General features: G+C 71.4%; 413 protein-coding genes, 3 tRNA genes, 2 rRNA genes, 8 pseudogenes and 2 riboswitches (2 of these 428 running past the window's edge). Of the genes and pseudogenes, 218 read left to right on the forward strand and 208 right to left on the reverse strand.

Translation table 11 applies throughout. The features are described from left to right. Positions 1-2,663: ribosomal RNA gene (locus tag OHA72_RS15710) — 23S ribosomal RNA — on the forward strand; it begins 459 nt to the left of the window's first position. Between the two features lie 118 nt (positions 2,664-2,781). After that, positions 2,782-2,898, forward strand: a 5S ribosomal RNA gene (gene rrf / locus OHA72_RS15715). A 67-nt stretch (positions 2,899-2,965) separates the two neighbouring features. Here the strand turns inward: rrf and OHA72_RS15720 are convergent. Together OHA72_RS15720 and OHA72_RS15725 are read right to left on the reverse strand one after the other, a co-directional pair. Next, entirely contained in the window at positions 2,966-3,589 is a 624-nt protein-coding gene (locus OHA72_RS15720) for a hypothetical protein (RefSeq protein ID WP_327008559.1), read from the reverse strand. A gap of 85 nt (positions 3,590-3,674) precedes the next feature. Next, positions 3,675-4,544, reverse strand: a complete 870-nt coding sequence (locus OHA72_RS15725; RefSeq protein ID WP_327008560.1) for a hypothetical protein — start codon at positions 4,542-4,544, stop codon at positions 3,675-3,677. 72 nt (positions 4,545-4,616) lie between these two features. Here OHA72_RS15725 and OHA72_RS15730 point away from each other — a divergent pair, with 72 nt between their 5' ends. The 4 genes from OHA72_RS15730 (at position 4,617) to OHA72_RS15745 (ending at position 10,131) form a co-directional block, all read left to right on the forward strand. Further along, positions 4,617-7,235: a valine--tRNA ligase gene (locus OHA72_RS15730; protein ID WP_327008561.1), complete on the forward strand. Its 2,619-nt coding sequence runs from the start codon at positions 4,617-4,619 to the stop codon at positions 7,233-7,235. Between the two features lie 34 nt (positions 7,236-7,269). Next, positions 7,270-8,592 (forward strand): bifunctional folylpolyglutamate synthase/dihydrofolate synthase, encoded by a 1,323-nt coding sequence (locus tag OHA72_RS15735; RefSeq protein ID WP_327008562.1) that lies wholly within the window; start codon positions 7,270-7,272, stop codon positions 8,590-8,592. A gap of 207 nt (positions 8,593-8,799) precedes the next feature. Beyond that, entirely contained in the window at positions 8,800-9,159 is a 360-nt protein-coding gene (locus tag OHA72_RS15740) for a DUF4233 domain-containing protein (RefSeq protein WP_327008563.1), read from the forward strand. Positions 9,160-9,162: 3 nt separating this feature from the next. Further along, positions 9,163-10,131 (forward strand): helix-turn-helix transcriptional regulator, encoded by a 969-nt coding sequence (locus OHA72_RS15745; RefSeq protein WP_327008564.1) that lies wholly within the window; start codon positions 9,163-9,165, stop codon positions 10,129-10,131. On the opposite strand, the gene OHA72_RS15750 is transcribed toward OHA72_RS15745, so the two are convergent. Beyond that, on the reverse strand, positions 10,128-12,482 hold the full coding sequence (locus OHA72_RS15750) for a VOC family protein (protein ID WP_327008565.1): 2,355 nt from the start codon (positions 12,480-12,482) through the stop codon (positions 10,128-10,130). The genes OHA72_RS15745 and OHA72_RS15750 overlap by 4 nt on opposite strands. A gap of 235 nt (positions 12,483-12,717) precedes the next feature. Here OHA72_RS15750 and ndk point away from each other — a divergent pair, with 235 nt between their 5' ends. Further along, positions 12,718-13,131 carry a nucleoside-diphosphate kinase gene (gene ndk, locus OHA72_RS15755; protein WP_327008566.1) on the forward strand — a complete coding sequence of 138 codons (414 nt, stop codon included), beginning with the start codon at positions 12,718-12,720 and terminating at the stop codon, positions 13,129-13,131. A gap of 72 nt (positions 13,132-13,203) precedes the next feature. On the opposite strand, the gene OHA72_RS15760 is transcribed toward ndk, so the two are convergent. Then, positions 13,204-14,730 carry a chitinase gene (locus OHA72_RS15760; protein ID WP_327008567.1) on the reverse strand — a complete coding sequence of 509 codons (1,527 nt, stop codon included), beginning with the start codon at positions 14,728-14,730 and terminating at the stop codon, positions 13,204-13,206. 364 nt (positions 14,731-15,094) lie between these two features. Here OHA72_RS15760 and ileS point away from each other — a divergent pair, with 364 nt between their 5' ends. Then, positions 15,095-18,205, forward strand: coding sequence for an isoleucine--tRNA ligase (gene ileS / locus OHA72_RS15765; RefSeq protein WP_327008568.1), 3,111 nt, complete (start codon positions 15,095-15,097; stop codon positions 18,203-18,205). Here the strand turns inward: ileS and OHA72_RS15770 are convergent. Beyond that, positions 18,202-18,795 (reverse strand): helix-turn-helix domain-containing protein, encoded by a 594-nt coding sequence (locus OHA72_RS15770; RefSeq protein ID WP_327008569.1) that lies wholly within the window; start codon positions 18,793-18,795, stop codon positions 18,202-18,204. The two genes, ileS and OHA72_RS15770, sit on opposite strands and share 4 nt — an antisense overlap. A 42-nt stretch (positions 18,796-18,837) precedes the next feature. Here OHA72_RS15770 and OHA72_RS15775 point away from each other — a divergent pair, with 42 nt between their 5' ends. The 3 genes from OHA72_RS15775 to OHA72_RS15785 all read left to right on the forward strand — a co-directional run bounded on the left by OHA72_RS15775 (position 18,838) and on the right by OHA72_RS15785 (position 21,562). Next, positions 18,838-19,473 (forward strand): B3/B4 domain-containing protein, encoded by a 636-nt coding sequence (locus tag OHA72_RS15775; RefSeq protein ID WP_327008570.1) that lies wholly within the window; start codon positions 18,838-18,840, stop codon positions 19,471-19,473. A gap of 346 nt (positions 19,474-19,819) precedes the next feature. Continuing rightward, positions 19,820-20,704: an EamA family transporter gene (locus tag OHA72_RS15780; RefSeq protein WP_327008571.1), complete on the forward strand. Its 885-nt coding sequence runs from the start codon at positions 19,820-19,822 to the stop codon at positions 20,702-20,704. A gap of 135 nt (positions 20,705-20,839) precedes the next feature. Further along, positions 20,840-21,562, forward strand: a complete 723-nt coding sequence (locus OHA72_RS15785) for a lysophospholipid acyltransferase family protein (protein ID WP_327008572.1) — start codon at positions 20,840-20,842, stop codon at positions 21,560-21,562. 15 nt (positions 21,563-21,577) lie between these two features. Here OHA72_RS15785 and OHA72_RS15790 read toward each other — a convergent pair whose 3' ends face one another. Beyond that, positions 21,578-22,429, reverse strand: coding sequence for a hypothetical protein (locus OHA72_RS15790; RefSeq protein ID WP_327008573.1), 852 nt, complete (start codon positions 22,427-22,429; stop codon positions 21,578-21,580). Between the two features lie 85 nt (positions 22,430-22,514). Here OHA72_RS15790 and OHA72_RS15795 point away from each other — a divergent pair, with 85 nt between their 5' ends. The 10 genes from OHA72_RS15795 (at position 22,515) to OHA72_RS15840 (ending at position 35,783) form a co-directional block, all read left to right on the forward strand. Beyond that, positions 22,515-23,243 (forward strand): HAD family hydrolase, encoded by a 729-nt coding sequence (locus OHA72_RS15795; protein ID WP_327008574.1) that lies wholly within the window; start codon positions 22,515-22,517, stop codon positions 23,241-23,243. Beyond that, a complete protein-coding gene (locus OHA72_RS15800) occupies positions 23,243-25,588 on the forward strand; it encodes a glycoside hydrolase family 65 protein (protein ID WP_327008575.1) in 2,346 nt (781 codons plus the stop codon). The genes OHA72_RS15795 and OHA72_RS15800 overlap by 1 nt, the downstream gene beginning before the upstream one ends. A gap of 26 nt (positions 25,589-25,614) precedes the next feature. Beyond that, positions 25,615-27,567 (forward strand): TIGR03960 family B12-binding radical SAM protein, encoded by a 1,953-nt coding sequence (locus tag OHA72_RS15805; RefSeq protein ID WP_327008576.1) that lies wholly within the window; start codon positions 25,615-25,617, stop codon positions 27,565-27,567. 70 nt (positions 27,568-27,637) lie between these two features. Then, positions 27,638-28,363: a TIGR03936 family radical SAM-associated protein gene (locus OHA72_RS15810; protein WP_327011572.1), complete on the forward strand. Its 726-nt coding sequence runs from the start codon at positions 27,638-27,640 to the stop codon at positions 28,361-28,363. A gap of 129 nt (positions 28,364-28,492) precedes the next feature. Next, positions 28,493-31,375, forward strand: a complete 2,883-nt coding sequence (locus OHA72_RS15815) for an Rne/Rng family ribonuclease (RefSeq protein ID WP_327008577.1) — start codon at positions 28,493-28,495, stop codon at positions 31,373-31,375. 129 nt (positions 31,376-31,504) lie between these two features. After that, positions 31,505-31,819, forward strand: a complete 315-nt coding sequence (gene rplU, locus OHA72_RS15820) for a 50S ribosomal protein L21 (RefSeq protein ID WP_203853353.1) — start codon at positions 31,505-31,507, stop codon at positions 31,817-31,819. A gap of 10 nt (positions 31,820-31,829) precedes the next feature. Further along, on the forward strand, positions 31,830-32,087 hold the full coding sequence (gene rpmA / locus OHA72_RS15825; protein ID WP_327008578.1) for a 50S ribosomal protein L27: 258 nt from the start codon (positions 31,830-31,832) through the stop codon (positions 32,085-32,087). Positions 32,088-32,170: 83 nt separating this feature from the next. Continuing rightward, positions 32,171-33,625, forward strand: coding sequence for a GTPase ObgE (gene obgE / locus OHA72_RS15830; protein WP_327008579.1), 1,455 nt, complete (start codon positions 32,171-32,173; stop codon positions 33,623-33,625). A gap of 69 nt (positions 33,626-33,694) precedes the next feature. Further along, the gene (locus OHA72_RS15835) at positions 33,695-34,618 is read left to right on the forward strand and encodes a GNAT family N-acetyltransferase (protein ID WP_327008580.1); all 924 of its coding nucleotides are present in this window, start codon (positions 33,695-33,697) and stop codon (positions 34,616-34,618) included. A gap of 16 nt (positions 34,619-34,634) precedes the next feature. Beyond that, positions 34,635-35,783, forward strand: coding sequence for a hypothetical protein (locus OHA72_RS15840; RefSeq protein ID WP_327008581.1), 1,149 nt, complete (start codon positions 34,635-34,637; stop codon positions 35,781-35,783). On the opposite strand, the gene trpS is transcribed toward OHA72_RS15840, so the two are convergent. Next, positions 35,716-36,747, reverse strand: coding sequence for a tryptophan--tRNA ligase (gene trpS / locus OHA72_RS15845; RefSeq protein WP_327008582.1), 1,032 nt, complete (start codon positions 36,745-36,747; stop codon positions 35,716-35,718). The two genes, OHA72_RS15840 and trpS, sit on opposite strands and share 68 nt — an antisense overlap. A gap of 276 nt (positions 36,748-37,023) precedes the next feature. On the opposite strand from trpS, the gene OHA72_RS15850 reads away from it, so the two are divergent. Further along, the gene (locus OHA72_RS15850) at positions 37,024-37,206 is read left to right on the forward strand and encodes a hypothetical protein (protein WP_327008583.1); all 183 of its coding nucleotides are present in this window, start codon (positions 37,024-37,026) and stop codon (positions 37,204-37,206) included. Beyond that, positions 37,203-37,703: a helix-turn-helix transcriptional regulator gene (locus OHA72_RS15855; RefSeq protein WP_327008584.1), complete on the forward strand. Its 501-nt coding sequence runs from the start codon at positions 37,203-37,205 to the stop codon at positions 37,701-37,703. Before OHA72_RS15850 ends, OHA72_RS15855 begins: the two co-directional genes overlap by 4 nt. Before the next feature lie 36 nt (positions 37,704-37,739). Here OHA72_RS15855 and OHA72_RS15860 read toward each other — a convergent pair whose 3' ends face one another. Continuing rightward, positions 37,740-37,958 (reverse strand): DUF397 domain-containing protein, encoded by a 219-nt coding sequence (locus tag OHA72_RS15860; RefSeq protein ID WP_033365485.1) that lies wholly within the window; start codon positions 37,956-37,958, stop codon positions 37,740-37,742. 98 nt (positions 37,959-38,056) lie between these two features. Between OHA72_RS15860 and nadD the strand changes: the two genes are divergently transcribed. From nadD to OHA72_RS15910, 10 genes and pseudogenes are all read left to right on the forward strand, one after another. Beyond that, positions 38,057-38,650: a nicotinate-nucleotide adenylyltransferase gene (gene nadD / locus OHA72_RS15865; protein WP_442788586.1), complete on the forward strand. Its 594-nt coding sequence runs from the start codon at positions 38,057-38,059 to the stop codon at positions 38,648-38,650. 80 nt (positions 38,651-38,730) lie between these two features. Continuing rightward, positions 38,731-39,114, forward strand: coding sequence for a ribosome silencing factor (gene rsfS, locus OHA72_RS15870; protein WP_327008585.1), 384 nt, complete (start codon positions 38,731-38,733; stop codon positions 39,112-39,114). Further along, the gene (locus OHA72_RS15875) at positions 39,111-39,710 is read left to right on the forward strand and encodes a histidine phosphatase family protein (protein WP_327008586.1); all 600 of its coding nucleotides are present in this window, start codon (positions 39,111-39,113) and stop codon (positions 39,708-39,710) included. The genes rsfS and OHA72_RS15875 overlap by 4 nt, the downstream gene beginning before the upstream one ends. Before the next feature lie 233 nt (positions 39,711-39,943). Continuing rightward, positions 39,944-40,153, forward strand: coding sequence for a hypothetical protein (locus tag OHA72_RS15880; RefSeq protein WP_327008587.1), 210 nt, complete (start codon positions 39,944-39,946; stop codon positions 40,151-40,153). A 17-nt stretch (positions 40,154-40,170) separates the two neighbouring features. Then, on the forward strand, positions 40,171-41,037 hold the full coding sequence (locus OHA72_RS15885) for a DegV family protein (protein ID WP_327008588.1): 867 nt from the start codon (positions 40,171-40,173) through the stop codon (positions 41,035-41,037). Between the two features lie 82 nt (positions 41,038-41,119). After that, positions 41,120-41,919, forward strand: a pseudogene (locus OHA72_RS15890) (ComEA family DNA-binding protein). Further along, positions 41,916-44,223, forward strand: a pseudogene (locus OHA72_RS15895) (ComEC/Rec2 family competence protein). Before OHA72_RS15890 ends, OHA72_RS15895 begins: the two co-directional pseudogenes overlap by 4 nt. Before the next feature lie 25 nt (positions 44,224-44,248). After that, complete coding sequence (gene holA, locus OHA72_RS15900) at positions 44,249-45,232, forward strand: DNA polymerase III subunit delta (RefSeq protein WP_327008589.1); 984 nt, start codon at positions 44,249-44,251, stop codon at positions 45,230-45,232. After that, the gene (locus OHA72_RS64675) at positions 45,229-46,014 is read left to right on the forward strand and encodes a hypothetical protein (RefSeq protein ID WP_442788587.1); all 786 of its coding nucleotides are present in this window, start codon (positions 45,229-45,231) and stop codon (positions 46,012-46,014) included. The genes holA and OHA72_RS64675 overlap by 4 nt, the downstream gene beginning before the upstream one ends. Next, positions 45,977-48,427, forward strand: a complete 2,451-nt coding sequence (locus OHA72_RS15910; protein ID WP_327008590.1) for a hypothetical protein — start codon at positions 45,977-45,979, stop codon at positions 48,425-48,427. The genes OHA72_RS64675 and OHA72_RS15910 overlap by 38 nt, the downstream gene beginning before the upstream one ends. Before the next feature lie 262 nt (positions 48,428-48,689). Here OHA72_RS15910 and rpsT read toward each other — a convergent pair whose 3' ends face one another. The 4 genes from rpsT to OHA72_RS15930 all read right to left on the reverse strand — a co-directional run bounded on the left by rpsT (position 48,690) and on the right by OHA72_RS15930 (position 53,583). Next, positions 48,690-48,956: a 30S ribosomal protein S20 gene (gene rpsT, locus OHA72_RS15915; protein ID WP_203853336.1), complete on the reverse strand. Its 267-nt coding sequence runs from the start codon at positions 48,954-48,956 to the stop codon at positions 48,690-48,692. 145 nt (positions 48,957-49,101) lie between these two features. Beyond that, entirely contained in the window at positions 49,102-50,280 is a 1,179-nt protein-coding gene (locus tag OHA72_RS15920) for a L,D-transpeptidase (protein WP_327008591.1), read from the reverse strand. A 21-nt stretch (positions 50,281-50,301) separates the two neighbouring features. Further along, positions 50,302-52,770 carry a sensor histidine kinase gene (locus tag OHA72_RS15925; RefSeq protein ID WP_327008592.1) on the reverse strand — a complete coding sequence of 823 codons (2,469 nt, stop codon included), beginning with the start codon at positions 52,768-52,770 and terminating at the stop codon, positions 50,302-50,304. 63 nt (positions 52,771-52,833) lie between these two features. Beyond that, positions 52,834-53,583 carry an ABC transporter ATP-binding protein gene (locus tag OHA72_RS15930; protein WP_327008593.1) on the reverse strand — a complete coding sequence of 250 codons (750 nt, stop codon included), beginning with the start codon at positions 53,581-53,583 and terminating at the stop codon, positions 52,834-52,836. 57 nt (positions 53,584-53,640) lie between these two features. Here OHA72_RS15930 and OHA72_RS15935 point away from each other — a divergent pair, with 57 nt between their 5' ends. Beyond that, a complete protein-coding gene (locus OHA72_RS15935; RefSeq protein ID WP_327008594.1) occupies positions 53,641-54,309 on the forward strand; it encodes a PadR family transcriptional regulator in 669 nt (222 codons plus the stop codon). Positions 54,310-54,417: 108 nt separating this feature from the next. Here the strand turns inward: OHA72_RS15935 and OHA72_RS15940 are convergent, their stop codons facing one another. Beyond that, the gene (locus OHA72_RS15940; RefSeq protein WP_327008595.1) at positions 54,418-55,515 is read right to left on the reverse strand and encodes an NAD(P)/FAD-dependent oxidoreductase; all 1,098 of its coding nucleotides are present in this window, start codon (positions 55,513-55,515) and stop codon (positions 54,418-54,420) included. 106 nt (positions 55,516-55,621) lie between these two features. Between OHA72_RS15940 and OHA72_RS15945 the strand changes: the two genes are divergently transcribed. Then, positions 55,622-56,563 (forward strand): PfkB family carbohydrate kinase, encoded by a 942-nt coding sequence (locus tag OHA72_RS15945; RefSeq protein WP_327008596.1) that lies wholly within the window; start codon positions 55,622-55,624, stop codon positions 56,561-56,563. 11 nt (positions 56,564-56,574) lie between these two features. Next, entirely contained in the window at positions 56,575-57,666 is a 1,092-nt protein-coding gene (locus OHA72_RS15950) for a DUF5925 domain-containing protein (RefSeq protein WP_327008597.1), read from the forward strand. A 4-nt stretch (positions 57,667-57,670) separates the two neighbouring features. Here OHA72_RS15950 and OHA72_RS15955 read toward each other — a convergent pair whose 3' ends face one another. Continuing rightward, a complete protein-coding gene (locus tag OHA72_RS15955; protein ID WP_327008598.1) occupies positions 57,671-58,039 on the reverse strand; it encodes a hypothetical protein in 369 nt (122 codons plus the stop codon). 222 nt (positions 58,040-58,261) lie between these two features. Here OHA72_RS15955 and OHA72_RS15960 point away from each other — a divergent pair, with 222 nt between their 5' ends. From OHA72_RS15960 to OHA72_RS15975, 4 genes are read left to right on the forward strand one after another with little or no spacing between them, the layout of a single operon-like run. Beyond that, the gene (locus OHA72_RS15960) at positions 58,262-60,739 is read left to right on the forward strand and encodes a sensor histidine kinase (RefSeq protein ID WP_327008599.1); all 2,478 of its coding nucleotides are present in this window, start codon (positions 58,262-58,264) and stop codon (positions 60,737-60,739) included. Continuing rightward, entirely contained in the window at positions 60,740-61,162 is a 423-nt protein-coding gene (locus OHA72_RS15965) for a roadblock/LC7 domain-containing protein (RefSeq protein ID WP_327008600.1), read from the forward strand. It abuts the gene before it with no gap. Continuing rightward, positions 61,149-61,532 carry a DUF742 domain-containing protein gene (locus OHA72_RS15970; protein WP_327008601.1) on the forward strand — a complete coding sequence of 128 codons (384 nt, stop codon included), beginning with the start codon at positions 61,149-61,151 and terminating at the stop codon, positions 61,530-61,532. Before OHA72_RS15965 ends, OHA72_RS15970 begins: the two co-directional genes overlap by 14 nt. After that, a complete protein-coding gene (locus tag OHA72_RS15975) occupies positions 61,513-62,118 on the forward strand; it encodes a GTP-binding protein (protein WP_327008602.1) in 606 nt (201 codons plus the stop codon). The genes OHA72_RS15970 and OHA72_RS15975 overlap by 20 nt, the downstream gene beginning before the upstream one ends. Here the strand turns inward: OHA72_RS15975 and OHA72_RS15980 are convergent. Then, positions 62,072-63,388, reverse strand: coding sequence for an FAD/NAD(P)-binding protein (locus OHA72_RS15980; RefSeq protein WP_327008603.1), 1,317 nt, complete (start codon positions 63,386-63,388; stop codon positions 62,072-62,074). The genes OHA72_RS15975 and OHA72_RS15980 overlap by 47 nt on opposite strands. Positions 63,389-63,504: 116 nt before the next feature. Between OHA72_RS15980 and OHA72_RS15985 the strand changes: the two genes are divergently transcribed. Next, on the forward strand, positions 63,505-65,139 hold the full coding sequence (locus OHA72_RS15985) for an amino acid permease (RefSeq protein WP_327008604.1): 1,635 nt from the start codon (positions 63,505-63,507) through the stop codon (positions 65,137-65,139). Between the two features lie 132 nt (positions 65,140-65,271). Beyond that, positions 65,272-65,730 carry a hypothetical protein gene (locus tag OHA72_RS15990; protein ID WP_327008605.1) on the forward strand — a complete coding sequence of 153 codons (459 nt, stop codon included), beginning with the start codon at positions 65,272-65,274 and terminating at the stop codon, positions 65,728-65,730. Here the strand turns inward: OHA72_RS15990 and OHA72_RS15995 are convergent. Further along, entirely contained in the window at positions 65,715-66,383 is a 669-nt protein-coding gene (locus tag OHA72_RS15995) for a hemerythrin domain-containing protein (RefSeq protein WP_327008606.1), read from the reverse strand. The two genes, OHA72_RS15990 and OHA72_RS15995, sit on opposite strands and share 16 nt — an antisense overlap. Before the next feature lie 114 nt (positions 66,384-66,497). Here OHA72_RS15995 and OHA72_RS16000 point away from each other — a divergent pair, with 114 nt between their 5' ends. Next, positions 66,498-70,265: an ATP-binding protein gene (locus OHA72_RS16000; RefSeq protein WP_327008607.1), complete on the forward strand. Its 3,768-nt coding sequence runs from the start codon at positions 66,498-66,500 to the stop codon at positions 70,263-70,265. Between the two features lie 138 nt (positions 70,266-70,403). Here OHA72_RS16000 and OHA72_RS16005 read toward each other — a convergent pair whose 3' ends face one another. Next, the gene (locus tag OHA72_RS16005) at positions 70,404-70,556 is read right to left on the reverse strand and encodes a hypothetical protein (RefSeq protein ID WP_327008608.1); all 153 of its coding nucleotides are present in this window, start codon (positions 70,554-70,556) and stop codon (positions 70,404-70,406) included. 272 nt (positions 70,557-70,828) lie between these two features. Here OHA72_RS16005 and OHA72_RS16010 point away from each other — a divergent pair, with 272 nt between their 5' ends. Beyond that, positions 70,829-71,056, forward strand: coding sequence for a hypothetical protein (locus OHA72_RS16010; protein ID WP_327008609.1), 228 nt, complete (start codon positions 70,829-70,831; stop codon positions 71,054-71,056). Positions 71,057-71,125: 69 nt separating this feature from the next. Then, a complete protein-coding gene (locus OHA72_RS16015) occupies positions 71,126-73,282 on the forward strand; it encodes an MMPL family transporter (protein ID WP_327008610.1) in 2,157 nt (718 codons plus the stop codon). 91 nt (positions 73,283-73,373) lie between these two features. On the opposite strand, the gene OHA72_RS16020 is transcribed toward OHA72_RS16015, so the two are convergent. The 4 genes from OHA72_RS16020 to OHA72_RS16035 form a co-directional block, all read right to left on the reverse strand. After that, entirely contained in the window at positions 73,374-74,297 is a 924-nt protein-coding gene (locus OHA72_RS16020; RefSeq protein WP_327008611.1) for a hypothetical protein, read from the reverse strand. Further along, positions 74,294-74,866, reverse strand: coding sequence for a riboflavin biosynthesis intermediates N-glycosidase (locus tag OHA72_RS16025; RefSeq protein WP_327008612.1), 573 nt, complete (start codon positions 74,864-74,866; stop codon positions 74,294-74,296). Before OHA72_RS16025 ends, OHA72_RS16020 begins: the two co-directional genes overlap by 4 nt. Before the next feature lie 30 nt (positions 74,867-74,896). Next, the gene (locus OHA72_RS16030) at positions 74,897-76,054 is read right to left on the reverse strand and encodes a sensor histidine kinase (protein ID WP_327008613.1); all 1,158 of its coding nucleotides are present in this window, start codon (positions 76,052-76,054) and stop codon (positions 74,897-74,899) included. Positions 76,055-76,145: 91 nt separating this feature from the next. Next, complete coding sequence (locus OHA72_RS16035) at positions 76,146-76,802, reverse strand: response regulator transcription factor (protein WP_327008614.1); 657 nt, start codon at positions 76,800-76,802, stop codon at positions 76,146-76,148. A 128-nt stretch (positions 76,803-76,930) separates the two neighbouring features. Between OHA72_RS16035 and OHA72_RS16040 the strand changes: the two genes are divergently transcribed. The 4 genes from OHA72_RS16040 (at position 76,931) to OHA72_RS16055 (ending at position 80,737) form a co-directional block, all read left to right on the forward strand. Further along, positions 76,931-77,530, forward strand: coding sequence for a hypothetical protein (locus OHA72_RS16040; RefSeq protein WP_327008615.1), 600 nt, complete (start codon positions 76,931-76,933; stop codon positions 77,528-77,530). An 85-nt stretch (positions 77,531-77,615) separates the two neighbouring features. Next, complete coding sequence (locus OHA72_RS16045) at positions 77,616-78,686, forward strand: peptidoglycan-binding protein (RefSeq protein WP_327008616.1); 1,071 nt, start codon at positions 77,616-77,618, stop codon at positions 78,684-78,686. A gap of 94 nt (positions 78,687-78,780) precedes the next feature. Then, complete coding sequence (locus tag OHA72_RS16050) at positions 78,781-79,479, forward strand: ABC transporter ATP-binding protein (RefSeq protein ID WP_442788723.1); 699 nt, start codon at positions 78,781-78,783, stop codon at positions 79,477-79,479. Between the two features lie 55 nt (positions 79,480-79,534). Next, a complete protein-coding gene (locus OHA72_RS16055; RefSeq protein WP_327008617.1) occupies positions 79,535-80,737 on the forward strand; it encodes an ABC transporter permease in 1,203 nt (400 codons plus the stop codon). On the opposite strand, the gene OHA72_RS16060 is transcribed toward OHA72_RS16055, so the two are convergent. From OHA72_RS16060 to hrpB, 5 genes and pseudogenes are all read right to left on the reverse strand, one after another. Next, positions 80,680-81,909, reverse strand: a complete 1,230-nt coding sequence (locus tag OHA72_RS16060) for a glycosyltransferase (RefSeq protein ID WP_327008618.1) — start codon at positions 81,907-81,909, stop codon at positions 80,680-80,682. The genes OHA72_RS16055 and OHA72_RS16060 overlap by 58 nt on opposite strands. Before the next feature lie 76 nt (positions 81,910-81,985). Then, the gene (locus OHA72_RS16065; protein WP_327008619.1) at positions 81,986-82,348 is read right to left on the reverse strand and encodes a hypothetical protein; all 363 of its coding nucleotides are present in this window, start codon (positions 82,346-82,348) and stop codon (positions 81,986-81,988) included. Between the two features lie 652 nt (positions 82,349-83,000). After that, a complete protein-coding gene (locus tag OHA72_RS16070) occupies positions 83,001-85,277 on the reverse strand; it encodes a hypothetical protein (protein WP_327008620.1) in 2,277 nt (758 codons plus the stop codon). Positions 85,278-85,290: 13 nt separating this feature from the next. Beyond that, entirely contained in the window at positions 85,291-86,580 is a 1,290-nt protein-coding gene (locus OHA72_RS16075) for a DUF1254 domain-containing protein (protein WP_327008621.1), read from the reverse strand. A gap of 87 nt (positions 86,581-86,667) precedes the next feature. Continuing rightward, positions 86,668-89,048: pseudogene (gene hrpB / locus OHA72_RS16080) on the reverse strand (ATP-dependent helicase HrpB). Between the two features lie 226 nt (positions 89,049-89,274). Here hrpB and OHA72_RS16085 point away from each other — a divergent pair. After that, complete coding sequence (locus tag OHA72_RS16085; RefSeq protein WP_327008622.1) at positions 89,275-89,940, forward strand: GNAT family N-acetyltransferase; 666 nt, start codon at positions 89,275-89,277, stop codon at positions 89,938-89,940. Between the two features lie 11 nt (positions 89,941-89,951). Here OHA72_RS16085 and OHA72_RS16090 read toward each other — a convergent pair whose 3' ends face one another. From OHA72_RS16090 to OHA72_RS16100, 3 genes are all read right to left on the reverse strand, one after another. Then, the gene (locus OHA72_RS16090; RefSeq protein WP_327008623.1) at positions 89,952-91,490 is read right to left on the reverse strand and encodes a hypothetical protein; all 1,539 of its coding nucleotides are present in this window, start codon (positions 91,488-91,490) and stop codon (positions 89,952-89,954) included. Between the two features lie 227 nt (positions 91,491-91,717). Next, the gene (locus tag OHA72_RS16095) at positions 91,718-92,413 is read right to left on the reverse strand and encodes a hypothetical protein (protein ID WP_327008624.1); all 696 of its coding nucleotides are present in this window, start codon (positions 92,411-92,413) and stop codon (positions 91,718-91,720) included. Continuing rightward, the gene (locus OHA72_RS16100) at positions 92,329-92,730 is read right to left on the reverse strand and encodes a thioredoxin domain-containing protein (RefSeq protein WP_327008625.1); all 402 of its coding nucleotides are present in this window, start codon (positions 92,728-92,730) and stop codon (positions 92,329-92,331) included. The genes OHA72_RS16095 and OHA72_RS16100 overlap by 85 nt, the downstream gene beginning before the upstream one ends. A 314-nt stretch (positions 92,731-93,044) precedes the next feature. Between OHA72_RS16100 and OHA72_RS16105 the strand changes: the two genes are divergently transcribed. Next, positions 93,045-94,418, forward strand: coding sequence for a ferredoxin reductase family protein (locus OHA72_RS16105; protein ID WP_327008626.1), 1,374 nt, complete (start codon positions 93,045-93,047; stop codon positions 94,416-94,418). 17 nt (positions 94,419-94,435) lie between these two features. On the opposite strand, the gene OHA72_RS16110 is transcribed toward OHA72_RS16105, so the two are convergent. The 5 genes from OHA72_RS16110 to OHA72_RS16130 all read right to left on the reverse strand — a co-directional run bounded on the left by OHA72_RS16110 (position 94,436) and on the right by OHA72_RS16130 (position 101,646). Continuing rightward, positions 94,436-95,446 carry an SRPBCC family protein gene (locus tag OHA72_RS16110; protein ID WP_327008627.1) on the reverse strand — a complete coding sequence of 337 codons (1,011 nt, stop codon included), beginning with the start codon at positions 95,444-95,446 and terminating at the stop codon, positions 94,436-94,438. A 256-nt stretch (positions 95,447-95,702) separates the two neighbouring features. Continuing rightward, positions 95,703-96,152: an SRPBCC family protein gene (locus OHA72_RS16115; RefSeq protein ID WP_327008628.1), complete on the reverse strand. Its 450-nt coding sequence runs from the start codon at positions 96,150-96,152 to the stop codon at positions 95,703-95,705. Further along, a complete protein-coding gene (locus OHA72_RS16120) occupies positions 96,149-97,312 on the reverse strand; it encodes a carotenoid oxygenase family protein (RefSeq protein WP_327008629.1) in 1,164 nt (387 codons plus the stop codon). Before OHA72_RS16120 ends, OHA72_RS16115 begins: the two co-directional genes overlap by 4 nt. Positions 97,313-97,376: 64 nt before the next feature. After that, positions 97,377-99,140 (reverse strand): ATP-binding protein, encoded by a 1,764-nt coding sequence (locus OHA72_RS16125; protein ID WP_327008630.1) that lies wholly within the window; start codon positions 99,138-99,140, stop codon positions 97,377-97,379. 349 nt (positions 99,141-99,489) lie between these two features. After that, the gene (locus OHA72_RS16130; protein ID WP_327008631.1) at positions 99,490-101,646 is read right to left on the reverse strand and encodes a polysaccharide deacetylase family protein; all 2,157 of its coding nucleotides are present in this window, start codon (positions 101,644-101,646) and stop codon (positions 99,490-99,492) included. A 575-nt stretch (positions 101,647-102,221) separates the two neighbouring features. On the opposite strand from OHA72_RS16130, the gene OHA72_RS16135 reads away from it, so the two are divergent. From OHA72_RS16135 to OHA72_RS16155, 5 genes are all read left to right on the forward strand, one after another. Next, the gene (locus OHA72_RS16135) at positions 102,222-103,409 is read left to right on the forward strand and encodes a glycosyltransferase family 2 protein (protein WP_327008632.1); all 1,188 of its coding nucleotides are present in this window, start codon (positions 102,222-102,224) and stop codon (positions 103,407-103,409) included. A gap of 13 nt (positions 103,410-103,422) precedes the next feature. Next, a complete protein-coding gene (locus OHA72_RS16140; RefSeq protein ID WP_327008633.1) occupies positions 103,423-105,060 on the forward strand; it encodes a cellulose binding domain-containing protein in 1,638 nt (545 codons plus the stop codon). Positions 105,061-105,114: 54 nt separating this feature from the next. Further along, entirely contained in the window at positions 105,115-105,342 is a 228-nt protein-coding gene (locus tag OHA72_RS16145) for a hypothetical protein (protein WP_327008634.1), read from the forward strand. A 746-nt stretch (positions 105,343-106,088) separates the two neighbouring features. Then, positions 106,089-112,493, forward strand: coding sequence for an RHS repeat-associated core domain-containing protein (locus OHA72_RS16150; RefSeq protein ID WP_327008635.1), 6,405 nt, complete (start codon positions 106,089-106,091; stop codon positions 112,491-112,493). A gap of 20 nt (positions 112,494-112,513) precedes the next feature. Continuing rightward, on the forward strand, positions 112,514-113,008 hold the full coding sequence (locus tag OHA72_RS16155; RefSeq protein ID WP_327008636.1) for a hypothetical protein: 495 nt from the start codon (positions 112,514-112,516) through the stop codon (positions 113,006-113,008). Positions 113,009-113,063: 55 nt separating this feature from the next. On the opposite strand, the gene OHA72_RS16160 is transcribed toward OHA72_RS16155, so the two are convergent. The 5 genes from OHA72_RS16160 to OHA72_RS16180 all read right to left on the reverse strand — a co-directional run bounded on the left by OHA72_RS16160 (position 113,064) and on the right by OHA72_RS16180 (position 115,993). Next, positions 113,064-114,152, reverse strand: a complete 1,089-nt coding sequence (locus tag OHA72_RS16160) for an IS630 family transposase (RefSeq protein ID WP_327006042.1) — start codon at positions 114,150-114,152, stop codon at positions 113,064-113,066. A 192-nt stretch (positions 114,153-114,344) separates the two neighbouring features. After that, complete coding sequence (locus tag OHA72_RS16165; protein WP_327008637.1) at positions 114,345-114,497, reverse strand: hypothetical protein; 153 nt, start codon at positions 114,495-114,497, stop codon at positions 114,345-114,347. Positions 114,498-114,625: 128 nt separating this feature from the next. Next, positions 114,626-114,698 (reverse strand) — tRNA-Lys (locus tag OHA72_RS16170). A 79-nt stretch (positions 114,699-114,777) separates the two neighbouring features. Further along, positions 114,778-114,915 (reverse strand): hypothetical protein, encoded by a 138-nt coding sequence (locus OHA72_RS16175; protein WP_203853294.1) that lies wholly within the window; start codon positions 114,913-114,915, stop codon positions 114,778-114,780. Positions 114,916-114,964: 49 nt separating this feature from the next. After that, positions 114,965-115,993, reverse strand: coding sequence for a LacI family DNA-binding transcriptional regulator (locus tag OHA72_RS16180; protein WP_327008638.1), 1,029 nt, complete (start codon positions 115,991-115,993; stop codon positions 114,965-114,967). Between the two features lie 186 nt (positions 115,994-116,179). On the opposite strand from OHA72_RS16180, the gene OHA72_RS16185 reads away from it, so the two are divergent. From OHA72_RS16185 to OHA72_RS16215, 7 genes are all read left to right on the forward strand, one after another. Continuing rightward, complete coding sequence (locus OHA72_RS16185) at positions 116,180-117,520, forward strand: ABC transporter substrate-binding protein (protein WP_327008639.1); 1,341 nt, start codon at positions 116,180-116,182, stop codon at positions 117,518-117,520. An 81-nt stretch (positions 117,521-117,601) separates the two neighbouring features. Beyond that, positions 117,602-118,600: a carbohydrate ABC transporter permease gene (locus OHA72_RS16190; RefSeq protein WP_327008640.1), complete on the forward strand. Its 999-nt coding sequence runs from the start codon at positions 117,602-117,604 to the stop codon at positions 118,598-118,600. A gap of 65 nt (positions 118,601-118,665) precedes the next feature. Then, the gene (locus tag OHA72_RS16195; RefSeq protein ID WP_327011575.1) at positions 118,666-119,529 is read left to right on the forward strand and encodes a carbohydrate ABC transporter permease; all 864 of its coding nucleotides are present in this window, start codon (positions 118,666-118,668) and stop codon (positions 119,527-119,529) included. Further along, entirely contained in the window at positions 119,526-121,142 is a 1,617-nt protein-coding gene (locus OHA72_RS16200) for a glycoside hydrolase family 13 protein (protein WP_442788588.1), read from the forward strand. The genes OHA72_RS16195 and OHA72_RS16200 overlap by 4 nt, the downstream gene beginning before the upstream one ends. 22 nt (positions 121,143-121,164) lie before the next feature. Beyond that, positions 121,165-121,362: a hypothetical protein gene (locus OHA72_RS16205; protein WP_327008641.1), complete on the forward strand. Its 198-nt coding sequence runs from the start codon at positions 121,165-121,167 to the stop codon at positions 121,360-121,362. A gap of 101 nt (positions 121,363-121,463) precedes the next feature. Continuing rightward, the gene (locus tag OHA72_RS16210) at positions 121,464-121,826 is read left to right on the forward strand and encodes a response regulator (protein ID WP_327008642.1); all 363 of its coding nucleotides are present in this window, start codon (positions 121,464-121,466) and stop codon (positions 121,824-121,826) included. Positions 121,827-121,934: 108 nt separating this feature from the next. Beyond that, a complete protein-coding gene (locus OHA72_RS16215; RefSeq protein WP_327008643.1) occupies positions 121,935-123,554 on the forward strand; it encodes a S8 family peptidase in 1,620 nt (539 codons plus the stop codon). An 80-nt stretch (positions 123,555-123,634) separates the two neighbouring features. On the opposite strand, the gene OHA72_RS16220 is transcribed toward OHA72_RS16215, so the two are convergent. From OHA72_RS16220 to OHA72_RS16235, 4 genes are all read right to left on the reverse strand, one after another. Beyond that, positions 123,635-124,354, reverse strand: a complete 720-nt coding sequence (locus OHA72_RS16220) for a GAF and ANTAR domain-containing protein (protein WP_327008644.1) — start codon at positions 124,352-124,354, stop codon at positions 123,635-123,637. A gap of 73 nt (positions 124,355-124,427) precedes the next feature. Continuing rightward, positions 124,428-125,480, reverse strand: a complete 1,053-nt coding sequence (locus OHA72_RS16225) for a SigB/SigF/SigG family RNA polymerase sigma factor (protein WP_327008645.1) — start codon at positions 125,478-125,480, stop codon at positions 124,428-124,430. A 249-nt stretch (positions 125,481-125,729) separates the two neighbouring features. Next, positions 125,730-126,473, reverse strand: coding sequence for an ATP-binding protein (locus OHA72_RS16230; RefSeq protein WP_327008646.1), 744 nt, complete (start codon positions 126,471-126,473; stop codon positions 125,730-125,732). 80 nt (positions 126,474-126,553) lie between these two features. After that, positions 126,554-127,246 carry a phosphoribosyltransferase gene (locus tag OHA72_RS16235; protein WP_327008647.1) on the reverse strand — a complete coding sequence of 231 codons (693 nt, stop codon included), beginning with the start codon at positions 127,244-127,246 and terminating at the stop codon, positions 126,554-126,556. A 270-nt stretch (positions 127,247-127,516) separates the two neighbouring features. Between OHA72_RS16235 and OHA72_RS16240 the strand changes: the two genes are divergently transcribed. The 18 genes from OHA72_RS16240 (at position 127,517) to OHA72_RS16325 (ending at position 145,461) form a co-directional block, all read left to right on the forward strand. After that, positions 127,517-128,014, forward strand: coding sequence for a phosphatase domain-containing protein (locus OHA72_RS16240; RefSeq protein ID WP_327008648.1), 498 nt, complete (start codon positions 127,517-127,519; stop codon positions 128,012-128,014). A gap of 253 nt (positions 128,015-128,267) precedes the next feature. Beyond that, on the forward strand, positions 128,268-128,987 hold the full coding sequence (locus OHA72_RS16245) for a class E sortase (RefSeq protein WP_327008649.1): 720 nt from the start codon (positions 128,268-128,270) through the stop codon (positions 128,985-128,987). An 89-nt stretch (positions 128,988-129,076) separates the two neighbouring features. Then, the gene (locus OHA72_RS16250; RefSeq protein WP_327008650.1) at positions 129,077-130,030 is read left to right on the forward strand and encodes an Hpt domain-containing protein; all 954 of its coding nucleotides are present in this window, start codon (positions 129,077-129,079) and stop codon (positions 130,028-130,030) included. Beyond that, positions 129,915-131,585 (forward strand): chemotaxis protein CheW, encoded by a 1,671-nt coding sequence (locus OHA72_RS16255; RefSeq protein WP_327008651.1) that lies wholly within the window; start codon positions 129,915-129,917, stop codon positions 131,583-131,585. The genes OHA72_RS16250 and OHA72_RS16255 overlap by 116 nt, the downstream gene beginning before the upstream one ends. 2 nt (positions 131,586-131,587) lie before the next feature. Next, positions 131,588-132,043: a chemotaxis protein CheW gene (locus OHA72_RS16260; protein ID WP_327008652.1), complete on the forward strand. Its 456-nt coding sequence runs from the start codon at positions 131,588-131,590 to the stop codon at positions 132,041-132,043. Positions 132,044-132,047: 4 nt separating this feature from the next. Then, a complete protein-coding gene (locus OHA72_RS16265; protein WP_327008653.1) occupies positions 132,048-133,589 on the forward strand; it encodes a methyl-accepting chemotaxis protein in 1,542 nt (513 codons plus the stop codon). A gap of 111 nt (positions 133,590-133,700) precedes the next feature. Then, positions 133,701-134,591, forward strand: coding sequence for a hypothetical protein (locus OHA72_RS16270; protein ID WP_327008654.1), 891 nt, complete (start codon positions 133,701-133,703; stop codon positions 134,589-134,591). 186 nt (positions 134,592-134,777) lie between these two features. Then, positions 134,778-135,968 (forward strand): protein-glutamate methylesterase/protein-glutamine glutaminase, encoded by a 1,191-nt coding sequence (locus OHA72_RS16275; RefSeq protein ID WP_327008655.1) that lies wholly within the window; start codon positions 134,778-134,780, stop codon positions 135,966-135,968. Beyond that, positions 135,965-136,822, forward strand: a complete 858-nt coding sequence (locus tag OHA72_RS16280; RefSeq protein WP_327008656.1) for a CheR family methyltransferase — start codon at positions 135,965-135,967, stop codon at positions 136,820-136,822. The genes OHA72_RS16275 and OHA72_RS16280 overlap by 4 nt, the downstream gene beginning before the upstream one ends. 6 nt (positions 136,823-136,828) lie before the next feature. Beyond that, positions 136,829-137,230: a response regulator gene (locus OHA72_RS16285; protein WP_327008657.1), complete on the forward strand. Its 402-nt coding sequence runs from the start codon at positions 136,829-136,831 to the stop codon at positions 137,228-137,230. Further along, entirely contained in the window at positions 137,227-137,703 is a 477-nt protein-coding gene (locus tag OHA72_RS16290) for a chemotaxis protein CheX (protein ID WP_327008658.1), read from the forward strand. Before OHA72_RS16285 ends, OHA72_RS16290 begins: the two co-directional genes overlap by 4 nt. Then, positions 137,700-138,062 (forward strand): response regulator, encoded by a 363-nt coding sequence (locus tag OHA72_RS16295; RefSeq protein ID WP_327008659.1) that lies wholly within the window; start codon positions 137,700-137,702, stop codon positions 138,060-138,062. The genes OHA72_RS16290 and OHA72_RS16295 overlap by 4 nt, the downstream gene beginning before the upstream one ends. A gap of 8 nt (positions 138,063-138,070) precedes the next feature. Next, on the forward strand, positions 138,071-138,553 hold the full coding sequence (locus tag OHA72_RS16300; RefSeq protein ID WP_327008660.1) for a hypothetical protein: 483 nt from the start codon (positions 138,071-138,073) through the stop codon (positions 138,551-138,553). A gap of 122 nt (positions 138,554-138,675) precedes the next feature. After that, a complete protein-coding gene (locus tag OHA72_RS16305) occupies positions 138,676-139,716 on the forward strand; it encodes a LacI family DNA-binding transcriptional regulator (protein ID WP_327008661.1) in 1,041 nt (346 codons plus the stop codon). Between the two features lie 486 nt (positions 139,717-140,202). Further along, a complete protein-coding gene (locus tag OHA72_RS16310) occupies positions 140,203-141,573 on the forward strand; it encodes an ABC transporter substrate-binding protein (protein ID WP_327008662.1) in 1,371 nt (456 codons plus the stop codon). 101 nt (positions 141,574-141,674) lie between these two features. Beyond that, a complete protein-coding gene (locus tag OHA72_RS16315) occupies positions 141,675-142,655 on the forward strand; it encodes a carbohydrate ABC transporter permease (protein WP_327008663.1) in 981 nt (326 codons plus the stop codon). 112 nt (positions 142,656-142,767) lie between these two features. Then, positions 142,768-143,775: a carbohydrate ABC transporter permease gene (locus OHA72_RS16320; protein ID WP_327008664.1), complete on the forward strand. Its 1,008-nt coding sequence runs from the start codon at positions 142,768-142,770 to the stop codon at positions 143,773-143,775. Between the two features lie 93 nt (positions 143,776-143,868). Further along, positions 143,869-145,461, forward strand: a complete 1,593-nt coding sequence (locus tag OHA72_RS16325; RefSeq protein WP_327008665.1) for a glycoside hydrolase family 13 protein — start codon at positions 143,869-143,871, stop codon at positions 145,459-145,461. A 750-nt stretch (positions 145,462-146,211) separates the two neighbouring features. Here OHA72_RS16325 and OHA72_RS16330 read toward each other — a convergent pair. Next, a complete protein-coding gene (locus tag OHA72_RS16330; RefSeq protein WP_327008666.1) occupies positions 146,212-147,096 on the reverse strand; it encodes a helix-turn-helix domain-containing protein in 885 nt (294 codons plus the stop codon). Positions 147,097-147,183: 87 nt separating this feature from the next. Here OHA72_RS16330 and OHA72_RS16335 point away from each other — a divergent pair, with 87 nt between their 5' ends. Next, positions 147,184-148,824 carry an alpha-amylase family protein gene (locus OHA72_RS16335; protein WP_327008667.1) on the forward strand — a complete coding sequence of 547 codons (1,641 nt, stop codon included), beginning with the start codon at positions 147,184-147,186 and terminating at the stop codon, positions 148,822-148,824. On the opposite strand, the gene OHA72_RS16340 is transcribed toward OHA72_RS16335, so the two are convergent. Both OHA72_RS16340 and OHA72_RS16345 read right to left on the reverse strand, forming a co-directional pair. Next, positions 148,821-150,569 carry a putative bifunctional diguanylate cyclase/phosphodiesterase gene (locus OHA72_RS16340; RefSeq protein ID WP_442788724.1) on the reverse strand — a complete coding sequence of 583 codons (1,749 nt, stop codon included), beginning with the start codon at positions 150,567-150,569 and terminating at the stop codon, positions 148,821-148,823. The two genes, OHA72_RS16335 and OHA72_RS16340, sit on opposite strands and share 4 nt — an antisense overlap. Before the next feature lie 50 nt (positions 150,570-150,619). Beyond that, a complete protein-coding gene (locus OHA72_RS16345; RefSeq protein WP_327008669.1) occupies positions 150,620-151,069 on the reverse strand; it encodes a MarR family winged helix-turn-helix transcriptional regulator in 450 nt (149 codons plus the stop codon). A 44-nt stretch (positions 151,070-151,113) separates the two neighbouring features. Between OHA72_RS16345 and OHA72_RS16350 the strand changes: the two genes are divergently transcribed. Then, the gene (locus OHA72_RS16350; RefSeq protein WP_327008670.1) at positions 151,114-151,488 is read left to right on the forward strand and encodes a hypothetical protein; all 375 of its coding nucleotides are present in this window, start codon (positions 151,114-151,116) and stop codon (positions 151,486-151,488) included. Here OHA72_RS16350 and OHA72_RS16355 read toward each other — a convergent pair. The 4 genes and pseudogenes from OHA72_RS16355 to OHA72_RS16370 form a co-directional block, all read right to left on the reverse strand. Beyond that, a complete protein-coding gene (locus OHA72_RS16355; protein WP_327008671.1) occupies positions 151,475-152,599 on the reverse strand; it encodes a geranylgeranyl reductase family protein in 1,125 nt (374 codons plus the stop codon). The two genes, OHA72_RS16350 and OHA72_RS16355, sit on opposite strands and share 14 nt — an antisense overlap. A 9-nt stretch (positions 152,600-152,608) precedes the next feature. Further along, positions 152,609-153,688 (reverse strand): flagellar biosynthesis protein FlhB, encoded by a 1,080-nt coding sequence (flhB, locus tag OHA72_RS16360; protein WP_327008672.1) that lies wholly within the window; start codon positions 153,686-153,688, stop codon positions 152,609-152,611. After that, on the reverse strand, positions 153,688-154,218 hold the full coding sequence (locus tag OHA72_RS16365) for an HDOD domain-containing protein (protein ID WP_327008673.1): 531 nt from the start codon (positions 154,216-154,218) through the stop codon (positions 153,688-153,690). Before OHA72_RS16365 ends, flhB begins: the two co-directional genes overlap by 1 nt. A 116-nt stretch (positions 154,219-154,334) precedes the next feature. Further along, positions 154,335-154,964 (reverse strand): annotated as a pseudogene (locus tag OHA72_RS16370) (EAL and HDOD domain-containing protein); the annotation flags it as partial. 20 nt (positions 154,965-154,984) lie between these two features. Here OHA72_RS16370 and flhA point away from each other — a divergent pair. The 3 genes from flhA to OHA72_RS16385 all read left to right on the forward strand — a co-directional run bounded on the left by flhA (position 154,985) and on the right by OHA72_RS16385 (position 158,999). Then, positions 154,985-157,030 (forward strand): flagellar biosynthesis protein FlhA, encoded by a 2,046-nt coding sequence (gene flhA / locus OHA72_RS16375; protein ID WP_327008674.1) that lies wholly within the window; start codon positions 154,985-154,987, stop codon positions 157,028-157,030. Between the two features lie 315 nt (positions 157,031-157,345). Then, positions 157,346-158,695, forward strand: a complete 1,350-nt coding sequence (locus OHA72_RS16380) for a hypothetical protein (RefSeq protein ID WP_327008675.1) — start codon at positions 157,346-157,348, stop codon at positions 158,693-158,695. Between the two features lie 10 nt (positions 158,696-158,705). Beyond that, the gene (locus OHA72_RS16385) at positions 158,706-158,999 is read left to right on the forward strand and encodes a hypothetical protein (RefSeq protein ID WP_327008676.1); all 294 of its coding nucleotides are present in this window, start codon (positions 158,706-158,708) and stop codon (positions 158,997-158,999) included. A 646-nt stretch (positions 159,000-159,645) separates the two neighbouring features. Here OHA72_RS16385 and OHA72_RS16390 read toward each other — a convergent pair. From OHA72_RS16390 to OHA72_RS16500, 23 genes are all read right to left on the reverse strand, one after another. Then, entirely contained in the window at positions 159,646-160,419 is a 774-nt protein-coding gene (locus tag OHA72_RS16390) for a flagellar biosynthetic protein FliR (protein WP_327008677.1), read from the reverse strand. Continuing rightward, the gene (fliQ, locus tag OHA72_RS16395) at positions 160,412-160,687 is read right to left on the reverse strand and encodes a flagellar biosynthesis protein FliQ (RefSeq protein ID WP_327008678.1); all 276 of its coding nucleotides are present in this window, start codon (positions 160,685-160,687) and stop codon (positions 160,412-160,414) included. Before fliQ ends, OHA72_RS16390 begins: the two co-directional genes overlap by 8 nt. Positions 160,688-160,702: 15 nt before the next feature. Further along, a complete protein-coding gene (gene fliP, locus OHA72_RS16400; protein ID WP_327008679.1) occupies positions 160,703-161,470 on the reverse strand; it encodes a flagellar type III secretion system pore protein FliP in 768 nt (255 codons plus the stop codon). Continuing rightward, on the reverse strand, positions 161,467-161,802 hold the full coding sequence (locus OHA72_RS16405; protein ID WP_327008680.1) for a FliO/MopB family protein: 336 nt from the start codon (positions 161,800-161,802) through the stop codon (positions 161,467-161,469). The genes fliP and OHA72_RS16405 overlap by 4 nt, the downstream gene beginning before the upstream one ends. 11 nt (positions 161,803-161,813) lie before the next feature. Next, positions 161,814-162,557 (reverse strand): flagellar motor switch protein FliN, encoded by a 744-nt coding sequence (gene fliN / locus OHA72_RS16410; protein ID WP_327008681.1) that lies wholly within the window; start codon positions 162,555-162,557, stop codon positions 161,814-161,816. Further along, positions 162,554-163,567: a flagellar motor switch protein FliM gene (locus tag OHA72_RS16415; protein WP_327008682.1), complete on the reverse strand. Its 1,014-nt coding sequence runs from the start codon at positions 163,565-163,567 to the stop codon at positions 162,554-162,556. The genes fliN and OHA72_RS16415 overlap by 4 nt, the downstream gene beginning before the upstream one ends. A gap of 97 nt (positions 163,568-163,664) precedes the next feature. After that, complete coding sequence (locus OHA72_RS16420; protein WP_327008683.1) at positions 163,665-164,117, reverse strand: flagellar basal body-associated FliL family protein; 453 nt, start codon at positions 164,115-164,117, stop codon at positions 163,665-163,667. A 12-nt stretch (positions 164,118-164,129) separates the two neighbouring features. Beyond that, the gene (locus OHA72_RS16425; RefSeq protein ID WP_327008684.1) at positions 164,130-165,050 is read right to left on the reverse strand and encodes an OmpA/MotB family protein; all 921 of its coding nucleotides are present in this window, start codon (positions 165,048-165,050) and stop codon (positions 164,130-164,132) included. A gap of 79 nt (positions 165,051-165,129) precedes the next feature. After that, complete coding sequence (locus OHA72_RS16430) at positions 165,130-165,903, reverse strand: flagellar motor protein (RefSeq protein ID WP_327008685.1); 774 nt, start codon at positions 165,901-165,903, stop codon at positions 165,130-165,132. Positions 165,904-165,906: 3 nt separating this feature from the next. Then, on the reverse strand, positions 165,907-166,191 hold the full coding sequence (locus OHA72_RS16435) for a flagellar FlbD family protein (RefSeq protein ID WP_327008686.1): 285 nt from the start codon (positions 166,189-166,191) through the stop codon (positions 165,907-165,909). A gap of 253 nt (positions 166,192-166,444) precedes the next feature. Continuing rightward, on the reverse strand, positions 166,445-167,668 hold the full coding sequence (locus OHA72_RS16440; protein WP_327008687.1) for a flagellar hook protein FlgE: 1,224 nt from the start codon (positions 167,666-167,668) through the stop codon (positions 166,445-166,447). 15 nt (positions 167,669-167,683) lie between these two features. Continuing rightward, positions 167,684-168,109 (reverse strand): flagellar hook capping FlgD N-terminal domain-containing protein, encoded by a 426-nt coding sequence (locus OHA72_RS16445; protein WP_327008688.1) that lies wholly within the window; start codon positions 168,107-168,109, stop codon positions 167,684-167,686. Positions 168,110-168,204: 95 nt separating this feature from the next. Next, complete coding sequence (locus OHA72_RS16450; protein ID WP_327008689.1) at positions 168,205-170,445, reverse strand: flagellar hook-length control protein FliK; 2,241 nt, start codon at positions 170,443-170,445, stop codon at positions 168,205-168,207. Then, the gene (locus OHA72_RS16455; protein WP_327008690.1) at positions 170,403-170,924 is read right to left on the reverse strand and encodes a hypothetical protein; all 522 of its coding nucleotides are present in this window, start codon (positions 170,922-170,924) and stop codon (positions 170,403-170,405) included. Before OHA72_RS16455 ends, OHA72_RS16450 begins: the two co-directional genes overlap by 43 nt. Then, on the reverse strand, positions 170,921-171,889 hold the full coding sequence (locus OHA72_RS16460) for a transglycosylase SLT domain-containing protein (RefSeq protein WP_327008691.1): 969 nt from the start codon (positions 171,887-171,889) through the stop codon (positions 170,921-170,923). The genes OHA72_RS16455 and OHA72_RS16460 overlap by 4 nt, the downstream gene beginning before the upstream one ends. Before the next feature lie 82 nt (positions 171,890-171,971). After that, positions 171,972-172,406, reverse strand: coding sequence for a flagellar FliJ family protein (locus OHA72_RS16465; RefSeq protein WP_327008692.1), 435 nt, complete (start codon positions 172,404-172,406; stop codon positions 171,972-171,974). Then, on the reverse strand, positions 172,406-173,713 hold the full coding sequence (locus OHA72_RS16470; RefSeq protein WP_327008693.1) for a FliI/YscN family ATPase: 1,308 nt from the start codon (positions 173,711-173,713) through the stop codon (positions 172,406-172,408). Before OHA72_RS16470 ends, OHA72_RS16465 begins: the two co-directional genes overlap by 1 nt. Then, positions 173,710-174,510: a FliH/SctL family protein gene (locus OHA72_RS16475; protein WP_327008694.1), complete on the reverse strand. Its 801-nt coding sequence runs from the start codon at positions 174,508-174,510 to the stop codon at positions 173,710-173,712. Before OHA72_RS16475 ends, OHA72_RS16470 begins: the two co-directional genes overlap by 4 nt. Beyond that, positions 174,494-175,504, reverse strand: a complete 1,011-nt coding sequence (fliG, locus tag OHA72_RS16480; RefSeq protein WP_327008695.1) for a flagellar motor switch protein FliG — start codon at positions 175,502-175,504, stop codon at positions 174,494-174,496. Before fliG ends, OHA72_RS16475 begins: the two co-directional genes overlap by 17 nt. Before the next feature lie 6 nt (positions 175,505-175,510). Next, on the reverse strand, positions 175,511-177,127 hold the full coding sequence (gene fliF / locus OHA72_RS16485; RefSeq protein WP_327008696.1) for a flagellar basal-body MS-ring/collar protein FliF: 1,617 nt from the start codon (positions 177,125-177,127) through the stop codon (positions 175,511-175,513). Beyond that, complete coding sequence (gene fliE / locus OHA72_RS16490; RefSeq protein WP_327008697.1) at positions 177,127-177,435, reverse strand: flagellar hook-basal body complex protein FliE; 309 nt, start codon at positions 177,433-177,435, stop codon at positions 177,127-177,129. The genes fliF and fliE overlap by 1 nt, the downstream gene beginning before the upstream one ends. A 91-nt stretch (positions 177,436-177,526) precedes the next feature. Next, complete coding sequence (locus OHA72_RS16495) at positions 177,527-177,931, reverse strand: flagellar basal body rod protein FlgC (protein WP_327008698.1); 405 nt, start codon at positions 177,929-177,931, stop codon at positions 177,527-177,529. 2 nt (positions 177,932-177,933) lie between these two features. Next, positions 177,934-178,275, reverse strand: a complete 342-nt coding sequence (locus OHA72_RS16500) for a flagellar basal body rod protein FlgB (protein WP_327008699.1) — start codon at positions 178,273-178,275, stop codon at positions 177,934-177,936. A 298-nt stretch (positions 178,276-178,573) separates the two neighbouring features. Between OHA72_RS16500 and OHA72_RS16505 the strand changes: the two genes are divergently transcribed. After that, complete coding sequence (locus OHA72_RS16505; protein WP_327008700.1) at positions 178,574-180,715, forward strand: MMPL family transporter; 2,142 nt, start codon at positions 178,574-178,576, stop codon at positions 180,713-180,715. Between the two features lie 127 nt (positions 180,716-180,842). Here the strand turns inward: OHA72_RS16505 and OHA72_RS16510 are convergent, their stop codons facing one another. The 9 genes from OHA72_RS16510 to OHA72_RS16550 all read right to left on the reverse strand — a co-directional run bounded on the left by OHA72_RS16510 (position 180,843) and on the right by OHA72_RS16550 (position 190,285). Continuing rightward, complete coding sequence (locus OHA72_RS16510) at positions 180,843-183,026, reverse strand: glycosyltransferase (RefSeq protein ID WP_327008701.1); 2,184 nt, start codon at positions 183,024-183,026, stop codon at positions 180,843-180,845. Between the two features lie 41 nt (positions 183,027-183,067). Then, complete coding sequence (locus OHA72_RS16515; RefSeq protein WP_327008702.1) at positions 183,068-183,400, reverse strand: hypothetical protein; 333 nt, start codon at positions 183,398-183,400, stop codon at positions 183,068-183,070. Continuing rightward, entirely contained in the window at positions 183,397-183,783 is a 387-nt protein-coding gene (gene fliS / locus OHA72_RS16520) for a flagellar export chaperone FliS (protein ID WP_327008703.1), read from the reverse strand. The genes OHA72_RS16515 and fliS overlap by 4 nt, the downstream gene beginning before the upstream one ends. A gap of 30 nt (positions 183,784-183,813) precedes the next feature. Next, entirely contained in the window at positions 183,814-185,181 is a 1,368-nt protein-coding gene (gene fliD / locus OHA72_RS16525) for a flagellar filament capping protein FliD (protein ID WP_327008704.1), read from the reverse strand. 69 nt (positions 185,182-185,250) lie between these two features. Beyond that, entirely contained in the window at positions 185,251-186,120 is an 870-nt protein-coding gene (locus OHA72_RS16530; protein WP_327008705.1) for a flagellin N-terminal helical domain-containing protein, read from the reverse strand. Positions 186,121-186,282: 162 nt separating this feature from the next. Continuing rightward, positions 186,283-187,152 (reverse strand): flagellin N-terminal helical domain-containing protein, encoded by an 870-nt coding sequence (locus OHA72_RS16535; protein ID WP_327008706.1) that lies wholly within the window; start codon positions 187,150-187,152, stop codon positions 186,283-186,285. Between the two features lie 200 nt (positions 187,153-187,352). Beyond that, positions 187,353-188,219 carry a flagellin N-terminal helical domain-containing protein gene (locus tag OHA72_RS16540; protein ID WP_327008707.1) on the reverse strand — a complete coding sequence of 289 codons (867 nt, stop codon included), beginning with the start codon at positions 188,217-188,219 and terminating at the stop codon, positions 187,353-187,355. 163 nt (positions 188,220-188,382) lie between these two features. Then, on the reverse strand, positions 188,383-189,252 hold the full coding sequence (locus OHA72_RS16545; protein WP_327008708.1) for a sigma-70 family RNA polymerase sigma factor: 870 nt from the start codon (positions 189,250-189,252) through the stop codon (positions 188,383-188,385). Between the two features lie 118 nt (positions 189,253-189,370). Continuing rightward, positions 189,371-190,285, reverse strand: coding sequence for a sigma-70 family RNA polymerase sigma factor (locus OHA72_RS16550; protein ID WP_442788590.1), 915 nt, complete (start codon positions 190,283-190,285; stop codon positions 189,371-189,373). Positions 190,286-190,337: 52 nt separating this feature from the next. Between OHA72_RS16550 and flgN the strand changes: the two genes are divergently transcribed. The 7 genes from flgN to OHA72_RS16585 all read left to right on the forward strand — a co-directional run bounded on the left by flgN (position 190,338) and on the right by OHA72_RS16585 (position 197,785). Continuing rightward, positions 190,338-190,931 carry a flagellar export chaperone FlgN gene (flgN, locus tag OHA72_RS16555; protein ID WP_327008709.1) on the forward strand — a complete coding sequence of 198 codons (594 nt, stop codon included), beginning with the start codon at positions 190,338-190,340 and terminating at the stop codon, positions 190,929-190,931. Next, positions 190,932-192,329, forward strand: a complete 1,398-nt coding sequence (gene flgK / locus OHA72_RS16560) for a flagellar hook-associated protein FlgK (RefSeq protein WP_327008710.1) — start codon at positions 190,932-190,934, stop codon at positions 192,327-192,329. It abuts the gene before it with no gap. Positions 192,330-192,367: 38 nt separating this feature from the next. Next, positions 192,368-193,228, forward strand: a complete 861-nt coding sequence (locus OHA72_RS16565; protein ID WP_327008711.1) for a flagellin N-terminal helical domain-containing protein — start codon at positions 192,368-192,370, stop codon at positions 193,226-193,228. A 46-nt stretch (positions 193,229-193,274) separates the two neighbouring features. Then, positions 193,275-193,679: a flagellar assembly protein FliW gene (gene fliW / locus OHA72_RS16570; RefSeq protein WP_327008712.1), complete on the forward strand. Its 405-nt coding sequence runs from the start codon at positions 193,275-193,277 to the stop codon at positions 193,677-193,679. Between the two features lie 107 nt (positions 193,680-193,786). After that, positions 193,787-193,993: a carbon storage regulator gene (locus OHA72_RS64680; protein WP_442788591.1), complete on the forward strand. Its 207-nt coding sequence runs from the start codon at positions 193,787-193,789 to the stop codon at positions 193,991-193,993. Positions 193,994-194,073: 80 nt separating this feature from the next. After that, entirely contained in the window at positions 194,074-195,675 is a 1,602-nt protein-coding gene (locus OHA72_RS16580) for a methyl-accepting chemotaxis protein (RefSeq protein ID WP_327008713.1), read from the forward strand. 46 nt (positions 195,676-195,721) lie between these two features. Further along, the gene (locus OHA72_RS16585) at positions 195,722-197,785 is read left to right on the forward strand and encodes a PAS domain-containing sensor histidine kinase (RefSeq protein ID WP_327008714.1); all 2,064 of its coding nucleotides are present in this window, start codon (positions 195,722-195,724) and stop codon (positions 197,783-197,785) included. Here OHA72_RS16585 and OHA72_RS16590 read toward each other — a convergent pair. From OHA72_RS16590 to OHA72_RS16605, 4 genes are all read right to left on the reverse strand, one after another. Continuing rightward, a complete protein-coding gene (locus tag OHA72_RS16590) occupies positions 197,721-198,971 on the reverse strand; it encodes an RNA polymerase sigma factor (protein ID WP_442788592.1) in 1,251 nt (416 codons plus the stop codon). The two genes, OHA72_RS16585 and OHA72_RS16590, sit on opposite strands and share 65 nt — an antisense overlap. Then, on the reverse strand, positions 198,968-199,360 hold the full coding sequence (locus OHA72_RS16595; protein WP_327008715.1) for a YciI family protein: 393 nt from the start codon (positions 199,358-199,360) through the stop codon (positions 198,968-198,970). Before OHA72_RS16595 ends, OHA72_RS16590 begins: the two co-directional genes overlap by 4 nt. A 104-nt stretch (positions 199,361-199,464) precedes the next feature. Continuing rightward, a complete protein-coding gene (locus tag OHA72_RS16600) occupies positions 199,465-199,764 on the reverse strand; it encodes a hypothetical protein (RefSeq protein WP_327008716.1) in 300 nt (99 codons plus the stop codon). 22 nt (positions 199,765-199,786) lie between these two features. Then, complete coding sequence (locus tag OHA72_RS16605; RefSeq protein WP_327008717.1) at positions 199,787-199,936, reverse strand: hypothetical protein; 150 nt, start codon at positions 199,934-199,936, stop codon at positions 199,787-199,789. A gap of 218 nt (positions 199,937-200,154) precedes the next feature. Between OHA72_RS16605 and OHA72_RS16610 the strand changes: the two genes are divergently transcribed. Further along, positions 200,155-200,940, forward strand: coding sequence for a zinc metalloprotease (locus OHA72_RS16610; RefSeq protein WP_327008718.1), 786 nt, complete (start codon positions 200,155-200,157; stop codon positions 200,938-200,940). A 118-nt stretch (positions 200,941-201,058) separates the two neighbouring features. Next, positions 201,059-201,943 carry a sporangiospore maturation cell wall hydrolase GsmA gene (gsmA, locus tag OHA72_RS16615; protein WP_327008719.1) on the forward strand — a complete coding sequence of 295 codons (885 nt, stop codon included), beginning with the start codon at positions 201,059-201,061 and terminating at the stop codon, positions 201,941-201,943. Between the two features lie 200 nt (positions 201,944-202,143). On the opposite strand, the gene OHA72_RS16620 is transcribed toward gsmA, so the two are convergent. Together OHA72_RS16620 and OHA72_RS16625 are read right to left on the reverse strand one after the other, a co-directional pair. Continuing rightward, positions 202,144-203,040, reverse strand: coding sequence for a DUF1963 domain-containing protein (locus tag OHA72_RS16620; RefSeq protein WP_327008720.1), 897 nt, complete (start codon positions 203,038-203,040; stop codon positions 202,144-202,146). A 118-nt stretch (positions 203,041-203,158) separates the two neighbouring features. Next, entirely contained in the window at positions 203,159-204,145 is a 987-nt protein-coding gene (locus OHA72_RS16625) for a helix-turn-helix transcriptional regulator (RefSeq protein WP_327008721.1), read from the reverse strand. A gap of 82 nt (positions 204,146-204,227) precedes the next feature. Between OHA72_RS16625 and OHA72_RS16630 the strand changes: the two genes are divergently transcribed. Further along, on the forward strand, positions 204,228-204,629 hold the full coding sequence (locus tag OHA72_RS16630) for a RidA family protein (protein WP_327008722.1): 402 nt from the start codon (positions 204,228-204,230) through the stop codon (positions 204,627-204,629). A 150-nt stretch (positions 204,630-204,779) separates the two neighbouring features. Here OHA72_RS16630 and OHA72_RS16635 read toward each other — a convergent pair whose 3' ends face one another. The 4 genes from OHA72_RS16635 to OHA72_RS16650 all read right to left on the reverse strand — a co-directional run bounded on the left by OHA72_RS16635 (position 204,780) and on the right by OHA72_RS16650 (position 208,003). Then, positions 204,780-205,415 (reverse strand): response regulator transcription factor, encoded by a 636-nt coding sequence (locus tag OHA72_RS16635; protein ID WP_327008723.1) that lies wholly within the window; start codon positions 205,413-205,415, stop codon positions 204,780-204,782. A 199-nt stretch (positions 205,416-205,614) separates the two neighbouring features. After that, a complete protein-coding gene (locus tag OHA72_RS16640) occupies positions 205,615-206,847 on the reverse strand; it encodes a sensor histidine kinase (protein ID WP_327008724.1) in 1,233 nt (410 codons plus the stop codon). A gap of 31 nt (positions 206,848-206,878) precedes the next feature. Beyond that, positions 206,879-207,277 (reverse strand): DUF3224 domain-containing protein, encoded by a 399-nt coding sequence (locus OHA72_RS16645; RefSeq protein ID WP_327008725.1) that lies wholly within the window; start codon positions 207,275-207,277, stop codon positions 206,879-206,881. A 36-nt stretch (positions 207,278-207,313) separates the two neighbouring features. Next, complete coding sequence (locus OHA72_RS16650; RefSeq protein ID WP_327008726.1) at positions 207,314-208,003, reverse strand: sensor histidine kinase; 690 nt, start codon at positions 208,001-208,003, stop codon at positions 207,314-207,316. Between the two features lie 190 nt (positions 208,004-208,193). Here OHA72_RS16650 and OHA72_RS16655 point away from each other — a divergent pair, with 190 nt between their 5' ends. The 4 genes from OHA72_RS16655 to OHA72_RS16670 all read left to right on the forward strand — a co-directional run bounded on the left by OHA72_RS16655 (position 208,194) and on the right by OHA72_RS16670 (position 213,365). Continuing rightward, a complete protein-coding gene (locus OHA72_RS16655) occupies positions 208,194-210,047 on the forward strand; it encodes a sensor histidine kinase (RefSeq protein ID WP_327008727.1) in 1,854 nt (617 codons plus the stop codon). After that, positions 210,044-210,754: a response regulator transcription factor gene (locus OHA72_RS16660; RefSeq protein WP_239135998.1), complete on the forward strand. Its 711-nt coding sequence runs from the start codon at positions 210,044-210,046 to the stop codon at positions 210,752-210,754. The genes OHA72_RS16655 and OHA72_RS16660 overlap by 4 nt, the downstream gene beginning before the upstream one ends. 104 nt (positions 210,755-210,858) lie before the next feature. Beyond that, the gene (locus tag OHA72_RS16665) at positions 210,859-211,587 is read left to right on the forward strand and encodes a hydrolase (RefSeq protein WP_327008728.1); all 729 of its coding nucleotides are present in this window, start codon (positions 210,859-210,861) and stop codon (positions 211,585-211,587) included. Positions 211,588-211,679: 92 nt separating this feature from the next. Then, positions 211,680-213,365 carry an ATP-binding protein gene (locus OHA72_RS16670; RefSeq protein ID WP_327008729.1) on the forward strand — a complete coding sequence of 562 codons (1,686 nt, stop codon included), beginning with the start codon at positions 211,680-211,682 and terminating at the stop codon, positions 213,363-213,365. Here OHA72_RS16670 and OHA72_RS16675 read toward each other — a convergent pair. From OHA72_RS16675 to OHA72_RS16700, 6 genes are all read right to left on the reverse strand, one after another. After that, positions 213,331-214,596 (reverse strand): glycosyltransferase family 2 protein, encoded by a 1,266-nt coding sequence (locus OHA72_RS16675; RefSeq protein WP_327008730.1) that lies wholly within the window; start codon positions 214,594-214,596, stop codon positions 213,331-213,333. The genes OHA72_RS16670 and OHA72_RS16675 overlap by 35 nt on opposite strands. Positions 214,597-214,926: 330 nt before the next feature. After that, the gene (locus OHA72_RS16680; RefSeq protein WP_327008731.1) at positions 214,927-216,030 is read right to left on the reverse strand and encodes a HEAT repeat domain-containing protein; all 1,104 of its coding nucleotides are present in this window, start codon (positions 216,028-216,030) and stop codon (positions 214,927-214,929) included. Beyond that, positions 216,027-216,401, reverse strand: a complete 375-nt coding sequence (locus OHA72_RS16685) for a response regulator transcription factor (RefSeq protein ID WP_327008732.1) — start codon at positions 216,399-216,401, stop codon at positions 216,027-216,029. The genes OHA72_RS16680 and OHA72_RS16685 overlap by 4 nt, the downstream gene beginning before the upstream one ends. 115 nt (positions 216,402-216,516) lie before the next feature. Further along, a complete protein-coding gene (locus tag OHA72_RS16690; RefSeq protein WP_327008733.1) occupies positions 216,517-217,122 on the reverse strand; it encodes an SRPBCC family protein in 606 nt (201 codons plus the stop codon). 133 nt (positions 217,123-217,255) lie between these two features. Next, positions 217,256-218,809 carry a S8 family peptidase gene (locus tag OHA72_RS16695; RefSeq protein ID WP_327008734.1) on the reverse strand — a complete coding sequence of 518 codons (1,554 nt, stop codon included), beginning with the start codon at positions 218,807-218,809 and terminating at the stop codon, positions 217,256-217,258. Positions 218,810-219,046: 237 nt separating this feature from the next. Continuing rightward, on the reverse strand, positions 219,047-220,651 hold the full coding sequence (locus tag OHA72_RS16700; protein WP_327008735.1) for a CBM96 family carbohydrate-binding protein: 1,605 nt from the start codon (positions 220,649-220,651) through the stop codon (positions 219,047-219,049). Positions 220,652-221,080: 429 nt separating this feature from the next. Here OHA72_RS16700 and OHA72_RS16705 point away from each other — a divergent pair, with 429 nt between their 5' ends. From OHA72_RS16705 to OHA72_RS16720, 4 genes are all read left to right on the forward strand, one after another. Next, the gene (locus tag OHA72_RS16705) at positions 221,081-221,299 is read left to right on the forward strand and encodes a DUF7455 domain-containing protein (RefSeq protein ID WP_327008736.1); all 219 of its coding nucleotides are present in this window, start codon (positions 221,081-221,083) and stop codon (positions 221,297-221,299) included. A gap of 111 nt (positions 221,300-221,410) precedes the next feature. Continuing rightward, positions 221,411-222,904 (forward strand): putative bifunctional diguanylate cyclase/phosphodiesterase, encoded by a 1,494-nt coding sequence (locus OHA72_RS16710; RefSeq protein ID WP_327008737.1) that lies wholly within the window; start codon positions 221,411-221,413, stop codon positions 222,902-222,904. Positions 222,905-223,010: 106 nt separating this feature from the next. Continuing rightward, positions 223,011-223,247: a hypothetical protein gene (locus OHA72_RS16715; protein ID WP_203847581.1), complete on the forward strand. Its 237-nt coding sequence runs from the start codon at positions 223,011-223,013 to the stop codon at positions 223,245-223,247. Between the two features lie 36 nt (positions 223,248-223,283). Then, a complete protein-coding gene (locus OHA72_RS16720) occupies positions 223,284-224,813 on the forward strand; it encodes an ATP-dependent DNA ligase (protein ID WP_327008738.1) in 1,530 nt (509 codons plus the stop codon). Between the two features lie 990 nt (positions 224,814-225,803). Here OHA72_RS16720 and OHA72_RS16725 read toward each other — a convergent pair. Beyond that, a complete protein-coding gene (locus OHA72_RS16725; protein WP_327008739.1) occupies positions 225,804-226,589 on the reverse strand; it encodes an SURF1 family cytochrome oxidase biogenesis protein in 786 nt (261 codons plus the stop codon). Between the two features lie 95 nt (positions 226,590-226,684). On the opposite strand from OHA72_RS16725, the gene OHA72_RS16730 reads away from it, so the two are divergent. Further along, positions 226,685-229,765: a cobyrinic acid a,c-diamide synthase CobB gene (locus OHA72_RS16730; protein ID WP_327008740.1), complete on the forward strand. Its 3,081-nt coding sequence runs from the start codon at positions 226,685-226,687 to the stop codon at positions 229,763-229,765. Next, positions 229,725-230,234: a GNAT family N-acetyltransferase gene (locus tag OHA72_RS16735; protein ID WP_327008741.1), complete on the forward strand. Its 510-nt coding sequence runs from the start codon at positions 229,725-229,727 to the stop codon at positions 230,232-230,234. The genes OHA72_RS16730 and OHA72_RS16735 overlap by 41 nt, the downstream gene beginning before the upstream one ends. 24 nt (positions 230,235-230,258) lie before the next feature. Here the strand turns inward: OHA72_RS16735 and OHA72_RS16740 are convergent, their stop codons facing one another. After that, complete coding sequence (locus OHA72_RS16740; RefSeq protein ID WP_442788593.1) at positions 230,259-232,451, reverse strand: transglycosylase domain-containing protein; 2,193 nt, start codon at positions 232,449-232,451, stop codon at positions 230,259-230,261. Positions 232,452-232,498: 47 nt separating this feature from the next. On the opposite strand from OHA72_RS16740, the gene cobC reads away from it, so the two are divergent. The 3 genes from cobC to cobA are packed head-to-tail and all read left to right on the forward strand — an operon-like array spanning position 232,499 to position 235,748. Beyond that, positions 232,499-233,500: an Rv2231c family histidinol phosphate aminotransferase CobC gene (gene cobC / locus OHA72_RS16745; protein WP_327008742.1), complete on the forward strand. Its 1,002-nt coding sequence runs from the start codon at positions 232,499-232,501 to the stop codon at positions 233,498-233,500. Positions 233,501-233,502: 2 nt separating this feature from the next. Next, positions 233,503-234,546: a nicotinate-nucleotide--dimethylbenzimidazole phosphoribosyltransferase gene (cobT, locus tag OHA72_RS16750; protein ID WP_327008743.1), complete on the forward strand. Its 1,044-nt coding sequence runs from the start codon at positions 233,503-233,505 to the stop codon at positions 234,544-234,546. Then, the gene (gene cobA / locus OHA72_RS16755) at positions 234,543-235,748 is read left to right on the forward strand and encodes a uroporphyrinogen-III C-methyltransferase (protein ID WP_327008744.1); all 1,206 of its coding nucleotides are present in this window, start codon (positions 234,543-234,545) and stop codon (positions 235,746-235,748) included. The genes cobT and cobA overlap by 4 nt, the downstream gene beginning before the upstream one ends. Before the next feature lie 38 nt (positions 235,749-235,786). Here cobA and otsB read toward each other — a convergent pair whose 3' ends face one another. Further along, the gene (gene otsB, locus OHA72_RS16760) at positions 235,787-238,339 is read right to left on the reverse strand and encodes a trehalose-phosphatase (protein ID WP_327008745.1); all 2,553 of its coding nucleotides are present in this window, start codon (positions 238,337-238,339) and stop codon (positions 235,787-235,789) included. A 93-nt stretch (positions 238,340-238,432) separates the two neighbouring features. Continuing rightward, the gene (locus tag OHA72_RS16765) at positions 238,433-239,833 is read right to left on the reverse strand and encodes an alpha,alpha-trehalose-phosphate synthase (UDP-forming) (RefSeq protein ID WP_327008746.1); all 1,401 of its coding nucleotides are present in this window, start codon (positions 239,831-239,833) and stop codon (positions 238,433-238,435) included. Between the two features lie 110 nt (positions 239,834-239,943). Between OHA72_RS16765 and OHA72_RS16770 the strand changes: the two genes are divergently transcribed. The 8 genes from OHA72_RS16770 (at position 239,944) to OHA72_RS16805 (ending at position 246,889) form a co-directional block, all read left to right on the forward strand. After that, positions 239,944-240,528: a hypothetical protein gene (locus tag OHA72_RS16770; protein WP_327008747.1), complete on the forward strand. Its 585-nt coding sequence runs from the start codon at positions 239,944-239,946 to the stop codon at positions 240,526-240,528. An 80-nt stretch (positions 240,529-240,608) separates the two neighbouring features. After that, entirely contained in the window at positions 240,609-242,288 is a 1,680-nt protein-coding gene (gene ettA / locus OHA72_RS16775; protein ID WP_327008748.1) for an energy-dependent translational throttle protein EttA, read from the forward strand. Between the two features lies 1 nt (position 242,289). Continuing rightward, on the forward strand, positions 242,290-242,691 hold the full coding sequence (locus tag OHA72_RS16780) for an acyl-CoA thioesterase (RefSeq protein ID WP_239136000.1): 402 nt from the start codon (positions 242,290-242,292) through the stop codon (positions 242,689-242,691). Beyond that, on the forward strand, positions 242,679-243,311 hold the full coding sequence (locus OHA72_RS16785) for a DUF8185 domain-containing protein (protein WP_327008749.1): 633 nt from the start codon (positions 242,679-242,681) through the stop codon (positions 243,309-243,311). The genes OHA72_RS16780 and OHA72_RS16785 overlap by 13 nt, the downstream gene beginning before the upstream one ends. 170 nt (positions 243,312-243,481) lie before the next feature. After that, positions 243,482-244,036, forward strand: coding sequence for a type III secretion system chaperone family protein (locus tag OHA72_RS16790; RefSeq protein WP_327008750.1), 555 nt, complete (start codon positions 243,482-243,484; stop codon positions 244,034-244,036). Positions 244,037-244,167: 131 nt separating this feature from the next. Then, a complete protein-coding gene (gene lepA / locus OHA72_RS16795; protein ID WP_327008751.1) occupies positions 244,168-246,045 on the forward strand; it encodes a translation elongation factor 4 in 1,878 nt (625 codons plus the stop codon). A gap of 41 nt (positions 246,046-246,086) precedes the next feature. Beyond that, positions 246,087-246,539, forward strand: coding sequence for an NUDIX domain-containing protein (locus tag OHA72_RS16800; RefSeq protein ID WP_327008752.1), 453 nt, complete (start codon positions 246,087-246,089; stop codon positions 246,537-246,539). 68 nt (positions 246,540-246,607) lie between these two features. Then, positions 246,608-246,889, forward strand: coding sequence for a GlsB/YeaQ/YmgE family stress response membrane protein (locus OHA72_RS16805; protein ID WP_327008753.1), 282 nt, complete (start codon positions 246,608-246,610; stop codon positions 246,887-246,889). 1,147 nt (positions 246,890-248,036) lie between these two features. On the opposite strand, the gene OHA72_RS16810 is transcribed toward OHA72_RS16805, so the two are convergent. From OHA72_RS16810 to OHA72_RS16820, 3 genes are all read right to left on the reverse strand, one after another. Further along, the gene (locus OHA72_RS16810; RefSeq protein WP_327008754.1) at positions 248,037-248,957 is read right to left on the reverse strand and encodes a phytanoyl-CoA dioxygenase family protein; all 921 of its coding nucleotides are present in this window, start codon (positions 248,955-248,957) and stop codon (positions 248,037-248,039) included. Positions 248,958-249,104: 147 nt separating this feature from the next. Then, positions 249,105-249,998: a VldE C-terminal domain-containing protein gene (locus OHA72_RS16815; RefSeq protein ID WP_442788594.1), complete on the reverse strand. Its 894-nt coding sequence runs from the start codon at positions 249,996-249,998 to the stop codon at positions 249,105-249,107. A gap of 92 nt (positions 249,999-250,090) precedes the next feature. Next, entirely contained in the window at positions 250,091-250,867 is a 777-nt protein-coding gene (locus tag OHA72_RS16820) for an enoyl-CoA hydratase-related protein (RefSeq protein ID WP_327008756.1), read from the reverse strand. A gap of 17 nt (positions 250,868-250,884) precedes the next feature. Between OHA72_RS16820 and hemW the strand changes: the two genes are divergently transcribed. Continuing rightward, entirely contained in the window at positions 250,885-252,081 is a 1,197-nt protein-coding gene (gene hemW, locus OHA72_RS16825; protein ID WP_327008757.1) for a radical SAM family heme chaperone HemW, read from the forward strand. A 70-nt stretch (positions 252,082-252,151) separates the two neighbouring features. Here hemW and OHA72_RS16830 read toward each other — a convergent pair whose 3' ends face one another. Continuing rightward, the gene (locus OHA72_RS16830; RefSeq protein ID WP_327008758.1) at positions 252,152-252,754 is read right to left on the reverse strand and encodes a DUF4870 domain-containing protein; all 603 of its coding nucleotides are present in this window, start codon (positions 252,752-252,754) and stop codon (positions 252,152-252,154) included. A gap of 185 nt (positions 252,755-252,939) precedes the next feature. On the opposite strand from OHA72_RS16830, the gene hrcA reads away from it, so the two are divergent. The 3 genes from hrcA to OHA72_RS16845 all read left to right on the forward strand — a co-directional run bounded on the left by hrcA (position 252,940) and on the right by OHA72_RS16845 (position 255,909). Next, positions 252,940-253,962, forward strand: coding sequence for a heat-inducible transcriptional repressor HrcA (gene hrcA, locus OHA72_RS16835; RefSeq protein WP_327008759.1), 1,023 nt, complete (start codon positions 252,940-252,942; stop codon positions 253,960-253,962). Positions 253,963-253,994: 32 nt separating this feature from the next. Continuing rightward, a complete protein-coding gene (dnaJ, locus tag OHA72_RS16840) occupies positions 253,995-255,119 on the forward strand; it encodes a molecular chaperone DnaJ (RefSeq protein ID WP_327008760.1) in 1,125 nt (374 codons plus the stop codon). A gap of 94 nt (positions 255,120-255,213) precedes the next feature. Beyond that, a complete protein-coding gene (locus OHA72_RS16845) occupies positions 255,214-255,909 on the forward strand; it encodes a 16S rRNA (uracil(1498)-N(3))-methyltransferase (protein WP_327008761.1) in 696 nt (231 codons plus the stop codon). A gap of 52 nt (positions 255,910-255,961) precedes the next feature. On the opposite strand, the gene OHA72_RS16850 is transcribed toward OHA72_RS16845, so the two are convergent. Then, a complete protein-coding gene (locus tag OHA72_RS16850; RefSeq protein ID WP_327008762.1) occupies positions 255,962-256,699 on the reverse strand; it encodes an SDR family NAD(P)-dependent oxidoreductase in 738 nt (245 codons plus the stop codon). A gap of 33 nt (positions 256,700-256,732) precedes the next feature. Between OHA72_RS16850 and OHA72_RS16855 the strand changes: the two genes are divergently transcribed. Next, positions 256,733-257,083, forward strand: coding sequence for a histidine triad nucleotide-binding protein (locus OHA72_RS16855; protein ID WP_327008763.1), 351 nt, complete (start codon positions 256,733-256,735; stop codon positions 257,081-257,083). Beyond that, positions 257,080-258,429 (forward strand): serine hydrolase domain-containing protein, encoded by a 1,350-nt coding sequence (locus OHA72_RS16860; protein WP_327008764.1) that lies wholly within the window; start codon positions 257,080-257,082, stop codon positions 258,427-258,429. Before OHA72_RS16855 ends, OHA72_RS16860 begins: the two co-directional genes overlap by 4 nt. On the opposite strand, the gene OHA72_RS16865 is transcribed toward OHA72_RS16860, so the two are convergent. Beyond that, positions 258,426-259,196, reverse strand: a complete 771-nt coding sequence (locus OHA72_RS16865; RefSeq protein ID WP_327008765.1) for a VOC family protein — start codon at positions 259,194-259,196, stop codon at positions 258,426-258,428. The two genes, OHA72_RS16860 and OHA72_RS16865, sit on opposite strands and share 4 nt — an antisense overlap. A gap of 264 nt (positions 259,197-259,460) precedes the next feature. On the opposite strand from OHA72_RS16865, the gene OHA72_RS16870 reads away from it, so the two are divergent. The 6 genes from OHA72_RS16870 to OHA72_RS16895 all read left to right on the forward strand — a co-directional run bounded on the left by OHA72_RS16870 (position 259,461) and on the right by OHA72_RS16895 (position 264,646). Then, the gene (locus tag OHA72_RS16870) at positions 259,461-260,519 is read left to right on the forward strand and encodes a PhoH family protein (protein WP_327008766.1); all 1,059 of its coding nucleotides are present in this window, start codon (positions 259,461-259,463) and stop codon (positions 260,517-260,519) included. 25 nt (positions 260,520-260,544) lie between these two features. After that, positions 260,545-260,997, forward strand: a complete 453-nt coding sequence (ybeY, locus tag OHA72_RS16875; RefSeq protein ID WP_033364073.1) for an rRNA maturation RNase YbeY — start codon at positions 260,545-260,547, stop codon at positions 260,995-260,997. Next, positions 260,985-262,316, forward strand: a complete 1,332-nt coding sequence (locus tag OHA72_RS16880; protein WP_442788725.1) for a hemolysin family protein — start codon at positions 260,985-260,987, stop codon at positions 262,314-262,316. Before ybeY ends, OHA72_RS16880 begins: the two co-directional genes overlap by 13 nt. Further along, positions 262,309-262,665, forward strand: coding sequence for a cytidine deaminase-like protein (locus OHA72_RS16885; protein WP_327008767.1), 357 nt, complete (start codon positions 262,309-262,311; stop codon positions 262,663-262,665). The genes OHA72_RS16880 and OHA72_RS16885 overlap by 8 nt, the downstream gene beginning before the upstream one ends. Before the next feature lie 493 nt (positions 262,666-263,158). Further along, on the forward strand, positions 263,159-263,725 hold the full coding sequence (locus tag OHA72_RS16890) for a MarR family winged helix-turn-helix transcriptional regulator (protein ID WP_327008768.1): 567 nt from the start codon (positions 263,159-263,161) through the stop codon (positions 263,723-263,725). A 6-nt stretch (positions 263,726-263,731) separates the two neighbouring features. Further along, positions 263,732-264,646, forward strand: a complete 915-nt coding sequence (locus tag OHA72_RS16895) for an aminotransferase class IV (RefSeq protein ID WP_327008769.1) — start codon at positions 263,732-263,734, stop codon at positions 264,644-264,646. On the opposite strand, the gene OHA72_RS16900 is transcribed toward OHA72_RS16895, so the two are convergent. Then, positions 264,616-265,314, reverse strand: a complete 699-nt coding sequence (locus OHA72_RS16900) for a sulfotransferase-like domain-containing protein (protein ID WP_327008770.1) — start codon at positions 265,312-265,314, stop codon at positions 264,616-264,618. The two genes, OHA72_RS16895 and OHA72_RS16900, sit on opposite strands and share 31 nt — an antisense overlap. A gap of 209 nt (positions 265,315-265,523) precedes the next feature. Here OHA72_RS16900 and OHA72_RS16905 point away from each other — a divergent pair, with 209 nt between their 5' ends. The 5 genes from OHA72_RS16905 (at position 265,524) to OHA72_RS16925 (ending at position 270,771) form a co-directional block, all read left to right on the forward strand. Next, positions 265,524-266,012 (forward strand): ubiquitin family protein, encoded by a 489-nt coding sequence (locus tag OHA72_RS16905; protein ID WP_327008771.1) that lies wholly within the window; start codon positions 265,524-265,526, stop codon positions 266,010-266,012. A gap of 70 nt (positions 266,013-266,082) precedes the next feature. After that, complete coding sequence (locus tag OHA72_RS16910) at positions 266,083-268,284, forward strand: FtsK/SpoIIIE domain-containing protein (RefSeq protein WP_327008772.1); 2,202 nt, start codon at positions 266,083-266,085, stop codon at positions 268,282-268,284. 15 nt (positions 268,285-268,299) lie between these two features. After that, the gene (gene era, locus OHA72_RS16915) at positions 268,300-269,187 is read left to right on the forward strand and encodes a GTPase Era (protein ID WP_327008773.1); all 888 of its coding nucleotides are present in this window, start codon (positions 268,300-268,302) and stop codon (positions 269,185-269,187) included. A gap of 10 nt (positions 269,188-269,197) precedes the next feature. Next, a complete protein-coding gene (gene recO, locus OHA72_RS16920; RefSeq protein ID WP_327008774.1) occupies positions 269,198-269,980 on the forward strand; it encodes a DNA repair protein RecO in 783 nt (260 codons plus the stop codon). Beyond that, positions 269,977-270,771: an isoprenyl transferase gene (locus tag OHA72_RS16925; protein WP_327008775.1), complete on the forward strand. Its 795-nt coding sequence runs from the start codon at positions 269,977-269,979 to the stop codon at positions 270,769-270,771. The genes recO and OHA72_RS16925 overlap by 4 nt, the downstream gene beginning before the upstream one ends. 669 nt (positions 270,772-271,440) lie before the next feature. Here OHA72_RS16925 and OHA72_RS16930 read toward each other — a convergent pair. From OHA72_RS16930 to OHA72_RS16950, 5 genes and pseudogenes are all read right to left on the reverse strand, one after another. Further along, on the reverse strand, positions 271,441-271,821 hold the full coding sequence (locus OHA72_RS16930; RefSeq protein ID WP_327008776.1) for a hypothetical protein: 381 nt from the start codon (positions 271,819-271,821) through the stop codon (positions 271,441-271,443). Next, positions 271,821-273,548, reverse strand: coding sequence for a PHP domain-containing protein (locus OHA72_RS16935; protein WP_327008777.1), 1,728 nt, complete (start codon positions 273,546-273,548; stop codon positions 271,821-271,823). Before OHA72_RS16935 ends, OHA72_RS16930 begins: the two co-directional genes overlap by 1 nt. 77 nt (positions 273,549-273,625) lie before the next feature. Then, on the reverse strand, positions 273,626-274,363 hold the full coding sequence (locus tag OHA72_RS16940) for an energy-coupling factor transporter transmembrane component T family protein (protein WP_327008778.1): 738 nt from the start codon (positions 274,361-274,363) through the stop codon (positions 273,626-273,628). A 149-nt stretch (positions 274,364-274,512) separates the two neighbouring features. Continuing rightward, a pseudogene (locus OHA72_RS16945) lies at positions 274,513-275,805 on the reverse strand (ABC transporter ATP-binding protein); the annotation flags it as partial. Positions 275,806-275,809: 4 nt separating this feature from the next. After that, on the reverse strand, positions 275,810-276,376 hold the full coding sequence (locus OHA72_RS16950) for an ECF transporter S component (protein ID WP_327008779.1): 567 nt from the start codon (positions 276,374-276,376) through the stop codon (positions 275,810-275,812). Positions 276,377-276,453: 77 nt separating this feature from the next. Then, positions 276,454-276,572, reverse strand: a riboswitch (TPP riboswitch). 160 nt (positions 276,573-276,732) lie between these two features. Between OHA72_RS16950 and OHA72_RS16955 the strand changes: the two genes are divergently transcribed. Next, positions 276,733-278,655 carry an acyl-CoA dehydrogenase family protein gene (locus tag OHA72_RS16955; protein ID WP_327008780.1) on the forward strand — a complete coding sequence of 641 codons (1,923 nt, stop codon included), beginning with the start codon at positions 276,733-276,735 and terminating at the stop codon, positions 278,653-278,655. Between the two features lie 140 nt (positions 278,656-278,795). Here the strand turns inward: OHA72_RS16955 and OHA72_RS16960 are convergent, their stop codons facing one another. From OHA72_RS16960 to OHA72_RS16980, 5 genes are all read right to left on the reverse strand, one after another. Continuing rightward, positions 278,796-279,392: a hypothetical protein gene (locus tag OHA72_RS16960; protein ID WP_327008781.1), complete on the reverse strand. Its 597-nt coding sequence runs from the start codon at positions 279,390-279,392 to the stop codon at positions 278,796-278,798. 42 nt (positions 279,393-279,434) lie between these two features. Continuing rightward, positions 279,435-279,731, reverse strand: coding sequence for an ArsR/SmtB family transcription factor (locus tag OHA72_RS16965; RefSeq protein ID WP_327008782.1), 297 nt, complete (start codon positions 279,729-279,731; stop codon positions 279,435-279,437). A gap of 20 nt (positions 279,732-279,751) precedes the next feature. Next, positions 279,752-280,642, reverse strand: a complete 891-nt coding sequence (locus OHA72_RS16970) for a metal ABC transporter permease (RefSeq protein WP_327008783.1) — start codon at positions 280,640-280,642, stop codon at positions 279,752-279,754. Positions 280,643-280,727: 85 nt separating this feature from the next. Further along, the gene (locus OHA72_RS16975; protein WP_327008784.1) at positions 280,728-281,483 is read right to left on the reverse strand and encodes a metal ABC transporter ATP-binding protein; all 756 of its coding nucleotides are present in this window, start codon (positions 281,481-281,483) and stop codon (positions 280,728-280,730) included. 59 nt (positions 281,484-281,542) lie between these two features. After that, entirely contained in the window at positions 281,543-281,791 is a 249-nt protein-coding gene (locus tag OHA72_RS16980) for a DUF6703 family protein (protein WP_327008785.1), read from the reverse strand. 35 nt (positions 281,792-281,826) lie between these two features. On the opposite strand from OHA72_RS16980, the gene OHA72_RS16985 reads away from it, so the two are divergent. The 3 genes from OHA72_RS16985 to OHA72_RS16995 all read left to right on the forward strand — a co-directional run bounded on the left by OHA72_RS16985 (position 281,827) and on the right by OHA72_RS16995 (position 284,202). After that, the gene (locus OHA72_RS16985) at positions 281,827-282,150 is read left to right on the forward strand and encodes an antibiotic biosynthesis monooxygenase family protein (RefSeq protein ID WP_327008786.1); all 324 of its coding nucleotides are present in this window, start codon (positions 281,827-281,829) and stop codon (positions 282,148-282,150) included. An 18-nt stretch (positions 282,151-282,168) separates the two neighbouring features. Then, on the forward strand, positions 282,169-282,663 hold the full coding sequence (locus OHA72_RS16990) for an Rv0361 family membrane protein (protein WP_327008787.1): 495 nt from the start codon (positions 282,169-282,171) through the stop codon (positions 282,661-282,663). A gap of 156 nt (positions 282,664-282,819) precedes the next feature. Beyond that, positions 282,820-284,202, forward strand: a complete 1,383-nt coding sequence (locus OHA72_RS16995) for a glycine--tRNA ligase (protein ID WP_327008788.1) — start codon at positions 282,820-282,822, stop codon at positions 284,200-284,202. Between the two features lie 56 nt (positions 284,203-284,258). Here OHA72_RS16995 and OHA72_RS17000 read toward each other — a convergent pair whose 3' ends face one another. Further along, the gene (locus OHA72_RS17000) at positions 284,259-284,741 is read right to left on the reverse strand and encodes an XdhC family protein (RefSeq protein WP_327008789.1); all 483 of its coding nucleotides are present in this window, start codon (positions 284,739-284,741) and stop codon (positions 284,259-284,261) included. A gap of 42 nt (positions 284,742-284,783) precedes the next feature. Here OHA72_RS17000 and OHA72_RS17005 point away from each other — a divergent pair, with 42 nt between their 5' ends. The 4 genes from OHA72_RS17005 to OHA72_RS17020 all read left to right on the forward strand — a co-directional run bounded on the left by OHA72_RS17005 (position 284,784) and on the right by OHA72_RS17020 (position 289,288). Continuing rightward, positions 284,784-285,785: a permease gene (locus OHA72_RS17005; RefSeq protein WP_327008790.1), complete on the forward strand. Its 1,002-nt coding sequence runs from the start codon at positions 284,784-284,786 to the stop codon at positions 285,783-285,785. After that, positions 285,782-286,669, forward strand: coding sequence for a TIGR03943 family putative permease subunit (locus OHA72_RS17010; protein ID WP_327008791.1), 888 nt, complete (start codon positions 285,782-285,784; stop codon positions 286,667-286,669). Before OHA72_RS17005 ends, OHA72_RS17010 begins: the two co-directional genes overlap by 4 nt. A gap of 1,302 nt (positions 286,670-287,971) precedes the next feature. Further along, a complete protein-coding gene (locus OHA72_RS17015) occupies positions 287,972-288,700 on the forward strand; it encodes a histidine phosphatase family protein (RefSeq protein WP_327008792.1) in 729 nt (242 codons plus the stop codon). A 90-nt stretch (positions 288,701-288,790) separates the two neighbouring features. Next, the gene (locus OHA72_RS17020) at positions 288,791-289,288 is read left to right on the forward strand and encodes a YcxB family protein (RefSeq protein ID WP_327008793.1); all 498 of its coding nucleotides are present in this window, start codon (positions 288,791-288,793) and stop codon (positions 289,286-289,288) included. A gap of 13 nt (positions 289,289-289,301) precedes the next feature. On the opposite strand, the gene OHA72_RS17025 is transcribed toward OHA72_RS17020, so the two are convergent. Then, positions 289,302-290,108 (reverse strand): class I SAM-dependent methyltransferase, encoded by an 807-nt coding sequence (locus tag OHA72_RS17025; RefSeq protein WP_327008794.1) that lies wholly within the window; start codon positions 290,106-290,108, stop codon positions 289,302-289,304. A gap of 281 nt (positions 290,109-290,389) precedes the next feature. On the opposite strand from OHA72_RS17025, the gene cobF reads away from it, so the two are divergent. Further along, on the forward strand, positions 290,390-291,136 hold the full coding sequence (cobF, locus tag OHA72_RS17030; RefSeq protein WP_327008795.1) for a precorrin-6A synthase (deacetylating): 747 nt from the start codon (positions 290,390-290,392) through the stop codon (positions 291,134-291,136). A 15-nt stretch (positions 291,137-291,151) separates the two neighbouring features. On the opposite strand, the gene OHA72_RS17035 is transcribed toward cobF, so the two are convergent. After that, on the reverse strand, positions 291,152-291,889 hold the full coding sequence (locus tag OHA72_RS17035) for a zf-HC2 domain-containing protein (RefSeq protein ID WP_327008796.1): 738 nt from the start codon (positions 291,887-291,889) through the stop codon (positions 291,152-291,154). Positions 291,890-291,983: 94 nt separating this feature from the next. Between OHA72_RS17035 and OHA72_RS17040 the strand changes: the two genes are divergently transcribed. The 9 genes from OHA72_RS17040 (at position 291,984) to OHA72_RS17080 (ending at position 297,685) form a co-directional block, all read left to right on the forward strand. Next, positions 291,984-292,988, forward strand: coding sequence for an aldo/keto reductase (locus OHA72_RS17040; RefSeq protein WP_327008797.1), 1,005 nt, complete (start codon positions 291,984-291,986; stop codon positions 292,986-292,988). Positions 292,989-293,085: 97 nt separating this feature from the next. After that, positions 293,086-293,664: an RNA polymerase sigma factor gene (locus tag OHA72_RS17045; RefSeq protein WP_327008798.1), complete on the forward strand. Its 579-nt coding sequence runs from the start codon at positions 293,086-293,088 to the stop codon at positions 293,662-293,664. A 5-nt stretch (positions 293,665-293,669) separates the two neighbouring features. Beyond that, entirely contained in the window at positions 293,670-294,695 is a 1,026-nt protein-coding gene (locus tag OHA72_RS17050; protein ID WP_327011581.1) for a CU044_5270 family protein, read from the forward strand. Positions 294,696-294,744: 49 nt separating this feature from the next. After that, on the forward strand, positions 294,745-295,542 hold the full coding sequence (locus OHA72_RS17055) for an SAM-dependent methyltransferase (RefSeq protein ID WP_327008799.1): 798 nt from the start codon (positions 294,745-294,747) through the stop codon (positions 295,540-295,542). A gap of 153 nt (positions 295,543-295,695) precedes the next feature. Beyond that, positions 295,696-296,001 carry a hypothetical protein gene (locus OHA72_RS17060; RefSeq protein WP_327008800.1) on the forward strand — a complete coding sequence of 102 codons (306 nt, stop codon included), beginning with the start codon at positions 295,696-295,698 and terminating at the stop codon, positions 295,999-296,001. Beyond that, positions 296,001-296,747, forward strand: a complete 747-nt coding sequence (locus tag OHA72_RS17065) for a hypothetical protein (protein ID WP_327008801.1) — start codon at positions 296,001-296,003, stop codon at positions 296,745-296,747. The genes OHA72_RS17060 and OHA72_RS17065 overlap by 1 nt, the downstream gene beginning before the upstream one ends. Positions 296,748-296,763: 16 nt before the next feature. Further along, positions 296,764-297,117 (forward strand): YbaB/EbfC family nucleoid-associated protein, encoded by a 354-nt coding sequence (locus OHA72_RS17070; protein ID WP_327008802.1) that lies wholly within the window; start codon positions 296,764-296,766, stop codon positions 297,115-297,117. Beyond that, on the forward strand, positions 297,114-297,497 hold the full coding sequence (locus OHA72_RS17075) for a YbaB/EbfC family nucleoid-associated protein (RefSeq protein ID WP_327008803.1): 384 nt from the start codon (positions 297,114-297,116) through the stop codon (positions 297,495-297,497). Before OHA72_RS17070 ends, OHA72_RS17075 begins: the two co-directional genes overlap by 4 nt. Then, positions 297,494-297,685 carry a hypothetical protein gene (locus tag OHA72_RS17080; protein ID WP_327008804.1) on the forward strand — a complete coding sequence of 64 codons (192 nt, stop codon included), beginning with the start codon at positions 297,494-297,496 and terminating at the stop codon, positions 297,683-297,685. The genes OHA72_RS17075 and OHA72_RS17080 overlap by 4 nt, the downstream gene beginning before the upstream one ends. Before the next feature lie 24 nt (positions 297,686-297,709). Here the strand turns inward: OHA72_RS17080 and OHA72_RS17085 are convergent, their stop codons facing one another. Further along, complete coding sequence (locus tag OHA72_RS17085; RefSeq protein WP_327008805.1) at positions 297,710-298,609, reverse strand: NAD(P)H-binding protein; 900 nt, start codon at positions 298,607-298,609, stop codon at positions 297,710-297,712. A 375-nt stretch (positions 298,610-298,984) separates the two neighbouring features. Between OHA72_RS17085 and OHA72_RS17090 the strand changes: the two genes are divergently transcribed. Together OHA72_RS17090 and OHA72_RS17095 are read left to right on the forward strand one after the other, a co-directional pair. Beyond that, positions 298,985-301,639 carry a glycosyl hydrolase family 95 catalytic domain-containing protein gene (locus OHA72_RS17090; RefSeq protein WP_327008806.1) on the forward strand — a complete coding sequence of 885 codons (2,655 nt, stop codon included), beginning with the start codon at positions 298,985-298,987 and terminating at the stop codon, positions 301,637-301,639. Positions 301,640-301,780: 141 nt separating this feature from the next. Further along, positions 301,781-302,152, forward strand: a complete 372-nt coding sequence (locus OHA72_RS17095; RefSeq protein ID WP_327008807.1) for a beta/gamma crystallin family protein — start codon at positions 301,781-301,783, stop codon at positions 302,150-302,152. An 11-nt stretch (positions 302,153-302,163) separates the two neighbouring features. Here the strand turns inward: OHA72_RS17095 and dusB are convergent, their stop codons facing one another. After that, complete coding sequence (dusB, locus tag OHA72_RS17100) at positions 302,164-303,291, reverse strand: tRNA dihydrouridine synthase DusB (protein WP_327008808.1); 1,128 nt, start codon at positions 303,289-303,291, stop codon at positions 302,164-302,166. 328 nt (positions 303,292-303,619) lie between these two features. Here dusB and ppdK point away from each other — a divergent pair, with 328 nt between their 5' ends. Next, on the forward strand, positions 303,620-306,280 hold the full coding sequence (gene ppdK / locus OHA72_RS17105; RefSeq protein ID WP_327008809.1) for a pyruvate, phosphate dikinase: 2,661 nt from the start codon (positions 303,620-303,622) through the stop codon (positions 306,278-306,280). Positions 306,281-306,303: 23 nt separating this feature from the next. On the opposite strand, the gene OHA72_RS17110 is transcribed toward ppdK, so the two are convergent. The 4 genes from OHA72_RS17110 to OHA72_RS17125 all read right to left on the reverse strand — a co-directional run bounded on the left by OHA72_RS17110 (position 306,304) and on the right by OHA72_RS17125 (position 308,561). Continuing rightward, positions 306,304-306,675, reverse strand: a complete 372-nt coding sequence (locus OHA72_RS17110) for a hypothetical protein (RefSeq protein WP_327008810.1) — start codon at positions 306,673-306,675, stop codon at positions 306,304-306,306. A 95-nt stretch (positions 306,676-306,770) separates the two neighbouring features. Beyond that, entirely contained in the window at positions 306,771-307,196 is a 426-nt protein-coding gene (locus OHA72_RS17115) for a roadblock/LC7 domain-containing protein (RefSeq protein ID WP_327008811.1), read from the reverse strand. A 31-nt stretch (positions 307,197-307,227) separates the two neighbouring features. After that, complete coding sequence (locus tag OHA72_RS17120) at positions 307,228-308,211, reverse strand: hypothetical protein (protein WP_327008812.1); 984 nt, start codon at positions 308,209-308,211, stop codon at positions 307,228-307,230. Continuing rightward, positions 308,208-308,561 (reverse strand): hypothetical protein, encoded by a 354-nt coding sequence (locus tag OHA72_RS17125; RefSeq protein WP_327008813.1) that lies wholly within the window; start codon positions 308,559-308,561, stop codon positions 308,208-308,210. Before OHA72_RS17125 ends, OHA72_RS17120 begins: the two co-directional genes overlap by 4 nt. Before the next feature lie 346 nt (positions 308,562-308,907). Here OHA72_RS17125 and OHA72_RS17130 point away from each other — a divergent pair, with 346 nt between their 5' ends. The 4 genes from OHA72_RS17130 to OHA72_RS17145 are packed head-to-tail and all read left to right on the forward strand — an operon-like array spanning position 308,908 to position 312,943. Then, on the forward strand, positions 308,908-309,261 hold the full coding sequence (locus OHA72_RS17130; protein WP_327008814.1) for a VOC family protein: 354 nt from the start codon (positions 308,908-308,910) through the stop codon (positions 309,259-309,261). Further along, on the forward strand, positions 309,258-310,397 hold the full coding sequence (locus OHA72_RS17135; RefSeq protein ID WP_327008815.1) for an AI-2E family transporter: 1,140 nt from the start codon (positions 309,258-309,260) through the stop codon (positions 310,395-310,397). Before OHA72_RS17130 ends, OHA72_RS17135 begins: the two co-directional genes overlap by 4 nt. Next, positions 310,394-311,659 (forward strand): deoxyguanosinetriphosphate triphosphohydrolase, encoded by a 1,266-nt coding sequence (locus OHA72_RS17140; protein WP_327008816.1) that lies wholly within the window; start codon positions 310,394-310,396, stop codon positions 311,657-311,659. The genes OHA72_RS17135 and OHA72_RS17140 overlap by 4 nt, the downstream gene beginning before the upstream one ends. Positions 311,660-311,698: 39 nt before the next feature. Next, complete coding sequence (locus tag OHA72_RS17145; RefSeq protein WP_327008817.1) at positions 311,699-312,943, forward strand: NAD(P)/FAD-dependent oxidoreductase; 1,245 nt, start codon at positions 311,699-311,701, stop codon at positions 312,941-312,943. Positions 312,944-312,946: 3 nt separating this feature from the next. Here OHA72_RS17145 and OHA72_RS17150 read toward each other — a convergent pair whose 3' ends face one another. Then, positions 312,947-313,816, reverse strand: coding sequence for an LLM class flavin-dependent oxidoreductase (locus OHA72_RS17150; RefSeq protein WP_327008818.1), 870 nt, complete (start codon positions 313,814-313,816; stop codon positions 312,947-312,949). Next, entirely contained in the window at positions 313,809-314,318 is a 510-nt protein-coding gene (locus OHA72_RS17155) for a hemerythrin domain-containing protein (protein WP_327008819.1), read from the reverse strand. Before OHA72_RS17155 ends, OHA72_RS17150 begins: the two co-directional genes overlap by 8 nt. Before the next feature lie 65 nt (positions 314,319-314,383). On the opposite strand from OHA72_RS17155, the gene OHA72_RS17160 reads away from it, so the two are divergent. The 3 genes from OHA72_RS17160 to OHA72_RS17170 are packed head-to-tail and all read left to right on the forward strand — an operon-like array spanning position 314,384 to position 316,675. Continuing rightward, positions 314,384-314,776 (forward strand): winged helix-turn-helix transcriptional regulator, encoded by a 393-nt coding sequence (locus OHA72_RS17160; RefSeq protein WP_327008820.1) that lies wholly within the window; start codon positions 314,384-314,386, stop codon positions 314,774-314,776. Positions 314,777-314,807: 31 nt separating this feature from the next. Continuing rightward, positions 314,808-315,563 carry a response regulator gene (locus OHA72_RS17165; RefSeq protein WP_327008821.1) on the forward strand — a complete coding sequence of 252 codons (756 nt, stop codon included), beginning with the start codon at positions 314,808-314,810 and terminating at the stop codon, positions 315,561-315,563. Further along, positions 315,560-316,675, forward strand: coding sequence for a sensor histidine kinase (locus OHA72_RS17170; protein WP_327008822.1), 1,116 nt, complete (start codon positions 315,560-315,562; stop codon positions 316,673-316,675). Before OHA72_RS17165 ends, OHA72_RS17170 begins: the two co-directional genes overlap by 4 nt. On the opposite strand, the gene OHA72_RS17175 is transcribed toward OHA72_RS17170, so the two are convergent. Together OHA72_RS17175 and OHA72_RS17180 are read right to left on the reverse strand one after the other, a co-directional pair. After that, a complete protein-coding gene (locus tag OHA72_RS17175; RefSeq protein ID WP_327008823.1) occupies positions 316,639-317,295 on the reverse strand; it encodes a hypothetical protein in 657 nt (218 codons plus the stop codon). The genes OHA72_RS17170 and OHA72_RS17175 overlap by 37 nt on opposite strands. A 184-nt stretch (positions 317,296-317,479) precedes the next feature. Continuing rightward, positions 317,480-318,376 carry a TetR/AcrR family transcriptional regulator C-terminal domain-containing protein gene (locus tag OHA72_RS17180; RefSeq protein WP_327008824.1) on the reverse strand — a complete coding sequence of 299 codons (897 nt, stop codon included), beginning with the start codon at positions 318,374-318,376 and terminating at the stop codon, positions 317,480-317,482. Positions 318,377-318,445: 69 nt separating this feature from the next. Between OHA72_RS17180 and OHA72_RS17185 the strand changes: the two genes are divergently transcribed. The 3 genes from OHA72_RS17185 to OHA72_RS17195 all read left to right on the forward strand — a co-directional run bounded on the left by OHA72_RS17185 (position 318,446) and on the right by OHA72_RS17195 (position 322,296). Continuing rightward, positions 318,446-319,678, forward strand: coding sequence for an FAD-dependent monooxygenase (locus OHA72_RS17185; RefSeq protein ID WP_327008825.1), 1,233 nt, complete (start codon positions 318,446-318,448; stop codon positions 319,676-319,678). A 34-nt stretch (positions 319,679-319,712) separates the two neighbouring features. Beyond that, positions 319,713-321,251: a diguanylate cyclase domain-containing protein gene (locus OHA72_RS17190; RefSeq protein ID WP_327008826.1), complete on the forward strand. Its 1,539-nt coding sequence runs from the start codon at positions 319,713-319,715 to the stop codon at positions 321,249-321,251. A gap of 47 nt (positions 321,252-321,298) precedes the next feature. Further along, a riboswitch (cyclic di-AMP (ydaO/yuaA leader) is annotated at positions 321,299-321,442 on the forward strand. A 176-nt stretch (positions 321,443-321,618) separates the two neighbouring features. Beyond that, a complete protein-coding gene (locus tag OHA72_RS17195; RefSeq protein WP_327008827.1) occupies positions 321,619-322,296 on the forward strand; it encodes a hypothetical protein in 678 nt (225 codons plus the stop codon). 516 nt (positions 322,297-322,812) lie between these two features. Here OHA72_RS17195 and OHA72_RS17200 read toward each other — a convergent pair. Beyond that, positions 322,813-324,117 (reverse strand): polyprenyl synthetase family protein, encoded by a 1,305-nt coding sequence (locus tag OHA72_RS17200; RefSeq protein ID WP_327008828.1) that lies wholly within the window; start codon positions 324,115-324,117, stop codon positions 322,813-322,815. A gap of 156 nt (positions 324,118-324,273) precedes the next feature. Next, positions 324,274-325,260, reverse strand: coding sequence for a SanA/YdcF family protein (locus OHA72_RS17205; protein ID WP_327008829.1), 987 nt, complete (start codon positions 325,258-325,260; stop codon positions 324,274-324,276). A gap of 121 nt (positions 325,261-325,381) precedes the next feature. Here OHA72_RS17205 and dnaG point away from each other — a divergent pair, with 121 nt between their 5' ends. Then, positions 325,382-327,229, forward strand: a complete 1,848-nt coding sequence (gene dnaG, locus OHA72_RS17210; RefSeq protein ID WP_327008830.1) for a DNA primase — start codon at positions 325,382-325,384, stop codon at positions 327,227-327,229. Between the two features lie 51 nt (positions 327,230-327,280). Continuing rightward, positions 327,281-327,820 carry a hypothetical protein gene (locus tag OHA72_RS17215; RefSeq protein ID WP_327008831.1) on the forward strand — a complete coding sequence of 180 codons (540 nt, stop codon included), beginning with the start codon at positions 327,281-327,283 and terminating at the stop codon, positions 327,818-327,820. A 413-nt stretch (positions 327,821-328,233) separates the two neighbouring features. Here the strand turns inward: OHA72_RS17215 and mptB are convergent, their stop codons facing one another. Beyond that, positions 328,234-329,682 (reverse strand): polyprenol phosphomannose-dependent alpha 1,6 mannosyltransferase MptB, encoded by a 1,449-nt coding sequence (gene mptB / locus OHA72_RS17220; protein ID WP_327008832.1) that lies wholly within the window; start codon positions 329,680-329,682, stop codon positions 328,234-328,236. 78 nt (positions 329,683-329,760) lie between these two features. Between mptB and OHA72_RS17225 the strand changes: the two genes are divergently transcribed. The 12 genes from OHA72_RS17225 (at position 329,761) to OHA72_RS17280 (ending at position 344,297) form a co-directional block, all read left to right on the forward strand. Next, the gene (locus OHA72_RS17225) at positions 329,761-330,693 is read left to right on the forward strand and encodes an ABC transporter ATP-binding protein (protein ID WP_327008833.1); all 933 of its coding nucleotides are present in this window, start codon (positions 329,761-329,763) and stop codon (positions 330,691-330,693) included. Beyond that, positions 330,693-331,460 (forward strand): ABC transporter permease, encoded by a 768-nt coding sequence (locus OHA72_RS17230; RefSeq protein WP_327008834.1) that lies wholly within the window; start codon positions 330,693-330,695, stop codon positions 331,458-331,460. Before OHA72_RS17225 ends, OHA72_RS17230 begins: the two co-directional genes overlap by 1 nt. Further along, on the forward strand, positions 331,460-332,278 hold the full coding sequence (locus tag OHA72_RS17235; protein WP_327008835.1) for an ABC transporter permease: 819 nt from the start codon (positions 331,460-331,462) through the stop codon (positions 332,276-332,278). Before OHA72_RS17230 ends, OHA72_RS17235 begins: the two co-directional genes overlap by 1 nt. 793 nt (positions 332,279-333,071) lie before the next feature. After that, entirely contained in the window at positions 333,072-333,383 is a 312-nt protein-coding gene (locus tag OHA72_RS17240; RefSeq protein ID WP_327008836.1) for a hypothetical protein, read from the forward strand. Between the two features lie 334 nt (positions 333,384-333,717). Then, entirely contained in the window at positions 333,718-334,908 is a 1,191-nt protein-coding gene (locus OHA72_RS17245) for an ROK family transcriptional regulator (protein ID WP_327008837.1), read from the forward strand. Beyond that, entirely contained in the window at positions 334,905-336,464 is a 1,560-nt protein-coding gene (locus OHA72_RS17250) for a sugar ABC transporter ATP-binding protein (RefSeq protein WP_327008838.1), read from the forward strand. The genes OHA72_RS17245 and OHA72_RS17250 overlap by 4 nt, the downstream gene beginning before the upstream one ends. Next, on the forward strand, positions 336,461-337,519 hold the full coding sequence (locus OHA72_RS17255) for an ABC transporter permease (RefSeq protein WP_327008839.1): 1,059 nt from the start codon (positions 336,461-336,463) through the stop codon (positions 337,517-337,519). The genes OHA72_RS17250 and OHA72_RS17255 overlap by 4 nt, the downstream gene beginning before the upstream one ends. 141 nt (positions 337,520-337,660) lie before the next feature. Beyond that, positions 337,661-338,713 (forward strand): substrate-binding domain-containing protein, encoded by a 1,053-nt coding sequence (locus OHA72_RS17260; RefSeq protein WP_327008840.1) that lies wholly within the window; start codon positions 337,661-337,663, stop codon positions 338,711-338,713. Positions 338,714-338,794: 81 nt separating this feature from the next. Further along, a complete protein-coding gene (locus tag OHA72_RS17265; protein ID WP_327011582.1) occupies positions 338,795-339,931 on the forward strand; it encodes a Gfo/Idh/MocA family protein in 1,137 nt (378 codons plus the stop codon). Positions 339,932-340,013: 82 nt separating this feature from the next. Next, entirely contained in the window at positions 340,014-341,192 is a 1,179-nt protein-coding gene (gene xylA / locus OHA72_RS17270) for a xylose isomerase (RefSeq protein WP_327008841.1), read from the forward strand. Positions 341,193-341,379: 187 nt separating this feature from the next. Beyond that, positions 341,380-342,930 (forward strand): ThuA domain-containing protein, encoded by a 1,551-nt coding sequence (locus OHA72_RS17275; RefSeq protein ID WP_327008842.1) that lies wholly within the window; start codon positions 341,380-341,382, stop codon positions 342,928-342,930. A gap of 359 nt (positions 342,931-343,289) precedes the next feature. After that, positions 343,290-344,297, forward strand: a complete 1,008-nt coding sequence (locus OHA72_RS17280; RefSeq protein WP_327008843.1) for a sugar phosphate isomerase/epimerase family protein — start codon at positions 343,290-343,292, stop codon at positions 344,295-344,297. A gap of 67 nt (positions 344,298-344,364) precedes the next feature. Here OHA72_RS17280 and OHA72_RS17285 read toward each other — a convergent pair whose 3' ends face one another. Further along, positions 344,365-344,703: a hypothetical protein gene (locus OHA72_RS17285; RefSeq protein WP_327008844.1), complete on the reverse strand. Its 339-nt coding sequence runs from the start codon at positions 344,701-344,703 to the stop codon at positions 344,365-344,367. A 230-nt stretch (positions 344,704-344,933) separates the two neighbouring features. On the opposite strand from OHA72_RS17285, the gene OHA72_RS17290 reads away from it, so the two are divergent. Continuing rightward, positions 344,934-345,006 (forward strand) — tRNA-Asn (locus OHA72_RS17290). A 92-nt stretch (positions 345,007-345,098) separates the two neighbouring features. Then, positions 345,099-345,172 (forward strand) — tRNA-Ile (locus tag OHA72_RS17295). Between the two features lie 756 nt (positions 345,173-345,928). Here OHA72_RS17295 and OHA72_RS17300 read toward each other — a convergent pair. The 7 genes from OHA72_RS17300 to OHA72_RS17330 form a co-directional block, all read right to left on the reverse strand. Further along, positions 345,929-346,705: a CPCC family cysteine-rich protein gene (locus OHA72_RS17300; RefSeq protein WP_327008845.1), complete on the reverse strand. Its 777-nt coding sequence runs from the start codon at positions 346,703-346,705 to the stop codon at positions 345,929-345,931. A gap of 126 nt (positions 346,706-346,831) precedes the next feature. Then, positions 346,832-347,971 carry an AI-2E family transporter gene (locus OHA72_RS17305; RefSeq protein ID WP_327008846.1) on the reverse strand — a complete coding sequence of 380 codons (1,140 nt, stop codon included), beginning with the start codon at positions 347,969-347,971 and terminating at the stop codon, positions 346,832-346,834. A gap of 851 nt (positions 347,972-348,822) precedes the next feature. Next, positions 348,823-349,581 (reverse strand): tyrosine-type recombinase/integrase, encoded by a 759-nt coding sequence (locus tag OHA72_RS17310; RefSeq protein ID WP_442788597.1) that lies wholly within the window; start codon positions 349,579-349,581, stop codon positions 348,823-348,825. Positions 349,582-350,180: 599 nt separating this feature from the next. Beyond that, on the reverse strand, positions 350,181-350,816 hold the full coding sequence (locus OHA72_RS17315; RefSeq protein ID WP_327008848.1) for an AfsR/SARP family transcriptional regulator: 636 nt from the start codon (positions 350,814-350,816) through the stop codon (positions 350,181-350,183). A 115-nt stretch (positions 350,817-350,931) separates the two neighbouring features. Then, positions 350,932-351,351 carry a PIN domain-containing protein gene (locus OHA72_RS17320; protein ID WP_327008849.1) on the reverse strand — a complete coding sequence of 140 codons (420 nt, stop codon included), beginning with the start codon at positions 351,349-351,351 and terminating at the stop codon, positions 350,932-350,934. Then, positions 351,348-351,554, reverse strand: coding sequence for a type II toxin-antitoxin system VapB family antitoxin (locus OHA72_RS17325; RefSeq protein WP_327008850.1), 207 nt, complete (start codon positions 351,552-351,554; stop codon positions 351,348-351,350). The genes OHA72_RS17320 and OHA72_RS17325 overlap by 4 nt, the downstream gene beginning before the upstream one ends. A 412-nt stretch (positions 351,555-351,966) precedes the next feature. Further along, positions 351,967-353,970: a peptidoglycan DD-metalloendopeptidase family protein gene (locus tag OHA72_RS17330; protein ID WP_327008851.1), complete on the reverse strand. Its 2,004-nt coding sequence runs from the start codon at positions 353,968-353,970 to the stop codon at positions 351,967-351,969. 579 nt (positions 353,971-354,549) lie between these two features. On the opposite strand from OHA72_RS17330, the gene OHA72_RS17335 reads away from it, so the two are divergent. Further along, positions 354,550-354,672 carry a hypothetical protein gene (locus tag OHA72_RS17335; protein WP_327008852.1) on the forward strand — a complete coding sequence of 41 codons (123 nt, stop codon included), beginning with the start codon at positions 354,550-354,552 and terminating at the stop codon, positions 354,670-354,672. A gap of 792 nt (positions 354,673-355,464) precedes the next feature. On the opposite strand, the gene qcrB is transcribed toward OHA72_RS17335, so the two are convergent. The 11 genes from qcrB to OHA72_RS17390 all read right to left on the reverse strand — a co-directional run bounded on the left by qcrB (position 355,465) and on the right by OHA72_RS17390 (position 365,671). After that, positions 355,465-357,090, reverse strand: a complete 1,626-nt coding sequence (gene qcrB, locus OHA72_RS17340) for a cytochrome bc1 complex cytochrome b subunit (protein ID WP_327008853.1) — start codon at positions 357,088-357,090, stop codon at positions 355,465-355,467. Between the two features lie 801 nt (positions 357,091-357,891). Then, the gene (gene infA, locus OHA72_RS17345; protein WP_203847703.1) at positions 357,892-358,116 is read right to left on the reverse strand and encodes a translation initiation factor IF-1; all 225 of its coding nucleotides are present in this window, start codon (positions 358,114-358,116) and stop codon (positions 357,892-357,894) included. After that, positions 358,116-358,850 (reverse strand): GNAT family N-acetyltransferase, encoded by a 735-nt coding sequence (locus OHA72_RS17350; protein ID WP_327008854.1) that lies wholly within the window; start codon positions 358,848-358,850, stop codon positions 358,116-358,118. Before OHA72_RS17350 ends, infA begins: the two co-directional genes overlap by 1 nt. 263 nt (positions 358,851-359,113) lie before the next feature. Continuing rightward, the gene (locus OHA72_RS17355; RefSeq protein ID WP_442788598.1) at positions 359,114-360,508 is read right to left on the reverse strand and encodes a non-reducing end alpha-L-arabinofuranosidase family hydrolase; all 1,395 of its coding nucleotides are present in this window, start codon (positions 360,506-360,508) and stop codon (positions 359,114-359,116) included. Between the two features lie 127 nt (positions 360,509-360,635). Beyond that, entirely contained in the window at positions 360,636-361,562 is a 927-nt protein-coding gene (locus tag OHA72_RS17360; RefSeq protein WP_327008855.1) for a carbohydrate binding domain-containing protein, read from the reverse strand. A gap of 89 nt (positions 361,563-361,651) precedes the next feature. Beyond that, the gene (locus tag OHA72_RS17365) at positions 361,652-361,822 is read right to left on the reverse strand and encodes a hypothetical protein (RefSeq protein ID WP_327008856.1); all 171 of its coding nucleotides are present in this window, start codon (positions 361,820-361,822) and stop codon (positions 361,652-361,654) included. Between the two features lie 12 nt (positions 361,823-361,834). Further along, the gene (locus OHA72_RS17370; protein WP_327008857.1) at positions 361,835-362,593 is read right to left on the reverse strand and encodes a DUF6928 family protein; all 759 of its coding nucleotides are present in this window, start codon (positions 362,591-362,593) and stop codon (positions 361,835-361,837) included. Between the two features lie 54 nt (positions 362,594-362,647). Beyond that, positions 362,648-363,163, reverse strand: a complete 516-nt coding sequence (locus OHA72_RS17375) for a hypothetical protein (RefSeq protein WP_327008858.1) — start codon at positions 363,161-363,163, stop codon at positions 362,648-362,650. Positions 363,164-363,195: 32 nt separating this feature from the next. Next, a complete protein-coding gene (locus tag OHA72_RS17380) occupies positions 363,196-363,813 on the reverse strand; it encodes a DUF899 domain-containing protein (RefSeq protein ID WP_327008859.1) in 618 nt (205 codons plus the stop codon). Between the two features lie 14 nt (positions 363,814-363,827). Then, the gene (locus tag OHA72_RS17385) at positions 363,828-365,207 is read right to left on the reverse strand and encodes a UDP-glucose dehydrogenase family protein (protein ID WP_327008860.1); all 1,380 of its coding nucleotides are present in this window, start codon (positions 365,205-365,207) and stop codon (positions 363,828-363,830) included. Between the two features lie 125 nt (positions 365,208-365,332). Next, a complete protein-coding gene (locus tag OHA72_RS17390) occupies positions 365,333-365,671 on the reverse strand; it encodes a VOC family protein (RefSeq protein WP_327008861.1) in 339 nt (112 codons plus the stop codon). A 595-nt stretch (positions 365,672-366,266) separates the two neighbouring features. Here OHA72_RS17390 and OHA72_RS17395 point away from each other — a divergent pair. Next, positions 366,267-366,467 (forward strand): annotated as a pseudogene (locus tag OHA72_RS17395) (transposase); the annotation flags it as partial. A gap of 58 nt (positions 366,468-366,525) precedes the next feature. Here OHA72_RS17395 and OHA72_RS17400 read toward each other — a convergent pair. Beyond that, positions 366,526-367,230 carry a helix-turn-helix transcriptional regulator gene (locus tag OHA72_RS17400; protein WP_327008862.1) on the reverse strand — a complete coding sequence of 235 codons (705 nt, stop codon included), beginning with the start codon at positions 367,228-367,230 and terminating at the stop codon, positions 366,526-366,528. 109 nt (positions 367,231-367,339) lie between these two features. On the opposite strand from OHA72_RS17400, the gene OHA72_RS17405 reads away from it, so the two are divergent. Both OHA72_RS17405 and OHA72_RS17410 read left to right on the forward strand, forming a co-directional pair. After that, on the forward strand, positions 367,340-368,578 hold the full coding sequence (locus OHA72_RS17405) for a sensor histidine kinase (protein WP_327008863.1): 1,239 nt from the start codon (positions 367,340-367,342) through the stop codon (positions 368,576-368,578). 11 nt (positions 368,579-368,589) lie between these two features. Beyond that, the gene (locus OHA72_RS17410) at positions 368,590-369,237 is read left to right on the forward strand and encodes a response regulator (protein ID WP_327011584.1); all 648 of its coding nucleotides are present in this window, start codon (positions 368,590-368,592) and stop codon (positions 369,235-369,237) included. A gap of 68 nt (positions 369,238-369,305) precedes the next feature. Here the strand turns inward: OHA72_RS17410 and OHA72_RS17415 are convergent, their stop codons facing one another. Further along, positions 369,306-370,178: an SDR family NAD(P)-dependent oxidoreductase gene (locus OHA72_RS17415; RefSeq protein ID WP_327008864.1), complete on the reverse strand. Its 873-nt coding sequence runs from the start codon at positions 370,176-370,178 to the stop codon at positions 369,306-369,308. 57 nt (positions 370,179-370,235) lie between these two features. Between OHA72_RS17415 and OHA72_RS17420 the strand changes: the two genes are divergently transcribed. Together OHA72_RS17420 and OHA72_RS17425 are read left to right on the forward strand one after the other, a co-directional pair. Continuing rightward, complete coding sequence (locus OHA72_RS17420) at positions 370,236-370,658, forward strand: MerR family transcriptional regulator (RefSeq protein ID WP_327008865.1); 423 nt, start codon at positions 370,236-370,238, stop codon at positions 370,656-370,658. A gap of 81 nt (positions 370,659-370,739) precedes the next feature. Next, positions 370,740-372,122, forward strand: a complete 1,383-nt coding sequence (locus OHA72_RS17425) for a DUF1996 domain-containing protein (RefSeq protein ID WP_327008866.1) — start codon at positions 370,740-370,742, stop codon at positions 372,120-372,122. A 27-nt stretch (positions 372,123-372,149) separates the two neighbouring features. Here the strand turns inward: OHA72_RS17425 and OHA72_RS17430 are convergent, their stop codons facing one another. From OHA72_RS17430 to OHA72_RS17470, 9 genes are all read right to left on the reverse strand, one after another. Then, positions 372,150-372,620, reverse strand: a complete 471-nt coding sequence (locus tag OHA72_RS17430) for a carbohydrate-binding protein (protein ID WP_327008867.1) — start codon at positions 372,618-372,620, stop codon at positions 372,150-372,152. A 199-nt stretch (positions 372,621-372,819) separates the two neighbouring features. Next, complete coding sequence (locus OHA72_RS17435; protein WP_327008868.1) at positions 372,820-373,479, reverse strand: LuxR C-terminal-related transcriptional regulator; 660 nt, start codon at positions 373,477-373,479, stop codon at positions 372,820-372,822. Between the two features lie 76 nt (positions 373,480-373,555). Beyond that, the gene (locus tag OHA72_RS17440) at positions 373,556-374,383 is read right to left on the reverse strand and encodes a sensor histidine kinase (RefSeq protein ID WP_327008869.1); all 828 of its coding nucleotides are present in this window, start codon (positions 374,381-374,383) and stop codon (positions 373,556-373,558) included. After that, positions 374,278-374,715, reverse strand: a complete 438-nt coding sequence (locus tag OHA72_RS17445) for a hypothetical protein (protein ID WP_327008870.1) — start codon at positions 374,713-374,715, stop codon at positions 374,278-374,280. The genes OHA72_RS17440 and OHA72_RS17445 overlap by 106 nt, the downstream gene beginning before the upstream one ends. An 85-nt stretch (positions 374,716-374,800) precedes the next feature. Further along, complete coding sequence (locus OHA72_RS17450; RefSeq protein ID WP_327008871.1) at positions 374,801-376,213, reverse strand: DUF1996 domain-containing protein; 1,413 nt, start codon at positions 376,211-376,213, stop codon at positions 374,801-374,803. A 257-nt stretch (positions 376,214-376,470) separates the two neighbouring features. After that, complete coding sequence (locus OHA72_RS17455) at positions 376,471-377,076, reverse strand: response regulator transcription factor (RefSeq protein ID WP_327008872.1); 606 nt, start codon at positions 377,074-377,076, stop codon at positions 376,471-376,473. Continuing rightward, positions 377,073-377,921, reverse strand: coding sequence for a sensor histidine kinase (locus OHA72_RS17460; protein ID WP_327008873.1), 849 nt, complete (start codon positions 377,919-377,921; stop codon positions 377,073-377,075). Before OHA72_RS17460 ends, OHA72_RS17455 begins: the two co-directional genes overlap by 4 nt. After that, positions 377,906-378,226, reverse strand: coding sequence for a hypothetical protein (locus OHA72_RS17465; RefSeq protein WP_327008874.1), 321 nt, complete (start codon positions 378,224-378,226; stop codon positions 377,906-377,908). The genes OHA72_RS17460 and OHA72_RS17465 overlap by 16 nt, the downstream gene beginning before the upstream one ends. After that, positions 378,226-378,648: a hypothetical protein gene (locus tag OHA72_RS17470; RefSeq protein WP_327008875.1), complete on the reverse strand. Its 423-nt coding sequence runs from the start codon at positions 378,646-378,648 to the stop codon at positions 378,226-378,228. The genes OHA72_RS17465 and OHA72_RS17470 overlap by 1 nt, the downstream gene beginning before the upstream one ends. 196 nt (positions 378,649-378,844) lie before the next feature. Between OHA72_RS17470 and OHA72_RS17475 the strand changes: the two genes are divergently transcribed. Both OHA72_RS17475 and OHA72_RS17480 read left to right on the forward strand, forming a co-directional pair. Beyond that, positions 378,845-379,921, forward strand: a complete 1,077-nt coding sequence (locus OHA72_RS17475; RefSeq protein WP_327008876.1) for a glycosyltransferase family 4 protein — start codon at positions 378,845-378,847, stop codon at positions 379,919-379,921. A gap of 103 nt (positions 379,922-380,024) precedes the next feature. Beyond that, positions 380,025-381,971: a glycosyltransferase gene (locus OHA72_RS17480; RefSeq protein ID WP_327008877.1), complete on the forward strand. Its 1,947-nt coding sequence runs from the start codon at positions 380,025-380,027 to the stop codon at positions 381,969-381,971. 16 nt (positions 381,972-381,987) lie between these two features. Here OHA72_RS17480 and OHA72_RS17485 read toward each other — a convergent pair whose 3' ends face one another. After that, positions 381,988-383,277, reverse strand: a complete 1,290-nt coding sequence (locus OHA72_RS17485) for a glycosyltransferase (RefSeq protein WP_327008878.1) — start codon at positions 383,275-383,277, stop codon at positions 381,988-381,990. Positions 383,278-383,355: 78 nt separating this feature from the next. Then, a complete protein-coding gene (gene argS / locus OHA72_RS17490) occupies positions 383,356-385,062 on the reverse strand; it encodes an arginine--tRNA ligase (RefSeq protein WP_327008879.1) in 1,707 nt (568 codons plus the stop codon). A 188-nt stretch (positions 385,063-385,250) separates the two neighbouring features. Here argS and OHA72_RS17495 point away from each other — a divergent pair, with 188 nt between their 5' ends. From OHA72_RS17495 to OHA72_RS17510, 4 genes are all read left to right on the forward strand, one after another. After that, the gene (locus OHA72_RS17495; protein WP_327008880.1) at positions 385,251-385,883 is read left to right on the forward strand and encodes a hypothetical protein; all 633 of its coding nucleotides are present in this window, start codon (positions 385,251-385,253) and stop codon (positions 385,881-385,883) included. Then, positions 385,883-387,040, forward strand: a complete 1,158-nt coding sequence (locus OHA72_RS17500; protein ID WP_327008881.1) for a sensor histidine kinase — start codon at positions 385,883-385,885, stop codon at positions 387,038-387,040. The genes OHA72_RS17495 and OHA72_RS17500 overlap by 1 nt, the downstream gene beginning before the upstream one ends. Before the next feature lie 67 nt (positions 387,041-387,107). Next, positions 387,108-387,746: a LuxR C-terminal-related transcriptional regulator gene (locus OHA72_RS17505; RefSeq protein WP_327008882.1), complete on the forward strand. Its 639-nt coding sequence runs from the start codon at positions 387,108-387,110 to the stop codon at positions 387,744-387,746. 68 nt (positions 387,747-387,814) lie between these two features. Next, positions 387,815-388,792, forward strand: coding sequence for a DUF1996 domain-containing protein (locus OHA72_RS17510; RefSeq protein WP_327008883.1), 978 nt, complete (start codon positions 387,815-387,817; stop codon positions 388,790-388,792). Between the two features lie 85 nt (positions 388,793-388,877). On the opposite strand, the gene OHA72_RS17515 is transcribed toward OHA72_RS17510, so the two are convergent. Together OHA72_RS17515 and OHA72_RS17520 are read right to left on the reverse strand one after the other, a co-directional pair. Continuing rightward, on the reverse strand, positions 388,878-389,537 hold the full coding sequence (locus tag OHA72_RS17515; protein ID WP_327008884.1) for a response regulator: 660 nt from the start codon (positions 389,535-389,537) through the stop codon (positions 388,878-388,880). Further along, complete coding sequence (locus OHA72_RS17520; RefSeq protein WP_327008885.1) at positions 389,534-390,589, reverse strand: sensor histidine kinase; 1,056 nt, start codon at positions 390,587-390,589, stop codon at positions 389,534-389,536. The genes OHA72_RS17515 and OHA72_RS17520 overlap by 4 nt, the downstream gene beginning before the upstream one ends. A 127-nt stretch (positions 390,590-390,716) precedes the next feature. Here OHA72_RS17520 and OHA72_RS17525 point away from each other — a divergent pair, with 127 nt between their 5' ends. Beyond that, entirely contained in the window at positions 390,717-390,908 is a 192-nt protein-coding gene (locus OHA72_RS17525; RefSeq protein ID WP_327008886.1) for a hypothetical protein, read from the forward strand. On the opposite strand, the gene OHA72_RS17530 is transcribed toward OHA72_RS17525, so the two are convergent. Next, positions 390,905-392,128, reverse strand: coding sequence for a hydroxymethylglutaryl-CoA lyase-like TIM-barrel protein (locus OHA72_RS17530; RefSeq protein ID WP_327008887.1), 1,224 nt, complete (start codon positions 392,126-392,128; stop codon positions 390,905-390,907). The two genes, OHA72_RS17525 and OHA72_RS17530, sit on opposite strands and share 4 nt — an antisense overlap. 41 nt (positions 392,129-392,169) lie before the next feature. Here OHA72_RS17530 and OHA72_RS17535 point away from each other — a divergent pair. Both OHA72_RS17535 and OHA72_RS64685 read left to right on the forward strand, forming a co-directional pair. Then, positions 392,170-393,200, forward strand: a pseudogene (locus OHA72_RS17535) (citrate/2-methylcitrate synthase); the annotation flags it as partial. A 205-nt stretch (positions 393,201-393,405) separates the two neighbouring features. Then, positions 393,406-393,531, forward strand: a pseudogene (locus OHA72_RS64685) (hypothetical protein); the annotation flags it as partial. Positions 393,532-395,459: 1,928 nt separating this feature from the next. On the opposite strand, the gene OHA72_RS17540 reads toward OHA72_RS64685, so the two are convergent. The 5 genes from OHA72_RS17540 to OHA72_RS17560 form a co-directional block, all read right to left on the reverse strand. Then, positions 395,460-396,098, reverse strand: a complete 639-nt coding sequence (locus OHA72_RS17540) for a lysoplasmalogenase (protein WP_327008889.1) — start codon at positions 396,096-396,098, stop codon at positions 395,460-395,462. After that, positions 396,095-396,922 (reverse strand): sterol desaturase family protein, encoded by an 828-nt coding sequence (locus tag OHA72_RS17545; RefSeq protein WP_327008890.1) that lies wholly within the window; start codon positions 396,920-396,922, stop codon positions 396,095-396,097. The genes OHA72_RS17540 and OHA72_RS17545 overlap by 4 nt, the downstream gene beginning before the upstream one ends. Next, complete coding sequence (locus OHA72_RS17550; protein WP_327008891.1) at positions 396,919-397,629, reverse strand: FadR/GntR family transcriptional regulator; 711 nt, start codon at positions 397,627-397,629, stop codon at positions 396,919-396,921. The genes OHA72_RS17545 and OHA72_RS17550 overlap by 4 nt, the downstream gene beginning before the upstream one ends. A 73-nt stretch (positions 397,630-397,702) precedes the next feature. After that, entirely contained in the window at positions 397,703-398,326 is a 624-nt protein-coding gene (locus OHA72_RS17555) for a hypothetical protein (protein ID WP_327008892.1), read from the reverse strand. A 117-nt stretch (positions 398,327-398,443) separates the two neighbouring features. Beyond that, positions 398,444-400,495 carry a M3 family metallopeptidase gene (locus tag OHA72_RS17560; protein ID WP_327008893.1) on the reverse strand — a complete coding sequence of 684 codons (2,052 nt, stop codon included), beginning with the start codon at positions 400,493-400,495 and terminating at the stop codon, positions 398,444-398,446. A 75-nt stretch (positions 400,496-400,570) separates the two neighbouring features. Here OHA72_RS17560 and OHA72_RS17565 point away from each other — a divergent pair, with 75 nt between their 5' ends. Both OHA72_RS17565 and OHA72_RS17570 read left to right on the forward strand, forming a co-directional pair. Continuing rightward, a complete protein-coding gene (locus OHA72_RS17565; RefSeq protein ID WP_327008894.1) occupies positions 400,571-401,065 on the forward strand; it encodes a SigE family RNA polymerase sigma factor in 495 nt (164 codons plus the stop codon). 10 nt (positions 401,066-401,075) lie between these two features. Further along, positions 401,076-401,939 carry a hypothetical protein gene (locus tag OHA72_RS17570; protein ID WP_327008895.1) on the forward strand — a complete coding sequence of 288 codons (864 nt, stop codon included), beginning with the start codon at positions 401,076-401,078 and terminating at the stop codon, positions 401,937-401,939. Here OHA72_RS17570 and OHA72_RS17575 read toward each other — a convergent pair. From OHA72_RS17575 to OHA72_RS17640, 14 genes are all read right to left on the reverse strand, one after another. Then, on the reverse strand, positions 401,874-402,419 hold the full coding sequence (locus OHA72_RS17575; protein WP_327008896.1) for a VanZ family protein: 546 nt from the start codon (positions 402,417-402,419) through the stop codon (positions 401,874-401,876). The two genes, OHA72_RS17570 and OHA72_RS17575, sit on opposite strands and share 66 nt — an antisense overlap. A 21-nt stretch (positions 402,420-402,440) precedes the next feature. Next, entirely contained in the window at positions 402,441-403,379 is a 939-nt protein-coding gene (locus OHA72_RS17580; protein WP_327008897.1) for a methyltransferase domain-containing protein, read from the reverse strand. A 16-nt stretch (positions 403,380-403,395) separates the two neighbouring features. Continuing rightward, a complete protein-coding gene (locus OHA72_RS17585; protein ID WP_327008898.1) occupies positions 403,396-404,145 on the reverse strand; it encodes a phosphatase PAP2 family protein in 750 nt (249 codons plus the stop codon). Positions 404,146-404,250: 105 nt separating this feature from the next. Next, positions 404,251-405,783 carry a hypothetical protein gene (locus tag OHA72_RS17590; protein WP_327008899.1) on the reverse strand — a complete coding sequence of 511 codons (1,533 nt, stop codon included), beginning with the start codon at positions 405,781-405,783 and terminating at the stop codon, positions 404,251-404,253. Further along, the gene (locus tag OHA72_RS17595) at positions 405,780-406,388 is read right to left on the reverse strand and encodes a hypothetical protein (protein WP_327008900.1); all 609 of its coding nucleotides are present in this window, start codon (positions 406,386-406,388) and stop codon (positions 405,780-405,782) included. The genes OHA72_RS17590 and OHA72_RS17595 overlap by 4 nt, the downstream gene beginning before the upstream one ends. Beyond that, the gene (locus OHA72_RS17600) at positions 406,385-408,085 is read right to left on the reverse strand and encodes a putative Ig domain-containing protein (RefSeq protein ID WP_327008901.1); all 1,701 of its coding nucleotides are present in this window, start codon (positions 408,083-408,085) and stop codon (positions 406,385-406,387) included. Before OHA72_RS17600 ends, OHA72_RS17595 begins: the two co-directional genes overlap by 4 nt. A gap of 8 nt (positions 408,086-408,093) precedes the next feature. Beyond that, a complete protein-coding gene (gene pilO, locus OHA72_RS17605) occupies positions 408,094-408,642 on the reverse strand; it encodes a type 4a pilus biogenesis protein PilO (protein ID WP_327008902.1) in 549 nt (182 codons plus the stop codon). Then, a complete protein-coding gene (locus tag OHA72_RS17610) occupies positions 408,642-409,439 on the reverse strand; it encodes a PilN domain-containing protein (protein WP_327008903.1) in 798 nt (265 codons plus the stop codon). Before OHA72_RS17610 ends, pilO begins: the two co-directional genes overlap by 1 nt. Positions 409,440-410,611: 1,172 nt before the next feature. Continuing rightward, a complete protein-coding gene (pilM, locus tag OHA72_RS17615; protein ID WP_327008904.1) occupies positions 410,612-411,637 on the reverse strand; it encodes a type IV pilus assembly protein PilM in 1,026 nt (341 codons plus the stop codon). A gap of 20 nt (positions 411,638-411,657) precedes the next feature. Then, positions 411,658-412,434 carry a prepilin peptidase gene (locus tag OHA72_RS17620; RefSeq protein WP_327008905.1) on the reverse strand — a complete coding sequence of 259 codons (777 nt, stop codon included), beginning with the start codon at positions 412,432-412,434 and terminating at the stop codon, positions 411,658-411,660. A 106-nt stretch (positions 412,435-412,540) separates the two neighbouring features. Continuing rightward, positions 412,541-413,020 (reverse strand): prepilin-type N-terminal cleavage/methylation domain-containing protein, encoded by a 480-nt coding sequence (locus OHA72_RS17625; RefSeq protein ID WP_327008906.1) that lies wholly within the window; start codon positions 413,018-413,020, stop codon positions 412,541-412,543. A gap of 84 nt (positions 413,021-413,104) precedes the next feature. Next, positions 413,105-414,337, reverse strand: coding sequence for a type II secretion system F family protein (locus OHA72_RS17630; RefSeq protein WP_327008907.1), 1,233 nt, complete (start codon positions 414,335-414,337; stop codon positions 413,105-413,107). A 6-nt stretch (positions 414,338-414,343) separates the two neighbouring features. Next, a complete protein-coding gene (locus tag OHA72_RS17635) occupies positions 414,344-415,429 on the reverse strand; it encodes a type IV pilus twitching motility protein PilT (protein WP_327011585.1) in 1,086 nt (361 codons plus the stop codon). 46 nt (positions 415,430-415,475) lie between these two features. Continuing rightward, positions 415,476-417,146, reverse strand: a complete 1,671-nt coding sequence (locus OHA72_RS17640) for a GspE/PulE family protein (RefSeq protein WP_327008908.1) — start codon at positions 417,144-417,146, stop codon at positions 415,476-415,478. A 189-nt stretch (positions 417,147-417,335) separates the two neighbouring features. Between OHA72_RS17640 and OHA72_RS17645 the strand changes: the two genes are divergently transcribed. Next, positions 417,336-418,508, forward strand: coding sequence for a M48 family metalloprotease (locus OHA72_RS17645; RefSeq protein WP_327008909.1), 1,173 nt, complete (start codon positions 417,336-417,338; stop codon positions 418,506-418,508). Positions 418,509-418,711: 203 nt separating this feature from the next. On the opposite strand, the gene OHA72_RS17650 is transcribed toward OHA72_RS17645, so the two are convergent. From OHA72_RS17650 to OHA72_RS17660, 3 genes are read right to left on the reverse strand one after another with little or no spacing between them, the layout of a single operon-like run. Next, positions 418,712-419,944, reverse strand: a complete 1,233-nt coding sequence (locus OHA72_RS17650) for an IS4 family transposase (protein ID WP_327007007.1) — start codon at positions 419,942-419,944, stop codon at positions 418,712-418,714. 44 nt (positions 419,945-419,988) lie between these two features. Beyond that, positions 419,989-420,837, reverse strand: a complete 849-nt coding sequence (locus tag OHA72_RS17655; RefSeq protein ID WP_327008910.1) for an NAD-dependent epimerase/dehydratase family protein — start codon at positions 420,835-420,837, stop codon at positions 419,989-419,991. Between the two features lie 44 nt (positions 420,838-420,881). Continuing rightward, entirely contained in the window at positions 420,882-421,475 is a 594-nt protein-coding gene (locus OHA72_RS17660) for a TetR/AcrR family transcriptional regulator (RefSeq protein ID WP_327008911.1), read from the reverse strand. A gap of 178 nt (positions 421,476-421,653) precedes the next feature. On the opposite strand from OHA72_RS17660, the gene OHA72_RS17665 reads away from it, so the two are divergent. Beyond that, the gene (locus tag OHA72_RS17665) at positions 421,654-422,706 is read left to right on the forward strand and encodes an FAD-dependent oxidoreductase (protein WP_327008912.1); all 1,053 of its coding nucleotides are present in this window, start codon (positions 421,654-421,656) and stop codon (positions 422,704-422,706) included. On the opposite strand, the gene OHA72_RS17670 is transcribed toward OHA72_RS17665, so the two are convergent. Genes OHA72_RS17670 through OHA72_RS17680 form a run of 3 tightly spaced genes read right to left on the reverse strand, consistent with a single transcriptional unit; the run spans position 422,655 to position 424,492 of the window. Next, positions 422,655-423,695 (reverse strand): winged helix DNA-binding domain-containing protein, encoded by a 1,041-nt coding sequence (locus OHA72_RS17670; RefSeq protein ID WP_327008913.1) that lies wholly within the window; start codon positions 423,693-423,695, stop codon positions 422,655-422,657. The genes OHA72_RS17665 and OHA72_RS17670 overlap by 52 nt on opposite strands. An 18-nt stretch (positions 423,696-423,713) precedes the next feature. Further along, positions 423,714-424,262, reverse strand: a complete 549-nt coding sequence (locus OHA72_RS17675) for a Clp protease N-terminal domain-containing protein (protein WP_327008914.1) — start codon at positions 424,260-424,262, stop codon at positions 423,714-423,716. Beyond that, entirely contained in the window at positions 424,262-424,492 is a 231-nt protein-coding gene (locus tag OHA72_RS17680; RefSeq protein WP_327008915.1) for a helix-turn-helix domain-containing protein, read from the reverse strand. The genes OHA72_RS17675 and OHA72_RS17680 overlap by 1 nt, the downstream gene beginning before the upstream one ends. A gap of 75 nt (positions 424,493-424,567) precedes the next feature. On the opposite strand from OHA72_RS17680, the gene OHA72_RS17685 reads away from it, so the two are divergent. The 3 genes from OHA72_RS17685 to OHA72_RS17695 all read left to right on the forward strand — a co-directional run bounded on the left by OHA72_RS17685 (position 424,568) and on the right by OHA72_RS17695 (position 427,175). Continuing rightward, entirely contained in the window at positions 424,568-425,542 is a 975-nt protein-coding gene (locus OHA72_RS17685; RefSeq protein ID WP_327008916.1) for an isopenicillin N synthase family dioxygenase, read from the forward strand. A 103-nt stretch (positions 425,543-425,645) separates the two neighbouring features. After that, positions 425,646-425,771, forward strand: coding sequence for a hypothetical protein (locus OHA72_RS17690; protein WP_327008917.1), 126 nt, complete (start codon positions 425,646-425,648; stop codon positions 425,769-425,771). 66 nt (positions 425,772-425,837) lie between these two features. Further along, a complete protein-coding gene (locus OHA72_RS17695; protein ID WP_327008918.1) occupies positions 425,838-427,175 on the forward strand; it encodes an LCP family protein in 1,338 nt (445 codons plus the stop codon). Between the two features lie 12 nt (positions 427,176-427,187). Here OHA72_RS17695 and OHA72_RS17700 read toward each other — a convergent pair whose 3' ends face one another. After that, the gene (locus OHA72_RS17700) at positions 427,188-427,829 is read right to left on the reverse strand and encodes a hypothetical protein (protein WP_327008919.1); all 642 of its coding nucleotides are present in this window, start codon (positions 427,827-427,829) and stop codon (positions 427,188-427,190) included. 60 nt (positions 427,830-427,889) lie between these two features. On the opposite strand from OHA72_RS17700, the gene OHA72_RS17705 reads away from it, so the two are divergent. The 3 genes from OHA72_RS17705 (at position 427,890) to OHA72_RS17715 (ending at position 432,989) form a co-directional block, all read left to right on the forward strand. Then, a complete protein-coding gene (locus OHA72_RS17705; RefSeq protein ID WP_327008920.1) occupies positions 427,890-428,678 on the forward strand; it encodes a phosphatase in 789 nt (262 codons plus the stop codon). Between the two features lie 116 nt (positions 428,679-428,794). Next, the gene (locus tag OHA72_RS17710) at positions 428,795-429,829 is read left to right on the forward strand and encodes a S1 family peptidase (protein ID WP_327008921.1); all 1,035 of its coding nucleotides are present in this window, start codon (positions 428,795-428,797) and stop codon (positions 429,827-429,829) included. 55 nt (positions 429,830-429,884) lie between these two features. Then, a complete protein-coding gene (locus OHA72_RS17715; protein ID WP_327008922.1) occupies positions 429,885-432,989 on the forward strand; it encodes an AfsR/SARP family transcriptional regulator in 3,105 nt (1,034 codons plus the stop codon). Here the strand turns inward: OHA72_RS17715 and OHA72_RS17720 are convergent. Then, positions 432,910-433,701: an ABC transporter permease gene (locus OHA72_RS17720; RefSeq protein WP_327008923.1), complete on the reverse strand. Its 792-nt coding sequence runs from the start codon at positions 433,699-433,701 to the stop codon at positions 432,910-432,912. The genes OHA72_RS17715 and OHA72_RS17720 overlap by 80 nt on opposite strands. Next, positions 433,698-434,651: an ATP-binding cassette domain-containing protein gene (locus OHA72_RS17725; RefSeq protein WP_327008924.1), complete on the reverse strand. Its 954-nt coding sequence runs from the start codon at positions 434,649-434,651 to the stop codon at positions 433,698-433,700. Before OHA72_RS17725 ends, OHA72_RS17720 begins: the two co-directional genes overlap by 4 nt. A gap of 144 nt (positions 434,652-434,795) precedes the next feature. Between OHA72_RS17725 and OHA72_RS17730 the strand changes: the two genes are divergently transcribed. The 3 genes from OHA72_RS17730 to OHA72_RS17740 are packed head-to-tail and all read left to right on the forward strand — an operon-like array spanning position 434,796 to position 435,908. Further along, positions 434,796-435,251: a cysteine dioxygenase gene (locus OHA72_RS17730; RefSeq protein WP_327008925.1), complete on the forward strand. Its 456-nt coding sequence runs from the start codon at positions 434,796-434,798 to the stop codon at positions 435,249-435,251. Next, entirely contained in the window at positions 435,245-435,625 is a 381-nt protein-coding gene (locus OHA72_RS17735) for a rhodanese-like domain-containing protein (protein WP_327011586.1), read from the forward strand. Before OHA72_RS17730 ends, OHA72_RS17735 begins: the two co-directional genes overlap by 7 nt. 4 nt (positions 435,626-435,629) lie before the next feature. After that, positions 435,630-435,908 carry a Smr/MutS family protein gene (locus tag OHA72_RS17740; RefSeq protein WP_327008926.1) on the forward strand — a complete coding sequence of 93 codons (279 nt, stop codon included), beginning with the start codon at positions 435,630-435,632 and terminating at the stop codon, positions 435,906-435,908. Between the two features lie 22 nt (positions 435,909-435,930). Here the strand turns inward: OHA72_RS17740 and OHA72_RS17745 are convergent, their stop codons facing one another. Beyond that, positions 435,931-436,308, reverse strand: coding sequence for a DUF6401 family natural product biosynthesis protein (locus OHA72_RS17745; RefSeq protein WP_327008927.1), 378 nt, complete (start codon positions 436,306-436,308; stop codon positions 435,931-435,933). Between the two features lie 163 nt (positions 436,309-436,471). Here OHA72_RS17745 and OHA72_RS17750 point away from each other — a divergent pair, with 163 nt between their 5' ends. Then, positions 436,472-438,796, forward strand: a complete 2,325-nt coding sequence (locus tag OHA72_RS17750; protein ID WP_327008928.1) for a M28 family peptidase — start codon at positions 436,472-436,474, stop codon at positions 438,794-438,796. A gap of 1,216 nt (positions 438,797-440,012) precedes the next feature. Next, entirely contained in the window at positions 440,013-440,345 is a 333-nt protein-coding gene (locus OHA72_RS17755) for a hypothetical protein (RefSeq protein WP_327008929.1), read from the forward strand. Positions 440,346-440,720: 375 nt separating this feature from the next. Here OHA72_RS17755 and OHA72_RS17760 read toward each other — a convergent pair whose 3' ends face one another. Together OHA72_RS17760 and OHA72_RS17765 are read right to left on the reverse strand one after the other, a co-directional pair. Next, positions 440,721-441,728, reverse strand: coding sequence for a TAXI family TRAP transporter solute-binding subunit (locus tag OHA72_RS17760; protein ID WP_327008930.1), 1,008 nt, complete (start codon positions 441,726-441,728; stop codon positions 440,721-440,723). Further along, a complete protein-coding gene (locus OHA72_RS17765; protein WP_327008931.1) occupies positions 441,725-443,881 on the reverse strand; it encodes a TRAP transporter permease in 2,157 nt (718 codons plus the stop codon). The genes OHA72_RS17760 and OHA72_RS17765 overlap by 4 nt, the downstream gene beginning before the upstream one ends. Before the next feature lie 98 nt (positions 443,882-443,979). On the opposite strand from OHA72_RS17765, the gene OHA72_RS17770 reads away from it, so the two are divergent. Beyond that, a complete protein-coding gene (locus OHA72_RS17770) occupies positions 443,980-444,597 on the forward strand; it encodes a hypothetical protein (protein ID WP_327008932.1) in 618 nt (205 codons plus the stop codon). A 457-nt stretch (positions 444,598-445,054) separates the two neighbouring features. Here OHA72_RS17770 and OHA72_RS17775 read toward each other — a convergent pair whose 3' ends face one another. Beyond that, positions 445,055-447,619 (reverse strand): SpoIIE family protein phosphatase, encoded by a 2,565-nt coding sequence (locus tag OHA72_RS17775; protein WP_327008933.1) that lies wholly within the window; start codon positions 447,617-447,619, stop codon positions 445,055-445,057. A 156-nt stretch (positions 447,620-447,775) separates the two neighbouring features. On the opposite strand from OHA72_RS17775, the gene OHA72_RS17780 reads away from it, so the two are divergent. Beyond that, positions 447,776-449,044 (forward strand): glycosyltransferase, encoded by a 1,269-nt coding sequence (locus OHA72_RS17780; protein WP_442788599.1) that lies wholly within the window; start codon positions 447,776-447,778, stop codon positions 449,042-449,044. Positions 449,045-449,252: 208 nt separating this feature from the next. Further along, positions 449,253-450,194, forward strand: a complete 942-nt coding sequence (locus OHA72_RS17785) for an RNA polymerase sigma factor SigF (protein WP_327008935.1) — start codon at positions 449,253-449,255, stop codon at positions 450,192-450,194. A 46-nt stretch (positions 450,195-450,240) separates the two neighbouring features. On the opposite strand, the gene OHA72_RS17790 is transcribed toward OHA72_RS17785, so the two are convergent. The 4 genes from OHA72_RS17790 to OHA72_RS17805 are packed head-to-tail and all read right to left on the reverse strand — an operon-like array spanning position 450,241 to position 452,236. After that, positions 450,241-450,999, reverse strand: a complete 759-nt coding sequence (locus OHA72_RS17790) for a metallophosphoesterase family protein (RefSeq protein WP_327008936.1) — start codon at positions 450,997-450,999, stop codon at positions 450,241-450,243. Beyond that, positions 450,996-451,241 (reverse strand): hypothetical protein, encoded by a 246-nt coding sequence (locus OHA72_RS17795; RefSeq protein WP_327008937.1) that lies wholly within the window; start codon positions 451,239-451,241, stop codon positions 450,996-450,998. The genes OHA72_RS17790 and OHA72_RS17795 overlap by 4 nt, the downstream gene beginning before the upstream one ends. A 10-nt stretch (positions 451,242-451,251) precedes the next feature. After that, positions 451,252-451,839, reverse strand: coding sequence for a nucleotidyltransferase domain-containing protein (locus OHA72_RS17800; protein ID WP_327008938.1), 588 nt, complete (start codon positions 451,837-451,839; stop codon positions 451,252-451,254). A gap of 22 nt (positions 451,840-451,861) precedes the next feature. Beyond that, on the reverse strand, positions 451,862-452,236 hold the full coding sequence (locus OHA72_RS17805) for a hemerythrin domain-containing protein (RefSeq protein WP_327008939.1): 375 nt from the start codon (positions 452,234-452,236) through the stop codon (positions 451,862-451,864). 142 nt (positions 452,237-452,378) lie between these two features. On the opposite strand from OHA72_RS17805, the gene OHA72_RS17810 reads away from it, so the two are divergent. The 3 genes from OHA72_RS17810 to rocD all read left to right on the forward strand — a co-directional run bounded on the left by OHA72_RS17810 (position 452,379) and on the right by rocD (position 454,718). Continuing rightward, positions 452,379-452,594, forward strand: a complete 216-nt coding sequence (locus tag OHA72_RS17810) for a hypothetical protein (protein ID WP_327008940.1) — start codon at positions 452,379-452,381, stop codon at positions 452,592-452,594. Between the two features lie 121 nt (positions 452,595-452,715). Further along, complete coding sequence (gene ddaH / locus OHA72_RS17815) at positions 452,716-453,507, forward strand: dimethylargininase (RefSeq protein ID WP_327008941.1); 792 nt, start codon at positions 452,716-452,718, stop codon at positions 453,505-453,507. Next, a complete protein-coding gene (gene rocD, locus OHA72_RS17820) occupies positions 453,504-454,718 on the forward strand; it encodes an ornithine--oxo-acid transaminase (RefSeq protein ID WP_327008942.1) in 1,215 nt (404 codons plus the stop codon). Before ddaH ends, rocD begins: the two co-directional genes overlap by 4 nt. Positions 454,719-454,769: 51 nt before the next feature. On the opposite strand, the gene OHA72_RS17825 is transcribed toward rocD, so the two are convergent. After that, the gene (locus tag OHA72_RS17825) at positions 454,770-456,005 is read right to left on the reverse strand and encodes a nitric oxide synthase oxygenase (RefSeq protein WP_327008943.1); all 1,236 of its coding nucleotides are present in this window, start codon (positions 456,003-456,005) and stop codon (positions 454,770-454,772) included. A gap of 252 nt (positions 456,006-456,257) precedes the next feature. Continuing rightward, on the reverse strand, positions 456,258-457,025 hold the 3' portion of the coding sequence (locus OHA72_RS17830; RefSeq protein WP_327008944.1) for an ABC transporter permease. Its footprint extends 240 nt past the window's final position; only the last 768 of its 1,008 coding nucleotides appear in the window; the start codon falls outside the window, past its right edge — the gene reads right to left on this strand; its stop codon occupies positions 456,258-456,260.

Genomic DNA, 457,025 nt, shown 5'->3' on the forward strand with positions numbered 1-457,025 from the left:
GTAGCGGCGGACTCCTGTAATCTGCCGTGAATCTGCCAGGACCACCTGGTAAGCCTAAATACTCCCTGATGACCGATAGCGGACGAGTACCGTGAGGGAAAGGTGAAAAGTACCCCGGGAGGGGAGTGAAATAGTACCTGAAACCGTGCGCCTACAATCCGTCGGAGCGTCCTGGCCTTTTGGGGTCGGGGGTGACGGCGTGCCTTTTGAAGAATGAGCCTGCGAGTTAGTGATACGTGGCGAGGTTAACCCGTGTGGGGGAGCCGTAGCGAAAGCGAGTCTGAATAGGGCGTTCAGTCGCGTGTCCTAGACCCGAAGCGGAGTGATCTAGCCATGGGCAGGCTGAAGCGCGGGTAAGACCGCGTGGAGGGCCGAACCCACCAACGTTGAAAAGTTGGGGGATGACCTGTGGTTAGGGGTGAAAGGCCAATCAAACTCCGTGATAGCTGGTTCTCCCCGAAATGCATTTAGGTGCAGCGTCACGTGTTTCTTGCCGGAGGTAGAGCACTGGATGGCCTAGGGGGCCTACAAGCTTACTGAAGTCAACTAAACTCCGAATGCCGGTAAGTGAGAGCGTGGCAGTGAGACTGCGGGGGATAAGCTTCGTAGTCGAGAGGGAAACAGCCCAGATCACCAGCTAAGGCCCCTAAGCGTGTGCTAAGTGGTAAAGGATGTGGGGTCGCATAGACAACCAGGAGGTTGGCTTAGAAGCAGCCACCCTTGAAAGAGTGCGTAATAGCTCACTGGTCAAGTGGTTCCGCGCCGACAATGTAGCGGGGCTCAAGCACACCGCCGAAGCTGTGGCATTCACATGATAACCCGGCTGATCCTTTCGGGGTGAGGTCCAGGTGTGTGGATGGGTAGGGGAGCGTCGTGTCACCGGTGAAGCGGCGGAGTGATCCAGCCGTGGAGGTGACGCGAGTGAGAATGCAGGCATGAGTAGCGAAAGCAGGGTGAGAAACCCTGCCGCCGGATGACCAAGGGTTCCAGGGCCAGGCTAATCCGCCCTGGGTGAGTCGGGGCCTAAGGCGAGGCCGAGAGGCGTAGTCGATGGATAACGGGTTGATATTCCCGTACCCGCGTAGAAGCGTCCATGCCGGACCCGCTTGTACTAACCTCCGGATGCTTTGAGACCTTCGGGTTGATGGGTTGATGTTGGGAACTTGGGTGGTAGTAGGCAAGCGATGGGGTGACGCAGGAGGGTAGCTGGACCCGGCCGGTGGTTGTGCCGGGGCAAGCGTGTAGCCCGCAGTATAGGCAAATCCGTACTGCTTGAGGGTGAGACGTGAAGCGGAGCCGTTTCAGGCGAAGTCAGTGATCCCATGCTGCCGAGAAAAGCCTCTAGCGAGTTTCGAGCGGCCCGTACCCCAAACCGACACAGGTGGTCAGGTAGAGAATACCGAGGCGATCGGGCGAACTGTGGTTAAGGAACTCGGCAAATTGCCCCCGTAACTTCGGGAGAAGGGGGGCCACCGATGGTGAGACCACATGCTGGTGGAGCGGTTGGTGGCCGCAGAGACCAGGGGGAAGCGACTGTTTACTAAAAACACAGGTCCATGCGAAGTCGTAAGACGATGTATATGGACTGACGCCTGCCCGGTGCTGGAACGTTAAGGGGACCTGTTAGTCCGTGAGGGCGAAGCGGAGAACTTAAGCGCCAGTAAACGGCGGTGGTAACTATAACCATCCTAAGGTAGCGAAATTCCTTGTCGGGTAAGTTCCGACCTGCACGAATGGCGTAACGACTTCCCCACTGTCTCAACCACAGGCCCGGCGAAATTGCACTACGAGTAAAGATGCTCGTTACGCGCGGCAGGACGGAAAGACCCCGGGACCTTCACTATAGCTTGACATTGGTACTCGAATTCGATTGTGTAGGATAGGTGGGAGCCTGTGAAGCGGCCACGCCAGTGGTTGTGGAGGCAAGCTTGAAATACCACTCTGTTGGATTTGGGTATCTAACTTCGGACCGTGATCCGGTTCAGGGACAGTGTCTGGTGGGTAGTTTAACTGGGGCGGTTGCCTCCTAAAATGTAACGGAGGCGCCCAAAGGTTCCCTCAGCCTGGTTGGCAATCAGGTGTTGAGTGCAAGTGCACAAGGGGGCTTGACTGTGAGACTGACAGGTCGAGCAGGGACGAAAGTCGGGACTAGTGATCCGGCACTGGCAGGTGGAAGCGGTGTCGCTCAACGGATAAAAGGTACCCCGGGGATAACAGGCTGATCTTCCCCAAGAGTCCATATCGACGGGATGGTTTGGCACCTCGATGTCGGCTCGTCGCATCCTGGGGCTGGAGTAGGTCCCAAGGGTTGGGCTGTTCGCCCATTAAAGCGGTACGCGAGCTGGGTTTAGAACGTCGTGAGACAGTTCGGTCCCTATCCGCCGCGCGCGTAGGATACTTGAGAAGGGCTGTCCCTAGTACGAGAGGACCGGGACGGACGAACCTCTGGTGTGCCAGTTGTTCTGCCAAGAGCACGGCTGGTTGGCTACGTTCGGAAGGGATAACCGCTGAAAGCATCTAAGCGGGAAGCTCGCTTCGAGATGAGGTATCCCACCCCTTGAGGGTTAAGGCCCCCAGTTAGACCACTGGGTTGATAGGCCGGAAGTGGAAGCCTGGTAACAGGTTTGAGCTGACCGGTACTAATAGGCCGAGGACTTGACCTCATACACAAAGCTTTATGAGACAACGCATCCACTGTGTGATTCTGAACCAACACCAGAACGCACCCCTGCAGCCGGCGACGGCGGGCAGGGTGTGCGGTGGTTGACAGGTTCATAGTGTTACGGCGGCCATAGCGGAGGGGAAACGCCCGGTCCCATTCCGAACCCGGAAGCTAAGCCCTCCAGCGCCGATGGTACTGCACCCGAGAGAGTGTGGGAGAGTAGGACGCCGCCGGACAAATTTTCGCGATAGGCCCCCACGGAAGTGGGGGCCTATCGTCGTTTCCTGACCAGAAACGCCGGGCTCAGCGGTGCTCGACCGCGTTGCGCAGCTCCAGCATCGCCTTCGCCGCGTCGGCGACGGGACGGCCGGGGAAGAGGGCGACGGCCACCGAGCCGTTGTCGGCCCAGCCGCACACCGCGATCTCGCCCTCCTTGTCGACGGTCACCCCGCACCGCATGACGCCGCCGAGGCTGCCCGCGTCGACGTCGCGGACGTCGCGCACGGCGCCGCTGTCGTCGGAGATCGCCTTGAAGGCGGTGCTGAGCGAGCTCTCCGGCTTCCACACCCGGGCGGTGCCGGCGACGAGGATGACGGTCTGCGCCTGGTCCTTGTAGATGGCGCCGACGCTCTTGTCGAGGTTCACCTCGGCGGCGATGGCGTCCCGTACGTACTCCGCGGTGTTCTTCGCGTCGTCGGAGGAGTCCATCGTGAACGCGCCGACCTGCGCCGGCGTCGTGACCGTCGTGTCGTTCTGCTGGGTCACGCGCAGGACCGTCGGGCCGAAAACGACCGCGGAGCCGAGCAGCGCGACACCGGCGAGGGCGCCGCAGATGAGCGCGACCTTCTTCACATTGATCGACGAGCCGGTCCCCTCCTCATCGACTGTGGAGGAGTCGTCGTCGGAGATACCCGGAAGATCGACCATCGGCGCAGCGTAGCAAGGGGCGGCACACACAGCGGGGCCGGACCGTTGCGGCCCGACCCCACCCGTACACCTGGGAAAGCGACAATCAGCGGGTCTCGACGGCTGGCCGGATCTGCAGGAACAGGTCCGCCGACTCCTGGAGGTCGCGTCCGATGAAGATCGCGATGCCGACGCTGCCGTGGTCGGCCCACGCGCACAGGGTCATGGCCAGCTCGTCCTCGGTGCCGGTCGCGCACTTCACCGTGCCGCCGAGGTCGCCGGCCGGGTAGCTGGTCTGACCGCTGACACCGCCGTCGGCGGCGGTCGCGTTGAAGCCGCTGAACGCGTCGTCGACCTCGTCGTCCGGGAAGAGGACCGTGGAGGTCGCGGCGACGAGGACGACCAGCTTCTGCGGGTCGCCGTTGCTGTAGATGCCCGCCGCGACCTGGTCGACGTCGCCGACGTCGTTACGCAGGTCACGCTCCATCTCGTCGACGATCTTCTGCATGTCGGCGGACGTCTCCTTGGTGAGACCGCCCGGCAGCGTGTCCGGGGCCGTCACCGCGGTGTTGGCCGCGTCGATGAACGGGTAGAGGAACACGCAGGAGAGCACGCCGCAGACCAGGAACAGGGCGCCGATGATGCCGAGGGTGATCTTCAGCCCTTTGCGCTTGCGCGGCGGGGCCGGCGGGGGCGGCGCGTAGGCGGGCCCGGGACCGGGGAAGGCCGGCTGCTGCTGGTAGGCAGGCTGCTGATACGGCGGCGCCGACTGCTGGTACGGATCCTGATACGCCGGCTGCTGGTACTGGTGCTGGGCCGGATACGACTGCGGCGGGCCGTACGGTCCGGGCTGCTGCTGATAGGACCCGTCACTCGGAGTCTGTTGCGTGCCGAACTCCGGCGCCAGGTCATATGACTGCGGCTGGAACGGCTGCGAACGTGGCTCGTCGTCGGACGGGCGAGGCGGGTAAGTCACCGTCGATCGGTCTCCTGAGTGAGGGGGCACTGGCGAGCGTAGACCCCACATGCGAAGTTCTAGACTCGCTATGTGACGGAGACTCAACGGACGCCCGGCGATGCCGAGCCGACCGCCCCCACTGCCTCGGTGCTCTCGGCCCAGTATGCGCCAGGAGAGGTAGAGCAGCGGCGGTATGAGCAATGGGTCGCCGACGGTCTGTTCAAGGCCGACGCGGCCAGCGACAAGCCCGCGTTCGCGATCGTGCTGCCTCCGCCGAACGTGACCGGGTCGCTGCACATCGGCCATGCCCTCGACCACACCGTCCAGGACGCGCTCACCCGCCGCAAGCGGATGCAGGGCTTCGAGGCGCTGTGGCTGCCCGGCATGGACCACGCCGGCATCGCCACGCAGAACGTGGTGGAGCGCCAGCTGGCCGCGGCCGGCCAGTCCAGGCACGACCTGGGCCGTGAGGCGTTCGTGGAGAAGGTCTGGCAGTGGAAGACCGAGTCCGGCGGCAAGATCCTCGGCCAGATGACCCGCCTCGGCGACTCGGTCGACTGGAGCCGCGAGCGGTTCACGATGGACGAGGGGCTGTCCCGTGCCGTCCTCACCATCTTCAAGCGGCTGTTCGACGACGGGCTCATCTACCGGGCCGAGCGCATCATCAACTGGTGCCCGCGCTGCCTGACCGCGCTGTCCGACATCGAGGTCGAGCACTCCGACGACGACGGTGAGCTGGTCTCCATCCGTTACGGCGACGGCGCCGACGCGATCGTCGTGGCCACCACCCGGGCGGAGACGATGCTCGGTGACACCGCGGTCGCCGTGCACCCCGACGACGAGCGCTACAAGCACCTCGTCGGCACCGAGGTCGAGCTGCCGCTCACCGGCCGCCGCATCCCGATCGTCGCCGACCCGCACGTCGACCCGGCGTTCGGCACCGGCGCGGTCAAGGTGACCCCCGCGCACGACCCCAACGACTTCGAGATCGGCCAGCGGCACGACCTGCCCAGCCTCACCGTCATGGACGAGCACGGCGTCATCACCGTCCACGGCCCGTTCCTCGGCCAGGACCGCTTCGAGGCGCGGCCCGCCATCGTCGCCGCGCTGCGCGCCGAGGGGCGCATCGTCGCGGAGAAGCGGCCGTATATGCACGCCGTCGGGCACTGCCAGCGCTGCGGCACCACCGTCGAGCCGCGGCTGTCGCTGCAGTGGTTCGTGCGGACCGGGCCCCTGGCGAAGGCCGCCGGCGACGCCGTCCGCGACGGGCGGGTCCGGGTGGAGCCGCCGGAGCTGACCAAGCGCTACTTCGGCTGGGTCGACAACATGCACGACTGGTGCATTTCCCGCCAGTTGTGGTGGGGGCACCGGATCCCGGTCTGGTACGGGCCACAGGGCGAAGTGGTCTGCGTGGGCCCTGACGAGCAGGCGCCCACCGGCGACGGCTGGACCCAGGACCAGGACGTGCTGGACACCTGGTTCTCCTCGGCGCTGTGGCCGTTCTCCACGCTCGGCTGGCCCGACGAGACCCCGGACCTGGCGAAGTTCTACCCGACCAGCGTCCTGGTCACCGGCTACGACATCCTGTTCTTCTGGGTCGCCCGGATGATGATGTTCGGGCTGTATGCGATGGACGGCCGGCAGCCGTTCGACGTCGTCATGCTCCACGGCATGGTCCGCGACCAGCACGGCAAGAAGATGTCGAAGTCGTTCGGCAACGTCGTGGACCCGCTGGACTGGATCGACCGGTTCGGCGCCGACGCGACCCGCTTCACCCTCGCCCGCGGCGCCAACCCCGGCGCGGACGTGCCCGTCAGCGAGGAGTGGGTGCAGGGCGCCCGCAACTTCTGCAACAAGCTGTGGAATGCGACCCGGTTCGGCCTGTCCAACGGCGCGACCGTCGAGGGCGACCTGCCGACCGAGGGGCTGTCGACCGTCGACCGGTGGATCCTGTCCCGGCTCCAGCACGTCATCGCCGAGGTCGACGAGCAGTTCGAGGCGTATGAGCTGGCGAAGGTCTGCGACACGCTGTATCACTTCGCGTGGGACGACGTCTGCGACTGGTATCTGGAGCTGTCGAAGCCGGCCATGACCCCGCAGCGGCAGAGGGTGCTGGGCCACGTGCTGGACAACCTGCTGCGGCTGCTCCACCCGATCACGCCGTTCGTCACCGAGGAGCTGTGGACGACGCTCACGGGTGCGCCGACCCTCGTGCGGGCCCAGTGGCCGGCCGCGGACCAGGCGCTGGTCAACGACGCCGCCGAGAAGGAGGTCGCCGACCTGCAGCGGGTCGTCACCGAGGTCCGCCGGTTCCGGGCGGACCAGGGTGTCAAGCCGGCCCAGCGGGTCGTCGCCCGCCTGGAGGGCCTCGACGCCGCGGGTCTCGCCGCGCACGAGGGCCTCATCCGGTCCCTGGCGCGCCTCGAGGCGCCCGGCGCGGAGTTCGCGGCGACCGCGAAGCTCAGCGTGGGCGTCGGCGTCACCGTCGAGCTCGACACCCGCGGCACGATCGACGTCGCCGCCGAGCGGGCCCGGCTGGGCAAGGACAAGGCCGCCGCGGAGAAGGAAGCCGCGCAGTGCCGGGCGAAGCTCGACAACCCGGCGTTCACCGACAAGGCCCCCGAGCCGGTCGTGGAGAAGATCCGGCAGCGGCTCGCCGCCGCCGAGGCCGACCTGGCCCGCATCACCGGGCAGTTGGACGCACTGTGAGCGGCCCGCAGCGCAGCGCGGCGGAGGCGACGGCATGAGCCGGTTCACCGAGGTCGACCAGGAGCTCAACGGCCGGGGCTTCACCCGCATGGTGTTCGACCTCGGCCGCATCGAGGCCCTGCTCGACCTGCTGGGCAACCCTCAGCGGGCGTATCCGGCGATCCACATCACCGGCACCAACGGCAAGACGTCGACCGCCAGGATGATCGACTCGCTGCTGCGCGCCCACGGGCTGCGGACCGGGCGGTACACCAGCCCGCACCTGCAGACGATCCGGGAGCGGATCAGCATCGAGGACGAGCCGATCAGCGAGGACCGGTTCGTCGAGATCTACGACGAGGTCCAGCCGCTCGCCGAATACCTCGACACGCGGCACGACGCGCCGCTGACGTACTTCGACATGACGACGGCGATGGCGTTCGCGGCGTTCGCCGACGCGCCCGTCGACGTCGCCGTCATCGAGGTCGGGCTCGGCGGCGCCGACGACTCCACCAACGTGCTGCAGGCGCAGACGACCGTGATCACCCCGATCGGCCTCGACCACACCGAGTGGCTCGGCGACACCATCGAGGACATCGCCCTGGCAAAGGCCGGGATCATCTACAAGGGATCCACGCTGATCTGCGCCACGCAGCCGGAGGAGGCGATGCGCCCGATCCTGGAGCGCTGCGCCGAGGTCAGCGCGACCATCGCCCGGGAAGGCCGCGAGTTCGGCGTCGTCCAGCGCGACCTCGCCGTCGGCGGCCAGGTCCTGACGCTGCGGGGGCTCTCCGGGACGTATGAGGGCATCTTCCTGCCGCTGCACGGCGAGCACCAGGCGCAGAACGCGGCGATCGCGCTCGCCGCCGTCGAGACGTTCCTCGGCGCCGGCAACGAGCGCGCCCTCAACGCCGAGTCCGTCCGCGACGGGTTCGGCGGCGCGACCTCACCCGGCCGGCTCGAGCGGGTCCGCAAGTCCCCGCCGATCCTCGTCGACGCGGCCCACAACGCCGCCGGCATGCGGGCCACCGTCCGCGCGCTCAACGAGGAGTTCGCGTTCAACGGCCTCGTCGCCGTCGTCGCGGCGCTCGCCGACAAGGACGTCGAAGGCATGCTGGAGCTGCTCGAACCGATCACCGAGAGCATCGTCTGCACCCGCAACAGCTCCCCGCGGGGCATGTCCGCCGCGCAGCTCGGCGCCATCGCCGAGGAGCTGTACGGCCCCGAGCGGGTCCACGTCGTGCCGGACTTCCCCGACGCGATCGACACCGCGGTCACCCTCGCCGAGTCCGACAACGCCGTCCCCGGCACCATCGGCATCCTCATCACCGGCTCGGTCGTCACCGTCGCCGACGCCCGCGGGCTGCTGAAGCGATGAGCGGTCCGGAGCGTAGCGGAGGAGCCGCGCATCATGGGCGCAGGTTTGGCTCACGGCGGCGCCGGAGCGCAGCGGAGGTGACGTTGTGAGCGGTCCGGAGCGCAGCGGAGGAGCCGCGCATCATGGGCGCAGGTTTGGCTCACGGCGGCGCCGGAGCGCAGCGGAGGTGACGTTGTGAGCGGTCCGGAGCGCGGCGAAGGTGACGCTGTGAGCGATCCAGAGCCCGGCCCCGCCGGGCTGAAGAACCCCGGCGGTGCCGTGCGCGGCGTCGGGGCGTCGGCCCTCGTCGTGTTCGGGGTGGTCCTGCTGCTCGCGCTGCTGCCGCTGGCGAAGCTCGGCCAGTCCACCGCGGCGATCTGGCTCTGCGCGGGCCTGGCCGTGCTGAGCTTCGCCCTGTGCGGGCTGCTGCGGCACAACTGGGCGTGGCCGGCCGCGCTGGTCGTGCCGGTCGCGCTCCTCGCGGGCGGCGTCCTGCACTGGTCGCTGCTCGCCCTCGGCATCGTCTTCGGGCTGACCTGGGCCTACGTGTTGTACGTGCGGCGGGCCGTCTACGCGAACAAACCCTGACCCATGCGGGCGAGCCGGCTGCTGTCCACGCTCCTGCTGCTGCAGACCCGGGGCCGGCTCACCGCGCAGCAGATCGCCGACGAGCTCGAGGTGTCCGTCCGCACCGTGTACCGCGACATCGAGGCGCTGTCGGCGTCCGGTGTCCCCGTGTACGCCGACCGCGGACCCGCCGGCGGCTACCAGCTCGTCGACGGCTACCGGACCACCCTGACCGGGCTCACGACCGACGAGGCCGCCGCGCTGTTCCTCGCCGGCAGCGGCGCCACCGCCGGGCACCTCGGCCTCGGGTCCACCCTCGACGCGGCGCAGCTCAAGCTCCTCGCCGCGATGCCGCTCGAACAGCGCACCATGGCGGCCCGCATCCAGGAACGCGTCCACGTCGACGCGCCCGGCTGGTTCCGCGACCCGGAGGCCCCGCCGCACCTCGACGCGGTCGCCGGCGCCGTCTGGGATCAGCGGCGGCTGCGGGTCCTGTACCGCAAATGGGACGGCACCCAGGTCGAGCGGACCCTGGAGGCCCTCGGCCTGGTCCTGAAGGGCACCGCCTGGTACGTCGTGGCCCGTGGGAGGGAACGCGTCAACGCCTACCGGATCTCCCGCATCGACACCGTCGACGTCCTCGACGCCACGTTCGAGCGCCCCGGGGACTTCGACCTGCGCGGCTACTGGACCGAGTGGTCCGACCGGCTCCAGCGCACCCTGTACCGCGGCGGCGACGCGACCGTCCTCGTCGGGCCGAGGGCCGCCAGCATGTGGTGGATGCTCGGCCCCGTCGCCGAACGGGCGCTGCGCGACACCGCCGGCCCGCCCGACGCCGACGGCTGGGTCCGCATCGTCATGCCGATCGAGTCGCTCGAACACGCCCGTGTCGACCTCGGCCGCTTCGGCCCGGACGTGGAGGTGCTGGCCCCGGCGGAGCTGCGCGACCTGATGCGCCGCACCGCCGAGGAGACCCTCCAGCGGTACGCCTAGCGGCGCAGCTCCCACTTCGTCAGGGCGATCGCGTGGCCGTCGGGGTCGCGGAACGTGGCCGAGCACAGCTCCAGCTGCTCGCCCTGCGGGACGACCCGCGGCCGGTGGACGAAGTCGACGCCCTGCTCGCGGAGCCGCTCGTATGCCTCGTAGACGTCGGGCACCTCGAGGTTGAGGTGGACGACGCGGCGGTCGACCGGGGGCATGTCCGCGACCCGCCGCAGCACCACCCTGGCGTCGCCGGTCGCCAGGACCGCGGCCGCCTCGCCGCTGTCGAGCTCGGTCAGGCCGAGCGTGTCCCGGTAGAACCGCCGGGACCGGTCCAGGTCCGACACGATCAGCGTGATGCTCACCCCGTTGACCCCGTCGAGCGGCATCGACTGCTGGCGCTGCTCGGTGGCCAGGAACTGCCCCACCGCACCCTCCGACGGCGGCTGCTCCTCCAGTTGGTCCTCTGGTGCGTCGTCGACGTAGTGCTCCGTCGCGTACGGATCCGGGGTGACGGGCTCGTCGTCCTCGTCGTCGACGGTGGCGGGCTTCGGCCAGACCGGCGGGGCGCCGAACATGCCGGCGCCGAGCGGCACCGCGTCGCGGGAGTGCCCGTTGCCCGACCACGCCGACGTCGTGCGCTCCGGCCGCCCGTTGGCGTCCACCGCACCCCACGGCCGCGTCGTGGCGGCGCCGTCGGCGGACCCGTCACGCGCGCCCGTGGACGCCGGGTCGGTGGCCGGCTCGGTGCTCGGTTCGGCGGTGGCGGCCGACGCCTCGTTGGCGGTCCGCAGCGGCGTCGGCGGGACCACCACGGGTGCCGGCCCCGCCGAGATGGGCGGCAGCGGGTCGGCGGGCGGCAGCGGGTCGGTGTCGGCGACCGGGATGTGCTCGATGCGCGGGACCCTGGTCGGCAGCTGCTCCATCTCGCGGTCCGGCCACCAGGTGATCCCGGACGCGAGGGCGGCGGTGCCCGCCGGGCGGTCGCCGGGCACGTCCGCGCCGCCCTCGACCGCGGTCTCCGCCTCAGGTGCCGCCTCCGCCTCGGGCTCGGCGACCGTGGCGGGCTCGGCGACGTCGGCGCCCGCGGCGACCTCGGCGACCTCGGCAGGGACGGTGCCGGCCGAAGGCCCGGCACCGGTCGTGGTCCGGGTCGTGCCGGCGGGCTTGGTCATCGTCACGGCCTCGGCCGGCCCGGTGCCCGGGTCGGCGACCTGCTCCGCGGGGAAGTCCGAGGCCGGCAGGTCCGGTGGCGGGGAGAGCGGCGAACCGGCCTCCGGGATCGTGTACGTCGTCGGTGCGGCCTCCGTCACCACCGCCGGGGTCTCCTCCGGCGCCGGGGCGGCGGGCGACTGCACGGACCGGCCGGGGCCGCGGTCGTGGGTGCCGGGCCGGGGCCGCGGGCTCGGCCTGCGGCGGGCGCCTCCGCGCACGGGGCTGGACGGGAGCCGGACCACCATCGGCGGGGTGTCCTCGGTGACGACGGCCGCATGCGCCGGCCGTGCGCCGGCCTGCTCTGCGGCGACCTCGACCATCTCGGCGGAGCCGGCGGACGCCTTGGGCCCGGCGGATCCGGAGGGCCGGGCGGACGCGGAAGGCCCGGCGGACCCGCCGGAACTCGCCGCGGGGTCGCCCGGCTCGGCGAACGCGACGGCGGCCGTCGTGCCGGTCGGACCCGCGCCCGTCGCGCCGGGCGACGGCGCGGGGGATGTCGGTCGCGGGGCGGGGCGCGTCTGCCCGGTCCGGTCGCCGCGGCCGGACAGCCGGACCGGCTCGATGACCGGCGCCGTGATCGGGGGCAGGTCGGTGAGCGTGGGGCGGTCGTCGGGCGGCAGGTCGTCGGCCGGCCGCTCGAACGACGGGCCGCCGCCGTTGAGGCCACCGCCGCCGTGCCCGCGGGCGGCCTGCCGGCGCTCGTACTCGTCGGTCGGGGAGTCGGTGATGACGTCGACCTCGTCGCCGTCCAGGGAGTAGCGGGGGGCGCTGCCGCCGGTGGGCCGGCGCTCCGACGCCTGGGCGTCCTGGTGCGACTGGACCTTGTCCCAGACCACGGCGAGCTTGCGCGGGTTGCCCTTGAGGACCTGGACGGGCAGGGTCGCGCCGGCGTCGGGCCACTTGTCGAGCGGGATCGCCGGGTCGACGGTGGACACCGTGACGCCGTTGACGCCGGTGGCCCTGACGACGAGCTTGAGCCGCCCGCGGGCGGTGCGGCCGTCGGTCGTGGGACGCGGCGAGATATCGGCGACCCTCGCTGTGCCGTAGACGTATTGGCGCACCTTGTTGCGCGAGTTCAGGACAAGGATCAGCACCGGACCGGCCGCGGCCAGGATGATGCCCGACGCGACCACCAAGGCGTTGGTCATACCCAATCCGCAGAATGCCAGGAAACCGCCGACCACGATGAGCAGTGCGATCACGAGTTTCCTGCTGCCGGTGTCCTGTGCACGATTGCTGGACGGCAAGTCGACCTCCCCAGACGACTGACATCAGGCTATGCCTGATCATCGCCGGAACGGAAGTCTTCGGCACCCTGGCGGGTCGGGGGCGGTGACGCTCGGTAGGCTCGCAGGCGTACCGAACCCATCTTGGAGGCACGTCGTGGCCGAGCGCTCGCTCGTTTTGATCAAGCCTGATGCCGTGCGTCGTGGACTCGTCGGCGAGATCGTCGGCCGCCTGGAGCGCAAGGGCCTCGCCATCGATGCGATGCGGCTGCGCACCATGGACCGGACCCTCGCCGACCAGCACTACGCCGAGCACGTCGAGCGGGACTTCTACCCGCCGTTGCGCGACTTCATGACCAGCGGTGACCTGGTCGCGCTGGTCGTCTCCGGCGACGAGGCGATCGCCGTCATCCGCACCCTGATCGGCTCGACCGACGGCCGCAAGGCCGTCCCCGGCAGCATCCGCGGCGATTTCTCGCTGTCCAACCGTGAGAATCTCGTGCACGCGTCGGACTCGGTCGACAGTGCGAAGCGTGAGATCGCGCTGTGGTTCCCGGAGCTCGCGGAATAGAAATCATCCTGAACGGGCGAGGAGGGCGGGTGCTGGGACACCCGCCCTCCTCACTGTGTTGGGGAAGAAAGGCTAGGGCAGGGTCGCCAGGTGCGGCTTGACGGTCCTGGCGAAGTTGTTGCCGTTGGTGACGTCCCAGTTGATCGACCAGGTCATGGCGCCGCGGATGCCGGGGTAGGTGTGCGGCGGCTTGAACGTGCCGCAGTTGCTGCCGGTCGCCAGGCAGGACAGCGCCTGGTTGACCAGGGCCGGGGCGACCACGCCGCCGCCCGCGGCGCCGGGTCCGGCCGGCAGGCCGAGGGCGACCTGGTCGGGCCGCAGCCCGTTCTCCAGCTGGATGCAGGCCAGGGCGGTCATGAAGTTGACGGTGCCCTGCGAGTACGCGGCCATCTGGTCGCAGCCGAGCATGCTGCCCGAGTTGTAGAACTGGGTGTACACGACCGTCAGGATGTCCTTGATGGACAGTGCCAGGGCGAAGTAGCTGCCGCCGGTGGACTGCATGTCGATCGTCTGCGGCGCCATGGTGATGATGAGGTTCGCGCCGGCCTTGGCCCGCAGCGAGCGCAGCGCCTGCGCCATGTAGGTCGGGTTGAGGCCGTTCTCCAGGTCGATGTCGATGCCGTCGAAGCCGTACTGCTGCATCAGTGACCAGGCGCTGTTGGCGAAGTTCGTCGCGGCGGTCGCGTCGCCGACGCTGACCCGGCCGGCCTCGCCGCCGACGGACAGGATGACCTTCTTGCCGCGGGCGTGCAGGGTGGCGATGTCGGACTTGAACTCCGCGTCGGTGTAGCCGCCGACTGCCGCGGCGAGCTGCGGGTCGACCGCGAACGTGAGCTGGCCCGGCTGCGAGCCGGTCTCGGCGAACGCGACGTCGATGAGGTCGTACTCGCTGGGCGTGTCGCGCAGCTTCAGCTTCGCCGCGCTGTTGACGAAGTCCTGCCAGTAGCCGGTGAGGAAGTGCTTCGGCAGCGGGCTCGGCGGCGTCGACGTGGACGGCGACGGCGAGGTCGACGGGGACTTCGAGGCCGAGGGCGACACGGACGGTGACGGCGAGGTCGAGCGCGACGGCGACGCCGACGGGGTGGTCGGTTCCAGGGTCGTCGGTGGGGTGCCGCCCGGGCCGCTCAGGGAGAAGTCGTCCGCGGTGTAGGCCGGCTGCCCGTACCAACCGTGGACGTAGACGACCGCGGAGGTCTGCGCCGCCCCCGTGGTGAACGCGACCGACAGCTGCGAGTAGGCGCCGCCGGTGCCGGGCGTCCAGGTGCTCGCGTCGACGCCGCCGGTGACGCCGATGAAGACGTAGGAGCCGTTGACGTAGCCGGAGAAGGTGTACTTCGTGTTCGGCTGGACCGACACCGTCTGCTGGCATCGGGCGGTGGCGCCGCCGGGGGTACCGGCGAGCTTGTAGGAGCCGGACCGGGCTGCGCCGGAGGTGACGGCGGCGGACGGCTCGCAGCTCCAGTTGTTGGCGTTGCCGGTCTCGAATCCGGGGTTGGACAGCAGCTCGGCGGCGGAGGCGGGCAGCGCGATGACGACCCCCGCGAGGGTCAGCGCGGCCGCTGCGGTGCCCGCGAGCAGGGCGATGTTGCGTGGACGCATCGTGGCTCCAGGTGGGGGTGACGTCGATGGGCGTCGACGTTTGGTGTCACGAAACTCCAGCGCGGATTTAATGTCAAGGTTTCTTTACTATTCTTTATGGCAGCCGCCGAAAGCTGCCGGAAACCCGGGTGACCGGCGCGGTATCCTGGGGGGACAGGCATCGACCCGGCCATCACCGGCGAGCCTCCGGAAGAACGGGCCGGTCCATGCCGGCCTCACTAGACCCGGACGGGCACCGGCCCGTGACAGCCGGCCAACGAGCGGCCACCGAGAGGTGGCAAGCGGGGTGGTACCGCGGACCTGCAAGGGTTCGTCCCCGCGTGGAGTTCAGCGAGCTGACAACACGCGAGGAGCGCGACCACCGATGGCCTATCCGATGCACAACGCCGCTCACGGCGTGCCGTCCAGCCCGAACCTGCCCGAGGTCGAGCGCGGTGTCCTGGACTACTGGGCCGCGGACAAGACCTTCGAGGCCTCCGTCGACCAGCGCGACGCCGGCGTCGACGGCAGGGGCGAGTTCGTCTTCTACGACGGCCCGCCGTTCGCCAACGGCCTGCCGCACTACGGGCACCTGCTGACCGGCTACGTGAAGGACGTCGTCCCCCGGTACAAGTCGATGCGCGGCTTCCGGGTCGAGCGGCGCTTCGGCTGGGACTGTCACGGCCTGCCCGCCGAGGTCGAGGCGGAGAAGCAGCTCGGCATCACCACCAAGGCCGAGATCCTGCAGCTGGGGGTCGACAAGTTCAACGCGGCGACCAAGGAGTCGGTGCTGCGCTACACCAACGAGTGGGAGCGCTACGTCACCCGCCAGGCGCGCTGGGTCGACTTCACCAACGACTACAAGACGCTGGACCTGGACTACATGGAAAGCGTCATGTGGGCCTTCAAGACCCTGCACGAGAAGGGTCTCGTCTACGAGGGCTTCCGGGTCCTGGCGTACTGCTGGCGCTGCGAGACGCCGCTGTCCAACACCGAGCTGCGCATGGACGACGACGTCTACCGCGACCGGCAGGACCCGGCGCTGACCGTGGCGTTCCAGCTGGAGACCGGCGAGAAGATCCTCGCCTGGACCACCACGCCGTGGACGCTGCCGTCGAACCTGGCCCTCGCGGTCGGCCCGGACATCGAGTACTCGGTCTTCGAAGAGGACGGGCAGCAGTACATCCTGGCGTCGTCGCGCGTCGCCGCCTACGAGAAGGAGCTGGCCGGCGCCACCTTCCGCAGGACGGTCAGCGGCGCGGAGCTGGTCGGCCGCCGGTACACGCCGCTGTTCGACTTCCTGGCCGAGACGCCCAACGCCTTCCAGGTCCTCGGTGCGGACTTCGTCACCACCGAGGACGGCACCGGCGTCGTGCACATGGCGCCGGCGTTCGGCGAGGACGACCAGACCGCCTGCGCGTCGGTCGGCATCCCCACCGTCGTCACCGTCGACGAGCACACCCGGTTCACCTCGGTCGTCCCCGCGTATCAGGGGCTGCAGGTCTTCGAGGCCAACAAGCCGGTCATCCGCGACCTGAAGGCCGCCGGCGTCGTCGTGCGCCACGACTCCTACACCCACTCCTACCCGCACTGCTGGCGCTGCGACACGCCGCTGGTCTACAAGGCGGTGTCGTCGTGGTTCGTGGCCGTGTCCACGTTCCGCGACCGGATGGTGGAGCTCAACCAGCAGATCACCTGGACGCCGGAGCACATCAAGGAGGGCTCGTTCGGCAAGTGGCTGGCCAACGCCCGCGACTGGTCGATCAGCCGGAACCGGTTCTGGGGCTCGCCGATCCCGGTGTGGAAGTCCGACGACCCGCAGTATCCGCGCGTCGACGTGTACGGCTCCCTCGACGAGCTCGAACGCGACTTCGGCGTGCGCCCCGGCGACCTGCACCGCCCGGAGATCGACAACCTGACCCGGCCCAACCCGGACGACCCGACCGGGCAGTCCGTGATGCGCCGCGTCCCGGAGGTCCTGGACTGCTGGTTCGAGTCCGGGTCGATGCCGTTCGCCCAGGTGCACTACCCGTTCGAGAACCGGGACTGGTTCGAGCACCACTACCCGGGCGACTTCATCGTCGAGTACATCGGTCAGACCCGCGGCTGGTTCTACACCATGCACGTGCTGGCCACGGCGCTGTTCGACCGCCCCGCGTTCAACAACTGCGTCAGCCACGGCATCCTGCTCGGCGAGGACGGCCGCAAGATGTCCAAGAGCCTGCGCAACTACCCCGACGTGTACCGGGTGTTCGACGAGTACGGCTCCGACGCGATGCGCTGGTTCCTGGTGGCCTCGCCGGTGCTGCGCGGCGGCGACATGCCGGTCACCGAGGTCGGCATCCGCGACGCGGTCCGGCAGGTGCTCCTGCCGCTGTGGAACGTCTGGTACTTCTTCTCCCTCTACGCCAACGCCGACGGCCACACCGCGCGCCGGCGCACCGACAGCACGCACCTGCTCGACCGCTACGTCCTGGCCAAGACCGGCGAGCTGGTCGCGACCGTGCAGCAGCAGATGGACGCCTACGACCTGTCCGGCGCCTGCGGCACGGTCCGGGCCTACCTCGACGCGCTGACCAACTGGTACGTGCGCCGTTCCCGCGACCGGTTCTGGTCCGGCGACGGCGACGCGTTCGACACGCTGTACACGGTGCTGACGACGCTCACGCAGGTCGTCGCGCCGCTCGTGCCCCTGACCGCGGAGGAGATCCACCGCGGCCTGACCGGTGCGCGCTCGGTGCACCTGACGGACTGGCCGTCGGCGGCGGACTTCCCGGCCGACCACGCACTGGTCGCCGACATGGACGCGGTACGGGAGGTCTGCTCGGCGGCGCTGTCCCTGCGCAAGGCCCGTGGCCTGCGGGTGCGGCTGCCGCTGTCGACGCTGACCGTGGCGACCCCGCGGGCGGAGGCGCTGCGACCGTTCGCCGCGCTCGTCGCCGACGAGGTCAACGTCAAGGAGGTCGTGTTCACCGACGACGTCGCCGCGCACTGCACGCCGGTGCTGACGCTGGTGCCGCGCGTGCTCGGCCCCCGCCTCGGCAAGGACGTCCAGCAGGTGATCAAGGCGGTCAAGGCCGGCGACTGGCGGCGCTCCGCCGACGGCGACGTGGTGGCCGGCGGGGTCGCCCTGGCCGACGGCGAGTACGACCTGAAGCTCGTCGCGTCGGACCCGACCCAGTCGGCGCCGCTGCCCGGCGGCGAGGGCGTGGTGGTGCTGGACAGCACCGTCACCCCGGAGCTTGCGGTCGAGGGCCTGGCCCGTGACCTGGTCAGGGTCGTGCAGCAGGCCCGCCGCGAGGCGGACCTCAACGTCTCGGACCGCATCACCGTGCTGGTGCAGGGCGACGGGCTGGACGAGGCGCTCGCCGTGCACGGGGCGTTCGTCGCGGGGGAGACCCTCGCGGACTCCGTCGAGCTCGGCGCGGCCACCGGCGGCTTCGCCGGCGAGGTCGGCGACGGCCAGGCGGTCCTGGTCAGGGTCGCGAAGGTCTAGCTTCGCCGGTCGCGTTCGCCCTCGGGCATCACGACCACCATCGTGAGGACCGCCTCCACGGCAGCCGCGTTGCGGTAGGCGTGGGGGCGGTCCGCCCGGAAGTCGATCGTCTCCCCCTCGCCGACCGCGTGCTCGGTGCCGTCCACCGTCACGACGATCGAGCCCTGCTCCAGGTGGATGAGCTCCCGGGTACCGGTGGCGTGGTCGCCGGACTCGTGCGACTCGCCGGGTGGCATCCGCCACTGCCAGACCTCGACGAACGCGGGGTCGTTCACGCCGCGCAGCAGCCGGCCGGTCCCGCCCGCGCCGCCGCGCCACAGCACCGGCGGCTCGTCCGCGCCGACGATCTTCACGACCGGCTCCGGCTCGGACTCCAGCAGCCGGCCGATGCTCACCCCGAACGACTCCGCGATCCGGCACAGCGTGCCGATGCTCGGGTTGGTCCGGGCGCCCTCGATCTGCACCAGCATGCCCTTGCTGACCCCGGACCGGCTGGCCAGCTCGTCCAGCGACCAGCGCCGGGCCTGCCGCAGGCCCCTCACGTGCCGGGCGATCGCCGCCTGCGCGACCTGGGTCACGTCATCGGTCAAAATATTTTCCTCCACGGTCAATATTGTGATACGACATGGGGCATGTTCGCCATCGCCGATGAGGTGCTCGACCTGTGCCGGTCCGTGGGCCATGAGGCTACCGTTCTCGCGGTCCTCGCCGACGGGTTGCGCAACGGTCCCAGCGACGGCGCCGTCCTGCACCAGGCGATCAACGACGCCCGCGACCTGACCGTGCCGCTGGAGGCGTGGCGCGACGTCTACCGGGCGTTCGGCGCGAAGCCGCAGCGCACGCCGTGCTCCGCCGAGGCGCTGCGCAAGCGGGCCGCCCGCGGTGACGTGCCCGTGGTCGACCGGCTCGTCGATGCGTACAACGCCGTGAGCATCCGCTTCGCCGTGCCGATCGGCGGCGAGGACCGCCTCGCGCTCGCCGGGACCGAGCGCCTGGTCCGGGCCGCCGGCGACGAGCCGTTCGACACGGTGAAGGAGGGCGCCCCGGTCGTGGAGACCCCGGAGCCCGGCGAGGTGATCTGGCGCGACGACCTCGGCGTGACCTGCCGCCGGTGGAACTGGCGCCAGGGCCGCCGCACGGCGATCACCGCCGCGACCACGTCCGCGGTGTTCCTGCTCGAAGGGCTGGACACCGACCTGACCCCGGCCGCCACGATGCTCGCCGAGCTCATCGACGCCGACACCGTGACCGTGCAGCGGCTCGCATGACCGGCCAGCGCAGCGTCTCGGGCCGGTCATCGGCATTGCAGTGTGGGTCGGGTCGACGCCGGAGCGCAGCGGAGGTGGCGGCATGACCGGCCAGCGCAGCGTCTCGGGCCGGTCATCGGCATTGCAGTGTGGGTCAGGTCGACGCCGGAGCGCAGCGGAGGTGGCGGCATGACCGGCCCGCAGCGGAGCGAGGAGCTGGTCATCGTGGGCGCGGCCTTCAGATCAGGCCGACGCCGCAGGGCAGCGGAGGTGGCGGCATGACCGGCCCGCAGCGGAGCGAGGAGCTGGTCATCGTGGGCGCGGCCTTCAGATCAGGCCGACGCCGCAGCGCAGCGGAGGCGGCGGCATGATCGGGCTGGTGCTCGCCGCGCTGTCCGGGCTGGTGTGGGGCGTCGGCGACTTCGCCGGGGGCAAGGCCAGCCAGCGCGTCGACGCGGTCACCGTCGTCGTGCTGTCGAAGGCCGCCAGCATCCCGTTGCTGCTGATCTACCTCGTGCTCATGCCCGCACCCCTGCACCTCGGGGCCGTCGGCTGGGGCGCCGCGGCCGGGGTATTCGGCGTCGCCGGGATGATGGTGTTCTACAAGGCGATGGCCGGGGGCGCGATGACGGTCGTCGCGCCCGTCAGCGCCGTCACCACCGCGCTGCTGCCCCTCGGCGCCGGCCTGTTGCAGGGCGAGCGCCCCGGCGGGCTGGCCCTGACCGGCGCCGCCTGCGCGATCGCGGCCATCGGCCTCGTCAGCCTCGCGCCCGGCGGCGGCGAGGTCGGCGGGGTCGGCGGTGAAGGCGGCGGGGTCAAGGTCACCGGGCGGCTCATCGGGCTCGCGCTCGCCGCGGGTGCCGCGTTCGGCCTGTTCTTCATCTGCCTGTCGGGTGCCGGCGACGCGGCCGACGCCGCCGGAGGGGACGCCGGCATGTGGCCGATCCTCGGCGCGCAGGTCGCCGCCGTCGGGCTCGGCGCGCCGCTGCTGCTGCGCCGCCGTGGCGCGCCGCGGCCGTCCGGTGTGCCGCTGCGGTGGCTGCTCACCGCCGGGATGCTCGACATGACCGCCAACGCGCTCTACATCATGGCGGTCCAGCGCGGTGACCTGAGCATCATCGCGCCGGTCGCCTCGCTGTACCCGGTGAGCACCGTCCTGCTGGCGATGCTCGTCGACCGCGAGCGGCTGCGCCCGGTGCAGCTCGCGGGGCTCGGTCTCGCGGCCACCGCCCTGGTGCTCGTCGCGTCGTGATGCTCGTCGCATCGTGATCGGCCGGTAGCGGTAGGACACGGGTGGTGTTGCCCACGGTGTGACATCTCCGGCTGACCGGACGACCCACGCCGTCTACAGTGGGCGGCATCGTCTGTTGAGCCTGGTGGAGGGCATTTGTCCGCGCTTTATGCGGTCGGCAAGTTCGCGATCTCACCAGCTACCCGCCTGCTGTGGCGGCCCAAGGTCAGCGGACTGGACAACGTGCCGACCAGCGGCCCGGCGATCCTCGCCAGCAACCACCAGTCCGTCATCGACTCGGTGCTGATGGGTGCGCTCATGCCGCGCAACGTCTACTTCCTCGCCAAGGACGAGTACTTCGTCGGCCCCGGCGTCAAGGGCGCGTTCATGCGCAACGTCATGTACGGGCTGAACCAGATCCCCGTCGACCGCTCCGGCGGCCGGGCCAGCCTGATGGCGCTCGACGCCGCGCTGCCGGTCCTGCGCGCCGGCCACGTCCTCGGCATCTTCCCCGAGGGCACCCGCTCGCCCGACGGCCGGCTGTACCGGGGCCGTCCCGGCGTGGCGAAGCTCGCCCTCGACGCGCCCGCCCCGATCATCCCGATCGGCATCCTCAACACCGAGAAGGTCCAGCCGATCGGCGCCTCCGTGCCCCGTCTCGGCCCGACCGTCGAGGTCCGCGTCGGCGAGCCGCTCGACCTGAGCCCGTGGCAGGGCGGCGAGGTCGACAGCCGCGGCCTGCGGGAGCTGACCCTGAAGCTGATGAACGCGATCCAGCAGCTCACCGGGCAGGAGTACGTCGCCAGGTACGCGCCGAAACGCCCCGACCAGATCGCCGCGACCAACGGCCACAACGGCACCGCACCCTCGGGCGACTGAGGCCCCTGCCCCGGTTCAGTCGCGGCGGACGATGGAGCCGCGGATGTTCTGGGTCAGGGTCGCCGCCTGCTCCAGGGACTTGCCGGGGAAGACGGCAAGGGCGATGACGCCGTGGTCGGCCCAGCCGCAGAGGGTCGCCGACCGGCCGTCGAAGCGGGCCGCCGCGCAGCGCTGCTCGCCGCCGAACGTGCCCGGGTCGATGTCGCGCACGGTGCCGACCTGCAGGGCCGGCGGGAGCTTGCGGACGCTGGCCTCCAGGTCGCGGGTCGGGTCGGTGATGAAGCGGGTGGCGCCGGCGACGAGGACCCGCAGCGACTTGTTGGACGCGTCGGTGTAGGTCACGGTGAAGCCGGACTCGTCGAGGTGGTCCGAGGTCAGCGCCTTCTGCAGGTCGGTGGCCGCCTTCTTGGCGCCGGCGTCGCTGGTCCGCGTGAGCCCCGGCACCGTCGCATCCACCTGGACCGATGCCGGGTACTGCACCCAGTAGGGGCGGGCCCACGCGTAGGAGCCGCCGCAGCAGCCCGCGCACAACGCGAACAGCAGCAGCATCACCCACGGCCAGCGGCGCTTGCGCCGCCGGTACTGCGGTGGCGGCGGGGGAGCGTATCCGGGCGGCGGCCGGTACCCCGGCGGCGGGCGGTATCCGGGCGGCGGCGGGCCGTACTGGGGGACCGGCACGTACCGGATCTGCGGCGGCGGCGCGGCGGGCTCCGGCGGCAGTGGCACGGTCCGGGGCGCGGCGGGCAGGTCGAGGGTGTCCTCCCACTGCCGGCGCCGCCGTGAACCGCCCGGCGGCACCGACGCCGAACCCACCCACGTCGGCGTGGCGGGCTGGCGTTCGGTCGGCGATTCATCCGGGAGTGTCACACCTCGAAGGCTAGCCACCCCATGCACGAACCGCCGTTCAGCGACGACAGGTTTGATGGGCACCTGGCGCGGATACCGTTGCGGTGTGCTGGGTCTACCGGAACACGTGACCGCCTGCCTGTTCGACCTCGACGGGGTGCTCACCCCGACCGCGGTCATCCACAACAAGGCATGGACCAGGACGTTCGACGACTTCCTCAGGGGGCGTGACGGGCAGCGCCCGTTCGACCCGGTCGAGGACTACAACGACTACGTCGACGGCAAGCCCCGCGAGGCCGGGGTCCGCGACTTCCTCGCCTCCCGCGGCATCACCCTGCCCGAGGGCACGCCCGACGACCCGCCCGACGCGCAGACCGTCTCCGGCCTGGGCAACCGCAAGAACGAGTTGCTGCTCACACTCATCAAGGAAGGCCTGGAGCCGTACCCGGGCTCGGTGCGCTACCTGCAGGCGGCGGCCAAGGCGGGTCTGCGGCGGGCGGTGGTCAGCTCCAGCGCCAACACCTTGCAGGTGATCACGTCGACGGGGCTCGACCGGTACCTGGAGGTCAGGGTCGACGGCAGCACCGTCAAGAAGCGCGGGCTGCGCGGCAAGCCCGCCCCGGACACGTTCCTGGCGGCGGCACAGGAGCTCGGCGTCACACCGCAGCAGGCGGCGGTGTTCGAGGACGCGATATCGGGGGTGGCGGCGGGGAAGGCCGGCGGGTTCGGCTTCGTCGTCGGGGTGGACCGGATCGGCGCCGGACACGCCGAGGATCTGCGGGCGGCCGGCGCCGACGTGGTCGTGGCCGATCTCGACGCACTGCTGGAGGATTGATGGCGATGTTCCCGGTCGAGCCGTGGGTGGTCCGCGAGACCCGGCTCGACCTCGACGACCTGGGGCAGACGGAGTCGCTGTTCGCCCTGTCCAACGGGCACATGGGGCTGCGCGGCAACCTCGACGAGGGTGAGCCGTTCGGGCTGCCCGGCACCTACCTCAACTCGTTCTACGAGGAGCGCCCGCTGCCCTACGCGGAGGCCGGTTACGGCTTCCCCGAGGAGGGCCAGTCGATCCTCAACGTCACCAACGGCAAGGTGTTCCGGCTGCTGGTCGACGACGAGCCGTTCGACGTGCGGTACGGCAACCTGCTCAGCCACGAGCGCGTCCTGGACCTGCGGGCCGGCACCCTGACCCGCGACGTGGAGTGGTCCTCGCCGGCCGAGCAGCGCATCAAAATCCGCACCACCCGCATGGTCTCCCTCGAACAGCGTTCGATCGCGGCCTTCCTGTACGAGGTCGAGCCCGTCGACGGCCCGGCGCGGGTGATCGTGCAGTCGGAGCTGGTCGCCAACGAGGACGTCCCGCAGCCGAGCAAGGACCCGCGGGTCGCGGCGGCGCTCGGCCACGCCCTGGTCCCGGAGGAGCACGACGCCCGCGGCCTCAACGCCCAGCTGCTGCACCGCACGAAGGCCAGCTGGCTGCGGCTCGGCGCGGAGATGGACCACGAGGTCGAGGCCCCGGTGCCGGTGCGCTCGCACACCGAGGCGACGCCGGACTGGGCGAGGACCACGTTCGCCTGCGAGCTGCAGCCCGGGCAGCGGCTGCGGATCGTCAAGTACCTCGCGTACGGCTGGTCGAGCCAACGCTCCCGCCAGGCGATCCGTGACCAGGTCCACGGCGCGATCGCCGGGGCCCGGCTCGGCGGCTGGGACGGGCTCGTCGCCGCGCAGCGCCGCTTCCTCGACGGGTTCTGGGCGCAGGCGGACGTCGAGGTCGAGGGCGACGCGGAGATCCAGCAGGCGGTGCGCTTCGCGCTGTTCCACCTGATGCAGGCCGGCGCGCGGGCCGAGGCCCGGCCGATCGCGGCGAAGGGCCTGACCGGCCGCGGCTACGACGGGCACGTGTTCTGGGACACCGAGGGCTTCGTGCTGCCGGTCCTGACGTACACCCATCCGCAGGCGGCCCGTGACGGGCTGCGGTGGCGCCACGACACGCTGCAGCTGGCCCGGGACCGGGCGGCGCAGCTGAACCTGTCCGGGGCGGCGTTCCCCTGGCGGACGATCCGCGGGCAGGAGTGCTCCGCCTACTGGCCGGCCGGAACCGCCGGGTTCCACGTCAACGCCGACATCGCCGGGGCCGTCGAACGGTACGTGGGGGCCACCGGCGACACCGCGTTCGAGCTGGAGTTCGGCCTGGAGCTGCTGGTGGAGACGGCCCGGCTGTGGCGGTCGCTGGGCCACCACGACCGGCACGGCGTCTTCCACATCGACGGCGTCACCGGCCCCGACGAGTACAGCGCGATCGCCGACGACAACATCTACACCAACCTCATGGCCCAGCAGAACCTGCTCGCCGCGGCCAGCGCGTCCGAACGCCACCCGGACGCGGCGCACGCGATCGGCGTCGACGACGAGGAGATCGCGTCGTGGCGGGACGCGGCGGCCCGGGTGCATCTGCCCTACAGCGACGAGCTGCGGGTGCACGAGCAGTCCGCCGGTTTCACCCGGCACCAGGACTGGGACTTCGCCGGCACACCCGCGGAGCGCTACCCGCTGCTGCTGCACTACCCGTACTTCGACCTGTACCGCAAGCAGGTCGTCAAGCAGGCCGACCTGGTCCTCGCCATGCACTGGCGGGGCGACGCGTTCACCCCGGAGCAGAAGGCCCGCAACTTCGCCTACTACGAGGAGCGCACGGTGCGTGACTCCTCGCTGTCGGCGTGCACGCAGGCGGTCATGGCCGCCGAGGTCGGGCACACCGAGCTGGCGTACGACTACCTGGGCGAGGCGGCCTTCGTCGACCTGTACAACCTGCAGCACAACGCCGGTAACGGGCTGCACATGGCCTCCCTTGCCGGCACGTGGCTGGCGCTGGTCGCGGGCCTCGGCGGCATGCGCGACCACGGCGGGGAGCTGTCGTTCATGCCGCGGCTGCCGGACCGCCTCGAACGGCTGTCGTTCGCGATCACCTGCCACGGCAGCATCCTGCGGGTCGACGTCAACCACCGGGAGGCGACGTACACCCTGGACTCGGGAAAGATGACGCTGCGCCACCACGGCGAGCAGTTCTCCGTCGGCCCGGACAAGCCCGTCACGCTGCACATCCCGCCGCCGCGGCCGGCCACGCCGACGCCCCGGCAACCCGCGGGGCGGGAGCCGCGGAGGCGCCACCGGGAATCGTGACGCGGCGGCGCGTACCCTGGTAGCTCGTGAGCGTCACAAGCGTCTTTCCGCAACTCGAGCGTCTGCTGCCCCGGATCAGCAAGCCGATCCAATACGTGGGCGGTGAGCTCGGTGCGGTCATCAAGGACTGGGACTCCGCCACCGTGCGGTGGGCCCTGTCCTACCCCGACGCCTACGAGGTCGGCCTGCCCAACCAGGGCGTCCAGATCCTCTACGAGGTGCTCAACGAGCAGCCCGACGTGCTCGCCGAGCGCACCTACGCGGTCTGGCCCGATCTGGAGGCGCTCATGCGCGCCGAGGGTGTGCCGCAGTTCACCGTGGAGGCGCACCGCCCGGTGACGGCGTTCGACCTGTTCGGCATCTCCTTCGCCACCGAGCTCGGCTACACCAACATGCTCACGATGCTCGACCTGGCAGGGATCCCGCTGGACTCCCGCGACCGGGACGACCGGCACCCGATCGTCCTGGCCGGCGGGCACGCCGCGTTCAACCCGGAGCCGATCGCCGACTTCATCGACGCCGCCGTCCTCGGCGACGGCGAGGAGGCGGTCCTGGAGATCACCGCCATCGTGCGGGAGTGGAAGGGCGAGGGCTCGCCCGGCGGCCGCGACGAGTTGCTGCTGCGCCTGGCGAAGACCGAGTCGGTCTACGTGCCGCGCTTCTACGACGTCGACTACCTGCCCGACGGCCGCATCCAGCGGGTCGTGCCGAACCGCGCCGACGTCCCGTTCCGGGTGCACAAGCGCACCACGATGGACCTTGACGCGTGGCCGTACCCGAAGCGGCCGCTGGTGCCCCTCGCGGAGACCGTGCACGAGCGCTACGCCGTGGAGATCTTCCGCGGGTGCACGAGGGGCTGCCGCTTCTGCCAGGCGGGGATGATCACCCGCCCGGTGCGGGAGCGCTCGATCACGACCGTCGGGCAGATGGTCAAGGAGGGCCTGGAGTTCTCCGGCTTCCACGAGGTCGGCCTGCTGTCGCTGTCCTCGGCGGACCACTCCGAGATCGGCGACATGTGCTCCGGCCTGGCCCAGCAGTACGAGGGGACCAACGTCTCCCTGTCGCTGCCCTCGACCCGGGTCGACGCCTTCAACGTGACGCTCGCCCAGGAGCTGGCCCGCAACGGCCGGCGCACGGGGCTGACGTTCGCGCCGGAGGGCGGCTCGGAGCGGATCCGCAAGGTGATCAACAAGATGGTCACCGAGGAGGACCTGATCCGCACGGTCGTCACGGCGTACAGCAACGGCTGGCGGGCGGTGAAGCTGTACTTCATGTGCGGCCTGCCGACCGAGACCGACGACGACGTGCTGCAGATCGCCAAGCTGGCGCACGAGGTCATCCGGGCCGGCCGCGAGGCCACCGGCTCGCGCGACATCCGCTGCACGGTGTCGATCGGCGGGTTCGTCCCGAAGCCGCACACGCCGTTCCAGTGGGCGAAGATGGAGACCCCGGAGGTCATCGACCACCGCCTCCGGGCGCTGAAGAACGCGATCAATGCCGACCGCAACCTCGGCAAGGCGATCGGCTACCGGTATCACGACGGCCAGCCCTCCCTGATCGAGGGCCTGCTCAGCCGGGGTGACCGGCGGGTCGGCGCGGTCATCCGGCGGGTCTGGGAGTCCGGCGGCCGCTTCGACGGCTGGTCCGAGCACTTCTCCTTCCAGCGCTGGGTCGACGCCGCCACGGCGGTGCTGCCGGACTTCGGCGTGGACCTGGACTGGTTCACGACCCGCGAGCGCGACCAGAACGAGGTCCTGCCGTGGGACCACCTGGACTCCGGCCTGGACAAGGACTGGCTCTGGCAGGACTGGCAGGACTCGGTCACCGGGTTCGAGCAGGACGACTGCCGGTGGACGCCGTGCTTCGACTGCGGCGTGTGCCCGAGCCAGGACACCGAGATCCAGATCGGCCCCACGGGCAAGAAGCTGCTCCCGCTGACCCCGGTCGGCCCGGGACTGAGGGTGCCCGGCCGTGGCTAAGCGTCAGCCCGAGGGTGGGCAGGACCCCGTCGTGCAGCGGATCCGGCTGCGGTACGCCAAGCGGGGCCCGATGCGCTTCACCTCGCACCGTGACTTCGCTCGCGCGTTCGAGCGGGCGCTGCTGCGTGCCAACGTGCCGATCGCCTACTCGCAGGGTTTCACCCCGCACCCGAAGGTCTCCTACGCCTCGGCGGCGCCGACCGGCGTCGCCAGCGAGGCGGAATACCTGGAGATCGGCCTGCGGGCCGTGGTGGAGCCCTCGGACCTGCGCGCCGCCCTCGACGCGGCGCTCTCACCCGGCCTCGACGTGATCGAGGCCGTCCAGTCGCCGCTCAACGGCGGCGGCAGCCTCGCCGATCGCATCGACGCGTCGGCCTGGCATCTCGAGCTGCCCGGCATCACGCCGGCCGAGGCCGAGGCGGCGGTCCGGGCCTTCCTGGACGCCCCCGAGGTGCTCGTGGAGCGGCTCACCAAACAGGGCAAGCGGGTCTTCGACACGCGCGCCGCCGTCGTCCGGCTGGCCCTGATCCCCGCCCCTTCTACCCCCGGTGAGATACCTTCCGAGGTCACCGACGCACCGTGTGCGATACTCGACCTTGTCGTGCGGCAGGGAACCCCGACCGTGCGACCCGATGATGTGCTGTCCGGTCTGCGTGTAGTAGCCGGCCTGGAGCCTCCGGTCCCGCCTCGTGCGACCCGACTGGCTCAGGGCGTGCTGACCGCGCAGGGTGAGTTCGTCGATCCGCTCGCTGCGGATCGGCCGGCGGTCGTCGTCGGGGCTTCGTCACTGGTGTAGTCGGCGAAGTTGGCAGACTTTCGGCGGATCGTCCGTGCGAGCGGATACCTCCGCCGGCACAACATATAGGTGCCCCCGTGTGGCTGCGTTTGTACGCGCCCGGGAGCGCCAGAACTGGAGAACGTCCGCATGTTCGACAACGAGTCGGCAAGCGGCGAGGCAACCGGCGATGAGCCGGTTGCAGACGCCGCCACCACCGAAGAGACCACTCCCGTCCGCCGCACGCGGCGCCGGGCCACCAAGGCGACCGCCTCGCCCGTCGACCCCGGGACCGGGGCCACGGACGACGCGGCACCCGCGGAGGCCGCGACGTCCGCCGCACCCGATCCGGACGCCGAGCCGGCGCCCGTGCGCAGGACCCGCCGCCGAGCGGTGAAGGCGACAGCAAGCGACGAAACGGGCGAATTGGGCGAGTCCGGGCAGCAGGCGTTGCCGCTGGACACCGAGGAGCCCGCGGTCGCGCCGGTCAAGGCCACCCGCACCCGCCGCCGGGCCGTCAAGGCGGTCCCGGTGGAGGAGCCCGAGCCGCTGCCGGAGGCCGTTGCGCCCGTCCCCGACGAGGAGCCCGTCCTCGAGGAGGACGCCCTCGCCGAGGAGCCGCCGGTCGAGGAGCCGCCCGTCGAGGAGCCGCCTGTCGAGGAGCCCCCGGCCCGCCGGGGACGCCGGGCCGCGCCGATCCAGGTGCTGTTCATGCCGCCGAGCGAGGAGGTCGAGCCGGTCCGCCCGGCCGCCGTCGCGCCCGGCACCGCGTCCGGCATCGACCCGTTCGCCGCGCCGGCACCCGTCGCGGCCTCCGACTACGCCGAAGACCTGGGTGACGAGCTCGCCGAGGAGCCGGTCGGCCGCAGTCGCCGCCGCCGGGGCCGCCGCACCACCGAGGAGGCGCCCGCCGCCGTCGAGGCGCCGGTGGAGACCGACGAGGTCGACGCGGAGGCCGACGAGGACGAGGACGACGACGAGTTCGAGCCCGGCACCCGCCGCCGGCGGCGGCGCGGCCGCCGTGGCCGTGGCCGTGGCCGTGGCACGCTCGGCGAGGACATCGACGACGTCGACGGCGAGGGTGAGACCGACGGCGAAGGCGAGGGCGAGGAGGCCGCGGCCGACGAGGACGCCGAGGCGGCCGAGGACGGCGACGAGGACGCCGAGGGCCTGACCCGCCGCCGGCGCCGCCGCCGGCGCAAGGGCGCCGCGGACACCGAGCCCGCCGACGACCCGCACGTCGTGGTGAAGATCCGCGAGCCGCGACCGGCCGCCCGTGAGCGCGACCGCGACGAGGTCCAGGGCATCTCCGGCTCGACCCGCCTGGAGGCCAAGCGCCAGCGCCGCCGGGACGGTCGCGAGCAGCGCCGGACCCGCCCGCCGATCCTGTCGGAGTCGGAGTTCCTGGCCCGCCGCGAGGCGGTCGACCGCACCATGGTGATCCGCCAGAAGAACGACCGGACCCAGATCGCGGTCCTGGAGGACAAGGTGCTCGTCGAGCACTACGTCACCCGGGCCTCGTCCAGCTCGATGGTGGGCAACGTCTACCTCGGCCGGGTGCAGAACGTGCTGCCCAGCATGGAGGCGGCGTTCGTCGACATCGGCCGGGGCCGCAACGCGGTGCTCTACGCCGGCGAGGTCAACTGGGACGCGACCGGCCTGGAGGGCCGCACCCGCTCCATCGAGCAGGCCCTGAAGTCGGGCGACTCGGTGCTGGTGCAGGTGACCAAGGACCCGATCGGCACCAAGGGCGCCCGGCTGACCAGCCACATCGCGCTGTCCGGCCGGCACCTGGTCTATGTGCCGCACGGCAACGCCTCCGGCATCAGCCGCAAGCTGTCCGACATCGAGCGCAAGCGCCTCCGCGACGTGCTGAAGAACCTGGTGCCCGACGGCGCCGGGGTCATCGTGCGCACCGCCGCCGAGGGCGCCAGCGAGGACGACCTGGCCCGCGACGTCAAGCGGCTGCAGGCGCAGTGGGAGGCCATCCAGGAGAAGTCCGGCAGCAGCAGCGCGCCGGCCCTGCTCTACGAGGAGCCCGAGCTGGTCGTGCGGGTCGTGCGTGACCTGTTCAACGAGGACTTCCACGAGCTGGTCATCCAGGGCAACGACGCCTACGAGTCGGTGGAGCCCTACCTCTCGCACGTGTCGCCGGACCTGGTCGACCGGGTGCGTCGCTACACCGGCGTCAACGACGTCTTCGCCGACCTGCGCATCGACGAGCAGCTGATCAAGGCCCTCGACCGGCGGGTGTTCCTGCCCTCCGGCGGCAGCCTCGTCATCGACCGCACCGAGGCGATGACCGTCATCGACGTCAACACCGGCAAGTACACCGGCGCCGGCGGCAACCTCGAGGAGACGGTCACCCGCAACAACCTCGAGGCGGCCGAGGAGATCGTCCACCAGCTGCGCCTGCGCGACCTGGGCGGCATCATCGTCATCGACTTTATCGACATGGTCCTGGAGTCCAACCGCGACCTGGTGCTGCGCCGGCTGACGGAGTGCCTGGGCCGGGACCGGACCAAGCACCAGGTCACCGAGATCACCTCGCTGGGCCTGGTCCAGATGACCCGCAAGCGGGTCGGTCAGGGCCTGCTCGAGGCCTTCAGCGAGACCTGCGAGGTCTGCAAGGGCCGCGGCCTGATCATCCACACCGAGCCGATCCCGGAGAAGCGTGGCGGCGGCAGCGGTGGCGGCGGTGGCAACGCGAGCAGCAACGGCCACGTCGCGGCGAAGCCGTCGGTGAGCAGCGGCGTGGACGAGTCCGACGCCCCGCCGGCCCGCAGCAGCCGCCGGCGTGGCCGCCGCGGCGGCGCGGCGGTCGCGGAGGAGGAGGTCACCTCCGTGGACCTCGACGCCGACACGGTCGACGTGCCGCACACGGTGGAGGACGTCGAGGAGGAGTCGGAGTTCACGCCGATCGCCTCCGAGGACGACCCCGACAACGTCGACGAGGACGAGGACGAGTCGGCCGGCAACGGTGCCCGCCGCAGGACCCGCCGGGGTGGTCTGCGCAGGCGGACCCGCCCCTGATTTGGGGGGTGCGCCACCGATGGCGTACCCTCTTAAAGGCGCACCTTCGTGCGTCGGGTCTTTGCGTGCTCTTCACAGCAGCGACGCAGATGACCAACCGCCAGTAGCTACGACAGGAGTCCGCGTCCGATGTACGCGATCGTCAAGACCGGCGGCAAGCAGTACAAGGTCGCCGAGGGCGATGTGATCGAGGTCGAGAAGCTCGCGGGCCAGCCTGGCGATTCACTGTCGCTGGTCGCCCTGTTGCTTGTCGACGGCGAAGATCTCATCACCGACGCGGCGAAGCTTGCCAGTGCCGCGGTGACCGCTGAGGTCGTCGCGCACACCAAGGGTCCGAAGATCCGGATCCACAAGTTCAAGAACAAGACCGGCTACCACAAGCGCCAGGGTCACCGCCAGCCGCTGACCCAGGTGAAGGTCACCGGCATCTCCACCGGGAAGTAGGGGCAGCGCGATGGCACATAAAAAAGGTGCGTCCAGCTCGCGGAACGGGCGCGACTCCGCTGCCCAGCGGCTCGGCGTGAAGCGGTTCGGCGGCCAGCTGGTCAACGCCGGCGAGATCCTGATCCGGCAGCGCGGCACCAAGTTCCACCCGGGTGACCTGGTGGGCCGTGGCGGCGACGACACGTTGTTCGCGCTCGCCGCGGGCCACGTGCTGTTCGGCACCAAGCGTGGCCGCAAGACGGTCAGCATCACCCCAGCCGCAGGCTGAAGTTTCGTTTTCCGGACGGCGGGCCGGGGGCATATCTGCTCCCTGCCCGCCGTTCGTGTGTAAGTGAGTGAGGGGATCGCGTCGTGACCACGTTCGTTGACCGGGCCGTGCTGCATGTGAGGGCCGGCGACGGTGGCCACGGTTGCGTGTCCATCCACCGTGAGAAGTTCAAGCCGTTCGGCGGCCCCGACGGCGGCGACGGCGGCCACGGCGGCAGCGTCAAGCTCGTCGTGGACCCGGGCGTGCACACGCTGCTGGACTTCCACTTCCACCCGCACCAGAAGGGTGGCAACGGCGGCGGCGGCGCGGGCAACGACCGGGACGGCGCCAACGGCCAGACCCTCGTCCTGCGGGTCCCCGACGGCACCGTGGTGACCAGCATGGACGGCGAGGTCATCGCCGACCTCATCGGCGAGGGCACCGAGTTCGAGCTGGCCCGCGGCGGTCGTGGCGGACGCGGCAACGCGGCCCTGGCCAACACCCGCCGCAAGGCGCCCGGCTTCGCGGAGCTCGGCGAGCCCGGCGAAGAGATCGACGTCGTCCTGGAGCTCAAGAGCGTCGCCGACATCGGCCTGGTCGGCTTCCCGTCGGCCGGCAAGTCGTCGCTGATCGCGGTGATGTCCGCGGCCCGGCCGAAGATCGCCGACTACCCGTTCACCACCCTGGTGCCCAACCTCGGTGTCGTGCAGGCGGGCGACAACACCTTCACCGTTGCCGACGTGCCGGGCCTCATCCCGGGCGCGGCCACCGGCAAGGGCCTCGGCATGCAGTTCCTGCGGCACATCGAGCGCACCGCCGTGCTGGTCCACGTGGTCGACACCGCCGCGCTGGAGACCGAGCGCGACCCGGTGTCCGACATCGACGCGATCGAGGCCGAGCTGGCTGCCTACGGCGGGCTGGAGGACCGGCCACGCATCGTCGCGCTGAACAAGATCGACGTGCCCGACGGCCGCGACCTCGCCGACATCATGCGCGGCGAGCTGGAGGAGCGCGGCTACGCCGTCTACGCGGTGAGCGCGGCCACCCACGAGGGGCTGCGCGAGCTCATCTTCGCCATGTCCGAGCTGGTGCTGCAGCAGCGCAAGCTGGCGCCGCCGCCGGAGCGCACCCGCATCGTCATCCGCCCGGTCGCCGTCGACGACAGCGGCTTCACGATCACGCAGGACGACGAGGGCGTCTTCGTGGTCAGCGGCGGTGCGCCCGAGCGGTGGGTGCGGCAGACCAACTTCGACAACGACGAGGCCGTCGGCTATCTTGCCGACCGGCTCGCCAGGCTCGGTGTCGAGGACGCGCTCAAGAAGGCCGGCGCGGTCTCCGGATCGCCGGTTCGAATTGGCGTCCGTGAATTCGATTGGCAGCCCAACACGTACACCGCGGACGACTACGTGCCGGGCAACCGCGGCACCGACCACCGCATCGAGGAGCCCAACAAGCGCGTGCGGGCCTCGGAGCGCAAGGCCATGCGGGGTGCCCGCCGCCAGCCCTACGAGGCGCTGGAACTTTCACCCGCGGGCGAGGACGACCTCGACGACTTTTAACCCGGCGCGCAACGAAATTCGCTGGTCAGGTGAAACATCTGGGAAATCCAGGTTGCGTACCGTCGTTCCATGTTGATCGAGCAACGTCCATCGGACGACTCGGAAGTGATCGCGCTTGTGGTCGATCAGCAGGTCGAGCTGCGAGCGCGGGACGGCGGCCGGGAGGGTCACGTCTACGCGGTGGACCCTGCGGCGAGGTATCTCGTCGCGGTCATGGGCGGTGACGCGGTCGCCTGCGGCGCGCTGCTGGCCGCCGACATGGACGTCGCCGAGATCACCCGGCTCTACGTGCGCCCGGCCTACCGTGGCCGGGGTCTGGCCCGGCGGATGCTCGCCGCGCTGGAGGACTTCGCCGCCTCGCGGGGCCACCGCGTGCTGCGGCTGGAGACCGACGTGACCTCATCCGACGCCATCGCCCTGTTCCTCGCCGCGGGGTACCGGCCGATCCCGCGGTTCGGGCCGTACGTGCGGTACGAGGGCAGCCGCTGCTTCGAGAAACGCTTCGACGACGCGGACCGCGAGGTGCGGGTGGCGCGCCGCTCGGCGGGTGACCCTGCGGTCGTGGAGCTGCTGGCCGCGGCCGCCGACGAGATGGCCGGCCGGTACGGCGGACCCGACGCGCGCCGCTTCCCGATCAACCCGGCGGCGCGGTTCGTGATCGCCACGGTCGACGGGGTCGGCGCCGGGTGCGGCGCGATCCAGCCGATCGACGATCAGACCGTGGAGCTCAAGCGCATGTACGTGCGGCCCGCGCACCGGGGGGCCGGCATCGCCAGGCGGGTGCTCGCCGCACTGGAGGACCTCGCGGTCGGCTCGCACTACCCGCTGATCCGGCTCGAGACGGGTTCCCGACAGCCGGAAGCGATCCGTTTGTACGAATCAGCCGGTTACCGACCGATACCACCCTATGGGCCGTACGTACACAGTCCGCTCAGCCTGTGCTACGAAAAACTCGTTATTGCCACCGAGGCCATCGCGTCCGAGCTCGCGTGAGGCTAATGTTCGGTCGGTGGGCATCCTCGAGCGGCTGACCCGACCGGCGCGATCACCTCGTGAGCGCTTCGCCGACCAGGTGCTGGCAGAGCTGCGCAGGCTCGGTGTCCGGGACGCCGAGTTCCGCGCCACCCAGTTCGCGATCGTGTGTGAATGCGGCCAGGACGCGTACAGCTGGCTCTTCCTGGCCAAGGCGTTCAGTCAGTACCAGCGCCGTTCCGGCGACCGCAAGCAGTTCGTGCGCGACTTCGTCGCGAGCAGCCTGGCGCCGCCGGCCCAGCCGGAGACGTTCGACGAGGCGCTGCCCAAGCTCCGCCTCGCGCTGCGGCACGCCGCCCGCGGCACCCGCACCCTGCGCCGCCCCGCGCTGCCGCACCTCGACGAGGTCGTGCTGGTCGAGGACGTCCCGGTCGACCTGGACAGCCCCGCCCGCTGGGGCGTCAGCGTCGAGGAGATCTTCACGGCCGCGCACGACCACACCCTGGCCCGCGCCGAGCTGCCGGCCAGCGCCGCGCTCTTCGGGCCGTCGGTGCTGCACGTGCCCGACTACTCCGGCGAGCACCTGGTCTCCTGGGTGCTGCTGGACGGGTGGCTGGCCGAGCTCGACGAGCAGGTCGGCGGCCGGGCCGTCGCGTTCCTGCCGAGCACCCTGATGCTGCTCGTCTGCGCCGACGAGCCGCGGCTGGTGGAGCAGCTGTTCGACCTGGCCGCCGACGAGTACGCGCGCACGCCCAGGCCGCTGTCGCCCATGGCGTACACCACCGACGACGACGGGCACGTCGTGCCGTTCGACCCGGAGCCGGGGCATCCCGCCTTCCACGCGGCGGCCAAGGCCCGCCGCCGGCTCGCCACCGACGTGGCCGAGCACCAGCGGCGGACCCTCGCCGACCCGCGGCTCGTGGACTGCACCCTGACCGCACGGCCCGACGGCTCCACGTTCACCACCGCCGTCTGGGCGGTCGGCTCGCCGACGCTGCTGCCCGCCGTCGACTTCGTCGGGGTGTCGCTGCCGGGGGAGCGGGTCTTCTACGTGCCGTGGGCCCTGGTGGTCGAGGCGGACCTGCTGGTCGAGGAGATCGACTTCCGCCCGGCCCGCTTCAGCGCGGTCGACCGGCCGTCACCGGCGTCGCTGGGCTACCTGCGGGAGCGCGCCGTCCACCTGTGAGACCGAGCGCGATCCTGGCCCGGCGCACCGTGCGGTCCGCGTGCTCGGCGGCCCGTTCGGCCCCGTCGGCCAGGACCGTCTCGATGTCCTCGTCGGTCAAGGCCCGGTAGCGGCCCTGGATCGGCTCGAGGGTGGCGATCACGGCGTCCGCGACCGCGGTCTTGAGACGGCCGTACCCCATCCCCTGGAAGTCACCGGCGACGGCGCGTGGATCCCGGTCCGTGAGCGCGCCCAGGATGTCGAGGAGGTTCGCGACGCCGGGGCGTTGCTGCGGCTCGTACACCACCTCCGTGCCGGTGTCGGTCACCGCCCGCATGACCTTGCGCCGCAGCACGTCGGGCGGGTCGAGCAGGAACAGCACGCCCGCGGTCGAGGCGTTGGTCTTGCCCATCTTGCGGCCCGGCTCGGCGAGGTCCGCGATCCTCGCGGCGACGGCCGGGTGGACGGCGCGCGGCACCGTGAACGTCGGGCCGTAACGCTCGTTGAACCGTTCCGCGAGGTCGCGGGTCAGCTCCACGTGCTGGCGCTGGTCGTTGCCGACCGGCACCTCCTCGATGTCGTGCAGCAGGATGTCGGCCGCCATCAGGACCGGGTAGGTCAGCAGGGACAACCGTGAGCCGCCACCGCCGCCCTTCTCCTTGAACTGGATCATGCGGTGTGCCTCGCCGTAGCTGGTCACGCACTCGAGCAGGTAGTGCAACTCCAGGTGGGCGGCGACGTCGGACTGCCGGTAGAGCAGGGCGTGGCCGGGGTCGATCCCGGTGGCCAGCAGCAGGCCGGCCACCTCGCGGGACAGCGCCTGGACGAGCGCCGGGTCGTGCTGGACGGTCAGGGCGTGCAGGTCGGCGATGAACGCCACCGTGGGCTGTTCGTGCTGACCACGGACGACGGGTCTGATCGCGCCGACGTAGTTGCCGAGTTGCAGCGGGCCGGTGGGCTTGAAACCGGAGATGCGACGGGACATTTCGGATTCCTCCGTGCTTTTTGCCCGCCCGGGCTCCGCAACAAGGCCGCCCGGAGCGGGCGGCCTGATGGGGATGTGTCTGCGTGCAGGAAGTGGCCGCCCCTAGAGGGCGCGCCAGCTCAGCAGTCGATGCAGCACGTATTCACTCTAGCAGGATGCGTTGAGGGTCGTAATGTCCGAAAATGTCGGCCGGTCAGTGGCCCCCTCTCTGGCCCCTCCCAAACGGCGGATCCGGGTGTTGGCTGGACCCGGAGATCCGATCGGGGAGGGCATGACATGGACGAGATGGTGGGGGCCGGCGTCGACGTGGAGGGGGACCGGCACTGGTTGCGGCTGAGCTGCCCGGGCTGCCGGGGCTGGCTGGGGGTGCCCGGCGAGGTGCCGCCCGGACCGGCGGCGCAGCTGGTCGCGCGGCGCATCGACGCGTTCGTGCAGCGGCACGTGACGTGCGGGCGGTGACCATGCTGCGCCAGTTCCGCCTGACCGTCGCCGGTCCGCTGGACGACGAGCGGGCCGACCTGCTGTTCGGACGGGCCGACGACCTGAGCGTGGAGGTGGTGCCAGCCGACGGCGTGGCCTGGGTCGCGTTCGACAGGGTCGCGCCGACGCTGGTCGACGCGGTCGTGTCCGGGGTCCGCGACCTGGACGCGGCGGGCGTCGGCATCGACCGGGCCGTCGCCGACGACCCGCTCGTCACCCTCGAGGTGATCGCGGCACGCATCGGCCGGCCGGTCGCGGCCGGGCGCGGGTTTCCCGCACCGGTCCGTGACCACCCGCGGCGGCCGGTGTACTCCTGGCCGGACGTCCTGGCGTGGCTCGACCGCCGCCGGGCGTCCGTGCCGCCGGGCGGCGACGCCGAGGCGACTTTGGAGGCGGTGACGCTCGCGCTGCGGCTGCGCGCGCTGGCGCCCCGGCTCGAGCGGATGCCGCCGATCCGGTCGCTGCTGTACCCGTGAGGCGTGGCCGCCGCGGTCGTGCGGCGGCCACCCTGCTCACACGTCGAATTCGCCGTCCTTGGCCCCGGCGACGAAGGCGTCCCACTCGTCCTGGGTGAACACGAGCACCGGACTGTGCGGGTCGGCGCCGTTGCGCAGCCCGATCAGGTCGTCGACGAACGCCACCTCGACCCTGCTGCCGTGGCTCTCGCCGGGGGCGGAGCGCCAAACGGCGCGGGAGCTGTCAAAGGCACCCTTTGGGTGCGACAACGTCATGAACCCTGAGGCTACACGTAGGGCCTCAGGGTCCGGCAACGGAGGCACTCGTCCGGGCGACGTCGTGCCTCCGCGATGCTGATCATTACGATGCCAGGATGCGAGTGGGCATCATGGGCGGGACGTTCGACCCGATCCACCACGGCCACCTGGTCGCCGCGAGCGAGGTGGCCGACCGGTTCGGGCTGGACCAGGTGGTGTTCGTGCCCACCGGGGACCCCTGGCAGAAGACCGGGTCGGTGGTCAGCTCGCCGGAGGACCGGTACCTGATGACGGTCATCGCGACCGCGTCCAACCCGCGGTTCACGGTCAGCCGCGTCGACGTCGACCGCGACGGTCCGACGTACACGGTCGACACGCTGCGTGACCTTCGCGACATGTACGGTGCCGAGGCGGAGCTGTTCTTCATCACCGGTGCCGACGCGCTCAACAAGATCCTTTCCTGGAAGGACGCGCAGGACCTCTTCGACCTCGCGCATTTCGTCGGCGTGACCCGCCCCGGGTTCGAGCTCGACGCCTCCCACCTGCCCGAAGACTCCGTCTCGCTGGTGCAGGTGCCGGCCATGGCGATCTCCTCCACCGACTGCCGGCAGCGGGTCGAGGACGGCAAACCGGTCTGGTACCTCGTCCCCGACGGCGTGGTGCAATACATCGCCAAGCGTGGTTTGTACCGAAAAGTCAGCAACATCTGAGAGGCAGAGTGTCGTGCGGGCGTGAGAGGCTAGAAGCAGCCCGGCGCAGCAGGCCGGGGCAGACCGACGAAGGGAGCCCGGTGCCCGCGACTGAGCGTGCCATCGAGCTGGCGCTCACCGCTGCACAGGCGGCCGCCGACAAGAAGGCTGAAGACATCGTCATCCTGGACGTCGCCGACCAACTGGTCATCACCGACGCGTTCCTGGTCGCCTCGGCGCCCAACGAGCGACAGGTCCTCTCGATCGTCGACGCCATCGAGGAGCAGCTGTCGCTGCTGCCCGACAAGGCCAAGCCGGTGCGGCGCGAAGGCGAGCGGGGTGGGCGCTGGGTCCTGCTGGACTACATCGACATCGTGGTCCACGTCTTCCACTCCGAGGAGCGCGAGTTCTACTCGCTCGACCGGCTCTGGAAGGACTGCCCGGTCATCGAGTTCGTCGACCGCGACCTGCCCGCCCCCGCGTGACGCGACTGATCCTCTGGCGGCACGGCCAGACCGCGTGGAATGCCGGCGGCCGGGTGCAGGGGCAGATCGACACCCCACTGTCCGAGACCGGGCGGGCGCAGGCGGCCGCGGCGGCACCGCGGCTCGCGGCCTTGGAGCCCGCCGTGCTCGTCGCCAGCGACCTGCGCCGTGCCAGCGCCACCATGGCGGCCCTCGCGGCGCTCGTCGACGTCCCGGTCAGCTATGACCCGCGGCTGCGCGAGCGCAGCTTCGGCGAGTGGGAGGGCCTGACCCACGCCGAGATCGGCGGCACCTGGCCCGAGGCGTTCGAGCGCTGGCGGCGCGGCGAGCCGGTCGACGACGCCGACGTCGAGGAGGTCGACGTGCTGAGCAAGCGCATGACCGACGCGCTGCAGGAGATCGTGTCCGCGGCGCCGCACGGCGCGACGATCGTCGTCGCGACCCACGGCGCCGTGGCACGGCACGGCACGGCCGCGCTGCTCGGCTGGCCGCACGCGCTCGCCTCGACCCTGGGCGCACTGCTCAACTGCCACTCCACCGACCTGCGCTTCGACGAGACGCGCGGGTGGCAGCTGGCGGGGCACAACCTGCCATGACGGTGTGGAACCGGGCGGGTGGCGGTAGCGTCGAAAGGGTTATGGCACCTCGCTCCGTCCTGCTCGTGGCCCTCGTCGCCGTTGTCGCCGTCGTTGCGTCGGCGCTCGGTGGTTGTGCGGCTCCGTCCGACGGGACGACGACGCCTGCGGCTTCGTCGTCTGCTGCTTTTTCGGCGGTGCCTTCGCTTGCGGCTCCTGCGTCCCCCGCGTCCCGCGCGCCTTCCGGGTCTGGCATGACCGTCTCCGGTGAGGTCGTCGAAGGGGTCGAGGTGGGCTGCCTGTTGCTCAAGACCCCCGGCACGCTGTATCTGCTGCTCGGCGGCGACCGGGCCGCGATGCAGGTCGGCAAGCGTGTGACCGTCGTCGGCACGCCGCAGCCAGGGCTCATGAGCACCTGCCAGCAGGGCACCCCGTTCCAGGTGGTCTCGGTCCGCAGCGGCTGATCGGCTACGGTGCCGTCATGACCGGCTCACACCCTGCCGTCGCCGTTGTCACCGACTCGACCGCCTGCCTGCCGGCCGACCTGGCCGGTGACCCGGGCCGGCCGCTCACCGTCGTGCCGCTCGCCGTCGTCGTCAACGGCGTCCCCGGCCTCGAGACCGTCGACGTCGACTCCGCCACGGTCGCCGAGGCCCTCAACGCCCGCCGCGTCGCCGTCACCACGTCCAGGCCGTCCCCGGAGGCCTTTGCCGAGGTGTACCGGCGGCTGCTCGCCGCTGGTGCGCCCGCCGTCCTGTCGGTGCACCTGTCGGCGAAGCTGTCCGGCACGTACGACGCCGCCACCCTCGCCGCGGCGGAGTTCGACGGCGCCGTGTCCGTCGTCGACACCCAGTCCACCGGGATGGGCCTGGGCTTTCCCGCCCTCGCCGCCGCCTCGGCGGCCGCATCCGGCGCCGAGCTGCCCGAGGTGCGGCAGGCCGCTCTGGACGCTGTCGCCCGCACCTGGACGCTGTTCTACGTCGACACCCTGGAGTTCCTGCGCCGCGGCGGGCGGATCGGGGCGGCCGCGGCGCTGCTCGGCACCGCCCTGTCGGTGAAGCCGATCCTGCACACCACCGACCAGGGTGTCGTCGTGCGGGAGAAGGTACGCACGGCGAGCCGCGCCCTCGCCCGTCTCGTCGACATGGCGGACGAGGCGGCGGGGTCCTCGGTCGTGGACGTCGCAGTGCACCACCTGGCGGCGCCGGACCGGGCCGACGCGTTGCTCACGACGGTGAAGGAGCGGCTCGGGGAGCGGCTGCGGGGTGCGTACCTGACGGAGGTCGGCGCGGTCGTCGGCGCCCACGTCGGGCCCGGGATGGTGGCCGTGGTGGTGCACGTGCCGTAGTTGTCCACAACGGCTCGGTTGTCCACAGGCGGGCCGTCGCGCGGGGGTCCGTGACCGGTGACCGGTCCTAGCGTGGCCGGGCATGAGGCGCAACGCTGCAGACAGTGGGACGGAGCCGGCGGGGCGGCTGGCCAGGGTGGTCGGCCTCCCGCCGGATCCGTCCCCCGACGCGTATCCATGGGACGGGTCCTTTTCCGTGCCGGCGGATCCCGCCGCCGGCGGCGGGCGGTCACGGACGGCCGCGGTCGACCACGACGATCTCGACGATTCCGGTGGCGGGCGGCGGCCTTGGCTGGCGGCGGTCGATCCGGGCCGGCGGGGCGTGCGGGTCCTGGCGGTCATCGCTGCGCTGGTCGTCTGCGGCGCGGCGTTCCTCGCGTGGCGGTCCCGGCCGCAGGTCACCCCCGCGCCGCCGGCCGCCGCCGTCTCCGCAGTCCCGGCCGTGGCAGCGAGCAGCGCCGCCGCCCGGCTGATCGTGTCGGTCAACGGCAGGTCCAGCGGCCCGGCCTCGTCGAGCTGCCGGCGGGTGCCAGGGTCGCCGACGCCATCGCGGCCGCCGGCGGTGCGCTGCCCGGCGCCGACCTGACCGGCCTCAATCTGGCCCGCAAGGTCATCGACGGCGAGATGATCGCGGTCGGCGTCCCGGCCCCGCCCGGCGCCGCTCCGGGCCCCGCCGCCGGCGGCGGTGGTGGACCCGTCAACCTCAACACCGCGACCGTCGCCGAGCTCCAGACGCTGCCCGGCATCGGCGAGGTCCTCGCGCAGCGCATCGTCGAGTATCGCGACCGGCACGGCGGCTTCCGCGCCGTCACCGACCTGCGCCAGGTCGAAGGCATCGGCGACGCCAAGTTTCAGCAGCTCAAGGACCGGGTGACGGTGTGAGCGCCGACCTGCGCCTGGCCGGTGCCGCGATCGGCTGCTGGCTGACCGCGCTGGCGTGCCTGTTCTGCCCCGCCCGGGCCGGCTGGGCGGTCGGCCTCGGCGCGCTCGCCCTCGCCGCGGCCTGGACCCGGCTCCCCTCGGTCGCGTTGCGCCCGACACGGTGGGTGGTCGTCGCGGCGCTGCTCGGCGTCGCCTGCGGCGCGGTCGCGACGGCCGCCCGGGTCGGCGAGCGCGACGCCCAACCACTCACCATTCTGGCCGCGGAGCACCGCACGGTGCAGGTCGGGCTGCGCGTCTCCGACGACCCGCGGCTGGGCCGCCAGACGGCCGGCCGGGCCCCCACGGTCATCGTGCCGGCCCGGCTGACCTGGCTGCGCACCCCCGACGGCGCCGGCGTCGAGCTGGGGGCGCGGGTGCTGGTCCTCGCGAGCGACCGGGCCTGGCTGGGCCTCCTGCCGGGGCAGCGGGTCGAGGCGACCGGCCGGCTGTCCCCGCCCGACGGCGGCGACCTGCGCGCCGCCATCGTCTCCGTCCCCGGCGCCCCCGCGCGGGTGGCGCCCGCACCGCTGGTGCAGCGGGCCGCGGGCACACTGCGAGCGGGTCTCCAGCGCGCCTGCCGGCCGCTGCCCGCCGAGCCGGGAGGGCTGCTGCCGGGCCTCGTCGTCGGCGACACGAGCCGCCTGGACCAGCAGCTCGCCGAGGACTTCCGCGCCACCGGCCTGACGCACCTGACCGCCGTTTCCGGCGCGAATCTCGCGATCGTGGTCGGGCTGGTGCTGATGCTTGCCCGCTGGTGCCGCGCCGGGCCGAAGGTCGCCGCGCTGATCTGCGTGCTGGCGCTGGTCGGGTTCGTCGTGCTGGTCCGGCCGTCGCCGAGCGTGCTGCGGGCCGCCGCGATGGGCGGCCTGGCCCTCGTCGCGCTCGCGCTCGGCCGCCCCAGGGCCGTGCTGCCGTCCCTCGCCACGGGCGTGCTCGTGCTCGTCGTCGCCGACCCCGAGCTGGCCGTCGACGCCGGGTTCGCGCTGTCGGTCCTCGCCACCGGTGGCCTGGTCCTGCTGGCGCCGCGCTGGGCGGAGGCGCTGCAGGCCAGGGGCTGGCCGGCGTTCGCGGCCGAGGCGGTGTGCGTGCCGCGCCGCGGCTCAGGCGGCCTGCGCGCCGGTGATCGCGGGCATCTCCGGCGGTGTCAGCCTGACCACCGTGCCGGCCAACCTGCTCGCCGCGCCCGCCGTCGCGCCCGCCACCGTCCTGGGCATCCTCGCCGCGGTGTCGTCGCCGGTGCTGCCCGGGGTCGCGCAGTTCACCGCGTGGGTGGCTGCCTGGCCGGCCCGCTGGCTCGTCACGATCGCCCACCACGGCGCCGCCGTCCCCGACGGCGTGCTCCCGTGGCCGGGTGGCACCTTCGGCGGGTTGCTGCTCGGCGGCCTGCTCGCGGTGCTGCTGGTCGCGTTCCGCCGGCCCGTGGTGCGGCGCCTCGCCCTGGTCGTCGCCGTCGCCGCGGTGCTCGGGGCCGTGCCGGTCCGGCTGCTCGCCAGCGGCTGGCCGCCGCCGGGCTGGCTCGTCGTCGCCTGCGACGTCGGGCAGGGCGACGCGCTCGTCGTGGCCGCCGGCGGGCACGACGCCGTCGTCGTCGACGCCGGGCCGCAGGCCGACCCCGTCGACCGGTGCCTGCGGGACCTTCAGGTGCGGCGGGTGCCGCTGCTGATCATCAGCCACTTCCACGTCGACCACATCGGCGGGCTCGACGGCGTCCTGCGCCGGCGCCGGGTCGACCGGCTGCTCGCGCCGCCGTTCGCCGAGCCGGCGGCCGGCCGCCGGGCCGTGCTCGACCGGGGGATCGCCACCCTCGACGCGCCCGCCGGGACCACCCTCACCGTCGGCGCGGTCGGGTTGACCGTCCTCGGGCCCGCGCGGGCCGTGAGCGGCACCCGATCCGACGTCAACAACAACTCACTGGTCGTCGCGGTCACCGTCGGTGGGGTCCGGCTGCTGCTCACCGGCGACGCCGAGACCGAGGAGCAGCTGAGCCTGCTCACCGCGCCCCTGCATGCCGACGTGCTCAAGGTCGCCCACCACGGCTCCTCGTATCAGGACCCGGCGTTCCTCGACGCGGTCGCGCCGAGGATCGCGCTGGTCAGCGTCGGTGCCGGCAACGACTACGGCCATCCCAGCCCGGTCGTCCTGGCCCGCCTCACCCGCGGCGGCGCGCGGGTCGTGCGCACCGACGAGCAGGGCGACGTCGCCGTCGTCCGGGACGCCGCCGGGCACCTCGCGGTGGTGGCACATGGTCCGGCCGCCGCACGCTGAGTTTCTGTCGGGGGGTCGTGACACGATGACTCGCGTGTCTGGTTCTGGTCTGCCCCGCCTCCGCCTGGTGATCGGCGACGAGGAGCTGCTCGTCTCCCGCGCCGTCACCGACACCATCGCCGCCGCCCGCGCCGACGACCCCGACACCGAGGTCCACCGCCGCCCTGGCGGTGAGCTGCTCGCCGGTGAGCTCGCGGAGCTGCTGAGCCCGTCGCTGTTCGGCGGCCGGCGGGTGCTCGTCGTCGACAGCGGCCAGGACACGAAGAAGGACATCATCGCGGCGCTGCTGGCGTATGCCAAAGACCCCGAGGACGACGTCGTCCTCGTCGTCACCCATGCCGGCGGCGCCAAGGGCAAGGCCCTCGCCGACGGGCTCAAGGCCGCCGGCGCCGACGTCGTGCCCGCCGCGAAGATCAGCAAGCACCGCGAGCGCGTCGACTTCGTGCGCAACGAGATCCGCCGCCAGGGCGGCAAGATCGGCGAGGACGCCGCCGAGGCCCTGCTCGGCGCCGTCGGCAACGACCTGCGTGAGCTGGTCGCCGCGTGCTCGCAGCTCGTCGCCGACACCGGCGGCCGCATCGACGTGCGCACCGTCGCGCAGTATTACCGCGGCCGCGCCGAGGTCTCCGGGTTCACCGTCGCCGACGCCGTCATGGTCGGCGACATCGCGGCCGCGCTGGAGGCCCTGCGGTGGGCGATGCACGTCGGCGTGGACCCCGTGCCGATCGCCGACGCCATCGCCGACGGCGTCCGGACCGTCGCCCGGGTGGCCGCCGCGGGCACCGGCAACGCATATCAACTTGCCGGAAGTTTGGGAATGCCTCCGTGGAAGGTCGAACGCGCACAGCGCCAAGCCCGTGGCTGGACGCCCGATGCGCTCGTTGATGCCATGCGAGTGGCGGCAGAGTGCAATGCCGCCGTCAAGGGTGGCTCGGACGACCGCGGCTATGCGCTCGAGCGGGCTGTGTTCGCAGTGGTCGCGGCGCGTGCTGGAGGAATAGGACGATGACGACGAGCAACGGGTTCGCCCCACAGGCGCCGCTGTATGTGCGTGCGCTGCGGCTTCGCCACCTGCACATCGGCGGATTCGTCAGTTTCATGCTGTTCGAGTGCATGATCGCGGCCGGCGTGCTGCTTGCACTCGCCGAGTTGGTCAGCTGGTGGGCGGTCCCCGTCCTCCCGGCGGTCGTCGCGGTCATGGTCAAGGTCAACGACATGGCCATCGGCGGTTCGAAGCGGGTCCGCGCCCAGGCGCGCTCCGCCGCCCGCGGTTCATCCGAACGGGCGTCATCCACCCGGGTGGATCTTCCCACCCACGACGACGACCCGACCTCCGCTACGCGGCGGACCACGACGGCGCTGGACCGCGCGGAGATGGCCCGAGGCTCGGGCAACTCCACCGGCACAGGGGCCGGCGCCGCGGCCCGCGCCGCCGGAGCCGGCGCCGCCGGCCGCGACTCGTCCGGGACCGCGATCTCGGTCGCCGGCTCTGGCCGTGCGGGAGCGGGCAGCGTCGCCAGGTCCGGCTTCGTCGGCGCCACCGTCCCCGGCGGCGCCTCAGGCTCATCCGCGGGCCTCGGCTCGCCCGGCGGTCTTGGCTCGTCCGGCGGTTCTGGCTCGTCCGGCGGTTCTGGCTCGTCCGGCGGTTCTGGCTCGTCCGGGGGCGTCGGCTCGTCCGGCGCTGCGGGGGCGCGGCCGTCTCGGCGGCCGGCGCCGGCACCGGAGGCGGCGCTGCCAATGGCGGGGTGTCGGGGTGCGGCAGAGTGCCGGCGGTGGCACCGGGGCCGGTAGTGGCGCCGGGGTCGGCGGCACCCGCACGGCGACGCGGCAGGCGGCCAGCGAGCCGCCGGCGCAGCGCAAGAAGGTCGGCGTCATCCGGATCTCGGTCCCGGCCCGTGACGGCGGCCCGCGCGGCGCCACCCGCCAGGCGGAGGCGCCTCCAAGCAACGAATACGGGATCTCGCCCGCCGGCGACGTCCCACCCGGCCAGCCGATCACCGACACGGCAGGCCGCCGCGCCGCCCGCAACGGCGACACGGGCACCCACTCGGCGTTCCACGAGGACGAGACCGGCTCCGCCCGGGCGTTCCGCGACGGCGACACGGGCTCCGGCCGGGCGTTCCACGACGGCGACACGGGCTCTGGCCGGGCGTTCCACGATGGTGACACCGGCTCGGGTCGAGCGGTTTGGGACGGCGACACGGGTTCTGGCCGGGCGTTCCGGGAGGGTGACACCGGCTCCGGCCGGGCATTCCGTGACGGCGACTCGGGTCAGCACGCGGTGTTCCGCGACGGGGACACCGGGGTGCACCCGGCGTTCCGGGCAGGGGAGGGCGGGGCACACTCGTCGTTCCACGAGGACGACGCGCACCGGCCGGATCTCCGCGACGGCGACACCGGCGTGCACCCGGCGTACCGCGAGGCGGACACCACCCGCGGGACACGCTTCCGCGACGACGAGACCGGCGCCGAAGGCCGCCACGGCCGGACCGGTGAGCATGAGGGCTGGGACCAGGCGACCGGCGGCAGCACCTGGCCGACCCGCACGGGCTGGGACGAGTCGGCCCGGTCGACGCAGACGGGTGAGCACTGGGACCGTTCCGGCGAGATCAGCCAGGACTGGGACCAGTCGACGCAGGCCGGCCGGCGCCACGACCACGACGGCCGTCCCGGACAGGCATGGGACCACGACGGCCGTCCAGGGCAGGCATGGGACCACGACGGTCAGGATCAGGACGGCTGGGACCGCGACGGTCAGGGCGGGCGTGCCTGGGACCAGGAGAGCGTGTCAGCTCAGGGCCAGGACGGTCACTCCGCGCACGGCTGGGACCAGGGCGGTCAGGCTGGTCACTCGGCTCGTGGCTGGGACCGGGACGGTCAGTCCGCACATGGCTGGGACCAGGAGAGCCGCGCTGCGCAGCGCTGGGACCAGGACGGTCAGGCGCGCCACGACGGGCAGGCCGGCCAGGTCGGTCAGGGTGACGGTGACCAGGTCTGGCACCAGGAGGACGACGGGCAGAGCTGGGATCGCGCCGCTCCCGCGGGCTGGGAGTCGGGCACCGGCTGGGAGAGGGACCCGCGGGCCGCGTCGGGGTCGTCCGGGTACGCGCCGGGCGACGGCCGGGGCGACGGCGCGGCGGAGGGGCGTGGCCGGGACGTTGAGGACGTCACGGACGGTCGCGGGCGTGGGGTGCGCCAGAACGACGGATCGTGGAGTGGGCACCCGGTGCGGGTGGAGCAGGCGGCGACCGGCGAGGGCCGGCAGGCGTGGGGCGAGGACACCGGTGCGGGCTGGGGCAACGAGGCCGCCTGGACCGGGCAGACCGGCGCCGGCGGCGGTCAGGCCAACTGGGGTGACGAGACGGTGTGGGGCGACCGCGCCGCATGGACCAGCCGCTCGGCGGGTCGTGCCGACGCTGCCGCCACCGGCCACTCGGACAGCCATCCGGGCAGGAACGGTCGCCCCGGCTCAGGCGGTCACCCCAGCCCAGGCGGTCACGGCGGTCCGAGCGGTCACAGCAGTCCGGGCGGCCACTCCGGCTTCGGCGGGCAGGCAGGTTCGGGTGAGCACGTGGGCATGAGCGGGCAGGCGGGTTCGGGCGAGCACGTAGGTATGGGCGGGCAGGCAGGTCAGGCCGGGCACAACGGCGGCGGCGACTGGGCAGACCAGGGCTACCGCAGCGACCGCGGCGACCAGGCGGGCCGGGCCGACCAGGCGGGCCGGGCCGACCAGGCGGGCCGGGCCGACCACGCAGGCCGGGCCGACCACGCAGACCGGTCGGATCGGGCCGAGCACGGCGGCGGGAACGGGGCGTCGCCGCATGGGGAGCCTGTCGATCCGTGGGCGGACTGGGACGACGAGACCGGCTGGGCGGATCAGGCGCAGTGGGGCACCACGGCGAGCCGGGGCGCTCAGACCGGCTGGGCGGCGGGGCAGGCGGCGTGGAGCGGGTACGAGCCGGCCGACGAGCCCGACCCGAACGAGCCGACCCGGCCGGTTGAGAACGGCCGTGCGGGCGGCAGGGACGCCGCCGGCGGGCGGCACGCGCAGCGGCAGCCGGGTGGGCGGCGCAGGGCCGATGACACCGGGCACTTCTCGTCGGGGCAGTTCCAGCCGGGCCGGCACGCCGAGCGGCCGTGGCGCACCGATGAGGACCTGACCCGGCAGCGGACCGGGGGCTTCAACCAGGGGCGGTTCGCCTGACGGGAGCGGCGCGCTGACCGTTCAGCGAAGGCCGGTGCCGGGCGACAGGGCACGGAACTGCCGGGGAGAGCGCAACGTCACCTGACCCGGGCCGGTACGGGGCTGTGCGGCCCGGGGACATAGATGATGAGCCGGAGGATCGCCGGGGTGGGTACCCGGGGATCCTCCGGCTCATCGGTGTCAGGTGTGCAGCGGGCGCGCACAGCGAAAGCGCCGCCCGTCCGGGCGGCGCTTTCCGCGGAACGCAGTGCTGGTGGACCGCTCAGGCGGCCAGCGAGCCCAGCTTCTTGGTGATCGCCGACTTGCGGTTGGCGGCCTGGTTCTTGTGGATGACGCCCTTGCTGGCAGCCTGGTCCAGCTTGCGCGTGGCGGCACGGAGCAGCGTCGCGGCCGTCTCGTTGTCGCCGGCGGCGGTCGCCTCGTGGAACTTCCGGATCGCCGTCTTCAGCGAAGACTTGACCGACTTGTTGCGCAGGCGGCGCTTCTCGTTCTGCCGGTTGCGCTTGATCTGGGACTTGATGTTCGCCACGCGACAGACCTCGTCTTGTTAGCTCGGGTTGGAAACGTTGAGGCGCAAGCAACAGGGACGCGTCACCGTGCGCGATGAATCAGGTTACCAGGTCCCCACCCGGCCAGCCAAAACGGCCGCCCTGACGGGGCACCCGGGCGGAGGGTCAGAGGGCGCTGCCCTTCTGGTAGTCCTCCCAGGACAGTTCCCAGTCGGTCCAGCCGTCGCCGTACTTCACGCGCTCCTCGGTGCCCTTCACGATGACGGGGTCGCCGATGTGGGTCACGCCGTACAGCCACTTCGCGAGGTCGAGGGAGATGTTGACGCAGCCGTGGGAGACGTTGCGCTTGCCCTGGTCCTTGACGGACCACGGGGCGGCGTGGATGTACTGGCCGCTCCAGGTGATCCGCTGCGGGAACTCGACCTTCGTGCGGTAGCCGTCGGGGGAGTCGACCGGGACGCCGTAGGTGGAGGAGTCGAACCACTCCCACTCGTTCTTCACCATGACGATGAAGTTGCCGCTGTCGGAGGGGTTGCTCGGCTTGCCCAGGGAGACCGGCATCGTCTTGAGCAGGACGCCGTCCTCGGTGACGGTCATCTGCTTGGTGGCGTTGTCGACCTCCATGATGAGCTTCTTGCCCACGGTGGCGTCGACGGTGAGGTCCTTCTCGCCATAGGACTTGCCGCTGAAGGAGACCCCGCCGACGGCGGCGCGCAGGGAGAGCTTCGTGCCGGCCTGCCAGTACTCCTTCGGGCGGTAGTGGATCTCCTTGGCGGAGAACCAGTTCCAGACGCCCTCCTGCGGCGGGTCCGAGGACATGAACAGGCGTTTCTCGATGCCGGCGCGCTTGTCCTTCGGGATGTCGACGCCGAAGGACAGGATCATGGGCATGCCGACGCCGACGACGGCGCCGTCGCCGATCTGGCTCGACGTGCGGGTGAGGCTGGCGGGCTTGGCCATGGTGGTGAACTTCACCGTGGTCTTGGCGCCGCCGGCGGTGACCGTGGCCGTGTACTCGGTGGCGTACTTCAGCTGCTTGGCCGGCATCCACTCCGTGCCACCAGGGGCAGGCGAGGCAGCGGACGCGGTTTTCAGGGCGACGCCCTCGACAGCGGTGCCGGCGGCGTCCTGCAGCGTGACGGTGGCGTCCGGGGAGGACGCCTCGTAGACGATGGAGGTGGCCGTCGACACGTCCTTGGAGCCGTCAGCGGGCGTGGCCACCTTGACGGTGCCCGCCGCCGTACTGGAGCCGCCGCCGCCCTTCCAGGACGGTGCGGAGTCGCCACAGCCGGCGAGCACCAGGGCGCTCGCCACGAACAGCAGGGTCAATCGTCGTAGTTGCATCAGCAACCATTGTGCCCCGCTCTACAGCGACGGCAACCTGACGAGGAAGGTCGTGCCAGGTTTCTCACCGTGGTCGGTGACGGTGATCGTGCCGCCATGGCGCTCGACGACGGTACGGCTGATGGCCAGCCCGAGGCCGGTGCCGGGCAGGCCGAGGCTGCGGATGTTGGAGCCGCGGAAGAAGCGTTCGAACAGGCGGGAGCGCTCCTCCTCGGGGATGCCCACGCCGGTGTCGGTGACGCGCAGGTCGACCCCCGCCGTGTCCCGCAGCAGCTCGATCTCGACCCGGCCGCCGGCCGGGGTGAACTTCACCGCGTTGGTGACGAGGTGGTCGACGACCTTGCGCAGCCGCGGCTGGTCGCCGGCGACGGGTGCCGGGCCGTCGGGCAGCGTGACTCGCATGTCGATGTCCTTCTCGCGGGCGGCGCGGGTACCGGTGTCGGCGGACGCGCGGACCACGGCGGCGAAGTCGAGGGGCCGCTCGACCAGGGAGACGTAGCCGCTCTCCAGGCCGGCGAGGTCCAGCAGGTCGTCGATGATCGCCCGGAGGTTCTCGGCGTTGCGGGCGATGACCGACAGGAACTGTGACCGGGTCGTCTCGTCGTCGTTGTCGTGCAGGAGCAGCTCGGTGTACGACGAGATCGACGTGAGCGGCGTGCGCAGCTCGTGGCCCACCAGCGAGATGAACTCGTCCTTCGTGCGCGCCAGCTGCCGGGCCAGGTCCTCCGCGCGGCGGCGTTCCAGGAACTGCCCGACGTGCGCGGCGATGCCGGACAGCAGCGCGATGAGGTGCTGCTCCGGCTCCTCGGCGGCGTCACCGAAGAAGCTCAGCGTGCCGGTGACGCCGCCGCCGTCGCGGATCGGCACGGCCAGGCCGACCCGCAGCCCGTGCCGTGCCAGCGACGGCACGTTGAGCCGGCTGCCGACGACGGAGATGTCGGGGATCCAGGTGGGCTGGCCCGTCTCCCAGGCGACGCCGGAGACGCCGACGCCGGGGGCGAGCGGACCGGGCTCGGGAATGACGTAGCCGGGCTCGGTCCACATCCCCGCGTTGCGCAGGACGTTGCCGACCTTGTCGACCAGCCACAGCTCGCTGTGCGGCCACTGCAGGGTGCGGGCGACCGTGCCGAGGAGCTCCGGCGCGGCGTCCTCGATGGTGGGGGCCTGCTCCAGGGTGCGGGCGACCGCGAGCTCGCACTCGATGATCCGCTGCGCCCGGCGCCGGTCGGTGACCTCGTGCAGGGCGGCGACGGCGCCGAGCCGGTTGCCGTCGGTGTCGCGGATCGGCTGCGCGTTGGCGGTGAAGCTGCGGCGGGGCCGTTCGGGCAGGTGGATGACGACCTCGGCCTCGCGGACGTGCTCGCCGTGGAACGCGCGCACCAGCGGCAGGTCGTCTGCGGCGGCGTCGCCGGGCTGGTAGGCGCGGTACTGCTGGACCAGCGCCTCGGCGGTCGTGGTGTCGGCGTCGGCGCCGGCGATCTCCCGCATGGCGCGGTTGAACAGGATCAGCCTGCCCCGCTCGTCGCAGGCGATCACGCCGGCGTCGAGGTTGTCGAGCAGGGCGCTGAGGAAGTGGCGCTCGCGGGCCAGCTGCCGTTCGGCGGCGACGCGTTCGCTGATGTCGTAGACGAACGCGTGGGCGTGCCGGCCGGTCGGGCCCTCCACGACGTTGAGGGTGAGCTCGACCGGGAACTCGTCGCCGGCCCGGTTGATCGCGTAGAGCTGGAGTCGTTGCCCGATGAGCTTCGGTACGCCGCCGCGCGCCATCCGCGTCAGCCCGGCGCGGTGCGCGGCCCGGAACCGCTCCGGGATGATCAGCTCGTCGACCTGCTTGCCGATGGCGTCCTGCGCCGACCAGCCGAAGGTGCGTTCGGCGGCCCTGTTCCAGCGGGTGATCTCGCCGGTGAGCTCGATGCCGACGAACGCCTCGAGCGCGGTCTCCAGGACCGCGTCGGTCTCGGCCGCGGCGATCGCGATGTCCTGGCGGCTGGTCTCGGCGCCGAGCATGACCTCCAGCATCGCGGCGCACTCCGCCACCGCCGCGATGTCGTCGTCGGTCCAGTGCCGCGGCACGGAGTCGGTGACGCAGACCGCGCCCAGCGTGTAGCCGTGCAGGTCGTGGATGGGCTGGCCGAGGTACGCCGTGACCCCCCGGTCCTGCACGGCGCCCAGGTCCCGCAGCACCGGGTGGTCCCGGGCGTCGCTGACGACCAGCGGTGCGTTCTCGGTCACCACGTACTGGCAGAAGGAGCTGGTCGCGGGCTCGGCGTGGACGCGGTCGAGGTCCGGCGGCAGCCCGTGCCGGCCGACGATGTGCATCCGCTCGTCGTCGACGAGGGTCAGCAGGCCGACCGGCGCCACGACGGAGCGGGCGGCGAGCCGGACCAGGCCGTCGACGGGCGCCGATGACGAGGCCAGCAGCAGCCGCGCGCGGCGCAGTGCGGCGAGCCGTTCGGTCTGCGCGAGCACGCCGAGGTCCAGTTGCGGCATGTCACACCCCCAACCCGCAAGCACGTAGCGTTGATCGTACCTGCGCAAAGGGGTGAAATCAGGCTAAAGCCGGAGCTGCGTGGCGCGTGCGAGCGTCGAGGCCGGGTCCTCGCCGGCGGTCAGGTCGATGTCGTCGGTGAGCCGGCCGTCGGTGAGCCGGATCAGCCGATCGCAGCGGGCGGCGATGTGCTGCTCGTGCGTGGCCAGCAGCACCGTCATCCCGTGCGCCTCGCGCAGGTCGAGCAGCAGGTCCAGGATCTGGGTGCCGTTGGCGGAGTCCAGGTTGCCGGTCGGCTCGTCGGCCAGCAGGAGCTTCGGCGACCCGATCAGTGCCCGGGCGATCGCGACCCGCTGCTGCTGCCCGCCGGACAGCTGCGCCGGCAGGGCACGCTCGCGGCCGCTGAGGCCGACCGCTTCGAGGAGCTCGCGGGCGCGCGTCGACTTGTCGAAGCCGACCCGGAACGGCAGCACCGGCGCGATCACGTTGTCCAGCGCGGTCAGGGCGGGCAGCAGGTGGTAGCGCTGGAATACGAAGCCGACCGTGCGCCGGTATTCGCTGAGCTTGCGCCGCCGCAGGGCGGTCACCTCGACGCCGTCGACCACGATCGTGCCGGCGTCGGCGGACTCGATCGCGCCGATCAGGTGCAGCAGCGTCGACTTGCCCGAGCCGCTCGGCCCGGTGACCGCGGTGAAGCTGCCCGCGTCGACGTGCAGGGTCAACTCGTCGGCGGCGACGATGTCCTGCTCGCCGGTGTGGAACCGTTTGGTGAGCCCCGTGACGGACAGCGCGGCGCCCGTGGACGTAGCGGTCATGACCACTACTCTGTCGCAATGCATTGCGACAATGCAAGGGGCGGGTAGTCTCTGGACATGCCGATCCATCACGCGGTGCTCTCGCTGCTGTCGCATGGACCCAGTTACGGGTATGAGCTGAAGGGCGCGTTCGAGAACGCGGTCGGCCCGCAGTGGGGTCCGCTGAACATCGGCCACCTGTATCAGATTCTGGACCGGCTGTCCCGCGACGGCATGGTGAGCTCCGAGCGGCACGCCCAGGCGGTGAAGCCCGACCGGGTCGTCTACGAGATCACCGACACCGGCCGGGGCGAGCTGCGGCGCTGGCTGGACGAGGCGAGCCCGCGCAGCGGCGGGTTCCGCGACGACTTCTTCCTCAAGGTGACGGCCGCGGCCCGCTCCGGCGACCCGGAGACCGTGCGGACCGTCCTGGGCCAGCAGCGCACGTACCTGCTGCGCGAGCTGCGCAACCTCGACGGGCTGCGGCGCAAGGCGGCCGACCCGGTCGTCGGGCTGCTGCTGTCGGCGGCGACCAGGCACGTCGAGGCCGACCTCGCGTTCGTCGACGACGCGGAGCAGGCGCTGCTGCGGGACCCGGCGACGATCGCGGGGCTCGCCGGCGTCCGGCGCACCGCACCCCAGCCGGAGCAACCGCAAAGGCCTGCCCGAGCCGACCGTCAGCCGGAGCAGCTGCAAAGGCCGGCCCGAGCCGACCGTCAGCCGGAGCAGCTGCAAAGGCCCGCCTGAGCCGACCGCCAGCCGGAGCAGCCGCAGAGGCCTGCCTGCACGCGCGGACCCGGAGCGTCTGTCCGGGTGGCACGGAGGGCGCTGGTGCGGGTGCACGGCGTCCACCCGCTAACGCGGGTGCAGGGCTCCCCGCCGCAGGCCGGGGATCTCGAACGGCTCGCCGAGCAGCTCCGCCGCGCCCAGCCGGGCCAGGGCCGGCGCTGTCTGGATGCCGAAGCCGCCCTGCCCCGCGAACCAGTAGAAGCCGTCCTGCACCGGGTCCGGCCCGACGACCGGGTTGCGGTCCGGCGCGAACGTGCGCAGCCCCGCCCAGCTGGTGCGGACCCGGCGCAGCTGCAGGGTCGTGACCGCGGCGACCCGCTCCACGGCCAGGGCCACGTCCTCGGGCGCGGCGACCGCGTCGACCGGCGGCGACGGCGTCTCGTCGCACGGCGACACGAGGAGCCCGCCGCTCTCCGGCCGGAAGTAGAACTCGTCGCCGACGTCATGGACCAGCGGCCAGTTCGGCGCCACGCCCTCGATGGACACGATCGCCACGGTGCGGCGCATCGGCGTCAGCCCGGCCGCCGTCACCCCGAGCCGCCCGGCGACGGCGTCGGCCCACGCGCCGGCCGCGTTGACGACCCGCCCGGCCTCCAGCTCGCCGCGATCCGTGGTGAGCTTCCAGCCCTGCCCGGTCCACTCGCCGGCCTCCAGGCCGATCGCGGTGCGCAGCACCACCCCTGCGGCGATGGCGCGCTTGCGGTACAGCTGATGCAGCGCGTCCACGTCGATGTCCTGCGCGGTGCGTTCGACCGCCGCCCGCGCGATCGCCGACGGGCGCAGCACCGGGCACAGCGTCTGCGCGCTCTCGACGTCGGTCCCACGCAACGAGGGGTTGGCGGTCAGCAGCGCGTTCATGGCCGGGAGCTGGTCCTCGCGGGCGACCCAGACCAGCGGCCGGGCCCGCAGCAGCGGCGTGCCCGACTCGGCGCCGAGCGCGTCGAGGATCGTGCGGGACGCGCGGGTCAGCGCGCGCACCTCGGGCGTGCCGTAGCTCTCCAGGAAGGCGGCCACGGACCGCCCGGTCGTGTGATACCCGAACTGGTTCTCCCGTTCGAGCACCACGATCCGCAACGGCTCACGGTGACCGCCCGCGGCCTCCACCCGTTCGACCAGCCGGCCATCAAGATCGGCGAGCTCGGCGGCGAGGGACAGGCCGGCCATGCCCCCACCGATCATCGCCACGTCTGCGCGTTCGATCCTGTGATTGTCGCAGGCGATGTTTGCAAAGTCGCAGAATGTTCCCTTTCGAGCCGGGTAGCCACGGCGCGTGAAATTCGCCGAGCTCGCCGCCCGCTGGCAGGACCATCCCGTGCTCGTCGTCGGAGACGCCGTGCTCGACTGCTGGCTGAGCGGCACCCCGACCCGGATGAGCCGGGAAGCCCCCGTCCCGGTCATCACGCTCGACGCGACCCGCGAGGTCGGCGGCGGCGCCGCGGCCATCGCCGGGGCGTTCGCCGCGCTGGGTGCCCGGACCACCGTCGTCGGCGCGACCGGCGACGACGACGCGGGCGCCACGCTGCGCTCCAAGGTCTGGGACAGCGCCGCCGCGGACCGCCTGGTCGTCTCGGTCGGCCGGCGCACGCTCACCAAGCGCCGCGTCGTCGCCTCCGGCCAGGTGGTGGCCCGGTTCGACGACGGCGACACCGCCCCGCTGGGCGGCCCGGCGGCCGGGACGCTGCTGCAGCGGCTGGAGGAGTCCCTGGCCGAGGGCCCCGAGGCGGTCGTCGTGTGCGACCTGGGCGCCGGCACCCTCGGACCCGCCGTCCGCGAGCTGCTCGCCGCCCGCCGCCTCGACCTGCCGCTGCTCGCCGTCGACGCCCTCGACCTCGCCCCGTGGGCGCATCTCGGCCCGGACCTGGTCACACCCGGCCTCGACACGGTGAGCGGGGTGGTCGAGGGCACCAACGCCGCCGCCGTCACCGCGGCCCGCGGCATGCTGCTGCGCTCGACCGCGGCCGCCGTCGTGTCCGTCACGCTCGACGCCGACGGGGCGGTCGTGCTCAGCCAGGACGCCGACACCGTCCACACCTCCGCCGCGCCCGGGCCGCGCAACCAGGCCGCGTACGTCGCCGGGTTCGTCCTGGCCCTGCTCACCGGCGCCGGTGTCGCGGAGGCCGCGGCGACCGCGCAGCGCTGCGCCGCCGTCCGCGCCCGGGACCTCGCCCTTGCCGCCGGGAAAATTGGTGTACTGCAGGCGTCTCCGGCCTGATCCTGGTATGCATGCCTCCCGTCGATCCCACCGCCGTGGTCCCGGTCGCGGCCGCCGTGGACGACGCGGACAGCGTCATCGACGTCCTCGACCTGCTGGCGCTGTCGGCGTTCGTTGCCGGCAGCCAGCCGTATGCCCGCACCCGCCACCTGTCCAACCTCCGCCGCGACGCGACCCTGCTCCCCGAGGGCGCGACGGTCCTGCGCGAGGCGTATGACGACGACGACGTCTGCACGCTCGCCGCCGGCGACGGCTGGACGCTGCGCGCCACCCGCTGGAAGCAGGGCCGCCGGGGCAACGTCACGGTCACCGCTGTCTCCCCGGCGCTCGCCGACAGCGTCCTGGCCGGCGCCGTCGACGGCGCCACCGAGCCACCGCCACCCGCGGACGAGTCCGTGTCGATCGGCTTCTGGCACAACGGCAAGCACGGCCCGCAGCGCACGCCGCGCCGGATCACCGCCGAGCCGTGGGCGGACATCCGCACCAACTACGCCACGAAGACCGCCGAGGCCCTGGACCGCCTGATGGGCACGACCGCCGAGCAGGTCAGCGGCCGGATGATCCTGCTGCACGGGCCGCCCGGCACCGGCAAGACCACCCTGCTGCGGACCCTGGCGAAGCAGTGGCGGGACTGGTGCCAGGTCGACTGCGTGCTCGACCCCGAGCGGCTGTTCGCCGACCCCGCGTACCTCATGGACACCGCGCTCGGCGAGGACGACGCCGGCGCGCCGAAGTGGCGGCTGCTCCTGCTCGAGGACTGCGACGAGCTGATCCGCGGCGAGGCGAAGCAGGCCACCGGCCAGGCCCTGTCCCGCCTGCTCAACCTCACCGACGGCCTCCTCGGCCAGGGCCGCGACGTGCTGGTCGCGATCACCACCAACGAGGACGTCGCCCACCTGCACCCCGCCGTGGTGCGCCCGGGCCGCTGCCTGGCCCAGCTGCACGTGGCGCCGCTGCCGTTCGCCGAGGCCGCGACGTGGCTCGGCACCCCCGCCGGCATCGGCCCGGACGGCGCCACCCTCGCGGAGCTGTATGCCCTGCGCGACGGCGCCCCGCGCCTCACCGTCACCGAGGAACCGCCCCGCGTCGGTCTGTATCTCTGACCGTTCAGCCGAGGGTGACCTCGGCCTCCGGGGTCAGGTCCTTGCAGCGGACCACCACCCGGACCTCCCGGCCGTCGGTCTTGAAGGTCACGCGGTACTCCACGTCGGGCCCCTGCTGCGCGTCCTGCACGTGGAAGCCCAGGGCCGGGCTCAGGGCGTCCGCCCAGGTCATGCCGGCGTCGCAGCGGGCGACGACGTTGCCGCCGGGGGTGCGCAGGACCTTCGGCGAGCCCGGCGACGGCACCGGCGACGGCGTCGGTGACAGGGACGGCGACGCGGAGGCGGCCAGCGAGGGACGGGTCGCGGCCAGCAGCGACGACCGAATGGCCTCGACCCTGCCGATGCCGAACGCGCTGATCGCCGCCGTGCACATGGTCCAGGCACCGATCGCGAAAACCCACCGTCTACCTCGCATGGGGGCCGCCCTGCCCGGGCCGTGGGAAAGCACACCGGGGTGAGGGGGAGGGCGGGAAGGAGATCACGGGCGAGCCGGGTTTGGGACGGGGACGACCTTGTTGGTGACTTCCCCGCCTGTGTGTCCGTATCATGCCCGAGACGCGCCACCCCCCTTGTCGACGCGACCCACGAGGATCACATGAAGTCCCGCACGTGGAGAATCCGCACGTGGTCGATCCGCGCCAAGATCGTCACCCTGCTCCTGCCGCCGCTGCTGTCGCTCGTCGTGCTGTGGGTCTTCGCGACCAGCCTGACGTCCAGCGCCGTGGTCGAGCTGTTCGACGCCCAGACCTACTACGAGCTGGCCGCCGAACCGGCCGAGAACGTGATCGTCGAGCTGCAGCGGGAGCGCAAGCTGTCGCTGGTGTACCTCGGTGCCGGCCGGGCCGAGGGCAAGCCCGAGGCGGCGCTGCTGGCCGAGCAGCGGCGCAAGGCCGACGCGGCGCTGAGCAACTTCCGGACGCTCGCCTCGCGCGACGACACCAAGGAAGCGATGCCGGAGGCGGCGGTCGGGCGGCTCGCCGAGATCATGGTGGCGCTCGACGGGATCGTGTCGGGGCGGTCGGGGATCTCGCTCGGGCAGGTCGACCGGGCCGGCGCGATGGAGATCTACAACGGCCCGATCGACGCGATCTACCGGTGGTACAACGCGCTGCCCGGCGTCAGTGACGCGCAGCTGGGCAAGGACGCCCGGACGAACATCGCGATGAGCCGGGCCCGGGAGCTGCTCGCCCGGGAGGACTCGCTGGTCAACGGCGCCGCCGCGGCCGGCAAGTTCATCCGCACCGAGGCCGCCGACCTGATCGCGATGATCGGCGCGAAGCGCAACGCCTACGCGGAGCAGTCGGCCGAGCTGCCGGAGTCGGTGCAGCAGACCTACCGTGACATCGTCGCCGGCGAGGCGCACAAGCGGCTGACCGATTTCGAGAACAAGATCATCTCCGAGGGCAGGCCGAACGCCGCCGTCCCGGTCGACATCGCCGCGTGGCGGGACGCATACGACAAGCTCGCCGAGCAGCTGCGCAAGCTGGACCTGCAGTTCGGCGACACGATCCTCGTGCGTGCCGAGCCGGTCGGCGTGGCCATCGTGGTCAGGTTGGTGCTCGCCGCGGTCCTCGGGCTGCTCGCCATCGCGGTCTCCGTCGTGCTGTCGATCCGGATCGGCCGGTCGCTGATCAACCGGCTGACGGGTCTGCGGCAGGACGCACAGATCCTCGCCGACCAGCGGCTGCCGGAGCTCGTCGGCCGGTTGCGGCGCGGTGAGGAGTTCGACCTCGCCGAGGCGGCACCACCGCTGGAGTACGGCACCGACGAGATCGGCAAGGTGGGCAACGCGTTCAGCGCCGTGCAGCGCACCGCGATCGAGTCCGCCGCGCACGAGGCGCAGCTGCGACGCGGGCTCAACGAGGTCTTCCTCAACATCGCCCGCCGCAGCCAGACGCTGCTGCACCGCCAGCTGGCGCTGCTGGACCGCATGGAGCGGCGTACCGGCGACCCGGAGGAACTGGAGGACCTGTTCCGGGTCGACCACCTGGCGACCCGCATGCGCCGCCACGCCGAGGACCTGGTCATCCTGGCCGGCGCCACCCCCGGCCGGGGCTGGCGCAACCCGGTGCCGATGGTCGACGTGGTCCGCGGCGCGGTGTCCGAGGTCGAGGACTACGCGCGGGTGGGCTTCCTGACGCTGCCGGAGGCGTCGCTGGTCGGCCGGGCCGTCGCCGACGTCATCCACCTGCTCGCCGAGGTGATCGAGAACGCCACCTCGTACTCGCCGCCGCACACCCGGGTGCAGATCAGCGGGCAGCTGGTGCCGAACGGGTTCGCGGTCGAGATCGAGGACCGTGGCCTGGGCATGGCGCCGGAGGCGATCGACGAAGCCAACCAGCGGCTGCTGCACCCGCCGGACTTCGACCCCGCCAACAGCGCCCGGCTGGGGCTGTTCGTGGTGGCGCTGCTCGCCGCCCGGCACGGGGTGCGGGTCACGCTGCGCTCGTCGCCGTACGGCGGGGTGACCGCGGTCGTGCTGATCCCGCCGCACCTGATCACCGGTGCCACCCCGGAGCTGACCGCGTCGACCGCGTCCGAGCTGGCCTCCGAGCTGGCTTCGGAGCTGGCCGGCGAGGTCGCCGCCGAGCTGGTCTCCGGGCCGCCCGCCGGGACGGTCTCCGAGCAGACCGCCGACGGTGAGATCCTGCGGGTCGGGCCGGCCGACGTGGTCCGCCCGGAGACGCTCGGACCGCCCGTGGCCCGCCGCGGGCGCGACGTCGAGGCAGAGGTGCTGCGGACACCGGCGGAGGAGCCGGAAACCGGAGCTCCACCGGTACCGGCGCAGCGAACGCAGTCCGGGCAGCCTGTGGATCTGACCGACGACGGCCTCCCCAAGCGGCGCAGGCAGGCCAGTCTCGCCCCCCAGCTGCGGGAACGACCCGAGGACGAGCACACGATCGACGGGGTCCCGGCGTCGCAGTTCGCGTCCGCCGCGGCCGGCCGGTCGCCCGAGCAGACCCGCGCGATGATGTCGTCGCTGCAGGCAGGGTTCACCCGGGGGCGCCGGGACGCGGCGCTCACCGACGATCAGCCCACAGTTGACAACACCCCAATCGAAAGGGACGCATAGGTGGCACAATCGACGAGTCGCACCGGCAAGCTCGACTGGCTCCTCGACGACCTCGTCGATCGGGTCGAGTCGGCGCAGCACGCCGTGGTGCTCTCCGCCGACGGGCTGCTCATGGGCGCGTCCACGGGTCTCGGGCGGGACGACGCCGAGCACCTGGCGGCGGTCGCATCCGGGTTTCAGAGCCTGGCCCGCAGCGCCGGCCGGCACTTCAACGGCGGCGGCGTCCGCCAGACGATCGTGGAGATGGACGACGCGTTCCTGTTCGTCACCGCCGCCGGGCAGGGTGCCTGCCTGGCCGTGCTCAGCGCCGCCGACTCCGACATCGGCGTGATCGCCTACGAGATGGCGATGCTGGTGACCCGGGTCGGGCAGTACCTCACCGCACCGTCACGAACGGGCGCTCCGTCCGATGCCGCAGGGTGAGCATGACTGGCTCGACTCCGACGCCGGGCCGGTGGTGCGCCCCTACGCGGTGACGGGCGGCCGGGCGAAACCCGTCGCCGGTGCCTTCGACCTGGTCGCGTTCGTCGTGAACGCCTCCGACGGGGTGGGGCCACGGCACCTGCAGCCCGAGCACTATGCGATCCTGGCCCGCACCCGCGAGCCGGTCACGGTCGCGGAGCTCGCCTCACACCTCGATCTCGCGCTCGGCGTGGTGCGCGTGCTGCTGGGCGACCTACTCCAGCAGGGTCTGATCGAGATGCACGAACCGGTGTATGACCAATCCGTCGGGCCGCAGCGGCCCGACGATCGCATCCTCAAGGCGGTTGTCAATGGTCTCCGATCGCTCTGACGGGCACATCCCGCTGGCGGTGAAGATCCTCATCGCCGGAGGGTTCGGCGTCGGCAAGACCACGCTGGTCAGCGCGGTCAGTGAGATCCGTCCCCTGCAGACGGAGGAGGTGCTCACCAACGCCGGTGTCGGCATCGACGACGTCGACGGGGTCGAAGGCAAGACCACCACGACGGTGGCGATGGACTTCGGCCGGATCAGCATCAACGACGACATCGTGCTGTACCTCTTCGGCACCCCCGGGCAGGACCGGTTCTGGTTCCTGTGGGACGAGCTGGCGCTGGGCGCGCTGGGCGCGGTCGTGCTCGCCGACACCCGGCGGCTCACCGACTGCTTCCCGTCGGTGGACTACTTCGAGCAGCGCAGCACGCCGTTCCTGGTCGCGGTCAACTGCTTCGACGGGGTGCAGAAGCACACCGCGGAACAGGTCCGCAAGGCTCTGGACCTCGACCCGGACGTGCCGGTGGTGCTCTGCGACGCCCGGGACCGGCGCTCGATCAAGGACGTGCTCATCGCCCTCGTCGAGCACGTGATGACGATCAAGCAGCCACCGGCACTCGAGCCAGCGCGGCGGCCTGGGTTCTGATCTCCGGCACGGCCGTCGTCTCCCACCAGGCGCCCCGGCGGGTCGGCCCGATCGCGAGGATGTGCTCGGACGCCTCGCCGTCCCGGCCGACCAGGCGGCCGTGCCCGTCGATGTCCAGGCCGGTGCCGGTCGGGTCGCGGCGGGCCAGCCCGTCGTCGAGCAGCGCCCGGCCGAGGGTGCTGGTGGCCGCGCCGCCGGGGCCGGTGCAGTTGACGATCGCGCCGATCGGCCAGCTCTCGTCCCTGCCTTTTTCGGCGCCTTCCTTGAACCGCAGCGTGACGACGAAGCCGCGCTCGCTGCGGCGGATCGCGTGGATCGCGGCCGCGTGCGTGTACAGCGCGCCGCTGTCGCGCAGCGCGGTGACCCGCGACGCGACGGTCGGCGCCATCCGGTGCCGGTGCACCTCCCAGTACGTGGCGACGTGCTGCAGGAACCGGCGCCGGGCGTCGACGGACAACTGCCACCACAGCTGGTCGAGCTGGGGCCGCAGGGTGTCCACGGCGCAGCGCCAGTCGGGTTCGGTCGCCGCGTACCGCCGGACCGCCCGCAGCAGGCCGCCGGCGTCGGTGCCGTGGTGGGCGAAGCTCCCGGTCGCCTTCGGCTGGATCTCCAGGTGCGACTGGGGGAGCAGCCCGCGCCGGGACACCGCGTGCAGCGGCGCCCGCCGGCCCCGGTTGCTCAGCGACATCGCCACGTCCAGCGCGGTGAGCCCGGTGCCGATCAGCAGCACCGGCACGTCGCCCGGGACCCGGTCCAGCGCGCCCGGGGTCCACGGGTTTCCCACATAGTAGGGACGGGTGCGCACGGCCGAGGTGATCGACAGCGGGCCCGCTGGGGCGCCGTGGCCGAGGGCCAGCACGACCCGGTCGGCGGGCACGATCTGGCCGCCGCGCAGGACCACGCTTCGTGATCCCGGCCCGGTGCCGATGCGGATCGCCACGCCTCTCAGGTGCTCGAACCGGACCCGCGACAGCCGGTCGTGCAGGTAGTCGCCGAACACGGCGCGCGGCGCGAAGTCGGCCGGCCCGAAGGGTAGTCCCTGCTCCCGGCACCAGTCGACGAAGTCGGTGGGTGTGTCGGCGAGCGCGCTCATCGCCGCCGCGCGCGAGTTGAGCAGATGCGTCGGGTCGGTGGTCCGATATGCCGCGCCGCGACCGAGCGCATCGGCCGGCGCCGGGTCGACGAGCACGACCCGGTCTTCGGGGCCGCTGACATGGATCGCCGTCAGGGCGCCGCTACAGCCTCCGCCCACGACCACTGTGGTTTGCATGCTCGCCCCTAATTTCTATCTAACCGATAGGTTTTAACGATACTAGACGCGGTCCGCCGGGTGTAGAACCCAGATCCTCCGGGCATGTCGGGTTTGAGGCCCTTGGAGGTGCACCGATGTCGATCTTTCGGACCAAGTCGATCGAGCAGTCGCTGCGGGACACGGACGAACCGGGCAGAGGACTGCGCAAGAACCTGTCGGCATTCCACCTGACGGTCTTCGGCGTCGGAGTGATCATCGGCACGGGCATCTTCGTGCTGACCGGCCAGCAGGCCGCCCGCAACGCCGGCCCCGCGATCGTGCTGTCCTTCGCCCTCGCCGGCGTGGTGTGCGCCCTCGCCGCCCTCTGCTACGCCGAGTTCGCCTCCAGCGTGCCGGTCGCCGGCTCGGCGTACACCTTCTCCTACGCCACCCTCGGGCAGTTCGTCGCCTGGATCATCGGCTGGGACCTGTGCCTGGAGCTCGCCCTCGGCGCCGCCGTGGTGTCCCGCGGCTGGTCGGCGTACCTGCAGGAACTGCTCAACCTGCCCACCTGGCTGGCCGGCGACGACGCGATCCCCGACTTCGGCGCCGCGTTCATCGTCGCCGCCCTGACCATCGTGGCCATCATGGGCGCGAAGCTGTCCGGGCGGGTCACCGGCGTGCTGGTCGTCGTCAAGGTCGCCGTCGTCGTGTTCGTCATCGGCCTCGGCCTGTTCTTCGTCAAGGCCGCCAACTACACGCCGTTCATCCCGCCCGCCGAGCCCTCCTCGAAGGCCAGCGGCGGTGATGCGCCGCTGCTGCAGATCCTCGCCGGGATCACCCCGCAGCACTTCGGCTGGTTCGGCATCGTCGCGGCCGCCTCCATCGTCTTCTTCGCCTACATCGGCTTCGACGTCGTGGCGACCACCGCCGAGGAGACCCGCAACCCGCAGCGGGACGTCCCGTGGGGCATCATCGGCTCGCTCATCATCTGTGGCGTGCTGTACATGGCGACCGCGTTCGTGGTGACCGGCATGGTCCCCTTCGACCAGCTCGACACCGCCGCACCCCTCGCCAAGGCCTTCGACCTCGTCGGGCAGGGCTGGGCCGCCGACCTCATCTCCCTCGGCGCCGTGTGCGGCATCACATCCGTCATCCTCGTGCTGCTGCTCGGGCAGGCCCGGGTCAGCTTCGCGATGGCCCGCGACGGCCTGCTGCCGCCGATCCTCGCCCGCGTGCACCCCCGGTACGGCACGCCGTGGGTCATGTCGGCGATCACCGGGGTCGTGGTCGCGGTCCTCGCCGCGTTCGTCCCGCTGTCGGAGCTGTCGGAGCTGACCAGCATCGGCACGCTGTTCGCGTTCGTGGTCGTGTCGATCGGCGTGATCGTCCTGCGCCGCACCCGGCCTGACCTGCCCCGGGCGTTCCGGGTGCCGGGGGTACCGTGGCTGCCGGCGCTCAGCGTCCTGGCGAGCGTGTGGCTGATGCTCAACCTGCCGGTCATCACCTGGGTGCGGTTCCTGACCTGGATGGCCGTGGGTCTGGTGCTGTTCTTCGTGTACGGCATGCGCCGTGCCGTGCTGGCCGAGCCTGCCGAGCCTGCCGGGCCTGCCGGGCCTGCCGGGCCTGCCGAGCCTGCCGGGCCTGCCGAGCCTGCCGGGCCTGCCGATGCTGCCGGGTCCACCGGGTCCACCGGGTCCAATGGGTCCACCGGGTCCACCGGTTCTGCCGGGGCTATCGAGGACGGTGGGCGATCGGATATCCGGTCAGGACCGGCAGACCCGTCGTAGCGGGCAGGTGGTCGCCGAACCTGGCGCCGAGCGGGGCACGCAGCCGGCGCCTCCGAGGTGGGTGGATTCTCATACCCGCGGGCACGTGTCCCGGGTGGCGCCGGGTTCGGCGATGCTGGAAAGGTGACAGGCATGAGTGACTTCGGCCTGCAGTCCGACGGCTTCGACGTCGACTTCGACCCGGGCGACCTCGACCCCAACGACTACGCCGACCCGCACGCCGTGTTCGGCACGCAGCAGGAGCACGGCATCGACGCCGGCCTGAGCCCCGCGAGTTCGACCACCTCTGGCGAGTCCTCCGGCGAGTCCTCCGACGAACCTCCGTCAACCGAGGGCCTGGAGACCGCCGGCTACGACAGCGACGGCGACGGCACCCCCGACGTCCTGCTGGCCGACGAGAACCACGACGGCGTCACCGACATCGCGATGTGGGACACCAACGCCGACGGCCTCATCGACCAGGTCGCCTACGACCAGGACCACGACGGCCGGATCGACCTGATCTACCACGACGACGACTTCGACGGCGAGGTCGACCGGGTCGAGTCCGCCGACGGCACCGAAGAGGTCCCCGGCTACACGTCCAACTGACGCCCGCGGACCTTGCGCATCTGCTTGGCGTACTGGCGGCGGCCGATCGTGTGCCACAGCAGCCTGGCCGGCACGGGCAGGCTGGACAGGAAGCGCGCCGTCTCGTCCGGCGTGGCCTCCTCCAGCAGCGCGCCGAGCATGAAGAGCAGCTTGTCCTTCGGCGTGTGCGACCGCGCCACCTCGCCGAGCTCATCCCACTCCGCGACGGTGATGTGCTCCGACACCAGCGGCAGCACCGAGCGCTCCTCCTCGTCGAGGTGCACGAGCAGGTCCTGCCGGTGCCGGTCCATCGCGGCGGCAAGGGCGTCACGGGCCGCAGCCGACGCGTCCGCCTCCCACGCGGCGAGCCGCTCCATCACCACGTGCAGACCCTGCGCGACGACCTCGTGCTGCTGCTCCATCCGCAGGACGAGGTCCGCGTCGAGGTCGACCCTGGCCAGGAGCTTCGGCCACAGCAGGGCATCCTCGGACGTGTGATGTGAGTGCAGGCCCTTGTCGTACTCGCGGAACATCCCGGCCAGGAACCGGGCCCGCTCGACGTCGCCGGGCCGGACGCCACGGACCAGCTCGGGCAGCAGCCGCGACTCGCGCCGGAACACGCGGTGCACGACGACCATCTCCTGGACCCACGGACGCTCGACGGTGGTGGTCATATCGGTCTCTCCTCAGTCAGCTCGTTCAGTCCCATCACGGTGCGCGGACTGTCTTGTAGCGGTCTTGGAGACCGCTTGAGGGCGGCTACGATGGCCCGCGTCATGCTGATGCGGGTGCTTGGACCGTTCGCGGTCGACGTCAACGGCGGTGCGGCCGACCTCGGCGGCCCCCGCCAGCGCGCCGTGCTCGCCCTGCTGCTGTCCGCCGGCGGCGAGGTCGTCTCCGTCGACCGGATGATCGACGACCTGTGGCGCGGCGAGGCCCCGCCGAGGGCGATCGCGTCGCTGCAGGCGTACGTCTCCAACCTGCGCCGCACCCTCGAACCCGACCGCGAGCGCCGCGCGCCGGCCCGCCTCCTGATCAGCGCCCCACCCGGCTACGCGATCCGCGTACCTCCCGACGCCGTCGACGCGTGGCGGTTCGAGTCCCTGCTCGCCGCCGCCCGCACGGTCCACATCGCTGAGCCCGGCCGCGCACGCCTGCTGCTGCGTGCCGCGCTGGAACTGTGGCACGGCAACGCCTACGCCGAGTTCGCCGAAGAGTCCTGGGCCCAGCCGGAGGCCGCCCGCCTCGAAGAACTCCGCCTCGCCGCCCGGGAACTGCTCCTGGACGTCGCACTCCGCACCGGCGGCGCCGCCGAGGCGGTCCCGGAAGCCGAGCTGCTGACCCGCCACGCCCCGCTGCGGGAGGAGGGCTGGCGGCTGTTCGCCCTGGCTCTGTGGAGCACCGGCCGTCAGGCCGACGCCCTGGCCGCGCTGCGCCGGGCCCGCGGCATCCTCGCCGACGAACTGGGGCTGGACCCGGGGCCGGCGCTGGTCGAACTGGAGGCCGCGATCCTCGGGCAGCGGGTCGAGATTCTCGACGCCCTGCGTGGTCAGCGGGTCCAGGTCCTCGACAGCCTGCGTGGGCAGCGGGTCGAGGCCTTCGACGGCCTTGACGGCCTTGGCGGGCAGCAAGGCGGCCCAGGTGGGCAGCGGGACGGTCTGCGTGAGCGCCAGGACGGCCCCCGCGAACAGCAGGGCGGCCCGCGTGGGCAGCAGGGCGGGTGGCTCGCCGATCTCCACGGGCGGCCGGTCGACGATCTCCACGCGCCGCAGATCCACGGCTCGCGCGGGCGGCAGGCCGAGGTCCCCGGCGGCCTCCGACCGGCAGCCGGTCGTGGGTCGCAGGTCGACGGCGTGCGCGGGCGGCCCGGCGACAACCCCGACGGCCTCGGCGACGACCTCCGACCGGCACTCGACGGGCAGACGGCGGAGCCGGGTGAGCAGACCGCGGAACCAGCGGCGGCGCCGGGCAGTCCTACCAGCACGCTACCGGAGCCATCCAAATTGATCTCCGAAGCCGTCGCTCTGCGTAGCATACGCGGCTGGCCGGGGCGGGAGGCAAATCAGGAGCAGCGGGAAGGTGAGCTGTTCGTCGGGCGGGGGCAGGAGCTGGCCGCGCTCAATGCCGTCGCCGCCGAAGCTGTTGGCGCCGGGCCGCGGATCGTGCTGCTCAGCGGCGAGGCCGGTGTCGGCAAGACCAGTGTACTCAACCGCTTCCGGCAGGACCTGCTCGACGGCGGGTGGCTGGTTGCCGTCGGCAGGTGTCCCGAGGTCGACGGGGCTCCGCCGGCGTGGGCGTGGGTCGAGGCCCTGCGCCAGCTCGGGGCGGGTGCGGGGGTGCCGCCCGCCGACCTTGCCCCGGCGCTCGCGCCGCTGCTCGAGGACGCCGACCACGTCCACGGCGAGGGCAGCGACGTCGCCGGTGGGCGGTTCCGGCTGCACCGGGCCGTGCGGGCCTGGCTGCGGCGGGCCGCCACGGTGCGACCCGTCGCCATCGTTCTGGACGACCTGCACGCCGCCGACGCCGAGACGCTGTTGCTGCTCGCCAGCGCCGCCGAGCTCACCGACGCGCCGGTACTGCTCGTCGCCGCGCTGCGGCCCGCCGACAACCGGGAGCGGCTGGCCGAGGCCCTGGCGGCGCTCGCCCGGCGGTCGCCGGCCCGGGTCCACCTCGACGGGCTCGGCCACGACGACGTGCAGCGGCTCGTCGGGGCGTTCGCCGACGTCGACGCCGGCACGGTCGCGGCGCTCGCGGAGCGTACCGGCGGCAACCCGTTCTACGTGCGGGAGTCGGCGCGGCTGCTGGCGTCGGAGGGGGCGCTCGTCGCCACGTCGGAGGTGCCGGAGGGGGTCCGTGACGTGCTGCGCCGCCGGCTGTCGCGGCTGCCGCAACCGGCCGTGGCGGTGCTGCGTCTCGCCGCCGTGGTGGGACGGGAGGCCGACGTGGAGACCCTGGTCGAGGCCGCCGACACCGACGAGGGCGCCGTTCTCGACGCGCTCGAGGCGGGGCTCATCGCCGGGCTGCTGACGGAGCCGGCGCCCGGGCGGGTCAGGTTCGTGCACGGCCTGGTGCGCGACACGATGTACACGGACCTGTCGCAGCTGCGCCGCACCCGGATGCACGCCAGGGTCGCCGCCTGCACCCGGCGGCTGCGCCCCGACGACTACCCGGCGCTCGCGCACCACTACGCGCGGGCCGCGTCGTCGGACACCGCCGGGCTCGCGGTCGACTATGCGGTACGCGCGGCCGAGCTGGCGGAGCGGCGCTACGCGTACGACGCCGCGATCGAGCTGCTCACGGCTGCCGTGCAGACCGCGGAGACGGTCACGGGGGACCGGGACCAGCTGCGCATCGACCTGCTCGGCCGGTTGCTGCGGGCGCAGGCGAGGGCCGGCGCGACCGCACCGGCGCGGCTGACCCGCGACCGGGCCCTGGACATCGCCGTCGCCGCTGGGCGGGAGGAACTGCTGATCGCTGCGTTCACCGCCTGGAACGTGCCGACCCCGTGGCAGATCCGCGCGTACGGGGTGATCGACCACCGGGTCGTCGACCTGCTCTCGCGGCTGCTGCGCAAGCCCGACCTCGACCCGGCGACCAGGGTGCGGCTGCTGGACGCGCTCACCAACGAGCTCGACGGCGAGGACGACCCGCGTGGCCCGGCCGCCGGGCTGGAGGCGTACGAGCTGGCCCCGGCCGTGCCGGACCCGGCGGTGCAGGCGCTCGGGCTGGTCGCCCGGGCCAGGACGATGCGCTTCGACCTGGAGGCCGGCGAGCGGGCAGCCGTCGCCGTGCAGCTGCGGGACCTCGCGCGGGCGCACGACATGGTCGCCTACGAGTGGGTCGCCGAGCAGATCCTCACCAACTGCGCCGCGGTGCGCAACGACGCGGAGGAGGTCCGCACCCGCACCGCCCGGCAGGGTGTGCTCGCCGCCGCGTACCAGCTGCCCGAACCCCAGGCGATCAACCTCAGCGGCCGGGCGACGCTCGCGCACGTCGCCGGCGACTACGCCGAGGCGCAGCGGCTCTACGACGAGACGCTCGCCTTCATGCGCCGGCAGGGCTCGCTGCACGCGGACGGGTATCACTTCCTGGCCACCGCGAGCCTGTACATCAGCCAGAACCGGCTCGGGGAGCTCCTGCCGCAGACCTTCGCGGCGCAGGCCGCCATCGGCCCGATCGCTGACGACGCCCTGGCGCTGGCGCTGGCCTCGGCGGGGCGGCTCGACGAGGCCCGGGCCGTCGCGGTCGGCGTCCACCCGCTGCGCCCCGACTACTTCCAGTCCGCGTTCCTGGCGGTGCGCGGGCTGGCGATCGTCGCCACCGGCCGCACCGACCTGGCGCCGGCCGTCATCGAGCGCCTGCTGCCGGTCCGCGGGCAGATCGCCGGGATGAGCAGCACCTCGGTCGCGATGCGCCCCGTCGCGTACGTCCTGGGCCGCCTCTACGCACTCCTCGGCGACCGTGACCGCGCGGTGGAGCACTTCGAGCTCGCCCGCGAGGTGGCCCTGGCGTGGGGCGCCGCTCACTGGGTGGCCGACGCCGAAGCCGAGCTCTGAGTGGCGGACGCCGGAGCCGTGCTCTGACCGTACGCCGCGCCGGGCGGCAGATCGCGGGCCGGCCGAACGTCGTTGCGTACCATCACGTCGCGTGTGGGGACGCGCGGCGCTGGCCGGTCTGGTGCTCGGTGTCCTCGCCTACGCCGCCGACTTCTGCCACGGCCTGCTCGCGGTGGCGATGGTGCTGGTGTCCAGCAGCGGCCTCGCCTGGGGCGCCGCCGCGCTGGTCCTCGCGTTCGCGGCCGCGGACCGCCCGGGCCGGCGGATCGCCGCCACCGGTGTCGCCGTCACGGGGCTCGGCGTCGCCACCCTGGTCTACTACGGCGCGATCGTCATCGACGGGGATCGCTGGCACGGCGGCACCCTGGAGGACGGCACCCCCGCCGACGCGATGGCGCTGCGGTCGATCGTGGTGGCGACCGCGTTCTGGCTCGCCGCGTCGGTCGCCGGCGGCGTGGTCCTCGGCCTGCTCGGCCACGCCGTCCGCCGGTCCCGGCCGCGCGTCGCGGCGATCGCCGCCGGCGCCGCGTGCGCTGCTCGCCGGTCAGGCCGCGCTGCGGCTCGTGCGGGCCGGGGGCTTCGAGTCGCGGTACCTGGCGGAGGTCGCGCCGTGGCTGGTCGAGGCGGCCGCCGAGATCGGGCTCGCCGCCGCGCTGAGCGCCGCCCTCCTGCACCGCGGCGCCGGCCCGCGACCGTGGTGGGGCTGGTTCGCCGCGGCGGCGGCCGGGCTGCTCACCGTCGCCCTGCTCGCCTGGAGCCAGGTCGAGGCGGTCCGGGCCACGGGCTTCTAGTCGTTTCCAAGTCGGCTGAAAGTGCCGCCGGGGATGGTGTGGCTGCATACATCTGACCTGGAGGCCCACATGTCCCGATTGCTCGGCCGGCTCGGAGGAGCGGCCGCCGCCCACCCGTGGCGCACCATCGGCGCCTGGCTGATCGTGCTCGTCGCGTTCACCACGCTGTCGGCCGGCTTCGGCGGCACACCCCACGACGACTACAACGTCCCCGGTACCGAGTCGCAGGCCGGCACCGAGTTCCTGCGTGCGCACCTGCCGGCGATGTCCGGCGCCGACGCCCGCGTCGTGGTGCACGGCAAGGGCCCGGTGGACCCGGCGACCCTCGAAGGGCTGCGGGGCCGGCTCGCCGCAATGCCGAGCGCCGGCGACGTCTCGCCGCCGCGCATGTCGGCCGACGGCGACACGGCGCTGATCGCGGTGCGGTACACGATCCCGGTCACCGACTTCCAGGGCACCGCCGGCATGGACGCGCTGCGCGCCGCCGCCGAGCCGCTCGTCGGCGCGGGCCTGCAGGTCGAGTTCGGCGGCCAGGTCGCCGAGAACATCTCCGCGCCGTCCGGCACCGCCGAGGCGGTCGGCATCGTCGCGGCCCTGCTGATCCTGGTGTTCGCGCTCGGCTCGGTCGTCGCGGCCGGCCTGCCGCTGATCGTGGCGATCGCCGGTCTCGGCGTCGCGACCGCGGTCATCGCCCTGCTCGAGACGGTCACCGACATCAGCGGCACCGCCCCGACGATCGCCACCATGGTCGGGCTCGGCGTCGGCATCGACTACGCGCTGCTGCTGGTCGCCCGGCACGTCGAGGGGCTCCGCGCCGGGCTGGCGCCGCGGGAGGCGGCCGCGGCGGCGAACGCGACCGCAGGCTCGTCGGTGATCGTCGCCGGTCTCACCGTGCTCGTGTCACTGTTCGGGCTGAAGCTGTCGACGCTGCCGGTGTACTCGTCGTTCGGGTACGCGACGTTCGCCGCGGTCGGCGCGGTCATGGTCGCGTCGGTGACCCTCGTGCCGGCGCTGTGCGGCCTCGCCGGCCGCCGCGTCCTGCCCCGCGCGATCCGCAAAGCCGCCCCCGCCGACACCGCCACGCCCGCCGGTCTCCGTACGTCTGCCGGCGCCGCCGCGGCACCGGTTGCGGTCGTCGGGCGGCCAGGGTGGACGGCGCGGTGGGCGGCGCTCGTCGGGCGGCGGCCGGTTGTGGCGGCGCTCGCGTCGCTGCTGGTCCTCGCCGCGCTGGCGGCGCCGGTCCTCGGCATGCGCACCTGGCCGCAGGACGCCGGCAGCCAGCCGACGTCGAACACCACGCGGCAGGCGTACGACCTGACGTCCGCCGAGTTCGGTCCGGGCGCCAACGGGCCGCTCGTCATCGCCGTCGACACGGCCAAGGTGTCCGATGTGGACGGTCTCGTCGCCGCGCTGCGCGCCCAGCCGGGTGTCGCGCTGGTGGTGCCGGCCGCTCGTACCGGGGACGCCGCCGTCATCCTCGTCGAACCGGAGACGGGCCCGCAGGACGAGCGGACCACCGCGCTGCTCGACCATCTGCGCGCGGACGTGCTGCCCGACGGTGCGCTGGTCACCGGTCTCGTCGCGGTCTTCGCCGACATCTCCGACCGGCTCGCCGAGCGGCTGTGGGTCGTCGTCGCGTTCGTCGTCGCGTTGTCGCTGCTGCTGCTCACGGTGCTGTTCCGGGCGCCGGTCGTCGCGGTCAAGGCCGCCGTGATGAACCTGCTGTCCGTCGCCGCCGCGTACGGCGTGATGACCGCCGTCTTCCAGACCGACGCGGGTGCGCGGGCGGTCGGCCTGCCGCACGCGGTGCCGGTGTCGAGCTGGGTGCCGATCCTGCTCTTCACCGTCCTGTTCGGACTGTCGATGGACTACGAGGTGTTCCTGCTGTCCCGGGTCCGCGAGGACTGGCTGGCGACCGGCGACGCGCAGGGCAGCGTGGTCCGCGGGCTGTCCGCGACCGGCCGGGTCATCAGCGGCGCGGCGGCCATCATGGTCGCGGTGTTCGTCGGCTTCGCCCTCGACCCGGACGTCACGGTCAAGATGACCGGCGTGGGCATGGCCGCCGCCGTCCTCATCGACGCGACCCTGGTCCGGCTGGTCCTGGTCCCGGCGACGATGTCGCTGCTCGGCAAGGCGAACTGGTGGCTGCCCGCCTGGCTGGACCGGCTCCTGCCGCACGTGAAGGTCGAGCACGAGGCCGAACGGGAGCTCGAACCGGTCGCCTGACACCGTCCCAGGCCACCCTCGGCAAAGGTCTCGGCTGAGGCCTCGGCAAAGGTCCCGGCAGAGGCCTCGGCGCGGGCCCGAAGCGCGGGTTTCAGCGCAGGCCGAGGGTGGCCAGGACACGGCCGACGGTGTGCCCGACGGGGCGCAGCACCGAGTCGCGGACCCAGCGGCCCGCCGGGGCAACGACCGACTGCCAGGTCCACCGGACCGGCGCCACGACCAGGTAGCGCCACAGCAGGACGACCGAGTGGTTCCACGCCCAGGCGATCGCGTGCCCGACCGGCACGACGACGTGCCGCCAGAACCAGGCGATGAGCAGCCCCGCCGGGCGCAGGCCGTAGTACCCGATGATGCCGACGACGAAGGCGACCGCGAGGCCGAGCGGCCGCAGGACGTAGCGCCACACCGCGACCGCCAGCCAGGCGATCGCGAGCCCGACGGGGCGGACGCCGTAGCGGTACCCGGTCTCGACCAGCCACGCGAGCGCGATGCCGATGGGGCGCAGGACGTAGCGGTACAGCGCGACGACCGTCCACCGGATCGCCACGCCGATCGGGACCAGGACGTAGTGCCACAGCGCCCACAGGACGAACGCGATGCCCTTGCCGAGCAGGATCCAGAACTGCTTCGTGTGCCGGGCCAGCCACACCGTGCCGGCCCACAGCGCCTTGAGCGCCGGCCAGATCGCGTGCACGGCGACCCACGCCAGCGGCACCCACAGCACGTTGCGCAGCACCCACACCAGCGGCACCCAGATCAGGTTGCGCAGCACCCAGCCGAGCGGGCGCAGGATGGCGTAGTCGATCGCGATGCCGATGGGGCGCATGACGTACAGGAAGAACAGCCGCGGGATCGGCTCCAGCACGTACCGGCGGAACGCGACCAGCAGCTCCCAGACGAGCTTGACCGGCACGACGACGGCGACCGCGACGACCCGGACCGGCCACGCCAGCCACGCCGGCAACGGCTCCGCCGACGGCGAAGGCGGCGGCTTCCGCAGCGACGGCCGCGTCATGCCTGCGCCGCCAGGATCGTGCGGGCCCGCATGAGCGCGAAGCCGAGCAGGTTCAGGCCGCGCCAGAGGGCCGGCTCGTCGGCGGACGCGTCGCGGGCGGACAGGCCGATGCCCCAGATCCGGTCCACGGGGCTCGCCTCGACCAGGATCCGCTCGCCGGTGCCGAGCAGGAACGCGCGCAGGTCCGCGTGGCCGCCGAACTTCGCCACGCTGCCCGCGACGACGATGTCGAAGCGCTCCCGCTTCCAGACCTTGTCGTCGAACCCGCGGACCTCACGGCCGAGCGTCTTCGCGTCGTTGGGGTGCCCGGCGGTCAGCACCCGGGCCGCGGTCGCCGTGTCGCCGAACAGCATCGCCTTCGACCACATCATGTAGTGCTCGGCGGAGGCGAACCGGACGCCGTCGACGGTGAACTCGACCGGCCACCACTGGCTCAGGCAGCCGGCGCCGATCGAACCGTCGGGCGCCGGCTGGTGTCCCCAGAAGAACAGGAACCGGACGCGGGCGCCGGAGGCCATCAGTTCGATGAGCTCGGCGGTGCTGGCCGGTGGCTCGGTCGGTGCTTGCATGGTCCGAGTCTGCCGGACGCCGGCAAGTCCTTATGTCGGGAACCCGCCGTGATGCGGTGGCGCGGTGGGCAGGATCACGGTGACGACGAGACCGCCGCCGTCGCGGGGCTCCGCGTGCACGTGCCCGCCGTGGGCCCGGGCGACGGCCCGCACGATCGACAGGCCGAGCCCGGCACCGGGGACGCCGGCCGCCACCCGTTCGGACCCGAATCGCCGGAACGGCTCGAAGAGCCGGGGGACCTCGTACCGCGGCACGACCGGACCGGTGTTGCTGACGGTCACCCCGACGGTGCCGTCATGGCGGGTGCCGCACGTGACGTGGACCCAGCCGCCGTCGGGGAGGTTGTGCCGGACCCCGTTCTCGACCAGGTTGTGCACGAGCCGTTCGAGCAGGACCGCGTTGCCCGTCGTCGGCGCCTCCTGCGGCGAGCAGTCCACGGCCGCCTTCCCCGGCGGCAGCTGCGCGGTGACGTGCTCGACGATGTCGGCGAGGTCCACGAACGAGCGGTCCGTCACCTGCCGCTCCGACCGGGCGAGCAGGAGCAGCCCGTCGATGAGCTGCTCGTGGCGGGCGTTGACGGCCAGCAGGGTCCTGCCCAGCTGCCGCAGCTCGGGCGTGGCGTTGTCTGGGTCGATCGCGACCTCCAGCAGCGTCCGGTTCAGTGTCAGCGGGGTCCGCAGCTCGTGGGAGGCGTTGGCGATGAACCGCCGCTGGCCGTCGAACGCCTGGTCGAGCCGGGACAGCATGACGTCGAACGTGTCGGCGAGCTGCTTTACCTCGTCGTGCGGGCCGGCCAGGGCGATCCGCTCGTGCAGCCCCCGGTCCGGGGCGTCCGCGATGCGGCGGGCGGTCTCGGTGACCTGGTGCAGCGGCTGGAGCAGCCGCCCGGCGATCAGCCACCCGAACGCGGTCGCGGCGAGCGCGATGACACCGAGCGCGATCCCGCCCTGGGTGAGCAGCACCTGCCGGGTGTCGGTGGTGACGTCCTCCCTGAGCTGCCGGACGTACATCCCGTTGTCCGGCGGCGCCGCCATGCCCGGCGGCAGGGTGGTGCCGGCGATGAACGTGTTGCCGCTGAGCCGCTGGTACACCAGGACGTAGCAGACGCCGAGCAGCAGCAGCCCGGCGAGCAGGAACAGCCCGCCGTACACAAGCGTGAGCCGAGCCCGAATGGTCAACCTGTTCATGCCGCCACCTCCGCTGCGCTCCGGCGCCGGCCTGAACCAAACCTGCGATGCCGATGGACGGCTCCTGCGCTGCGCTCCGGACCGTTCATGCTCAGACCACCTTGTAGCCGACGCCAGGTTCGGTCAGCACGACCTGCGGGTCGCCCAGCTTGCGGCGCAGCTTGAGGATCGTCATGCGCACGGTGTGGGTGAAGGGGTCCGCGTGCTCGTCCCATGCCTTCTCCAGCAGCTGCTCGGCGGAGACCGCGGCGCCGTCGGCCCGCAGCAGTTCGGCGAGGACCGCGAACTCCTTGCGGGACAGCGGCACGTACCGGCCGTCGCGGAAGACCTCCCGGCGGTGCGGGTCGAGGCGGATGCCGGCGCGCTCCAGCACCGGCGGGGCCGCCGCCCGCGCCCGCCGGCCGAGCGCGGCCACCCGCGCCGACAGCTCGCGGAACGCGAACGGCTTCGGCAGGTAGTCGTCGGCGCCGAGGGCGAGCCCGGCGACCCGGTCGTCGATGTCGGCGGCGGCGGTCAGCATCAGCACCCGCGCGGTCGAGTCACGGGCCGCCAGGGACCGGCACACGTCGTCGCCGTGCACGACCGGCAGGTCCCTGTCGAGGACGACCACGTCGTAGTCGTTGACGTCGAGACGCTCCAGGGCGGCACCGCCGTCGTGGACGACGTCGACCGCGTGCGCGTCGCGGCGCAGCCCCTGCGCGACCGTCTCGGCGAGCAGGGGCTCGTCCTCGACCACCAGTATCCGCATACCCCCATGGTGACGCGTGGTGATGTCACCGCGGCGTCAACGTTTCCGGTTACGGCCGGGTGACGCGCTCCCCGCTTGACTTCGGCGCAGTGGCCGGCGAATGCCCGGCCCGCCAGGAGGAACACACCATGATGCGCGTCAGGACAGCCCTGGTGCTCGGCCTGCTGCTCGTCCTCGGTCCCGCCGTCACCGGGTGCGGCAAGCCCGCCGGCGGCAACGGGGTGGCCAGCGCGGGCGGCACGCCGACGGCGAGCGCCAGCTCCGGCACCGGGAACGGCCAGCGGGACCCGGTCAAGGACCAGGAGAACTTCCTCAAGTACGCCCAGTGCATGCGGGACAAGGGCGTCGACATGCCGGATCCGCAGATGGACGGCGGCGGGATCTCGATGATGATCCCGGAGGGCACCGACAAGGCCAAGGTCGACGCGGCCAACGCGGAGTGCAAGCAGTTCCTGCCCAACGGTGGCGAGCCGATGAAGGCCGACCCGGAGATGCAGGAGAAGATGCGCAAGTTCGCGCAGTGCATGCGGGAGAACGGCCTGCCGGAGTTCCCGGACCCGAGCGAGGACGGTGGCATCCGCATCGACGGCAACGCGACCGGCGTCGACCCGCAGAGCGAGGCGTTCAAGAAGGCCGAGGCGGCCTGCAAGGAGTTCCAGCCGAAGCGGCCGGGCTCCGACGACGAGGGCAAGACCAACACGAAGACCGAGAACGGCGGGAGCGCATGAGCGGCCCGGAGCGTAGCGGAGGAGCTGCGAATCGGGGGCTCAGTGTTGGCTCAGGTCGGCGCCGGAGCGCAGCGGAGGTGACGGCGTGAGCGCGAACCGTCGTAGGCGCGGGCGCGCCGGTCGGGTGGCGGTGACGGTCGCGGTGGTCGCGGCCGTCGGCGCCGCCGCCGCTGCCGGGCTCGGCCTACCGGACCGGGGCAGCGAGGCGGGCACCGGGTCGACGGCGGCGCCGAAGACCACGAAGGTGACCCGGCAGACGCTCGTCGACACGAAGACGGAGGACGGCAAGCTCGGCCACGGCACGACGGCCACCGTGGCGGGGCGGCTCGGCGGCACGCTCACCGAGCTGCCGGCGGTGGGCAGCACCGTCCAGCGTGGACAGTCGCTGTACCGCGTCGACAACACGCCGGTCGTGCTGCTGTACGGCGGCCTGCCCGCCTATCGCAACCTGGCCCCGGGCGTCGAGGGCGCCGACGTGCGGCAGTTCGAGGAGAACCTCGCCGCGCTGGGCTACAAGGGTTTCACCGTCGATGACGAGTACACCGCGTCGACCGCGACCGCGGTGAAGGCCTGGCAGGGCAAGCTGGGGCTGACCAAGACCGGCGTGGTCGACCTCGGCCGGGTGGTGTACGCCGCCGGCGCGGTCCGCGTCGACGAGCACAAGGCGGCGGTCGGCGACCCGGCCAACGGGGCGCTGCTCACCTGCACCGGCACGGGCCCGGTCGTCACCGCCACCCTTGAGGTCTCCGAGCAGCGGCTGGCGACGGTGGGCGCCGCGGTCACCATCAAGCTGCCCACCGGCAAGACCGTGCCCGGCAAGGTCGTCAAGGTCGTCACGGTCATCACGCCGGCCCAGAACAACAACCCGGCCGAGACGAACCTGGAGGTGACCGTCACGCCCGACGACGCGGCCGCGTTCGCAGGGTTCGACCAGATCACGGTCGAGGTCGGGTTCACCGCCTCGCGCAAGGAGAACGTGCTCACCGTGCCGGTCTCGGCGCTGCTCGCCCTCGCCGAGGGCGGCTACGGGCTGCAGGTCGTCGACGGCGGCACCAGCCGGGTCGTCGCGGTGGAGCTCGGCATGTTCGCCGCCGGCCGGGTCGAGGTCAGCGGCGGCGGCATCACCGAGGGCATGCTGGTCGGGGTGCCGTCATGACCGGTCCGGAGCATAGCGGAGGGGCCGGTCATCGGGGGCTCAGGGTCAAGTCAGGGCGGCGCCGGAGCGCAGCGGAGGTGACGTCATGACGGCCATGATCGACCTGACGGACGGCCCGGTCGAGGCCGGTCCGGTCGAGGTGGTGGCGCTGGAAGGGGTCAGCAAGTCCTACCCCGGCGGGGTCACCGCGGTCCGGGACGTGTCGCTGTCGATCGACTCGGGGGAGATGGTCGCGATCGTCGGGCCGTCGGGCTCCGGCAAGTCGACCATGCTGCATCTGATCGGCACGCTCGACCGGCCGTCGGCGGGCACCGTGCGCATCGCCGGGCACGAGGTCGCGGCGCTCACCGACCGGCAGCTGTCCACGTTGCGGGCGACCCGGATCGGGTTCGTGTTCCAGCAGTTCCACCTCGCGCCGGGGCAGAACGCCCTCGACAATGTCGCCGACGGCCTGCTCTACGCCGGGCCGTCGCGGGCGCAGCGGCGGGCGCGGGCGGAGGCGGCGCTGGTCAGGGTCGGTCTCGCGGACCGGCTCGACCACCTGCCGCACGAACTGTCCGGCGGTGAACGGCAACGGGTCGCGATCGCGCGCGCCGTCGTCGGTGAGCCGGCGCTGCTGCTCGCCGACGAGCCGACCGGCAACCTCGACTCCGCGTCCGGCGCGGGCGTGGTCGAGCTGCTGCGGGAGCTGCACGCCGGCGGCACCACGGTCCTGGTCATCACCCACGACCAGGCGATCGCGGCGGCGCTGCCCCGCCAGGTCGTCATGCGCGACGGGGAGGTTGTGGCATGAGCGGGCCGCAGCGCAGGTTCGGCTCAGGCCGCCGGAACGCAGCGGGGGTGACGGCATGACGGCACCGTTGCAGCCGGTGCGGCTGTACCTCAGTGACGTCCTGCGGGTCGGCAGCGCGGGGCTGCGGACCCGGCCGATGCGGGTGTTCCTGTCCGCGCTGGGCATCGCGATCGGCATCGCCGCGATGACCGCCGTCGTCGGCATCTCCTCGTCCAGCCGGGCGGAGCTGGACCGCCAGCTCGACGTGCTCGGCACGAACCTGCTCACCGTCGCGCCGGGCAGCGACCTGTTCGGCGGCGACGCGACGCTGCCCGACGAGTCGGTGGCGATGATCTCGCGGATCGGCCCGGTGACCGAGGTCGCCGCGACCGGCAAGGTCAGCGGCGCGAAGGTGTACCGCAGCGACCACATCCCGGCGGCGCAGACGGGCGCGATCAGCGTGCAGGCCGCGCACCTGGACCTGCCGCGCACCGTCGGCGCGTCCCTCGCCGACGGGATCTGGCTCAACGACGCCACGGCTCGCTACCCGGCGGTCGTGCTCGGTGCGGCGGCCGCCCGGCGGCTCGGCGTCGACACGGCCGGCGAGGGCATCCAGGTGTACCTGGACCGCCGCTGGTTCACGGTCGTCGGGGTGCTGCAGCCGGTGCCCCTCGCCCCGGAGCTCGACGCCGCCGCGCTCGTCGGCTGGGCGGCGGCGCAGACGTACCTCGGCTTCGACGGGCACCCGACGACCGTGTACACCCGCTCCCAGGACGAGCAGGTGGAGGCGGTCCGAGCGGTCCTCGCCGCGACCGCGAACCCGCAGAACCCCAACGAGGTCAAGGTGTCCCGGCCCTCCGACGCGCTCGCTGCCCGGCAGGCCACGGACAAGACGTTCACCGGGCTGCTGCTCGGCCTCGGCGCGGTCGCGCTGCTCGTCGGCGGGGTCGGGGTGGCCAACACGATGGTCATCTCGGTCCTGGAACGGCGGGCGGAGATCGGGCTGCGGCGGGCGCTCGGCGCGACCCGCGGGCAGATCCTGCTGCAGTTCCTCGCCGAGTCGCTGCTGCTGTCGGCGCTCGGCGGGATCGGCGGGGTGTTCCTGGGGGTGTCGGTGACCAGCGTGTACGCGCTCACCCGGTCCTGGCCGGCGATCGTGCCGCTGTGGGCGACCGCCGGCGGGGTCGTCGCGACCCTCGTGATCGGTGCGATCGCCGGGCTCTACCCGGCGGTGCGGGCCGCGCGGCTCGCGCCGACGGAGGCGCTCGCGACGCCCTGAGCGGCTCCTTGAGCGGCTTGGTACACCCGCAGCAGGTGGTCGAGGTAGTGCCGGGTCGAGTACGCCTCGGCGGCGGCCCGGCCGGCCTCGGCCACCTCGCGGTGCAACAGCGGATCCGTCAGGACCCGCACGAGCGCCGCGGCGAACGAGTCGGCGTCCGGCGCGGTGCTCAGCCGGTGCGTGCCGGCGAGGGCCGCGTCGGCGAGGACCACGGGCAGGCCCTGCGCCTCCGCCTCGACCAGCACCAGGCCCTGCGTGTCGGTGGTCGACGCGAACGCCAGCACGTCGGCCATCCGGTAGTAGGCGGCCATGCTGCCGTGCGGCACCGGACGGACCAGCCGCACCGCGTGCGCCACCCCGGCCTGCCGGGCCAGCCGCAGGACCGCCTGCCGGCGCTGCAGCACCCCGAGCATCACCAGGCGTGCGTCCGGCAGCCGCCGCAGTACCCGCGCGAACGAGGCCAGCAGCAGCGCCGGGTCCTTCTCCTTCGTGGCCCGCCCGACGGCGAGGACCACGGGGGCGTCGACCGGCAGGCGCAGCGACCGGCGCAGGTCGTCGCGGCCCAGCGGGCAGTCGGGCAGCGCGACCGACGTCGGCACCGTCCACACAGGAGGGACCCGTTCGAACTCGGCGAAGCTCGCCGCGGTCTTCTCCGACGGCGCGATGATGATCGACGTGCGGTCCAGGAACTCCTGGCCGAGCCGCACCAGCTGGGCCCGCCGCTCGGTGCCCGGCCGGGTCAGCTTCAGGTAGTCGCGCACGGTCCAGCCGAGCGCGAGGCGCTGCGCGGCGTGGGCGGCGCCGAGTTGGATCTCCATGAAGTGCGCCGAGTACGCGAGCAGGTCCGTGTGCCAGGTCATGACGACCGGGATGTCGTGGGCCCGCGCGTACCGCAGCCCGCCGACGCCGACGGGGCCCTGGGTGTGGATGTGCACGACCTCCGGCACCCGCCGCATGCCGGGGAACCGGGGCACGCCGATGCGCACGTTGCGCAGCGGCACCGGGACCGACCGCACCCCGCACGGCTCGTCCCGGCCGCGCAGCAGCGGCGCCGGCTGGTACACCTGCACCTCGTGCCCGGCGTCGCGCAGCAGGGCCACGGTCGTCGCGACCGAGATCGCCACGCCGTCGGAGCGGCCGGCGTGGCTGTCGCAGAAGTGCGCAACTCTCACGCCGGACATGGTGCGGCACACCCGGCGGGTTCGGGGATGGCCCGCGCGAGGTGTACGCCATCTGGAAAGCCGATGTTCATTGATCCAGGGAGACGGCGAGGGCGGCGTCGCGCACCTCCGCGACCGGGTGGCGGCGGAGGGTCTCCACGACCGCCCGCCACGGCGCCGGCCAGCCGAGTTCCCCGCCGCGGGTGGTGTACGCCAGCGCGAACAGCCCCTCGGCCAGGCTCGGGCCGGCGGCCAGCGCGCCGGCGATCCGCCGGGGCACCTCCGGGTCGGCGACGAGACGCTCCAGCCGCTGCCGGAGCCGGTCGGCGAGGCGGGCGGCGAGCACCGGCCGGTCGGCGGTCAGGTCGCGCAGCTCGGTCAGGCCGGCGGGGTCGGTGAGGTCGACGGCCTCCAGCAGCAGCGTCGAGGCCGCCGGCACGAAACCGTCCACCGTGGCCAGCGCCCGCCCGGCGGCGCCGACCGCCTGCCGTCCTGGCGCGTCCGCGGCGCTGCGACCCGACCAGGCCGTGAGCCGTTCGACCAGCGCCTCCAGGCGCCGCCGCGCGGGCCGGTCCAGGGCCGCGCCCACGGCGCCGGCACCGTCGAGCGCCGCGAGGGCGCCGACGGCCGCGACGAGGTCGTCCCGGCGGTCCCGGCGGCGACGAGGCGGACCAGTGCCTGGACGACCGCGGGCCAGACGGCCCGGTCGTCGAGGTCGCGCAGCCGTGCCGTCACCACGTCGGAGACGTCCGCCAGCCACGGCGCCCACGCCGGCAGCACCGCCCACGCCTGCACCGCCACCCGCCGGTCAGGCCCGGCGCCGGCGGCGACGACCAGCGCGGCGTAGTCCGCGCGCAGACCCGCCGGCACCAGCCACGGGTCGGCGGCCAGCAGCGCCAGGACGGCGTCGCGGTCACCGCCCGTGCCGGCGGCGCGCAGGATCCGCCACATCCCGGGCTCGCCGGCGCGCTGCCGGGCCGCCGAGACGACGGCGACCCGCACGTCACGGTGCAGGCGCGGGTCCTGCCACGCCTGCCACAGCGCGTCGGCGGCGCCCGGCACCGACCGCGCGGCGAGCAGCCGGACCGCCTCCTTGCGGGCGGTCACCTTGCCCTGCCCGGGATCCAGCGCGTCCAGCAGCGCCTCCGGCGGAACGAACCGGCTGGCGCGCCCGGCCGCGGCGACCGCGACCCGGGCCCGGTCGCCGCCGATGTGGCCCAGCAGCACCGTGAGCGCGTCGGTGGGCCGGTCGGTCCAGGCGAGCGCGGCGAGCGCCGCCTCGGCGACCATGGTGTCGTCGGCGGCGACGAGCCACTGCAGCACCAGCCGCCGCCCCGCCTCCGGCACCGGCGCCGCGTCACGCAGCGCCGCCGCGCGCCGCTGCGGGGTCGCGCCGCGGTCCCGCACGACGTCCGCGAGCCGGTCGACGTACGCCTGGTGGTGCTCGGGCAGCCAGCGCCGCAGGTACAGGGCGCGGGCGGGACCCAGCGCACCCCGGCGGGCACGAACCGGCCGGCCGGCGGCGGCCTGGTCAGCGCCGCGCCGAGCAGGTCGTCGCGGCGGGCGCAGACGGCCCGCCACACGGCGGGCAGCGCGATCGCCGACGGGTCCTCGCGCAGCACCGCCTCGACCCGGGTGGCGCGGTGCCGCGGGTCGCCCAGCCACAGGTCGACGGCGGTGCGGGTGACGTCGGCGAGGTTGCCGCGGCGGGTCGCGCGCTCCAGCATCGACTGCAGGTCCGGCAGGCGCCACGCCCGCTCGCCGAGCGCCCGGGCGACCGCGAACAGCGGCTCGTACTTCGCCCGCTCGACGCCGCGCAGCACCCAGCCGCGGACCGCCTCGAACGCCTGCACCTCCTGGCCCCGGCGCAGCCCCCGGTCGAGGTTGCCCAGGTCCGGCACCCGGTCGTCGCCGAGCAGCCGCTGGAACGTGTGCAGGGCCCAGCGGACCAGTACCGGGGAGTCGAACCGCTCCCGCAGGACCAGCACGGCGAGGTCGCTGAGCTGGCGCAGCGCGAACGGCGAACTGTCCCGGGCCTGCACGACGTCGGTGACGATCTGCTCCAGCGGCTCCACCAGCTCCGGCCGCAGCAGCGCCGGGCGCACCTGCGCCAGCTGCCACAGCGCGTTGCCGCGGACCGGGTCCTGCTCGTTGCGCAGCCGCTGCAGGTGGTGGGTCGCGGCGAGGACGGCCGCCGGGTCGTTGCTGCGCGCCGCGCACCGGATCAGCAGCCGCCAGCCGGTGATGCGGTCGGCGGCGCCCGCCTGGCGGGTCGCGGCCAGCAGCGGCTCATGGGCCTGCGCCCACGGCAGGTGCGCGGTGAACGACAGGGTCAGCGGCTCGCTCTGGCGCACCGGCTCCAGCGCGAGGGCCCGCTGCGCCTCCGCCACCCGCAGCCGCGCCGGCAGCACCTCCAGCACGTCCGGATCCGGCTGCGACCGGGAACGGTCCACATCGGACATCGCGAGAATGAACAGCTCCTCACGGTCCCGCGGCGCGACGTACCGCAGCAGCCGCGCGAACGCGGCGCCGCGCCGCCGTAACCGGCGGGCCAGGCCGGTCAGCGCCGCCACCGGCATCCGGCTCAGCCGGGCCAGCACCGCGGCCGGCAGCGTCACGCCCGCCAGCCACGCCGCCCGCGACGGCGCCGTTAGCAGCTCGAGGACCCGCAACGGGTCGGCGGCCACGAGCGAGCCGTAGGCGCGCAGCGGCGACGGCAGCGACTCCGCCGGCGCGAACCCCTCCAGGAGGTCCAGGACGCGGTGCGGCAGCGCGGGCGCCGCCTCCAGCACGCCGGGGCCGTACCGCGCCCACCAGGCGGCCCGCGCGGCGGCCGGCAACGCCGCCAGCTCCCGCTCCGCCTGGTCGAGGCAGATCCCCGGGAAGTGCCGGGTGAGGGCGGTCCGCTCGCCGAGCGCGTGGGTCAGCTGGGGCAGCAGCCTGGCGACCGTCGCCGCACCGCACACCGGCAGCAGCGCCGCCGCCTCGGCGTCGCCGAACCGGGCCCGGACCGGGTCGATGAGCGCCTCGGCGAGGTCGGTGCGCCGGCAGACCCGGATCCGCCGGTACAACCGGATCCGGGTGTCGGCGGGCGCGCGGGCGACGAACCGCGCCACCGGCTCCGGTGCGGTCCCGCCCGCCCCGACCCAGGCCATCAGCGCGCCGAGCCGGATCGACGGGTCGACGTCGGTGAGCGCGGCGAGGACCGCCGGCTGGTCCCGCCCGACGACCGCCATGAACAGCGCCACGTCCCGGCTGTGCCGGTCACCGGCCCGCAGCCGCTCCAGCGTCGCGGTCAGCGATCCGTCCGCCGCCCCGGCCAGGGCCCGGGCCGCGAACAGCCGGCGCCGCGCGGGATAAGGCAGATGGTCACCGTCCATGCCCCATATCTTGCTAGACCTTCACCACCGGGGGCGGCTGAAATTCACCCCGCAGGACCGGCGGGCCCGGCTGGTACATCCGCAGCACCGGCCGGAACTCGCCTTCCGGTGCCGGCAGCCAGTTGGCGTCGTCGTCGGGCCGCTCGTGCTGCAGCCGGATGGTCAGCGAGCCGTCGGGGTCGCGCCGCAGCCCGGGCGTGGCAGCGCCGATCGCGCGCCGGTCGAGCTGGTTGGGCACCGGGCGTGAGCCGGGCACGTCGTACATGGCGACCGACCAGCCGGCGTCGGCCGGGGGTGGCCCGGGGAAGCGCAACTCGTAGCGGTGCGCGCCGTTGAGCCGTTCGCCGTCGCGGTCCTTGTGCACGGTCGGCGCGACCACCTCGTAGGCGTGGTTGCCCCACAGGCCCGTCCGCGCCGCCACGGCCCGCATCAGGTGTGCCTCGTCGCGGTCCGGCATCGTCCACTCCGGAGTGTCCAGGGTGCCGACCTCGAAGTAGTCCAGGTTGAAGTCGAACAGGTGCAGGTCGTTCGTCCAGCCGTTGACGAGCCCCGCGTGCCGGGTCGTCGCCTCCTCCTCCAGCTGGTCCCGGGCCGCGGCGAGCCCGTCGCGCAGCGTCTCGCGGAACTCCCGCGGCGCACCCGCGTACGGCGACGTGCGGGGCTCCAGCAGCCCGATCGGTGCGAACCTGCGCTGGTAGCGTCGCTCCGCCGGGGACGGCGGGAACGCCGCCAGGGACCGCCGCAGCGTCTCGAAGAACAGCAGGTCCTCGGGGACACCGGCCTGCGGGTGCGGCAGCCCGTCGAGCGGGATCTGCGGGTACATCGGGTCGATGCGCAGTGCGTCCTGCAGCGCGTGGACCTCGTCGGCATCGCCGGGCCCGCAGGCGAACCGCCCGATCAGCGTCGTCACCATCGTCGGGATCCTGATGACCTGGGCGCCCGGTGCCTCCCGCCCGGCCCAGCCGGGCGGCACCAGCAGGAACTCGCGCTCGCCGGTGCCCGTGGAGCGCCGGCCCACGTAGGCGAAGTTGTCCGTCCACGCGTCGACGAACTGCAGGACGTGGTACCGGTCGCCGGTGTCCGGGATGCCGAGCCACAGGGGGCCGCCGGACAGGTCGAGCCGGGCCGTCGAGTACAGCAGATCCGGGTTCGCGTTGCGCCGGTCGTCGAAACGCCGCTGATGCGTGAACGTGTTGTACGCGCCGCCGTCGCGCTCCACCGCGGCGAGGTTGGTCAGCAGCGGGTAGCCGTACTGGAACGCCTCGGCGGCCAGCGTGGTCAGGTCCATCGCCCTCAGGTCCATGCGTCCCTCCCGGGGTCGGATCGCCTCCTCCTGGACTCCAGCCTGCGCGCCGCCCGCGCCCCGGGTGGGTGAGGCGCCGGGTGGCCTTCACCGCCGTGGGTTCGTTTTCCGCGTGGGTACGGCCGTCGCCGGGTCCTCGGGCCACGGGTGCCGTGGGTACCGCCCGCGCAGCTCCGCACGGACCTGCTGGTATCCGGTGCGCCAGAACGACGCGAGGTCCCTGGTGACGGCGACGGGCCGACCGGCGGGGGACAGCAGGTGCAGCAGCACCGCCACCCGGCCGTCGCCGACGCGGGGGGTCTCCAGCCAGCCGAACGCCTCCTGGACCTTCACCGCGAGCACCGGCGCCGCCGGGTCGCCGTAGTCGATCTTCGCGAGTGAGCCGCTGGGCACCCGCAGCCGCTCCGGCGCCAGCTCGTCCAGGCGCTGCGCTGCGGGCCACGGCAGCATGGCCCGCAAGGTCCGCTCCGGATCCACTGCGGACAGTCTGGCGACGTTGCTCAGGTCGGTGTGCGCGACGACGTTCTCCTCGCTCACGTCAGGCCACGGCGGGCCGAGCACCCGGTGGCAGAAGTCCATCCGCTGCCGCAGCTGGGTGGCCTCCTTCGACCAGCGCAGGCCCTGCTTGGCGAGGGCCTCGCGCAGCGCCCGCTCGACGAGCTCCCGCGGCGGGTTCTTGAGCTCCCGCCGCCGCAACGTGATCGCCCCGAGCTGGTCCCGCCGCTCCGCGCCCTCCGCGGTCACCTCGTCCACCGTGGACAGCAGCGCCGCGCCAGCCTCGCGGGCGGTGTCCTCGTCGATCGCGGCGGCGAGCCGGATCCGCGCGGTCGCGTTGCCGGGCTGCCGGTCCGCGACCGCGATCGCCAGCCACGGATGCCCGGTCAGCGGCGAGCCCTGCGGCAGCGCGGCCTCGGTCCCGCCGGCCATCAGGTACCCGTTGTTGCGCAGGCGGGCGAGGCGCTCCGGGTACGCCAGCCCCACGACCAGTCCCGCCACCAGGTCGTCGGGAAGCGCTGTCGTGTTCGCCGGCAGGCCCCGCTGCAGCCGCTCGGTCTCCGCGCGCCAGCGGGCGTCCCGGGTGTCGCGCAGGTGCCGCCACGCCGCGGCCAGGTCGTCACCCCTGGCGAAGGAGTCGTCGGCGAGGATCGCGACCACCTCGGCGGCCTTGCGCGCACCCACCTTCGGTGCGCCGTCCAGCAGTGCCCTGGCCAGCCGCGGATGCGCGCCGACGCGGGACATCCGGTGCCCGCGCGGCGTCGCCCGCCCGCCGGCGTCCACGGCGCCGAGCGCGCGCAGCGTCGCCTCCGCGACCCGCATCGCGGCGTCCGGCGGCGGGTCCGGCAACGCCAGGCCCGTCCCGCCCGGATGCCCCCAGCAGGCCAGCGCGAGCGCGAACGCGGTCAGTTCGGCGACGGCGACCCGGGCTCGGGCTGGGCCGGCAGCCGCTCGTCGTCCAGCTGGGACCAGCAGCGGTACACCACGCCCGGCGCCTCCCGCCCGGCCCGCCCGGCCCGCTGGACGGTGGAGGCCTTCGCCGCCCGCACCGTGGCGAGGGAGCCCAGGCCGCGCGCATGGTCGGTCCGCGGCACCCGCGCCAGCCCCGAGTCGACCACGACCCGCACACCCGGCACCGTCAGGCTGCTCTCGGCGACGGCGCTGGCGAGGACCACCCGGCGCCGGTCGCCCCTGCGGATCGCGGTGTCCTGGACGGCAGCCGGCAGCCTGCCGTGCAGCACGTCCGTCGGCAGGTCCGCCAGCCGCCGCTGCACCGACGTGATCTCACCGGCGCCCGGCAGGAACACCAGCAGGTCCCCGGTCGTCTCCCGCCACGCCCTGCGCACGACCGCCGCGACGTGGTCGAGGAACGCGGGATCGACCTTCAGCCCGTGCGGCGGCCGCACCGGCCGGTCCGGCGGGCACCACACCACCGCCACGTCGTGCAGCGCCCCCTCGGCGGCGACGACACCCGACCCGAGCAGCTCCGCGAACCGTTGTGCGTCCGCGGTCGCCGACGTGGCGAGCAGCCGCAGGTCCGGCCGCAGCGTCTGCCGGCTCTCCACCAGGAACCCCAGCGCCAGGTCCGTGTCGAGGTGCCGCTCGTGGCACTCGTCGATCATCACGGTGCCCACGCCGGCCAGCTCGGGGTCGGCGAGCAGCCGCTGCACCAGCAGCCCGGTGGTGACCACCTCGACCCTCGTGCCCGGCCCGACCTTGCGATCGCCGCGGACGCTGTACCCCACGCTCTGCCCGACCCGCTCGCCCCGCAGCTCCGCCATCCGCCGCGCCGCCGCCCGCGCCGCGATCCGCCGCGGCTCCGCCACGACCACCGTGCCCTCGAACGCCTCCTCCAGCGCCAGCGGCACCAGCGTCGTCTTCCCGGTCCCGGGCGGCGCCACCAGCACCGCACTGCCCCCCGCCAGCGCCTCGACAACGTCCCCGAGCACCCGACGGACCGGCAACTGCTCCATGCGACCTCTCCGGTGATACTCGTGGTCATCGGACCAGGTGGTGAGGTGAAGCGTATGCCGCCGTCGCCGACAGGACCGGTCTGAGAGCCCGGGACGCGGCGAGGGCGCCCCTCCGGGTGGATAGTGTGGCTCGCCGCCGGCGGCGTGGCGACCGTCCTGGCCGGCGCCACCCTGCTGATCTGGGCCCGCCGCCGCGTATTGCTGGTGATCAAGTAGCGTCCCTGCGGTGTCCGATCTTCGCGAGCTCATCGTCCAGTGGCAGCGCGGCTGGGGAACGGCCCGGGCCGTCCCCGCCGCCGACGACCTCGGCCCTGGCCTGCGGGTGCGCTGCCTGCAACTCGGCCGTGCCGTCGAGTACTTCGCGCTCGACACCGCCCCGGCCGCGCTGCGCGACCTCGCCGGCCGGGTCGCCGGCGAGGCCGAGGTCACGTGGCTGACGGTCCCCACCACCGACCCGTCCGCCACGGCCGCCGTGCTGGATGCCGCCGGCCTGGTGGTGCTGAAGGGCTCGGAGCTGCTGATGACGGCCGAGCTGAGCACCCACCCGCAGCACTTGCCGGCCCCCGGGTACCGGCTCGAAACCACGGCGGACGCGGCCGTGCTCACGACGACCGTCGTGCACGAGTCGGGCGAGGTCGGCGCCCGCGGCACGATGGGCCTGACCGGCCCGGACGCGACCGCCGACCGGATCGAGACCCTGCCGTCCCACCGCCGTCGCGGCCTGGGCAGCGCGCTCATGGGCGCCCTGGCGGCGGGGGCCGTCGACGCGGGCGCCTCGCGGGGCATCCTCGTCGCCAGCGAGGAGGGCCAGCACCTCTACACGAAGCTCGGCTGGCACCCCGTCGCCAGCGTCCTCATCGCCGCCACACCCGGCACCGTCTACCCGGACTGAGCGGCCGGCGGTCAGCCGTCCACGGTGGCCGCCGGTTCGGCGACCACGTAGAAGTACGTGGTGACCGGGTCGAAGTGGGAGGCGCCGGTGCTGTCCTGACCGGCGTAGGTGAGGGTGTGCTCGCCGATCGCGAGGGGTGCCGTCTGGGCTTCGGCGACGCCGTCGGTACCGACCGCGGCGAACTGTTGCGTGCCGCCGTCGACCGAGTACGCGATCCGGGTGATGCCGTTGCCGACCTGCGTCTCGAAGTGCAGCGTGACGACGGAGCCGCCGCTGCCGGCGGGGTCGGGGACCTGCCCCGCCGCCCACGCGGAGACCCCGAAGCTGCGCACGTTCATCTTGTACGCCCGCACCGGTGAGCGCAGGTGCGCGCGGTCGAGGCTCGCCACGTACAGCGTCTGCAGGCCCGTGCCCCGCGGGGCCCACTGGATCGTCGCGGTGCCGCCCGGCTGGGTCGCGGCCACGCGCTGGGAGAGGCCGAACGGCGACGAGCCGTAGAGGAACTCGACCACGTCGTCGGAGCCGTCGGCGGTGAGGACGAACGTCCCCGGGTGCCCGGCCTCACCCGTCGGCGTCGGCGAGTTCTCCGGGTAGTCCACCGAGGAGACGCCCGGCGTGTTCGGGGCGGTGTGGTCCACCACGAAGGTGCAGGACGCGCTCCAGTCCGAGTAGGCCCGCTGGTCGTACGTGCGCGCGTGCCAGCCGTAGCCGCCCTCGGCGAGGCCGCCGACCTGGATGGTGCCGAACCCGAACACCCCGTCACCGCCGCTGCCCTGGAACGTCGGGATCGAGGTCTTCGCCGCCGGGTCGCTCAGCGGCCAGTACTCGACCTCGGTCCGCAGCATGTCACCCGCGTCGGGGTCGGTCTGGTCGGCGCGGACCGTGAAGTCGTAGGCGGCGTAGTAGGTGCCGACGCTGCACGGCGTGTCGAGGTCGTACGCCGGCTTCGTCGGCGTCCCCGGCGGCCTGTTGGTGAGCTCGACGTCGAGGTGGAAGTTGTTCTGGTCCAGGTACCGTCCGTACTCCGGCTTGTTCTCCTTGCCGCCGGGCACCTTGATCTCGACGTACAGCCGGCTCTGCTGTCGCTGCAGGGCCTTGTCGAGCGCGGCGGTCAGGTTGAAGTCGAGCACCGCCTCGCAGCCCGGCGCCTCGGCCACCGGCGTGACCGTGCTCCCGGCCGACGCCGGCGGGCGGTTCCACGAGTTGGCGGTCGTGAAGTCCGCGACCGGCCGGCCCTCCAACGCGCGTGGCCTGGTGCAGTCGGTGGCCGCGACGTCGATGACCCGCAGCCGCGCCGAGCTGAGCCGGGCCCGCGGGACGCCGCCGATGTCGAACCCGAAGTAGACCCGGGTCTTGTGCGTGACCCCGTCGACGACGTGCGCGCCGAGCGGCAGCCACCCGCTCGGGTAGTACGTCGTCGTCCCGGGCGTCGCCGAGTCGGTGGACGCGATGAACGAGGGGGTGAAGGAGAAGTGCGGTTCGGCAGCGTTCGCCGGGGTCCCCGCGAGAACGGCCGCACCCGCGACCGCCAATGCGACGAACCCTTGCATCGCGATCCGCCCGCGTCCCCGTGATCCGCGGGTGTCAGTGCCCACAGTGGTGCCCTTCTGCGATGAGAGTGGATGAGCCGGCATCGCAGCGTATCGACCGGCGCCACATCGCACCGCCCGGTTTCCGTCGATCACACGTCGGCGCCCGCGATCATCGTGGTTTGGTGGGTGGGTGGTTGACGCCGCGCGTGCGCCTGCTCGCGTGAACGGGAGACGGCGTTGAGGGGTCAGGCGACCCAGCCGGCGTGCAGGAATCGAGCGACGAGGATGCCTTGGACGGTCAGGAACAGTGCCAGTGCGGTCCGGTCGATGGTGGCGCGGCTGCCGAGGAGCATGAATGCGGGGAAGATTTCCAGGCCGATGCGGGATGCGGGCAGCAGCGGGTAGGGGACGTCGTCGGTGAGGCGGGACGGGAAGCTCACCATGAACAGCAGGAGGCCGGCGCCGAGCAGTGGCAGGACGAGTTGGTCGCGGCGGACCTGCCATGGGCCGGTGAACATGAGCACGGTCAGGGTTGCCAGGAGCAGGACGGTGCCCAGTTCGAGGAGATTGTGCACCCGCACGTCGCCGAACGCGCCGCTCGTCCGGCCGTGGGTGCGGATGTATTCGTAGGCGAAGGCGAGCAGGAGCAGGATGCCGGCGGAGCGGGTGGCGGCGGCGAGGGCGCCGGCTGAGCCGGCCCACCACCAGTGTCCGCGGCGTAGGCAGTAGACGCAGGCGACGAGTAGTGCGATGAAGAGGCCTTCGTTGTAGGCGGCGGTGAGGTAGAAGCCGGTGGGGAACGCGATCAGGTAGAACGTGGTCCGGCCGGCTGTGGCGCGGTCGAATTCGAGGTCGGTCAGCCGGTACAGCAGGATGAGCGCGGCGAGCATGGCGAGGTTCGCGACCAGGAGCGCGGCGATCCAGGCGTGTGGCCGAGGCACAGTGGTGTGGCGAGGCGGATCAGCAGCGGGTACAGCGGGAAGAACGCTGCCGGGGCGGCGTCCGGGTCGTCCCAGTAGCCGTTCTGCGACAGTGCGATGAACCAGTTGGAGTCGTACTGCGTCGCCCACCGCTGGGCCACCGTCGGGGTGTCGAGTTTCGGGTCGACGGTGCCGATCCAGGCGAACAGGGTGGCTGCGGCGAGTCCGATCTTGGCGGCGAGGAACACCCCGAGCCCGGTCAGTGACGCTCGCCGCCATGGCCGGTCCGCGGCCGGTTCCGCCGCCGGGTGCTGGCAGCTGGAGGTCGCCGGAGGCACACGATCGGCAGATGTGACCTCTTGTGTAGCGATCATGACTGCACATAGTTCCCGGTTTGTCGATGTCCGGCTGGCGGGCTCGGCGTACTGGAAAGCTCCATGTCGGCGTCGGCTCGCTCTGTGTCCGTGATCGAGGGCGATCTGGTCGTCCAACGACCACCCCGTCCGGCGCGTCGCCTGACCGCCGCCCGCCCTGGTCCCGCGCTGACCGGGGCGGGCAGTCCGGACGTTAGGTCCATTGAACCGGTGCGGGGCGGCGTGCGTACCTGTACGAAGGCATCGTCTGCGCATCGTGGACACAAGGGGAGAACGCCGTGGCGGCTGCGAATCAGAGCGTGACAGGACCGGTCGCGACCAGGGGCGGCGGCTCGGCCCTCGCGCATCCGCGGGTCCAGGCCATGGCGATGCTGTGGGGGGCGGTGATCCTCAACCTGATCATCGTCGAGGTGTTGTTCTTCACCACCGACCCGGCCAAGAACGCGCTGCACGCGACCGGCAAGTTCCTCGGCCTGCACGCGGCCCTCGTCATGCTGCTGCAGCTGGTGCTCATCGCCCGGCTGCCGTGGCTGGACCGCCGCCTCGGCATGGACCGGCTGACCTCGTGGCACCGGTGGACCGGCTTCACGCTGTTCTGGCTGGTGCTGCTGCACCCCACGTTCGTGATGCTCGGGTACGCCAAGCACTACAACAGCACATTCCTGGAGCAGGCGTCGAACCTGATCGGCATGGGTCCGACCATGATCGGCTTCATCGCGGCCGGCATCATCGCGGTCGCGGCCGGTGTCTCGGTGCGCCTCGCCCGGCGGAAGCTGTCGTACGAGGCATGGCACGCCGTGCACGTCCTGCTGTACGTGGCAATCGTGCTGGCGCTGTTCCACCAGATGTACGAGGCGTCGACGTTCACCGCCACCACGATCTCCGCCGTGTACTGGTGGAGCCTCTGGGCCTTCGCCGGCCTCTCCCTGATCATCGGCCGGATCATCGTGCCGCTGCGCCGCAACGCCCGCCACCAGCTGCGGGTCGCGGCGGTCGTCCCCGAGGCGGACAACGTCGTCTCCGTCCACATGACCGGCAAGGACCTCGACAAGCTGCCGGCGCAGGCGGGCCAGTTCTTCATCTGGCGGTTCCCCGGGCACAACAGCTGGTGGAAGGCCAACCCGTTCTCGCTGTCGGCCGCGCCCGGCAACAACGCGCTGCGGCTCACCGCCAAGGCCGTCGGCGAGACCAGTGCCGGGCTGCGCAACGTGCCGGTCGGGACGCGGGTCTTCGCCGAGGGGCCGTACGGCGCGTTCACCAGCATCCACAAGACCCGCGAGGGCACGGTGCTGATCGCCGGCGGGGTGGGCGTCACGCCGATCCGGTCGCTGCTCGAGGAGCTCTCCGGACCGATTGCCGTCCTGTACCGCGTGCAGAGCCCCGCCGACGCGGTGCTGCTGGCCGAGATGGAGCAGCTCGCGCGGATGAAGGGTGCACAGGTCCACGTGCTCGCCGGTCGTACCGGCGCGGGCAACCCGCCGAACATCCCCTTCGCGCCGGAGAACCTCGTGCGGCTCGTGCCGGACATCCTCCAGCGGGACGTGTTCGTGTGCGGGCCGCCCGCGATGACGGACGCGGTCCTCAAGAGCCTGCGCCAGCTGAAGGTGCCGCCGTTGCAGATCCATGCCGAGCGGTTCGCGCTGGCGGGCTGACCGGCTTTCCGGCGTTCCTATGGCAGTCCGGCACCTTGCTGGGGCGACGGTGAGTCACGCGTGGGCGGCATGTGGGCGGCCTCGGCCTCGTGCTTGAGGTTGTTGACCCAGTTGTGGAGAGAGTTGTCGAGGGCGGCCTGAAGCGTGGCCTGGTTGGCCACGACGGGGTCGCCGGTCCAGGACTCCTCGGTGTGGACGAGGACGCCGCCGCTGGTGGGGGTGAAGGTCCAGACGTGGATCGCGGTGATGCCCTGGGCGGGGCCACCCCACGCCAGGCGCTTGCAGTACTCGACCTGCTTGACGGTGGAGGTGATGCTCAGGCCTTCGGTGCTCCAGCGGAAGACGGAGCCCGGGCGCAGCTGTCCGGGGGTGTCCTTGACGACGCCGACCACGTCGGGCTGCCAGGACGGCCAGTTCTCGACGTCGGTCTGGATCTTCCAGATGGTGTGCAGGGGCGCCGGGTCGAACATCGGGCCGGCACCGGTTGTGTGCGGGATGGTGGCGTCGTCGTGGCCGTCGGGGATGAACAGGCGAGCAGCCCCGGCGGCTTTCTCGCTGGTGTGCATGCTGACCGCCACCGCAGTCCCGGGCATGTCGAACGTGACGTCGTAGCGACCGCCGGCCGCCAGCAGCAGGACGCCCCCGCTGGGGACCGGGCCCGGCTCGTGCACAGCGTTGCCATCGATGGCGGCGACGTGGAACGTCGTGCCCGTGACCTGGATCCGCTGGGGGTCCTGGGAGCTGTTGACCAGTCTGAGCCGCACGGCCCGACCAGGTTCCACGTTCTGCTGTGTCGGGGTGTCAGTGGTGTCGAAGGCGTCGACCAGGGCCTTGCCGATGGGCCACTGGTGCGCGAACAGCGTGGCTTCGTAGGTACGGTCGTCAGCGGACGCAGTGGGTGGGTCCACGATGAACGCGCCGAACAGACCCCGCGACACGGCGTCCTGCGAGTCTCGGTGGGTGTGGTACCAGAAGGTGCCGGCCCGGTCGGGAACGAACCGGTAGACGAACTGGCCACCGGGCAGCACCGGGTCCTGAGTCCCAGAGACTCAGGGCGACCGCGAGTGTGATCACGGGAAGCAGCAGCCACGGCTCGGACAGCACCATGACGGCCGTCAGGGCGGCGGAGATCCAGGCCAGGGTTTTGGCGACCCGACGCCGAATCCGGCGCTTCTTGGTTTTGGTGTGTACGCCCGTCGACGACTTGACGGAGTCCTGCGCCAGAGCGTCGGCAGGCGGCTGTGTCTCGACGTTGGCCTCGGAGAGGATGGACATAGTGCTCCTTCAGCTGTTGTGGTTCACGGCGGCTTTGCGCAGCAGCTCGAGCCAGGCGATGAGGGAGGCGTCGAGGGCCTGGCGCATGTTGTCGGCGTCAGCACGGACCGGTTCGCCGTCCCAGGACTCTGCGGTGGTGACGATGGTGGACTCGCCGTCGGCCGTGAAGGTCCACTCGTGGATGCCGGTGATGCCATGTGCGGGCCCGCCCCAGAGGATGCGGTGCGGGGCGTCGATGGCGTACACGGTGGAGGCGATCTGCAGGCCGGCGGTACTCCAGTGGAAGGTGGCACCGGGCCGCAGCGGCTCGTCAGCGTGGGCAGTGTCGATGTCGCTCTGCCAGTCGGTCCAGCGGTTGACGTCGGTGTGCAGGGCCCACACCCGCTCGATCGGGGCGTCGATGCGGACCTGGTGACGAGCGACGACGGCCGCGTTCTCGTCGATGCCGGTGATGGTCATGTCGTTTCTCCCTTGGGTTTCAGGCGGGCAGGTCGGAGTCGGGGATCCACGAGCCGTGGATGCCCGCGGGAACACGGCGGGGCAGTTCGATCACGGCGACCGTGTTGAGGTCGGAGGCGTCGAGGATGAGCAGCTCGGAGGAGTTGGAGCCAAGGTCGCTGACGACCGACATCAGTCACCAGGTCGTCCGTCACTTCCTCGGTGACCTTGCCGGTGGCCGGGTCGAGGATCCACCGGTAGGCGGTCATGCCGGTGCCGGGCACCGTGGCGTCGCCGGGCGCGCCGACCCACCACTTCCAGGTGGACTCCCACGAGGTGCGGTCGTAGCGGGGCCCGTCGAGGATGATCCGGCCCAGCTCGTCCACGTAGGCGTTGGTGGAGTGGAGCAGCGCGCTGGGCTCCACGTTGAACCACTGCACCACGGCCGGCCCGGTGCGGGGCATGACCCCGATCCGGGGTGGGTAGTCGTCATTCCACCGGTACGGGATGCCTGACTGCTCGGCTGCGTTGAACGTGACCGGCAGGTCGAAGAAGACGACGTGGTCGGTGGTGATCGCGAAGTCGTGCATCAGCGATGGCCCGGCGCCTTCGATGATTTCGCCGCGGGTGATGTGCCCCGACGGTGAGGCGGTGTAGTAGATCAGGTGTGGCGGGAACGGCGAGTAGCTCAGGAAGTGCAGCTCGCCGGTGACCGGGTCTTCCTTGGTGTGTGCGGTCATCGGCGTCTTGAGTTCGCCGTGGAAGTCGAAGACTCCGACCGTGTCCAGCTCGGGGGTGACCTGCCAGGGCAGGTTCACCTCCTGCAGGGCCAGCAGGCGGCCGCCGAACTCGATGAGGTGGGTGGCGGCGGCGCTGGCGGCCAGGTCCATCGATCCGTCCGGCCGGAACAGTTCGGCGCCTTCGTCCAGGGCGGTGGTGTGCACCCACCGGTTGCGGTACCACTCGGCCTTGCCGTTGCGGAGCCGAACGCCGTGCAGCATGCCGCTGCCGCGGAACCAGTGCGTCGGAACGACCCCGGGCTTCGGATTGTGGCCGTTGCGGATGTAGCGGCCTTCCAGGTCCGGCGGGATGGTGCCCCGGACGGTCAGCCCGACAGCGGACATCTCGTCGGTGACCGGCGTGTTGTGCCCGCTGATGTAGGGCTTCGCCAGCTCGGACATGAGCTTTCCTTTCCTAGGTGGTGGTACGACGGGTGGAAGTGCGCCACGGCGACGGTGCCGTGCGTCAGGAACGAAGCCAGACCAGCGACAGCACGGCGGATACCGCCGCGATCAGCGCTGCGCCGGCAAAGGCGGCGCCGTAGTCGCCTCCGGCGGCGACGGCCGCCAGCACGGCCAGGCCGCACGCGCCGCCGACCTGCCGGGTGGCATTGACCAAGCCACCGGCGAGGCCGCTGTCGCCGGTTGGCCCGCCCACCGACGACAGGCTGGTCAGTTCGACGAACGCCACACCGAGGCCCGCTCCGGCCAGCAGCGACGGGCCGAGGAGACCGGCGAGGAAGGTGCCGTCGTGCGGTGCGCGGGACAGCCCCCAGCAACAGCAGCGCGCCGAACAATAGGACGTAGGCGTTGACGACCCACGACAGCGTCGACGGCGACCCGCACCGGTGTTCGGGCCCGCTCGCCGGTCGCCTCCAGTTCCAGGCGCGCGCCGGGCGAATCCGTCCGCTCCCACCTCGATGAAGAGCTCTTGTGCCGTACGCAGCGCCTCGCGGGCATCGGTGCGTCGTGCATCCCTCCGTAGCCGAACACCGTGGTTCAGGTGAGCCCGGGCCAGCCAAATCCTGCTACCACTGATAGCGAGCCGGTCCACGGCCTCCCGGTACAGCCCTTCCGGCTCCGCGGACAGCAAGGCTCCCATCAGGGCGCGCACGCCAAGGGCCCAATCCGTTCCAGCCGCTTCGGCGTGCTCAGACAGACGTCCGTACCCCTGCTTCGCCATGGCCTGTTCGCCGCACCGCACGGCCGCTTCCACCAACTCCGGAAGGGCAAGAGCCGTCATGCCCAAGTCACCGTCACGCAGGGCGAGACGTGCGGCTTCCAGGGCTGTTCGGTGCTCGGCGAGCCCGTTGGCCAGCACGGCGCTGGAGTAATGAGCGATCGACGTGAGCATGCCCTTCTCACGTTGCCCAGCCTCGGCGGTCACCCTTGCGATCAGAGCCTCCGCCTCGGCCCGCCGTCCGCGCAGCGCCGCCACCTGGAGGTGTGCATACCAGTGCACTGGCACCCCGGTGATCGAGGCGATGTCATCGGCCTCGCTGAGCAAGCTGACCGCCGCCGGTAGATCGCCGCGCAGCGCCGAGCCCATCGCCAACATCCACAGGCTGACGGGCAGGATGACCAGCGAGCCGTCAGCACGGGCGGCAGCCTCCGCGTGCCGGGCGAGCCGCTCCTCCAAGGCGAAGTCCCACAGCTCCACCGCCAGCAGGGCAGCCAGCGACAGGCGCCGGGCCCAGAGCGGGTCGGTGACGTCCGCGAGGATCCGCTTGAGCGCAGGGACGGCGCGCAGGTCGCCGTCGAGATAGCTGACAAGCGAGTCGAGCAGCTGATCGGCGGCCGACGGTGCGTCGGGCGCCGGTGGTGCCTGACGTGCCGCGGCCAGCGCCCGTTGCGTGCCGGACGCCGTCCGGCTGACCACCATCCCCGCCTGGAGGGCGTCCAGCAGATGAAGCCGAGCCCGCGCCGGGTCACGTTCGGCCGCGTGCAGAAGGTGATCCACCGCCTCGGCGGCGCCCCGCTGAAAGAAAGCCGCCTGGGCGCGAAGCAGACTGGCCTGCACGCTCAGCGACTCCTCCAACGCGTCGCCCTCAGCTGATTCGATCAGACTCGACGCCGCCTCGAACGCGCCCGCATCAAGCTTCGCGCGCGCTGCCTGAAGCACCCGACGAACCCGCTGCCCAGAGTCGGGCGTGAGCATCGCCGCCTGTTCCAGGAATGCCGCTTCGGCGGCGGCGCCACCGCGCTGCCGCGCTCGTTCGGCAGAGCGCAACAGGCCTGCAGCGACGTGCTCATCCGGCCGCGCGGCCCCGGCGCCGGTTGGGCAGCCCCGCAGCCGCCATCACACTGCCACGGGCGTGCCGTGGACCGGTCGGCGGTGAAGCCGACGGCCTGGCCGCCCGGCCTACAGTCAGTGATAGTTGACTGCGCTGCGCTTTTGCAGTTCTGTGACGTGCCCCCCGGCGGGGCATGTCACAGAACTGTGCAGGGATCGGCCGGTGGCCCCGTCGTTGACGGGGCCACCGGCCGGTTGGCGTTTGGGGTGGGATTCGCGGGCGCTTGTCATGATCATCTGCGTTCGGCTCACCGGGCCGGCCGGCGACGTCGATCAGACGCGCGGGTCAGAGCTGCGGCACCAGCTCATCGAGCGCGGCGTTGTAGGTCTTGACCGTGAGGCCGCTGTCGCGGAGGGCGTCGAGCTGGCTCGCGAAGGCAGCCTGGTTGGTGTCGTAGTCGCCGTCGGCGCCTTGGCCGGCCGGCACGATCCGGTGGTAGACGAGCACGAGCCAGGTGTTGGTGGCTTCGGCCTGATCGAGCCAGCTGTTGAACTCGGCCACGGTGGTGGTGAGGTCCACGTTCTGCACCCGGACACGAGAGAGGTCGAAATTGTCCTTGCTGTTGTAGCCCACATCCACCGTGCGGTGCGACCGGTACGACAGCTTCAGCTGGTTGAGCACCGTCGTGTCGTAGTCACCGTAGGGCGACGCGATGTTCGGCACCGCCTGACCGGTGAGCTGCTGCAGGTATTGCTGCGAATGGGTGGCCTCATTGGCGAGCTGCGCGGCGGAAAGCGTTGTGAGGAACGGATGCGTGACGGTGTGCGAGCAGATCTCGTGCCCGGTGTTGGCGAAGGCCATGACATTCTCGGGGCCGCCCGGCACGCCCTCGATGTTTCCGGTGATGAAGCACTGGGTGGTCTTGAAGTTCCGCGCCTGGAGCAGGGGCAGGGCCGAGGTGACGTTGTCTTCGTAGCCGTCGTCGAACGTCAGCGAGACAAGTGGCCGGCTGAAGCCGGTGGGCGTGTACTGCTCGAAACCGTAGTCGTCGGTCTGCACCCAGCCGTTGCCGCTGAGCAGGACGAAGACGGAGACAGCGACGGCGTTGCCCGGCACGGTGAACGTGTCACTGTATTTCTGCCAGGTCGTCGCGGCGTCGGCGGCCGGCAGGGGTAGCGGCAGGGTCAGGTATGCCGCCGTGCCGTCGGCGTGGTCGAACTGGGCGACAACGTGCGGCTGCGTGTTGGTCTTGTACCAGGCCGTGAACCGGTACTGCTTGTTGGGCACGAGCGGTTGCGGCTGGTGGATCCATTTCGCGTCGCCGTCCGTGTAGTTGCTGACGGTCACCTTGACGCTGTGCCCACCCGTGTGGCCGTCGGCGATGTAGCTGAAGGCGGCGGTGTTGCTTCCCCAGCTGCCGGTGCTCCAGGACACCGGAACACTGCCGCTCGCCGATTCGACCGACGGGTTCGGAATGGGGTTGGCGGGGATGCCACTGGCAACGGTCAGGCTGGCGTCGTCGAGCGTCAGCGAACCGTTGGCGGCCAGGACGTGGAAGACGGTGAGCTTGTTGACGTCGGACGGGATCGAGACCGAGCTGGTCACCTGCGTCCAGGCACTGCTCACCGCCACGGCGGCCATCGACTGGTAGTAGAGGCTGCCGTCCGGTCTGGTGAACTGCGCGATGAGCTCGGTCCCGACGTCGGACTTGTACCAGTCACTGAAGGTGTAGCTGAGGCCGGGCGTGACGGTCACCGGGGTGAAGTACCACTTGGCGTCGCCGCTGGTGTAGTTGCTGAGGGTGGCCTTGACGCTGCGGGACCCGGTATGGCCGGTCGTGAGATAGCTGAACGTCGCGGTGTTGCCGCCCCAGGCGCCACTGGCCCAATCGGCGGGCTGGCCGGCGGACGCCACCTCGACCGATGGGTTGGGGACGAGCTCCGTCGGCGGGGGCGGCGTGGTCGCGCTCGTCAGGCTGGCATCGTCGATGGTCAGCGTGCCGACCTTGTCGAGCAGATGGAAGACGGTCGCGCTCTGGGCGTTCGCCGGCGCGGTGACGGTCTGCGTGGTCTGGCCCCAGGTGGAGCCGGTCGTGGCCGGCGCGGGCGCCAGCTCGACGTAGCTGGTGCCGTTGCCGGTGGTCGTGAACTGCACGACGAGCCGGGTGCTCACCGTGGCCTGGTAGTAGTCGCTGAAGGTATAGGTGGCGTTCGGCGTGACCGTTACGGGCGCGAAGTACCATTTGGCATCGCCGTCCGTGTAGCTCGTGGTCTGGACCTTCACGCTGCGCGTGCCGCTGTGGCCGGTGCTGAGGTAGCTGAACGTGGTCGCGTTCGTCCCCCATGCCCCCGATTGCCAGGACGCCGGCGTGGTTGCGTTGGCCGCGGTCTCCAGGGACGGGTTGGCGATGAGATTGGTGGCGGCCCACCCGCTTGGCGCGCTATAGACCAGGGCACCCATTGCCATGAGTGCCGCTGAGGTGATGGTGAGTAGTTTCCGCATGGTGCCACCCTTGTCAAATGCTCCGGGCGTATGGGCCGTAAGCCCCGGTTCACCGAATGAAATTGATTCGTGCATGAGCGGTAGATGGCAACAATGCCCCCGCGAACCGGGACGATAGAGGCACTTTCGGCACCTGTCGGCTCGATCAAGAGGGCAGCGCCGGGTGAGGTTACCGCAAGCGCAGTGGTGGTGTGCAGATCCTCACGGTCGGAATCGGTGATGCGGCCGGCCGGACATGCCGGCCGCACGACATCGCCGCGGCCTGGGTCCTAAGGGAGAACTCAGTCATATCTGGTAATTGCGCCCGAGGCCGGATATGGCGACATTGGGGGCCAATGCCCATTTTGGCATCGCGCGACGGCCCCGGCGCTCGACCGTGTCGATTTTTTGTCATATCAGTCGTACTTGCCGCGACGTACGCCCTGTTATATCCGATTTGCCCGGACCATCGTGGGCAAATCCGTGACCGATGCAGATTTGGGGCGGCACTTGCGTGGTCCCTTAAATCCGCTAGTCTTCGTCGCTGCAGACCGACGGTATTTGACGTCACGCGGTCACATGGAGGTCAGAGGTCAATGAGCGCGACCGTGTACCGCTCGAGGCGCTCTGCGCCAGGCGGGCCGGACAGGCCGGCCGAGCGGCGCAGGAAGGCGCGCGCGACCATCTACGGAACGCGTACATTCGCCTACGACACGGTCGTCGTGGTTCCGGCGCGCAATGAGGAAGTCGGGATTCTGACGTCCCTGAACTCGCTGGCCAGGCAGAGCGTGCCCCCGGACCTCATCATCGTCGTGGTGAACAACTCGACCGACAACACTGAGGCCTACGCCGCCAGCTTCGCGGCCCGGTGGCAGTCGCCGAAAACGATCGTCCGGGTCCTGCCGAACAACCCCCACAAGAAGGCCGGCGCACTCAACCACGGCATCGACTGGCTGCGGTCGCAGGTGGGCGGACGCCTGGACACCACCGTCAAGCACCTGCTCACCATGGATGCCGACACCGAGCTGCATCCGAAGTTCATCGAACGGGCCATGCACGTCATGGAATCCGACGAGAGCATCGGTGGCGTCAGCGCGGCGTGCTTCGGCCGGACCGGCCTGTGGCGAAATCCGTGGCAGCGGTATCTGCTCGGGATGCAGATCATCGAGTACGGGCGCGCCGCCAACATGCGCTACCGCAGTGAGGTCCACACCATGGCGGGAGCCGGGTCCTTCTACCGGGGCAGCGCCCTGCAGAGCCTGATCGATCTGCGCGGCAAGGTCTTCTGGGAGGACCACCGCAACCTGGTCGAAGACTACGAGACCACGCTGACGCTCAAGGAATGTGGCTGGAAGGTCACCGCCAATCAGCTCTGTATCGCCTACACCGATCTGATGCCGACCCTGAAAGAACTGCTCCAACAGCGCGAGCGCTGGGTGCGCGGCACCGTGGACGCCCTGCGCCGGCGCGGTTGGACCAAGTTCACCTGGCATTCCATCGTCACGATGATTCTCGGGCTGTTCGGCGCCGCGTACGTTCTGGGTTGGGGAACGACGCAACTCGCCGCATTGGCCGTATACGGCGTTCCCTCGCAACCCGTTTTCTGGGTCCTGGCGGCCTTCTGGGTCATCTATCCGGCAGTACGGGTGCGCAACCTCGGCTGGAAAGCAATGGTCGTCGAGGCGTTGCTCATTCCCCAATTGGTGTACACCGTGGTGCGCACGTACTGGATCGTCTCCTCGATCTTCAAGTCCTACACCACGCGTGTTTCATCGTGGAAATGAGCTCGGAAACGCAATGAACTCCCTCAAGGGCCTGGGCGTCTTCGTGGTGCTCGCTGGCATTGCCGTTGCGGTGAGTCTCGCGGGCCGGGTCCAACTGATCGTCTTCGCCGTCACGATCGGGCTCATCGGTACGTCGATCATCACGTACACCGCTTCCAGGAGGCGCTACCACACCGACCGCCTGATCGCAGGCGGCCCCGACATGACCCAGGTCGTCTCGGCGCGACTGGTGCGCCCCCAGCGGGGTGGCGGGGGCCTCATGTTCGCCGCGGCGGCCATGGTGGTCGTCGGCGTCGCCGCCGCGACGTACGGCGCCCTGCGGATCAACCCGAGCGAGTCGGCCGCCTCCTCGGAGTCGGCGTCCGTCCCGCTCAGCGTGCAGTACCGGACGGACACGCCACCCACCGCCCCGATCGGGCGGCCGTTCCTTCTGGTCGTCAACGCCTCCACCAAGCCGGTCCAGCTGCGCGACGTGAAGCTGCGGTACTACTTCGACGCGGACAACGCCTCGGCGTACGGCGCGAACTGCTTCCAGACCGAGCTGCGGTGCGCGAACATCACGGCGACGGTCGGGGCGGTGGCCAGCCCGAGCCCCAATGCCAGCCACTACCTCCAGATCGGCTTCACGGCCGACGCCGGCGCCCTGGCGCCGCAGCGTAACAGCGGAGGCATCGGGCTGCAGCTGTACCGGCTCGATCACAAGGAACTGAACCAGACCAACGATCACTCGTTCGACTCGAAGGCCGTGGAGTTCAAGGCGTCGCGACTGGTGACCGCATACGTCGACGGCGAACTCAGCTGGGGTGACGAGCCAGGCCCCCAGGCCCCGGCCGCGCAGACATCGGCCGCGCCGAGCGCCCCCGTCGCGCCCGGAGTCATGTTCGACAACTTTCATTACACCGGTCCGACCGACCCGGCGTTGAACGTCGGCGGCTGGCACGTGCGCACGGGGAAGGGCCGGCCGGGGATCGCCGACACGTGGTCGGCCGACATGGTCAGCTTCCCCGCCGATCCGACCGCGCAGGGCGGGCAGGCATTACAGCTGGCGGCCGTCTCGGACGGCACCAAACAGGGCACGAAACAGGGCGAGCTGGCGACGGCGAGCAACGTTTTCCAGACCGGGACCCTCGCCGCCCGGATCTTCTTCGCCGACAAACCGGTGACCGGCAAGGCCGGCGACCATATCGTCCAGGCGTTCTGCGTGATCTCCTCCTCGGCGTCGTCGCCGACCTACAGCGAGCTCGACTACGAGTACCAACCCAACGGCGGCTGGGGCGCCCCGGGGCCGAAGCTGGACACGACGAGCTGGCGGAGTTCCAAGGACGGGGACCGGGTCACGCGGGCCACCAACAAGACTCTCGCCGGCTGGCACGTGCTGATGCTCACCGCCGTCAACGGCGTGGTCACCTACTCGATCGACGGTAACAAGGTCTTCACCAGTGACGGCGCGGCGTATCCACGCGAACGGATGGGCATCCAGTTCAGCGCCTGGTTCATCGATCTTCCCATGACCGGGGACCGTACCTGGAACATGCGGGTCAACTGGGTCTACCAGGCCGAGCAGGCGATGTCGCTGACGGACGTCCAGAACGCGGTGAACGGCTTCTACGCCAGCGGTATCAACCACGCGCAGGGCAAGACCACCCCCTGACGGCCGGCGCCGTACAGGCCGCCGGACCGGGCGGCGCGGGGAGCGGTTCACAAAGTGGTCACAGCGCGCGCCGCGAAGGGCCTCGATGTCCAGACCATCGGCGGGGTGTACGGGCAGATCGTGCAGTGGGCGCAGGCCGGCGAGTTCACCTTCGGCGTCGAGCGGTCCCCTTGCCGGCCTGACGGTCGGGGGCATCGAGCGATCAACGCCGGGTTCGCGGCGGTAGCAACGGGCACGTGCTTCAACCATGAGCGTGCCCGTTGGCTGCGCACAGTTCTGTGACGTGCCCGGCAGGATTCGAACCTGCGTCAGTGGTTTCTGCGCGACTGTAGCGCTATGCGACCACTGTAAACGTTCATCCGGTATCGCCCGATATCGGGCAGTGGCGGCCCGTCGCGGGCGCTATAGATCACACACGGATCACACAAGCGTCCACTGTAGACAGCGAACGAGCCATGACCGTTGGGGTGTTGTCCCAGGTCATGGCCCGTGTCGTGCTGTACGCCGCGTAGGACTTGAACCTACAACCCGCAGACTAAGAGCCTGAACCGACCTGTGCTGACTGGTGCCATATCGTTCCTATATGTGCTGGTAAGTGATGCGTTCGGCTTTTGCTGCTGTGTCAATGGCTGGTGCTGTCGTTGGCTGTCGGCGTGTGCGAAAGCGTTCGATCACACGTCGATCACATTTGGCCCGCTGTGGTCGCGATCCTGCGGGTGGGGTGGCTGTGCGGGCGCCGTTCGCGGCAGGCAGGCGGGCAGGCGTTGCGTGCGTAGCGGCCGAGGCATGTGCGATGGCGACGGGGCTGACGGCGTGGTCGAGTCCACTTTGGTGAAGGGGCGGCAGGTCGTTTGGGGAGCTGGTCGAGTTCCGTGACACCGCGTATCTCGGGGATGTGATGCCGGTCACCGAACTGCTCGGTATCCGCGGCTCTCACACGGAGAGGCCGCGGATGAGCCGGTGACCGCGTGTAGTGGGTCTTTCAGGCGCTTCCATGGATCGGCGGTCGTCACTATCGTCCTGCCTGCATGATCGTTGCGGGGGAGGCACGCATGGTGGGTCGTCAGGACGCTTTCTCGGTGCGCGGGTCGGGGCGTGGCCGGGTGCGGCGGTGGTTGACCGCTGTGTCGGCGGGTGCGTTGTTGGCCGCGGTGCTGGTGGTGTTGCCGGCGCATGCGGCGCCGGCCAATCCGTCGGGGGTGGTGAATCCTCAAGAGCGGTCGGTGGCGGTGTCTGGTGTGCCGGGCCGGGCCCGGCCGGCGGTGGAGTCCGACACGGCGGCGTTGGGGAAGGTGCCTGCGCCGGTGTGGCCGGTGGCTGCATCAGCGGTGGTTCCGGTGTCCGGGACTGCTCAGGCTCAAGCAAAGCAGCAGGGGCCGGTGGTGGCGCCGGGCGGGTTGCCGGTGGTGGCGCGGCCGGGTGGTCCGGTGTCAGAGCCGCGCACAGCAGGGGAGCAGTCCGCGCAGGCGGCTGCTGGGGCCGTGTCGCAGGTGCGGGTTTCGGTGCTTGGCCAGGACGCGGCCGCGGCGCTGAATGTCAAGGGTGTGGTGTTGACGGTGGCCCGGGCGGACGGCGCTGCGGGGTCCGCGGCGGTGGGCCTGGACCTGGATTATGCGGCCTTCGCGACGGGGTATGGCGGTGACTACGGGGGTCGGTTGCGGTTGGTGTCGTTGCCGGCGTGCGCGGCGAGTACGCCTGGGTTGCCGCAGTGTCAGGTGCAGACGCCGTTGAGGTCGGTGAACAACCCGGTGTCGAAGCGGGTGTCGTCCGATGCGGTGTCGGTGCCGGGTGATCCGGCTGTGGTGGCGGGCGGGTCGAAGTCTGCCAGTTCGGGGTCTGCTGGTGCGGTGTTGGCGTTGACGTCGGGTACGGCGTCGCAGGCAGGTGACTGGTCGAAGACCTCGCTGTCGCCGTCGGGGTCGTGGTCGCAGGGCGGTTCGTCGGGTGACTTCACCTACTCGGTGCCGTTGAAGGTGCCGCCGTCGTTGGGTGGTCCCACCCCGAATCTGCAGTTGCAGTACAGCTCGGGCGGTCTGGACGGCAAGACGGTGGCCACGAATGCGCAGGCGTCGTGGGTCGGTGACGGCTGGGACCTCGATCTGGGCTATATCGAGCGGTCCTACCGTGGTTGTTCCGATGACGGCAATGCCACTGGTGACTTGTGTTGGACGTCGGCGAACGGTGACAACGAGCCGATCTCGATCGTGCTGGACGGCGTGTCGGGGCAGTTGGTGCGGGACAGCGCCACTGGTGAGTACAAGTCGGCGCTTCACACGGGTTGGAGTTTCAAGAAGTACACCGGTGCGGTCAACTATGACAACGACGGTGAGTTCTGGCAGGTGATGTCGCCGGACGGGACGCAGTACTTCTTCGGTCACGGCGGGGCCTACAGTGCGACGGCGGCGCAGACGTATTCCACGGGGATCGTGCCGGTGTACGGCAACAACAGTGGGGAGCCGTGTTACAAGACGTCGGCGCAGGGTGGGTATGCGGCGTCGTCGTGTCCGCAGGCGTACCGGTGGAACCTGGACTATGTCGTGGACCCGCGCGGTAACAGTGAGACGATTTTCTATCAGAAGACCACGGCGAAGTACGGCCACAACAACAACAACGGTGTCGCGGATTACGACGTCAACGTGTACCCGGTGCGGATCGAGTACGGCACCCGGCAGGGTTCGGAGGGTGCGCCGGGCAAGCCGGCGCCGATGCGGGTCGACTTCGGCATCGAGTCGCGGTGTAACGATGTCGGGACCTGTTCGATCGACGTGCCGTGGGATCAGTACTGTGTGGCGACGTCGTGTCCGAACCTGACCAGCCCGGCGTATTTCATGCAGTGGTCGCTGGCGTCGGTGACGACGAAGGTGTTGACGGACCCGGCCACGGCCACGTATCAGAACGTCGACCAGTGGACCCTCGATCATGACTTCCTGAATCCGGGTGATGCCAGTCCGGCGGCGTTGTGGCTGGAGGGGTTGCAGCACACCGGGTTCAAGGGCGGCACGGCGTTGTCGGAGCCGCCGATGGCGTTCGGTGGTGGGGCGTTGGACAACCGGGTCGACTACAACATCGCTGCTGGTGTGCTCAAGCTGCGCCGGTTCCGGCTGAGCAGTATCGAGAACGGCACCGGTGGTCTGGTGACGGTGTACTACGCGGGAACGGACTGCAGCCCGACGAGCATCCCCGAGGGCAGCGCGAACAACAACATCTACCGGTGTTTCCCGCAGTACTGGTCGCCGGAGGGCGGTACGGCCGGGTTCGGCTGGTTCCACAAGTATGTCGTGACCGCGGTGCAGCAGACGGACCTGGCGGATTCAACGGCGCCGCCGGTGCTGACCAGTTACAGCTACAGCCTCACGCACTCCTCGACGCCTGTGCTGTGGGGGCACGACCCGTCCGAGACCTCGCCGCTGTCGCGGCGGTCGTGGTCGGACTGGCGCGGCTACACCGATGTCACCACCACGACCGGACCGGTCGGCGGCACGCAGACGGTGTCCTCGGCGCTGTACTACCGCGGGCTGCACGGTGACCGGGCCAGCGACACCGGCGGCACCCGGACAGCCACCATCACCGACTCGCAGGGCACCACGACCGACTTCTACATGCTGCGTGGGAAGCTGCGGGAGGACACGTCGTTCCGGCCGGGTGGTCTGGCGTACTCCTCGACGCTGCACAGCTACGGCTACGGCACGGTCGCGACGCGTCCCCTGGCGTACGGGATGGGGAACCTGGTCGCGAACAACTTCGCCGAGACCGAGACCCGCACCCGCACCCATACCACCACTGCGGGGGTTGAGGGATGGCGGTGGACGAAGACCACGACCACGACGGACAGCTACACCCTGCCGACCCTGATCCGCGACTGGGGCGACGAGGCCGACCCGATCGACGACCGCTGCACCGAGATCACCTACGCCGACCGCAGCATCGACCCCGCCAGCGGCCGTTACCACGTCAACTACCAGCGGCAGACCCTGCAGACCGTCTGCAACCTGATCGGGGCCGGCCGAATCATGGCCGGGACGTTCACTTACTACGACGGCAACACCACCGGCACCGGTCCGGTCGGCCAGGGCCTCGTCACCAGGACCGATGCGCTGAGCAGCGTCGACTACAGCGTGCCGGCGAGCCCGGTCCTGAGCTGGCAGAACACCGCCAACACCGGCTACGACAGCTACGGCCGGGTCGTGTGGACTCGCGACCCGATGAACGACAACTTCCACAAGACCATCACCGAGTACACCCCTGCCGCGGACGCCCCAGTCACCCAGACTCTTGTCACCAACCCGTTGGGGCATCAGATCGCCACCATCATCGACCCGTCGCATGGTTTGCCGACGCAGATCGATGATGCCAACCACAAGAAGATCAACGCCCGCTACGACGCGTTGGGCCGGCTTACCGACGTGTGGCTGGATAACCGGTTGACCACCGGCACACCGAACCTGCACTACAACTACCAGTTCTTTTCGCTTTCCCCGGTGACCGCGAACATGATCAGCACGGTCGCGCTGGGCCCGAACGGCAACACGATCGTCAGCTATGACCTGTACGACGGGAATCTGCGGCAGCGGCAGCATCAGAGCCGCGCCCCGCAGGCCAACGGCGGGCGGATCATCACCGACACCCAGTACGACGGACGCGGGCTCACCGCCAAAACGACCACGTTCTGGAACTCAAGTCCTCCCGCCGGTCTGATCGCTGGCTTCGCGGACACCGACGCTGGTATCAAGAACCAGCACCGGTACACCTACGACAGCCTCGGCCGGCAGACCGTCGACGCATTGTACTCCGTCAATATCCTGCAGTGGCAGACGACCACCGCCTACGATGGCAACTTCACCACCGTCACACCACCTGCTGGCGGCACCCCCACTACCACCTACGTTGACGGCCGCGGCAACACCACCGAATTGCGCCAGTACCTCGGCAGCACGCCTACCGGTAGCTACCACGCCACTACGTACGCCTACGATCTCCTGGACCGCCTCAGGCAGGTCCAGGACCAGTCCGGCAACACCTGGACCACCACCTACAACCTGCTCGGCCAGGTCGTCTCCACCACCGACCCGGACAAGGGCACCACCAACACCAGCTACGACCTGAACAGCCGGCCGACAACAGTCACCAGCGCGCGTCCCGTCAGCACAACCATTAAGTACGACGAAGCGGGTCGCAAGATCGGGCTGTACGACGGGGTCGGCACGACCGGGTTCAAGCGGGCGTCGTGGGCGTATGACACGGTCGCCAAGGGGCAGCTGACCTCATCCACCAGGTACGTCGGCACCGATGCGTTCACCAGCACCGTCACCGGCTATGACGACGGCTACCGGCCACTCGGGACCACCACGTTGATCCCGTCCAGCCTGACTATGCCGTGGCTGCCGAACGGCTCCTACACCACGTCAATGACGTACAACGTCGACGGGTCCACGGCCACGCTGACCTACCCGGCGGCAGGCAACCTGCCCGCGGAGACGCTGACCAACACCTACGACAACACCGGCAAAGCGCTGACTGTGAGCGGGCTGGAAACGTACGTCGCCGGGACGAGCTACCACGCCTTCGGTGCCCCCTACCAGCAGATCCTCGGCTCTGGGAGCAAGCGGGTCCGGCAGACCACCGTCATCGACGAGACCACCGGCCGGCTCACCAGCGCCAAAACCGAGACCGAGAACGCCGCCAACCCCAACACGTGGATCGAGCGGCTCACCGAAGGCTACGGCTACGACGCCTCCGGAAACGTCAAGAACATCACCGAAACCCTCGGCGGGCCGGTCGTGTCCAACCAGTGCTTCGGCTACGACGCGCTGCGCGAACTCACCGAAGCGTGGACCACCACGGCCGCGACGTGCCAGGCCAACCCGTCCACGGCCGTGGTCGGTGGACCCGACCCGTACTGGACGAGCTACCAGTACGCCACGGGCACCAGCAACTACAACAGCGGCAACCGCACCCAGGAGATCCGCCACGCCATCGGCGGTGGCACCGACACCACCCGCACCTACACCTACCCCACCACCGGCAAACGGCACACCCTCACCAAGGTCGACACCACAGGCACCAGCACCAGCACCGACAGCTACACCTACGACAACGCCGGCAACACCCTCACCCGCAACATCACCGGCAAACCCGACCAGTCCCTCGACTGGGACGGCGAAGGCCACCTCGCCACCGTCACCGACAGTGCCGGCGTCAGCAGCTACATCTACGACGCCGACGGCACCCGCCTGGTGTCGAAAGACCCCGCCGGGGCGGCGGTGTACCTGCCCGGTTACGAACTGCGCAAGGTCGGCGGCACCGTCACCGGCACCCGCTACTACGGTGTTGCCAGCCGCACCCCGTCCGGGTTGACATGGCTCGCCGCGGACCATCACGGTAGCGGGCAACTCGCCATCGACGCGGTGAGCCAGACCGTCACCCGGCGCAAGACCGATCCGTTCGGCAACCCCCGCGGCACCGACCCGACCTGGCCCAACACCCAAGGGTTCGTCGGCGGCACCCGAGACAGCACCGGACTCACCCACCTCGGCGCCCGCGAATATGAACCCGCCACCGGCCGGTTCATCTCCGACGATCCCATCACCGACGTCACCAGCCCGCTGCAGATCAACGGCTACACCTACGCCAACAATAGTCCCGCCACTTTGAGCGACTCCACCGGTCTGGAACCACGACCCTGGCATAACCCGAATTACGACCCGAATACCTGCGCAGGTGGCAGAGGCGGCTACGAGTGCCACCCTCGCGGCGTCAACAACAACCAGGACTCCAGCACCGTGAGCAGGAATAATACTCTTACACCGAGAGGATCGCAGACACCCGGCAACGACGAAGTTAACCAGGCAGACTACAACTCGGCCAACTGGGCCCAGCAGCTGGGGAACTACGACTACATCGACGGGCAACTCGCCCAAGCGCAAGCAACGTTGGCGGCCATGTGCGCGATCGGCAAGACCGCGTGCGACCTGTGGACACATTGGCTCCTAGGTACGGGAATGCCGTATTACGTTAACCCGGACGATTTTATGTCCAACGAGTCTTTCGCTTATGGAGTGAATCGGGAGATCGACTACTATAAGCAGATGGCCTTGGCGCAGTGCGCGGACACCTGCAGCTACACCTTCAATGGTGGATGGGTCAAGGCGGAGACGAACGGTCACGGCAAGCTCGATCGAAATCTTGGCTTCGGTATCGGCGACATGCAAATGAAAGTGAACGGCTCGATCACGGTCGTACGGAACGCGGACGGCACCGCGAAAGTCACCGGCTCGTACGACGTCACTGTGTTCAAGGCGTGGAACTTCGACGTCGGGGGAGCGCCCGAGGTGATGGGAGTGACAGTCCCGCACGAGTTCTACAAGCTGCACGAATATGGCATGGCGCGCAACTATGCGATGCTAGGTACGGGCGGGGTCCACAGCATCTCATGAGCGCTTCGGAGGGCCGGCGGGTGAAGGTCGAGACGGGCGCACGCCGGCAGATCGTTATCGTGCTTGCCGTGACAGTGATAACGCTGCTGGCTGTCGCAGTCGGGGCGCTGCTCGTCCGTCCGACCGATCCTCGGGCCTATCCCGAACACGATGGGTCGTCGTTGTCGGCCAGTCTGCACTGGGCCAATCTGCAGCTGCCCGTGTGTGCCGAGGAGTCGGTGCGATACGCGAAGTACTCCGACATGTTCGGAGTCAAGATGTGGTTGCGGATATCCGCAAGCCGCGGCTGTATCGACGAGTTCCTTAAATTGAATTCCTTTGATGGGTCGTGGACTAAAAGCAAGGGTGCTTTTGTTGTTTTCGCTCCGAAAGGTTTTGGTTGGCCAGACTCTGACGAAAACATTTACACCGTTGTCAGCCCAGACTTCGACCACACGTCCCCGCTACTGGTTGAGCTTGCTGGCGACTTCGAGAAGGACGCGCCGGACCTGTTCGTCAGAGTGGGCAATGTGTGAAGTATCAACCCACGGGGACGCTCTCGGTCAACCGATCTGAACTGGGAGGTCCAGCCTAGTGTCCTGAGTCGTTAATTCGGCCGCAGTACGCGGCGAGTGTTTCGAGGATCTCGTCGGCGGTGCGGGTCCAGACGAACGGCTTCGGGTCGGTGTTCCACGCTTCGATCCAGGCGGTCACGTCGGCTTCGAGTGCGGCGACGCTGCGGTGCGTGGAGCGACGGAGCTTGCGGTTGGTGAGCTCGGCGAACCAGCGTTCGACGAGGTTGAGCCAGGACGAGTAGGTCGGTGTGAAGTGCAGGTGGAAGCGGGGGTGCTTGACCAGCCACTGCTGGATCTGGGGTGTCTTGTGCGTGCTGTAGTTGTCCAGGATCAGGTGAAGGTCCACATCGGACGGTGTGGCGTTGTCGATCGTCCTGAGGAACCGCAGGAACTCCTGATGCCGATGTCGTCGCTGGGTCTGCCCGATCACCTTGCCGGTCGCCAGGTCCAGAGCTGCGAACAGGCTCGTGGTGCCGTGCCGGACGTAGTCGTGGGTCTGCCGGGCGGGCGCGGCCGGCATCATCGGCAGCACCGGCGCCGTGCGGTCCAACGCCTGCATCTGGCTTTTCTCGTCCACCGCCAGGACCATCGCCCCGACCGGCGGGTCGAGGTACAACCCGACAATGTCGCGGACCTTCTCGATGAACTGCGGGTCCGTCGACAGCTTCCAATCGTCGACCAGGTGCGGCTTGAGCCCGAACGCACGCCAGATCCGCGACACCGCGGTCTGATTCAAGCCGACCGCCCTGGCCATCGATCGGGTCGACCAGTGACTGTCACCCCGCGGCGGCGCCTGCTCCAACGTCGCCACCACCACCGCCTCGACCGCATCATCAGTCAGCTTGCGCGGCGCTCCCGGCCGCGGCTCGTCCGACAAACCCTCCAAACGCCTGGCGATGAACCGGGACCGCCACTTCCCGACCATGTCCCGAGACACCCCAAGCCGCGCAGCAACAGCGGTGTTCGGCATGCCGTCCGCACACGCCAACACGATCCGCGACCGCATCGCCAACGCCTGCGATGACTTCGCCCGCCGCGTCCATCGCAACAACGTCTCACGCTCATCGTCGGACAACACCAACGACCCCTGCGCCTTCCCTGGCATACGCAAAGTGTAGGCGAATTAGCGACTCAGGACACTAGTAGGGCAGCCGCACTTAGCGAGTTTTGGCGGGTAGCCGGGTCGTTCGGGGGTTGGGTGATCATGGAGGCAGCCGCCTCGCGATGATCATGTCGCCGACCCGCACGGGCGCCAGGATTGCTGCAAGCTCCTTCGCTGCGGCCCGATCCGTCCGGCTCACAGCGCATCGACCAGCACATCGTTCCCGTCGACTAGGACCGAAGACGGGTTCTGCTCGGTGATCGCCCCTCTCGTCGAGGTGGACGAGACTTGGCCTGGCAGGCAGTCCACCGGTTCAACACCGGCATCGACGATACCGCCGACCAGCACTGCGGATGTCTGTGGTCAGGGTATGAGTCGCGGTGGACGGAGTTGCTCGGCTGTACATGTTGGCTGTACAGCCTGAACACGAAAGGCCCAGGTCCGGCAGAGATGCCGTGACCTGGGCCTTTCTCGCGTACGCCGCGTAGGACTTGAACCTACAACCCGCAGATTAAGAGTCTGCTGCTCTGCCAGTTGAGCTAGCGGCGCCTGGCTGAACGGAGGAAACTCTAGCACGCCCTTGTCGGGCCCCAAAAACGAGATACCCCCGTCCGGCCTGTGCGGTGCGTTACTCCTCGTCGTCCTCCCAGAAGAAGTCCGTTGGTGTGGGCTGCTCCGGCTCCTGGTCCATCAGGTCCGTGTCGGGGCCGATCAGGTCCTCGAGCTCGTCGTCCGGCTGTTCCCAGGTCACCGGCATCTCGGTCATGGCACTAACCCCCTGAAGTGCTACCGAAGAGAATCCAACGGGCGGCGAGCTACCCGGTGCCGGCGGTCCTAACCGCGACGGGCCAGGTTGAGGCGCGCAGGACGAGGGTGGTGGGCATGAGGAGCTCTTCGGGGGTCCAGTCACTGACCGTCATGGCGCGGCGGAGCATGCCGGCGGCGAGGACGCCCTGTTCGAAGACGCGCTGGCGGACGGTGGTGAGGTCGAGCAGGGCGCTGAGCTCGTGGTCGTCGAAGCCGATGACCGAGACGTGCCGGCCGGTGCGGCGCAGGGCGGAGAGGGCGCCGAAGGCCAGTTCGTCGGATTCGGCGAAGACGGCGGTGGGTGGGTCGGGCAGGGCGAGGAGGCGGCGCATGGCCTGTTCGCCGCCGTCGAGGCCGTGGGGGACGGACATGACCAGCTCGTCGCAGATGGGCAGGCCGGCAGAGCGCAGCGTGTCGAGGTAGGCACGGCGGCGGGCGTGGGCGACGGGCAGGAACATCGTCTGGTCGGCGTACGTGGAGATCATCCCGATCCGCCGGTGGCCGAGGCCGAGAAGGTGCTGGATGGCGGATGTGGCAGCGGCCATGTCGTCGATGCGGACGCAGCCGGCGCCGGGGACGTCGTGGCCGATGGCGACGATCGGCACGCCGAGGCTGCGCAGGTCGGCGATCTCGGGGTCGCTGAACTGCATGGCGACGACGAGGACCGCGTCGACGCGGCGGCGCAGGGGGAGCTGGCCGAAGAAGCGCTGACGGGCGGCGACGTCGCCGAGGTTGTAGAGCAGCAGGTCGAGGTCGTGTTCACGCAGGACGGACTCGGCGCCGGCGACGATCTGGCCGAAGAACCAGCGTGCGGCGTACGGGACGATCACCCCGACGGTGTGGGTGCGGCCGCTGGCGAGGCGGGAGGCGATCGGCGACACGACGTACGAAAGCGACGCCGCGGCCTGCAGCACGCGGTCGCGCGTCTCGTCGGAGACGTTGGGCAGCCCTCGGAGGGTGCGTGACACGGTGGCGGAGGAGACCCCGGCCAACCGGGCCACGTCCTCCATGCTCACGGGCACGGGAACGTCGGCCACACGGGGAGGCTAGCAACACTCTGCGCAACAGCAATATGTCCACCGTGTTGCTAACTCGTTATCGATCAATCCTGCCGAAGGGCTCGACAAACCGACCTTGCAAACGCTTACATCCGAGGGACACAGCACACCGGTACGTGGGCGGAGCTGTTCGCCCGGACCGGGTCTAGCCAAAGGAGGCTAACCATGGCTGTCCTCTCGAGGCGGCGTCGGGCGTTCGCGCTCGCCGGTGTGGCCGCGCTGGCACTTGCCGCCGCCGCTTGCGGTGACAGTGGCAGTGACACCGGCTCAACCAACGCCGACAAACCCGAGTGCGCGCCCTACGCGCAATACAAGGTCGACAAGAAGAAGACCGTCTCGATCTACGCGACGATCCGCGACGCCGAGGCCGACAAGCTGACCTCGTCGTGGAAGCAGTTCGAGGACTGCACCAACATCAAGATCGAGTACGAGGGGTCCGGCGAGTTCGAGACCCAGGTCAAGGTGCGCGCCGACGGAGGTCAGCCGCCGGACATCGCGGTCTTCCCGCAGCCGGGCCTGCTCGCCTCGTTTGCGACGAAGGGCCAGCTCAAGGAGCTGCCCGCGCCGGTGAAGGCCAACCTCGACAAGAACTGGTCGAAGGACTGGGCCAAGTACGCCACCGTCAACGGCAAGATCTACGGCGTTCCGATGGGCGCCAACGTCAAGTCGCTGGTGTGGTACTCGCCGCAGCTGTTCAAGGAGAAGGGCTACAAGGTCCCCACCACGTGGGACGAGATGATCAAGCTCTCCGACGACATCGCGGCGACCGGCATCAAGGCGTGGTGCGCCGGCATCGAGTCCGGTGACGCGACGGGCTGGCCGGCCACCGACTGGATCGAGGACATCGTCCTTCGTGACCAGGGCCCGGACGTGTACGACCAGTGGGTCAACCACACGATCCCGTTCAACGACCCCCGCATCGTGTCGGCCGCCGAGCGGACCGCCTCGATCCTCAAGAACCCCAAGTACGTCGGTAACCCGAAGACCATCGTGACCACCTCCTTCCAGGAGGGTGGCCTGCCGGTCAAGGACAAGAAGTGCGGCCTGCACCGCCAGGCGAACTTCTACTCCAACCAGTGGGCGAAGGGCACGAACGTGGCCGAGGACGGCGACGTCTTCGCGTTCTACTTCCCGGCCGTCGACCCCGCCAAGGGCAAGCCGGTCCTGGTCGCGGGCGAGTTCGTCTCCGCGTTCTCCGACCGCGACGAGGTCGTCAAGGTGCAGACCTACCTCGCCTCCGTCGAGTGGGCCAACAGCAAGGCCAAGCTCGGTGACTGGATCTCGGCCAACAAGAACCTGGACACCAGCCTGGTCACCGGCACCATCGACAAGCTCTCGGTGAAGATCCTGCAGGACCCGGCCACCGTGGCCCGGTTCGACGGCTCGGACCTGATGCCCGCCGCGGTCGGCTCGAAGTCCTTCTGGACCGGTATGACCGACTGGATCAACGGCACCAAGGACACCAAGGCGACGCTGGACTACATCGAAAGCACCTGGCCCAAATAAGTGAGCTGAGGTCCGGCTCCGGCGCGGTGGTGTGCACGTCGGCACCACGGCGCCGGAGCCGGCCAGTCGGAGGACACCCCCATGGAATATGACTTCTCCGAAGACGTCGCGAAGATCTGGCCGGCACTGCTCTTCATGGGCGGCTTCATCGCGGTGGTCGGCGGGCTGTTGTTCGTGCTCGACGTCCTGCCCAGATGGGGTAAGGGCAGGGAACGCCTGCACATGTTCGGCTTTCTCGGACCGGCGCTCATCCTGCTCTGCATCGGCCTGGTCTATCCGCTGATCCGCACGATCACGCTGTCGTTCTACAACAACACCCGCGGCAAGTTCGTCGGGATCGACAACTACACGTGGATCGTGACCAACCCGGACACGCTGACGATGCTGCGCAACACCCTGTTCTGGGTGGTGTGCGTGCCGCTGCTGGCCACGGCGTTCGGCCTGACCTACGCGGTGCTGGTCGACAAGGCCCGCGGCGAGGGCATCGCCAAGTCGCTCATCTTCATGCCGATGGCGATCTCGCTCGTCGGCGCGACCATCATCTGGAAGTTCATCTACGCCTTCCGCGAGGCGGACGTCGAGCAGATCGGTCTGCTCAACCAGATCCTCGTGTGGCTGGGCATGGAACCCCGGCAGTTCCTCACCGAGTCGCCGAGCAACACCTTCTTCATGATCGTCATGATGATCTGGATCCAGGCCGGCTTCGCGATGGTCATCCTGTCCGCCGCGATCAAGGCGATCCCCGCCGAGATCGTCGAGGCGGCCCGGCTCGACGGCGCCAACCCGTGGCAGATGTTCTGGCGGGTGACGATGCCGAGCATCCGGCCCGCGGTCGTGGTGGTCACCATCACCATCACCATCGCGACGCTGAAGGTCTTCGACATCGTCCGGACGTCGACCAACGGCAACTTCAAGAGCAGCGTGCTCGCCTTCGAGATGTACAACCAGGCCTTCCGGCTGAGTGACGATCCCAGCGGTGAGGGCCGCGGCGCCGCTCTCGCCGTCGTGCTGTTCCTGCTCGTCGTGCCGGTCGTCGCGTACCAGGTCCGGCAGCTGCGGAAACGAGCGGAGATCCGATGAGCAGCGTTTCGTTCGACAAGGCCGCCCCCGAGGCCAGTCCGCTCGCCAAGCCCGAGGCGAGCACCATGGCCGGACGGGTCCGCCGCAAGCTCACCTCCCGCACCGCCAGCGTGGTGTCGATCATCATCGCGATCCTCTGGACGATCCCCACGTTCGGCCTGTTCGTCTCGTCGCTGCGACCCGAGAACGACATCAAGACGACGGGCTGGTGGAAGTTCTTCACCAACCCCAGCCTGACCCTGGACAACTACAACGAGGTCGTGTTCGGCACCTCGGCGACCTCCGGCCGGCTGGCCAGCTACTTCATCAACTCGCTGACCATCACCGTGCCGGCCGTGCTGTTCTCGGTCAGCCTGGCGGCGATGGCCGCCTACGCGCTGTCGTGGCTCAACTTCCGCGGCCGGGACTGGATCTTCATCGGCGTGTTCACGCTGCAGATCGTGCCGCTGCAGATGGCGCTCATCCCGCTGCTGCAGATCCTGGGTGACTACACCACCTGGGGCGGCGGCTTCTTCGCCGTGTGGTTCGCGCACACCTGCTTCGGCCTGCCGCTCGGCGTGTTCCTGCTGCACAACTTCATGTCCGAGCTGCCGAAGGACCTGTTCGAGGCGGCCCGGGTCGACGGTGCCGGACCGGCGATGACGTTCCGGCGGATCGTCCTGCCGCTCATCACGCCGGCCCTCGCGTCCCTGACGATCTTCCAGTTCCTGTGGATCTGGAATGATCTTCTGGTGGCCCTGGTGTTCACCTCCGGTCCGGACACCCGGCCGCTGACGGTCCGGCTCGCCGAGCTGGCCGGCACCCGGGGCAACGACTGGCAGCGGCTGACCTCCGGCGCGTTCGTGTCGATGGTCATCCCGATCATCGTGTTCCTGTCGCTGCAGAGATATTTCGTTCGCGGCCTGCTGGCCGGTGGAGTCAAGGGGTGAGTTCGCTGGTCTGGTGGCGTGATGCCGTGATCTATCAGGTCTACCCACGCTCGTTCGCGGACGCGGACGGAGACGGCATGGGGGATCTGCGCGGCATCACGTCGCGCCTCGACCACCTCGCCGAGCTGGGTGTCGACGCGCTGTGGATGTCGCCGTTCTACCCCTCGCCGCAGCACGACGCGGGGTACGACGTCGCCGACTACCGTGACGTCGACCCCCGGTTCGGCACGCTGGACGACTTCGACGCCCTGGTCGCCGCGGCGAAGGCCCGCGGGCTGCGCGTCGTGGTCGACCTGGTGCCCAACCACACTTCCAGCGACCATGCCTGGTTCCAGGAGGCCCTCGCCGCCGGACCCGGGAGCAGGGCGCGGGAGCGGTACCACTTCCGCAAGGGCCTCGGCCCCGACGGGGAGCAGCCGCCCAACGGCTGGCAGAGCGTCTTCGGCGGCCCCGCCTGGACCCGCGTGGCGGACGACGAGTGGTATCTGCACCTGTTCGACTCCAGCCAGCCCGACCTCAACTGGGACCTGGCCGAGGTCCGGGACATGTTCACCGACGTCCTGCGGTTCTGGCTCGACCGGGGCGTCGACGGCTTCCGGGTCGACGTCGCGCACGGCCTGATCAAGGAGAGCGGCCTGCCCGACTGGACCGAGGCGCAGGTGCCGATCACCAGCCCGGGCGCGGAGCACCGCACGCCGCCGATGTGGGACCAGGACGGCGTGCACGACATCTACCGCGAGTGGCGGCGGGTCCTGGACTCCTACGACGGCGATCGGATGATGGTCGGCGAGGCGTGGGTGTCGCCGGCCGAGCGGATGGCCCGCTACATCCGCCCCGACGAGATGCACCAGGCGTTCAACTTCAGCTACCTGATGGCCCCGTGGACCGCCGACGACCAGCGCGCCGCGATCACCGAGTCGATCGAGGGCGTCGCGCCCGTCGGTGCCGCGTGCACCTGGGTGCTGTCCAACCACGACGTCGTGCGGCACGCCTCGCGCCTCGGGTACGAGCCCGGCCACAGCACCCAGGGCGGCATCGGGGTCGGCGACCCTCAGCCGGACGAGGCGCTCGGCCTGCGGCGGGCCCGCGCCGCCACGATGCTGATGCTGTCGCTGCCCGGCTCCGCCTACCTGTACCAGGGTGAGGAACTCGGGCTGCCGGAGCACACGACGCTGCCCGACGAGGAGCGGCAGGACCCGACCTGGTTCCGCTCCAAGCACGAGGTCCGGGGCCGCGACGGCTGCCGGGTGCCGGTGCCGTGGGAGGCCGCCGCGCCGTCGTTCGGCTTCGGGCCGGGTGCCGCGTCGTGGCTGCCGCAGCCCGCCGACTGGGGACGCTTCGCCGCCGACGCCGAGCGCGGCGTGCCGGGCTCGACCCTGTCGCTCTACACCGAGGCGTTGCGCCTGCGCCGGACGTACCAGCTGGGCCGTGGCGTCCTGGTCTGGAACGAGGGTGAGGACCGGGTCGACTTCCGCAACGGCGGGATCCGGGTGATCACCAACTTCGCTCAGGTGCCCGCGCCGCTGCCGCCGGGTGAGGTCCTGCTCGCCAGTGGGGACCTGGCCGCCGACGGCAGCCTGCCGCCCGACACGACCGCGTGGATCAGGGCGTGACAGCACCGGATACCTTGACGACATGACCGCTCTCGTCGCATACGTCGTCAGCTACCTCAACCCCTCGGTGCTCGAAATCAGCGGCGAGGTCGCGAAGAAGAAACCGAAGGTGAGCGGCGGCTTCGGTGGCCTCATCGGCGGGTGCTGCTGCGCCGTCGTGGTGATCGCCGCCATCGTGGTCGTCGTCATCGTGATGCGCCGGCGGCGGTCGGGCTCATAAAGCGGCAAGTGTTCACGTGGTTAAAGCGGCAAGTGTTCACGTGGTGGGGTTCCCCGGCCGATGAGACGGTTGCGATCCGTCGGGAAGGGAACCCTGCTGCCATGGCCCGAGTGCTGCTCGTCGACGACGACGCGGAGATCCGCGAGACCACCGCGATCAGGCTGCAGATCGGCGGCCACCACGTGATCACCGCGGCGACGCCGCAGGAGGCCCTCGACGTCGCCTCCGGGCAGCCGCACTTCGACGTGGCCGTGCTGGACCTGCACCTGCCCAGGGTCGACGGCGACGAGCTGCTCAACCTCTTCCGCGGCAACCAGGCGACCGCGGACGTGCCCGTGGTGTTCTACAGCGCGAACGCGCCGCACGCCACGTCGGTGCACGGGCTGTCCCTCGCAGACACGAAACTCACCCGCGGCCGCCCCCTCAACAGCCTCCTCGCCACCATCAACTGCCTGTCGCACTGAGGAAAACGCCGCAACCGCACGGCAACCCGCGGTGAACCGGCCACGCACCACCCGCTCCCGAACATTGGTGACGCAAGCAACGTCACCACTTCGGGAGGGGCCAGCCAGATGCGAGTCACCCTGCGCGCCACGTTCGTCGCCGCCACGGCGGTCGCCGGCATCGTGGCCGCCGGTTCTCCGGCCCTGGCCGCCCCGGCGGAGGGACAGATCCGCGGCGCCGGCAGCCCCGGCGCGATCCGCGACCGCTACATCGTCGTGCTCAAGGACACGGTGGCGGCCGCCGACACCGCCGGCAGCGCGAGCCGGCTCGCCGACCGGTTCGGCGGGAAGGTGCGGCGCTCCTTCGGCAGCACGCTCAAGGGCTTCTCGGCGCAGCTGACGGAGCGCGGCGCCAAGCGGCTCGCCGCGAACCCGCTCGTCGACTACGTCCAGCAGGACCGCACCGTCGCGCTCACCGGCAGTCAGAGCGGCGCGCCGTGGGGCCTGGACCGCCTCGACCAGGCGGGCCGCCCGCTGAACGGCACCTACACCTACCAGGCCACCGGCGCCGGCGTCACCGCGTACGTGCTGGACACCGGGGTACGCCTGACGCACAGCGAGTTCGGCGGCCGGGCCCGCTCCGGGTACGACTTCGTCGACAACGACACCGACGCGAGCGACTGCCACGGCCACGGTACCCACGTCGCCGGCACCGTCGGCGGCAGCACCTACGGCGTGGCGAAGTCCGTGAACATCGTCAGCGTCCGGGTACTGGATTGCGAGGGCTCCGGCTCGTACTCCGGCATCATCGCCGGGATCGACTGGGTGACCGCGAACGCGCGGAAGCCGGCGGTCGTCAACATGAGCCTCGGCGGCTCCGCCAGCCCGGCGCTGGACCAGGCGGTCCGCAACTCGATCGCCTCCGGCGTCACCTACGCCATCGCCGCCGGCAACGAGGACGTCGACGCCTGCGGCATCTCGCCGGCCCGCACGCCCGAGGCGATCACCGTCGGCGCGACCGACTCCAGCGACAACCGGGCGTCGTTCTCCAACTACGGCTCCTGCGTCGACGTGTTCGGCCCCGGCGTCGCGATCACCTCGGCCAGCAACAGCGGCGACACCGGTGCCGCGATCATGAGCGGCACCTCGATGGCGACCCCGCACGTCACCGGCGCCGCGGCGCTCTACCTGTCGGCGTTCCCGTCGGCGACCCCGGCGCAGGTGCAGAGCGGGCTGCTGTCCACGTCGGTGCCGAACGTCGTCGGCGACGCCGGCGCCGGCTCCCCGAACCGGCTGCTGTCCACCGCCGCGCTGGCCGCCGCGGTGCCGGTCAGCCAGCCGGTCAGCCAGCCGGTCAGCCAGCCGGTTACGATCGTCGCCACGCCCGCCCCGGCGGCCGCACCGTGCAACGTGCGCACCAACGGCGCCGACGCCACCATCCGCGACCGGGGTACGGTCACCACCGCCGTCACGGTCAGCGGCTGCGCCGGGAAGGCGTCGTCGAAGGCCCGCGTCGAGGTGCACGTCGTGCACGGCAAGAAGGGCGACCTGGTGGTCGAGCTGATCGCGCCGAACGGCTCGGTCAAGCGCCTCAAGGCCGCGAGCACCAAGGACAAGGCGAAGAACCTCGACGCCGCCTACACCGTGAACCTGAGCAGCCGTATGAAGAACGGCACCTGGAAGCTGCGGGTGCGCGACTCGTACAAGGGCAACACCGGCCGCCTGGACAGCTGGACCCTGACGGTCTGACCCGCGGGATCACCCGCCGCATGAGCCCGGCCGCACCGGTTTCGCCAAGGATGGCGGGCCGGTGCGGCCGAAACGCCGTTTCAGGCGACGGTCGCGCGCCGCTCGACCGTCTCGACCAGGCGCTGGGCGACGGCCGACAGCGGCAGCCCGAGCCGGCCCGCGGTGCCGCGCAGCACCTCCAAGGCCGCCTCCGAGGAGCAGGCCCGCTGCACCATCATGATCCCGATGGCCCGGTTGACGGTCTCGCCGTCGGCCAGGGCCTCCGTCAGCTCCGCGTGCAGGTCCGCCTGCCGGCCCCGGTCGACGACCGCGGCGAGCAGCAGCCCGGCGTGCTCGGCGATCAGCATCGCCGTCAGGCCGGCGTCGGGGGTGAAGCGTCCGGGCTGCGCCGCGTACACCGTCAACGCCCCGATGACCTGCTCGTCGATGTCGACCGGGACGGTGAGCACGCCGTGCACCCCGGCCTCCAGCGCGTGCTCGCGCCAGCCCTGCCAGCGCTCGTCCGAGGACAGGTCGGCGCTGACGATCAGGTCCCGGGTACGGATTGCCTCCATCGACGGGCCTGTGCCGCTGTGGTACTGGCTGTCGTGCAGCGTCGCCGGCAGTTCGGGCGATGCGGCGGCGGTCGACGGCCCGCCCGCCCGCACCAGGGTTACCGCGCACCACGACGCACCGTCCACCAGGTCGGCAGCGGTCTCGACGAGGTCCTCGAGGGCCTCGTCGAGGTCGTCGCTGGCGATCAGGCGGGCGGTGAGCTGTCGTAGCACTGCGGCGATCTCCACCGTGTGGAGGTCCGTCACGATTCCCCCTTCAGCCACACCGGCGACGGTGCCGGCGGTGCACCGGGGGCTTCCTACCCGGTGGTACGAGATCTCAACCGTCCAGCAGCGCCCGGCGCAGGCCCTCCAGGGTCCGCGAGAGCAACCGCGACACGTGCATCTGGGAGATGCCCAGGTCGGCGGCGATCTGCGCCTGCGTGCGGTTGCCGTAGAAGCGCAGGGACAGGATCCGCCGTTCCCGCTCCGGCAGCCGGGCGATCAGCGGCTTGACCGCCTGGCGGAACTCGACGCCGTCGATGTCGCGGTCGTCGTCGCCGAGCACGTCGGCGAGGGTGCCCGCGTCGTCGTCCCCGCCGAGCGGTGCGAACAGCGACACCGGCCGGTATGCCGAGGACGCCACGAGGGCCTCCAGGATCTGGTCCTCGGCGACGCCCAGGTGCTCGGCGACGTCGCGCGGCGTGGGGGAGCGCCCCAGCCGCTGCCCGAGCGTGTCCCGCACCCGGTTGATCTCGATCCGCAGCTCCTGGAGCCGCCGGGGCACGTGCACCCCCCAGCCCTTGTCCCGGAAGTACCGCTTGAGCTCCCCGACGATCGTCGGCGTCGCGTACCCGCCGAAGTCGGTGCCGTAGTCGGGGTCGAAGCCGTCGATGGCCTTCATCAGCCCCAGCGCGGCGACCTGGCTGAGGTCCGCCGGCGACTCGCCCATCCCGTGGAACCGGCGGGCCAGCCGGTCGGCCAGGGGCAGGCTGTGTTCGATCGCCCGCTGCCGCAGCGCACCACGCCGGGCGTCCTTGACGTCCATCGTGGCTGCCTGGCGCAGCAGCTCGTTGACGGTCGTCCACTGGCTCGGCGGCTCGGACTCGTCCGGTACCGGCGGTGGAGCGCCGAGGGGAGGGTCGTCGTAGGCGCGCAGGCGTTTCGCCGCCCCGATGATCTCCAGGACGTCCAGCACCAGGTCGGACGCGCCCGGTGTCCGCAGCCCGCCACCGCGCTCCTGGGCCTCCAGCTGGGCCCTGAGCAGGGTGTCGGCGGCGGCGCAGTCGAGCAGACGCAGCCGGGACAGGTCGACGGTCAGGTTGACCTGGCCGGCGTCGAGCCGCTGGCTGAGCGCGAGTCGAAGGTCGAGGCTCGCCGCGTGGTCGAGCACTCCGGAAGGGCGCAGGATCTCCTCGTCCCCATGACGCCAGGATTCCAGTGAAAGTGCCGAATCGAATCGGTCTTTGTATATGGGCATTGTCTCCATGGTGGAGACTCCCCCCTATCCCATCGCGTTGCGCAGCAAGCGATTCGCGGTTGAGCGTGCGGTCGTGGAACCGGGCGGAATTGCTTTCCCGGTCACTGTACGCACGGGGGAATTGCCAATGAATATGTGAAAGGGTGAGGTCGTGGGTGACCTTTACTGTGCCCTCAGGGTCGCCCAGACGACTTTTCCGTCGGGCACCGGCGTGCAACCCCACCGGTGCGTGAGCGCCTCGACCACGAGCAGGCCGCGGCCGCTCTCGGCGAGGGTGTCGCCGGTGGCGCCCCGGACGGGGAGCTTCGGGCTGCCGTCGCGCACCGACAGGTGCAGCTGCCGGCGGCGCAGCGCGACCCGGACCTCCAGGTCGGTCCCCGCGTGCCGGACCCCGTTGCTGACCAGCTCGGTGACGATGAGCTCGGCGAGGTCGGCGACCCGCGCGACCCCCCACGACCGGCAGGCTCGGTCCACCAGGTGCCGGGCCGCGGCGGTCGCGTCGACCATGGGCTGCAGCCGGGCCCGCATCCCCTGCGGCTCGCCGCCGGGCGCGCCGGCACCGCCGTGCGCGATCGCCGCGTCGGTGGTGGCGAAGAGGGGGATCTGCCGCGCGACCGCCATCCGGTCCAGCGCGGAGCGCAGCGGGGCGGGGGCGGCGGCCATGCTCACCGTGCTGCCGGGCCAGGCCGCGGCGTGCTGGGCGAGGGCCGGGAGCACGGTCAGCGCCACGTCTTCGTGGGCCCGCAGCTCCGCGACGTCGAGCACGATGAGCGCCGGCTCGTCGGCGAGACATTCCAGGACGGTGGTGCGCAGCACCGGCGCGGTGCTCACGCCGAGACTTCCGGCGACGTGCACCACGGTCGCATCTCCGCGGACCTCGACGGTCGCGGCAAGACTCGCCCTCATGGGGTGACGCTCTACCCGCCCCTGGTGCGTTAAACCCTGGGCGGGCAGAGCGTCGGTGTGACGTGGTTGTGCGTGCCGGATCAGACCGGCGTGGGCACCTTGGCGGTGCCCCAAGCCATGGCGCAGATGTCGGTGACGTGTGTGTCGGTGACCGGGGTGAAATCGGTGTAGTACAGGCCGAGGGCGTGGAACTCCCGGGGGGAGTGGATGTCGATCACGGCGTTGACGTCGCCGGCGAGCAGGTCCACCGACTCCGCCGCGCACACCGGCGCCGCGAACACGACGTGCGCCGGCTTGCCGGTCTGCAACGCCCGGATCGCCGCGCGCGCGGTGACCCCGGTTGCCAGCCCGTCGTCGACGAGGATGACCACCCGTCCGGTCACCTCCGCCGCCGGCCGTGATCCGCGGTACCGCTCCTGTCGGCGCCGCAGCTCCACCCGCTCCCGCTGGACGGCGGGCCCGAGGTCACTGGTGCTCAACCCGACGCACGCGAGGGCGCTGCGGTCGAACACCGGTGGGCCGTTCTCCGCTATCGCGCCGACGCCCTGGTCGGACTGCCACGGCAGCCCGATCTTCCGGGCGATCATGAGGTCGAAGTCGGCGCGGATGGCCTCGGCCACCGCGTGCCCGACGGGGACCCCGCCCCGGGGGAGCGCGAGCACCAGCGGGGCCTGCGTCATGTCGAGCTGCCGCAGGTGCGCGGCGACGGCGGTGCCGAGCAAGCGGCCCGCGGTCGTCCGGTCCGCGAACCGCTCCGCCTCAGGCGGCCACATGGTCGTAGGCTTTCACTCGGGCGACCCGGAGGTCGGCCAACATGATCCGCAACAAGCGGACACCCCCTTCGATCGGCGCGGTGGGGCCACCGCCTCGCTGGGCCTTGTCCCCTGTTGGCCGCTCTGCCGCGGCCGCCACGCCCGGTGCGAAGACTACGCCTGTTGAGCTGCGGAAACGTCCGCTTGGCGTACTTCGTCGGGGGTGAAAGGAGCAGGCCGGGGACAGGTGTGACCTGCCGTTGCCGAAGTGACGGCGGGCAGAATGAGCGGGTGGACACGCCAGAGCAGCGCGACGCGGCACTCGCCGTGTTCGACATCGACGGGGTGGTGGCCGACGTGCGGCACCGGCTCCGCCACCTCGACAAGCGGCCCAAGGACTGGGCCCGCTTCTTCGCCGCCGCCGACCGGGACCCGGTGCTGCCCGAAGGTGTCGAGCTCGCGCTGCGGCAGTCGGCCGAGCACGTCCTGGTCTGGCTCACCGGCCGCCCGGAGCACCTGCGGCCCGTCACCGACGCCTGGCTGCGCCGCGCCGGGCTGCCCGCGGAGCTGCTGTTCATGCGACCGGCCAACGACCGCCGCCCCGCGAAGGAGTTCAAGGCGGGCGTGCTGGCCCGGCTGGCCCGGGAGTCGTCGATCGCCCTCGTGGTCGACGACGACCCCGAGGTGGTGACGAAGCTGCGCAAGCTCGGCCACCCCGTGCAGCTCGCCGACTGGGTCCCGCACTCCTCGACGCTGCAGGCCGCGCAGGAGCGCGAGGGCCGCACCTGATCCGTCAATCCGTCAGGACGCGCGACCGCCGACAGCTGGGTCGACAGGAGGGCCCGCAGCGCGTCGGCGGGCATCGGGCGGGCGAACAGGAAGCCCTGCGCGTAGCCGCAGTCCAGCTCCCGCAGGGCGGCGGCCTGCAGCAGCAGCTCGTCGCCGGCCGGTTGCGCCGCGGGGTGCGAACAGGATCGACGCTTCCGGCTGAATGGCGACCGAAGCTCGTTGTGCCCAAATTTCAGCGCCTATAGTCCGTTTTGTGGGTACCGGCAGAGGCGGCGACCGGACGACGCGCCTGCTCCTGATCGCCGCCGTCCTGCTCCTCGCCTCGGGCGTGGCCGCCGGCGGCGTGACGGCGTGGAACTGGTGGGGTCGGGTCCGCGCCGTCCACGCCGCGCAGGAGCGGCTCGCCGCCCAGTGGGCCGGGGACGGCCGGGATCCCCGTACCGGCGCGACCGCCGCCGCCGAGGCCGCCGGGCGCAGACCCCCGGCGCCCATGCGGCTGCCCGGGAGCGCGGGGGACACCGCCGAGGCCGCCGCCGAAGAAGGCGGCCCGATCGCGCTGCTGCACGTGCCGACGCTGCGGCTGCGGCTCTACGTGGTCGAAGGATCCGACGAGCAGCGGCTGATGCTCGGCCCCGGCCACATCCCCGGCACCGCCGCGTTCGGCGAGACCGGCAACGCCGGCATCGCCGGGCACCGCTACCCGGGCGTCTTCTGGAACCTCGACGAGCTCGAGGTCAGCGCGCCGGTCGTGGTGGAGACCCGCGACACCTGGTACGTCTACCGGGTCGTCGACGCGAGCGTGGTCCAGCCCGAGCGCAGCGACGTCCTCGCCCCGCCGCCACCCGGCGCCGGCCCGCTGCTCACGCTGGTCACCTGCGAGCCGAAGCTCAGCACCGCGCGCCGGCTGATCCGGCAGGCCACCCTGATCCGCCGCGACCCGGTCGGCGGCCCGCGCCCCGCCGAACTCGGCTGACACACCACCGGCAGCAGCCCTGCGTGACGGTTCGCTTACCGTAACGCAACGAATCTCCTTGACCGGCCCCTCATCGTGCCGATTGTCCAGTGAGTTTGCCGCTGGGCTTGCTGCTGAGGTCTGCTCCGGACCTTCGCCCGGCGCGCAGGCCCCATGCGTGGTTTGTCCCGGTGAGGGCTGAAGGGAGCCTGGCCGTGAGCGACTTGGGTGACATCGTTCAGGAGTTTCTCGTGGAGTCGCACGAGAACCTGGATCAGCTTGACCGGGACCTGGTGGCATTGGAGGCCGCGCCGGGATCGCGGGAGCTGCTGTCGTCGATCTTCCGCACCATCCACACGATCAAGGGCACCTCGGGCTTTCTGGCGTTCAACCGTCTGGAGAAGGTGACGCACGTCGGTGAGTCGCTGCTGTCGCGGCTGCGCGACGGCGCGCAGGGCATGACGCCCTCGACGACCGACGCGTTGCTGCGGATGGTCGACACGGTCCGTGGGTTGCTGTCGGAGATCGAGGAGCACGGCCAGGAACTCGAAGGCGACGACACCGGCGTGATCGCGGCCGTCAACGCCTGCATCACCGACGGGTCGACGCCCACTCCCGCCCCGCGCACTCCCGCCCCGGCCGCCGCTCCCGCCGCGACGCCGATCGCCGAGGTGGTGCAGGGCGCGGTCATCGACCCCACACCCGTCGTCGAGGTCGTCGTGGTCGAACCGGTCGTCGTCGTGAAGACCCCGGCGGCCGCGCCGCCCCCGCCACCTCCGCCACCCGCACCGGCCGCGCCCGCCGCGGGCCGCCCCGCCCGCACCGGCCGCTCCCGCCCCGGCCGCCGCAGCCAAGCCCGCCGCCGGCGAAGGCGGCGAGGACATCGTCTCCAAGCGGAGTGTGGCGGATCAGTCGATCCGGGTGGATGTGGATCTTCTGGACAAGTTGATGAATCTGGTGGGGGAGTTGGTGTTGACCCGGAATCAGTTGATCCGGGCGATCGGGTCGGTGGCGGATCCGGGGATGACGCGGACGGGTCAGCGGTTGAATCTCATCACTTCTGAGTTGCAGGAGTCGGTGATGAAGACGCGGATGCAGGCGATTGATCATTTGTGGTCGAAGTTGCCGCGGGTGGTGCGGGATCTGTCCTCGACGTTCGGTAAGCAGATCCGTCTGGCGCAGGAGGGTAAGGAGACTGAGCTGGACCGGTCGCTCCTCGAAGCGGTGAAGGACCCGTTGACGCACCTGGTCCGTAACGCTGTGGATCATGGGATTGAGTCGCCGGATGAGCGGGTGGCGGCGGGGAAGCATGCTGAGGGGACGTTGACGTTGCGGGCCTACCACGAGGGTGGGCATGTGATCGTCGAGGTCCGCGATGACGGGTCGGGGATTGATCCGGACAAGATCGCGCGGATCGCGGTGGAGAAGGGCCTGGTGTCGCGGGATCAGTTGGCGACGATGGATCGCCGGGAGATTCTGGGGTTGGTGTTCCGGCCGGGGTTCTCGACCGCGAAGGCGGTGACGAACGTGTCCGGTCGTGGTGTGGGTATGGATGTGGTGAAGACGAACATTGAGCGCATCGGTGGTGCGGTTGATGTGGACTCGGTGGTGGGTCAGGGCACGACGTGGCGGTTGACGATTCCGTTGACGCTGGCGATCATTCAGGCGCTGACGATCGAGTGTGGTGACGAGCGGTATGTGATCCCGCAGGTCGCGGTGCATGAGCTGGTGTATCTGGACGGGCAGTCCGGCCGCGTCGTCGAACACGCCATGGACGCACCCGTGTACCGGCTGCGCGGCAAACTCCTCCCGCTCGTCTACCTCGACGACACCCTCGGACTCCACCGCGACGGCGAACACGACAAGGACGTCTACGTCGCCGTCCTGCAGGCCGAAGGGAAACGCTTCGGGCTGGTCGTCGACCGGGTCCTCAACACCGAGGAGGTCGTGGTCAAGCCGCTGACGTCCAGGTTCAAGGACATCGGTGTGTACGCCGGCGCCACCCTGCTCGGCGACGGCCGCGTCGCGTTGATCCTCGACGTCGCGTCGCTCGCCCGCCGGGCACAGCTCGCCGCCGGCGTCGAACCCAAGGACGCCGACACGACGGTTCGCCGCGGCGGCGGCAACGGCGGCCGGCTCCTCATCGCCGGAGTCGGCGACCGCCGCGTCGCGATCCCCCTCGACATGGTCACCAGACTCGAGGAGTTCCCGGTGGAGCGGATCGAGCGGACCGGCAGCCGCGAGGTCGTGCAGTACCGCGACCAGATCCTGCCCGTGCTGCGCCTGTCCCACCTGCTCGGCGCGTACGAGACCGAACCCGGGCCGACCGTGCCCGTGGTGGTCTACACGGAGAACGGGCGCTCCGTCGCCCTCGCCGTGGAGAAGATCCTCGACATCGTCGAGGAAGGCCTCGACGACTCGCGCCGCGACTTCGGCGACGACGGGCTGCTCGGCTCCGCCGTCATCCAGCAGCGCGTCACCGAACTGCTCGACGTGCGCCGCGCCATCCTCGCCGCCGACCCCCTCTTCCACACCAAGATCGACACCACCACCGACCCCTACGACCCGTACCAGTCGGACACCAACGCCGACTACACCTACCAGCACGCCGGAGCCTGATCATGGCCAGCCGCCAGTACGCCACCTTCGAGGTCGCCGACCAGCTCTTCGGGCTCGACGTCGCCAAGGTGCAGGAGGTCCTCTCCTTCGACCAGTACACGCCCGTGCCGCTCGCCCCGGAATCCGTCGGTGGGCTGTTCAACCTCCGCGGCCAGGTGATCGCCGCCGTCGACCTGCGGGTGCAGCTCGGCCTGCCGCCACGCACCAAGAGCGCCGAACCGGCCATGAACGTGATCGTGAAGACCGACGAGGAGTCCGTCTCCCTGCTGGTCGACCGGATCGGCGAGGTCGTCACGCTCCAGGACGACACGTTCGAGCCGCCGCCGGACACCCTGCACGGGCCGAGCCGGCACCTCATCACCGGCGCGTTCAAGCTCGACGGCCGGCTGCTGCTCGCGCTGGACACCACCAAGGCCGTCAACACCAGCCAGCCCGGCACCGGCAACCGCGAGGAATGAGTCCATGAACTGGTTCACCAACCGCGGTGTGCGCACGAAGGTGCTCAGCGCCCTCGTCGTGGCCGGGATCGTCATGATCGCCATCACCGTCGGAGCGCTCCAGGGACTGAGCGACGCCAACGACACCATGCGCAAGGTCACCGCGAAGAGCGCGCAGTTCGCGGCGCTGTCCGACATCCGCGACGGGATCACCGACACCCTGGCCGCGCTGTCGCCCGACCAGCAGCAGGCCGCCGCGGAGAGCATCACGGCGGCGATCGCCCGGTACAGCGCCGGCGCCGCGGCCGACCGGGCCGCCGACGCCGACGCCGTGGCCGCGGCCATGAAGACCTACCAGACGGTCCGCGACACCGAGATGGTGCCCGCCGCCAACGCCGGCCGGCTGGACCTCTACGTGCAGATCGCCGCGGCGAAGGGCACCCCGCAGATCGTCAAGGCCCAGCAGTTGATCGACAAGCTGCAGGCGACCGAGTTCGCCGAGGCCGAGCAGTGGCGCGCCGCCGCCCAGGACGACTACGAGCAGAGCCGGATGATGCTGATCGGCGCGGCCGTGCTCGGGCTGCTCGCCGCGTTCGGCATCGGCCTGTGGGTCACGTCGCTGGTCGTGCGGCCGCTGCGCCGGGTCGCCGAGGTGCTCGGCGCCGTCGCCGCCGGTGACCTCAGCCACCGGGTCGAGGTCGGGTCCGCCGATGAGGTCGGCGTCATGGCCGAGGCGCTCAACAAGGCCACCGAGAGCATGCGCACCACCGTGCAGACGATGGATCACACCGCCTCGTCCCTGGCCGCGTCCGCCGGCGAGCTCACCGGCGTCAGCGCGCAGATCGCCAGCGGCACCGGCGAGGCCAGCGACCAGGCCAACCTGGTCGCCGCCGCGGCCGAACAGGTCTCCCGCAACGTGCAGACCGTCGCCGCCGGCGCCGACGAGATGGGGCTGTCGATCCGCGAGATCGCGCAGAACGCCAGCGAGGCGGCGAAGGTCGCGTCCCAGGCCGTGATGGCGGCCGAGTCGACCAACCAGGCCGTCGCCCGGCTCGGCGAGTCCTCCACGGAGATCGGCAACGTCGTCAAGGTCATCACATCGATCGCCGAACAGACCAACCTCCTCGCGCTCAACGCGACGATCGAGGCGGCCCGGGCCGGAGAGGCCGGCAAGGGCTTCGCCGTCGTCGCCAACGAGGTCAAGGACCTGGCGCAGGAGACGGCCCGGGCGACCGAGGACATCTCCCGGCGGGTCGAGGCGATCCAGGCCGACACCACCGGCGCGGTCGCCGCGATCGGCGAGATCAGCCAGATCATCTCGCGGATCAACGACTACCAGCTCACCATCGCCTCCGCGGTCGAGGAGCAGACGGCGACGACCAACGAGATGAACCGCAGCGTCAGCGAGGCCGCGACCGGCTCCGTCGAGATCGCCACCAACGTCTCCACGGTCGCCGCCGCCACCCAGAACACGTCACTCAACGTAGCGGAGGCGCAACGCGCGGCTTCCGATCTGTCCCGCATGTCGAGTGAGATGCGCTCACTCGTCGCACGGTTCAAGATCTGACCCGGCGGAACGGGGTACGCTCAGGGGGTGACGCCCGGCCGCCCGCCGGACGTCGCCCCCGACCCTTTTGGCTGACAGACCGGGGTGCAGCTGCGTTGCAGACTAGTTGCCATGTACAGCCTGGTTAGCGCCCCCGTTCTCGGCTTCGACCTCTCCCGTCTGCAGGGCGGATCGGCCGCAGCCGATGTGCTGCTTCGCGGACTCTCGCTCACTCAGAGTGACCTTGACGCGGTTGCGTCGGCGCGTGCCGACGACGACTGGGACCGTGTCGACCTGTGGCGTGACGTCGACGCCGCCGCCCAGGAGCGTCGCGCGGTGAACGCCGACGCCGGTGCGCTCGCCGTGGTCGAGCGCGCCCCGCTCGGCACCCTCGACGGGCTGCTGCACTGCCTGCGGTACGACATCCTCGACTGGACCTGGGGCAACCGCCCGGCGCAGGCCACGATGCCGACGCCGCAGGTGCGCGCGCCGCGGCAGCGCCAGAGCGAGGTCGCGAGCAAGGCCACCGGCGTGCTGTCCGACGCCGCGGCGGCCGCCTACCTGCGGGAGCTGCTGACCGACGAGTCGCGGCGCCGGCTGAGCGCCCCCTACACCGCCGCGCTGCGCGCCCTGCCCGAGCGCGAGCACGACCTCGGCCCCCAGGCCGACGACCTGCGCCAGATGCTGACCCGGGTCGGCTCGCTGTCCCCGGCCGAGATGCGCCAGCTCAACAAGGTCACCGACACCTCCCGCCCGGGCCTGACCGACTGGGCGCCGGCCGTGCACTCCGCGTCCTGGGCCGTCTTCCTCTCCGGCCGGGTCCGTGCCGGCGCCGCCGCGCAGCTGCTGCTGGTGCAGGCCCTGGACCGCTCCGGGGTGCCGGTCAGCGACCGGGCCGGCGGGGTGTGGAACCTGCTCAGCGGCGCCGTCCAGGCACTGATGGTGCGCGACCTGCTGGACTCCACGACGGCCCGGCGGCTGCTCGACCCGTACTTCACCGCGATGGGACCCCTGTCGGTCTGACGTATCGCCCGCGAGGCCCCCGAACATCGCCCCTGTCCGGAATGCTCCGGGCAGGGGCGGTTCTTTTGGAATTTCCCTCATCGTCCCCCGAGCACCGCCGATTAGCCCGCTGGAACGTGACGGGCCTCGCATTTGCGGTGAGGCCCCCGGTGCTGGAGGCAAGGGCGCGTGATCTCGGTTCTGGTGGTGGACGACTCAGTCGTCGTCCGGCGTCTGATCACCGACGCGCTCAGCGACGACTCGGAGATCCGCGTCGTCGGCACCGCCCCGAACGGGAAGGTGGCGCTCACGAAGATCGAGCAGCTCCGCCCGGATCTGGTGACCCTGGACATCGAGATGCCGATCATGGACGGTCTCGAGACCCTGCGCGCGATCCGCGCCCTGTACGCCCGGCTCCCGGTCATCATGTTCAGCACGCTCACCGCGGCCGGCGCGACGGCGACCCTGGACGCACTGTCGGCGGGCGCCAGCGACTACGTCACCAAGCCGGCCAACGTCGGCAGCGTCGCGGAGAGCATCCGGTCGGTCCGCGAGCAGATCATCCCGCGGATCCACGCCCTGTGCGGAGGACGCCGGGCGGCGCTCGCGCCACCGACGCGACCGATCGGCATCGGACCCAACATCGGGCCCAACACCCGCACGTTCGGCACCGGCCACACCGTCGCGCCACCCCTGGCCCGCCCCGGCGGCAACCCGCTGCCCGGCTCGACCCGGCCACCGGTGACCGCGCCGCCCACGACCGCGCCCGTGCGCACCTCGCCGCGGGCCGACCGGGTCGAGGTCGTCACGATCGGCTGCTCGACCGGCGGGCCGGACGCGCTGACGACCGTGGTGCGGGCGCTGCCGGCGAACCTGCCGGTGCCCGTGGTCGTCGTGCAGCACATGCCGCCCGTGTTCACCAAGATGTTCGCGGACCGGCTCGACCGGACCGCGGCGCTGACCGTCGTGGAGGCGACCGGTGAGATGGTCGTGCGGCCCGGCACCGTGTACATCGCGCCCGGCGACTTCCATCTGGAGGTGCACCGTCGCGGGACCGAGGTGGTCACCAAGCTCAACACCGGCCCGCCGGAGAACTTCTGCCGGCCGGCCGTCGACGTGCTGTTCCGCTCGGTGGCGAAGACCTACGGCGGCGCCACCCTCGCGATCATCCTCACCGGGATGGGGCAGGACGGGAAACGCGGCGCCGAGCAGCTGCGCGGGGCCGGCGCGGAGATCGTCGCGCAGGACGAGGCGACCTCGGTCGTCTGGGGCATGCCCGGCGCGGTGGCGACGGCCGGACTCGCCCACGCCGTCCTGCCGCTGGGCGAGATCGCCCACCATCTCATCAGCCGTACCGCCGGTGGTCGGGGTGCGAAGTCCATGGAGGTGACCCGATGACATTGACTGCCCAGGAGTTCGCCTTCATCAGCGGCCTCGTTCGGCGCGACGCGGCGATCGTGCTCGAGGCGGGCAAGGAGTACCTGGTGGAGGCGAGGCTGCTGCCGCTGGCCCGGCAGTCCGGCCTGCCGAGCGTGTCGGAGTTCGTCGCCCGCGCCCAGCAGCGGCCCGAACCGGAGGTCCACCGCAAGATCGTGGACGCGCTCACCACCAACGAGACGTCGTTCTTCCGCGACGGCGAGCCGTTCAAGCAGCTCGTCGACACCGTGCTGCCGGACCTGCTGGTGCGCAGGGCCACCACCCGCTCGATCAAGGTGTGGTCGGCGGCGAGCTCCAGCGGCCAGGAGCCGTACACGATCGCCATGGTCCTGCAGGACAACCTGCCGCCCGGCTGGTCCTTCGACATCATCGGCACCGACATCTCCACCGAGATGCTCACCCGCGCCGAGGCGGGCCAGTACACCCAGCTGGAGGTCAACCGGGGACTGCCGGCGCCGCTGCTGGTGAAGCACTTCGAGCGCAACGGGGCGCACTGGCAGATCGCCCAGGCGTTGCGCAAGAACGTCTCGTTCCGCCGGCTCAACCTGGCCGCGCCGTTCCCTTCCATGGGGCCGTTCGACATCGTGTTCATCCGCAACGTGCTGATCTACTTCGATGTCCAGACGAAGCGGACGGTGCTGCAACGGGTCGCCGGCACCTTGCGGCCCGACGGCTGGCTCTTCCTGGGCTCGGCCGAGACCACGATCGGCATCGACGACAGATTCGAACGGGTGGTTGCCGGTCGGACGTCCGCCTACAAGCTGCGGACCGCACCGAAGACCGCCGCTTCCGTGAGCGCAGTAGGAAAGGGGTGACGCCAGATGCTCACCATGGTGATCGACGATTCGCGCGCGATGCGCCTCATTTTGAAGCGGATCGTGGCACAGCTCGGCTTCGACGTGGTCGAGGCGGGCAACGGCCAAGAGGCGATGGACTACCTCACGGCCAATGTTCTCGACGGTGACGGCGAGATCCCGGGCCTGGCGCTGGTCGACTGGAACATGCCCGAGATGAACGGGCTGGAGTTCGTGACCGCGGTCCGTGCCGAACCCCGCCTGCGCGGGATGACGTTGATGATGGTCACGACGGAGAGCGAACAGAGCCAGATCGTGCGGGCCCTCGCATCGGGCGCCCACGAGTACGTGATCAAGCCGTTCACGCCGGACGCGATCATCGACAAGCTGGCACTGCTTGGCCTCGTCCCGAACGGAGTCGCAGCATGACGACGAACCCAACCGAGGATGACCTGAAGGTCATTGCCGAACAGGTCTGGTCCTCCTACCTCGACCTGGACGGCTCCAGTCCGCTGGTGCCGGTCCCCGCGGAGAAGCACCAGGCCGACGTCACGGCCTCGGTCTCCGTCACCGGCGCCTGGCGCGGCCACGTCCTGGTCAGCTGCTCCGACGCGGCGTCGAAGAACGTCGCGGCCGCGCTGCTGGGCATCGAGTTCGACGACGTCGCCGAGGAGGACGTCGCCGACGCCCTCGGCGAGCTCGCGAACATCATCGGCGGCAACGTGAAGAGCCTGCTGCCGGAGCCCAGCGCACTGTCACTGCCGCACGTGCATGTCGAGGGGACGCAGGGGCGCTACCCCGCGGTCACCGAGATCTGTCACCTGGACGGCACCTGGATGGACGAGTCGGTCACCGTGACCGTTCTGGAGAGCACCACCGATCTTGCTGGAGCAAGCGCATGAAGATTCTGATCGCCGACGACAGCCGGGTCATGCGGCAGATCGTGACCCGGACCCTTCGCCAGGCCGGCTACGAAGGACACGATCTGGTCGAGGCGTGTGACGGGCAGGAGGCCTTCGACAAGGCGGTAGCGGAGAAGCCGGACCTGGTGCTGTCGGACTGGAACATGCCGCACATGACCGGCGTCGAGGTGCTGCGGATGCTGCGTGCCCAGGGCGTGCAGGTGCCGTTCGGCTTCGTCACCTCGGAGGGCACGCCGGAGATGCGACAGGCGGCAGAGGACGCGGGCGCGCTTTTTCTGGTCACGAAGCCGTTCACAGCGGACACATTTAAGGACGCACTCGACCCAATTTTGGGATGATTTGAGCTATGTCGCATGTTCTGCCCGTTCCTAAGGCGGTCAAAGACCTCTTTGACGACCTTCTCGGCCGGCCGGTCACGGTCAACCCGGCCGAGCCGCTCCGATCCGCCGACGTCCCCAAGACCCTGGTTGCCCTCTACACCGACGAACGCCAGCAGCTGCTGGCCGTGATCGGGATGGACTTCGCGCTCACCGCCTTCGCCGGTGCCGCGATCGGTCTGATCCCGCCCGGTGGTGCGGAAGCCTGCATCGAGGACAACGAGATCTCCAAGATGATCGGCGAGAACGCCATCGAGGTGTGCAACATTCTCGCCGGCCTCCTCAACCGTGAGGGCGTCCCGCGCCTGAAGCTGTACCAGACGTTCCTCCCCGGGGAGAGCGCGCCGGCGGACGCGGTGAACTGGCTGATGGCACTGGGGCGGCGGCTCGACCTCAAGGTCGACGTCTCGGGGTACGGCGCCGGGAAGATCTCGATCGCTCTCGCCGGCTGATCGTTGCGGCTGCGGCCTTTGTACCGGTTTTCCGGCGGCCGCAGCCGCATGATCAGCGCCGGGGCGGTTGGGTGGGCGACATCGTGCAAAAAATTGCGTAGACATGCACTACGCTTGCGAGCATGACTCGACGACTCGCTGAGGTGGCGAAGTACGCCGGCGTGAGCGAGGCGACCGTGAGTCGGGTGCTCAACGGCAAGCCCGGCATCTCCGACGCCACCCGCACGGCTGTGCTCACCGCGCTCGACGTCCTGGGCTATGAGCGCCCGACGAAACTGCGTGGCGAGCGCGCCCGCCTGGTGGGCCTCGTGCTACCGGAGCTGCAGAACCCGATCTTCCCGGCGTTCGCCGAGGTGGTTGCCGGCGCGCTGTCCAAGCGCGGCTTCACGCCGGTGCTGTGCACCCGCACCGCGGACGGCGTCTCGGAGGCCGACTACGTCGAGATGCTGCTGGACCAGCACGTGTCCGGCATCATCTTCTGCGGCGGGCTCTATCACCAGGCCGCCGCCGAGCACGAGCACTACCACCGCCTGCACGAGCGCGGCCTGCCCGCGGTGCTGGTCAACGCCGCGATCGACGACCTGGGCTTCCCGCGGGTGTCGGTCGACGACGGGCACGCGGTGGACCAGGCGTTCAACCACCTGGTCTCGCTCGGGCACAAGCGCATCGGGCTGATCCTCGGCCCCGCGGACCACGCGCCGTCCAACCGCAAGCTGACCGCCTTCGAGGCGGCCGCGCGGTTCAACGACACGGTCAACGAAGAGGACGTCGAGCGGGTCATCTTCTCCATGGAGGGCGGCCGGGCCGGCGCCACGCGGCTCATCAAGCACGGCGTCACCGGCATCATCTGCGCCAGCGACGTGCAGGCCCTCGGCGCGATCCGGGCGGCCCGCCGGCTGGGCCGGGAGGTCCCCGACGACATCTCCGTGGTCGGTTTCGACGACTCCCTGTTCATGAACTGCACGGATCCGCCGCTGACCACCGTGCGCCAGCCCATCCAGGCGATGGGGCAGGCCGCGGTGACCCTGCTCGTCAGCCAGGTCGCCGGGACTCTCGTGCCGACCGAGGAGATGCTCTTCGAGCCCGAGCTCGTCGTGCGGGGCTCCACGGGCGCACTGAAGGTCGCCGCGCCCAAGCCGACGAAGGCCGCCTCGGCCGCGTAGTTCCCGCGTCTGTCGCGCGGCTGCGGCCGCGCCGTTGTGTAGCTGCATGAAGCGCCACGACTCCTGCATGGAGTCGTGGCGCTCTTTCGTTGCACCCGCAAGTGTCGCCTCGCTGCAAGCCGTGGCGCCGCCGGTACGGGCCGTCAAGGACCCCTGGCCCCCGCTGCGCGATTTCGGCCGCTTTCGTGCAAGTCCACGGACCATGGGAGCGGGTCCATGCAAGCCGCTGCCAGTGGATCATTAAAATTTTGCAACGGCCCATGGACTTCTTGTGGCGAGTGAGCCTAATCTCTTGCCTACGTCAGGCCGAAACCCTGACGCGATACCACGGAAACCGATCAGTAACGCGCCTGAAGCACGTGTGAATACCCCGGCAGCCGACGCAAGGCTCCGCACCCGTGCGCAGCGGTCCAGGTTGGACGCCCCACCGCCCCGCAGGCCCTCCCACGAAGGCCGGATCTCTCCACACCCCAACAAGGAGCGACGATGAAGTACTCACGTACCACGATGGCGTTCGCCATCGCGGGTGCGCTTGCGCTCAGCAGCACGCTCGTCGCGTGCGGCGATGACGACAGCAAGAGCGCCGACTCGAACGCCAAGGTCACGCTCAACGTCGTGGGCCTGCTGCCCGGCGCCAAGCCCGAGGCGCAGACGGCGCTCGCGGCCGAGGTGGCGGACTTCCAGAAGGAAAACCCGAACATCACGATCCAGACCAAGGACTACGAGTGGAAGGCCACGACGTTCGCGGCCGACCTCGCCGGTGGCACGCTGCCGACGGTGTTCGAGATCCCCTTCACCGACGCGAAGACGCTGATCGCCAACGGCCAGATCGCCGACATGCAGGCGAGCGTGGACACGCTGTCGTACGCGAAGAACTTCAACCCGAACGTCCTGCAGTACGGCCAGGGCCCGGACGGTCACGTCTACGCCATCCCCGCTAAGAGCGTCTACGCGGTCGGCCTGCACTACAACCGTGACCTGTTCACCAAGGCCGGCCTCGACCCGGCCAAGCCGCCGACGACGTGGGACGAGGTCCGCACCGCCGCCAAGGCGATCGCGGAGAAGACCCAGCAGGCCGGCTTCGCGCAGATGGCCAAGGACGGCACCGGCGGCTGGCAGCTGACGGTCGACACCTACGCCCGTGGCGGTCGCCTCGAGGACGGCAAGAAGGCCACCCTCACCAACGACGCCACCAAGGCCTCGCTGCAGTTCCTGAAGGACATGCGCTGGACCGACAACTCCATGGGCGCGAACTTCGACTACGACTGGACCGGCATCAACCAGGCGTTCGCCGCCGGCAAGATCGGCATGTACACCTCGGGTCAGGACGTCTACACGAGCCTGGTGCAGACCAACAACATCGACCCGAAGACCTACGGCCTCACGATGATCCCGCTGACCGGCAGCGACGCGGGCGTCCTCGGCGGTGGCACCATGGCGGCCGTCTCCGCCAAGGCCAGCGCCAACGAGAAGGCCGCGGCGATCAAGTGGATCGACTACCACTACCTGCGCAAGTACACCAGCGAGGCCGCCGCGAAGAAGGTCGCCGACATCCAGATCGCGAGCAAGCAGCCCGTCGGCACCCCTGAGCTGCCGATCTTCTCGCAGCAGCAGTACGAGACCTACCAGGGCTGGATCAAGCCCCTCGTCAACGTGCCGCTGGACCAGATGACCACCTTCACCAGCAAGGTGTTCCAGGCCAAGGTCGTCAACGAGCCGGCCATCGCCACCCAGGACGTCTACAAGTCGCTCGACTCGGTCGTCCAGGCCGTGCTGACCGACAAGAACGCCAACATCGACCAGCTCCTCACCGACGCCAACACGAAGGCGCAGCGCGCCATCGACTCGGCCGGCTGATCACTGCCCACACCACCGCCAAACCCACAGGTGTGGGCCGCCGGGAGACTGGCGGCCCACACCGGGGCTCTGCCCCGAAAACCAGGACGAGGAGTGACGTCGTGAGTGCATCGGGAGCCCTGCGGCAGACCGGCGGCTCCGCCGGCGGGGGCAACCAGGACGGGCCACCGGGACGGAAGGTCCGCCGGCGCGACCCGGTCACCTGGGTCCAGCGTGGCGGGCTCAGCTCGCTGCTGTTCGCGCTGCCGCTCCTGATCATCTTCGGGGTCTTCTCGTGGTGGCCGATCGTGCGGTCGATCGTCATGAGCTTCCAGAAGACCAACCTCGTCGGGACACCGACCTGGGTCGGCTGGAAGAACTTCGACTTCGTGCTCACCGACCCCGACCTGCCCACGGCGATCCTCAACACCCTCTACTTCGCACTGCTCGCCCTCGTGTTCGGCTACCCGATCCCGCTCGTCGCCGCGGTGCTGATGAGCTCGGTGCGGCGGCGCAAGGGCCTGTTCTCAGTGCTCGCCTACCTCCCGGTCGTGGTACCGCCGGTCGTCGCCGTGCTGCTGTGGAAGTTCTTCTACGACGGCGCCGCCGACGGCGTGTTCAACACGATGCTCGGCTACGTCGGGCTCGGCCCGTACGCCTGGCTGTCGAGCCAGTCACTGGCCATGCCGTCCCTCGTCGTCGAGGCGACCTGGGCCGCCGCCGGTGGGACCGTGATCATCTACCTGGCCGCGCTGCTGAGCGTGCCGGACGAGCTGTACGACGCCGCGGAGGTCGACGGCGCCGGCATCTGGCGCAGGGTGTGGCACGTCAGCATGCCGCAGCTGCGCGGCGTCCTGCTCATCACGTTCATCCTGCAGATCATCGGCACCGTCCAGGTGTTCCTGGAGCCGTACCTGTTCACCGGCGGCGGCCCTGCGAACGCCACGCTCACGATCCTGCTGATGATCTACGACTACGCGTTCGGCAGGTCCCTGGGCGGGAACTACGGCGCGGCGACGGCACTGTCCGTCATGCTCGCGACGTTCCTGGCGATCCTGTCGCTGGTGTACTTCAAGCTCACGTCCGGCTGGAGCAAGTCATGACCGGCCAGCGCAGCGTCTCGGGCCGGTCATCATGGGCCCAGCATTGGGTCGTGCCGACGCCGGAGGCGGCGGCATGACCGGCCAGCGCAGCTCCGAGGGGAAGAGGACCACCATGACCGTCACCGATCCCGCCCGGCAGCGGGCGGACGCCGGCACCTCGCGGCGGGCACCCGGCGCCGTGGTTCCGGGCGGTGCGGCAAGGGGCGGGCGGCCGGCGCGCAAGCGCAAGAAGTCCGACTTCGACGGCGGCCGCGGCTACGTCTCGGCGCAGGACTGGCGCAACCCGCGCGTCCGGGCGACCATGGCGACCCTGCACGCGGTCCTGCTCGGGCTGCTCCTGCTGGTCGGCATCGGGCCGATCCTGCTGCTGGCGAAGTACGCGATCACACCTACCCAGGACATCATCCGCACGCCCCTGGCGATCTTCCCGCACGGCGTGCGCCTGGCGAACATCTCCGAGGCGTGGAACGACGTCCAGATCAGCCACTACTTCCTCAACACGATCTGGCTCGCCGCCGGCTCCTGGTTCGTGCAGATGCTCGTCGCGACCACCGGCGGCTACGTGCTGTCCGTCCTGCGGCCCGCCTGGGGCAAGATCGTCAACGGGCTGGTGATCGCGACGCTGTTCGTGCCGAGCGTCGTGCTCCTCGTACCGCTGTACCTCACGATTCTCGACCCGCCGGTCGTCGGCACGTCAATGATCAACAACTTCCTCGCCGTCTGGCTGCCCTCGGGCGCGAGCGCGTTCAACGTCGTGCTCATGACGCGGTTCTTCGACGGCCTTCCGCGTGAGGTGTTCGAGGCGGCCAAGGTCGACGGCGCCAGCACGTTCCGGCTGTTCTGGTCGGTCGTCCTGCCGATGTCCAAGCCCATCCTCGGCGTCGTGTCGGTGTTTGCGACCATCGCCAGCTGGAAGGACTTCCTGTGGCCGATGCTGGTGCTGAAGGACCCGTCCAAGCAACCGCTGTCGGTGCGCCTGCCCGCGATCGCGTCGCAGACGGACCTCGGCGTGTTCCTCGCCGCCCTCGCGATCTCGACCCTCATCCCGATCGTGTTCTTCATCGCCTTCCAGCGCCTGTTCCTGTCGGGTGCAGGATTGGGTGGGGCCGTGAAGGGATAGCCCGCGACCCTTCGCCAGATCCCGGGGATCGCCCCGGCCCGCGCCGCCGACAGTCGTGTACAGGCAATCCGAGTGTGAGAAAGCAGGTTCCACGTGGCCGACCAACACCACCAAGCTTGGTGGCGCAGCGCCGCTATCTACCAGGTCTATCTGCGCAGCTTCGCCGACGGTAACGGCGACGGCATCGGCGACCTGGCGGGCCTGCGTTCCAGACTGCCGTACCTGGCCGGTCTCGGTGTCGACGCGATCTGGATCGTGCCGTGGTACCCGTCCCCGCTCGCCGACGGCGGCTATGACGTCGCCGACTTCCGCGCCATCGACCCCATCTTCGGCACCCTCGCGGAGGCCGAGAAGCTGATCGAGGAGGCGCACGCCGCCGGCATCCGCGTCATCTGCGACATCGTGCCCAACCACTGTTCCGACCAGCATGCCTGGTTCCAGAAGGCTCTCGCGTCCGCGCCCGGCTCACCCGAACGCGACCTGTTCTGGTTCCGCAAGGGGCGCGGCCCCGACGGCGACCAGCCGCCGACCGACCTGCAGTCCATCTTCGGCGGCTCCGCCTGGACCCGGGTCCCCGACGGCGAGTGGTACCTGCACCTCTTCGCGTCCGAGCAGCCCGACTTCAACTGGGACCACCCGGCCGTCCGCGACGAGTTCGAGGACATCGTGCGGTTCTGGCTCGACCGGGGCATCGACGGCATCCGCATCGACTCCGCCGCCGTCCTCATCAAGGACCCCCTGGTCAGCGACGTCTACGAGGACAACGAAGGCATCCACGACGTCTACCAGAGCTGGCGGCGCATCTCCGACACGTACAGCCCGCCGCGCGCCCTCATCGGCGAGGTGTGGCTGCCCGACCACGAGGCGTTCGCCCGCTACCTGGCCCCGAACGAGCTGCACACCGCCTTCAACTTCGCGTTCCTCAACGCGCCGTGGGAGGCCGCCCGGCTCCGCTACGAGATCGACATGACCCTCGAGGTGCACGCGCCGGTCGCCGCGCCCGCCACCTGGGTCCTGTCCAACCATGACGTCACCCGCGAGGTCACCCGCTTCGGGCGCGAGTCGACCAACTTCTCCTTCGCCGAGAAGCGCCGCGACGTGCCGTCCGACCTGGAGCTCGGTACCCGCCGCGCCCGCGCCGCCGCGCTGCTCATCATGTCCCTGCCGGGCGCGGTCTACCTGTACCAGGGCGAGGAGCTGGGACTCGAAGAGGTCGAGGACCTCGACGACGCCCTGCGCGAGGACCCGATGTTCCACCGCTCCGGCGGCACCAACCCCGGCCGCGACGGCTGCCGGGTGCCGCTGCCCTGGTCCGGCGCCGAGCCGCCCTTCGGCTTCAGCCCCGCCGACGCCGCCGGCGAGCCATGGCTGCCGCAGCCCGCGACCTGGGCCGGCAAGACCGTCGCCGCGCAGGAGGGCGTGCAGGGCTCGTTCCTGGAGCTGTACCGCGACGCCCTCCGCGTCCGCCGCACCGAGCCTTCCCTCGGCGACGGCCCGATGCGCTGGCTTGACTCGGCGCCGGACGTGCTGGCCTTCGCCCGTGACGACACCTTCGCCAACGTCACCAACCTCGGCACGGCGCCGGCAACGCTGCCGCCACACCGCGAGGTGCTGGTCAGCAGCGTGCCGCTCAACGACGACGGCACCCTGCCCGCGGACGCCTCGGCCTGGCTGCGCCTGTCCTGACCCTGCTGGGCTGCCCTCTGTCTCGCAACACGCCGCAGTCGCCGTCTGGAACCTGGCGCTGGGCCCCGGCCGCCACCGGGCCCAGCGCCAGCCAGCCGGCGGCACCCTGATCGCCGGGCGGTCGCACAAGTTGGCGGGTGCGACCGCCCGGTCTGTGCTGTTTCTTCCGCGGCGGCCTGACGGCCGGAAGAGCAGTGGGGGATTCTCACCCCACACCCCCAATGCTTGCTGCCGCTCGCACGCCCTGCGCCCTGGAGGGCGCGGGCGACTCACACGCGTGCGCGCTGCATCCGAACGACCGGTGGTCCGGGTTGCGGCTCAGACAGGTCTGTCGTCCAACTCGCCTGCCCTTCGCGCGAGACGCGGAGGCAGGCCCGTCCTCCCGCGGACCCGGAAAGTGCGCAGGCGCGGGTGGCTTCGGTCAGGATGCCGGCTGGCGGATGGCCGGGGCATGATCGGCTTTGTGAATGATCTGTTTCATACACTTAACTGTTAACGGCGGTCAAACGTCGAGCGTTAACTGTTAAGCCGGGGGTAGATCTTGCCGGTGGTTCGCGGGCAGCCATAACGTCATTGGCAAGGAAAACGAACTTCCTTGTGGAGGCGGCACATGCGTTCCACCCTTACCGTCGCGGCGACATCCCAGCCGTTCAGATGGTGACGCCGGTAATGTCCGGGAACAGAGGCGGGGCGCTGGCCACACCGGCGCCCCGTTGTTCTCAACTGCCCAAGACCATCTGAGCAGCCAACTCAGTCCCAGTCCCATCGGAACCCGTATCGACCCGGGCCGTAGTCAAGCGCGATCGCGTGGACCGAATTGCCCACGTCGACCTCGTAAGAGGTGACCTGTTCGGTCTGGCCGTCCATCTGCTGGAACTGATAGACGGCCCGCGGCAGCGCTGCCGGGTCGAAACACACCTCGAGCACGTATTCACGCACCGGAAGCCGGAACTTGCGCTCATAATTGGTCGCCGTCGGAAACGGCGGATAATTGTGCAGCGCATGTTCGGTGATGACCGTCTCGCCCTTCGCGAGCGGGCGGTCGAAGAGCAGCTCCGCCAGCAGCAGTCCGCTTTCAGGGTGCTCGACCACCCGGCCGAGGCGGCAGTTGCGGACTGCGGTCACCAGTGGAAGCGGGTGCTCCTGCTCGTCGAGGCGCAGGATCACCACCCACCGGTCGGGCCCGTCGGCCTCGGCCCGCAGCACCTGCCGGACGAGGAACGAGACCTCGCCGCGCTCCGGCCCCACGTTGACCCGGTCGTGCTGGCTCAGCCGGGTCAGCCGCTCGTCCCAGCGGGTGTCGACGCCCTGCGCGAGGTCGGTGATGAGGTCCCGCTCGGACCAGAACGCGCCCAGGGCGTGCGCCTCCTGGCTCTTGTGCAGGTGCCGGCCGCGTGGGCGCGGAGGACCCACCAGGGCGGCCAGGGACCCCGGCTCGACCTCCAGGATCTTCTCGAGCTCGGCGAGGGCAGCCAGGGACTCACGCCGCTCCGGGCGGCTGCGTCCAGTCTGCCAGTAACTCAACGTGGCGAGACTCACCGAGAAACCCTCGGCGCGAAGCCGCTCCTGGATGCGTTCCAGTCCCAGGCCCCGTGCCTGGATGGCGTCACGTAGCGCGCCGGCGAAGTCGACCATCAGCCCCCCGGGTGCCATCCTCGCGGTCGGGGCGGGGCGCACGCAAGCGCGCGTTTGCGTAATTGCCGATTCGGTAACCCCGAGCCCATGGGCGAGCGCTGGTACACCGAGAGTGTCATCTATTGCCTGGACGTCGACACGTTCCAGGACTCCAACGGCGATGGCATCGGCGACTTTCAAGGTCTCATCAGCCGTCTCGACTACCTGACCAGGCTCGGGATCAACTGTCTCTGGTTGCATCCGATCCATCCGACACCCGGCCGGGACGACGGTTACGACGCCACGGACTTCTACAACGTCGATCCGAGGCTGGGCACGCTGGGCGACTTCGCCGAGTTGCTGCACGAGGCGGCGAACCGCGGGATCAAGGTCATCATCGACCTGGTGGTGAATCACACGTCCGATGAGCACCCGTGGTTCCAGTCGGCGGTCGCGTCGAAGGACTCGCCGTACCGGGACTGGTTCGTCTGGACCGACAAGGAGCCCGCCGACCGCTACCAGGGGATGGTGTTCCCCGGCGAGCAGGCCGAGACGTGGACCTACCACCGCCGGGCCCGCGCCTGGTACTACCACCGCTTCTACGACTTCCAGCCGGACCTGAACTTCGCCAACCCGCTGGTGCGTGCCGAGGTCAAGAAGATCCTGGCGTTCTGGATCCAGCTCGGCGTCGCCGGGTTCCGGATGGACGCGGTGCCGTTCATCATCGAGCTGACGGAGCCGGGGCGGGCCGAGCCGCCGATGGACTTCGACTACCTCAGCGAGCTGCGGCAGCACATCCAGTGGCGGCGCGGCGACGCGGTGCTGCTCGCCGAGGCCAACGTGGAGCCGGAGAAGCTGCCGGAGTACTTCGGCGACGCGGGCGGGTCGGCGAACCGCATCCACATGCTGTTCGACTTCATGCTCAACGGCCGCCTGGTCCTCGCCCTGGCGCGGCAGAACCCGGAGCCGGTCATCGACTGGCTGAAGACCACCCCGAAGCTGCCTGCGGGCGGCCAGTGGGCCACGTTCCTGCGCAACCACGACGAGATCGACCTGTCGCGGCTCACCGCCGAGCAGCGCGAGGACGTGTTCGAGCAGTTCGGCCCCGACGAGGACATGCGGCTGTACGACCGGGGCATCCGCCGCCGCCTCGGCCCGATGCTCGGTGGTGACCGCAGCCGCCTGGAGCTGGCGTACTCGCTGCAGTTCACGCTGCGCGGGACGCCGGTGCTGCGCTACGGCGAGGAGATCGGCATGGGGGAGGACCTGAGCCAGGTCGGCCGGTACGCCATCCGGACGCCGATGCAGTGGTCGTTCGCGACCAACGCGGGGTTCAGCGACGCGGAGCCGATCCGCCCGGTCATCAGCAAGGGCGAGTACAGCTACGAGCAGGTCAACGTCACCGCCCAGCGGCACGACCCGGCGTCGCTGCTGGCGTGGTTCGAGCGGATGATCCGGACCCTGCGGGAGAGCCCCGAGGTGGGCGGCGGCGCCTGCGCCTGCGTGGACAAGCCGATGCCGCCGGGGGTCCTCGCACACCGCGCCGACGGGCCGACCGGCTCGATGCTGTTCCTGCACAACCTCGGCACGCAGGACGTGACGGTGGACCTCGGCGACCTGGCCAAGGACACGCACCTGCCCAACGACGTCTTCGCCGACCAGGAGTACGGACCGGTCGGCGACTTCACGCAACTGCACCTGTCGGGCTACGGGTACCGCTGGATCCGCCTGCGCCGCAGCAACGCCTAGGCTCCGCGGATCGCGTCGGGGGTGACGGGGCGGCCGAAGTGCCAGCCCTGGCCGAGGTCGCAGCCGAGGGCGGCGAGGCGGGCGGCCTGGTCGGCCGTCTCGATGCCCTCGGCGGTGACGGTCATCTGCAGCGTGTGCGCGAGCCGGATGACCGTCTCCACGATCTGCTCGTCGACGTGGTCGCTGGCCAGGGAGCGGATGCCGGCCATGAAGGCGCCGGCGAGCTTCAGCCCGTGCACCGGCAGGTGGCGCAGGTAGGCGAGGTTGGAGTAGCCGATGCCGAAGTCGTCGATGACGATGCGCACGCCGAGGTCGGCGATGGTGCGCAGGGTCTGGATCGGCTGGCCGGTCGACTGCATGAGGACCGTCTCGGTCAGCTCCAGCTGCAGGTTGGCCGGGTCGAGGCCGGTGTCGGACAGGGCGTGCCGCACGTCGTCGAGCAGCCGCGGGTCGGTGCACTGGCGGGGCGAGACGTTGACGCTGATGAGCAGCGGCGTGTCCGGGTGGGCGCGCTGCCAGTCGGCGGCGACGCGGCAGGACTCCCGCAGCACCCAGCGGCCCAGCGGGTGGATCATTCCGGACTGCTCGGCGACGGGGATGAACGTGTTGGGCGAGACCGTGCCGAGGTCCGGGTGCCGCCAGCGCAGCAGCGCCTCGGCGCCGCGCAGCCGGTTGTCGGCCAGGGCGACGAGGGGCTGATACACCAGCTCGAACTCGCCGCGGTCCAGGGCGCCGGCGAGCCGGCCGGTCAGCCCGTAGCGCAGGACCTGCTGGGCGTTGCGCTTGACGTCGAACAGCGCGTAGCGCGCCCGGCCCTCCTCCTTCGCCAGGTAGAGGGTGGCGTCGGCGGCGCGCAGCAGCTCCTCGGGCTCGGCGTCGCGGCACGGCTGCTCGACGATGCCGATGCTCGCCGACACCGACAGCTCGTGACCGTCCAGCCGCACCGGCTTGCTGAGCTCGGCGAGCATCGCCTCGGCCAGCTCGGTCAGCTCGGCCGGCCCGCTGCTGTCGCGGACGACCACGACGAACTCGTCGCCGCCGACCCTGGCCACGAAGTGTCCCGCGCCGTTGACGCAGGCCCGGAGCCGGTCGGCGAGGGCGACCAGGAGCCGGTCGCCGGAGCCGTGCCCGAGGGTGTCGTTGATGGTCTTGAACTCGTCGAGGTCCAGGAAGCAGACCCCGATCCGGTCGCGGGCACCGGCCTCGGTGAGCGTGTCGGTGAGGTGCCGGTAGAGCAGGACGCGGTTGGGCAGCCCGGTCAGCGGGTCGTGGTGCGCCTGGTGGTGCAGCTCCAGCTGGAGGCTGTGCTCGGCGTCGGTGAGCGCCCTGGCCCAGGCGCGGCGGATGCGCTCCTGGTCGTCGAGGATGCGCTGCCGCCCGGCGCGGGTGAAGCCGGCCGCGACCGCGCCGAGGATCGCGCCGATCCGGTCGTCGTCGGGCTTGCCGTCCGCGGCGGCGGGCAGCCCCGCGAGGACCGCGATCGTGCGCTGCAGCGCCTCTGGGCTGGACAGCCCCACCTCGACGAGCGCGACCCCGGCGGCGGCGGCCGGCGCGGGGTCGAAGGGGTCGGAGCGCAGCACGTCGGCGAGCCGCGCGACGAGGTCGTCGAAGCGGTCGCGGAGCACGTCCGCGCCCACGTCGAGGTAGCTGGTCTGGCGGACGGCGGCGACCCACCGGTGCGCGAGGTCGGACAGCGCAGGCTCGATGAACACATCGTCCTGGCCGTCGCCGCCGGTCACCCGCATCACCTCTGGCGCGAAGATTACCGTGCCGGGCAGCAATGAAGAATCGACGCTCAGTGCCGCTGTCCAGCCGTTTCGGTGAGACCCGCGACGAAGCGGGTCAGGAGCAGGGCGAACGTCTCCAGCTCCGCCGGGGACCAGTCGCCGGTCGCGGCGGCAAACCTCGCCCGCCGGGCCGCGTGGACCCGCTCGGACAGTGCCAGGCCCTCCTCGGTGCGCACCAGCAGCGACCGCCGCCCGTCGCCCTGGTCCGCCTCCCGCCGCAGCCAGCCGGCCTCGACGGCGGCGGCGACGAGCTTGCTCGCGCGGGGCTGCGCGACGTCCAGGGCGGCGGCCACCGACATCACCGTCGCCTCCTCGGCCAGTCCCTCCACGGCGTCGACGACGTCGAAGACGGCCGGGTCGACCCCGCCGGTCGGGCCGCTGCGGGCCAGCGCGCGGCGGGTCTGGCTGCGCCGGATCGCGACCATCGCGGTCTCGACCGCGCCCAGTGCATCATGCATAATCTTTGTTATCTACATTCCTTCGACATGTACAGGAGGATCCCATGAAAGCAGAGGACCGGCCGATCGGCTACTGGCTGCGCGAGCTCGACCGCCGCATCGAGGACGCGTTCGTGTCCACACTGGGCGCGCGGGGGCTGGCCCGGCGGCACTGGCAGGTGCTCAACGGGCTCGGCCCGCACGACCCGTTCTGGGGCCCGGGGGAGCGCCCCCACGAGGAGGTCGCCGCCGACCTCGCCGCCCGTGGCTGGACGACGCCGGACGGCGCGCTCACCCCCGTCGGCGAGCAGGCCCGCGCGGCGATCGCGGCGGACGTCGCCGTGGTCCGCCGGCGGGCCGCCGAAGGGATCCCGGACGAGGACTACCTGACCACCGTGCGGACCCTCGCCCACATGGCCGGAAACCTCAGCGGCGGGTGACGGCGTGGCGGGCGATGGCGCCGACCGTGCGCGGGGTCAGCGTGCCGTCGCCGAGGCCCAGCTCGATCAGGTCGTCGAAGACCGCCTGCCGGCGCTCGGCGGCCCGCACCGCGGCGTTGACGATCCACTGCCGGCCGCCGAGCAGCGCCGCCGCCCTGGAGTGCCGCAGGTGCCGTCCGAGCCGCCCTTGGAACGCGGCGGCATACCGGTGCCCCGGCGCGTCCCCGGGCGCCGCCGCGGCCGCACCGGCCAGGGCGCCGGACAGCACCGCGTAGAAGATGCCCTCCCCGGTGAACGGGTTGATCAGCGACAGGGCGTCACCGGCGAGCAGGAGCCGCCCCCGGGCCGGCGCCGGGCGGCGGGTCGACAGCGGCAGGTGGTGCGCGCGCAACCCGGTCGCCGCGCCGACGTCGACGTCGGGCAGCAGCGCCGCCAGCCGGTCCAGCAGGTGCGCGCGGGAGATCGACCGGCCGTGCAGGACCTCGCCGTAGCCGATGTTGGCGGTGCCGTCCCCGATCGGGAAGGCCCACGCGTACGCCGGCCATTCCCGCGCGGCGGTGACGATGCGCTGCTCGATCGGGCCCGCCGGGGCGGGCGCGTAGCCGCGGATGGCGAGCGCCAGGTGGCCGGGGCCGTTCGGCGGCTCGCCGAGCGCCTTGCGCACCACCGAGTACGCGCCGTCGGCGCCGATGACCGCGCGTGCCGACACCACACCGTCCAGGACGACCCGGGTGCCGCGCTCCTCGACGCGGCGCACCGTGTGACGGCGCAGCACCGCACCGGCCGCCACCGCCGCATCGACGATCCGCTGGTCCAGCGTCAGGCGCGGGATGGTGTACGTGGGACGCGCGTGCGCCCGGGCGACCGCCGCGCCGGCGGGGCCGACGAGCCGCAGCGAGGGCACCGGTGCGTAGCCGTCCTCGACGCCGGTCACCCCGAGCCCCGCGAGCACGTCCAGGGCGTGCGGCGCGACCCCGTCACCGCACGGCTTGTCCCGGGGGAAGTCGGCCTTGTCCAGCAGCAGCACGCTCGCGCCGGCCCGCCGTGCGGCGAGCGCCGCCGCCGCACCCGCCGGCCCGGCACCGACCACCACGACGTCGAAGTCGTCCATGGCAGCAACCTAGCGAGTGTCCGGGACGGTGTGCACGCCCGCGGCGGAACCCTTCGACTTGAGCATCATGATGAACGCCAGCACGCGGGCGACCGCCCCGAAGAACTCCGCCGGGATCTCGTCGCCGATGTCGCACGCTCCGTAGAGCGCCCTGGCGAGCGGCACGTCGGAGACCATCGGCACCCGGTGCTCCTCGGCCACCTCACGGATCTTCAGCGCGATCACGCCGACGCCCTTCGCCACCACCCTCGGGGCGCCCTTCGTCGGGTCGTACCGCAGCGCCACCGACACGTGCGTCGGGTTGACCACCACGACGTCGGCCCGCGGCACGTCGGACATCATCCGGCTGCGGGCCATCTCGTGCTGCCGCTGCCGGATCTGGCCCTTGACGTGCGGGTCGCCCTCGGACTTCTTGTGCTCCTCCTTGACCTCCTCCTTCGACATCTTCAGCTGCTTGTTGACCCGCCGCTTCGCCACGAAGTAGTCGGCGAAGGCGAGCACCAGGCCGGTCACCGCGGCGACCCGGATGACCTGCAGCACGGTGTCGGCGACCAGGCCGATGATGGTCTGCAGCGGCATCGCCGTGGCCCCGAGCAGCGTCGGGATCAGGGTCTGCATGGTGTTGTAGACGACCAGGCCCAGGATGATCACTTTGACGAGGGACTTGACGGACTCCCACGCCGCCTGCCCGCCGAAGGTCCGCTTCAGCCCCTTGAACGGGTCGAGCTTCTTGAAGTCCGGTTTGAACATCTTCGTGGCGGGACGCAGGCCGCCCTGCGCGGCGGTGCCGAGAATCGCGAACAGGAACAGGCTCACCGTGATCGGCGCGGCCACGACGACCATGTCGGTCGCGCCGGCCTTGAGCAGCTCCAGGGCCTTCGCCGGCTCCGGGTCGACGAACGCCTGCGTGCTGCGCGTGAACAGCGCCTGGGTCCGCGACATGACGGCGCGGGCCGTCCAGGGCAGCAGCATGCTGGCCAGCAGCACCCCGCCCCACGCACCCAGGTCCGGCGTGCGGGCCCGGGTGCCCTCACTGCGCGCCTTCCGCTTCTTCTGTTCGGTAGGCTCCTCGGTCTTCTCACCCGCCATCAGCGGCCGAGCGCCCCCTCGATCGTCCGCATCGACCAGCCGACCGCCGACAGGTACGCCTTCGCCAGGTCCACCGAGGACACCGGGGCGGCCGCCAGGGCGTGCTCGTCGGCGATCTCGTACGCCCGCACGATCGACAGCACCTGGCCGAGCCGGCCGTGCCCGTCGACGAGCGCGTCGGCCACCTCCACGGTCAGCGGCAACCGGTTGACCAGCTCCGCGACAGGCTCCGAGATGAGCTCGGCGACCCCGGCGAGCAGCCCGACGGTGAACGCCGCCTCGCCCTGCAGGCCCAGCCGCTCCGCCACGGTCTGGCACAGCCGCGCCCGGGCCATCGTCGTGGACAGCTGGTCCTCGGTCGCGGACTCCGCCACGTCACTGACCAGCATCAGCGCCGCCCACTGCCGGATCTTCGCCGAGCCGAGCAGCACGACCGCGTCGCGGACCGACGCGACCTTGCGCGGCAGGCCGGACGCGGCGGAGTTGGTCGCCCGCAGCACCCGGTAGGACAGCGCCGGGTCGCTCTGCACGATCGTGGACACCTTCGCGATGTCGGCGTCCTCGGCGGGACCGCCGTCAGCACCTGGGGCCGGCCGACCGCGTACCCCTGCAGCAGGTCGAAGCCGAGCCGCTGCGCCAGCAGGATGTGCTCCTCGGTCTCGACCCGCTCCGCGACCAGCTTGATGCCGGGGTACCGCCGGCACCGCGCCACCACCTCGGTCAGCTCGTCCGGCTCGCGGATGAGCAGGTCCAGCTTCACATAGGAGGCGAGCCCCAGCAGCCGCTCGTGGCCGAGGCCGAACACGAAGTCGTCGAGGGCGATCTCGTACCCCTGCTGCACCAGCCGCGCGGTCCCGGCGAGCACCGCGTCGTCGATCTCGACCGTCTCCAGGATCTCCAGGATGGCGTGGTCCGGGTCGAACGGCAGCGGCAGCTCCCCGACGAGGAAGTCGCGGGTCAGGTTGATGAAGCACTTGCGCCCGCCGACGAGCTGCTCGAGGCCGAACTCGGTGAAGGCGTTGACGATGACCTGGCTGGTGGCGTACGCGGTGCGTCGGGACGCCTCGACCTCGTCCGCGGCACCACGGAACAGCAGCTCGTAACCGACGACGTGCCCGGCCCAGTCGTAGAGGGGCTGCCGGCCGATGTGGACGAGCTGCGTCGAGTCGGGGGAGGTCGTTGCGGGCTGCACGCCCCACCGATCGGCACCGGGCGCTGCAACCAAAGGAAAACCCTCAGAACTACCCGTACGGCACCGATCAGGGGATCGCGTCACATCAGAAAGACGGGGAGAGCGTGCCCAAACGCCTGTCGCAGTTCGTCGTGCCCATCGGCATCGTGATGATCATCCTCATGATGGTCGTGCCGTTGCCGGCTCTCCTGCTGGACACGCTGATCGCCGCGAACATCACCCTGGCGCTGGTGATCGTGCTGGTCAGCATGTACGTGAAGCGGCCCCTCGAATTCTCCTCGTTCCCGTCGCTGCTGCTGATCGCGACCCTGTTCCGCCTGGCGCTCAACATCAGCGCGACCCGGCTGGTGCTCACCGACGGCTTCGCCGGCGCGGTCATCGACGCGTTCGGCCACTTCGTCGTCGGCGGCTCCCTCATCGTCGGCCTGGTCATCTTCCTCATCCTGTTCATCGTCCAGTTCATGGTCGTCACCAAGGGCGCGGAACGCGTCGCCGAGGTCGGCGCGCGCTTCACCCTCGACGCGATGCCCGGCAAGCAGATGGCGATCGACGCCGACCTCAACGCCGGCCTCATCGACGAGGCGACGGCCCGCAAGCGCCGCACCGAGATCACCTCCGAGGCGAGCTTCTACGGCGCCATGGACGGCGCGTCGAAGTTCGTCAAGGGCGATGCGATCGCCGCGATCATCATCACGCTGGTCAACCTCATCGGCGGTTTCGCGATCGGCATGCTGCAGCGCGGCATGTCACCCGCCGACGCGATCGCGACCTACTCGCTGCTGTCCGTCGGTGACGGCCTCGTGTCGCAGATCCCGGCGCTGCTGCTGTCGGTGGCGACCGGCCTCATCGTGACCCGCTCCGCCAACGACGGCGACATGGGCACCACGGTCAGCAAGCAGCTCAGCCAGAACCGCCGCGCGCTGCAGATCGGCGGCGGCGCCGCGCTCGCGCTGTGCCTGATCCCGGGGCTGCCGAAGCTGCCCTTCCTGCTCGTCGGCGCCGCGGTGCTGATCGTCGCGCAGCGCCTGCCGAAGCCGGTCAGCGAGGCCGAGGAGCAGGCCGCGGCCGCCGCCGAGGCCGAGCCGCCGCCGCCGGACCCGACCGAGACGCTGCTCGGCGAGATGCGCGTCGACCCGCTCGAGCTCGCCCTGGCCCCCGACCTCGTCGACCTCGTCGACGCCAGCGGCGGCGACCTCCTGGAGCGCGTGCGGGCGTTGCGCCGCAAGGTCGCCCTGGAGCTCGGCATCGTCATGCCGCCCGTGCGGACCCGTGACGACCTGGAACTGCCGCTGTCCACGTACGCGGTGCGCATCAGCGGCGTCGAGGTCGGCCGCGGCCAGGCGCCGCCCGGCACCGTCCTGGCCATCGGCGACGGCCTGGAGTTCCTGCCCGGGCGCGCCGGCGTCGAACCGGTCTTCGGCCTCGCCGGCAAGTGGGTCCCGGCGGAGCTGCGCCACCAGGCCGACCTCACCGGCGCCACGGTCGTGGACCGGGCATCGGTCATCATCACGCACCTGGCGGAGATCGTCCGGGTGCACGCCAGCCGCCTCCTCGGCCGCGAGGACGTCCGCGCGCTCACCGAGATCGTCAAGCGCACCCACCCCGTGGTGGTGGAGGAGCTGACCCCGTCGGCGCTGAGCCTCGGGCAGATCCAGCGGGTGCTGCAGACGATGCTGGACGAGGGCGTGCCGATCCGCGACCTGGTGCGCATCTTCGAGTCGCTGTCGCTGCAGGCGAAGCAGTCCACCGACCCCGACTCGCTGGTCGAGGCGGCGCGCGCGTCGCTGGGGCCGGCGATCGCCGCCAGGTACGCCCACGACGGCACTCTCACCGCGATCACGTTCGACCCCCGACTCGAGCAGCAGCTGCTGGAGTCGCTGCGCCCCACCGACAGCGGACTGCAGCTGCTGATCGACACGGCACGCGCCGAGTCGATGCTCGCCGACCTCACCAGAATCACCGAACTCGGCGAGGAACGCGGCACCAGCCCGGTCCTCGTCTGCTCACCGCAACTGCGCAACGCACTGCGAAAGCTGGTGCAGATGGCGCTGCCGCGTTTGCCGGTTCTGTCTTACTCAGAGATCACCGGGAGTACGCTGCGGATTGAGACTATTGGGGTGGTGAATGGTGCCTACCCGGTTGCTGCTTGAGGGTCGTGACCTCGAAGAACTGCTCGCGCAGGTCCGCGCGGAGCACGGACCGGACGCTGTCATCGTCTCCGCCGAGAAAGTGCGCACCGGCGGTGTCGGTGGCCTTTTCGGCACCCAGAAATATGAGCTGACGGTGGAGGTCCCGGATGCCGCTTCGACAACTCAATCATCCGGCCGGCCGGCCCGCAAAGGCGACACGCCGAATCGCTCGCTGAGTATCCAGGATCTGGCCGCGATGGCGGACGCCGCCGAATCGCAGGGCAGGAATCCGACGTTCGCCGACGTGCTCGCCGAGGCCCGGGACGGCAGTCCCGGGTGGCCGGCCGCCCCGGACGCGCGCACCGCCGGCGGCGGCCCGCCACGGCCACCGGCCGCCGCTGCGGACACCCGCGACGGCGGCGGCGCCGCAGGCCGCCGGCCGCCCCCGGCGGTGGTCCTCCACGGCCGCCGACCGCGGCCGACGCGCTCAACCGGCTCCTGGCCGACGCACCGCAGGCCGAGGCGCCCGCCGGCGCGCCCTCGGTGCGGCCGTTCCGCCCGGCGGCCAACCAGCCGATCGCGAAGCTCGGCGTCCGGCAGGTCAACGCCGACCCGCGCTTCGAGCAGCGCCCCGAAGTGCCCCAGCCACAGCGGTACCAGCCGCCACCGGCCGACCCCCGCGGGATGCCGTGGGGTCCCGCGGATGGCGGCAACCGGCCCGAACAGACGCGGATGGACCCGCGACGGCGCGCCCCGGCGCGCCCGAACCCGCCCCGCCCACAGCTGTCCGACCCTGAAACCGAATTCTGGCAGGAGTCCCCAATGCCTGTTGAAGCCACCGCCACCGTGGAGAAGCCGCGGACGCCGGACGTGAGCGAACGGCTGGCCAGTGCCTACAACCCGCACACCGCGGCGCCGGCCGCCGCGCAGGCGACGGAGCGCGCCGCGCCCGCGCCGGAGCGCACGGTCGCCGAGCGGCCGGCCGCCGCGGCCGAACGTGCGGTGCCCGAGCGCGCCGCCGCGGAGAAGCCCGAACGGCAGACCACGCTGGGCCGCCGGCTGCAGTCGCTGGGCGTGCCGACCGACATCGCGTTCCGGGCCGGCGCCGCCGACACGTACACCGCGGTCGTCGACGCGTTCTCGGCGCTGCCGGCCGCAGAACCGGCGCCGGACGGTCCGGGCGAGACGCTCATCGTCGTCGGCGAGTCGACCCACGCCGTCGAGGTCGCCCGGTGGGTCGCCGAGGCGCAGCGCCTCGACACCAGCCACATCCTGTTCGCCGGGCGCAACGCCGCCGCCGCGGGCATCGAGGCGAAGCGCCGCATCACGGGCGCCCACGACGCCCGCCTGTGGGCCAAGAAGCTGCGCAAGTCCGACGCGCCCAGCGTCGTGGCCGTCGAGGCGGCGCTGGACGAGTCCGCCTGGGCGGCCGCGATCGTCGAGGCGGTCCGGCCCGTCGCGGTCTGGGTCGTGGTCGACGCCAGCCGCAAGACCTCCGACGTCGCCCACCACCTGCAGGGCCTGCGCCGCGTCGACGCGATCTGCCTGCGCGGCACGATGTCCAGCGGCGACCCGGCCAGCCCGCTGTCGCTGCGCCTGCCGGTCGCCCTGCTCGACGGCCGCCCGTCCACGCCCTTCCAGTGGGCCGCGATGCTCTGCGAGCGCCTGAGCCTGGTGGGCGGCTGACGTGCTCGGCATGGCGCGGTTCTCCACGCTGTTCCTGGCGTTGCTGATCGCGTCGCCCGCCCTGTACGCCACCTTCGTCACCCACCAGCTCGACCTGGAGACCGGTCTGCTGCGGCTGCTGATCGCCGTGCCGGTGGCCGCCGTCATGCTGGCCGTGTTCCGGCTGGTCACCCGCGACTACGGCAAGCCCGACGTGAAGCAGAAGGAGCCCGCGCCCGAGCCCGGCGCCGATGAGGAACCGTTGCGCGCCGAGGCGGTGGCCGGCGACCCGTTCCCGCAGCGCCGCGCCGAGGATGCCCCCTGACGCACCCGCGCCCCTGTTCCGCCGCCCCTGGCCACGGCCCGGCCTTCACCACTCGGACCGGCGGGTCCCTCCGCCCCAGGCGGCGATCTCCCGCCCCCGGTGCGTGATCGAAGTCGTTCTGTGGTCGTCTGGGTGACCGCCGGGGTCCTTCGATCGAGTGCCGGCCGGGGGTGGGCGCGGTGTGGGTTCTGCCGTCGCCGAAGGGATGCGTCGCGCGGCCGCCCTGGCGGCGTTCTCCCGCCCCCGGTGCGTGATCGAAGTCGTTCTGTGGTCGTCTGGGTGACCGCCGGGGTCCTTCGATCGAGTGCCGGCCGGGGGTGGGCGCGGTGTGGGTTCTGTCGTCGCCGAAGGATGCGTTGCGCGGCCGCCCTGGCGGCGTTCTCCCGCCCCCCGGTGCGTGATCGAAGTCGTTCTGTGGTCGTCTGGGTGACCGCCGGGGTCCTTCGATCAAGTGCCGGCCGGGGGTGGGCGCGGTGTGGGTTCTGTCGTCGCCGAAGGATGCGTCGCGCAGTCGTTGACGCGGTGGTCTTGCGCCCCGGTGCGTGATCGAAGTCGTTCTGTGGTCGTCTGGGTGACCGTCCGGGTCCTTCGATCAAGTGCCGGCCGGGAGTGGACGCGGTGTGGTTCGGCCGCCGCCGGGGATGGGTCAGGCGGCGAGCAGGCGCAGGACCAGGGTCACCGAGCGGTCGGTCAGGTTGGCCACCGCGTTCGGCAGCAGCATCATCGCGGTCCCGACGACGGTCAGCGTGAGCAGCACCTTGGCGGGGAAGCCGAACGAGAACGGGTTGAGCGCCGGCGCGGCGCGGGTCAGCAGGCCCAGCGCGACGTCCACCGCCAGCATGATCGCGATCAGCGGCGCCGCGATCTGCAGGCCCGCCAGGAACATCTCGCCGAGGCCGCCGTTGATGATGTCGGCGAACGTCTTGAGCGAGAGCGCGTCGTTGAGCGGGATCGCGGTGTACGAGCGCGCGAACCCCCGCAGGATCAGCTGGTGGGAGTCGGTGGCGAACATCAGCGCCATACCGATGAGGTTGTAGAGCCGACCGAACACGGAGTTGCCCTGCTGGGAGAACGGGTCCATCGAGAAGGCGAGGCTGAAGCCGCCGACGAGGTCGATGAGGTTGCCGGCGACCTGGACGGCGGCGAAGAGCAGCGCGGTGATGAAGGCGAGCGCGGCGCCGACGACGGCCTGCTCGACGGCGTTGGCGACCAGGACGCCGGTGGACATGCCGGCCGGGATCTGCGGGGCGAGGCGCGGGGCGAGCGGCAGCGCGATCGCCACCGACAGCAGGGCCTTCACGGGGGCGGGCGCGCCGCGGTTGTTGAACGGCGGGCACAGCGCGAGCCACACGCCGGCGCGGATCGAGCCGAGCAGGATCGCCAGGACCGTGCTCAGCGGCACGGTGTAGGTGTCAGGCACCTTTGATCAGGTCGGGGATCTGGGCGTACAGCTGCTCGGTGTAGCTGATCATCTCGTGCAGCATCCAGTTGCCGGTGAAGAGCAGGGCGAGCCCGATCGCGGCGGCCTTCGGCACGAAGGACAGCGTCGACTCCTGGATCTGGGTGACGGACTGGAACAGCGAAATGGCGAAGCCGACGATGAGCGCGGTGAGCAGGATCGGCGCGCCGAGCTTCGCGGCGATCGTCATGGCCTGCAGGCCGAGTTCGATGATCTTGGTGTCGGTCATGCTGGGTGCACCTCGTCAGTGATAGCTGGCCACGAGCGCGGTGAGGATCAGCCCCCACCCGTTGACCAGGACGAACAGCAGGAGCTTGAACGGCAGCGCGATGGTGACCGGCGGCAGCATCATCATGCCCAGGGACATGAGGGCGGCCGAGACGACCATGTCGATGACCAGGAACGGGATGTAGATGACGAAGCCGATGATGAACGCGGCCCGCAGCTCCGACAGGACGAACGCGGGTACCAGCGTGGACAGCGGCACGTCGTCCTTGTTCTTCGGCAGCGGGCGGTCGGCGATCTTCGTGAAGAGCGCGATCTCGTCCTTGCGCGTCTGCTTGAGCATGAACGTCTCGAGTGGCTGGACCCCGTCCTTGAAGGCCACCGACTGACTCTTCTCCCCTTTCAGGTACGGCTGGAGCCCGACGTCGTTCACCTCGGAGATGACCGGCGACATGATGAACAGGCTCACGAACAGCGCCATGCCGGCGATCACCTGGTTGGGCGGCACGTTGCTGAGGCCGAGCGCGTTGCGGGTGATCGACAGGACCACGAAGACCTTCGTGAAGCTGGTCGTCATCAGCAGCAGCGACGGCGCGATCGACAGCAGGGTCAGCAGGATGATGATGGTGATCGACTGGCTGGGCTGCACGCCGCCGACGTCGATGTTGACGGTGCCGTCGGGCGGGCTGGGCGACACCGGCGGCTTCGGCGTCGGCGCGCCCAGGGCGGTGCCCGGCAGCAGCAGCACCGTGCAGCAGGCGGCGACGGTGAGCACCGCGGACCTCATCGCCGGCCCCGCAGGAACCGCCACGCGTCGGCGGAGAACAGTGAGCCCGCCAGGAGCGGCGGCGGGGCCTGTTCGACCGGCTGGTCGAACAGGTGCGCGTCGGCGTCGGCCAGCAGCGACACGCCCGCGTCGCTGACGCCGAGGACCAGGGCCCGGTCGGCGACCTTGACGACCGCGACCGACGAGCCCCGGCTGAGCTGCTGGCGGGCGATCACGGTGAGCAGCCCGGCGCCACGGCTGCCGGCGCCGCGCCGAGCCAGCCGCGCGAGCGCCCAGAGTAGTACGAAGACAACTGTGAGTGAGCACAGGACGCGCAATGCCAGCTCGATCATGGCGGGGGGTCCTAGGCCCGATCCGTCGGGCCGACGATCTCGGTGATCCGGATGCCGAAATTCTCGTCGATCACGACCACCTCGCCGCGGGCGATGAGCCGCCCGTTGACGAGCAGGTCGGCGGGGCCGCCGGCGGCCCGGTCCAGCTCGATCACCGCGCCGGGGGCGAGCGACAGCAGCTCCCGCACGCTCATGCGGGTGCGGCCGAGCTCGGCGGTGACCTCCATCTCCACGTCGTGGAGGAGGTCGAACGCGGGCCGGCCGCGCTCGCCGCGCTCCGGGCGGGGCTCGTCGCCGCCGCCGGGGCCGCCGGTGACCTCGACCGCGACGGCGAGGGCGACCACGGCCTGCACGACGCCCTCGTCGGTGCGCAGCGGCACGAGGATGCCGTCCGCGTCGACCAGCTGGCCCATGGCGTCGGCGGGTTCGAGGACCTCGCCGGGGTCGACGACGACCGGGCCGACGGTGGCCGCCGCGGCCTCCAGGGCGGGCCGGACGGCCTGGCTGAGGTCCAGGGCGCCCATGGGGGAGTTGGCGAGGGCCTCGACCAGGTCGGAGGTGACGACGATCGCGACCTCGCCCTGCGCGGTGCCGGCGAACCGGGCCCGGACCGCCTGGCCGTCGATGGCGAGTTCGTCGACGTTCTGGGTGGGCGCACCGACGGAGAGCGGGGAGCTGGCGGGCAGCAGCGCCACGGCGGCCTGCGCGGCCGCCTCGGCGCGGGCCAGCAGGGCCTCGTTGGTGGCGGTGGTCATCGGCGGGTCTCCTCAGCGCGGTTCTGGCCGAGCTGTCCGGCGGGCCGGTGTGTCGGTCGTTGACCCGGCTGCGGGCTCGGCACCACGAGACAGGCCAGCCGGTTGCCCTGCGCGCCGGGGACGGCGTAGGCGAACGTGATGTCCGCCGTGGTCACGGCGAGGGGCGTCGAGGTGGTGTGGGCGAGGGGGACCACGTCGCCGGGGCGCAGGCCGATCAGGTCGGCGGGGTGCATGCGTACCGTCTGGAAACGGACCGCGACCTCGATCGGCGCGCCCTCCAGCCCGGCGACCACGTTGCGGTACGCGGCCTCGCGCGCCAGCCGCTGCGCCTCGGTGAGCACCGCGCTGCCCTGCTCGCCCTGCAGCTTGGGGAAGATCGAGCCGAACGGCAGGCAGATGCTGGCCACACACTCCTCGGTGCCGACCCGCATCTCGAACGAGGCGACGATGACGGCGTCGGACGTCGCGCCGGCCTGGGCGAACTGCGGGTTGTACTCGATCGTGGTCATCTCCGGCCGTAACGCCACGATTCCCTCGAAGGCATAGCGCAGCTCGCCGAGCGTCCGTTCGATGAGGCCGTGCAGCAACGGCGTCTCGATGTCGCTCAGTGGGCGTTGAGGCTGCGGACCGCCCGGACCGCCGAGCATGTGGTCGATGCAGGCCATGGCGGTGCTCAGGGAGAACTCCAGAATGGCTGTGCCGGGTAGAGGGTCGATGCTGAACATGGCGACGATGGTCGGGCTCGACAGGCCGCTGATGTACTCGTCGTAGGTCAGTTGCTCGATGGAGATCAGGCTGACCTGCGACACCGCCCGGAGGCTGGTGGTCAGCAGCGTGGCGTACTGGCGGGCGAAGGTCTCGTAGGCGATCTGCAGGGTCCGGATGTGTTCGCGGGAGAGTTTGGTCGGACGCCGGAAGTCATACGGCTCGGGGCCGGAGCTTTTGCCGCCGCGCCGGCTCATCTTGCCGGGCGTGCGGCCGCTACCGGTCGCCGACGTTGACTGCGTCACTCTCTTACCATCGGTCTTTTAGGGTGCAGCTTGACGGAAAACGGCCGAAACGGACCTGGAGGTTTCCTTGAAAACCCCCAGATCCGCCGGTTCGGGCCTACTGGATCACGAACGACGTGAAGTACACGTCCATGATCTCTTTCTCCTTCTCGACCGTGTACGCCTTCTCGATCTTCTCCTTGAGCTCGGTCTTCAGGCGCTCCCGCTCCGCGTTGGACATCAGCTCCGCCATCTCGCGGTTGCTGTACAGGTCGATCGCGATGTCCAGCGCCTTGCTGCCGTCCGGCACCTCGGCGGCCGCCGCGGTCGCCTGCAGCGACAGCTTCAGCTTCAGGTAGTGCCCGTCGGCCAGGTTGATCGTGATCGCGTCCAGCGGGACCACCACGCCCGGCTCGGGCTCCGGCTCGGCGGTCGCGGAGGACGGCTTGAGCATGAGGTAGCCGCCCGCGCCGCCGCCCAGCAGCACCACCGCGATCGCGATGATCATGATGAGCTTCTTCTTGCCCTTCTTCGGAGTCTCTTCGGTCTCCGGCTTCCCGTCCTTCGCCATCTCCTCCGCTCCTCACTCGCTCGGGGCGGCCGAGGGCAGCAGCGCCCGGGTGTCGGCCGGAAGGGACGACAGCACGATGATCTCCACCCGCCGGTTGAGCGACGCCGCTCGCGGGTCGTCCGCCGGGTACAGCGGCTTGGTGTCGGCGAAGCCGGAGGCCATCAGGCGGTTCTCCGGGATGCCGGCGTTGCCGTGCAGGAAGCGCACCACGGTCGAGGCGCGGGCGGTGGACAGCTCCCAGCCGCTGGGGTAGCTGCCGGTCGTGCCGGCGAGCTGGTTGGTGTGCCCGTCGACCTCGATCTTGTTCGGCAGGCCGGCGATCGCCGGGCCGATGCCGGCCATGATCTCCCGGCCGGTGGACAGCAGCTGCGCCTCGCCGCCGTCGAACACGATCGCGCTGGTGACGACGGTGACGACCAGGCCGCGCTCGTCGATGGTGAACTTCACCGAGTCGGCGAGCCCCTGCTTCTTCAGGCTCTCCTCGATCTTGGCCTTGATCTTCTCGAAGTTCTCGACCTCCTGCTGCGCGGCCTTCTGCTTCGCCGACGCCGACGCCCGCTCCTTCGCCGCCACGGCCTCCTGGATCGCCGTCGCGTCACTGGTGGTGCCGCCGATGCCCGAGGACATGTCCATCGGGGAGTCGCTGTCGGAGGACTCCATCAGGGTCGACTCGCCGCCGTCGAACGCCACCGACGGGGAGCCGAAGCCGACCGCCAGACCGTTCTTGAGCTCCGCGAACTTCTTCTGGTCGACCTGGCTGATCGCGAACAGCACGATGAAGAGCACCATCAGCAGCGTCATCATGTCGGCGTAGCTGACCAGCCAGCGCTCGTGGTTCTCGTGCTCCTCCTCCTGCGCCCCGTGCTTCTTGCCGTGGCCTTTCGCGTGCGCGCCCTTCGTACCGCCCTTTGCCGCGTGCCCACCTCCGCTCACGCCGCCGACTCGCTTCGCTCGCCGGCGACGCGAGGCTCCGGGGCGCGCTGCAACATGATTCGTTCGCTCCGCTCACTCATCAGGCGGCCTCCTTCTTGTCATTGGCGCTGCCCGGCGGCAGCAGGCTCCGGAGCTTCTGTGCGACCAGGCGGGGGTTGGCCCCAGCCTGGATGTTGATGATGCCGGCGATCACGAGCTCCATCTGTGCGCATTCGAGCTCGGACAGCCGTTTCAACTTGGCTCCCATCGGCAGCCACATGACGTTTGCTGAGAGAACTCCCCACAGCGTCGCCACGAAGGCGCCGGCGATGAGGTGACCGAGCTTGTCCGGCTCGCTGAGGTTCTCCAGGACGTGGATCAGGCCGATGACGGTGCCGATGATGCCGATCGTCGGCGCGTACCCGCCCATGCCCGTGAAGATCGTCGCGGCCTGCTTGTCGGCCTTGCGTTTCGCGTCGACCTCGGCCTCCAGGATCGCCGCGAGCTCCTCGGAGTCGGTGCCGTCGATGGCGAGTTGCAGGCCCTTCTTGAGGAACGGGTCCTGCACCTCCTTCATCGCGTCCTCCAGGGCCAGCAGCCCCTCGCGCCGGGCCTTCTCGGCGAGCTTCACGATGTCGTCGACCAGCGCGTCGGCGGTGCCGACGTTGCCCAGCAGCACCCGCTTGAACGAGTCGACCAGCGCGACGGTGTCCTTCAGCATGCCGCCGGCCATGGCCGCGCCGAGCGTGCCGAAGAAGACCAGGATCAGCGGCGGTACCAGGAAGATGGAGCCCGGGCTGCCGCCTTCAAGGATCATCGAGGCGAAGATCGCGATGAAGGCCAGCACGATGCCGATGATGGTTGCCGGATCCATGTGTTAGCGCTCCCGACGGTGCAGATGGACGACGTTGGTCTCCTTGACCCGTTCGCGGGCGTCGTCGGCGCGCTCGGCCGAGGTCTGCCCGACGAGCTGCTGCGCGTCGACGACGACCTGCGCCCGGTACTGGCGGATCAGCGCCACCAGCTCCGGCAACGACTCGGCGATCAGGTACTTGGTGCCGTCGACCAACGTGACGACGGTGTCGGGGGTGCAGTCGGCCCGCTCGACCAGGTCGGGGTTGAGTGCGAACACCGGGCCGTTGAGTCTGGTCAGCAGGATCATCGACGCGCTCCCGTCCTTGGTGGTAATGGGCCAGGCCCCCTCCGTGGTGCCTTCGGAGTTCACATCGGACCGATCGGCCGACAGGTGAGGAGTTGACGGTTGCCGGGCAGGTGCACGACAAAGGCCCGCCACGAGTGGCGGGCCTTTTGCGGTGCAACGTCCGGTTCCTGGCCGCCCCACCGCTTCGCGGCGGGTCCCGCCGGGGGGTCCCACCCCGGACCCCCCATGCTCGCTCCGCTCCCACTCAAGCCTGTTACCGCTTCAGGTTCACCAGCTCCTGCAGCACTTCGTCCGACGTGCTGATCACCTTCGAGTTCGCCTGGAAGCCGCGCTGCGCCACGATCAGGTTCGTGAACTCCTGCGCGAGGTCGACGTTGGACATCTCCACCGCACCGCTCTGCAACGTGCCGAGACCCACCGTCCCGGCCACGCCGACCTGGGCCAGACCCGAGTTCACCGTGAAGCGGTACAGCGAGTCGCCGACCTTCTCCAACCCCGGCGGGTTGTTGAAGTTGGCCAGGGCCAGCTGCGCCACGGTCTGCTTGTTGCCGTTGGAGAACACGCCGACCAGCTGACCGTCGGGGTTGATGCTGAACGACTGCAGCGTCGCCGCCGGCGAGCCGTTCTGGCTCAGCGGGCTCACCGTGGTGTTGCCGGTGTACTCCGTCAGGCCGGCCAGGTCGACCTCGACGCCGACGCCGTCGTTGTCCGGGTCGTACAGCAACCCGATCTTCGTGTCGCCGTTCGCGTCGGTGTACGTCGGTGCGCTGACCTGCCCGTTGGGCAGGAACGTCAGGGGCGTCGACGCCGATGGCGTGCTGCCGTCGCTGACGACCACCTCCCACCCGCCGGCGGTCAGCGTGAACGTCGACGTCAGCGTGACCACGTTGCCCTGCACGTCGTAGGTCTTGATCGCGCGCGGGATCGTCGTGTTCAGCGGCGCGTCCGCCGGCAGGTTCCCGGCCAGGACCATGTTGCGGGTGGCGTTCGGCGCGATCAGCGTGCCCATCGGCAGCCGGATGTCACCGATCGGCGCGTTGGTGTTGACCTCGCCGTTGACCGCCGGCCAGCCCTGCACCGCGGCGCCGGTCGGGGTGACCAGCTTGCCCTCGGCGTCGAAGTTGAACGCACCCGCCCGCGTGTACAGCTGCTCGTCGACGGAGTTGACGACGAAGAACCCGTCACCGGAGATCATCACGTCGGTCGCCCGGCCCGTCGTCTGCGCGGACCCCTGCACGAAACTGGTGTTGATCGCGCCGAGCCGCACGCCCAGGCCGACCTGCGCCGGGTTCGTGCCGCCCTGCCCCTGCTGCGGGGCGCCGGCGGCCCGCATCATCTGGCTCAGCGTGTCCTCGAACACCACCTGCGACGACTTGAACCCCACGGTGTTGACGTTGGCGATGTTGTTGCTGGTGACATCCATCATCTGCTGGTGCGCCCGCAGACCGCTGATGCCGGAGAAGAGTGAGCGGAGCATAGGGGAGGGGTCCTTTCAGGATGCCGGGCCGCGGACTTCCTTGACCGCACTGAGCGCGACATCCTTGTCGCCGACCCGCAGGGTGGGGCTGGTGCCTGAGAACGCCGCCGCGGTCACCACGCCGGACTGCTCCTTGCCGTCCTGGTCCGTGTACGCGACGGTCTTGCCGATCAGGTTGCTGGCGCCGAGCTGCAGCTGGGCGGTGAGCAGGCTCTGCTGCGCCGCCACCAGGTCCGACAGCTTCTCGACCGTGGTGAACTGCGCCGTCTGCGCCAGGAACTCCGAGTTGTCCATCGGCTTCATCGGGTCCTGGTACTTCAGCTGCGCCACGAGCAGCTTCAGGAACGCGTCCTTGCCCAGGTCACCGCCGGGCTTCGCGGGCGTCTCCTGTTTCGTGCCGTCGGTCTTGCCGACGTCGGCCGGCGCGTTCGTCCTGGGCACGTAGTCGCTGACGTTGCCAGGGACCGGCTTCGGGACGTAGTCGCCGACGCTGCCGCTGACCGGTGCCGTCGGGCTGGTGATGGCGGAACCCCCTCCTAGATGCGCACGTCGACCAAGACGTCCGGGGCGTCCGGATCGCGGGCCGGTTCCGTCGCCCGCGGTTCGGGTGCCTGCTGTTGAGATCGACCCTGCGACTGCCAACCTGAGAACTGTTGCGATTGGTTGCCCGGCCGGTCCCGGTCCTGGTGCAGATCCAGCGTGCACTGGCCGAACCCGGCGTCGCGCAGGTCCTGCCGCAGGTCCGGCAGCGCCGCCTGCAGCGCGACCCGGGCGGCCTCGCTGCCCGCCGCCAGCTGCACGGCGATCGCCCCGTCACGCACCTCGGCGACGATGCTGACCGGCCCGAGGTCGCCGGGGCTGAGCTGGATCGTCATCCGGTGCACCCCGTCTGGTCCCTTCCGCAGCGGCGTCAGCACCATCGCCACCTGCGTCGCCACGGGCGGCTGTGCCACCGGCGCCTGGCCGGGGGTTGCTGTCGCCGCCACCGCTGACGTCAGTGGTGTCTGCTGCGGGGGTACGGCCACCGCCGCCCCCTGGTCCGCACCGACGGCCTGCTCGATCTGCGTAGCGGTGCGAGGCTGCCGCCCACCGTCGTGCCCGCCGCGGCCCTGGGCGTCACCGGCCAGGGCGCTCTGCGCGGCCTGCTGCGCGGCGAACTGCGGCACGCCGGTGACCTCGCCCGGGCACTCGGCGGCGACCGGTGCCCCGGTGCCGCTCTCCGCGTCCGCCGGCGCGCCCGCGCCGGTGCCGGTGCCGGTCTGGACGGTGGTGGCCTGGACCGCTGCCTGCATCGCTGTCTGCGCTGCGGTCTGTTCGGCGGTTTGTGCGGCGGTCTGTGCGGTGGCGGCCTGGCCGGCGCCCGGCGGTGCGGAGCCGGGCTGGGGGAGCGGCTGCGGGGCCGCGCCGGCGGTCGCTTCGGCGCCGGTGGCGGCGGCCGGTGCTGCGGCCTGCGCACCGGCGCCGGTGCCGGCCTGGGTGCCCGCTTGCGCCCCGGCCTGGGTGCCCGCTTGCGCCCCGACCTGCGCCGCCTGCGCGGCGGCCTGGGCGGCCGCTTGCGCACTGGCTTGGGTACTCGCCGATGCAGCGGCTTGGACGCCCGCCTGTGCGCCGAGTTCGAGCGCGGCAGGTGCGGCCCGGTCGGCCGAGGCGGCGGCGTGCGCGGCTTCGGCGGCGGTCCATGTGGCGTCGGCGGGTCCGGTTCCTGTGGCGCCGGCAGCGGCCCGCGCGGGGTTGCCGGTGGCCTGCGTGACGCTCGCTGCGGCCTGTGCGGCGGTCGCGGCGCCAGGTGCCTTCTGCGCGGCCACGGTCCGCCCGGCCACTGTCTGTGCGGCCACGGTTTGTGCGGCGCCGGTCTGCGTGGTGCCGGTCTGCGCGGCGCCGGTCTGTGCGGTGCCGGTCTGTGCGGTGCCGGTCTGTGCGGGCGTGGCTGCGGCGGTGGTCTGTGCGGCGGCCGTCTCTGCGGTTTGCGCGGGCGGGGTGGCGGTCGGGGGAGCGTTCAGGGCGTTCGGGATGCCGCTGCGGGCCGCCTGGGTCGCGCCGGTGGTCTGTGCGGCGGCGGGGCCGGTCCCGGCGTGACCGGCACCTGCGAACTGCTGCCCGGCCGTCGGCGTCGCGGTGGCCCCGATGTCCGCCGTCGCGGCCGGTGTCGCGGCGACCTGGCCGGCGGGGAGTGCCGTGAGCTGTGCGCTGACCGGCTGGGCGGCGCCGGGTACCGCACCGGCCGGAGCGGTCCGCACCTCGCCGGCCTGGTCCGTTCCGGTCGACGCCGCGCTGGCTGGCATCCCGGTCGGCGCCGTGCCGACTCTGGTCAGCGCTCCGCCGGCGCCCGCCACGGTCGGCGCTGTGCCGGCCCCCAATACGGTCGAGGCCGTGTCGGCCCCCAACACGGTCGAGGCCGTGCCGGCTCCCACCACGGTCGGCGCCACGCCGGCCGCCACCACGGTCGAGGCCGCGGTGGGCGGCATGCCGGTCGATGCCGCAACGGCCGACGTCCAGGTCGGCGCCGCAGCGGCCGGCTTCCAGGTCGACGTTGTGGTGGCCGGTGCTCCGCCGGCCGTTCCGGATCCGGGGGTGACGAGAGCCGTGCCGGGCGCCGGGTTGCCGGTCCAGGCGGCCAGTACCTGCGGCGGACCGGCCGGGCCCGGCGTCACAGCCGGGTGCCCGGCCAGGGCACCGGTCTGCGGCGCGGCCTGGAGCGCCGCCGCCGGGGCCTGGGCGGCGTCGGCGGGCACGGTCACCGCGGTGACCTCCTGCCGTGCCGCCGCGGCGGCGAGCATCGTTTCGAGGGGGCTGCGCTCGGCGGGCCGCGCCGCGGCGGCCGGTCGTCCGGGTGCCGGGTCCGGTCGTTCGCCGGACCCGCGATCCACGGCGGCCGGGCGTGCCACGTCCCGGGGCGCACGGCGGGGCGGTCACGGCGGTCGGGTTCGGGACGCCGTACCACCGCGTCGTGCTGCTGATGCACGGCCACGCCGGACGCCACGGGGTTCGGGTCGGGGGTCCGGGGGCGCTCGTCGCGGGCCCGGCGGTCCCGCACCGGGAACCGCTGCTCCGGCTCGCGGTCCTGATCCCGGGAGCGGTCGGGCCGGCGGTCGGGAGCGTGGTCGCGGGCGCCCTGGGTCGGCGCGCCCAGCGAGGCGCGGCCGTGGGTCGCCGCGGCGAGGGCGGCGGTGAAGGCGTCGGAGGGACCGGTGGCCGAGGGCGTGTCCGAGGACCGGGCGGCACCGGCGCCCTTCAGGGCGTCGAGCGGGGCGGTCATGCGAACCCTCTTCCCGCGAGCTGTTCCATGGCGGCCTTCACCTTCGGCACGTACGCCTGGGTCTGCACGAACGGTGGGATGCCGCCGTAGCGGCTGACGGCACCGCCGCCGGCGTTGTAGGCGGCGATGGCCAGGTCGAGCGAGCCGAACCGTTCCAGGTTCGACGACAGCATCCGGGCGGCGCCGTCGACGGCCTGGGCCGGGTCGAGGGCGTCGACGCCGAGACCGCTGGCTGTCGCCGGCATCAGCTGCATGAGTCCCTGCGCGCCGGCGCCGCTGACGGCGGCCGGGTTGTAGCCGGACTCGACCTTCGCGACCGCGGCGAGGAGCGCGGGCGCGAGGCCGTACTTCGCGCCGGCCCGCTGGAACAGGTCCGCGTACGGCACGCCGGTCAGCGACGCGGGTCGCAGTGCCGCCGCCGCGACCATGGACCGGGCCTCGGCCGCGGTGGATGCGGTGGTGGGCGGGTCGAGGGAGGTCGTGGGCACGATCCGGCGGATGGCGGCCGGCGTCTCGTACACCTGCTGGATCTTCACCACGTCGCCGGCGTGCGGGGCGGCGATCATGCGGTTGTCGCCGAGGTAGAGGCCGACGTGGTAGACGGGGCTGCCGAATGCGAGCAGGTCACCGGCGCGCGCGTGGGCCAGGTCCGGCACCGCGGTGCCCTCGCGGGCCTGGTCCTTCGCGACCCGTGGCAGCTTGACGCCGAGGTCGGCGTAGACGCGCTGGACGAGACCCGAGCAGTCCAGGCCGCTCTCCGGGTTCGTGCCGCCGAACACGTACGGCGTGCCGAGGTACTTCCTGGCCGCGTCCACGACGGTGGCGCCGGTGACCGCCCGGGAACTGTCCATCGTGGACCGCAGGGTCGCCGCGAACGCGTCGCCGCCGCCGGTCGTGACGGGCACGCCCAGCCCGATCCGGCTGCGGATCTCGGCGACCCGCGCCTGCGCCTCATGTACCGTCATGCCGTCACCTCCGCTTCGCTGCGGTGCCGGCCTGACCGACCGCGCCCCTGATGCCCGGCTCCTCCGCTGCGCTGCGGCCTGGTCATGCGTCCCCCCGGCGGTTGAAGGCGGCGGCCGTGGTCAGGTCGTCGACGGCCTTGGCCTCGATCGCGGCCGCCGTCTGCTTGCGGGTCAGGTCGTGGCGCTCCTGGAGCTTCTCGATGGTGCGGCGCTGCACGGCCGCGTCGGTGAGGTCGTCGAGCCGGTCCTGGACGGTCTCGTCGGCCAGGGCCGCCGCGCCGATCGCGGCGGACAGAGCGCCCGCGATCGCCTGGCGGGCCATGAGGGTCGCGGCGAACGCCGCCGACGACGCCCCGTCCGGGACCCGGCGCCCGTCCAGGTCGCGTTCGCGGGCGTGGACCGTGCCGTGCGCCGACGTGGCGTCGCTGCGGGCCCGCACGACGGCCGCCCTCGCCGCGTCCTCCTGTGCCTTGCGGGCCCGCAGGACCGCGCCGAGCCGGAAACCGTTCTTCGCCATCAGGACCTCACCAGCGCATCCAGCATCGACCACGCCAGCGGAGCCGGGGTGGTGTCGTCCATGTCCTGCCGCAGGAAGTCGTTGATCTGCGGCCACAGCGCCCGGGCGCGGTCGGCGTCCGGGTTGGTGCCGCTCACGTACGCACCGATCTCGACGAGCTCGCGCACGTCGCGGTGCGCGGCGAGCATCCGCCGCAGGGCGGTGGCGTCGGCGCGCTGGTCGCGGGTGGTGACGGCGTTCGTGACCCTGGACACCGACTCCAGCACGTCGATGCTGGGGAAGTGCCCGGAGGTGGCGAGCCGCCGGTCGAGGGTGATGTGCCCGTCGAGGATCGAACGGGCCGTGTCGGCGATCGGCTCGTTGTGGTCGTCGCCCTCGACGAGCACCGTGTACAGGCCGGTGATCGAGCCGATGGGCGCCGGGCCGGCCCGCTCCAGCAGGCGGGGCAGCAGCGCGAACACGCTCGGCGGGTAGCCACGGGTCGCGGGCGGCTCGCCGGCGGACAGCCCGACCTCCCGCTGCGCCATGGCGGTGCGGGTGAGGCTGTCCATCAGCAGCAGCACGTCCCGGCCGCCGTCGCGGAAGTACTCGGCGATCCGCGTCGCGACGAACCCGGCCCGCAACCGCACCAGGGGCGGCTGGTCCGACGTCGCGATCACCACAACGGACCGAGCGAGCCCCTCGGGCCCGAGGTCGTTCTCGATGAACTCCCGCACCTCGCGCCCGCGCTCGCCGACCAGCCCGATCACGGAGATCTCGGCGTCGGTACCCCTGGTGATCATCGACATGAGGCTGCTCTTGCCGACGCCGGAGCCGGCGAAGATGCCGATGCGCTGCCCCCGGCCGCACGGCACGAGCGTGTCCAGCGCACGCACACCCAGCGACAGCGGCTCCTGGACGCGGCCGCGGGCGAGCGCGTCGGGCGCGTCGTGCTCGACCGTCACCCGTTCCAGCCCGGTGAGCGGCGGCCCGCCGTCCATCGGGCGGCCCAGGCCGTCGAGGATGCGGCCGCGCAGCTGCGGGCCGACGGCGATGCGCAGCGGGGAACCTGTGCTGCGGACGGGACTGCCGCTGCCGATGCCGGTGAGCGCGCCCAGCGGCAGGCAGGCGAGCCGGTCGCCGTCGATGGACACGACCTCCGCCGGTACCGGCGAGGAAGGGTCGCCGGTCTCGACGAGGTCACCGACGCGGCCTTCGACCCCGGCGACGGTGATCGACAGGCCGACGATCGCACTGACCCGGCCGGTGACGCGCGGGTTGGCGGCCTGGCGGGCGGCGGCGATGCGCTGCTGGAGCGACGACGTCACTGTTCGAGCACCTCCCGCACCCGGTCGAGTGCCGGCCCCAGCCGGGCGTCGACCGTCGTGGCGTCGCACAGCGCGAGGGCGTCACCCGGTCCGAGGCCCGGGTCGTCCACGAGGGACACCGTGCGGCCGTCCATGACCAGTTCCGTCCGTCCTATCGTCAGCCGGTCCGCCGGGTTGAGCCGGACCGTCACCGGACTTCCCGACGGGACGAGCGCGAGCGCCCTGGCCAGGGCCTCCCGGCCGGGTTCGGCGGCGGTGCGCAGCTCCCGGCCGAGGACCGCCTCGGCGATCGCGAACGCCGTCGCCACGATCTGGTCCTCGATGTCCTGCGCTGCCGGCACCGCCCGGCGCTCCAGCTCACCGGCGGCGGCGCCGATCGCCCGCAGGGCCCGCTCGACGCGGGCATGGTGCAGCTCGGCGACCTCGGCGGCCTCGGCGGCGACCCGGGCGGCCGCCTCCTCGGCGCCCCGCTGCGCCTCCCGCCGGCCCTGCGCCCATCCGGAGGCGTAGCCGGCGGCCTCCGCCTCGGCACGGACCTGCGCGACGAGCTCGGGCGGGAACGCCTCCCGCTCGCGCAGGTCGACGTCGAACCGGGCCGGTGGTGCGGCGCCCGCACGGTCGTCGGTGAGGACGTTCTCGCCGTACCGGACGGTGGCCGGCACGTCCGGCGGCGGGAACGCCCGGGTCGCCGGGGTCGGTGGCGGCGGAGGCGGCGGCGGGAACGCCGGTCGTGGCGTGCCCTGCCGCTTCGGCGGCGGGGGAGGGAACGCGAGGGGGTACTCAGCCGACGAACTCATCGTCGTCCCCTCGGCGGATGGTGATCTGACCCGACTCCTCCAACGTGCGGATCGCCTGGACGATCTTCGCCTGGGACTCCTCGACCGTGCGCAGGCGGACCGGGCCGAGCATCTCGATCTCGTCGGCGAGGTTCTCCGCGGCGCGTTCGGAGAGGTTCCGCATGACCTTCTGGCGGACCTCCTCCCGGACGCCCTTCAGCGCGGTGGCGAGGTCGTTGGTCTCGACCTGGCGCAGCACGAGCTGGATGGACCGGTCGTCGAGGGACACGATGTCCTCGAACATGAACATCTTCGAGCGGATCTCCTCCGCCAGTTCCGGGTTGCGCCCCGCGAGCCCTTCGAGGATCAGCCGCTCCGTGGCCCTGTCCGTCCGGTTGATGATCTCGACGAGCGGCTCGAGCCCGCCGACGGCGGACAGGTCGCTGGGCTGCAGCACCGAGGACATCTTGCGTTCCAGGGTCGCCTCGACCTTGCGGATGATGTCGGGCGACGTGCGGTCCATGACGGCGATGCGGTGCGCGACGTCCGCCTGCAGCTCCGGCGCGAGCCCGCCGAGGATCTGCGACGCCTGCGTGGCCGTCATGTGCGCCAGGACCAGCGCGATCGTCTGCGGATGCTCGTCCTGCAGGAACGACAGCAGCTGCCGCGGATCGGCCTGACCGAGGAAGCCGAACGGCACGTCCATGAAGACCGTGTTGAGCCGGCCGACGATCTCCCCGGCCCGCTCCCGCCCGAGCGACGCCTCCAGCAGGTCCCGCGCGAAGTCCAGGCCGCCCTGACCGACGTACCGGTGCCCCGTCGCCATGTCGTGGAACTCCTCGAGCACCACGTCGGCGACGTCACCCTCGACCTGCCCCAGCCGCATGATCTCCGCGGTGAGCTCCTCGACCTCCGCCTCCCGCAGATGCGACATGATCTTCGCCGCGTCCTCCTTGCCCATCTGCACGAGCAGGATGGCCGCCTTGCGCAGCCCCGACAGCTCCCCCGTGCTCATGCCGGCTCAGCCGCGGCGGTCGGCGAGCCAGCCGCGGAGCAGCTGGGCCACCTCGTCGGGCTGCTTCTCGACCATCTGGGTGATGTCGCGGAAGCGGCCGTCGCGGTCGAACTCCTCGTCCGGGCCGCCGGCGCCCTCCAGGGCGTGGGCGCCGCCGACGCCGCCCTGGCCCTCCAGGGCGAGCTTCGCGCGGGCGGCCTCGATGGCTGCCTGCATCTCCTCCAGGGCGGCGTTCTGCTGGTCGGTGAGCTTCTGCTTGTCGGCCTTGCGCCGGCGGCGGCCGGAGATCGCCGCGACGATCAGCAGGATCAGCAGCGCCAGGATGATCAGGCCCATCTGGACGTACTTCTGCTGCAGCTGGCTCTGCTCGGCCTTCGCCGCCTCCTTGGCGGCGTTCTGCTCCGCCTCGGCCTTGGTGGTGTCGAACGCCATCGAGCTGACCGCGATCTGGTCGCCGCGGGTCGCGTCGAGGCCGACGGCGGAGGAGACCAGCTGCTGCAGCTGCGCCTCGTCGATCTTCGCGACGCCGCTGTCGACGATGACGGCGACGGCGAGCTTCCTCACCGCGCCGGGGGCCGACTTCTTCGTCTCGGTGACCATGCCGACGGCGTTGTTGCGGGTCTCGGTGGACTGCTGGTACGTGCCGTCGCCGCCGGCGCCCGTGCCGTTGGGCACCTGGATGTTGTCGGGGCCGAGGACGCCGCCGACGGGGGTGCCGTTGCCGCCCGTGTACTGCTCGGAGGTCTTCGACTCCGACAGCGGCGGGACGGCGGGGTCCGCGACGTACCTCTGCGTCTTGGTCTCGGTGGCGGCGAAGTCGAGGTCGGCGGTCACCTGCACGACGGAGTGCCCGGGCCCGACGACGGTGTCGAGCATGTGCTGCAGCGCGGTGTTGAGCCGCTGCTCGTAGGCCGACGTCTGCCCGGACTGCCCGTCGGGGGAGGACCCGGCGCCGTCGCCGGAGCTGGACAGGACCTTGCCGTTGGCGCCGACCACGGTGACCGCGGCCGGCTCGAGCCCTTCGACGCTGGAGGACACCAGGTGCACGATCGAGGTGACCGCGCCGCCGGGCAGGGTCCTGGTCCCGGTGTCGACGAGCACCGACGCGGTCGGCGCCCGCTGGTCGTCGGTGAAGACGTCCTTCTGCGGGATCGCCAGGTGCACGGTTGCCTTGTTGACGCCGTTGATCGCCTCGATCGTCTTGCCGAGCTCGCCCTCCAGGGCCCTGCGGTAGGTGACCTGCTGCATGAACTCGCTGGTCATGATGCCCTGCTTGTCGAGCAGCGCGTAGCCCGCGTCGCCGGAGGCGGGCAGGCCGGCGCCGCTCATCGAGATGCGCAGGTTGTACACCTGGTCGCTGGGCACGTTGATGGTGCTGCCGCCGTCGGACAGGCTGTAGGTGACGCCGTCGGCGTTGAGCTTGTCGACGATCGCGCTCGCGTCGCTGGCCGCCAGGTCGGAGAACAGCGGGGCCATGGCCGGCTTACCGGCCCAGGTCGCGAAGAAGTAGCCGCCGATCGCGAGGGCCAGCACGGCGAAGACGGTGACCGCCCTCTGCCCCGGGGTGAACGCTGCCCAGCCGTCCTTGCCCCGCCGCATGAGGGCGGTGAGCCGGTCCCGCATCAGGCCTGCATCCTCATGATCTCGTTGAAGGATTCGAGGGCCTTGTTCCGCACGGCGACGGTGAGGCTGGTGGCGAGGCTCGCCTCGGTCGCGGCGATCATGTAGTCGTGCACGTCGGTGAGGCGGCCCGTGGCGGCCTGCACGGCGAGGTCGTCGGCGGTCTGCTGGACCTGCTGGAGCCGCTGGAGGCCCTGCGCGACCATGGCACCGAAGTCGGCGCCGGAGGACGACGGCCCGGTCACGTCGGACGTGGTGATCGGGGCGATGGCGGGCAGGGCGCTGACCGCCCCGACAGCGGAGACGGTCATGCCGTCACCTCCGCTACGCTCCGGCGCCGGCCTGACCCAACACTGCGCCGGCCATGACCGGCTCCTCCGCTACGCTTCGGACCGGTCATCGTCAACCCTTCCCGATCTGGATCGCGGCCTGGTAGGCGTCCTTCGCCCGGTCGACCACGGTCAGGTTCGCCTGGTAGCCGCGCTGCGCCATGATCATCTGGGTCATCTGCGAGCCGAGGTCGATGTCGGGGTACTTCACGTAGCCCTCGTGGTCTGCCAGGGGGTTCTCCGGCTCGTACACCAGGCGGCCCTTGGCGTCACCCAGCGCGGTGCCGGCGACGGCCACGCCACCCTCACCCGTGCCGTAGCCGACGGCGCGGGCCTGCACGTACCGGGCGCGGAACACCTCGCCGGACGTCGACTCGGCGTCGTTCATGTTCGAGACGTTGTCGGCGATCGCGTCGAGCCACTTGCGGTAGACGGTCACGCCCGTGCCGGCGATGCCGATCGCACTGAAGATGGTCATCGTCAGCCCCTGATCGCGGTCCGCAGCAGCACGAACTTGTCGTCCGTCGCGCGCAGCATCGTCTGGTACCGCAGACCGGTGTCGACGTTGGACAGCACCTCATGGTCGAGGTTGACGTTGTTGCCGTCCTCGCGGGTCGGCTCCATCGAGCGGGCCACGGCGATCGTGGCGTCCTTGGGGCTGCCGGCCTCGACCGCATTGAGCAGCGAGTCCTCGAACGACACCTTCCCGGCGAGGAAGCCGGGCGTCTCGATGTTGGCGATGTTGTCGGCGATGACCCGCTGCCGCTTCGACAGCCCCGTCAGGGCGCTGTGCAGGGTGACCGACGTGACGTCTTCGAACACGACAGGGATGCTCCCGTCCACCGGAAAACGGTTCCGCTTGCGGTGTGTCGCCGGTCCCTGGCTGCTGCGGTGAGCGATCCTTGCTCGTTAGAGCCATCGGCGCAGGCTGCCGGGGGTTGAGGAATTCGGCCTCGGGGAAAACCCCCACGGCGCGAATCCGGGTGTGAGTCGGGTGCAGCCCGGATGTTTCCGGCGCGGCCGATCCATAGCGTCTCTCTACGTGGAGAAGAGACCAGTTACCGTACGGGTGGCGCGCTGGAGCGCGGAGCACCCTTGGCGCGCAATCGCACTGTGGGTCGTGTTCGTCGCTGTCTGCTTCGCCGGCGGCAACATGGCAGGGACGGTCGAGGCGAGCAACTCCGACCAGGCCATCGGCGAGTCCGGCCGGGCCGACATCATCGTCAACGACGGCAAGTTCGACAACCCGGCGACCGAGAGCGTGCTCATCACACCGCTGTCGGGCACCCTGGACCGCGCCGCCGCGGACAAGGCCGCCGCCGACGTCGCGACCGCGATGAAGGCGCTGCCCGAGGTCGCCTCGGTGAGCGACCCGCTGCCCTCCCACGACGGCGGCGCGCTGCTGGTCCGGGTCACCATGAGCGGCGACCCCGAGACCGCCCAGGACCGCGTCGGCAAGCTGCGCGACGCGACCGCCGACGTCCAGCGGGCCCACCCCGAGCTGCGGGTCGAGGAGACCGGCGGCGAGTCCATCGGCCAGGCCATGGACGAGACGCTCGGCAAGGACTTCCAGCGGGCCGAGTTCCTGAGCCTGCCGGTGACGTTCGCGATCCTCATCGTCGCGTTCGGCGCACTCATCGCCGCGAGCGTGCCGGTGGTGCTCGCCCTGATGTCGGTCGCGGCGGCCCTGGGCCTGTCGACGCTCGCCTCCCATCTGGTCCCGTCGACCGACACGACCGCCAGCGTCATCCTGCTCATCGGCATGGCCGTCGGCGTCGACTACTCGCTGTTCTACCTGCGCCGCGAGCGTGAGGAACGGGCGAAGGGCCGCACGCACCTCGACGCCGTCGAGATCGCGGCCGAGACGTCCGGGCACGCCGTGGTCGTCTCCGGCATCGCCGTGACGATCGCGATGGCCGGCCTCTTCCTCGCCGGTGACGTGGTCTTCTCGTCCCTCGCGGTCGGCTCGATCCTGGTCGTGCTCGTCTCCGTGATCGGCTCGCTCACGGTCCTGCCGGCGCTGATGTCGAAGCTGGGCCGCTGGATCGACCGGCCCCGCGTGCCGGTGCTGTGGCGCCTCACCCGGCCCCGCGGCGCGGGCGAGGGCCAGTCCAAGGTCTGGGGCTTCATCCTCCGGCCCGCCCTGCGCAAGCCGGCGATCACCCTCGCCGTGTCGGTCCTGGCCCTGCTCGCCCTCGCGGCGCCGGCCCTGACCATGCGGCTGAGCTTCCCCGGCATGGAGGACCTGCCGCGCACCACACCGGCGATGCAGGCCTACGACCGGCTGGTCAAGGCGTACCCGAGCAACGGCACGGTCCACACGGTCGCCGTCCGCGTCCCGGCCGGGCAGCTCGACGCCACCAAGGCCGCGCTGACGGAGCTGGCCAGGAAGGCCGCCGCCGACCCGCTGTTCGCGCCGCTGGACGAGGACCCGGACATCGAGGTCTCCGCCGACGGCACGGTCGCGGTGCTCGACGTCGCCACCCCGTTCGCCGGCCGCTCCGAGCAGGCGAAGGAGTCCCTGGACCGGCTGCGCGAGGTCATGGTCCCGCAGACCGTCGGCCACGTGCCGGGTCTGGCACTGGGCACGGACGCCGCCGTCGGCGGGTTCGTCGGCGCGGACGTCGACTACGCCGGCCACGTCAAGCAGAAGCTGCCGCTGGTCGTCGGCTTCGTGCTGGTACTGACGTTCCTGGTGATGGCGTTCACGTTCCGCTCGGTGGTCGTCGCGGTCACCTCGATCGGGCTCAACCTGCTCTCCGCCGGCGCCTCCTACGGCCTGGTCGTCCTGATCTTCCAGGGCACCTGGGCCGAGGGCATCCTGGGCTTCAAGTCCATGGACGCGGTCGTGTCGTGGCTGCCGCTGTTCCTCTTCGTGGTGCTGTTCGGCCTGTCGATGGACTACCACGTCTTCGTCGTCAGCCGCATCCGCGAGGCGGTCCGGCAGGGCATGTCCACCCGTGAGGCGGTGGCGCACGGCATCACCGGCTCCGCCGGCGTGGTCACCAGCGCCGCGATCGTCATGGTGGCGGTGTTCTCCATCTTCGCGACGCTGAGCACGGTGGACATGAAGCAGCTCGGCGTCGGCCTGGCCGCGGCGATCCTGCTCGACGCGACCATCATCCGCGCGGTCGTCCTGCCGTCGCTGATGACGCTGCTCGGCAACGCCAACTGGTGGGCGCCGCGCTTCATGCGCCGCCGCGAGGTGCCGCCGCCGCCCGCGCCGGTGGTCGAGGGGGAGCTGGTCGGCGCGGGACGCTGACCCGTTCGAAACGCGGGCGACCGGGGGTCTGATCGCACGCGACGGGGGTTGTGAACAGCGCGGCGGGGGGTGCCGGCGCGCGACGGGGGGCGACGCCGTCCGGTCCACAGGGCCGGGCGGCGTCGCTTCACGCGTCGGCGAGCTCGATGGAGGCCGACACCCGCGGGGCGAGCACGCGCATCTCCTCCAGCACCGCCAGGCTCTGCGCGTCGGGCACGGCCGCCAGCGCGTCGTTCAGCAGCGGCAGGGCGGCCTCGTCGTGGAACATCTCCAGGGCGATCGCCGCGGCGAGGGTGCGCTCCCGCGGGGTGCGGCGCCGGTCCTCCGACAGGGTGAGCAGAGTGCACTGCTCGGCGAAGCCGTGCTGGCGCAGGCGGGCCGACCACTCCATGGCCCGGATCAGCGGCACGAGCCGGCCGACGCGCGCCGCCAGGGCCAGCACCGTCGGCTCGCTCGGGTAGCGGCGCCACAGGGCCTCGAGCAGTTCATCGGCCGCCTCCGGCGGCGCCTCGGCGATGCTGAACAGCAGGCCGCGCAGCCCTTCGCGGGGCAGGAGCTCGGCGACCTCGGCGAGGCTGCCGTCGGCGGCGCCGAGGACCTGCGCCATCCGGGCCACCGGCACCGGGACCTTGCCCTCCCGCAGCGACTCGCGGAGCTGCACCGCGGCCTCGTCGTGCCGGTCGAGGCGGCTCAGCGCGTCGACGTGCAGCCCGGCGAAGCGGCCCTTGCCGACGCCGTACAGCAGGTCGCTGGTGCCGGAGACGGGCAGCTCGTCGAGGATCTGCAGGACCCGCTCGTAGTCGCCCTCCTTGAAGCTGAGCTTGATCTCATGCTCGCCGACGGTGAGCGGGTTGTTCACGATCCCGCGCAGCTCCTCGATGACCTCGCGGGCGTCGCCCAGGCGGCCCTGGGCGAGGTACGCGTCGGCGAGGACCTTGCGGAACAGCACGTGGTGGCTGTGCTCCTTCGCCTCGGCGATGCCCTGCAGGGAGGTCTTGATCGCCTCCTCCAGGTGACCGGAGCTGAGCTGCGAGCGGGCCAGGTTGCCCATGGCGGTGAGGCCGTTGAGGTCCTCCGCGGCCAGGTTCGCCAGCCGCAGGTTGCGCGCCGCCTTGTCCTTCACCACGCTGCGCAGCCGGGTGTAGCCGTGGTGGTCCAGCACGATGTCGGGCAGCATCTGGCCGCTCAGTGCCCGCCCGGTGACCCGGTCGACGACCTGCTCGTGCAGGCGGCCGTAGAGGCGGGTGACCGGCCGGCGGAACAGCCGCGGGTAGTAGATGGTGCTGAAGCCGGCGCCGCCCTCGTGCCCTTCCCGGTTGTTGATGGTGATGAAGAACGCGCTGCGGTCGGTGGTCCGCACGGCCTCGCGCACGATCGCGGCGTCGCCGGTGAAGACCTCGTCGGCGTCGATCCACAGCGCCCAGCGGCCGCGGCAGTGCGCCAGCGACCGGTTGCGGGCATCGCCGAAGTGGTCGTTCCAGAAGCCCTCGATCACCTTGGCGCCGTGCGCCAGTGCCACCTCGACGGTGTTGTCGGTCGAGCCGGTGTCGTACACGACGATCTCGTCGACCAGGTCGTGGAGGGCGTGCAGGGATCGGCCCAGGACGTCGGCCTCGTCCTTCACGATCAGCGTCGCGCTCAGCAGCGGGGCGTCCGGGCCGGGATCGTCGTCCAGGCCCTCGCGCAGGGCGCAGGTGGGGGAGGCCACGTGCGCCACCAGCGCGGCGTGCGCGACGGTGATGCGGCCCTGCTCGGCGAGCTCCTCCCAGGGCAGGTCGGCGGTCGGTCCGCCGGCGATGGCCATGGCGTCGCGCCGGATCGCCACGCACACCGGCCCGAGCCGGTCCACGTCGCTGAACTCGTCGCGGTGCTCCTGCCGCCACGCCCGCGCGTAGGTCTTGAACGCGGCCGGGCTGGTCATGGCGTCGTCGGGCAGGTCGGCCTGCTGGGGGCCGTAGCTGTGCTGGCAGCGGGGGCCGGCGGCGACCACCGACGGGTCGAGGAACGGCTCCACCACCGGGTCCAGCCAGTGCGCCGACACGATCACGTCACCGTCGAGCAGCACGACGATCGGGTGGCGGGTCGCCTCCAGCCCGGCGGTCCACCGCTGCGCGACGCCCGCGACGGGGTCGAGCACCTGCAGCCACGCCTCGCCGCGCAGCTCGCGGAGCAGGTCGGGGCGGCCCGGCGGCAGTACACACACCACCTCGTCGCGCAGGCCGAGGGTGGGCCGCAGCGACTCCAGACAGGCGTGGAAGTCGTCGGGACTGCCCCCAGCGGCGACGATCACGGACACCGGGATGTGGGTCATGCCGGTCTTATCGGCACGTTCGAGGGCAAATGCAGTGCTTTTCAGGTGCGGTTGTCCACGAAGACCGGCACGTCGTCGACCGCCTCGCGGTGCAGCCGGCCGACCAGCCGGGCCTGCTGGCGGTTGCCCGCCATCGCGATGGTCAGCTCCCGGGACAGGTCCAGCTGCCGCTGGACGAGCCGCCGGGCCCGGTCCGCGAGCGCGAGCGGCAGCGGTCCGAGCCCGTCCGGCGGGGTGAACGTGACGGGTGTCAACGGCGCGGTCTCCAGCACGTCGCGGTGCCGCAGCATCCGCTCGACCTCGTCCGCCTCCAGCTCCAGCGCGTCGAGGGCGGCGCCCCACGCGGCGTCCCAGCCGCCGGCCGCGGAGGTCACGGCCCGGCCCCGATCACCCGCGCCGCCGCCTCCCGCCACGCGTCGCGCAGCTGCTCGGCGAAGTTCTGCACCGTCTCGATCTTGCTCCGGTCGCCGCTCACGTTGGCCTGGACCAGTTCGGTGATCAGATAGCTGTAGAGCGAGGCCAGGCCGGGGCCGCCGCTCCACGCGGACGTGTCCAGCGTCGCCCGGAGCTCCATGATGATCTCCTGGGCGTGCTGGATGCGCCCCGACGCGGTCTGCCGGTCGCCCTGCTCCAGCGACTGGCCCGCGATCATCAGGTCCAGTACGAGCCGGTCGTACAGCATCACGAGCAGCCGCGAGGGGGGAGCGGTTGCGACGCTGTCGCTGACGTAGCGGTTGCGCAGCGCTTGTGTAGTCATTCGATCTCCAGGGCCTGAGGGGGAATCGGCCTAGCCGAGCGAGGCGAGCTGTCCTGACAGCCAACTGCCCTGGTTCTTCAGCCTGCCCAGCGCGGTCTCCATCGCGCCGAACTGTTTCTGCAGCGTCGCCTGCCGGGCCTGCAGCCGCACGTCCCAGTCGTCGACGCGCTGGTTGAGGTCCTTGATGGCGTCGTTGCCGCTGATGATCAGCCGCGACAGCGTGCCCGTGTTGGTCTGCGTCGTCACGTCCGCGACGTTGGCCAGCTTGTCCGCCAGGCCGGTCTTCTTGGTGACGTCGGGCTCGGCGGAGTCGATGAAGTAGGCCTGGGTCTTGACCGGGTCGGCGTTGAACGCCGCGACGAACTTGGCCTTGTCGAACGTCAGCTTGCCGTCGCGGGTCAGCTCGATGCCGATCGCCTTGAAGCTGCCGTTCGCGCCGGCGCCGCCGGACACGGTGGTCAGCACGCTGGTGGAGACCTGCGACATGATGCTGTTGCCGGCGAGCGGGCCGCCGGCGACGGCGCCGCTCTTGTTCTTGGTCTGGGTCCCGATCTCCGACAGGGCCGAGTTGGCCGCGTCGATCATCGCCTGGACCTTGGCGGCGATGCCCTCGCTGTCGGGTGCGACGGTGACCGTCACCGGCGGGTCGGTGTCCGCCTGCTTCTTCGTGGCCGTCACGGTCAGGCCGGCCATCAGGTCCTTGAACGTGTTCGTCGACGACGTCACCTTGAGCGGGGTCAGCTCGTCACCGATCGCCAGCTCGGCGTCGGCGCCCACGGAGACGGGGGTGACGGCGCCCAGGGCGGCGAACGGGGAGGCGTTGCCGTTGGGGAAGTTGAACTGCGACGCCAGGCCGGTCGTGGTCGACGTCAGCTGCATCGTGTAGTTGCCGGGGGAGATCTGGAACGCGGTGGCCTTCACGCCGAGGTCGGCGGTCTTGTTGATCGCGTCGACGACGCCCTTGAGCGACTTGTCGGTGACGGTGACCGTCTTGCTCTGGCCGCCGACCTCGATGTCGAAGGACGGGTCGCTCATGATGATGTCGGACGTCGCGCTGACGGTGGTGCCGAAGACCATGGAGTGTGCCGCGGCGAGTTGCTTCACCCGGAAGGTCAGGGAGCCGCTCTGCGTGCTGCTCGACGCCGTGGTCGTGGCGGTGGCCGCGTCGGAGCTCGACGTGGCGGTGCCGGCCTTCCATGCGGTGGGGTCGCCGATGGCCTTGGCCGCGCTCTGCAGTGCCTGCATCTTGGCGTTGATGCCCTGGTAGGCGGTGACGACCTTCTGCTGCGTGGCGACCTTGGCCTTGAGCGCCGTCTGTGGCGCGGCCTCGACCTGCATCAGCCCGCTGATGACCGAGGAAGTGCTCATCCCTGAGATGAGGCCGTCGACGCTTCCCATGCTGGAACCTCCGTGTGACAAAACGTGCGGGGAGGAAACCTGGGTCCCCTCCCCGCCTTACCGACGCTGTCAGCGCAGCAGTGACAGGACGTTCTGCGGCGCCTGGTTGGCCTGGGCCAGCATGCTGGTGCCGGCCTGGGTCAGGATCTGTGAGCGGGTGAAGGACACCATCTCCTGCGCCATGTCGGTGTCCCGGATCCGGGACTCCGACGCGGACAGGTTCTCGACGGCGACATTGAGGTTGTTGATCGTGTGTTCGAAGCGGTTCTGGTAGGCACCGAGCGTGGCCCGGGCGGTGGAGACGCCCTTGATGGCGGTGTCGATCGCGCTGATGGCCGCGGTGCCCGCGGTGCTGAGGTCCAGCGTGCTGACGCCGAGCCCGATCGAGTCGAAGCCGCTGACGGCCGTGACGGCGCCGAACGCGGTCGCGGTCAGCTCGACCGAGATCTGGTCCGCGTCGGAGGAGTTCGCGCCAACCTGGAAGACCCCCGTGAACCCGGTGCTGCTGTTGGTGCCGAGGTCCAGCAGCTTCTGGCCACCGAAGGCGGTGGTCGTGGCGATGCGGTCGAGCTCCTTGTTGAGCTGGGCGAACTCGGTCTGCGCCGCCGAGCGCGCGTCGGAGTCCTGCGACCCCGTGGAGGACGCCTGCACGGACAGGTCACGCATGCGCTGCAGGATCGAATGTGTCTCGGTGAGCGCGCCCTCAGCCGTCTGCACGACCGAGATGCCGTCCTGGGCGTTGCGCACCGCGACCTTCAGGCCGCCGATCTGGGACCGGAGACCTTCGCTGATGGACAGGCCGGCCGCGTCGTCGGCGGCCCGGTTGATCCGGAAACCGGAGGAGAGCTTCTCCAGCGACTTGCTCATCTGGTTGTCGGTCACCGACAGGTTCCGGTAGGAGTTCTGCGCGGCGATGTTGTTGTTGATCCGAAGACCCATGTCAGTTCCTCCTTGAGCTCTGCTCGGCCGTCCTTGGCGTGGTCACCGTGGACATCGGCGGCCGGGGCCGGCAGTTGAGGAAAACGGGTCACACGGCAGGGCACGGCGCCCTGGCTGGGTGCCGTGCCCTGTCATGCCTTCGTCAGGTCATCCCTTCATCGCCTAGCGCAGCAGCGACAAGACGTTCTGCGGCGCCTGGTTGGCCTGGGCCAGCATGCTGGTGCCGGCCTGGGTCAGGATCTGTGAGCGGGTGAAGGACACCATCTCCTGCGCCATGTCGGTGTCCCGGATGCGCGACTCCGACGCGGAAAGGTTCTCCACTGCGGTGTTCAGGTTGTTGATGGTGTGCTCGAAGCGGTTCTGGTAGGCACCGAGCGTGGCCCGGGCGGTCGACACACCCTTGATGGCGGTGTCGATCGCATCGATCGCCGCGGTTCCGGCAGTGCCGAGGTCCAGCGTGCTGACGCCGAGCCCGATCGAGTCGAAACCGCTGACGGCCGTCACGGCACCGAACGCGGTGGCGGTCAGGTCGACGGCGATCTGGTCCGCCGCCGACGTGTTCGCGCCGACCTGGAAGGTTCCCGTGTAGCCCGTGCTGCTGTTGGTGCCGAGGTCCAGAAGCTTCTGGCCGCCGAAGGCGGTGGTCGTGGCGATGCGGTCGAGTTCCTTGTTGAGCTGCGCGAACTCGGTCTGCGCCGCCGACCGTGCATCGGAGTCCTGCGACCCCGTGGAGGCCGCCTGAACGGACAGGTCACGCATACGCTGCAGGATCGAGTGCGTCTCGGTGAGAGCACCTTCAGCGGTCTGCACGACCGAGATGCCGTCCTGGGCGTTGCGCACCGCGACCTTCAGGCCGCCGATCTGGGACCGGAGACCCTCGCTGATCGAGAGGCCTGCTGCGTCGTCGGCGGCCCGGTTGATCCGGTACCCCGACGACAGCTTCTCCAGCGACTTGCTCATCTGCGCGTCCGTCACCGACAGGTTCCGGTACGAGTTCTGAGCAGCGATGTTGTTGTTGATGCGAAGACCCATGCTGAGTTCCTCCTTGAGTCGGGTCATTGCCCTGGCCATCCGTGGCCCGGTCGAACTCCTCATCGGCACGGACCCTTGCGGCATAAGGGTTTTCGGCGGGTAAGGAAGCCGGCAGAAAGCACCGCAGACAACGGCGGCGCCCCCGTGGGTGGGGACGCCGCCGGCGTGTCATCTTCTGAGGAGGGTGGTGTGGTTGGGGGTTATCGCAGCAGGGACAGCACGTTCTGCGGCGCCTGGTTGGCCTGGGCCAGCATGCTGGTGCCGGCCTGGGTCAGGATCTGTGAGCGGGTGAAGGACACCATCTCCTGCGCCATGTCGGTGTCCCGGATGCGCGACTCCGACGCGGACAGGTTCTCCACCGCGGTGTTGAGGTTGTTGATGGTGTGTTCGAAGCGGTTCTGGTAGGCACCGAGCGTGGCCCGGGCGGTGGAGACGCCCTTGATCGCGGCGTCGATCGCCGTGATCGCGGCGCTGGCGGCGGTCTGCAGGCTGAGGCTGCCGACGCCGAGGCCGGCCGAGTCGAACCCGGTCATGGTGCCGCTGCCGAACGCGGACGCGCCGAGGTCGACGGCGATCTGGTCCGCGGAGGAGGTGTTGGCGCCGACCTGGAACGAGCCGTTGTAGCCGGTGCTGCTGCCCGAACCCAGGTCGAGCAGCTTCTGCCCGCCGAAGGTCGTGGTGGAGGCGATGCGGTCGAGTTCCTTGTTCAGCTGGGTGAACTCGGTCTGCGCCGCCGCGCGGGCGTCGGAGTCCTGCGAACCGCTGGAGGACGCCTGCACGGACAGGTCACGCATGCGCTGCAGGATAGAGTGCGTCTCGGTGAGCGCGCCTTCAGCGGTCTGCACGACCGAGATGCCGTCCTGCGCGTTGCGCACCGCGACCTTCAGACCACCGATCTGCGAGCGCAGACCCTCACTGATCGACAGGCCGGCCGCGTCGTCCGCCGCCCGGTTGATCCGGAAGCCCGACGACAGCTTCTCCAGCGACTTGCTCATCTGGCTGTCCGTGACCGACAGGTTCCGGTAGGCGTTCTGCGCGGCGATGTTGTTGTTGATACGAAGACCCATGGTGATTCCTCCTTGAGACGGGCCGTGCTGCGCGGGCCGTCCTTGGCCCGCTCGCTCAAGACATCGGCGTCAGGCCCCGGAGGATGAGGAATCTGCTTGAGAAATTTTCCGCAACGCAACTACAACGCGAAGAGACCCGGTTCCGACGGAACCGGGTCTCTCGTCACACGCTGTACGGGATGCCGAGCGGCGTGGTGTGCGCCAGCCGGGTGCTCAGGTTGCCCTGGTCCGCGATCTGGTTGTAGTACGCCTCCCGCCGGCGGGCGATGCAGCCTCCGGCGCGCTCCTGCGCGGCCACCAGGTGCGGGTCGAGGTGGTTGTTGAGCCCGTCGCGCAGCAGGACCAGGGCCTCGGAGCGCAGCTGGCTGATGCGGCTCTCCGTCACGCCCAGCTCGCGCGCGATGTCGTTCATCGGGCGTTCGTCGAAGAAGTACGCCGTGATGACCTGGCGCAGCCGCTCCGGCAGCGCGCCGATCGCGTGGTGCAGATAGCCGATCCGCTCCCGGTGCAGGATCAGGTCCTCCGGGCCCGGGGTGCGCTCGGGGACGAGGTCCTCGGCGGTGCCGGCGGCGAACCCTTGCAGCGACAGGACCACGGCCCGCTGGACGTCGTCGTCGATCGTCTTGAGCTCGTCCGGGGCGACGCCGAGCGCCTCGGCGAGCTCGGTCTGGGTGGGTGTGCGGCCGAGGGCGGTGGTGAGTTCCTGCTGGGTGGTTTCGACCTTGCGGGCGCGGGTGCGCACGGATCGGCTGGCCCAGTCCAGGCCGCGCAGCTCGTCGAGGAGGGCGCCGCGGATGCGGGTGGTGGCGAAGCTGCCGAAGGGGATGCCGCGGCTGGGGTCGAAGCCCTTCGCGGCGTGCGCGAGCGCCGCCATGCCCGCCGACACCAGGTCCTCGCGGGACACGTGGGACGGCAGTCGGCTGAGCATCTCGCGGACGAGATGCCCCACCAGTGGCAGGTGGGCGCGGACGAGGTCCTCGCGTTCGCGGGCGGTGGTGCTGCTGGGGCGGGCCTGGGTGGCGGTGCTGGTCACGGCAACCTCTTCGTGGCAGGAGTGGGTCTTCGTGGGCCGGGAAGCTCCCGGCAAGATCCAGCCTCTGTCACTTTGGGTACACAAGCGGTCGCGCTTGGTTGCGAACCGGTTGTTGTCCTCAGGCGGCGAGCGGCATTCCCAGCGCCGTCGTGTGCGCCAGCCGGGCGCTCAGGTCCCCCTGCCGGGCGATCTGGCTGTAGTACGCCTCCCGCCGGCGGGCCACGCAGCCGTTGCCCCGCTCCTGCCGGGCCACCAGCTGGGGGTCGAGGTGGTTGTTGAGCCCGTCTCGCAGCAGGACCAGGGCCTCGGAGCGCAGCTGGCTGATCCGCGACTCGGTGACGCCGAGCTCGGCGGCGATGTCGGTCATCGCCCGCTCCTGGAAGAAGTACGCGGTGACGACGTGCCGCAGCCGCTCCGGCAGTGCGTTGACGGCGTGGTGCAGGTAACCGATCTTCTCCCGGTGCAGGATCAGGTCCTCCGGGCCGGGCGTGCGCTCGGGGACGAGGTCCTCGGCCGTGCCGGCGGTGAAGCCCTGCAGCGACAGCACGACCGCGCGCTGCACGTCGTCGTCGATCGCCTTGAGTTCCTCGGGCGCGACGCCGAGCGCCTCGGCCAGTTCGGTCTGGGTGGGTGTGCGGCCGAGGGTGGCGGTGAGTTCCTGCTGGGTGGTTTCGACCTTGCGGGCGCGGGTGCGCACGGATCGGCTGGCCCAGTCCAGGCCGCGCAGCTCGTCGAGGAGGGCGCCGCGGATGCGGGTGGTGGCGAAGCTGCCGAAGGGGATGCCGCGGCTGGGGTCGAAGCCCTTCGCGGCGTGCGCGAGCGCCGCCATGCCCGCCGACACCAGGTCCTCGCGGGACACGTGCGCGGGCAGCCGTCCCAGCATCTCGCGGACCAGGTGCCCCACCAGCGGCAGGTGGCTGCGCACGACGGCGTCGAGCTCGGCGGGGCTCAACGCGGTCGGCCGGGCGTCGCTCTGTGTGTCGGTTTGGGCGTCGGTCTCGGCTGTGGTCTTGGCTTCGGTGGTGACGGTCACGGCAACCTCTTCGTGGCAGGAGTTGGTCGAGCACCAGCCTCGGTAGCCACGGGTGCAGCACGTGGTGACGCAAAGTTGCGGGGAGGTTGTACTCAACCCTCGTATCGACCTGCCGACCTATGTGGGTGAAGCGATCGATGACGTGGTGAAGGGCGGCACACGCATGGGGCTGGCGGATCTCGCGAGCATCCTGTGGCGCGAGCGGGAGATGCTGGAGCTGCTGCTGTTCAAGCTCGAGGAGGAGCAGCTCGTCCTCGCGGGCGGGCGCACCCGCTGGCTCGCGCACGCCACCCGCGAGGTCGAGGTCGTGCTCGAGGAGATCCGGCGCACGGAGGTCATCCGCGCCGCCGAGGTCGAGGCGATCGGCGCCTCGCTCGGGCTCGGCCCCAACCCGAGCCTCACCCAGCTGGCCGAGGCGTCCCCGGCGCCGTGGTCGGACCTGCTCAACCAGCACCGCATGGCGTTCCTGACGCTGACCGCCGAGGTCAGCGCGCTCGCCGAGGCCAACCGCGACATCCTCACCACCGGCGCGCGGGCCGCCCGCGAGACAATGCTGGCCGTCGCGGGTTCCGTCGAGACCTACGGGCGGCGGGGGCAGACCGTCGGTTCGGCTCCCCGTACCCGGCTGATTGACGAGGCGATGTAGATGAGCACCTTCTCCGGCCTGAACACCGCGCTGTCCGCCCTGTACGCGCAGCGCCGGGCGCTGGACATCACCGGCCAGAACGTCGCCAACGTCAACACCGAGGGCTACTCGCGGCAGCGGGTGGAGCTTTCCCCGGTCGAGAACGTGACCGAGCCGGCCCGCTACTCGCTGTCCAGCGGCGTCGGCGACGGCGTCAGGATCACCGGCGTCACCCGGCTGCACAACGAGTTCATGACCAACCGCACCCGGGCCGAGCACGGGCTCAACGAATACCTGCAGGCGCAGAAGACCGTCTACGCCAACATCGAGCAGGCGCTCGGCGAGCCCAGCGACACCGGCCTGCAGGCGCAGCTGTCGGAGTACTGGTCGGCCTGGTCCGATGTGGCGAACCGCCCCGGCGACACCTCCTCGCGCACCGCGCTGCTGTCGCGGGCCAGCACGATCGCCGGGTCGATGCGCACCACCAGGGCCAACCTGGGGGAGCTGTACTCCGCCACCCGTGAGCAGCTCGACGCCGACATCGACGTGGTCAACCAGACCAGCAGCGGCATCGCCGACCTCAACGCCCGCATCGCCCTGGCGAAGGTCGCCGACATGCCGACCAACGAGCTGACCGACAAGCGCGACCAGCTGGTGCTGCGGCTGTCGGAGCTGACCGGCGCCACCTCCCGGGTCAAGGAGGACGGCAGCACCGACGTGCTGCTGGCCGGCGCGGTGCTCGTGCAGGGCGACACCGTGCGGGAACTGGAGGCGGTCGGCTCGACCACGGTGGACGGGCGGACGCTCGCACCGGCGCAGGTGCAGTTCGTCGGCGGCCCGGTCGCGGCCATCACCACGGGCAAGGTCGCCTCCCGGCTGGAGGCGCTCACCAGGACCGTCCCGGACGCCGTCGCCGGCCTCGACGGGGTCGCCGGCCTGCTCATCTCGAGCGTCAACACCCAGCACGCCAAGGGCTGGGACATCACCGTCGTACCGCCGGCCACGGTCCCCACACCGGTGCAGGGCGGCGACTTCTTCTCGGGCACGGACGCCAGGGACATCGGCGTGGCGATCGACGACCCGTCGAAGGTCGCCGCGTCCAGCACGGCCACCAACCCGTTCCAGGGCGACAACGCGATCGCCCTCGCCGACCTCGCGAAGGAGCCGATGGGCGCCGACGTCACGTACCGCAACTTCGTGGTGGACGTCGGCATCGCGGCGCAGACGATCAACCGGCGGGCCGACGCGCAGCAGATCATCTCCGACGACGTGAGCGCGGCGGAGCAGGCCGAGTCCGGCGTCAGCCTGGATGAGGAGATGACCAACATGCTGCAGTTCCAGCGCGCGTACGAGGCCGCGGCGAAGGTCATCTCGGTGGTCGACACCACGCTCGACTCACTGATCAACATGAAACGGTAGGGGGACGGATGCCCGGCTTCCGCGTCACGGAACGCTCCATGGCCAGCAACACGCTGGCGAACCTCCAGATCAACCTCTCCCGCAACCAGCAGCTGCAGGAGCAGCTGTCCAGCGGCAAGCTGCTCACCAAGGCGTCGGACTCGCCCGGCGGCGCGGTGATCGCGATGCAGCACCGTTCCGACATGGCGACGCTCGATCAGTACTCACGCAACGCCGACGACGGGATGGGCTGGCTGAACATGGCCGACACGGCACTGAAGAGTGCCTCGACGCAGCTCAACCGGGCGCGCGAACTGGTGCTCACCGGCCTGTCGAGCGGCACGGCCAGCAGCCCGGAGGCGCGGGAGGCAATCGCGCTGGAGGTCGACAACCTGCGCGAGTCGATGATCAACCTGTCGAACACCTCATACCTGGACCGGCCGATCTTCGGCGGCAGCACCCCGGGCTCCGTCGCCTACGACAAGGACGGCGTGTATCAGGGCGACGACGGGAAGATCAACCGTTCGATCAGCGGCAACGCCACCGTGCGCGTCGACACCAGCGCCGAGTCGGTCTTCGGCCCCGAGACCGGCAACGTGTTCAGCCTCCTCGGCCAGATCGCCGAGGACCTGCGCAGGAACCCCTCCGGGCTGAACGCCGACCTGGCCGGCGTGGACACGGCGCAGAAACGCGTCCAGGCGGGGCTCTCCGGCGTCGGTTCCAGATACAATCAAGTGTCCGAAATGCAGCAAACTGCCCAGAATCGGGTGCTCGACCTGAAGGCGCAGCTCTCCGACGTCGAAGACATCGACCTGCCCAAGACGATCACCGAACTCGCCCTGCAGCAGACCGCCTACCAGGCCGCGCTTGCCGCCACCGCGAAGGTGATCCAGCCGTCGCTGGTCGACTTCCTGCGGTAGGCCGCGCCGCAAGCACACACGTGAGGAATCCATGAGCGTCGCGACCGTGGGACACCAAGAGACCACCACGCTGCCGGTGATCGACTTCGTAGCGCCGATGCCGGGCTTCCCGGACGACCGCCGGTTCGTGCTGGTCCGCCTCGAGGACACGGGCATGCTGTACGCCCTGACCTCCGTCGACTCGGCGGGCCTGCGGTTCCTCGTGGTGCCGCCCGCGCAGTTCTTCCCCGACTACGCGCCGGAGATCGACGACGACGCGCTCGGCGCGCTCGGCGCCGGCGACGAGACCGACCTGCTGGTCCTGCTCGTCGTCACCGCCGGCGACGGGGTCGAGGACGCCACGGTCAACCTCATGGCGCCGATCGTGCTGGACCAGCGCAGCCGCCGGGCCGTGCAGCTGGTCCTGAGCCGCAGCGGCCTGTCGGTGCGCCAGAAGCTCGTCGTCGCCTGATCGGGGCTTCTCAACTTGCAGAACCGGCAAATCGGGTACTGTTCGCATATCGCCCAGCGAAGGAGCGGCTTGTGCTCGTCCTGACCCGACGTCCCGGGGAAAGCGTGATGGTGGGTGACGATGTCGTCGTCACCGTGCTCGACGTGCGCGGTGACGTCGTGCGGCTGGGCATCAAGGCGCCGCGCAGCATCCAGGTCCACCGCGAAGAGGTCTACCGGGAGCTGCAGAAGGTCAACCGCGAGGCCGCGTCTCCCAGCGACGTCGCCGTGCGGGCCCTCAGCCGCATGCTCCGCGCCGACGTCGAGCAGCAGTAACAGGGAAAAACCCGACTTCTCACGACGTCTCCGCCGATGCCGATAGGCCGGATGGGTAACGCCTCGAGAAGGGCACGTCCATGGCCGCTCTGCGCGGATGGCTTCGAAACCGGCCGATCGTCGTCAAACTGGGTGCGATCTTCGTCGTCTCCCTGCTCACCGTTGTCGCGCTGCTGTTCGCGGGGACCCGCGCGCTGAACGACAGTGAGGACCGGGCCCGGCAGCTGGAGCAGGTCGGCCAGCTGACCAGGCAGACCCTCGAGGCCGACATGGCGCACGACGCCATCCGCGGCGACGTGCTGCGCATCCTGCTCGCGGTCTCCCGCGGCGGCGACACCGCCGCCGAGGCCGCCGAGGTGCAGTCCGACCTCACCGACCACACCGCGATCCTCGGCGGCGTCGTGACCACCTTCACCACTCCGGGCATGGACGCCTCCGTCCGGTCGGCCGCGCAGGGCGTCGCCCCGGCGATCACGAACTACATCGACCTCGCCGGCAGGACCGTGCAGGCCGCCGTCGGCGGCGAGCGGAACCCGGCGAGCTACGCCGGATTCCAGACCGCCTTCTCCGAGGTCGAGGAGCAGCTGCCGGCCGTCAGCGACGCCCTCGAACAGGTCGCCGCCGCCGCGTCCAGGTCCGTCGGCGACGAACGCGACGAGGCCGTGTTCACCCTGTCCGCCGCCGGCGTCATCGGCATGCTGCTCACCATCGCGATCAGCTGGCTCGTCATGCGGGGCATCATCGTGCCGCTGCGCGACGTGTCCGTCGTGCTCAACGGCATGGCCGAGGGCGACCTCTCGCACACCTCGACGATCGAGTCCACCGACGAGGTCGGGCGGATGGCCCGCGACCTCAACCGGGCCATCGGCAGCGTCCGCGGCACCGTGCAGTCGCTGTCCACCACGGCGCGTACCGTCGCCGTCTCCGCCGACGAGCTCACCGGCGCGTCGCAGCGGATCTGCTCCGCCGCCGAGCTCGCCCGCGACCGGGCCGGCGCCGCGAACCACGCCGCCGGCGAGGTCTCGCAGAACGTCGACACCCTGGCGTCGGCAAGCGAGGAGATGGGCGGCTCGATCGCCGAGATCTCCCGCAACGCCAACGAGGCCCTGCGCGTCGCCGGCGACGCGGTCGCCATGGCCGACCAGACCAACACGATGATGTCCCGCCTGGGCGCCTCCTCCGCCGAGATCGGCAACGTGGTCAAGGTGATCACCTCGATCGCCGAGCAGACCAACCTCCTGGCCCTCAACGCCACGATCGAGGCCGCCCGCGCCGGCGACGCCGGCAAGGGCTTCGCGGTCGTCGCCGGCGAGGTCAAGGAGCTCGCCCAGGAGACCGCCCGCGCCACCGACGACATCAGCCACCGCGTCGAGCAGATCCAGGCCGACGCTGACCGGGCCATCGAGGCGATCAGCGAGATCGGCTCGATCATCGCCCGCATCAACGACTTCCAGGTCACCATCGCCAGCGCCGTCGAGGAGCAGACCGCCTCCACCCAGGAGAGCAGCCGGACCGTCAGCGACGTCGCCACCCGTACCGGGGAGATCGCCGCCACCATCGCGGACATCTCCGACGTGGCCGGCCGCAACACCGCCGAGGCCGACACGTCGCTGACCGCCGCCCGCCAGCTCGCTGGCATGGCCGAGGACATGAACGCCCTCGTGGCCCGTTTCCGTTTCTGACCGAATTGCCAGACGTTACCGTCCGTTACGCCGGAAACTTGGAATCATGCTCTACAGCGACGCTGACCTGCGGACGCTGAGCGCCCCGGACCGTTGGCGGCGTATCGCGCCGTTCCTCACCGTGGCGGTCCTCGCCTTCGGCATGGCCCTCTTCCCGCCCAGAGTCGACCGGGCCGCCCTCGCCTGCGCCCTCGTCGTGCTCGCCCTGCTGCTCGGCCTCGTCGTCGTCGTGCCGTGGCGGCGCCTGCCGGCCATCTACGAGGCGATGCCGCCGCTGGGCTTCTTCGGCGTCGTCGCACTGCTCAACATCCCGGAGCGCGGCGACGACCCGGCCGGCTACGGCGCCCTCGCGCTGCTGCCCGTCTTCTGGCTCGCCCTGTACCACGGCCGCGCGGCCACGGCGATCGGCGTCGTGGCCCTCGCCGTCGTCTTCGCCGCCCCGATGCTGCGCAGCGCGGAGATCCTCGAGCACGAGTGGCGCCGCGGGGTGCTCGTGTTCGCCCTGGGTGCCCTCATGGCCTCCGCGGCGCAGAGCTGGGTGCGCCGCAACCGCGCCAGCGCCGCCGAGCTCGCCGCGCGGACCCGCGAGGTCAGCCGCGAACGCGACTTCAACCGCGCGATCCTGGACAGCGCAGGCTTCCTCGTCATGGTCCTGGACACCGACGGCCGGATCACCGCCTTCAACCGCCGCTGCGAGGAGGTCACCGGCTTCACCGCCGCCGACGTCGTCGGCCACCCGTTCTGGAGCGCCGGGCTGTCCATCGACGACACCGGCCGCGGCGACGACGCCTTCGCCCACCTCACCGCCGACGCGTTCCCGAACACCTTCGAGAACGACTGGCTCGCCGCCGACGGCAGCCGCCACCGCATCGTCTGGAGCAATACCGCCCTCACCGACGAGCAGGGCCGCCTCACCCACGTCATCGGCACCGGCCTCGACGTCACCGCGCAACGCCACACCGAGCGCCTTTTCGCCGACGTCCTGGCCGCGGCCACCGAGCAGTGCATCATCGGCACCGACCGGCGCGGCACCGTCACCGTCTTCAACGCCGGCGCCGAACGCCTCCTGGGCCACCGCGCCCACGACGTCGTCGGCACCGCCACCCTCGACCGCTTCCACCTGCCCGGTGAGCTGCCCGGCCTGGCCACCCTCTTCGAACCCGCCCAGGCCGGCGACTCGGAGCCCCGCGAGTTCACCTACGTGCGGCGCGACGGCACGGCACTGCCCGTCGCCCTCACCGTCAGCGTCATCCGCGACGAGTCCGGGGAGGTCACCGGGTACCTCTCCGTGGCGCGCGACGTCACCACGGAACGGCGCACCGTCGAGGCGATGCGCTACGCCCTGGACCGCGAACGCGCCGCCACCGCCCGCCTCCGCGAGCTCGACAAGGTCCGCGCCGACCTCGTCGCCACCGTCTCCCACGAGCTGCGGACCCCGCTCACCAGCATCCTCGGCAACGTCGAGGTCATCGTCGACGGCGACGCCGGCCCCCTGCAGAAGCCGCAGGCTCGCCTCCTCGCCGCCGTCGAACGCAACGCCCGCCGCCTCCTCGCCCTCATCGAGGACCTCCTCATGCTGTCGCGCATCGAGGCCGGCCAGGTGAAGATCAACGCCCGTCCCGTCCAGATCCGTACCGTCGTCTCGGGCGCCCTCGAAGCCCTCCAAGCCGTGCGCGGCCAGCGCGACGTCCACCTCGACATCGACCTGCCCGACACCCCCCTCGTCGTGCACGGCGACCGCGACCAGCTCGAACGCGTCGTCATCAACCTGCTCGACAACGCCCTCAAGTTCACCGCCCCCGGCGGCAACGCCCGCCTCACCGCCGACCTCGACGGCGCCCAGATCCGCCTCACCGTCGCCGACACCGGCATGGGCATCCCCCCGGACGAGATCGATCAGATCTTCGACCAGTTCTTCCGCTCCAGCCGCTCCCACGAACGCCAGAGCCAGGGCACCGGCCTGGGCCTGGCCATCACCAAGTCCATCGTGGAACGCCACGGCGGCCGCATCTGGGCCCGCCCCGCCCTCGGCCGCGGCACCGTCGTCACCTGCCTCCTGCCGCACCACGAGGCGCCGGTCCCGGCCCGCTCCGCGCCAGCCTCCGGTTGAGGTACCGCTGCTCGGGCAGGCTCGCCGTCAGCCGGGCGGCGATGCGGTACTGCTCGTCGGCGGCCTCGGCGTCGCCGCTGAGGTCGAGCAGGTGCCCGCGCACGGCGTACAACCTGTGGTGCCGCTGCATCGCCGGGTCGTCCAGCAGCGGTCGCAGCATGGCGAGACCGGCCGCGGGCTCGTGCGCCATCGCCACGGCGACCGCATGGTTCAGCGTGACGGCCGGACCCGGCGCGACCCGGCTCAACATGTCGTAGATCACGCTGATCTGGAGCCAGTCGGTCTCCTCGTACGCCGCTGCCTCGGCGTGCACCGCGGCGATCGCGGCCTGCAGCTGGAACCTGCCCACGTGCCCGAGGGGCAGCGTCCGCTCCAGCAGCCCGACCCCCTCGGCGATCAGATCCCGCCGCCACAGTGCCCGGTCCTGCTCGGCGAGCGGCACGAGGTCACCGCCCTGGCCGACCCTGGCGGGGGACCGGGCGTGGGTGAGCAGCATGAGCGCGAGGGCGCCGGCGACCTCGGCGTGCCCGGGCAGCGCGGCGTGCAGCTGCCGGGTGAGCCGGATCGCCTCCTCGGCGAGCCCGGCGTCCAGCAGCGCCGCGCCGGAGGTCCGCGCGTACCCCTCGGTGAACACCAGATGGCACACGTCGATGACCGCCGCGACCCGGTCGGGCAGATCCCGCTCCGACGGCATGACGAACCGCGCCCCCGCCTGGCGCAGCACCGTGCGCGCCCTGGTGAGCCGCTGCGTCATCGTGCGGGCCGGCACGAGGTATGCGGCCGCGATCTGCTCCACCCCGAGCCCGGCCACCGCCCGCAGGCAGAGCGCGACCTGCGACGGCCGCGTCAGCGCCGGATGGCAGCAGAGCAGGAACAGCCGCAGCGTGTCGTCCCGGTCCTGCACGGCGAGATCCTCCACCGCGTCCGGGCGCTGGGTCGCGTCGAGCGTCTCGCGCCGGGCCCTGGCCGAGTCCGCCCGGGCACGGTCGATCAGCCGCCGCGACGCGACCGTGATCAGCCACGCCCTCGGCGCGTCGGGCACACCGTCGACGGGCCACTGCGCCGCGGCCGCCTCGGCCGCGTCCTGCAGCGCCTCCTCGCAGTCGCCGAGGTCGCCGTACCGGCGCAGCAACGCCCCGAGGACGTGCGGCGCCTCCCGGCGCCACACGTCGTCGAGCACCTTCACTGGTCGTCGCCGCCCGGCCACATCAGCGGCCGCAGCTCCACCGTCTCGTCCGGCCCGGAGAACCGCGCGGCCACCTCCTCGGCGCGCTGCCTGCTGTCGACGTCGATCAGGAAGAACCCGGCCAGGTGCTCCTTCGCCTCCGAGTACGGCCCGTCGCTGGCGAGGGGCTCACCGTCACGCCACCGGTACAGCCGGGCGCCGACCGGGTCGCCGAGCGCCTCCCCGCCGAGCAGCTCACCGTTGGCCTGCAGCTCGGCCATCACCTGCTCGAACTCCGCGTTCAGCCGCTTGCGCACCTCGTCGGGCAACGCCTGGTGCGCGGCCAGGTAGTCGCTGGTCGGGTGCCCCCACGGCTGCGGGTTGGAGTGGATCAGGATCACGTACTTCATCGGAATCTCCTCGCCTGCACGACGGCCTCTCCGCCGCTCACCCGATACGTCGGAGCGCCCCCACCGATGTCTACATCCTCGCCCGAATCCTCCACCGCGTCCCGTCAAGCCCGGGCGGACCCACTCCCGGCCTCCGCAGGCGTGAGGTCCGGCTCCTCCACCAGGTCCCCGGCGGCCCGCACCAGGCCGGCGAAGCCGGTGAGGACGGGCCAGGGCACCTGGCCGCCGCCTGCGCGGACGACGGCGTGCCGGGCCGGCGCCGGCCCGAACGAGCCGGTGGTGACGCCGGGGACCACGATCGCGAGGTACAGGCCGGCGCCGGTCAGCTCGTACCGCCGGGCGGCGGGCGGGTCGTACGCCGAGGCGGCCTCGTACACGTTGCCGTCGTGGCGCCAGACCGTCATCGCGACATGGTCGCAGGCGGGGCTACCAGGTGGAGGCGTCGCCGCCGATCAGGGTGATGGCGGCGACCGTGGTCACGCCGACCAGGACGGCGGCGAGGCCCACGTCGAGGGTGGCGGCGCCGCGGTCGTCGCGCACGAGACGGGCGTGCAGCTTGGCGATCAGGTTCGTCATCCTCAACTCCTCCTGGGTGGCTTTCGGTACGCCAATCATGACGGAACGTGATGGCACCGCGCTGTCCGATCGGGGTGCGGTGAGCGGGGGGTGAACGCCTGACATGAGGTTGCCGTGCAGGTGTCGGCGGGCGGCAGAAGGGCATCCAGCGAGCCATGTCGGCACCTTGTTTGCGGAAAGTCACCTCTTCGGGGTGGCGCGCGGACCAGAATGAGTCTGTGCCAAAGATCGACAGTGGTCTGGCAAAGCTGCTCGCGCTGGTCCTCGTGGCCGGCTCATTGACGGCCCCTTCGGCGTCGGTGAGCGTGTCACGCTCCGCGGTCGCGCGTGGCTGGTTGCCGGTCATACCGGGTCCGCCGGTCGGCGAGCCTGCGGGCGCCGCGGACAGCGGCGGGCGGTGCGCGGACCCCGCGGGGACCTGGCTCGGCATGCGCTGGCGCAACGAGCTGCGATGGCGGGTCAACGAGCAGACGATCCCCGCGTACCTCGGCGACCGCACGAAGGTCGTCGAGTCGTTGCGCAGCGCCGCCACGACGGTCGACACCGGCCGCAACGACTGCGGGCTGCCCGCAAACCTCGGCATCCTGGAGTCCTACGCCGGCCGCACCGACCACAAGGCGGGCGTGACCGCGGCCGGTGGCTGCGGCGAACGCGACGGCCACAACGCCGTGTCCTTCGGGCGGCTGGAGCAGGGGCTGCTCGCCGTCACCTGCATCTGGTGGTTCGGCGGCAAGGAGAACGGCCGCAGCGTCGAGACGGACATCCTCATCGACGACACCGAGGGCCTGTTCTTCACCACGACGCCGGCGGACTGCTCGTCGCGCTGGGACCTGGAGGGCACGGTCACGCACGAGTTCGGGCACGCGTTCGGGCTCGGGCACGTGGCCTTCGCCGAACACGGCACCCTGACGATGACCGACGGGCTACCGGACTGCTCCACCGCCTACCGCGGGCTCGGCCTCGGCGACTATCTGACACTCAAGCAGCAGTACGGTACCAACTAGCCACCGTCCATTGCAGAGCTTCCCGCCGCAACGCTCCGGCACCCGGCGGGAACCTGGTCGCGCTACCCGCACTGGCGACCTTTGAGGGGACCACCCACCCCTCATGGGAGATCAGTGCATGTTGCGCAACTTCAAGAAATACGTCCTCGTCCCTGCAATGGCGCTCGCCGCGACGGCGACGACGCTCGTCACGACCACCGCCCCGGCCGACGCGGCCGTCATCTCAGTCCGCGTCAGCGGCACCCTCGCCGCCCGCAACGGCGCCGCCAACTGGTTCACACAGACCCGGAAGATCAAGAACAAGCAGAAGGTCACCGTCACCTGCAAGGTCAGCGGCCAGTACCTGCGCGGCAACATCCGCCGCACCGCCCAGTGGGACCGCACCGCGATCGGTGACTACATCTCCCACGCGTACGTGTCGGGCAACCCGAAACTGCCCAACTGCGTCGTCCCGGCACCCGCACCCACGCCAACGGTCGTCGCAGCCCCCGTCGCCACGGTCCCTCTGGGCCCGACCGGCACGATGACGAACGAGCAGTTCCTGGCCGCGTCGATCCCCGCCGCCCAGCAGAGCCAGCGCGACACCCGCGTGCCGACCTCGGTCACCCTCGCCCAGGCGATCCTCGAGTCCGGCTGGGGCCGCAGCTCACTGTCGGCGAACGACCGCAACTTCTTCGGCATGAAGTGCTTCAACAACGTGTCGGGCGCGTACGCCTCCGGCTGCCACGCCTACAGCACCCAGGAATGCAACGCCGCCGGCGTCTGCAGCACGACGGTCGCCACGTTCCGCACCTACGCCACGTCCGCCGCCTCCTTCACCGACCACGGCATGGCACTGAAGAACCTGGCCCGCTACGCGGCCGCCTTCAACTACACCGGCAACCCGAACCAGTTCGTCGCCGAGGTCCACAAGGGCGGCTACGCCACCGACCCGCTGTACACGACGAAGCTGGTCAACCTGATGACCAAGTACAACCTGTACCAGTACGACCTGGCCCTCTAAGCACTCTGACCAGGAACGGAACAATCCGGGGACCTCGCCGGTACAGATCCGGTACGGCACGGATGGCGGCGGTCATGCCCGGTTCACCCCGGGCATGGCCGCCGCCGGCTCACTGGCATCTACAAGAACAGCACGATCGGCGTAGTTGCCCTTGTCCGGCCAGGGCCTGCATCGAAGTCGGTGAGGTAGCTCTTCTCGGCCTACTCGGTGAACGCGGGGAATGAGCGCATCTTGTCGAAGTGGCCGGCGGCCAGGTCGTCGAATCTGATCAAAAAGCGTCCGAAGTGAACAAAGTATTCGGTGGGGAACTGGGCGAGCGGCATCCATTCCCGAATCAGTCGGGATTCCTCTTCGTGGCGCCAGCGGATCCTCTCGGACCGGGGAAGGTCAGGCTCGGTCTCCAGTCGGGCCCGGAGGCCGGCACGCGCCATCTGCTCCTCCGGAGAGTACGAGCCTCCGATTCTTTTCGTGTATCCACCGATGTACAGGGATGACAGGCCCATCTCCGTCGGCCAGAGATCCTGGACCAGTGCGATGAGTTCATCGGTGTGCGTCAGCTCACTCACCAGCTGCTTCACGGTGTCCGACGCGAACATGAGGGGATCGTCCATGTCCTCGCCGTCGGGCTCGAGCCCGGGTGGCAGCTCCGGCACGACCTCGGCATACAGCCTGTACTCGGGGTAAGGGCACGGGACTGCACCGTCGGACGGCAGCTGCCGGACCGCTGTCTCGGTGCCTGCGGGCACGTACAGGACCCGCGCGTACGCGTCGTAGCCGCGACTACACGCGTCAAAGGCCTTCTCAGGATCCAGGAAGAAGAGCAGCGAGCCGTCCACCGGCAGGGGAAGCTTCTCGACCTTCGGAAGGGCCGCGCAGTCGAGGGACGCGACGAACGGCAACGCAATCCCGCGCTCGGACGGCCACTCCGTGCCGGCAGGTAGCCGGGGCAGCCCGCCGCTCTGCCCGACAACATCCTCGCCGCGGTCACCGCCACCCACCCAGATCGCGAATCGCAGCTGCTCGGCGAACCTGTCAACCTGATCCGCCGGAACGCCCCGCTCAATCGCCTCGCGGCGAAACGGCCCGTATAGTTCCATAGCGGAGCATCATCGCAGATGGGGCGACTACTCCTGGTTCGACCTGACTACGGTTGATCCCGTCGTCCGCCACCAGGCGCTCGCCAGCCATAGGGCAACCCTCGCGGCGGGCCATCGCTCACCGGTGGGTGTGCCCAGGCGCCTCGTAGCGGGCGGCGACCGCGGTGGCGCGGTGGTGCAGGGCGGTGCGCAGCCATTGCGGGGCAAGGGCTTCCGCGTTCGTGGAGAGCTGCCACAGTGCCCACTCGGCGTGCCTGGCGTCCTGGAAGGTCACCTCCAGCCGCAGCCGGCCGTCCGCGTCCGACTCCTCGGCGAGGACGGCCAGGGCGGTGCCCACCAGGTCCTCCCGGCGGGCCGGGTCCAGCCGGACCTGGACGGTGACCTGGTCGCCGCCGGCGCGGAACCGGGTGCTGCGCTCCTGCCAGGCGCGGTCCAGGTCGACCCGGTCCGGTCGCTGCGCCGGCTCGGCGAGCTCCTCGGCGGCCAGGACCCGTGACAGCCGGTAGGTGCGGTCCGCGCCGCACCTCGTGGCCAGCAGGTAGCCCTGCTCGCGGACGGTGACCAGGCCGATCGGGTCCACCGTGCGCCACTTCGGGGGCTGGCCCGCGGCCGCGTAGTGGATGCGCAGCTTGTGGCCGGCGAACACGGCCCGCCGGACCTCGGCCACGGTGCGGTCGGGGACCTCCTCGGCGACCAGCCGGCGTGACAGCAGATCGGTCTCCGGGTCGATGAGCAGGCGCTCGATCGCGCCGGCGGCGGTGTCCCGGTAGCGCTCCGGCAGCGCGTCGATCACCTTGAGCATGGCGGAGGCGAGCGCCGAGCCGAGACCGAACGCCTGCGCGCCGCGCCGCGAGCCGGCGACCAGCAGGGCGAGGGCCTCGTCGTGGTTCAGGCCGGTGAGCTCGGTCTGGAAGCCGGGCAGCAGCGCGAAACCGCCGTGCCGGCCGCGTTCGGCGTAGACCGGGACGCCGGCGGCGGACAGCGCCTCGATGTCGCGCAGCACGGTGCGGGTGGACACCTCCAGCTCGCGGGCGAGGGTGGCCGCGGACAGCCGGCCGCGCTGGCGCAGCAGCAGCACCAGTGACACCAGGCGGTCGGCGCGCATGGCGAAACTATGCCAGCAATACACGACACAGGATGTCGTGAATCGCTGCGAGGCTCGGGGCTCTCGACGAAACGGAGCTGAGATGGCATTGGATCGATCGGCGGTCAACCCGTGGACCTGGTCGGTGGGGCTGGGGTACAACCAGGGCGAGCTCGTCTGCGGGCAGACCCGGACGCTGTACTGCGCCGGGCAGACCGCGATGAGCGGCGAGGGCAAGCCTGAGCACGCCGGTGACATGGCGGCACAGCTGGCGCTGAGCCTCGACAACCTGGAGGCCGTGCTCGGCGGGGCCGGCATGTCCCTCGCCGACCTCGTCCGGCTCAACGTGTACACCACCGACGTCGACCGGCTCTTCGAGCACTACGGCGTGCTGGCGTCGAGGCTGGGCGCCGCAGGGGTCGCGCCGGCCACCACGATGCTCGGGGTGGCCCGGCTGGCGATCCCGGCCCTGCTGGTCGAGCTCGAGGGGACCGCCGTCGCCTGACGCGCGGACGACGAGAACGCGGACCGGCGAGGGGGCGCCGGTCCGCGTTTCGTGGCCGTGGAAGCGTTGTGGGAGACGTCGTCGAAGCGTCGTCGAAGCGTTGTGGGAGACGTCGTGGGAAGCGTCGTCGAAGCGTCGCGGGAGGCAGGGTCAGGCGGCGTCCGCCGAGACCAGCAGACCCTGGTTGACGGCGGCCATCAGCGCCTGGGAGCGGTTGTTGACCCGCAGCTTGCTGTACAGCCGGGACACGTACGTCTTGACCGTGGCCTCGGAGACGGCGAGGCGCTCGGCGATCGTCGGCAGACTCAGGCCGTCGCGCATGAGGGACAGCACCTCCTGCTCGCGCTGGCTGAGCAGGCCGGTCTGGCCGCGGCGGCGGGACAGGGCGGAGGACAGGCCGGGCGCGGTGAAGGAGTGCGGGGCGACCGCCGCGTGGCGGATGGCGGCGAGGACCGAGGGGATCGGGGCGGCCTTGGTGACGTAGGCGGACAGGCCGGCGTCCAGGGCGCGGTAGAGGAGGTTGTCGTCGCTGACCGCGCTGAGCAGCACGACGCCGAGGTCGGGGCTGGAGGCGCGCAGGCGGCGGGCGAGACCGATGCCGTCGCTGTCGGCGAGGGAGGCGTCGATGGTCACGACGTTGGCTCGGGTCTCGGCGACGACGCGTTCCGCCTCGGCGGCGCTGCCGGCCTCGCCGACCAGAGTGATGTCCGGGACGGTCGCCACGACACGGTTGAGACCGAGTCGGAGAAGGACGTGTTCATCGACGGCGACCAGTCGGATCGTCATCTGGGCTCCTCAGGAAGGTGTGCCGTGGCCTGCACGTTTACGGCGTGGATCATTGCCACGTAAGCGTCGCAGCCGACACCACCGGGTCGCCAGGTGCTGCAATTGACCTGCGCTCGTCCGCACCCGTGCTGCACCAGAGGACAATCGGACACCGGTGGACACCGTCCACTCTTCGGGTATTTCTCCCGGCGGCGCGCGGTCAGGGGCGGGGCAGCGTGATGCGCATGGTGGTGCCCCCGCCTGGGGTCTCGTCGATGACGAGGGTGGCGTCGTGCGCCTCCACGATGCGCTGGCAGGTGGCCAGGCCGATGCCGGAGCCCTCGACGTCGGTCCGCAGCCTGGTGAACATCTCCAGCACGCGGGGCCGGTCCTCGGCGGGGATGCCGATGCCGTTGTCGGCGATGGCGACGGTCCAGCCGTCCGGGGTCTGCGCGCCGGTGACCGCGATGTGGCAGGCGCGGCCGCGGTCACGGAACTTCAGCGAGTTGCTGACCATGTTCTGGATGAGGACGCGCAGCTGGGTGGCGTCGCCGTACACCATGGGCAGCGCACCGACGTCCACTGTCGCCTGAGCGGTCGCGATCGCGGTGCCGACGTCGTCGACGACCTGCGTGACGACGGCGCCGAGGTCGACGGGGGCGAAGGACGGGCGTCCGCCGAGCGACGCGTGCGACAGGACGTCCTCGATCATGCGCCACATCCGGGTCGCGGAGGACAGGGCCCGGTCGATGCAGCGTTTCGCGGTGGGGTCGGCCATCACCGCGTCGGTGTCGGCGAGCATGGCCACGAAGCCGAGGACGCCGGTGAGCGGATTCTTCAGGTCGTGGCTGACCTGACCGGCGAAGTGCTGCAGGGAGGCGTTGGAGCGCTGCAGTTCGCGGGTGGTGCGCTGGACCTCGTCGAGGGCGCCGGTCAGCAACCGGCCGTGCCGGTGCAGGTCCATCACGTCCATGACCATGCGGGCCAGCTTGTCCAGGCCCTCGCGCTGCTGCGGGGTGAGGTCGTGCGGCCGCTGGTCGAAGACGCACAGCGAGCCCAGGACGTGGCCGTCCCGGTCGCGCAGGTGCGCGGAGGCGTAGAAGCGCACGTCGTCGATCTCGCCGGTGACGAACGGGTTGCGGGCGAAGCGCGCGTCGAGGGTCGCGTCGCGCACGACGACGGTCTCCGGTTCGACGATGCTGATCGCGCACATCGAGTCCTCGCGGGCGCAGACGCCGGCCTCGAAGCCGTACGCGGCCATCTGGTGCTGCTGCGTCGCGGAGATGATGTTGACGACGGCGTTCGGCACGCCGCAGATGTAGGCGGCGAGCTCCACGACCGACGGCAGGTCCGGCAGCGGGGGAGACCCGATGACGCCGTAGTCCGCCAGGGAGCGCAGCCGCTCCTGCTCGTCGGCCGGGACGGGGTAGGGGCGCGTCGTCGTGCTGGTCATGGTGCCGACGATAAGCGCCGGAAGTTGCTGCTCAGCCCAGTTCGTACGCCAGCACCAGCGTGTGCGCGCCGTCCTCGGCGACGACGATCTCACCGGCGCCGCTGATGCCCGTGAGCTCGCCGGTGCCGGTGTCCGGCACGATCGCCCAGGAGCCGCCGCGCTGCCCGCCGGAGCCGGACGCGGTGTGGTGCAGCACGAAGCTACCGGTCCTGCCGTGCAGGCTGCCGAGGAGGCGTTCGAAGCCGACGTATGCCGCGGAGCCCTCGACCGGGGCACCGCACATCAGGGTCTCGGCCTCGCTGGTGCCGGCGAAGTCGCCGGTGAACGTCTTGGTGATCCTGGTGCGGGACAGGCGGGCGCCGGGGCGCTCGTCGTACACGTCCTCTTCCCAGCCTTCGATACTGAACGGCGCGACGGCCTTGATTGCCATGCCTCACAGCGTGCCGCAGCTACCTGACAGGGCGTGTCAGGAATGCGGAAGCGTGATGCTCACGGTGACCCCGCGCTGCTCGACCGACGTGACCATGCCGCCGCCGTGCCGGGCGGCGATCTCCCGGCCCAGCATCAGCGCGAGCGCGCCGGTGCGGTGCTCGCCGGGGTGGTCGGGGTGCGGGATGCGCATGGAGAGCAGCCGCTCTGCGCTCAGCGGGCCGGCCACCGTGGCGATCACCTGCACCGTCCAGACCCGCGCGTCACGGGTGGCGGTCACGGTGATGGGGCGGTCGGCGTCGTTGACCACGCCCGCGACGTCGACCGCGGTGCGCAGCAGCTGCCGCAGCAGCGGCTCGTCGCCGAAGAGGTGCGCCGCGTCCGGGACGTGCAGCGCCACGGCGAGCCCGCCGGTGACCTCGTTGAGCAGCGGCCGCAGGTCGACGCGGACCGCGTCCAGCGGTGCCTCGGCGGACTCCAGCTCGGCCAGCAGCATGAGGTCGGCGACGGTGAGCTGCATGCGCTCCGCGTTGCGCCGGATGGCGTTGAGCGCGGAGTGCCGGTCGCTCGGGTCGAGCGTGAGGATGTCGTCCGCGGCGTCGAGTATGTCGGCGAACGTGATGATCGACGTCAACGGGGTCCGCAGCTCGTGCGCGGCCACCCGGATGAACTCGGTCCGCAGCTCCGACATGCCCCGCGCGCCCTTCGCGTCGGGCGATGCGGTCATTGGTGTGGCGGTGTCGTCAGCGATGAGCACCCCCTCGGTCCTCCGGAAACGTTACAGGACATGTCATTACATTGCGTAGTATATGTGTGTACCGACAGTAAGCGGCGAATGTCGCGAGGGCTGCCGGCCGAGGAGAGCTTTGCGTGGAGAGACCGACCGTCTGGTTGACACGGGCCTTATCGAGGGTGCCGTGGTCGACCTGGTGGTCCGTGCCGCGAACGCGACCACCGTGGTGGACGCGCAGCGCCTCGTCGCGCAGTTCCGGGGCTTCTCCGGGGTCCGCTCCGCCGAGATCGTCTCCGCGCTGACGCCCGTCGTCGGCGAGCTCGACCTCCTCGAGCGGCTCCCGGTCGGGCCCGCGCAGTGGGGGCAGGAGCTGCGCGTCGAGTTCAGCGCCGCGCCGGCCCGCACCGAGCTGCGCACCGCCGCCGCGGAGATCGCCGCCGCCGCCGACCGCGCCCTCGCCCAGCCGTGCCGGGCCGTGCCGCCACCGCCGATGCTCGGCTCGCCCCTGGCGTGGGCGATCACCATCGGCGCCCGGGCGATGATCCTCACCGTCGACCCGGCCCGCGGCTGGAGCGCGCTGTCCGACTCGTTCGGCACGGTCCTCGGCTACGACCGGCACAGACCCCCCGACTACCGCATCATCGACCTGATCCACCCCGACGACCGTCCCGCGGCCGTCGCCATGTTCCTCACCTGCTGCACCGGCCGGCATCCGACCGGCACGGTCGACCTGCGGCTGTGCACCTCCGCCGGCCGCTGGCGCACCATCGAGGTCGCCGCCCGCAGCTTCGTCGACGACGCCCAGGTCGGCGCGGTCGTGTTCTTCGGCATCGACGTCACCCGCCAGCGCGAGACCGAGCGGACCATGCTCGTCGAGCGGCAGCGTCTCGCCCGCCTCGTCGAGACGATGGGCGACGGCCTGCTGCTGCTCGACGAGCAGGGCCGGGTCTGCCTGGCCAACCTCGCCGCGCACCGGCTGCTGGACACCGGCATGGCCGGCGAGCACAGCCACGTGACCGACGACGACCCCCTCGACTGGGCCGCGGTCATCGGCCGCGCGATCGAGCGGCTCGGCGCCGACTCCACCCGCGTGGAGCGGCTGCGCGAGGCGTTCCGGCTGCGCAACGCGATCGTCGGCGAGGAGATCCCGTTCGACGACGGCCGCGCCCTGGAGATCGATCTGGTGCCGGTGGCAGGCCCGGGCGAGACGGACTCCGGCACGCTCGTGCACATCCGCGACGTCACCGCCAGGGTCGCGGTCCGCCGCGGGCTGGAGGAGCGCAGCCGGGGCCTGGAGGAGCGCAACCAGGCGCTGATCGAGGCGACCGCGCTCAACAACGAGTTCGTGGCCAGCGTGTCGCACGAGCTGCGCGGCCCGCTGTCCTCGGTCGTCGCGTTCGCGCACCTGCTCGGCGACGCCACCACCGGCGAGCTGTCCGAGGACCAGCGCACCTACCTCGACGTGATCGACCGCAACGCCAACCGGCTGCTGCGCCTGATCGAGGACCTGCTCCTGCTGTCCCGGCTGGAGGCCCGCACCTTGCAGCTCAAACCGATGCCGACCCGCCTGCCGGAGCTGCTCGCCGTCGCCGTCGCCGAACGCACCCCGGCGGCGCTCGCGGCCGGCCTCGAGCTGGTGCTCGACTGCGCCGAAGGGCCCGAACTGGTCTGCGACGACACCCGGGTGCACCAGGTCGTGGACAACCTGGTGAGCAACGCCGTCAAGTTCACGCCGAGCGGCGGGCAGGTCACCGTCCGGGCCGGGCCCGCCGAGGACGGCTGGACGATCGCCGTGGCCGACTCAGGGGTCGGCATACCGGCCGCCGACCTGCCCCGGCTCTTCAGCGCATTCTTCCGCGGCTCCAATGTCGCCGCGGCCGTCGGGCGGCAGGTCATGCCCGGCACCGGGCTCGGGCTCGTGGTGAGCCGGGCCATCGTCGAACTGCACGGCGGCGGCATCAGCGTCGCCAGCACCGAAGGGGTCGGCACGACGGTCACGCTGTCGTTGCCTTCGCGACCAGCACGAAATGGGGGATGATCGTGAGCCGACTTCTCGTCGTCGAGGACGATCCGGATATCGCCATGGCTCTGCGCCTGCTGCTGACGCGGGCCGGACACCAGGTCGCACACGCCAAGGACGGCAGGACCGGACTCAGGGACGCCTACACGGAGCGCCCGGAGCTCGTCATCCTCGACATCGGCCTGCCCGGCATGGACGGCTGGCAGGTCCTGGAGCGGCTGCGGGACGTCAGTGACGTCCCCGTGCTGCTGCTGACCGCGCACGGGCAGGAGTCGGACAAGGTGCGTGGACTGCGCGGCGGCGCCGACGACTACCTCACCAAGCCGTTCACCAACGCCGAGCTCGTGGCGAGGGTGGAGGCGCTGCTGCGGCGCAGTGCCGGACCCGCGTCCTGGGCCGACGAGGTGTACGACGACGGCGTCCTGCGCATCGACCCGGCCGCCCGGCGCACGTTCGTCGCCGGGGAAGAGGTGCGGCTCACGCCGACGGAGTTCCGGTTGCTCAACGTGCTCGTCAGGCACGCCGGTGCGGTGCTGTCGCCCAACCAGCTGCTCGCGCAGGCCTGGGACGACCCGACCGGCATCGGGCCGGAGCGGGTCAAGTTCGCGGTGCTGCGGCTGCGGCGCAAGCTCGGCTGGACCGACCCTGACGCCTCACCGATCGAGTCGGTGCGCGGTTTCGGGTACCGGTACCGGCGCCCCGTGCTGGACCGGGCCGGCGAGTAGGACCGGTGTCAACCCAAGCGCAACTGGCCGGGACCGGGGCGGGGGACCCGGGCCCGGCAACCTGAGACTTGAAAGAGCAGCCCGCCCCAGGGAAGAGAGCCCACATGATCGACCTTGCCGCCGACGGCCACGTCCACACCGCCTTCTCCTCCGGCCGGGACAGCGTCAGCGTCCTCGTGGCCAGCGCCGAGCAGGCCGGACTGACCGAGGTGACGTTCGCCGACCGCGTGGGACCCGACACCAGCTGGCTGTCGCCCTACCTGTCCTCCATCCAGCGCGCCCAGCAGCGCACCGACCTCGTCCTGCGCCGCGGCGTCGAGGTCGAGGCGATCGGCATCGACGGCTGGCTGGCGTTCCCGTCGGACCTCAACGGCCTGGAGGTCATCTCGGTCGGGCTCAACCGCCTGCCGCTGCCCGCCGGCCTGCTCAGCCCCGACGCCGTGCGGGGGCTCATCGACAACGGCACCATGCGCGCCCTGGACGTGATCGACCAGGTCGTCACCGTGACCGGGCTCGCCGTGGAGCGGGTCTCCCGCTACGCGCCGACCCGGCTCGCCCGTCCCCTGGACTTCCTGGCACGGGCCGGGATCGACGAGGCCGCGGTGCCGGACGCGGCCATCGCGGAGCTGGTCGAGGCGTGCCGCGCCAACGGCACCGTCGTGGAGATCAGCGAGCGGCACCGCCTGCCCGGGTTGCGCTTCGCTCAGGCGTGCGTCGAGGGCGGCGTGCGGCTGGTCGCGGTGAGCGACGGCGTCCGCGCCAGCGAGGTCGGCTACTACCGCTACGTGCGTGAGATCGCCGCGGCGCTGCACCGCTCGCCCGCCACGGCCTGAACGGTCCCCATCCCACCCCTGGCACGTCCGGACCCGCCGTGATCAACCCAAAACGGGCTGATCGCGGCGGGTCCGACTTTAGGATCGAAGATGTGTCGAAGGATCGCGAACCCGTCCTCGTCTCCCTGTTGCAGGAGGCGACCCGGATCGCGAACGAGGCCGACCACATCGCCGACGCCGGACTGCCCGTGATCAAGGCGGTCTGCGCGGCCACCGGCTGGAACGCCGGGCACCTGTGCCTGCCGGACGAGCGCGACCGCAGGGTCTTCGTGTCGACCGACCTCTGGTTCGAGGACGTCCCCGGATCGTTCGCCGGCCTGCGGGCGGCGAGCGAGGGGTTCCGCTTCACCTATGGCGGCGGCATCGTCGGGCGGGCGGCCCGCAGCGGCAGGCCCGTCTGGAGCCCGGACGTCGCCGCGGACGCCAACTTCATCCGGTCCCGGATCCCCGGCGCGATCGAGGGGGTCGGCGCCGCGATCGCGTTCCCGATCACCGCCCGTGGCGTCGTCTCGGCGGTGCTGGAGTTCTTCACCCACGAGCCGGCCGAGCCCGACGCGAGGCTGCTGGAGATCATGGCCGACGTCGGCGTCCAGCTCGGCCGGGTCGCCGACCGGATGGCCGCGACGCGGGCGCTGCTCTTCGGCGCGGAGCGCCTGGAGCGCGTCCTCGACAGCTGCGTCGAGGCGTTCGTCGCGATGGACGAGGGCGGCATGATCACCGGCTGGAACGCCGCCGCCGAGAAGGTCTTCGGCCTGTCGAAGGAGGAGGCGCTCGGGCGCCGGCTCGCCGACACGATCGTGCCGCCGCGCTACCGCGAGGCCCACCACCTCGGCGTCGGCCGGTTCCTGACCACGGGCGAGAAGCGCGTCCTGGACAACCGGATCGAGATCGTCGCGTGGCACGCCAACGGCTACGAGTTCCCGATCGAGCTGGCCGTCTGGGCCGTGCAGGACGCGATGCAGGGCTGGAGCTTCAACGCCTTCGTGCACGACATCACCGACCGCAAACGCACCGAGGACGCGCTGCGCGCCGCCTACGAGCACGAGCGCGAGGCGGTCTCCCGGCTGCGCGAGCTGGACGTGGTCAAGAGCGACTTCGTGGCGACCGTGTCGCACGAGTTCCGCACGCCGCTGACCAACGTCATCGGCCACCTCGAGGTCCTCACCTCCGGTGACGCCGGCGAGCTCAACCCCGCGCAGACCCGGATGCTGCAGGTCATCGGCCGCAACTCCGACCGGCTGCGGGCGCTCATCGAGGACCTGCTCACCATCTCCAAGGTCGAGGCCGGGGTCTTCGACCTGGAGCTGGTCAGGACCGACCTGACCGAGGTGCTCGTCGCGGCGCACGCGGCCGTCGAGCCGCGGGCCAAGCGCCGCGACCACCGCCTCGGGCTCAACGTCGCGCCGCGCCTCGGCGCGATCGACGCCGACCCCGAGCAGCTCGAGCGCGCCCTGGTCAACCTGCTGGTCAACGCGATCAACTTCACCCCGGACGGCGGGCTCATCGAGTTGACCGCCAAGCCCGACGGTGACCAGGTGGTGATCACGGTCCGCGACACCGGTGTCGGCATAGACCCGGCCGAGCAGAGCCAGCTGTTCACCCGGTTCTTCCGCGGTACGTTCGCCGTCCGCGAGGCGGTGCAGGGAGCCGGGCTGGGCCTGGCGATCACGAAGACCATCGTGGAGGGCCACGGCGGGGAGGTCGCGGTGGACAGCGTCGTCGGCGCCGGCACCACGTTCACGGTCAGGATTCCACGCGAACGTCCTCTTTGGCTGTGACGGGCTTCTGCGGCGCCGGCTGCGGGTCCGGTCGGGCCTGCGCGGCCGGGGTCAGCACGGTCTGGAAGCCGGTCCGGGTCATCTGACCCCACTCGTGCCTGCCGCCGCGGATCGCGGCCCACATGCCCATCGTGCGCCAGAACGCGGTCAGCTGCCGGTAGCCGAAGTTCTCCAGCACCGACGCGAGGACCGAGGCGATCAGGTCGGTCCAGCGGTGGTACCGGTGGAACGAGTACTCCTCCACCGTCAGCGCGATCAGGTTGAGCAGCAGCGCGTAGCCGTACGCGACGGCGACGAACACCAGGGCGAACCTGGCGTCGATCGCGCCGACGTACAGCCCGAGGGGGACCAGGACCACCCCGGCCAGTTCGATGATCGGCGCGAGCAGCTCGAACAGCACGTAGTAGGGCATCGCGAGGAGCCCGATCCGGCCGTACCTCGGGTTGAGGATCATCGAACGGTGCTTGCCGAGGATCTCGGTGATGCCCCGGTGCCAGCGGCGGCGCTGCTTGCCGAGCACCTTGAGCGAGCTGGGCGCCTCGCTCCAGGACACCGGCTCGGCGACGAACACGATCCGGTAGTCGCGGCGCTGCCGGCGCAGGTGCCGGTGCAGCCGCACGACGAGTTCGGCGTCCTCGCCGATGCAGTCGTGGTCGAGGCCGCCGACCTCCACGAGCAGGTCCCGGCGGAAGATGCCGAACGCGCCGGAGATGATGAGCAGCCCGCCGATGCGCGACCAGCCGGTCCTGCCGAGCAGGAACGCCCGCAGGTACTCCACCACCTGCACCCTGGCGAGCCAGTTGCGGGGCATCCGGACGTCGACGATACGGCCTGCCACGACGGTGCAGCCGTTGGCGACCCGGATGACCCCGCCGGACGCGACCGTGCGGACCGGGTCGTCGGTGAACGGCTTCGCCACCGACAGCAGCGCCTGCGGGTCGAGCACCGAGTCGGCGTCGACCATGCAGACGAGGGGGTACTGCGCGACGTTGATGCCCGTGTTGACGGCGTCGGTCTTGCCGCCGTTGTGCTTGCGGACCACGACGAGGGGGTCGGGGCGTTCCCGGGGTACGTGCACCGACTGGATCCTTCCCCGGGTCGGCGTCGCGTCCGGGACCACCCGGGGCACCTCGACCAGGCCGAACTCCTGCCGCAGCCGTTCGAACGTGTCGTCGGTGGATCCGTCGTCGATGACGATGACCTCGAACACCGGGTACCGCAGGGCCAGCATCGCCTGACCGACTGCACGATCCCGGCCGACTCGTTGTGCGCCGGGACCAGCACCGAGACGGGCTGGGTGAGGGGGCTGCGATAGGTCTCCTCGTGCCCGGCGAACGGCACCCGCCGCATGTGGTGCACGAACTCCGCGGAGGCGAGCACGATCAGCACCAGGTAGCTGGAGTTGATCAGCAGGAAGTACGTCAGGATGAACACGTCCGTGACGGTCAATACCTGCCGAACCAAATCAGCGGTCATGCCGCCACCTCCGCTGCGCTCCGGCGTCGGCCTGACCCGAGGACTGCGCTCATGATGACCAGCTCCTCGCTGCGCTGCGGGCCGGTCATGGCACGAGTTGCCTGCGGTGGTCTTCGAGCTCGGCGGCGGCGAGGGCCTCTCGGGCGTGCGCGGCGCCGAGCAGGACCCGCTGGTCGTGCGGCTCGGTCTCGGCGCGGTGTTCCGACGCGGCCAGGGCGGCCCGGCCGGGCCTGCCGAGGCGCAGCAGGGAGCGGGCCGCGTTGTGGGCGACCGCGTACTCGACGTCGGACAGCAGCACGGTCAGCGCCGACGCGGCGGTGACGGCGCCCAGCTCCCCGAGCGCCTTGGCGGCCTCGGCGCGCAGGACGACGGGCCGGTCCGGTTCGAGGGAGTCCAGCAGCGGCGCGAGGGCGGTGCGGGTGCCCAGCCGGCCGAGCGTGCGGGCCGCGCTGATCCGCACGTCGATGGACGGGTCCGCGCGCAGCGCGCTCTCCACCCGTACCGTGGCGCCCGCCGCACCGATGAGACCCAGCACCTCCGCGGCGGTCGCGCGGATCGGCGCCCGTGGATCGTCGAGGCTGGCCAGCAGCGCGCCCTGCGCGGCGGTGCCGAGCCTGGTCAGCGCGGTCGCGACCACCTGCTGCGGGACCATGCGCCGGCTGGCGAGGGTCGCGAGGAGCGGCTGGGTCGCGCCGGCGTCGCCGATGCGGCCGAGCGAGCGCGCGGCGACGACCCGGACGTCGGGGTCGGGGTCGCCGAGCAGGTCGCACAGCGGCAGCAGCGCGTCCTTGCGGCCGAGGTTGCCCAGGACCTCGGCGGCCTGCGCGCGGGCGACCGGGTCGCGGCGGCGTAACCGGCTGCGGGCCCGCCAGGCCGCGCCGCGGCGCTCGAACACGTCGACGAGCGTGGTGTGCGCCTCGCCGCGGACCTTGCCGAGCAGGGCGATCGCGTTGGGCTCCACCGCCTGCCAGACCTCGTCGGGGAGGCGGACGAGCGCCTCGACCTGCTCGGGGTCGTCGTCCCCGGCGGCGATGGCCAGCAGCAGCCGGCGGGCGGGCTTGGCCAGCTTCGCGCGGCGGGCCTCGCGGGCGCGGCGCACGGTCCTGCCGCCGACGATGAGGCCGCCGAAGACCAGTGCCGCGACGAGCAGGACCGCCAGCGCCACGATGGCGGCGCCGGCGAGCGTCACGTGCGCATCCGCGCCAGCACGGCCTCGACGCGGCTCACCAGCTCCCGGGGGCTGAAGGGCTTGACGATGTAGTCGTCGGCACCGGCGCCGAAGCCGACCTCGACGTCGCCCTCCTGGGCGCGTGCGGTGAGCAGGATGATCGGCAGCGCCTTGGTGCCGGCGTCCTGCCGCAGCTGCCGGCACACGTCGATGCCGGACATGCCGGGCATCATGACGTCCAGCACGACCAGGTCCGGCGGGTTCTGGGTCGCCTCGGTGAGCGCGGCGAGCCCGTTGTCGACGGCGACGACGTCGTAGCCGGCCTGTTCGAGCTTGAAGGCGACGAGGTCCCTGATGTCCATGTCGTCGTAGGCGACCAGGATCGCGGTCATGGAATCGTCGCTCCTCTCGGGCGTGAAACTTCATGATATGTGGCATTCGGCCTGGATGTCGGAGATCCAAAAGGACGCCGGCCGACCGGCCGGCGCCCTGAAAGCCTTGTGGGGCCTAGAAACGCGTCTGCTTGGTGCGCGCCGCGCCGCGGTCCAGCGTGTGCTGCATCGGCCCCAGGTTGCCCGCCGCCGGCGGGCCCTGCGGCGGCCGCTCGTTGCTGGCGTGGGTGATGCCGGAGGCCGACGCGATGCCCCGCGCGATCGTCGCCGGGGTCGCGGTCACCGGCTGGTTGACCGTCGTCTTCGTCGCGGCCTCCTCGCAGAACCGCTTGAAGCCCTTCAGATCCGCCTTGAGCCGGCGGTTGAGCACCTCCACGGCATGCTGCTCGGTCGGCATCAGCTCGCGGGCGTCGATCTGCAGCTCCGCGATGACCCTGGTCATCCCGTCGGCCATCGGCTCCAGCCGCAGCGCCTCGCTGACCTGCGGTCCGTCGAGGGCCTCCCAGCACAGGAACTCACCCGGCCGCGTCTCGGTGATCCTGGCGTCGAACTCCGCCCGGTTGCCACCGATGTCCAGCACCATGTGCGCGGTCGAGGCGTCGATCGGCGCCATGCTCATCACCCCGGACATGAACTGCGGGTAGTTCTCGAAGTGGGTGAGCTGTTCATATGCGACCCCGGCCGGGACGGCCACCTCGATGGACTCTCGCGCGGTGCTCATGGTGTCCCCCTAGCTCTCGGATGACCAACACGGTACCGACGGGTACGCCCTAGTTGAGACCGATTCGCGGTTTCTGCAACGCTGACGGCCCCCGCGAGATCGCGGGGGCCATCAGTCACCGGGGGAGGTGGGATCAGACGGTCAGGGTCCAGGTGTCCAGGGTGCCGGTGTCGCCGGCGAAGACGTCCTGCACCCGCAGGGACCAGACGCCGTTGCGGGTCTCGGCGGACAGGTCCACGACGTAGGTGGCGTTCAGGTTGGCCACGTCGTCACCGGAGATCGAGCTCTTCAGCTTGTACGCGGTGCCGTCCGGGGCGATGAGGTCCAGGCGCAGGTCGCCGCGGTCGGCGTGCTTCACGGTCACCTTGACGGCCGCGGCCTTGGCGCCCGTGCCGGCGCAGTTGGCGACGGTGACCTTGCTGGTGACGACGGCGCGGTCGGCGATGAACACGTCGGTGCCGTTGGAGGCCGCGGCGCAGGTGGCCGGGGTGGCCGGCGTGGTAGGGGTCGTCGGGGTCGTCGGGTTGGCCGGCGCCGGGGCGGAGATCAGGCCGGCGGTGTAGAGCAGCTTGTTCGGCGAGCCGCTGCCGGCGCCGGTCACGGCGTTGCTGACGGCGCCGTTGACCAGGGCGTCACGGACCTGCGCGGGGGTGGCCGTCGGGTGACCGGCCAGGTAGAGCGCGGCCGCGCCGGCGACGTGCGGGGTGGCCATCGAGGTGCCGCTCATCTTCTGCGTGCCGGTGTTGCTGCTGTTCGCGCTGGACAGGATGTTCACGCCGGGGGCGAAGATGTCCAGGCAGGAGCCGAAGTTGGAGAAGCTGGCGCGGGCGTCCTTGCTGTCCGTCGCGCCGACGGTGATCGCCTCGGGCAGGCGGGCCGGGGACTTCGTGCAGGCGTTGGCGGAGTCGTTGCCGCCGGCGACGGCGTACGTGACGCCCGACGCGATCGACTTCTTGACCGCCTCGTCGAGGGTGCTGCCGGCCGAGCCGCCCAGGCTCATGTTCGCCACGGCGGGCTTGACCGCGTTCTTGGTCACCCAGTCGACGCCGGCGATGATCTGCGAGTAGGAGCCGCTGCCCTGGCAGTCCAGCACCCGGACGCCGACGAGCTTGACGTCCTTGGCGACGCCGTACGTGGCGCCGCCGACGGTGCCCGCGACGTGCGTGCCGTGGCCCTGGCAGTCGGTGGAGTCCGCGTCCTTGTCGACGAAGTCGTAGCCGGAGCGGGCCCGGCCGCCGAACTCGGTGTGGCCGGCGCGCAGCCCGGTGTCGATGATGTACGCCGTGACGTTGCTGGCCGGCCCGTACGTGTAGGTCCCGTTCAGCGGCAGCGCCTGCTGGTCGATGCGGTCCAGGCCCCACGTGGCGCTCGTCTGCGTGGTCGCCTCGACCTTGACGATGCGGTCCTGCTCGACGTACTTGACGGCCGGGTCGGCCGCGAGGCGGCGCGCGCCGCTCGCGCTCATCGTGCCGGAGAAGCCCTTGACGGTGCTGTCGAACCGGGTGCCCACCGAGCCGCCGACCTTGCCCGCGAGGGCGTCGGAGGTCGTCGTCGAGCCGTCCTTCAGGACCACGATGTAGCGGTCCTTCATCGTTCCGGCCTCGCCCATGCCCCGCACGGTGCCCTCGGCGGGCGCGGCGACGGCGGCGGAGGCGAAGGAGAGGGAGCCGGCAGCGGCGGCGGTCATGGCCAGAACGGTGAGAACGCGGCGGTTCAGCATATGTCTACATCCCTTGCTTTCATGTTTTCCGTCATTGCCTTGCACACATAAGATTCGGGCCCTCCGGTGGCACCTCCGGGACCCGTGCAGGTGCAGGGAAGTTGCCTGCTTCCGCCGCGTCGCCCGGCCGGCGCGTGCCTGCTGAGCGGGCGGTGGACAGCGAAAAGGGCCGCCCGGACGGGCGGCCCTCTTCGTGCTCGGGGGTCAGAGCTTCACGTTGAAGCGGGGGTCGGCGGCGATCTTCCTGAAGCCGGCGAGGGCCTCCGGGGTGTCGTCCATGCGGATGTCGTGACCGTTCTGGTCCTTCGCGGTCTCGAAGTAGACCAGGCCCTTGACCTGCGGCATCTTCGCCAGCTGCGGCAGGACGGTGGCGTACACGTCGGCCTTGTTCTTGCCCACGACGGTCTTCGAGGAGTCGTAGACGCCCCACTCGGCGACCATGATCGGCTTGCTGGCGTGCTTGGTGGTGGCCCAGGTGTACCAGCCGGGGAACTTCGCCTTGTCGGTGGTGCGGTTCATCATGTAGTTGAAGTCACCGGTGTGGAAGCCGCCGGGCTGCGCGTTGTTATAGGTGTCGATGCCGACCCAGTCCACCACGTCGTCGCCGGGGTACAGGTCGCCCCACCAGGAGGTGTTGTTCCACTTCTCGTAGTTCATGTAGGCGACGACGAAGACGGCGTTGCTGACCCCGTTGGCCTTCATGCGCAGCGTGGTGTGGCGGAACATCGCGGCGTAGTCCTTGGCGGTCATGCCCGAGCCGGCGGTGGCGACGACGTCGTTCTCCGGCTCGTGGTGCAGCACCATGAAGAACGGCCTCGTGCCGTAGTTGGTCTTGATGAAGGTCGAGAGGCGGTCGATGCGGGCGTCCTGGTCGCCGTTGGCGACGTTGGCCCACTTCGAGCCGTAGCCGACCTTCCAGTTCAGCATCAGGGTGCGCGGGCTGGCCGGGTCGCTGCTCATCGCGATCTCGTCCTTGGTGGGGAAGAGCTCGTCGCCCTTGTGGTACGTGTGGTAGATCGTGGACGTCCGGCCGGTCTTCTGCTCGAACGTCTTGAGCGCCTCGTCGCGGGGCACGTCGGAGAAGCCGCCGGCGGCCGCGCCCCACAGCACGCCGCAGGACGGCACGAGCTTCGCGTCGACCTTGCACTCAGCCGGCCTGGTCGGGGTCGGGGTCGTCTCGACGGGCTTGGTGACCGGGGGCTTCGTCGCGGCCGGGCGGGCCACGGTCAGGTTGAGGGCCGGCTGGCCGGTGCCGGCCTCGGCGGACCTGAATCGGGCGGGGCTGTTCGCGACCCGGGACGTCACGGCGAACGTGTAGGTGCCGGCGCCCTTGACGACCGAGCTGACGTCGAACGAGACGGTGGCCGCGTCGCTCTTCGGCTTGACGGTGCTCACGGTCGCGCCGATCGCCGGGTCGTTCTTCGCGGAGAGGGCCCTCTCGGTCCACGCGGTGTCGGCGACCTTGCTCAGCGTCAGCGCGCTCGGCAGCGCCTTGCTGTCCCGGGTCAGCGTGACCCGGGCGGACCTGACGGTCACGCCGGTGCTGAGGCCGGCAACAGGGGAGGCGACCGTGAACTTGAGGTAGGTGACCATCGTGTCGCCGCCGGCGCGGCCCGCGACGAGGGTGTCCGACGCGCCGAAGTTGTACGTCGGGCGGCTGCTGGAGCTGTAGCCGTCCTCACTCGCACCGGTGCGGACGATGTCGGTGGTCTCGGCGCCGGCGTGGCCGGAGAAGAAGACGGTGCCGGCGGCGGCACCAATGGCGAGGGCGGCGAGCGGCATCAATGTGCGGGTGTGGCGGCGAATCATGTATGTGGGCCCTTCCGTGGATGACGAATCCTGGTGGAGCGGTGGTGCCGTCCGGCGTTGTCATCCGGACCTCCACAAGATTCGGCAGCCCGGGTTACACCCCCGGTTCGCCGTTCGTTGCCGTTCGGGTGTCCGCACCGGAACCCGTGTGTCCACAGTGGATGCCCCGAGCGTGGCCTGAGCGTGGACCCGGCTCATGGGCGGCTGGCAGGGCGGATGGTGTCGAGAAGTTGCGGGGCGGGTATGTGACGTCCGCCGGTGATGCATCAGACGAACGGACAGAGTCGGCAACCCGGCAGTGACCAAATGCCAACGCTTCCGAACTAGTCGCTCAAATCAGGCGAACGTAAGGTTAGGTAGGTAAGGCGCAACACCCAGAAAAGCCACATTTCAATTTGCAGCTGACCGCTTCGACTCGAGGAGACTGAGATGACCCCGATGCTGATCTCGCGCCCGGCCGTTCACGTCGTCCCCGAGCTGACGGGGGAGCGCTGCGACAGCTGCGGTGCCGCCGCCAAGGCTCGAGTGACGTTCGGCGCCGCGGGCGACCTGTCCTTCTGTGGGCACCACACCAACAAGTACGCCGACCGGATCGCCGCCACCGCGGACAAGATCGTGGTCGAGGCGGGCTTCGACTGGCGCGGCTGACCACCTCGCAGACCTGGGCGGGCCTCCTGCAGTGGAGGCCCGCCCTTTGCGTGCGCGCGTGTTGTCCGTTAGGTGGCGAAAAATCGGATATGTGATAGCTAGCATCGGAGCGTGCGACGCAAGCCGAGCCCCCACCCGCGACCAGCCCCGATGGCGGGCCGGCCGTCCACGCTGCTCGCCGTCGCCGGAGTCTTTCTCATCGCGTTCTCGGCGGCGGTACCGGCGATGCTCCGCCAGGCGCTGTCCGGCTTCGCGATGCTCGTGGCCCTGGGTGCCGCAGGCGCCGCCGTGCTGCTGGTCCGGCAGCGCTCCGACCGGCTCAGACGCTCCCTGGCCAGATCGTCGGCGCGCAGCAAGGGCCTCGAACGGGAGCTGCGGCAGCGCGCCACCCGGGACCCGGTGACCGGGCTGGCCAACCGCCGGCAGCTCACCGAGCGCCTCGACCAGGTGCTCACCGGCGTGACGCCCGGCGTGACGGTCGCGCTGCTGGACCTCGACGGCTTCAAGGACGTCAACGACACGTTCGGCCACGCCGCCGGCGACGAACTGCTCGTGCAGGTGTCGCGGCGGCTGCGCGCGGCGCTGCCCGACGCCGACGTCCTGGCCCGCCTCGGCGACGACGAGTTCGCGGTCGTCTGGCGCGGCGCCGACCACGCGTTCGAGGACACCCTCGCGCAGCTGCGGCCCTCGTACCCGGTCGCCGGCAGGCAGGTGCACCTCACCGGCAGTGCCGGGATCGTTGCTGTCGGCGACCAGCGCAGCTCCGCCGACGTGCTGCGCGACGCCGACCTGGCCCTCGACGCGGCCAAGCACGCCGGCAAGGACAGAGTCGTGCGGTTCGACCCCGACCTGCGCGCCGCCGCGGCCCGCCACCGTGATCTTGCCACAGGGCTGCGCCGGGCCCTCGCCGACGGCGAGTTCACGCTGCACTACCAGCCGGTCGTGCGCCTCGCCGACGGCCGGGTCACCGCGGTCGAGGCGCTGCTGCGCTGGCCGGCCGGCGGGGTGCCGCCGCTGACCTTCATCCCGGTCGCCGAGGCCACCGGGCTGATCGTGCCGCTCGGCTGGTGGGTGCTGCGGCAGGCCTGCACCGACGCGCGTGCATGGTTCGAGCGCGACGGCGTCGCCGTCACCGTCAACGTGTCCGGTCACCAGCTGCGCGAGCAGGACTTCGTCGAGCGGGTCCTGGCCGTCCTCGACGAGACCGGCCTGCCGCCCGCCGCGCTGGTCCTGGAGCTCACCGAGTCCGTCCTCGTCGACGACGCCGAGCGCACCGCACGCCTCGGCCGGCTGCGGGAGCGGGGCGTCCGCATCGCCGTGGACGACTTCGGCACCGGCTACTCGTCGCTGGCGTACCTCGTACACCTCCCGGTCGACATCCTCAAGATCGACCGGACGTTCACCGCGTCGGGCGTCGACTCCACCCTGATGCGCGTGATCCTGCAGCTCGCCGAGGGATTGTCGCTGCACACCGTGGCCGAGGGCGTCGAGACCGCCGGGCAGGCCGCCGCGCTGCGGGCGCTGGGCTGCCAGTACGCGCAGGGGTACCTGTACTCGCGGCCCTTGCCGGCGGACGAGCTGTTCGATGCCTTGCCGGCGCGCTGATACGTGTCATCTGTCGCCTGTTCAGTGTCACCCTGTCCGCAACCTGGCGGACACGCCGGTACACCTGCGGGAGCGTGTGATTGGAGGAAGCCGAAGGGGGTAGAAGATGACGCCACAGCTTCTGGAGCACGTCCGGGCCGAAGCGCTGTTCGTCTCCGACGTGCAGTCCTCCGATCCGATGAGTCCCGAGCACATCCGCACCGCGGTGATGCGCAGTGTCCGGCGGCACGGGCCGCGGGGATGCGCCGCGCTGGTCGCCCACGAGTTCGGTGAGCACCCCGACACCGCGGTCAACCGGATGGGCTGGGTGCTGGGGGTCGTGCGGCTCGCGTACGCCGCCTGAGGTTTTTCTGTCGTACCCCTGGGTCAAAATCCGGGTATGAGATTCGTCGAGCTGGCCTCCGTCTCCGCCGATGTCGCGCGGACCTCCGGGCGCAACGCCAAGATCGACCTGCTCGCTGACGCGCTGCGGCGGCTGGAGCCCGATGAGCTCTCGCCCGGCGCCTCCTACCTGTCCGGTGAGCTGCGGCAGCGCCAGACCGGCGTCGGCTATGCCGCCCTGCGGGACCTCCCGCCACCCGCACAGACCGCGTCGCTGTCGGTCACCGACGTCGACGAGGCGTTCGCGGCGATGTCGCAGCTGGCCGGCAAGGGCTCCCAGGCCGCCAGGCGGCAGCTCGTCACCACCCTCTTCGGCGCCGCCACCGAGCCCGAGCGCCACTTCCTGATCGGCCTGCTCAGCGGCGAGCTGCGCCAGGGCGCGCAGGCCGGCCTCCTGGTCGACGCCGTCGCCCGCGCCTCCGGCGTCCCCATCACCGCCATCCGCCGTGCGCTGCTGCTCGCCGGCGACCTGAAGATCGTCGCCGTCGACGCCCTCACCGCCGGCGCCGACGCCCTGGACGCCTACCGGCTCACCGTCGGCCGCCCCCTCTCGCCGATGCTCGCCCAGAGCGCCGCCACCGCGACCGACGCCCTCGCCGACACCGGCACCCCGGCCGCCGCCGACGTCAAGATCGACGGGGTGCGCATCCAGGTGCACCGCGACGGCGAGCAGATCGCCGTGTTCAGCCGCAGCCTCGACGACCTCACCGCCCGCATGCCCGTGGTCGTGGAGGCCGTCCGCGCCCTCGCCGTGTCCGCCGTGGTCCTCGACGGCGAGGCCGTCGGCGTCGACGACACCGGCCGTGCCGTGCCGTTCCAGGAGACGTCGAGCCGCGCGGCCCGCCGCGACGGCACCGCCGTGCTCCAGCCGTTCTTCTTCGACATCCTGCACCTCGACGGCGTCGACCTGCTCGACGAGCCGGCGTCGGTGCGCTGGGAGGCCCTCGAGCGCGCCGTGCCGCCCACGCTGCGGGTCGAGCGCACCATGCTCACCTCGCCGGAGGACGCCGAGCGGGTGTTCGCCGCCGCCGTCGCCGCCGGCCACGAGGGCCTCGTCGTCAAGTCCGCGGCCGCCCCCTATGACGTCGGCCGCCGCGGCTCCGCCTGGGTCAAGGTCAAGCCCCGCCACACCCTCGACCTGGTCGTCCTCGCCGTCGAGTGGGGCCACGGCCGCCGCAAGGGCTTCCTGTCCAACCTGCACCTCGGCGCCCGCGACCCGCAGACCGGCGGCTTCGTGATGCTCGGCAAGACCTTCAAGGGCATGACCGACGAGATGCTGCGCTGGCAGACCGACCGCCTGCGCACCCTCGCCGTCGAGGAGTCCGACTGGGTCGTCAAGGTGAAGCCCGAGCTGGTCGTGGAGATCGCCTTCGACGGCGTGCAGACCTCCCCCCGCTATCCGGGCGGCGTCGCACTGCGCTTCGCCCGCGTCCTGCGCTACCGGGAGGACAAACGCCCCGAGGACGCCGACACCATCGACGCCGTCCGCGCCATCCACACCCCACCCCCACTCCCTGACGCCTCCTGACCCCAGCCCCAGCGGGCGGCTCCTGTCCCGTCGGTCGGCGGGATCCCGTCAGGCCAGCTGACGCCGGTGACGTGCGCGTCTGCGACGCGACCCGACGGGCGCGGCTGCGTGGCCAGGAGCGACCCGGCGCGCCCGCTTGCGGAGGCGTTCGTGGGGCGCCACTGCTCGCTCGTCCTGCCCGCCGCCGCCGTGCCGCGTGCTGCCGTGGCGCTTGTCGCCGTCGATCTGGACAGACGTTGGCCTGATTCGCGGCTCCTGTGTGCACTGGACGGGGGTGGCGTTGATGCCCGTGAGGAGCGGCCGACAGCTGGCACACCCGCCGCGAAGACGTCCACGACGTGGCCGACCATGGCCACTGCACTCAGGTGCACCGCGCCGGCGGGCAGATCGCCGTCTGACGCGGGCATCCTTCGCTGCACACCTCGCGAGGTGCATACCGGACCCGTGCGCCACGACGGCGCGCCCGGCTGTCGATGTTCCAGTGCGGCTGCATAGCCAGGAGCGACCCGGCGACAGGCGCGCCGCTTGCGGGCGCTCGCGGGGCCACTGCTCGTTCGTCCTGCCCGCCGCTGCCGTGCCCGCCGCGAAGACGTCCACGACGTGGTCGGCCACGGCACTGCGCCCGGGTGCATTGCGATGGCGAGCAGGTCGACGTCTGGCGCGTGGTATCCCTCGCTTCACGCCTCACTGTTGCCCGTCCGTCGCGACGATGCGAGTCTGTCCGTGGCTGTCCAGATTGGGCTTTTTGTATGGCTATCTTTTCCTGAAAGTGGATCTTGCGGTTTGATCGAAGTCGCGGGCTGGCCGCATGGACGACCGCTGGGCGACTTCGATCACGTCGACAAGATCGAATCCGGGTGAAACGGGGTTGCGGCGTCGGGACGATCCACGCTTTGTCTCCGTGATCACGAGATGCGATCAGAGTCGATCACCGTGGCGAGCGGGCGCGCCGTCGCCGGGGCCGAGTGCGTGTTGCCGGGCGGCGACGGATCAGGCGGGGGCGTCGTGGAACTCGTCCAGCAGGTCTTCCGGCTCAGGGCCGCGTGCCTCGCGGCGGGCCAGGTAGGTGAAGCCGTAGAGGGTCAGCGCGGCCAGGAGCCACCACTGCAGCACGTAGCCGGCGTTCTGCAGGGCGTTCTGCTTCTCCGGGGTGACCGCGATCAGGCCCGGTGGAGGCTGGTCGGTGCTGACGTAGGCGTCGTAGATGGCGTACGGCATGGCCGGTGCGATCGCCGACGGCGTGATCCGGCGGATCTCCAGGCGGCCGTTGACCTCCTTCGGCGGGCCGCCCCGGCTCTCCGGCGGGCGCAGCCGGCCGAGGACGGTCTGCTCGCCGTCCGGGGCGGCGGGCACCGTGGGCATCGCGAGGGCGCCGGCCTCGGCAGGGGCCACCCAGCCCCGGTCGACCAGCACGGCGGTGCCGTCGGGGAGGACGAGGGGGGTCAGGACCTCGAAGCCGACGCGGCCCTCGACCGTGCGGCCGCGCACGAGGATCTCCCGGGAGGCGTCGAAGCGTCCGGTGACCTGGACCCGCAGCCACTCCGTGTGACTACCGGGCGCCGCGCCGACGGTGCCGGGCGCGCCGGTGGGGCGGGGCACGACGCCGGTCAGCGGCACAGGGGTGGCCGAGGTGCCGGCCGTGATCCGTGCGTTGATCGACGCGCGCTGGTGATAGCGGTCCAGCTGCCAGAAGCCCAGGAGCACCATGACGGTCGCCGCGGCGACGGTCAGCGCGGCGTAGCCGAGCCACCGGGGCGACGCGAGAAACCGGTACACACCAAGCACGGTATCCGGTGCGTTCCGGACAGTTGCTGTGGCGCCCACCCGGTATCGTCCGGGACACACATTTGCCCCAGCGCCAGAGGAGCATCATGAGCACCATCCCGAGGCTGGTGATCAGCGCGCCATCCTCCGGTCACGGCAAGACTGCCGTCTCCGTAGGTCTGTTGTCCGCGCTGTCGGCCCGGGGTTACCGGGCCGCCGGATTCAAGATCGGCCCCGACCACGTCGACGCCGCCTATCTGGGTCTGGCTGCGGGTCGTCCCGGGCGTAACCTCGACCCGCGCATGATCGGCGCCAAGCGGATGGGCCCGTTGTTCGCCCACGGTGCCGCGTCGTTGGACATCGCCGTGGTCGAGGGGACCATGGGGCTCTTCGACGGGCTCGCCGGCCGCACGGACAGCGAGTCGACCGCCCAGATCTCCGGGTTGCTGCGCGCGCCCGTGGTCCTCGTCGTCGACGTCGGCGCCATGGGGCAGTCGGTGGCCGCGCTGGTGCACGGTTTCCGCGCGTACGACGAGCTGCTCTGGCTCGGCGGTGTCATCCTGAACCGGGTTGCCTCCTCCCGGCACGAGCAGCTGCTGCGTGAGGCGCTCGACGACATCGGCGTGCCGGTCCTCGGGGCCCTGCGCCGCCACGCGCTCACCGACATCGGCGACGCCGGCGCGCCGCTGCCGTCGCGGCATCACGGTGTGGCCCCCGTCGTGCACCACAACCTCGACGCGATCCGCGCCGTCCGGCGCCTCGGTGAGGTCATCGCCGGTGCCGTCGACATCGACAGGGTCATGGCCCTCGCGCGTTCCGCGCCCCGGCTCACCTCCGACCCGTGGAGCGCCGCGGAGGAGGTCGCCGCCGCCCGGGTCGCCGAGCCGGCCGTGGCCCGCATCGGCCGCCGCCCGATCATCGGTGTCGCCTTCTCCTATCCGGAGACCGCGGAGCTCCTCGCCGCCGCCGGTGCCGAGGTCGTCCCGTTCGACCCGCTGCGCGACGAGTTCCTCCCCGACGGCGTCGACGGCCTGGTCGTCGGCGGGGCGCTGCCCGAGTCGTACGCCGAGGAGCTGGGCTTCAACACCCGCCTCCGCACCGCCGTCGCCGCGCACGCGGCCGCCGGCAAGCCCATCGCCGCGGAGGGTACCGGCCTCGTCTGGCTCTGCCGCGACTTCAACGGCCGCCCCATGTGCGGCGTCGTGGACGCCTCCGCTCGCGAGACCGACCTCGTGGTCCTCGGGTACCGCGAGGCGACCGCCCGCAGCTCCTCCGTCCTGCTGCCCGTCGGCGCCCAGGTCGTCGGGCACAAGATGCACCGCACCACGATCAGCCCCCGGGCCGGCCTGCAGGCCGCGTGGACCTGGGCGGGCGGCCCCGCGGAGGGCTTCGTCCACCGCGGCGTCCACGCCTCCTACCTCGGCCTGCACTGGGCCGGCACGCCGTCCATCGCGTCCCGGTTCGTGGCCGCCGCCGGTGCGACCGCCACCCCGGTCCAGGGCCAGTGGACGACGCCCAGCACGCACCCGTACAACCGCCCGTCGGTGGTGCCGGCCTCGCAGGCCCCGTCCGGCAGCGGCACGACCCTGCAGTTCCCGGCCACCGCGGGTGCTCCGGCGAACCTGGCCAAGACCGCGGGCGCGACCAGGCCCGCTGCGGCCCCGCCGGTCGGTCCCGCCGTGCCCGGCCCGAGCCCCGTCTCGGCCCCGGCCGCCTTCGCCTCGCCGCCCGGCACCGCCCCGGCCGCCAGCCCCGTGTCGGTCCCCGGCCCGGTCTCGGCGCCCGGTGGGTACGCCGCGTCGCCGCCGGCCACGTATTCGCCGCCCGCCTCCGTGGTGGGACCGGGCGCCGTGTCACCGGTCTCGGCGCCGTCCACGTACGCGCCGCCCAGCTCCATGCCGTCCGCGCCGGTGTCGACGCCCTCGGGCCCTCGGCCGCCGGTCGGGCCTCCGCACGCCGGCGGCCGTCCCGCCGCGCCGACGAGGCCGCTCAGCGGCACCGGTGCGCCGGACGGTGTGACGGTCCCGGCATGGCTGGCGTCCGCCGAGGAGGCGCCCACCGAGACCATCCAGACGGCGGGGGCCGCACCGGCCTCGCCGGCGGTGCAGACCTCGGGCGGCCCGGCCGACGCCGGGGACGCTGGGGACGACGGGGCGCTTGACGAGATCGCGTCGAGCCCGTTCGGCCCGACCAGCCGGGCAGGCGTCGCCCTCGCGTCCGCCAGCCACGCCGCCGTCGCAGGCAGCCAGGCCGCCGAGCCAGGCAGCCAGGCCGCCGAGCCGGGCAACCGGACCGCCGGGTTCACCAGCCAGGCGCCGGAGGACGGCCGCGAGGCGGAGGACGGCAGCCAGGCGGAGGACGACGGTCAGACGGAGAGGGCGGGCACTGCGGTGACGCCAGGGGCTGGGCCGTCCACCGCGTCTGCTGGGGCGAGCGTTGGGGTGCCTTCCACCCCGAACGCGCCCGCGGAGGCCGCCGGGCTGCCATCGTCTGGGGTTGTGTCGACGACCCTCTCCGCCCCGCCCCCATCCGTCCAGTCACCGACCTCACCCGCTGCGCCGCCCGCGGCCGCGGCACGGTCCGAGGCCGGCGCGTCCGGTCCCGTGTCAGGAGCCGGCGCCGCCGGGTCGCAGCCCGTGGCCGGCGCCGGCGTGCAGCCGGTGTCGACGCCGCCGTTGAGCGGGCAGAGCGGGCACCAGTGGTCCGACGCGCCGGCGACGTCGTCCGCGGTACCGGTGTCCTCGGCGCCGATGCCGAGCGTCGCGGCGCCCGTGTCGGCGGCGCCGGCCGGGATGACCGTGATCGCCGCGGCCGGCTCGGACCTGGTCGCGTCGGACGAGGCGCCGACCGCGTACCTGCAGCTTCCGGCCCAGGGCGGCGACCCGCTCGGCGCCGGCGACCACAGCCCCGTCTCGGCCCCGCCCGCCCCGGCCCCGCCGCCGCAACGACGCCCACCGGGTCCCACGAGGCACGGCCGGGCGAGCGCACGCCGGGTGAGCGGGCGCCGGGTGAGCGGGCGACGGGTGAGGACGGATCACCGACGTCGGGCCCGCCCGCCGGCGGGGCGACGGAGGCCGCCTAGTGTCGACCTGGTCGGTGGCGTTGCGCCGCTTCCCGTCGCTGTCGGTCCAGACGCCCAGGTTGTCGGTGCGGCCGCTGTGCGCCGACGACGACAAGCGGGTCGGTGAGATCTTCGCGGACCGGCTGGTGCGGCGGTGGCTACCGATCGCGCAGGACGACAACAGCGAGTTCGACGGCTACTCGTGGTGCACGGAGCTGGCCGTCGAGCGGCGCGACAGCGGCGCCGGCGACCACTACGGCATCGTGCGGCGCGAGGACGAGCGGCTCGTCGGCTGCCTCTGGACGAAGAACACCGACTGGCTGACCCGCTCGACGGAGATCGCGTACGCGGTGGCCGCCGACGCCCGCGGCTACGGGGTCGCACCCGAGGCGGTCGACGTCCTGGCGCTGTCGCTGCTGCTGGAGCACCGGTTCCAGCGCATCGAGCTGCGGGTCGCGCCCGGCAACGTGGCGTCGCGTCGGGTGGCGGAGAAGGCGGGGTTCACCTACGAGGGGCTGATGCGCAACGCCGGGTCCCTGCACAGCGGCCGCGTGGACCTGGAGAGCTGGTCCCTGGTCCCTGCCGACATCCGCTGAGCAGCCGGACGAGCAGGGCGCGGGTCAGCGGCGGTTCTTGTACGCACGCGGCTTGGCGTTCGCGCCGTACGCCACGACCGTGCTCGGCGGGGTGAACTGGCGCACGGCGGTGCCGGCGAGGGCTTCGCGGAGCGTCTCGGCGACCGTCTCGCGGGGCTTTCCGGCGTTGGCCGAGCCGACCCGGTGCAGCGGGTTGTCGGGGTCGGCGATGAACCCCGCGACCGTCAGCCCCGGCGTCATGCCGACGAACCACGCGGCCCGGTTGTCGTCCGTCGTGCCGGACTTGCCGGCGACCGGGCGGCGGACCGTGGGGTACACCCTCGACGCGGTGCCCCAGCCGCCGCAGTCACCCGCGGCGGCCTTGAAGCCGGTGACGCAGCGGGCCGCGTCGACCGCGCCGCGCGCGACGTCGGGGGACAGGACCTGCGCGCAGCGGGGGCGGGCCACCGGTACACCGTTCGCGTCCACCGCCTCGACGCCGTCGACCTGCCGGATCGAGACCACCGGGATGGGTTCGCAGTGCATGCCGTCGGCGGCGACGGTCGCGAAGGCGCCGGCCATCTCCAGCGGCGTGGTGTCGGCGACGCCGAGCGTGAACGCGCCCCACGTCTTCGCCTTCGCCGGGGAGGCCTGCAGCCGGTCGATGCCGGTGCGCCAGTGCAGCCCGAGGCGTTCGGCCATGCGGACCGCGGACTCGGCCCCGACGCGCTGCTCGAGCTGGACGAAGAACGTGTTGACGGACTTGCCGAAGCCGGACCACATGGTCTGGCGGCCGGTCATGGAGGCGGAGGCGTTGGAGGGGCACCAGCTGTCCACGCCGCAGCGGGCCGGGCTGTCGCGGCCGGTCTTGTACTTCGACACGAACGTCTTCGGCGAGTTGATCGCGGTCGACAGCGGCATGCCCTGTTCGAGGGCGGCCAGCAGCGTGAACATCTTGAACGTGGAGCCGGCCTGGTAGCCGGCCATGTCGCCGCCGCCGAGGAGCGGGTTGACCGTGTTGGGGTAGTTGCCGCGGAGGCGTTTGCGCTGGCGGGGGTCGGAGTGCGGGCCGTTGCTGGCGCGGTCGAGGGAGTAGGTGCGGTTCACGGCCATGGCGCGGATGAGGCCGGTGCCGGGTTCGACGGCGACCTGCCCGAGCGCGTACGGGCTGCGCGTCTTCTCCCGCTTCAGCACCTGCGCCTGCGCGACCGCCTGGATGCGCGGGTCGAGCGACGTGACCACGGTGTACCCGCCGCGGCGCAGCCGGTCGAGCCGCTCGTCCGGGGTGGCGCCGAGGCCGGGCTGGTTGCTCCACCACGACCGGAACATCGCGCAGAAGAAGCCCCAGCCGGGCGCGGTGGCGAGGCAGTCGTTGGGTGGTTCGCTGAGCTGCAATGCGATCGGGGTGGCACGGGCGGCGACCGCCGAGGCGGCGTCGAGGTAGCCGAGGTCGGCCATCCGGTCGATGACATAGTCGCGCCGCTCGGTTGCCGCCGCGACGGAGGCGGCGGAGCGGCCCGCGGGGTCGTACGAGGACGGCGCCTGCACCAGGCCGGCGAGCAGCGCGGCCTCGGGGACGGTGAGGTCGGCGGGCCGCTTGGAGAAGTACACCTCCGCGGCGGCGAGGACGCCGTAGGCGCGGTGCCCGAAGTACGCGACGTTGAGGTACCGCTCCAGGATCTCGGTCTTGCTCATGTGCTTCTCGAGCTCGATCGCGAGCTTCATCTCGCGCAGCTTCCGGGCGCCGGTCTGCTCCGTCGCCTCGGAGACCTCGGCCGGGGTGTCGGCGCTGTCGCGCAGGACGTTGCGCACGTACTGCATGGTCAGCGTCGACGCGCCCTGCGAGACGGCGCCGGCCTTCTGGTTCGCGACGAACGCCCGGGCGACACCCTTGAAGTCGACGCCGTGGTGCTCCCAGAAGCGGGCGTCCTCGGCGGCGACGATCGCCTTCTGGATGTTGGGCGAGATGGTGTCCAGCGCGGTGTACGTGCGGTACTCCTCGTAGAACTGCGCGAGCAGCGTGGTGCCGTCGGCGGCGTACACGTGGCTGGTCTGCGCCGGCAGTGAGGAGCGCAGCGCCCCGACCGGGGTGGCGAGCGCGTCGGTGCCGCGTTTCACACCCACGCCGGTGAGGGCGACCATCGGATAGACCAGCACGGCGATCGCGAGCCCAACGATGAGCCCGGTCCGGACGAGGGCCAGGAATCCTCCGGCCACTCGCAGCGTGCGCGCGATCACATCTCCAAGCTAGGACAAATCGCCTCCGCGTACGCGACGATCGCCTGATGCTGCGGTTCCACGGCGATGCCGAGGTCGCGCCGGGTCTGGTCGACCTGGCGGTCAATGTGCGACAGGAGACGCCGCCGTCGTGGCTCACGGGCCCGATCGCGGCGTCGCTGGCGCACCTCGCGCGGTACCCGGATCCGGTGGAGGCGACCGCGGCGATCGCGGCGCGGCACGGCCGGCCGGCGGACGAGGTGCTGCTGACGGCGGGGGCGGCGCAGGCGTTCACGCTGCTGGCGCAGGCGCTGCGCCCCCGGCACGCGGTGGTGGTGCACCCGCAGTTCACCGAACCGGAGAGCGCGCTGCTGACCGCGGGCCACGCGGTGGACCGGCTGCTGCTGGACGCCGGGGACGGATTCATGCTGAAAGATCCGCCAGGGTCGGCGGATCTGGTCGTCATCGGAAATCCCACCAATCCAACCTCATGTCTGCATAAATCCGTGCAGATAGCGTCATGGGTGCGGCCCGGCCGGACGGTCGTCGTCGACGAGGCGTTCGCCGACACGGTCCCCGGCGAGCCCGAGACCCTCACCGGCAACCGCGACGTCGTCGTCATCCGCAGCCTGACCAAGACCTGGGGCCTCGCCGGCCTGCGCATCGGGTACGTCCTGGGCCCACGCGAGCTGATCGCCGAGCTCAACCGCCACGCCCCGTTGTGGAGTGTCTCCACCCCGGCCCTCGCCGCCGCCGTCGCCTGCGCCTCACCGCGCGCCGTGCGGACGGAGCGGGAGATCGCCGAGCGGCTGACGATCGACCGCGACCACCTCGTCGCCGCGCTGCGCCGGGTGGGCGTCGAGGTGGCCGGCGTACCCCGCAGCTCGTTCGTGCTGATCAACGTCGCCGATGGCACGAGGGTCCGCGAGGAGCTGCGGTCGCACGGCTTCGCGGTGCGACGTGGCGAAACGTTCCCGGGACTGGGCCAGGACTGGTTACGTATTGCGGTGCGGGACACTGCCACGAGTGACGCGTTCGTCGCGGTGTTGTCGAAGGTACTGGGAGGGTGAAGATGCTCACGGAGACACTCGCGGCGATCCGGCCGCTCGACGACGAGGCGATCGCCGCGGCCAGGGCGCTGCAGGCCAGGCTGACCAAGCCCCCGGGCTCGCTGGGGGTGCTGGAGATGCTGGCGGTGCGGCTGGCGGGGCTGGCCGGCACGTGCCCTCCGCCGATCCCGGAGCCCGCCGCGCTGGCGATCTTCGCCGGCGACCACGGCGTGCACGCGCAGGGTGTGACGCCGTGGCCGCAGGAGGTCACGGGTCAGATGGTCGCCAACTTCCTGGCCGGCGGCGCGGTCGTCAACGCGTTCGCCCGGCAGTGCGGCGCGACCGTCACCGTGATCGACGTCGGCGTGAAGAGCACCCTCGACCCCGCCGTGGGTCTGGAGTTGCGCAAGGTCCGCGCCGGCACCCGCGACCTCAGCGTCGAGCCGGCGATGACCCGCGCCGAGGCGCTGCAGGCCGTCGAGGTCGGCATCGAGATCGCCCAGTCCCTGGTGGACAAGGGCGCGAAGGTGCTGCTGACCGGCGACATGGGCATCGCCAACACCACCCCGTCGGCGGCTCTGATCGCCGCGTTCACGCACGCCGACCCGGCCGCCGTGACCGGCCTCGGCACCGGCATCGACAGCGAGACCCACGCGCGGAAGGTGGCGGTCGTCACGTCCGCGGTCGTCGCGCTGCGCGCCGAGGACCCGATCGACGTCCTCGCCGCGGTCGGCGGCCTGGAGCACGCCGCCCTCGTCGGCTACATCCTGCGGGCCGCGGCGCTGCGCATCCCCGTGATCATCGACGGTGTCATCGCCGCGTCGGCGGCCCTCGCCGCCGCCGCGCTCGCACCCGCCTGCACCACGGCCATGGTCGCCGGGCACCGGTCGGCCGAGCCCGGCGCCAGCGTGGCGCTCAGCTATCTTGAGCTGGAACCGCTCGTCGACCTGGGCCTGCGCCTGGGCGAGGGCACCGGCGCCGTCCTGGCGCTGCCGATCGTGGCCAGTGCTGTCCGCGTGTTGCACGAGGTAGCCACTTTCGACTCAGCTGGAGTTGCCCACAAGTGAACCCATACCCCCTCGGTCTGGTGCTCCAAGGTTTGCGCGTCCTGGTGGTCGGCGGCGGTGCCGTGGCCACCAGGCGCGTTCCCGCGCTGCTCGACGCCGCCGCGGACGTCGTGCTGGTGTCACCCCACATCACCCCCGCGCTGCAGGCCCACGTCGACGCGGGGCGGGTCACCTGGCGCGCCCGGCGCTTCGAGCCGTCCGACATCGACGACGCGTGGCTGGTCCACGTGGCGGTCAGCGACGCCGCCGCGGCCGCCACGATCAGCGAGCTCGCCGCGGCCCGCCGGGTCTTCTGCGTCCGCGCCGACGATCGGCACGCCGCCACCGCCTGGACCCCGGCGGTGACCCGGCAGGGTCCGGTGACCGTCGCCGTGCTCGGCGGGGGCGACCCGGCCCGCTCCGTCGCCGTCCGCGACGCGATCGGCGAGCAGCTCGCCGCCGGCGCGATCGTGGCCGCGACCCCGCCCGAGGCCGGTCCCGGCCGGGTCGCGCTGGTCGGCTCCGGCCCCGGCGACCCGGAGCTGCTCACGGTCCGTGGCCGCCGGCTCCTCGCGGCCGCCGACGTGGTCGTCATCGACCGGCTGGCCGCCGGGCTGCTGCTGGACGAGCTGCGGCCCGAGGTCGAGCTGTTCGACGCCTCGAAGATCCCCTACGGCCCGTCGGCGGCGCAGGAGGAGATCAACCGGGTCCTGGTCGACCGGGCCCTGCAGGGCAAGTTCGTGGTCCGGCTCAAGGGCGGCGACCCGTATGTCTTCGGACGTGGCGGCGAGGAGCTCCTGGCATGCGTTGCGGCCGGTGTACCGGTGAGCGTCGTGCCCGGCATCAGCAGCTCGATCGCGGTACCCGCGGCGGCCGGCATCCCGATCACCCACCGGGGCCTGGCGCACGAGTTCACGGTCGTCTCCGGGCACCTCGCCCCGGCGCACCCCGAGTCGCTGGTCGACTGGGCGGCCCTGGCCCGGCTGCGGGGCACGCTGAGCATCCTGATGGGCCTGAAGAACCTGCCGGCGATCGCCGCCGTCCTGCAGGAGCACGGCCGCGCGCCCGACACCCCCGTCGCGGTGATCCAGGAGGGCACGACCCGGGATCAGCGGGTGGTGCGCGCGCAGCTGTCCACGGTCGCGGACGCGGTGAAGGAGGCGGCACTGCGCCCGCCGGCCGTCATCGTCGTCGGCCCGGTCGTCGACGCGCTCACGACATGACGAAGGGGCGCCCCGTGGGCGCCCCTTCTGATGTGCGTTCAGGAGCGGTCCAGCTCCAGCGCGCAGCGGATCAGACCCAGGTGCGAGTACGCCTGCGGGTGGTTGCCCAGGGCGCGCTCCGTCAGCGGGTCGTACTCCTCCGGCAGCAGGCCCGTCGGGCCGGCGCACTCGATGAACTGGGCGAAGAGCTCCTCCGCGTCGGCCCGCCGGCCGGTGCGCAGGTACGCCTCGATCATCCACGTGGTGCACAGGTGGAAGCCGCCCTCGACGCCGGGCAGGCCGTCGTCCCAGCGGTACCGGTACACCGTCGGACCTTCCCGCAGGTCGGCCTCGACCGCCAGGACGGTGGCGAGGAACCGCGGGTCGTCGTCGGCCAGCAGACCGGACAGCCCGATCCACAGCACCGACGCGTCCATCTCGTCGTAGCCGTAGGCGACGGTGTATGCGCCGAGCTTCTCGTCCCAGCCCTTGTCCAGGACGTTCTCGGCGATGGTGGTGCGCAGCGCCCGCCACGCCTCCGGCACGGTCCGGCCGGCCCGCTCGAAGAGCTGGATGCCACGGTCGACGGTCATCCAGCACATGACCTTCGAGTAGACGTAGTGCCGGGGCCGCCGGCGCGCCTCCCAGATGCCGTGGTCGGGCTCGTGCCAGCGCCGCTCGACCGCCTCGACCATCGCCTCCATGAGGGCGAAGTCGCCGGCCTCCGGCGGGCGGAGCTCGGCGAGCGTGGTGACCAGGTCGGCGACCGGGCCGAACACGTCGAGCTGCACCTGACCGTTGGCGGCGTTGCCGACCCGCACCGGTCGGGAGCCCGCGTAGCCGGGCAGCGCCTCGATGACCGCCTCCGGGCCGAGCTCGGTGCCGTCGAGCGTGTACAGCGGGTGGAGCCGCTCCGGGTGCCCGTCGGTGTTGTCGGCGACCTTCAGCGTCCACTTCAGCAGCGACTCGGCCTCCTCGGTGGATCCGAGGTCGACGAGGGCCTTGGCGGTCAGCGACGCGTCGCGCAGCCAGCAGTACCGGTAGTCCCAGTTGCGGGACCCGCCGACCTCCTCCGGCAGCGAGGACGTCGCCGCGGCCAGGATCGCCCCGGTCGGCCTGTGCCACAGCCCGCGCAGCGTGAGCGCGCTGCGCTTGACCAGGTCGCGGGCGACCGACGGCAGCTTCAGCGCGTCGGACCAGTCCCGCCACGCGGCCTCCGCGGCGACCTGCCGCTGCTCGGTGCGCTCCTGCGGCGCCTCGATCGAGTCGGTGCCCAGGCGCAGCTCCAGCATGGCGCTGCCGCCGGCGGCGCCGAGGTCGACCGTCGCGCGGGCCAGGTCGCTGTGCCCGTCGGAGCTGATGTCCCAGGTGATGCCGGGGGAGTAGAGCACCATCGGCTCGTTGGAGCCGAGCACCAGCAGCCCCTCGTCGCCGATCGGCTGCAGCCGGATGTGCACCTGGCCGAAGTCGGGCCGCGGCACGAAGTCGATCCGGGCCCGGGAGCTGCCCGACAGCACGCGGATGAGCGAGTTGCCGGTGGCGTGGTGGTCGAGCCAGTCGGTGACCGTCAGGCCCGACCAGCGGGTCTCCACGGTCATCGTGCCCGGCCGGTACCGCTGGCCGAGCGGGATGCCGCCACGCTCCGGCTGGACCGTGAAGTGGCCCGCTGCGGTGTCGCCGAGCAGGTCGGCGAAGACCGCGCCGGAGTCCGGCTTCGGGTGGCACAGCCAGGTGACCCGGGCGGCGGGCGTGAGCAGGGCGACGGTGTGCGTGTTGGACAGCATCGAGTGCCGCTCGATCGGCACCGCCTGCTCGCCGAACAGCCAGCGCCGCCGGGTGTGCAGCAGCAGCTCCAGCACGCCGACGGCGACCTCGGCGTCGGTGATGCTGAAGCGGGCCTGCGTCTCGCCGGGCCCGACCTTGATGCCGAGGTCGGGCCCGTGCAGGTGGGCGAACGCCTTCTCGTCGGTCGCGTCGTCGCCGAGGTAGACGATGGCGCTGGCGGAGACCTGCATCCGCAGCGCGTCGACGGCCAGGCCCTTGTCGGTCGGCACCACCGACAGCTCGATGACCTCCTTGCCGGTGGTCACCTCGATGTCGGGCCACAGGGCCGCACCGCTGCGGACCGCGTCGAAGACCCGCCCGGCGACGTCGCGGGGCGCCGCGCGGGTGTGCACCGCGACGCTGGCCGGCTTCGCCTCCAGCCGGACACCCGGCTGATCGCGGCAGATCGCGTTGAGCGCCGCCTGCAGCTCCGCACGGCGCTGCTGGCGCTCCGGTGGCAACTCGTCGACGTAACCGACGTCGAACTCGGAGCCGTGGCTGCCGACCAGTCGCACCTCGGCGGGGAGGCGCGACAGGGCGGCCAGGTCGCGCAGCGCGCGGCCCGAGATCACACCGACGGTTGTCTGCGGCAATGAGGACAACGCGCGGACGGCGGCTACGGATTCTGGGCTGGGTGTCGCCTTCGTGGGGTCGGCGACGATAGGCGCGAGAGTGCCGTCGTAGTCACATGCCACCAGGAGGTTCGGCACGCGGGCGACGCGCAGCACCGCCGCGCGGAGGTCCGGGTCGAGCGAGAGGACGGTGCCTGTCGCCGAGTGTTGGTTCATGTCCGGCCTGTTCGTGGGAGCGATGGAGGTCGTTGGAGCGATTGACGTGCACACGGCGGTGCAAAGGCGGGCGTGTGGTGGTCAACATGATGGTCACGATGCTGCGCCGAGAGCGTCGAGAAACGCGTCCGCCCAGGCGCGGACATCGTGTGAGCGCAGGTGGGAATGCATAGCATGCATGCGTTTGCGCCCTTCGACCGGGTCGACGTGGATCGCGCGCATGAGTGCGTCCTTCACCCCGTCGAGGTCGTGCGGATTGCACAGGAATGCCTGGCGCAGCTCGGCCGCCGCACCGGCGAACTCCGACAGCACGAGGGCGCCGCCGCCGTCGGCGCGGGCGCCGACATACTCCTTTGCCACGAGATTCATGCCGTCCCTCAGCGGAGTCACCATCATGACGTCGGCCGCGACGTACAGCGCGGCCAACTCAGCCCGACTGTACGACTGATGGAGATAGTGCACGGCCGGTTGGCCAACTCGTCCGTACTCCCCATTGATCCGCCCGACCTCACGTTCAACGTTCACCCGCAGCGTCTGGTAGTGCTCCACCCGCTCCCGACTCGGCGTAGCCACTTGTACCATCACCGTATCCGGCGCTGTGAGTCGTCCATCCGACAACAGTTCGCGGAAGGCCTTCAACCTCCGCTCGATCCCTTTGGTGTAGTCCAGCCGGTCCACCCCGAGGATGATGGTCTTCGGCTCACCCAGCTCCGTCCTGATCGCCTTCGCCCTGGCCTGCACTTCCGGTGAGGCGGCGAGCCGCTCCATCTCCTCGACGTCGATGGAGATCGGGAAGGCCTCGGCCCGCACCGTGCGGCCCTCCCACTCCACGACGCCGCGCCGCACGCGGGTGCCCAGCAGATGTCGGGACAGTTGGACGAAGTTCTGCGCGCCGAGTGGCCGTTGGAAACCAACCAGATCGGCACCGAGCAGACCCTTGAGAAGTTCCGCCCGGCGGGGTAGTTGCATGAACAGTTCGACCGGGGGAAATGGGATGTGCAGAAAAAACCCGATCTTGAGATCGGGTCGGGTCTCGCGCAACAAGGCCGGCACGAGCTGCAGCTGGTAGTCCTGGATCCATACGGTGGCGCCGGGTGCCGCGTCGTCGGCGACGGCCTTGGTGAACCGCTCGTTGACCAGGCGATACGACTCCCACCATCGTCGCTTGAAGATCGGTGTCTCCACGGCGTCGTGGTAGAGCGGCCACAGGCTGGAGTTGGAGAAGCCCTCGTAATACCGCTCGACCTCACCTGCGCTGAGCGCGACCGGGTGCAGCTTCACCCCGCCGGCCTCGAATGTCTCCTCCGGAAGCTGTGAGTCGCCGGTGCCACCCGACCAGCCCACCCACGTCCCGTTGCGCTGCTGGAGCACCGGCTCAAGCGCGGTGACCAGGCCTCCTGGACTTCTGCGGAAGCTGACCTCGCCGTCCGGTCCGACAACCTTGTCGACCGGCAGTCGATTGGCGACCACCACGAATGCACTGTTTCCAGCCACGTGTCGTGTCCTCCCCCTGGGTGATCCACCCTCGTACTTTCAGCCTACTGATCCCCGAAGGTGCCCGGCAGCATGCAGCGTGCTGGCTCACAGGTGCGATCCTGCTGGGCATGTCCTCGCACGATGCCTACGCCGAGCCCGAGCGGGGCCGGACGCTCACCGTCGTCCTGCTCGCGTTGCTGATCCTGACCGTCATCGGTGCATTGTTCGGTTTCGTGCTGGGCCGTCGAGACATTGATGATCCTAAGTCGAACGCGGGTAACGGACAGTCTCCACGACCGGCTGTTTCCGTGACGAGCCAGGGTGCCCCCACGCCCGCCGCCGATCCGTGCCCGAACTTCATCGAGGCCGCCGTCAAGCGCCGCGACGCCAAGGCCGCCACGCCGCTGACCCTGCAACTGTTCATCCGCACGGACAAACGCGAGGCCTGGGTCTGCCTGGAGGCCGACGGCCAGGGGCTGTGGTACCAGGGGCACGACAAGCGCAAGAGCTTCTACAACGGCGGCGCCGGCGAGACGCCGGTCGAGGGCGAGAACGGCCTGCTGCTCGGCGGCGGCAGCGTCAGCGCGTCCGGGACCGACAAGTTCATCGCGAGCAACGGCGGCACCAAGTACGCCCTGTCCCGGGACAAGCTCGTGGTCACCGGCGACCAGAACTTCACGGAGGACGTGAAGGAGTCCCTGCCCAAGAAGTGACGCCCGATTTGGGTGCCGGGCCGGGGCCTGGAAAGATTGGCCCGACGCGAACACAGACTCACCGGAGGTAGGGGCGCCCCGTGGCTCAGTACATCTACGTGCTCGAGAAGGCGCGCAAGGCGCACGGCGACAAGGTCGTGCTCGACAACGTCACGCTGTCGTTCCTGCCCGGCGCGAAGATCGGTGTGGTCGGCCCCAACGGCGCCGGCAAGTCGAGCCTGCTCAAGATCATGGCGGGGCTCGACAAGCCGAGCAACGGTGAGGCCCGGCTCATGCCCGGCTACACCGTCGGCATGCTGCTGCAGGAGCCGCCGCTGAACGAGACCAAGACCGTCCTCGGCAACATCGAGGAGGCGGTCGCGGGCACGAAGGCGAAGCTCGCCCGGTTCAACGAGATCGCCGAGCAGATGGCGACCGACTACACCGACGAGCTGATGGAGGAGATGGGCAAGCTCCAGGAGGAGCTCGACCACGCCGACGCGTGGGACATCGACTCCGCCCTCGCCCTGGCCATGGACGCGCTGCGCTGCCCGCCGCCGGACGCCGACGTCACCACCCTCTCCGGTGGTGAGCGCCGCCGCGTCGCGCTGTGCAAGCTGCTGCTCGAGGCGCCCGACCTGCTGCTGCTCGACGAGCCCACCAACCACCTCGACGCGGAGAGCGTCAACTGGCTGGAGCAGCACCTGCAGAAGTACGCGGGCGCCGTGCTCGCCGTCACCCACGACCGGTACTTCCTGGACCACGTGGCCGAGTGGATCGCCGAGGTCGACCGCGGCCAGGTCCACGGCTACCAGGGCAACTACTCGACCTACCTGGAGAAGAAGGCGCAGCGCCTGGCGGTCGCCGGCCGCAAGGACCAGAAGCTGCAGAAGCGCCTCACCGAGGAGCTGGAGTGGGTCCGCTCCAATGCCAAGGCGCGCCAGACCAAGTCCAAGGCCCGCCTCGAGCGCTACGAGGAGATGGCCAACGAGGCCGAGAAGACCCGCAAGCTGGACTTCGAGGAGATCCAGATCCCGCCGGGCCCGCGCCTGGGCAACCTGGTCATCGAGACCAAGGACCTGCTCAAGGGCTTCGACGAGCGGGGCGTGCTGATCGAGAACCTGTCCTTCTCGCTGCCGCGCAACGGCATCGTGGGCATCATCGGCCCCAACGGCGTCGGCAAGACCACGCTGTTCAAGACCATCGTCGGGCTGGAGCAGCCCGACGCCGGCCAGGTCCGCGTCGGTGAGACGGTGAAGCTGTCCTACGTCGACCAGAGCCGCTCCGGCCTCGACGGCGACAAGACGGTCTGGGAGGTCGTCTCCGACGGCCTGGACCACCTCATGGTCGGCAAGGTCGAGATGCCGTCCCGGGCGTATGTCGCGGCGTTCGGCTTCAAGGGCCCCGACCAGCAGAAGCCGACGAAGGTCCTGTCCGGCGGCGAGCGCAACCGGCTCAACCTGGCGCTGACGCTGAAGATCGGCGGCAATGTGCTGCTGCTCGACGAGCCGACCAACGACCTGGACGTCGAGACCCTGTCGTCGCTGGAGAACGCGCTGCTGGAGTTCCCCGGCTGCGCCGTGGTCATCTCCCACGACCGGATGTTCCTGGACCGGGTCGCGACCCACATCCTCGCCTGGGAGGGCGACGAGAAGGACCCGGCCAAGTGGTTCTGGTTCGAGGGCAACTTCGAGTCCTACGAGAAGAACAAGGTCGACCGCCTGGGCCAGGAGGCGGCGCGGCCGCACAGCGTCACCTACCGCAAGCTCACCCGCGACTGAGGTGGCCCGCTTCGTCTACCACTGCGCCCTGCGCTGGTCCGACCTGGACGCGTACGGGCATGTCAACAACGCGCGCTTCCTCACCCTGTACGAGGAGGCGCGCGTGGCATTGATGTTCACCGCGGCGAAGGCGGCCGGGCTGCAGACGTTCGAGGACGGCATCGTCATCTCACGTCATGAGATCGACTACCTGCGGCCCATCGACTACGGCGATCCCGTGCGCATCGAGCTGTGGCTGGAGGAGATCAAGGCGAGTCGATTGACCGTCGCCTACGAGCTCTTCGACGGTGACGCGGTCGCCTCCCGGGCGCGGACCGTCTGCGTGCCCTTCGACCTGGCCGCCGGCAGGCCCCGCCGGGTGAAGGACGTCGAGCGCGAGTTCCTGTCCCCGTGGCTTGGCTGAACGGGATCGCAGCCGCTGACGCCCGGGCCTTCGTGGCCCGGGCGGCCCGTCTGGACGCGGGCGCACTGGTCCGGCTGCGACCGGCCGGTGACGACCGCGTCACCCTCTGGTCGCACCTGCCGTGGGGCGTCCTGGTGAGCCGCGGCGTCCCCGGACGCGTCGACGGCGATCACACCGTCCTGGCCCGCGAGCTCCTGACGTCCCTCGATGGAGAGCTTCCCACACTTCGGGACAGTGAGTGGCGGTGGTCCATCCCGGGGGGTGCCGGGACCGTCGTGGAGCGGATCCCGGGTACCGACATCCGGCGCGTCGGGGAGGCCGCCGCGGCCACGTTGCGGACCGCCGCGGCGGAGGGCGTCGGGGGTCGCGCGGTCGGTTCGAGGGTGCTCCGGGACGCGCTTCTGGATCATGTGCCGATCGTCGTGACGACCGCCTCCGGGGAACGCGTCGAGATACCGCAGCGGCTCGTGCAGGCGGTCGTGCGAATGGGGTTCACGATGAGCGACCGTGCACCTGCACGAGACTTTGTCGATGTTCGGAAATTGGGTCCATGGACGGCTCTGGCCTGCGCATATGGCTCTGCCTGGCATCGTGCTGCCAAGACTCTCCTCATCGGATAGACGGTGGTAAGACCCTCACCCGAACGGGTGGGGCAAGGGTGAAATTGGGGGCTGCTGAAACTCGTCCGAACGGGTACCGTCCTCTTTCGGGTCCACCGCCGAGCGAATTCGTTTGGCGACGGACCGCAATTGCGGGTGGAGGCCACGGGGGAGCTAGGGAGCGCGGGACGATGCCAAAGTGGCCATGGCGTGCCGAGCAGACGGACGGGTCGCAGACCGACACGACCGTCGCGCAGCTGGCACGGGAGGAGCCGACTCCGGTGACCGACGCGGTGTGCGACGGAGCCCCGGACGTGGGTGCGGGCGTGATCGCACCGGTGACGTTGCTGCGGGTCGCGGAGGCCCTCGAGCAGCTTGAGATTCGATACCTGACCGATGGGGATGGCAGCCTTCTCGCGCTCTGGGAGCGCCATGCCGTGCTGTTCGCCCTCGAGGGACCGTCGGACGAGATCCTGGTCGTCCGCGCCCGGCCGCACGCCACGGTGCCGCCGGACTGGGCCGACCGCTCCTACCGGGTGGTCAACGAGTGGAACCACACGCGTCGCTTCTACAAGGCATATGTCGGTGACCCCACCGACCGCGGCCAGCTCCCGATCTACGCCGAGATGCAGGTGCCGCTGCTGTCCGGCGCCCACCCCGAGCTCATCGCCGAGCTCGTCGACTGCGCGGCCGTCGTCGCGATGGGGTTCGTCGACTGGCTCCACGACGAGGGCGCGCTGCTCTGACGTGCGATATGCCCCGCCATATCCGGACTTGTCCGGTAGCGGCGGGGCTTCGTACCGGCGGCGCTTCGGCGAGATCCCCGGGCATGGGACGATAGAGGTCTGATCCCCACCCTCATGGAGAACGGACGCCTGTGCCACCGACGAACGACCCCGGCGTGAACCGCCCCGGTGCCACCGTGCCGGACCGGATCCGCAACTTCTGCATCATCGCGCACATCGACCACGGTAAGTCGACGCTGGCCGACCGGATGCTGCAGCTCACCGAGGTGGTCGACGCGCGGCAGATGCGGGCGCAGTATCTCGACCGCATGGACATCGAGCGTGAGCGCGGCATCACCATCAAGAGCCAGGCCGTGCGCATGCCGTGGGTGGTCCGCGAGGGCGACCTGACCGGCGAGCAGTTCGTGCTCAACATGATCGACACCCCGGGCCACGTGGACTTCACCTATGAGGTCTCCCGCAGCCTGGCCGCCTGCGAGGGCGCCGTGTTGCTCGTCGACGCGGCGCAGGGCATCGAGGCGCAGACCCTCGCCAACCTGTATCTCGCGCTCGAGAACGACATGACGATCATCCCGGTGCTCAACAAGATCGACCTGCCGGCCGCGCAGCCCGAGAAGTACGCCGAGGAGCTCGCCCACCTCATCGGCTGCGACCCCGACGACTGCCTGCGCGTGTCGGGCAAGACCGGCGTCGGCGTGCCGCACCTGCTCGACGAGATCGTGCGGCAGCTGCCCGAGCCCCAGCCGGGCAACGACGGCGCCGCCCGCGCGATGATCTTCGACTCGGTCTACGACGTGTACCGCGGCGTGGTCACCTACGTCCGCGTCGTCGACGGCCGGCTCGGCGCCCGTGACAAGATCAAGATGATGTCGACCGGCGCGGTCCACGAGCTGCTGGAGATCGGTGTCATCTCGCCCGAGCCGATCAAGAGCGACGGCCTGGGCGCCGGTGAGGTCGGCTACCTCATCACCGGCGTGAAGGACGTGCGCCAGTCCCGCGTCGGCGACACGGTCACCATCAACGCCAAGCCGGCCACCGAGGCGCTGGGCGGCTACAAGGACCCGAAGCCGATGGTCTACTCGGGCCTCTACCCGATCGACGGCTCGGACTATCCGCTGCTGCGCGACGCCCTGGACAAGCTCAAGCTCAACGACGCCGCTCTGGTGTACGAGCCGGAGACCAGCCTGGCACTGGGCTTCGGCTTCCGCTGCGGCTTCCTCGGCCTGCTGCACCTGGAGATCATCCAGGAGCGCCTCGAGCGGGAGTTCAACCTCGACCTGATCTCCACCGCGCCCAACGTGGTCTACCGGGTGATCACCACCGACGGCACCGAGGTCGCGGTCACCAACCCCAGCGAGTTCCCCGACGGCAAGACCGGCGAGATCTTCGAGCCGACCGTCCGGGCGACGGTGCTGACCCCCAACGACTTCGTCGGCGCGGTCATGGAGCTGTGCCAGGGCCGCCGCGGCGTCCTGCTCGGCATGGACTACCTGTCCGCCGACCGGGTCGAGCTGCGCTACACGCTGCCGCTCGGCGAGATCATCTACGACTTCTTCGACCAGCTGAAGAGCCGCACGAAGGGCTACGCCAGCCTCGACTACGAGCCCAGCGGCGAGCAGGCCTCGGACCTGGTGAAGGTCGACATCCTGCTGCACGGCGAGCCCGTCGACGCGTTCAGCTCGATCGTGCACAAGGACAAGGCGTACAACTACGGCGTCACGATCGCCGGCAAGCTGCAGAAGCTCATCCCGCGCCAGCAGTTCGAGGTGCCGATCCAGGCCGCCATCGGCAGCCGGATCATCGCCCGCGAGACGATCCGCGCCATCCGCAAGGACGTCCTCGCCAAGTGCTACGGCGGTGACATCAGCCGCAAGCGCAAGCTGCTGGAGAAGCAGAAGGAAGGCAAGAAGCGGATGAAGATGGTCGGCCGCGTCGAGGTGCCGCAGGAGGCGTTCATCGCCGCCCTGTCGACCTCGGACGCCCCGACCTCGGACAAGCCGAAGAAGTGAGGCACTGCCCCCGCTGCGGGGCGTCCACGGACGCTCCGCCGGTGGCGTGCGCCGCCTGCGGCTACGCCGTCTTCGTCAACCCCCGCCCGACCGGCACCCCCATCATCGTCGACGGCGACCGCTTCCTGGTGATCCGCCGGGCCCGCCCGCCCCAGCAGGGCTGGTGGGACCTGCCGGGCGGCTTCTGCGACGGCTTTGAGCACCCGCGTGACGCCGCCGTCCGCGAGGCCCGCGAGGAGCTCGGCGTCGACATCCACCTCGGCGCCTTCGTCGGCATGTGGATCGGCACGTACGAGTTCCAGGACGAGCCGCTGCCGGTCCTGGACTGTTTCTGGCTGGCCACTCTCGCCCCCGGCGCCACGATCACCCTCGACCCGGCCGAGGGCACCGAGCTCGCCTGGATGCCCTTGTCCGATCCGCCACCTCTCGCGTTCTCCACGATGGAGTCGGCGATACGCGAAGTTCGTCGATCGTCGGGGCGTTTGGTCCCCTGACGTCACGGGCAATAAGAGCGCAACCGCAACTGCAAGACCCCCTGGTTGAGGCTCTGAAGGAGGACACCGTGACTGTCACCGGAATCATCACGGCACTGATCGTCGGCCTGATCGTCGGTGCGCTCGGGCGGCTGGTAGTTCCCGGCCGCCAGAACATCCCGATCTGGCTGACCATGGTGATCGGCGTGATCGCCGCGCTGCTCGGCACCGTCATCGCGAACGCCATCGGCATCTCCACCGACACCCCCGGTGTCGACTGGGGCGAGCTGCTGATCCAGGTGCTGGTCGCCGCGATCGGCGTGGCCCTGGTGGTCGGCGTGATGGGTCGCGGTCGACGCAGCACCCTGTAACACCGCATCACAGCAGAAGGCCCCCAGCCCCCCGGCCTGGGGGCCTCTTGCTGTGATGTCCCTAGCTTCGGCGGCTGCCGCAGTTACCAGCTTCGGCGGCTGCCGCCGCGGCGGCCGGGGGTTCCCACCCCGGAGCCCCCCATGCTCGCTGCGCTCGCACGCCCTGCGCTGCGCGCGGCCGCAACACGCGCGGGCGCGCCGCAACCGAAGGACCTCGGGGCAAGGTGTTCGAGCCTCACGACAGGTCTGACGTCCGATCCGAGTGGAAAGATCGTTCATCCGCCGCGAGTCGTGCGTTCGGCCGCGGGGCGGGCGCCGGTCCGACCCGCCCATGATTGGTGTTTGCCACCTCGTTGGGTGTCGCCGCGGCCGCCGGGCAGTCGCCGGACGATCTTGCGGCCGTGATCGGAGGACGGCGGTGGTCGTCCCGGTGGCCAGGGGCGTCCTTCGATCAAGCGGGGCGGGGAAAGGTCGCCGTCTGGAGCGTGGTACCCACCGGTCCAATCGTCGATGGCCGCGAACTTCGCAGTGATCCGGGAGGCTGGGTGGCAGCCCGCGCACAGGAGCTTTCCTGCCGGTGACCGCGGTTCGGTGCCGTCGGACGGTCTTGCGGCGGTGATCGAAGGACGGCGGTGGTCGTCCCGGTGGCCGGGGGTGTCCTTCGATCAAGCGGGGCGGGAAAGGTCGCCGTCTGGAGCGTGGTGCCCACCGGGCCGGTCATCGACGGCACGACTTTCCCGTGATTCGGGGACGGCACCTGCCGGAACCCACCGATTGACACAACCCTGCACAGATCGAAGTCGCGGGCTGGTCGCGTGGACGGCCGCCGGGCGACTTCGATCACGATGGCAAGATCGAATCCGGGTGAACGGGGTCCGTGGCGGGGGCGGCGCAGGGTCGTCTCTTTGTCGCGGCCGGAGGTCGCGGCGTGGCCGTTCACGGCCGCGTGTTTGTCGCGGCCGGCAGGTCGCGGCTGCGTGACTGTGCGCGGAGGTGGCAGGGAGGCCGTTCACGGCCGACCGGTGGCTGACGGGAGCGACGGTCGTGCCCACGGCGGACCGGAGTCATGCGCTTGCTGATGCAATCCCGAAGCGGCCGTGCGCCTCGGAAAGTGAGGTGCACGGCCGCTTCGGCGGAGCAGCGAGGGCTAGCGGAGCCAGGGGACGGAGCGGTCGAGCAGGCCGCGCGTCTTGAGCTCCTTGCGCAGCGGGATCTCCTCGTCGATGTACCCGTTCCAGTTGATGCCCCAGTAGTTGGCCGTGTGCGTCGCCTCGCCCAGCAGCTGGCGCTGGACGGGGGTGCGGTTGGCCCACCACTCGCCGTCGTAGTCGATCGGCATGTCGTCGAGGTTGCGGATCCACCGGTAGGTGTACCCGACGAAGAGCATCTTGCGGGTGATGTCGGAGTAGTTCGGCGAGCGCGAGTGCCAGAGGCGCCGGTCGAAGATGAAGCAGTCGCCCGGGTTGGCCGTGATCTCCACGGTGCCCTCGGGGTCGGGGTTCTCGATCGTGGTGTCCGCGGGGCGGGGCAGCGAGTTCCAGAGGTGGCTGCCCGGGATGACCTTGGTGGCGCCGCGGCCCGTCTCCGAGAGGTCGGAGATGACGTAGCCGATCTTCAGCGAGAACATGGGGCGGGGCAGGTTCGGGTCCATGGTCTCCGGGTCGGAGTTCTGGCGGTACCCGTCCTGGTGCCAGCCCCACGAGGGGGCCTCCGTCGCCGCCGCGGGCGGGGTGACGTCGAGGTGGTTGTGGTGCGTGTAGATGTTCCAGCCGGCCAGGCCCCACATGTACGGGAAGAGGGTCGGCTGGGTCAGCAGGTGCCCGAACAGTTCGTCGCGCGTGAGGAAGCCCAGCAGGTGCAGCGTGCCGTCCTTCTTCATGCTGCTGGAGCCGGCCGCCTGCTCTTCGGCGTAGACCCGGTCCATCGCCGCTTCGAGCTGCGCTCGGTGGTCTTCCTTCAGAACGTTGCGGACCAGCAGGAAGCCCTGATCCAGGAATTCCTTGCGGTCGGCCTCGCTGATCGGCTCATAGCCGGTCAGACCGCCGTAGTCGGGTGCAGCGGACGTCATGTCCTCCCCTTACTTTCGTCGACCAGGGAACGACCGATGGTAACGCGAGGTGCACATGGGACCGATTCCGGAGTTGGGGTGCGGACAGTGCGCGAAAGTCATCCGAACGGCCGACAACCTGCGGCTCGTCCGCAACGTCGAGGTCTGTCAGTAGACCTCGGCGACGACCTGCCCGGCGGCGGTGCCGCCACGCTGCGTGACCCGGGTCCAGCCGCCGCTCTTCGCGGTCCACTCCATGTCGTTGAAGACGACCCGCTTGACGCCGTGGTCCTGGGCGTGCGCGACCAGCCAGTGCGCGTACTGCCAGCCGGTCTTCTGCTCGCGGACCTTGAGCGCGACGCCGACCATGTCGGTGACGTCGGCGGTGCTGACGTTGCCCCAGTCGAGCTTGACGCCGGCGGTGAGGGTCTTCGCGGCCTCGGTGCCGTGGCTGGCGGCCTCGGTGACGGTGCAGGCGACCGCGCTGGTGGCGTCGCCGCTCAGCGCGCGGGCCATGATCTCCGACTCGTCGACCCACTTCTCGTACGCCTCGGGGTGGGCGCTGCGCTGGACCTCCTGCGCGGCGTCGGTGACGCGCATCTTCTCCCAGCCCTTGACCTTCAGCAGGGCGGTGTAGAAGGCGTTCGCCGCGAAGCGCGGGTCGGCGATCTGCTCGGGCTTGCCCCAGCCCTGGCTGGGCCGCTGCTGGAACAGGCCGATCGAGTCGCGGTCGCCGCCGCTGAGGTTCTCCAGCTTCGACTCCTGCCAGGCGGTGGCGAGGGCGACGACCAGGGCCCGCTGCGGCACGCCGCGGCGCAGCCCGACGGCGGTGATGGTGGCGGCGTTGGCGACCTGCTCGGCGTCGAGCGCCACGGCGCTGTCGGCGCCCGAGGAGGTCGCGGCGGCACTGACCGACGCGTTGCCGGCGTTGACGACGCAGGCGCGGCCTGGCGGCAGCAGCTGCGGCAGGTGGTCGCCGATCCGCTGCACGAGCACGTAGACGCCGACGGCCGCTACGACGACGAGAGTCGTCAGCACCATCAGCACGTGTCGTGTACGCATCGTCACCTCCCAACCCGAGAACTTGACCAGCGTACGTCCCGTGTGCCACTGCCTCCCCGCGGTACACACGAGGTCGAGGCGAGTAGGACCGTTCAGACGACGCCGTCAGGGATCCAGTTTGGGTCTCTTTTGTCCCTGAATGCCGTGATTCCCTCGATTCCCTCCGCCGAACCGAAATACGACACGGACAGCTCGGTCATGGCCGCAACCTCGTCACGGAACGTGTCGGCTTTCCGTCGGCGCAACAGCTCCTTGGTGCCGCGCAGGGCACCCGGCGCTCCCCGTACCAACGCCGCGACGAAGGACGCGACGGCCGCGTCGACCTCCTCGGCCGGCACCGCCGCCGTGACCAGTCCGATCTCCCGCGCCCGGGCACCGTCGAACGTCGCGCCGGTCAGGAACAGCTCGGTCGCGGCGCGCGGGGACAGCCGCGGCAGCACAGTGGCGGAGATCACTGCCGGGATCACGCCGATGCGCACCTCGGAGAACGCGAACGTCGCCTCCAGGGAGCACACCGCGAGGTCCGCGGCGGCGATGAGACCCAGGCCGCCGGCCCGGGCCGGCCCGGTCAGCCGCGCGACGACCGGCTTCGGGCCCTCCCAGATCGCGGTGAGCACCTCGCCGAGGCGGTTGATCGGCGGCCTGCCCGACCCGAACGCGGCGGCGGTCTCCTTGAGATCCGCCCCGGAGCAGAAGACCGGGCCGGTGTGGGTGAGGACCACGACCCGCACCGCGTCGTCCTGCGCGGCGGCCGCGAGCGCGGCCAGGAGCTCCTCGATCAGGGCCGTCGACAGCGCGTTGCGGTTCGACGGGCTGTCGAGCGTGACCGTCGCCACGCCGTGCGCCGTCTGTGACCGTACGAGTGGCATGCGGGCACACTAGTGAAATGCCCGGAACACTGCCAGAAGGCGAGCCGATCCCGCGCGACGGCGCGCTGCCCGACGGGGTCGCCGACGCGGCGGGGGAGGCCGGGTTCGGGGTCTACGTCCACGTCCCGTTCTGCGCCACGCGCTGCGGCTACTGCGATTTCAACACCTACACCGCCGACGAGGGCGTGCTCAGCGCCGGCTACGCCGAGCAGGTCCTGGACGAGCTGGCCCTCGCCGCGAAGGTGGTCGCGCCGCCCCGGGTCGACACGGTCTTCTTCGGCGGCGGCACACCGACGCTGCTGCCGCCGTCGGAGCTGGGCCGGATCCTCGACGGCATCGACCGCACCTGGGGCCTGGCCGGCGACGCCGAGGTGACCACGGAGGCCAACCCGGAGTCGGTCGACGCGGCCGGCCTGCGGCAGCTGCGCGCGGCCGGGTTCAACCGGATCTCGCTCGGCATGCAGTCGGTGGCGCCCGGGGTCCTGGCGGTGCTCGACCGCCGGCACACGCCGGGACGGCCCGCGGCCGCGGTCGCCGAGGCGCACGCCGCCGGATTCGAGCGCGTGAATCTGGATCTGATCTACGGTACGCCCGGCGAACGGCCCTCCGACTTCGCCGCGTCGCTGCGCACGGTGATCGATTCCGGGGTCGACCATGTCAGCGCCTACGCGCTCATCGTCGAGGACGGCACGCGGCTGGCGGCACGCATGCGCCGTGGGGAACTGCCGTTCCCCGACGACGACGTCGCCGCCGACCGCTATCTGGCCGCCGAACAGGCCCTCACCGAGGCGGGGATGTCCTGGTACGAGGTGTCGAACTGGTCCCGCGACTCGCCCTGCCGGCACAACGAGCTCTACTGGCGCGGCGGCGACTGGTGGGGGCTCGGGCCGGGCGCGCACAGCCACGTGCGGGGCGTGCGGTGGTGGAACGTGAAGCACCCGCACACGTACGCGGCGCGGCTGGCGGACTCGGCGTCGCCGGGGCAGGCCCGCGAGGTGCTGACGCCGGACGAGCGGCACATGGAGGACGTCCTGCTGCGCATCCGCCTCGCCGACGGGCTGCCGCTGGGGGTGCTGGACGCCGCCGGGCTGGCCGGGGCGCGGGAGTGCCTCGCCGACGGGCAGCTGGACCCGGCCGCGTTCGAGGCCGGCCGGGCGGTGCTGACCCTGCGCGGCCGCCTGCTCGCCGACGGGGTCGCCAGGGCCTTGACCTGACCCCTCCGGCACGCGGAAAGGGGCGGCCGGGGCCGCCCCTTGAGTGTCAACGCGTGCGTCTTTGACGTGATTACTTGATGAAGCGGTACGTCATCGGGTAGCGGTACAGCTCGCCGCCGTTGGCCTTCATGCCGGCGATGATCGCGAACACGATGATGATGATCCACGGCACGATCAGCGTGAGGCCGAACGTGCACACGGAGAGCAGGGCACCCACGAACAGGATGATGCCCCACGTGATGTGGAAGTTGAGCGCCTCGTTGGCGTGCGCCTTGACCGTGGGCGACTCGTTGCCCTTGGCGAGCAGTGCGATGAGCGGGGCGATGAAGCCGATGAAGATGCCACCGAAGTGGGCGATCAGGGCCCAGGTCTTCTCGTCGCTGTTGGCGTAGCCGACCGGACCGGCGCCACCGTACTGGCCAGGCTGCTGGTAGCCGTACTGGCCCGGCTGCTGGTAGCCACCGGGCTGCTGGTAGCCACCCGGCTGCTGGTAGGCGTTCGGGTCCTGGTAGCCGGCGCCACTGGTGGGCGGCGGGTAGCCGCCACCGGAGACCGGCGGCTGCTGACCGTAGTCGGGGCCCGGCGGCGGATACTGTGCCCCGCCCGGCATCGAATAGGGGTTGTTGGGGTCCTGCGGTACGCCGTATTCCCCGGGGCGAGGTGGTTCACTCATGGGGGCCACGGTAGGGGTACCGATCAAGTATGGCCAGCGACGCGGCATGACTTCTTTGGGACAAACTTGGCGCAGACCATCCCAATAGCGGCGGTTCGCACACATGACGATCATTCCGTGGGCGGCGGGGGCGACGTAGACTGGCACTCGCAAAGTGGGAGTGCCAGTTTCCTGAGGAGGTGCGCATGGCTCTCGACGAGCGCAAACTCGAGGTGCTGCGCGCCATCGTCGAGGACTATGTCGCCACCCAGGAGCCGGTCGGCAGCAAGGCCCTCGTGGAGCGGCACAACCTGCGGGTCTCCCCGGCGACCGTCCGCAACGACATGGCCGTCCTCGAGGAGGAGGGCTACATCCGGCAGCCGCACACCAGCGCCGGCCGCGTGCCCACCGACGCCGGTTACCGGCTGTTCGTCGACAAGCTGTCCCGCGTCAAGCCGCTGAGCCCCGCCGAGCGGCGGGCCATCGAGCGGTTCCTGATCGGCGCGGTCGACCTCGACGACGTCGTGCACCGCACCGTGCGGCTGCTCGCGCAGCTCACCCGGCAGGTCGCGGTCGTGCAGTATCCGAGCCTGTCGCGCGCCAGCGTCCGGCACTTCGAGCTGGTGCCGATCTCCACCACCCGGCTGATGGTGGTCATGATCGCCGAGACCGGCCGGGTCGAGCAGCGCCTCGTCGACCTGCCCGGCCCGATCCCCGCCGACGACGTCACCGAGCTGCGCCGCAGGATCAACGAGAAACTGGTCGGCAAGCGCCTCGTCGACACCCCGCCCCTGGTCGAGGCGCTCCTCGAGGAGACCGCGCCGGGCCTGCGCCCGCCGATGACCGCCCTGTCGACCGTGCTGCTGGAGACCCTGGTGGAGCGCACCGAGGAGCGCATCGCCCTCGCCGGCACCGCCAACCTCGCCCGCGGCGGCCTGCTGGACTTCCAGGGCTCGCTGCGCCCGATCCTCGAGGCGCTCGAGGAGGAGGTCATCCTCCTCAAGCTCTTCGGTGAGGTCGAGCCGAGCATGACCCGCGTCCGCATCGGCGACGAGAACGAGATCGAAGACCTGCGCAGCGCCTCGATCGTGGCGACCGGCTACGGGCCGGGCTCCATCGTCGTGGGCGGCATGGGTGTGCTGGGGCCGACCCGGATGGACTACCCCGGCAACATCGCCACGGTGCGCGCCGTGGCACGCTACGTCGGCGATCTGCTGGGACAAAGTTGAACCTCATGGACGAGTCAGGGGCATAGGACTCAGTGGCGAAGGACTACTACGGGATTCTCGGTGTCAAGCGGGACTCCACGGCCGATGAGATCAAGCGCGCCTACCGGCGGTTGGCGCGCGAGTTCCACCCGGACGTCAACCCGGACCCCGTGGCACAGGAGAAGTTCAAGGAGATCAACGCGGCCTACGAGGTGCTGTCCGACCCGCGCAAGCGGGAGATGGTCGACCTCGGCGGCGACCCGCTGGCGCCCGGTGGCGGCGGTGGCGGCCCGCAGGGCGGCGCGTTCGTCGGCTTCCAGGACATCATGGACGCGTTCTTCGGCACGACCGCCAGCCGCGGGCCACGCCCGCGGATCCGGCCGGGCGCCGACGCGATCCTGCGGCTCGACCTGGACCTGCACGAGACCGCGTTCGGCGTCGAGGCACCGATCACGGTCGACACCGCGGTCGTCTGCACGACCTGCGCCGGCGCCGGCACCGCGCCCAACACCCACCCGACCACCTGCGAGATCTGCGGCGGCCGTGGCGAGGTCCAGTCGGTGCAGCGCACGTTCCTCGGCCAGGTCGTCTCGGCCCGGCCGTGCTCGGCCTGCCAGGGCTTCGGCACCGTCATCCCGCACCCGTGCGCGACCTGCGGCGGCGACGGCCGGGTCCGCACCCGCCGCACGCTGACCGTGAAGATCCCCTCCGGGGTCGAGGACGGCATGCGCATCCGCCTCGCCCAGCAGGGCGAGGTCGGCCCCGGCGGCGGCCCGCCCGGCGACCTGTATGTCGAGATCCACGAGCGCCCGCACGACGTGTATTCGCGCAAGGACGACGACCTGCACTGCCGGGTCACGGTCCCGATGACGGCGGCGGCGCTCGGCACCCGGCTGACGATCAAGACCCTCGACGGCGAGGAGACGGTCGACGTCAAGGCCGGCACCCAGCCCAACCAGACGCTGCGCATCCGCGGCAAGGGCGTCCCGCACCTGCGCGGCGCCGGCCGCGGCGACCTGCACGTCCACCTCGACGTGCGGACCCCGACGCGCCTGGAGCCGGAGCAGGAGAAGCTGCTGCGCGACTTCGCCCGCACCCGCGGCGAGGAGGTCGCCGAGCTGTCCAAGCAGGGCGGCTTCTTCTCCCGGGTGCGTGATGCCTTCAATGGACACGCGTGAGTGTTCCGGAGCGTTGCGGTGGACGCTCACGCGTGAGCGTTGCGGGGCGTAGCGGTGGGCGTTCACGTGTGCTTTCCGCGTCTGGTATCGCGGCGTGAGCCTGCCGCTCTTCCTGGTTCCCGCGCTGCCGTCCGGGGACCGGTGGCGGCTGGACGGCCCTGAGGGGCACCACGCGGCCAACGTGCAGCGTCTCTCCGCAGGGGAGGCGCTGCTGTTGTCCGACGGCCGTGGCGGCCTGCTGCGAGCCGTGGTCTCCGCCGCGCACAAGGGTGCCCTGGACGTCGACCTCCTCGACCGGGAGTTCGTGCCGCCGCACGATCCCCAGGTCACCGTCGTGCAGGGGATCGCGAAGGGCGAGCGGGCGGAGCTCGCCGTGCAGCTCATGACCGAGCTCGGCGTCGACCGCATCGTGCCGTGGCAGGCGGCGCGCAGCATCGCCCGGTGGAAGGACGCCAAGCCGGTCGAGCGGTGGCGCTCCACGGTCCGCGAGGCGGTCAAGCAGTCCCGCCGGGCCTGGCTGCCCGAGGTCACCGACGCGCGGACCACGAAGCAGCTGACCCTGACCGGCACGGTGCTCCTGCTGCACGAGGAGGCGTCGGTACCGCTCTCCGCCGTCCCCCTCGCCGGCGACATCACCCTGGTCGTCGGCCCGGAGGGCGGGATCGCGCCGGAGGAGCTGGCCGCGTTCACGGACGCGGTGCCGGTCCGGCTGGGCCGCGAGATCCTGCGCACGTCGACCGCCGGGGCCGCCGCGCTCGCCGCCCTGTCGATCCGCCTCGGCCGCTGGTGACCCGCCGCCGGCTGGTCAGCTGAAGCCGACAGGTCAGCGGAAGCCGTCCGGGTCAGCGGAAGTAGGACGCACCGTTCAGGTCGAGCACGGCACCCGACGACCACTGCGAACCGGCGAGGAACAGGACCGCCTCGGCGACCTCCTCGGGCCGGGCGACCCGGTTGAACGGGCTCTGCGCCCGGATCGCCGCACCGTCGCCGGCGTCCATGATGGCGTTGCCCATGTCGGTGGCGACGAACCCGGGCGCGACCGCGTTGACCGCGATCCCGCGCGGCGCGAGCGCCAGGGCCAGGGACTGGGTCAGTGAGTTCAGGCCGGCCTTCGCGGCGCCGTACGCCGGGTAACGGGGCTCGCCACGGTACGCGCCGCGGGAGGACACGTTGACGATCCTGCCGCCGTCGCCGAGGTGCCGGGCGGCGCACCAGCAGACGTTGGCCGGGCCGGTCAGGTTGGCCGCCAGGGTCCGCTGCCAGGCCTCCTGCCAGGCAACGTAGCCCTGCTCCAGGATCGGGTGCTCGAGCGCGACGGCCGCGTTGTTGACCACGACGTCGAGGCCGCCGAGGGACAGGGCCGCGCCGTCGACGAACGCCTGGACCGCGCCGGGGTCGGCGAGGTCACCGGAGACGATCACGTGGCCGTCGCCGGGCAGCGCGTCGCGGACCTTCTCCGCGAGCTCGGCGGAGTCGCGGTGGTGCACCGCCACCACGTCGCCCCGTGCGGCGAACGCCTGCGCGATCGCCTCGCCGATACCGCGGGAAGCCCCTGTCACCAACACCTTGCGTCCAGACATGGCAGCACCCTACAAGCCGAATACGATGCGACTGTGACTGATGACTGCCTGTTCTGCCGCATCGTCGCGGGGGAGATCCCGGCGACGGTGGTCCACGAGACCGACGACACCCTGGCGTTCCGCGACATCGGGGCGAAGGCACCGGTGCACGTGCTGGTGATCCCGAAGGCGCACCACCAGGACGTCGCCGCGCTCGCCGTCGCCGACCCCGGGCTCGCCGGCCGGGTCCTGGCCACGTGCGCCGCGGTCGCTGAGAAGGAGGGGCTGTCCGGGGACGGGTACCGGGTGATCTTCAACACCGGCGGCTTCGGCGGCCAGGAGGTCTTCCACGTCCACGGGCACGTCGTGGGCGGCCGCCCGCTCGGCCCGATGCTGTCGGCATGACGGCGCACGAGCGGTACGAGCGGCTCGCCCGTCAGGTCCAGGCCGATGCGCGGGTCCCGGCGCTGAGCGTGGCGATCCACCGCGCCGACCGGCCGCTGTGGACGTTCACGGTCGGCGCGGATGTCGACGCGGCCAGCCAGCTGCGGATCGGCTCGGTCACCAAGACGTTCACCGCGGTCCTGGTGATGCAGTGCCGTGACGAGGGGCTGCTGGACCTCGACGACCCGATCTCGCGGCACCTGCCGGTGAAGGCGCACGGCGACCTGACCGTCGGCCGGATGCTGTCGCACCTGTCGGGGCTGCAGCGGGAGCCGTTCGGCGACGTCTGGGACACCATGCAGGCGCCCGACGTCGACACGCTGCTCGACCAGCTGGACCGGGCCGAGCGTGTGCTGCCCGCCGGGCAGCGGTTCCACTACTCCAACCTGGCGATCGCCCTGCTCGGGCACCTCGCCGGGCGGCTGCGCGGCGGCACCTGGGAGGAGGTCCTGCGGGAGCGGATCCTCGATCCGCTGGGCCTGGACGACACCGCCGTCACGCCGAGCCGCCCGGTCGTCGGGTACCAGGTGGACGCCTGGTCGGACTACGCGCACCCGGAGCCGCCGGACGACTTCGGCGCGGTCGGCCCGGCGGCGCAGCTGTGGAGCACCGCCGCGGACCTGGCGAAGTGGGCCGCGTTCCTGGCCGACCCGAAGGCCGTCGACCAGTCCTCGGCGGTCCTGGCCGCCGAGACGGTCGAGGAGATGCGGGCGCCGCGGGCGGTCACCGAGGACGTCCTGTGGGCGCGGGGGCTGGGACTCGGCCTGATCCTGCAGCCGCAGCCGGGCGCCGAGCGGATCGTGCACGTCGGGCACGACGGCGCGATGCCCGGGTTCCTGGCCGGCGCGTACGGCCGGGTCGGCGGCACCGGTACCCCCGGCGCGTTCGGGGCCGCGGCGCTCGGTTCGTCCGGCACCGCCGGTGAGGTCATCGACCTGGCGCACCAGCTGCTCGCCGCCGCGGTCGAGAGCGACCCGGCCGACATCACGCCGTGGTCGCCGGCGCCGGCACCGCCGCAGCGATACCGCTCGGTGCTCGGCCGCTGGTGGGGTGAGGGCTTCGAGTACGTGTTCAGCTGGCACAACGGCGCGCTGCACGCCCGGTCGGTGGACCAGCCGGCCAACCGGCCGCCGGCGGTGTTCGCGCCGGTCGACGGCCAGCCGGACGTGTTCCGCACGGTGTCCGGGAGGGAGACGGGGGAGCTGCTGCGGCTGACCCGCGCCGAGGACGGCACCGTCGAGCGGCTGCACTGGGCGACGTACCGCTTCACCCGTGGCCAGGAGACGTTCGACCGGTACCGGTTCTAGCGGGAGATGACGGTGAAGACGGCGCCGTTGGGGTCCACGACGACCGCGATGCGGCCGTGCGGGGAGTCGAACGGCCCGTGCTGGACCTGGCCGCCCGCCGACCGGACCAGGTCGGCGGCGCGGTCGGTGTCGGCGGCGGCGAAGTAGACCATCCAGTGCGGCGGGATGCCCTCCCACGCCTCGGTCATGGTGAGCCGCCCGGCGACCGGGTCGGCGTTGCCGAGGCTCCACGCCGTGTAGTCGAACTGCTCGTCGGCCTCGACCCGGGTCTGCCGGTAGCCGAACAGGCCCTGGTAGAAGCTGTCGACGGCGCCGGGGTCGCGGGTGTTGACCTCGGCCCAGCACAGCGCGCCGTCCTCGTCGAACAGCTGCGAGCCGGTGTGCTGGCCGGGCTCCCACGCGCCGAACGCGGCGCCGGACGGGTCGAGGGCGAAGAGCATCCGGCCGTTGCTCGGGATGTCCATCGGCGCGACGATGATCTTGCCGCCGCCGGCGTCGACGCGCCGGGCGGTGTCCTCCAGGTCGTGTGACATCAGGTACAGGCTCCAGGCGGCCGGTGTCTGCCCGGCCCCAGGCATCGGCGGGCTCATCCCGGCGACGACCTTGCCGTCCTTCAGGCACATCACGTAGTGCCCGAAGTCGGCGCCCGTGTCCAGGAACGTCCAGCCGAACAGCGTCGCGTAGAACCGCTGGGCGGCGGCCAGGTCGGCGGCGACCAGGTCGGCCCAGCAGGGCTCACCGTCGACGTAACCGCTGCGCTCGACCATCCGTGTGGGCCCTCCTGTCGATGTGTTCACCTGCCTCAGTACCACTGTGCGAACGGGCCTGTCCGGACTTTCGGCGCGAACGGCATGATCGGGCGACCCCGATCCGGGCGAGGCGGATATTGCCCGCATCAGGCATGAACCGGACATCGGCAAGAAATGGGAACGGCCTGAGGGGCGGTCAGCCGATACCATGAAGAGCCTGGACATGAGTCCAGCAGGAGCGAGCCCCGGAAGCAGGTGCTTGAGGCCCCACGTGGCCGACGTATGACCGAGACCCCGACCCCCGCACCGGCAGTGTCGTCGGAGCCGCCCGTGCGGGCCATCAGCAAGATCACGGTCCCCGACCCGCACACGATGGTCAGGTTGCTCGGCGCGGGAGACGAGATCCTCAAGCTCGTCGAGCGGGCCGTCAGCAGCGACGTGCACGTGCGGGGCAACGAGATCACCATCACCGGCGCGGCCGCGGACAACGCCCTGGCCGAGCGCATCTTCGCCGAACTCATCGAGCTGGTGCGCAAGGGGGAGACCCTCACCCCGGACAACGTCCGGCGCACCGTCGGCATGCTCCAGCAGAACACCACCGAGCGCCCCGCCGACGTGCTGACCCTCAACATCCTCTCCCGGCGCGGCCGCACCATCCGGCCGAAGACCCTCGGGCAGAAACGGTATGTCGACTCGATCGACCAGCACACGATCGTGTTCGGCATCGGCCCGGCCGGCACCGGCAAGACCTACCTCGCCATGGCGAAGGCGGTCCAGGCGTTGCAGGCCAAGCAGGTCAACCGGATCATCCTGACCCGCCCCGCGGTCGAGGCCGGCGAGCGGCTGGGCTTCCTGCCCGGCACGCTCTACGACAAGATCGACCCCTACCTGCGCCCGCTGTATGACGCGCTGCACGACATGCTCGACCCGGAGTCCATCCCGAAACTGATGGCCGCCGGGACGATCGAGGTCGCGCCGCTGGCCTACATGCGCGGCCGGACGCTCAATGACGCCTTCATCATCCTGGACGAGGCGCAGAACACCACGCCCGAGCAGATGAAGATGTTCCTGACCCGGCTCGGCTTCGGTTCGCGGATCGTCGTCACCGGCGACGTGACGCAGATCGACCTACCCGGGGGCACCCGCAGCGGCCTCAGGGTCGTCCGTGAGATCCTCGGTGACGTCGAAGACGTGCACTTCGCCCAGCTCGGCAGCGCCGACGTCGTGCGGCACCGGCTGGTGAGTGAGATCGTCGACGCCTATGCCAAGTGGGACGAGGCGCAGGAGGCGCAGCAACAGGCGCCCGTGCGTGCCGTCCCGGACCGCGGGCGACGCAGGTAAAGCCCCCTTCCAACAGGAGCAGTTGTTGTCCATCGAGATCGCCAACGAGTCCGGCGTCGACGTCAACTCCGACACCATTCTCGCGGTGGCGCGGCACGCCCTCGACGAGATGGGGGTCAACCCCCTCGCCGAGCTGTCGATCCTGCTCGTCGACGTCGAGTACATGACGGAGCTCAACCACCGTTGGATGGACGGCGACGGCCCGACCGACGTGCTGGCCTTCCCGATGGACGAGGGCAGCGTCGACCACGGCCCCGGTGAGGGCGGCGGCGAGCCCGCGCTGCTCGGCGACATCGTGCTGTGCCCGGAGGTGGCGGCGAAACAGGCCGCCACCGCCGGGCACGCCACGATCGACGAGCTGGCCCTGCTCACCGTGCACGGCACCCTGCACCTGCTGGGCTACGACCACGCCGAGCCCGAGGAGGAGGCCGAGATGTTCGGCCTGCAGGCGCGGCTCCTGGAGAGCTGGCGCAAGTGAGTGACGTGACCTTGCTGACGACCGCCGCCGGGCTGGTCGTGCTGGCAGGGTTGTTCGCGATGTCCGACGCCGCGCTCAACGTGGTGTCGCCGGCCCGCGCCCACGAGCTGGCCCGCGAGGGCAAGCCCGGCGCCAACGCCCTGCAGGTCATCGCGGCCGACCCGGCCCGCTACATCAACCTGCTCCTGCTGCTGCGCCTGCTGTGCGAGCTGACCGCGACCACCCTGGTCGCCCTGGTCACCGCCGCGGCGGTCGGCGGCGACCGCGACTGGCTCGCCGCGCTCATCACGGCCGGCTCGATGACGGTGGTCAGCTTCGTCGTCGTCGGGGTCGGTCCCCGCACCATCGGACGCCAGCACGCCTACGCGGTCGCCCGGGTCGCCGCGCCACCGGTCCGCTGGCTCGGCACCGTGCTCGGCCCCCTCGCCCGGCTGCTGATCCTCATCGGCAACGCCGTGACCCCCGGCAAGGGATACCGCGAGGGCCCCTTCGCCACCACGATCGAGCTGCGCGAGCTCGTCGACCTCGCCGAGCAGCGCGGCGTCGTCGAGCACGGCGAGCGCGACATGATCCACTCGGTCTTCGCACTCGGCACGACGATCGCCCGCGAGGTGATGGTCCCGCGCACCGAGATGGTCTGGATCGAGACGCACAAGACCGTCCGCCAGGCGCTCATGCTCGCGATGCGCAGCGGGTTCTCCCGCATCCCCGTCGTCGGCGAGAACGTCGACGACGTCCTGGGCATCGCCTACCTCAAGGACCTGGTCCGCCGCACCTCCGGCGGCGACACGGCCGCCGGCGACATGCCGGTCGCCCAGGTCATGCGCGACGCCACCTTCGTGCCAGAGTCGAAACCCGTCGACGACCTGCTCCGCGAGATGCAGGCCGCCCGCACCCACATGGCGATCATCATCGACGAGTACGGCGGCACCGCCGGCCTCGTCACCATCGAGGACATCCTCGAGGAGATCGTCGGCGAGATCACCGACGAGTACGACGTCGCCGAGCGCCCCCCGATCGAGGAGCTGCCCGACGGCGCGTACCGCATCACCAGCCGCCTGCCGGTCGAGGACCTCGGCGAGCTGTTCGACGTGGAGCTGCCCGCCGACGAGGTCGAGACCGTCGCCGGCCTCCTCGCGCAGGCCCTCGGCCGCGTCCCGATCCCCGGCGCCACCGCCGTCGTCGGCGGCCTGGTCCTCGTCGCCGAGGGCACCACCGGCCGCCGCAACCGCATCGACACCCTCCTCGTCCGGCGGGCCGACCCCGACGACGAGGACCAGGCCAGCCACGACAGCGAAAGGCAGCACGCCGATGCCTGAGTCCCAGGTCCCCGCGCCTCTGTCGGCGGAGGACGCGAAGCTCGTCACCCTGGCCCGTGCCGCCCGCGCCCGCATCGGCGCCGTCGAGGGCGCCGCGGTCCGCGACGGCGACGGCCGCACCTACAACGCCGCCTCCGTCGCCCTGCCCTCCCTGTCGATCACCGCCCTGCAGCTGGCGGTGGCGACCGCGGTCGCGTCAGGCGCCGGCAAGCTCGAGGCGGCCGCGGTCGTCACCGAGGCCTCGTCCCTGGACACCGTGGGCCGCGCCGCCGTCCGCGACGTCTCCCCGTCCGCCCCGATCCACCTCGCCGCCCCCGACGCCACCGTCTTCGCCACCGTCACCGACTGACCCGGCCCCGCGGGCGGTCCACGGATCCGACCGCCATCGAGCCGGCCGTCCGGTAGCCCATCCTTCCTGGCTCCGGTCCGCGCCGAGTGCCCGCGGCGGCCCGGTGCGGCGGGCAGCGGCCGGCGGTCGTTGTGCCATGCCAGCCGTGATCGAAATCGTGCGGTGGTCGTCCAGCCCAGCCGTCGAAGCCAGCCACCGTCGCACAACCCAGGAACCATCACTCGGACCGGAGCGACGCGGACGGGCCTGCCTACGCGTCTCGCGCGAAGGGCAGGCGAGTAGGACGACAGACCTGGCACGACCCGCAACCTCAACCCCGGCCTTTCGGGTGCCGCGCGCATGCGCGTGAGTCGGCCGCGCGCAGCGCAGGGCGTGCGAGCGTAGCGAGCATTGGGGGTGTGGGGTGAGAATCCCCCACTGCTCTTCCGGCCGAAGGCCGCAGCGGAAGAAAGGCCGCAGCGGAAGAAACAGCAGCCACGGCTAGGATTTCGGGGTGCGCAGGGACCGGGTCGATGAGGTCGTCGACGAGTGGCGGGTGCAGCTGCCCGACACCGTCGGACCGGCGATGGAACTCGGCAAGCGGATCCACCGCCTCGCCGGCCGGTTGCAGGAGGTCGTGCGCGCCGAGACCGCAGCGGTCGGGCTGACGCCGGCCGAGTTCGACGTGCTGTCGGCGCTGCGGCGGGCCGGTGCGCCGTATGCGCTGAAACCGTCCGACCTCGCCAGCGGCCTGCTCCTCACGTCCGGCGGGATCAGCAACGTGCTGCGCCGGCTCCAGCAGGACGGCGTCATCGAGCGTGAGGCCGACGCCGCCGACGCGCGGGTCGCCTGGGTCAGGCTGACCCCGAAAGGCGTCGCCGTCGCCGAGCGCGTCGTGCGGGCCGTGACGAAGGCGCAGGCGCGGCTGTTCGCCCCTGTGCCGGAGCAGCTGCAACACGACACCGTCAGCAGCCTGCGGGAGCTGCTGATCGAACTCGGCGACGAAGCCACCGAGGCCGTCGGAGCCGCAGAGGCTGGCGGAGCCGCAGAGGCCGGCGACGCCGTACACGAAGGAGCCTGACGAACCGTGCTGCAACGCTACGACCCGCGCAACGCCGACATCCGCTACTGGGTCGACGGCGTGCTGCGGCACCGCGACGAGCCGGGCATCTCACCGTTCGACTCGGTGGTGCAGGGCGGCGACGCCGTCTGGGAAGGGCTGCGGATCTACGACGGCGGCGTCTACGGCCTCGACGAGCACCTCGCCAGGCTGCGCCGTTCGGCGCGGGCGCTCGGCTTCGAGCGGGTCCCGGCCGACGCCGACATCGTGGCCGCGCTCCGGGCCACCCTGGAGGCCAACGACATGCGCGACGGCGTGCACGTGCGGCTCACCCTGACCCGCGGTGTCAAGGTCACCAGCGGCATGGACCCGAGGCTCAACCAGGCCGGCTGCACGCTGATCGTGCTCGCCGAGCACAAGCCGCCGGTGTACGACACGGGCGGGCTCACGCTCGCCACCTCCAGCGTGCGGCGGCCCGGCCCGGACGTGCTCGACCCGAAGATCCACCACAACAACCTGATCAACTCGATCCTGGCGAAGATGGAGGCGAACCTCGCCGGCGCCGACGACGCGATGATGCTCGACGGCCGCGGGTTCGTCGCCGAGACCAACGCGACGCACCTGTTCGCCGTCGTGGACGGCGGCCTGGTCACGCCCCGCGCCGTCGCCTGCCCGGAGGGCATCACCCGGGACACGGTGCTGCGTCTCGCACCCGGCGAAGGGCTCCCGGTGCAGGTCCGCGACGTGTCGCAGGTCGAGATGTACACCGCCGACGAGGTCTTCTGCACCGGCACCATGGGCGAGATCGCGGGCGTGGTGGCGATCGACGGCCGGCCCATCGGCGACGGCACGGTCGGCCCCGTCACGGCGCGCCTGGCCCGCACCTACCGGCAGCACGCCCGCGAGCACGCTCAGAGGCTGTGGGCGGACAGCTCCGTGTAGAGCGGGGCGGCGGCCTTCACCAGCCACCGCAGGCGATCGGGGACGTCGGCGGGCCGCGGGTCGTACGCGGCGAACCCCGTCGACGCCTCGACCGCGGCGTACCAGTGCGGCGCCCACACCCCGTCCGTGTCGCGACGGCCGGCGGGCCACGCCAGCATCGCCGGATCCCACGGGATGCCGAGCGCGCCGCAGAGCCGCCCCAGGGTGCCCGCCGGGTCGCGCAGCACGTCGGCGGCGTCGACGACCGGGCCGCCGTGCGCGCGGAAGATCTCGGCCTGCTGCTCGTAGCCGAGGTCGGCGAGGGTCGGCTCGCCGCGGACCTTCGCGTACGACGCGACCACGTACGCCGGATCCCGGATCAGGAACGCGTTGTGCACCGAGCCGAGCCACTCCCGGCCGACGTCCGGCAGCAGGTGGTGGGTCATGTGCTTCTGGTAGAACACCCCGGCCGGCACCGGCGCGAGCAGCGCCCCGGCCGCCTCCCGCCAGTCGACCGGCTGGGACGCGAGGATCTCCTCACGGCCGGGATGATCCAGGCCGGTGGCGGCCAGGTAGTGCGCGTAGAGCGGCTCGTCGACGACGACCGTGTCACCCCTTGCGCCGAAGCTGCGCATCATCGCCGTGGAGATGTTGCGGGGCCCGGACCACATCGCCACTCGTACCGTCATGGGCAACGAGGGTAACCGACGTGGCATTCAGCCAGTTTTACTCCTGTATGTGACGGAATCCTGGTGCGCGTCGATGCGATCCACTGGGGCTTCCGACGCCTACTGTCGGATGCGGAGCCCTGCAGTGCGCCCGCCCCGCCACCAGGCCTACTGGACAACGCCGACAGGTAGCCACGGACAGCACTGCGCGGGAAGGAAGGGGCCGGTCGATGGACCTGCTGATCGACGTGCGAGTGGCGCGACGAGATTCCACGACGTCTTCCGAGACGGCCTGGTCGGCTCAGGACCGGACGGTCCGCCTCCGGGCCGACCACACCGGCACCGTCGCCGACCTCATCACCGCCCTCCTCGGCGGCCTCGACCCCGCCGACCGGCCACAGCAGGCGACCTGGGCCTGGAACCTGCGCACCGGCCGGCGGCTCGACCCGGCCCGCCCCCTCGGCGCGCAGGGGCTGCGCTGCGGCGACACGGTCGTGCTCGGCCCGCCCGAGCAGGCCCCGGACACCCCGGCCACACCCGCCGGGCACCGCCCGCGGGACCCGCCGCCGACCCCGCGCACGTCGAACGCACCGACGCCCTGCGGGAACGCCACGCCGTCGACCGGGACGTGCCCGTCGAGGCCGACCTGCGGGTCCTCGGCGCGCTCGGCGCCGCCGGGCCCGTCGACGTCACCGACGGGGTCCTGCGGTCCTGGCTGACCCAGCTGGCGACCCTCGCCAACCCCACCGACCTCGCCGTCGTCGTGCTCAGCGACGCGCCCGAGTGGACGTGGACCGGCTGGCTGCCGCACACCCGGACCCTGACCGCCGCGATCGCACCCGGCGCGCGGACCGTCGCCGCCGCCGAGGAGGACCGCATGCAGGTCCTCGCGCTCGTCGAGGCGCTCCTGCGGCAGCGCCGCCGCGGCCGGCACGCCATCGCGGAGTCGTTCGTGCCGCACGTCGTCGTCGTGCTGCCGGACCCGTCGATGGTGCCGCCGGCGTCCCTGGCCCGCCTCGTCGAGGAGGGCCCGCGCTGCGGCATCAGCCTCCTCGTCGGCGCGCCGACCCTCGCGGACCTGCCGCCGGGCGTGTCCGTGCAGGACGGCGAGCCGCTGCCCGCCGACGTTGCGTCACGTGTCGCGCACGCCCTCGCCGCGACCCCGGACGCCGCCGGTGGGGCCGCGCCACGGGTCGCGCCGCTCGCCGAGGTGCTGAACCTCACCGACCTGAGCCCCAGCGCGATCGTGAAACGCTGGGTGCCCTCGACCCGCGACCGGGGGCTCGCCGCGCCGATCGGCCTCGGCGGCATGGCACCCGGCGGGGTCGGCCCGTCACCGTCGACCTGCGCCGCGACGGGCCGCACGGGCTCGTGGCGGGTGTCGGCGGCTCCGGCCGGTCGTGGCTGCTGCGGTCGTACCTGGCCGCGCTGGCCGCGACGTACCCGGCGAACCGCCTCACGTTCGTCCTCGTCGACTGGCCGGCTCCCGATGCCACGGGCGCCGAGGAACCCGCTGCCGGCGCGGCTGTTTCCGGCGCGGCCGCTTCCGGCCCGGCCGTTTCCCGCACTATCGCTTCCGGCGCGGCCGCTTCCGGTGCGTTCGCTTCCAGCACGGTCGCTTCCGGCACGGTCGCTTCAGGTGCGTTCGCTTCGGGCACGTTTGCGGAGTGCGTCGACCTGCCGCACACCGTCGGGGTGTTCACCGACACCGACGCGCACCAGGCCCGCCGGGTCCTCGTGTCGCTCAATGCGGAGCTGCGCCGCCGGGAGGCGGTCCTGCGCCGGCACTCGGTCAAGGACATCGTGGAGATGGAGCGCAAGTTCCCGGCGGCGGCGCCGGCGAACCTGCTCATCGTCGTCGCCGAGTTCGTCGACGCGCCCACGGACTTCGTACCGGGGCTGCGCGAGCTCGCCCGCCGCGGCCGGCACGCCGGCGTCCACCTGCTGCTGGCCACCGCGAAACCGCACGGCGCCGTCGACGACGACCTGCGCGCCGAGGCCGACCTGCGCATCGCGCTGCGGGTCGAGGAGGAGGCCGACAGTCTCGAGATCCTGGAACGCCCCGACGCGGCACACCTGTCGCCACTGCTGGCCGGCCGGGCGTTCGTCCGTACCGTCGAGGGTGGCTTCCAGGCGGTCCAGGTCGCCTACGGCGGGTTCCGCTCCCCGGCCGGCCGCCGCGCGACCCCGACGACCGTGACCGAGGTCCGCTTCGAGTCCGGGCTCGTCGACCGGGAGGCGCTCGACGCGCCCGTCGGCGGCGACGACTCGGCCCCGACGGACCTGCAACGTCTCGTGGAGGCGATCACCGCCGCGCACCGCGAGGCCCGCGTCCCCGACCAGCACCGGCCGTGGCAGCCGCCGCTCGCGGCGACCTACACCCTCGCGGACCTGGCCCAGCCGGGGACGGCCGGGTTCGCCGCCGCGATCGGCATGGTCGACCTGCCCAACTCCCAGTCCCGCCAGGTCTGGCAGCTGGACCTCGACGAGCTCGGGCACCTGCTGGTCTTCGGACCCACCGGCGCCGGGAAGAGCACCCTGCTGGACACCGTCGCCGCGTCGTTCGCCGCCCGCTTCGACGGCACCCGGCTGCGCGTGTACCGCGTCGACGGCACCGCCGTGGAATCCGCGGAGGCGCTGCTCGCCACGATCGAGAAGCTCGTCGTGGAACGCGCCGCGCTCGCCGAGCACGACGGCGCCCGCGTCCTGGTCCTCGTCGACGGCCACGACGTGCGGCTCAACGAGGCGCTCATCCGCCTCGCCGGCGGCGGCAAGGCCGTCGGCGTCCACGTGGTCCTGGCCACCGAGCAGCGCAGCGCCGTGCCGACGTCGCTGTCCCGGCTCATGCCGGGCCGGATCGTGCTGCGCTCCGCCGGCCGGGGACTCGTCGAGGGCACGATCGAGCTGCAGGTGGCGCTGTCCGCATCACCGGGCGAGACGACGCACACAACACCTGCACAGCGCCCCCGCCAGTTGCAGCTCGAGGTCTGAGTACGCTGAACCATCGTGCAGCACAACTATCACGCAGGCTTCGCGTGTTTCGTCGGCCGGCCCAACGCGGGCAAGTCGACGCTCACCAACGCGATCGTCGGGCAGAAGATCGCGATCACGTCGGACAAGCCGCAGACGACCCGCCACACCGTGCGGGGTGTCGTCCACCGGCCCGACTCCCAGCTGGTCCTCGTCGACACGCCGGGGCTGCACCGGCCGCGGACCCTGCTGGGGGAGCGGCTCAACGACCTGGTCCGGGCCACCTGGAGCGAGGTCGACGTGATCGGGTTGTGCCTGCCCGCCGACGAGGAGATCGGCCGCGGCGACCGGTTCATCACCGGTGAGATCGCCGAGCTGAAGGCAACCGTCGTCGCCGTGGTCACCAAGACCGACCTCGTCGACCGCGGCAAGCTCGCGCAGCGGCTCATGGCGGTGCAGGAGCTCGGCGAGTTCGCCGACATCGTGCCCGTCAGCGCCGTGTCCGGCGCCCAGGTCCAGACCCTGGTCGACGTCATGATCAAGCACCTGCCGACGTCGCCGCAGCTGTACCCGGACGGCATGCTCACCGACGAGCCCGAGCACGTCCTGATGGCCGAGCTGATCCGCGAGGCCGCCCTGGAAGGCGTCCGCGACGAGCTGCCGCACTCGATCGCGGTCCTCGTCGAGGAGGTCGTCCAGGAGGAGGGCGGGCTGACCAGGATCTTCGCCGACATCTACGTGGAGCGCTCCAGCCAGAAGGCGATCGTCATCGGCCACCAGGCGAGCCGCCTCAAGGACGTCGGCACCCGCGCCCGCCGCGAGATCGAGGACCTGGTCGGCGGCCGCGTCTACCTCGACCTGCACGTCCGGGTCGCCAAGGACTGGCAGCGGGACCCGAAGCAGCTGCGGCGCCTGGGCTTCTGAGGGCACTGACATGTCCGGCGTCGGGTTCAAGGGCAAGCTGTACCGCGACGACGCGGTCGTGCTGCAGGTGCAGAAGCTGGGCGAGTCCGACCGGATCATCACCCTGTTCACCCGCCGGCACGGCCGGGTCCGCGCGGTCGCGAAGGGCGTCCGGCGCACCATGTCGAAGTTCGGCGCCCGGCTCGAACCCTTCGGCCACGTCGACGTGCAACTGCTCGAAGGCCGCAGCCTCGACGTCGTCAGTCAGGTCGAAGGCATCGAGCTGTACGGGCGGCGCTTCCTCGACGACTACCCGCGGTACACGGTCGCGTCCGCGATCGCGGAGACCGCGATCCGGCTGACCCCGGTCGAGGAGGAGCCGTCGCTGCGGCTGTTCCACCTGACCCTCGGCGCGATGCGCGCCCTCGCCCTCGGCGAGCACGGCAGCAGCCTCATCCTCGACGCCTACCTGCTGCGGGCGATGGGCGTCTCGGGCCTGGCCCTCGCCCTGCGGGAGTGCGCGGTGTGCGGCACCCCCGGACCGCACCGCGGCTTCTCCCTCGCCGCGGGCGGCGTGGTGTGCCCGGACTGCCGCCCGCCCGGCGCGTCGCACCCGGCGCCTGCGACGATCGAGCTCATGGCGGCGCTCGCGGAATCCAACTGGCTGATTGCCGACGCCAGCGAGCCCAACCATCGGCGCGAGGCCAGCGGGCTGGTCGCGGCGCATCTGCAGTGGCACCTGGAGCGGGCGTTACGCTCACTCCCGCTCGTAGACCGGGACGACACCGCCCGGGGCCGAAAGGACAGCACGTGAGCAAATTCCGCCCGCCGTCACAGCACCCGACCGGGGCCCGCCCGCCGGCGCTGCCGAAAGAGACCGTGCCGCAGCACGTGGCGATCATCATGGACGGCAACGGTCGCTGGGCGAAGCAACGTGGCCTGCCACGCACGGCCGGGCACACCGCGGGCGAGGCCGCCCTGTTCGACGTGATCGAGGGCGCGCTGGAACTCGGCGTCAAGTACGTCAGCGCCTACGCGTTCTCCACCGAGAACTGGAAGCGCTCACCGGACGAGGTCCGCTTCCTGATGAACTTCAACCGCGACACGATCCACCGCCGCCGCGACGAGTTCCACGAGATGGGCATCCGCGTTCGCTGGGCGGGCCGCCGCCCGAAACTGTGGCGCAGCGTCATCAACGAGCTCGAGTATGCCGAGGAGCTCACCAAACGCAACGACCTGCTCACGTTCACCATGTGCGTCAACTACGGCGGCCGGGCCGAGGTCGCCGACGCCGCCGCCCGGATCGCCGCCGACGTGCAGGCCGGACGGATCAAACCGGACCGGATCACGGAGAAGACGTTCGCCCGGTACCTCGACGAACCGGACCTGCCGGACGTCGACCTGCTGGTGCGCAGCTCCGGCGAGATGCGCACCAGCAACTTCATGATCTGGCAGGCCGCGTACGCCGAGTTCGTCTCCGTGGACACACTGTGGCCGGACTTCGACCGCCGTCACCTGTGGTACGCCTGCGAGGTCTACGCAAAACGCGACCGCCGCTTCGGCGGCGCCATCCCCAACCCGGTGGTGCCGACCCTCACCACGTGATGACAGCTGGTGACTGGATCGTTACCTGGCTTGAGATCAATTATGGAGCCTGGTGTACGGTTGGAAGACAGCAGCCCGACCGGCACCGAGGACGCGTCCGTGCGATTGTGGCCGCTGACGTGCGTTTGTAGTCCCTGGTAGCGGGGCGGTCCTGGGTAGCGCAGCGGTCCTCGGCCGCGTGGGGTGTCTTCGGGGTCGCACCGGCTACCTTCGGCCGCACGGTGGCGACCCTGGTCGCAGGGTTGGTTGCGGGCTGGTCGCGGGCTGATTGCAGAGACGGCGGCGTCCCCGGTAGCGGCGCCGTCCCTGCTCGCGCGGCCGTCCCGCTCGCAAGGCCGGGCGAGGCGCCGGGCCAGGCGGCGCGCGGCATGGCCCGAACCACATCGGCCTGGTCGCACGGCCGTCCCGCTCGCAAGGCCGGGCGAGGCGCCGGGCCAGGCGGCGCGCGGCATGGCCCGAACCACGTCGGCCTGGTCGCACGGCCGTCTCCGGCCGCGCCGGGGCGGCCCTGGTCGCAAAGACGGGCCACCCCTGGTTGCAGGCGGGCCCGTCTCCGGACGTGCGGGCCGTGCCTGGGCATGCGGGTTCACATGAGCCCGTCTCTGGACGCACCGGGCCGGGCGTCCAAGGGCACGCTGGTTCACACGGGGCGTGCCTGGGCGAGCGGGTTCAGTGGTCCTCGCAGCACGGCCGCTGGGCGGCCGACTCGAACGGGATCAGGACGCTGCCGCGGCCGAACTGGGTGACCAGGGTCAGCACGCCGCCGCGCCAGATCGGCCGGACGAAATCGTCGGTGTCGATCAGCATCTCGGGCACCGCGGTCAGCCCGCCGAGGATGACGACGCTGTCGATCGCGGACTGGGCCAGGACCGTCGACACCGCCACCACGCCGGTCAGTTGCTCCCAGCCGGCGAAGGGCACCGCCCGGGCGCCCTCCGGCGGGGTGCCGTCGTAGCCGACGCGGACCTCGCCGGCCTCGAAGTACGTGAACGCGGGGCGGCCGCCCACCTGGATGTGGTGGTCGGCCGCCTTGACGTCGGGAAATCCCATTACCGGGGGAGCACCCAGATCGGGTTCGCGTAGAACCAGAGGTCCTTCCACGGGTCGGCGTCGCCGACGACGTCGATCGCCGGGCCGGCAGGGTCGACCGCCGCGCCGTGGTACCCGGGGGCGCTGCGGTTGCCGTCGGTGCCGCGCAGGCGCACGTAGAACGGCTTGTCGACCTGGCCGAGGTCGTACGTGAACGAGACGGTGCCGGTCGACTTGTTGACCTCGAACGACTTGACGACCTTGGTGTTCGGGGCGGTGAGCGTGTCCTTGTCGGCCACGGCGCCCGTCACGTCGCCCTTGATCACGTCGACGCGGGCGAGGGTCGGCACGAAGTTCGCCCAGTTCGGCGTGTTCGCCAGATTGATCTTGATGACGAGCTCGGCGCGCTGGCCGCGGCGGATCACCAGGGAGTCGCCGAGGGTGACGCCGCCGCCGTAGCTGCCCTTGACGCGGACCTGCACGTCCAGGGCGCTGATCAGGCCGCCGTGGTCGACCCAGACACGGCCGGCGCGCAGGCCGTCCATGACCGAGGCGTAGCTGAAGTTGCGCGACCCGACGTGGGTGCGGCTGTAGTAGCCGGGCCAGAAGTCGCCGGGAGTGAGGCTGGTCGGCTGACCGTACACCGGGTCGGAGTGGAACCCGTTGGTGTTGAAGTCGCTGTTGTCGGGGCGCTTCGCGGTCTCCTCGTAGACGACGTGGGAGTCCGAGTTCGCGCTGATCCACCACGCCTTGCCCTCGGCGAGGAGGCTGTCCCAGAGGCCGCCGACGGTGGAGGTCATCCAGTCGAAGCCGCCCCACGTGCGGTAGCTCTCGAGGGGGTAGCCGGGGAACGACGCGGCGCCGGGCGCGTTGCCGTAGAAGCCGCGGGCGGAGCCGCCGCCGTTCGGCTTGGCGATGCCGGCGGCCTGGTGGCCGGGGGCACCCTCGAAGCCGATCGCGATGCGCGGGTTGGCGTCGCGCCAGCCGCGGATCTCGTGCGGCGAGTCGATGCCGTTGCGGGCCGGGTGGTTGGCCAGGAACAGCGCGTCCTGGACCCGCCGCTTCGTGACCTGCTCCCCGAGGAACTTCACGCCGGCGATGGCGAGCGCCTCGGTGACCAGCGCCGGGTTGACGGCGCCGACGGCCGAGCCGTCGAAGGTGTTCTCGAACTCCTTCAGCACCGCGACCTCGTTGGCGCCGGGGTGCACGAACACGGTGCCGTGCTCCGCGGCCGGGATGTTCCACTCCAGGCCCTGGAAGACCAGCATGTCCTTGTAGTCGTCGCGGGCCGCGCGGATGCCCGGGTTGACCTTCTCCACGCCGATCTTGGCGTGCTGGACGCTGCCGTGGTCGGTGATGACCATCCAGTCCAGGCCGTACGCGGAGGCGTGCTTCACGTGGTCGCCGACCCGGTACATGCCGTCGCTGGAGAACTGGGTGTGGATGTGGTGGTCGCCGGCGAGCCACTTGTAGCCGTTGCCCAGCGGGCGGCCGTGTCCGTGCCGGTCGTAGCCGTCGAAGCCGGCGTGGTCCTCGTCGTCGCCGTGCGCGTGGGCGACACCGGCATTGGCGAGCGCGCCACCGGCCGCCGCCGCGGCACCGAGCAGGCCGGCGCGGCGAAGGAAGCCACGGCGGGAGACGTCGCCGGGGGAGAGCTCACTGTCGGGGATCGAGGCGTCGAACACCGCGGGGACGTCGCCGCCGCCGAGCGGCATGTCCTCGTGGTGATGGTGGTGGCCGTGGCCCATGTGTGGGGCTCCGTTCAGGTCGATGGTCCTCACCCCGGAATCTCGACCGCCCGAACGAACATCAGGTAGCGACGTGGCTATGTATGCACGAACTTCAGCAAGATCAATGCTGCCGCGAGGGTCGCGCCAACGAGGACCACCGATCCGTCGGACCAGCCGAAACGGGCTTCCCGGGCACTGCTGCGCGGCAGCCCGCGGTCGAAGCCCCGGGCCTCCATCGCGGTCGCCAGCCGGATCCCGCGCCGGATCGCGCCGACCAGCAACCCGAACGTCGCCGACGCGAACAGCCGCAGGTGCGCGACCGGGTTCCAGCCGCCGTCGATGCCACGGGCCCGGCGGGCGAGCAGGATCAGCCGGTACTCCTCGGCGAGCAGCGGCACCAGCCGGAACGCCGCGAGGGCGCCGATCGCGAACCGGGGCGGCACCTTCAGGTGCGCGATCAGCGAGTCGGCGAGGTCCGTCGGGTCGATCGTCGCGAACACCACGAAGCCGGGCAGCCCGATCGCGATCAGCCGCAGCGCGTACCCGAGCGCCGGCCCGTGCACCTCGAACCCGGCGACGGTCCCGACGACCGGCCCCTCCTTCGCGCCGAGCAGCACCGTGAAGACCAGCACGACGGTCGCGGACAGCAGCAGCGGCCAGCCGCGCCGCCACAACTCGGCCGGGCGCAGGCCGGTCAGCGGCAGCAGCGCCAGCTCGACGCCGATCGCGACGGCCGTGACGAACGGGTCGACGGTGCTGAGCACGGCGGCGGTCAGCAGCGCCGCCGCGAGCAGTTTCGCGGTCGCGTCCCGGTCCCGGATCCAGGCGGTCACCGGCGCTCCGATCCGAGCCGGCGCTCCGACCCGAGCCGGCGCTCCGACCCGAGCCGGCGCTCCGACCCGAGCCGGCGCTCTGACCCGAGCCGGCGCTCTGACCCGAGCCGGTGCTCCGATCCGAGCTGGCGCTCCGACCCGAGCCGGCGCTCCAGCCGCAGCCGCCGGTCGCCGAGCGCCCCGACCAGGTCCCGGTCATGGGTCACGATCACCAGGCCGCGCCCCTCATCGCGCAGGTCCGCCAGGAGATCGACCAGCTCCCGCCATGTCATCGGGTCCTGGCCGAACGTCGGCTCGTCGAGGACCAGCAGCTCGGGGGCCGCCGCCAGGGCCGTCGCGACGCTGAGCCGGCGTTGTTCGCCGCCGCTCAAGGTGTACGGGTTCGCCAGCGCCAGCCGGTCCAGGCGCAGCCGGCTCAGCAGCTCGTCGACGACCCCGGCGCTGCCACCGCCGAGCAGCAGCTCACCGCGGACGGTCGAGGTGACGAACTGGTGCTCCGGGTTCTGGAACACCGAACCGATCTTCGCGGCGAGCTTCGCGGCCCGCCAGCGGTGCGGCGGGCGCCGCTCGCCGCTCGTGATCACCCTGCCCGGCTGCGACGGTTTCGTCAGGCCGCCGAGCAGCAGCGCCAGGGTCGACTTGCCCGCCCCGTTGGGGCCTTCGACGACGAGGGCCTCACCGGCATGGACCACCTCGTCGACCACGTTGCCCGTGTGCCGCAGCGCCAGCCGCTCCGCGGTCAGCAGGACACCACCCGGGGCGGTGCGTGCCCTGCGGTCCGGCACGACCAGCGGCGGCTGCTCCTCGCCGAGCGTCACCACCCGATCGACCAGGGTCAATGCCTCCTCGAGCCGGTGCTCGACCAGGATCATCGTGGCGTCGACGTCGTGCAGCGCCTTGCCGAGCGCTGCCCGTACCAGCTGCGCACCGTCGGGATCGAGGTTCGCGGTCGGCTCGTCGAGCAGCAGCAGGTGCGGCCGTGACACGAGCACCCCGGCGATCGCGAGCCGCTGCTGCTCCCCGCCGGACAGTGCCGCCGTGTCGCGGTCCCGGCCGTACGGGAACCCGACGGCGGCGAGGGCGGCGTCGACCCGTGGCCAGATCTCGGCCCGCGGCACGCCCCGGTTCTCCAGGCCGAACGCGACGTCGTCGCCGCATCGGCTCATGACCAGCTGCGTCTGTGGGTCCTGGAACACGATCCCCGTGCCGGTCCTTGCCTGCCGGGCCGGCACGCCGTCGACCAGGACCTCGCCCTCCTGCTCGCCGGAGTCCTCGGCGAGCAGGCCGGCGAGGGCGGCGAGCAGGGTGCTCTTGCCGGCGCCGGAGGCACCCGCGAGCAGCACCCGCTCGCCGTGTTCGATCCGCAGGTCGAAGTGGCGGACCGCCCAGGCCTTGCGCCCGGCGTGCCGCCACCCGAACCCCTTGAACTCGACCGTGGCCACGTGCTCAGACGATTGCCCGTTCGCGGCCTGACGGGAACCGGTCCAGCACGCCGGTCGTGGCCAGGGACCGCTGCAGCGCCCACGAGCCGGCGCCGGCGATGACCGCGCCGCTGGCCATGACGATCGCCGCGTACAGGGCCTTGTCGGTGTTGCTGAACGCGCCGTAGTACACGTTGAGGTCCAGCAGGGCCGCGCCGCCGCCCGCGAGGGCACCCGCGACGAGGGCATTGCCGAGCTTGAAGCTGCGGTACCCGGTGAACGCGAAGCCGAACTCGCCGCCGACACCCTGTACCAGACCGGACAACAGCACGCCCAGACCCCAGGTCGAGCCGAACAGGGCCGAGACCAGCGCCGCGACGAACTCGGTGTAGAGCCCGGCGCCCGGCTTGCGGATGACCAGCGGGCCGAGTACGCCCGGGATCAGCCACACGCCGTAGATGAAGGCACGCCACGGCAGCGCGACGCTCTCCATGGCGTTCCACAGGTTGTTCCACGCGTAGAACACGGCGGCGAACGCCACCGCGATGACCGAGGCGACGATGATGTCGACGGTCCGCCAACGGGTTTCCATTGCAAGTGCCTCCTGGTTCGGGGGTGAGCCAGAAGGAGACGCGACGCTACGCCCTGGGTAACCTGGACGTAGCGTCTTGCGTGAGGTGACCGAGCTCCCTGCGCTGGCATTACCCAGATCAGGTTCGAGGGTCTGCGTCGGCCGTCCTCTGTCGGCCGCCGCACTCTCAGCGCTGTGCGCTCCCCTGTCGGATGTGCAGTTGTTTCCCGACGGTAACAGTGAAGGATGTTGACTTGGAGTGTCAGGTCACGAAAATCACGGTGAGCTGGTTCCGGTGATCGTCTGGTTCAGGGCATAGCTTGCGCTACCCGCGGGTAATAACCTGGTGTGACAGGACTGACACCTGGGGGTGCCGCATGACGCAGGTTGCCGACGCTTCGTCGCACGCTGACGCTTCGGTTCACACGGAACGACAGGCCCGGAAAGTCATCGAAGCCAGCCGCGAGACGGAATGGCGCAAGCCGAGCTTCGGCAAGGAGCTGTTCCTCGGCCGGTTCCGCCTCGACCTGATCGACCCACCGCCCGCCGACACGCGCGCTGCGGAAGGGCAGGAATTCCGCGACAAGCTGCGGGAGTACCTCGCCGGCGTCGACGGCCAGCAGATCGAACGCGACGCCCGCATTCCCGACGACGTGCTGCGCGACCTCGGCGCGCTCGGGGCGTTCGGGATGAAGATCGACCCGAAGTACGGCGGCCTCGGCCTGTCCAACCTCGACTACTGCCGGGCCCTGGCCCTCGTCGGCTCGGTGAACCCGTCGATCGGCGCGCTGCTGTCGGCGCACCAGTCGATCGGTGTCCCGCAGCCGCTGAAGCTCGTCGGCACCGACGAGCAGAAGCAGCAGTTCCTGCCCCGGCTCGCCGGCGGTGAGGTGTCCGCGTTCCTGCTGACCGAGCCCGAGGTCGGCTCGTACCCGGCGAACCTGCGCACCTCGGCCGTGCCCACCGACGACGGCGACTACCTGCTCAACGGGGTCAAGCTGTGGGCCACGAACGGCACGCTCGCCACCTTGTTCGTCGTGATGGCGCTGGTACCGAAGCGCGAAGGTCACCGCGGCGGCATCACCGCGTTCGTGGTCGAAGGCGACGCCCCGGGCGTGACGATCGAGCGGCGCAACGCGTTCATGGGCCTGCGCGGCCTGGAGAACAGCGTGACCCGTTTCCATGACGTACGGGTGCCCGCTGCCAACGTCATCGGCGGCGAGGGCCAGGGCCTGCGCATCGCGCTGAGCACCCTCAACACGGGCCGGCTGTCCCTGCCCGCGATGTGCGTCGGCGCCGGCAAGTGGTGCCTCAACGTCGCCCGCGAATGGGCCGCCGAACGCGTCCAGATGGGCCGCCCGATCGGCACGTACGAGGCCATCGCGAAGAAGATCGCGTTCATCGCCGGCTCCACGTACGGCATGGAGGCGATGCTGGAGCTGTCCTGCCGCCTCGCCGACGACGACCGCAACGACATCCGCATCGAGGCGGCGCTGGTCAAGCTGTACGCGAGCGAACTGGCCTGGAAGGTCGCCGACGAACTCGTCCAGATCCGCGGCGGCCGCGGCTACGAGACCGCCGAGTCCCTCGCCGCCCGTGGCGAACGCCCGATCCCCGCCGAGCAGATCCTGCGCGACCTGCGGATCAACCGCATCTTCGAGGGCTCGACCGAGATCATGCACCTCGCCATCGCCCGCGAAGCCGTCGACGCGCACCTCTCCGTCGCCGGCGACATCATCGACCCCGACGCCGGCCTCGGCGCGAAGGCCAAGGCCGCGGGCAAGGCCGGCGGCTTCTACGCCAAGTGGCTGCCGACCCTGGTCGCCGGCAAGGGCCAGCTCCCCTCCGGCTTCGGCGCCTTCGGCCCCCTGGCCCAGCACCTGCGCTACGTCGAGCGCTCCTCCCGCCGCCTGGCCCGCGAGACCTTCTACGCCATGGCCCGCTGGCAGGGCAAGCTCGAACACAAGCAGGGCTTCCTCGGCCGCATCGTGGACATCGGCGCGGAACTGTTCGCCATGTCCGCCGCCTGCGTCAAGGCCCGCAGCGAGCAGGAGGGCCGGCCCGAGGGCGTGGAGCTCGCCGACCTGTTCTGCCGTCAGGCGACCCTGCGCGCCGAGGCGCTGTTCCGCGACCTGTGGGACAACGCCGACGCGATCGAGACCGCGGCGGCGAAGCGGGTCATCGCCGGCAGATACCTGTCCCTGGAGGACGGCATCATCCCGCCCGCGCCCGCGGGGCCCTGGCTGGCCTCATGGGAGCCGGGCGAGTCGGCCGCCGAGGACGTCCGCCGCCGGTTCTGAGGTCGTCGTGGTGGGGTGTGTCGCTGGCTGCTTCTGACACTACCCGGCCGGATCCAATTGATCTCCGACGCCGTCACCAACCGTAGTTTACCCTGCTGAACGTGGGTGGCCCCGCCGGGTTCCGGTGGGGCCACCGCTCGTCACCGCAGGCCGAGGCTGCGCAGCTCCAGGCTGGCGAGGGCCTCGACCGCCTGCTTGTCGCCCTTGCGCCACAGTGCCGCGATGTCCGGGTCGATCTTCACCAGCTTGCCCAGCGGCTGCGTCGCCAGCGCCCGCAGCGCCAGCAGGTCCCGGCCGGCGGTCGCGTTGCGCATCCTTGTCGCGGAGCCTGCCCGCCGCATCCACCGGATCCGCAGCGGCAGCCACACGAGCACGACCGCCGAGACCGTGAACCCGATCAGCATCACCGCCAGGATCCAGGCCAGGTCGTTGATGATCTCCTGCTGCTGGCGGCCCGCGTCGGCGAGTGACCTGGCCGCGTCCGCGGCGCTGTTGAACGGGGCGGCGACCGAGTCCGGCACGCCCGGCACACCGTTGATCTTGTCGCCGGCTCCCTTGAGGTTGTCGGCGAGGCCGTTCCCGGCGCCCTCGAGCTTCTGCCCGGGCACCGCCAGCTTCTGGATGAGGTCGAACAGCATCAATCCCAGCCTGACCCAGACGTAGATCCACACGACCACGAACACGTCGGTGAGGAACTGCCGCAGGGCGGTGGGGGCACGGTCGGCATAGAGCTTCACCGTTCAAGCCTGACGGACCGACGCTGTGCGCGCACTGTGGCGTCAGTGGCTGTTGCTCTCCCGGGCGTGGGAGACGGCGTCGGCGACGATGTGGGCGATGTGGTCGTCGGTCAGCGCGTACGCGATCTCCCGCCCGCGCCGCGAACCCCGCACGACGCCCGCGCCGCGCAGGACCCGCAGGTGCTGCGAGACCAGCGGCTGCGGCGCGCCGAGGGTGTCGACGAGCTCGTGGACGCAGCGGGGACCGTCGGCGAGTTCGGTCACGATGCGGATGCGCAGCGGGGCGGCGAGGGCACGCAACAGCTCGCCGGCCGCTTCGTAACCCTCAATGCTCGACATATGCGCAACGGTAACCGTTGTCAGTAACCATGGTCCACACGGTCGAGCACCACCTCGGGTGTGGTGCGGTCCACGACCGCCGGTTTCGGTCTCGTGCGGCGCCGGACCGCCCGCCACGTGGACATGCCGACGGTGACGGTGAAGAAGCCGGCGATCGCGAGGAGGACCACGGTCGCGCCGGGGCCGGTGTCGGCGGCGGTGGAGATCCAGATGCCGCCGCCGGAGACGGTGAGGCCGAGCAGGACCGCGACGAGCATCGTCATCTTGAAACCGCGGGTGATCTGCTGCGCGGTCGCCACCGGTACCACCATGAGGGCGCTGACCAGCAGCAACCCGACGGCACGCATGGCCACGGTGACGGTGACCGCGGTCGTCACGGCGAGGACGAGGTTCAGGGCGCGGACCGGCAGGCCGGACACCCGCGCGTACTCCTCGTCGTGGCAGACGGCGAAGAGCCACGGCCGGAGCAGGACGGCGACGGCGAGGACCGCGCAGCCGAGGATGAGCATCACCGTCAGGTCCTGCCGGCTCGTCGTCAGCGGTGAGCCGAAGAGGTACGTGACGAGGCTGCGGTTGCTCTGCTCGTCGGACAGGTTGACGAGGATGACGCCGCCGGAGATGCCGCCGTAGAACAGCATGGCGAGGGCGACGTCGCCGGAGGTCTTGCCGCGTTCGCGGACGAGCTCGATGACGACCGCGCCGAGGGCGGCGGCGACGACCGCCATGAGCACGGGGGACTGGTGCAGCAGCAGGCCGAACCCGACGCCGGTGAGCGCCACGTGGCCGAGGCCGTCGCCGATGAGTGACAGCCGCCGCTGGACGAGGTAGATGCCGATGGCGGGCGCCGACGCGCCGGTGATCAGCGCACCGACGAGGGCGCGGATCATGAAGTCGTACGCGAAGATGCTCATGCCGCCACCTCCGCTGCGCTCCGGCATCGGCCCGAGCTGAACCTGCCATGCCGATGAGCGGCCACTCCGCTGCGCTCCGGGCCGCTCATGTGCTGCCCAGGAGGCCGGGCGCCTCGACGGCGGCGTGGGGGTGGACGTGGTCGTGGCCGGGCTCGGCGTGGTGGCCGGCGGGCTCCGGGGGTGCCCCGTCGTGGATGATCTCGCCGTGGTGCACGACGACCGCGCGGGTGATCAGGGGCCGCAGCGGGCCGAGCTCGTGCGCCACGAAGACGACGGTGCCGCCCTGGCCGACGAAGCGGTGCAGGCACGCGGCGAACGCCTCCTGGCTGGCGGCGTCGACCCCGGCCGTCGGCTCGTCCAGGACCAGCAGCTCGGGCGCGCCGGCGAGGGCGCGGGCGATGAGGACCCGCTGCTGCTGCCCTCCGGACAGCACGGACACGGGCTCCCGGGCGCGGTCGGCGAGGCCGACGGCGGTGAGCGCCTCCTCGACCGCGCGCCGGTCGGCGCCGGACGGGAAACGCAGGAAGCCCCGCCGTGCGAGGCGGCCTTCGGCGACGACCTCACCGACAGTGGCGGGGACGCCGCTGCCGGCGCCGACGCGCTGCGGGACGTAGCCGAGCCGGTGCCACGAGCGGAAACGCTTGAGCGGCGTGCCGAAGAGGCGGACCTCGCCTTCCGCGAGGGGTACCAGACCCAGCGCCGACTTCACCAGGGTGGACTTGCCGGATCCGTTGGCGCCGAGGATCGCCACGACCTCCGCGGGGTCGACCCGCAGGGACACGCCGTCCAGCACCGGCCGCCCGTCGTAGGCGACGACGGCCCGGTCCACCTCAAGTACCACGCTCCGAGCGTGCCCGATAATGGGAATCGTTGTCAACTTCAGGTGAGCTTGGCGACGGTTCAGGTGAGCTTCGCAACGGCCAGGAGCACGACGAGGGCCAGGATGGACAGCCGGATCACCCGCGCCCGCGGCGGATGCGCCCGCCACGTCTGGGCGAGCAGCCACCCGGCGCCGGCGGCCAGGGCGAGCAGTATGAGACCGCCCAGGGCGCCGGGCAGGACCAGTGCCACGAACACGAGCACGCCGACGCCGAGGAACGCGGCCGTCGGGCTGATCCGGCCCAGCCGGGTCAGAACACGCTGGGTCATCTCGGGTGGGCTCCTCGGGTCCGTATGCTCGCGGCATGCTGGTGGTGACAAGGTTCGTGCTGGACGGCGGCGACGAAGGGTTCGTGGAGCGCGCGCACACCGCGCTCGGCGCCCTCGCGGCCTGCCCAGGGTATCTCCGCGGCCGCCTGGCCCGCGCGTTCGACGACCCGGCGCACTGGAGCATCGTGACCGAGTGGCAGTCGGTGGGTGCCTACCGGCGGGCGCTGTCGGCCTTCGACGTGAAGATGTACGCCACGCCGCTGCTCGCCCAGTCCCTCGACGAGCCGTCCGCGTTCGAGGAGCTCGCCGAGGTAGCCCCGGGCGGCGCGCTCACGGTCACCGAGAGCGACCGGGCGTAGTTGGCTAATGTTGGGGGCATGATGCCCTCGCCGACCGAGGTGCCGGCGCCGCCACCCGGCCCCGGTGTGGTGACGCCGTTCGCGGCGCCGCCCCGTGACCGGGACATGCGCGGCCTGTGGATCGGCCTCGGCATCGGCGGTCTCGTCCTGGTGCTGTGCTGCATCGGCGGCGTGCTCGGCGGCGGGTTCCTGCTCGCCGGCCTGGAAGGCGTCGCCCGCTCGCAGCTGGCCAGCGTCGTGGACGACTACCTCACCGCGATGCGGGCACAGGACTACGACACGGCCCGCGCCCAGCTGTGCCCCGAGCAGCAGCGCACCCACACCGTCGCCTGGTATGAGGACCACTACGGCGGATCCGAGGTCACCAGCTTCACCGTGCACGAGGACGAGGTCGACGTGAACCTCCTGCAGGTCCCGGCGACGGTGAAGCGCCGGGGGCAGAGTGAGTCCGTGATGACGTTCACCATGCTGCAGCAGACGACCCGGTGGGTGATCTGCGGAGGGGTCGACTGATCCCACCCCGCGGCACTGCGGATAATCTGGTGCGGCTCGCCCGGGCGTAACCGTACCGTCGATGTGGACGTTGACGGTTTGCCCGTCTTGACCGACCTTTCAGCACCCGACACCCGCCTTGCCGACAGCCAGTCGCCGTGAGGCCGAGGAGGAACCATGGCCGCAGATCGCATCGATTCCGTCGTCAGCCTCGCGAAGCGCCGCGGCTTTGTCTTCCCGTCCAGCGAGATCTACGGGGGCACCCGCTCCGCCTGGGACTACGGCCCCCTCGGCGTCGAGCTCAAGGACAACGTGCGCCGTCAGTGGTGGCGCACCATGGTCCAGCAGCGCGACGACATCGTCGGCCTGGACTCCGCCGTCATCCTCTCCCGGGACGTGTGGGTCGCCTCCGGCCACGTCGACGCGTTCGTCGACCCGCTGACCGAATGCGCGTCCTGCCACAAGCGGTTCCGAGCGGACCACCTCGAAGAGGCGTTCGTCGAGAAGCACGGCGCCGACAAGCCCTTCGCCCTCGGCGAGATCAACTGCCCCAACTGCGGCAACAAGGGCACGTTCAGCGAGCCGCGCATGTTCAACGGCCTGATGAAGACCTACCTGGGCGCCGTCGAGAACGATGAGGGCCTGCACTACCTGCGGCCCGAGACCGCGCAGGGCATCTTCATCAACTACAAGAACATCGAGGGCGCCGCGCGCAAGAAGCCGCCGTTCGGCATCGCGCAGGTCGGCAAGAGCTTCCGCAACGAGATCACCCCCGGCAACTTCATCTTCCGCACGCGCGAGTTCGAGCAGATGGAGATGGAGTACTTCGTCGAGCCCGGCAAGGACGAGGAGGCCCACGAGTACTGGCTCCAGGAGCGCTGGAACTGGTACCTCGACCTCGGCCTGTCCGCCGACAACCTCCGCTTCTACGAGCACCCGAAGGAGAAGCTGTCGCACTACTCGAAGCGCACCGTCGACATCGAGTACCGCTTCCGCTTCGGTGGCCAGGAGTTCTCCGAGCTCGAAGGCATCGCCAACCGCACCGACTTCGACCTGACCACGCACTCCAAGCACTCCGGTGTCGACCTGTCCTACTTCGACCAGGACAAGAAGGAGCGCTGGGTCCCCTACGTCATCGAACCCGCCGCCGGTCTCACCCGCGCGGTCCTCGCGTTCCTGCTCGAGGCGTATGACGAGGACGAGGCGCCGAACACCAGCGGCAGCGTCGACAAGCGCACGGTCATGCGCTTCGACAAGCGGCTCGCGCCGGTCAAGGCGGCCGTGCTGCCGCTGTCGCGCAACGCGGACCTGTCGCCGAAGGCCCGGGACCTCGCCAAGCGGCTGCGCAAGCGCTGGACCGTCGACTTCGACGACGCGCAGGGCATCGGCCGCCGGTATCGCCGGCAGGACGAGATCGGCACGCCCTACTGCCTGACGGTGGACTTCGAGACGCTCAACGACAACGCCGTCACGGTCCGCGACCGCGACACGATGACGCAGGAGCGGGTGTCGCTGGACCAGGTCGAGACGTACCTGATCGAGCGCCTGCCCGGCTGCTAAGGCATGTTTGGTGCCTGGGTCCGCCTCAAGCCCGGCATCCACTGACCAAACACGCCTTAGAACGTATGGCCGCCAGGGCGGCCGTTACGGTCCGCGAGGAGGCCGGCGAGGGTCGCGAGCGCGATCTCCGCCGGCGTCTTCGAGCCGATGTTGAGCCCGATCGGGCGGTGCACCCGCGCGATCTCGTCCTCTTCCACGCCGAGCTCGCGCAGCGCTGCGACGTGCGGGCCGGCGTGCCGCGGGCTGCCCATCACACCGATCCAGCGGGCCGGCGTCCTGAGGGCGTCACGCAGCACCACCCCCAGCTCGGGGCGGTCGTGGTCGGTGACGACGACGTCGGTCCCGGCATCGACGGTGACGTCGTCCAGGCCGGGCTCCGCGAGGGCCACCCGGTAGCCCAGCGTGGCCGCGAAGTGCAGCAGGTGCGTGGCGACGGGGGAGTCGAACACCGCCACCAGGGCCCGGCCGTCGGCGGCGGGCTGGATCGCGCCGTGCGCCAGCGCGCACGCGGCGGTGTCGAATTCGGGTGCGTGGCTCATGCGCTTCGCCGAACTGTCATACCGGAACGGTAGCCTCCAGGCGTGACGTTGACCCAGCAGTCGGACCCGCCGGCCGCCGCCGCCAGACCGCGGCGGCGCAGGATCGGCTCGGTCGAGGTGCTCGCCGCGCTGCTCGTCGTGGTGGTGCTGTTCCGAGGCCCCCTCACCGACTCCCTGTCGGCACCCGCGTTGCAGACGTGGCTGACGGTGTTCGTGTCCGTGATGACCCAGGCGATCCCGTTCCTGGTGTTCGGGGTCGTGCTGTCGGCGGTCATCGCGGTGTTCGTGCCGCCGTCGTTCTTCGCCAAGGCGCTGCCGAAGCATCCGGCGCTCGCCGTGCCGACCGCCAGCGTCGCCGGGGTCGTGCTGCCCGGCTGCGAATGCGCGTCGGTGCCGGTCGCCGGCGCCCTGGTCCGCCGCGGTGTCACGCCCGCGGCCGCGTTCGCGTTCCTGCTCGCCTCGCCGGCGGTCAACCCGATCGTGCTGGTCTCGACCGCGGTCGCGTTCCCCGGCCAGCCGCGGGTCGTCATCGCCCGTGCCCTGGCCAGCCTCGTCGTCGCGTGCCTGATGGGCTGGCTGTGGCAGGCGTTCGGCAAGGGCAGCTGGCTCAAGATGCCGTCACGGGCGCACCTGGACGGGATGGACAAGTGGCCGGCGTTCTGGGCCAGCGTCCGTCACGACGTGCTGCACGCCGGCGGGTTCCTGGTCATCGGCGCCGCGTCGGCCGCCGTCATCGGCGTCGTCGTGCCGAAGTCGTGGCTGTCGCAGCTCGCCGCCGACCCGGTGATCGCGATCGTCGTGCTGGGCCTGCTTGCCGTCCTGCTGTCCATCTGCTCGGAGGCCGACGCGTTCGTCGCCGCCTCGCTGACCCAGTTCTCCATGACCGCCCGGCTGGCGTTCATGGTCGTCGGTCCGATGATCGACCTGAAGCTCTTCGCCATGCAGGCCGGCATCTTCGGGCGCGGGTTCGCGCTGCGGTTCGCGCCGGCGACGTTCGTGCTCGCGATCGGGGTGTCCGCGGTGGTCGGGACGGTGCTGTTGTGAACAGGCAGGCGCAGGCCGTCATCCTGCTGCTCGTCGGGGGAGCGGTGCTGCGCGCCAGCCTCACCGACCAATACCTCAACTACGTCAAACCGGGTCTCCAGCCCTATCTCGTCCTGGCCGGGGCGATCCTGGTCATCGCCGGGCTGTTCTCTCTCTGGTACGAGTTGCGCCCCGCCTCGCCCGCACCGGCCGGCAGGCCCGCGACGGGCGGCGGTCCGGCGGTGCCCGCCGGGTCCGCAGTGGGCGGCGGAGCTGCGGCCACCGCCGGGCAGGCAGACGCTGCCGGCCCGGGCGACCACGTCGGGCAGGACCACGACGGGCATGACCACGACGGGCACGACCACGGCGACGGTGACGCCCACCTCGACGACGGGCACGGGCACGGCCCCGGCGGGCCGAAGGTCGCCTGGCTGCTGCTCGCCCCGGTGCTCGGGCTGCTGCTGGTCGCACCGCCGGCGCTCGGGTCGTATGCGGCCGGCCGGTCCGGCTCGGCTCTGGTCGAGAAGTCCGACTTCGCGCCGCTGCCCGCCGGCGACCCGGTCAGGCTGACCATGCTCGACTACGCGTCCAGGGCCGTCTTCGACCGCGGGGTGTCGCTGGGCGAGCGCCGCATCGAGCTCATCGGGTTCGCCATGCGAGGGCCCGAAGGCACCTGGCTGCTGGCCCGCATGATGGTCAGCTGCTGCGCCGCCGACGCCCGGCCGGTCAAGGTCGCCCTGTCGGGCCAGCTGCCCGACGACCTGCACGACGAGCAGTGGCTGCGGGTCACCGGCGGCTACACGGGCCGCCAGGTGAAGGACACGGTCAACGGCGAGACGATCCCGTTCATCGAGGTGGCCGACGTCGCGCTGATCCAGGCCCCGATCGAGCAGTACGAGTCGTAACCCGCAACAACTCCGGGTGTCCCGGGCCGGACCGGCTTCCGCCGCCGCGCGTCCGGCAGAGCATCGCGGCCAGCGCGGCGCCGTGGTGCAGGGCTTCAGCGGGGCCGTGTCGCAGGACGAGCGTCTCGCCGCGCAGGTCGCCGCGGTCTGGGGTTGCGCGCCGCCGCCGTCGCTGCCGTCGTCGTTGCCGCGGAGACGATTCGGTTCGTCGAGGTGGTCGAGGCCGTATTGCTCTAGGCGAAGGTCGAGCGGCACGAGTCGTAGTCCGGCAGCGACCCCCGGTTTCCTGGCCGGCTCGGCTCCCGCCGCCGCGTGTCCGGCAGCGCACCCCGGCCAGCGAGGCGCCGTGGTGTGTTACTGAGCACCATCGCCGCCGCTGCGGAGACGATTCCGTTCGTCGAGGTGGTCGAGGTCGTGTTGATCCAGGCGCCGGTTGAGCGGCCTGAGTCGTGGTCCGGCAGCGACTCCCGGTTTCCTGGCCGGATCGGCTTCCGCCGCCGCGTGTCCGGCAGCGCACCCCGGCCAGCGCGGCGCCGTGGTGCAGGGCTTCAGCGGGGCCGTGTCGCAGGACGAGCGTCTCGCCGCGCAGGTCGCCGCAGCCTGGGTTGAGCGCCATCGCGGTCGCTGCGGAGACGGCTCCGTTCGTCGAAGTGGCCGATGTCGCGCTGATCCAGGCCCCGATCGAGCAGCACGAGGCGTGTCCGCAGCGACCCCGGGTGCCCGGGCCGGACTGGCTTCCGCCGGCAGGGGATCGTGGCCTGCGTGGCGCCGTGGTGCAGGGCTCTCTGCGTGTCGTGCTGCGGGAGTTCCGTGTGCCGTCTCACAGGACTGGGTTGAGCACCGCTGACGGCGAGACAGTCCATTCATCGACGTGGTCGAGGTCGTGTTGCTCCAGGTGTCGGTCGAGCAGCATGAGTCGTAGTCCGCAGCATCCTGGGTGTCCCGACCCGACCGGATTCCGTGGCCGCAGGGCGACGCGGTGGGTTGCAGCAACCTTCTGCCGTGTTGTGGCAGTAGGCGTGCTGCCCACGGGTGCATACCCCCACGTGGCCGTTCCAGCGCCTGTGTCCAGGTGGGGGGCGGGCACGGTCCTGCGGCGCAGGTCGCCGTCCCGGTGTGTGCAGTTCCCGGCTGGCGTCGACGCTGACCCCTTTCCGTGATCACGGGACGGGCGTGTGCCGTTCTCGACAGTGAACCCGTTCATCCGGGTTGGTCGCCGTCGGTGGGAGGTGCGTGGTGGTGGGACAGTCGAGGGGGTGAAGGTCGCTACGGTCCGGCCGAAGGCCGCTGAGGAGGAATACGTTGACGAAGCGTCCGGCGTTACTGGTGCTCGTGCGGCATGCCGAGTCGGCACGGAATCAGGCGAAGAAGGGCAGTGTGTACTTCGCTGATGACGCGGCGCGGCAGGTGGTGCGGGGGGTGCCCGATCATCTCATCGAGCTGACCGCTGATGGGCGCAAGCAGGCGGAGCAGACGGGGCACGCGATCCGGGAGCGGTTCGGGGTGTTCGACTACGTGTACACGAGTGGCTACGCGAGGACTGTGCAGACCGCGGAGGGTTTGCTCGGGGCGTACACGGCGCAGGAGCGGGAACGGATGCGGCTGCGGACCAACCTGTTCGTGCGTGAGCGTGACCCCGGGTTCGCGTACGACATGACGACCGCTGAGGCCGAGGCGGCGTTTCCGTGGCTGAACGAGTACTGGCACACGTTCGGCGGGTTCATGGCGCGGCCGCCCGGTGGGGAGAGTCTCGCCGATGTGACCGGGCGGGTGCACACGTTTCTGGACACGCTGTTCCGGGACAGGGCGGGGCAGAAGATCATGGTGGTCACGCACGGCGGGACGTTGCGGTGCTTCAGGTTCCTGTTGGAGCGGTGGGGGTATCAGCAGGCGCAGCGCTGGCCGGAGGGGCAGACGCCGGCCAACTGCGGGGTGACGACGTACCGGGTCGCGGCCTCCGGTGAGCAGCTGGAGCTGGAGGACTACAACCGCGTCTACTGGACGGTCGGGTCGGCCACCGACGGCATCTGAACCGGCCCGGTTCCGTCCGGGAGGACGCGACCGTGCCCCGTCGCGCGGACCGCACCGGTGTACGGTGTGCGCGGCGACGGGGGGAGAACGATGCACATCAGCTTCACGGTCGAGCCGGACCAGGCTCGCGCCCGTCGTGCCATTCAGACCACGATGGGCGGGAAGCTGCTGCGCCTGTCCATCCTCGGCGCGGTCGTCGCCGCCATCGGTGTGGTGATGTTCGTCAATGACATTCCGTCGGGGGCGGCGCCGGTCGCGCTCGGGGCCGGGCTGCTGTGCTTCCCGTGGCTGGTGTCGCGGGCCGCGGCGCAGGCCAGGACCGGGATTCTCGGGGAGACGGCGACGTACGAGCTGACCGACGTCGACGTGCAGGCGCACACCAGGAGCCTCAACGTCGGGTACCGGTGGGAGTCGGTGCAGGCGGTGCGGGAGACGCCGGAGTTCTGGATCGTGACGGTCGCCGGGATCAACCCGCTGGTGCTGCCGTGGACGCAACTGCCGCCCGCCGAGGCCGCCGAGGCCAGGCGGTTCCTGGTCGGCCGTGGCCTGCTCGCGGTGGCCGGGCGCGAGTCGACCCTGGGACGCTGAGACCGCGAAACCGTCAGGTCGTGCGGTCGGCCAGGGCCAGGAAACGGCCGGGGGCGTCGTCGTAGCCGGTGAGCCGCCAGCCTGACCGGGCGGCCGCCGCGGTCAGCGGGCCCTCGGCGAGGGGCTCGTCCGGGCGCAGGACCCGGCCGTGGCGGGCGGCGAGCGCGGCGCGGCCCGTCGGGTGGAAGAGCACCAGCCGCCCGCCGGTCCTGATGACCCGGGCGAGCTCGCGGAGCCCGTCGACGGGGTCCGGCAGGTGCATGACGAGCCCCGCGGCGAACACGGCGTCGAGGCTGCCGTCCGCGAACGGCAGGCGGCCCGCGTCGGCGAGCACGAGACCGCGGTTGCCCTTCTCGCGGGCCTTGGCGAGCATCTGCGGCGTGTGGTCCAGCCCGATGACGGTCCCGGCCAGGCCGACGGCGGCGCGCAGCGCGGGCAGGGCGCGGCCGGTGCCGCAGCCGGCGTCGAGCACGACCCCGCCCGGCGGCAGGGCCGCGGCCTCGACCGCGGCGGCGTACGCGGGCAGGTCGTCGCCGAACTTCGCGTCCCAGGTGTCGGCGCGGACGCCGAAGAACGCCCGGGACTCCGCCAGGTGCCACCGGTGGTGCGGCAGGAGCCGCGCGGCGAGGTGCCGGATCACCGGCCACTCGGGGTCGTGCAGGTCGACGACGACGTCCGCGGTATCGCCCCTGGTGCCGTCGGCGGCGTGCTGCCGGCGTGACGTGCGCAACCAGACGACCACGTCCCAGCCGCCGGCCGGCGGGCTGTCCCGCGCGCCGGACCCGTCGGCGACCAGCACCGCCCCGGAAGCCGGCGGCACCGCCCCGGAAGCCGGCCCCGGAAGCCGGCGGCACCGCCCCGGAAGCCGGCGGCACCGCCCCGGAAGCGGGCGGCAGGCGGGTGGAAGGGCGGCCGGCCGAGCGCAGCGCCGTCATCAGGCGGTCAGCCACCTGGCCGGTCCGCTCGTCGGTGCCGTCGACCACCACGGTCGCGGGCCCCGGCGGGACCGCCTCCACGAGCAGCGTCATGACCTCGTTCCACCGGTCCTGCGTCATCGGTCCATCATGCAGAACGGCCCGCGCCGCCTGACATCATGGGCCGGTGCGAAAGGTACTGATCATCGGAATCGGCGCGGGCGACCCGGACCACGTCACCGTGCAGGCGGTCGACGCCATGAACGCGGTCGACGTGTTCTTCGTCCTCGACAAGGGCGACACGACCGCGGACCTGACGGAGGCGCGGCGGGCGATCTGCGAGCGGTTCGCCACGCGGCGGCCGTTCCGGACGGTGGTCATCGCCGACCCGCCCCGCGACCGGACCGCCGCGGACTACGAGGGCGCGGTGCGGGACTGGCGCGACGAGCGGGCCCGGCTGATCGAGGAGGCGCTGCTGGCCGAGGAGGGCGTCGTCGGCATCCTCGCCTGGGGGGATCCGGCGTTGTACGACGGCACGATCCGCATCCTGGACACGATCGCCGCCCGGGGCAACGTGGCCGTCGACTATGAGGTCATCCCCGGCATCACCAGCGTCCAGGCGCTCACCGCCCGGCACCGGATCATGCTGAACCGGGTCGCCGGGCCGGTCCACATCACGACCGGGCGGCGCCTCGCCGCAGGCTGGCCCGACGGGTGCGAGGACGTCGTCGTGATGCTCGACGCGGACCTCGCCTGCCGTGCGTACCGCGACGAGGACATCGACATCTACTGGGGCGCGTACCTCGGCACCCCGGACGAGCTGCTCGTCGCCGGCCGCCTCGGCAAGGTCGTCGACGAGATCGACGCGGTCCGCCGCGAGGCCCGCGCCCGCAAGGGCTGGATCATGGACACGTACCTGCTGCGGCGGGTCTAGCGCCGGGCGCCGGGTTCAGGCGGCCCGTTTGACGCGCGCCTGGCCCTGGATCAGGCGCAGCGGCGCCGGGGCCGGCGGCTCGTCGACGGCGTCGAGCGCCGGCGGGCGGCCGAACCGGCGCGCCGGGCGTTGCCGGTCGGCGGGCGGGCCCCCGGGGTCGAGCGCGGGACGGGACAGGGCGACCACGATCGCGTACCCGGCGAGGACGAACCCGTGGCTCACCAGCCGCGCCGTCTCCACCGCCCCGGCGAGCAGGTCGTTGGCGGACAGCAGCGCCAGCAGCGCCACGAACGCGGTCAGCATCGGCAGCGCGCCGGCCGGGGTGGCCCGCCGGGTCGCGATCCAGGCGAACCCGGCGCCGATCGCCACGTTCCAGGCGGCCGACTCGTGGAACACGTGACCGGCCTCGTGCACGTGGGCGGTCGCCGCGTTCGCCGCCTGGGCGATGCCGAGCACGAACTGCGCCGCGCCGAACCCGCCGAGCAGCACCCGCAGCGAGAACACCAGCCGCCGCCGGGTGAGCACCTCACGCAGCGAACGACGCGACGACGGGGCGAAGCCCGCCAGGAGGCGTTGCGCCGGTGGCGGAGCGGCGTGCAGCGGCCACAGCCGTACCATCCGCGTCGCCGCGAACGCCTGCTCCTGCCACTGCCGGCACGCCGCGCACTGCGACAGGTGCGCGTCGACCAGCGCCGGCGCGACCGCCTCGTCCTCGCCGTCCATCCGCGCGGACAGCGCTTCCCGGTACCGCATGCACTCCACGGACGGGTAGTCGCCGCCGAACCAGGGGAAGTTCCCGTGTGGCTACGATTGGCGCCGGGCATCGGGCGAGATCATGGGGGTTGCGATGCGGTACCGGACGTTCGGGCAGACCGGGCTGCGCGTCTCGGAGCTGTTCCTGGGTGCGATGACGTTCGGCGAGCAGGGCGGGGTCGGCGCGCCGATCGAGGAGTGCCGCAGGATCCTCGACGCGTACGCCGACGCGGGCGGCAACGTGCTGGACACCGCCAGCAACTACCGGGGCGGCGCGAGCGAGGAGATCCTCGGCGAGCTCCTGGAGGGCCGGCGGGACCGGTTCGTGCTGACCACGAAGTACAGCGTCACGCGCGACGCGGCCGACCCCAACGGCGGCGGCAACCACCGCAAGAACCTGCGGCTGTCGCTGGAGACGAGCCTGCGCCGGCTGCGCACCGACCACCTCGACGTCTACTGGGTGCACATCTGGGACCGGCACACGCCGATCGAGGAGACGATGCGGGCCCTCGACGACGCGGTACGGTCCGGGAAGGTGCTGCACGTCGGCATCTCCGACGCGCCGGCGTGGGTCGTGTCCCGGGCCAACACCCTCGCGCAGTGGCGCGGCTGGACCGCGTTCGCCGGCCTGCAGGTGCCCTACAGCCTGCTCAACCGGGACGTCGAGCGGGAGCTGCTGCCGATGGCGGAGTCGTTCGGGATGACCGTCGCCGCGTGGAGCCCCCTCGGCAACGGGGTGCTCTCCGGCAAGTACACCGGCGGCAGCTCACCGACCCGGCGGCTCGACCCGTCCTCGATCTCCGAGCACGACCTGTCCGTGGCGCGGGCCGTGCAGGCGGTCGCGGACGACCTCGGCGTCACCCCGGCGCGGGTCGCGCTCGCGTGGACCAGGGTCCGGTCCCGGGCGGTCCACCCGATCGTCGGCGCCAGGTCCCTGGAGCAGCTCACCGACAACCTCGGCGCGCTGGACGTGGAGCTGCCGGCGGAGCACGTCGCCCGCCTGGAGGAGGCGACGGCGTTCACGCTCGGCTTCCCGGCGGACTTCATCGCGCAGACCACGCCATGGGTGTTCGGGGCTGCCGCCGCGGTCGAGGACTGAAACCGGGAACCGTGGCGCGGCGGTCGGGCAAGTACCGGGTGTACTGACCGACAGCCGAGAGGCCTGATGCCCGATGACCAGACCAACCGAGACAGCGGTGGCCACCGAACCGGTGGGCGATGCCGTGATCATCGCGCGGTCCCTGGATGAGCCCGAGCTCTTCGCCCTGATCTTCCGCCGGCACGCGCCGGTGATCCAGCGGTACGTGACCCGCCGCCTCGGCACGGCATGCGCCGAGGACGTCTGCGCCGACGTGTTCCTCGCGGCGTTCCGGCAGCGGCACCGCTACGCACCCGACCGGCTCGACGCCCGGCCGTGGCTGTTCGGCATCGCCACCAACCTGATCGGCCGGCAGCGCCGCGCCGAGATCCGGGCGCTGAAGGCCCTCGAACGCACCGGCATCGACCCGGTGACGGAGGGGTTCGAGGTGCTCAGCGACGCCCGGCTGGGTGCGGATGCCGTCAACCGGCGGCTCGCCGCGGCGCTCGCGGACCTGCGTCCCGGGTACCGCGACGCGCTGCTGCTGGTGGCGTGGGGCGACCTCACGTACGAGGAGATCGCGGTCGCACTCGGTGTGCCCGTGGGAACGGTGCGGTCCCGGGTGAACCGGGCTCGAAGCAGGATGCGCGTGGCACTCGGCGGGGCGGACCCGACGTCCATCCAGGAGGACCTGTGAACGACATGCGACAACTCCGCGAGTTCCGCGGCGAGGTGCCGGAGATGTCCGGTGCCGTACTGACGGAGGCCGAACGGTCCTTCGTGACGACCCTGCGGGCGCAGCGCGCTGCCCGGCCCAGGTCCCGCCGCCCGCTGCTGGCGGTCGCGGGCCTCGCCACGGCCGGGGTGGCGGTGGCGGTGGCGGTGCTGCTGACCACGACGACCCCGCCGGCGGCCCCGCCGTCCGCGGTCGGCTCGGCGTCGGCTTCGGCGAAGGCCGGGCTGCGGCCCGTCTCCGTCGCCGAGGTGCTCGACCTCGCCGCGGCCGTCCCCGGGGTCACACCCGGCCCGGGGCAGTTCGTGGTCACCGAGTCCATCGTGCAGGACCAGGCGTTCTTCGGCGACGACGGGCGCTACCTGTACCGGATGAAACGGACGACCTGGATCTCCTCGGACAACACGAAACAGGGTGCGATCCGGTCCGAGAACCTGGCGCCGCTGCCGTTCCCGGGGCGCGCCGTCCCGGCGGGCGTGCCCGCGGCCGGCTCGGTCGACGAGAACGTGCTGTGCCCGGCGAAGGGCGGGGAGATCAGGCAGGACTACGCGTTCTACGGCACCCTGCCGGCCGACGCGCAGGGCATGCTGACCTACTTCAGGAAGTTCCCCGGCGGCGGCGCCGACAAGAACTTCTACCTGTGGAAGGCCGGCACGGAACTGGCCGGTGCGGCGATGCCCGCGGCCCAGCACACGGCCGTGTACCAGGCGTTGAAGCTCGTCCCCGGTGCGCAGCTGGTCGGCGACGCGCAGGACGCCGCCGGCCGCGGCGGCGTCGCGGTCGGCTACGTCAACGCCGCCCAGGGCATCCGCTACGAGCTGATCTTCGACGGGAACACGTTCGCGTACCTCGGCTCGCGGTCCGTCGTGGTCGACGCGGCCAAGGCCGGGGCGCCCGCCGGCACCCAGCTGGCGGCGACCGCCCAGCTGTCGGTGACGGTGTCGGACGCGGCGCCCCCGGTGGCGCCCGGCCCGAAGCAGGCGCCCTGCGCGTAGATCCATGACGGCGGGCACGGGTGCGGACACATCGATTAACCTGAACGTCATGACGGGACAGGACCGGATCGACACATCGGTGCCCCACCCGGCCCGCCGCTACAACTACTGGCTCGGCGGCAAGGACCACTTCGCCGCCGACCGGGCCTCCGGCGACGAGATCGCCGCCGCGTTCCCGACCGTGCGCACGGCGGTGCTGGCCAACCGGGCCTTCCTCCGCCGTGCCGTGCGGTTCCTGGCCGAGGAGGCCGGCGTGCGCCAGTTCCTGGACATCGGCACGGGCCTGCCCGTGCCGGACAACACCCACGAGCTGGCGCAGCGTGCCGACCCCACATCCCGCGTCGTCTACGTCGACAACGACCCGATCGTGCTCACCCACGCGCGGGCGCTGCTCACCGGTACCCCCGAGGGGAAGACCGCGTACCTGGAGGCGGACCTGCGCGACCCGGCCGCGATCCTGGGCCATCCCGACCTGCGCGCCACGCTCGACCTGGACCGTCCCGTCGCCCTGCTGCTCGTGGCGATCCTGCACTTCGTCCACACCGACGAGGCCGCCCTGCCGATCGTGCGGACCCTGCTGTCCGCGCTGCCGTCCGGCAGTTACCTGGTCGCCACGAACGCGACCGTCGACTTCGCCGACGAGGCCGGCGCCGCCGCGTACCGGGCGATGTTCGCCGCCGGTCGCACCGACGGTTACGCGCGCACCGCGGCGCAGTTCGGCGCCTTCTTCGACGGCCTGGAGCTGGTGCCGCCCGGCGTCGTCGCGGTCTGCGACTGGCGGGGCAGCTACCCGGACGCCACGCCCGCCGAGGTCGCGATGTACGCGGCGGTGGGCCGCACACCATGACGGCGCGCTTCGGGCCCGTGCGGCGGCTCGCCGTCCTGTCCGACTGACGGTGCCGCCGGTGTGTTGACACACCGGCGGGTGAGCTGAAACTGTCGTCCGCGACGATGCATTGACGAGTGAAGCATTGACAAGAGTCGGCCGACGGGGGCAGCAATGGGCCAAGGCATCAAGTTCAAGATCGACGACGTCCGGCACGGGGCGACCACCATCAAGGCCGACGGCGAGCGGTTCAAGACCGAGATCCAGCCGCGGCTGGAGGAGCTCAACCTGCCGTGGACCGCGTTCCCGATCGGCGTGCCGGTGCTGCACACCTCCTACGAGCAGGCACGCACGGGCCTCAACGAGGTCGCGGCCGGGATCGGCGACGCGTTGATCGCGGTCGGTGACGCGCTGGGAAAGGTCGCCACCTACTACGAAGAGGTCGAGCGCCGCCACGCCAAGGAACTGGGGATCAGCTGATGGTCAGCAGCACACCCGCGTCCGGGCTCGCCCTCGCCGGGATCGACGAGGCCGCCATCATCGCCCTCGGCGTCGTCCTGTCCCGCATCGGCGCGCCCAGCCCGGTCGTGTTCGCGGTGCCGGCCGCCTGCGAGGCGTTCGCCCTGGTCTATGCCGACCCCAAGCCGTGGTATGAGGCGGCGGACTACTGGTCGGACATCCGCACGGTGACGTCCGCCGCCGCCACGGACCTCACGAACACCCAGAAGGCGCTGCTCGCCGACGCCTGGCAGGACGACGGCGCGCTGGAGTTCCGCAAGTACGGCGACCGGCTGTACAACATGGTCAACTCGCTGAACAAGCTCGTCGACGTCACCGCGTCGGAGTGCTCCGCGGTCGGCGGGCTCTTCCTGGCCGTGCAGATCGAGTTCCTCATCGCGATGGTCACCGCGATCCTCGAGTGCATCGCTGCCAGCCTCGCCCCGGACCCGACCCTGACGACGCAGGTCATCCTCAAGACGATCATCCTGGGCGTGGCGATCGCGATCGTCGGCGCCATCGTCGGGACCATCGTGGCCTACCTGTCCACCATGGCGAGCATGAAGCAGAAGATCGCCGGCGCCTACGCGGAGCTGGCCGGTCACCTCAAGGACCAGAACGGCAACCTGAGCGGCAAGGCCGCCGCCCTGGACCCGGAGCGGCTGTCCGCCATCGGCAACCCGGGCGGCTGGAAGCTGGCCGAGATCCCGCCCAGCCTGCTGCACTGACGGCGACGGAGCACCCGTGAACGACGACCCATTCGCCCGGCTGACCGAGCTGACCCGGCGGCTTGCCCGCACTGGCCTGCTCGAGGACGCCGAGAAGATGCAGCAGGAGACCAGGGCCGCCCAGGCGGCCATGGCCGAGCAGCTGAGCGCCACCGGCACCGCCACCGACCCGACCGGCCTCGTCGAGGCGACGGTCCGCGTCGACGGCACCGTCGAGGGCGTGCACATCACGGCGTACGCGATCCGTGACCTCGACCACGAGCAGCTGCAGAAGGCCTGCGCCGACGCGATCCGTGCGGCCCGCGCCGCCGCGGCCGCCGAAGCCGGCGCCTGGCTGGCCAGGCCCGGCGACCAGGGAGACCCGCGGTGAACGACGAGGAGCTGCTGCGCGGCGTGCCGGACCTGATCCGGCCGATGGTGAACGACGTGCTGGGCCTGCGGTCGCAGCTGACCGAGCTGGAGTGCGAGGGCTCCGACGCGACCGGGCTCGTCACCGCGGTCACCGACGCCTGGGGCGGCCTGCGCGAGATCCGGCTGCACCCCACCGCCCGCCGCCGCCTGGACAACCTCTCGCTCGGCGACGCCGTCCGCGACGCGGTGAACGCCGCGGCCGCCCAGTCACGCCAGGAGTACCGCCGCGTGCTGGACACCATCAACGTCTTCGGCATCCCCCTGGGCGAGGCCAAGGCCGACCCCGGCGCCGCCGCCCGCCGCGTGATCGACGAGTCCGCCAGGGGCGGCACCGGGTGAGGCGCGCGGGTTCCGGCTTCGTGGCGCTCTACCTGGCCCTGTTCGGCCTGGCGATGCTGGCGTACGGCGCGTACACCTGGATCCGCAGCGCACAGGACGGCGACCCCGGCACGCTCCTGGGTGGCTGCCTGGTCGTGTTCGGCCTCGTGTTCGCGGGGCTCGCCGCGCTCACCTGGTCCCGCCGCTGACCCCGCCGGTCCGGGGACACGTGGTCAGGTGCGCCCGGCGACGACGTCACGGATGCTCATGGGTGGCCGGCCGATGACGGCCTCGACGTCGTGGGTCAGGCGGTCGTAGCGACCGTCGTGGTGCAGCCGCGCCATGGTGACGAGATGGTTCTGCAGGTGCTCCGGCAGGCCGAGCGGTGTCAGCACCTCGTCGATCCATTGCCGCAGCGGGACGTCCACGTAGGTGACCGGCCTTCCCAGCGCGGCCGTGAGCTCCGCCGCGATGGCGGTCATGTCCTGCGAGCGGGCGCCGGTGAGCTCGTACACCTTCCCGGCGTGCGGCACGGGCCCGATCAGCAGGGCCGCGACCACCTCGGCGACGTCACGCGCCGCCACCGGTGAGGTACGCGCGGACCCGAACGGCAGCCGGAGCACGCCGTCGCCGGGCACGTCGAAGATCGGGTTCTCCAGGAAGGCGGTCGGCCGCACGTGCACGACCGGTAGCCCCGACCAGTTGAGCACCTGCTCGCCGAGCCAGTGCAGCCGATGCTGCTTCGACTCGGTGGTGCTGGTCAGCGTCATCTGCGAGACCGTCATCTGCGACATGTTCACCAGCGCCGTCACGTCGCCCTGCGCCCGGGCGGCGGCCGCCACGGTCGCCGTCGCCTGCAGGTACCGCGCCGACACGCTCATGCCGAAGTACACGCGGCGGCACCCGTCGAGGGCCCGCACGACGTCGCCCGCCTCGGTGAGATCCCCGGCGACGACCTCGGCGCCGGTGGCCCGCAACGCCTCGGCCCGCTCGTCCTCCCGGTGCACCATCGCCCGCACCGGCACGCCCCGCCGCCGCAGCAGCTGCACGACGGACCGGCCGACCGCCCCGACACTTCCGGCCGCGCCGGTGACGAGCACGGGCGCGGCAGGCCCGTCCGGGGATGCCGTCATGTGCGCAATGCTCGTCGCGACCCGCACCGCCGGCGACACCCGGCCCGGGGGAACCGCCGCCTCCGGCCGCGGTCCTGCGGGCCGTCCACCGTGACGGTCGGGTATGCCGCAGTTGGCCGTGTGTATTGACAGCGGCCTAGCGGTCATCCTATGTTTCGCCGAGCATGTCCGTAACCCGTCGAGAGGTGCGACCGCCAAACGCACCGCAGGGTGGTCTGCGTCTATCAGGCTGCCGTCAAGCTGTGTTCGACGACCGAAATACATCCCATGTATGCGCCGCCTTGATCGTCCGGGATGCGTGACACGCCGGGGTCTTCGGCGAGCCCCTGAAGGATTCAGCGTCATCGGCCTCACGTAGTCCGACAAGGAGCCGCGATGTCCCCCACCCCCTGGCGCCGGGCGCTCACGCCCGCCGTCGTCGCCGCCACACTGACCGGCACGTTGTTGCTCGCAGTCGTCCAGTCCGGGCCCGCCAACGCCTCGACGACCGACGCCGCGTTCAACTCGAGCTCCGGCACTCTGGACGTGAACTACGGTTCGTACCTGTCCAAGCACGACGTCGTCTACAACTCGCCGAACACCAACCCGCTGTACGGCCTGACCGTCGGCAACGGCCGGACCGGTGCGATGGTCTGGAACGCCAACCAGCTCTCGATGCAGGTGTCGGGCGTCGACCTGTCGGAGCAGTCGGCGTACGCGGCCGGCAACGTCAACCTCACCACGACGCCGGCGATGAACACCGGGTATTCGACGTTCCAGCAGCGGCTGTCGCTGTACGACGGCACGCTGACGACGAAGTACGACACCAACCGCACGGTCACGATCATGGGCTCGCCCAACTCCGAGGTCATGGGCATCCACGTCGACGACACCCGGACGGGCGTCTCGAACATCACCCTCGAGCTGAGCCTGTGGGATCTCAACGCGGTCACCAACTCCGCTGACGTGCCGAACCTGACCACCTGGAAGACCGCGTCGACCTTCGCCGACGCGGGCGGCATCGGCATCTCCCGCGGCCAGGCCGACCCGAACGGGTTCGGCTACACGCTCGCCGCGTCGGTGGAGGGCGCCGGCTACACGTCCTCGACCGTCAACGGCACCCGCGTCCGGCTGACCATCACACCGTCGTCGAGCTACACCATCTGGTTCACGGCGGCGTCGCGGATCAACGCGCCGAACCGGGACTCCGTCGCCCAGGCGCGCAACCAGCTCTCCTCGGTGAAGGCCACCGGCTACGGCACCACGCTGAACAACTACAAGAACTGGTGGCACAGCTTCTGGGGCAGGTCGTTCGTGCAGTACGGCGGCAGCAACGACGCCGACTACCTGGAGAACGCCTACTACCTGTCGACCTACATGATCGCCGCCGGCGGGTTCGGCAACTACCCGGTGCACTTCATCAACGGGGTGTTCCGCGCGACGCAGGACAACACGAAATGGTCCAACGGCTACTGGTACTGGAACCAGCGCGACGTCTACAACTCATTCCTGGCATCGAACCATGTCGACATGATGTCGACGTTCAACCGCCTCTACAGCCGAAATCAGGGTGCGCTGACGTCGTACACCCAGACGCGGTACGGGGTCGGCAACGCGCTGTGGGTGCCGGAGACGATGGGCTGGGACGGTAACGCGCGCGGCACCGTCGGCAGCGACTACGTCAACGACATCTACTCCACCGGCACCGAGGCCGCGTACAACATGTACCTGCAGTACCGGTACTCCAACGACACCGCGTACCTGCAGAACACGGTCTACCCGTTCATGCGTGACGTGCTGCGCTTCTACCAGAACCGGTTCCAGCTGCAGAACAACGAGTGGGTCATGCCCAACTCCAACGCACACGAGACCTACTGGGACGTGCGCAACGCGATCACAGACCTTGCCGCCGTGCGGCTGCTCGCCCCGATCGCCATCCAGGTGTCCACCGACCTCGGCGTCGACAGCGGGCTGCGCTCGCAGTGGCAGGACCTGGTCAACCGGATGCACCCCTACCAGGTGTCCAACGGTGCCTGGCTGCCGCACGACCCGCCCGCGCCGGCCCAGCAGCGCAACGGCGAGAACGTGTCGGCCGAACTGATCTGGCCGTACGACCGCACCGGCATCGGCGCGAGCGACTACCAGACCGCGCTCAACACGTGGAACAGCCGGCCGAACCCGTACAGCAACGTGTGGGCCAACGACCACGCCCAGGCGGCCCGGCTGGGCCTCGGCGACCAGACCTTCAACGGCATGAAGACCATGCTGCAGCGCTACCAGAACTATCCCAACGGCATGACCAACAACACCAACGGCGTCTTCGAGTATCTCGGCATCCACCTGGTGGCGATGAACGAGGCGCTGATGCAGAGCTACAACGACAAGATCCGGGTGTTCCCCGCCGCGCCGACGTTCGGCGGTTTCACCGGCAAGTTCACACTGCTGGCGAAGGACGGCTTCCTGGTCTCCTCCGAGCGTGAGGGCGGCGAGATCAAGTACGTCGGCCTGCGCAGCCTGCACGGCAAGCAGGCCCGGGTGGTCAACCCGTGGGGCACCCAGCAGGTCCGGGTCCGCCGCACCTCCGACAACGCGGTCATCACCACCGCAGGCGCGTCGGAGATCAGCTTCGCCACCGCGGCGAACACCAACTACGTCGTGGAGCGCACCGCGAAGCTGCTGTCGGCGTACTCGGCGACCACGCTGACCGGCACCCAGAACAACGGCGTGAAGTCACTGTCCGGCACCGCATCGACCCTCGGCATCGGTGGTGGCGGCCAGCCCAGCGGCGGCCCGACGTTCTACGGCGACATCAACTTCGGCGGTCCGGCGGTCTCGCTCGGCGCCGGCAACTACGACCTCTCGCAGTTGCAGGCGGCCGGGATAGCCAACGACAGCATCTCGTCCATCCGGGTCCCCAGCGGTTACACCGTCACCGCGTTCCAGCACAGCGGCTTCGCCGGGACGCAGTGGACGTTCACCGCCGACAACTCGAACATGCTCAACACGGGCAACAACGACGCGATCTCCTCGATGCGCATCACCCAGAACTAGCCGGCGGTGCGCCGGCGTCGTCGATGCCCTCCCGGTCGCGGCGTCGGCGCGCTGGTCCGGCTCGTCCGGCAGCACACCGGCGCCGGCGTGCTGCCGGCATCGGCGTGCCGCACAGCGAAATCAGTCCGACAAGGAGCCGCGATGTCCACCACTGCCTGGCGCCGGGCGCTCATGCCCGCCGTCGCGGTCGCCGTCCTCCTGGCCGGCGCGTTGTTGTACACGGCCGTCCGGTCCGGGCCCGGCGACGCCGGCCCGACGTTCTACGGCGACATCAACTTCGGCGGTCCGGCGGTCTCGCTCGGCGCGGGCGACTACGACCTCCCGCAGTTGCAGGCGGCCGGGAAGGTCAACGACAACATCTCGTCCATCCGGGTCCCCGCCGGCTACACCGTCACCGCGTTTCAGCACAGCGGCTTCATCGGGACGCGGTGGACGTTCACCGCCGACAACCCCGACATGCGCGACACCGGCAACAACGACGCGATCTCCTCGATGCGCATCACCCGGACCTGACGACGCGGCGCTCAGCCGCCGCTGTCGTCGAGTTCGGCGCCTTCGGGGATGGTGTCGTCGTCGCGGTCGGCGAGCCAGTCCTGGGGGAGGACCACCTTCGCCGGGGTGCCGGTGCGGCCTCTGGGTTGGCCGAGGATGTCGCGGGGGAACGGGACCGCCGGGTCGAGCTGGGCGAGCAGGGCGCCGAGCTCGGCCAGGGACGACGCGGTGGCCATGGCGGCGCGCAGTTCGCCGCCGACCGGGAAGCCTTTCAGGTACCAGGCGACGTGCTTGCGGAAGTCGGTGACGCCTTCCTTTTCGCGGCCCCACCATTCGACGAGCAGGGTCGCGTGGCGGTGCATCAGGGTGGCGACCTCGCCCAGGGTGGGGAAGGCGCGGTCGGCGCGGCCGGCGAAGGCGGCGGCCAGGTCGGCGAAGAGCCACGGGCGGCCGAGGCAGCCGCGGCCGATCACCACACCGTCGCAGCCCGTCTGCGCCATCATGCGCAGCGCATCCTCGGCTTCCCAGATGTCGCCGTTGCCGAGGACGGGGATGTCGAGGGTCTGCTTCAGCGCGGCGATCGCGTCCCAGGAGGCGATGCCCGAATAGCGTTGGGCGGCGGTGCGGGCGTGCAGCGCGACCCACGCGACGCCGGCGTCCTGGGCGATGCGGCCCGCGTCGAGCATCGTCACGTGCGAGTCGTCGATGCCGATGCGCATCTTGATCGTGACCGGCAGGCCCTGGGCGCCTTCGACGGCGGACGTGACGATGTCGCGGAACAGGCGGCGCTTCCACGGCAGGGCGGAGCCGCCGCCGCGGCGGGTCACCTTGGGCACGCTGCAGCCGAAGTTCATGTCGATGTGGTCGGCGAGGTCCTGCTCGACGACCATCTCGACGGCCTTGCGGATGGTGGCCGGGTCGACGCCGTACAGCTGCAGGCTCCTCGGCCGCTCGGCCGCGCCGAACTGGATCATGCTCATGGTCTTGGGGTTGCGTTCGACCAGGGCGCGGGTCGTGATCATCTCGCAGACGTAGAGGCCGGCACCCTGTTCGCGGCAGAGCTGGCGGTACGCCACGTTCGTGATGCCGGCCATCGGGGCGAGCACGACGGGCGGGTCGACGACGTAGGGGCCGAGCTTCAGGGTCACGTCTCCGAGCATGCCATGCGGGGCTCCGAAGCACTGCGGGGGCCGACGGCACCGCGCAGAAATGATGCTCAGTGGTGATTGAAAATGCGGCGGAGAATGCAGGTGTACGCATCCCGAAGTGCGGGAATGCAAGAAGCCGTAAAACGGGCATGAAGCCGAACGGTGCGCGAAGCTGCTTGGTGGAGCGCTCCCAAATGCACTGGTAAGAGCCTTGTATGCCGTTCCTTGTGCGACTTGTCATAAGGCCGTGCCAAAGCGCGGAACACCGCTTTACGGTGTGCCGCACACGGGAACCCTAACGATGGCTTAGCCCGCACCAGTAAGGGTAGTGGAGGCGTCAGTGGAGAAGTTCGTCTACGACTTCGAAGAGGGCAACCGGGATCTCAAGGATCTTCTCGGAGGCAAGGGAGCCAACCTCGCCGAGATGACCAACCTCGGCCTGCCGGTGCCGCCCGGGTTCACCATCACCACCGACGCGTGCCGTGTGTACCTCAAGACCGGCAGCCTGCCCGAGGGGATGGACCGCCAGGTCGGGGAGCACCTCGCCGCGCTGGAGGCCAAGATGGGCCGCAGGCTCGGCGACCGGCACGACCCGCTGCTCGTCTCGGTCCGGTCCGGGGCGAAGTTCTCGATGCCCGGCATGATGGAGACGGTGCTCAACGTCGGGCTCACCGACCACAGCGTCGCCGGCCTCGCGGCGCAGGCCGGCGGGGACGAGCGGTTCGCCTGGGACTCCTACCGCCGGCTGATCCAGATGTTCGGCAAGACCGTGTGCGAGGTCCCCGGCACCGAGTTCGAGCACGCGCTCGACGACGCGAAGCACGCCGCCAAGACCAAGGACGACCTGGGCCTCGACGCGGCCGCGTTGCGGCAGCTGGTGCAGCGGTACAAGGAGATCTTCCGCGAGCACACCGGCCGTGACTTCCCACAGGACCCGCGCGAGCAGCTCGACCTCGCCGTCAGCGCCGTCTTCGGCTCCTGGAACGCCGACCGTGCCGTGCTGTACCGGCGGCAGGAGCGCATCCCGACCGACCTCGGCACGGCCGTCAACGTGGTGGCGATGGTCTTCGGCAACCTCGGCGCCGACTCGGGCACGGGCGTCGCGTTCACCCGCGACCCGGCGACGGGTGAGCCCGGCGTCTACGGCGACTACCTCGCCAACGCGCAGGGCGAGGACGTCGTCGCCGGCATCCGCAACACCACCCCCCTCGAAGGCCTGCGGGACAAGGACCGGCACAGCTACGACGAGCTGATGGCCATCATGGCGAAGCTCGAGGAGCACTACCGGGACCTGTGCGACATCGAGTTCACCATCGAACGCGGCAAGCTGTGGATGCTGCAGACCCGGGTCGGCAAGCGGACCGCCGCGGCGGCGTTCGTCATCGCCACGCACCTCGTCGACGAGGGCGTCATCGACATGGACGAGGCGCTGCGGCGGGTCAACGGCGCGCAGCTGGCCCAGCTGATGTTCCCGACGTTCGACCTGAGCGGCGAGCCGGAGCAGCTCACCCGGGGCGTCGGCGCGTCGCCGGGCGCCGCCGTCGGCAAGGCCGTGTTCGACGCCGGGCACGCGGTGGCCATGGCCAAGGAGGGTGAGCAGGTCATCCTGGTGCGCCGGGAGACCAACCCCGACGACCTGCCCGGCATGATCGCGGCGCAGGGCATCCTGACCAGCCGCGGCGGCAAGACCTCGCACGCGGCCGTGGTCGCCCGCGGCATGGGCAAGACGTGCGTGTGCGGCGCCGACGACCTCGACGTCAACCTCCACAAGGGACAGTTCACGGTGGACGGTCACGTGGTGTCCGAGGGTGACGTCATCTCCGTCGACGGCACCACCGGGCGGATCTACCTCGGTGAGGTGCCGGTCCAGCCGTCGCCGGTCGTGCAGTACTTCGAAGGCACCCTCGACGCCGAGGCGGACCCACTCGTCAGCGCGGTGCACCGGATCCTCACCCACGCGGACGACACCAGGAAGCTGAGGGTGCGCACCAACGCCGACACCGGTGAGGACGCCGCGCGGGCGCGCCGGTTCGGGGCGCAGGGCATCGGGCTGTGCCGGACCGAGCACATGTTCCTCGGCGAGCGCCGGGCACTGGTCGAGCGGCTCATCCTGGCCGGCACCGCGCAGCAGCGGGACGCGGCCCTGGCGGAGCTGATGCCGTTGCAGCGGGCCGACTTCATCGAACTGTTCCGTGAGATGCGGGGCCTGCCGGTGACGGTACGGCTCATCGACCCGCCGCTGCACGAGTTCCTGCCGCCGCTGGAGGACCTCGCGGTGAAGGTCGCCGTCGCCGAGGAGCGCGGGCAGGACCCGGGGCACGACAAGGACCTGCTCGACGCGGTGCGGCGGATGCACGAGGAGAACCCGATGCTGGGCCTGCGCGGGGTGCGCCTCGGGCTGGTCATCCCCGGGCTGTTCGCGATGCAGGTGCGGGCGATCGTCGAGGCCGCGGCGCAGGTCGACGGCGCACACCCGGAGATCATGGTGCCGCTCGTCGGCGCGGTGCAGGAGCTGGAGACGATCCGCGCGGAGGCCGAGAAGATCATCGGCGAGTACGACGTCGAAGTGAAGATCGGCACGATGATCGAGGTGCCCAGGGCGGCGCTGACCGCCGGCGACATCGCCCAGGCCGCGGACTTCTTCTCGTTCGGGACCAACGACCTGACCCAGATGGGCTGGGGCTTCTCCCGCGACGACGTCGAGGGCGCGTTCTTCTGGCGGTACCTGGAGCTGGGCATCTTCGGGGTGTCGCCGTTCGAGTCCATCGACCGCGACGGCGTCGGCCGGCTGGTGCGCATCGCCGTCGACGAGGGCCGGGCGGCCCGTCCCGAGCTGCACTTCGGGGTCTGCGGCGAGCACGGCGGCGACCCCGAGTCGGTGCACTTCTTCCACGAGGTGGGCCTGGACTACGTGTCGTGCTCACCGTTCCGTGTGCCCGTGGCACGGTTGGAGGCCGGCCGCGCGGCCGTGACCGAGCAGTCGACCTCCGACACCCGTTAGACAGGCTTCAGGGACGGGGACCGTCAGACGTCGAGCTCGTCCTCGATGCGGGACAGCTGGTGCCGGGCCAGCGCGAGGTTGGCCCGGGACCGCAGCAGCGCCAGGTACAGGAACAGCCCCTTGCCGGAGCGCCCGGTGACCGGCCTGATCAGGTGGTACTGGTTGTTCAGCGTGATCAGGATGTCCTCGATGCCGTCCTTGAGGTTGAGCATCTCGATGGTGCGCATCTTGGCGCGGACCACGTCGGTGTTGCCGGCCGCCGCGACGGTGAGGTCCAGGTCCTTCGAACCGCCGAGCACGCCGAGCGCCATACCGCTGTTGTAGTCCACCAGCGCGACGCCCATCGCGCCGTCGATGGTCATGAGTTCCTTGAGCGCCGTTTCCATGTCCGCCATGGCTACCTCCGTGAGCTTGATAGGGGGAGTGTCACTGGGTTTCGGTGCCGGGTCGCTGGTTCGTCTCGGTCGTCGGTGGACCCCGCCGTTGCGGCCTACCATCGGGCCGGCTCGGGCAGCGCCTGGGAGAAGGTGAGCGCGGCGGTGGCCACGACCCGCGAGACCACCGCGATCGCCCGCCGTGCCTCGTGATGCAGCCGCGCGACGTTCGCCTTGTCGCCGGCCAGCAGCACCAGCACGGCGCCGTGGCCGGCCATGTACATGGCGACGTGGCCGCCCGTACTGCTGATCAACACCTCCTGGAAGTCCTCGTGGCCGGCGCTGTCGGCGATGCGCTGGCTGACACCGAGGCAGGCCGCCGCCAGCGCGGCGACACCCTCGACGACCACCGACTCGGCGTCCTCGACGATGAGCAGGCCGTCGGTGCTGGCGACCAGGCAGCCGGTGAGCTCCGGCACGGCCCGGCGCAGCCGGTGCAGCTCCGCGAGCAGCTCGCCGCGCAGTTCCGTATCGGTGGTCATTGCCGTTTCACCTCCATCTGAAGAGCCGGCCTCATCGCAGGGATTGCAGCGCCGAGCGGATGCGCTTGAGCAGTGAGTCGTCGGGGGCCTTGTCGATCGCGCCCGGCAGCACGGCCAGGGCGCTGACCCCCGCCGGCAGGTGCCGCCGGGTGCCGGACGGCGGGTCCTCGAACGTGAACGTCCCCGGCACCCGCCGGGGCAGGACCTCGCGGATGTCCGCACCCCCGTTCGCCGGCGCCTCGGCGCCACCGGCCGCCGGGGCGGTCGGCGCGGACGCGGCGGCGGGCTCCGCCGGCTCCGTCGCCTCGGGCGGCTCCGGCGGTTCGAGCAGCCCCGCCGCGGCGAGCCGCCGCACGTCGAGGGTCACCGCGTACGCGGAACGCCCCAGCAGGCCGGCCAGCTCCAGCGGGGTGCGGTGACCGTCGGCGTGCAGCACGATCTCCCACTGCAGCCCGGACACCAGCACCCGGTCGAGACCGGGTCGCAGGACCGGTCTGACCGCGGCGGTGTCGGTGACGTCGGAGGGGTGCACTTCGTCGAGGATGTGCCGCTGCCGCACGACGTGGTCGCACAACTGGTCCGCCGTCACGGTGCAGTCGGCGCCGAGCCAGTGCTCGATGTCCGGGGCGAAGCGCAGCTCGGCCCGCTCGGTGGACAGCACGAAGTACGCCGCGTCGTAGAGGGCGTTGAGCGCGCACAGCTCGATCCCGGTGGCGCTGACGTGCCCGCCCTCCACCAGGGCCCGGGCGGGCCGGGACGGGATGGTCTCCCACACCCGCTCCTCGACCAGCCCGGCGGCGGTGAGGAGCCGGTCGACGCTGGGCGCGGCCGGCGACTCGACGCCGTTGACCAGCCCGTCGCGGATGAAGATCACGCCGCCGGGCTCGCCGACGACGGTCAGCGCCCCGGTCACGCCCAGCGCGGCGAGCTGTGCGAGCGCCTTCGCCGGTGTGACGCCCTTGCCGAGCTTCGGCTGCTGCCGGGCGCCTTTCTGCACGGTGCCCACGCTGTTCATGCCAGATCTTCGGCGAGCGAGCGGATGCGGCGGCGGGCGATCGCCAGGTTGCCCTCGGTCCGGTCGAGCCAGACGTACAGCACCAGCCGCGAGTCGAAGCCGGTGCGCACCGGGCGGATCAGGTGGTACGCCGCCGAGGTGCTGATGATGACGTCCTCGACCGTGTCACCGGGCACCGCCGGGGCGTAGGCGGCGGTCTGCATCGCGGCGTGGATGACGCTCGCGGTGCCCAGCGCCGCCGCGGTCGGATCCGCGTGCGGTGCCACCGGCTCCTTCCCGCCTTGCATGCCCAGCGACTGCCCGGTGGTGTAGTCGATGAGGCTCGCCCCGATGGCGCCGCGAATCGTCATCGCGCGTCGCAGGCAGTCATCGATAGCAGGCACTGAGTCCCCCGTTCGCGGGCGGGCAGAGGATGGAAGAAGCAGGCACGGCGCAGCGGCACACGACGACCAGGACGTGGGGGAGCGGCCGTAACGATGCGCTTCCGGCAAATTACCCCGAGCCACTTGATCAGCTACTCCATGCATTCGGGCGGTAACCGGAGCCTGGTCAGTCATTGCCTTTTGCAAAAATGCACGTTTAGCCGTCACGGTCCCTGGAAAGCGACTAAGGTGACGTCCCCTCGCGCATCGGCGCGGCTGCGACGCCCGACGACCCGGCGTATGGTGAGTCCCCACGCCGACCACGGAGGTACGCATGGGGAGCCGCTGGGATGCCTTGATCGTCGATGCGCTCGACCCTGAGCGGCTCGGCCGGTGGTGGGCCGAGGTGCTCGACCACCGGGTCGAGAGCGTGTCCGCGCGGGAGGTCGTGGTCGGCCCCGGCGTCGACGGCCATCCGCGGCTGGTCTTCCTGCGCCACCCGGACGCCAAGCACGCCAAGAACCGGCTGCACCTCGACCTGCGCCCCGACGACCTGGACGGCGAGATCGAGCGCCTCGTCAACATGGGTGCCCGCCACGTCGACGTCGGCCAGCCCGAGGACGCCACCTGGTTCGTCCTCGCCGACCCGGAGGGCAACGAGTTCTGCATCCTGCGAACCCCCGGATGACGCCCGTGACGGATTTCGGCAGGGCCTACCGCCTGGCCGTCGCCGCCGGCCTCGGCCTGCTGACCGTGGCCGCCGGCGCGTTCGCGCTGTACAACGTCCGGCAGATCCTGGTGCAGGTCGTCATCGCGGTCTTCGTCGCGGTGAGCCTCGACCCCGCCGTGCGGCTGCTGATCCGCCGCGGGGTGCGCCGTTCGGTCGCGGTGGCCGTCATCGTCGTGCTCGCGCTGCTGATCCTCGTCGGGTTCGTCTGGTCGCTGGTCCCGCCGCTGGTCGGCCAGGGCGGCGACCTGCTGCGCAACATCCCGCAATACCTGCAGGAGCTGCCCGAACGGTCGCAGACCTACCGCGAGGTGGCCGACCGCTACGGGCTGACCGAGAAGCTCACCGAGTACGCCAAGACCCTGCCCGGCAAGGTCGGCGGCGGCGCGCTCGGCATCATCGCCGGCATGTTCAGCGCCGTGCTCAACGTCCTGCTGGTCACCGTGCTCACCATCTACTTCATGGCCGACCTGCCCCGGATCCGGCGGGGCATCGTGCGGCTGGTGCCGCGGCAGGGCCGCCCCCGCGCCGCGCAGGCCATCAACGTCGTCGTCGACAAGGTCGGCGGTTACATGATCGGCAACCTGATCATCTCGCTGTTCGCCGGGGTGTCGTCGTTCGTGTGCCTGTTCGCGATGGACGTGCCGTTCGCGCTGCCGCTCGCGTTCTTCGTCGCGATCACCGACCTGATCCCGCTCATCGGCGCCACCGTCGGCGCCGTCGGCTGCACGGTCGTCGCGCTGGTGACCGGCGACGTGTGGCCCACCGCGATCGTCGTGGCGGTGTTCTTCCTGCTGTACCAGCAGCTGGAGAACTACCTGATCGCCCCGCGCGTGCTGCGCAACACCGTCGACCTGTCCGCGATCGCGGTGCTGCTCGCCGCGCTCGTCGGCGGCGCGACCCTCGGCGTGGTCGGCGCCCTCATGGCGATCCCGATCGTGGCCGCGATCAAGGTCCTGATGACCCCGGTCGTCGAGGCCCTCAACGAGCCGCCCGCCGACCGGGACCCGCCCGCGGCGCCGCCGGTGCCCGTCCCGGCCCCACTTCCAGCGCCGCGAGATCAGCAACCCGGGGAGACCTCTAAGCTCGAGGCGTGAACCCGGACCTCGACCCGGCTATGGAACGCTTCGTGCACGAGCCGCAGAAGGACCGCACCACGACCTCCGCGGACAACGGCCGCGGAGCGTTCCAGCGCGACCGGGCCCGCGTGCTGCACTCCGCCGGGTTCCGCCGCCTGGCCGCCAAGACCCAGGTGCACACCGCCGGCGCCGACGCGTTCCTGCGCACCCGCCTCACCCACTCCCTGGAGGTCGCGCAGATCGGCCGGGAGATGGGTGCCCGCCTCGGCTGCGACCCCGACGTGGTCGACACCGCCGGGCTCGCCCACGACCTCGGCCACCCGCCGTTCGGGCACAACGGCGAGGACGCCCTCGACGAGGTCGCGCGGCCGTGCGGCGGCTTCGAGGGCAACGCACAGACCCTGCGGGTGCTGACCCGGCTGGAGGCCAAGGTCCTCGCCCCGGACGGCACCTCCGCCGGGCTCAACCTCACCCGCGCCGCGCTGGACGCGGTGTCGAAATACCCGTGGCCCCGCCGCGCCGAGCTCCGCAAGTTCGGCGTGTACGCCGACGACGCCGCCGTCTTCGGGTGGTTGCGCGCCGGCCGTACCGATGATGAACGGTGCCTCGAGGCGCAGGTCATGGACTGGGCCGACGACGTGGCCTACTCCGTGCACGACGTCGAGGACGGCATCCACGGCGGCTACGTCCACCTGGCCACGCTGCGCGCCGACGCCGGCGAGCGGGCCGCGCTGTGCGAGGACGTCGCCGCCGCGTACTCCACCGAGCGCCCCGCGGACCTCGAAACCGTCCTGCTGGACCTGCTCGCCGACCCGGTCCTGGCACCGGTGGACCACTACGACGGCAGCCACGCCGCCCAGGTCGCCCTGAAACGGGTGACGAGCGTGCTCACCGGGCGCTTCGCCGCGGCGGCCGTGTCGGCGACCAGGGCGGTGCACGGCGACGAGCCGCTGCGGCGCTACGCGGCGGGGCTCGTCGTGCCGCCGGCTGTGCGGGCGCAGTGCGCGCTGCTGAAGGGCATCGCGCTGCGGTACGTGATGCGCCGCCCCGGCTCGAAGCAGCGCTACGCGCAGGAGATCACCATCCTGCAGGAGCTGGTGACCGCGCTCGCCGACCGGGCGCCGGACGGGCTCGACGCGGTCTTCGCCCCGATGTGGCGGGCCGCCGCCGACGACGCGGCCCGGCTTCGGGTCGTCATCGACCAGGTCGCCTGCCTCACCGACCTGTCCGCCACGGCGTGGCACCAGCGGTTGAACCCGGCGGCCACCGCGGGCGTGTGATCGGTGGCAGATCGCGGACCGGTAGGGAAGGCTGGACGTATGGCTGACGAGCGGACATTTGTGATCGTGGGCGCGAGCCTCGCCGGGGCGAAGGCGGCGGAGACACTGCGCGCCGAAGGCTTCACCGGGCGGATCGTGCTGATCGGCGAGGAGACGGAGCGCCCCTACGAGCGCCCGCCGCTGTCCAAGGGCTACCTGCAGGGCAACGAGGACGCCCGCGAGAAAGCGTTCGTCCACCCCGAGGGCTGGTACGCCGAGCACGACGTCGACCTGCGCCTCGCCACCCGCGTCACCCGCGTCGACCCGGTCGCGCACACCGTCACCCTCGACGGCGTCGACGAGCTGCGCTACGACAAGTTGCTGCTCACCACCGGATCGCGGGTGCGCACCCTCGACGTGCCCGGCGCCGACCTGACCGGCGTGCGCTACCTGCGCACCGTCGACGAGTCCGACGCGCTGCTCGCACACCTGCGCGCCGCCGCGCACGTGGTCGTCGTCGGCGCCGGCTGGATCGGCCTGGAGACCGCCGCCGCGGCCCGCAAGCACGGCGCGACCGTCACCGTGGTCGAGGTCGCCGACCTGCCCCTGCAGCGCGTCCTCGGCGACGAGGTCGCCACGATCTTCGCGGACCTGCACCGCGCCAACGGCGTGCAGTTCCGCTTCGGCGCGTCCGTCGCGGAGTTCCGCGGCATCGACGGCACCCTGACCGGCGTCGTCCTCGCCGACGGCACCGAGCTGCCCGCCGACGTGGCCGTCATCGGCATCGGCATCCAGCCCAGCACCGAGCTCGCCGTCGATGCCGGGCTGGAGGTCGACAACGGCATCCTCGTCGACGCCGGCCTGCGCACCTCCGACCCCGACATCTACGCCGCCGGCGACGTGGTCAACCTCGACCACCCGGGCCTGCGCCGGCGGGTGCGGGTCGAGCACTGGGCGAACGCCCTCAACGGCGGCAAGGTCGCCGCCGCCGCACTGCTGGGTGAGGCCGTCTACGACCGGGTGCCGTACTTCTTCTCCGACCAGTTCGACCTCGGCATGGAGTACTCCGGCTTCGCCGCGCCGGGCGACCACGACGGCGTCGTGTTCCGTGGCGGCACGTCGGTCGCGGACGGGTTCGTCGCCTTCTGGGTCAAGGACGGCCGGGTCCTGGCCGGCATGAACGTCAACGTCTGGGACGTCACCGACGACATCCAGGCCCTCGTCCGCGCCGGCTGGAAGGGCACCGCGGTGGACCTGGCCCGTCTCGCCGACCCGAAGGTGCCGCTGGGCGAGCTGCTCGGCTGAGCCTCACGCGGTCAGCTCCCGCACCCGCGGCACGACCTCCTCGGCGAACCGGCGGACCTGGCCGAGGTGGTCCGCCACGGGCCAGAACACGAAGGTGTCGAAGCGCAGGTCGTGCGCCCACCCGGCGAGCACCCGCGCCCACGTCTCGCTGTCGCCGCGCAGCCCCTGACCGGCGCTCGCGCCGATCGCACCGAGCACGTTGTACAGGCGGCGCACCGCCGACGGGTCCCGCCCGGCCCGCTCGGCGGCGGCGTCGATCGCCGCCTGCCGGGCCGGGACCTCGGCGGGCGGGACGTAGATGTTCAGCGGGCTGACCCAGCCGTCGGCGAGCGCGCCGAGCACGCCCAGCATCCGGGGGCCCTGCGCGCCGAGCCAGATCGGCACGGGCCGCGCCGGACCCGGCCGGTATCCGCCGACCCGGTGGTGCTCGCCGTCGAGGACGACCGGGGCGTCCGCCCGCAGGGCCTCCCGCAGGATCCGCAGCGCCTCACCGGCGGCGGTCACCGCCGCGGCGCCCCGCCACGGTGTGCCGCCCATGCCGGCGACCGCGTCCGGGTAGCCGCCGGTGCCGACGCCGAGGTCGAACCGGCCGCCGGTCAGCACGTCCAGCGTCGCGGCAGCCTTGGCCAGCATCGGGGCGGGCCGCAGCGCGAGATCGGCGACGCCGGTCATGAACCGCACCCGGCTGGTCCGGCCGGCGAGGTGACCGGCGAACAGCGGCGCGTCGAGATGATCCGGCTGGTACGGGTGGTCCTGCACCGTGACCAGATCCAGCCCGGCGGCGTCGGCGGCCCGGGCGAGCGCGACGGCGCCGGCGACGTCCCGCGCGTCCGGGGTGATCGAGACGCCGAAGCGCAGGGGCCGCTCAGCCATGGAAGGGCCACGCCTTCCAGGAGGCGAGGACCGGCGCGAGGGCCTGCTCCTCGAAGGCGAGGTGCTCCAGCAGGTGCGCCGACAGGGTCTCCAGGGCGTCCACGAGCCGGGTCCGCGCGGCCGTGTCGTCGCCGTCGAGGGTGCGGGCCGTTGCCTCGATCTCGTCGAGGAGGCCGGCGACGACGCGGTGGTCGGCCTCCAGGCGGTCGACGGTCGCCCCGAGCTGCGGCGCGGAGCGGCGGACGGCGGGGAACAGGGCCACGTCCTCGTTGGTGTGGTGCTCGTGGACGAACGCGCAGTAGCGCAGGCAGTTCACCCGGAGCTGGAACAGCCCTCCCCGCGTGCGTAACCCGAGCAACCCCTCCTGGATCCCGGGGGCCGGCGCGCCGCGGGCGGCCTCCCGGGCGAGGTCGCGCACCGCGGCGAGATCGCGGCGGACCATGTCGTGCACCCATTGCAGCTGGGCGAGGAGCGGGTTCTGGCCGGCCTGTGTCTGTGTCATGTCTTCCAGCGTCCGGAGCGGCGGGGTGGTGGGCAATTGCGATATTAGCTACTAACCTTTGGTAAGTGACCTCGATCGCGCACGCACCGCTCGGCACCACGGGCGACACCACGGGCCTGGACACCACGGGCCTGGACACCACGCCCAGCGATGCCGCGTGCCGCGCGTTCCAGCCGGCGCTGGAGTTCGTCGGCCGGCGCTGGGTCGGCATGATCCTGCTCGCGGGCCTGCGGGGAGCCCGCCGGTTCGGGCACTACCGCGCCTTCACCGAGGGGATCTCCGACCGGGTGCTGGCGCAGCGGCTCAAGGAGCTCGAGCAGCGTGGGCTGATCGAGCGCTCCGTCATCCCGAGCACACCGGTCCAGGTGCTCTACGCGCCCTCGGCCGCGGCCGAGGAGCTGATCGCCACCCTCGAGCCGCTCATCGCATGGTCGATGCGGCACCCCGAGGTGATCTGACCGCGGCGCCGGCGCCCGCTATCCTGCACACATGTCGGAGCAGGTCAGGCTCGTGATCGCCGACGACCAGGCGATGATCCGGGCCGGCCTGCGGCTGGTGGTCGAGACCGCCGCCGCGGCGACGATCACCGTGGTCGGCGAGGCGTCCGACGGGGCCGAGGCGGTCGCGGTGGCCCGGCGGCTGCGGCCCGACGTGCTCGTCATGGACATCGCCATGCCCCGCCTGGACGGCCTGTCCGCGGCGCGGCAGCTGCTCGCGGACCCGAGCCCGCCGAAGATCGTGCTGCTGACCATGTTCGACACCGATGAGCACCTGCACGCGGCGCTGCGGCTCGGGGTCAGCGGGTTTCTGCTCAAGGTGTCGCCGCCGGAGCAGCTCGTCGACGCGGTCCGGGTCGCGGCGGCCGGTGACGCGCTCATCGACCCGGCGGTGACGACGCGGGTCATCGCCTCGTTCGCCGCCCGGCCCGAGCCGGTCCCGGCGCCGGAGCTCGCCACGCTGACCGGCCGGGAGCGCGACGTGCTGGAGCTGCTGGTGCGTGGGTTGTCCAACGCCGAGATCGGCGGCCGGCTGCTGGTGGGCGAGGCGACGGTGCGCACCCACGTCGGCCGGATCTTCCAGAAGCTGGGGCTGCGCGACCGGATCCAGGCCGTGGTGTACGGCTACGAGGCGGGCCTCGTCAGCCCGGGCGCCGCCGGTTCGGGTGTCACCGGTCCGGGTCTCTCCGGTCCGGGCGTCACCGGATCGGGTGTCACCGGTCCGGGTGCCTTCGGTTCGGCTGGATGACGGCGCCACGCTGGCGGCCGTCGTGGCTGGACGCCGTGCTGGCGCTCGCGGTCGGCGGGGCGGGGGTCGTCGAGGCGTACGGCCGGGCGGGCCCCGGCGCGGGGCAGATCCACCGGCCCGGCCTCGTCGCCGCGGGTGCGCTGGTCGCCGGGGTGCTCCTGCTGCTGCGCCGCCGGTCCCCGGTCGGGACCCTCGCGGCGCTGACCGGGCTGTCGGCCGTGTTCCGGGTCGCGGTGACCGACGACGACTATCCCCTCGCGGCCTGGCAGTTCTACTCGAACCTGATCCTGGTGCACACGGTCGGCAGCCAGTCGGCGGGGCCGCGGGTGCGCGCCGCCGGGATCCTCGTCGTCCTCGCCGCCTACGCCCTGCTGCAGACCCTGCCCGGCCAGGACGTCGCCGAGAGCCTGATCGGCGCCATCTTCATGAGCGTCGCGTACGGCAGCGGGATCCTGCTGCGCCGCCAGACCCGGCGGACGATCCTGATGGCGCAGCGGGCGGCGGTCGCGGCCACCGAGGAGCGCACCCGCATCGCCCGTGAGCTGCACGACGTCATCTCCCACAACGTCAGCCTGATGACGTTGCAGACCGGCGGGGTGCGGATGCTGCTGGCCGCCGACCCCGCCCGCGACCGGGAACGCGACCTGCTGCGCGGCGTCGAGCGGGCCGGCCGGGACACCGTGGAGGAGCTGCGGATGCTGCTCGGCGTCCTGCGGGACGGGCGGGCCCCGGCCGGGCTCGACCGCCTCGACGAGCTCGCCGGGCCGTTGCGGGCGGCGGGCCTGGACGTCAGGGTCGTCACCACCGGTACGCCGCGGTCGCTGCCGCCGTCGCTCGGGCTGGCCGTCTACCGGGTCGTGCAGGAGGCGCTGACGAACACCCTGAAGCACGCCGGCGCGGCGGCCGTGGACGTGACGATCGGCTTCACCCCGGACGCGCTGGCCGTCGAGGTCCTCGACGACGGGGCCGGCGCGTCCCCGGGCGGTGGCGCGCCGGGGCACGGGCTCGTCGGCATGGGGGAGCGGGTCGCGCTGCACGGCGGCACCCTGCACGCCGCGGCCCGGGCCGGTGGCGGTTACGCGGTCACCGCGACGTTCCCGCTCGGCGCCTGAGCCCACTCGGCGTCGCTCATCCGCAGCATCCGCACGCCGATCACGCCCGCGCCGGCGATGTACAGCAGACTCCCGGCGATCATGCCGATCGGGTACACCGGCCCGGCGAGCATCCCGGCCACCATCGCGGGCGGGGCCCACCACGGGACCTGCCGGTCGTACGCGAGCGTCAGGCCGAGCAGCAGCACGCCGAGCAGCCCGAGGAACCCCGGCACCTGGAAGCCCCACAGCGCACCGCCGGCGGCGAACGCCGCGTCGGCGAGACGGTCGCCCTCCGCCGTGCCGAGGTCCGCCTCGAGCCGGGCGTAGAAGAAGTCGCCGAGCATCAGCGCCGAGAAGTTGACGACGCCGAGCAGGGCGACCGCCCCGGCGATGTGCCCGAAGAGCACCGCGCGCCGCCGCACCAGGTGGATCATCCCGATGATGCCGGGGACGAGCAGCACCCAGCTCCAGTGCAGCAGTACGGCGCTCACGGACACCTGCCCGGGGTGGCGCCCGTAGGCCCCGTCGGCGGCGTCGCCGGCGCGCAGGGCGGGGTCGACGAGCAGCCCCGCCACGTAGAGCAGTGGCGCGGCGACGAGGCAGGCCCCGGCCAGGAGACGTCGAAGGTTGTGCGGCATGACGACCTTTCGGCTCGAACGGAATCGGTGTCGAGCCGGAACCGTAGGCCGCGCCGCCGCGAGCCGTCGTCAGCCGCGACGCTGACCGGGTCAGCGCCGCGGCGGACCCGCCCGGGCCGTTGCGCGGCGCGGGGGTCGCAGCGCCGCGGCGGACCTGTCCGGGGCGTTGCGCGGCGCGGTCGTCTCAGCGGTCCGGGATCAGCGCCGTCAGGCCGTCCAGGAGGCGGGCCAGGCCGAACTCGAACAGCGTGTCCAGGCCGAAGTCGACGGCGCCGTCCGGCTCCTGCGCCAGGCGGACGAACATCGGATAGTCCCCGCCTGCCACGATCTCGCCGAAGCGGTCCATCTGCGCGGCGAACCACTGCTCGTTGGTGACCCCGCTGTCCTGCTCGGCGCCGGCCTCCCACTCGAGGTTGACCGCGGTGCCCCGGGCGTGGTTGGCCAGCATCATCGCGGTCTGCATCGCCACGGGCAGCGGCAGGCCGGTCTCGTCCAGCGCGGCGAGGACCCACTCGGTGTGGGCCATCGCGTGCGGCGCCATCGGCGGCCGGGTGAACGACATGACCTCCGCCGCCCACGGGTGCCGCCGGTAGATCGACCACTGCAGCCGCGCCACCGTCTCCAGGCGGCGCCGCCAGCCCTCCGGCGCCGGCGACGGCAGCGGCGACGCGGCGAACGCCGCGTCCGTCATCAGGACCAGCAGCTCCTCCTTGCCGGCCACGTGCCGGTACAGCGTCATCGTCGGCATCCCCAGCGCCGCGGCGACCCGCCGCATCGACAACGCCGCCAGCCCGTCGGTGTCCGCGATCGCGGTCGCCGCGGCGACCACCTGCTCACGGTGCGCGGGCCGGCGATCCCGGGACGCGGGGGGTCGGGCCACGACGGTGCCGACCCCCGGGACCGCCTCGACGAGCCCCTCGTGGCGCAGCGCGCCGAGCACCTTGGTCGCGGTCGCCATCGCGACGCCCCACTCGCGGATGATCTCCCGGGTCGACGGCACCCGGTCGCCGGGCCGCAGGTCGCCGGCCCTGATCCGGTCGCGGATCAGCCCGGCGATCCGCAGGTAGTGCGCTTCGGTCACGAACCGATTCTAGTGCACTAGTGCACCGGACCGTAAAATGGCAGTTGACAGTGTTCGTACGCTGTACGCATGGACATTCTCATCTCAGGTGCGAGCGTCGCCGGCACGGCGCTGGCGTTCTGGCTGCGGCACGCGGGGCACGCGGTCACCGTCGTGGAGCGGGCGCCCGCCGTGCGCGACGGCGGCTACGCCATCGACGTGCGCGGCACCGCCCTGCGGGTCGCCGAGCGCATGGGCATCGCCGACCGGGCCCGCCGCGCCGGCACCGACACCCTCGGCACCAGCTTCGTCAACGCCGCGGGCAAGCGGATCGCGACCCTGCCGCTCGGTTTCGGGGTGCTCAGCCCTGACGACATCGAGATCATGAAGGGCGACCTCACGCGCCTGCTGTACGACACGGTCCCCGGCGGCGTGGAATGGATCTTCGGCGACACGGTCACGGCGCTGGACCAGGGCGCGGGCGGGGTGCGGGTGACCTTCGCCCGGAGCGCGCCGCGCGGCTTCGACCTCGTCCTGGGCGCCGACGGCCTGCACTCCGCGGTCCGGGCGCTCGCGTTCGGCCCGCCGGAGCGGTTCGTGCACGACCTCGGCAGCCGCATGGCGATCTTCACCGCCCCCAACGAGCTCGGCATCGAACGCTGGCAGCTGATCCACAACGCGCCCGGGCGGGTCGCCAGCGTCAAGACCGACCCGGGCAACGCGACGATCAAGGTCAACCTGCTGTTCGGCGGCACCGGCGGCACCGGCGGCGCCGACCACCGCGACCGTGACGCCCAGCGCCAGCACGTCGCGGCGGCCTTCGAAGGCTGCGGCTGGCACGTGCCGCGCCTCCTGGAGCACCTGCGGACCGCGCCCGACTTCTACTACGCGCCGAACGCGCAGGTCCGCATGGACGCCTGGACCCGGGGCCGGGTCGCGCTGGTCGGCGACGCCGGCTACTGCCCGTCGCCGCTCACCGGGCAGGGCACCGGCCTCGCCCTCGTCGGCGCGTACACCCTGGCCCGCGAGCTCGCCGCCGCCGGCGACGAGCACGTGGCGGCGTTCGCCCGGTACGACACCGTGCTGCGCGACTTCGTCGAGGTCAACCAGCGGGCCGCGCTCGCACCGGCGAAGGGGTTCGCGCCGCGGACCGCCCGGGAGGTGTGGCTGCGCGACCTCAGCATCCGCATGCTGCCGCACGTGCCGTGGCGGCATCGGATCTTCGAGGCCATGACGAGGGACGCCAAGCGCGCCTCCGAAGCGTTCGAACTCTGCACGGACGACGCACATTTGCTTAGGATCGGGGGTGATACGTCGATGTGAGGGTGCAGGGTCGGCCGGATCGGGGTAGGCAGCCGTGGATCGTGATCGGGACATGGCGATGGCCGCGATCCGCTCCGTCTACACCATCACCGGCCGCATCAACACCGGCAGCACCGTCGCCGAGACGCTGCACCGCATCGCCGAGGCCGTCGTCGAGAGCGTCGGGTTCGGCGCCGCGGTGGTCAACTACCTGCATCCCGAGGGCGTCTACGAGGCGGTCGCGATCGCCGGCCCCGAGGAGGCCCGCGCCGAGCTGCTCGGGGTGCGCTACCCGGCGGCCGAGTTCGACGCGCACCTCGCCGACGCCGACGAGTGGGGGCAGCTGCGCTTCCTGCCGCACGAGCGGCACAACGACGGCATCCAGTCCTGGATCCCCTCCCCGGCCGAGGGCGCCGACCAGGTCCCCGACGAGGAACGCTGGCACCCGCTGGACGCCCTGTTCGCGCCGCTGTGCGCACCGGACGGTTCGCTGGTCGGGATCCTCAGCGTCGACCTGCCCGCGGACGGCAGACGCCCAGGCGCGTTCCAGCAAGAGCTGCTGGAGATGCTCGCCGCGCAGGCCGGCATCGCGATCAACAACGCCAACCTGGTCGAGGCGCTGCGCCAGGAGCGCCGGCACCTGGAGGCCAGCGAGGCCGCGTTCCGGCTCGCGTTCAACGGCGCCGGCACCGGCATGTGCATGATCGGCCTGGAGGGCGCTGACCTGACCCGGATCGTCCGGGTCAACCCGACCCTGTGCGAGCTGCTCGGCCGGGACGAGGACGTCCTGGTCTCGATGCGCTTCGGCGACTTCATCCACCCCGACGACTTCGACCACAGCCGGGAGGTGTTCGCCGGCGGTACCGGATCCGTCCGTGACTACGAGGTCCGCTGCGTGCGCGGCGACGGCGAGACGATCTGGATCTCCGCCACGATGTCGGTGGTGGCCGGCTCGCCCTCGTTCGCCATCACGCAGGTGCAGGACATCACCGGCCGCAAGGCGACCGAGGCCGACCTCGTGCGGCGGGCCTCCCGCGACCCGCTCACCGGGCTGGTCAACCGCGACGCCTTCACCGAGCCCCTCGCCACCGCGATCCGCCGGGCCCGCACCGAGGCCGTCATCAGCGCGCTGCTCTTCTGCGACCTCGACGACTTCAAGGTCATCAACGACACCCTCGGCCACGACGCCGGCGACGCGGTCCTCGTCGCCGTCGCGCACCGCCTCGTCTCCCTGGTCAGGCCCACCGACACGGTCGCACGCCTCGGCGGCGACGAGTTCGTCGTCCTCACCGGCAACGTCACCGTCACCGACCTCGGCGCGCTCGTCGACCGCCTCGAACGCTCCGTCTCGGCACCGGTCACGCACCAGGGCCACATCATGCGGGTACGGGTCAGCGTCGGCGTCGCCGTGATCGATGACACGGTCGACGATGCGGGCGCCGCACTGCGCGCCGCCGACCGCGCGATGTACCTGGTCAAGGGCGGGCGCCACGCCGGAGGGGTGACCAGGCGGGTGACCGCGTTCGGTGATCGTTCGGGTGCGCCGGGTGGTATGCCGTTGCTGCGGTTGGCCCGCCCCGAAGCCGCCCAGTAGGGTCGTGAGGTCCGCTCCGGTCGACCTGCACCGCATCCGGTGCTGCCGGGCGGGCGCCGTCGAGTCGCGAGACGTTCGCGAGCCGGGGACCCACGTAGTCCTCTGGGGTGTATCCGTGGCCGAGCCACGGTAGGGCGAAGCTTCCCGCCCGAACCCGTCAGCTAACCCGGTAGGCGGCACCGGAAGGAGTCTGCCGATGATGGCCGCCCGCCCGCCGTCGTAGCGCCTCACCACTGATTCCCCCCTTCCAGCACGCCGCCGTCCGGCGCCGTGCCGATGCCGCATGTCTGTCTTCGATGAAGGACCTTCAGTAGTGAAGCCATTGCCACGTCAATTCCATCCTCGACATCGCCGGCCGGCGCTCAGTGTGAAGACCGGCACCGTCTCGGTCGCCGTGCTGTCCGCCACGCTGCTGGCCACCCTGCCCGCCGACTCGCCGTCGATGTTCACCGGCTCCGCGTATGCCGAGTCCGGGGCGGTCGCGTCCGCGTCGCCGTTCTCGTCCCCTGCCGCGTCGCCCTCCGTGTCCGCGTCACCGTCGCCGTCCTCGGCCGGGCCGCTCGCGGTCGCGGTGCCGGCGGCGCCGCCCGTGCCGCCGGCACCGCCGGTCGTGCGGCCCGTCGCCGGGCTGAACCAGCGGCAGATGGACAACGCCGCGCTCATCGTGAAGCAGGGCCGGGCGCAGGGCATGCCCGACCGGGCCCTCGTCGTCGCGATCGCGACCGCGATGCAGGAGAGCAACCTGTACAACGTCGCCAGCGCCGCGGTGCCGTCCTCGCTGCAGCTGCCGCATGAGGGCGTCTCCTCCGACCACGACTCGGTCGGGCTGTTCCAGCAGCGGGCCAGCCAGGGCTGGGGCACGGTGGCGCAGCTGATGAACCCGTCGCACTCGGCGATGCTGTTCTACAACGCGCTGTCCCGGGTGCGGGGCTGGGAGCGGATGAGCGTGACGGCGGCCGCGCAGGCGGTGCAGCGCTCGGCGTTCCCCGGTGCGTATCAGAAGCATGCCGGCCGTGCGGAGCAGGTGGTCGGCGCGCTCAGCTGAGATGCCCGCAGTGACCGGCCGGCGCCCGTGGGGTCCCGGCCGGTCGCGGCTCTGCGACGGCGCGGTAGTGGCTGCCGGGTGCGACCGGCTTCGATGACTACTGCGCCCCGGACGCCGATCTCCTCTCTTTCCGCATGATCGAAGGACGCCCCAGGCCGCCGGGGCGACCACCGCTGTCCTTCGATCATGCCGGCAAGATCATCCACCCGTCCCGGAACCCGCGACCGCCGGCAGGACGATCCAGCGCGTGACCCGTCGCACGTCGCTCCCGCCGTGATCAACGCTGCGTGTTGGTCACCCGGGCAGCCGCGGGATGACTTCGATCACACCGCAAGATCGCGCGGGTTGTGGGTTCCGCGGCTTTGTGGGTCGCGGGTCAGGCCGGGTGGCGGGTCAGGCCGGGTGGCGGGTCAGGCCGGGTGGCGGGTCAGGCGGGGTGGCGGGTCAGGCGGGGTGGCGGGTCAGGCGGGGTGGCGGGTCAGGCGGGGTGGCGGGTCGCCCAGCGGGCCAGGGCGATCAGCTCAGCGACCGCGGCCGGCTCGGGGATCGCCAGGTCGAGCGCGAGTAGTGCCTGCGCCAGGAGGTCCTCGCCCTGCTGGACGCACCAGGAGCGGGCGCCGGACCGTTCGATGACCTTCGCGGCGCGTTCGAGCTCGGCGTCGCCCAGCCGGCCGTCCCGGCGCAGCAGGTCGGCGAGCTCGTCGGCGCCCGCCGCGAGCGCCGCCGCGACCGGCAGCGACCGCCGCCGGCGGCGCAGGTCGGAAACGTCGGCCGGCCCGTCACGGCCGGATCGCCCCAGATGCCGAGCAGGTCCTCGGTGAACTGGACGGCCAGCCCCAGCCGCACGCCGAACAGCCGCAGCTGCTCCACCCGCGCCGGGTCGCCGCCGCCGGCGATCGCGCCGAGCGCGCACGCGCAGCCGAGCAGGGCACCGCTGCGCTGCTCGACCGCCGTGATGCACTCGCGCAGCAGGTCGCTGCCGGACCGGCGGCCGGTGGTGGTGTCCAGGGCCGTGCCGAGCACCGTGTGCTGGCTGTGCAGGAGCTGCTGGACGGTGTCGCCGAGGACGCGCACCCCGGCCCGGTCGACGGGGGCCGCCCCTGACTGTTGCCGCCCGCCGTCGGCGCACGGATCGGCGGCGCCGTCCCGCTCGACGAACCGGTCGCGGGTCGCCTGCTCGTCCCGCATGCCGCCGATCGCGCGCGTGTCGCCCGTTTTGTGCGTGTCGCCGGCCGCGGGTGTACCGCTGAGCGCCGGTGTGGCGTCCGATGCCTGCGGGTCCGCGCCGCGCGGTCCGCCGCCGGCGGCCCGCCGGTCACCGCCGGGCCGCAGGTCGGTGGGCTGCTGCCCGTCGACCACGAGCGCCGGCCGGGTGTCCCGCGTCGCCTGGCGCAGCGGGCGTGGCACGCGCCTGGTCGGGTCGCCGGTGGCCGCCACGTCGAACGCGAGCGCCAGCATCGCCTCGCCGCCCAGCGTCGCCGGGTGCGGGCCGACCACGCTCCACGCCGTCGGCCGGTGCCGGCGGGTCAGGTCGCCGTCGAACAGGTCCTGCTGGAGCAATGACCAGTGGTGCACCAGCTCGACCGCGACGGCGCCGGCCACCGCGTCGTGCGGGTCACCACCGACCGCGCCGGCGCAGACCAGGCTGAGCGCGGCCCGGGTACGCACGCCCGGCGGATCCTCGTCCAGCCTTCCCAGCTGCAGCTCCGCCACGTCACGCGACGGCGCCGGCAGCCGGCCGACGGCGGTGCGCAGCGGCGGCTCGACCAGCAGGCCGGTCCAGGCGAGGACGTCGTCGACGGTGCGCAGCACGGTGACCATCAGCCGGACACCGCCAGGCAGGGGACACTCACCGGAAACGCACCACCCGTCGGATCAGAGCATGGACAGGCGCCGATCAGTGCCGGCGCCGTGGACTGGTCAAGTATGCCGGTGGTGCCCGTCGGACACGCCCAAAACCCACCGATGGTGGGCGGGTCATCGCGTCGCTTGCAGCAGCGACGGATCCGGTGGCGACACGACTGTCGCCTGCCGGTGCCGGAATGCCTCCCAGGCGGCCTTCGGGGCGGCCGCGACGTCCCTGAGCGTGTTGTACGCGATCGTCACCCGCTGGCAGCCCTCGCAGAGCGCGGGTACCCCGTACGCGTCGACCCCGAGCCGCCGGCACAGTGTGACCGCGCGGTGCAGGTGCAACTCCTGGCTCACGAGGAGGGCTTTCGTCACGCCGTACACATCGTGGGCGCGCCGGCACGTGTCATAGGTGTCCAGGCCGTGCGGGTCGACGACCATCCGGGCCGGGTCGACGCCCTGACCGGCCAGGTAGTCCCGCATGACACGGACCTCGTCGCCGGAGCCGCCCTGCGCGTCGCCGGAGATGAGCAGCGCCTTCACCTTGCCGGTGGTGAGCAGCCGCGCGGCCACGTCCAGCCGGCCCTTGAGGAACGGCATCGGCACCTGCCCGCCCGGCGCCACCTGCGCACCGAACACGATCGCCACGTCCGCGGCCGGTGCACCGGCGGCCGGTCCGATCCGGCCCATCGAGCCGAGCCGCACCCAGAGCGTCGGCGCGAGCACCAGCGCCGCGACGACGGTGCCGGTGAGCACGACCCGCAGCAGGATCCGGCGGTGGCGCTCCAGGCGGGTCTCCCGGCCGGCGGGGAGCCGCTGCCGGTCGCGCGCCGCCCACCTGGCCCGTTCGACCTCGAACAGGAACCATGCCGGCACCTTCTGCCGGGTGCGCAGCGTCTCGCGCTCGTCGTCGTCGAGGTAGCCGGTGACGTGGTCGACCGCGAGCGAGTACGCCGCCATCCGCGCCGCGCCCCGGGCCTGGGACCGCAGCACCGCCCACGCCCCCAGCGTGGCGATCGTCACCACCCAGCCCAGTGGCCCCAGGCGGCGGCTGCGTCGGCGCAACCGGTCCTGTACGGCGAGCCAGGCGGCGCGCTCGTCACGCAGTTTCGGCATGGCGGCAGCATCGCACGGCGTTGTGATGTGGTGGTGCCCGTGTGGTGTCGGTCGTGTGGAGTCGTAAATTGTCGGTGGCGCGAGGCAGGATGTACACCTCGGGTTGGGGAGGTGGCGTCAGGTGGCCGGCAAGATCAAGGACGAGGACATCGCCTTGGTTCGTGAGCGCACCGCGATCGCGGATGTGATCTCCGAGCATGTGACGCTCAAGTCGGCCGGGGGCGGCAACCTCAAGGGGCTGTGCCCGTTCCACGACGAGAAGACCGCGTCGTTCAACGTGTCGCCCGCGCGCAACGTGTATTTCTGCCACGGCTGCGGCCAGGGCGGCGACGCGATCAAGTTCCTGATGGACCACGACCACCTGTCGTTCGTCGAGTCCGTCGAGCGCCTCGCCGGCCGTGCCGGCCTGCAGTTGCAGTATGTCGAGGCGGGCAGCGCGCCGATCCGCCAGACGGGGCAGAAGCAGCGCCTCATCGCCGCGCACGCCGAGGCGGCCCGCTTCTATGCCGAGCACCTCGGCTCGCCCGGCGCCCGCTTGGCCCGGGAGTTCCTCGCCCAGCGCGGCTTCGGTCGCGAGGAGGCGGAGCGCTACGGGTGCGGCTTCGCGCCTGAGGGCTGGGACCCGCTGAGCAAGCACCTGCGGCTCAAGGGCTACACGGCGCAGGAGCTGATCACGGCGGGGCTGTCCAAGGAGGCCCGCTCCGGCAGCCTCATCGACCGGTTCCGCCGCCGCCTGCTGTGGCCGATCAAGGACATCTCCGGCGACGTGATCGGTTTCGGCGCGCGGAAGCTGTTCGACGACGACGACGGCCCGAAATACCTGAACACCCCGGAGAGCCCGCTCTACAAGAAGTCCCACGTGCTGTATGGCGTGGACCAGGCCAAACGTGAGATCGCCAAGCAGAGCAAGGTCGTCATCGTCGAGGGGTACACCGACGTCATGGCCTGCCACCTGTCCGACGTGCCCGTGGCGGTCGCCACCTGCGGCACCGCGTTCGGCGCCGACCACATCGCGGTTCTGCGCCGCCTCCTGCTCGACGCCGACGGCTACGGCGGGGAGATCATCTTCACGTTCGACGGCGACGCCGCCGGGCAGAAGGCGGCGCTGCGCGCGTTCGAGGACGACCAGCGTTTCGTCGCCCAGACGTTCATCGCCGTCGGCCCCAACGGCATGGACCCCTGCGAGCTGCGCATGGCGAAGGGCCCGGTCGCGGTGCGTGACCTCGTCGCCGACCGGCAGCCGCTGCTCGACTTCGCGCTGCGCTCCGTCATCCAGCGCTTCGACCTCGACACCGCCGAGGGCCGCGTCGGCGCTCTCAAGGCCACCGCCCCGCTCGTGGCGAAGATCAAGGACCGCACCCTGCGCCCCGAGTATGCTCGCAAGCTCGCCGGTGACCTGGGCATGGAGCTCGAGACGGTCCAGCGCTCCGTCGGCGCCGCCGCGAAGGGCCTCGTCGAGGCGCCCCCCACCACGACCCGCAGGATCCTGGCGCCCGACAGCGCCGAGGCCCTCGTCGAGCGCGAGGCCCTGAAGCTGGCCCTGCAGCAGCCCGCCATGGCCGGCCCCATGTTCGACGTCATCGGCGCCGACATCTACGCCCACCCCACCTATGCGATCCTGCGCGCCGCGATCGCCGACGCCGGCGGCGCGTCCTCCGCGACCGGCGGCGCCGTCTGGATCGAGCGGGTCCGCGAGGCCTGCACCGACCCGGCCGCCGGCGCCCTGGTCACCGAGCTGGCCGTCGAGCCCCTGCGCCTCGACGGCGAGCCCGACCCGCGCTACGTCGAGGCGACCATCGTGCGGCTGCAGCTGCCCGCGCTCAACCGCCGCATCGCCGACCTCAAGTCCAAGCAGCAACGCATCAACCCCGTCACCAACGCCGAGGAGTATCTGCGCCTGTTCAGCGAGCTGGTGTCCCTGGAGCAGCACGCCAGGGCGCTGCGCGACCGAGGCGCCAGCCGCTGGTGACGGCGTGCCCCCGGCGGTCGGGCCCGGGCGGTTCAGTAGAAGGAGCGTGTCGTGTTCGGCTTCCTGAAGAAGCGCCGCCTGCCGGCCGGGCAGCGCCCCGCCCTCGCCGCCGACGAGCGGGTCCTGTCATGGGCCGGCACCACCGGCGACAACGTCGTGGTCGTCACCAACCTCGGCCTGTGGCTCCCCGGCGCCGGCGAACGCCTCGGCTGGCACGAGATCCACAAGGCGACGTGGTCGGGCCGGCAGCTCGCCCTGATCGCCGCCCGCGAGCTGCCCGCCGAAGGCCCCGGCGACTACGCCGTGATGGAGGACCTGCCGCCGCTGGTCCTCGCCCTGATCGACCCCGACCGGGTGCCCGAGCAGGTCCGCACCCGCGTCAACAAGTCCATCGCACACACCTCGCACCACCCCCTCACGACCGGCTTCGGCGTCCGCGTCGTCGCCCGCCGCGTCAGCGGCGTCGACGGCGTGCGTTGGACCGTCCGCTACGACGAAGGCGTCGACCCCGGCGCCCCGGGCGTCGCCGAGCAGACCGCCGCCCTCGTCGCCTGGGCCCGAGAGTCCCTGGGCACCCCTGCCACCGCCTGACGCGCTGGCCTGACGCGCTGGCCTGACGCGCTGGCCTGACGCGCTGGCCTGACGCGCTCACCGTCCGGCTTGCCCGCCTGGCCCGCTCATCGTCTGACCTGCCCATCGTCCGGCTCGCCCGTCTGGCCCGCTCACCGTCTGACCCGCTCATCGTCTGGCCCGCTCATTGTCTGGCCCGCCAGGTGCGCCGGTCGGCGCCGACCGCCGCCGACGTTGGTCCGGCCTGGCTCAGGGGGCGGTGTGGTCCGCTCGGGTCAGTCGGCCGCTCCGATGTCGCCGGGTTCGGCCCGCGACGCCGATCGCCGGCCCGCCTGCCCAGCGCCCCGCCTGCCCAGCGGCTCGCCGGTGGTGATCGCCAGAACTGTCCGTTGATCACGAGTGACAACCCCCGTGATCGGAAGCGGCGGCTGCGGCTAGGTGCGTTCGGTGGCGGCGGGGGAGTCCGCTGCGGCGGGAGGGGCCGCCGGAGATGTGAGCCCGCCTCGCCGGCGACGGAGCAGGTGGACGGTGGCGGCCGTGACGAGCGCGACGTCGAGGAACGCGCCCGGGACCTTCGTCTTCGTGGCAAGGCCGAGGCTGTCGGGCAGCGTGAGCAGCGGCAACCCGGCCGCGGCGACGTGCACGACGGTGCGCAGCCGGCCGGTGAGCGTGGTGCCGGCCAGCAGGGCGATGCCGCCGATCGCGTACCAGGCGTAGAAGACCGGGCCGAGCACCGCCACGGCGAGCATCCCGACCCCGGCCGCCGTGAGCACCACGTCCTGACCGCGGCGCCCCGTCGCGCCACCGTCCCGCCCGTCGCGGCCGAGCGTGGCCAGGGTGCGCGCGGCCCGCCACCACAGTGCCAGGAGGATCGCGGCGAGGGCCAGCAGGCCGGCGGCCCTCGCGACCGCGACCGCCGTCGCGAACCACTCCGGCCGGCCGGCCACGCGCAGCACGTAGCCGGCGGCCATGCCTACGCCGGTCGGGACGGACAACCACTGCACCATGGTGCTGGTCGAGCCGAGGGCATGCAGGAAGCCGAGGCCGTGCCCCGTGAGGAGGGCGAGGATGGCGTACGCGGCGCCGGCCGCCCCGGCGAACGCCGCAGGAGCCGTCCAGCGGGCTCTGGTCGTACCGGCGAAAAACAGCAACAACAGCGCAAAAGGTGCGGCGGCGATGGCGGTGACCTTGACGGCGACGGCGAGGCCGAAGGCGACCCCGGACGCGGCGCCGGCCACGGGCCCCGGACGCCGCGCGGCGACGAACCCGGCCAGCACCAGCCCGGCCAGGACGACGTCGTTGTGGGCGCCGGACACGACGTGGACCAGCACCAGCGGGCTCGCGGCCAGCAGCGCGTTGCCGCGGGACAGGCGGTGCACGGCCGCGATGCACAGCAGCAGGCCGAGCAGGGCGGCGACGCGCAGCAGCAGGACGACGGCGGGCAGGCTGCCGTGTGCGAGCCAGGCCGCGGCGCCCTCGACGGCGATCCACAGTGGACCGTAGGGCGTCGGGGTCTCCCGCCACAGTTCCGGCACGTCGGACAGCCACGTGCAGGGCAGCTCGGCCGGGCCCACCCGATAGAGGTCCAGGCCGGCGTTGAAGAGCTGGCCCTGGCAGGCGTACGCATAAACGTCGTGGCTGCCCAGCGGTGGTGCGAACAGCAGCGGCACGCTCCAGAGCGCGGCCGTCAGCAGCAGGCCGCGCTGGTCGGTCTCCGCCCGCAGCGTCCACCAGGCGCGGATCAGCATCGCGAGGGCGACGAACCACACGACGACCCCGAGCAGCCACGCGCCGTCGTGCGGGACCGGCTTGCCGGCCAGGAAACCGCTGGCGGCGAGCAGGACGGTGGCGGCCAGCCCGAGCCAGCGCGGGTTGACGCTCACCAGCACATCGTGCCAACCGCCCTTCACCGGCCGCAAATCGCCCCCGTTTTTGTCAGACCCCTGGGTTAGTGTCGCGACGTGGCTGAAGACGGGGCATTGATCGCGGCGACCGCGCTGGTCAAACAGTTCGGTGACTTCACCGCGGTCGATGGCATCGACGTGCGGGTGCAGGCGGGGGAGGCGTTCGGCTTCCTCGGTCCCAACGGGGCCGGCAAGTCCTCGACGATGCGGATGATCGGCTGCGTGTCCCGGCCGACCGGCGGTTCGCTGCGGATCCTGGGCATGGACGCGGCCAGGGACGGCTCGGCGATCCGGGCGAGGCTCGGGGTCTGCCCCCAGCAGGACTCGCTCGACCTGGAGCTCACCGTCCTGGAGAATCTCACGGTCTATGCGCGCTATTTCAACATCCCGCGCAAGGTGGCGCGGGCGCGTGCCATGGAGCTGCTCGACTTCGTGCAGCTCGCCGACCGCGCCGGCGACAAGGTCGAGCCGCTGTCCGGCGGGATGAAGCGCCGCCTGACGATCGCGAGAGCGCTGGTCAATGAGCCGGAGATCGTGCTGCTCGACGAGCCGACGACCGGCCTCGACCCGCAGGCCCGGCACCTGGTGTGGGAGCGGCTGTTCCGGCTCAAGCAGCGCGGCGTGACCCTGGTGCTGACCACGCACTACATGGACGAGGCGGAGCAGCTGTGCGACCGCCTGGTCGTCATGGACTCCGGCCGGATCGTCGCGGAGGGCTCGCCCCGGGAGCTCATCGACCAGCACTCGACCCGCGAGGTCCTCGAGGTGCGGTTCGGCAACGACCCGCTCGACGGGTTCGCGGACAAGCTCGACGGCATCGGCGAGCGCACCGAGGTGCTGCCCGACCGCATCCTGGTCTACACCGACGACGGCGACGCGGCCGCGGCGCAGCTGCACGGCAGAGGCCTGACGCCGTCCAGCGTCCTGGTCCGCCGCGGGTCGCTCGAAGACGTGTTCCTGCAGCTCACCGGCCGGACGCTGGTGGACTGATGGCACACCCGACGACCCTGGCACTCGAATACCACCTGGTGTCCTACCGGCGCACGTGGCGGGGGAGCGTGTTCAGCTCGTTCGCGCTGCCGGCGATGTTCCTGGTCGCCATGGGGATCACCGTCGGGCACTACATCGACGAGCGGTCCACCACGATCGGCGTGCCCTATCTGGACTATCTCGGGCCCGGGCTCCTTGCCTCGACCGCGCTGCAGGTGGCGGTCGGCGACTCGACGTGGCCGGTGTTCAGCGGGTTCCAGTGGACCCGGGTCTATCACGCGATGCGGGCCTCGCCGCTCACCGTGGGTGACATGCTGCGCGGCCATCTGCTGTTCGTCACGCTGCGGGTCGCGCTGTCGGGCGCCGGGTTCCTGGTGGTGCTGCTGCTGTTCGGCGCGCTGCACTCGTGGTGGGCGCTGGCCGCCCCGCTGATCTGCGTCCTGCTCGGCGCGGCGTGCGCGGCGCCGTGCTTCGCGTTCGCCGCACGGGCCGAGAGCGACGGCGCGTTCGCGGTGCTGTTCCGCGTGGCGGTGGTCCCGATGACCTTGTTCGCGGGCGTGTTCTTCCCGGTCGACAGCCTGCCCGTGCCGGCGCGCCTGCTGGCGTGGGTGTCACCGTTGTGGCACGGCGTCGAGCTGTCCCGGGCCGCCACCCTCGGCACGCCGACCGCCTGGGGGCTGCCCGCCCACGTCGCGGTCCTGCTGCTGTGGTGCGCGGTCGGCTATGTGCTGGCGCTGCGCTCGTTCACCCGGAAGCTGGTCGACTGATGGTCACCACACTCCTCTTCCCGCGGGCCATGTCCCGCCTCGACCACCAGACCTCCGGCGCCCTGTCCGTCACCGGGCGTAACCTTGCCGCGGCCAGGCACTCCGCGTACTGGTGGGTGCTGCTGTCCGGGTTCGTCGAGCCGCTGCTCTACCTGCTGTCGATCGGCGTCGGCGTCGGCCGGCTCGTCGGCGACATCGCGCTGCCCGACGGGCGGCTCGTGACGTATGCGCAGTTCGTCGCGCCGGCGATGCTCGCGGCCTCCGCCATGAACGGCGCGCTCGCCGAGACCACCATGAACTTCTACGGCAAGCTCAAGTTCATGCGCATCTACGATGCGACGCTCGCCACCCCGATCACCCCCATGCAGGTCTCCGTCGGCGAGCTCATCTGGGCGATGTGCCGGGGCGGGGTCTACTCCGCGGTCTTCCTCGTCGTCATGGCCGCGCTCGACCTCACCACCTGGGGCTGGGCCCTCGTGGCGCTGCCGGTGACGCTGCTCGTCGGGTTTGCGTTCGGTGCCCTCGGCATGGGCCTGTCGACGCTGCTGCGCTCCTGGCAGGACTTCGACTACATCAACGTGACCCAGTTCGGCCTGTTCCTCTTCAGCGGCACCTTCTCACCCCCGTCGGACTTCCCGGCGCCGCTGCAGGTCCTGATCGAACTGACCCCGCTGTATCACGGCGTCGCCCTCCTGCGAGCCATCACGACCGGCTCACCCGACTGGTCGATGGTGTGGCACGTGGCATACCTGATCGCCCTCGCCGCCGCCGGCCTGACGATGGCCAGCCGCCGCATGGGCCGCCTGCTCCTGAAGTAGCTTCACACCGGCGTGCCCACGCCGCCACGTCCCGCCGTGACGTGGCCGCCGCGGCAGGTTCCGTGCCGCCGTGCCGACGCCACCGGCTCCGCAGCGCGCCCGCGCCGGCAGGTCCCGCGGCCGAACGACTGCGTCGGCACGTTCTGCGCCGGCGTGCCGACGTCGCTGGTTCCGCGGTGTGACCGCGTCGGCAGGTCCCGCGGCCGTATGACTGTGTCGGCACGTTCTGCGCTGGCGTGACAATGTCGCTGGTTCCGTGGTGTGACCGCGTCGGCAGGTCCCGCGGCCGTATGACTGCATCGGCAGGTTGCGCAGCGGCGTGGTCGCGTCGGCGGGCTCAGCGCTGGCGTGACGACATCGCGGGTTCCGTTGCTGCGGCAGCAGTTTCCGCCCGGGCGTGACGACGGTCGCACGTTCCGCGGCGTGACCACGCCGGCCTGCCCCGGCTGCGGCGTAGTTGCGTCGGCAAGTTTCCACGGGTGGCGCTACTGCGGCGGCGGGGTCGCGTCATCGACGAACGTGGTTCGAGCGCTGCTTCGCGTGATCCTGCCGCCGCAGACAGCAGGGCACGCTGTGGTGTCATCTCACGCGCTGCTCGGGCGATCAGCTTCGGTAACTGGACGGGCCGGCCACGTCCGGGCCAACCACAGCCGCAGGTGGAGCCGGCGGCCGGCTGATGCCGCTCGAAGGCGGATCCACGGAACCGGCGGTCCCCTCTGTCCGCCCACCCGGAACACCAGATGTCCGCCTTTGCGCGGATCGTTCGACCCGTTGCCGAGGACGACTGTGATCAATGGCAGATCTGGTCGTCATGACCGCCAGCGGCACGACGCTGATCTTCCGGGCGCGGGTGATCGTGCGTCGCGCCGCCGTGATCGAAGTCGTGTGCTGGTCGTCCGGGCGGCCACAGGGCGACTTCGATCAATCCGACCGTGATCGAGCACCTGCCGGCCGGCTACGGGGGGTGTCGGGCGTCCCGCCGGAGCGGGCCAGCGCGCGGGATAAGGCTCGCGAAAGCGGCGAACCGCCCACGCCCGGGAGAGGGAACTTCCGGCAGAAGAAAGTCGGCGGCGAGATCGGAGGGCGGGAGCGGTTGCCACCGTGACCGGAGTCGGCCTTGGATCGTGAGGGCTCCGGAGTGGCGTTCAGTCGGCGGGGGATTTGTCCGCAAAGTGGGTGCTTGGTGGAGCGGTAGCACGCCTGGTGACCAGGGGGAAGTTGGAAACGTTTGGAAGTGGGCCAACTTCCGTTGGATTGAGCAAAAGTTTGGTAACGGGGGATAGAAGACCTAGACGCGGCGCTTTGAAGGGCCTAAAGTCTCGACGCAACACGGGTGTAACGCACGGCACACGACCCGGCAACCAGCACCTCAGCGGAGGTGTGGTGGTGTAGCCGCGTGTCGCGGACGCCTGCCTGCGACCAGACGAGGAGGTGCCATTGTGAACACGGTCAGTGCGGTAGACGGCCCGGTCCAGTCGCGCCTGCTCCGCTTGTTGCGGGACACCGGTGCGTTGTCGCGTGCGGAGCTGGCGGATCGCCTGGAGGTGCCGCGGCCGCGGCTGCTCGCGGACCTGGACGCGCTTGTCGCGACCGGGCTGATCCGCGAGGCCGGCCCCGCGGCCAGCCGGGGCGGGCGCAGGTCGACGCTGGTGGAGCTCAACCCCGAGCTGCGGTTCGCCGCGGTGGACCTGGGTGCCAGCTCGATCGACGTCGAGATCACCGACGGGCGGCTGGAGCCGGTCACGGCATACGGCGAGCCCGCCGACATCAGGTCGGGACCGAAGGTGATACTGCAGCGGGTCAACGAGATTCTGCACAAGTTCCGTGCGGAGGGTTCGTTCGAGCGGTTGCACGCCATCGGCATCGGGGTGCCCGGGCCGGTGAGCTTCCGGGACGGGGTGCCGGTCTCGCCGCCGATCATGCCGGGCTGGGACAGGTTCCCGGTGCGGGAGGTGCTGGGGCGCGAGTTCAACTGCCCCGTCGTCGTCGACAACGACGTGAACATCATGAGCATCGGCGAGCGCTACGGCGGCGTCGCGCACTCGGTGGACAACCTGCTGTTCCTGAAGGTGGGGACGGGCATCGGGTGCGGCATCTACCTCAACGGCGAGGTGTACCGGGGCACCGACGGGTGCGCCGGCGACATCGGGCACATCCAGGTCGACAGCCACGGGCCGGTGTGCTCGTGCGGCAACGTCGGGTGCCTGGAGGCCCTGTTCGGCGGCGGTGCACTGGCCCGTGACGCGACGGCGGCGGCCCGCAGCGGTGCCTCGCCGGCACTGGCCGAGCGGCTCAACGCCAACGGCGTCGTGACCGCCAAGGACGTCGCCGACGGCGCGGCCGAGGGCGACGTCACGTGCATCCGTCTCATCCGTGACGGTGGGCGCCGGGTGGGTGGGGTGCTGGCCGGTCTGGTCAGCTTCATCAACCCGTCGATGATCGTGATCGGCGGCGGTCTCGCCGGCCTCGGTCACATCCTGCTGGCGGAGATCCGCAGCGTCGTCTACCGGCGTTCGCTGCCCCTCGCGACCGGCAATCTGCCGGTCGTCCTGTCCGAGCTCGGCCCCCGCGCCGGCGTTGTTGGCGCCGCGGTGCTGGCCAGCGAACTCGCATATGGACGGCCATCATGACAATTTCGGACGAGATCGTCCTCAAACTTACCGATGTGGTGAAGACCTTTCCCGGGGTCCGGGCGCTGGACGGTGTGCAGCTGGAGGTACGGGCAGGGGAGGTGCACTGTCTCCTCGGGCAGAACGGCGCCGGCAAGTCGACGCTGATCAAGGTGCTCTCCGGTGCGCACATCCCGGACTCCGGCGACATCACGTGGCAGGGGCAGCCCGCCGCGTTCAACAGCCCGCAGACGGCCATGAAGGCCGGCATCGCCACCATCTACCAGGAGCTCGACCTCGTCGACGGGCTCAGCGTCGCCGAGAACATCTACCTCGGCCACGAGCCGCACAGCGCCGGGTTCGTCGCCCGGCGCACCATGCGCCGCGGCGCCGCGGAGATCCTCGGGCGGCTCGGCCACGCGGAGATCCCCGTCGGCCGGGAGGTCGGCAAGCTGCCGGCCGCCGCGAAGCAGATCGTCAGCATGGGCCGGGCGCTGTCGCGCGAGGCGCGGCTGCTCATCATGGACGAGCCGAGTGCCGTGCTCGCCCATGACGAGGTGCACAACCTGTTCCGCATGGTCCGTGCGCTGACCGCGCAGGGCATCGCGGTCATCTACATCTCCCACCGCATGGAGGAGATCCGCGAGATCGGCGACCGCGTGACGGTGCTCAAGGACGGCCGCACCACCGCGGCCAACCTCGACGCGAAGACCACGCCGACCCGCGAGCTGGTGAGCCGGATGACCGGCCGCACCATCGAATACGTCTTCCCCGACAAGCCCGAGGCGAAGGTCCTGGGCGAAACCCTGCTGCAGGTCGACGGTCTGAGCCTGGAGGGGCGGTTCAGCGACATCTCGCTGACCGTCCACGCCGGGGAGATCGTCGGCATCACCGGCCTCGTCGGCTCCGGCCGGTCCGAGGTCCTCGAAACCATCTTCGGTGCCCGCCGCGCGACCGCCGGCACAGTGACGATCGGCGGGCAGGCCCTGCGCCGGGGCAGCGTCAACGCCGCGGTGAAGGCCGGCATCGGCATGGCACCCGAGGAGCGCAAGAGTCAGGCGCTGCTGCTCGGCGAGCCGATCTACCGCAACGTCACCCTGGCCGGTTTCACCCGCTTCGCGCGGGTCGGCTTCACCGACTCGGGACGCGAGCGCGCCGAGGCCGAGAAGATCACCCAAGGCCTCGACCTGCGCCCGAACGACGTCCGTCGCCCGGTGCGCACCCTGTCCGGCGGCAACCAGCAGAAGGTCGTCGTCGGCCGCTGGCTGCTGGGCGGCACCAAGCTCCTGCTGCTCGACGAGCCCACCCGGGGCGTCGACGTGGGGGCCCGCGCCGAGCTGTACCAGGTGATCCGCAGACTCGCCGACGAGGGTGTCGGCGTGCTGCTCGTGTCCAGCGAGGTGCCCGAGGTGCTGGGCCTGTCCGACCGCGTGCTCGTCATGCGTGAGGGACGGCTCGTGCGCGAGGCGCCCGCGGACGAACTCGACGAAGACACTGTGCTCGACCTGGTGATGGCCGGCTCGCTGCTCGACGGGGCCGACCTGGCGAGCACCGCCCCTGAAGGGACCGCAGCATGAGCACCGCGACCACACCGTCCGCCGACCCGGTGGAGCTGAGCAAAGGCACCGCGGGCACAGCCGCCGGGCAGGGCTGGTGGCAGCGGGACGGAGCCGACTCCGCCAAGCGCAACCTCGCCCTCATCGGCGTGCTGGTCCTGCTGCTGATCATCGGTGCCGTCACCCGCTCCGACATCTTCCTGGACATCGACCGCCTGTGGTCCAACGAGCTGACCGTGCTGACCCAGGCGTCCAGCATCGGCGTGATCGTGGTCGGCATGACGTTCGTGATGATCAGCGGCGGCATCGACCTGTCGGTCGGCGCGCTGCTGGCCCTCGCCAGCGTCTGGTGCACGACCGTGGCGACACAGGATCTCGGCCCCGCCGCGATGGTCTTCACCGCACTCGCCGTCGGCGCGATCGCCGGCCTCGTCAACGGCGGCCTGATCGCCTACGGCAAGCTGGTGCCGTTCATCGCGACCCTCGCGATGATGCTCTCGGCCCGCGGCCTCGCCCAGAACATCTCAGGCTCGCACACCCAGATCACCTCGGACCCGTTCATCAAGAGCCTTGCCGGTGACCGGCTGCTCGGGGTGCCGTACATGGTCATCATCTTCCTGGCGGTCACCGCGATCGGCTGGGTCCTGCTCAACCGCACCACCTTCGGCCGGCGCACCGTCGCCATCGGCGGCAACGCGGAAGCCGCCCGCCTCGCCGGCATCAACGTCCGCCTGCAGACGCTGCTGCTGTACGTGCTGTCCGGTGTCTGCTGCGGCATCGCCGCCCTGATGGTCGTGTCCCAGACGACGTCGGGCAGCAACACGCACGGCGACCTGTACGAGCTCAGCGCGATCGCCGCGGCGATCATCGGCGGTACCGCCCTCACCGGCGGCCGGGGCACCATCGTCGGCTCGCTGCTCGGCGTGCTGATCTTCACCCAGATCACGAACCTGTTCATCGTGAACAACCTGCAGCTGGACATCCAGCGGATCATCAACGGCGGCATCATCGTCGCCGCGGTCCTGATCCAGCAGTTCCGGGTCGGCTCCTTCTTCAGGACCCGCCTCAACAGATAGGCACCACGGCCCCAACGCCATACAGGCCATACCACCGCCAAACACGCCATCACGGCCGTCGTCGACGGCAGTGTGGATCAACGCGCCCAAAATGCTCCGAAAAGTACACACCCCCATCCCACAGACGACCAGGAGGTCGTGATGAGCGCATCCTCGGCTGACATGTCCCGCCGCAAGCTTCTCCTCGGCGGGGCGGCGGTCGGCGCCGGCGCACTGCTCGCCGGCTGCACGTCCAACGACACCAAGGACAGCAACACCGGCACCAACACCAAGGAGAACGCCGCCACGGAGGCGCCGGGCAAGGCCGTCACCATCGGCTTCTCCGCCCCGGCCGCCGACCACGGCTGGATCGGCGCCATCACGGCCAACGCCAAGGCGCAGGCCGCCAAGTTCTCCGACGTGACCCTGAAGGTCGTCGACGCCGGTAAGGACGCTCCCGCGCAGATCGCCGCGCTGGAGACCCTGATCGGCTCGAAGCCCGACGCGATCGTGCTGCTGCCGCAGGACGGCGCGCAGCTCACCGAGATCGGCAAGAAGGCCACCGCGGCCGGCATCATCGTCATCAACCTCGACCGCGAGTTCTCCGACTCGGCCGCGTCGTTCTCCCTGATCAAGGGCGACAACTACGGCATGGGCATCGCCGCCGGCAAGTTCATCGGCGAGAAGCTCAAGGGCAAGACGGACGCGGTCATCGGCGAGATCCCGGGCATCGACGAGCTCCAGCTGACCAAGGACCGGTCGAAGGGCTTCGCCGACGCGCTCAAGACGTACGGCCTGACCGTCAAGCACCGTGTGGCGGCCGGCTTCACCGTCGAGTCCGGCCAGAAGGCCGCGGCGAACCTGCTGCAGGCGGCGCCGAAGCTCGACGCGGTGTGGAACCACGACGACGACCAGGGCGTCGGCGTCCTCGCCGCGATCCAGCAGGCGGGCCGCAAGGAGTTCTTCATGGTCGGCGGCGCCGGCTCCCGCGACGCGATGGACCACATCAAGGCCGGCGACACGGTGCTCACCTGCACGGTCACCTACCCGCCGTCGATGGCCTCCTCGGCGATCATCCTGGCCCGCCTCGCCGCCCAGGGCAAAGGCATGGGCGACCTGGTCGAGCTGCAGGTGCCGAAGCTGATCGTCCTGCAGTCCGAGACGATCACCAAGGACAACGTCGACAAGTACCTGCCGCTCGGCTTCAAGTCCTAGCAGGTCGTCAGGTAGAGCCAACCACCAGAAAGGAACCGCCAAGTGTCCACTCAGGGCAGCAGCGGGGAGCTGCGCGTCGGCATGGTCGGCTACGCGTTCATGGGCGCCGCGCACTCACAGGCGTGGCGCACCGTGAACCGGGTGTTCGACCTTCCGGCGCGGGCGACCATGGTCGCCGTCTGCGGCCGCGATGGGGCGAAGGTGGCGGAAGCCGCGAGCCGGCTCGGGTGGGCCGAAGCGGTGACCGACTGGCGCGAGCTGATCGCCCGGGACGACATCGACGTCATTGACGTCTGTACCCCGGGCGACAGCCACGCCGAGATCGCCATCGCCGCGCTGGAAGCGGGCAAGCACGTGCTGTGCGAGAAACCGCTCGCCAACACGGTCGACGAGGCACGCGCGATGGTCGCGGCCGCGGTGAAGGCCCGGGCGCTCGGCGTCCGGTCCGCCTGCGGGTTCAACTACCGCCGGGTCCCCGCCGTCTCGCTGATGCGCAACCTCATCGCGGACGGCCGGCTCGGCGCGATCCGGCACGTCCGGGCCGTCTACCTGCAGGACTGGATCACCGATCCGAACTTCCCGCTCGTCTGGCGGCTCCAGAAGGACAAGGCCGGCTCGGGCGCGCTCGGCGACATCGGCGCGCACATCATCGACCTGACCCAGTTCGTCACCGGCCAGCAGATCACCGGTGTCACGGGCCTCACCGAGACGTTCATCAAGGAACGTCCGCTGCCGGAGGCGTCCAGTGGACTGAGCGCCAGCGCCGGTGCGGCGACGGGGGAGGTCACCGTCGACGACGCGGCTGTCTTCGTCGCCCGGCTCTCCGGCGGCGGCCTGGCCACCTACGAGGCGACCCGCTTCGCGACCGGCCGCAAGAACGGCCTCAAGGTCGAGATCAACGGCGAGCTCGGCTCGCTGGTGTTCGACCTGGAGCGGCTCAACGAGCTCGAGTACTACGACGCCACCAGGCCGACCGCCGAGCAGGGCTTCAGCCGCATCCTGGTGACGGAGGGGGAGCACCCCTACGTCGCCGCGTGGTGGCCACCGGGGCACATCATCGGCTACGAGCACTCGTTCACCCACGAGATGCGGGACTTCATCGAGGCGGTCGCCACCGGAGCGGATCCGACGCCCTCCTTCGAGGAAGCGCTGCAGGTACAACTCGTGCTGGACGCCGTGGAGAAGTCCGACGCGTCCTGGGTCAGCGTGCTGGCATGAGCGGCCAGCGGAGCGGCTCGGGCCGCTCATCATGTGGCAGGTGTGGTTCAGGCCGGCGCTGGAGCGCAGCGGAGGCGACGGAATGAACGATCCCTACGCCCCCACCCCCGCCGACCGGTTCTCGTTCGGACTCTGGACCGTGGGCTGGCAGGCCCAGGACGTCTTCGGATCGGCGTCGCGTGCGGCGCTCGACCCGGTCGAGTCCGTGCACCGGCTGGCGGAGCTGGGGGCGTACGGGGTGAGCTTCCACGACGACGACCTGATCCCGTTCGGCAGCGACGACACGGTCCGCGACAAGCTGATCGGCCGTTTCCGCGAGGCCCTCGACACCAGTGGCCTGGTGGTGTCGATGGCGACCACGAACCTGTTCGGGCACCCCATCTTCAAGGACGGCGCGTTCACCGCCAACGACCGTGCCGTCCGCCGCTTCGCCCTGCAGAAGGTCCTGCGCAACATCGACCTGGCCGCCGAGCTCGGCGCGCCGACCTACGTGCTGTGGGGCGGTCGAGAGGGCGCCGAATCCGGTGCGGGCAAACAGATGCGGGCCGCCCTGGACCGGTACCGTGAGGCGATCAACGCGCTGTGTGCGTACATCCGGGAGCGCGGCTACGACATCCGCCTCGCGATCGAACCGAAGCCGAACGAGCCCCGCGGCGACATCCTGCTGCCGACGATCGGTCACGCGCTCGCCCTGATCTCGACCCTGGATGAGCCGTCGCGGGTGGGGCTCAACCCGGAGGTCGGGCACGAGGAGATGGCGGGGCTCAACTTCGCCCACGGCATCGCCCAGGCGTTGTGGCACGGCAAGCTGTTCCACATCGACCTCAACGGCCAGCACGGCCCGCGCTTCGACCAGGACCTGCGTTTCGGCGCCGGCAACCTGCGCGGGGCGTTCTGGACCGTCGACGTGCTGGAGAACAGCTCCGGCTACCCGACGGCGTACGCCGGCCCCCGCCACTTCGACTACAAGCCACCACGTACCGAAGACGCCGCCGGGGTGTGGGTCACCGCAGCGGCATGCATGCGCAACTACCTGATCCTCAAGGACAAGGTCCGGACGTTCCGCGACGACCCCGAGGTCTCGGCGGCGCTCGCGGCGGCCCGTGTCGACGAACTGTCGGTGCCGACGCTGATGCCGGGGGAGTCCCTGGCGACGCTGCGGACCGAGGAGATCGACGTCGACGTGGTGGCCGCCCGCGGGATGGCCTTCGAACGCCTCGACCAGCTGGCCATGGAACACCTCCTGGGAATCAGGGGGTAGACGAAGCTTTCCCCCGCCGGCAGCGAGGGCCCGGCCGCGGTTGCGCCCCGCGGCCGGGGACGCAGGTGGGGGAAGGTCTGTCAGGCCGGCGCGGCACGCGAGTGCCGCGCCGGCGGACAGGCACAACTGCAGACGACATCATGACGGCGCGACGGCGCGCGCTCACGCCCATCGTGAAGGAACTGTCATGCCCACACGCTCAGCCCGGAGATGGTTCGCCGCCGCTACGGCGGGCCTGCTCGCCGCAGCCTCACTCAGCCCGGCGCCCGCCAGCGCCGCCGACGCCCCGTACAAGGTCCTCGTCTTCTCCAAGACCGCCGGCTTCCGCCACTCGTCGATCGGCACCGGCATCGCGGCCGTCCAGTCGCTCGGTGCCGCCAACAACTTCACCGTCACCGCCACCGAGGACGCCGCCGCGTTCACCACCGCCAACCTGGCCCAGTACCAGTCGGTGGTGTTCATGTCGACGACCGGTGACGTGCTCAACGACGCCCAGCAGACCGCCTTCGAGTCCTACATCCGCGGCGGCGGCGGGTACGTCGGCGTGCACGCGGCGGCCGACACCGAGTACAGCTGGCCGTTCTACGGCACGCTGGTCGGTGCCTGGTTCGCCTCGCACCCGGCGATCCAGCAGGCGAGCGTGAACGTCGAGGACCGCAGCCACCCGGCCACGGCCCACCTCGGCGCCACCTGGACCCGCACCGACGAGTGGTACAACTACCAGACCAACCCGCGGGCCACGGCACACGTGCTTGCCTCGCTGAACGAGTCGTCGTACTCGGGTGGCACGATGAGCGGCGACCACCCGATCACCTGGTGCAAGACCATCGACAGCGGACGGTCGTTCTACACCGGCTTCGGCCACACCGAGGAGAGCTACGCCGACGCGAACTTCAGGAACCTGCTGCTGGGCGCCATCCGGTACACCGCGAAACGCGTCGACGGCAACTGCGCCGCACCGGTCGCACCGTCCGGCAGCGTCTACCAGGGCGAGGCGTGGTCCTCCACCGGCGGCGTCCAGGTCGCGAACCACACGCCCGCCGTCGGCGGCAAGACGGCCGGCTACATCGACAACAACGACTGGATCGCGTTCAACGGCGTCAACCTCGCCAACGTCACCGGCGTCACGGTGCGCACCTCGTCGGCAGGCGCCGGCGGTACCGTCGAACTGCGCGCCGGCAGCACCACCGGAACCCTGCTCGGGAGCGTCGCGGTCGCCAACACCGGCAGCTGGGACACCTTCCGCGACGTGTTCACGCCGCTGGCGACCAGCACGAACACCACGCTGTACCTGGTGTTCAAGGGCACCGGCAGCTCCCTGTTCGACCTCGACCAGATCACCCTGACCCGCGCCGCCACCACCCGCCAGGGCGAGGCATGGTCCTCCAACAGCGGCCTGCAGGTCGCCGCGCACGGCACCGCCACCGGTGGGCAGACCGCCGGCTTCATCGACAACAACGACTGGGCCGCGTACACCGGTCTCACGCTGTCCAGCGCGGCCGGCGTCCGGGTCAAGTGGTCCTCGGCCGGTGCCGGCGGCACGATCGAGTTCCGGGCCGGCTCGGCGACCGGCGCACTGCTCGGCAGCGTCGCGGTCGCCAACACCGGCAGCTGGGACACGTTCCGCACCGCGGCGGTCCCGCTGAGCACCAACGCCTCCACCAGCCTCTACCTCGTGTTCCGTGGCGGCAGCGGATCCCTCTTCGACGTCGACGAGTTCACGTTGTTCAACGCCTGAACTTCAGCCGTGGGCCTGCCGCCCACGGCTGGACAGACGGGTGGCGGGGTCGCGACGCCGACCGGCCCCGCCGTCCGGGCCCCGTCCGCTCGGATGCACCACAGCACCTGCCACAACGTCCCCGGGTGGTGACGCCGACTCCCCCCGTGGCCGGGCAGGTGCGATCCGGGCGGACGGGTCGCCTTTTTTGGCTGTTGTACTGGCATCGCCTGGTTCTTAGACTGGACGTTGCACCTGGTCGGCCCTTGGACAGGTGCGGGTGGGAGGCGCAACCCACCCGCGCCGTTGTTGCGTTCATAGGCCACTTTCAGGTCCCTCCCTCGCGCCCTCATCACCGCCGTTACATCGGAGGAACACTCATGGCGCGTCCGATCACGCTGTTCACCGGCCAGTGGGCCGACCTGCCCTTCGAGGAGGTCTGCCGGCTGGCCTCCGAATGGGGCTACGACGGCCTCGAGATCGCCTGCTGGGGCGACCACTTCGAGGTCGACAAGGCAATCTCCGACGAGTCCTACGTGGACCGCAAGCTGGAGACCCTGGCCAAGCACAACCTGAAGGTCTTCGCGATCTCCAACCACCTGGTCGGCCAGGCCGTCTGCGACCACCCGATCGACCAGCGCCACCAGGGCATCCTGCCCGCCCGCATCTGGGGCGACGGTTCCCCGGAAGGCGTGCGCCAGCGGGCCGCCGACGAGATCAAGGACACCGCCCGCGCCGCCCGCAAGCTCGGCGTCGACACCGTCATCGGCTTCACCGGCTCGTCGATCTGGCACACCCTGGCCATGTTCCCGCCGGTGCCGCCGCAGATGATCGAGGACGGCTACCAGGACTTCGCCGACCGGTGGAACCCGATCCTCGACGTCTTCGACGAGGTCGGCGTCCGCTTCGCGCACGAGGTGCACCCCAGCGAGATCGCCTACGACTACTGGACCACCAAGCGCACCCTCGAGGCGATCGGCAACCGGCCCGCGTTCGGCCTCAACTGGGACCCGTCGCACTTCGTGTGGCAGGAACTCGACCCGGTGAACTTCATCTTCGACTTCGCCGACCGGATCTACCACGTCGACTGCAAGGACGCGAAGGTCCGCACCGGCGACGGCCGCCGCGGCCGGCTCGCCTCCCACCTGCCCTGGGCCGACATGCGCCGCGGCTGGGACTTCGTCTCCACCGGCCACGGCGACGTGCCCTGGGAGGACTGCTTCCGCGCCCTGAACGCCATCGGGTACAGCGGGCCGATCTCCATCGAGTGGGAAGACGCCGGCATGGACCGGCTCATCGGCGCCCCCGAGGCCCTCGCGTTCGTGCGCCGGCTCGCGTTCGACGCTCCCGCGGCCGCGTTCGACGCCGCGTTCTCGTCCTCGTCCTGACGCTCTCCCGCTTCATACAGAAGGCCGGCCCGGTGACGGGCCGGCCTTCTGAGCTTTCGTGCGTGTCCTAGAAGCTGGTGCCGCCGCTGGGTGTCGTCTTCGACGGTCCCGTCGTCGCCAGCACGTCCCGCTCGATCGCGGGCGTCTCCTGCGTGCCGATGAGCCGCTGGCCGAGGTCGCTCTCAGCGAACCGGCTGTTGGCCAGCTTGTCGGTCACCTTGGTCTTGCCCTCGCTGTAGAGCCGCGTCGCCTGCTCCTGGACGACCCCGGCGGCTTCCTGCACCGTCGGGCTCTCCTTGATCTTCAGGGCAGTAGCCTTGAGCTCTTCGTACTTCTCCCGACCGGCCCGGGCACCGAGCACAAAGCCCGCGGCCAGTCCGCCGAGGAACAGTAGCTTGCCGCGCATAGCGACGAACCTCCTTCTGAGCGGCGCCCCGTCATCGTTACGTTGTCAGCGCCGTCTGCCCATGAGTTACCCGTCCATCGTCGTTGCGACACATCGATCATGTGCCCGTTTGCAGAGATCTGGCACACGATGGGATGGTCTCCGCCGCGCCGGGCGCAACCCGCTGGCGCGACCCCCGGGTCCGTGCTGTACTCTTTCCCGGTCGCCCTGATTCGCCGGGGGCGCTGCAATCCCGCGTAGCTCAATTGGCAGAGCAGCCGGCTGTTAACCGGCAGGTTATAGGTTCGAGTCCTATCGCGGGAGCTCCAAACGGCCCCTTACCGGGGCCATTTTAGCGCCCGGACCCCTTTCCGGGCGGCGTCCCGGTTGCGCAGGTCGGTAAGCTTGCGACGCTCGGGGCGGTAGCTCAGCGGGTTAGAGCAGGGGACTCATAATCCCTCGGTCGCGGGTTCGAGTCCCGCCCGCCCCACGGACCTGGGCTCACCCTGCTCGCGCGGCCCTTCGGGCCTCGCTCGCCGGGGGTCCGTGGATTCTCCGCGCACGGCTTCGCCGTGCTCCCCAGTGGGGGAGCTGCGCTCCACCCACACCCCCTCAAGAGCGTCGCGGGCTGGGCTTGTCGGGTCGGTTGCTGAGTGTGGCTGTGGTGAGCGGTTGACCTTCGACATTGATCGACTGGTTCGCATGGTGCATCGTGCGCTCCACAGGCTTGGGCGCTCCCTGATCGCGGGTCCCTTCGGGAACCCGCTCGCCGGGGCGCCTGTCATTCCCCGCGCACGGCTTCGCCGTGCTCCCCAGTGGGGGAGCTGCGCTCCACCCACACCCCCTCAAGAGCGTCGCGGGCTGGGCTTGTCGGGTCGGTTGCTGAGTGTGGCTGTGGTGAGCGGTTGACCTTCGACATTGATCGACTGGTTCGCATGGTGCATCGTGCGCTCCACAGGCTTGGGCGCTCCCTGATCGCGGGTCCCTTCGGGAACCCGCTCGCCGGGGCGCCTGTCATTCCCCGCGCACGGCTTCGCCGTGCTCCCCAGTGGGGGAGCTGCGCTCCACCCACACCCCCTCAAAAGCGTCGCGGGCTGGGCCTGTCGTGTCGGTTGCTGGACGTGGCTGTCGTGAGTGGTTGGCCTTCGACGTTGATCGACCGGTTCGCGTGGTGCGTCGTGCGCTCCATCGGTGCGCTCACCTGCGCGTTCGTGCTGAGCGGACGATGCACTGCGCGAACCGACCCTCAGGGATCGCCAGGATCACGGGTGGATGACCACCGTACGACGATCAGCCCGGTGATGTAGTAACCGTCTTCGTCAACGCAAGTTGCGACGTCGAGTTCGACGGAGGTTGCCGTAACGCGTAGCCAGTGGGCCTCCCAGTAGTGGTAGCGCAGGTCGCGCAGCCAGGTTTCCTTGATCTCGTACGCCACGCGTGCAGGTGACGCCGCCGGCTCAGCGACACAGACGGCGGTGAGCTGTCTGCCAGGGTCCGGTGTGGTGGTCACAGTCACCTTACGAATCGAAGAGCACCGCCACAGGTAGTAGTCGAAGTCGATCGACATGCCTGAGAGGTTGTCCGGATCGGCAGGCGGTGCCACGGAAGCGACGGCATCGACGGCAGCTGCGAAGGCGGCGGCGTCGGTATCACCTTCTGGACTCACGGCGAAGTTGACGGTCGGCACGTCATCCCACCAGGCGCGGCCCGGACGTCTGCGCCACCAGTACAGGACGGTCCGATCGTCGGGCCACGCCGCGAGATGGCCACCTGCCGGCTCAAACCGGTCCCGATTCGGGTCGATGGGCCGCCAGTACGGCTCCCGGTCGTAGTCGGCTGGATCGGCTCGGTCCTCGGCCGGTCTCTGCTCGTCGCAGGAACCGTACGTCACGAAGTTGCGCTGCGCGTCGATCAATGAGGGCTTGTTCGCACCTTGCGCCCGGTACGGCCAACGCAGCTGGTAGACGTCGTCTTCCCACCAGCACACCGGGCAGATTTCACGCGATCCCGGCGGTTCCGTCAAAGATCGGTAACCGCAACACGCGCAAGGGTATGCGGGAGGCATCTGTCAATCGTGCATGACGTCAGCCGTATTGATCACGGCATTACGCAGTGGTGTCTGTGGCTGGGATCGAAGCTCCCGGACCGGTCATGCGTCCTCCGCTCCGCTCCGGCCGACCGACGAGGATCGACGCTCATCCGGCAACTCGGCCGAGGCGGGTTGCTGCTCGGGGCCGACGGTCGGTTCGGCCTTCGGCCGTCCCTTGTGGGTGTCCCAGGTGTCGCGGGCGATGATCTGGATGATGCCGGCGACGGGGATGGCGAGCAGCGCGCCGAGGAGGCCGGCGAGTTCCACCGCGAGCAGGATCGCCACCAGGACGGTCAACGGGTTGAGCTGCACCGTGCGGGAGAAGATGAACGGTTGCAGGAGGTGGTTCTCCAGCTGTTGGTACACGATGAAGAACACCAGGGTGATCACGCCGGCGATCACCGACTCGGTGAAGGCCGCGACGACGCCGACGACCGCGCCCAGGGTCGCACCGACGAGCGGGATCAGGTCCGCCAGCGCGACGAACAACGCGATCAGGCCGGCGAACGGCACCCCCAGCACCGTGAGGACGAGGAATGTGAGCAGGCCGCAGATGACGCTGATGAGCAGGTTCCCGGTGATGTACCCGGTGACCGTCCTGGCACAGTCGCGGCCGACCCGGCGGATGCGGTCGGCGCGCCGGGCGTCGAACAGGGCCAGGAAACCGTCGACGACCTTCGGTGCCTCCAGCACCATGAGGTAGGACAGCACGAAGATCGTGACGGTGCCGGCGATCCCGGTCGCCGTACTGCGGAGCAGGGCGAGGGTCGACGAGCCCAGCCCGGACAGGTATCCGCGGATCTGGTCGGTGTGGCTGCGGACGTACTCGATCACGTGGAAGCGCTCGGCGAGGCCACCGATCGGCCCGCGGCCCGTACGGATGTCGGCCAACGCCTTGGGCAGATCGGTGGCGAGCTGGGTGCCCTCCCGGACCAGGGGGATGACCATGACCGCGATGAGGCCGCCGGTGAGCGCGAACGCCACCACGAAGACGATGAGGGTCGCCAGCCAGCGCCTGCACCACCGTGCCCTGCTCTCCAGCCAGGTGACCGCCGGGTCCAGCGCCACGGCGAAGAAACCCGCGATGACGATCCAGGTGATCGCCTGGCGCACCTCGTACACGAGTGACAACAGCAGTGCGGCGGTCAGCACCAGCGCGACGACGACCATCGTGTACCGCGCGACTGTCCGATTGTCCACACCCGCCACGAGGGCCGCGCTACCCTCCAGATCGTTCCGCAAACAGCACCCCATGGCGCGTGCCAGCAGCGACAATGGGACGTATCAGGAGCGGGCAAGATGCCGCTGGGGTGGCTGCTACAGACAGCACCGGCCGATCACATCGACTGACAACGCGGCACCGGCGAGCGTCACGGCGCGGTTCGCATGGTGCATCGTCCGCTCCACCGACCTGGGTCGACCCTGCTCGCCGGACCTTCGGTCCGGCTCGCCACGGGTCGGTGGGATTCTCCGCGCACGGGCTCCGCCCGTGCTCCCCAGTGGGGGAGCTTCGCTCCACCCACGCCCCCTCAAGACCGTTCCGGGCGGGGCGTGTCGCTTCGGTTGAAGCTGGTCGCTTCGATCGTCGGGGCGCACGGGTTGGTCACCTTGCTCTGCTGGTGCGCCATCTCGGGTCCGGGGGTCGCCTCCCTGAGCCGACAGGCGCATCTGCAGCCCGGGCTTGGGCACATCCTGCTCGCGCGTCCTTTCGGGGATCCGCTCGTCGGGCACCTCGGTTGCCGCCGCTGTGGGCAACTGTTTGCGGGTTGTTCTTTGGTCAGCCTAGTCACCGGGTACGACAGTTCGTGCCAGCCGCCCACCCCGCCGGAGCGTGCTCGCTCAATACCCGATGGATCGTTGGTCGCCCGCGCACGGTGATCCACCAGCTCCATCATGTGGGTCTTGCACAGGGTCGTTTCGCTCTACCCGCACCCCTCAAGACTGTGCCGGGGACGGAGTGGGGTCGGTGGCCGCTTCGCTCAGGTGGATGTAGGTCCGGCGGGTGAAGTTGATGTCCGCGTGGCCAAGCCGCGCGCTCACGGTCTCCAGGCTTATGCCGCCTCGATCCACCAGCTACCGGCCGTGTGGCGGAGGTCGTGGAACCGGACCGTGGGGAGACCCAGCTTGATGGCGGCCGGTTTGAACACCCGCTTGTAGAACGTCCCCGGATCGAACCGGCGGTTGGGGTCTGGCCGGGCGTTGTTGTCCCGCCCGCAGAACAGTGGCGCGGTGGGGGTGGCGTTGGGGTGCGCGTCGAGGTACGGCTGGAGCCTCGTGGTCAGCGCGGAGCTGTAGTCCACCCGCCTGTCCCGGCTGCGGCGACTCTTGGTGCCCCGCACGGTCAGGAAGCGATGGAGGGTGTTGAGGTCCGCGAGGTCTACCCGCGCTAGCTCTCCCGCCCGGACGCCGGTCAGCGCCACGAACCAGACCACGAGGTCGCCGTGCTCGTGCTTCTTGCCGCACTCGGTCGCTATCGCCTGGATCTGTTGCGGCGTCAGCGCGATGCCCTCAAACGGCTCCTGCCCGAGCGCGTCCGGTTCTGGGTTGGCGACCTTCCGCGCCGGGTTGCGGGTGATGTAACCCTCGTCCAATGCGTAGGCGAAGACGGCGCGCGCGGGGTACATGATCCGCTCGATCCCGCTCGCGGCACGCGGCTTGCCGTTGGCGGTCGTGTACAGGCTTTCCACGAACCGGCCCAGATCAGCCGCCGTGATGCTGCCGATCCGCCGTGGGCCGAAGGTGGGGAACGCGTGGTTCCGTGCATGCCGGACAGCAACGCCGGCTTCTCTTCCAGCGGCCGTGCTCAGCATGCGGGGATATCAGTCGCAGGGCCTCACGCAGGTCCTTCGGTTGCCACCGACAGAGCGTGCTGCGATCGTCCGCCCAGAGGGACTCGGCCAGCACCACGACCGTGAACGGATCGGCGTCCTGGCGCATCCAGCGCCCCCAACGGACAACGGCATCGATGAGTGCTGGTGCTCTCCGTGTCGGCGAAGGTTTCCCAAGGGCGAGGACCAGACCATCCTCGAGGCCGGGTTCGTCGTGTCCCGGCAACTGCCTACCGTAACGTTGCCGGGGGCGTCGCGGTCCTGGCACCCCTAGGCGCCCACCCTGCACGACGCGCCACGCTGGGGTTGCCTCCGATGGCTGGTCGCACGTCATCCTCGACGGCGAACTTTTCTTCGATACCAACAGCCTCGCCGAGACCCCCGGCCGCGCACTCGGCGACATCGTCGCCGCAGCTGTGCACCTCACCCACTTCGGATATTGCCGCCTACCGCAATCTCGTTGAGAGCACCCCAGTGATCATTTTGGTGGCCGCAGCATCCGTGCCGTGGCGATGCGGGGGCGCGTTTTGGGGCGTTGTCACCTCCTGGAAGCATCCCGTTGTCGCGATCTGCGAGCACGTTCAGGCCGAGGGGCGTCCGTGCAGAACATCGTCGGCCGGCGCGAGGGATGACGCCTCGAGCAGCCATGTGACCCTGATGCCTGGGTCGATCTCCGAGTCGGCGAGATCGCGGTACAAGCCAAGTAGGGAGTGGATGACGTCACTGCGAGCATCGCTAATCCATTCTTGGTCCCATACGGCCGCAAAGTCCGGCATTGGCAGGCTGGCCGCCGCGCGGAGTAACGCGAGCCGCGACGACAGTTGGACAGTGCTTGCGGCTGTACCGATCAGGTCCCGCAGCTGCCACAAATCAACCTGCACAGTTTTTGCTCCGAGCCAGTACCGAGCTCCTCTTGAGGCGTTTGCGTCACCGCCCTGTCGGAGCACCGGCATCCCGGCTGCCGTGTTGAGAATTCGGCGCAATTCCGAAAGGCTGGTAAGAAATCGTCGGTGGGCCGCGCGGCACTGTACATCTGGCCAGATGGATTCTTTGAGGTCGGCGCTGTGGAGTCCTTCTCGGTGCAGGGCGAGTAGAAGCAGGATCTTCTGACTTGCCGACCGGCGAATTGCCACGACGTCGTAGTTTCCGTCTGGGTGTGGGCGGAACACCGTCAGCTGGCCCAATACCCGAACTAGCAGGCGGTGAGTCGGTTCCACCGCTGGCCACGGTATATTGTCAGGCCGCACGTCCGAATCGCGTTCGTGGGTCCTCGCCGGCATTCGTGGGTAAGTCGCCATGTGCGCCTCCACAGCGGGCCGCGACCGGAATGTGTTACTGCCCGGAGGCTTTCGGGGTAATCCAGTCGACAAGCTGCCCTGTTACCGCAGCGATGTGATCGAAGTCGGCGTCGTAGTGCAGGACGGAAGCGCCGTAATGCTCGGCGGCTGCGGCGGTGAGTAGGTCAACTACGCCCGCGGCTCGATGCTGACTTCGGGTTGCCATCAATGCCTGGACTTCGCGTGCACGCAGAGCGATCTCATCGAGCGCGGCCAACTGGACGAGTTGGCCGCGCACGCGGAACACTCCCTGGTGCTCGGCTGGAGTGCGGGCCGAGTAACCCAGTTCAAGGTCAATCGTGACAAATGTAGCAAGGACTCCGTCCGCCGCTAGCGACCTCAGGCGCGCCTCTGCCGCGGGCGACCGGCGTGCGATCGTGTAGGCCGAGGTGTCGGCTAGGTACAACGTAGTCACCGCCGAGCGCCGCGCATCACCTCAGGATCGGCCAGGTCTGATCCGCCAAGGAGGAAGGGATCGTCAAGGACAGCACGCGAACGATCCCTGCGCTCGGCAACATACCGAAGTGCTTCGTTGACGGTGTCCTTCTTGGTCGCCGTCCCCAACTCGATTTGCGCGGCCTCGAGCAGGTTGTCGTCTACGTCGATGATGGTTCTCATGTCATCGATGATATCAGGACCACGGCTCTGTATATATGGCCTCCGTGAGCGGACCTGTTGGGCCCGATCGCCGTGGCAAGGCGCCTGAGAGTCTCTGAACCTCAAGTCCCGTAATCGTATGACCGGCAACCATGATCGCGCGGTTCGTATGGTAAATCGTGCGCTCCACCGACCTGGGTCGACCCTGCTCGCGCGCAGTTCGGGTTTGCTCGCCGCGGGTCGGTGGCCGTCACCGCCTGCTGTCTCTCTCCGCCGTCCAATGCATCACCGAGGTGGTCTACGGAGAGCTTGTCGCTGTACACGATGGCTGAGTCGCTTGCAACCACTGGTGTGGTCGTGTGCGCATCTCACCCGGACATCATCGCGCCCCGGGCGGTCTCGTGCCGCCCGGGGCGCTGAGGATGGGCCCCCACTATGGCTGCGCCGGGCGTCCGGCGTTGCGTCGGCGGCGCGCCAGCAGCAACAGGAAGGCGCCGGCACCGACCAGGCCCGACCCGGCCAGCACCATCCCGCCCAGCGCGACGCCGGTCACGGGAAGGGGGGCACCTGATCCCGGCGTTGCGGTGCTCGCGGGCGTCGTCGTTGCGGACGGCGACGGGCTCGCGCCGGTGGGGGTGGCGGTCGGGGTGCCGCCGGCACCCGAGAGCTTGAGGTCCTCCGCCATGCTGCTCGGCAGATAATGCCCGGCGGGCTTGGCGTTGGCTGCCACCGTGTAGTCGCCGGCCGCCTGTGTCAGCACGAGCTTGCACTCGGCCTGGCCGGTGCCGTTCGTCGTGCCGGTGCATGACTGCGCGCCGACAGTGAAGGTGATCGGCGCGCCGGCGATCGGCGCCCCGCTCGGGTCGGTCAGGACCGCCCGCAGGTCCAACTGCTCGCCGATGACGCCCTCGCGGGGCCCGGTGTATTTGGTGGTCGTCGGCACGAGGATCTCCGTCGGTGCGCTCGCGGTCGCGCTCTGCGGCTTCGCCCCGTCCGTCGTGATTCGCACGCCGACGGCGCCCGAATAGGGAGCCGTGAAGACGTGGCTGATGGTCGGCAGCGTCGTCGTTTCGTCGTAGATGTTGTCGCCGTTGAAATCCCACTGATACTGGGCGATCGCGGCGCCCGTCGCGGTCGAGGCGCTGGCGTCGAACGTGACTGGCTCGCCGACGGCGCCGCGGTACGGGCCGCCAGCGTCCGCGATCAGCGTGGTGATGGCGGTGATGGCGTCCGTGATCTGGTCGACTGCGGTACTCGGGTCCTCCGCGACGTACACCTGGCCGTCGTTCTGCGCCGCGAGATCGTCGAAGTAGGGCGACGCCGCGCCGTTGATGTTGATGGCGTAGATCGTCGCCGGGTCGACGGCCTTGGCCGCCGCGGTGACCGCCGCGAGCGTCAGCCCGGTGACCGGCTCCGGGTTGTGCGGCGGCGCGTCTCCCATCAAGATGATTGCCTTCTTGCCGCCGTCGCGCCACGGCAGGTGGATAGCGGCCATGAGACCGGAATAGACCGACTCCGGGGTGTCGCAGCCGCCGTTGGCGGTCAGCTTGTTCACCGCTGTGTCGAAGGCTGCCGGGTCGGTCGAGAAGGGTAGGTCCACCCGGGCGGCATAGCCGTCGCTCGGACATTCGGCGTGGAGATCCTTGTAGTCCACCAGTGCCACCCGCGCGTCGGCCTTGCTGAACAGGCCCGCGGTGATGAGCCGGGCCGATGCCTGGACGCCCGCGATGTACGGGTCCATGCTGCCAGTCGTGTCGATCGCGAAGACCAGGTCGACCTTCGGCTTACCGGTGCCACCGCCGGGCGCGGCCGCGCACGCGGTGCCGTTGCTCGTCGCGGTGAACTTGTGCCCCGGCAGTCCCTGCCAGCTCGCCATTCCGGCGCCGAACTCCTGCGGGTACGTGACCAGCTTCGAGCCGTGGCAGGCCTTCAGCGGGCCTGGGTCGACCGACTTGGCGAACGCGCCCGGCCGGCGCTCGAAATGCAGATGCGGAAACGACGGGGTGGTCCAGCCGCTGATGCCGACCGCGCCGATGGGCGTGTTCTCGTCGACATCCTTGCCTTTGTCCACCGCCACCGACTGCAGGTGCCCGTAGTAGCTGAAGACGCCGCCGCCATGATCAATGAGAACGTAGTTTCCCTTGGAGCCGTTCGGACAATCGTTGAAGGTTGGATGATCGGCGGGGTTACAGTTGCTGCCCTGGTTTCTCTCGACCTGGTAGACCGTGCCTTTTCCGGTGGAGTAGACGGCTTCTCCGATGCTGCCCTTGATGTCGATGGCCCAGTTCGGATGGTAGGTCCCGCCACATATCGCGCGCCCGCCGGCATTGCCGTCGGGGCTGAGGTACGAGCAGCCGATGAGGTGGTCACCGCGCAGCGGGAACCAGTCCGGCACGCCGGCGACGGCCGCCGAGGCCGGGCTCGGGGCGAGCGCCACGATAGGGAGCGTTGCGGCGGCCAGTGCAATACCGAGCAGAATTCGCAATTTTCGACGCGCTGCCATGTCAATGGCCCTTCATACGTCGTAACGGGAAGAGGAAGCGGGTTCTCTACCCGAGACATCGAATCACTGTCGGTATTCGGATCAGCACGTCCGAACAGTCACGGACAGCTGATGATCAGATGGCCGTCACCACCCGTTCACGACCAGGAAATGTCGGAGACGGCAACGTCCGGGGTATGCGGGACAGATCGTGCAGCGCCTTTGTGTACAGTGTCGGGTCGCCGCGCCGGTGATGATCGTGCGGAGGCGGTGCGTCGCCCTGCGATGCCGGCGCGCACGTCAACGGCCGGGTTCTGCTTTCGGGCCAGGGAAAGCGAGCCGTCAGCAACGATTTCTGGTTCCGTTGCCGCTGACCGGGTCGGTGGATTTCTCGCGCCCGGCGTCGCCGCGCTCCCCAGGGAGCTTCGCTCCACCCACACCCCTCAAGACCTTGTGCCGCTGTCACGACCTGCGTGCATCGGTTGTCCGTCAGGTTCATCTGTGGCCGTGCCAGTTGGTGGTGGGTCGGAGGTCGTGGAGGTCGAAGCGGTGGACATCGTCATTGCAATCGTGTCTGGGGTGTTCAGCCTGACGATCGCGGTCATCAAAGGGTTCTTCTCGATCATCACGGCGCTCATCCGGGCTGTCTCCCGCTGAGGAAGCACGCTTACCGCCGGAGCGCTTGCTCGGTGCCGGGGATCGCCGTGCTGGTCCGACCAGGTGCAGCCGCGTCGGTGATCAGGATCGTGCGGTTCGCGTGGCGCATCGTGCGCTCCACGGACCTGGGCTGACCCTGCTCGCGTGGCCCTTCGGGACCGCGCTCGCCGGGGTCCGTGGAATCCCCGCGCACGGCTTCGCCGTGCTCCCCAGTGGGGGAGCTTCGATCCACCCACACCCCCTCAAACCCGTCCCGGGGTGCTCCTGTCGCGGCGGTTGCTGGGGGTGTCGGTGGTGAGTGGGTGGCCTTGGATGTTGATCGACCGGTTCGTATGGTGCGTCGTGCGCTCCACCAACCGGGGTTGACCCTGCTCGCGGTCTCTTCGGGACCACTCGCCGGCGGTCGTTGGATTCCCCGCGCAGCCTTCGGCTGCTCCCCGGTGGGGGAGCTTCGCTCCACCCACACCCCCTCAAGACCGTCGCAGCGCCATCCTGTCGCAACGGCTGGCGCTGAGTGGCCGGCCTTTGCCGTTGATCGACCGGTTCGGCTGGTGCATCGTGCGCTCCACACGAAGTGCAGGTCAGAGCCGGTGCGACGAGCGCCGGACGCGGTCACCCGGCTCGGCGTGCAAGCGGCGCCCGGCGCAAGCGTCGGCGCCGTAAGCCCGTCCGGCCGGGACGCCACGCCGGGCCAGACGATGCGCTCTTGAAAGACACCCGGCGGCTCGCGGCTCGTCCGAACTCGGCCAGACGATGACTCGGGTTCATCGGGCGTGTTGCTCGTAGCTCCCGTTACTCGACCTTGTGGCCCGTGGTGATCTCCTCGCGCTCTTCGGGTTCGCGCCGGGCCGACTTCGGCGGGGCGGCCTTCTCGATCGGGAACCAGAAGCCCCTCACCGGCGGGGCGAGCGCGCCGACGCGGTTCATCTTCTTCGGCACCACCCAGCCGGCGTACTCTGGGCCGTGCTCCTCCTCGGCGCCCCGCCCGTCGCCGGCCACCGGGAGCGGCTGGTGGATCTCAACGAAGCGGCCGTCCGGCAGGCGCTGGATGATGCCGGTCTCGATGCCGTGGACCAGCACCTCGCGATCGTGCTGCTGCAGGCCCAGCGCGATCCGGTACGCCAGGTAGTAGGCCAGCGGCGGCAGGATCAGGATGCCGATACGCCCCGCCCAGACGATCGCGTTGAGGCTGATGCTGAGCTTGTCGGCCACCACGTCGTTGCCGCCGGAGACCAGCAGGACCATGTAGAAGGCGATGGCCATGGCCCCGAGCGCGGTGCGGGACGGGTTGTCCCGCGGGCGCTGCAGCAGGTTGTGGACAGCCTTGTCCCTCGAGAACCGCTGCTCGATGAACGGATAGAACATCGGCAACATCGCCAGGAGACCGGGCAGCACAACCGTGGGCCAGAAGATCGGCGGGAGGGTGTAGCCGTTACCGAACAAGTGGAACCGAATCTCCCACGCCGGGAAGAGACGGGCCGCGCCGTCGAGGAACATGACGTACCAGTCGGGCTGGCTTGCCGCCGAGACCACAGCCGCCCTGTACGGGCCGAACAGCCAGATCGGGTTGATCTGGAAGAGGCCGGCCAGCGCAGCCATTATGGCGAACACGATCATGAAGAAGCCGCCGGCCTTGGCCGCGAAGCCGGGGAACATGCGCACGCCGACCACGTTGGTGTTGGTGCGGCCGGGGCCGGGCCACTGGGTGTGCTTCTGCTTGACCAGCAGGCCCATGTGCACGCTGATGAGGCCGAGCAGCGCGCCGGGGACGAGCAGCACGTGGACGATGTACAGGCGGTCGAGGATGACCTCGCCGGGGAACTCGCCGCCGAACAGCGACGTGGTCACCCAGGTGCCGACGATCGGGATTGACAGCATGATCGCGCTCGCGATGCGCAGGCCGGTGCCGGACAGCGCGTCGTCGGGCAGCGAGTAACCGGCGAAGCCCTCCAGGAAGGCCATCCAGAACAGCAGCGTGCCGACGATCCAGTTGGCCTCGCGCGGTTTGCGGAACGCGCCGGTGAAGAACGCGCGGAACATGTGCACCACGATCGCGGCCACGAACAGCAGCGCGGCCCAGTGGTGCATCTGCCGTATGAACAGGCCGCCGCGCACGTCGAACGAGATCTGCAGCGTGCTGTTGTACGCCTGGGACATCTCCACGCCGCGCAACGGGGGATAGCTGCCCTCATAGACGACCTCGCGCATCGACGGGTCGAAGAACAGCCCAAGAAAGGTACCGCTGAGCAGCAGCACGATGAACGAGTAGAGCGCGATCTCACCCAGCAGGAAGGACCAGTGGTCTGGGAAGACCTTGTTCATCAGCCGCCGCAGCGGGGTGGCCGCCTGGAACCGCTCGTCGAGCGCCCGGGCGGACTTGGCCGGCAGGGCCCGGACGTCGGTCTTACGCCGTTTCATGACCGCTCCCCGAGGGCTGGTCTGGCCGCAACTTTTGTAGTCCCTTTCGGGGCTTGCGTACGCTCCAGCGGACTGGGACGTGAGCCCCGCCTGAGCATGGCCACAAGCGGTGACGCCGGCATCAAACCCCGAGGACGCCGGACTGCTCGAGCAGCCACAACGCCGCAATCGCCATGACAAACCACACCAGTAGCCGCCACCCGGCGGCGTTCAATATCCCCGCTTGCCAGGCTGCGATCGCTCCTGCGTCGGGCCTTGGGGGTTCGTTTTGGGGCTGGTGCGGGTCTACCACGGCGCACCTCCCGTGATCGAAAATGCAACCCCGGCTACATACATTCTACGAGGTCGGCCGCGCTGAAGCTCCTCGCGGAGGTGGTTGAGCACTGCCCCACCGCGGCCGTCAACGGTCCATCGCACCTACAAGATCAAGCATCCGGGGCAAGTACGGCATCCAGAGCACTTGGTTCGTGTGTCATCGGGCCTCACCCCGCCCACCTGACCTGCGAAGACGCAGTGGCAGCGGGTCACCGACTACAACATGAGCCAGGTCCGCATGGTGATGACTCTGACCCACCGACCTGGGTCGACCCTGCTCGCTTGCCCTCCGGGGCGCTCGCCTTCGGCGGTGGATTCCTCGCGCACGGCTTCGCCGTGCTCCCGGTGGGGGAGCTTCGTTCCACCCGCGCCCCCGCAGACCGTCCTCGGCCCGGCGCGGTCCTTCGACAGTTCTGCGGTGCGCGGACCGCAGAACTGTCGAAGGCGCGGAGCGAAGACCGGGACGGCGCCGTCGCGTCTTGTGGGCTAGTTGCGGTAGCGGAAGAGGATTCGGCCTCTCGTCAGGTCGTACTGGCTGAGTTCGACCAGCACGCGGTCGAAGGGCAGGATCTTGATGTAGTTCTTGCGGATCTTGCCGCTGATGTGGGCCAGGACGATGTGGCCGTTGGGGAGCTCGACGCGGAACTTGGCGTCGCGCAGGCACTCCAGGACGGTGCCTTCGAGCTGGATGCCGTCGGTGGCCTTGGGCATCAGCGGATCACCAGCTCGAGGTTGCTGCCGGTGCGGTGGGCGCCGGCGGTCTCGAAGAGGGCGATGGCCGCGGTGTTGGCCTCGTGGACGTCCGCGGAGACCGTGCCGACGCCGCGGGCCCGGGTGGCCGCCAGGATCTCCGCGAGCAGGGCGCGGGCGATGCCGCGGCGGCGGTGGTCGGACCGGACCGCGATGAGGCCGATCCTCGTGTGCCTCGGCAGCAGGGCCAGCCGGGCCAGGCCGACGTAGGTGCCGAGCGAGGCGGCGACCGCGTACGGGGCGGGGTCGAGCGGGCGGGACAGTACCGCAGCCGGCAACTGGTCCCAGCCGATCGTGGCCTCGATCTCGGCGCGGATCGTGTGGTCCAGGTCGCGCAGCGGGTCCAGGTCGGCGGTGCCGATGGGTAGGAGTGTCAGACCCGGCGGTGGTGGCGCACCGTGGCCGCCGCTCGGCATGACGTACTCCCACTCGCGCCGGCGGGTGGTCAGGCCGGCCTGCACCCACCGGGTTCGCAGGTCCAGGTCGGCCTCGTCCACGACGGTGTACAGCGGCCGCGGCAGGGCGGCCAGCATGGCCCCGGCGAGGCGGGCGAAGACGTCGTCGTGCCAGGCGTCGACGCTCAGGAACAGGCGGCCGTCCGGGCGGGGCGAGGCGTCGCCGCGGCCGACCACGAGGTCGTCGTCGAGGGCATGCCACTGCCGCTCGGCGACGCGTGTGATGACGAGTGTGTTCATCGGTGTCACCTTTCGGGAGATCCCAAGGGGACGCTCCCGGGCGGCACCTACCGCAGTCGCCCGACCGTGACGGGAATGGGGAGCACCCACATCGCTACCAGGTTCACGGTGCTCACCTCCTCAGTCCGGACCACGGTCGCCGGGACGGTACCGCCGCCGCCCGCCGCCCGTCCAGCGATTAAACGATCTCAGGCGGGCGTGGATCGTGGCCACGAAGGACACGATCCACGCCCGGAGGTCCGTGCGGCGGCCGGGCCGGAAGGTCAGCGGCGCAGGGTCAGCAGGCCCGGGCGCCACGGCAGCTGGTCGTAGGCGCCGCCCGCGCTGGGGTCCTTGCCCTGGTACAGCAGCTGCAGGTTGCACGGGTCGACGGTCATGGTCTGGTCGGGGTTGGTCCGGACCAGGTCGCCGTGGCTGATGTCGTTGGTCCAGGTGGCGCCGCTGTTGGCCTTGCCGGCGAAGGGGTTGCTCTCACTGGCGGCGTTCGGCGTCCACGAGCCGCTCAGGCTGGAGGACGTGAACGAGCGGAAGTAGCGTCCCTGGCTGCCCATCGCCTCGACGATCATGAGGTACTGGTTCTGGCCCTGCACCTTGTACACCTGGACCGCCTCGAACAGGTTGGCGGTCGAGTCGCTCATGATCGTGGTGTAGTTCGAGCCGAAGCTGCCCGGGAAGTTCCCGATCGGCATGCTGGCGCGGTAGATCTTGCCGTTGTCGCCGGCGAAGAACAGGTACATGTTCTGGCCGTCGGCGATCAGTGTCTGGTCGATCGGGCCGGTGCCGGAGCCGGAGATGCTGCCGGTGAACAGCGGCTGCGGCGAGGACCATCCGTTGGGGTTGGTCGGGTCGCTGGAGGTCCGGTAGATGAACGGCCAGGCGCCCCACTGGTACGCCAGCACCCAGATGTTCTTCGGGGCGAAGTAGAACAGGGTCGGCGCCACGGCGGCCTGGCTCATCCCGTTCTGGCTTGCCGAGGCCATGCCGGACCAGTCGCTGAAGAGGCTGAAGTTCATGGAGCCGTACGTGGAGCCCGACACGTTGGACGCGTACACCAGGTGCTTGCCGTTGTGCACGACGGTGGTGAAGTCCTTCAGCGACACCCAGCCCGACTTCGGGTTGGCCAGCGAGCCCGTCGACGTCCAGCGGTATGTGGAGGGAAGCGTGCACGCCGGGTTGGAGCTGGTGGAGGCGCTGGGGCTGCTCGGCGGGCTGCTCGGCGGGCTCGACGTGTTGCCGACCGGGCCGTTGCAGCTGGTGCCGTTGAGCGCGAAGTTGGTGGGCACCGGGTTCGAGCCGTTCCAGGAGCCGTTGAACCCGAAGGACGCGGTGCCGTTGCTCGGGATGCTGCCGTTGTAGCCGGCGTTGGTGACGGTGACCTGGGCGCCGGACTGCGTGTAGGAGCCGCTCCACAGCTGGGTGACGGTCTGCCCCGAGCCGAACGACCAGGTGAGGTTCCAGCCGTTGACGGGGTCGCCGTAGTTGGTGACGGTCACGTTGGCGTTGAAGCCGCCGGGCCACGAGCTGGCGATGGCGTAGTCGACGCGGCAGCCGCTCGCCGCCTGCGCGGTGGTCGTGTTCAGCACCGCGACGGCCCCGGCCATGGTGAGGCCGGCCGCCGTGGCGGCCAACACCCGGTACCGGGTGTGAGGAGATTGCATCGGATCCTCCGTGGGGACAGGCGTCGGGATACGCGTCTCGTGACGTTCCCGCCCGTCGAGCGGGCGGAAGAGGCCAACTGTGATCGATCACATTCGACGCGTCAATGAGCCCCGTTCTGATGGTCCTTCACTGCGGAATGACCCGGCACCGAAATGTGGCGCTCCTGGCTCGGAAAATGCCGTGCGGGCCGTGCCGGAATCCCCGCGGTAACGCCGTGATCGATCCCTGTCCGGTGCTGAAAGTTTCCGCATACAGTTTCGAAGTGCCCTGTCCGGGCTTCAGATAATCCAGGTACATCGATTTGCATGGAAGAATTGTTATGACGCACATGGCTGTGAGGTCGGCGCGCATGCGCATTTGGTCCGGACTATTTCGAAACAGATCCTCCGCCGTTTCGGTTGAGTGTTTCTGCCCGCCTTTGGCAGCATCGCAGGACGTGGATGTGAGCGGTCTCCACGGTAAAAGTGGCAACGGGGAATGAAGGAGGTGCCGTCGTGAGTCCGAGCAGGTCTCGGACGGTGCCAGGTCGGCCGGCGGGGCCGGGACGGTGCTGCTGCTGTCCGGGCCGGAGAGCGTGAGGTCGTCGGCGCTGAACGCCGCCTGGGCGTACCAGCCGTGCACGTACACGCGGACGCTCGTCGTCGCCGGGCCGGTGCTGAAGGCCACCGACAGCCGGGTCCATTGACCGCTCGGCGGCGACCAGGTCCCGCCGTGCTCGGTGCCGAGGAAGGCGTACCCGCCGCGGACCCAGCCGGACAGCGTGTAGGAGGAACCGGGCCGCACCGGCACCACCTGCGCGCATTCGGCGGTCGACGCCGGCGTCGGGGTGCCGGTCAGCGAGTACTGGCCGGAGTGCCCGCCCCACGTGGTGGTCGCGTCCGCGGCGCAGGTCCATCTGGCGAGCGGCCGGCCGTAGACCGCCGACTCGAACCCTGGGTTCGCCAGCAGATTGATTTCCGGCGGTGGCGGCGGTACGGCCGCGGCGGCCCCCGATGGTGCGGCGCTCGCGCCGACGAGGGCAGCCACGACGGCGAGAGTGGTCAGCCGGCGCACGCCGTGCTCCTTCCTGCGAACCGGATCGGCCTGGAGTCGACCGCGGTTCTGTAAGGAAAGCTTTCTAAACCACGCATGTCAATGCATGGCTATGCCGCGGAGCAGGTCGCCGGCAGGACCTCCGGGGTACCGGCGAGCGCGGCGGCGACCACGGGCAGTGCGGCGAGCCGGCCGACCAGGTAGCTGACCCTGCGCGGGTCGCCGGTGCCGTCCGACGACTCGACGCCGGGAACCGCGTAGGCGGGCAGTGCAGCTGCCATCGGTACCTGTCCTCACCGCGTGGGCGTGATTTCGACCAGGGTGCCGTCGGCCGTGTACCGGAACGTGCGGGGACGGCCCATCTTCGCGAGGGCCTCCCGGTAGGTCGCCTCGCGCCGCGCCTGCTCGGCGCCGGTGGGGTCGGTCACCCGGAAGCCGAGCAGCCCGATCTCGCGGGCCGGCACGTCATCATCGAGGTGCCGGCCTTCGAGGATGAAGCCGTACAGGTGGCGCAGCGCGTCCTCGCCCAGGTCGAGCGGATGGAACGGCAGCGGGTAGGGGCCCTCGACCGGCCAGCCGGGGACGTGCTCGACGGGGTGCTCGCCGGCCCAGTACGTCGCCTCGAACGGCAACGGCTCGCCGATGTTCTCGACGATGCCGCCGTCGGGGGAGAGGCTGAGCGAGCGCGTCAGGACCCCGCCGGCCCACGTGGCGTACGTGAGGTAATCGGAGACGGAATGCATCGCGTGCAGCGCGCCGTGGCGGCCGTCACCGAGGCGCAGCAGGTGCCCGGGCAGCTCGGACGGCTGCAGGTGCATGAGCCGCTGATCGCAGGCGATGTCCAGCCCGGGGACGCTCAACGCGTACATGATGTCGTCCGGCGGGTAGGTCGCCTCGTCGAGCGGGCAGCCGTCGATCGGCTCGACGCGATAGCCGGGAAGGATCCGCTCGACCAGGGCCCGGGTGAGACCGGCGTCCGCGACCGGCCGGCGCCGCAGCCGCCCTACCAGGTCGCCGTCCCAGAACGCCAGGATGCCCGTCTTCGCGCCCACGCCTTGCCTCCCCGCAGCACCAGCCGTCAGCGCACCCTATCGGGGACCGGCACGTCAGGCGACGACCATGAACAGGTGGTGCGTGCGGCAGAAGTCGAGGTGGCCGAGGAGTTCCACGACCGTCTCGCGGTCGCCGTCGTAGTCGCCGCTGTCGATCTCGTCGAGCACGTGGTGCATGCCGGTGATGACGGGCTCGACCGGGGTGTAGAACCAGCGGTCCAGCGGCGAGCCGTCCGCCTCCACGTTGCCGGCCCGGTCGGTGGTGCAGTTGGGGATGAACAGGTCGTGGTCCATGGCGGCCGGCCACTCGTCCCTGGTGTCGCCGAAGGAGGGGCCGGCCTCCAGGATCGGCGCGGCCTCGTCGTCCGGCAGCCACCGCCACGCGACGTGCCCGTCGTCGTTGGTGAACTCCGCGACCCGGTCGCCGACGAAGTCCCGGAAGCGGCGGCTCAGGCCGATCGCGGCGATCTCCAGCAGCCAGGCGATGACCGCCTCGCCGGTGGGGTCGCCCTCGACCATGTCGGCCTCCGCGACCATGTGCACGATGCCCGCCCCGTACGAGGTGCCCATCCGACTTCACGCTCCGCAACAAGGGGCCGTCGCTAGATCTTCGGCCAGCCGTCCGGGGAATCCTCCCAGTCCTCCTGGCGGCCGTACACGGTGAGGTCCCGGATGTTGGTGACGAAGTTCAACCGGTCGACGCCGCGGGAGGTCGTCGAGTAGGTCTTGTAGACGGCGTCGCCGTCGCGGAGGAACGCCGTCAGGACGAACCCGCCGCCGGCGCCGCAGTCCGCGGCGAACGTGGTGCCCCGCGACGACACGAACGGCAAGGTCCACCCGCGCTGCGCCTTGTAGGCCTCGATCTGCGCCAGCGGCATGTCCGACACCGTCACCCAGGTGACCCCGCGTTCGGCGAGGACCTCGGGCGCCCTGGCCGGGACGTTGTCGGTGAGGTACGTGCAGCCGGGGCAGTAGTGGTCGGGCCCGTTGTCCATGAACTGATAGGTGACCAGCTGGGGGCGCCCGTCGAACAGGTCGGGCAGGCTCCGCTCGCCGTGCGGGGTGTCGAAGGTGTACGAGCCGTCGAAGCGCACCATCGGCAGCCGCCGGCGGCGCGCGGCCAGGGCGTCCTGCGTCCGGGTGGCCTCCTTCTCGGCCCGCAGCAGCTCGTCGCGGGCCGCCTGCCATTGCTGCGCTGAGACGATCGTCGGATGCTCCATCCGCCGATCCTGCCTCACAGGCCGACGGGGCGTCCGGCGATCGTGAGATACGTGTAGCCGAGCCGGCTCAGTCGCTGCGGGTCGAGCACGTTGCGGCCGTCGAGGACGACCGGGGTGCGCATCAGGCCGACGTACTTGCCCCAGTCGAGCTCCAGGTATTGCGGCCACTCGGTGACGAGCACGACGGCGTCGCTGTCGTCGAAGACCTCGTCGACGCCGGCGCACAGGCTCGCCGCGAGCTCCGGCTCCTCGACCCGGAAGCGTTCGGCGGCGATCGGGTCGTGCAGCTTGACCCGGGCGCCACGGGCGATCATCAGCCGGGCGATGTCGATCGCGGGTGAGTCGCGCAGGTCGTCGGTGTTGGGCTTGAACGCCAGGCCCAGCAGGCCGATCTTGCGTCCCTTGAGGATGCGCAGCTCGTCGAGGAGCTTGTTGACGGCCTCCTCGCGCTGGCGCTGGTTGACCACGCGGGCGGCGGACACGATCGGCATGTCGTAGCTGTACTCGGCGGCGGTCGCGATCAGCGCCGCGGTGTCCTTGCCGAAGCAGGACCCGCCCCAGCCGACCCCGGGCTGCAGGAACCGTGAACCGATCCGCGCGTCCAGCCCGGTGCCCCGGGCGACCTGGTTGATGTCGGCGCCGACCTTGTTGGCGAGCTTGCCGATCTCGTTGATGTAGCTGATCTTCAGGGCCAGGAACGCGTTGGCCGCATACTTGATCAGCTCGGCCGACGCGAGGTCCGTCGACACCAGCGGCACCGCGCCGACCTCCTCGGGCCGCGGCAGGAACGTCGGCGCCGTGAACGACTGGTTGAGCACCGCCCGGTAGAGCCGGTTGAGCACGTCGAGGCTGCGCGGGTTGTCCGAGCCGATGACGATCCGGTCCGGATACAGCGTGTCGTGGATCGCCGAACCCTCGCGCAGGAACTCCGGGTTGGACGCGACCGCGAACTCGCCCGCGGCCCGCCGCGAGTGGAACTGCTCGAACGACTCCCGCAGGATCGACTCGACCCAGTTGCCGCTGCCGATCGGCACCGTCGACTTGTTGACCACGACGGTGAACTCGCCGTCGATCGTCGTGCCGATGCGCTCCGCGGCCATGCGCAGATACCGCAGGTCGGGCTGCCCGTCCGGCAGCGACGGCGTCTGCACGGCGACGAACACGACCTCGGCGCCGGGGACGCCCTCGGCGTAGTCGGTCGTAAAGGTCAGGTTGTGCGCCGCCTCGTGCATGAGCTCGTCCAGGAACGGCTCGTAGATCGGCGAACGCCCCCCGCGCAGCAGGTCGACCTTCTCCTGGTTGAGGTCGACACACGTGACCTCGTGACCGAGATAGGCCAGGCAGATGCCGGTGGTGAGGCCGACGTAACCCGTTCCCACGACGCATACCTTCACCGGGCGATGATACACAGCCGTGACCTGCGGCCGTCCCGACCGATGCGGGCGAACCAGGGCAGACCCGGCACGGCGGGCAGTCCGCTTCCGGACCGTGCCGCCCGTCGTGCCGGTGCCCCTGCCCGCTACGCCCGCGGCTGGAAGATCCCGAAGTGGTTGCCCTCAGGGTCGGTGATGTTCGCGAAGACGAGCCCGTCTTCGCTCGTGGTCGGCGGCACCAGCACCTTGCCGCCGGCCGCCTCCGCCCGCCCGCACACCCCCGGCACGTCCTCGACGACGACGCAGAACACCGCGTGCGCCGGCTGCCCCACCGCAAGCCCGCCCTTGATCGACTGCTCGTCGGGTGTCGTGATCATCTGGTACGCCTCGTCCTCGGCGAACGTCCAGCCGAACAGGTCTCCGTAGAACCGGTGCGCGGCCTGCGCGTCGCTGACGCCGATCTGGAACCAGCCGATGCCGTTCATCCCGTTGCGCTCCTTGTGGTTGGGTCCGGTTGACTGGAGCCCACCCTGCGCCGCTTCCGCGACACCGTCCTGTCGGTGTTTCCCGCCGATGCGCCGGTCGTCTTCCGGTTGGACTCGGGGGGCCGGCACCGGTGCGGCGATCTCCGCGTCCGCTCGTGATCGAAGGATGGCCGTGGCCGTCCGGGCAGCCATCCCGGTCCTTCGATCATGAGCGGGGCCGGCGCGGTGCGGACGTTCGGGCGATTTGGGCTTTTTTGAACCAGCGACAGTGTGGGCACCACCGAATGACGACCTCGACGGCGCTGGACGCTTCTATGGAGATGGTGATCGTGCCCGGGGTTCGTGATCCGTCAGGTTCGATGCCGGTCGTGTGGGTGTGACTCACACATGATGCAACCGCGGTGACGTGTGTCCTTCGTTCTGGACCTGTCCATCCGCGCGGCCGGCGTCGACCCGGTGTGCCATGCCGGCCTGCCCCGGCCTGCTCGGCCTGCCCCGGCCTGCTCGGCCTGCCCCGGCCTGCTCGGCCTGCCCCGGCCTGCTCGGCCTGCCCCGGCCTGCTCGGCCTGCCCCGGCCTGCTCGGCCTGCCCCGGCCTGCTCGGCCTGCCCGGCCTCGGACCGGTCACCGCCGCGACGCTGCTCACGCCTGGTCCCACCACGGCCGCGTCCACAGCGAAGCCGCGTTCGCCGCCCTCGCCGGCACCAGCCCACCGCCCGCCAGTTCCGGACGTGTCACCCGGCACCGGCGCAACCGCGGCGGCGACCGCGCCCTCAACGCCGCCCTGCACACCATCATCACCGCCCGCCGCCGCATGAACCACACCGCCACCAGCGGCTACAACCGCGGGGAGCATCAGGCAGCGATGGCAACCCGGGTCACCAGATGACCGGGAATGTCGATGGCGCGGTCCGGCAGTGGCCGGCGAGCGGCCACCTCCAGCGTGGCGGCCACCTCGTGGATGCGGTCGACGCGAAACGAGCGCATCCCGTCCCGCAGCCGGCACCATGCCAGCAGATACCAGCCGGACGGCCCGCCCAGGTAGCCGACGGGCTCGATGTGGCGGCGGGTGGTGGCGCCGGTGCGGTCGGCATAGGCGATGTCCAGGACGCGGCCGGTCGTGAACGCCTCCACCACGACGGGGGAGACCGGGGCGGGGCCGGGGTCGGCGCCGTGGACCAGGTGGATCCGGCCGGCGAGGTCCTCGGCGCGGTGGACGTCGGCGGCGGGCATGACGGCCAGGAGCTTGTGCAGGGCCGTGCGGGCGGCGTCGTGGAACGGGGTGCCGTCGAGGCGGTGCAGGGCGACGGCGATCGCGACCGCCTCGGCCGGGGTGATGTTGAGCGGGGGCAGGGTCCTGGAACGGTCCAGTGCATAGCCGCCGGTGCGGCCGAGCGAGACCCAGATCGGCACGCCGGACTCCTGCAGGGCGCCGATGTCGCGCTCGATGGTGCGGGTCGAGACCTCGAAGCGGGCGGCGAGCCAGCGGGCGCTGCGGGGGCGGGGCGACACCGCACGCAGCTCCTCGACCAGCGCATACAACCGATCCGTCCGATTCACGCGGCCAGACTAGCCCCGAGGTACGACAGAAAATGGTCGAGCCAGGTCTACCACCGGGGCTCCAGGCCGCACCCGTTCACCGGCGGCGCCGCGGCCGTATGGTCGGTGCGTGACGGGTGTGTGGCAGGCGATGGCGGCGCGGCCGCACCGGTTCCTGCTGTCGCGCTGGCCGGTGCTGTGCGTGGCGTACCTGTTGAGCAGCGTCGTCGTCGGGGTGGCGCTGGTGATGGCGCTGGTGATGGCGATCCTGTTCCCGCCGGCGGTGGCGTTCCTGGGGCTGCCGGTCGGCGCGCTGGAGCGGCGGCGGCTGCGGATCCTCGACCGGGCGCCGGTGCCCAGCCCGCACCCGGTGCCGCCGCCGGGGCTCGCCGCCTGGTTCCGGGCGCGGCTCGGGGAGGGCGCGACGTGGCGGGAGCTGGGCTACGTGCTGACGCTGTCGTCGGTGCTGCTGCTCATCGACCTGATCAGCCTGGGCCTGCTCGTCGACGTCCTGATCGTGGCGGCGGCGCCGCTGTTCGTCGCGGCGGGGGTGCCGTTGCAGTTCGGCGGGTTCGTCATCGACGGCCGCGGTGAGGCGCTCGCCGCGACGGCGGTTGCCGTGCCGGCGACGCTGATCGGGGTGTACGCGGTGTGCGCCGTCGCCGGGACGCAGGCCGCGCTGGCCCGGTGGTGGCTCGCGCCGCGGGACGCGGAGCTCAACCGGAGAGTCGAGGAGCTGGCCCGGTCGCGGGGGCGGCTGCTCAACGCGTTCGAGGCGGAGCGCCGCAGGATCGAGCGGGACCTGCACGACGGCGCCCAGCAGCACCTCGTGCTGCTCGCGATGACGCTGGGGCTGGCCCGGCTGGAGCTGGACGTGGACGGGGACGGGGGACGCGACAAGAGCAGGATGCTGCTCGACGACGCGCAGCGGCAGGCGCGGCAGGCCCTGGCCGCGATCCGGGAGCTGATCCACGGCATCCACCCGCAGGTCCTCACCGACCTGGGGCTGCCGGCCGCCGTCGGTGAGCTCGCCGAGCGCTGCCAGGTGCCGGTCGTCATCGACCTGCCGTTGCCGCGGCGGCTGCCGGCGTCGGTGGAGACCACCGCGTACTTCGTCGTGTGCGAGGCGCTGACCAACGCGGTCCGGCACGCCCGCGCATCGAGGGTCACGGTGAGCGGGCGGCTGACGCAGCGGCGGCTCACGCTGACGGTCACCGACGACGGCGACGGCGGCGCCGACCCGGCCGCCGGCACCGGGCTGCGCGGGCTCGCCGACCGGACCGCCGTCATGGACGGCACGTTCACCGTCACCAGCCCGGTGGGCGGACCGACGACCCTGCGGGTGGACCTGCCGTGCGGACTGACCTGACGTCGGCCGGTGTGAAGATCGTGCTCGCCGACGACGCCGTCCTGCTGCGGGAGGGCCTGGCGAGCCTTCTGGAGCGGTTCGGGCACACCGTCGCCGCCGCCGTCGGTGACGCCGAGGCGCTGCTCGCGGCCGCCGAGGAGCACCGGCCGGACCTCGTCATCACCGACGTGCGGATGCCGCCGACGCACACCGACGAGGGGCTGCGCGCGGCGCTGACCCTGCGCGCCGGCGACCCGCAGCCGGCGGTGCTGGTGCTGTCGCAGTACACCGCGACCGCCTACGCCGCGGAGCTGCTCGCGCCGGCCGGGCGGGCCGGGGTCGGCTACCTGCTCAAGGACCGGGTCGGTGACATCGCCGAGTTCGCCGACGCGGTCGCGCGGGTCGCGGCGGGGGAGACCGTCATCGACCCGGACGTGGTGCGGCAGCTGCTGACGCGGCAGCGCGCCGCGGATCCCCTCGCGCGGCTCACCCCCCGCGAGCGGGAGGTGCTGGGGCTGATGGCGCAGGGGCGCTCCAACGCGTGGATCGCCCGCACGCTGCTGGTCGGCGACGCCGCCGTCGCCAAGCACATCGGCAACATCTTCGCCAAGCTCGACCTGCCCGGCCCCGACGACGGCCACCGCCGCGTGCTGGCCGTCCTCACCTATCTGCGAGCCTAGCTGCGAGCCTGTCTGCGGGCCTGTCTGCGGGCCTGTCTGCGGGCCTGTCTGCGGGCCTGTCTGCGGGCCTATCCGTGAGCCCTGGCCGCGGGCCCAGCCGCGAGCGTCGGGGAGAGACCCGTGAGCGAGGCCGACAGCGCCCACAGCCGCGAGGCATCGGCCGGGGACGGGCGGAACGGCGTGACGGCGCAGTCGTTGCAGTGCCGCCCGGCGGCCGCGTCGTTCGTCGCCGCCCACACCTGCGTCGCCGCGCCCTGTGCCGGGGTCTTGAAGTACGGCGCGGCCTGTCCCGCCTCGTCGATCCAGCCGGCGGCGAGCATCTCGTCCCGGGTCAGGTGCCGCTGCAGTGGAGTGAGGATCGCGCCCGGGTGCGTCGAGCTTGCCCGTACACCGGCCGCCGCCTGACCCAACAGATCGAGGTGCGCTGCGAAGAGGGCGTTGGCGGCCTTCGACTGGCCGTAGGCCTGCCACTTGTCGTAGCCGGTGGTGAAGTGCGGGTCGTCCCAGCGGATCGGGGCGTCGGGCACGGCGTTGGAGGACACGACGACGACCCTGGCGTCCCGCCCGCGCAGCAGTGCCGGCCACAGGTGGTGCACGAGCGCGAAGTGCCCGAGGTGGTTGATGGCGAACTGCGCCTCCCAGCCCGGGCCGACGCGGGTGAGCGGGCACGCCATGACGCCGGCGTTGGCGATGAGGATGTCGACGGCGTCGAACCCGGCGGCGAAGTCACGCACCTGGTCGAGGTCGGCGAGATCGAGCCGGCGGACATCGATGCCGGCCACCGTCGAAGGGTTGCGGGTGGCGGCCACGACCGTGGCGCCGGCGCGGGCGAGCGCCGAGCAGGTCTCCAGGCCGATGCCCGACGTGCCGCCGGTGACGATCGCGGTCCGGCCGGTCAGGTCGACGCCGCGCAGGACGTCGTCGGCGGTGGGATGTGTCATACGGCGGACGCTATTTCCTAGACCGTGGTCTAGGTCAACGGCGCTATCCTCGCCGTCATGACCGAGCCCAGCAACGACCTCAGCATCGGCCAGGTCGCCGGGCGCACCGGCCTGAGCGTGCACACGCTGCGCCTGTACGAGCGGGAAGGGCTCTTCACCACCGAGGTCCGCCGCACCGCGACCGGCCGGCGCGTCTACGGCCAGGCCGACCTCGACTGGCTCGAGGTCTGCACGAAGTTCCGCGCCTCCGGCATGCCGCTGGAGTCGATCCGCCGCTTCGCGGCCCTCGTCAAAGCGGGCTCCGGCAACGAGAAGGAGCGCCTGGAGCTGCTGCGCGCCCATCAGTGCCGCATCGAGCGGCAGGTGGCCGAGCTCAACGACTGCCTCGCGCTGATCGCGGGGAAGGTCGCCACCTACGAGCAGCACGTCGACGCCGGCACCGCCGCCGACCTGTGGACGGGAATTGGGCCCCGGGCATGAGCATTCGGGCTCAGGTGCGAGCCACGCACGGCTTCTAGCGTGGAAGGTGGTCAATCCCCCTTCCCCGCCAGGAGGAGCATCATGTCCAGATTCAGGCGCGCGGCAGGCGTTCTCGCCGCCGTGCTCGCCGGTGTCACGGTCACCGCGGTCAACATGGCCGACGCGGCAACCCCACTGATCGTCCAAGCGGAGGCGTTCGCCGCGCAGTCCGGCGTCCAGGTCGAGACCACCGTCGACACCGGCGGCGGGCAGAACGCCGCATACCTCGCCAACGGCGACTGGATGCGCTTCGACGGCGTCGACCTCGGCGCCGCCGGGACGCTGACCGCCGCCGCGCGGGTCGCGTCCGCCACCGGCAACGGCACCGTCGAGCTGCGGACCGGGTCGCTGACCGGGCCGCTGCTCGCCAGTTTCCCGATCGCGGCGACCGGTGGCTGGCAGGCGTGGACGACGCTGTCCGCGGCCGGCACCCACGCGACCGCGGGGACGCAGGCGGTGTTCGCGGTGCTGCGCAGCCCGGGCGGCGGCGACTTCGTGAACATCAACTGGTTCTCGTTCACCGCCGGCGGCAGCGGTACCCCGTCCGCCACGCCGTCCGCCACCCCCTCGGGCACCGGCTGGGTCGACGTCGACCAGGCCAAGTGGAACGCGCAGCTCGCCGCGTTCAACGCGATGCCCATCGACCCGGCGCCCGCCAACGCCGTGCGGGTCCCGGAGTTCAACGCGTCGTGCACCTACAGCCACTCCCGCAAGGACGACCCGATCGTCTTCCCGGGGCTGCCCGGCGCGTCGCACATGCACAGCTTCATCGGCAACCGCAGCACCGACGCGAACAGCACCGCCGACACGCTCCTGGCCAACGCGGGCACCAGCTGCGCGCCGGCGCCGGACCTGTCCGCGTACTGGGTGCCGACGCTGTACGAGCACGGCGTGGCGGTCGAGCCGAAGGCCGTCGTCGTCTACTACGGCTCGCGGCTCACGGACTCCAGCAAGACGGTGCCGTTCCCGCAGGGGTTCCGGATGATCGCCGGCGACGCGAAGCTGCAGGCGCCCACGCCGGCCGGGTCGGTCAACCAGTTCTACTGCGCGGGACCCGGCGGCGAGGTCGGCCGCAGCGCCGACGGGAACTGGCCGCGGTGCGCCCCCGGTGCCTCGCTGCTGTTCCAGCTGGTGTTCCAGGACTGCTGGGACGGCGTGCACCTGGACAGCCCGACGCACAAGGGGCACGTCGCCTACACCTACGACGGGAAGTGCTCCGGCGCGTTCCCGGTGGCGATCCCGTCGGTGTCGTTCGTCATCGCGTACCCGACGCCCGGGTCCGTCGACGGGTTCACGCTGTCGTCGGGGATGGCGTCGTCGTTCCACGGTGACTCGTTCTTCGCCTGGGACAACGCGGCGCAGGGGCACCGGGTGAAGAACTGCATCGTCCAGAAGGCGAAGTGCAACACGGCCGGCACCTTCTGACGCCCCCGGCCCCCGCCGTCAGGCGCGTCAGCGCAGTTCGATGCGGTTGACGTCGGGGGCCGGTCCGGCGTCGTTGAAGAACCGGACCCAGCTCGTGCCCGCCGGCAGGTGCACGCGCAGCGACACGGTCGCGGGGATGAGCCAGTCGCCGGCGCCGCTGAGCGTCAGGGTGTGCGCCGGGCCGTCGTTCACGGCGACGCGCAACGTGCGGGTCTCCGCCGTCTCGTACGTGACGGTCAGGGTCCGCTCGCCGGCGGCCGGCACGTCGGGCACCCGGATCGCCAGGGTGTTCGGTCCGCCGATGTAGCCGACCCGGCTGCCGCCGTCGCAGGTGGGGCACTCGATGACGCGGGCGCCGTTGCGCAGGTTGGCCGCGCCGGCCGCGTGCAGGCTGATCACGGCGAAACCCGGCGGGCTCGACGGGGTGCGCCTCGCGGTGGGGGACGGCGGCGCCGAGGTGCGTGGCAGCGCCGAGGCCGGCGCCGTCGGGACCGGCACCGCGGTGGTGGTGCCGGACGGCGGGGGTGTCGGCGGGGTGTCGAGGCGGTCGCGGCCGGCGGGAGGCCGCGACCGTCCGGCAGGACCAGCGGCGGCACGAACGTCGCCGTGGCGCCGACCGCGACCGCGAGGGCCGCCCAGCCGAGCCGCCGCGGCCACTCCCGCCCACCGTCCACATCGGACGCCTGGGCCCCGGTGGTCACCGGCGGCCGGTCCACAGCAGGACGGCCTCCATGCGGCCGTGGACCCCCAGCTTGGCGAAGACGTGCTGCAGGTGGTTCTTCACCGTCTTCTCCGTCAGCAGCAGGCGGTGCGCGATCGCCGCGTTGGACAGGCCCTCCGCGAGCAGGTCGAGCACGTCCCGCTCGCGGCGGGTCAGCCGGAACCGCGCCAGGGTCTCCTCCTGCCGCTCGGCGAGGTCCTGCCGGGACGCGTGCGCGCGCACGGCCGCCGTGGCGACCGCCGCCGCGACCGGCGACAACCAGCCGTGCCCGGCGGCGACGGCCAGGACCGCCCGGCGCAGCTCGTCCGGGTCGAACGCGCCGTGCACGAGGTAGCCGCGGGCACCGCCGCGCAGCATCCGGCCGATGAGGTCGGGGCCGGCGTCGCTGGTGATGACCAGGACGTCGCTGAGCCGGCTCAGCTCGCTCAGCGCCGACAGCCCGTCCGCGACCGGCATCCGGTGGTCCAGCAGCGTCACCTGCGGGCGCAGGGCGCGAGCCTGGGCGACGGCCTCGCGACCGTCCGCGGCCTCGGCGACGACCCGCACGCCGTCGACGCCGTCGAGGTACCCCCGCAGCGCCGCCCGCACGATCGGGTTGTCGTCGACGACCAGCACGCCGATCGGGTCCCCGGTCATGCGTCCTCACTTCGTTCCGGGCGCGTGACCTTAGACTGCCCTGCTGGTGACCGGCCCGAGACGCTCCGCTGGCCGGTCACGCGGGCACCGTCACTTCGACGGTCGTGCCGCGGCCCGGCGCCGACGCGACGTGCAGGCTGCCGTCCACGGTCGCGGCCCGCTCGTACATGCCGATGAGCCCGAAGTGCTGAGCGGCGCGCAGAGACGCCAGGTCGGCGGGGATCCCGAAGCCGCGCCCGTCGTCGTGGATGCGCAGCAGCAGGTGCCGCCCGCCCCGTTGCAGGCTGACGGTCGTGCGGCCGGCCGCGGCGTGCCGGGCGACGTTGTGCAGCGCCTCCTGCAGGATCCGCGCCAGCTCGTACCGTACCGCGACCGGCGGGTCCACAGGGGTCGTGGCCAGGCGCACCGGGATCCCGTAGGACCGGGACCACTGCCGGCAGATCGCCTCCACCGTGTCGGCGAAGTCGCCGTCGAGGGTGTCCAGGCGCAGGCCGTCGACGAGCTCGCGGGCCTCCTGCGCGGCGGCCTCCGCACCGCGGGAGACGGTGCCGGCCAGCTGCTCGGCGAGGGCCGGGTGGCGGCGCAGCGACTGCGGCAGCGCGAGTGCGGCGAAGGACACCCCGCGCAGCGTCTTGGTGACCGAGTCGTGCAGCTCCCGGGCGAGGCGGGCGCGTTCGGACGCGGCGGCGGTCCGTTGTGCCGACGCGACCACGCGCACCGACAGCTCCACGTAGCGGCGCAGCGCCGCGGTCGCCACGGCCGCGCCGGCGGCGGCGAGGACGCAGGCGATCGGGAAGGTCAGCACGAAGCCGGCGAGCCTCGGGTCGGCGCCGGCGGGCAGGACGGCCGCGGCGACGGCGTAGCCGAGCGCGGTGTGCGCCGCGGCCGGCAGCAGCGCCCACATCCGGCGAGGACCCCGGCGAGCGCCGCCGCGCCGACCGCGCAGCAGTAGAAGGTGACCCCGCCGCCGTCGAGGGCGAGGACGGCGAGCACGGCGGCGGTGTCGGCGGCCAGGACCGGCACCGGGCGGCCGGCGACGTGCGGGTGCCGCGACAGCAGGGCGAGCCCGGCGGCGGTGGTCACGGCGACGACGGCCAGGGCGGCCAGCAGCGGGCGGGGGTCGGCGACCAGCCGCAGCCCGGCGGCGCCCGCGGTCAGCGTGGCGGCCGCCCGGCCGAGCAGCACCGCACGTCCGAGGGCGGCCGGCGCCACCACCCTGTCGACATGCTGCCTCACGGGCGGGACTCTACGCGGTTCGGAGCTGGTCACATAGACAGCAGTCGGCGCCCCGCCCATGATCGGACGGGGCGCCGACGGCCGGTTACGGCAGGACGTAGTTCTCGTTGAGCGCAGCGCCCCGGTCCGGCTTGTACTGGTCGTAGCCACGCGGGTTGCACTGCAGGCCACCGACGATGCAATGGGTGGTCAGCGCGGCCAGGGTCGGCACGTCCCACGCGTTGTACACGTCGTAGTGGAACGAGTAGCCACGGCCGCTGGAGAACTGCACGCCCGACATGTTGCCGCTGACCGGCCACGCCATCTTGAACTCGATCATCGGGATGGCGACCGGGTGCGACGACGGGCAGACCCCGACGACCGCGTAGGCCATGTGCGCCTTGTGGTCCGGCGAGTCCAGGTGGACGCCGTCCCAGCAGCCGGGGGCCTGGAACCGGACGTTGAGCTGGCTGCCCGGGGTGCAGTTCGCGGGGATGTCCCACTGCCGGGTCAGGTCACCGCACTCGAAGCCCTCGACCGCGCCGGGGTGGGTCCGGAACTGGTCGAGCGTCGAGGACGGGCTGCCCACGACGTACCGCAGGCCCGGCGGGAACGGCCGGACGCTGCGCCAGTCGAGCACGCCGCTCTTGTAGTAGATGACCTGGCGGTCGACCGGCTGCACGGCGACGCCGTTGTTGAGCAGGGTCGGCATCCAGTACGCGGACTTGTCGCCCGGCGTGATGCAGGCGGTGCCACCGGCCTGCAGCGACGACAGGGTCGTGTTCGCGTTGGTGGTGGTGTTGCCCATGAAGGTGTGCGAGTGCGAGGCGCCCGGCAGCCCGAAGAAGACGATCGGGTCGTCGGGGAGGTTGCTGCGGCTCACCGAGCAGTTCGCCTGGAACTCGTGGTGGGTCGTCGGCGGGTTCGTCGCCGGCGGGGTCGCCGTCGACGGGGTGACGCCGGTGACCGGGTTCGGTGCCATGACCCAGCCGGGGCCGGTGGTCGCCGGCGGGGTGCCGGTCGACTCGCCGTAGACCTTGAACTCCCACAGCGAGTAGCCGTAGCCGGTGCCGCGCTGCGTGCCGTACATCCGCACGTAGCGGCCGGAGCCGTTGACGTTGAGCGTCTGCGTGCCGCCGGTGCCGGTGGTGGTGCTGTAGATGCTCGTCCAGGCGTTGCCGTCCGGCGAGGTCTGGATCTGGAACGACTTGCCGTACGCGTTCTCCCACTGCAGGACGACCTGGGAGATGGTCGCGGTGGCGCCGAGGTCGACGCGCAGCCACTGCGGGTCGCTCCACTGGCTGCCCCAGCGGGTGCCGGGGTTGTTGTCGAACGCGCCGGCCGGCGGCGACTCGCCGAGCTCCTGCGAGGACGCGAGGGCCGGCTTGTTGAGCGAGAGCAGGGTGGGTGCGGCGGCGTCGGCGGCAGTGAGCTGGATCGCGCCGACAACCATCGATGCGACCACCGCGGTGGTGACCCCGATCGGGGCCAGGATTCTTCTGAGCCGTCTTGTACTCATGGAGCTCCCAGGGTGTGGGCGGGCGCCGTCGCCGGACCGTGGTGGTGCACGACGGCGTGAGGCGGTCACGCGCGTCGCCGGGCCGGCGAGGAACCAGTGGCGGGAAGCGCCCGTTGGAGAGCGCTCTCCCAAATGTTGCGCCCGCATGGCCGGTCCGTCAATACGTGGCGACGTCCTGCCGGTGCGTATCCGGATATATCAGGCGTACTTCAGGCGAACTTCAGACGGGAATGGAGAGCGCTCTCCAGTTTTCGGCGTTACAGCCAGCCGTGGCGGTGGGCGAGGAGGTACGCCTCGGCCCGTGAGGTCACCCCGAGCTTCTGGGTCGCGGCGGCCAGGTAGTTGCGCACCGTGCCGGCGGACAGCCGGGTCCGGCGGGCGATGACCGCGGCCGGGGTGCCGTGCTCGGCGAGCCGGAGCACCTCCAGCTCGCGCGGGGTGAGCGGGCACGACGGCGCGGCGAGCGCTTCGGCGGCGAGCGCCGGGTCGACGTACCGCCCGCCGCCGTGGACCCGGCGGATCACGTCGGCGAGGGCGCCGCCCGGCGCGCCCTTCACCAGGAAGCCCTTCGCGCCGGCGGTGAGCGCCCGGGTCGGGTGGGCGGGCCTGCCCCGGCCGGTGAGGATGACCACGGCGCACGCCGGGAGCGCGCGGGCCAGTTCGGCGGTGACCTGCAGGCCGTCGAGGACCGGCATGCCCAGGTCGACGACCGCGACGTCGGGCCGGTGCGCGAGGGCGGCGTCGACGGCGGCCCTGCCGTCGGCGGCCTGCGCGACCACGTCCAGGTCCGGCTCCAGCCCGAGCAGGGCCGCGAGGGCGGCCCGGATCAGCTCCTCGTCGTCGGCGAGCAGGACCCTGATCACGCGGTGGCCCGCAGCTCGAACCGGTCGCCGTCGCGCCGGTGGGTGAGGGTGCCGCCGACGCCGGCGAGGCGCTCCGCCAGGCCGCGAAGCCCGGAGCCGCCGGCGCTTTCCGGCCCGGTGCCGCCGGCGCTTTCAGGCTCGGCGCCGCCGGCGTGCGGGCCGGCGCCGTCGTTGGTGACGGTCAGGGTGGCGCCGGACGGGCCCGCCTCGATGTCGATCGTGCACCAGGTCGCGCGGCTGTGCCGCAGCACGTTGGTGGTCGCCTCGCGCAGCACGGCGGCGAGCTGCGCCGCGGGGTCCGCCGGCACCGTGCCCCGTGTCGTGACGGTGCAGGCGACGCCGCAGGAGCGCAGCAGCCGGCCGATGTCGGCGAGGTGCGCGGCGAGGTCGACGGCCCGGTAGCCGTGCACGGCCTCGTGGACGTCGGTGAGGGCGCCGGCGGCGAGGCGCTGCACCTCGGCGGCCTCCTGCCCGGCCCGGGCCGGGTCGACGGCGGCGAGCCGGGCGGCGAGCTCCGCCTTCAACGCGATGACGGTCAGGCTGTGGCCGAGCAGGTCGTGCACGTCGCGGGCGAAGCGCAGCCGCTCCTCGGTGGCGGCCAGGGAGGCCTGGGCGGCCCGGCCCTGGTCGAGCTCGACGATCAGGTCCCAGAACCACAGCTGCAGCCAGCTCATCAGCGCGATGCCGGCGCCGACGGCCGCGGTGAGCAGCACCGGCGGGACCGGGTCGTGGGTGTGCCACCAGCCGAGCCCGCCGGCGACGATCAGGGGCCCGAGGGTGGCGAGCAGGGCCGCGCCGCGGTGGCCGAGCAGCGGCGCGGTGCCGGCGATCAGGCGCCGATCCACGCCCAGGCGCCCGGGCCGGCGGGGACACCGACCATCGGCACGGACAGGGCGGCGGTCCCGGCGTACCACAGCAGCCGCCGCGACCTGGTCGCCTCCGGCAGCCACGGGGTCAGGGCCGCGTGCACCGCGACCGCGTGCCCGGCGGCGAAGGCGAGGACCCCGGCGAGCGCGACCGGCACCAGGGCGGCGTCACGCAGCACCAGCCACCCGGGGGCGAGGAGGCTGCCGCCGACGCCGGTGGCGAGCGAGGCCAGCGCGACGAGCCTGGCCCGGCGCAGCCGCCGGTCCGCCGCGAGCATCGCCATCAGCCGATGCTAGCGGCGGCGACGAGCGAGGCGGCGACGAGCAGGTCCAGCGGCAGGCAGAAGTCGACGTACCAGCGTGGCACGACCGATCCGTCGCGGTGGGCCCAGTCCCAGGCGGCGTGGCCGGCCCAGCCGGCCGCCAGGACGTACTGGCCGGCGGCGGGGTCCAGCAGCAGCGCGGCGAGCGCGACGGCGGTGAAGAGCGCGACCCCGGCGAGCTGGCGGCGGCGCTGCGCGGACCGGGGCACACCCCCGGCGCCCGGCTCGCCCCGCAGGTGCGCGGCGACGAGGTAGCCGAGGGCGACGAGCGGCAGGAGCCAGGTGATCGGCCCGCCGGGGGAGAAGGGGCCGAGGTCGGTGAGGCCGATGACGCCGAGGAGGACGCCGGCGGCGACCCAGGGCCGGTGCAGTGTTCGTGTCATGCCCTCGACGGTGCGGGACCGCGGCGCCGCCGGGCAGGTGCGTGCTGTCATCGGAAACCCGTGCGTTCCGCCCGGGTGATCCGCGTGGCATGTCCTTACTTACCGTATTTCGACTGATACGTTCCGTACAGGTGGAGGTGCCCGCCGTGTCCGCCCGTGGGCCGTCCGCCGCACCGCAAGCGGGAAGGGACGAGACATGCGGCGAGAGACCCCGCGCATCCTGCACGTCACCGAGTCGATGGGTGGCGGCACCGCCGCCGCGATCGTCGAGTTCGTCCGGTCGACCCCGCAGTTCGAGCATCACCTGCTGTTCCGGCGCCGCGCCGGCAGCGACGTGCCCGTCCGGCACGAGGACCTGTTCGCCGGCAGCCGCGACGCCGGCGGCGGGCCGGTCCGGCTCGCCCGGGCGCTGCGCGAGACGCTGCCCGCCGTCGCGCCGCGCATCGTGCACCTGCACGGCACCTGGGCCGGCCTGATCGGGCGGACCGTGATCCCGGCCGGCGCCCGCGCCGCGACCGGACCCGCGATCCTGTTCACGCCGCACTGCTTCAGCTTCGAGCGCACCGACGTGCCGCCGGTCGCCGCGCGCCTGCTGCGCGCCGCCGAGCGGGCCGTCGCCGCCTCCACCGACCTCGCCGTCTGCGTCAGCCCCCGCGAGGCGGACCTCGCCGCGGAGCTGGGCATCGCCGCCGTCGTCGTGCCCAACACCACCAGGGCCCGCACCGCCCGGCCCGGCCGCCGCCACGACGGGTCGATCGTCACCGCCGGCCGGGTCGGCCCGCAGAAGGACCCCGGCTTCCTGATGCGGGTCAAGGCCCTGCTCGCCGGCCATGCCGGCGTCACCTGGACATGGGTCGGCGGCGGCGACGCGCGCACAGAGGCCACGCTGCGCGCCGCCGGGATCCGCGTGACCGGGTGGCGCTCGCCCGCCGAGGTGCGCAACCACCTCGCCGCCGCCGACGTCTACCTGCACACCGCCGCCTGGGAGAGCTGCCCGCTGCCGCTGCTCGAGGCCGCCGCGGCCGGGCTGCCGCTGGTCGCCCGCAGCATCCCCGCGCTGGACTCCCTCGGCCTGGATCCGGACCTCGGCACCGCCGAGGCGGTCGCCGCGGAGCTCGCCACGGTCCTCACCACCGGTCGCCCCGGCCGGCCGCGGCTGCAGGAGGCGTTCGCGGCCCGGCACACCCCGCAGGCCCAGGCCGCCGCCCTCGCCGACGCCTACGCGCGGGTCCTCGGCCCGATCCCGTCGCCGCCCCTCACCAGGGTCGGCTGAACATTTCCGGCGAACCGCGCATCTCGGCTCCGGCGCGGATCGTTGTTCCAGGTCAGGGGCACCTTCGGTGCCGCCATCACGTCTCCACGGAGGTGACCCGCCGGTGAGTGTCACGGTCAGCGTCATCATGCCCGTCCATCACGCCGCCCGGCACGCCGGACGCGCCCTCGCCTCGGTGCTCGCCACACGGATCCCCGACGGTGTCGGCGTCGAGCTGATCGTCGTCGACGACGCCTCCACCGGCGGGTCCGCCGCCGTGGAGCCGCTGCTGCGCGACGCGCCGTTCCCGGCCACGGTGCTGCACCACGACGCGCCGCGCGGCCCGTCCGCGGCCCGCAACACGGGCCTGGCCGCCGCCACCGGCGACTACGTCTGGTTCGTCGGCGGCGAGGACTGGGTCGACCCGGGGCTCCTCGCCGCGCTCACCTCGGCCGCGCCGGACGCCGACATCGTCGTGGCCGGGACCGTGCCGGTCACCGAGGACGGCGTCACCGGCCCGCCGCTGCCCCGCCGCGCCACCGGCGTCGTGTGGACCGGCCCGCAGGCCGTCGAGGAGTTCCTGTACCGGCGGATCCGTGCGGGCGTGACGAACAAGCTCATCCGCCGCGGCCTGCTGGACGGGCTGACGTTCCCGCTCGGCCCGCGGCACGAGGACGTCGCCGTCATGGCGTGGCTGCTGCTGCGGGCGAGCACCGTCGCGTACGTCGCCGGCCCCGCGTACTTCCACCTCCGGCGCCCCGTCGCCGGCTTCGACCCGCGGGTCGCCGACCGGGCCGCCGCCGTCGACGAGGCGCTGTTCGTCCTGGCCGGCGCCGGGTCGCCCGCCGCGCGGCTGCACTTCCGCCTCCGTGCCGGCGCGCTCGGCGTCGCCGGCGCCGCGGCCCGCTCGGCGGCGGGGGAACTGTCCGTCGCCGCGTGGAGGCCGTCCGCGCCGCCGGCCGCGACCTGCGCCCCCGCGACGCCTGGACGGCGCTGCGGCACCGGCAGCCGGTGCTCGCCGCGGGCGTGCTGCTCATCCGGGCGGCGCCGGCGCTGTACGTGCGGCTGTACCGGGCCGCCCGCGCCGCCGACCGCCACCGCGACGACCGCCTGGGCCGCCCCTGGCGCGCCGCCGCCGCTGCCGTCCCGGCCGCCGTGCACGGTTGCCCGCGACCGGCCGCCGACCTCGTCGGAGCCGGCAGTGCCTGAAGCGGCGGCGCCGCCGGAGCCGGCGGTCACCTGCGTGGTGCCCACCCACGACCGGCCGGAGCTGCTGCCACGGGCGCTGCGCTCGGTGCTCGCGCAGACCCTGCCGCCCGCGTCGGTCATCGTCGTGGACGACACCGGCTCGGCCCGGCCCGTCGTGGACCGGTTCGACGGCCGGGTCGGATACGTGCGGTCCTGGTCCTGCACGGCCGGCGCCTCCCGCAACCTGGGCGCCGCGCTCGCCGCGACGCCGCTGCTCGCGTTCCTCGACGACGACGACACGTGGCACCCCACGTTCCTGGCCCGGTGCACCGCCGAGCTCGGGCCCGCCGCGCAGTCCACAGTGGACTTCGCGGCGGCGTGGACGTGGCGTTGCCGCGCCGGGCACCGCCGTCCCGGTGGCTCGCTGCCGGCGGTCGTGACCCCCGGCGACTGGCTGCACCGCAACCCGGGCCTCACCGGCAGCAATTTCGTCGTGCGCGCCGAGGCGTTCCGGCGGCTCGGCGGGTTCGACGCCACGCTGCCGGTCAACAACGACCTCGACCTGTTCGTGCGGGCCCTCGACCTCGGGCTGCGGTACGCGGTGGTGCCGGAACGGCTCGTCGTGCAGTACCGCACCGGCGGCCACCCGTCCGGTGCCGGGCGGGCGTCGGGGCTGGCCGGCTACCGCGACAAGTACCGCGACCGGCTCACCGTCGCGCAGCGCCGCTTCCTGCGCCGCGAGCAGTACGCCGCGCTGCGGTTCCCCGACCAGTTGCGCCGCCGCCGGTTCGGCTACGCGCTGCTCGGCTGGCTCAACGCCACCCCGCGGCAGTGCGTCGAGGTCGTGCGGCACCGGCTCAACGGCGCGGCCCTCTACGACTGACCGGCGGCCGCCCGCCTCAGCGGGCCCTGACGCCGGCGTCGCGGTGCACGTGCTCGATGAGTGCGGCGTAGGAGGCGATCATCCGCGTCTGCGAGAACCGCCCGCGGCTGCGCAGCAGCGCCGGGCCGAGCTCCTCACGCCGCCGCGCGGCCTCGGCCCAGGCGGCGCCGATCGCGTCCGGGTCGCGGGACGTCACCAGACCGTGCCCGGCGACCAGGTCGGCGGAGTCACCGACGTCGGTGGTGACGGGGACCGCGCCGCACATGGCGCCCTCGATCAGGCACAGCGGGGCCGCCTCACCCCGCACCGACGTCAGCGCCACCACGTCGGACGCGGCGTAGACGGCCTCCATGTCGCGGCGGATGCCCAGCAGGTGCACCCGGCTCAGCAGGCGCGGCTCCTCGGCGAAGACGTCCGTGAGCCGCCCGCACAGCTCGGCGTTGGCGGTGCTCATGCCGGCGCCGCACAGCAGGACGTGACCGGACGGGGCACGCCTGAGGAAGGCCCGGGCGGCGCGCAGGAACAGCGGCACGTCCTTCATCGGGTCGTACCGGGCGGCGAGCGTCACCACGGTCGCCTTCACCGGCACCCCGACGGCGCGGCGCACGGCGGCGCGGCGGCCGACCGGCACGGGCCGGAACCGGGACAGATCCACGCCGTTGGGGATGACCCGCAGCAGGCCGGAGGGGATGCCGGCAGCCTCGTAGGCGGTGCGGGCCGACTCGGCGCAGCAGATCGCGGCGGCGATGCGGCCGCCGGCGACGGCGGCCCTGAGGTCGGCGAGGGCGCCGTCCTGGTGCTCCGGGTCGGAGCGGTGCAGGCACACGATCACCGGCCGGTGCGGGAATTCGGGCCGGTTGACCAGCCGCAGCGGCTGTTCCTTGAGCGTCAGCACGATGTCGGCCCGCTCGGCGTGCACGGCGGCGGTCGCGACCTCGGCGGCGCTGAACGTCCTGCGGGCGCCGCCGCCCCCGGTGCCGCCGATCCCGCCGCCGGCCCTGGTACCGCCGGCCCTGGTACCGCCGGCCCTGGTGCCGCCGGCTCCGGTGCCGCCGACGCTTGTGCCGCCGACCCGCCGGCGGAGCGAGGTGACCGTGACGCCCGCGGCGGTCAGCGCGCGGTAGGAGGCGTCGTCCTCCATCCGCTGCAGGATCGTCTCGCGGTGCATCGCACCGTAGATGCTCAGCACCGAATGGCGGTGGCTGCCGCCGGTGTGCAGACCGGCGACGACGGCGCTGTGCAGGGCACGGGCGCCGCCCGAGAAGAACCCTTCATAGATCGACATCACGCGCAGTTCGCTCGTCACCGGCACATCATCACCCGACATGCCCGATCTGGCAGGGTGAAAGGGGCTTCCTCCGGTGAACTGTAGGTTTCGGAGAATTCACAGGCGTTGCGGAGCGGCGATCCCCAGGAGGCCGAGGCCGGTCGACAGGGTCCGTGCGGTCAGCGCGCACACCGCGATCCGGTTGTCCCGCACGGGCTGCGGCGCCTTGAGCACCTGGCAGCGTTCGTAGAACGCGGTGACCGTCTGCGCCAGGTCGTAGAGGTAGGTGCACAGCCGGTGCGGCTCGCAGTGCCCGGCCACGCCGGCGAGCACGTCGCCGAACCCGTCCAGCCGCAGGATCAGCGCCCGCTCGGCGTCGTGCAGCGGCACGCCGGTGACCGTCACCGCCGCTGCCGCCGCCGTCGCCGCGGGGTCGCCGGCCTTCGCCAGGATCGAGCACAGCCGGGCGTGCGCGTACTGCAGGTACACGCCGGTGTTGCCGGTCAGCGCCATCATCCGGTCCGGGTCGTACAGGTAGTCACGGGTCCGGCTGGTGGACAGGTCGGCGTACTTCACCGCGCCGATCCCGACGTCGCGCCCCCGCGCCGCCAGTTCCGCCGCCCCGAGCCGCGGGTTCTTCGCCGCGACGACCGCCGTGGCCCGCTCGACGGCCTCGGTGAGCAGCCCGACGAGCGGGGCCGTGTCACCGGACCGGGTTTTGAACGGCCGCCCGTCCGCGCCCAGCACCATCCCGAACGCGGCGTGCACCGCCTCGACCCGCGGCGGCAGCCAGCCGGCCCGCCGTGCCGCGTCGAACACCATCCGGAAGTGCGGCGCCTGCCGCGCGTCGACGACGTAGACGATCCGGTCGGCGTGCAGGACCGCGACCCGGTGCCGCACCGCCGCCAGGTCCGTGGCCGGATAGCCGAACCCGCCGTCGCTCTTGCGCACGATGAGCGGGGCGGCGTCGGCGTCATGCGCTCCGAACACGCACAGGGCGCCGTCGCTGATCCGGGCGACGCCGAGCCGCTCCAGGTCCTCGGCCACACCGGTCAGCATCGGGTTGTAGCTGCTCTCACCGGCGGTGTCGGCGCCGGTCAGCAGGACGCCGAGCCGGTCGTACACCTCGGAGAAGTAGCGGGCCGACTCCTCGACCATCGCCCGCCAGGCGGCGAGACTGTCCGGGTCGCCGCCCTGCAGCGCCACCACCCGCCGCCGGCTGCGCTCCGCGAACGCCGGGTCACTGCCGAAGAGCGCATAGGCCGTCTTGTACCGCACGGTCAGCGCCGACGTGTCCGCCGGGTGCTCCGCCAGGTACTGGATGAGCATCCCGTACTGGGTGCCCCAGTCGCCGATGTGGTTCTGCCGCACGACGGTGCCGCCGAGGTGGGTCAGGACCCGGGCGAGGGCGTCGCCGATGATCGTCGAGCGCAGGTGCCCGACGTGCATCTCCTTCGCCACGTTCGGGTGCGAGTAGTCCAGCACGGTCCGCACGCCCGCCTGAGGCTCGCCGAGCCCGAGCCGAGGGTCGGCGAGCCGCTCCGCGACCCGGCCGAGCAGCGCCGCGCCGCTCAGCGTGACGTTGACGAACCCGGGCCCGGCGACCTGCCGGTCCGCGATCAGGCCGTCGGTGCCCGCGAGCCGCCCGGCGACCTCGGACGCCAGCTGCCGTGGGTTGCGGCCGAGGGCCCGGGCGAGGCCGAGGATGCCGTCGGCCTGCAGGTCGGCGTGCTCCGACAGGCGGACCTGCGGGTCGAAGCCGGGCTCGGGCAGGGCAGCGGCGAACCGGTCGGTGAGCAGGGCGGCGAAGGACGGAACGACCATCGTGGACTCCAGAGGAGATGACGGAGCGGGAAGGAAGGGACGCACGGCGGTGTGGTCACCGTCGTCGTCGCGAACCCGCAGTCGTCGTCATCATCATGGTCCGCCCACCGTACCCGGGGACCGCGGGCTCGCGGCAAGCGATTTCCAGTAGGGTCGGCCGCATATTCTCGCGACGGGCCAGGTGGAGCTTGCTGGCGGTCGCCATCGGCCTGGTGACGGTCGGTGTGCCACCGCTGCTGCTGCCACGCGCGCCGGCCCCGGACGTGGCCGTTCCGTCGTTCGCGTCGTCCCCGGCGCCGCCCTCGTCCCCGGCCCCGCCCTCGTCCCCGGCGGGGCCGTCGCCGTCGTTGTCGCCGTCCGTGCCGCCGTGCGGCACCGGTGGCAGCGGCCGCCCGGCGTGCACCGTCTACGGCGCCGCCGTCGGCACCGGCTGGACGGTGCAGAGCACCGGCGTGAAGGTGGTCACCAACGGCGTCGTGCCCGGCACCGACCAGGTCGCGCTGCGGGTCGAGCCGAAGGAGAAGACGGCCTCCGTCGCCTTCGTCGCCGCCGGGCCGGTCACCGCGACCCGCCTCACGTTCCGCGTCTACGGCGGCCGGGTCCACGGCACGGTCCTGCGGGTCACGGTGTCCGCGACGGCGGCGCCGGCCGGCACCGAACCCGTCGTGCTGACCGCGCCGGTCGACGTGTGGACCCCGTTCGAGGTCGACCTGCGCGAGGTCGCTCCCGGGCGGCCGGTGCGCCGCGTCGACCTGGTCGTCGCGACGGACATGCTGCCCAACGCGTACCGCTTCTTCGTCGACGACCTGCAGTTGCGCTGATGGACCCACGAGCCGCGCCCGCCGCCATCGCCCGCGCCGTGCTGCTGGGCCGGGCCGCGATCGCGTGCACCGCCGCCGGCGCGGGGCTGCTGCTCGTCGAGGACTGGTGGCGGATCCTGGCCGTCGTCGTGACCGTCGCCGCCGGCACCGTCGCGGAGGTGAGCGTCCTGACGCGCTGGCCGGCGGTGACCCGCCACCCGTGGCCGGCGCTCGCCGCGGACCTCGCGGTCGCCGTCGCGGTGCTCCTGCTCAGCCGGGGCGGGATGGCGTTCTTCTGCTACGTCGCCGGTTCCGCGGCGCTGGGCGGCGCGCTGCTCGGCATGCGGGCGCTGCCGCTGTGGGCGGCGCAGACGGCCCTCGGGTTCGCCGCCGCGGGCGCGGTCCTGCGCGCCAACGACCCACCGCCGGACGTGGCGGCGTTCATCGTCGCGTTCCCGACGATCAGCGTGCTCGCCGGGATCGGCGCCGCCGCCGCGACCACCGCCCTGCAACGGCACCTGGACCTCGCCGTCGAGGTGATCGCCGCGGCGCAGCGCTCGGCGGCCGCCTCCGAGCGGGCCCGCCTCGCCCGGGAGCTGCACGACTCGGTCGCCAAGACGCTGCGCGGGGTGTCCTTCGCCGCACTGGCCCTGCCGCAGTCGCTGCGCCGCCACCCGGCCCTCGCCGAGCAGCTGGCCGGCACCGTCTCCCGCGGTGCGGAGGCCGCCGCGCGGGAGGCCCGGCAGCTGCTCGAGGGCCTGCGCATCGACCAGCTCGACCTGGGCTTCGCCGAGGCGGTCCGGGTCACCGCCCACGACTGGTCGGACCGTTCGCGGATCCCGGTGCGGGTCGACGCCCAGCCGGTCGAGCCCGGGGTCGAGGTCCGCTACGAGATGGTCCGCATCCTCGCCGAGGCGCTGCAGAACGTGGCCCGGCACGCCGGCGCGGGCCGTGTCGACGTCGTGGTCCGCGCCGCCCGCGGCCGCCTGGAGGTCAGGGTCCGCGACGACGGCCGCGGTTTCGTTCCGCGCGACCTGGCCGACCTGCAGGCCGACGGGCACCTCGGCATCGTCGGCATGGCCGAACGCGCCCGCAACGTCGGCGGTTCCCTGCGGGTGTCCGCGGTGCCGGGCGGCGGCACCGAGATCGTGGCGGTCACCCCCTTGGAGGTCGCATGACCGGGCGGGAGCGCGGCGGAGGTGGCAGCATGACCGGACCGGTCCGGAGCACGGCGGAGGTGACGGCATGACGACGTCGGTGCTCATCGTGGACGACAACCCGATCGTGCGCGACTCGCTGCGCGGCGTGCTCGACCTCAGCGACGACGTGCGGGTCGTGGGGGAGGCCGGCAACGGCCGCGACGCGCTCATCCTCGCGCTGCGGCACCGCCCCGACGTGACCCTCCTCGACTACCGCATGCCGATCGCCGACGGGCTGTCCATCGTGGACGAACTGGCCCGGCACACCGCGGTGCTCGCCCTCACCAGCGACGCGAGCGCCGGTGTCATCGCCTCGATGCTGCGCGGCGGTGCCCGTGGCTACCTGGTGCACGGCCACTTCGACCCGCCGGACCTGCTCCGCGCGGTCCTGGCCGTCGCCGCCGGGCAGGGCTGGCTGTCGCCGGTCGCGGCGTCGGTGGCCACGTCGGCGCTGCGCGAGCAGGGCTCCCGCCGCCTGGCTCGGGACGGGTTCGGCCTCACCGACCGCGAGCGTGAGGTGCTCGACCTGCTCTGCGACGGGCTGTCCAACGCGGCGATCGCCGAGCGGCTGCGGCTCACCGAGAAGACGGTGAAGAACCACCTGTACCACGCGTTCGCCAAGCTCCAGGTCGGCAGCCGCACCGAGGCGGTGCTCCGGTGGGGCGCTGGGACTTTCGACTCATGACCGCACGGGCGGTGCGGCCATAGGTTCGCACGGTGGGTGGCACCGTCGATCCGAAAGGCACCGCAACCGTGCGCAGACGCTTAGGGTTCCTGCTGGCAGCCGGCCTGTTCCTGGCCGCATGCGATCCGAACCAGGGGCCGATCGTGACCTCCCAGCCGGCGCCGTCGTCGGCCGCACCGTCCGGCGCCGCACCGTCCGGCACCGTGCCGTCGCCGTCGGCCACCCCGTCGCAGGCGGTCCCCGTGCCGACCGCGACCGTCTCGCCGGTCAAGACGTTCACCGACAAGCCACCGCAGGCGCAGTACCGCGAGTTCCACGCCAACTGCACCGAGACGCACCGCCTCAGCGACGACCCGATCGTCTTCCCCGGGCTCGCGGGCGCCGCGCACAACCACACGTTCGTCGGCAACCCGGGCGCGAACGCCACGTCCACGCCGCAGAGCCTGCTGCGCGGGAAGACCTCGTGCGAGGACACCCTCGACGCGTCGTCCTACTGGTTCCCGACCCTGACCCAGAACGGCGTCGTCGTGAAGCCGGAGAAGGTCACGATCTACTACAAGTCCGGGGTCAAGGACTACCGGACGGTGCAGCCGTTCCCGGCCGGGTTCCGGCTCATCGTCGGCGACATGCGGCTGCAGGACGCCGCGCAGTTCAGCGGCACCTGGAACTGCGGGGACTACCTCGGCAAGGCCATCCCGCCGTCGTGCCCGTCTGGGTCGTCGCTGATCGTGCGGATGCAGGCGCCGAGCTGCTGGGACGGCCGGAGCCTGGACAGCGCCGACCACAAGTCGCACGTGGTGTGGCCGGTCGGCGGGGTCTGCCCGGCGGGGAACCCGGTGCCGCTGCCGATGTTCGAGATGAAGGTCCCGTACAAGCTGCCCGGCGGCAACACGTCCGGCCTCGCGTACTCGTCCGGCAACGGCTCGTCGTTCCACTACGACTTCATGAACGGCTGGGACGCACCCCGCCAGGCCGCCCTCGTGGCCCACTGCATCAACGGCGGCAGACAGTGCAACGGCTTCGGGATCGACCAGCACAAGCCGTAACTGGCTCCGGCGGCTTCGCCGGCGGTTCCGTGGGGGGTTCCCACCCCACACCCCCCCATGCGACGCTGCGCGCCGCACTCAAGCCCTAGGGCACCAATCCTTCGGCATGGGCGAGGATCACCAGCTGCACCCGGTCCCGCACGCCGAGCTTCGCGATGGCCCGCGTCACGTGGGTCTTCGCGGTCAGGGGACTGATGAACAGTTCCCGGGCGATCTCATCGTTGGACAGCCCGGCGGCGACCAGGCGGACCACCTCGACCTCCCGCGGGGTCAGAGCGGCAAGCCGGCCCTGAGACGGTGACGGCCCGGCGGCCGGGCGGTGTGCGAACTGCCCGATCACCCGGGCCGTCACGCTCGGCGACAGCAGCGCCTCCCCGGCCGCCACGACCCGCACCGCGCGGCGCAGCTCGTCGGGCTCGACCTCCTTGGTGAGGAAGCCGCTCGCGCCGGCCCGCAGCGCCGCGAACACGTGCTCGTCGGTCTCGAACGTGGTGAGGATGACGACGCGGGTGCCGGCGAGGTCGCGGTCGGCGACGATCTGCGCGGTCGCCGCGATCCCGTCCAGGCCCGGCATCCGGATGTCCATCAGCACCACGTCCGGGCGCAGCCGCCGGGCCTCCCGGACCGCCTCGTCGCCGGTGGACGCCTCGCCGGCGACGGTGATGTCGCGGGTGCGCCGCAGCAGGCTGCTGAATCCGGCGCGGACGAGCGCCTGGTCGTCGGCGAGCAGCACGTGCACGGTCATGACGGGATTGTCGCGTGTACGGCGAAGCCCCCGGCCCCGTTCGTGGTGAGCGAACCGCCCAGCGCCTCCACCCGCTCCCGCATCCCGGTCAGCCCGTGCCCGAACGGCGCCTGCGAGCCCGTGCCGTCGTCGGCGACCGTGACCTCCGTCAGCGGTCCATAGTGGACGGTGACCGTGACGGACCGCGCCGTGGCGTGCCGCACGGTGTTGGTGAGCGCCTCCCGGACGATGAGGCCGACGGCGGTGCGTACCGGCAGCGCGGCGCCGTCACCGTCGACGTGCAGCTCCGCGTCCAGCCCCGCGGCCCTGACCTGCGCCACGAGCGCCTCCAGGTCGAGCGGCTCGGCGGTCGGGTGCCGGTCGTCGCGGAGCACCCCGACCAGCGAGGACAGGTCGCCCATCGCCTTGCGCCGCACGTCCTGCGCCAGCCGCAGCGCGGCCCGGGCCTCGTCCGGCGCCGTGTCGAGGGCGTCCGCGGCCACGTTGAGGTGCACGCCGACGACCGCGAGGGTGTGCGCCACCGTGTCGTGCACCTCCCTCGCGACCCGCAGCCGTTCCTCGGTACGTTGCTGGTCGATCTCGGCGCGCTGCTGCTGGAACGCGGTCTGCGTCCAGCGCCGCCAGTTGCCGATCGCCACGGTCACCGCGAGCGCGGCGGTCAGCCACAGCACGTCCGGGCCGACGCCGGCGAACGTCCGGCTCGCGCTGTGCTGGAGCACTGTCCACTCCAGGTTGAACGCGCACACGGCGTGCAGGGCCGCGATGCCGACGACCAGCCGCAGCCGCGGCCGCGGGCCGATGACCACCGACACGTACAGCAGCGTCACCGGCCACAGCCAGCCGCCCGTCGTCAGGTCGGCGACCCGCATCGCCACGACGCTGCAGATCCCGGTGACCAAACCGGTCAGCGGCCACCGGACCTGCGCCCACACCAGCATCGCGAGCCAGGTGCCCAGGGGCAGCGACGCCTCGGCGAGGCGGTCCCCGGAGCCGCTGAGCACGGCGATGAACGTGACCGCGGCGAACGCGGCGACCATCTGCTTCTTCGTCATGCCGCCGAACGCTAGGCGTGGCAGCGCGCCGGGTCGTCGTCCGCGCGGAGGCACCGTCTCGTACACCATATGGAGTATCAGGCAGCAGGCTGATGTATCCGCGGTGCCATCGCTAGCGTTGCCGCCCATGGAGCACCGCTGCGGCAAGCATGCCGTCCTGGCCAACCCGGCGTCGCGCATCCCGATCTGGATGGATTGCGCCATCCACCGGTACACCGGCTACCAGATCGACCGCCGTTTCGCCGTCGTCGTCTCTCTGGAGTTCTCCTACGAGGAGACCGCGTCGTTCGACTGGATCATCGAACACGGCATGCTCTAGCTGGTGTATCCGGGATAGAGCAGCGCCAGCTCGCCGGGGTACATGGCGATCAGCCGCAGCTCGTCGTCCGTCAGCGGCCTGCCCGTCGCCGCGTTGCACAGCTGGACCAGCTTGAACGTCAGATCCTCCTGCCCGACCTCGACGCCGAGGTCGTCCATGACGTGACGGAAGCCGGCGAGGCCGCCGTACTCGCCGGTGAGCACCAGCCGGCCGCTGCCGGCGTGCCGGTCGGCGTGGAACGGGCCGAGGGTGTCCTCGTCGTACAGCTCGTAGTTGCGGTGGTCCTTCAGGGCTCCGTCGGCGTGGATGCCCGACTCGTGCGCGAACGCGTTGACCCCGACGCCCGGCTGGTGCTGTGGCAGCGGCTGCCCGAACGCGTAGGACGCCCAGTGCGCGAACCGCCGCGCCCAGGTCAGGTCGATCGGGTCGCCGATCTGCGCGTCCCCGGGCACGCCGAAGCCGTGCCGCAGCGCCAGGATGCAGCTCACCAGGTCCGCGTTGCCGGACCGCTCGCCGATCCCGTTGACGCACGTGTTGATCCACGCGTCCTGCCCGGCCGCCAGGTCGCCGAACGCCCCCGCCAGCGAGTTGGCCACGGCCATGCCGAGGTCGTTGTGGCAGTGCGTCTCCACCGGCATCCCGGTCGCGGTGGCGAGCGCGGCGAACCGTTCCCCGATCCGGCCGGGGGTGTCGCCGCCGATGGTGTCGCAGTACCGCACGCGGTCGGCTCCCGCCTCGCGGGCGGCCAGGGCGAACTCGGTGAGGAACGCGTCGTCGGTGCGCGAGCCGTCCTCGGCGTTCACGCCGACGGTCTCCACGCCGGCCTGCTTCGCCGCCTGTACCGCGGCCACCATCTCCTTGATGACCGCCTCCCTGTCGAGGCGCCCGCGGAACTTCCCGCGCAGCATCTGATCCGACGTCGAGATCGACAGGTTGTAGTGCCGCAGCCCGAGCGGCGCGGCCTTCTCGACGTCACCGGCGACGGCCCGGCACCATCCTGACAGCCGCAGGTCCCCGAACGCGCCGGCGGCCTGCAGCGCGGTCTGCGCCCGCACGTACGGCACCTCGTGGAACAGGAACGGGAACCCGATCTCCGACTGGGCCACCCCGAGCCGCCCCAGGTAGAAGTTGACCATCGTCTTGCCGAACTTCGACAGCCCGGTCCGAGCCGTCTGCACCCCGTCACGGTTGGTGACGTCAAGGAAATGAATCTGTGGCATACCCCGAGGTTGACTGCCGCTCGTGCACTGTGTCAATGTTGATGAAAATCAAGCAGGAGGTGCCGGTGGCCAGGTGGATCGGGGCAGACGAGGCGTCCCGCCGACTGGGTGTGAAACCCGCCACCCTCTATGCGTATGTCAGCCGCGGCGTCCTCGCCCGCCGCAAGGGCGACGACGGCCGCAGCGTCTTCGACTCGGAGGAGATCGAGCGCCTCGCCCTGCGCGGCCGCCCCCGCCACCGCCCCGGCGCGGCATCGGAGCTGGTGATCGAGTCGGCGGTGACCCTGCTCGGCCCGGACCGCGCGTACTACCGCGGCCGCGACGCCATCTCCCTCGCCGCGACGACCACCTTCGAGGCCGCCGCCACCTGGCTCTGGACCGGCGACCCCACCGCGCTGCCCACCGTCACGCCCCAGGCGTCGGCCGCTCAGACGTCGGCGGGGGCGTCTGCTGGTTCCACGCAGACGTTCGCCGACACGGCGGCGGGCCCCGGCTGGGCCGCCGATCCGGTCGCGGTGGCCGCCGCCCGCGCCGCCCAGGAGCGACTCCCGCCGGGAGTGCTGCCACTGGAGCGCCTCCAGGTCATCACCACGACGCTCGCCGCCGCCGACCCGGTCCGCCTGACCCTGGACCCGGCCGCGGTGATCCGCACCGGCCAGACCCTGATCGCCGGCCTCGTCGACGCCCTGCCCACCCCCATGCCCACTCCCGGGGCCGATGCCGGCCGGCAGGTGCCGGAAGGGGACGCGGACCGGGGTGCGATCGCATCGCGGTTGTGGGAGAAGCTCGCCGCCCCGGGCGCCGATCCCGCCCTCGTCGATGTGCTGCGGTTCGCGATGGTGCTGCTCGCCGACCACGAGCTCGCCGCGTCGACCCTGGCCGCCCGGGTCGCCGCCTCGGTCCGCGCCGACCCGTACGCCGTCGTCGCCGCCGGCCTCGGCGTCACCAGCGGCGCCCTGCACGGGGGCGCCTCCTCGGCGTTGAGGCGATGCTCACCGAGGCCACCGACCCCTCCCTGGCCGCCGCGACGATGGGCCAGCGCCTCCGCCGCGGCGAACGGATCCCAGGCTTCGGCCACGCCGTCTACCGCTCCGGCGACGCCCGCGCCACGGCCCTCCTCGACCGCATCCGCGCCGCGCCCCGCCCGGCGCCGACCGCCGCGCCCATCCTGCGCTCACCGTCGCCGACGCGATCCTCGACGAGGCCGCCGCCGCCACCTCCCGCACGTCAACGTCGACTTCGCCCTCGGCCTGCTCACCACCCTCGCCGGCATGCCCCGCGGCGCCGGCGAGGCCGTCTTCGCCGTCGCCCGCACCGCCGGCTGGCTCGCCCACGCCATGGAGGAGTACGCCCACCCGACCCGCCTGCGCCTGCGCGCCTCGTACACCGGCCCGCTCGCCTGAGACCCAGGCCGACACGCTCGCGCCGGCGCGAGACGAGCCCCCGGCGCCGGCCCGGACCGCCCTGACCGCTTGAGCGCGCCCGGACCACCACCTTCGACGACCGCGGAAACAGGGGGCTGGGATGGACACAGATCCGAGACGTCCGGCGTGGGCGCCCGGCGTGCTGGCGCAGATCGGCCAGGCGTTGGGAGGCGCGTGCCGGCCGTGCGGCTGCCAAGTCGGCGAGGGCCGACTCGGCTGGCATCCTGCGTGCGGGCTGCCTGGCGTGACGGTGCGGCGTCGGTGTGGGCGGGTCTGGGAGGCGCCGCGCATGCCGACGCCGGTGTCGGATCGGCGGTCGCTGGGTGGGTCGGTGTCGGGCCTGCAGGTGGAGGGCCGTCGAGCGCCGCGCTGGCCGTCGCTCGGCGTGCGCGTGTCCGGCCCGCCGGCACCAGGCCGACGCGGGTGGGATGGGAAGTCACCAGGCGTGATGGTGTCGGGCCTGTCGGCATCGGATTGGCGGGCGTTGGGTGGGTCGGTGTCGGGCGTGCAGGTGGAGGGTCGTCGAGCGCCGCGCTGGCCGTCGCTCGCGTGCGCGTGTCCGGCCCGCCGGCGTCGAGCCGATGGGGGTGGGATGGGGAGTCGCCAGGCGTGATGGTGTCGGGTCTGTCGGCATCGGGTTGGCGGGCGTTGGGTGGGTCGGTGTCGGGCGTGCAGGTGGAGGGTCGTCGAGCGCCGCGCTGGCCGTCGCTCGCGTGCGCGTGTCCGGCCCGCCGGCGTCGAGCCGATGGGGGTGGGATGGGGAGTCGCCAGGCGTGATGGTGTCGGGCCTGTCGGCATCGGATTGGCGGTCGCTGAGTGGGTCGGTGTCGGGCGTGCAGGTGGAGGGTCGTCGAGCGCCGCGCTGGCCGTCGCTCGGCGTGCGTGTCCAGCCCGCCGGCGTCGAGCCGATGGGGGTGGGATGGGGAGTCGCCAGGCGTGATGGTGTCGGGCCTGTCGGCATCGGGTTGGCGGGCGTTGGGTGGGTCGGTGTCCGTCGTGTGGGTGGTGGGTCGATGAGCACAGGGGCAGCCGGTGCTCGCCGTGCGCGTGTCTGGCCCGATGGCGTCGAGCCGATGGGGGTGGGACGGGGAGTCACCGGGCCGGATGGTGTCGAGTCATTGCATGCGTGCGGCGGAGACGTTGGGCGTGCCGGTGCCGGGCTCGCGGGCGCTGGGTGGGTCGGTGTCAGGCATGTGGGTGGCGGATCGTTGAGCGCGGTGGCGGCCAGTGCTCGGCGTGCGGGTGTCCGGCTTGACGGCGCAGGGCCGATGCGGGCTGGATCTGGAGCTGCGGGGTGTGATGGTGGCGGGTCGTGGAGGGCTCGTGTCGGAGCCGCCGGGCGTGAAGGTGCCGGGTCGTGGAGGGCTCGTGTCGGAGCCGCCGGGCGTGAAGGTGCCGGGTCGTGGAGGGGTCGCGGCGGAGCTGCCGGGCGTGAAGGTGCCGGGTCGTGGAGGGGTCGCGGCGGAGCTGCCGGGCGTGAAGGTGCCGGGTCGTGGACGGCTCGCGGCGGAACTGCCGGGCGTGGCGGTGTCAGGTCATGGGCGGCTCGCGGCGGAGGCATCGGGCGTGAAGGTGCAGGTGTGGGCCTGGCGGACGCCGTGGTGCGGGAGCCGGTGGCGGCCGGCCGCCCCGCAGCAGAGGCGTCGATCTCCGCCAGCAGCCGGGCATTCCGCAACCGCGTCAGCTTCGTTGCGTGACGGGCCGCCAGCCCATGGGTCCGGGCCTCCGCGAACTCCGCCCCGGCCCGCAACCGCTCCGACCGGCGCCGCGACCACGAAGCCCGCGCCGCCGCGAGGCGTGCGTCCCAATCGATCGGGCCAGGAGCCGCGGCAGACCCGCAAGACGGTGCGTCCAAAGAGAAATACGGTCGTGGCACGTGCCGCCTCCCCCCGGTAGGCGCTACCCCCTCATCCTCGAACCCGCACACCGCCACGTCCAGCGCGATCACCTTCAGCAACCGCCGACATGCTCCCCGTGGTGATGAGGAAGAGGGCGGCGATGTAGGTGGTCATGACGATCAGGTCGCGGGCGGGGAAGTCCAGGTCGGCGGCGCCGAGGCCGATCAGCAGGTCGGAGAGCAGGAACAGGGCGGCGCCGGTGGCGACGGTGCGGGAGACGGCGGCCGCGGCGGCGGCCATCGCGGACAGGGCGAGGCTGTACACCAGGATCGGCACGCGCAGGGCGCCCAGCGACGGCCAGAGCAGGATGTTGAGCACGGCCCACAGGACGCCGTAGGCGGCCGCGGCGGCGGGGTGCAGGGGAGCGCGGCGCAGGAAGGCGAGCAGGAAGCAGACCTGGGTGCCCAGGAAGCAGGCCATGCCCAGCAGGAAGGGCACCAGGCCCGGCACGAGCAGGGCGACGTCGCCCGCGAAGGCGAAGACCAGGCCCCAGCCGATCAGGGACATGCCGGCCTTGCGCACGAGGTACCAGAGCAGCAGCGGGGCAAGCAGCGGCTTGGCGATCCACTGCAAGGGGTGCCAGGCGAGGGCGACGCCGGTGAGCTCGACCAGGGCGGCCCCGGCGAAGAGCCAGAGAACCAGCCTCATGAAGGTTGCCAGCCCGGGCGGCCGAACACGAAGCGCAGGCGGTGCCGCCAGGTGGACGATGCGCGCACGTCGCGCCAGATGTCGCGGTACTCGTGGGTGGCGACGCGCAGGGGGTTGTACGTGGCGATGTTCTTCGTGAGGCCGTAGACGACGCGGGCCCGTTCGGGTTCGAACGTGCCGAAGAGGCGGTCCCAGACGATGAGGATGCCGGCGTAGTTGCGGTCCAGGTACTCGGCGTTGGCGCCGTGGTGGACGCGGTGGTGCGACGGGGTGTTGAAGAACCACTCGACAGGCGCCCAAAATCGGCCGACCCGCTCGCTGTGCAGGAAGAACTGGTACGCGAGGCTGATCGACTGCTGCAGGAACACCATCCACGGCGGGATGCCCAGCAGCGGCAGGAACAGCCAGAACGGGGTGCCGGTCATCGGGGTCCAGCTCTGCCGCAGCGCCGTGGAGAGGTTGAAGAAGACGCTGGAGTGGTGCACGACGTGGCCGGCCCAGAAGATGCGGACCTCGTGGTGCAGGCGGTGGAACCAGTAGTACGCGAAGTCGTCGGCGAAGAACAGCAGCGCCCACGTCCACGGGCTGTGCGGGTCGAGCTTGAGCGGGGTGAGGACGTAGAGGCCGGCGTAGGCGAGCGCGACGACGATCTTCCACGGCACGCCGATGATCTGGCTGCCGAGGCCCATGGAGAGGCTGGTGGTGGTGTCGCGGACCTCGTAGCCGCGCTCGTCGTCGTCGGGCAGGAACCGGTAGGACACCGCCTCCATGACGATGAGCAGCAGGAACGCGGGCACGGCATAGAGCACGGCGGGGATCATCATGCTCGGGTTTCCTTTCGAGCCTGAACGGCCAGGAGGGGGGCGGTGAGCAGGGCCTGGGCCTGCGTGAACGCGGAGGCGGCGGCGCCGGCGGTGATGTGGTCGCTGAGCCGGCGGTGCCCGGCGACGTCCAGCAGCTCAGCGGTGCGCAGCGTGGACGGGACGCGGCCGACGGCGAGCGCGCCGCTGACGAGGCTGTTGAACGCGAGGAGATACGCGGTGTTGCCGCTGCCGGCGACGACGGCCCGCCACAGTGCGACGTTCGCCTCGCCCATGCGGTCCAGGTCCGGGGCCGCGGCGGCGAGCGCGTCGACCGAGGCGGCCACGCGTTGCTTTGCGGCGGGTGTACCCCGCAGCGCGCACAACCTGGCCGAATCGGCCCCCAGGCAGGCACGCATCTCCATCATGTCGCGCACGAGCGTGCTGACCGGCAGGATGTCGCCGCTGGACATGGCCAGGTCCAGACCGGCGTGCAACCGCCAGTCCAGGACCCTGGTCGCGCCGCCCTGGCTGACCTTGACCAGACCGAGCTGCTGGAGCCGGCGCAGCGCCTCGCGCACCGCGTGCCGGTTCACCTCGAACGTCGCGGCGAGCTCGCGCTCGCTCGGCAGGGCGGTGTCCGGCGCGTAGGCGCCGCTGAGCACGGCGTCCCGCAGCTGCGCGAACACGTGGTCGGACACGGAGCTGCGAGGTGCGGGCGTCAGGGTCACGCCGCGACTGTCTCACACATCAACTGGTTGGACCAGTCCCGGCGAAGAGGATCAGGGCCGGGGTCAGGTGGGCTCAGTCCGTCAGGCTGTCCACGATCTTCTGGGCGGTCGTGGCGTGTTTGGCGTACGCGCTGGCGAAGGCGCTGCGCTGGACCGCCTGCGCGGCCCCGGTGACGCTCATCGACTGCCAGCCGGAGACCTTGATCAGCTTCGTGTAGAACTTCGCCGACGCGAACGCCGGGTCCATCAGCTGCTCGACCGTGCCCCAGATGCTCACCCGCTGCTGGAAGATGCCGAGCGAGTCGTAGTTGGTGCCGGTGCCCTCGTGGGGGAGCTTCAGCGACGCGGGGACCTTCGGGTTCGCCAGGTTCTTCAGGTACGTCTCCTGCAGCGCCGTCGCGATCGCCACGACGAACGCGCGCTCGGGCAGGCCCATCTGGCGGCCGACCTCGATGACGATGAACGCGTTGTTGGTCGCCGCCTGGGTGAGCCCGGCGACCGGCTTCGGCACCAGGGAGGCGCCCGGCGCCGAGGCCAGCTCCACACCGCGGGCCGCGCTGGCCCGGGCGTGCGTCTCGTAGAACTTGGCGGCGTCGAAGGAGGTGTCGTCGGTGACCGCCGCCGGCTCGTTGGGGAAGATCGCCCAGGAGACGCCGACGCTGATCAATGAGGCGACGAGGCTGATCGCGGCAAGCATCGCCATCCTGCTGAAATGCAGGCGGCGTGCGGCAGCGCGCCTACGCCGGGGGGTGGCGCCACGCACCGCGACAGCTTATGGACGCGGCGCCCCATCCGGAAGACGTCTTAACAAAACCTAAGGAACACTGATCAATCCGCGCCGCTTGAGTAGTGGCTCGATCAACGGATCGCGACCACGGAAGGCCCGATAGACCTCCATCGAATCGGCGCTGCCGCCCTTGGCGAGCAGGCCGTCACGGAACGTGTCCCCGAGCTCCCGGCGCAGGCCGCCCTGTTCGGTGAGCCAGTCGACGGTGTCGGCGTCGAGGACCTCACTCCAGATGTAGGAGTAGTAGCCGGCGCTGTACGCGGCGCCACTGAAGATGTGCGCGAAGTACGCGGTCCGGTACCGCGGCGGCACGAACGGCACCGCCACCCCGGCCTGCTCCAGCGCCCGGGCCTCGAAGGCGGGCACGTCGGTGACCGCCTGGGCCTCCTCGACGCTCAGCGTGTGCCAGGCCAGGTCCAGCAGCGTCGCGGCCAGGTACTCCGTGGTCGCGAAGCCCTTGTTGAACTGCTCGGCCGCCTGCAGCCGCTCCACCACCGACTGCGGCAGCGGCTCGCCGGTGCGGTGGTGCGTGGCGTAGTTGGCCAGGACCTCCGGCCACAGCATCCACACCTCGTTGACCTGGGACGGATACTCGACGAAATCGCGGGGGACCCGGGTGCCGGCGAACTTCGGGAAGTGCACCTGCGAGAAGAGGGTGTGCAGCGCGTGACCGAACTCGTGGAACAGGGTCCGGACCTCGTCCAGCGTGAGCAGCGTCGGCTCGCCCGCCGGGGCCCGGTTGATGTTGAGGTTGTTGACGACGACCGGTGCGGTGCCGAACAGCCGCGACTGCGGGACCAGGGCGTTGGCCCAGGCGCCGCCGCGCTTCGACGCACGGGTGAAGAAGTCGCCGATGAACAGGCCGAGGGGCCCGCCGTCGCGGTCGAAGACCTCGAAGACGCGGGCATCGGCGTGATACGCGGGGAGGTCCGGCCGCTCCTCGAACCGGATGCCGTACAGCCGGCCGGCGGCGAAGAAGACCCCGTCGCGCAGGACCCGCTCCAGTTCGAAGTACGGCCGCAGCTCCGCCTCGTCGATCGCGTAGCGCTCCCGGCGGATCTGCTCGGTGTAGTACGCCCAGTCCCACGGCTCGAGCGTGAACGCGTCGCCGATCGTCTCCTGCAGGTCCTCGGCCTCGATCCGGGCGTTGGCGACCGCGGCCGGTGCCAGCTTCGCCAGCATCTCCTGGACGGCGTCGACGCTGCGGGCGGTGTTGTCGGCGATGTTGTACGCCGCGTGGTGCTCGAAGCCGAGCAGCCGCGCCCGCTCCGCCCGCAGGCGCACGATGCGCAGCACCGACGCGGTGGTGTCGTGCTCGCCGCCGCTGGAGCCGCGCCGGACGGAGGCGGTGTGCAGCCGCTCACGGACCGCACGGTTGTGCAGCGACGCCAGGGCCGGCTGAGCGGTCGGCAGGATCAGGTTCAGCGCGTAACCGTCGGCAAGGCCCCGGTCACGGGCCGCCACCTCGGCCGCGGCGACCGCGTCGGCGGACAGCCCCGCCAGGTCCTCGGCGTCCTGCACGACGACGGCGCTGGCCTTCATCTCGTCGCGGACGCTGTTGCCGAACTCGGTCGCGAGGGCCGCGAGCTCGGCGTTGAGCTCCCGCAGCCGCACGTGCTCCTGCTCGGTCAGCCGCGCCCCGGCGCGGACGAACTCGGTGTGGTACCGCTCCAGCAGCCACGCCGCCTCGCCGTCCAGGGCGAGGGCGTCGCGGGACGCGTACAGCTGCTCGATGCGGGCGAAGAGTCGCCGGTCGAGCATGATGGCGTCGCCGTGCGCGGACAGCAGCGGCACCACCTGCGACTCGATCTGCTGCAGGTCGGGGCTGGTGTCGGAGCTGGTGACGTTGAAGAACGCGGCAGACACGCGTTGCAGCACGCGGCCCGAGCGCTCCAGCGCGACCAGGACGTTGTCGAACGTCGGCGGCTCCGGCAGGGTGGCGATGGCCTCGACCTCGGCCCGCTGCTCGGCCATGCCCCGCTCGAACGCGGGCAGGTAGTGCCCGATCTCGATGCGGTCGAAGGGCGGCAGCTGATAGGGCAGGTCACTCGCGGCGAAGAACGGGTTGTCCGTGGTCACCTACCGACTGTACTGGGGCGGGACTTTTCCGGAAGTCCGTGCAACCGATCCGGCCGCGGGCACCGTGAGTAACGCATGACGGATCGGGACACGGCGTTCGCCGAGTACTTCGCCGCGCGTTCGGACGCGATGCGCGGCACGGCGTTCCTGCTGTGCGGCGACTGGCATCGGGCCGAGGACCTCACCCAGGTGGCGTTCACCAAGCTGTACCTGGCGTGGGACCGGGTCAGCCGGCACGAGGCCCTCGACGGCTACGTCCGGCAGACGCTCGTCCGGGCGTTCCTGGACGAGCGCCGGCTCGGCTGGTGGCACCGGGTGCGGGTCACGGACCGGCCCCTGGACGCCGCCACCCACGACCGGGCGCCCGACGACCGGATCGCGATGCTCGCCGCCCTGGCCGTCGTGCCGGCGCGGCAGCGGGCGGTCCTGATCCTCCGGTACTGGGAGGACCTGTCCGTGCAGGAGACGGCGGCCCTGCTCAGTTGCACGACCGGCACCGTCAAGAGCCAGGCCGCGCGGGGGCTGCAGACCCTTCGCTCGCATCTCAGCCCAGCCACCCGCGACCATTGAGGACGCAGTTATGAACGAGGACGACTTCCGGGTGTCGCTGCGCGACGCCATCGACAGCTCCACCCCGCCGCCGCCGATGTCGGCCGCGGTGGCGGTGACCACCGGCCGCCGGGCCGCCCGCCGCCGCAACCTGCTCGCCGGTGGCGCGGCGGCCGCGGTGACCGTCGTCGTCGCCGCGGTCGCGGCCGCCGTGGCCGGCGGCGGCCTCGGCTCGGCCGCGCCGCAGCAGGCCGGCGCGCCGGGTGGCACCCCGGCCGTGACCGCCGGGACACCGGGCAACGACAAGCAGGTCTGGCCGACCGGGCCGGACGGTCAGCCGCAGGAGGACCGCACCGCCCGCGCCGGCACCAGGTTCGACCAGGGCGAGCAGCTCCTCGTCGACCTGCTCGCGGTCGTGCCGGCCGGTTACACGGCGCTGAACAACCCCGGCACCGATCAGCTCGTGCCGTCGCGCATGTCGCAGGCCCAGTTCGAGAACAAAGTCGGCGGCAAGGACGCGTGGTCGTATCTGGCCAGCACCCAGCTCGGCAGGGACGGCGGCGTCGGCCAGCTCCTCGTCACGGTGTACGAGCCGGGCCTGATCACCGCGACCGGCGATGCGTGCGCGGTCGCGGGCGCGTTCTGGACCACCCCGGCGAGCTGCAGGCCGGTGACGACCACGGCCGGTGTCACCGTCGGTGTGGCCGTCGGCACCTCGGACGGCTACGAGCAGTGGGCCGCCTACCGGCACGCCGACGGCACGGTGGTGTTCCTGGCGCAGACGAAGGCCGACAACCGGCCCGGCGGCGGCGGCAAGGGCCTCACGGCGCTACCCCTGCCCGAGGACCGGCTCGCCGCCCTCGTCGTGGACGAGCGGTTCCACATCACGGCGTGACGCGTGCGTGGCCGGCCGGACGACCCGGCCGGCCACGTGGGCGAGCCCCGCACCGAGAGTGTTGACCAGCACGTCGTCGGTGGCGCTGACCCGGCCCAGGTCCAGCACGTACTGCAGCACCTCCACGGTGGCGGATCCGAGCGCCGCCAGCAGCAGCACCCGCCACAGGGTGAGCCGTGGCCAGCGCAGCGGGGCGAACGCGCCGAACGCCGCGAAGACAGCCAGGTTGCCGACCATCTGCACCACGGCGGCGCCGGCATCACCGGACAAGACCCCGTGCAGACCCGCGACCGGGTCGAGCTGGATCCGGCGGGGGGCGTCGGCGGGGGTGAGGATCATCCAGATCCACGGCAGCGTGCCGCAGACCGCCGCCACCAGGCCGAACGTCCGCCGGCGGTCGGGGGAGCGGCGCCCCGCGACGAAGCACCACAGGACGCCCAGCGCGGTGAAGACGGCAAGGACGGTCAGCCAGCGAAGCATCAACGCGCTGTGCCCCCATGATCACAAAACCTGCGCATGTCGGCGGCGGAGCGTAGCGGAGGCGTCGACATGCGCCGGAACGCTGGCCGTGAGGCTGTCGGCCAGGACGGTGATCTCGTCGCCGGGGCAGTAGTCGAACCGGATCCGCACCTCGTCGCCGGTGAGGACCTCGACCGGCTCCCGCAGCGGCACCACCAGGTAGTTCATGGTCCAGTCGACGCTGCCGGGCGGCTCGTACAGCAACGACAGCAGGTTCTTCGTCACCACGCGCACGGCGTTGACCAGTGCCGGTCGCTCCGCGACGAACCGCAGGTCGCCCGTGCAGTGGTGCGGCAGCGGGTCGGTGTAGAAGAACTGCTGGAAGACCTGCGGCGCGGCGGCCTCCACGGTGCGGGGCTGGAGGCTCTCCGGCAGTTGGAACACCGGCGCCGGCACCGTGTAGCCGAAGTAGGTGAAGTCCTGCTCGACCGGCTGCACCGCCTGCACGCACGCCTCCGGCACGAACCGTGGCAACGGGCCGCCGATGTGGCGCAGGTAGCGGCGCTTGAAACTGTTGATGACCTCGATCTGCCGCTCGCGGAGCAGCCCCACGTGCAGCATCTCGCACAGCACCACGTCGACCGGCTCCTCCGGCAGGTAGTCGCGGGCGTCGGCGTGCAGGACGGTGACGGCGTCGCCGACCGAGGCCCGCAGCGCCGCCTCGGCGGTCGCGAAGACCCGCGGCTCCCGCTCGATCGCGATGACGGTCCCACCCTGCCGGGCGGCGAAGTAGGACAGCACACCGGTCCCGCAGCCGAGGTCCAGGACCCGGGTCCCGGGCCGGACGGCGTGCGCGATCGCGTCGGCGAACGCCGCCATCCGGCGGTCGTCGGACAGCAGGAGCGCCTGATACTGCAGCGGGATCACGTCCGCCGGGAATCCGAGGTGTTCTGCGGTGAGCTCCCGGTCGGGGTGTTCCATGTGCAGATCGTAGGCCCTATCGAACGGTCAGGCCGTCCCATCCGGCATAGCCGCGAGGGGCCTGCCGCTCCCGGGCCCGCAGGACGAACCAGCAGGTCGCGGTGAGTGTCGCGCCGGCGATCGCGTCGATGATGTAGTGGTTCGCGGTCAGCACCACGGCCGTTGCCATCAGCACGGGCATCGCCGCGCCGAACGCGCGCAGCAGCGGCCCCCGCGCCGCGGCCAGGATCGCCAGGCCGATGAGCAGGTCCCAGCCGACGTGCAGGCTCGGCATCGCGGCGTACTGGTTGGTGAACATCGTCGGTTGCAGCACCCGGTACGCGTCGGAGGACTGCGTCACGGTGTCGACGAGGCCGAGCTCGGCCAGGCGCGGCGGCGCGAGGGGGAAGAGCGTGAAGATGACCAGGCCGATCCCGCCCGAGACCAGCATCGCGTTGCGGGTGCGGTAGTAGATCTCCGGGTTGGTGCGGGCCAGCCAGATCAGCGTCGCGACGATGACCGGCCAGTGACCCCAGATGTAGATCCAGTTGAAGAACGTCGCGACGGCGGGCGTGCCCGCGAACGTCGACTGCAGCCACGGCTCGTGGAAGAGCCCGACCGATCGTTCGAAGTCCACGACGGTCGCGGCGTTGGCCAGGGCACGGTCCGTGGCGGCCTCCGTGGCGCCGCGGACCCCGAAGTACGCGGCCACCGCCGCCGTCACGATCGCGACCTGCCGGCCGAGGCCCACCCGTCGCAGAGCGGGTTTCTCCCAGGTGATGGTCATGGCATCCAGCCTCGTCACCGCGAGGTCGTACGCCATCCAGGCGATGCACGGACCCGACCCTGATCTCCGGCGGCGCCGTGGCTCAGGAGGTCCCCTACGGGGTCGTCACTTCTCCCCGATGTTCTTCAGGGGCGTCGGATCTTCGATGTTCGCCGGCGCGTTCCACTTCTGCAGCTTCGAGCCGTCGCACGTGGCCGCCGTGAGTTTGCTGACGACGGTGCTGCCCTTGAAGATGTCGGCCGCGGGCAGCGCCGGGTCGTCCATGTTCGTGGGGCTCAGGCACTGGTCCTGGTAGTCCCTGATGACGTAGCTCGTCCCGTAGGTGCCCTCCTGATACGACACCTTCCACTCGACGGCGTCCCGGTTCTCCTTGGGGTCGGTGGGGGCCGGGCACACCTTCATCGTGACGAAGTGCGGGTTGGTGTCCTTCTTGAACGTCGTCAGGCAGTAGGTCTTGTTCGTCTTGGTGTTGTCGTACGTGGTGATGCGCCCACTGACCGTGCCGGTGTCGTTGACGGCGAGCGGCACCGTGAACCGCTGGTTCCACGCGACGCTGAGCGGGTTCGGCGCCTGCTTGCACGGCCACACGATGAGGTAGCCGAGCGTCGTGTCGAAGTTGGTGACGTCGACGCACCGGCCGAACTGCTTGAAGTTGACCAGGTTGTAGGGCGCGGCGGCGGCACCGGCGCCGACGCTGGCCTCCGGTGCGAAGGTGCGGGTGTTGTCCGCGGCGCCGCCGCACCCGATGACCTCCATGAACGCGCCCTTCGTGCTGCCGGCCTTCGCGTGCATGCAGAAGGAGCCGAGGCCACCGGTCGACGACGTGGCCTGGAAGTTGGAGCTGTCGTTGAGGTTCCAGCGCTGGTGGTACGGCACGGTGGTCGAGGTCCCGCACACCTGGAACTGCAGCAGCGCGCCGGAGACCGGGCCCGGCAGCGAGTCGATGCACATGCCCAGCGGGTTCGCCGCGGTCCGCGACGACACCAGCTGCAGCGTCAGGTACTTCGTGTACGCGAACGTCTGCCGCGAGCTGCCGGGGTTGCACGGCTGGGTCGTGACGATCGTGCCGACCCCCGGCGAGCCGGACCCGGCGTCCAGGCAGTACGCCCCGCCGTAGAAGCGGACCAGGCCGCCCTCGATGTTCGCGTTGGTGAACCGGAAGACGTAGGTGGCGCTCAGCGTCCGGGTCTGGGAGTCGCCCGCGTCGATCGCCTGCCCGTCGGTGCCCTTGACGGTGCCCTTCGACGTGATCACCGCATAGGACGGCACCGCGGCGAGGACCTTCGTCGCGCAGGACAGCGGCTTGTGCGCCGCGTCCTGGTATTCGACGGTGACCGAGTACCTGCCGGGCAGCCCGCCGCCGATCGTGCCGAGCAGCGGCGAGGTGGCGGGCATGAAACAGAGGTTGGCGATGCTGCCCGCCGACGCGCGGATCGCGCCGATCACCAGGTCGATGCCGGCCTGGGCGGCGTGCAGCGCCCTGGTCCGCTCGATCACCGACGCGGTGTCGCGCACCTGCTCGATCACCACCGGCACCATGAGCGTGGACAGCGACGTACCGACGAGGGTCAGCATCATGGCGAGGGGCAGCGAACCCCGGTCGTCGCGCAGCGGCCGGAGCCGTTCGAGGATGCTCATGTGCGCGCCTCCGGGCAGACCTTGCTGGAGTCCGTGGCTCTGGTGCTGTTCAGCGCGGTGAACGTGATCTCGGTCTTGGACTCCGCGTGTCCTCTGCCGGGGTTGCTGGCCACCACGAGGGTGATCTTGAGTCGCTGGAAGCCGGTGTCCGACAGGGGGGCCAGCAGCTCGAACGAGCTCTTCGCGACGTTCACGTTGCTGGCGAGCACGGCCCACTTGCCGGTCGGTTTCGTCGTCTGCGGCCACACCTGCCGGCGCAGCACCTGCCTGGCCGCGTTCAGCTCCAGCTGCGCGCACTCCGGTTCGCCGTTCGCGGTGTCGGTGTTGACGTACTCCACGAGACGGTCGGGGCCGCCGACGGGATGGACCGGGCCGATCCCGGCCGCGTAGCGCAGGTTGCGGTCCAGCCGCAGGAACGCCGTATTGAGCTGCGACTCGGTCATCGCCACCAGCTCGTTGTTGTTGCCGGCCTGGAAGAGCTGGATGACACCGGTGGTGAAGATGGCCATGACCGCGGACATGATGCTGGTCGTCACGGCCATCTCGGCGAGGGTGACGCCGTCGTCGCGGCGCAGCCGAGCCAGCGCGCGCTGGATCGGGTTCATGTGATCGTCCAGAGGAACATGAAGGTCGCCTTGGCGCCGACCTTGTCGGTGACGGTCATGGTGACCGGGTAGCTGCCGGCCGTCGTCGGCGTACCGGCGATCTTGTTGCTGGCGGTGCTGAACGTCAGGCCGGGCGGCAGCGCGCTCGTCGCCGCCCACGTGTACGGGGCGGTGCCGCCGGACGCGGCCATCGCGAGCGCGGTGATCGCCGTGCCCTTGACGTTGGTGCGGTCCGGGGTGGGCGTCATCGCCGGCGACGTCACCTGCAGCTGCCCCGCGGGGGTGGTGATGTTGACCGGCACGAGGGTCGAGTTGGTCGCGCCGAGGCTGTCGGTCACCGTCAGGGTCACCAGGTACCGCGACGACGCGGTCACCGTGCCGGTGACCACCCCGGCGCTGGACACCGACAGCCCGGTCGGCAGGTCCTTCGCCGTCCACGTGTAGGTGCCGGAGCCGCCGTACGCGCTGACCGTGCCGTTGTACAGGGTGCCCCTGGTCAGGCTGATCGGCGTCGAGGCGTTCGGGAACTGCACCGCGACCCTGGTGTTCCACTTGAACGTCACCGAGTGGGTCTTCGCGTTCTTGTCGGTCACCTTCACGGTCACGTTCGCCGCCGCGGCCGCGCCGGTCGCCGTGGTGGTGCCGGTGATGAGCCCGGTCGTCGCGTTGATCGTCAGGCCGTTCGGCAGGCCGGTCGCCGACCACACGTACGGGCCGATCCCACCGGTCAGCGGCACCTGGTAGGACACGGCCGAGCCGGCGTCCCAGGTCTGCACGACGGGCGCCACGACCGGCAGCGCGGCCACCGTCCAGTTGAACGACGCGTCGTTGTTCGAGGCGGCGTCGGTGACCATGACCCGCACCACGTAGATGCCGGCCACCGTCGGGGTTCCGTCGATGACCCCGGCGGGCGTGATCGTCACGCCCGGCGGCAGGTTCTCCGCCTCCCAGGTCAGCGGCGGGTACGCCGTCGTCGCGGTCAGCACCAGCGGCTTCGGCATCGGTACGTCGACCTCGTCGCCGGCCTGGTTGCCCGGGTTGTCCGGCAGCGGCGGCGTGATCGTGACGCTCGGGTTGAAGACCGGGTCCGTCGCCGCCGCGCTGACCATGGTCTGGGTCACGTAGGAGCACACGCCGTCGGTGCTGGCGCAGGCCCGGTCGTTGGGCCAGGTGACGGCGACGACGACCCGGTAGAAGTTCAGCAGGGTGCCGGGCGGCGACAGCAGGCTGCAGACGGTCCCGCCGAGCGGCATCTTGCACGAGCCGACGAAGTAGTACCGCTTGAACGTGGTGTTGTTGACGATCGCCGGGTCCGCCAGGGTCGGCAGCACCGGCGACGCGTTGACGCCCAGGGTGCCCAGTCTCGAGTCCGACGCCGGTGTCATCGTGTCCAGCAGGCCCTGCACGTCCAGGTTGCCCAGGCCCGGGATCTCGCCGTCCTTGAGCTGGCGGATCTGCTCGGCCACGTCCTTCGCGCCGCGGCCGGACACGATGCTCGAACCCGGCAGCGACTTGACCAGGTCGACGCCGTCGTGGGCGACCCGCACCGCCGTCTGCAGGCCGCGTTCCTTGTTCAGCGTCGTGGTCGTGGAGACGAAGAACGTCGTCAGCGCCGTCATGACCACACCGATGATCGCGATCGACGTGAGCGTCTCGACCAGGCTGAACCCGGCGTCGGAGGCTGGGGTGCGTGGCATGGCGCGGGCTACTTCCCGGTGGCGTAGAACGCCTGGACGGTGAGCGTCATGGTCGTGCGGTCGCCGGTGGTCGCGGCCACGTTCATGCTGTTGATGAGCAGCGCCCGGGGCTGCGTCTTCTGCAGCTGGTCGAGGAACGGGTTGAGCTTCGCGGACGGACCGGCGGCCGTCAGGCTGATCGGCAGCGCGTGCACCGTCAGCGGCCCGCCGGCGTCGACCTCGGCCGCGCTGCCGACGGTGATCCCGCTGACGGTGATCCCGCTCAGCTCGCCCGCCGTCTGCACCTCGCGCAGCAGCGCCGCCACCGAGTCCGTCTCCGGCAGCGCGGCGAGCTCCGCCGTCAGCTGCGTGCGGTACTCCTCGATGCGCTTGTTCTGGGTGTCCAGGTCCGCGATCTGGCTGCGCAGCTTCGCCACCTCGACGGTGGTGTCGTCGGCCAGGGCCTTGAGGTCCTCGGCCTCCTGATACCGCGGCGCGATGACGAAGTAGTAGCTGAACGCCAGCAGGACGATCGCGGTGAGCGCGCCGCCGAGGAGCCAGAGCCGTTCGGGTCGCATCACTTGCCTCCCGGCGCGCTCGGGGTCGCGCTCGGTGACGCGAACCGCCCGCCGAGCGATGCCTTGGTGACGTCGACGCGGATGGTGAAGTCCAGTCCGTCGTCGCTCTCGGTCACGTCGGTCGGGAACGGGTTGGCGAGCCCGGCGACCCCGCCGAGGGTGTCGACGTAGGTCGCGACGTCCTTCTTCGACGGGGCGGTCCCGGTCAGCGTGACCATGCCGATCACGTCGGCGGCGGCGTCGGTGCCGTCCCCGGTCTCCAGCGCGCCGGTCACGCTCTTCACCCCGACCCCTTTCGGCGCCGCCTTCTGCAGCGAGGTGAGCAGGGCCGACCAGGGCAGGTCCCGCTCCATCAGGATCACCAGCTGGGCGGTGATGTCCTTGCGCTGCTGGCGGATCTGCTCCAGCTCCGTGTAGGTCGCCTTCTTGCGGTTCAGGTCGCGCCGGCTGTCCTGCACGGCGTTGAGCTCGCGCTGCGCCTGGTCGGTCTTGCCGTCGGCGACGACGTACCAGCCGAGCAGCAGCGCCATGAACGCCGCCACGCCCGCGATCACCAGGCGCCGCACCGTGCGCAGCCGCCGCAGTTCGGTGATCTCCAGCGGCAGCAGGTCCGCGGCGATCGGCAGGATGCGCATCGTGCGCGCGGTCGCGTCCGGGAACGCGGGATGCGGCGCACCTTCGCGTCCCTTTCTCGCCGGTACGGCCGGCGCCTGCCCGTCCTGTCCCGTGGCCTCGTGCGGCGCGCTCGGCACGCTCTGCTGCGCGGCGTGCACCACGGCGGGGACGGCGGGCTGCACGGCGGTCGCGGCCTCCGGCGGCGCGCCGGCGCCGGTCGCGGCGGCCGCCCGGGTGCGCGGCCGCCGGCACGGCGGAGGACTGCATGCCCGGCGGCATGCCCGGCGGCATGGTCGCGGGCTGCATCGTGTGCCCGGCGGGCGGGATGGACGGTGGCGCCGGTCGCGGCGGCGGCGGCACGCTGGCCTCCGGCACGCCGGGCGGCGGCGCGGCCGGGTACGGCGGGCGGGTGCGCCGCCCGCGCCCCACCCGGTTGCTGTGCCGCCGGTTGCGGCGCGGCATCCAGGGACGCAGCGGCGGAAGGCCCGGCGGCCGGCGGCATGGTCGCCGGCGGCATGGTGCGGGTCGCGGACGTGGGCTGGCCGGCCGGCCTCGGCGCGGCGGGCCTGGCGGGGGCGGTGAACTGGACGCCGGGCAGCGGCGGCGGGGACCGGCGGGCGTCTCCGGCCCGTCCGGCAGCGGCGGGTCCGCCCGCGGGACGGCGGCGCGCCGTACCGGTCGGCCGACGGATACGACGCCGGCTGCGGGGTCCAGGTCGAGGCGGTGGGTGCCTGCGCCGGGGGCGGGGCCCAGGGCTGTGCCGGTGGCGTCCTGGTCTCGGCCGCGGTGGCCCGCGGCCCGGTGGCGCCGGGCAGGACGAGCTCGCCGGCGATGTACCGGGGAACTCCCGCCGTGGCGCGGCCGGCTCCGCCGCCGGTGCCGCCTGGGCTGTCTGCGCCGCCTGCGCCGCCTGCGCCGCCTGGGCCGGCTGGGCCGTCTGCGAGACGAGGGCGTCCCCGCCTGCGAGGGGCTCCGCGAGCGGGGCAGGTCGATGCGGGCCCGCGGCTCGTCCGTGGGTGGCGGGTCCACCGGCGGCCACATCGGCGGCGGGCCTGACGGCACGACCGGCACGAGGCGCTGCTCCGCGGCGAGCGGTGTTCCTGCCGCCAGCCGCCGGGCAGCGGTCCCGTCAGCGGGTCGTTGAGCGGGTCGTTGAGCGGGTCGAGGGCCCGACCCGGCGCCGCGCCGCCCGGGTGCCCGCCGGAGCCACCGCCGTCCGCGGCGGTGAGGTCACCGCGAGGCGCGGCGTCGCGGTCGAGGTCGTCGGGGTCGTCGTCGCCCCAGGACGGCAGGACGATGCCGGTGAGCTTGCGCTCCGGCTCCTCGTCCCACCACGGACCGCCGCCCGGGCCGGTCACGACGCCGCTCCCAGGGTCAGCCCGACCGACACCGCCGCCGAGGCGCGGATCTGCTCGAGGCTGCCGTGGCGGACCCGCCGCAGGCCGCGCACCCGCATGACGGGGTCGACCGCGATCACCTCCACGTGCAGCTGGGCGTGCAGCGCTTCGAGCAGGCCGGGCAGCATCGACCCGCCGCCGGACAGGGCGAGCCGGCTCACCCGGGCCTGCCGGCCGCCGGCGGTGAGGTACGCGAACGAGCTGCCGATCTCGTTGATGAGCGGCCGGACCGCGTCCTTGAGCGCCGAGGCGGTCTGCCCGTCGGTGTCGGTGCGCAGGCCGATGCGGCACTTGAGCTCCTCGGCCTGATCGACCGGCACGTCGAGCCGATCGGCGATGGTCTTGGTGATCTCGTTGCCGCCGCGGGGGATGGTCCGCACGATGAGGGGCTCGCCGTCGTGGTGCACGATGACGCTGGTCGCGTGGGCGCCGATGTCGACCAGTGCCTCGACGTTCTCGTCGAGCCGGGACGCGGCGCGCAGCAGCGCGAAGGTGGCCAGGTCGACCCGGGCCACGTGCAGCTTCGCCGCCTCGATGGCCCTGATCGCGGCGAGGACCGGCTCCTTGGGCGCGGCGATGAGCAGCCCCCGGACCGTGTCGGCGTCGCCGGGCTCCTCCAAGGGGTAGAAGTCGATGAGCGACTTCTCCGGGGCGAGGGGCAGCGCGTCGCGGACCTGGAAGGGCAGTGCCTTGCGCATCTCCTTCGCCGGCAGGTTGGCCACCGTGGTCTCGCGCACGACGATCTGCTGGTGGGTGACGCCGAGCGCGACCTTGCGGCTGCGGAATTTGAACGTCGACCACAGCTGCTTGAGCGCGCCGGTGACGGCCGGCTCGTCCTGCACGGCGCCGTTGAGCACGACGCCGGGCGGCAGCAGGATGTGGCCGAAGTTGCTGATGACCGGCCCGTCCTTGCTGTTGCTGGTCTCCGCCGCGCGGATGGACATCGTGCCGATGTCCAGTCCGATCAGGTTGACGGCAGCCATCGTGCTCCTTAGATAAACCGTCAGGCGGGCAGGAGGATGGAGGTGTACCAGTCGGTGATCGGCGCCGCGGCGAACAGCGCGATCAGCGCCCCGGCGAGCATCGACGGGCCGAACGGCAGCGCGGTCCTGCGCCCGGCCCGGCCGCCGGCCATCAGCGCGACCCCGGCGATCCCGCCGAGCAGGAACGCCGCGAGGGTCCCGACGGCGAGGGGCGCCCAGCCGAGCCAGCCGAGGTAGAGCCCCAGGACGCCGGCGAGCTTGACGTCGCCGAAGCCCATGCCGCCCGGGTACACCACGGACAGCAGCAGGTAGAACGTGAACAGCACGGCCATCCCGACCAGCCCGCGCAGGCCCGCGGCCCAGTCCCGCTCCAGCACCACGGCGGGCAGGAACAGTGCCGGCACGACGAGGTAGGACGGCAGGACGATCGCGTTCGGCAGGCGCAGCACATCGAGGTCGATGAGGGCCAGAGCGACCGCGATCGCCGCGAAGTACAGCCATGCGGGCAGCGTCGCCGACCAGCCGAACCGGGCGGCGACGGCGACGAACAGCGCCGCCGTGCCGGCCTCCACCAGCGGGTAGCGGACGCTGATCGGGGCGGCGCAGCCGGCGCAGCGGCCGCGCAGCAGCAGCCAGCCGAGGACGGGGACGTTGTGCCACGGCCGGATCGGCACCGTGCACTGTGGACAGTGCGAGGCCGGCCGCAGGAGCGACGCACCGCGGGGGACGCGGTGGATGACGACGTTGAGGAACGACCCGATCGCCAGGCCGAGCACGCCGACGAGCGCGAACAGCATCTGCGTGCTCCTTTCTGCCGGTGTCAGGTCCCGCTGGTGTCAGGGAGTCGAGTCGGGTGTGGCGGCCCGCGTCGCCGCGGGCCGCCACATCGCCGGTCGGGCCGGCTCAGCCGTTGGTGGCGCAGGTGTCCAGGTCGGCGGACGCGGCCTTCTTCACCGAACCGCCCTCGAGGCTGCTGTAGACGTAGACGGTCTCGCCGTCCTCGTTCACGCCGCAGATCCGGTAGGCGCCGTCGCCGAGGTTCGTGAACGACAGCCGGTTGTTCGGGGAGACGGTGGCGACCTGCTCGATGGACGTGCCGGTCGCGAACTTGAACGTGAGCTTGTCGCCCGCGTTCACGGACTTGACGTCGGCCGGGTACTTGTTGCCGTTCTCCGTGTAGAACTGCTCGGCGGCGCTGACCGCGGCACGCACGTCGGACTCGGCGGACTTGTTCGCCGCGCCCTTACGGTAGTTCAGATACATGGGAACGGCGATCGCGACGAGTACGCCGATGATGACGACGACAACGAGGAGTTCGACGAGCGTGAATCCGCCGTCTCCGGCGGCACGCTTCTTCTGCATCCTGCGCAGCGTTTCCTTCATGGGTGAGCCTCCTGCTCCTGCATGGGGTGTGGTGGTGGCGAGGCTCCGCTGCCTTGCGCCAGTCATGTGCACCGACGTTCTTCTTCAGTTGCTCTGGATGTTCTGGTAGATCGAGAACATCGGCAGGTAGAGGCAGATGATCATCCCGCCGACCACGCCACCCATGACGAGCACCATGATCGGTTCGATGGACGCGGTGAGTGCCTCAGCCGCGCTGTCCACCTCTCGGTCGTAGAAATCGGCAACCTTTTCCAGCATCTGACTGATTTGGCCGCTCTCTTCGCCGACTTCGACCATTTGCACGACCATCGATGGGAAGATCTTGTGCGCGCCGAGCTGCGAGGACATCGGCTGGCCCTCGCGCACGGCGTTCTGCAGATCGGTCATGGCGGCGGTGATCACGGCGTTGCCCGTCGTGGCGCCGACGACGTCGAGGGCCTGCAGCACCGGCACGCCGACGCCGAGCAGGGTGCCGAGGTTGCGGGAGAACCGGCTCAGCGCGATCTTCGTGAACAGCGGCCCGAAGACCGGCAGCTTGAGCTTCACCCGGTCCAGCCACAGGCGTACGTCGGGATTCGCCGCCGCCGCCTTCTTCAGCGTCACCGTGGTCACGACGATCACCGCTATGACGAGCGGTCCCAGCCAGTACAGGGTGTGACTGGCGTTGACGATGATCTTCGTGGGCAGCGGCAGCTCGCCGCCGAGCTGCTTGAACATCTTCTCGAAGATCGGCACGATGAAGATGAGCACCGCGCTGATCATCACGACGGTGAAGATCAGCACGATCACGGGGTACGTGAGCGCGCTCTTGATCTTCCCGCGCAGGTGCGCGTCCTTCTCGAAGTTCGTGGCGATGCGCTCCAGGGCGCTGTCGAGGAAGCCGCCGGTCTCGCCGGCCCGGATCATCGCCACCATCAGGGTCGGGAAGATCTTCGGGTGCTTGCCGAGCGCGCCGGACAGCGACGTGCCGCCCTCGATGTCGAGCCGGACCTCGCTGACCGCCTTCTTCAGGCCCGCCTTCTGCGCCTGCTCCTCCAGCACCGCCAGGGACCGCAGCAGCGACATGCCGGACTGCGTCATCGTGGCGAACTGCCGGGCGAACACCGACAGGTCCTTCAGGGTGGTCCGGTCGCCGAGGCCGGGGACGCGGATGTCGCGCTGCATCAGCGAATCGGCGCTGGTGATGGCGAGCGGGGTCAGGCCCTGCTGGCGCAGCAGCTGCGCGGCGGCCAGCTCGTTGGAGGCCTCGATCCTGCCCTTGCCGCGTTTCCCGGCATTGTCGATCGACTGGTAGTCGTACGTCTTCGTCGCTGTCATGACGGCTCACATCCGGCCGGCGAGACGGCGGAACTCCTCCGCCGAGTGACACAGCTCCAGCGCCGTCTCGTAGGTGACGAGCTGCTGGCGGACCCGCTCGGCCAGGTGCTGGTCGAACGAGAGCATCCCCTCGTTGCCGCTGGACTGCATGAACGACGGGATCTGGTGGTTCTTGCCCTCACGGATCAGGTTCCGGATCGCCGGCGTGGCGAACATGATCTCCGTGACGATCGTGCGACCCTGCCCGTCGGCGCGCGGCGCGAGGGCCTGCGTGACGACGCCCTGCAGCGCGTTGGACATCTGCGCCCGGACCTGCTGCTGCTGGTGCGGCGGGAAGATGTCGATGACCCGGTCGACGGTCTGCGCCGCGCTCTGCGTGTGCAGGGTGGCAAGGACCAGGTGGCCGGTCTCCGCGGCGGTCAGCGCCGTCGAGGTGGTCTCCAGGTCGCGCAGCTCGCCGACGAGGATGATGTCGGGGTCCTGGCGCAGCGCGTGCTTCAGCGCCATCGAGAACGACGTCGTGTCCGCGCCGACCTCGCGCTGGTTCACCAGGCACCGCTTGTGCTCGTGCAGGAACTCGATCGGGTCCTCGATCGTCACGATGTGCGAGGAGCGCGTCCGGTTGGCCAGGTCGAGGATCGCCGCGAGGGTCGTCGTCTTGCCCGAGCCGGTCGGCCCGGTGACGAGGACCAGGCCGCGGTGCAGGTGCGCGAAGCGGGCCACCTGCTCCGGCACGCCGAGCTGGTCGAGGGGTTTGATGTTGTGCGGGATCGCCCGGAACGCCGCGCCGAACGAGCCGCGCTGCGCGTACAGGTTGACCCGGAAGCGCGACACGCCCTCGATGGCGTAGGCGAAGTCGAGCTCCTGGACCTGCTCGAAGTGCTTCCACTGGCTCTCGTTGAGCACGGCGGCGCGGACCAGCATCTCCGTGTCGTCGGGGGTGAGGTCGTCGTAGCCCGGCAGGTACCGCAGGCCGCCGTTGATCCGCACCGTCGGCGGGGCCCCGACGGTCAGGTGCAGGTCGGAGCCGCCGACGCGGACGAGCGACACCAGCATCGCGTCGAGCGAGGCGCGCTCGTCGCTGGTCACCATGGTCTCCACACGCGGCCCATCGGCAGGCGCACCCCTGTGCTGAGGGTTACACGGCTACCCGGACCACTTCAGGGATCGAGGTCTGCCCCTCGGCGGCCTTCGCCAGGCCGTCCAGGCGCAGGTCGACGAGGCCCTCGGTGCGGGCGACCGCCTGGATCTCGTGCGCGGAGGCCCGGTCGATCGCCAGCTTCTCGATCTCGGCGGAGACCGGCATGACCTCGTGCAGGGCGATGCGCCCCCGGTAGCCGGTGTTGGCGCACGACCGGCAGCCGACGGGGCGCCACAGCTTCTCCGGCGGCCCGAGGACGTCGTACGGCCAGCGCGCCCCGACCAGCTCCGCCTCGCCCGGCTCGTACTCGGTGCGGCACCAGTCGCACAGCCGGCGCGCGAGACGCTGGGCCAGGACGCAGTCCACCGACGAGCCGACGAGGAACGGCTCGATGCCCATCTCGACGAGCCGGGTGACGGCGCTGGGCGCGTCGTTGGTGTGCAGGGTCGACAGCACCAGGTGGCCGGTGAGTGCCGCCTCGACCGCCAGCTGCGCGGTCGTGCGGTCCCGGACCTCACCGATGAGCACCACGTCGGGGTCGGAGCGCAGGATCGCCGGCAGCACCGCCGCGAACGTCAGGCCCGCCTTGTGGTCCACCTGCACCTGGTTGACGCCCGGCAGCCGGTACTCCACGGGGTCCTCGACGGTGATGATGTTGACCGTCGGCTTGCTGATCTCGGCGAGGGTGGCGTACAGCGTCGTCGACTTGCCCGAGCCGGTCGGGCCGGTCACCAGCAGCATGCCGTGCGGCTTGCTGTAGGAGGCCGCGAACCGCTCCGCGTTGGCCTTGCTGAAGCCGAGCTTGGACAGCTTCAGGTCCATGCCGCTGGTGTCCAGGACCCGCAGCACGATCTTCTCGCCCCACACCGTCGGCAGCGTCGCCGTGCGCAGGTCGACGGCCCGCCCGTTGATCTCGACGGTGATGCGGCCGTTCTGCGGGATGCGCCGCTCCGTGATGTCCACGTTCGACATGATCTTCAGCCGGGAGATCAGCGCCGACTGCACGTGCTTGGGCACCGTGTCGACCTCGTGCAGGACGCCGTCGATGCGGTACCGCACCCGCATGCTGTGCTCGCCCGGCTCCAGGTGCAGGTCCGACGCGCGGTTGACGATCGCCTGTTCGATGAGCGAGTTGACGTACCGGACGATCGGCGCGTCCTCGTTGATCGTCGTCAGGTTCGAGACGCTCGGCGCCGCCTCCGCCCGCAGGCTCTCCGCGACCTCGCCGAGGTCGTTCTCCTCCCGCTTCAACCGGTCGATGATCTTGCGCAATTCGGAGCGCGCCACCACCACCGGCCGCACCGTGAGCCCGGTCGCGGCGCGGACGTCATCCAGCGCCAGGACGTCACCCGGGTCGGTGATGCCGACGGTGATCTCGTGCTCGTTGAGGGCGATGCCGAGCACCCGGTGCTTCAGTACCAGCGCCATCGGGATCTTGGTGATCGCCGCCGGGTCGATCGGGTAGCCGACCAGGTCGAGGGTCTGGATCCCGTACGCGTCCGCCGAGGCCTCGGTGAGCTGATCCTCGGTGACGATGTGGTCGTTGATGAGCACGGCGCGGATCGAGCGGCCGGTGCGCTCCGCCTCCTCCGCCGCCCGGTCGACCGCCTGCGGATCGGCCCCACGTTCCTTCAGCGCGTCCAGCAACGGACTGAACGTCTGGTACATCTCACCCCCGAGTCCTCAACGGCATCATCGGCACCGGGCCGGGTGACTTTCGAGAATCACCCCCGCCGGATGGATGGCGCTCGTTGACGCGCCCCGGCGACATCGTGAGGATGCTTCGCTGTGTCGGTTGCCGTCGTCGAAGATCCGTTGCCCGGCAAAATCAGTGTGTGGCGCGCCAGATGGGTCCTGATGCGCTACGGACGTCCCGCGGAGGCCCCACCGGAGGGAGTCACCGCGACCGGACAGCTGCTCACCCTGGTCACCGAGGTCGCCGCGCGGGTCGGCGTGGCCGCACCGGACGCGGTGCTGCTGACCGGCCACGGGGTGATCCGCTCCTGGGCCAGCCGCCGGCGGCGCCTGCTGTTCGTCGGGCTGCCGCTGCTGTACTGCCTGACCGTCGACGAGATCCGCGCCCTGGTCGCGCACGAGCTCGCCGTCGTCGACCACCGCCGCGCCCACCTCGTCGCGCGGCTGCGTGACCTGTACGAGGAGGCCTCCGACCCGTCCCGCGTCGAGCTGCCACCACGCACCGCGGCGGTGCTGCGCGCCACCCGCGAGTTCGCCACCGCCCTGGAGCGCAAGGCCGACCAGGCCGCCAGCAGCGCCTCCGGGCTGCACACCGCGGCCCGCGCCGTGGTCAAGGCCGACCTGGCCGAGTTCGAGTTCGCCGACCTGGCCTTCGACCTGGAGGAGCAGGTCTGGCAGCACGCCTCCGCCGCCATCCAGGACGTCCATGACGGCTGGCGGTCCGCGGTCCGCGCCGGCGCCGTCATCGCGTCCGTCGACGACGACACCCGTACCGCGCTGATGAGCCGGCATCCCAACCTCGCCGGTGCCATCGCGCCGCTGACCGACGCGCACCTCACGCTGCGGGCCGTGGACCTGGTGCCCGTCGACCCGCTCCCGGCCGCCGACGAGCGCGCCCTTGCCCGGCACGTCCTGCGCCGCTCACCCGCGGAGTGGACCACGTTCGCCGCGGTGCCGGCCACCGCCTGGCCCGGCTGGGTCGTGCGGCAGGCCCGCGCCGTGCACGACCAGGTCGCCACCCTCCTGGGCCGCGAGCCGATCGGCCCGGCCGAGGTCGTGCAGGTGCTGCTGACCCGCCTGGACGAGCTGGTCGCGGCGAACTGGCCGGCCCAGCCCGAACCGCCCACCGAACCCGAGGACCTGGACGCCACCCCGTCGGTGGTCGTGGTGATGGAGGCGGCGCTGACCTCACGCGGCTGGCGCCGGGTCCACCCGGCCACCCCCGGCGTCCTGGTCTCGGAGACGGCGGTCGAGTGCAACCTGCATGAGCTGGCCGCCGCCCCGACGGCCCTGCCGGACCTCCTTGCCCTGCTGGAGGCCAGTAGTCGGGGCTAGCCCCAATACCGCTGACTTAGGCGGTCGTTGCCCGTGGTTTTCGCTTGGTGGGGTTGGGTTTGGTGGCTTCCACGATGGTGATGCTGTGATCGGGACGTGCTGGGTCGCGGTGTTGTGCTCGTTTGAGTTTCCAGTTCGACATCTTGCGTTTGATCACTCGCGGGTTGCTGCGGGCGCGGCGGGTGGTCAGGTGCCGCAGGATTTCACGGACGCCTCGGCGCAGTGCCCGGGTCAGTCGTGAGGGGGGAAAACGCCGCTTGGGCGGTGACCTGGCGGCGTACGAGGCGCAGGGTGCGGGTGAATGACACCCGGTCGGGGTCGATGTCGGCGCCGGCTGCGGCGTGATGCATCAGGGTGCGCACGGCGTAGTGCACGAGGAGGAAGCCGTAGATTTCCTGTTCGACCCCGGTCGGGGTCTGCGAGCGCAGGACCATGTCTGGCTGGCCTTGATGGGTTTTCAGTTCATCGAGGGACGTTTCGATCTCCCAGCGTTGGGCGTACAACGCGGCCAGGTCGAGTGCCGGAGCGGCGTCCGGGTCCAGGATCGTGGTGATCAGCCGGTAGACGGTGGCCTGGCCGGGCATGGTGTATTCCACCACCCGCACGGTGATCGGGTCGGCGTGGCGGTTCTTGTCGCGGGCGGCGAAGATGTGCGACAGGTACGAACCGTCGTGCAGTTGCTCGATCACGGGCAGCACGGCAACGGACTTGACCCGCCAGAGCAGGTCCGCGCCGGTCGCGGCGGCTTCCCGCCACAGATCGAAGCCGAGGAATCCACGGTCGGCCAGCAGGAGCATGCCCGGGCCCAGCGCACCGAATAGCTGCTGCGCCAGGACGGTCTCATGAGTGGATAATGGCCCGGTCGTTGCAGCGAAGATGGCGTGGGTGCCACATTCGGCGATCGCCGCGACCCGAGCCTGCGGGTAGGCGCTTCTGCCGTTGCCGCGGCCCGAACCCGGCCGGCCGAAGAAGTCCACATTGGACACCGTGTCGGGCAGATCGAAGGTGGTGCCGTCCACCGCGACCAGGCGCCACTCCCGGTAGAACGCACCGACCGTCGCCGGGGTGGCCACCGGCCGGCAGACCGAGGCGAACAACGCCTTGATCGGCTCCGGGCCTAACCGGACCCGGGCCCGGGTGATCGCCGCCGTGGTCGGCACCTGCCACGAACCCCGCCAGCCACGCGCCCAACCGAGGCCCTCGGTCAGCAACCGGGCCACCTCCTCGTAGCCCTGACCGAAGAACAGGCACATCGCCAGGACGTAGTAGACCACCGCCCGCGCCGGCAACAACCGGCTGCGCTGCTGCGTACGACCCGCCTCAGCGACCACCCGATCCACCAACTCCGGCGGAAACGTCGAGGTCAACAACCCGATCGCAATCCGATCCGACAACCGCTCACCCAGCGGCGGTTTCACCTGTCCAGCACGCGGCACACCGCACTGTAGCAGCCAACACGCTTAAGTCAGCGGTATTGGGGCTAGCCCCGCAGTTCGGTGCGCCAGGAGTGCTGCGGGTCGTAGCCGAGGACCTCGCGGGCCCGGTCGATGCCCAGCAGGGTCTCGAAGCCGTTCAGCTCGCGGGTCAGCGGCACGCCGGGGAAGACCTCGCGCATCAGCTCGGCGGACGGCCGGTCCATGATCGTGTCCGCTGCGGCGATCACGTAGGAGCTGGCGCCCGTGACCGGGGCGTCCAGCGCGAGGCGGCACGCGGCGGCGACGTCGCGCACGTCGACGTAGCCCCACAGGTTCCACTTGCGCAGGTGCGGGTCGGACCAGTACCCGGGGACCGCGGCGTACTCCTCGGGGGTGTGCACGTTGGACAGGCGCAGCCCGACGAACGGGATGCCGCTCCACGCGGAGATCTCCCGGGCGAGGGTCTCGCCGACGACCTTGGACAGCGCGTAGGTCGTCGTCGGGAACGGGTAGTGCTCCTCGTCGACCGGCGCGTAGCGCGGGGGAGTGTCGAACGGCAGGCCCAGGGTCGTCTCGCTGGAGGACCACACGACCCGGCCGACCCCGGCCTGCTGCGCGGCGTGGAACACGTTGAAGTTCATCGTCGAGTTGCGGTTGAACGTGACGGCGGGCGGATACATGCCCGGCGCCGGGATGTTGGCGAGGTGCACGACGGCGTCGGCGTCGGTCAGGACCTCGACCGCCTGCCCGTGGTCGGTCAGGTCGGCGACGATCATGGGCGTGCCGAGCTCGCTGAGGTGCCCGGCCCTGCCCACGGCGTCGGTCGCGACGACATGGTGGCCGTGGGCGAGCAGGTCGGTGACGACCGCCCGTCCGGTCTTTCCGTGCGCTCCGGTGACGACGATCCTTGCCATGCCTATGTTTCTACTTGGCCGCGCGGGGTGACCCGGACGCGGGGTCACCCCCGCAGGCCGCGCAGGAGCAGCGCGGTCAGGGTGTCGATGGCCTCGTCGTCGGGGAGGCGGGGCTCGGGCGCGGTCAGGTGGGCGTAGGCGAACATGGCCAGCATCGCCCCCATCGCGTCGGCGACGACCGCGGGGCGGCCGGGCAGCCGGTGGCCGCGTGCCTCCAGGAACTCCAGGTGCTGCCTGAGCATGCCGGTGTCCTCGGCGAGCCGGGTGCGGGCCAGGCCGCTGAACGGGGACTCCAGCATCGAGGACTGGAAGAGGGCGACCATCACCGGCAGGTGGGTGCGGAACGTGTGCCAGGCCGCGGCGACGTGGAACCGCAGCTGCGCCTCGTCGGACAGGTCGTGGTCCGGGTCGTGGTCGGGCAGCGCGGCGTCGGCGGTGTCCTGCATGTCCGCCAGGAGCGCCTGCAGCAGCTCCTCCTTGCTCGCGAAGTGGTCGTAGAACGAGCCCACCGCGCGGCCCGCCTCGGCCGTGATGTCGCTGATCTTGGTGTTGAGGTAGCCACGGGTGGCGAACAGATGGCGGGCCGCGTCCTTGAGGGCGGCGGAGGTCTGGGCCGCCTTCTCCTTGCGCGTCGCCATCGCTCTCACAACCTTGTCACGCCGTGACTCTTGACGCCCGACGGTAGCAGCCGTAAAACTGAATCATAATTCACCGAATACAGATTCACTAAGGGGTGCGGCATGGAAGCCATGGTCATCGGCGGCGGGGGTCGCGGGACCGGTTGCGGCGATCGCGTTGCGCCGGATCGGCTGGGACGTGACGGTGTTCGAGGCGTACGCGGACCCCGCCGGCGACGTCGGATCGTTCGTGAGCCTCGGCGACAACGGGCTGCGGGCCCTCGACGCGATCGGCTGCCGGGCGGCCGTGGCGGCCCGCAGCATCGAGCTGCCGCTGCTGCGGCTGCGCAGCGGCCGGGGTAAGCAGCTCGGCGAGGCGTCCCGGCGCCGGGTGACCCTCATGCGCGGGCACCTGGTGGAGACCCTGCGCGGCCTCGCGGAGGAGGCCGGCGCGAGGATCGTCACCGGGCGGCGACTGGTTGACGCGGCCGGCGGGACCGCCACGTTCGCCGGCGGCGGCACCGAGAGTGCGGACCTCATCGTCGGCGCCGACGGCATCCACTCCCGGCTGCGCACCGTCATCGACCCGGACGCGCCGGTCCCCGGGTACGCCGGGCTGTGGACCGTCGGTGGCCGCTCGGCGCACCCCGTCGAACCCGGCGCGTTCACCATCATGTTCGGGGCCAAGGCGACGATGGTGTCCGCGCCGACCGCGGACGGCACCCTGTGGGCCGCGCAGGTCCCCGCGGACCGCCCGCCCGCCGGGACGCCCGGGCCGGAGGAGCTCGCCGCGCTGTTCGCCGGCGACCGCGGGCCGGCGGCGGAGCTGATCCGGCAGACCACGCAGTGGCATCCGCGCACCGTGATGCAGGCGATGCCGGGTGGCGTGCGGCGCTGGCACCGCGACGGCATGCTCGTGCTCGGCGACGCGGCCCACCCGATGGGCGCCGGGCAGGGCGCGAACCTCGCCGTCGAGGACGCCGTGGTGCTGGCGAAGTGCCTGCGGGACGTGCCGTCGGTCGGTGCGGCGCTCGCGCGGTATGAGCAGCTGCGCCGCCCCCGCACCGATCAGATGCTGAAGGTGGCCGGCGCGAACCGGGACGCGAAGGTCGCGGGACCCGTCGCGGCCCGGCTGCGCGACGTCATGATGCCGTTGCTCTTCAAGCGGTTCGCGGAGAAGGGCGGCGCCTGGATGTACGACTACGACGTCGAGTGGAACGCCGTCAGCGCCCCGGCCTCCGCGTCGACCTGACGGCGCACCGCCGCCGGCAGCTTCGCGAACGGCTCCCACGACACGACGCCGCTCTTGCTGACCGTCCAGGTGCCGGCGACCTGGCCGTCGACGAGGAACGTGCCGATCGACTGCGGCATCCGCACGTGGAACACCTTCGTGCGGTGCTCCTCCGGCAGGATCAGGCTCCGGCGGGCGTGCGCGAGGAGGGTCGCGTCGTAGGTCGGCAGGAACCGCACCGGCGCCGGGGTGCCGGGGTCCGGCAGCGGCTGGTCCGGCAGGTCGACGAGCTCCCGGCCCCGCTCGTCGCGGAAGCGGCGCAGCTCCATCGGCGCCAGGACCTTGGTGATGTCGGCGACGCTCAGGCCGGCCCAGTCGGCGATCTCGGAGCGGTGGGCCGGCCCGAAGCCGCCGAGGTACCGCCGCACGAGCAGCTCGCGGCCCTCGGCGACGGTGACGGCGGTCGGGGCGACCCAGTCCTTTGCGAGCCCGAAGAGGTCGGCGCGCCGGCGGGCCCAGGTGCCGGACGGTGGCACCCGGACCATGTCCAGATACATGCCGACGCCTCCGCGGACCGCCGCGCCGTAGCGCTGGTCGATCTCGGTCCGCCGCAGCGGCCGCTCCCGCAGCAGCGCCTCCAGGCCCTTCGCGGCCTCGGCGAGCTCCTCGGGCCCGACGTTGTTGCGGATGACGCGGTGGTACCAGTCGCGCCGGGCATCGCGGACGCCGACGACGAACGGCCAGAAGTCGGCCCGCGACACGAGATGGATGGTGGCCCGCAGCAGCGTCGCCTGGACGACCTCGCGGGACTCCAGGAGCCGGGTCAGCGACTCCCGCTCGAACCCCTCGATCCGGGTCCACAGCCCGATGTACATCGAGGGTGCGTACTGCGCCTGCAGACCGGCCATGCGCTCGAGCACGGTCGCGGGGTCATCCCGCACCCGGGAGATCAACGACTGCCGGGCCAGCAGGGCGCGATTGAGATCCCGCCACGTCAGTGTCCGCTCCATGCGGCCCAACGGTAGCCGTCAGGCCACGTCGCGCAGCGCGGCCTTCACGAGGTCCATCGTGCGTTCGTAGCTCATGCCCTGCTCACGCAGCAGCCGGCCGCCGGTGCCGCGCTCGTCGCGCAGGACGCCCAGCAGGAGGTGCTCGGTGCCGATGTAGTTGTGCTTCATCGACAGCGCGACCCGCAGCGACAGCTCGAGCGCCTTCTTCGCGTCGTTGCCGAACCGGCCGGACAGCTTGCTGCGCCGGAACAGGAACCCGCCGCGGCGGGGTGGCTCGGCCCGCTCCAGGGCGCCGGGCCCGAACGTCTGCTCGACGCTCTCGCGGACCGCGTCGAGGTCGATGCCGACGGAGCGCAGCGCGGCCGCGTCGTCACCGGCGGCAAGGGTCGCGCGCAGTTCGGCGGCCTCGATGCCGCAGGCGTGCAGCACGTCCGCGGCGATGCCGCCGGCGGTGAACATGGCCAGGACCAGGTGCTCGGTGCCCACCGTGCGGTGGCCGAGGGCGTCGGCCTCCTCGTGGGCGGTGTGGACCACCGTGCGGGCCCGGGTCGTGAACCGCTCGAACATCACTGCTCTCCTATCACTGGGGTCCGGCCGGCGTGCTTCTTGTGCACCGCCTGGCGCGTCACGTCGAGGGCGTCCGCGATCTCCTGCCACGACCAGCCGTGCAGGCGCGCGTTGTCGACCTGGAGGTTCTCGAGCGCGTCGGCGAGGCGGCGCAGCGCGACCGCCGCCCGCAGTCCGATCCTGGGATCCGGGCTTGCCGCGGCGTCGGCGAGATCGCCTGCTTCCGTCATGTGTCAACCGTAGTTGACAGCATCGCGAGTGTCAACGTTGGTTGACAGCGGTTCGGGGCGCATATTCTCCGTCGCATGGACGCACTGCCGGTCATCGACATCTCCGACCCCGCCACCGCCGCCCCGGAGATCGAGGCGGCCTGCCGCAGCAGCGGCTTCTTCTACGTCAAGGGCGACGGCGTGCCCTCGTCGCTGACCGACCGGCTCGACGCCGCGGCGCGGACGTTCTTCGCCCTGCCTGCGCCGGACAAGATGGAGATCGCGATGGCCCGCGGCGGCCGGGCCTGGCGCGGCTTCTTCCCCGTCGGCGCCGAGCTGACCTCGGGTGTCCCCGACCGCAAGGAGGGCATCTACTTCGGCACCGAACTCGGCCCCGACGCCCCGCAGGTGCGCGCCGGGCTGCCGCTGCACGGCGCCAACCTGTTCCCCGGGCAGGTGCCGGACCTGCGGCCGGTGGTGCTCGAGTACATGGCGCTGCTCAGCGAGGTCGCGCAGCGGGTCCTGCGCGGCGTCGCGCTGAGCCTGGGGCTGCCGGCCGGGTACTTCGAGCAGTCCTACACCGCCGACCCGACCGTGCTGTTCCGGATCTTCCACTACCCGCCGTCGGAGCCCGGCAGCGACGAGTGGGGCGTCGGCGAGCACACCGACTACGGCCTGCTGACGCTGCTGCTGCAGGACGGCAACGGCGGGCTGCAGGTGCGCACCCCGGACGGCTGGCTCGACGCGCCGCCGATCCCCGGCACCTTCGTGTGCAACATCGGCGACATGCTCGACCGCATGACCGGCGGCTGGTACCGCTCGACCCCGCACCGGGTCCGCAACCTCAGCGGCAACGAGCGGCTGTCGTTCCCGTTCTTCTTCGACCCCGGCTTCAGCCAGGAGGTCCCGCCGCTGCCCGCGACGGGGCACGCGGGCGGGCAGCGGTGGGACGGACAGGACCTCCGGGCGTTCACCGGCACGTACGGCGCATATCTGGTCGGGAAGGTGGGCAAGGTGTTCCCAGAACTGCGCGCGGACACCCGTCACCAGGAGGCCCCGAACATCGGTTAGACCCTGCAAAAGCGCTGTTCGGGGGGCTGGCACGATGACGGGAGCAAACCTGTGGGCGGTGTCCCTACCGTTTGAGTCACCACACCGCAACAGGAGGCCCCCGATGACCACGCCGACCCCCACCACGACCCGCAAGCTCACCAACCTCGACAGCGAGCAGGGCATGCTGGTGTTCCTCGCCGTCCTCGTCCTGGTCAGCGTCATCGGCGTGATCGTGGTCGGCGGCTGAACTCCCAGGTGACTACGAGGCAACACCAAGTGCAATCACTGGCGCCCTTCATACCGTCATTGGGGTATGACCTCCGACGCCACGCTCGAACAGGAGCTGCGGGACGTGTTCCAACGCCACGAGCATCTCGCCGGGGACGTGAGCCTCGACGACCGGCCGGCCGACGACTCCTCGTCGAGCCGGCCGCCGTCGTCCGCTCGCGCTCCCCGTTCGAAGTCAGGCTCGAAGTCCCGCTCGAAGGGCGGGCCCTCGAAGGGCGGCTCGCTGCGGCGTAGCCACAAGGACCCCAGATGGGCGCGTGCGCTGGTGGTGGCGGGCGCGCTCATGATGGTGCTGGCGGGCGGCGCGTTCGTGGCGAAGGACGTGGTCATGAACTACGCCACGCGCAACGTCAAGCAGGAGGACCTGATCGTCCCGGCCGCCGAGCAGCAGGGCAAGCACGTCACGATCAGCGGCGCGAAGAACATCCTGCTCATGGGCATCGACCCGCGCCCCGGCCAGGACGAGTCCGAGGCGATCCGCTCCGACTCGATCATCATCCTGCACATCCCGGCGAGTCACGACTCGGCGTACCTGGTCTCGATCCCGCGTGACACCTGGGTGAAGATCCCCAAGTTCGACAACGGCAAGAACCGCTACACCGGCGGCCACGACAAGATCAACGGTGCGTTCGCGATCGGCGGCCTCGGCACCACGGGCAAGGAGCAGCGCAAGTTCGGCGTCACGCTGCTCGCCGAGACCATCGAGGAGAACTGGGGCATCACGTTCGACGCCGCCGCGATCATCGACTTCACCGGCTTCCAGAACGTCGTCAACGTGCTCGGCGGGGTCGACATGTACGTCGACCAGGAGGTCAAGTCCGTCCACATCGGTCACGACGCCAAGGGTGAGACCAAGGTCCCCTTCATCCAGCGCGACAACGGCAGCGGCGGCACCGCCCTCATCCCGGTCGCCGGCGTCACCCCGCAGACCTACCACGTCGGCTACCAGCACCTGGAGCCGTGGCAGGCCCTGGACTACGTCCGCCAGCGCGAGACCCTGCCCAACAGCGACTACGACCGGCAGCGTCACCAGCAGCAGTTCATCAAGGCCCTGTTCAAGCAGATCCTGAGCAAGGACGTGCTCACCGACCCCGGCAAGCTCAAGAAGGTCCTCGACGTCATCGGCCAGTCGATGACGATCGACTCCGGCGGCATCGGCCTCGACGACTGGATCTTCGCGATGAAGGGCATCAGCGGCGACAGCCTGCTGACCGTCAAGACCAACAACGGCACCTTCTTCTCCTCGTCGGAGAACCCGGGCGCGGAGGCGCTCGACCCGACGACCTTGGAGCTCCTCGCCGCGGTCAAGGGCAACACCTTGGAGGAGTTCATGGCCCAGCACACGAGCCTGATCTCCAGCTAGGCGCCGCCCCGCCTACTCGGCCCGGTCCTGCATCTCCCACAGGTGGTCCAGGACGTGCCAGGCGTACCTGCGGGCGGCGTACCGCGAGGTCCAGCCGTTGTCGACCAGGGGACCGCCGTCGTGCGGCCGGCCGAGGATCGCGACGACCTCGTCGTGGATCGCGGCGATCGCGGCGGTGTCGTCGATCGCCGGCTGGGGGAGCTTGAAGCCGATCTTGCGCCCGTAGCCGGCCTCGGCGCCGTAGACGTGGTCGATCATCTTGTCGCGGTCCCGGCCGCCGCCGCGGGGCCCCTTGCGCAGGGACGCGGGCGCGGTCGCGGCGAACGCGGCGAACGCCTCCCATGCGGCGGTGAGCAGCTTCCTGTGCCGGTCGGCGACGGCCTTCGTCACGGCGCGGTTGTCGGCGTCGGGGTGGGCGTCGGGGACGCCGAACTGGGTGGCGGAGGTCCCCGGGACCCGTTCGACGACCTTGAACGTGGGTGAGGCCGGGAAGGCGTAGCCGGCCGCGGCGGCGATCGGCGCGTACCGCGTGCCGTAGTCCGCCAGCGCGCCCATCGCGTCGTCCTCGGTCTTCGCGAAGCGGCCCCAGCCCGGCCAGTCCAGACTCGCCGCGAACACCTTCTTGTCAGTCACCTCGAGATACACGTCGGCCATGACTGTGACCTTAGGCCGCTTTCCTCGGCGCCGCAGAGGTGCTTGCATACCATGGGTCACATGCCTGAGCTTGTGAGTTATCTTCGGGAAGCACTCCTCGCCGGCGATGTCGAGACCACCCGGGCCTCCAACCATGGCAACGCCGCGGCGTTCGCCGACGGTCACGAGGGATACCTGTTCGGCCTGGCACCGCTGAAGACGTGGACACTGGCGCAGGTGCTGGGCGTGATGGCGGAGCGGGTCGGCATCGACCCCGACCCGGTGCGGTCGACGGGCACCGACGTGATCGACCCGTACAAGACGGTGGCGGCGCTGGACCGGATGCGGGAGCGGCTGCGGGTCGCGGCGCAGCGCCGGGAGCGGGTCCTGGTGGCGTCCGGCCATCCGGCCGGGATCGTCGAGGTCCACCTGGCGGTCGTCGCGGCGTTGCGGGCGGCGGGCTGCGAGATCCTGATGCCGGCGCCGGGGGTGGCGCTGCGGCGGCCGGGCCGCTACGACAACCGGGAGTTCCCCCTGGCCGTGCGGTACGTCGGCGGGGTCGCCATGGCGGCCGAGCGGGGCATCGCCCTGTGGCACACGCATTCGCCGGACGGCATGCGCGCGATGCTCGACGAGCTCGAGTCGACCGGTGCCGCGATGCCGGACCTGGTCTTCGCCGACCACGGGTTCGCCGGTGCGGCGGCCGCCGCGGGGCTGGACGTGGTGTCGTTCGCGGACAGCAACGACCCGGCGCTGTTCGTCGGCGAGGCCGAGGGCCGGGTGTCGGTGACGGTGCCGATCGACGACAACGTCCAGCCGCATCTGTACGGACCGATCAGCGCATACCTCCTAGAAGGGATAGCCGCTTAGTGATATGACACGGGTGCTATGGGGCAATTTGGACCCCGTACCTTGTGGGCCTCCCCGTCCGATGACAGCATCGGTCGCGGCCGATATTTATCGGCTCCGATATAGGGGAGGCTCACGTGAGACTCACAAGGTCCAGACTCCGTCGCGCCGTGGTCATCGCCGCGGGCACCGCCCTCGTCGCAGGCTCGGTCCTCACGCCGTCACCGGCACAGGCCGCACCGATCGGCAGCACCGACGCGCTCGTCGAGCAGCTCGGGCTCGCCACCGCGGGCTCCTACTGGGACGCCCAGCTCGGCAAGATGGTCGTCACCGTCACCGACGCGAACACCGCCAAGAGCGTCGAGTCGACCGGTGCCGTGGCCCGCAAGGTCAAGCACAGCGGCGCCGAGCTGGCCCGCATCACCTCTGCCCTCGACGCGAAGGTCTCCGTCCCGGGCACCGCCTGGGCCGTCGACCCGGTCGCCAACCAGGTGGTCGTCTCCATCGACCCGACGGTCACGGCCGAGCACGTCAAGACCATCGAGGCGACCGTCGCGGCACTCGGCAGCGGCGCGACGATCGAGCGGCTCCCCGGCGCGCTGCAGCCGACGATCTCCGGCGGCCAGGCGATCTACGCCGGCGGTTCCCGGTGCTCGCTCGGGTTCAACGTGGTCAGCGGCAGCACGTACTACTTCCTGACCGCCGGGCACTGCACCAACATCGGCGCGACGTGGACGACGAGCAGCGGCTCGGTCCTCGGCACCCGGACCGGCACCAGCTTCCCCGGCAACGACTACGGCATCGTCCGGTACGCCGCCGGCGTCGCGCACCCCGGCAACGTGTCGCTGTACAACGGCTCGTTCCAGGACATCACCGGCGCGAGCACCCCGAGCGTCGGGCAGTCGGTGCGCCGCAGCGGCTCCACCACCGGCGTGCGCAGCGGCTCGGTGACGCAGCTCAACGCGACCGTCACCTACTCGCAGGGCCGGGTCACCGGCCTGATCCGCACCACCGTCTGCGCCGAGCCCGGCGACAGCGGCGGCTCGCTGTTCTCCGGCTCCACGGCCCACGGCCTGACCTCCGGCGGCAGCGGCAACTGCAGCAGCGGCGGCGTCACGTACTTCCAGCCGGTCACCGAGGCGCTGAGCGTCTACGGCGTCAGCGTCTACTAGTACCGGCCCCACCTGTGCCACCCGCCGCGGCAGGGCGGGTGGCACAGTGGTGCGCATGCGGGTGGGGATCCTGGGGCCGTTGACGGTCACGATCGAGGGCCGGTCCGTCGACGTCACCGGCGCCCGGCTGCGCACGCTGCTGGTCCGGCTCGCCTGCGAACCGGGCCGGTTCGTCTCCGTGGAGCGGCTCGCGGCGGCACTGTGGCCCGGCACCACCCCCACCGACCCCGCCAACGCCGTGCAGTCGCTGGTGTCGCGGCTGCGCAAGACCCTCGACGGGCACCCGGCGCTGGTGTCCGGCGCCGGCGGGTACCGTCTCGACGTCCCGCCCGGCGACGTCGACGCGCACCGGTTCGAGCGGCTCGCCGCCGAGGGCCGGCGGGCGCTGCGCGACGGCGACCCGGCCCGCGCCGCGACCCTGCTGGCCGAGGCCCTGGACCTGTGGCGCGGCCCGCCGGACGTCGACGACGCCCTCGCCGCCCGCTGGCAGGAGCTGCGGCTCGCCGCGACCGAGGACCACGCCGAGGCCGTCGGCCCGCGCGCACCCGGCCTGGTGGCCCGGCTGCGGGAGCTGACCGCCGCGCACCCGCTGCGGGAGCGGCTCGCGGCGCAGCTGATCACGGCGCTGCACGCCGACGGCCGGCGGGCCGAAGCCCTGGCCGCGTTCGAGGAGTGCCGCCACCACCTCGCCGAGGAGCTCGGCGTCGACCCGTCGCCGCAGCTGCGCCAGGCGCACCTGCTGGCGCTCACCGACCGCCCCGGCGGCAACCTGCGCACCCCGCTGACCAGTTTCGTCGGCCGCGACGACGACGTCGAGCGCCTCGCCGCGCAGATCCTCGACCGCCGGCTCGTCACGCTCGTCGGCCCCGGCGGCGCGGGCAAGACCCGGCTCGCCACGACCGTCGCCGCCCGGGACCCGCACACCGCCTGGCTGGTCGAGCTCGCCCCGGTCGCCGAGGCCGCCGACGTGCCGTCCGCCGTCCTGCGCGCCCTGGACACCGGCGGCCAGCTCGACCCGCCGCAGCGGTTCCGCCGCGGCGACGTCACCGGCCGGCTCGCCGAGCTCCTCGCCCCCGCCGACGCGCTGCTCGTCCTGGACAACTGCGAGCACGTCGTCGAGGCCGCCGCGAAGCTCAGCGAGGACCTGCTGGGCCGCTGCCCGAAGCTGCGCATCCTGGCGACCAGCCGCGAGCCGCTCGGCATCCTCGGCGAGACCCTGTTCCCCGTCGGCCCCCTGCCGCCGGGGCCCGCCGTGCGGCTGCTGCGGGACCGCGCCGAGGCGGTGCGGCCCGGGTTCGAGGTGACCCCGGCCGCCGAGGAGATCTGCCGCCGCCTCGACGGGCTGCCCCTCGCGATCGAGCTGGCCGCGGCCAGGCTGCGCTCGTTCACCGCCGAGCAGCTCGCGGCCCGCCTCGACGACCGGTTCCGGCTGCTCACCGGCGGCAGCCGCACCGCCCTGCCCCGGCACCGGACCCTGCACGCGGTCGTCGCCTGGAGCTGGGACCTGCTCGAGGAGCCGGAGCGTGACTTCGGCGCGGCGGTCGCGGTGTTCCCCGGCACGTTCGACGCCGGAGCCGCGGCCGCCGTCGCCGGTGTACGGGACGCCGAGCCGCTCCTGGACATGCTCGTGGACCGTTCGCTGCTGCAGGTCGTGCCGGGCGGGACGGTCCGGTACCGGATGCTGGAGACGATCCGCGAGTTCGCCCTGGAGGAGCTGATCCGCGCCGGCCGGGCCGCCCCGGTCAGGTCGGCGCACGCCGCGCACTTCCTGGCCCTCGTCGAGCATGCCGAGCCGCACCTGCGCACCGCCGCGCAGGTCGACTGGCTGGCGCGGCTGCGGCCGGAGCGGGCGAACCTGCACGCCGCGGTCACCCACGCCTGCGACACCGGCGACGCCGCGACCGCGTTCCGGCTCGGCGCCGCGTGCGCCTGGTTCTGGACGTTCGAGGACAACCACGCGGAGGCGGCCGGCCTGCTCGGGCGGATCCTCGACGTGCCCGGCGACGTGCCCGCGCACGTGCGCACGGTCGTGCTCGCCGTGTACATCATCAACAGCGGCTTCGCCGGTGACTTCCAGTTCGCCGAGGGGCTCCTCGACGGCTGCCTCGCCCTCGCCGCGCAGGTACCGCCGGGCACCGGGCACCCGTTCGTCGGGCTGATCGAGCCGGTCGTGATGATGTTCCGCGACGACAGCACCAACGGCGCCACCGCGATCCGGCGCCGGCTCACCGAGCCACTGGAGCCGTGGTCACGGGGCATGCTGCTGTCGATCCTCGGGCACCTGCGGGAGAACGACGGCGACATGGACGGCATGCTGGCCGCCCAGGAGTCCGCCGCGGTCGAGTTCCGGCGGGTCGGGGAGCGGTGGGGGCTGTCGATGACGCTCGCCTCGATCGCCGACGCGCGGGCCCGCCGCGGCGACTTCACCGCCGCCGCCGCGCTGTTCGCCGAGTCGATCGAGCTGCACCACCAGCTCGGCGTCCGCACCAGCGAGGCGTACCAGCGCATCCGGCTCGCCGCGATCCGCCGCCACATCGACGGCCCCGCAGTCGCCCGCGCCGAGCTGCAGCGTTTCGCCGGCGACCCGGCGTCGCTGCCGCGGGACATCTCCCACGCGATGCTGGAGCTCGGCCAGCTGGCCAGGCACGACGGTGACCTCGACGAGGCGGAGCGCTGCTACGTGGAGGCGTGGCGCCGGCAGGCGGAGTCGCCGCTCGTCGCGCCGCAGTACCGGGCGATCGTGCTCGTCGGCCGGGCGCAGCTGGACCTGCGCCGCGGTGACCTCCCGGGCGCCGCCGCGCGGCTGGCGGAGGCCCTGGGGCTGGCCGTCCCGGTGCGGGACATGCCGGTCGTGGCGCAGATCGCGGTCGGCGCGGCGGCCCTGGCCGCGGGCCCGCGAGCCGGTGACCGCGGCCGAGATCCTCGGTGTGGCCCGCGCCCTCGCCGGCGGCGACGACCTGTCCAACGCGGACCTGCTCGCCCAGTCCGCGGCGCTGCGCGAGCAGCTCGGCGCCGCCCGTTACGACGACGCCGTGCGCCGCGGCGCGGAGATGGACCGCGCCGCGGCGATGTCGCTCGTCTCAGGCCTTGCGCCGGTAGGCACGCACGGCGAGCGGCGCGAAGACCGCCAGGATGCCCAGTGACCACAGGACGGTCTTGACGACCGCGTCGAGCACCGGCCCGCCGACCATCAGCCCGCGGGCGGCCTGCATCGCGTCGGCGACCGGGTTGACCTTCACCCACGCCTGCAGCCAGCCGGGCAGCGTGTTCGTCGGCACGAGCACGTTGGTGCCGAACGTCAGCGGGAACATGATCACGAAGCCGAGGCCCTGGACCGCGCCGGGTTCGCGCACCAGCATGCCCAGCAGCACGAACATCCAGCTGAAGCTGAACGCCAGGAACATCACCAGCAGGCACGCGGCGAGGACGGCGAGGGGGTTCGTGCCGAAGCGGAAGCCCAGGAGGTACCCGAACCCCAGCATCACCACGATCGACACCACGAACCGGATCATGTCGCCGAGCACACCGCCGATGAGCGGCGCGGACCGGCCGATCGGCAGGCTGCGGAACCGGTCGAAGACCCCCGTCTTGATGTCGGTGTTGAGGCTGACCCCGGTCGGCGCCGAGGCGAACAGCACGTTCTGCACCATCAGCGCCGGCAGCAGGAACTGCAGGTAGTCGTGCCGGGAACCGGCGATGGCGCCGCCGAGCAGGTACACGAACAGCACGATGAAGATGATCGGCTGCAGCGTCACGTCCAGCAGCTGCTCGGGGGTGCGCATGGTCTTGATGAGGCTGCGCCGGGCCATCACCAGGCTGTGCCGGACCAGCCCGAACGGCCGGCCGGGCACGGCCGCGATCAGCGTGGTCACACCGTCACCTCCTGTTTCTTGTCGGTGCCGCGGGTCAGGGTGAAGAAGACCTCGTCGAGGCTCGGCAGGTGCAGCGAGAGCTCGATGACGTCGATGCCGGCCTCCTCCAGGCGGCGCACGACGGTGCCGAGGGTCCGGCCGTCGTCGACGGGCACCGACAGCACGCCGCGGCCGCGGGACTCGACCTGCCCGCCGGAGATCCCGGCGAGGATGGTCGAGACGGTGTCCAGGTGCGCCGGGTCGGCCGGCCGCACGCTGATCGTCTGGCCGCCGACGATGTGCTTGAGCTGCGCCGGCGTGCCGTGCGCGATCACCTTGCCGTGGTCGATCACGGAGATCTCGTCGGCGAGGGCGTCGGCCTCCTCCAGGTACTGCGTGGTGAGCAGCACCGTGGTGCCCTCCGCCACCTGGGCCCGGACCATGTTCCAGACGTCCTCGCGTTTGGCGGGGTCCAGGCCGGTGGTCGGCTCGTCGAGGTAGACGATCGCGGGCCGCCCGACGAGGCTCGCGGCCAGGTCGAGGCGGCGCCGCATGCCGCCGGAGTAGGTCTTGACCGTCCGGTCGGCGGCCTCGCTGAGGTCGAAGTCGGCGAGCAGCTGCGTGGCGCGGGACTTCGCGTCGCGCCGGCGCAGGTCGAGCAGCTGGCCGATGAGGACCAGGTTCTCGGTCCCGGTCAGGTCCTCGTCGACGGAGGCGAACTGCCCGGTGAGCCCGCTGATGCGGCGGACCGCTGCGGGGTGTTTGACGACGTCGTACCCGCCGACGACCGCGGTGCCCGCATCGGGGCGCAGCAGGGTGGCGAGGATGCGCACGGCGGTGGTCTTGCCGGCGCCGTTCGGCCCGAGGACACCGAGCACGGTGCCGGGCTCGGCGGCGAGGTCCACGCCTGCCAGGGCGGTGGTCCTGCCGAAGCGCTTGACCAGGCCGGTGGCCTGGAAAGCGAAGCTCATGGTGCGTTCCCCCTTTGGTGTGTCCTCCGTCAGGGTGCCGCACGCCGCTGTCATTTCACGCACATCCGCCTGTTGCCGTCGCGTCCGGCGGTGGCGTGTGATAGTAATTCATACTAAGTAGATGAGAATAATGGAGTATCTGCCATGACTGTCTCGACCCGGACGGACCTGCTCTCCGTCGCCCGCTGGCACGCCGAGGACCCGTCGGCGTGGCCGTTCGCGCCCCGCTACGAGGAGAGCCAGCGGTGGTACGGGCGGTTGCACACCGCCGACGACCACGAGGTGTGGCTGCTCACCTGGCTCCCGGGCCAGGCCACCGACCTGCACGACCACGGCGGCTCCGCCGGCGCGTTCACCGTCGTGTCCGGTGCGGTCGTCGAGCAGACCGTGCGGAACGGCTCGCTGCTCAACACCACGATGGCCGAGGGCAGCGCCCGGCGCTTCGGCGCCCACCACGTGCACCGCGTCGTCAACGCCGGCACCCGCCCCGCCGTCACCGTGCACGTGTACGGGCCGGCACTCACCGTCATGACCCGCTACCGGCTGCACGAGGGCCGCCTGAGCGTCGAGTCCGTCTCCCAGGCCGGAGCGGACTGGTGAGCGCGCCCGGTCGCTCGATCGACGACATCCTGGACGCCGCGCGGGCCCGCCTGACCCGGGTGACGCCCGCCGAGGTGGCGGACGGCGCGATCCTGGTCGACATCCGCCCCGCCGCGCAGCGCGCCGCCGAGGGCGGGATCCCAGGGGCGCTCATCGTCGAACGCAACGTCCTGGAGTGGCGATTCGACCCCCGCAGCGACGCGCGGCTGCCCATCGCCGACCGGTACGACCTGCCCGTCGTCGTCTTCTGTTCCGAGGGCTACACGTCCTCGCTCGCCGCCGCCGCACTGCAGGACCTGGGCCTGCACCTCGCCACCGATCTGGCCGGTGGCTTCCAGGCGTGGAAACGCGCCGGGCTGCCAGTGTCAAACTAGTGGCGTGAAACTGAAGCTGGACCTTCACGACATCTTCAACCGCAGCGGCGACATCGACCGCGCGTTGAAGGGGATCATCGACGAGGCGGTGGCCAAACGGGCCACCCTCGTCGAGATCATCCCCGGGAAAGGCTCGGGAGCGCTCAAGAAGCGGGTCCTGCGGTTCCTGGACCAGCGCGAGATCAAGGCGCTGTATCACCGGGTGGAGAAGGACTCGGACAACTTCGGCCGGGTCTTCGTGCATTTCCGCTGGAACGAGTCCGCCGGTCGGGGCCGGCGGTAGCTTTTGTTGTGTCCTTTGCCGGTCAGAATGCGTCCGCGGCGTCGGCCAGGGAGCACACGGACACCAGGCGCAGCACCGTCCAGTCGGCGTCGGACCAGTCGATGCTGTCCGGGGTCGGCAGCGGCCGGCCGTGCCGCTGGTGCACGGCGATGACGCTGCGGGCGTAACCGGCCAGGGAGATCGAGTCGATGTTCCGCCCGGCGGCGGTGATGCTCTGCCGGACCGCGGCGGCGTGCTGGTCGACCTTCGCCAGCAGGAACGGCTGCGCCAGCGCCTCGACCAGGCCGTCGACGCCGACCATGGCCATCACCTGGTCGAGGTAGTACCGGGCGTCGAGCTCGGCGGTGGCGAGGTAGCTCGCGTCGAACGCGGCGGGGGCGGGGGTGAGTTCGTTGCTCATGGACGATGACGCTAGGCAGTCCGGGGCTCCCTGGGATCCCCAACAACCATCCGGCACCCGTTCATGACCCACTGCACTCCGTCCGGGCGACGCCCCTTGCCTTCCCGCGCTGTTTCTGTCGGTGGTCCCGTGCAGAATGTGGGCACCCCACAGGAGGCACACCTTGTCCGACCGAAGCTTCGCCGCACCGCCGCGGCGACCCCTCGCGGCCGCCGCGACCGTCGCGGTGCTGGCACTGCTCGCGTTCCTCGGCATCGCCGACGTCCAGCCGCCGGCGCCCCGCCCCGCCTCGGCGCCCGCCGGTGACTTCTCCGCCGCCCGCGCGTTCACCCACGTCGAGCGCATCGGTCAGGAGGTCCACGTCACCGGCAGCCCCGCCGCCGACCGGGTCCGCGAGCACATCGTGTCGACCCTCACCGGCTACGGGCTGCGCCCGGAGGTCCAGGACACCGTGGGGGTCAACGCCGGCAAGTTCGGCGACGGCGGCATGGCCCGCGTCCGCAACGTCGTGGCGGTGCTGCCCGGTTCCGCCTCCACCGGCCAGGTCGTCCTGCTGGCGCACTACGACTCCGTCCAGGTCAGCTACGGCGCCAACGACGACGGCGCCGGCACCAGCACCCTGCTCGAGGTCGCCCGCGCCCTGACCACCGGCGCGGCGCCCCGCAACGACGTCGTGTTCCTGTTCACCGACGCCGAGGAGGCCTGCCTGTGCGGCGCCGAGGCGTTCGTCAGCCGGCACCCGCTGGGCCAGAAGCCGTCCGTCGTGCTCAACTTCGAGGCCCGCGGCAGCAGCGGCCCCGCCGTCATGTTCCAGACGTCCGTCGGCAACGCCGACCTCATCGACGTCTATGCCCGCACCCCACACCCCGTCGGCACCAGCCTCGCCGTCGAGGTCTACCGGCTGCTGTCCAACGACACCGACTTCACCCCGTTCCTCGCGCAGACCCGCTTCACCGGCCTCAACACCGCCTACATCGACGGGTCCAGCGTCTACCACAGCCCGTTCGACCGGCCCTCGACGATGGACAAGGCCAGCCTCCAGCACCACGGCGACAACGCCCTCGCCCTCGCCCGCGAGCTCGGCGGCGCCGACCTCCCGCCGCTGCTGCGCCCCGCCTCCGGCGACGCGGTCTACTTCCCGTTCGCGGGCCTGCTGCTGCGCTACCCGTCCGCGCTCACCTGGCCGATCGCCGTCCTCGCCCTGCTCGCCGTCGCCGCCCTGGTGTTCCTGGCCCGCCGCCGTGGCCTGACCTCCGTGCCCCGCACCCTCGCCGGCCTCGGCCTCGCCCTCGTGCCGCTCATCGCCGTCGCCGTCGCCGCCCAGCTGCTGTGGACGCTGCTGGTCGCGCTGCGCCCCGGCTATGGCGAGCTGCCCGACCCGGCCAGGCCCACCTGGTTCCGCTTCGGCGTCGTCGCGCTCACCGCCGCGGTCCTGCTGGCCTGGTATGCCCTGACCCGCCGGCGGGTCGGGCCCGTCCCCCTGGCGACCGGCGCCCTGGCTCTCCTGGCGGTCCTCGGCCTGGTCTTCGCCGCCGCCATCCCCGGCGGCTCCTATCTCGTCGCCCTGCCCGCCCTGTTCGGCGCGCTCGCCGGCATCGCCGCGCTCCACGTGCCGAAGCCCTGGCTCGCGACTGTCGTCCTCACCGCCGGTGCCGGCGTCGCCGTGCTGATCCTCGCCCCGACCGTCGCCCTGTTCTTCCCCGCCCTGGGCCTCGCCACCGGCGCCGCCCCCGCACTGTTCGCCGCGCTGCTCGGCCTCGCCGCCCTGCCCGCGCTCGAGCCCCTGTTCCGCCCCGCCGACGCCGCCCGGCACCGCCCGCTCGGCGCCGCCCCGGCCGCCGCCGCCCTCGCCGTCGCGCTCGCCTGCACCACCACCGGCATGGTCGTCGACAGCTGGGACGCCGGCCACCCCGAGCCCACCCACCTCATGTATGCACTGGACCGCGACACCGGCACCGCCGAATGGGTCAGCCTCGAGCGGTCCCCGGGCGCCTGGACCTCCCGGTATGTCCGCAACCACCAGGCCCTCGACCGCCTCTTCCCGGTCCTGCCCGCCGGCCGGCTCTCCGTCGGCCCGGCCGAGGCCGCCCCGCTGGCCGCCCCGGCCGTCACCGTCCTGTCCGACACCACCGCCGGCGACCGTCGCACCGTCCGCTTCCGCCTCGCCTCCCAGCGCCCCGTCCGCTTCGTCTCCTTCTACGGCGAGGTCGGCTCACACCGCGTCCAGCAGGCGACCGTCGCCGGCCGCGACGCCCTGACGTATCTCACCGAGCAGGATCGCTTCGGCGTCGTCTTCCACGGCCCACCCACCGACGGCATCGAGGTCACCCTCGTCCTGCAGGGCACCGAGCCGTTGAAGCTCCGCCTGGTCGACGGCAGCGACGGCCTCGACGCCCTGCCCGGCTTCACTCCCCGCCCGCCGACCGTCGGCGTCTTCGGCAGCCACTCCAGCGAGCTTGCCGCTGTCGCGGTGACTGTCACCGTCTGACCGTTTCCGGTTGTCCGGGTCTGACGCGGTTTCAGGCCCGGGCCGGGTGTTTCGTTGCCGCCCGTCGTCCCCAAGGATCGTGTGGTCGTCTTGCGGTTGCTCGTCCGCTTGGGGGTACGCCGCTTGGAGTGGTTCCTGGTGTCGGTCCTCGGGGCTCGGTGGTTTCGCGCAGCCTGCGGCGGCGCGGGCGGGTAGCGCGGTTGCCGTCCGTGCCGTAGTTGCGGTGATGCCAAGCCAGGTCCGCGCTCACATGGTCCGGCGCCGTCGGGCGCATCATTCGGTGCTACAACACCGTCGCTGGTCAAAGCCATCACAAATCGCCCATATCGCGATGTTCCCGGGGTGCTCACTGGGATCCGCCAGGACTCCGTCTTGATCGAAGGACCGGGGTGGCCGCCTGGGCGACCATGGCCGTCCTTCGATCATGAGCGGCCCTCGGAGATCGCCGTCCGGCGCGCGGTACCACTCGGTCTACTCATCGATTAGTTTCGCTTTTTGACTGCAAACGGTGTTATAGCGCGGGCCTGGCTTGGCATCACCCCAGGCGCGGCACGGGCGGTGGCCGAAGGCCGTCGTCGCTGGTTAAGTCATCGCAAATCGCCCATATCGTAACGTTCCCGGGGTGCTCACTGGGATCCGCCAGGACTCCGTCTTGATCGAAGGACCGGGGTGGCCACCCGGGCGGCCATGGCCGTCCTTCGATCATGAGCGGCCCTCGGAGATCGCCGTCCGGCGCGCGGTACCACTCGGTCCAGTCGTCGATGGGTTTCGCTTTTGACTGCAAGTGGTGTTGTAGCGCGGGCTGGCTTGGCATCACCCTGGGCACGGCACGGGCGGTGGCCGAAGGCCGTCGTCGCTGTGGTCGAAGTCATTGCAAATCGCCCATATCATAAACGTGTCGAGGCGCTCGCCGGGATCCGTGAGGACTCCGTCTTGATCGAAGGACCGGGGTGGTCACCCGGGCGGCCATGGCCGTCCTTCGATCATGAGCGGCCCTCGGAGATCGCCGTCCGGCGCGCGGTACCACTCGGTCCAGTCGTCGATGGGTTTCGCTTTTTAACTGCGAGCGGTGTTGTAGCACGAATGATGCGCTCGACGGTGCTGGATTTTCTATTGCGGGCATGCCAAACAGGTACGCGAAGAGCAGGCACCAGAGTTATCCACAGGAGAAAGATCTTGCTTCCCCGGTGGGAGCGGGCGCCTTTACCGTCGAGTCATGACGGCGGCGGTCACGGTCGACGATGTGTGGCGGGTCCGCGGCGACTGGCGGGCGATGCGGGAGGCGGCACTGCGGCTGCGGGATGAGCGCCGCGCGACCGCCGATGCGCTGCGCAGGTCGTCGGCGGCGCTGCGGCATGGGCAGGAGCTGCTCGGCGTGATTCTGGACCGTGTCGACGTGCCGATGACGTTGCACGACGACGGCCGGTTGACGTTCTACCCGGCCGACGCCGAGGACCTGGCGGCGCTGCGGAGGGCGGAGCTCGCCGCGCGGGAGATCCAGGCGGCCCTGGAAACCATCCTCGCGCAGCACCGAGCGGCAGCCCGGTGAAGCACCCGAGCGCCAGCCTGGTGAAGCGTCCCGAGCGGCGGTCCTGTGAAGCGTCCCGAGCGCCAGCCTGGTGAAGCGTCCCGAGCGGCGGTCCTGTGAAGCGTCCCGAGCGGCGGTCCTGTGAAGCGTCCCGAGCGCCAGCCTGGTGAAGCGTCCCGAGCGGCGGTCCTGTGAAGCGTCCCGAGCGGTGGCCCTGTGAAGCGTCCCGAGCGGCGGTCCTGTGAAGCGTCCCGAGCGGCGGTCCTGTGAAGCGTCCCGAGCGGCGGTCCTGTGAATGCGCCGGCGAGGTGCGAGCCCCCGCATCCGGCCGATGGCAGGCCGAGTGTGTGGGGCCGCCCCGTTGTGGGTGGCGGGGCGGCCCGGAGCGGAGGTGCGTTACTTCGCGGCGCCGGCCTTGTCCAGGGCGGCCACGGCGCCGCGGTGCAGGGGGACCGGGTCGGTCTTGCGGACCGTTTCCAGGGTGATGCCCTTTGCGGCCGCGTTGGCCCGGGCGAGTTCCTCGCGCTTCTCGATGAGGGTCTTGGTCAGCACGCAGGCGAGGTTGGCGTCCATGTCCTCGCGGACGAGCAGGACGTTGGGGACCACGATCGTCTTCACGTCCGCTGCGGTCTTGTAGATGGCCGCGGGGATCGTGCCCTCCTGGTAGGCGGGGCCGAGCTTCTGCATCTCCGGCAGGAGGCTGCCGAGGTCGAGCAGCTGGACCTTCTCGGCGGTGGTGGTGAACAGGTCGGTGACGCCGCCAGTGGGCAGGCCGCCGGAGAAGAAGAAGGCGTCGATCGTGCCGGCCTTCATCGCCTCGGTCGTCTTCGGCAGGTCGAGGCGCTGCGGCTGGATGTCGGTGTCGGGGTTGAGGCCGGCCGCGGTGAGGATGCGCTTGGCGATGACCTCGGTGCCGGAGTTCGGCGAGCCGGTCGAGATCCGCTTGCCCTTCATGCCGGCGACGGAGGTGATGCCGGAGTCCTTGCGGACGACGACCTGGGTGGCGTTGTCGTAGATGCGGCCCAGGGCGGCGATCTTCACCGGCTTGCCGTCGAAGGCGGCCTTGCCCTGCACGGCGTCGGTGGCGCTGTCGAACAGGGAGAAGGCCACCTGGTATGTGCCCTTGTCGAGGCCCTGGATGTTGGCGACGGAGGCGCTGGTCTCCGCCGCGGTCGCCTTCACCTTGTCGTTCGTGGCCTTGGTGACCTGGGTGGCGAGGGCGTTGCCGACGACGTAGTAGACGCCGGTGGTGTTGCCGGTCGCGATCGAGATGCGGGTGTCGGCGGTGACCTCGCACGTGATCGCCGCGGCGGTGTTGGTGTCCTTCGTGTTCGCGTCCTGCCGGCCCCCGCAGCCGGCCAACGCGACGAGGGTCAATGCGGCGACCAGGATCCGGGATTTCACGCGGGTTCCTCCTCCAGAGATGGGGTTGCACGAGATGCGGAGACGATCACCAGCAGGGCCGCGACGAGCAGCAGGGCGACGCCGGCGACGACCGTCCACAGGGAGAGCCACAACAGGGCCAGGGCGGCGAGGCCGGCGATGACGCGGGCCACGATCCCCGCCGGGCCGGCGCCGAGGAGCCAGCCGCCGGCCGCGACCGACAGCGCGAGCACCCCGAGCGCGGACGCGGCGAACGCGAACCCGATGTCGTCCCAGCCGCCGAAGCCGAGCAGCCCGCGGCCCGCCGGGGTGACGACGAACGCGATCGGCACGAGGTACGCGGGAAGGGCGTACCGCAGCGTCTGCCACATCGTGGGGAACACCTTGCCGCCGGTGACGGCCGCGGCGGCGACGGACGCGAGCGCGGTCGGCGGGGTCGCCTCGGACAGCACCGCGAAGTAGAAGATGAACATCGCGGTCGCGGGCTTGTCGATGCCGAGTTCGAGCAGCGCCTGCCCGATGATGACCCAGCCGATGATGAACGACGCGGTCACCGGTACCGCGAGCCCCAGCAGTGTCAGGGCGACCGCTGCGAACACGGCGGTCAGCGCGATCACCGCCGTGTGCCCGCTCGCCAGTGACTGCGCCCAGTCGACCATCAGCCCCGACATCTGCGGCCCGAGACCGGTCTTGGTGGTGCTGGCGGTGATGATGCCGGCCGCGACGCAGACCGCGACGACGGGCAGGACCCCGCGGACACCGGCGGCGAGGGACGTGACCAGCCGGCGTGGGGTGAGCCGGTGCCGGCGGTCGAGGAACGACAGCAGCGCGGCGAGGATCGTGGCGTAGATGACCGCGCGGGTCGCCGGCTGCTCCAGCGCCAGCAGCACGATGATCACCAGCAGCGACGCGAAGTGGTACCCGAACCGGCCCAGCAACGCCCACGGCGACCGGACCCGCAAGGCCACCGGCCGCGCCCCGAACCGCCGGGCGTCGATCTCGACCGCGAGCAGGATGCCGAGGTAGTACAGCAGCGTCGGGATCGTCGCCCAGCCGAGCACCGCCAGGTAGGACACGTCGAGGTACTCGGCGATGATGAACGCGGCCGCACCCAGCGTCGGCGGCGACAGGATCGCCCCGACCCCGGCGGCCGCGAGCATGCCACCGGCCCGGTCCGCCGGATAGCCGGCGCGGCGCAGGATCGGCCACGTGACCGCGCCGATGCTGACCGTGGTCGCGGCGCCGGACCCGGAGACCGTGCCGAGCAGGAACCCCGACGCGACGGCCGTGCGTCCCGCGGCGGACCGCGACCGCCGGAACGCCGCCACCGACAGCTCCACGAAGAACGCGCCGGCCCCGGAGGCGTCCAGGACCGCGCCGTAGATGGTGAACAGCACGATGTACGACGCGGCCACGTCCAGCGGCGTGCCGTAGAAGCCGCTCTGCGAGTTGTACAGCGCGTCGACGATCTGATCGAAGTCCAGCCCGAGATGCGCCAGCGACCAGTGCTGCGGCAGGTACCCGCCGTAGTAGTCGTAGGCGAGGAACAGCCCGCAGACGACGGGCAGGACCCAGCCGGTGGTACGCCGGCACGCCTCGAGCACGAGCAGGAGCAGTGCGGTACCCATGGCGACGTCGAGGGGATCCAGCTGCCCCTGCCGGTCCAGGAACGCGTTGTAGCCGCCGCTGGCGAACGGCAGCAGCGGATAGGCGCACGCGGCGAGGGTGACCGCGGCGAGGATCCAGTCACCGGCGGTCGGCCCGGCGGCGGGCTTCGCGGGTACGTCGTCCGCGTCTGCGTCTGCGGGTGCTTCGCTTGCGAATGCGTCTTTTTTAGGGGAACGGCGGAGCCGGATACCGGAGGGATAGACCACGAACACGAGCGGCAGGACGCCGCTGAGGAAGACGGCGAGGTAGTACTGGCCGCCTTGGGCCAGGGGCCGGAACACCTGCCACAGCACCAGCAACGCCGACGCGGCGGCGACGGCCGTGACCCCGACCTCGACCACCCCGCCGAGCCGCCGGCCCGGCTTCTCGTCCTCGAACTGGGCAGCGAGCTCCCGGACGCTCTCATCCTTGAGCGTCGCGTCCACATCCTCGACGGCCGCGGGCGCGACGCCCTCGCCCGGGACGGCGTCCACCACGCCCGGCCTGGCATCTTCAGGTTCCGGCACGGCCGGAGAGTACAAGATTTCATGAATATTCGTAACCGTGATAGTTAAGCTTTTGGTCGCGAATCGGCAACGGTAGGTCACCGGGCATGATTTGTGGCGTGTATGAGCTCGACGTGATCGCCGACGACAGCCTCGGGCGCTTCGTCGCCCGGTGGTACGGGCTGCCCGACCGCCCCCGCCAGCCCCTCGACCAGCCCGGCGTCCCCGACCTCCTGCCGGAGCCCCTCGCCGAGTGGCACCGGGTCGCGGCCCGGTACTCGCTGCCGCTCAGCCGCGACCACGTGATGATCGGCCCGGCCGACCTGGTCGAGTCCGGCGGCCTCGTCCGCTTCTGGGTCGGCGCCGAGGACTGGTACTCGTACACCCCGGGCGCCGCCGACCCGCTCGTGGTCGAGAACGACACGGTCGGCACCGGAATGCCGCTGTCGCGGTTCCTGGTGTACGCGGCCGTGTACGAGGCGACGTACACCCCGCTGCACGGCCTCGTCTACATGTCACCGACCCCCGACGAGCTGCGCCAGGTCCGGCTGCGCCTGCGCGAGCTGGACGATCCGCTGTGGCGCTGGCCGGAGCCGGGCACCCGGTACTACGGCGACGACGACCTGCTAGGCCACCTCGGCCCGGACCGGATCGTCCTGGCCGCCCGCCACCGCGACGCCCTCGGCCGCTTCGACGGCCTCGGCCTGCCGTGGGACTGGGACACCAGGACCGTGTGACGGGTCCGAGCCGACACGAGCCCTGTGAGACCGGCCGGAGTCGACACCGTCGTGCGACCGGCCCGAGCCGACACAAGCGCTGTGAGACCGGCCGGGGCCGACATCGCCGTGCGACCTGCCGGAGCCGATCGCACGGACCGCGTGGCAGACCCGAGCCGGCACGAGGGCCGCGTGACCCGCCCGACCCCATGCCGGGACCGCGTGACCGGCCCGAGCCGACGCGCAAGGACCCTCTGCGGGCGGCGGGAGCCGTGCGACCCGGTCTGCGCCAGCACGAGGGCCGGTGCGACCCGCCCGGGCCGACACCAGGACCGTGTGACAGGCGACGTCGTCGGGTCCGCAACCGGACCCGGCGATGAGAGCGGCCCTGCGCCGGTGGTGCCGGGCCGTTCTCCTTGCACCGTACTCCTGCCGTCCTAATTGACCTTGAGCCGCGTTACCGGCCGGTCACCGAAGGTCAGGGGACGTGCACCAGCATCGCGCAGACGTCCTCGTCGTCGGGGAGGTTGAGGCTGGTGATGAGGTGGGTCACGACGGCGTCGAAGTCGCTGAGGTCGACGTGTTCGCCGGCGCGGCGGACCAGGTCGAGGCCACCGCCGCGGCGGCGGTCGACGCGGGCCTGGCCGCCGGTGTAGAGCAGGACCCGGTCGCCGGGCTCCAGGGCCACCGTCGTGTCGGTGTACCGCATCTCGGTGACCTCGCCGAGCGGCAGGCCCAGCGGCCCGGACAGCACGGTGCCCTGGCCCGCCGCGGTGTAGCGGATCGGGGCGACCTGCCCGGCGGCGGCCCAGCGCAGCTCGCGGGTAGCGGGGGAGTAGCGGGCCACGACGAGGCAGGCGGTGTGCTCGACCTCCATCGCGCACAGCATGCCGTTGACGGCGCTGAGGATGTCGCCGGGTGTCATGTCCAGGGCCGCATAGGCGCGCACTGCGTACCGCAGCCGCGCCGCCGTCGTCATCGAGGACAGGCCGCGGTCGTCGACGTCGCCGAGGACCAGGATCGTGCCGCCGTCGGGCAGGGACGTCGCGTCGAACCAGTCGCCGTCGACGGTGCCGACGCGCTCGGGGGAGCGGCAGTGGCCGCAGATCTCGACGCCCTCCATGTGGCCGAGCTCGGGGTCGGTCGGCAGGAGCGCCTTCTGCAGCGCCTGCGCGGCGCGGCGTTCGTCGGCGAGGCGGTGCCGCTGCGCGGCCAGTGCCTCCTCGGCGCGGCGGAGCCGGGCCTCGATCGCGCGCTCCTCGGTGACGTCCTGGACGGTGCCGCGCACGGCGGTGACGTTGCCTGCGTCGTCGAAGAGCGGCTCGGCGGTCAGCCGCAGCCGGCGGCCGTTGACCCGGCCCGCGCCGCGGACCTCGGCGAGCAGGTGCTTGCCCTCCACGACGGTGCGGCGTACCGCATCCTGCACGGCGAGCAGGTCGTCGGCGTGGACGCTGGCGGTGAGCTCGTCGACGGGGACGCGGGCGGCGTCGCGGCCGCCGTGGAAGAGCCGGATCAGCTCCGGCGAGCAGCGCGGCTCGGGGTCGCGCAGCTCCCAGCAGAACGAGCCGACACCGGCGATCCGCTCCGCCTGCAGCAGCTGGTCGTAGAGCAGGTCGGCCTCGGTGGCGATCCGCCACACCGCGAACACCCGGTCCCACAGGCGCACGGCGTGCACGGAGATGGTCTGCGCCGCCGGTACGCCGTCGGTGCGCGGGTCGGCACGCAGCCCTTCCAGGCGGCGGGGCTGGCCGTCCTGCAGCATCCGGGCGAACTCCGGCAGCAGGGTCGCGCTGCCCAGCGTCGGATACGCCGCCAGCAGTGTCGCCTCGTCGGGGTCGACCCGGGCGGTGGCGAAGACCTGCCGTGCCATGACGTTGGCGTACTCGACGCGGAAGTCGACGAGCTGGCCGTCGACGGTGACGGGGGACAACAGCGCCGCGGGGTTGTGCAGCACGTCCACGACCGTCGGCAGCCACACCTGCGCCGGGGCGGCCTGCGCGCTCTCCTCGCCCTCGACGTGGAACCAGGCGCTGGCGATCTCGTCGCCGATGAGCGTGTCGATCTGCCGGGCGACCGGCTCCAGCAGCGCCGCCACGTACCGCCGCAGCTCGTCGCTGTCGGGCAGGCCGTCGGCCCAGCTCATGATGATCGCGCCGAGGACCCGCTCACCGGAGATCAGCGGCGAGGCGAGGACGGTGTCGCCGCTGAACGGCAGCTGGTCCATGACCGGGAACCGGCGGGTGACCTCGCCGCCGCCGACGAGCCAGATGGTCTCGACCTCCTGGACGGCGACGACCAGCGGCAGCGCCGGGTCCGGGGGGATCCGCGACCAGCGGCTGCGGACCTCACCGGGGATGCCGAACGCGCCGACGGCGCGCTGCGCACCGTCCGGGTCGAGCAGCGTGATCATGATCGCGGTCGGTGCCGGCCATGCGGTCGGTGCGGTGCCGAGGACCTCGGCGATCTCGTCGTACCCGCGTGCCGAGGCGATCCGGGCGCTGAGCAGCTGGTGCTGCGACTGCAACGCCTCGACCTCGGGGGGGCGGCTGGCCCGGCGGCGGGGTTTCCCGGCGGCCGGGGCCGGCATGTCGGAGGCCGGGGCGGTCCTGGTCCGGCTCCGCGCGACGTGCTGACGCAGCTCGTCGTCGATGAGATTCACCACATCGGGCGCGTCCGGGTCGGGGGACGTGGTGCCGACGATCGCGGCGGCGACCTCGATCAGCTTGATGTTGGTGCGCTGCGACAACCGGACCAGCTGGTCGAACCCCTGGTCGGGGCTCACCCCGAGCCGCTCCACGAGCACACCCTTGGCCTGCTCGATCACGGCACGGTTGCGCATCGCGGTGCGGACGCCGGTGAGCTCGGCGCGCAGCTTGGCGACGAGCGCGGCGAGCGCCTCGGCCGGTTCGGCGCTGCCGCCCTCGGCGGGCGCCTGCCCAGGCGCCTGCACAGCCGGCTCGGCACCCGGCCGACCAGTGCCCGACGGCTTGGCCACCATGCCCTCCACATCCTCGCCCCGTGCTGCCGCACGACCAGCGTCCATACCTGCGTTCATACCCGTGTCACCCGAGCCGGTTGCGACTCGACCGTTGATGTTTACCACCATCCTGCCCGGGTAGGGGCGTTGGCAGGTCAGCGCAGTCGGCCACGTGGAGGTGCGCGCAGTGCAACAGGCATCTTCGTCGCGGGCGGGTGCGGGTTGAGGATCGCGATCGTGTCCGTGCACGCGAGCCCCCTGGCGCTCGGGGGTTCGGGCACCGGTGGCCAGCACACCCACGTCACCGCCCTCGCCGAGACCCTCGGGCGGCGCGGGCACGACGTGCGGGTCTACACCCGCCGTGCCGCCGCGGCACCCGACGACGTCGTCAGGACCGAGGGCGGCATCACCGTCGAGCACGTGCCCGCCGGGCCCGCCGAGGACCTGCCCGTCGACGCTCTGCTGCCGCACGTCGGTGACTTCGGCCGGTGGCTCGCCGCGCACTGGCGCGACGACACGCTCCGCCCGGACGTCATCCACGGCCACTTCTGGCTCAGCGGCCTCGCCGCCCTCACCGCCACCGCCGAGCACCGCATCCCGGTCGTGCAGACGTACCACGGTCTCGGCACGGTCAAGCGGCGCATGCTCAAGGAGCACGACAGCAGCCCCGAGTCGCGCATCGGTCTGGAGCGCACCCTCGGCACGATGGTCGACCGGGTCGTCGCGCAGTGCGAGGACGAGGTCACCGAGCTCGGCCGGCTGGGCATCCGCCGCTCCGACACCGTGATCGTGCCGTCCGGCGTCGACGGTGAACGGTTCGCGCCGAGCGGCCCCCGCGCCGATCACCTGCGCCCCGGCATGCGCCGGATCCTCAGCGTCGGGCCGCTGGTGCCCCGCAAGGGCTTCGCCGACCTCGTCGAGGCGCTGCGCCGCGTCCCGGGCGCCGAACTCGTCGTCGTCGGCGGGCCGGCACCGGACCGGATCGACCGTGACCCCGAGGCGCGCCGGCTGATGGAGTTCGCGGACCGGTGCGGCGTCGGTGACCGCGTCAGGCTCGTCGGTGCTGTCCCGCAACACGAACTGCCCGGCTGGTACCGCTCGGCCGACGTGCTCGCCTGCGCGCCCTGGTACGAGCCGTTCGGCCTCACGCCCCTCGAAGCGATGTCGTGCGGGGTGCCGGTCGTCGCGTACGAGGTCGGCGGCATCGCCGAGAGCGTCATCGACAACGTCACGGGTCTGCTGGTGCCGCCCCGGGACGTGCCGGCGTTGGCGGGCGCGCTGCGGGGGCTGCTCGGCGACGAGGTGCGCCGGATGAGCTACGCCAGCGCCGCGATCGACCGGGTGCGCTCCCGGTACACCTGGGAACGGACCGCTGCCGACGTCGAACGGATCTACCGGGCGGTGACCGGGGAGGGCGCCGCGACCGGTGACGCCGAGGCCGACACCGACGCGGACGCCGACGACGAGGCGCTCACCGACGTCACTTCGTAACCTTGTCATCACAGGGTGGTAGGCGTACGTTTGTATGACCCGCAACATCAGCTGAACAGCTGATCGGCGCGATCGTCAAACAGCCGCGATCGCCGGTGGCGGGAGCGCGCCGGACGCTCGAGACCAGGGCGTCATCTGGCGACATCCTCACGTGGCCCGCCGCCCGCATCCGTGGTGGACGGCCATGCAGCAGGCAGGGGGATCCCCCATGACCGTCACCGCCCATCGTCCCGTGGCCAAGTCCGCCCGCCGTCCGGCCGCGAAGCCCACCGCTCCGGTCGCAGCCCCGGCCACCGCTCCGGTCGTCGCGCAGTGCGTCGAGCCCGTCCCCGCCGTCCGTGCCCCCGCCCCCGCCCCCGTCCCCGCTCCCGCCCGCGGCCGGGTCAGTCACCGGGACGTCGAGGTCGAGGCGCAGGCGCTGCTGCAGCTCCTGCCCGGCCTTCCCGCCGGCAGCCCCAGCCGGGAGCGCACCCGCGCCCGGCTCATCGAGCTGCACCTGCCGCTCGCCGAGTACCTCGCCCGCCGGTTCCGCAACCGTGGCGAACCCCTCGACGACCTCGTCCAGGTCGCCAACGTCGGGCTCATCAAGTCCGTCGACGGCTACGACCCGTCCCGCGGTGCCGCGTTCACCAGCTACGCCATCCCGATGATCGTCGGGGAGCTCAAGCGGTACTTCCGTGACAAGGGCTGGGACGTGCGCGTGCCCCGCCGCCTGCAGGAGCTGCGCCTGGAGATCTCGAAGATCTCCGGTGACCTCGCGCAGGAGCTCGGCCGTTCACCGACCGTCGCCGACCTGGCGAAGAAGCTCGGCGTGAGCGAGGAGGACGTCATCGAGGGCATCGAGTCCGGTCACGCGTACCGGGCCCTGTCCATCAACGCGCCGGCCAACGGCGAGGAGGCCGGCGCCGAGCTCGCCGACCTCCTCGGCGGCGTCGACCAGGACCTTGAGGCCGTCGACGACCGGGAGTCGCTGCGGCCGATCATCGCCCAGCTGCCGGAGCGCGAACAGAAGATCATCGCGATGCGGTTCTTCGGCAACATGACGCAGACACAGATCGCCGACCGGCTCGACATCTCCCAGATGCACGTGTCCCGGCTGCTCGCCCACGCCCTGACCCACCTGCGCGGCGCCCTGGTGACGCCGCTCTGACCTGCACGACCGTCAGCCGGCGACACGGCGGTCAGGCCGGTCGGAGTCAGGCCGGCGTGAGGACCGGGGCCAGCTGGTACACGTTGTACGCCTGCTTGATCACCGGGTGGGCGACGTTGCGGACGGGAACACCGCCGGGCGTCGTCCCCCGCTCGGATCCGGCGTGCGCGTGGCCGTGCAGCGCGAGCCCGACCGCCGGCGCCGAGTCGATCGCCTGCGCGAGCAGGTACGAGCCGAGGAACGGGTAGATCTCCAGCGGCTCACCCAGCAGCGTCTCCGGCACCGGCGAATAATGCGTCAACGCGATCCGCACGTCGCACTCCAGCTCCGCCAGGGAGACCCCGAAGCATTCCGCCAGCTCCCTGCTGTGCCGGGTGAACGCCTTCATCTCCGGCTCGCCGAACTCGCTGGCGCACGCACCCGCGAACCCACCGCCGAACCCCTTCGTCCCGGCGACGCCGACCCGCACGTCACCGACCCGCAGGACGGTGCCGGAGCACTCCAGGACGGTGATCCCGCCGTCCTCGAGGACCTTCGTCACCTCGGCCGGTTGGTCGCAGTGGTAGTCGTGGTTGCCGAGGATCGCGATCACCGGTACGGCCAGGCCGCCGAACTCCTGGGCCACGCACCGCGCCTCGTCGGCTGTGCCGTGCCGGGTCAGGTCGCCGGCGAGCAGCAGCATGTCGGCCTTGTCGCCGAGGTGTTCCAGGGCCGGGCGGTACCGGCCGAGGACGTCGGCGTCGAGGTGGACGTCGCCCACCGCGGCGACTCTGACACCACCACTGACACAACCGTAGGACGTCATAGTTCCTCCACGTCGTGCGGCTCGTGGACCCTGGTGAGCCCGATGTTGCAGCGCACCGGCAGCTCCGGGAACGCCTCGGCGATGACCTGGCAGATCAGGTCGCGGCGTTCGGTGCTTTCCACCTCGCCGACGAGGCTGACCCCCTCCTCGGTACGGACCACCCGGATGCCTTGTTCGGCGATGCGCGCGTCTTCGATCAGCAACTGGTGCAACTCGCTCTCGACGTGCTGGTCAACGATCATCAGTGCCTCCTCACAGGGAAGCGGCGAGAGCGCTGGTCTCGTCCAGCGACATGACGCCGAGGCGGTCGATCAAGAACAGGAAAGCATGCGCGTACGGGGAGTGTGCCGTTTCCCGGTAGACGCGGGGCCAGTCGATCTGCTCGCGCAGTGACCGCGCGACCGGCAGCCCGCGGGCGTAGTCGCAGTAGTGCGCCGACCACGTCAGCACCTTGTGGATCATCAGCTCGGTCGCGGACAGTACCGGCATGTGGCACGCGTTGACGGCGATCACATCGGTGTCCGCGAGGGTCGCGTCCGTCACCGGCCGCTGCACCGGGCAGAAGATGAAGTCGATGAGGTTGTCGTCGTCCCACGCCTTCACCAGCCAGCCCTCGGGCGGTACCTCACCGCGGAACCCGACCTCCGCGAGGGCCGTGAGCACCCGTTCGGCGTCCTCGGCCTTGATCAGGAAGTCGATGTCGTGGTCCACCGACTCGCCGCCGCGCGCGTAGACCGCGAAACTGCCGGCCAGGCAGAACGGGATGCCCGAGTCCTTCAAGTGGAACGCCGCCCGCTTGAGCGTGGCGATGAGCGGCTGCCTGTCCTCCGGAACTGCCATGAACAGTGGCTTACCCGTCAGGTCATTCCGTCACACGCACCGATTGCGGCAGCCGCGGGAAGAGTTCCGTCTCCTCCTCCTGCACGTGCTCTCGGACGGCCTCCAGCAACGCGGCCAGCAGCAGCCCGAACTGGGGGTCGACGTCGTTGAGCTCGGTGAGCCGCGCCACGAGGTCGTCGATGCGGTGGTGCTCGGCGGCCTCGTACTCGGCGAGCTCCGCCGGCAGGTGCGCGTGCAGCAGCCGCTCCTCCGTCGCCGTGTGCGCGGCCAGCATGGTGATCGCGGCGTCGAGGGCGGTGCGGCGCGCCGCCGGTGACCCTGCCGTCTCGATATCGGCGAACAGCGACTCGAGCCGGCGATGGTCGGCGACGAGCAGGTCGACGAGGTCCTGCTCCATGGTCAGCTCCCCAGATTCCGTGGCTCAGGCAAGCGTTGGCGTACCCGGCGCGCCACCCGGCTAACCGTCATGCAGCAGACTTGATCGATATCGGCGTGGCGGGCTTCCGCGGGGGTTGGCACGTGTGTTCGAATGTCTCCCCATGGAGCGAAGGAAGCACTGGTGGAACGGCACCTGGGGGCGGCTCGCCCGCCGCGACGTCTATCTGTTCGAGGATGCCGGCCACTGGTGGGTCGAGTCCCGTGAGGGCGGCGCCGACGGGCGCGCCCGCACCTACGAGTTCGACGCCGAGGAGCCCGCGATGGACTGCGTCTCCGGCCTGCTCGCCCAGCCCGGCGACTGGCGGGAGCTGCGCTGAGCCCGTCGGTGCTCGGTGCGCAACGAATCGCCGTATTATGCGCTGACTAGACAATGAAAGTGCGGCAAGAAGCAAACTTCCGCAATGGAACGCCGGGCCCGGCGGGCCTACGTTTGAGCGCATGAGCCGTCGCTACCTGATGTGTCGACCCACGTACTTCGCCGTTGACTACGCGATCAACCCCTGGATGGACCCGACCGCGCCCGTCGACGCCGACCTCGCCGTCGCACAGTGGACCCGGCTGCACGAGCTCTACCTGTCCCTCGGCCACACCGTCGACCTCATCGACCCCGTCCCCGGCCTGCCCGACATGGTGTTCGCCGCCAACGGCGCCACCGTCGTGGACGGCAAGGTCTACGGCGCCCAGTTCCGCCACCCGGAGCGCGCCGACGAGGGCCCCGCCTACCTGGCGTGGTTCGAACACAACGGCTTCGACGTCCACGCGGCCAAGAGCGTCAACGAGGGCGAAGGCGACATCCTCCTCGCCGGCGAGCACCTGCTCGCCGGCACCGGCCTGCGCACCGAGCTCGCCGCGCACGCCGAGGCCCAGGAGCTGTTCGGCCGGCCCGTGATCACCCTGCAACTGGTCGACCCGCGCTACTACCACCTCGACACCGCGCTCACCGTCCTGTCACCGACGAACGTCGCCTACTACCCGGGTGCCTTCTCGCCCGGCAGCCAGGCGGTGCTGCGCCGCCTGTACCCCGACGCCGTCATCGCCACCGCCGCCGACGCCGCCGTCCTCGGCCTCAACGCGGTCAGCGACGGCCACCGCGTCGTCCTGCCGTCCGCTGCCACCCGTCTGGCCGGAGCGCTAGCGTCGAAAGGGTTCCAGCCGATGCCGGTCGACGTGTCCGAACTGCACAAGGCCGGCGGCGGACCGAAGTGCTGCACGCTGGAGGTGCGCGCATGACCACCGCTGTTTCCGGTCAGACCGGCCACTTCATCGATCAGGCCGAGCGCTGGACCGCGCACAACTACCACCCGCTGCCGGTCGTCCTCGCCTCCGGTGAGGGCGCCTGGGTCACCGACGTCGACGGCCGCCGCTACCTGGACTGCCTCGCCGGCTACTCCGCGCTCAACTTCGGCCACCGCCACCCGGCGCTCATCGCCGCCGCACACGCCCAGCTGGACCAGATCACGCTGACCAGCCGCGCGTTCCTGCACGACCAGTTCGGCCCGTTCTGCCAGGAGCTCGCCGAGCTGTGCGGCAAGGACCTCATCCTGCCGATGAACACCGGCGCCGAGGCCGTCGAGACCGCGATCAAAGTCGCCCGCAAGTGGGGCTACAAGGTCAAGGGCGTCCCCGACGGCCAGGCCACCATCGTCGTGGCCGCCGACAACTTCCACGGCCGCACCACCACGATCATCAGCTTCTCCACCGACCCGGACGCCCGTGCCGACTATGGCCCGTACACGCCCGGGTTCCGGATCGTGCCGTACGGCGACCTGGCCGCCCTCGCCGACGCCCTCGACGACACCACCGTCGCCGTGCTCATCGAACCCATCCAGGGCGAGGCCGGCGTCCTCGTCCCGCCCGCTGACTACCTGCCCGGCGTCCGGCAGCTGTGCACGTCCCGCAACGTGCTCTTCGTGGCCGACGAGGTCCAGTCCGGCCTCGGCCGCACCGGCGAGACGTTCGCCTGCTCCGGCGTCATCCCCGACGTGTACGTGCTGGGCAAGGCCCTCGGCGGCGGCATCGTGCCCGTGTCGGCGATCGCGGCGAACCAGGACATCCTCGGCGTCCTGCGCCCCGGCGAGCACGGCTCCACGTTCGGCGGCAACCCCCTCGCGTGCGCCGTCGCCCGCGCCGTCATCGAACTGCTGAACACCGGCGAACCCCAGGCCAACGCCAGGCTCGTCGGCGCCCACCTGCACGAGCGGCTCAACGCCCTCGTCGGCCACGGCCTCACCGCCGTCCGCGGCCGCGGCCTGTGGGCCGGCATCGACATCGACCCCGCGCTGATGACGGGCCGGCAGGCCTGCGAGGCTCTGATGCACCGCGGCGTCCTGGCGAAGGACACGCACGGCTCGACGCTGCGCCTGGCCCCGCCGCTGCTGGTGACGAAGCAGGACGTGGACGTCGCCGTCAACGCGCTGGCCTCCGCCCTGAAGGCGGCGTAGGCCGTGGAGCCGCGGGTCGCGCGCCGGACCCCGCTCCCGAGGCCCGTGTGCTCAGGTGCGGTGGAACAGCCGGCCGAACCAGCCGCGGTGCTCGGGTGGCGCGGCCGGCTCGGGCTCGTGGAACGGGCACGCCGTCGGCTCGTCCGGGACCTGCGGCACGACCGGTGAGCGCCCCCGCCGGCCGAGTTCGCGGGCGTCGGTGTCCAGGTAGAAGGCGGGTCGCTGGTCCGCCTCGTGGTAGTACCGGTGGAAGACGCCGGTCGCCGCGCCGCTCATCGGCGGGACGATCCAGCTCCAGTCGGCGGGGGTCTCACGGCCGGCGCGCTCCTCGCTGGCGATGTGGGCGAGGAAGCGCTCCGACTCGCTGTGGTGGTCGCTGATGCGGGCGCCCGCCTGGTCGAAGGACCACAGCACGGCCCGGTTGAGTTCGAGCAGGGCACCGTCGCGCCACAGGGAGCGTTCGGTGCTGGTGTCCAGGCCCATGCGCTCGGCGATGACCGGCAGCAGGTTGTAGCGGTCGGCGTCGGCGAGGTTGCGGGCGCCGATCTCGGTGCCCATGTACCAGCCGTTGAACGGGGCGATGGGGTAGTCGACGCCGCCGATCGTGAGGCGCATGTTGGAGATGGCGGGGACGGCGTGCCAGCGCAGGCCGAGCTCGGCGAACCAGCGCAGCGTCGGGTGTTCGATCGGCACCTCCCAGACCGCGGATTCGGGCAGGTCGTAGAGGTTGACGTCGCCGCCGGGGCCTTCGATCGCGATGGGGAGCACGTCGAAGGGATTGTCGGGTTTGCCGCGCCAGCCGTACTGCTGCAGCGTCTCGGTGAACTGGGTGTAGCGGGGGTCGCCGACGGTCGTGCCGGCGTGGGGGCCTTCGGCGTGGCGGTGGCCGGCGTAGCGGATGAGCTGCTCGTTCCACAGGCGGGAGCCGTCGCGGCCGGGGACGTGCTGGGCGAAGACGGAGATGACGGGGCGGATCACGTTGCGTTCGCGCTGGCCGGCGAGGCGCAGGTGGCGCACGAGCTCCTCGAAGATCTCGTCGGGGGCGCCGATCTTGCGCAGGTCACGCACGACCAGGCTGCGCCAGTAGAGCCGGCCGATGCAGCGGCTCGCGTTGCGCCACGCCACCCGGCAGCCGAAGACCAGCTCGGCGTACGTGTGGGTGTAGGTGCCCGTCTCGGCGATCTCGTCGGTGATGCGCGCGAGCCGTTCGCTGATGTCGCCTCGTTGTGGGTTCTCCCGGTAGTACTGGTCGAGGAAGTCCTCTGCCTCCCGAGGATCCACGGGCATGTGCGGATCCCACTGCTGACCTGGCATGTCACGGTATCCAGGCACGCTCACACTGACCTCCCAACGCCGACGGGGGTTCCCAGGGGGTAATTCCGACGCGGCAAGGAGTTCATGTTGGGTGCCTCACACCCGCCAGAGTCGCACAACGTGTGCGCTCTGTGTCGGTGAGTCAGCGATGCAAGATGCAAAACGACAGGGGCACTCTGGCCGAAAGTACGACCGGAGTGCCCCTGGCCTCGGGAACGCGGAACGCTATCCCGAGGCCACGCGCCGCAGCCTGGCCAGGTACGTCTGGGCGACGACGACCAGCGCGATGAACGCCCCGCTGATCACCGTCTGCCAGGCCGACGTGACCCCGCCGTCCTGGTTGATCAGGTTCTGGATCACCTGGAGCAGCAGGACGCCGGCGATGGTGCCCCCGATGGTGCCTGCGCCGCCGGTCAGGAGGGTCCCGCCGATGACGACGGCGGCGATCGCGTCGAGCTCCATGCCGGTGCCCAGGACGGTGACGCCGGAGCCGAGCCGGGCCGCGTTGATCGCCCCGGCGAGCCCGGCGAGCAGCCCGGACAGCACGTAGACCCGGATCTGGGTGCCGCGGATCCGCACCCCCATCAGCCGGGCCGCGTCCTCGCTGCCGCCGATCGCGTACACGGACTGGCCGAAGCGCGTGCGGTACAACGCGACCATGCCGACCGCGAAGAGCACGACGACCAGGTACACGGGGTATTTGACGCCGAGCAGCTCGCCCTTGCCGAAGTCCTTGAACGCGCCGGGGTCCACGAGGTACGTGGTGCCGCCCTCGTCGGACAGGGCGAGCATGAGTCCCCGCGCGCCGAGCAGCCCGGCGAGGGTCACGATGAACGGCGCGAGCCTCGCGTAGGCGATGACGAGCCCCTGTACCAGCCCGAACAGCCCGCACACGGCGAGGGGCACGGCGAACGCGGCCGCGATGCCGTACTGCGACGCCCACGCGGCGAGGACCCCGCCGAGGACGTAGAGCGAGCCGACGGACAGGTCGAT

It is taken from the genome of Dactylosporangium sp. NBC_01737 (assembly GCF_035963215.1).
Taxonomy (GTDB): Bacteria; Actinomycetota; Actinomycetes; order Mycobacteriales; family Micromonosporaceae; genus Dactylosporangium.

What these genes read in the sequence shown, in the direction of transcription:
- OHA72_RS17810 (WP_327008940.1), top strand. Translation starts at nt 452,379, where the DNA reads ATGGAGCGAAGGAAGCACTGGTGGAACGGCACCTGGGGGCGGCTCGCC.
- OHA72_RS16135 (WP_327008632.1), top strand. Translation starts at nt 102,222, where the DNA reads ATGAGCGCGACCGTGTACCGCTCGAGGCGCTCTGCGCCAGGCGGGCCG.
- OHA72_RS16465 (WP_327008692.1), bottom strand. Translation starts at nt 172,406, where the DNA reads ATGGCGAAGAACGGTTTCCGGCTCGGCGCGGTCCTGCGGGCCCGCAAG.
- OHA72_RS16265 (WP_327008653.1), top strand. Translation starts at nt 132,048, where the DNA reads ATGAACTGGTTCACCAACCGCGGTGTGCGCACGAAGGTGCTCAGCGCC.
- OHA72_RS17060 (WP_327008800.1), top strand. Translation starts at nt 295,696, where the DNA reads ATGGGCCAAGGCATCAAGTTCAAGATCGACGACGTCCGGCACGGGGCG.
- OHA72_RS16055 (WP_327008617.1), top strand. Translation starts at nt 79,535, where the DNA reads ATGACGGCACCGTTGCAGCCGGTGCGGCTGTACCTCAGTGACGTCCTG.
- OHA72_RS16340 (WP_442788724.1), bottom strand. Translation starts at nt 150,569, where the DNA reads ATGCGGGTGACCGGCGGCGACGGCCAGGACGATGTGTTCATCGAGCCT.
- OHA72_RS17475 (WP_327008876.1), top strand. Translation starts at nt 378,845, where the DNA reads ATGCGGCGAGAGACCCCGCGCATCCTGCACGTCACCGAGTCGATGGGT.
- OHA72_RS16675 (WP_327008730.1), bottom strand. Translation starts at nt 214,596, where the DNA reads ATGCTGGCCCTGCGGTACCCGGTGTTCGAGGTCATCGTCATCGACGAC.
- OHA72_RS16885 (WP_327008767.1), top strand. Translation starts at nt 262,309, where the DNA reads ATGCCTGAGTCCCAGGTCCCCGCGCCTCTGTCGGCGGAGGACGCGAAG.
- OHA72_RS16460 (WP_327008691.1), bottom strand. Translation starts at nt 171,889, where the DNA reads ATGACGGTACATGAGGCGCAGGCGCGGGTCGCCGAGATCCGCAGCCGG.
- OHA72_RS16430 (WP_327008685.1), bottom strand. Translation starts at nt 165,903, where the DNA reads ATGGATCCGGCAACCATCATCGGCATCGTGCTGGCCTTCATCGCGATC.
- OHA72_RS17555 (WP_327008892.1), bottom strand. Translation starts at nt 398,326, where the DNA reads ATGCTTGCCGCGATCAGCCTCGTCGCCTCATTGATCAGCGTCGGCGTC.
- OHA72_RS16965 (WP_327008782.1), bottom strand. Translation starts at nt 279,731, where the DNA reads ATGTCGAGCATTGAGGGTTACGAAGCGGCCGGCGAGCTGTTGCGTGCC.
- OHA72_RS17285 (WP_327008844.1), bottom strand. Translation starts at nt 344,703, where the DNA reads ATGCGCGGCAAGCTACTGTTCCTCGGCGGACTGGCCGCGGGCTTTGTG.
- OHA72_RS17705 (WP_327008920.1), top strand. Translation starts at nt 427,890, where the DNA reads ATGCCTGAGCTTGTGAGTTATCTTCGGGAAGCACTCCTCGCCGGCGAT.
- OHA72_RS17165 (WP_327008821.1), top strand. Translation starts at nt 314,808, where the DNA reads ATGTCGGAGCAGGTCAGGCTCGTGATCGCCGACGACCAGGCGATGATC.
- OHA72_RS17265 (WP_327011582.1), top strand. Translation starts at nt 338,795, where the DNA reads ATGGTCGGCTACGCGTTCATGGGCGCCGCGCACTCACAGGCGTGGCGC.
- OHA72_RS16280 (WP_327008656.1), top strand. Translation starts at nt 135,965, where the DNA reads ATGACATTGACTGCCCAGGAGTTCGCCTTCATCAGCGGCCTCGTTCGG.
- OHA72_RS17515 (WP_327008884.1), bottom strand. Translation starts at nt 389,537, where the DNA reads ATGACCGTGCACGTGCTGCTCGCCGACGACCAGGCGCTCGTCCGCGCC.
- OHA72_RS17150 (WP_327008818.1), bottom strand. Translation starts at nt 313,816, where the DNA reads ATGGCTGAGCGGCCCCTGCGCTTCGGCGTCTCGATCACCCCGGACGCG.
- OHA72_RS17785 (WP_327008935.1), top strand. Translation starts at nt 449,253, where the DNA reads ATGACCGTCACCGCCCATCGTCCCGTGGCCAAGTCCGCCCGCCGTCCG.
- OHA72_RS15925 (WP_327008592.1), bottom strand. Translation starts at nt 52,770, where the DNA reads ATGCCGCAACTGGACCTCGGCGTGCTCGCGCAGACCGAACGGCTCGCC.
- OHA72_RS17500 (WP_327008881.1), top strand. Translation starts at nt 385,883, where the DNA reads ATGGACCCACGAGCCGCGCCCGCCGCCATCGCCCGCGCCGTGCTGCTG.
- OHA72_RS15760 (WP_327008567.1), bottom strand. Translation starts at nt 14,730, where the DNA reads ATGCGTCCACGCAACATCGCCCTGCTCGCGGGCACCGCAGCGGCCGCG.
- OHA72_RS16530 (WP_327008705.1), bottom strand. Translation starts at nt 186,120, where the DNA reads ATGGGTCTTCGGATCAACAACAACATCGCCGCGCAGAACTCCTACCGG.
- OHA72_RS17120 (WP_327008812.1), bottom strand. Translation starts at nt 308,211, where the DNA reads ATGAACAGCGTGGGCACCGTGCAGAAAGGCGCCCGGCAGCAGCCGAAG.
- OHA72_RS16830 (WP_327008758.1), bottom strand. Translation starts at nt 252,754, where the DNA reads ATGAGTGAACCACCTCGCCCCGGGGAATACGGCGTACCGCAGGACCCC.
- OHA72_RS16995 (WP_327008788.1), top strand. Translation starts at nt 282,820, where the DNA reads ATGGCCGCAGATCGCATCGATTCCGTCGTCAGCCTCGCGAAGCGCCGC.
- OHA72_RS17505 (WP_327008882.1), top strand. Translation starts at nt 387,108, where the DNA reads ATGACGACGTCGGTGCTCATCGTGGACGACAACCCGATCGTGCGCGAC.
- OHA72_RS17090 (WP_327008806.1), top strand. Translation starts at nt 298,985, where the DNA reads ATGTCCCCCACCCCCTGGCGCCGGGCGCTCACGCCCGCCGTCGTCGCC.
- OHA72_RS16320 (WP_327008664.1), top strand. Translation starts at nt 142,768, where the DNA reads ATGACCGTCACCGATCCCGCCCGGCAGCGGGCGGACGCCGGCACCTCG.
- OHA72_RS15745 (WP_327008564.1), top strand. Translation starts at nt 9,163, where the DNA reads ATGCGGGCGAGCCGGCTGCTGTCCACGCTCCTGCTGCTGCAGACCCGG.
- OHA72_RS17035 (WP_327008796.1), bottom strand. Translation starts at nt 291,889, where the DNA reads ATGCGGTACCGGGAAGCGCTGTCCGCGCGGATGGACGGCGAGGACGAG.
- OHA72_RS16130 (WP_327008631.1), bottom strand. Translation starts at nt 101,646, where the DNA reads ATGCGGAAACTACTCACCATCACCTCAGCGGCACTCATGGCAATGGGT.
- holA (WP_327008589.1), top strand. Translation starts at nt 44,249, where the DNA reads ATGACTCGCGTGTCTGGTTCTGGTCTGCCCCGCCTCCGCCTGGTGATC.
- OHA72_RS17145 (WP_327008817.1), top strand. Translation starts at nt 311,699, where the DNA reads ATGGCTGACGAGCGGACATTTGTGATCGTGGGCGCGAGCCTCGCCGGG.
- OHA72_RS17545 (WP_327008890.1), bottom strand. Translation starts at nt 396,922, where the DNA reads ATGATGATCCCCGCCGTGCTCTATGCCGTGCCCGCGTTCCTGCTGCTC.
- OHA72_RS16630 (WP_327008722.1), top strand. Translation starts at nt 204,228, where the DNA reads ATGGCATTGGATCGATCGGCGGTCAACCCGTGGACCTGGTCGGTGGGG.
- ileS (WP_327008568.1), top strand. Translation starts at nt 15,095, where the DNA reads ATGGCCTATCCGATGCACAACGCCGCTCACGGCGTGCCGTCCAGCCCG.
- OHA72_RS17110 (WP_327008810.1), bottom strand. Translation starts at nt 306,675, where the DNA reads ATGGCGGACATGGAAACGGCGCTCAAGGAACTCATGACCATCGACGGC.
- fliQ (WP_327008678.1), bottom strand. Translation starts at nt 160,687, where the DNA reads ATGACCGACACCAAGATCATCGAACTCGGCCTGCAGGCCATGACGATC.
- OHA72_RS15990 (WP_327008605.1), top strand. Translation starts at nt 65,272, where the DNA reads ATGAGTGACTTCGGCCTGCAGTCCGACGGCTTCGACGTCGACTTCGAC.
- OHA72_RS17580 (WP_327008897.1), bottom strand. Translation starts at nt 403,379, where the DNA reads ATGGAACACCCCGACCGGGAGCTCACCGCAGAACACCTCGGATTCCCG.
- OHA72_RS16790 (WP_327008750.1), top strand. Translation starts at nt 243,482, where the DNA reads ATGCCAAAGTGGCCATGGCGTGCCGAGCAGACGGACGGGTCGCAGACC.
- OHA72_RS17200 (WP_327008828.1), bottom strand. Translation starts at nt 324,117, where the DNA reads ATGGTCACCGTGCTGCGCACCGTCGACGACGTCCTCGCCTGGACCGGC.
- OHA72_RS17700 (WP_327008919.1), bottom strand. Translation starts at nt 427,829, where the DNA reads ATGGCCGACGTGTATCTCGAGGTGACTGACAAGAAGGTGTTCGCGGCG.
- OHA72_RS16990 (WP_327008787.1), top strand. Translation starts at nt 282,169, where the DNA reads ATGATGCCCTCGCCGACCGAGGTGCCGGCGCCGCCACCCGGCCCCGGT.
- OHA72_RS16255 (WP_327008651.1), top strand. Translation starts at nt 129,915, where the DNA reads ATGAATCTGGTGGGGGAGTTGGTGTTGACCCGGAATCAGTTGATCCGG.
- OHA72_RS16070 (WP_327008620.1), bottom strand. Translation starts at nt 85,277, where the DNA reads ATGGACGGTGACCATCTGCCTTATCCCGCGCGGCGCCGGCTGTTCGCG.
- OHA72_RS17260 (WP_327008840.1), top strand. Translation starts at nt 337,661, where the DNA reads ATGAGCGCATCCTCGGCTGACATGTCCCGCCGCAAGCTTCTCCTCGGC.
- OHA72_RS15750 (WP_327008565.1), bottom strand. Translation starts at nt 12,482, where the DNA reads ATGACCAACGCCTTGGTGGTCGCGTCGGGCATCATCCTGGCCGCGGCC.
- OHA72_RS17795 (WP_327008937.1), bottom strand. Translation starts at nt 451,241, where the DNA reads ATGATCGTTGACCAGCACGTCGAGAGCGAGTTGCACCAGTTGCTGATC.
- OHA72_RS15970 (WP_327008601.1), top strand. Translation starts at nt 61,149, where the DNA reads ATGCCGCAGGGTGAGCATGACTGGCTCGACTCCGACGCCGGGCCGGTG.
- OHA72_RS16565 (WP_327008711.1), top strand. Translation starts at nt 192,368, where the DNA reads ATGGCCAGCAACACGCTGGCGAACCTCCAGATCAACCTCTCCCGCAAC.
- OHA72_RS16475 (WP_327008694.1), bottom strand. Translation starts at nt 174,510, where the DNA reads ATGAGTTCGTCGGCTGAGTACCCCCTCGCGTTCCCTCCCCCGCCGCCG.
- qcrB (WP_327008853.1), bottom strand. Translation starts at nt 357,090, where the DNA reads ATGAAACGGCGTAAGACCGACGTCCGGGCCCTGCCGGCCAAGTCCGCC.
- OHA72_RS17680 (WP_327008915.1), bottom strand. Translation starts at nt 424,492, where the DNA reads ATGACGGAAGCAGGCGATCTCGCCGACGCCGCGGCAAGCCCGGATCCC.
- OHA72_RS15860 (WP_033365485.1), bottom strand. Translation starts at nt 37,958, where the DNA reads ATGACGTTGTCGCACCCAAAGGGTGCCTTTGACAGCTCCCGCGCCGTT.
- OHA72_RS16210 (WP_327008642.1), top strand. Translation starts at nt 121,464, where the DNA reads ATGGCCCGAGTGCTGCTCGTCGACGACGACGCGGAGATCCGCGAGACC.
- OHA72_RS16810 (WP_327008754.1), bottom strand. Translation starts at nt 248,957, where the DNA reads ATGACGTCCGCTGCACCCGACTACGGCGGTCTGACCGGCTATGAGCCG.
- OHA72_RS16440 (WP_327008687.1), bottom strand. Translation starts at nt 167,668, where the DNA reads ATGCTCCGCTCACTCTTCTCCGGCATCAGCGGTCTGCGGGCGCACCAG.
- OHA72_RS16495 (WP_327008698.1), bottom strand. Translation starts at nt 177,931, where the DNA reads ATGACCATCTTCAGTGCGATCGGCATCGCCGGCACGGGCGTGACCGTC.
- OHA72_RS16620 (WP_327008720.1), bottom strand. Translation starts at nt 203,040, where the DNA reads ATGGAACTATACGGGCCGTTTCGCCGCGAGGCGATTGAGCGGGGCGTT.
- OHA72_RS16345 (WP_327008669.1), bottom strand. Translation starts at nt 151,069, where the DNA reads ATGCATGATGCACTGGGCGCGGTCGAGACCGCGATGGTCGCGATCCGG.
- OHA72_RS17175 (WP_327008823.1), bottom strand. Translation starts at nt 317,295, where the DNA reads ATGCCGCACAACCTTCGACGTCTCCTGGCCGGGGCCTGCCTCGTCGCC.
- OHA72_RS17755 (WP_327008929.1), top strand. Translation starts at nt 440,013, where the DNA reads ATGACGGCGGCGGTCACGGTCGACGATGTGTGGCGGGTCCGCGGCGAC.
- cobC (WP_327008742.1), top strand. Translation starts at nt 232,499, where the DNA reads ATGCTGCGGTTCCACGGCGATGCCGAGGTCGCGCCGGGTCTGGTCGAC.
- OHA72_RS16335 (WP_327008667.1), top strand. Translation starts at nt 147,184, where the DNA reads ATGGGCGAGCGCTGGTACACCGAGAGTGTCATCTATTGCCTGGACGTC.
- OHA72_RS17205 (WP_327008829.1), bottom strand. Translation starts at nt 325,260, where the DNA reads ATGCCGAAACTGCGTGACGAGCGCGCCGCCTGGCTCGCCGTACAGGAC.
- OHA72_RS17250 (WP_327008838.1), top strand. Translation starts at nt 334,905, where the DNA reads ATGACAATTTCGGACGAGATCGTCCTCAAACTTACCGATGTGGTGAAG.
- OHA72_RS17450 (WP_327008871.1), bottom strand. Translation starts at nt 376,213, where the DNA reads ATGAGTACAAGACGGCTCAGAAGAATCCTGGCCCCGATCGGGGTCACC.
- OHA72_RS17670 (WP_327008913.1), bottom strand. Translation starts at nt 423,695, where the DNA reads ATGGAGCGGACACTGACGTGGCGGGATCTCAATCGCGCCCTGCTGGCC.
- OHA72_RS17465 (WP_327008874.1), bottom strand. Translation starts at nt 378,226, where the DNA reads ATGGCGATGCTCGCGGCGGACCGGCGGCTGCGCCGGGCCAGGCTCGTC.
- pilO (WP_327008902.1), bottom strand. Translation starts at nt 408,642, where the DNA reads ATGCGACCCGAACGGCTCTGGCTCCTCGGCGGCGCGCTCACCGCGATC.
- OHA72_RS16075 (WP_327008621.1), bottom strand. Translation starts at nt 86,580, where the DNA reads ATGGACCTGAGGGCGATGGACCTGACCACGCTGGCCGCCGAGGCGTTC.
- rpmA (WP_327008578.1), top strand. Translation starts at nt 31,830, where the DNA reads ATGGCACATAAAAAAGGTGCGTCCAGCTCGCGGAACGGGCGCGACTCC.
- OHA72_RS16815 (WP_442788594.1), bottom strand. Translation starts at nt 249,998, where the DNA reads ATGCGTACACGACACGTGCTGATGGTGCTGACGACTCTCGTCGTCGTA.
- OHA72_RS16650 (WP_327008726.1), bottom strand. Translation starts at nt 208,003, where the DNA reads ATGACCGCATCGCCCGACGCGAAGGGCGCGCGGGGCATGTCGGAGCTG.
- OHA72_RS17655 (WP_327008910.1), bottom strand. Translation starts at nt 420,837, where the DNA reads ATGGCAAGGATCGTCGTCACCGGAGCGCACGGAAAGACCGGACGGGCG.
- rplU (WP_203853353.1), top strand. Translation starts at nt 31,505, where the DNA reads ATGTACGCGATCGTCAAGACCGGCGGCAAGCAGTACAAGGTCGCCGAG.
- OHA72_RS16015 (WP_327008610.1), top strand. Translation starts at nt 71,126, where the DNA reads ATGTCCCGATTGCTCGGCCGGCTCGGAGGAGCGGCCGCCGCCCACCCG.
- OHA72_RS15935 (WP_327008594.1), top strand. Translation starts at nt 53,641, where the DNA reads ATGCCGATCCATCACGCGGTGCTCTCGCTGCTGTCGCATGGACCCAGT.
- OHA72_RS17730 (WP_327008925.1), top strand. Translation starts at nt 434,796, where the DNA reads ATGACTGTCTCGACCCGGACGGACCTGCTCTCCGTCGCCCGCTGGCAC.
- OHA72_RS16985 (WP_327008786.1), top strand. Translation starts at nt 281,827, where the DNA reads ATGCTGGTGGTGACAAGGTTCGTGCTGGACGGCGGCGACGAAGGGTTC.
- OHA72_RS17575 (WP_327008896.1), bottom strand. Translation starts at nt 402,419, where the DNA reads ATGCTTCGCTGGCTGACCGTCCTTGCCGTCTTCACCGCGCTGGGCGTC.
- OHA72_RS16035 (WP_327008614.1), bottom strand. Translation starts at nt 76,802, where the DNA reads ATGCGGATACTGGTGGTCGAGGACGAGCCCCTGCTCGCCGAGACGGTC.
- OHA72_RS16205 (WP_327008641.1), top strand. Translation starts at nt 121,165, where the DNA reads ATGACCGCTCTCGTCGCATACGTCGTCAGCTACCTCAACCCCTCGGTG.
- OHA72_RS16935 (WP_327008777.1), bottom strand. Translation starts at nt 273,548, where the DNA reads ATGGGCCACGGCCACCACCATCACCACGAGGACATGCCGCTCGGCGGC.
- OHA72_RS16300 (WP_327008660.1), top strand. Translation starts at nt 138,071, where the DNA reads ATGTCGCATGTTCTGCCCGTTCCTAAGGCGGTCAAAGACCTCTTTGAC.
- OHA72_RS17585 (WP_327008898.1), bottom strand. Translation starts at nt 404,145, where the DNA reads ATGACCATCACCTGGGAGAAACCCGCTCTGCGACGGGTGGGCCTCGGC.
- OHA72_RS16030 (WP_327008613.1), bottom strand. Translation starts at nt 76,054, where the DNA reads ATGAACAGGTTGACCATTCGGGCTCGGCTCACGCTTGTGTACGGCGGG.
- infA (WP_203847703.1), bottom strand. Translation starts at nt 358,116, where the DNA reads ATGCCCAAGGCCACCGACGGCATCCAGCTCGAAGGCACCGTCCTGGAG.
- OHA72_RS17280 (WP_327008843.1), top strand. Translation starts at nt 343,290, where the DNA reads ATGGCGCGTCCGATCACGCTGTTCACCGGCCAGTGGGCCGACCTGCCC.
- OHA72_RS16455 (WP_327008690.1), bottom strand. Translation starts at nt 170,924, where the DNA reads ATGACCGCCCCGCTCGACGCCCTGAAGGGCGCCGGTGCCGCCCGGTCC.
- OHA72_RS17000 (WP_327008789.1), bottom strand. Translation starts at nt 284,741, where the DNA reads ATGAGCCACGCACCCGAATTCGACACCGCCGCGTGCGCGCTGGCGCAC.
- OHA72_RS16190 (WP_327008640.1), top strand. Translation starts at nt 117,602, where the DNA reads ATGGAATATGACTTCTCCGAAGACGTCGCGAAGATCTGGCCGGCACTG.
- OHA72_RS16175 (WP_203853294.1), bottom strand. Translation starts at nt 114,915, where the DNA reads ATGACCGAGATGCCGGTGACCTGGGAACAGCCGGACGACGAGCTCGAG.
- OHA72_RS17325 (WP_327008850.1), bottom strand. Translation starts at nt 351,554, where the DNA reads ATGAGAACCATCATCGACGTAGACGACAACCTGCTCGAGGCCGCGCAA.
- OHA72_RS17235 (WP_327008835.1), top strand. Translation starts at nt 331,460, where the DNA reads ATGGTCACCACACTCCTCTTCCCGCGGGCCATGTCCCGCCTCGACCAC.
- OHA72_RS17085 (WP_327008805.1), bottom strand. Translation starts at nt 298,609, where the DNA reads ATGACGGCATCCCCGGACGGGCCTGCCGCGCCCGTGCTCGTCACCGGC.
- OHA72_RS16955 (WP_327008780.1), top strand. Translation starts at nt 276,733, where the DNA reads ATGACGCAGGTTGCCGACGCTTCGTCGCACGCTGACGCTTCGGTTCAC.
- OHA72_RS15995 (WP_327008606.1), bottom strand. Translation starts at nt 66,383, where the DNA reads ATGACCACCACCGTCGAGCGTCCGTGGGTCCAGGAGATGGTCGTCGTG.
- OHA72_RS17525 (WP_327008886.1), top strand. Translation starts at nt 390,717, where the DNA reads ATGGAGCACCGCTGCGGCAAGCATGCCGTCCTGGCCAACCCGGCGTCG.
- hemW (WP_327008757.1), top strand. Translation starts at nt 250,885, where the DNA reads ATGCCCGGAACACTGCCAGAAGGCGAGCCGATCCCGCGCGACGGCGCG.
- OHA72_RS15775 (WP_327008570.1), top strand. Translation starts at nt 18,838, where the DNA reads ATGTTCGCCATCGCCGATGAGGTGCTCGACCTGTGCCGGTCCGTGGGC.
- OHA72_RS15955 (WP_327008598.1), bottom strand. Translation starts at nt 58,039, where the DNA reads ATGTGCACGGCGGCGATCAGCGCGTTCGGCATCGGCAGGGTCGAGGCC.
- OHA72_RS15735 (WP_327008562.1), top strand. Translation starts at nt 7,270, where the DNA reads ATGAGCCGGTTCACCGAGGTCGACCAGGAGCTCAACGGCCGGGGCTTC.
- OHA72_RS17470 (WP_327008875.1), bottom strand. Translation starts at nt 378,648, where the DNA reads ATGACACGAACACTGCACCGGCCCTGGGTCGCCGCCGGCGTCCTCCTC.
- OHA72_RS16690 (WP_327008733.1), bottom strand. Translation starts at nt 217,122, where the DNA reads ATGAGCACCGCGCGAGAGTCCATCGAGGTGGCCGTCCCGGCCGGGGTC.
- OHA72_RS17380 (WP_327008859.1), bottom strand. Translation starts at nt 363,813, where the DNA reads ATGGAGCATCCGACGATCGTCTCAGCGCAGCAATGGCAGGCGGCCCGC.
- OHA72_RS17310 (WP_442788597.1), bottom strand. Translation starts at nt 349,581, where the DNA reads ATGCTGAGCACGGCCGCTGGAAGAGAAGCCGGCGTTGCTGTCCGGCAT.
- OHA72_RS16510 (WP_327008701.1), bottom strand. Translation starts at nt 183,026, where the DNA reads ATGACCCACATCCCGGTGTCCGTGATCGTCGCCGCTGGGGGCAGTCCC.
- OHA72_RS16660 (WP_239135998.1), top strand. Translation starts at nt 210,044, where the DNA reads ATGATCGTGAGCCGACTTCTCGTCGTCGAGGACGATCCGGATATCGCC.
- OHA72_RS15850 (WP_327008583.1), top strand. Translation starts at nt 37,024, where the DNA reads ATGGACGAGATGGTGGGGGCCGGCGTCGACGTGGAGGGGGACCGGCAC.
- OHA72_RS17230 (WP_327008834.1), top strand. Translation starts at nt 330,693, where the DNA reads ATGGCACACCCGACGACCCTGGCACTCGAATACCACCTGGTGTCCTAC.
- ddaH (WP_327008941.1), top strand. Translation starts at nt 452,716, where the DNA reads ATGAGCCGTCGCTACCTGATGTGTCGACCCACGTACTTCGCCGTTGAC.
- OHA72_RS16215 (WP_327008643.1), top strand. Translation starts at nt 121,935, where the DNA reads ATGCGAGTCACCCTGCGCGCCACGTTCGTCGCCGCCACGGCGGTCGCC.
- OHA72_RS16235 (WP_327008647.1), bottom strand. Translation starts at nt 127,246, where the DNA reads ATGTGGCCGCCTGAGGCGGAGCGGTTCGCGGACCGGACGACCGCGGGC.
- OHA72_RS17130 (WP_327008814.1), top strand. Translation starts at nt 308,908, where the DNA reads ATGGGGAGCCGCTGGGATGCCTTGATCGTCGATGCGCTCGACCCTGAG.
- OHA72_RS16695 (WP_327008734.1), bottom strand. Translation starts at nt 218,809, where the DNA reads ATGACCGCCGCCGCTGCCGGCTCCCTCTCCTTCGCCTCCGCCGCCGTC.
- OHA72_RS15950 (WP_327008597.1), top strand. Translation starts at nt 56,575, where the DNA reads ATGCCTCCCGTCGATCCCACCGCCGTGGTCCCGGTCGCGGCCGCCGTG.
- OHA72_RS16700 (WP_327008735.1), bottom strand. Translation starts at nt 220,651, where the DNA reads ATGATTCGCCGCCACACCCGCACATTGATGCCGCTCGCCGCCCTCGCC.
- OHA72_RS17530 (WP_327008887.1), bottom strand. Translation starts at nt 392,128, where the DNA reads ATGCCACAGATTCATTTCCTTGACGTCACCAACCGTGACGGGGTGCAG.
- OHA72_RS16625 (WP_327008721.1), bottom strand. Translation starts at nt 204,145, where the DNA reads ATGCGCGCCGACCGCCTGGTGTCACTGGTGCTGCTGCTGCGCCAGCGC.
- OHA72_RS16970 (WP_327008783.1), bottom strand. Translation starts at nt 280,642, where the DNA reads ATGAGCATCTTCGCGTACGACTTCATGATCCGCGCCCTCGTCGGTGCG.
- OHA72_RS17170 (WP_327008822.1), top strand. Translation starts at nt 315,560, where the DNA reads ATGACGGCGCCACGCTGGCGGCCGTCGTGGCTGGACGCCGTGCTGGCG.
- OHA72_RS17240 (WP_327008836.1), top strand. Translation starts at nt 333,072, where the DNA reads ATGGCAGATCTGGTCGTCATGACCGCCAGCGGCACGACGCTGATCTTC.
- OHA72_RS16435 (WP_327008686.1), bottom strand. Translation starts at nt 166,191, where the DNA reads ATGATCCTGCTGACCAGACTCAACGGCCCGGTGTTCGCACTCAACCCC.
- OHA72_RS16450 (WP_327008689.1), bottom strand. Translation starts at nt 170,445, where the DNA reads ATGCTCGCCGCCGCGGCGGCACGGCAGGAGGTCACCGCGGTGACCGTG.
- dusB (WP_327008808.1), bottom strand. Translation starts at nt 303,291, where the DNA reads ATGCTCGGAGACGTGACCCTGAAGCTCGGCCCCTACGTCGTCGACCCG.
- OHA72_RS16150 (WP_327008635.1), top strand. Translation starts at nt 106,089, where the DNA reads ATGATCGTTGCGGGGGAGGCACGCATGGTGGGTCGTCAGGACGCTTTC.
- OHA72_RS16185 (WP_327008639.1), top strand. Translation starts at nt 116,180, where the DNA reads ATGGCTGTCCTCTCGAGGCGGCGTCGGGCGTTCGCGCTCGCCGGTGTG.
- OHA72_RS16285 (WP_327008657.1), top strand. Translation starts at nt 136,829, where the DNA reads ATGCTCACCATGGTGATCGACGATTCGCGCGCGATGCGCCTCATTTTG.
- OHA72_RS16665 (WP_327008728.1), top strand. Translation starts at nt 210,859, where the DNA reads ATGATCGACCTTGCCGCCGACGGCCACGTCCACACCGCCTTCTCCTCC.
- OHA72_RS15780 (WP_327008571.1), top strand. Translation starts at nt 19,820, where the DNA reads ATGATCGGGCTGGTGCTCGCCGCGCTGTCCGGGCTGGTGTGGGGCGTC.
- OHA72_RS17255 (WP_327008839.1), top strand. Translation starts at nt 336,461, where the DNA reads ATGAGCACCGCGACCACACCGTCCGCCGACCCGGTGGAGCTGAGCAAA.
- OHA72_RS16230 (WP_327008646.1), bottom strand. Translation starts at nt 126,473, where the DNA reads ATGAGGGCGAGTCTTGCCGCGACCGTCGAGGTCCGCGGAGATGCGACC.
- OHA72_RS17355 (WP_442788598.1), bottom strand. Translation starts at nt 360,508, where the DNA reads ATGCAATCTCCTCACACCCGGTACCGGGTGTTGGCCGCCACGGCGGCC.
- fliE (WP_327008697.1), bottom strand. Translation starts at nt 177,435, where the DNA reads ATGACCGTCTCCGCTGTCGGGGCGGTCAGCGCCCTGCCCGCCATCGCC.
- OHA72_RS17055 (WP_327008799.1), top strand. Translation starts at nt 294,745, where the DNA reads ATGACGGGACAGGACCGGATCGACACATCGGTGCCCCACCCGGCCCGC.
- OHA72_RS16405 (WP_327008680.1), bottom strand. Translation starts at nt 161,802, where the DNA reads ATGATCGAGCTGGCATTGCGCGTCCTGTGCTCACTCACAGTTGTCTTC.
- OHA72_RS17570 (WP_327008895.1), top strand. Translation starts at nt 401,076, where the DNA reads ATGAACGAGGACGACTTCCGGGTGTCGCTGCGCGACGCCATCGACAGC.
- OHA72_RS16120 (WP_327008629.1), bottom strand. Translation starts at nt 97,312, where the DNA reads ATGTCCGAGCTGGCGAAGCCCTACATCAGCGGGCACAACACGCCGGTC.
- OHA72_RS16820 (WP_327008756.1), bottom strand. Translation starts at nt 250,867, where the DNA reads ATGCCACTCGTACGGTCACAGACGGCGCACGGCGTGGCGACGGTCACG.
- fliD (WP_327008704.1), bottom strand. Translation starts at nt 185,181, where the DNA reads ATGGGAAGCGTCGACGGCCTCATCTCAGGGATGAGCACTTCCTCGGTC.
- OHA72_RS16195 (WP_327011575.1), top strand. Translation starts at nt 118,666, where the DNA reads ATGGCCGGACGGGTCCGCCGCAAGCTCACCTCCCGCACCGCCAGCGTG.
- OHA72_RS15975 (WP_327008602.1), top strand. Translation starts at nt 61,513, where the DNA reads ATGGTCTCCGATCGCTCTGACGGGCACATCCCGCTGGCGGTGAAGATC.
- gsmA (WP_327008719.1), top strand. Translation starts at nt 201,059, where the DNA reads ATGTTGCGCAACTTCAAGAAATACGTCCTCGTCCCTGCAATGGCGCTC.
- nadD (WP_442788586.1), top strand. Translation starts at nt 38,057, where the DNA reads ATGCGAGTGGGCATCATGGGCGGGACGTTCGACCCGATCCACCACGGC.
- OHA72_RS17690 (WP_327008917.1), top strand. Translation starts at nt 425,646, where the DNA reads ATGACCACGCCGACCCCCACCACGACCCGCAAGCTCACCAACCTCGAC.
- OHA72_RS16305 (WP_327008661.1), top strand. Translation starts at nt 138,676, where the DNA reads ATGACTCGACGACTCGCTGAGGTGGCGAAGTACGCCGGCGTGAGCGAG.
- OHA72_RS17600 (WP_327008901.1), bottom strand. Translation starts at nt 408,085, where the DNA reads ATGCCACGCACCCCAGCCTCCGACGCCGGGTTCAGCCTGGTCGAGACG.
- OHA72_RS16720 (WP_327008738.1), top strand. Translation starts at nt 223,284, where the DNA reads ATGAGATTCGTCGAGCTGGCCTCCGTCTCCGCCGATGTCGCGCGGACC.
- OHA72_RS16635 (WP_327008723.1), bottom strand. Translation starts at nt 205,415, where the DNA reads ATGACGATCCGACTGGTCGCCGTCGATGAACACGTCCTTCTCCGACTC.
- OHA72_RS17675 (WP_327008914.1), bottom strand. Translation starts at nt 424,262, where the DNA reads ATGTTCGAGCGGTTCACGACCCGGGCCCGCACGGTGGTCCACACCGCC.
- OHA72_RS17420 (WP_327008865.1), top strand. Translation starts at nt 370,236, where the DNA reads ATGACCGAGCCCAGCAACGACCTCAGCATCGGCCAGGTCGCCGGGCGC.
- argS (WP_327008879.1), bottom strand. Translation starts at nt 385,062, where the DNA reads ATGGTCGTTCCGTCCTTCGCCGCCCTGCTCACCGACCGGTTCGCCGCT.
- fliS (WP_327008703.1), bottom strand. Translation starts at nt 183,783, where the DNA reads ATGACTACACAAGCGCTGCGCAACCGCTACGTCAGCGACAGCGTCGCA.
- fliP (WP_327008679.1), bottom strand. Translation starts at nt 161,470, where the DNA reads ATGAGGTCCGCGGTGCTCACCGTCGCCGCCTGCTGCACGGTGCTGCTG.
- trpS (WP_327008582.1), bottom strand. Translation starts at nt 36,747, where the DNA reads ATGTCCCGTCGCATCTCCGGTTTCAAGCCCACCGGCCCGCTGCAACTC.
- OHA72_RS15880 (WP_327008587.1), top strand. Translation starts at nt 39,944, where the DNA reads ATGACCGTCTCCGGTGAGGTCGTCGAAGGGGTCGAGGTGGGCTGCCTG.
- otsB (WP_327008745.1), bottom strand. Translation starts at nt 238,339, where the DNA reads ATGAACCAACACTCGGCGACAGGCACCGTCCTCTCGCTCGACCCGGAC.
- OHA72_RS17640 (WP_327008908.1), bottom strand. Translation starts at nt 417,146, where the DNA reads ATGTACCAGACGTTCAGTCCGTTGCTGGACGCGCTGAAGGAACGTGGG.
- OHA72_RS15815 (WP_327008577.1), top strand. Translation starts at nt 28,493, where the DNA reads ATGTTCGACAACGAGTCGGCAAGCGGCGAGGCAACCGGCGATGAGCCG.
- OHA72_RS16905 (WP_327008771.1), top strand. Translation starts at nt 265,524, where the DNA reads ATGGACCTGCTGATCGACGTGCGAGTGGCGCGACGAGATTCCACGACG.
- OHA72_RS16270 (WP_327008654.1), top strand. Translation starts at nt 133,701, where the DNA reads ATGTACAGCCTGGTTAGCGCCCCCGTTCTCGGCTTCGACCTCTCCCGT.
- OHA72_RS16640 (WP_327008724.1), bottom strand. Translation starts at nt 206,847, where the DNA reads ATGACCAGCACGACGACGCGCCCCTACCCCGTCCCGGCCGACGAGCAG.
- OHA72_RS16870 (WP_327008766.1), top strand. Translation starts at nt 259,461, where the DNA reads ATGACCGAGACCCCGACCCCCGCACCGGCAGTGTCGTCGGAGCCGCCC.
- OHA72_RS17050 (WP_327011581.1), top strand. Translation starts at nt 293,670, where the DNA reads ATGCGACAACTCCGCGAGTTCCGCGGCGAGGTGCCGGAGATGTCCGGT.
- OHA72_RS17645 (WP_327008909.1), top strand. Translation starts at nt 417,336, where the DNA reads ATGCGCTACGGACGTCCCGCGGAGGCCCCACCGGAGGGAGTCACCGCG.
- OHA72_RS16355 (WP_327008671.1), bottom strand. Translation starts at nt 152,599, where the DNA reads ATGGACGACTTCGACGTCGTGGTGGTCGGTGCCGGGCCGGCGGGTGCG.
- OHA72_RS17660 (WP_327008911.1), bottom strand. Translation starts at nt 421,475, where the DNA reads ATGGCGACGCGCAAGGAGAAGGCGGCCCAGACCTCCGCCGCCCTCAAG.
- OHA72_RS16115 (WP_327008628.1), bottom strand. Translation starts at nt 96,152, where the DNA reads ATGACCATCACCGGCATCGACGAGAACGCGGCCGTCGTCGCTCGTCAC.
- OHA72_RS16040 (WP_327008615.1), top strand. Translation starts at nt 76,931, where the DNA reads ATGATGCGCGTCAGGACAGCCCTGGTGCTCGGCCTGCTGCTCGTCCTC.
- OHA72_RS17565 (WP_327008894.1), top strand. Translation starts at nt 400,571, where the DNA reads ATGACGGATCGGGACACGGCGTTCGCCGAGTACTTCGCCGCGCGTTCG.
- OHA72_RS17125 (WP_327008813.1), bottom strand. Translation starts at nt 308,561, where the DNA reads ATGACGATTCGCGGCGCCATCGGGGCGAGCCTCATCGACTACACCACC.
- OHA72_RS17350 (WP_327008854.1), bottom strand. Translation starts at nt 358,850, where the DNA reads ATGAACACACTCGTCATCACACGCGTCGCCGAGCGGCAGTGGCATGCC.
- OHA72_RS17520 (WP_327008885.1), bottom strand. Translation starts at nt 390,589, where the DNA reads ATGACGAAGAAGCAGATGGTCGCCGCGTTCGCCGCGGTCACGTTCATC.
- OHA72_RS16160 (WP_327006042.1), bottom strand. Translation starts at nt 114,152, where the DNA reads ATGCCAGGGAAGGCGCAGGGGTCGTTGGTGTTGTCCGACGATGAGCGT.
- OHA72_RS17375 (WP_327008858.1), bottom strand. Translation starts at nt 363,163, where the DNA reads ATGGGCACCTCGTACGGGGCGGGCATCGTGCACATGGTCGCGGAGGCC.
- flgK (WP_327008710.1), top strand. Translation starts at nt 190,932, where the DNA reads ATGAGCACCTTCTCCGGCCTGAACACCGCGCTGTCCGCCCTGTACGCG.
- OHA72_RS16310 (WP_327008662.1), top strand. Translation starts at nt 140,203, where the DNA reads ATGAAGTACTCACGTACCACGATGGCGTTCGCCATCGCGGGTGCGCTT.
- OHA72_RS16770 (WP_327008747.1), top strand. Translation starts at nt 239,944, where the DNA reads ATGTCCTCGCACGATGCCTACGCCGAGCCCGAGCGGGGCCGGACGCTC.
- OHA72_RS17540 (WP_327008889.1), bottom strand. Translation starts at nt 396,098, where the DNA reads ATGAGGCTGGTTCTCTGGCTCTTCGCCGGGGCCGCCCTGGTCGAGCTC.
- OHA72_RS16535 (WP_327008706.1), bottom strand. Translation starts at nt 187,152, where the DNA reads ATGGGTCTTCGCATCAACAACAACATCGCTGCTCAGAACTCGTACCGG.
- OHA72_RS17435 (WP_327008868.1), bottom strand. Translation starts at nt 373,479, where the DNA reads ATGACCGGGGACCCGATCGGCGTGCTGGTCGTCGACGACAACCCGATC.
- OHA72_RS17185 (WP_327008825.1), top strand. Translation starts at nt 318,446, where the DNA reads ATGGACATTCTCATCTCAGGTGCGAGCGTCGCCGGCACGGCGCTGGCG.
- pilM (WP_327008904.1), bottom strand. Translation starts at nt 411,637, where the DNA reads ATGGCTGCCGTCAACCTGATCGGACTGGACATCGGCACGATGTCCATC.
- OHA72_RS16260 (WP_327008652.1), top strand. Translation starts at nt 131,588, where the DNA reads ATGGCCAGCCGCCAGTACGCCACCTTCGAGGTCGCCGACCAGCTCTTC.
- OHA72_RS16385 (WP_327008676.1), top strand. Translation starts at nt 158,706, where the DNA reads ATGGCGCGGTTCTCCACGCTGTTCCTGGCGTTGCTGATCGCGTCGCCC.
- OHA72_RS17440 (WP_327008869.1), bottom strand. Translation starts at nt 374,383, where the DNA reads ATGTGGGCGCTGCTGCCGGCCGCGGCGCACACCGCGCTCGGCTACGCC.
- OHA72_RS17725 (WP_327008924.1), bottom strand. Translation starts at nt 434,651, where the DNA reads ATGAGCTTCGCTTTCCAGGCCACCGGCCTGGTCAAGCGCTTCGGCAGG.
- OHA72_RS17115 (WP_327008811.1), bottom strand. Translation starts at nt 307,196, where the DNA reads ATGACCACCGATACGGAACTGCGCGGCGAGCTGCTCGCGGAGCTGCAC.
- OHA72_RS15885 (WP_327008588.1), top strand. Translation starts at nt 40,171, where the DNA reads ATGACCGGCTCACACCCTGCCGTCGCCGTTGTCACCGACTCGACCGCC.
- OHA72_RS17620 (WP_327008905.1), bottom strand. Translation starts at nt 412,434, where the DNA reads ATGCTGTTCGCGCTCGTCGGCGTGCTCGGCCTGGCGATCGGGTCGTTC.
- OHA72_RS17390 (WP_327008861.1), bottom strand. Translation starts at nt 365,671, where the DNA reads ATGAACGGCATCGGCTGGTTCCAGATCGGCGTCAGCGACGCGCAGGCC.
- OHA72_RS17155 (WP_327008819.1), bottom strand. Translation starts at nt 314,318, where the DNA reads ATGACACAGACACAGGCCGGCCAGAACCCGCTCCTCGCCCAGCTGCAA.
- OHA72_RS16585 (WP_327008714.1), top strand. Translation starts at nt 195,722, where the DNA reads ATGCTCTACAGCGACGCTGACCTGCGGACGCTGAGCGCCCCGGACCGT.
- OHA72_RS17065 (WP_327008801.1), top strand. Translation starts at nt 296,001, where the DNA reads ATGGTCAGCAGCACACCCGCGTCCGGGCTCGCCCTCGCCGGGATCGAC.
- OHA72_RS16850 (WP_327008762.1), bottom strand. Translation starts at nt 256,699, where the DNA reads ATGTCTGGACGCAAGGTGTTGGTGACAGGGGCTTCCCGCGGTATCGGC.
- OHA72_RS17745 (WP_327008927.1), bottom strand. Translation starts at nt 436,308, where the DNA reads ATGAGCAACGAACTCACCCCCGCCCCCGCCGCGTTCGACGCGAGCTAC.
- OHA72_RS17595 (WP_327008900.1), bottom strand. Translation starts at nt 406,388, where the DNA reads ATGAACCCGATCCAGCGCGCGCTGGCTCGGCTGCGCCGCGACGACGGC.
- fliN (WP_327008681.1), bottom strand. Translation starts at nt 162,557, where the DNA reads ATGACCACCGCCACCAACGAGGCCCTGCTGGCCCGCGCCGAGGCGGCC.
- OHA72_RS16685 (WP_327008732.1), bottom strand. Translation starts at nt 216,401, where the DNA reads ATGACCGCGATCCTGGTCGCCTACGACGACATGGACATCAGGGACCTC.
- OHA72_RS15920 (WP_327008591.1), bottom strand. Translation starts at nt 50,280, where the DNA reads ATGCAACTACGACGATTGACCCTGCTGTTCGTGGCGAGCGCCCTGGTG.
- rocD (WP_327008942.1), top strand. Translation starts at nt 453,504, where the DNA reads ATGACCACCGCTGTTTCCGGTCAGACCGGCCACTTCATCGATCAGGCC.
- OHA72_RS15835 (WP_327008580.1), top strand. Translation starts at nt 33,695, where the DNA reads ATGTTGATCGAGCAACGTCCATCGGACGACTCGGAAGTGATCGCGCTT.
- OHA72_RS17630 (WP_327008907.1), bottom strand. Translation starts at nt 414,337, where the DNA reads ATGACAGCGACGAAGACGTACGACTACCAGTCGATCGACAATGCCGGG.
- OHA72_RS17135 (WP_327008815.1), top strand. Translation starts at nt 309,258, where the DNA reads ATGACGCCCGTGACGGATTTCGGCAGGGCCTACCGCCTGGCCGTCGCC.
- OHA72_RS16715 (WP_203847581.1), top strand. Translation starts at nt 223,011, where the DNA reads ATGACGCCACAGCTTCTGGAGCACGTCCGGGCCGAAGCGCTGTTCGTC.
- OHA72_RS17825 (WP_327008943.1), bottom strand. Translation starts at nt 456,005, where the DNA reads ATGCCCGTGGATCCTCGGGAGGCAGAGGACTTCCTCGACCAGTACTAC.
- OHA72_RS16705 (WP_327008736.1), top strand. Translation starts at nt 221,081, where the DNA reads ATGACCCCGATGCTGATCTCGCGCCCGGCCGTTCACGTCGTCCCCGAG.
- OHA72_RS17805 (WP_327008939.1), bottom strand. Translation starts at nt 452,236, where the DNA reads ATGGAGCAGGACCTCGTCGACCTGCTCGTCGCCGACCATCGCCGGCTC.
- OHA72_RS17685 (WP_327008916.1), top strand. Translation starts at nt 424,568, where the DNA reads ATGGACGCACTGCCGGTCATCGACATCTCCGACCCCGCCACCGCCGCC.
- OHA72_RS17275 (WP_327008842.1), top strand. Translation starts at nt 341,380, where the DNA reads ATGCCCACACGCTCAGCCCGGAGATGGTTCGCCGCCGCTACGGCGGGC.
- OHA72_RS16330 (WP_327008666.1), bottom strand. Translation starts at nt 147,096, where the DNA reads ATGGTCGACTTCGCCGGCGCGCTACGTGACGCCATCCAGGCACGGGGC.
- OHA72_RS16090 (WP_327008623.1), bottom strand. Translation starts at nt 91,490, where the DNA reads ATGCAAGGGTTCGTCGCATTGGCGGTCGCGGGTGCGGCCGTTCTCGCG.
- OHA72_RS16860 (WP_327008764.1), top strand. Translation starts at nt 257,080, where the DNA reads ATGACGGCGCACGAGCGGTACGAGCGGCTCGCCCGTCAGGTCCAGGCC.
- OHA72_RS16290 (WP_327008658.1), top strand. Translation starts at nt 137,227, where the DNA reads ATGACGACGAACCCAACCGAGGATGACCTGAAGGTCATTGCCGAACAG.
- OHA72_RS15985 (WP_327008604.1), top strand. Translation starts at nt 63,505, where the DNA reads ATGTCGATCTTTCGGACCAAGTCGATCGAGCAGTCGCTGCGGGACACG.
- xylA (WP_327008841.1), top strand. Translation starts at nt 340,014, where the DNA reads ATGAACGATCCCTACGCCCCCACCCCCGCCGACCGGTTCTCGTTCGGA.
- OHA72_RS17415 (WP_327008864.1), bottom strand. Translation starts at nt 370,178, where the DNA reads ATGACACATCCCACCGCCGACGACGTCCTGCGCGGCGTCGACCTGACC.
- OHA72_RS16865 (WP_327008765.1), bottom strand. Translation starts at nt 259,196, where the DNA reads ATGGTCGAGCGCAGCGGTTACGTCGACGGTGAGCCCTGCTGGGCCGAC.
- OHA72_RS17625 (WP_327008906.1), bottom strand. Translation starts at nt 413,020, where the DNA reads ATGAAGGAAACGCTGCGCAGGATGCAGAAGAAGCGTGCCGCCGGAGAC.
- OHA72_RS16900 (WP_327008770.1), bottom strand. Translation starts at nt 265,314, where the DNA reads ATGACGGTACGAGTGGCGATGTGGTCCGGGCCCCGCAACATCTCCACG.
- OHA72_RS17800 (WP_327008938.1), bottom strand. Translation starts at nt 451,839, where the DNA reads ATGGCAGTTCCGGAGGACAGGCAGCCGCTCATCGCCACGCTCAAGCGG.
- OHA72_RS15960 (WP_327008599.1), top strand. Translation starts at nt 58,262, where the DNA reads ATGAAGTCCCGCACGTGGAGAATCCGCACGTGGTCGATCCGCGCCAAG.
- OHA72_RS17020 (WP_327008793.1), top strand. Translation starts at nt 288,791, where the DNA reads ATGCACATCAGCTTCACGGTCGAGCCGGACCAGGCTCGCGCCCGTCGT.
- OHA72_RS17715 (WP_327008922.1), top strand. Translation starts at nt 429,885, where the DNA reads ATGCGGGTGGGGATCCTGGGGCCGTTGACGGTCACGATCGAGGGCCGG.
- OHA72_RS16595 (WP_327008715.1), bottom strand. Translation starts at nt 199,360, where the DNA reads ATGAAGTACGTGATCCTGATCCACTCCAACCCGCAGCCGTGGGGGCAC.
- OHA72_RS17425 (WP_327008866.1), top strand. Translation starts at nt 370,740, where the DNA reads ATGTCCAGATTCAGGCGCGCGGCAGGCGTTCTCGCCGCCGTGCTCGCC.
- hrcA (WP_327008759.1), top strand. Translation starts at nt 252,940, where the DNA reads ATGGCTCTCGACGAGCGCAAACTCGAGGTGCTGCGCGCCATCGTCGAG.
- OHA72_RS16980 (WP_327008785.1), bottom strand. Translation starts at nt 281,791, where the DNA reads ATGACCCAGCGTGTTCTGACCCGGCTGGGCCGGATCAGCCCGACGGCC.
- OHA72_RS16600 (WP_327008716.1), bottom strand. Translation starts at nt 199,764, where the DNA reads ATGACGGTCTGGCGCCACGACGGCAACGTGTACGAGGCCGCCTCGGCG.
- OHA72_RS16420 (WP_327008683.1), bottom strand. Translation starts at nt 164,117, where the DNA reads ATGGCGAAGGACGGGAAGCCGGAGACCGAAGAGACTCCGAAGAAGGGC.
- OHA72_RS15720 (WP_327008559.1), bottom strand. Translation starts at nt 3,589, where the DNA reads ATGGTCGATCTTCCGGGTATCTCCGACGACGACTCCTCCACAGTCGAT.
- OHA72_RS17775 (WP_327008933.1), bottom strand. Translation starts at nt 447,619, where the DNA reads ATGGACGCTGGTCGTGCGGCAGCACGGGGCGAGGATGTGGAGGGCATG.
- OHA72_RS16140 (WP_327008633.1), top strand. Translation starts at nt 103,423, where the DNA reads ATGAACTCCCTCAAGGGCCTGGGCGTCTTCGTGGTGCTCGCTGGCATT.
- OHA72_RS15810 (WP_327011572.1), top strand. Translation starts at nt 27,638, where the DNA reads ATGCGCTTCACCTCGCACCGTGACTTCGCTCGCGCGTTCGAGCGGGCG.
- OHA72_RS15940 (WP_327008595.1), bottom strand. Translation starts at nt 55,515, where the DNA reads ATGGCCGGCCTGTCCCTCGCCGCCGAGCTCGCCGATCTTGATGGCCGG.
- cobT (WP_327008743.1), top strand. Translation starts at nt 233,503, where the DNA reads ATGCTCACGGAGACACTCGCGGCGATCCGGCCGCTCGACGACGAGGCG.
- OHA72_RS17790 (WP_327008936.1), bottom strand. Translation starts at nt 450,999, where the DNA reads ATGACGTCCTACGGTTGTGTCAGTGGTGGTGTCAGAGTCGCCGCGGTG.
- OHA72_RS17695 (WP_327008918.1), top strand. Translation starts at nt 425,838, where the DNA reads ATGACCTCCGACGCCACGCTCGAACAGGAGCTGCGGGACGTGTTCCAA.
- OHA72_RS16930 (WP_327008776.1), bottom strand. Translation starts at nt 271,821, where the DNA reads ATGGGATTTCCCGACGTCAAGGCGGCCGACCACCACATCCAGGTGGGC.
- flhB (WP_327008672.1), bottom strand. Translation starts at nt 153,688, where the DNA reads ATGGCGGGTGAGAAGACCGAGGAGCCTACCGAACAGAAGAAGCGGAAG.
- OHA72_RS16605 (WP_327008717.1), bottom strand. Translation starts at nt 199,936, where the DNA reads ATGACGAACCTGATCGCCAAGCTGCACGCCCGTCTCGTGCGCGACGAC.
- OHA72_RS64680 (WP_442788591.1), top strand. Translation starts at nt 193,787, where the DNA reads ATGGTGGGTGACGATGTCGTCGTCACCGTGCTCGACGTGCGCGGTGAC.
- OHA72_RS16645 (WP_327008725.1), bottom strand. Translation starts at nt 207,277, where the DNA reads ATGGCAATCAAGGCCGTCGCGCCGTTCAGTATCGAAGGCTGGGAAGAG.
- OHA72_RS16950 (WP_327008779.1), bottom strand. Translation starts at nt 276,376, where the DNA reads ATGGAAACCCGTTGGCGGACCGTCGACATCATCGTCGCCTCGGTCATC.
- OHA72_RS64675 (WP_442788587.1), top strand. Translation starts at nt 45,229, where the DNA reads ATGACGACGAGCAACGGGTTCGCCCCACAGGCGCCGCTGTATGTGCGT.
- OHA72_RS15980 (WP_327008603.1), bottom strand. Translation starts at nt 63,388, where the DNA reads ATGCAAACCACAGTGGTCGTGGGCGGAGGCTGTAGCGGCGCCCTGACG.
- OHA72_RS16020 (WP_327008611.1), bottom strand. Translation starts at nt 74,297, where the DNA reads ATGACGCGGCCGTCGCTGCGGAAGCCGCCGCCTTCGCCGTCGGCGGAG.
- fliG (WP_327008695.1), bottom strand. Translation starts at nt 175,504, where the DNA reads ATGAGCACGGGGGAGCTGTCGGGGCTGCGCAAGGCGGCCATCCTGCTC.
- OHA72_RS15800 (WP_327008575.1), top strand. Translation starts at nt 23,243, where the DNA reads ATGGCGATGTTCCCGGTCGAGCCGTGGGTGGTCCGCGAGACCCGGCTC.
- OHA72_RS17590 (WP_327008899.1), bottom strand. Translation starts at nt 405,783, where the DNA reads ATGAGCATCCTCGAACGGCTCCGGCCGCTGCGCGACGACCGGGGTTCG.
- OHA72_RS16540 (WP_327008707.1), bottom strand. Translation starts at nt 188,219, where the DNA reads ATGGGTCTTCGTATCAACAACAACATCGCCGCGCAGAACGCCTACCGG.
- OHA72_RS15930 (WP_327008593.1), bottom strand. Translation starts at nt 53,583, where the DNA reads ATGACCGCTACGTCCACGGGCGCCGCGCTGTCCGTCACGGGGCTCACC.
- OHA72_RS17365 (WP_327008856.1), bottom strand. Translation starts at nt 361,822, where the DNA reads ATGGCAGCTGCACTGCCCGCCTACGCGGTTCCCGGCGTCGAGTCGTCG.
- OHA72_RS17095 (WP_327008807.1), top strand. Translation starts at nt 301,781, where the DNA reads ATGTCCACCACTGCCTGGCGCCGGGCGCTCATGCCCGCCGTCGCGGTC.
- fliF (WP_327008696.1), bottom strand. Translation starts at nt 177,127, where the DNA reads ATGCGGGACCGGCTCACCGCCCTCATGCGGCGGGGCAAGGACGGCTGG.
- OHA72_RS16730 (WP_327008740.1), top strand. Translation starts at nt 226,685, where the DNA reads ATGAGCACCATCCCGAGGCTGGTGATCAGCGCGCCATCCTCCGGTCAC.
- OHA72_RS16350 (WP_327008670.1), top strand. Translation starts at nt 151,114, where the DNA reads ATGAAAGCAGAGGACCGGCCGATCGGCTACTGGCTGCGCGAGCTCGAC.
- OHA72_RS16580 (WP_327008713.1), top strand. Translation starts at nt 194,074, where the DNA reads ATGGCCGCTCTGCGCGGATGGCTTCGAAACCGGCCGATCGTCGTCAAA.
- OHA72_RS16025 (WP_327008612.1), bottom strand. Translation starts at nt 74,866, where the DNA reads ATGCAAGCACCGACCGAGCCACCGGCCAGCACCGCCGAGCTCATCGAA.
- OHA72_RS16050 (WP_442788723.1), top strand. Translation starts at nt 78,781, where the DNA reads ATGATCGACCTGACGGACGGCCCGGTCGAGGCCGGTCCGGTCGAGGTG.
- recO (WP_327008774.1), top strand. Translation starts at nt 269,198, where the DNA reads ATGTCCGGCGTCGGGTTCAAGGGCAAGCTGTACCGCGACGACGCGGTC.
- OHA72_RS16295 (WP_327008659.1), top strand. Translation starts at nt 137,700, where the DNA reads ATGAAGATTCTGATCGCCGACGACAGCCGGGTCATGCGGCAGATCGTG.
- OHA72_RS17040 (WP_327008797.1), top strand. Translation starts at nt 291,984, where the DNA reads ATGCGGTACCGGACGTTCGGGCAGACCGGGCTGCGCGTCTCGGAGCTG.
- OHA72_RS17635 (WP_327011585.1), bottom strand. Translation starts at nt 415,429, where the DNA reads ATGGTGACCAGCGACGAGCGCGCCTCGCTCGACGCGATGCTGGTGTCG.